The sequence below is a fragment of the Paraburkholderia guartelaensis genome (assembly GCF_004353905.1).
Classification (GTDB): domain Bacteria; phylum Pseudomonadota; class Gammaproteobacteria; order Burkholderiales; family Burkholderiaceae; genus Paraburkholderia; species Paraburkholderia guartelaensis.
Window position 1 is genome coordinate 1 of record NZ_SMOD01000003.1, and the last position, 402,773, is coordinate 402,773.

Annotated in this window: 362 protein-coding genes, 2 tRNA genes, 7 pseudogenes and 1 riboswitch; of the genes and pseudogenes, 198 read left to right on the plus strand and 173 right to left on the minus strand. The window is 63.5% G+C overall.

Annotated elements, in window-relative coordinates; translation table 11 throughout:
• The 6 genes and pseudogenes from E1N52_RS04440 to E1N52_RS44760 all read left to right on the plus strand — a co-directional run.
• A pseudogene (locus tag E1N52_RS04440) lies at window positions 1-174 on the plus strand (IS5/IS1182 family transposase); the annotation flags it as partial.
• Window positions 175-694: 520 nt separating this feature from the next.
• Window positions 695-970 carry a hypothetical protein gene (locus E1N52_RS04445; RefSeq protein WP_133180578.1) on the plus strand — a complete coding sequence of 92 codons (276 nt, stop codon included), beginning with the start codon at window positions 695-697 and terminating at the stop codon, window positions 968-970.
• A 408-nt stretch (window positions 971-1,378) separates the two neighbouring features.
• Window positions 1,379-2,446, plus strand: a complete 1,068-nt coding sequence (locus E1N52_RS04450) for a surface-adhesin E family protein (RefSeq protein WP_133180580.1) — start codon at window positions 1,379-1,381, stop codon at window positions 2,444-2,446.
• 183 nt (window positions 2,447-2,629) lie between these two features.
• Window positions 2,630-2,905: a hypothetical protein gene (locus E1N52_RS04455; RefSeq protein WP_133180582.1), complete on the plus strand. Its 276-nt coding sequence runs from the start codon at window positions 2,630-2,632 to the stop codon at window positions 2,903-2,905.
• A 1,034-nt stretch (window positions 2,906-3,939) separates the two neighbouring features.
• A complete protein-coding gene (locus tag E1N52_RS04460) occupies window positions 3,940-5,985 on the plus strand; it encodes an FUSC family protein (RefSeq protein WP_133181178.1) in 2,046 nt (681 codons plus the stop codon).
• Between the two features lie 263 nt (window positions 5,986-6,248).
• A pseudogene (locus E1N52_RS44760) lies at window positions 6,249-6,437 on the plus strand (hypothetical protein); the annotation flags it as partial.
• A gap of 22 nt (window positions 6,438-6,459) precedes the next feature.
• Here the strand turns inward: E1N52_RS44760 and E1N52_RS04470 are convergent.
• The 4 genes and pseudogenes from E1N52_RS04470 to E1N52_RS04485 all read right to left on the minus strand — a co-directional run bounded on the left by E1N52_RS04470 (window position 6,460) and on the right by E1N52_RS04485 (window position 9,406).
• Window positions 6,460-7,719 (minus strand): GNAT family N-acetyltransferase, encoded by a 1,260-nt coding sequence (locus tag E1N52_RS04470; RefSeq protein ID WP_133180584.1) that lies wholly within the window; start codon window positions 7,717-7,719, stop codon window positions 6,460-6,462.
• Between the two features lie 256 nt (window positions 7,720-7,975).
• A pseudogene (locus E1N52_RS44765) lies at window positions 7,976-8,158 on the minus strand (Na+/H+ antiporter); the annotation flags it as partial.
• Window positions 8,155-8,622 (minus strand): potassium channel family protein, encoded by a 468-nt coding sequence (locus E1N52_RS04480; protein WP_133180586.1) that lies wholly within the window; start codon window positions 8,620-8,622, stop codon window positions 8,155-8,157. The gene E1N52_RS04480 and the pseudogene E1N52_RS44765, both read right to left, overlap by 4 nt.
• Window positions 8,623-8,725: 103 nt before the next feature.
• Entirely contained in the window at window positions 8,726-9,406 is a 681-nt protein-coding gene (locus E1N52_RS04485) for a VIT1/CCC1 transporter family protein (protein ID WP_133180588.1), read from the minus strand.
• Window positions 9,407-9,745: 339 nt separating this feature from the next.
• Between E1N52_RS04485 and E1N52_RS04490 the strand changes: the two genes are divergently transcribed.
• Window positions 9,746-10,183 carry a potassium channel family protein gene (locus E1N52_RS04490; protein ID WP_133180590.1) on the plus strand — a complete coding sequence of 146 codons (438 nt, stop codon included), beginning with the start codon at window positions 9,746-9,748 and terminating at the stop codon, window positions 10,181-10,183.
• Here E1N52_RS04490 and E1N52_RS45515 read toward each other — a convergent pair.
• The gene (locus E1N52_RS45515) at window positions 10,152-10,373 is read right to left on the minus strand and encodes a diguanylate cyclase domain-containing protein (RefSeq protein ID WP_133180592.1); all 222 of its coding nucleotides are present in this window, start codon (window positions 10,371-10,373) and stop codon (window positions 10,152-10,154) included. The genes E1N52_RS04490 and E1N52_RS45515 overlap by 32 nt on opposite strands.
• A gap of 872 nt (window positions 10,374-11,245) precedes the next feature.
• Here E1N52_RS45515 and E1N52_RS04500 point away from each other — a divergent pair.
• The gene (locus E1N52_RS04500; protein ID WP_133180594.1) at window positions 11,246-11,833 is read left to right on the plus strand and encodes a BPSL1445 family SYLF domain-containing lipoprotein; all 588 of its coding nucleotides are present in this window, start codon (window positions 11,246-11,248) and stop codon (window positions 11,831-11,833) included.
• A 243-nt stretch (window positions 11,834-12,076) separates the two neighbouring features.
• Here the strand turns inward: E1N52_RS04500 and E1N52_RS45755 are convergent, their stop codons facing one another.
• The 8 genes from E1N52_RS45755 to E1N52_RS04545 all read right to left on the minus strand — a co-directional run bounded on the left by E1N52_RS45755 (window position 12,077) and on the right by E1N52_RS04545 (window position 19,539).
• The gene (locus tag E1N52_RS45755; RefSeq protein ID WP_133180596.1) at window positions 12,077-12,400 is read right to left on the minus strand and encodes a four-helix bundle copper-binding protein; all 324 of its coding nucleotides are present in this window, start codon (window positions 12,398-12,400) and stop codon (window positions 12,077-12,079) included.
• Between the two features lie 581 nt (window positions 12,401-12,981).
• Window positions 12,982-14,229, minus strand: coding sequence for an MFS transporter (locus tag E1N52_RS04515; protein WP_133180598.1), 1,248 nt, complete (start codon window positions 14,227-14,229; stop codon window positions 12,982-12,984).
• 17 nt (window positions 14,230-14,246) lie between these two features.
• Window positions 14,247-14,996, minus strand: a complete 750-nt coding sequence (locus E1N52_RS04520) for an SDR family NAD(P)-dependent oxidoreductase (protein WP_133180600.1) — start codon at window positions 14,994-14,996, stop codon at window positions 14,247-14,249.
• 52 nt (window positions 14,997-15,048) lie between these two features.
• Window positions 15,049-15,894: an alpha/beta fold hydrolase gene (locus tag E1N52_RS04525; protein WP_133180601.1), complete on the minus strand. Its 846-nt coding sequence runs from the start codon at window positions 15,892-15,894 to the stop codon at window positions 15,049-15,051.
• Window positions 15,895-16,266: 372 nt separating this feature from the next.
• On the minus strand, window positions 16,267-17,013 hold the full coding sequence (locus tag E1N52_RS04530; protein WP_133180603.1) for an SDR family NAD(P)-dependent oxidoreductase: 747 nt from the start codon (window positions 17,011-17,013) through the stop codon (window positions 16,267-16,269).
• Between the two features lie 42 nt (window positions 17,014-17,055).
• Window positions 17,056-17,466, minus strand: coding sequence for a DUF427 domain-containing protein (locus tag E1N52_RS04535; RefSeq protein ID WP_133180604.1), 411 nt, complete (start codon window positions 17,464-17,466; stop codon window positions 17,056-17,058).
• Between the two features lie 58 nt (window positions 17,467-17,524).
• The gene (locus E1N52_RS04540) at window positions 17,525-18,730 is read right to left on the minus strand and encodes an MFS transporter (RefSeq protein ID WP_133180606.1); all 1,206 of its coding nucleotides are present in this window, start codon (window positions 18,728-18,730) and stop codon (window positions 17,525-17,527) included.
• A gap of 62 nt (window positions 18,731-18,792) precedes the next feature.
• Window positions 18,793-19,539 (minus strand): SDR family NAD(P)-dependent oxidoreductase, encoded by a 747-nt coding sequence (locus E1N52_RS04545; protein WP_133180608.1) that lies wholly within the window; start codon window positions 19,537-19,539, stop codon window positions 18,793-18,795.
• A 155-nt stretch (window positions 19,540-19,694) separates the two neighbouring features.
• Between E1N52_RS04545 and E1N52_RS04550 the strand changes: the two genes are divergently transcribed.
• The 3 genes from E1N52_RS04550 (at window position 19,695) to E1N52_RS04570 (ending at window position 23,465) form a co-directional block, all read left to right on the plus strand.
• The gene (locus E1N52_RS04550) at window positions 19,695-20,576 is read left to right on the plus strand and encodes a LysR family transcriptional regulator (RefSeq protein WP_133180609.1); all 882 of its coding nucleotides are present in this window, start codon (window positions 19,695-19,697) and stop codon (window positions 20,574-20,576) included.
• Window positions 20,577-21,247: 671 nt separating this feature from the next.
• The gene (phbB, locus tag E1N52_RS04555) at window positions 21,248-21,991 is read left to right on the plus strand and encodes an acetoacetyl-CoA reductase (RefSeq protein WP_133180611.1); all 744 of its coding nucleotides are present in this window, start codon (window positions 21,248-21,250) and stop codon (window positions 21,989-21,991) included.
• Window positions 21,992-23,036: 1,045 nt separating this feature from the next.
• Window positions 23,037-23,465, plus strand: coding sequence for a VOC family protein (locus E1N52_RS04570; protein WP_133180617.1), 429 nt, complete (start codon window positions 23,037-23,039; stop codon window positions 23,463-23,465).
• Between the two features lie 900 nt (window positions 23,466-24,365).
• Here the strand turns inward: E1N52_RS04570 and E1N52_RS04580 are convergent.
• Together E1N52_RS04580 and E1N52_RS04585 are read right to left on the minus strand one after the other, a co-directional pair.
• Window positions 24,366-24,626: a hypothetical protein gene (locus E1N52_RS04580; RefSeq protein ID WP_133180619.1), complete on the minus strand. Its 261-nt coding sequence runs from the start codon at window positions 24,624-24,626 to the stop codon at window positions 24,366-24,368.
• On the minus strand, window positions 24,626-25,870 hold the full coding sequence (locus tag E1N52_RS04585; protein WP_133180621.1) for an MFS transporter: 1,245 nt from the start codon (window positions 25,868-25,870) through the stop codon (window positions 24,626-24,628). The genes E1N52_RS04580 and E1N52_RS04585 overlap by 1 nt, the downstream gene beginning before the upstream one ends.
• 93 nt (window positions 25,871-25,963) lie before the next feature.
• Between E1N52_RS04585 and E1N52_RS04590 the strand changes: the two genes are divergently transcribed.
• Complete coding sequence (locus E1N52_RS04590) at window positions 25,964-26,743, plus strand: AraC family transcriptional regulator (protein WP_133180623.1); 780 nt, start codon at window positions 25,964-25,966, stop codon at window positions 26,741-26,743.
• A 166-nt stretch (window positions 26,744-26,909) separates the two neighbouring features.
• Here the strand turns inward: E1N52_RS04590 and E1N52_RS04595 are convergent, their stop codons facing one another.
• Together E1N52_RS04595 and E1N52_RS04600 are read right to left on the minus strand one after the other, a co-directional pair.
• Window positions 26,910-28,376, minus strand: coding sequence for an MmgE/PrpD family protein (locus E1N52_RS04595; RefSeq protein WP_133180625.1), 1,467 nt, complete (start codon window positions 28,374-28,376; stop codon window positions 26,910-26,912).
• A gap of 131 nt (window positions 28,377-28,507) precedes the next feature.
• Window positions 28,508-29,617, minus strand: coding sequence for a transporter substrate-binding domain-containing protein (locus tag E1N52_RS04600; protein ID WP_133180627.1), 1,110 nt, complete (start codon window positions 29,615-29,617; stop codon window positions 28,508-28,510).
• 288 nt (window positions 29,618-29,905) lie between these two features.
• Between E1N52_RS04600 and E1N52_RS04605 the strand changes: the two genes are divergently transcribed.
• Window positions 29,906-30,418 carry a hypothetical protein gene (locus tag E1N52_RS04605; RefSeq protein ID WP_133180629.1) on the plus strand — a complete coding sequence of 171 codons (513 nt, stop codon included), beginning with the start codon at window positions 29,906-29,908 and terminating at the stop codon, window positions 30,416-30,418.
• Window positions 30,419-30,457: 39 nt separating this feature from the next.
• Here the strand turns inward: E1N52_RS04605 and E1N52_RS04610 are convergent, their stop codons facing one another.
• Window positions 30,458-31,870, minus strand: a complete 1,413-nt coding sequence (locus tag E1N52_RS04610; protein ID WP_133180630.1) for a DUF2252 domain-containing protein — start codon at window positions 31,868-31,870, stop codon at window positions 30,458-30,460.
• Between the two features lie 538 nt (window positions 31,871-32,408).
• Between E1N52_RS04610 and E1N52_RS04620 the strand changes: the two genes are divergently transcribed.
• The 4 genes from E1N52_RS04620 to E1N52_RS04635 all read left to right on the plus strand — a co-directional run bounded on the left by E1N52_RS04620 (window position 32,409) and on the right by E1N52_RS04635 (window position 37,308).
• Window positions 32,409-33,176 carry a bestrophin-like domain gene (locus E1N52_RS04620; RefSeq protein ID WP_133180634.1) on the plus strand — a complete coding sequence of 256 codons (768 nt, stop codon included), beginning with the start codon at window positions 32,409-32,411 and terminating at the stop codon, window positions 33,174-33,176.
• Between the two features lie 311 nt (window positions 33,177-33,487).
• On the plus strand, window positions 33,488-36,013 hold the full coding sequence (locus E1N52_RS04625; protein WP_246088957.1) for an arylsulfatase: 2,526 nt from the start codon (window positions 33,488-33,490) through the stop codon (window positions 36,011-36,013).
• An 80-nt stretch (window positions 36,014-36,093) separates the two neighbouring features.
• Window positions 36,094-37,077, plus strand: coding sequence for a formylglycine-generating enzyme family protein (locus E1N52_RS04630; protein WP_133180636.1), 984 nt, complete (start codon window positions 36,094-36,096; stop codon window positions 37,075-37,077).
• Window positions 37,078-37,089: 12 nt separating this feature from the next.
• Window positions 37,090-37,308, plus strand: coding sequence for a hypothetical protein (locus E1N52_RS04635; protein WP_133180638.1), 219 nt, complete (start codon window positions 37,090-37,092; stop codon window positions 37,306-37,308).
• Here the strand turns inward: E1N52_RS04635 and E1N52_RS04640 are convergent.
• The 6 genes from E1N52_RS04640 to E1N52_RS04665 all read right to left on the minus strand — a co-directional run bounded on the left by E1N52_RS04640 (window position 37,279) and on the right by E1N52_RS04665 (window position 42,806).
• Window positions 37,279-38,085: a tetratricopeptide repeat protein gene (locus E1N52_RS04640; protein WP_205965570.1), complete on the minus strand. Its 807-nt coding sequence runs from the start codon at window positions 38,083-38,085 to the stop codon at window positions 37,279-37,281. The genes E1N52_RS04635 and E1N52_RS04640 overlap by 30 nt on opposite strands.
• A 29-nt stretch (window positions 38,086-38,114) precedes the next feature.
• On the minus strand, window positions 38,115-39,041 hold the full coding sequence (gene ku, locus E1N52_RS04645) for a non-homologous end joining protein Ku (RefSeq protein ID WP_133180642.1): 927 nt from the start codon (window positions 39,039-39,041) through the stop codon (window positions 38,115-38,117).
• Between the two features lie 76 nt (window positions 39,042-39,117).
• Window positions 39,118-41,634: a DNA ligase D gene (gene ligD / locus E1N52_RS04650; protein ID WP_133180643.1), complete on the minus strand. Its 2,517-nt coding sequence runs from the start codon at window positions 41,632-41,634 to the stop codon at window positions 39,118-39,120.
• 184 nt (window positions 41,635-41,818) lie between these two features.
• Window positions 41,819-42,148 carry a hypothetical protein gene (locus E1N52_RS04655; RefSeq protein ID WP_133180645.1) on the minus strand — a complete coding sequence of 110 codons (330 nt, stop codon included), beginning with the start codon at window positions 42,146-42,148 and terminating at the stop codon, window positions 41,819-41,821.
• Window positions 42,145-42,519 carry a phage holin family protein gene (locus E1N52_RS04660; RefSeq protein ID WP_133180647.1) on the minus strand — a complete coding sequence of 125 codons (375 nt, stop codon included), beginning with the start codon at window positions 42,517-42,519 and terminating at the stop codon, window positions 42,145-42,147. Before E1N52_RS04660 ends, E1N52_RS04655 begins: the two co-directional genes overlap by 4 nt.
• Before the next feature lie 29 nt (window positions 42,520-42,548).
• Complete coding sequence (locus tag E1N52_RS04665; RefSeq protein WP_133180648.1) at window positions 42,549-42,806, minus strand: CsbD family protein; 258 nt, start codon at window positions 42,804-42,806, stop codon at window positions 42,549-42,551.
• A gap of 307 nt (window positions 42,807-43,113) precedes the next feature.
• Between E1N52_RS04665 and E1N52_RS04670 the strand changes: the two genes are divergently transcribed.
• The 4 genes from E1N52_RS04670 (at window position 43,114) to E1N52_RS04690 (ending at window position 46,983) form a co-directional block, all read left to right on the plus strand.
• Entirely contained in the window at window positions 43,114-44,070 is a 957-nt protein-coding gene (locus E1N52_RS04670) for a hypothetical protein (protein WP_205965571.1), read from the plus strand.
• A 621-nt stretch (window positions 44,071-44,691) separates the two neighbouring features.
• Window positions 44,692-44,883, plus strand: coding sequence for a hypothetical protein (locus E1N52_RS04680; protein WP_133180650.1), 192 nt, complete (start codon window positions 44,692-44,694; stop codon window positions 44,881-44,883).
• Between the two features lie 153 nt (window positions 44,884-45,036).
• A complete protein-coding gene (locus tag E1N52_RS04685; protein ID WP_133180652.1) occupies window positions 45,037-45,612 on the plus strand; it encodes a pyridoxamine 5'-phosphate oxidase family protein in 576 nt (191 codons plus the stop codon).
• A 75-nt stretch (window positions 45,613-45,687) separates the two neighbouring features.
• Window positions 45,688-46,983, plus strand: coding sequence for an Nramp family divalent metal transporter (locus E1N52_RS04690; protein ID WP_133180654.1), 1,296 nt, complete (start codon window positions 45,688-45,690; stop codon window positions 46,981-46,983).
• Window positions 46,984-47,015: 32 nt separating this feature from the next.
• On the opposite strand, the gene E1N52_RS04695 is transcribed toward E1N52_RS04690, so the two are convergent.
• From E1N52_RS04695 to E1N52_RS04770, 15 genes are all read right to left on the minus strand, one after another.
• A complete protein-coding gene (locus tag E1N52_RS04695) occupies window positions 47,016-47,420 on the minus strand; it encodes a hypothetical protein (protein WP_133180656.1) in 405 nt (134 codons plus the stop codon).
• Between the two features lie 42 nt (window positions 47,421-47,462).
• Entirely contained in the window at window positions 47,463-49,274 is a 1,812-nt protein-coding gene (atzF, locus tag E1N52_RS04700) for an allophanate hydrolase (protein WP_133180657.1), read from the minus strand.
• 18 nt (window positions 49,275-49,292) lie between these two features.
• The gene (gene uca, locus E1N52_RS04705) at window positions 49,293-52,892 is read right to left on the minus strand and encodes an urea carboxylase (RefSeq protein ID WP_133180659.1); all 3,600 of its coding nucleotides are present in this window, start codon (window positions 52,890-52,892) and stop codon (window positions 49,293-49,295) included.
• A gap of 172 nt (window positions 52,893-53,064) precedes the next feature.
• The gene (locus E1N52_RS04710) at window positions 53,065-53,706 is read right to left on the minus strand and encodes an urea amidolyase associated protein UAAP2 (protein WP_069262091.1); all 642 of its coding nucleotides are present in this window, start codon (window positions 53,704-53,706) and stop codon (window positions 53,065-53,067) included.
• Window positions 53,707-53,720: 14 nt separating this feature from the next.
• Window positions 53,721-54,425 carry an urea amidolyase associated protein UAAP1 gene (locus E1N52_RS04715; protein WP_133180661.1) on the minus strand — a complete coding sequence of 235 codons (705 nt, stop codon included), beginning with the start codon at window positions 54,423-54,425 and terminating at the stop codon, window positions 53,721-53,723.
• A gap of 13 nt (window positions 54,426-54,438) precedes the next feature.
• Complete coding sequence (locus tag E1N52_RS04720; protein ID WP_133180663.1) at window positions 54,439-55,227, minus strand: ABC transporter ATP-binding protein; 789 nt, start codon at window positions 55,225-55,227, stop codon at window positions 54,439-54,441.
• Window positions 55,224-56,039, minus strand: a complete 816-nt coding sequence (locus tag E1N52_RS04725; protein WP_133180665.1) for an ABC transporter permease — start codon at window positions 56,037-56,039, stop codon at window positions 55,224-55,226. Before E1N52_RS04725 ends, E1N52_RS04720 begins: the two co-directional genes overlap by 4 nt.
• A 33-nt stretch (window positions 56,040-56,072) precedes the next feature.
• A complete protein-coding gene (locus tag E1N52_RS04730; protein WP_133180667.1) occupies window positions 56,073-57,143 on the minus strand; it encodes a putative urea ABC transporter substrate-binding protein in 1,071 nt (356 codons plus the stop codon).
• Between the two features lie 58 nt (window positions 57,144-57,201).
• Window positions 57,202-57,301: riboswitch (guanidine-I (ykkC/yxkD leader) on the minus strand.
• A 322-nt stretch (window positions 57,302-57,623) separates the two neighbouring features.
• Window positions 57,624-58,073 (minus strand): SDR family NAD(P)-dependent oxidoreductase, encoded by a 450-nt coding sequence (locus tag E1N52_RS45250; RefSeq protein ID WP_281282603.1) that lies wholly within the window; start codon window positions 58,071-58,073, stop codon window positions 57,624-57,626.
• 300 nt (window positions 58,074-58,373) lie between these two features.
• Window positions 58,374-59,888, minus strand: coding sequence for an MltF family protein (locus E1N52_RS04745; RefSeq protein ID WP_133181190.1), 1,515 nt, complete (start codon window positions 59,886-59,888; stop codon window positions 58,374-58,376).
• Window positions 59,889-60,200: 312 nt separating this feature from the next.
• Entirely contained in the window at window positions 60,201-60,509 is a 309-nt protein-coding gene (locus tag E1N52_RS04750; RefSeq protein WP_133180669.1) for a DUF4148 domain-containing protein, read from the minus strand.
• 293 nt (window positions 60,510-60,802) lie between these two features.
• Window positions 60,803-61,495 carry a CBS domain-containing protein gene (locus tag E1N52_RS04755; protein ID WP_133180671.1) on the minus strand — a complete coding sequence of 231 codons (693 nt, stop codon included), beginning with the start codon at window positions 61,493-61,495 and terminating at the stop codon, window positions 60,803-60,805.
• Window positions 61,496-61,686: 191 nt separating this feature from the next.
• A complete protein-coding gene (locus E1N52_RS04760) occupies window positions 61,687-62,352 on the minus strand; it encodes a response regulator (RefSeq protein ID WP_133180673.1) in 666 nt (221 codons plus the stop codon).
• The gene (locus E1N52_RS04765) at window positions 62,342-64,003 is read right to left on the minus strand and encodes an MASE1 domain-containing protein (RefSeq protein ID WP_133180674.1); all 1,662 of its coding nucleotides are present in this window, start codon (window positions 64,001-64,003) and stop codon (window positions 62,342-62,344) included. Before E1N52_RS04765 ends, E1N52_RS04760 begins: the two co-directional genes overlap by 11 nt.
• A gap of 524 nt (window positions 64,004-64,527) precedes the next feature.
• Window positions 64,528-65,544: a 1-aminocyclopropane-1-carboxylate deaminase gene (locus E1N52_RS04770; protein ID WP_133180676.1), complete on the minus strand. Its 1,017-nt coding sequence runs from the start codon at window positions 65,542-65,544 to the stop codon at window positions 64,528-64,530.
• 195 nt (window positions 65,545-65,739) lie between these two features.
• Here E1N52_RS04770 and E1N52_RS04775 point away from each other — a divergent pair, with 195 nt between their 5' ends.
• Complete coding sequence (locus tag E1N52_RS04775) at window positions 65,740-66,240, plus strand: Lrp/AsnC family transcriptional regulator (RefSeq protein ID WP_133180678.1); 501 nt, start codon at window positions 65,740-65,742, stop codon at window positions 66,238-66,240.
• 112 nt (window positions 66,241-66,352) lie between these two features.
• Here the strand turns inward: E1N52_RS04775 and E1N52_RS04780 are convergent.
• The 3 genes from E1N52_RS04780 to E1N52_RS04790 all read right to left on the minus strand — a co-directional run bounded on the left by E1N52_RS04780 (window position 66,353) and on the right by E1N52_RS04790 (window position 69,111).
• A tRNA-Ala gene (locus E1N52_RS04780) sits at window positions 66,353-66,428 on the minus strand.
• Window positions 66,429-66,707: 279 nt separating this feature from the next.
• Window positions 66,708-66,792: transfer RNA gene (locus tag E1N52_RS04785), tRNA-Leu, on the minus strand.
• 135 nt (window positions 66,793-66,927) lie between these two features.
• The gene (locus E1N52_RS04790; protein ID WP_133180680.1) at window positions 66,928-69,111 is read right to left on the minus strand and encodes a TonB-dependent siderophore receptor; all 2,184 of its coding nucleotides are present in this window, start codon (window positions 69,109-69,111) and stop codon (window positions 66,928-66,930) included.
• Window positions 69,112-69,400: 289 nt separating this feature from the next.
• On the opposite strand from E1N52_RS04790, the gene E1N52_RS04795 reads away from it, so the two are divergent.
• Window positions 69,401-70,342 (plus strand): LysR family transcriptional regulator, encoded by a 942-nt coding sequence (locus E1N52_RS04795; protein ID WP_133180682.1) that lies wholly within the window; start codon window positions 69,401-69,403, stop codon window positions 70,340-70,342.
• Here the strand turns inward: E1N52_RS04795 and E1N52_RS04800 are convergent.
• On the minus strand, window positions 70,296-71,048 hold the full coding sequence (locus E1N52_RS04800) for an SDR family oxidoreductase (RefSeq protein WP_133180684.1): 753 nt from the start codon (window positions 71,046-71,048) through the stop codon (window positions 70,296-70,298). The genes E1N52_RS04795 and E1N52_RS04800 overlap by 47 nt on opposite strands.
• A gap of 108 nt (window positions 71,049-71,156) precedes the next feature.
• On the minus strand, window positions 71,157-72,110 hold the full coding sequence (locus tag E1N52_RS04805) for a LysR family transcriptional regulator (protein WP_133180685.1): 954 nt from the start codon (window positions 72,108-72,110) through the stop codon (window positions 71,157-71,159).
• A gap of 101 nt (window positions 72,111-72,211) precedes the next feature.
• On the opposite strand from E1N52_RS04805, the gene E1N52_RS04810 reads away from it, so the two are divergent.
• Window positions 72,212-73,633 carry an aldehyde dehydrogenase family protein gene (locus E1N52_RS04810; RefSeq protein WP_133180687.1) on the plus strand — a complete coding sequence of 474 codons (1,422 nt, stop codon included), beginning with the start codon at window positions 72,212-72,214 and terminating at the stop codon, window positions 73,631-73,633.
• A gap of 84 nt (window positions 73,634-73,717) precedes the next feature.
• Here the strand turns inward: E1N52_RS04810 and E1N52_RS04815 are convergent, their stop codons facing one another.
• Together E1N52_RS04815 and bla are read right to left on the minus strand one after the other, a co-directional pair.
• Window positions 73,718-75,451 carry a methyl-accepting chemotaxis protein gene (locus tag E1N52_RS04815; RefSeq protein ID WP_133180689.1) on the minus strand — a complete coding sequence of 578 codons (1,734 nt, stop codon included), beginning with the start codon at window positions 75,449-75,451 and terminating at the stop codon, window positions 73,718-73,720.
• A gap of 151 nt (window positions 75,452-75,602) precedes the next feature.
• Complete coding sequence (gene bla / locus E1N52_RS04820; protein WP_425468005.1) at window positions 75,603-76,493, minus strand: class A beta-lactamase; 891 nt, start codon at window positions 76,491-76,493, stop codon at window positions 75,603-75,605.
• 121 nt (window positions 76,494-76,614) lie between these two features.
• Here bla and E1N52_RS04825 point away from each other — a divergent pair, with 121 nt between their 5' ends.
• Window positions 76,615-77,493 (plus strand): LysR family transcriptional regulator, encoded by an 879-nt coding sequence (locus E1N52_RS04825; protein ID WP_133180693.1) that lies wholly within the window; start codon window positions 76,615-76,617, stop codon window positions 77,491-77,493.
• 15 nt (window positions 77,494-77,508) lie between these two features.
• Here E1N52_RS04825 and E1N52_RS04830 read toward each other — a convergent pair whose 3' ends face one another.
• From E1N52_RS04830 to E1N52_RS04845, 4 genes are read right to left on the minus strand one after another with little or no spacing between them, the layout of a single operon-like run.
• Entirely contained in the window at window positions 77,509-78,006 is a 498-nt protein-coding gene (locus tag E1N52_RS04830; protein ID WP_133180695.1) for a 2-thiouracil desulfurase family protein, read from the minus strand.
• Window positions 78,007-78,042: 36 nt separating this feature from the next.
• Window positions 78,043-79,071 carry a Zn-dependent oxidoreductase gene (locus E1N52_RS04835; protein WP_133181192.1) on the minus strand — a complete coding sequence of 343 codons (1,029 nt, stop codon included), beginning with the start codon at window positions 79,069-79,071 and terminating at the stop codon, window positions 78,043-78,045.
• A gap of 35 nt (window positions 79,072-79,106) precedes the next feature.
• Window positions 79,107-80,315 (minus strand): D-mannonate dehydratase ManD, encoded by a 1,209-nt coding sequence (gene manD / locus E1N52_RS04840; RefSeq protein ID WP_133180697.1) that lies wholly within the window; start codon window positions 80,313-80,315, stop codon window positions 79,107-79,109.
• 19 nt (window positions 80,316-80,334) lie between these two features.
• The gene (locus E1N52_RS04845; RefSeq protein ID WP_133180699.1) at window positions 80,335-81,066 is read right to left on the minus strand and encodes a GntR family transcriptional regulator; all 732 of its coding nucleotides are present in this window, start codon (window positions 81,064-81,066) and stop codon (window positions 80,335-80,337) included.
• A 121-nt stretch (window positions 81,067-81,187) separates the two neighbouring features.
• Here E1N52_RS04845 and E1N52_RS04850 point away from each other — a divergent pair, with 121 nt between their 5' ends.
• Both E1N52_RS04850 and E1N52_RS04855 read left to right on the plus strand, forming a co-directional pair.
• Window positions 81,188-82,675, plus strand: coding sequence for a mannitol dehydrogenase family protein (locus E1N52_RS04850; RefSeq protein WP_425468001.1), 1,488 nt, complete (start codon window positions 81,188-81,190; stop codon window positions 82,673-82,675).
• 42 nt (window positions 82,676-82,717) lie between these two features.
• Window positions 82,718-84,019 (plus strand): MFS transporter, encoded by a 1,302-nt coding sequence (locus E1N52_RS04855; protein WP_133180703.1) that lies wholly within the window; start codon window positions 82,718-82,720, stop codon window positions 84,017-84,019.
• Window positions 84,020-84,055: 36 nt separating this feature from the next.
• Here the strand turns inward: E1N52_RS04855 and E1N52_RS04860 are convergent, their stop codons facing one another.
• Window positions 84,056-86,077, minus strand: coding sequence for an oxidoreductase (locus E1N52_RS04860; RefSeq protein ID WP_133180705.1), 2,022 nt, complete (start codon window positions 86,075-86,077; stop codon window positions 84,056-84,058).
• A 199-nt stretch (window positions 86,078-86,276) separates the two neighbouring features.
• Here E1N52_RS04860 and E1N52_RS04865 point away from each other — a divergent pair, with 199 nt between their 5' ends.
• A complete protein-coding gene (locus tag E1N52_RS04865) occupies window positions 86,277-86,771 on the plus strand; it encodes a MarR family winged helix-turn-helix transcriptional regulator (protein WP_133180707.1) in 495 nt (164 codons plus the stop codon).
• A gap of 238 nt (window positions 86,772-87,009) precedes the next feature.
• Window positions 87,010-87,237: a hypothetical protein gene (locus tag E1N52_RS04870; protein ID WP_133180708.1), complete on the plus strand. Its 228-nt coding sequence runs from the start codon at window positions 87,010-87,012 to the stop codon at window positions 87,235-87,237.
• A gap of 69 nt (window positions 87,238-87,306) precedes the next feature.
• On the opposite strand, the gene E1N52_RS04875 is transcribed toward E1N52_RS04870, so the two are convergent.
• Window positions 87,307-88,437, minus strand: coding sequence for an MBL fold metallo-hydrolase (locus tag E1N52_RS04875; protein ID WP_133180710.1), 1,131 nt, complete (start codon window positions 88,435-88,437; stop codon window positions 87,307-87,309).
• Window positions 88,438-88,820: 383 nt separating this feature from the next.
• Here E1N52_RS04875 and E1N52_RS04880 point away from each other — a divergent pair, with 383 nt between their 5' ends.
• The gene (locus E1N52_RS04880; RefSeq protein WP_133180712.1) at window positions 88,821-89,369 is read left to right on the plus strand and encodes a cysteine hydrolase family protein; all 549 of its coding nucleotides are present in this window, start codon (window positions 88,821-88,823) and stop codon (window positions 89,367-89,369) included.
• A gap of 12 nt (window positions 89,370-89,381) precedes the next feature.
• Here E1N52_RS04880 and E1N52_RS04885 read toward each other — a convergent pair whose 3' ends face one another.
• From E1N52_RS04885 to E1N52_RS04895, 3 genes are all read right to left on the minus strand, one after another.
• On the minus strand, window positions 89,382-90,395 hold the full coding sequence (locus tag E1N52_RS04885; RefSeq protein WP_133180714.1) for a zinc-binding alcohol dehydrogenase family protein: 1,014 nt from the start codon (window positions 90,393-90,395) through the stop codon (window positions 89,382-89,384).
• Between the two features lie 19 nt (window positions 90,396-90,414).
• Complete coding sequence (locus tag E1N52_RS04890) at window positions 90,415-90,726, minus strand: antibiotic biosynthesis monooxygenase family protein (RefSeq protein ID WP_133180716.1); 312 nt, start codon at window positions 90,724-90,726, stop codon at window positions 90,415-90,417.
• Window positions 90,727-90,926: 200 nt separating this feature from the next.
• Window positions 90,927-91,826: a LysR family transcriptional regulator gene (locus tag E1N52_RS04895; protein WP_133180718.1), complete on the minus strand. Its 900-nt coding sequence runs from the start codon at window positions 91,824-91,826 to the stop codon at window positions 90,927-90,929.
• A gap of 270 nt (window positions 91,827-92,096) precedes the next feature.
• Between E1N52_RS04895 and E1N52_RS04900 the strand changes: the two genes are divergently transcribed.
• Complete coding sequence (locus E1N52_RS04900; RefSeq protein ID WP_133180720.1) at window positions 92,097-92,951, plus strand: urea carboxylase-associated family protein; 855 nt, start codon at window positions 92,097-92,099, stop codon at window positions 92,949-92,951.
• Between the two features lie 17 nt (window positions 92,952-92,968).
• On the opposite strand, the gene E1N52_RS04905 is transcribed toward E1N52_RS04900, so the two are convergent.
• Window positions 92,969-93,406 (minus strand): PRC-barrel domain-containing protein, encoded by a 438-nt coding sequence (locus E1N52_RS04905; protein ID WP_133180722.1) that lies wholly within the window; start codon window positions 93,404-93,406, stop codon window positions 92,969-92,971.
• Window positions 93,407-93,720: 314 nt separating this feature from the next.
• Window positions 93,721-94,626, minus strand: a complete 906-nt coding sequence (locus tag E1N52_RS04910; protein WP_133180724.1) for a LysR family transcriptional regulator — start codon at window positions 94,624-94,626, stop codon at window positions 93,721-93,723.
• Window positions 94,627-94,727: 101 nt separating this feature from the next.
• On the opposite strand from E1N52_RS04910, the gene E1N52_RS04915 reads away from it, so the two are divergent.
• Window positions 94,728-95,717: a zinc-dependent alcohol dehydrogenase family protein gene (locus E1N52_RS04915; RefSeq protein WP_133180725.1), complete on the plus strand. Its 990-nt coding sequence runs from the start codon at window positions 94,728-94,730 to the stop codon at window positions 95,715-95,717.
• A gap of 24 nt (window positions 95,718-95,741) precedes the next feature.
• On the opposite strand, the gene E1N52_RS04920 is transcribed toward E1N52_RS04915, so the two are convergent.
• Window positions 95,742-96,167, minus strand: coding sequence for a Fur family transcriptional regulator (locus tag E1N52_RS04920; RefSeq protein ID WP_133180727.1), 426 nt, complete (start codon window positions 96,165-96,167; stop codon window positions 95,742-95,744).
• Window positions 96,168-96,349: 182 nt separating this feature from the next.
• On the opposite strand from E1N52_RS04920, the gene E1N52_RS04925 reads away from it, so the two are divergent.
• Window positions 96,350-97,558, plus strand: coding sequence for a polysaccharide pyruvyl transferase family protein (locus E1N52_RS04925; RefSeq protein WP_133180729.1), 1,209 nt, complete (start codon window positions 96,350-96,352; stop codon window positions 97,556-97,558).
• 228 nt (window positions 97,559-97,786) lie between these two features.
• Here E1N52_RS04925 and E1N52_RS04930 read toward each other — a convergent pair whose 3' ends face one another.
• Window positions 97,787-98,638, minus strand: coding sequence for an intradiol ring-cleavage dioxygenase (locus tag E1N52_RS04930; protein ID WP_133180731.1), 852 nt, complete (start codon window positions 98,636-98,638; stop codon window positions 97,787-97,789).
• Window positions 98,639-98,780: 142 nt separating this feature from the next.
• Here E1N52_RS04930 and E1N52_RS43995 point away from each other — a divergent pair, with 142 nt between their 5' ends.
• Together E1N52_RS43995 and E1N52_RS04935 are read left to right on the plus strand one after the other, a co-directional pair.
• Window positions 98,781-98,939: a hypothetical protein gene (locus E1N52_RS43995; protein ID WP_165979338.1), complete on the plus strand. Its 159-nt coding sequence runs from the start codon at window positions 98,781-98,783 to the stop codon at window positions 98,937-98,939.
• 92 nt (window positions 98,940-99,031) lie between these two features.
• Entirely contained in the window at window positions 99,032-100,180 is a 1,149-nt protein-coding gene (locus E1N52_RS04935) for a branched-chain amino acid ABC transporter substrate-binding protein (RefSeq protein ID WP_133181194.1), read from the plus strand.
• 80 nt (window positions 100,181-100,260) lie between these two features.
• Here E1N52_RS04935 and E1N52_RS04940 read toward each other — a convergent pair whose 3' ends face one another.
• From E1N52_RS04940 to mdlC, 5 genes are all read right to left on the minus strand, one after another.
• Window positions 100,261-101,397: a porin gene (locus E1N52_RS04940; protein ID WP_133180733.1), complete on the minus strand. Its 1,137-nt coding sequence runs from the start codon at window positions 101,395-101,397 to the stop codon at window positions 100,261-100,263.
• Between the two features lie 197 nt (window positions 101,398-101,594).
• Window positions 101,595-102,992, minus strand: coding sequence for an MFS transporter (locus E1N52_RS04945; RefSeq protein WP_133180735.1), 1,398 nt, complete (start codon window positions 102,990-102,992; stop codon window positions 101,595-101,597).
• Window positions 102,993-103,066: 74 nt separating this feature from the next.
• The gene (locus E1N52_RS04950) at window positions 103,067-103,990 is read right to left on the minus strand and encodes a ketopantoate reductase family protein (RefSeq protein ID WP_133180737.1); all 924 of its coding nucleotides are present in this window, start codon (window positions 103,988-103,990) and stop codon (window positions 103,067-103,069) included.
• 9 nt (window positions 103,991-103,999) lie between these two features.
• Complete coding sequence (locus tag E1N52_RS04955; RefSeq protein ID WP_133180739.1) at window positions 104,000-105,451, minus strand: aldehyde dehydrogenase; 1,452 nt, start codon at window positions 105,449-105,451, stop codon at window positions 104,000-104,002.
• 48 nt (window positions 105,452-105,499) lie between these two features.
• Window positions 105,500-107,161: a benzoylformate decarboxylase gene (gene mdlC / locus E1N52_RS04960; protein WP_133180741.1), complete on the minus strand. Its 1,662-nt coding sequence runs from the start codon at window positions 107,159-107,161 to the stop codon at window positions 105,500-105,502.
• A 107-nt stretch (window positions 107,162-107,268) separates the two neighbouring features.
• On the opposite strand from mdlC, the gene E1N52_RS04965 reads away from it, so the two are divergent.
• Window positions 107,269-108,177, plus strand: a complete 909-nt coding sequence (locus E1N52_RS04965) for a LysR family transcriptional regulator (protein ID WP_133180742.1) — start codon at window positions 107,269-107,271, stop codon at window positions 108,175-108,177.
• 9 nt (window positions 108,178-108,186) lie between these two features.
• Here E1N52_RS04965 and E1N52_RS04970 read toward each other — a convergent pair whose 3' ends face one another.
• Genes E1N52_RS04970 through E1N52_RS04985 form a run of 4 tightly spaced genes read right to left on the minus strand, consistent with a single transcriptional unit; the run spans window position 108,187 to window position 114,175 of the window.
• Window positions 108,187-110,154: a heavy metal translocating P-type ATPase gene (locus tag E1N52_RS04970; RefSeq protein WP_133180744.1), complete on the minus strand. Its 1,968-nt coding sequence runs from the start codon at window positions 110,152-110,154 to the stop codon at window positions 108,187-108,189.
• On the minus strand, window positions 110,151-111,179 hold the full coding sequence (gene hflK, locus E1N52_RS04975; RefSeq protein ID WP_133180746.1) for a protease modulator HflK: 1,029 nt from the start codon (window positions 111,177-111,179) through the stop codon (window positions 110,151-110,153). The genes E1N52_RS04970 and hflK overlap by 4 nt, the downstream gene beginning before the upstream one ends.
• Entirely contained in the window at window positions 111,176-112,252 is a 1,077-nt protein-coding gene (hflC, locus tag E1N52_RS04980; RefSeq protein ID WP_133180748.1) for a protease modulator HflC, read from the minus strand. The genes hflK and hflC overlap by 4 nt, the downstream gene beginning before the upstream one ends.
• Before the next feature lie 36 nt (window positions 112,253-112,288).
• Window positions 112,289-114,175 (minus strand): SPFH domain-containing protein, encoded by a 1,887-nt coding sequence (locus E1N52_RS04985; RefSeq protein ID WP_246088959.1) that lies wholly within the window; start codon window positions 114,173-114,175, stop codon window positions 112,289-112,291.
• Window positions 114,176-114,442: 267 nt separating this feature from the next.
• Between E1N52_RS04985 and E1N52_RS04990 the strand changes: the two genes are divergently transcribed.
• Both E1N52_RS04990 and E1N52_RS04995 read left to right on the plus strand, forming a co-directional pair.
• Window positions 114,443-115,840 carry a diguanylate cyclase domain-containing protein gene (locus E1N52_RS04990; protein ID WP_133180749.1) on the plus strand — a complete coding sequence of 466 codons (1,398 nt, stop codon included), beginning with the start codon at window positions 114,443-114,445 and terminating at the stop codon, window positions 115,838-115,840.
• A gap of 291 nt (window positions 115,841-116,131) precedes the next feature.
• Window positions 116,132-117,457: an MFS transporter gene (locus E1N52_RS04995; RefSeq protein ID WP_205965579.1), complete on the plus strand. Its 1,326-nt coding sequence runs from the start codon at window positions 116,132-116,134 to the stop codon at window positions 117,455-117,457.
• A 12-nt stretch (window positions 117,458-117,469) separates the two neighbouring features.
• On the opposite strand, the gene E1N52_RS05000 is transcribed toward E1N52_RS04995, so the two are convergent.
• The 6 genes from E1N52_RS05000 to E1N52_RS05025 form a co-directional block, all read right to left on the minus strand.
• Window positions 117,470-118,267: a sulfite exporter TauE/SafE family protein gene (locus E1N52_RS05000; RefSeq protein ID WP_133180753.1), complete on the minus strand. Its 798-nt coding sequence runs from the start codon at window positions 118,265-118,267 to the stop codon at window positions 117,470-117,472.
• A 132-nt stretch (window positions 118,268-118,399) separates the two neighbouring features.
• Window positions 118,400-118,912, minus strand: coding sequence for an H-NS histone family protein (locus E1N52_RS05005; protein ID WP_133180755.1), 513 nt, complete (start codon window positions 118,910-118,912; stop codon window positions 118,400-118,402).
• A 232-nt stretch (window positions 118,913-119,144) separates the two neighbouring features.
• The gene (locus E1N52_RS05010; RefSeq protein WP_133180756.1) at window positions 119,145-122,615 is read right to left on the minus strand and encodes an ATP-binding protein; all 3,471 of its coding nucleotides are present in this window, start codon (window positions 122,613-122,615) and stop codon (window positions 119,145-119,147) included.
• Between the two features lie 3 nt (window positions 122,616-122,618).
• Window positions 122,619-123,869 carry a metallophosphoesterase family protein gene (locus E1N52_RS05015; protein ID WP_133180758.1) on the minus strand — a complete coding sequence of 417 codons (1,251 nt, stop codon included), beginning with the start codon at window positions 123,867-123,869 and terminating at the stop codon, window positions 122,619-122,621.
• A gap of 2,932 nt (window positions 123,870-126,801) precedes the next feature.
• Window positions 126,802-127,803, minus strand: coding sequence for a ParB/RepB/Spo0J family partition protein (locus tag E1N52_RS05020; RefSeq protein ID WP_246088960.1), 1,002 nt, complete (start codon window positions 127,801-127,803; stop codon window positions 126,802-126,804).
• A complete protein-coding gene (locus tag E1N52_RS05025) occupies window positions 127,800-129,008 on the minus strand; it encodes an AAA family ATPase (protein ID WP_028208684.1) in 1,209 nt (402 codons plus the stop codon). Before E1N52_RS05025 ends, E1N52_RS05020 begins: the two co-directional genes overlap by 4 nt.
• Window positions 129,009-130,361: 1,353 nt before the next feature.
• Here E1N52_RS05025 and E1N52_RS05030 point away from each other — a divergent pair.
• Window positions 130,362-131,744: a replication initiation protein gene (locus E1N52_RS05030; RefSeq protein ID WP_246088961.1), complete on the plus strand. Its 1,383-nt coding sequence runs from the start codon at window positions 130,362-130,364 to the stop codon at window positions 131,742-131,744.
• A 254-nt stretch (window positions 131,745-131,998) separates the two neighbouring features.
• Here the strand turns inward: E1N52_RS05030 and argG are convergent, their stop codons facing one another.
• On the minus strand, window positions 131,999-133,333 hold the full coding sequence (argG, locus tag E1N52_RS05035) for an argininosuccinate synthase (RefSeq protein ID WP_110383903.1): 1,335 nt from the start codon (window positions 133,331-133,333) through the stop codon (window positions 131,999-132,001).
• Between the two features lie 161 nt (window positions 133,334-133,494).
• Window positions 133,495-134,178, minus strand: a complete 684-nt coding sequence (locus E1N52_RS05040) for a GntR family transcriptional regulator (RefSeq protein ID WP_133180764.1) — start codon at window positions 134,176-134,178, stop codon at window positions 133,495-133,497.
• Window positions 134,179-134,391: 213 nt separating this feature from the next.
• Here E1N52_RS05040 and E1N52_RS05045 point away from each other — a divergent pair, with 213 nt between their 5' ends.
• The 4 genes from E1N52_RS05045 (at window position 134,392) to E1N52_RS05060 (ending at window position 139,366) form a co-directional block, all read left to right on the plus strand.
• Window positions 134,392-135,804: an MFS transporter gene (locus tag E1N52_RS05045; protein ID WP_133180765.1), complete on the plus strand. Its 1,413-nt coding sequence runs from the start codon at window positions 134,392-134,394 to the stop codon at window positions 135,802-135,804.
• The gene (locus E1N52_RS05050; protein ID WP_133180767.1) at window positions 135,801-137,159 is read left to right on the plus strand and encodes an MmgE/PrpD family protein; all 1,359 of its coding nucleotides are present in this window, start codon (window positions 135,801-135,803) and stop codon (window positions 137,157-137,159) included. Before E1N52_RS05045 ends, E1N52_RS05050 begins: the two co-directional genes overlap by 4 nt.
• On the plus strand, window positions 137,152-137,835 hold the full coding sequence (locus tag E1N52_RS05055) for an MmgE/PrpD family protein (protein ID WP_133180768.1): 684 nt from the start codon (window positions 137,152-137,154) through the stop codon (window positions 137,833-137,835). The genes E1N52_RS05050 and E1N52_RS05055 overlap by 8 nt, the downstream gene beginning before the upstream one ends.
• A 106-nt stretch (window positions 137,836-137,941) precedes the next feature.
• Window positions 137,942-139,366, plus strand: coding sequence for an MmgE/PrpD family protein (locus E1N52_RS05060; protein ID WP_205965572.1), 1,425 nt, complete (start codon window positions 137,942-137,944; stop codon window positions 139,364-139,366).
• Between the two features lie 8 nt (window positions 139,367-139,374).
• On the opposite strand, the gene E1N52_RS05065 is transcribed toward E1N52_RS05060, so the two are convergent.
• Window positions 139,375-140,385 (minus strand): glycosyltransferase family 2 protein, encoded by a 1,011-nt coding sequence (locus tag E1N52_RS05065; protein WP_133180772.1) that lies wholly within the window; start codon window positions 140,383-140,385, stop codon window positions 139,375-139,377.
• Window positions 140,386-140,709: 324 nt separating this feature from the next.
• On the opposite strand from E1N52_RS05065, the gene E1N52_RS05070 reads away from it, so the two are divergent.
• From E1N52_RS05070 to E1N52_RS05115, 10 genes and pseudogenes are all read left to right on the plus strand, one after another.
• Window positions 140,710-141,795 (plus strand): aromatic acid exporter family protein, encoded by a 1,086-nt coding sequence (locus E1N52_RS05070; protein ID WP_133180774.1) that lies wholly within the window; start codon window positions 140,710-140,712, stop codon window positions 141,793-141,795.
• Window positions 141,796-142,193: 398 nt separating this feature from the next.
• Entirely contained in the window at window positions 142,194-143,477 is a 1,284-nt protein-coding gene (locus E1N52_RS05075; protein WP_133180775.1) for an MFS transporter, read from the plus strand.
• Window positions 143,478-143,594: 117 nt separating this feature from the next.
• Entirely contained in the window at window positions 143,595-144,524 is a 930-nt protein-coding gene (locus E1N52_RS05080; RefSeq protein ID WP_133180777.1) for a LysR family transcriptional regulator, read from the plus strand.
• 130 nt (window positions 144,525-144,654) lie between these two features.
• Window positions 144,655-145,147, plus strand: a pseudogene (locus E1N52_RS05085) (cupin domain-containing protein).
• Window positions 145,148-145,188: 41 nt separating this feature from the next.
• Entirely contained in the window at window positions 145,189-146,208 is a 1,020-nt protein-coding gene (locus E1N52_RS05090) for a hydroxyquinol 1,2-dioxygenase (protein WP_133180778.1), read from the plus strand.
• Window positions 146,209-146,260: 52 nt separating this feature from the next.
• Window positions 146,261-147,727, plus strand: coding sequence for an aldehyde dehydrogenase family protein (locus E1N52_RS05095; protein WP_133180780.1), 1,467 nt, complete (start codon window positions 146,261-146,263; stop codon window positions 147,725-147,727).
• A 7-nt stretch (window positions 147,728-147,734) separates the two neighbouring features.
• A complete protein-coding gene (locus E1N52_RS05100; protein ID WP_133180782.1) occupies window positions 147,735-148,802 on the plus strand; it encodes a maleylacetate reductase in 1,068 nt (355 codons plus the stop codon).
• 55 nt (window positions 148,803-148,857) lie between these two features.
• On the plus strand, window positions 148,858-149,730 hold the full coding sequence (locus E1N52_RS05105) for an intradiol ring-cleavage dioxygenase (protein ID WP_133180783.1): 873 nt from the start codon (window positions 148,858-148,860) through the stop codon (window positions 149,728-149,730).
• Window positions 149,727-150,047 carry a YciI family protein gene (locus E1N52_RS05110; protein WP_133180785.1) on the plus strand — a complete coding sequence of 107 codons (321 nt, stop codon included), beginning with the start codon at window positions 149,727-149,729 and terminating at the stop codon, window positions 150,045-150,047. Before E1N52_RS05105 ends, E1N52_RS05110 begins: the two co-directional genes overlap by 4 nt.
• Before the next feature lie 3 nt (window positions 150,048-150,050).
• Window positions 150,051-150,392, plus strand: a complete 342-nt coding sequence (locus E1N52_RS05115; protein WP_133180787.1) for a Rieske (2Fe-2S) protein — start codon at window positions 150,051-150,053, stop codon at window positions 150,390-150,392.
• A gap of 192 nt (window positions 150,393-150,584) precedes the next feature.
• On the opposite strand, the gene E1N52_RS05120 is transcribed toward E1N52_RS05115, so the two are convergent.
• Window positions 150,585-151,034, minus strand: coding sequence for an ester cyclase (locus tag E1N52_RS05120; RefSeq protein ID WP_133180789.1), 450 nt, complete (start codon window positions 151,032-151,034; stop codon window positions 150,585-150,587).
• A 243-nt stretch (window positions 151,035-151,277) separates the two neighbouring features.
• Here E1N52_RS05120 and E1N52_RS05125 point away from each other — a divergent pair, with 243 nt between their 5' ends.
• The 15 genes from E1N52_RS05125 (at window position 151,278) to E1N52_RS05195 (ending at window position 164,954) form a co-directional block, all read left to right on the plus strand.
• Window positions 151,278-152,003: a 2OG-Fe(II) oxygenase gene (locus E1N52_RS05125; RefSeq protein WP_165979339.1), complete on the plus strand. Its 726-nt coding sequence runs from the start codon at window positions 151,278-151,280 to the stop codon at window positions 152,001-152,003.
• A 27-nt stretch (window positions 152,004-152,030) separates the two neighbouring features.
• Window positions 152,031-152,582, plus strand: coding sequence for a methylated-DNA--[protein]-cysteine S-methyltransferase (locus tag E1N52_RS05130; protein ID WP_133180791.1), 552 nt, complete (start codon window positions 152,031-152,033; stop codon window positions 152,580-152,582).
• 19 nt (window positions 152,583-152,601) lie between these two features.
• Complete coding sequence (locus tag E1N52_RS05135; RefSeq protein WP_133180792.1) at window positions 152,602-153,348, plus strand: 2OG-Fe(II) oxygenase; 747 nt, start codon at window positions 152,602-152,604, stop codon at window positions 153,346-153,348.
• Window positions 153,349-153,641: 293 nt separating this feature from the next.
• A complete protein-coding gene (locus E1N52_RS05140) occupies window positions 153,642-154,352 on the plus strand; it encodes a DUF969 domain-containing protein (RefSeq protein WP_133180794.1) in 711 nt (236 codons plus the stop codon).
• Window positions 154,349-155,299, plus strand: coding sequence for a DUF979 domain-containing protein (locus tag E1N52_RS05145; RefSeq protein WP_133180796.1), 951 nt, complete (start codon window positions 154,349-154,351; stop codon window positions 155,297-155,299). The genes E1N52_RS05140 and E1N52_RS05145 overlap by 4 nt, the downstream gene beginning before the upstream one ends.
• A 10-nt stretch (window positions 155,300-155,309) precedes the next feature.
• Window positions 155,310-156,332, plus strand: a complete 1,023-nt coding sequence (locus tag E1N52_RS05150) for a DUF2891 domain-containing protein (RefSeq protein WP_133180797.1) — start codon at window positions 155,310-155,312, stop codon at window positions 156,330-156,332.
• 171 nt (window positions 156,333-156,503) lie between these two features.
• Window positions 156,504-156,944, plus strand: a complete 441-nt coding sequence (locus E1N52_RS05155; RefSeq protein ID WP_133180799.1) for a CBS domain-containing protein — start codon at window positions 156,504-156,506, stop codon at window positions 156,942-156,944.
• Window positions 156,945-157,183: 239 nt separating this feature from the next.
• Window positions 157,184-158,749 carry a methyl-accepting chemotaxis protein gene (locus E1N52_RS05160; protein WP_133180801.1) on the plus strand — a complete coding sequence of 522 codons (1,566 nt, stop codon included), beginning with the start codon at window positions 157,184-157,186 and terminating at the stop codon, window positions 158,747-158,749.
• 67 nt (window positions 158,750-158,816) lie between these two features.
• Window positions 158,817-159,215, plus strand: a complete 399-nt coding sequence (locus tag E1N52_RS05165) for a VOC family protein (RefSeq protein WP_133180803.1) — start codon at window positions 158,817-158,819, stop codon at window positions 159,213-159,215.
• A 35-nt stretch (window positions 159,216-159,250) separates the two neighbouring features.
• Window positions 159,251-159,505 carry a hypothetical protein gene (locus E1N52_RS05170; protein ID WP_133180805.1) on the plus strand — a complete coding sequence of 85 codons (255 nt, stop codon included), beginning with the start codon at window positions 159,251-159,253 and terminating at the stop codon, window positions 159,503-159,505.
• Between the two features lie 56 nt (window positions 159,506-159,561).
• Entirely contained in the window at window positions 159,562-160,008 is a 447-nt protein-coding gene (locus E1N52_RS05175; protein WP_133180807.1) for a lipocalin-like domain-containing protein, read from the plus strand.
• 244 nt (window positions 160,009-160,252) lie between these two features.
• Window positions 160,253-161,518, plus strand: coding sequence for an ABC transporter substrate-binding protein (locus E1N52_RS05180; protein WP_133181200.1), 1,266 nt, complete (start codon window positions 160,253-160,255; stop codon window positions 161,516-161,518).
• 93 nt (window positions 161,519-161,611) lie between these two features.
• Window positions 161,612-162,487: a branched-chain amino acid ABC transporter permease gene (locus E1N52_RS05185; protein WP_133180809.1), complete on the plus strand. Its 876-nt coding sequence runs from the start codon at window positions 161,612-161,614 to the stop codon at window positions 162,485-162,487.
• Between the two features lie 23 nt (window positions 162,488-162,510).
• A complete protein-coding gene (locus tag E1N52_RS05190) occupies window positions 162,511-163,437 on the plus strand; it encodes a branched-chain amino acid ABC transporter permease (protein ID WP_133180811.1) in 927 nt (308 codons plus the stop codon).
• Window positions 163,434-164,954, plus strand: a complete 1,521-nt coding sequence (locus tag E1N52_RS05195) for an ATP-binding cassette domain-containing protein (protein ID WP_133180813.1) — start codon at window positions 163,434-163,436, stop codon at window positions 164,952-164,954. Before E1N52_RS05190 ends, E1N52_RS05195 begins: the two co-directional genes overlap by 4 nt.
• Before the next feature lie 31 nt (window positions 164,955-164,985).
• Here E1N52_RS05195 and E1N52_RS05200 read toward each other — a convergent pair whose 3' ends face one another.
• A complete protein-coding gene (locus E1N52_RS05200) occupies window positions 164,986-166,728 on the minus strand; it encodes a Na/Pi cotransporter family protein (protein ID WP_133180815.1) in 1,743 nt (580 codons plus the stop codon).
• Between the two features lie 39 nt (window positions 166,729-166,767).
• On the minus strand, window positions 166,768-169,542 hold the full coding sequence (locus E1N52_RS05205; RefSeq protein ID WP_133180817.1) for an HAD-IC family P-type ATPase: 2,775 nt from the start codon (window positions 169,540-169,542) through the stop codon (window positions 166,768-166,770).
• A gap of 153 nt (window positions 169,543-169,695) precedes the next feature.
• On the opposite strand from E1N52_RS05205, the gene E1N52_RS05210 reads away from it, so the two are divergent.
• The 3 genes from E1N52_RS05210 to E1N52_RS05220 all read left to right on the plus strand — a co-directional run bounded on the left by E1N52_RS05210 (window position 169,696) and on the right by E1N52_RS05220 (window position 173,342).
• Window positions 169,696-170,604: a LysR substrate-binding domain-containing protein gene (locus tag E1N52_RS05210; protein WP_133180819.1), complete on the plus strand. Its 909-nt coding sequence runs from the start codon at window positions 169,696-169,698 to the stop codon at window positions 170,602-170,604.
• Window positions 170,605-170,771: 167 nt separating this feature from the next.
• Window positions 170,772-172,079: an MFS transporter gene (locus tag E1N52_RS05215; protein ID WP_133180821.1), complete on the plus strand. Its 1,308-nt coding sequence runs from the start codon at window positions 170,772-170,774 to the stop codon at window positions 172,077-172,079.
• A gap of 24 nt (window positions 172,080-172,103) precedes the next feature.
• A complete protein-coding gene (locus tag E1N52_RS05220) occupies window positions 172,104-173,342 on the plus strand; it encodes a metal-dependent hydrolase family protein (RefSeq protein ID WP_133180823.1) in 1,239 nt (412 codons plus the stop codon).
• 15 nt (window positions 173,343-173,357) lie between these two features.
• Here E1N52_RS05220 and E1N52_RS05225 read toward each other — a convergent pair whose 3' ends face one another.
• The 3 genes from E1N52_RS05225 to E1N52_RS05235 form a co-directional block, all read right to left on the minus strand.
• A complete protein-coding gene (locus E1N52_RS05225) occupies window positions 173,358-174,023 on the minus strand; it encodes an O-methyltransferase (protein ID WP_133180825.1) in 666 nt (221 codons plus the stop codon).
• A 95-nt stretch (window positions 174,024-174,118) separates the two neighbouring features.
• Complete coding sequence (locus tag E1N52_RS05230) at window positions 174,119-174,526, minus strand: VOC family protein (protein WP_205965573.1); 408 nt, start codon at window positions 174,524-174,526, stop codon at window positions 174,119-174,121.
• 181 nt (window positions 174,527-174,707) lie between these two features.
• Window positions 174,708-175,274 carry a helix-turn-helix domain-containing protein gene (locus E1N52_RS05235; RefSeq protein WP_133180827.1) on the minus strand — a complete coding sequence of 189 codons (567 nt, stop codon included), beginning with the start codon at window positions 175,272-175,274 and terminating at the stop codon, window positions 174,708-174,710.
• Between the two features lie 252 nt (window positions 175,275-175,526).
• Between E1N52_RS05235 and E1N52_RS05240 the strand changes: the two genes are divergently transcribed.
• The 8 genes from E1N52_RS05240 to E1N52_RS05275 all read left to right on the plus strand — a co-directional run bounded on the left by E1N52_RS05240 (window position 175,527) and on the right by E1N52_RS05275 (window position 184,550).
• Window positions 175,527-175,958, plus strand: coding sequence for an Lrp/AsnC family transcriptional regulator (locus E1N52_RS05240; protein ID WP_133180829.1), 432 nt, complete (start codon window positions 175,527-175,529; stop codon window positions 175,956-175,958).
• A gap of 181 nt (window positions 175,959-176,139) precedes the next feature.
• The gene (locus E1N52_RS05245; RefSeq protein WP_133180830.1) at window positions 176,140-177,210 is read left to right on the plus strand and encodes an ornithine cyclodeaminase; all 1,071 of its coding nucleotides are present in this window, start codon (window positions 176,140-176,142) and stop codon (window positions 177,208-177,210) included.
• A gap of 47 nt (window positions 177,211-177,257) precedes the next feature.
• Window positions 177,258-178,199, plus strand: a complete 942-nt coding sequence (gene ctlX, locus E1N52_RS05250) for a citrulline utilization hydrolase CtlX (protein WP_133180832.1) — start codon at window positions 177,258-177,260, stop codon at window positions 178,197-178,199.
• Between the two features lie 127 nt (window positions 178,200-178,326).
• Window positions 178,327-179,775 (plus strand): amino acid permease, encoded by a 1,449-nt coding sequence (locus E1N52_RS05255; protein WP_133180834.1) that lies wholly within the window; start codon window positions 178,327-178,329, stop codon window positions 179,773-179,775.
• A 310-nt stretch (window positions 179,776-180,085) separates the two neighbouring features.
• Window positions 180,086-181,252: a porin gene (locus E1N52_RS05260; protein WP_133180836.1), complete on the plus strand. Its 1,167-nt coding sequence runs from the start codon at window positions 180,086-180,088 to the stop codon at window positions 181,250-181,252.
• Window positions 181,253-181,985: 733 nt separating this feature from the next.
• A complete protein-coding gene (locus E1N52_RS05265; RefSeq protein ID WP_133180838.1) occupies window positions 181,986-183,419 on the plus strand; it encodes a hypothetical protein in 1,434 nt (477 codons plus the stop codon).
• A 113-nt stretch (window positions 183,420-183,532) separates the two neighbouring features.
• The gene (locus E1N52_RS05270; protein ID WP_133180840.1) at window positions 183,533-184,048 is read left to right on the plus strand and encodes a DUF2867 domain-containing protein; all 516 of its coding nucleotides are present in this window, start codon (window positions 183,533-183,535) and stop codon (window positions 184,046-184,048) included.
• Window positions 184,049-184,166: 118 nt separating this feature from the next.
• Window positions 184,167-184,550 (plus strand): ATP-dependent protease, encoded by a 384-nt coding sequence (locus E1N52_RS05275; protein ID WP_133180841.1) that lies wholly within the window; start codon window positions 184,167-184,169, stop codon window positions 184,548-184,550.
• 381 nt (window positions 184,551-184,931) lie between these two features.
• Here E1N52_RS05275 and E1N52_RS05280 read toward each other — a convergent pair whose 3' ends face one another.
• The 3 genes from E1N52_RS05280 to E1N52_RS05290 all read right to left on the minus strand — a co-directional run bounded on the left by E1N52_RS05280 (window position 184,932) and on the right by E1N52_RS05290 (window position 187,217).
• A complete protein-coding gene (locus E1N52_RS05280) occupies window positions 184,932-185,222 on the minus strand; it encodes a hypothetical protein (RefSeq protein WP_133180843.1) in 291 nt (96 codons plus the stop codon).
• A 187-nt stretch (window positions 185,223-185,409) separates the two neighbouring features.
• Window positions 185,410-186,297 carry a DMT family transporter gene (locus E1N52_RS05285; RefSeq protein ID WP_281282607.1) on the minus strand — a complete coding sequence of 296 codons (888 nt, stop codon included), beginning with the start codon at window positions 186,295-186,297 and terminating at the stop codon, window positions 185,410-185,412.
• Entirely contained in the window at window positions 186,294-187,217 is a 924-nt protein-coding gene (locus E1N52_RS05290; protein WP_133180846.1) for a bifunctional helix-turn-helix transcriptional regulator/GNAT family N-acetyltransferase, read from the minus strand. Before E1N52_RS05290 ends, E1N52_RS05285 begins: the two co-directional genes overlap by 4 nt.
• A gap of 397 nt (window positions 187,218-187,614) precedes the next feature.
• On the opposite strand from E1N52_RS05290, the gene E1N52_RS05295 reads away from it, so the two are divergent.
• From E1N52_RS05295 to E1N52_RS05305, 3 genes are all read left to right on the plus strand, one after another.
• On the plus strand, window positions 187,615-189,681 hold the full coding sequence (locus E1N52_RS05295) for a PAS domain-containing hybrid sensor histidine kinase/response regulator (RefSeq protein ID WP_133180848.1): 2,067 nt from the start codon (window positions 187,615-187,617) through the stop codon (window positions 189,679-189,681).
• A gap of 149 nt (window positions 189,682-189,830) precedes the next feature.
• A complete protein-coding gene (locus E1N52_RS05300) occupies window positions 189,831-190,448 on the plus strand; it encodes a LysE family translocator (RefSeq protein WP_133181204.1) in 618 nt (205 codons plus the stop codon).
• Window positions 190,449-190,795: 347 nt separating this feature from the next.
• A complete protein-coding gene (locus tag E1N52_RS05305) occupies window positions 190,796-191,329 on the plus strand; it encodes an EF-hand domain-containing protein (protein WP_133180850.1) in 534 nt (177 codons plus the stop codon).
• Window positions 191,330-191,413: 84 nt separating this feature from the next.
• On the opposite strand, the gene E1N52_RS05310 is transcribed toward E1N52_RS05305, so the two are convergent.
• Complete coding sequence (locus E1N52_RS05310) at window positions 191,414-191,836, minus strand: Rrf2 family transcriptional regulator (RefSeq protein WP_133180852.1); 423 nt, start codon at window positions 191,834-191,836, stop codon at window positions 191,414-191,416.
• A 76-nt stretch (window positions 191,837-191,912) separates the two neighbouring features.
• Here E1N52_RS05310 and E1N52_RS05315 point away from each other — a divergent pair, with 76 nt between their 5' ends.
• Together E1N52_RS05315 and E1N52_RS05320 are read left to right on the plus strand one after the other, a co-directional pair.
• Complete coding sequence (locus tag E1N52_RS05315; RefSeq protein ID WP_133180854.1) at window positions 191,913-192,887, plus strand: alpha/beta fold hydrolase; 975 nt, start codon at window positions 191,913-191,915, stop codon at window positions 192,885-192,887.
• Between the two features lie 244 nt (window positions 192,888-193,131).
• The gene (locus E1N52_RS05320) at window positions 193,132-193,989 is read left to right on the plus strand and encodes an MBL fold metallo-hydrolase (protein WP_133180856.1); all 858 of its coding nucleotides are present in this window, start codon (window positions 193,132-193,134) and stop codon (window positions 193,987-193,989) included.
• Between the two features lie 277 nt (window positions 193,990-194,266).
• Here the strand turns inward: E1N52_RS05320 and E1N52_RS05325 are convergent, their stop codons facing one another.
• Window positions 194,267-195,013, minus strand: coding sequence for an SDR family NAD(P)-dependent oxidoreductase (locus E1N52_RS05325; RefSeq protein ID WP_133180858.1), 747 nt, complete (start codon window positions 195,011-195,013; stop codon window positions 194,267-194,269).
• A gap of 146 nt (window positions 195,014-195,159) precedes the next feature.
• Between E1N52_RS05325 and E1N52_RS05330 the strand changes: the two genes are divergently transcribed.
• The 3 genes from E1N52_RS05330 (at window position 195,160) to E1N52_RS05340 (ending at window position 197,652) form a co-directional block, all read left to right on the plus strand.
• Window positions 195,160-196,068 carry a LysR substrate-binding domain-containing protein gene (locus tag E1N52_RS05330; protein WP_133180860.1) on the plus strand — a complete coding sequence of 303 codons (909 nt, stop codon included), beginning with the start codon at window positions 195,160-195,162 and terminating at the stop codon, window positions 196,066-196,068.
• Between the two features lie 97 nt (window positions 196,069-196,165).
• Window positions 196,166-196,918, plus strand: a complete 753-nt coding sequence (locus E1N52_RS05335; RefSeq protein ID WP_246088962.1) for a Type 1 glutamine amidotransferase-like domain-containing protein — start codon at window positions 196,166-196,168, stop codon at window positions 196,916-196,918.
• A gap of 305 nt (window positions 196,919-197,223) precedes the next feature.
• Window positions 197,224-197,652, plus strand: a complete 429-nt coding sequence (locus E1N52_RS05340; RefSeq protein ID WP_133180862.1) for a VOC family protein — start codon at window positions 197,224-197,226, stop codon at window positions 197,650-197,652.
• A gap of 222 nt (window positions 197,653-197,874) precedes the next feature.
• Here the strand turns inward: E1N52_RS05340 and E1N52_RS05345 are convergent, their stop codons facing one another.
• A complete protein-coding gene (locus tag E1N52_RS05345) occupies window positions 197,875-198,357 on the minus strand; it encodes a cache domain-containing protein (RefSeq protein WP_133180864.1) in 483 nt (160 codons plus the stop codon).
• Window positions 198,358-198,596: 239 nt separating this feature from the next.
• On the opposite strand from E1N52_RS05345, the gene E1N52_RS05350 reads away from it, so the two are divergent.
• The 5 genes from E1N52_RS05350 to E1N52_RS05375 all read left to right on the plus strand — a co-directional run bounded on the left by E1N52_RS05350 (window position 198,597) and on the right by E1N52_RS05375 (window position 204,088).
• Window positions 198,597-199,589, plus strand: coding sequence for an NAD(P)H-dependent flavin oxidoreductase (locus E1N52_RS05350; RefSeq protein ID WP_133180866.1), 993 nt, complete (start codon window positions 198,597-198,599; stop codon window positions 199,587-199,589).
• A gap of 548 nt (window positions 199,590-200,137) precedes the next feature.
• The gene (locus E1N52_RS05355; protein WP_133180868.1) at window positions 200,138-201,322 is read left to right on the plus strand and encodes an endo-1,4-beta-xylanase; all 1,185 of its coding nucleotides are present in this window, start codon (window positions 200,138-200,140) and stop codon (window positions 201,320-201,322) included.
• Between the two features lie 769 nt (window positions 201,323-202,091).
• Window positions 202,092-202,532, plus strand: a complete 441-nt coding sequence (locus tag E1N52_RS05365) for a nuclear transport factor 2 family protein (RefSeq protein WP_425468003.1) — start codon at window positions 202,092-202,094, stop codon at window positions 202,530-202,532.
• 234 nt (window positions 202,533-202,766) lie between these two features.
• Window positions 202,767-203,138 (plus strand): translation initiation factor Sui1, encoded by a 372-nt coding sequence (locus E1N52_RS05370; RefSeq protein ID WP_133180870.1) that lies wholly within the window; start codon window positions 202,767-202,769, stop codon window positions 203,136-203,138.
• A gap of 305 nt (window positions 203,139-203,443) precedes the next feature.
• Window positions 203,444-204,088 (plus strand): hypothetical protein, encoded by a 645-nt coding sequence (locus tag E1N52_RS05375; RefSeq protein ID WP_133180871.1) that lies wholly within the window; start codon window positions 203,444-203,446, stop codon window positions 204,086-204,088.
• A gap of 129 nt (window positions 204,089-204,217) precedes the next feature.
• Here the strand turns inward: E1N52_RS05375 and E1N52_RS05380 are convergent, their stop codons facing one another.
• Window positions 204,218-204,532, minus strand: a complete 315-nt coding sequence (locus E1N52_RS05380) for a helicase (protein WP_133180873.1) — start codon at window positions 204,530-204,532, stop codon at window positions 204,218-204,220.
• A gap of 458 nt (window positions 204,533-204,990) precedes the next feature.
• Between E1N52_RS05380 and E1N52_RS05385 the strand changes: the two genes are divergently transcribed.
• From E1N52_RS05385 to E1N52_RS45760, 5 genes and pseudogenes are all read left to right on the plus strand, one after another.
• Entirely contained in the window at window positions 204,991-206,655 is a 1,665-nt protein-coding gene (locus E1N52_RS05385) for an ABC-F family ATP-binding cassette domain-containing protein (RefSeq protein ID WP_133180875.1), read from the plus strand.
• Window positions 206,656-206,865: 210 nt separating this feature from the next.
• Complete coding sequence (cheY, locus tag E1N52_RS05390; protein ID WP_133180877.1) at window positions 206,866-207,261, plus strand: chemotaxis response regulator CheY; 396 nt, start codon at window positions 206,866-206,868, stop codon at window positions 207,259-207,261.
• 295 nt (window positions 207,262-207,556) lie between these two features.
• Window positions 207,557-207,736: pseudogene (locus E1N52_RS44790) on the plus strand (DnaJ domain-containing protein); the annotation flags it as partial.
• 624 nt (window positions 207,737-208,360) lie between these two features.
• Window positions 208,361-208,612, plus strand: coding sequence for a hypothetical protein (locus tag E1N52_RS44555; RefSeq protein WP_205965583.1), 252 nt, complete (start codon window positions 208,361-208,363; stop codon window positions 208,610-208,612).
• Between the two features lie 201 nt (window positions 208,613-208,813).
• Window positions 208,814-208,951, plus strand: coding sequence for a glycine zipper domain-containing protein (locus E1N52_RS45760; RefSeq protein WP_484217450.1), 138 nt, complete (start codon window positions 208,814-208,816; stop codon window positions 208,949-208,951).
• Window positions 208,952-209,090: 139 nt separating this feature from the next.
• On the opposite strand, the gene E1N52_RS05400 is transcribed toward E1N52_RS45760, so the two are convergent.
• Together E1N52_RS05400 and E1N52_RS05405 are read right to left on the minus strand one after the other, a co-directional pair.
• A complete protein-coding gene (locus E1N52_RS05400) occupies window positions 209,091-209,732 on the minus strand; it encodes a cysteine hydrolase family protein (RefSeq protein ID WP_133181209.1) in 642 nt (213 codons plus the stop codon).
• Window positions 209,733-209,934: 202 nt separating this feature from the next.
• Window positions 209,935-211,185 carry an MFS transporter gene (locus tag E1N52_RS05405; RefSeq protein ID WP_133180880.1) on the minus strand — a complete coding sequence of 417 codons (1,251 nt, stop codon included), beginning with the start codon at window positions 211,183-211,185 and terminating at the stop codon, window positions 209,935-209,937.
• A gap of 115 nt (window positions 211,186-211,300) precedes the next feature.
• Between E1N52_RS05405 and E1N52_RS05410 the strand changes: the two genes are divergently transcribed.
• Window positions 211,301-212,269, plus strand: coding sequence for a LysR family transcriptional regulator (locus E1N52_RS05410; RefSeq protein WP_133180882.1), 969 nt, complete (start codon window positions 211,301-211,303; stop codon window positions 212,267-212,269).
• Here E1N52_RS05410 and fdxA read toward each other — a convergent pair.
• Both fdxA and E1N52_RS05420 read right to left on the minus strand, forming a co-directional pair.
• A complete protein-coding gene (gene fdxA / locus E1N52_RS05415) occupies window positions 212,262-212,600 on the minus strand; it encodes a ferredoxin FdxA (protein ID WP_133180884.1) in 339 nt (112 codons plus the stop codon). The two genes, E1N52_RS05410 and fdxA, sit on opposite strands and share 8 nt — an antisense overlap.
• 68 nt (window positions 212,601-212,668) lie before the next feature.
• Window positions 212,669-214,078 carry a KamA family radical SAM protein gene (locus E1N52_RS05420; RefSeq protein ID WP_133181211.1) on the minus strand — a complete coding sequence of 470 codons (1,410 nt, stop codon included), beginning with the start codon at window positions 214,076-214,078 and terminating at the stop codon, window positions 212,669-212,671.
• A gap of 286 nt (window positions 214,079-214,364) precedes the next feature.
• Here E1N52_RS05420 and E1N52_RS05425 point away from each other — a divergent pair, with 286 nt between their 5' ends.
• Window positions 214,365-215,270 (plus strand): LysR family transcriptional regulator, encoded by a 906-nt coding sequence (locus E1N52_RS05425; RefSeq protein WP_133180885.1) that lies wholly within the window; start codon window positions 214,365-214,367, stop codon window positions 215,268-215,270.
• Window positions 215,271-215,332: 62 nt separating this feature from the next.
• Here E1N52_RS05425 and E1N52_RS05430 read toward each other — a convergent pair whose 3' ends face one another.
• From E1N52_RS05430 to E1N52_RS05440, 3 genes are all read right to left on the minus strand, one after another.
• Entirely contained in the window at window positions 215,333-215,725 is a 393-nt protein-coding gene (locus tag E1N52_RS05430) for a tautomerase family protein (RefSeq protein WP_133180887.1), read from the minus strand.
• Window positions 215,726-215,812: 87 nt separating this feature from the next.
• On the minus strand, window positions 215,813-215,974 hold the full coding sequence (locus E1N52_RS05435) for a hexameric tyrosine-coordinated heme protein (RefSeq protein WP_133180889.1): 162 nt from the start codon (window positions 215,972-215,974) through the stop codon (window positions 215,813-215,815).
• Entirely contained in the window at window positions 215,962-216,558 is a 597-nt protein-coding gene (locus tag E1N52_RS05440; RefSeq protein WP_205965574.1) for a catalase family protein, read from the minus strand. The genes E1N52_RS05435 and E1N52_RS05440 overlap by 13 nt, the downstream gene beginning before the upstream one ends.
• Before the next feature lie 155 nt (window positions 216,559-216,713).
• Here E1N52_RS05440 and E1N52_RS05445 point away from each other — a divergent pair, with 155 nt between their 5' ends.
• The 12 genes and pseudogenes from E1N52_RS05445 (at window position 216,714) to E1N52_RS05505 (ending at window position 231,352) form a co-directional block, all read left to right on the plus strand.
• Complete coding sequence (locus E1N52_RS05445; RefSeq protein WP_133180893.1) at window positions 216,714-218,087, plus strand: LLM class flavin-dependent oxidoreductase; 1,374 nt, start codon at window positions 216,714-216,716, stop codon at window positions 218,085-218,087.
• Between the two features lie 64 nt (window positions 218,088-218,151).
• On the plus strand, window positions 218,152-218,658 hold the full coding sequence (locus tag E1N52_RS05450) for a flavin reductase (RefSeq protein ID WP_133180895.1): 507 nt from the start codon (window positions 218,152-218,154) through the stop codon (window positions 218,656-218,658).
• 2 nt (window positions 218,659-218,660) lie between these two features.
• Window positions 218,661-219,941 carry an MFS transporter gene (locus E1N52_RS05455; RefSeq protein ID WP_246088963.1) on the plus strand — a complete coding sequence of 427 codons (1,281 nt, stop codon included), beginning with the start codon at window positions 218,661-218,663 and terminating at the stop codon, window positions 219,939-219,941.
• 175 nt (window positions 219,942-220,116) lie between these two features.
• Window positions 220,117-221,284, plus strand: a pseudogene (locus tag E1N52_RS44800) (GNAT family N-acetyltransferase).
• A 201-nt stretch (window positions 221,285-221,485) separates the two neighbouring features.
• Window positions 221,486-222,499, plus strand: coding sequence for a deoxyribose-phosphate aldolase (gene deoC, locus E1N52_RS05470; protein WP_133180901.1), 1,014 nt, complete (start codon window positions 221,486-221,488; stop codon window positions 222,497-222,499).
• A gap of 13 nt (window positions 222,500-222,512) precedes the next feature.
• A complete protein-coding gene (locus E1N52_RS05475; RefSeq protein WP_133180903.1) occupies window positions 222,513-224,894 on the plus strand; it encodes an aldehyde dehydrogenase family protein in 2,382 nt (793 codons plus the stop codon).
• A 189-nt stretch (window positions 224,895-225,083) separates the two neighbouring features.
• Complete coding sequence (locus tag E1N52_RS05480) at window positions 225,084-225,563, plus strand: RbsD/FucU family protein (RefSeq protein WP_133180905.1); 480 nt, start codon at window positions 225,084-225,086, stop codon at window positions 225,561-225,563.
• Window positions 225,560-226,501, plus strand: coding sequence for a ribokinase (gene rbsK, locus E1N52_RS05485; protein ID WP_133180907.1), 942 nt, complete (start codon window positions 225,560-225,562; stop codon window positions 226,499-226,501). Before E1N52_RS05480 ends, rbsK begins: the two co-directional genes overlap by 4 nt.
• Before the next feature lie 39 nt (window positions 226,502-226,540).
• On the plus strand, window positions 226,541-227,578 hold the full coding sequence (locus tag E1N52_RS05490) for an ABC transporter permease (RefSeq protein WP_133180909.1): 1,038 nt from the start codon (window positions 226,541-226,543) through the stop codon (window positions 227,576-227,578).
• Between the two features lie 102 nt (window positions 227,579-227,680).
• Window positions 227,681-228,685 (plus strand): autoinducer 2 ABC transporter substrate-binding protein, encoded by a 1,005-nt coding sequence (locus E1N52_RS05495; RefSeq protein ID WP_133180911.1) that lies wholly within the window; start codon window positions 227,681-227,683, stop codon window positions 228,683-228,685.
• Between the two features lie 73 nt (window positions 228,686-228,758).
• Window positions 228,759-230,279, plus strand: a complete 1,521-nt coding sequence (locus tag E1N52_RS05500; RefSeq protein ID WP_133180913.1) for a sugar ABC transporter ATP-binding protein — start codon at window positions 228,759-228,761, stop codon at window positions 230,277-230,279.
• Between the two features lie 35 nt (window positions 230,280-230,314).
• Window positions 230,315-231,352, plus strand: coding sequence for an ABC transporter permease (locus tag E1N52_RS05505; protein WP_406951161.1), 1,038 nt, complete (start codon window positions 230,315-230,317; stop codon window positions 231,350-231,352).
• A gap of 48 nt (window positions 231,353-231,400) precedes the next feature.
• On the opposite strand, the gene E1N52_RS05510 is transcribed toward E1N52_RS05505, so the two are convergent.
• Window positions 231,401-232,129 carry a DeoR/GlpR family DNA-binding transcription regulator gene (locus E1N52_RS05510; RefSeq protein WP_133180916.1) on the minus strand — a complete coding sequence of 243 codons (729 nt, stop codon included), beginning with the start codon at window positions 232,127-232,129 and terminating at the stop codon, window positions 231,401-231,403.
• A 251-nt stretch (window positions 232,130-232,380) separates the two neighbouring features.
• Here E1N52_RS05510 and aldA point away from each other — a divergent pair, with 251 nt between their 5' ends.
• From aldA to E1N52_RS05530, 4 genes are all read left to right on the plus strand, one after another.
• The gene (gene aldA / locus E1N52_RS05515; RefSeq protein WP_133180918.1) at window positions 232,381-233,802 is read left to right on the plus strand and encodes an aldehyde dehydrogenase; all 1,422 of its coding nucleotides are present in this window, start codon (window positions 232,381-232,383) and stop codon (window positions 233,800-233,802) included.
• A gap of 248 nt (window positions 233,803-234,050) precedes the next feature.
• Window positions 234,051-235,340, plus strand: a complete 1,290-nt coding sequence (locus tag E1N52_RS05520; RefSeq protein WP_133181215.1) for an MFS transporter — start codon at window positions 234,051-234,053, stop codon at window positions 235,338-235,340.
• 13 nt (window positions 235,341-235,353) lie between these two features.
• Window positions 235,354-236,571, plus strand: a complete 1,218-nt coding sequence (locus E1N52_RS05525; RefSeq protein WP_133180920.1) for a mandelate racemase/muconate lactonizing enzyme family protein — start codon at window positions 235,354-235,356, stop codon at window positions 236,569-236,571.
• A 17-nt stretch (window positions 236,572-236,588) separates the two neighbouring features.
• Entirely contained in the window at window positions 236,589-238,265 is a 1,677-nt protein-coding gene (locus E1N52_RS05530; protein ID WP_133180922.1) for a GMC family oxidoreductase, read from the plus strand.
• On the opposite strand, the gene E1N52_RS05535 is transcribed toward E1N52_RS05530, so the two are convergent.
• The 5 genes from E1N52_RS05535 to E1N52_RS05555 all read right to left on the minus strand — a co-directional run bounded on the left by E1N52_RS05535 (window position 238,238) and on the right by E1N52_RS05555 (window position 243,365).
• The gene (locus E1N52_RS05535) at window positions 238,238-239,116 is read right to left on the minus strand and encodes a LysR substrate-binding domain-containing protein (RefSeq protein WP_205965581.1); all 879 of its coding nucleotides are present in this window, start codon (window positions 239,114-239,116) and stop codon (window positions 238,238-238,240) included. The genes E1N52_RS05530 and E1N52_RS05535 overlap by 28 nt on opposite strands.
• Window positions 239,117-239,206: 90 nt before the next feature.
• Window positions 239,207-240,379 (minus strand): MFS transporter, encoded by a 1,173-nt coding sequence (locus tag E1N52_RS05540; protein WP_133180926.1) that lies wholly within the window; start codon window positions 240,377-240,379, stop codon window positions 239,207-239,209.
• Between the two features lie 10 nt (window positions 240,380-240,389).
• A complete protein-coding gene (locus E1N52_RS05545) occupies window positions 240,390-241,214 on the minus strand; it encodes a quaternary amine ABC transporter ATP-binding protein (protein ID WP_051481489.1) in 825 nt (274 codons plus the stop codon).
• A gap of 87 nt (window positions 241,215-241,301) precedes the next feature.
• Window positions 241,302-242,267, minus strand: coding sequence for an ABC transporter permease (locus E1N52_RS05550; RefSeq protein ID WP_133180928.1), 966 nt, complete (start codon window positions 242,265-242,267; stop codon window positions 241,302-241,304).
• A gap of 60 nt (window positions 242,268-242,327) precedes the next feature.
• Complete coding sequence (locus E1N52_RS05555) at window positions 242,328-243,365, minus strand: ABC transporter substrate-binding protein (RefSeq protein WP_133180930.1); 1,038 nt, start codon at window positions 243,363-243,365, stop codon at window positions 242,328-242,330.
• Between the two features lie 284 nt (window positions 243,366-243,649).
• On the opposite strand from E1N52_RS05555, the gene fae reads away from it, so the two are divergent.
• From fae to E1N52_RS05570, 3 genes are read left to right on the plus strand one after another with little or no spacing between them, the layout of a single operon-like run.
• Entirely contained in the window at window positions 243,650-244,171 is a 522-nt protein-coding gene (fae, locus tag E1N52_RS05560; protein WP_133180932.1) for a formaldehyde-activating enzyme, read from the plus strand.
• Between the two features lie 28 nt (window positions 244,172-244,199).
• Window positions 244,200-245,219, plus strand: coding sequence for an aldo/keto reductase (locus tag E1N52_RS05565; RefSeq protein WP_133180934.1), 1,020 nt, complete (start codon window positions 244,200-244,202; stop codon window positions 245,217-245,219).
• Window positions 245,216-246,682, plus strand: a complete 1,467-nt coding sequence (locus E1N52_RS05570; protein ID WP_133180936.1) for an NAD-dependent succinate-semialdehyde dehydrogenase — start codon at window positions 245,216-245,218, stop codon at window positions 246,680-246,682. Before E1N52_RS05565 ends, E1N52_RS05570 begins: the two co-directional genes overlap by 4 nt.
• Before the next feature lie 107 nt (window positions 246,683-246,789).
• On the opposite strand, the gene E1N52_RS05575 is transcribed toward E1N52_RS05570, so the two are convergent.
• The 3 genes from E1N52_RS05575 to E1N52_RS05585 all read right to left on the minus strand — a co-directional run bounded on the left by E1N52_RS05575 (window position 246,790) and on the right by E1N52_RS05585 (window position 249,093).
• On the minus strand, window positions 246,790-247,215 hold the full coding sequence (locus tag E1N52_RS05575) for a GFA family protein (protein ID WP_133180938.1): 426 nt from the start codon (window positions 247,213-247,215) through the stop codon (window positions 246,790-246,792).
• 50 nt (window positions 247,216-247,265) lie between these two features.
• Window positions 247,266-248,159, minus strand: coding sequence for an alpha/beta fold hydrolase (locus E1N52_RS05580; RefSeq protein ID WP_133180939.1), 894 nt, complete (start codon window positions 248,157-248,159; stop codon window positions 247,266-247,268).
• 91 nt (window positions 248,160-248,250) lie between these two features.
• Window positions 248,251-249,093 carry a DMT family transporter gene (locus E1N52_RS05585; RefSeq protein WP_133180941.1) on the minus strand — a complete coding sequence of 281 codons (843 nt, stop codon included), beginning with the start codon at window positions 249,091-249,093 and terminating at the stop codon, window positions 248,251-248,253.
• 108 nt (window positions 249,094-249,201) lie between these two features.
• On the opposite strand from E1N52_RS05585, the gene gcvA reads away from it, so the two are divergent.
• From gcvA to E1N52_RS05620, 7 genes are all read left to right on the plus strand, one after another.
• Entirely contained in the window at window positions 249,202-250,092 is an 891-nt protein-coding gene (gene gcvA / locus E1N52_RS05590; protein ID WP_133180943.1) for a transcriptional regulator GcvA, read from the plus strand.
• Between the two features lie 422 nt (window positions 250,093-250,514).
• On the plus strand, window positions 250,515-250,889 hold the full coding sequence (locus E1N52_RS05595; RefSeq protein ID WP_133180945.1) for a BON domain-containing protein: 375 nt from the start codon (window positions 250,515-250,517) through the stop codon (window positions 250,887-250,889).
• Between the two features lie 309 nt (window positions 250,890-251,198).
• Window positions 251,199-252,464, plus strand: coding sequence for an MFS transporter (locus E1N52_RS05600; RefSeq protein ID WP_133180947.1), 1,266 nt, complete (start codon window positions 251,199-251,201; stop codon window positions 252,462-252,464).
• 465 nt (window positions 252,465-252,929) lie between these two features.
• Window positions 252,930-253,217: a hypothetical protein gene (locus tag E1N52_RS05605; RefSeq protein ID WP_133180949.1), complete on the plus strand. Its 288-nt coding sequence runs from the start codon at window positions 252,930-252,932 to the stop codon at window positions 253,215-253,217.
• 167 nt (window positions 253,218-253,384) lie between these two features.
• Window positions 253,385-254,494, plus strand: coding sequence for a GGDEF domain-containing protein (locus E1N52_RS05610; RefSeq protein WP_133180951.1), 1,110 nt, complete (start codon window positions 253,385-253,387; stop codon window positions 254,492-254,494).
• Between the two features lie 158 nt (window positions 254,495-254,652).
• Window positions 254,653-256,485, plus strand: coding sequence for an SLC13 family permease (locus E1N52_RS05615; RefSeq protein WP_133180953.1), 1,833 nt, complete (start codon window positions 254,653-254,655; stop codon window positions 256,483-256,485).
• Window positions 256,486-256,541: 56 nt separating this feature from the next.
• Window positions 256,542-258,002 carry an alpha/beta hydrolase gene (locus E1N52_RS05620; RefSeq protein WP_246088964.1) on the plus strand — a complete coding sequence of 487 codons (1,461 nt, stop codon included), beginning with the start codon at window positions 256,542-256,544 and terminating at the stop codon, window positions 258,000-258,002.
• A 41-nt stretch (window positions 258,003-258,043) separates the two neighbouring features.
• Here the strand turns inward: E1N52_RS05620 and E1N52_RS05625 are convergent, their stop codons facing one another.
• Window positions 258,044-259,129, minus strand: a complete 1,086-nt coding sequence (locus tag E1N52_RS05625; protein WP_133180957.1) for a S1C family serine protease — start codon at window positions 259,127-259,129, stop codon at window positions 258,044-258,046.
• Window positions 259,130-259,493: 364 nt separating this feature from the next.
• On the opposite strand from E1N52_RS05625, the gene E1N52_RS05630 reads away from it, so the two are divergent.
• The 3 genes from E1N52_RS05630 (at window position 259,494) to E1N52_RS05640 (ending at window position 263,761) form a co-directional block, all read left to right on the plus strand.
• Complete coding sequence (locus E1N52_RS05630; RefSeq protein ID WP_133180959.1) at window positions 259,494-260,543, plus strand: AI-2E family transporter; 1,050 nt, start codon at window positions 259,494-259,496, stop codon at window positions 260,541-260,543.
• Between the two features lie 28 nt (window positions 260,544-260,571).
• Complete coding sequence (locus tag E1N52_RS05635; RefSeq protein ID WP_246088965.1) at window positions 260,572-262,041, plus strand: metal-dependent hydrolase family protein; 1,470 nt, start codon at window positions 260,572-260,574, stop codon at window positions 262,039-262,041.
• Window positions 262,042-262,606: 565 nt separating this feature from the next.
• Window positions 262,607-263,761, plus strand: coding sequence for a hypothetical protein (locus E1N52_RS05640; protein ID WP_133180960.1), 1,155 nt, complete (start codon window positions 262,607-262,609; stop codon window positions 263,759-263,761).
• 50 nt (window positions 263,762-263,811) lie between these two features.
• Here the strand turns inward: E1N52_RS05640 and E1N52_RS05645 are convergent, their stop codons facing one another.
• The 4 genes from E1N52_RS05645 to E1N52_RS05660 all read right to left on the minus strand — a co-directional run bounded on the left by E1N52_RS05645 (window position 263,812) and on the right by E1N52_RS05660 (window position 268,287).
• Window positions 263,812-264,732, minus strand: coding sequence for a LysR substrate-binding domain-containing protein (locus E1N52_RS05645; protein WP_133180962.1), 921 nt, complete (start codon window positions 264,730-264,732; stop codon window positions 263,812-263,814).
• Window positions 264,733-264,813: 81 nt separating this feature from the next.
• Window positions 264,814-265,950 carry a porin gene (locus tag E1N52_RS05650; protein WP_133180964.1) on the minus strand — a complete coding sequence of 379 codons (1,137 nt, stop codon included), beginning with the start codon at window positions 265,948-265,950 and terminating at the stop codon, window positions 264,814-264,816.
• Between the two features lie 82 nt (window positions 265,951-266,032).
• Window positions 266,033-267,073 carry an ABC transporter substrate-binding protein gene (locus tag E1N52_RS05655; protein WP_133180966.1) on the minus strand — a complete coding sequence of 347 codons (1,041 nt, stop codon included), beginning with the start codon at window positions 267,071-267,073 and terminating at the stop codon, window positions 266,033-266,035.
• 83 nt (window positions 267,074-267,156) lie between these two features.
• Window positions 267,157-268,287 carry a mandelate racemase/muconate lactonizing enzyme family protein gene (locus tag E1N52_RS05660; RefSeq protein WP_246088966.1) on the minus strand — a complete coding sequence of 377 codons (1,131 nt, stop codon included), beginning with the start codon at window positions 268,285-268,287 and terminating at the stop codon, window positions 267,157-267,159.
• Window positions 268,288-268,538: 251 nt separating this feature from the next.
• Here E1N52_RS05660 and ehuR point away from each other — a divergent pair, with 251 nt between their 5' ends.
• Window positions 268,539-269,993 (plus strand): MocR-like ectoine utilization transcription factor EhuR, encoded by a 1,455-nt coding sequence (gene ehuR, locus E1N52_RS05665; RefSeq protein ID WP_133180969.1) that lies wholly within the window; start codon window positions 268,539-268,541, stop codon window positions 269,991-269,993.
• Window positions 269,994-270,019: 26 nt separating this feature from the next.
• Here the strand turns inward: ehuR and E1N52_RS05670 are convergent, their stop codons facing one another.
• Window positions 270,020-270,946, minus strand: a complete 927-nt coding sequence (locus tag E1N52_RS05670; RefSeq protein ID WP_133180971.1) for a carbon-nitrogen hydrolase family protein — start codon at window positions 270,944-270,946, stop codon at window positions 270,020-270,022.
• Between the two features lie 78 nt (window positions 270,947-271,024).
• Here E1N52_RS05670 and E1N52_RS05675 point away from each other — a divergent pair, with 78 nt between their 5' ends.
• A complete protein-coding gene (locus tag E1N52_RS05675) occupies window positions 271,025-271,936 on the plus strand; it encodes a LysR family transcriptional regulator (protein WP_133180973.1) in 912 nt (303 codons plus the stop codon).
• 126 nt (window positions 271,937-272,062) lie between these two features.
• Entirely contained in the window at window positions 272,063-273,172 is a 1,110-nt protein-coding gene (locus E1N52_RS05680) for an aromatic ring-hydroxylating oxygenase subunit alpha (RefSeq protein WP_133180975.1), read from the plus strand.
• A 23-nt stretch (window positions 273,173-273,195) separates the two neighbouring features.
• Here the strand turns inward: E1N52_RS05680 and E1N52_RS05685 are convergent, their stop codons facing one another.
• The 8 genes from E1N52_RS05685 to E1N52_RS05720 form a co-directional block, all read right to left on the minus strand.
• A complete protein-coding gene (locus E1N52_RS05685; protein WP_133180977.1) occupies window positions 273,196-273,603 on the minus strand; it encodes a DUF1801 domain-containing protein in 408 nt (135 codons plus the stop codon).
• A gap of 65 nt (window positions 273,604-273,668) precedes the next feature.
• Complete coding sequence (locus E1N52_RS05690) at window positions 273,669-274,409, minus strand: LrgB family protein (RefSeq protein ID WP_133180979.1); 741 nt, start codon at window positions 274,407-274,409, stop codon at window positions 273,669-273,671.
• 64 nt (window positions 274,410-274,473) lie between these two features.
• Window positions 274,474-274,908 carry a CidA/LrgA family protein gene (locus E1N52_RS05695; protein WP_133180980.1) on the minus strand — a complete coding sequence of 145 codons (435 nt, stop codon included), beginning with the start codon at window positions 274,906-274,908 and terminating at the stop codon, window positions 274,474-274,476.
• Between the two features lie 95 nt (window positions 274,909-275,003).
• Entirely contained in the window at window positions 275,004-276,467 is a 1,464-nt protein-coding gene (locus E1N52_RS05700) for a CHASE2 domain-containing protein (RefSeq protein ID WP_133180982.1), read from the minus strand.
• A gap of 42 nt (window positions 276,468-276,509) precedes the next feature.
• On the minus strand, window positions 276,510-277,124 hold the full coding sequence (locus E1N52_RS05705) for an OmpA family protein (RefSeq protein ID WP_246088967.1): 615 nt from the start codon (window positions 277,122-277,124) through the stop codon (window positions 276,510-276,512).
• Window positions 277,121-277,588, minus strand: a complete 468-nt coding sequence (locus tag E1N52_RS05710) for a FecR family protein (RefSeq protein WP_133180984.1) — start codon at window positions 277,586-277,588, stop codon at window positions 277,121-277,123. The genes E1N52_RS05705 and E1N52_RS05710 overlap by 4 nt, the downstream gene beginning before the upstream one ends.
• 368 nt (window positions 277,589-277,956) lie before the next feature.
• Window positions 277,957-279,225, minus strand: coding sequence for an MFS transporter (locus E1N52_RS05715; RefSeq protein WP_425468006.1), 1,269 nt, complete (start codon window positions 279,223-279,225; stop codon window positions 277,957-277,959).
• A 130-nt stretch (window positions 279,226-279,355) separates the two neighbouring features.
• On the minus strand, window positions 279,356-280,438 hold the full coding sequence (locus tag E1N52_RS05720; RefSeq protein ID WP_133180988.1) for a tartrate dehydrogenase: 1,083 nt from the start codon (window positions 280,436-280,438) through the stop codon (window positions 279,356-279,358).
• 110 nt (window positions 280,439-280,548) lie between these two features.
• On the opposite strand from E1N52_RS05720, the gene E1N52_RS05725 reads away from it, so the two are divergent.
• Window positions 280,549-281,487 (plus strand): LysR family transcriptional regulator, encoded by a 939-nt coding sequence (locus E1N52_RS05725; protein ID WP_133180990.1) that lies wholly within the window; start codon window positions 280,549-280,551, stop codon window positions 281,485-281,487.
• A 7-nt stretch (window positions 281,488-281,494) separates the two neighbouring features.
• Here E1N52_RS05725 and pdxR read toward each other — a convergent pair whose 3' ends face one another.
• Window positions 281,495-282,982 (minus strand): MocR-like pyridoxine biosynthesis transcription factor PdxR, encoded by a 1,488-nt coding sequence (gene pdxR / locus E1N52_RS05730; protein ID WP_133180992.1) that lies wholly within the window; start codon window positions 282,980-282,982, stop codon window positions 281,495-281,497.
• A gap of 122 nt (window positions 282,983-283,104) precedes the next feature.
• Between pdxR and E1N52_RS05735 the strand changes: the two genes are divergently transcribed.
• The 6 genes from E1N52_RS05735 (at window position 283,105) to E1N52_RS05760 (ending at window position 289,264) form a co-directional block, all read left to right on the plus strand.
• Window positions 283,105-283,743 (plus strand): FMN-binding negative transcriptional regulator, encoded by a 639-nt coding sequence (locus E1N52_RS05735; protein WP_133180994.1) that lies wholly within the window; start codon window positions 283,105-283,107, stop codon window positions 283,741-283,743.
• A 30-nt stretch (window positions 283,744-283,773) separates the two neighbouring features.
• On the plus strand, window positions 283,774-284,127 hold the full coding sequence (locus E1N52_RS05740; RefSeq protein ID WP_133180996.1) for a cupin domain-containing protein: 354 nt from the start codon (window positions 283,774-283,776) through the stop codon (window positions 284,125-284,127).
• 163 nt (window positions 284,128-284,290) lie between these two features.
• Window positions 284,291-285,211 carry an SMP-30/gluconolactonase/LRE family protein gene (locus tag E1N52_RS05745; protein ID WP_133180998.1) on the plus strand — a complete coding sequence of 307 codons (921 nt, stop codon included), beginning with the start codon at window positions 284,291-284,293 and terminating at the stop codon, window positions 285,209-285,211.
• Window positions 285,208-286,755 (plus strand): UxaA family hydrolase, encoded by a 1,548-nt coding sequence (locus tag E1N52_RS05750; RefSeq protein WP_133181000.1) that lies wholly within the window; start codon window positions 285,208-285,210, stop codon window positions 286,753-286,755. Before E1N52_RS05745 ends, E1N52_RS05750 begins: the two co-directional genes overlap by 4 nt.
• Window positions 286,756-286,826: 71 nt before the next feature.
• Window positions 286,827-288,101 carry an MFS transporter gene (locus E1N52_RS05755; RefSeq protein ID WP_133181002.1) on the plus strand — a complete coding sequence of 425 codons (1,275 nt, stop codon included), beginning with the start codon at window positions 286,827-286,829 and terminating at the stop codon, window positions 288,099-288,101.
• A gap of 44 nt (window positions 288,102-288,145) precedes the next feature.
• Window positions 288,146-289,264, plus strand: a complete 1,119-nt coding sequence (locus E1N52_RS05760) for a malate/lactate/ureidoglycolate dehydrogenase (RefSeq protein ID WP_133181003.1) — start codon at window positions 288,146-288,148, stop codon at window positions 289,262-289,264.
• 11 nt (window positions 289,265-289,275) lie between these two features.
• Here E1N52_RS05760 and E1N52_RS05765 read toward each other — a convergent pair whose 3' ends face one another.
• The 4 genes from E1N52_RS05765 to E1N52_RS05780 form a co-directional block, all read right to left on the minus strand.
• Window positions 289,276-289,689, minus strand: coding sequence for a hypothetical protein (locus E1N52_RS05765; protein WP_133181005.1), 414 nt, complete (start codon window positions 289,687-289,689; stop codon window positions 289,276-289,278).
• 120 nt (window positions 289,690-289,809) lie between these two features.
• Window positions 289,810-290,034, minus strand: coding sequence for a hypothetical protein (locus tag E1N52_RS05770; protein WP_133181007.1), 225 nt, complete (start codon window positions 290,032-290,034; stop codon window positions 289,810-289,812).
• A 449-nt stretch (window positions 290,035-290,483) separates the two neighbouring features.
• Window positions 290,484-290,951 (minus strand): CBS domain-containing protein, encoded by a 468-nt coding sequence (locus E1N52_RS05775; protein ID WP_133181009.1) that lies wholly within the window; start codon window positions 290,949-290,951, stop codon window positions 290,484-290,486.
• Window positions 290,952-291,144: 193 nt separating this feature from the next.
• Window positions 291,145-292,041 (minus strand): LysR family transcriptional regulator, encoded by an 897-nt coding sequence (locus E1N52_RS05780; RefSeq protein ID WP_133181011.1) that lies wholly within the window; start codon window positions 292,039-292,041, stop codon window positions 291,145-291,147.
• Between the two features lie 101 nt (window positions 292,042-292,142).
• On the opposite strand from E1N52_RS05780, the gene E1N52_RS05785 reads away from it, so the two are divergent.
• A complete protein-coding gene (locus E1N52_RS05785) occupies window positions 292,143-293,744 on the plus strand; it encodes an MFS transporter (protein WP_133181012.1) in 1,602 nt (533 codons plus the stop codon).
• A gap of 4 nt (window positions 293,745-293,748) precedes the next feature.
• On the opposite strand, the gene E1N52_RS05790 is transcribed toward E1N52_RS05785, so the two are convergent.
• Both E1N52_RS05790 and E1N52_RS05795 read right to left on the minus strand, forming a co-directional pair.
• Entirely contained in the window at window positions 293,749-294,153 is a 405-nt protein-coding gene (locus tag E1N52_RS05790) for a DUF934 domain-containing protein (RefSeq protein ID WP_133181014.1), read from the minus strand.
• Window positions 294,150-295,940: a nitrite/sulfite reductase gene (locus E1N52_RS05795; protein WP_133181016.1), complete on the minus strand. Its 1,791-nt coding sequence runs from the start codon at window positions 295,938-295,940 to the stop codon at window positions 294,150-294,152. Before E1N52_RS05795 ends, E1N52_RS05790 begins: the two co-directional genes overlap by 4 nt.
• A gap of 195 nt (window positions 295,941-296,135) precedes the next feature.
• Between E1N52_RS05795 and E1N52_RS05800 the strand changes: the two genes are divergently transcribed.
• The 4 genes from E1N52_RS05800 to E1N52_RS05815 all read left to right on the plus strand — a co-directional run bounded on the left by E1N52_RS05800 (window position 296,136) and on the right by E1N52_RS05815 (window position 300,829).
• Window positions 296,136-297,062, plus strand: coding sequence for a LysR family transcriptional regulator (locus E1N52_RS05800; protein WP_133181018.1), 927 nt, complete (start codon window positions 296,136-296,138; stop codon window positions 297,060-297,062).
• Between the two features lie 151 nt (window positions 297,063-297,213).
• The gene (locus tag E1N52_RS05805) at window positions 297,214-298,422 is read left to right on the plus strand and encodes a YbfB/YjiJ family MFS transporter (RefSeq protein WP_133181020.1); all 1,209 of its coding nucleotides are present in this window, start codon (window positions 297,214-297,216) and stop codon (window positions 298,420-298,422) included.
• Window positions 298,419-299,699, plus strand: a complete 1,281-nt coding sequence (locus E1N52_RS05810) for an MFS transporter (RefSeq protein WP_205965575.1) — start codon at window positions 298,419-298,421, stop codon at window positions 299,697-299,699. The genes E1N52_RS05805 and E1N52_RS05810 overlap by 4 nt, the downstream gene beginning before the upstream one ends.
• A gap of 29 nt (window positions 299,700-299,728) precedes the next feature.
• Window positions 299,729-300,829 (plus strand): NAD(P)H-dependent flavin oxidoreductase, encoded by a 1,101-nt coding sequence (locus E1N52_RS05815; protein ID WP_133181021.1) that lies wholly within the window; start codon window positions 299,729-299,731, stop codon window positions 300,827-300,829.
• Window positions 300,830-300,916: 87 nt separating this feature from the next.
• Here E1N52_RS05815 and E1N52_RS05820 read toward each other — a convergent pair whose 3' ends face one another.
• Window positions 300,917-301,381 carry a RidA family protein gene (locus E1N52_RS05820; RefSeq protein ID WP_133181023.1) on the minus strand — a complete coding sequence of 155 codons (465 nt, stop codon included), beginning with the start codon at window positions 301,379-301,381 and terminating at the stop codon, window positions 300,917-300,919.
• Window positions 301,382-301,482: 101 nt separating this feature from the next.
• Between E1N52_RS05820 and E1N52_RS05825 the strand changes: the two genes are divergently transcribed.
• From E1N52_RS05825 to E1N52_RS05850, 6 genes are all read left to right on the plus strand, one after another.
• Window positions 301,483-302,439 carry a LysR family transcriptional regulator gene (locus tag E1N52_RS05825; protein WP_133181025.1) on the plus strand — a complete coding sequence of 319 codons (957 nt, stop codon included), beginning with the start codon at window positions 301,483-301,485 and terminating at the stop codon, window positions 302,437-302,439.
• A gap of 132 nt (window positions 302,440-302,571) precedes the next feature.
• Complete coding sequence (locus tag E1N52_RS05830; protein WP_246088968.1) at window positions 302,572-303,711, plus strand: NHL repeat-containing protein; 1,140 nt, start codon at window positions 302,572-302,574, stop codon at window positions 303,709-303,711.
• Between the two features lie 230 nt (window positions 303,712-303,941).
• On the plus strand, window positions 303,942-305,012 hold the full coding sequence (locus E1N52_RS05835) for an MBL fold metallo-hydrolase (protein ID WP_133181027.1): 1,071 nt from the start codon (window positions 303,942-303,944) through the stop codon (window positions 305,010-305,012).
• A gap of 22 nt (window positions 305,013-305,034) precedes the next feature.
• Window positions 305,035-305,298 (plus strand): hypothetical protein, encoded by a 264-nt coding sequence (locus tag E1N52_RS05840; RefSeq protein WP_133181029.1) that lies wholly within the window; start codon window positions 305,035-305,037, stop codon window positions 305,296-305,298.
• A gap of 120 nt (window positions 305,299-305,418) precedes the next feature.
• Window positions 305,419-306,285, plus strand: a complete 867-nt coding sequence (locus E1N52_RS05845) for an AraC family transcriptional regulator (RefSeq protein WP_133181031.1) — start codon at window positions 305,419-305,421, stop codon at window positions 306,283-306,285.
• 39 nt (window positions 306,286-306,324) lie between these two features.
• Window positions 306,325-306,939, plus strand: a complete 615-nt coding sequence (locus E1N52_RS05850; protein ID WP_133181033.1) for a hypothetical protein — start codon at window positions 306,325-306,327, stop codon at window positions 306,937-306,939.
• A 24-nt stretch (window positions 306,940-306,963) separates the two neighbouring features.
• Here E1N52_RS05850 and E1N52_RS05855 read toward each other — a convergent pair whose 3' ends face one another.
• The 5 genes from E1N52_RS05855 to E1N52_RS05875 form a co-directional block, all read right to left on the minus strand.
• Complete coding sequence (locus tag E1N52_RS05855) at window positions 306,964-307,143, minus strand: hypothetical protein (RefSeq protein ID WP_133181035.1); 180 nt, start codon at window positions 307,141-307,143, stop codon at window positions 306,964-306,966.
• A gap of 26 nt (window positions 307,144-307,169) precedes the next feature.
• The gene (locus E1N52_RS05860; RefSeq protein WP_133181037.1) at window positions 307,170-307,922 is read right to left on the minus strand and encodes a hypothetical protein; all 753 of its coding nucleotides are present in this window, start codon (window positions 307,920-307,922) and stop codon (window positions 307,170-307,172) included.
• A 76-nt stretch (window positions 307,923-307,998) separates the two neighbouring features.
• Entirely contained in the window at window positions 307,999-308,583 is a 585-nt protein-coding gene (locus tag E1N52_RS05865; protein WP_165979340.1) for an ankyrin repeat domain-containing protein, read from the minus strand.
• A gap of 220 nt (window positions 308,584-308,803) precedes the next feature.
• Window positions 308,804-309,940 carry a hypothetical protein gene (locus E1N52_RS05870; RefSeq protein WP_133181040.1) on the minus strand — a complete coding sequence of 379 codons (1,137 nt, stop codon included), beginning with the start codon at window positions 309,938-309,940 and terminating at the stop codon, window positions 308,804-308,806.
• Window positions 309,941-309,989: 49 nt separating this feature from the next.
• Window positions 309,990-310,328 (minus strand): metal-sulfur cluster assembly factor, encoded by a 339-nt coding sequence (locus tag E1N52_RS05875; protein WP_133181042.1) that lies wholly within the window; start codon window positions 310,326-310,328, stop codon window positions 309,990-309,992.
• Window positions 310,329-310,710: 382 nt separating this feature from the next.
• On the opposite strand from E1N52_RS05875, the gene E1N52_RS05880 reads away from it, so the two are divergent.
• The 6 genes from E1N52_RS05880 to E1N52_RS05900 all read left to right on the plus strand — a co-directional run bounded on the left by E1N52_RS05880 (window position 310,711) and on the right by E1N52_RS05900 (window position 317,463).
• Entirely contained in the window at window positions 310,711-312,294 is a 1,584-nt protein-coding gene (locus E1N52_RS05880) for a methyl-accepting chemotaxis protein (protein ID WP_133181043.1), read from the plus strand.
• 181 nt (window positions 312,295-312,475) lie between these two features.
• Complete coding sequence (locus E1N52_RS45255) at window positions 312,476-312,610, plus strand: hypothetical protein (RefSeq protein WP_281282610.1); 135 nt, start codon at window positions 312,476-312,478, stop codon at window positions 312,608-312,610.
• A 374-nt stretch (window positions 312,611-312,984) separates the two neighbouring features.
• On the plus strand, window positions 312,985-314,004 hold the full coding sequence (locus E1N52_RS05885) for an ABC transporter substrate-binding protein (protein ID WP_133181045.1): 1,020 nt from the start codon (window positions 312,985-312,987) through the stop codon (window positions 314,002-314,004).
• Window positions 314,005-314,068: 64 nt separating this feature from the next.
• The gene (locus E1N52_RS05890) at window positions 314,069-315,445 is read left to right on the plus strand and encodes a sensor histidine kinase (protein ID WP_133181047.1); all 1,377 of its coding nucleotides are present in this window, start codon (window positions 314,069-314,071) and stop codon (window positions 315,443-315,445) included.
• 14 nt (window positions 315,446-315,459) lie between these two features.
• Window positions 315,460-316,140 (plus strand): response regulator, encoded by a 681-nt coding sequence (locus E1N52_RS05895; RefSeq protein WP_133181048.1) that lies wholly within the window; start codon window positions 315,460-315,462, stop codon window positions 316,138-316,140.
• A 174-nt stretch (window positions 316,141-316,314) separates the two neighbouring features.
• On the plus strand, window positions 316,315-317,463 hold the full coding sequence (locus tag E1N52_RS05900; RefSeq protein WP_425468007.1) for a porin: 1,149 nt from the start codon (window positions 316,315-316,317) through the stop codon (window positions 317,461-317,463).
• A 79-nt stretch (window positions 317,464-317,542) separates the two neighbouring features.
• Here E1N52_RS05900 and E1N52_RS05905 read toward each other — a convergent pair whose 3' ends face one another.
• Window positions 317,543-317,842, minus strand: coding sequence for a hypothetical protein (locus E1N52_RS05905; protein WP_133181052.1), 300 nt, complete (start codon window positions 317,840-317,842; stop codon window positions 317,543-317,545).
• Window positions 317,843-318,201: 359 nt separating this feature from the next.
• On the opposite strand from E1N52_RS05905, the gene E1N52_RS05910 reads away from it, so the two are divergent.
• From E1N52_RS05910 to E1N52_RS05920, 3 genes are all read left to right on the plus strand, one after another.
• On the plus strand, window positions 318,202-319,590 hold the full coding sequence (locus tag E1N52_RS05910) for a 2-hydroxycarboxylate transporter family protein (protein ID WP_246088969.1): 1,389 nt from the start codon (window positions 318,202-318,204) through the stop codon (window positions 319,588-319,590).
• Window positions 319,591-319,697: 107 nt separating this feature from the next.
• Window positions 319,698-321,563: a sensor histidine kinase gene (locus E1N52_RS05915; RefSeq protein ID WP_133181225.1), complete on the plus strand. Its 1,866-nt coding sequence runs from the start codon at window positions 319,698-319,700 to the stop codon at window positions 321,561-321,563.
• Complete coding sequence (locus E1N52_RS05920) at window positions 321,553-322,923, plus strand: sigma-54-dependent transcriptional regulator (RefSeq protein WP_133181054.1); 1,371 nt, start codon at window positions 321,553-321,555, stop codon at window positions 322,921-322,923. Before E1N52_RS05915 ends, E1N52_RS05920 begins: the two co-directional genes overlap by 11 nt.
• A 5-nt stretch (window positions 322,924-322,928) precedes the next feature.
• On the opposite strand, the gene E1N52_RS05925 is transcribed toward E1N52_RS05920, so the two are convergent.
• The 3 genes from E1N52_RS05925 to E1N52_RS05935 all read right to left on the minus strand — a co-directional run bounded on the left by E1N52_RS05925 (window position 322,929) and on the right by E1N52_RS05935 (window position 326,312).
• Window positions 322,929-323,366, minus strand: coding sequence for a hypothetical protein (locus E1N52_RS05925; RefSeq protein WP_133181056.1), 438 nt, complete (start codon window positions 323,364-323,366; stop codon window positions 322,929-322,931).
• Window positions 323,367-323,503: 137 nt separating this feature from the next.
• Window positions 323,504-324,232 (minus strand): P-loop NTPase family protein, encoded by a 729-nt coding sequence (locus E1N52_RS05930; RefSeq protein ID WP_246088970.1) that lies wholly within the window; start codon window positions 324,230-324,232, stop codon window positions 323,504-323,506.
• Between the two features lie 157 nt (window positions 324,233-324,389).
• Window positions 324,390-326,312: a hypothetical protein gene (locus E1N52_RS05935; protein ID WP_133181058.1), complete on the minus strand. Its 1,923-nt coding sequence runs from the start codon at window positions 326,310-326,312 to the stop codon at window positions 324,390-324,392.
• A gap of 643 nt (window positions 326,313-326,955) precedes the next feature.
• On the opposite strand from E1N52_RS05935, the gene E1N52_RS05940 reads away from it, so the two are divergent.
• From E1N52_RS05940 to E1N52_RS05960, 5 genes are all read left to right on the plus strand, one after another.
• Window positions 326,956-327,849: a LysR family transcriptional regulator gene (locus tag E1N52_RS05940; protein ID WP_133181060.1), complete on the plus strand. Its 894-nt coding sequence runs from the start codon at window positions 326,956-326,958 to the stop codon at window positions 327,847-327,849.
• A 94-nt stretch (window positions 327,850-327,943) separates the two neighbouring features.
• Window positions 327,944-329,902, plus strand: coding sequence for an aconitase family protein (locus tag E1N52_RS05945; RefSeq protein WP_133181062.1), 1,959 nt, complete (start codon window positions 327,944-327,946; stop codon window positions 329,900-329,902).
• 48 nt (window positions 329,903-329,950) lie between these two features.
• Window positions 329,951-331,405, plus strand: coding sequence for an MFS transporter (locus E1N52_RS05950; protein ID WP_133181064.1), 1,455 nt, complete (start codon window positions 329,951-329,953; stop codon window positions 331,403-331,405).
• Between the two features lie 222 nt (window positions 331,406-331,627).
• A complete protein-coding gene (locus E1N52_RS05955) occupies window positions 331,628-332,161 on the plus strand; it encodes a lytic transglycosylase domain-containing protein (protein WP_165979341.1) in 534 nt (177 codons plus the stop codon).
• Window positions 332,162-332,189: 28 nt separating this feature from the next.
• Window positions 332,190-332,456 (plus strand): hypothetical protein, encoded by a 267-nt coding sequence (locus tag E1N52_RS05960; RefSeq protein WP_133181068.1) that lies wholly within the window; start codon window positions 332,190-332,192, stop codon window positions 332,454-332,456.
• Window positions 332,457-332,556: 100 nt separating this feature from the next.
• Here the strand turns inward: E1N52_RS05960 and E1N52_RS05965 are convergent, their stop codons facing one another.
• Together E1N52_RS05965 and E1N52_RS05970 are read right to left on the minus strand one after the other, a co-directional pair.
• Window positions 332,557-332,928: a hypothetical protein gene (locus tag E1N52_RS05965; RefSeq protein ID WP_133181070.1), complete on the minus strand. Its 372-nt coding sequence runs from the start codon at window positions 332,926-332,928 to the stop codon at window positions 332,557-332,559.
• A 455-nt stretch (window positions 332,929-333,383) separates the two neighbouring features.
• Window positions 333,384-333,995 carry a GNAT family N-acetyltransferase gene (locus E1N52_RS05970; protein ID WP_133181072.1) on the minus strand — a complete coding sequence of 204 codons (612 nt, stop codon included), beginning with the start codon at window positions 333,993-333,995 and terminating at the stop codon, window positions 333,384-333,386.
• Between the two features lie 401 nt (window positions 333,996-334,396).
• Between E1N52_RS05970 and kdpF the strand changes: the two genes are divergently transcribed.
• The 5 genes and pseudogenes from kdpF (at window position 334,397) to E1N52_RS45530 (ending at window position 339,581) form a co-directional block, all read left to right on the plus strand.
• Complete coding sequence (gene kdpF, locus E1N52_RS45520; RefSeq protein ID WP_133181229.1) at window positions 334,397-334,477, plus strand: K(+)-transporting ATPase subunit F; 81 nt, start codon at window positions 334,397-334,399, stop codon at window positions 334,475-334,477.
• 46 nt (window positions 334,478-334,523) lie between these two features.
• Window positions 334,524-336,326 carry a potassium-transporting ATPase subunit KdpA gene (kdpA, locus tag E1N52_RS05980; RefSeq protein WP_133181074.1) on the plus strand — a complete coding sequence of 601 codons (1,803 nt, stop codon included), beginning with the start codon at window positions 334,524-334,526 and terminating at the stop codon, window positions 336,324-336,326.
• Between the two features lie 84 nt (window positions 336,327-336,410).
• Window positions 336,411-338,540, plus strand: coding sequence for a potassium-transporting ATPase subunit KdpB (gene kdpB / locus E1N52_RS05985; protein WP_246088976.1), 2,130 nt, complete (start codon window positions 336,411-336,413; stop codon window positions 338,538-338,540).
• Window positions 338,541-338,564: 24 nt separating this feature from the next.
• Window positions 338,565-338,867 (plus strand): annotated as a pseudogene (locus E1N52_RS45525) (potassium-transporting ATPase subunit C); the annotation flags it as partial.
• 414 nt (window positions 338,868-339,281) lie between these two features.
• A complete protein-coding gene (locus E1N52_RS45530) occupies window positions 339,282-339,581 on the plus strand; it encodes a potassium-transporting ATPase subunit C (RefSeq protein ID WP_425468008.1) in 300 nt (99 codons plus the stop codon).
• Between the two features lie 100 nt (window positions 339,582-339,681).
• On the opposite strand, the gene E1N52_RS05995 is transcribed toward E1N52_RS45530, so the two are convergent.
• Window positions 339,682-341,094 carry a cytochrome P450 gene (locus tag E1N52_RS05995; protein ID WP_133181080.1) on the minus strand — a complete coding sequence of 471 codons (1,413 nt, stop codon included), beginning with the start codon at window positions 341,092-341,094 and terminating at the stop codon, window positions 339,682-339,684.
• A gap of 87 nt (window positions 341,095-341,181) precedes the next feature.
• Between E1N52_RS05995 and E1N52_RS06000 the strand changes: the two genes are divergently transcribed.
• Window positions 341,182-342,120, plus strand: a complete 939-nt coding sequence (locus E1N52_RS06000; protein ID WP_133181082.1) for a helix-turn-helix domain-containing protein — start codon at window positions 341,182-341,184, stop codon at window positions 342,118-342,120.
• A gap of 19 nt (window positions 342,121-342,139) precedes the next feature.
• Here E1N52_RS06000 and E1N52_RS06005 read toward each other — a convergent pair whose 3' ends face one another.
• Window positions 342,140-343,123, minus strand: coding sequence for an aldo/keto reductase (locus E1N52_RS06005; RefSeq protein ID WP_133181083.1), 984 nt, complete (start codon window positions 343,121-343,123; stop codon window positions 342,140-342,142).
• A gap of 142 nt (window positions 343,124-343,265) precedes the next feature.
• Here E1N52_RS06005 and E1N52_RS06010 point away from each other — a divergent pair, with 142 nt between their 5' ends.
• The gene (locus E1N52_RS06010; protein ID WP_133181085.1) at window positions 343,266-344,204 is read left to right on the plus strand and encodes a LysR family transcriptional regulator; all 939 of its coding nucleotides are present in this window, start codon (window positions 343,266-343,268) and stop codon (window positions 344,202-344,204) included.
• Between the two features lie 168 nt (window positions 344,205-344,372).
• Window positions 344,373-345,689, plus strand: a complete 1,317-nt coding sequence (locus E1N52_RS06015) for an ATP-binding protein (protein WP_133181231.1) — start codon at window positions 344,373-344,375, stop codon at window positions 345,687-345,689.
• A gap of 46 nt (window positions 345,690-345,735) precedes the next feature.
• Here E1N52_RS06015 and E1N52_RS06020 read toward each other — a convergent pair whose 3' ends face one another.
• Window positions 345,736-346,101 carry a cupin domain-containing protein gene (locus tag E1N52_RS06020; protein WP_133181087.1) on the minus strand — a complete coding sequence of 122 codons (366 nt, stop codon included), beginning with the start codon at window positions 346,099-346,101 and terminating at the stop codon, window positions 345,736-345,738.
• A gap of 233 nt (window positions 346,102-346,334) precedes the next feature.
• Between E1N52_RS06020 and E1N52_RS06025 the strand changes: the two genes are divergently transcribed.
• Genes E1N52_RS06025 through E1N52_RS06030 form a run of 3 tightly spaced genes read left to right on the plus strand, consistent with a single transcriptional unit; the run spans window position 346,335 to window position 347,585 of the window.
• A complete protein-coding gene (locus E1N52_RS06025; protein WP_133181089.1) occupies window positions 346,335-346,718 on the plus strand; it encodes a GFA family protein in 384 nt (127 codons plus the stop codon).
• Window positions 346,715-346,879, plus strand: coding sequence for a hypothetical protein (locus E1N52_RS44000; RefSeq protein ID WP_165979342.1), 165 nt, complete (start codon window positions 346,715-346,717; stop codon window positions 346,877-346,879). The genes E1N52_RS06025 and E1N52_RS44000 overlap by 4 nt, the downstream gene beginning before the upstream one ends.
• Entirely contained in the window at window positions 346,842-347,585 is a 744-nt protein-coding gene (locus E1N52_RS06030) for a response regulator (protein ID WP_042264062.1), read from the plus strand. The genes E1N52_RS44000 and E1N52_RS06030 overlap by 38 nt, the downstream gene beginning before the upstream one ends.
• A 12-nt stretch (window positions 347,586-347,597) precedes the next feature.
• Here E1N52_RS06030 and E1N52_RS06035 read toward each other — a convergent pair whose 3' ends face one another.
• From E1N52_RS06035 to E1N52_RS45260, 6 genes are all read right to left on the minus strand, one after another.
• Entirely contained in the window at window positions 347,598-348,518 is a 921-nt protein-coding gene (locus E1N52_RS06035) for an alpha/beta fold hydrolase (RefSeq protein ID WP_133181091.1), read from the minus strand.
• A gap of 76 nt (window positions 348,519-348,594) precedes the next feature.
• Window positions 348,595-349,152 (minus strand): TetR/AcrR family transcriptional regulator, encoded by a 558-nt coding sequence (locus tag E1N52_RS06040; protein ID WP_133181093.1) that lies wholly within the window; start codon window positions 349,150-349,152, stop codon window positions 348,595-348,597.
• Window positions 349,153-349,271: 119 nt separating this feature from the next.
• On the minus strand, window positions 349,272-351,326 hold the full coding sequence (fusA, locus tag E1N52_RS06045; RefSeq protein WP_069266940.1) for an elongation factor G: 2,055 nt from the start codon (window positions 351,324-351,326) through the stop codon (window positions 349,272-349,274).
• A 183-nt stretch (window positions 351,327-351,509) separates the two neighbouring features.
• Window positions 351,510-352,271 carry a slipin family protein gene (locus E1N52_RS06050; protein ID WP_069262378.1) on the minus strand — a complete coding sequence of 254 codons (762 nt, stop codon included), beginning with the start codon at window positions 352,269-352,271 and terminating at the stop codon, window positions 351,510-351,512.
• Window positions 352,268-353,806 (minus strand): NfeD family protein, encoded by a 1,539-nt coding sequence (locus E1N52_RS06055; RefSeq protein ID WP_133181095.1) that lies wholly within the window; start codon window positions 353,804-353,806, stop codon window positions 352,268-352,270. The genes E1N52_RS06050 and E1N52_RS06055 overlap by 4 nt, the downstream gene beginning before the upstream one ends.
• 674 nt (window positions 353,807-354,480) lie before the next feature.
• Entirely contained in the window at window positions 354,481-354,606 is a 126-nt protein-coding gene (locus E1N52_RS45260; RefSeq protein WP_256094506.1) for a hypothetical protein, read from the minus strand.
• Window positions 354,607-354,928: 322 nt separating this feature from the next.
• On the opposite strand from E1N52_RS45260, the gene E1N52_RS06065 reads away from it, so the two are divergent.
• Together E1N52_RS06065 and E1N52_RS06070 are read left to right on the plus strand one after the other, a co-directional pair.
• Entirely contained in the window at window positions 354,929-355,291 is a 363-nt protein-coding gene (locus tag E1N52_RS06065; RefSeq protein WP_133181097.1) for a DUF4148 domain-containing protein, read from the plus strand.
• 226 nt (window positions 355,292-355,517) lie between these two features.
• Window positions 355,518-356,552: a 2-hydroxyacid dehydrogenase gene (locus E1N52_RS06070; RefSeq protein WP_133181233.1), complete on the plus strand. Its 1,035-nt coding sequence runs from the start codon at window positions 355,518-355,520 to the stop codon at window positions 356,550-356,552.
• A gap of 94 nt (window positions 356,553-356,646) precedes the next feature.
• Here E1N52_RS06070 and E1N52_RS06075 read toward each other — a convergent pair whose 3' ends face one another.
• Both E1N52_RS06075 and E1N52_RS06080 read right to left on the minus strand, forming a co-directional pair.
• A complete protein-coding gene (locus E1N52_RS06075) occupies window positions 356,647-357,069 on the minus strand; it encodes an organic hydroperoxide resistance protein (protein ID WP_133181099.1) in 423 nt (140 codons plus the stop codon).
• A gap of 40 nt (window positions 357,070-357,109) precedes the next feature.
• Window positions 357,110-357,358 carry a DUF4148 domain-containing protein gene (locus tag E1N52_RS06080; protein WP_133181101.1) on the minus strand — a complete coding sequence of 83 codons (249 nt, stop codon included), beginning with the start codon at window positions 357,356-357,358 and terminating at the stop codon, window positions 357,110-357,112.
• A gap of 411 nt (window positions 357,359-357,769) precedes the next feature.
• Here E1N52_RS06080 and E1N52_RS06085 point away from each other — a divergent pair, with 411 nt between their 5' ends.
• The 3 genes from E1N52_RS06085 (at window position 357,770) to E1N52_RS06095 (ending at window position 359,835) form a co-directional block, all read left to right on the plus strand.
• Window positions 357,770-358,813, plus strand: coding sequence for an alpha/beta fold hydrolase (locus E1N52_RS06085; protein ID WP_133181103.1), 1,044 nt, complete (start codon window positions 357,770-357,772; stop codon window positions 358,811-358,813).
• Window positions 358,814-358,824: 11 nt separating this feature from the next.
• Complete coding sequence (locus tag E1N52_RS06090) at window positions 358,825-359,352, plus strand: cytochrome P460 family protein (protein WP_133181105.1); 528 nt, start codon at window positions 358,825-358,827, stop codon at window positions 359,350-359,352.
• Window positions 359,353-359,427: 75 nt separating this feature from the next.
• On the plus strand, window positions 359,428-359,835 hold the full coding sequence (locus E1N52_RS06095; RefSeq protein WP_133181106.1) for a GFA family protein: 408 nt from the start codon (window positions 359,428-359,430) through the stop codon (window positions 359,833-359,835).
• Window positions 359,836-359,840: 5 nt separating this feature from the next.
• On the opposite strand, the gene E1N52_RS06100 is transcribed toward E1N52_RS06095, so the two are convergent.
• Window positions 359,841-360,251 carry a GFA family protein gene (locus E1N52_RS06100; RefSeq protein ID WP_133181108.1) on the minus strand — a complete coding sequence of 137 codons (411 nt, stop codon included), beginning with the start codon at window positions 360,249-360,251 and terminating at the stop codon, window positions 359,841-359,843.
• Between the two features lie 99 nt (window positions 360,252-360,350).
• Here E1N52_RS06100 and E1N52_RS06105 point away from each other — a divergent pair, with 99 nt between their 5' ends.
• A complete protein-coding gene (locus tag E1N52_RS06105; protein ID WP_133181110.1) occupies window positions 360,351-361,091 on the plus strand; it encodes a class I SAM-dependent methyltransferase in 741 nt (246 codons plus the stop codon).
• Between the two features lie 50 nt (window positions 361,092-361,141).
• On the opposite strand, the gene E1N52_RS06110 is transcribed toward E1N52_RS06105, so the two are convergent.
• Window positions 361,142-361,705, minus strand: a complete 564-nt coding sequence (locus E1N52_RS06110; RefSeq protein ID WP_133181112.1) for a thioredoxin family protein — start codon at window positions 361,703-361,705, stop codon at window positions 361,142-361,144.
• Window positions 361,706-362,031: 326 nt separating this feature from the next.
• Between E1N52_RS06110 and E1N52_RS06115 the strand changes: the two genes are divergently transcribed.
• The 5 genes from E1N52_RS06115 to E1N52_RS06135 all read left to right on the plus strand — a co-directional run bounded on the left by E1N52_RS06115 (window position 362,032) and on the right by E1N52_RS06135 (window position 368,125).
• Window positions 362,032-363,864: a cytochrome c biogenesis protein DipZ gene (locus E1N52_RS06115; RefSeq protein WP_133181114.1), complete on the plus strand. Its 1,833-nt coding sequence runs from the start codon at window positions 362,032-362,034 to the stop codon at window positions 363,862-363,864.
• Between the two features lie 273 nt (window positions 363,865-364,137).
• The gene (locus E1N52_RS06120; protein ID WP_133181116.1) at window positions 364,138-364,503 is read left to right on the plus strand and encodes a DUF4148 domain-containing protein; all 366 of its coding nucleotides are present in this window, start codon (window positions 364,138-364,140) and stop codon (window positions 364,501-364,503) included.
• A 51-nt stretch (window positions 364,504-364,554) separates the two neighbouring features.
• Window positions 364,555-365,340 carry an alpha/beta fold hydrolase gene (locus E1N52_RS06125; RefSeq protein ID WP_133181118.1) on the plus strand — a complete coding sequence of 262 codons (786 nt, stop codon included), beginning with the start codon at window positions 364,555-364,557 and terminating at the stop codon, window positions 365,338-365,340.
• 149 nt (window positions 365,341-365,489) lie between these two features.
• Window positions 365,490-366,680 carry an MFS transporter gene (locus E1N52_RS06130; protein WP_133181120.1) on the plus strand — a complete coding sequence of 397 codons (1,191 nt, stop codon included), beginning with the start codon at window positions 365,490-365,492 and terminating at the stop codon, window positions 366,678-366,680.
• 44 nt (window positions 366,681-366,724) lie between these two features.
• Window positions 366,725-368,125 (plus strand): amidase family protein, encoded by a 1,401-nt coding sequence (locus E1N52_RS06135; protein WP_133181122.1) that lies wholly within the window; start codon window positions 366,725-366,727, stop codon window positions 368,123-368,125.
• A gap of 12 nt (window positions 368,126-368,137) precedes the next feature.
• Here the strand turns inward: E1N52_RS06135 and E1N52_RS06140 are convergent, their stop codons facing one another.
• Window positions 368,138-368,584, minus strand: coding sequence for a winged helix-turn-helix transcriptional regulator (locus E1N52_RS06140; RefSeq protein WP_133181235.1), 447 nt, complete (start codon window positions 368,582-368,584; stop codon window positions 368,138-368,140).
• A gap of 118 nt (window positions 368,585-368,702) precedes the next feature.
• Between E1N52_RS06140 and E1N52_RS06145 the strand changes: the two genes are divergently transcribed.
• The gene (locus E1N52_RS06145) at window positions 368,703-369,962 is read left to right on the plus strand and encodes an MFS transporter (protein WP_133181124.1); all 1,260 of its coding nucleotides are present in this window, start codon (window positions 368,703-368,705) and stop codon (window positions 369,960-369,962) included.
• 33 nt (window positions 369,963-369,995) lie between these two features.
• Window positions 369,996-371,351 carry a pyridoxal phosphate-dependent decarboxylase family protein gene (locus E1N52_RS06150; RefSeq protein ID WP_133181126.1) on the plus strand — a complete coding sequence of 452 codons (1,356 nt, stop codon included), beginning with the start codon at window positions 369,996-369,998 and terminating at the stop codon, window positions 371,349-371,351.
• A gap of 69 nt (window positions 371,352-371,420) precedes the next feature.
• On the opposite strand, the gene E1N52_RS06155 is transcribed toward E1N52_RS06150, so the two are convergent.
• From E1N52_RS06155 to E1N52_RS06170, 4 genes are all read right to left on the minus strand, one after another.
• On the minus strand, window positions 371,421-371,807 hold the full coding sequence (locus E1N52_RS06155) for an MAPEG family protein (RefSeq protein WP_133181128.1): 387 nt from the start codon (window positions 371,805-371,807) through the stop codon (window positions 371,421-371,423).
• Between the two features lie 46 nt (window positions 371,808-371,853).
• Window positions 371,854-373,137: a sensor domain-containing diguanylate cyclase gene (locus tag E1N52_RS06160; RefSeq protein ID WP_133181130.1), complete on the minus strand. Its 1,284-nt coding sequence runs from the start codon at window positions 373,135-373,137 to the stop codon at window positions 371,854-371,856.
• Between the two features lie 155 nt (window positions 373,138-373,292).
• Entirely contained in the window at window positions 373,293-373,679 is a 387-nt protein-coding gene (locus E1N52_RS06165; RefSeq protein WP_246088971.1) for a hypothetical protein, read from the minus strand.
• A gap of 20 nt (window positions 373,680-373,699) precedes the next feature.
• Window positions 373,700-374,092: a universal stress protein gene (locus E1N52_RS06170; RefSeq protein WP_133181131.1), complete on the minus strand. Its 393-nt coding sequence runs from the start codon at window positions 374,090-374,092 to the stop codon at window positions 373,700-373,702.
• A 240-nt stretch (window positions 374,093-374,332) separates the two neighbouring features.
• On the opposite strand from E1N52_RS06170, the gene E1N52_RS06175 reads away from it, so the two are divergent.
• The 4 genes from E1N52_RS06175 (at window position 374,333) to E1N52_RS06190 (ending at window position 376,502) form a co-directional block, all read left to right on the plus strand.
• Window positions 374,333-374,653, plus strand: a complete 321-nt coding sequence (locus E1N52_RS06175) for a hypothetical protein (protein WP_246088972.1) — start codon at window positions 374,333-374,335, stop codon at window positions 374,651-374,653.
• A 204-nt stretch (window positions 374,654-374,857) separates the two neighbouring features.
• Window positions 374,858-375,085 (plus strand): hypothetical protein, encoded by a 228-nt coding sequence (locus tag E1N52_RS06180; RefSeq protein ID WP_246088973.1) that lies wholly within the window; start codon window positions 374,858-374,860, stop codon window positions 375,083-375,085.
• 1 nt (window position 375,086) lies between these two features.
• The gene (locus tag E1N52_RS06185) at window positions 375,087-375,965 is read left to right on the plus strand and encodes a 4-hydroxy-tetrahydrodipicolinate synthase family protein (protein ID WP_133181135.1); all 879 of its coding nucleotides are present in this window, start codon (window positions 375,087-375,089) and stop codon (window positions 375,963-375,965) included.
• Window positions 375,966-376,067: 102 nt separating this feature from the next.
• A complete protein-coding gene (locus tag E1N52_RS06190; RefSeq protein WP_069262357.1) occupies window positions 376,068-376,502 on the plus strand; it encodes a phosphate-starvation-inducible protein PsiE in 435 nt (144 codons plus the stop codon).
• Between the two features lie 38 nt (window positions 376,503-376,540).
• Here E1N52_RS06190 and E1N52_RS06195 read toward each other — a convergent pair whose 3' ends face one another.
• From E1N52_RS06195 to E1N52_RS06220, 6 genes are all read right to left on the minus strand, one after another.
• Window positions 376,541-377,356: an IclR family transcriptional regulator gene (locus E1N52_RS06195; RefSeq protein ID WP_133181137.1), complete on the minus strand. Its 816-nt coding sequence runs from the start codon at window positions 377,354-377,356 to the stop codon at window positions 376,541-376,543.
• Between the two features lie 54 nt (window positions 377,357-377,410).
• Entirely contained in the window at window positions 377,411-378,139 is a 729-nt protein-coding gene (locus tag E1N52_RS06200; protein ID WP_133181139.1) for an SDR family NAD(P)-dependent oxidoreductase, read from the minus strand.
• Between the two features lie 27 nt (window positions 378,140-378,166).
• A complete protein-coding gene (locus E1N52_RS06205; RefSeq protein WP_133181141.1) occupies window positions 378,167-379,468 on the minus strand; it encodes an MFS transporter in 1,302 nt (433 codons plus the stop codon).
• Window positions 379,469-379,521: 53 nt separating this feature from the next.
• Entirely contained in the window at window positions 379,522-380,259 is a 738-nt protein-coding gene (locus tag E1N52_RS06210; RefSeq protein WP_133181143.1) for an SDR family NAD(P)-dependent oxidoreductase, read from the minus strand.
• Window positions 380,256-380,777 carry a 2,4'-dihydroxyacetophenone dioxygenase family protein gene (locus tag E1N52_RS06215; protein ID WP_133181145.1) on the minus strand — a complete coding sequence of 174 codons (522 nt, stop codon included), beginning with the start codon at window positions 380,775-380,777 and terminating at the stop codon, window positions 380,256-380,258. Before E1N52_RS06215 ends, E1N52_RS06210 begins: the two co-directional genes overlap by 4 nt.
• Window positions 380,778-380,893: 116 nt before the next feature.
• Window positions 380,894-381,829: a LysR family transcriptional regulator gene (locus E1N52_RS06220; RefSeq protein WP_133181147.1), complete on the minus strand. Its 936-nt coding sequence runs from the start codon at window positions 381,827-381,829 to the stop codon at window positions 380,894-380,896.
• Window positions 381,830-382,003: 174 nt separating this feature from the next.
• Between E1N52_RS06220 and E1N52_RS06225 the strand changes: the two genes are divergently transcribed.
• The gene (locus E1N52_RS06225) at window positions 382,004-383,143 is read left to right on the plus strand and encodes an iron-containing alcohol dehydrogenase (RefSeq protein WP_133181148.1); all 1,140 of its coding nucleotides are present in this window, start codon (window positions 382,004-382,006) and stop codon (window positions 383,141-383,143) included.
• 16 nt (window positions 383,144-383,159) lie between these two features.
• Here the strand turns inward: E1N52_RS06225 and E1N52_RS06230 are convergent, their stop codons facing one another.
• The 3 genes from E1N52_RS06230 to E1N52_RS06240 are packed head-to-tail and all read right to left on the minus strand — an operon-like array spanning window position 383,160 to window position 385,727.
• A complete protein-coding gene (locus E1N52_RS06230) occupies window positions 383,160-383,588 on the minus strand; it encodes an SRPBCC family protein (RefSeq protein ID WP_133181149.1) in 429 nt (142 codons plus the stop codon).
• Window positions 383,589-383,638: 50 nt separating this feature from the next.
• On the minus strand, window positions 383,639-384,445 hold the full coding sequence (gene dkgB / locus E1N52_RS06235; RefSeq protein ID WP_133181150.1) for a 2,5-didehydrogluconate reductase DkgB: 807 nt from the start codon (window positions 384,443-384,445) through the stop codon (window positions 383,639-383,641).
• A gap of 49 nt (window positions 384,446-384,494) precedes the next feature.
• The gene (locus E1N52_RS06240; protein WP_133181151.1) at window positions 384,495-385,727 is read right to left on the minus strand and encodes an MFS transporter; all 1,233 of its coding nucleotides are present in this window, start codon (window positions 385,725-385,727) and stop codon (window positions 384,495-384,497) included.
• Between the two features lie 110 nt (window positions 385,728-385,837).
• On the opposite strand from E1N52_RS06240, the gene E1N52_RS06245 reads away from it, so the two are divergent.
• Entirely contained in the window at window positions 385,838-386,761 is a 924-nt protein-coding gene (locus E1N52_RS06245) for a LysR family transcriptional regulator (RefSeq protein ID WP_133181153.1), read from the plus strand.
• Window positions 386,762-386,774: 13 nt separating this feature from the next.
• Here the strand turns inward: E1N52_RS06245 and E1N52_RS06250 are convergent, their stop codons facing one another.
• Window positions 386,775-387,689: a LysR family transcriptional regulator gene (locus E1N52_RS06250; RefSeq protein WP_133181155.1), complete on the minus strand. Its 915-nt coding sequence runs from the start codon at window positions 387,687-387,689 to the stop codon at window positions 386,775-386,777.
• Window positions 387,690-387,806: 117 nt separating this feature from the next.
• On the opposite strand from E1N52_RS06250, the gene E1N52_RS06255 reads away from it, so the two are divergent.
• Together E1N52_RS06255 and E1N52_RS06260 are read left to right on the plus strand one after the other, a co-directional pair.
• Window positions 387,807-388,559 carry an SDR family oxidoreductase gene (locus tag E1N52_RS06255; RefSeq protein ID WP_133181157.1) on the plus strand — a complete coding sequence of 251 codons (753 nt, stop codon included), beginning with the start codon at window positions 387,807-387,809 and terminating at the stop codon, window positions 388,557-388,559.
• Window positions 388,560-388,599: 40 nt separating this feature from the next.
• On the plus strand, window positions 388,600-389,505 hold the full coding sequence (locus E1N52_RS06260; RefSeq protein WP_133181159.1) for an SDR family NAD(P)-dependent oxidoreductase: 906 nt from the start codon (window positions 388,600-388,602) through the stop codon (window positions 389,503-389,505).
• Between the two features lie 22 nt (window positions 389,506-389,527).
• Here the strand turns inward: E1N52_RS06260 and E1N52_RS06265 are convergent, their stop codons facing one another.
• From E1N52_RS06265 to E1N52_RS06275, 3 genes are all read right to left on the minus strand, one after another.
• On the minus strand, window positions 389,528-392,275 hold the full coding sequence (locus E1N52_RS06265) for a bifunctional diguanylate cyclase/phosphodiesterase (RefSeq protein ID WP_133181161.1): 2,748 nt from the start codon (window positions 392,273-392,275) through the stop codon (window positions 389,528-389,530).
• 8 nt (window positions 392,276-392,283) lie between these two features.
• Window positions 392,284-393,066 (minus strand): substrate-binding periplasmic protein, encoded by a 783-nt coding sequence (locus tag E1N52_RS06270; RefSeq protein ID WP_133181162.1) that lies wholly within the window; start codon window positions 393,064-393,066, stop codon window positions 392,284-392,286.
• A gap of 306 nt (window positions 393,067-393,372) precedes the next feature.
• Window positions 393,373-394,725: an MFS transporter gene (locus tag E1N52_RS06275; protein ID WP_133181164.1), complete on the minus strand. Its 1,353-nt coding sequence runs from the start codon at window positions 394,723-394,725 to the stop codon at window positions 393,373-393,375.
• A gap of 324 nt (window positions 394,726-395,049) precedes the next feature.
• Here E1N52_RS06275 and E1N52_RS06280 point away from each other — a divergent pair, with 324 nt between their 5' ends.
• Genes E1N52_RS06280 through E1N52_RS06290 form a run of 3 tightly spaced genes read left to right on the plus strand, consistent with a single transcriptional unit; the run spans window position 395,050 to window position 399,500 of the window.
• Complete coding sequence (locus E1N52_RS06280) at window positions 395,050-396,834, plus strand: IlvD/Edd family dehydratase (RefSeq protein ID WP_133181166.1); 1,785 nt, start codon at window positions 395,050-395,052, stop codon at window positions 396,832-396,834.
• A 21-nt stretch (window positions 396,835-396,855) separates the two neighbouring features.
• The gene (locus tag E1N52_RS06285; protein ID WP_133181168.1) at window positions 396,856-398,034 is read left to right on the plus strand and encodes a fumarylacetoacetate hydrolase family protein; all 1,179 of its coding nucleotides are present in this window, start codon (window positions 396,856-396,858) and stop codon (window positions 398,032-398,034) included.
• A gap of 23 nt (window positions 398,035-398,057) precedes the next feature.
• Entirely contained in the window at window positions 398,058-399,500 is a 1,443-nt protein-coding gene (locus tag E1N52_RS06290) for an aldehyde dehydrogenase family protein (RefSeq protein WP_133181170.1), read from the plus strand.
• A 43-nt stretch (window positions 399,501-399,543) separates the two neighbouring features.
• On the opposite strand, the gene E1N52_RS06295 is transcribed toward E1N52_RS06290, so the two are convergent.
• The 3 genes from E1N52_RS06295 to E1N52_RS06305 all read right to left on the minus strand — a co-directional run bounded on the left by E1N52_RS06295 (window position 399,544) and on the right by E1N52_RS06305 (window position 402,578).
• Window positions 399,544-400,239 (minus strand): phosphatase PAP2 family protein, encoded by a 696-nt coding sequence (locus E1N52_RS06295; protein WP_133181172.1) that lies wholly within the window; start codon window positions 400,237-400,239, stop codon window positions 399,544-399,546.
• Window positions 400,240-400,588: 349 nt separating this feature from the next.
• Window positions 400,589-401,704 (minus strand): succinylglutamate desuccinylase/aspartoacylase family protein, encoded by a 1,116-nt coding sequence (locus tag E1N52_RS06300; RefSeq protein ID WP_133181174.1) that lies wholly within the window; start codon window positions 401,702-401,704, stop codon window positions 400,589-400,591.
• A 97-nt stretch (window positions 401,705-401,801) separates the two neighbouring features.
• Entirely contained in the window at window positions 401,802-402,578 is a 777-nt protein-coding gene (locus E1N52_RS06305; RefSeq protein WP_133181176.1) for an ABC transporter substrate-binding protein, read from the minus strand.
• Window positions 402,579-402,773 lie beyond the last annotated feature (195 nt).

The window sequence follows — 402,773 nt, forward strand, 5'->3', positions numbered from 1 at the left end:
CACGTGTTCGGTACGCTCAAGCACTGGATGGGGTCGACGCACTTCCTGATGCGAAGACTTGGTCACGTCGCCACCGAAATGAACTTGCATGTACTGGCGTACAACCTCAAGCGCGTCATCGGGATACTGGGATTCGCGAAAGCAATGCGGGCCATGAAGCTGGCCGGCGCGTGATCTCACGCATCGACGCTTCGAATGGCTCGGTGCAATCAGCCCCGTCGTTCGATCTCAGCGCTGGGTGAACGCGTTCGCTCCGATGCTCGCGGCTCGAACCGGCGTTTTTACACAGCCTCGGCCATGACTGGACACTCGGCCGATGTGGCTAAACCGTTGACAATGCGGTTGGCGCCCACGTTCGCCGTCACCTTGCCGCTACCCAGATGCAGCAACGCACGGGTATCGCAACCTTCGGCCGAATTGGATTTTTACATTCCCCCTTCAAAATCATCAGGGAGATCACTTAACTCTCGATATAAGGCAATAGAACACAGCACGACGCAAAACAGAAAAATTGGTACAAGCATCCCGAATGCTTCCTCCCCCCTTCCATTTATTTCCCAAAGTATTGAAAATGCAAAATAGAAAATAGAAAATAGACAAAGTAAATATTGCCAAATAAAAGCGCGAGAATAATTGCTTTCTGCTTAGTCTTGCCTTCCCATTTAGCGTTCGGCGCGCCTTGATCACCTGATAGATGAAAAATACGGCGCAAAACAAAAATACAGGAATCAACCTCCCGAACGCCGCACCAAAGGCTAGACCTCTCGCAATCGAGACAACGATTGAAAATACCACCAACGATGTTATGAGGGGTGTTTTTTCGCGTATTCTCGCGAATGCTATTTTGCTTGCTTCCAGCATGACTGCCTCTGTGTCTTTGAATTACAGCTTGAATAGCTGCGCCCGTGGATCAATGTTTCAGCCAGAATACGATCGCTCCAATCGGAACGGCAATGTTGTGAATGATTGACTCACACGATCCGGCGCGGAATGCACGCATTACAGTTAACGGCTACTTTGCGGAAAACCGAAGGACCCCTTGCGGGTCGGTTATGCCGGTTGCATGAGACGTGGGCCCGGGCGAGCGGCGTGCCCGGTCGTGGGACGCAGTGCGGCCATGACCGGTCATCCAGCGTCGTCGGCTAAATTCCGAACAATTTCCGCAATCATGGGGCGTGTGTGGACCTCAATCGGATCAATTTACGCTCGACCATGCTTCTGAACATCACTGCTTGATCGTCGAGTTCGTGTTGTGACTTCGATCTCATTCGGTTCAAGAACTCAGAAACTTTGCCGTTAATTGCAGAGATAGGGCCGAAACGGAAGGTATGATTCGACCAATCACAATTCATAATTCTTGCCGACACCAACATCGATCATGAAGGCGACAATGCAGCTGCAATTTTTCCGCATCACGTTCTCTATCGCCTTCCTATGTCTCAGTGGCATTAGTCAAGCAGCACAGTCCGCTGATCCGCTATCGACACTCCCTGCCGATCCTCAACAAACCACGCAACCGCAGTGGGTCAAAGCGGTACCACCATACCCCTTAACACTGTTTTCCAAAGCTGAAGTGGATTTGAACTCCGTTAAGCAAGGTGACAACGGTCAAATAACTGCTTGGGAAAGAGACACCTACGAGGAACTGCAGCAGCCTTCAACTGACTATGCGTTCCAGATTGGTGAAGCTCATTATTTAATCGATTGCAATGATGGAAAATACACGTCTCTAGCAGTTAATACAAGAAGAGCGAATGGAGACCTAGTTAGGTCCGTCCCAATGCCCGAGTCCGTACAAAAATACATGGCCGACGTCCCGCCTGATTCATTGATTAGTGCCGAAGTGACTCTCGCCTGTGCGCAGGCAAAGAAGAATTGGTCTATTGATCAACTCTATGATTTGCACATTAAGCCAAAATACGTCGCCACGATCACACCTCTTACATCACAAGAAAAAGAGAAAATAGGTCAAGCGATAGCCCAACGGAAGGAAACCGACAAACGTAATGCCCCCGTCGCTGAACCACTACTGACCGCACAAAATGGAAAAAACGTATGCCACACGATGAACGGAGTTGATGGAAACCCGTCTTCCTATGAATTGTGTGATGCACAGGGCATGTTCTCGCATGACGTCTATAGCGTTCGGATCGGAGGAATTATTTTTCTTCGAGGAATCGATGACGATGCGACCAAAGGCATTGACGGTGTGTTCTATGGTAGTCCACTTCGACTCCAATGCGAGCCGGTCAATCAGTTGGCAGATGGTGTAACGAATAAAACTATAGAAGGTGCCATTCAGGCCGATAGGATGTCGTCGAAAAAAATCTCGTTCGATGATGAAGTGAGGTTCGCGATACTGACCAATGTAGTCGAGATCGGGAGGCATTGCACACTGAGCAATACGGACGGCGTCATGGCAAAGCTTGACGTTGTTTCTCCGTAGCGAAGCAAGTTGTGGCAACAGGCGTCTTGCGCGGATGTCCGTAGTTGAGAAAACTGGATGTCTCTTGTGGGTCGATCACGGCCGACGGCGTCGGGCGGTAGTCGGCCGTGAACAGTCGGTCGACGAAGCAACATAGATCGTCGACAATGTACCGCGATTCAGCGCCCAAGCCTCCAGACGCCCATGATCCACGACTATGATCTTTCGGTTATCTTGCCTCGTCTCAGCGGCCCTCTTCGCGAGCTACTCGACGCCGAGCTTTCTATTGGTAACACCATGGTCGAGATCAGCAGTGGTTGGCCAATGCCAAACGTGAATGTCTGGCTAAAGAACCCCCTGAGTCGAAAATATTTGGCCAATTACCCAGACCTCGAATACGCCTATCTCGGCGACCCGAGAAACTGGCTGGAGCATTACATTGACACCCAGATCGGAGCGATGGTTGCAGCCGAGTGCTAGCGCCTGATCCGTCAGGCTCTTGCGCCGGTGGCGTAGAGATGATCGACGCAGTATGCACTTCCATTCAACTGATTCTTCTTACAGCCGCTCCACATGCATTTCGCCGCTGTATTCTCTCCACGCGACTGAGCAAGATACTCCTTACGTAGGGCCTCGTCTGAGGCACTCCAGCCTTCCGCATCTGCGACCTTCACCGCAAACTGAATCTGATACTTTTCCCATTCATCAACAGCCCATAGTTGCCCACACGTCGGACATCGCAAGAGCGCCCGCCAGTGCGCAGCATCCACGTTTCGGAAGCCGGGGAAACAGTGCCGGCAAAGTTCCGTCAATCCTTCGTATTGCCGGATGGTCGCAGCAATCACATTTCATGTGCTTACTTTCGCCGCTCATCGCTGCAAGACCGTAACGGCTATAGCACGGATCAACTCATCAACACTTGCCCGTTCCGCTTCGGAAATCTCCGTTCGACAGTCGGTTCGCAGTGCGCGTAGCGCTTCGTGGAGCTCACCCCAATCATCCGTCAGGCCATTTGTTAGCGGCCAGGCGTGCAACAAGTGGCGCAAGGGACGTGCTGCGCGCCGTTCGCACCAAACGTCGAACAGTTCGGAGCATCCAGCGTTGATGTCGTCAGGAAACATTGATCGGTGTTCATCAGGTAACGTTGAGGAGGCTATGAATGATGCATCATTTCGAATGACCGCTCACTCATTAGCAGGCGCCTCATGAAAGGAAGGGTCGGCCAGTTCCCGTCATTCGCCGACCGCGGCGGGCGACCACTCGAGTGTCGCCTTCCCACTCATTAGCAGGCGCCTCATGAAAGGAAGGGTGTAGCACCCAGTTCCGCCTCGATACAGAGAAGCGTACTGTGAGCGGCCCAGCAGAGTGTTCGCAGCCTTACGGCCTCGGCGTGCACGCACTCATGTATGATCGACCAGGCAGATTTCGGTGAAGCACAGCACACTGTTGGCCGTATCACTGCGAGCCCGGCAGGTCTACCAGGCGAGAGACTGTTCTCACACGCGATTCCCCAGATGAATTTCCCTTCGCTGCGCGACTGGATTTTTTCTCTAAAGACCTTCTTCGCGGGGATGCTCGCGCTCTACATCGCGTTTTACTTCGACCTTCCGAGACCTTACTGGGCGTTGGCGTCGGTCTATATCGTATCGAACCCGTTTGTCGGTGCAACACGGTCAAAGGCGCTTTATCGCACGCTCGGCACTGTGCTTGGCGCGGTCGCCGCCGTTGCACTCGTGCCGCCTTTCGCGGAGACGCCTTATCTATTGAGTGCGTTGATCGCGATATGGACCGGTGTGTTCGTGTACATTTCGATCTCGACGCGAGCCGCACGCAATTACGTTTTTCTGCTCGCCAGCTATTCGCTGTCCGTCATTGCGCTACCGGCATTGTCGAATCCGTTGAGCATCTTCGATGTGGCCGTGGCGCGGACCGAAGAAATCACGCTCGGCATCGTCTGTGCGAGCATCGTCGGCAGCGTCTTTTTCCCGAACCGGCTCGCGCCAACGCTGATCGAGCGAACCAACTCGTGGTTCCGCGAGGCTGCTCTCTACGGGAAAGAGTCGATGGCGGGGCGGGTTGCGGGAGCGCTTGTTACAGGAAGCCGCCAGAAGATGGCGTTGAGTGTGCGCGGCTTCGAATTCCTGTTGAGCCAGTTGGCCTACGATCATGTCAGCCCGGCGATTCTCGTTCGCAGCGAGCAACTGCATGGCCGAATGCAGCTGATACTGCCCATTACCGCGGCACTTGCGGACATCCTCGCGACCGCGCAGAAGTCAGAGCGCGTCAGTCCGCCGGGATTCGCCGAACTGCTGCGCGATCTTGAGCGCTGGATCGACGCGCCACTCAGCGAGGATCCCGAGCGCGAGGCGCCGCTATTCCGCAAGCGCATTACGCAACTGGATCCGGCCTGCAACGAACTGACGACATGGCAGGCGGCACTATTATCCAGCGCACTCTCGCGCTTGCGGCAACTGGTCGATCTGTGGGTCGATTGCCGGACTTTGCGCCGGATCGTTGTTCACGATAGCGGGCACTGGAGGCCGCGATATCGGCATTGGCGGATCGGCACGCGGCACGCGTTTCTCGACCAGGGACTTGCCGTGTTCTCCGCTACCTCGGCGGCGCTGGTCATCTTCGTTTCGTCGTGCCTATGGATTGCTTCGGGTTGGCAGGACGGTGCGGCGGCGGTGTCGTTAGGCGCCATCGGCGTCTGCTTCTTCGCCGCGCTCGACGAGCCTGTGCCGATGATGATCACTTTCCTGAAGTGCGCGACGCTCGGCGTGGTCATTTCAGCGCTCTATCTGTTTGTCGTGTTGCCGAGCGGCCAGGAGTTCCCTCTGCTCGTCATTCTCTTCTCGTTCCTGTTCGTTCCGCTCGGACTGTTGATGTCACGTCCAAAATGGGCTTTGATATCGACGCTCGTGGCGTTGACGACCGCAACCTTTCTCGGCATCGACAGCGTCTATGATGCCAACATTCTGAGCTTCCTGAACGGCAATCTTGCGGGTCTGGCCGGCGTGATGTTCGCTTCGGTGATGACAGGGGTCATCCGTCCGTTCGGAATGGATGCGGCGACTGCGCGACTGATCAGGTCCAGCTGGAGGGATGTCGTTTTAAGCGGGTCCGCATTATCGCTCGATCAGCAGCGCGATCTGAACGCGCGCATGCTCGACCGACTCATGCAGCTTATTCCGCGCGTGGCGGCCAGCGACGACTACAAACACCCGTCTACCGAGAGCCTGCGCGACATGCGTGTTGCGCTCAATACACTCGACCTGCGCCGATTCTCGGGCAAAATATCTGGAGAGTTGCCAGTCGTGTTGAACCGCGTGCTCGACGACGTGCGGTCGCACTATGAACGATGCCTCGAATCTGGCGAGCGGCAACCCGTACCGCCCATGCTTGCAGTCGACGTCGATGCCGCCGTCACGCGGATCATGGCCGGCTTCGCGGCCGCCCCCGATGAGCCTGGCTACAAGCTGCGCAAAGGCGTGCTGCATGCGCTCATCGGACTCCGGCTGTCGCTGTTACCAGGTGCGACACCCGTTGACGCTCCCTGAGCGGGAACGGTCATCATCCTGCACCTCACTCTTCGCGGGTGCACAAACGTCAGTGCGCTCGCTCAATCCGTAGTCGACGCTTGCGTCAGCCCAGTGGAGGTGGCTCGCCGTTAAGCCGGTCAGGGGCATATACGAGCAGCCGACGCACGCCGAAAACGCACTGAGATGACAGCATGGGTGACCGCTATTCCGCCAGAAGCGCCCTCCTGCCTCGCGGAAGCTGATGACTGGAGAGGGTCGATATGACCCATTCGCTCTCACCCGAGCCACCTACCGGTCGACCGATGACACTGCGCAATGCACTGGCCTTCTCACGCAATCGCGTGACTGCCCAGCTCATGCAGCGGGAGGGCCCGGGAAAGGTCGCGGCGCTCCCACGTCTGCTGGGCGTGCGCGAGAGCCCCCTTGATGTCGTGCCATCGCTCGCCCTTGGCACGAGCCCGGTGCGAATTGGATTTGTGCGACCGCCGCTCCCTACCGCGTGCGCCCCACGGCACTGCTGCTCGCCTCGCCCTTCGCTGTGCCGCCTGGCGGCTGCAGCATGGCGCCGAGGACGGGCAGCCGGTCGCTGGCGAACGTGCGAACTTTGCGAAGGACGCGTCGGATCTGCGCCGCTACAATCGGCAATTCGGCGAGCCGTCCGCGCAATGTGAGCATGACGAAATGCGACTCGTGTCGGCTTCTGCGGTTTGACCAGCGTTCCTTGTAGACGGAAAAGAATGGCCGGAAGTCGAAATCGCGACCGTTAGCGTACGCCCATCGCACGATGCAATCGACGAGCAGATTGCCAACTGAGCACGTGGCATACGCTTCGTCATAGGTCGTGATGAAATACTCGATAGTGCGCGGACCGACCAGATTAACCGATGCTGCAACCGGTACGCCGTCGACCTTCACGAATGTGACGAGTGGTGTCGCCACGAGATCAATTCGTCCCGCGAGGTCGATGAAGAAGTCGCGAACCTGATCGTCCATCAGAAATGGCGTATCTAGGCCCCGGGCAAGTGCCCAGCAGCGCTTGTTCGCAAAGAGCCAGGTAAGCACCTCGCGGGCGTCAGTTGCGCTTTGGCACCAGCCGTACTGGACAGCGCCGCGGTCGGCAAGGCGCCTTGCGTGACGGCGGAGGTGACCACGCAGCGACTCGGGCCGCGTTGCGAGAAAGGCATCATAGGTGGCGAACCCTGAAAGCGCAATCGAGTAGCTGTCCACGCCGCGCCAGCGCGCGGGTATCGCCCCCATCACCCACGATTGGGGCACGCAGGACAGCGCCGACGTCACCAGGTCGTCGAGCCCGACCAGCCATATCTCCAGCAAGTCGGCGTCAACATGGCGCACCGCGTCGAGCGCTGCGGCATAGAAGCGTACATCGGTGGGATCGACGACGAGCGGCCCACCGTACTCCTGGTCGTTTCCGCAGCCGAGCATAGATGCAACCCGGCATGCACCCCGTCGTGCGATCATCACCGGCCAAAGGGCGACGAGTTCGGCGCCTTCATACACCAGCGCTACGCTGACGGTCGCGCCGCGTGCGAATGCGTGGACCGCTGCCACTTCGCAGTACGTAAAATTAAGACCCGGCGGCCAGTGGATGACGAGTGCGTCCCAAGCCGGCCGCAGGCGTATGAAGTCCGCTGATGAGCGGCACACGTGGATCTCGTGGTGAATCCTGTTCGCGCCCGGACGGGCGGAAACGTCAGGGCGGGAAGCGACGAATTCGATCGGCGCGTTTCGCATGGCGTGTCTCCGAAGTTAGATGTGGCGGAGCATCAAACTGACGATTACATTGCCTTTTCAAGCTCTCCCGGTTTGTGCTTCTTAAAAGTCCTTGTCGGAAAATATGCCCGACTGATACATATAGTTCTCCAAAATAACGCGTAAAAGACCCGTGAGCCGGCGTATTGCTTCATTTTGGCGGGAAGCGCCTGGACGCGACCCAAACGTCTGTTGATCTTACGATAGCGGCGATTCCGTGGACTTAACACCGAAGAGCCGCGAAGAGTAACGTGTGGATGAAGAGCACCAGAAACAGTTGGGGGTCGAAGGTGACGTACAACCCGAACTTTGGCCAGGCAAGCAATGCACCGATTGCGATCTGGACGAACGGCAATGTCAACTAGCCGCGCAGAGGCCGCACGACGACGCCCAATATAGCGACCGCGAGCAGCAGGATCAAAACGGCGAAGACGATTTCCGTCGGGGCCGTCGACAGTGAGAATTCGAGCCTGGTCTAACTATTAGCTCACCGGGACAACAGACCTGGCGCCGTTTGCCACCGTTTTGTACCGCCTCATTGACACCGCGAACCGCCGCGGCAGCGACCGTACACGCAATCAGAATGCCCAGCACGCCGAGCGACGTCGAGGCGATGCGGCCAATGGTTGTGGTTGGCACGATATTGCGGTAGCCAAACGTGATCGCCCTCATCGCGCAGAAGTAGAAGGTTTCCCAAAACGAGGAAGGACTTCCGCTTCCAGAGTCGATCGGACCACCGAAGTAATACATTGCGAAGGAAAGCAGGAGGTAAAGCACAAGCAGATATGAGAACAAGACACGCAAGTCCCGGAGTGCCATGGAGAATTCCGTCACGACGTGGCGAGTTGTCAGCGGAGCGTGAGCGGAATTGCTGGCGTTCTTCATGACGCTAACCTCTCACAGTATCGCGCGTCGCGCTGCAAATGTGCGGAGTCTCTACCCGCACATGGAAAACGGACCGGGACGTTCTGGAACGGCACGGAGGCGGCTAGCCACCTAACTTAATGATTGCCATCGTAAGCAGAATGCCAAGCGCGATCATTGCGACACCGGCTTTCATCGCTCCTGCGCCGGTGTAGCGCCCCAGCGCAAAGCCGGCGATGAAAAGCATGGCGAGTGTGAGCACGCGCGAGGCGATGAGCGCCGTTGTGACATCCCTGATGATGAGAAACGGCACCGCGACCGGAAACGTTCCCAGGACAACAAGCAGAAAGATGCCAAGTGCGCCGATAAAGTCACCACTGACAAAATTCGCCCGAGGTGGAAGTGTCGATGCGGCTGCGAGGCGCGAGCGGATCCGCTCGAGGTCGGCATCGTCAACGAGCGACTCCAACTTCTCAGGCAATGCGTCGCGCAACACGCGCACCGCGACCGCCTGGTTTTGCTCGCGCTTCACGGCCTGCGCGAGTTTCAGGCGCTGCCCCCGATCGACGAGCGTGCGTACGAGATACATCACGGCGTCGGCGAGGCCCCATGCGAGATTGCATCCGAGCGCGGCGAAGAACATCTTGTAGCCTTCATCTTCGCCCGCGTTGACTGCCTTGACGGCGCCGACAAACGTCAGGGCCATGAACAAGCCAAAACATATTTCGCAGACGCGATCAACGGTATTGAGTATCGGTTCACGCCGTTTGGGTTCGGCGTGTCCGGCCGGCGTGATAGTGCTCATATGTGGCCTCGACCCAAGGTATACAACGAGACGTTGAGCTAGCTGCCAACGTGGACCGCTGGTACGAGCAGTATATGAAAGAGCCGACAGTTTGATACCCTTATTTTGCCGAACCAGGAACGGCGGGCGCCGCAGTCGAGGCCCGAGGCCGGCCTGATTCGGCTGGCCGTTCATTGCACACTGAAGTGAATGTTCGCAAGCAAGCCACGCGCGAATTGTCTGCCGCGTATAGGTGGCGCGTGCAGCGGGTCGTGCGACGCGCCCTCTCCGGTCCTGCATTAAGCAAATGGAGAGGAAGCCATTTCTGGCGATGCGTGCCTTCTGAAGACGGAGTCAATCATGCTGCACAACGTACTGGCCGCCGCTCCTGTCATGGTCCTGTGCCTGCTGCTGCAAGGCGTGGTCGTAGCCATCTGCCTGCGCCGCTACGCGCGGTTCAGGAGTGGCGTTCAGGGCCAGGATGTGCTGTGGGTCGATGTTGTGCTATTGGTAACCGTGATGCTGCTGACCTTGCTCTGTAATTTCGCCCAGATGGCAATCTGGGCTGCGCTATTCATGTTATTGGGCGAGTTCTCCGATTTCGGCACAGCTCTCTATCACTCGGCGGTCAACTTCATCACGCTGGGCTACGGCGATATTGTCATGTCCAAGCAGTGGCGGATGCTTGGCCCAATCGAAGCGGCCAATGGCATCCTTATGTTCGGAGTCTCGACCTCCGTGATGACGGCTGCGGTCATGGATGTGATTAAGTACCATTCCCGCGTGCAGCAGCAGTAGCTGCGAGAGCATGTACATGCAAGTTGCCGGGACGTCCGACTGTGTGCCCCCAGACATCATTGACCCTCTTGAAGTGGTCAATATCGATCATGAGAAGCGAGATGCATCGCTCGGCGTGTCGCCCCCGTACGAGCACATTGAATTCCTCGTCCAGACGCCGACGATTCGCAAGACGAGTCAGCGGGTCCATCCGCGACAATGCCCTCAACTGATCGCTGAGTGCGATTTGTCGGGCAAGAAGTTGGTCGACAACGAGAAGCGTGGCCCAGAGAAGAAACCCCGCAACAACCAGATTCCGGCAAATACCGCGCTGGTCAGTCGGACTGCCGAGAGGAAGACTACATCCGCGGGGACGTAATCGATCAGAACCAGGTCCGCGCTCGGCAGTTCCTCGACGGGGCTTCTTCCAATACGCCGTCAGTTCCAACCGGGGACAAGGTGAGGAGGTCGTCGACTCTCACTTGATCCCCGTTCCGCAAGGCGAACATCCGTGAACCCGTAATGTTCGAACTACGGCGTCTGATGAACATTGGCCTATAGTCCTGGACCGGAGCTGCGGGCACGGCGCGCGGCGCGCGGCCGCCAATCGTTGCTCAAGCCATCAGGTTGGAACAATGCGGTTGCGCACCGCCTCCCCAGGACTTTGCTCCCCATTGGGCCTCCGCATCGATCCCGCCAAGTGCGAATTCGGGCCGCCCGAGCTTTTTCGCCGCAGTCGCAGCCTGTCGGCTGGATCGCCACATTGGACTTAAGTCCTATTGCGCAACGCCCGACTCTGCCAAATATTGTTGGCGTGGCGACATGCCGCTAGCTCAGTCGAGCCACAACCTCGCGTTACAGTCCGATCGCTCACGTCGAGGCGATCGAACCACCTGCAATAGCCGGCCCATGACCGGCTCGATCCGTCCGCTTCACGTTACCTGGCTTTCCGACGATATTAACGACCAGAATCCGCCTCGTGCCCACAACATACCCAATGCATCGATTACAGGAATCAAAGGTACCACGCCGGCTAGTCACCAGAAGTAGCGAATCCGAACTTAACCCTTGATGGAGGCGAACATGCACAGAAGATCTTTTCTGAGCACAGGTGCGGCAACGTTAGCGATCGTGGGAGCAGCGCTGATCAAAGCCCCGACGATGATGACTGAAGCCGTTGCCGCAGAGTCCGATGCAGCGAAACGTCACGAAATCGACACTCAGGTCAACGAGACACTGTCGCGGCTGTTCGAGACCGTCAAAGGCTCGAAAGAGCTTGTCTCCAAGGCGAACGGCGTACTCGTATTTCCGTCGGTGATCAAGGCCGGGTTCATCGCCGGCGGCGAATACGGCAAAGGCGCTTTGCGGGTAGCCGGGAAAACGGTCGGCTACTACAGCACGGCTGCGGGTTCATTCGGCCTGCAGGCAGGCGCTCAATCGAAGGCCGTCATTTTCCTGTTCATGACGCATGAAGCGCTTAACAGCTTCCGCAACTCGAAAGGCTGGTCAGTCGGCGGTGAAGGCTCGGTTGCACTGCTGAAGGTCGGCGCAAATGGCGAGATCGATACCACAACGGCCACTGCACCTGTCGAAGCCATAGTGCTCACAAATGCAGGTCTGATGGGAGACGTGTCGCTGGCTGGCACCAAGATTTCTCGACTGAAAATTTGAAGTCGTTCGCGTTAGCGTAGTTGGCGCGTCCCTTGCGGTCACACCGGCGAAAGACCGCTGCCCCCGGCAACAGGTCCAGAGGCACCAACGAGACTTTCCGTGGGTGCCTCGATGAACCGCATCTTGATGCCGGTGCAGGCCGTCTTCTCCGCCTTTGCATTCGGAGGGTGTGCGGGAACGCCACCAACCGCTGACGCGTCGAGATATTGGAACCGCGCCGTGACACGTACGGACGCGGGGGCATCAGATTTCCCGGCAGGCTTCGGCGCATACGCGGCAAGCATCGCTGCATGTGCCAAAGTGCTCAGGCGCGTGACGGCCGCATTCCTCTGCACACTCATGGCAGATCCGCGCGCACAGTGCACAAAGTTCGGGGGCGAGATGGCTCTGCCGGGATAGCGCGGCCGACGTGAAGCGGCACATGGACGCGCAATCGGCATTGAGTCGAATGCACTTGGTCATCGCTGCGACGCCCGGGTCTTCGAGGCACGCCGATGCGCAGCGGTCGCAAGCGGCGGCGCATGCATCGCATGCGTCGATGCATGACTGGTAGGCTTCAGTGTTCATGGTGCGTCTCCAGTTTCCGGCGAGGTCACGCGTCTCCTACGCTCCTCGTCAGGCTGACGGTCTGGTCCAGGATCCGAGCGGCGGATTACTCTGAGGAATGGGAAGCAAGACTGCTTACCCCATTTCGTTAAGAGACAACTATCGGGAAGACTTTCTCCCGATATGGACCTGACCAGACCTTGCGGATAATGACCTCGCAGTTAAGCACATGCAGGACCAAATCTCTGCCCTGCCGATACAGGGTTCCCTCTTCCAACCGGTGCATGGGCTCGAATGGCTTGCCGCTGCCCATGGTCGTTTCGAGGAACAGGGGCCATTCGTCCAGGCCTAGGCCAAGATCCTTGGCAGTAGTCGAATACTCTACCTCGGCATCGAAGTGGACGACGCCCTTGAGATGGCGGAGCAAACCGAAGTATGAAGGAGCACCGGCCGGCGAGCGATCGCTTGTCGGCCAAATGGCGACATTCGCCGTGCTTTGTTTGTAGCACTATGAACGGCTCCGGTTCACCTGCGAAGAGCCATACAGGTTGGCAAGAGCCCCGACCCGCCAGACAGCGGTGCACGGCCAGAAGGATAGACAGTCAGCCCGAGGCCGTGCCACGCAGGCCTAGCGCGAGTCCGATCGTGGCGACGCTCAAGGCAGCGATGACGGCTGCGCCCAGATATACAGCAAAGCCAAGGCCGTTGACCGTTGCGACGCGTCCCAGAATCGGTGCGAGTATGCCAACGGCCAGATAACCGAGGAGATACAGAGCCGACAGGGTCCCACCTCGTCGTTCGACGGGGGTTGCGCGGTTGATGACTTCGAGGGCGCTCAGGAACAGCAGGCTGTAGCCGGCACCCGTCATGGCGGTCGCAGACAGGAAAAGTGACATGCCGTGAAGGGCGGTTGCGATAGCAAGCAACCCCATGCCTGCACCGGACGCCGCAGCCCCCACAATCATTGCTACCCGGGTCGACAGTGATTTGCCCAGCAGACTAACGACGCCGGACGTGATGGCGAAGACCGCGAGGATCGAGCCGTTGATGAGCGTGTTCGGGGACTGGACCAGGTCGTGCGCGATCTGTCCGCCGAGCGACAGGATCATGACGCCGTGGGTATAGGCCGTGATCATGGCAAACGCAGCGACCATGAAGGCCTTTCGGGCGCGCTGAGGCACCGACGGCAAACTGGGCGTCCAGCCGCCTGCGGCGTCGCGCTCTACCTGCTGGGGCAGGAACCACGTGACAATGAACAACGCTGCGATCAGGAGGGCCAGCAGCCAGAAAACCAGATGCAAGGGCCACGGCGCGTATTGAGTGAGTGTGCCTCCGAGGATGAGCGCGGCTGCAAAGCCCGCGGCCTGGGCGGCAGTGGCAACCACGGAGGCTCGCCGGGGCGCACCGCCTTCGTTGAATTCGACCATCGCGGCAGTTGCCGGGCCGGCCGTCAGGCCAACGCCAACGCCCATGAATGCCCGTGCCACGAAGAGCCATGAAACATCGTTCGCGAGCGCAAGAATCAGTGCACCGAGGAAGGAAGCGCCCAGACCGAGCAGCATCGTCGCCCTTCGGCCGATCTGGTCGGAAAGGCCGCCGAAAAGGATAAGCACGCTGACAACCACGATCGGGTAGATCGCGAAGATTTCGGCCGTAGTTGTCGAGGTGAGATGCCATTCCCGTGCGTAGAGCCGATACGTCATGGCGGGCGCCGCGCTGGTCCAGAGGGTGTGCGCGACCACGCCGGCCGAGACCCAGAAGCTGGCCCGGCTGTCGAGCGTGACAAGCGTGTACCGACGGGTGGCGCTCCCTCGATTCGCGGGAACGGTGGAGCATGGTACCTCGATCATGACCGCCTCCCGGGGTGTCAGAGCTTCGACCCGCCATCGACACGCAGCGTGTCACCCGTCATCCAGCGCGCCGCGTCGGATGCGAGGAACAGGGCTGCGCCTGCGATGTCGTCGGGCTGCGCCACGCGCTTGAGGGCCTGCATGCCAAGCGTGTAGTCTCGCCCCGCGTCGGTTTTGGCGAAGTTCGACATGTCGGTTTCAACGACGCCCGGCGCGACGGCGTTCACGCGAATGCCACGTTCGCCAAGCGCTGCGGCGAAATGCTTGACCAGTGTGTCGATTGCGCCCTTGCTCGCGGCGTAGGCCGACAGGTTGCCAACCGCAGCGCGGGCAGCAAGAGAGGACAGCAGGATTACGCTGCTGCCCTCGCCCAGCACAGGCAGCAGTTGCTGGACGAGGAAGTAGGGGGCGCGCACATTGACGGCGAACAGCCGGTCGAAATCCTCTACCGTCGTCTCCGCGATGGATGAGGCCTTCGAGATGCCGGCATTCGCAACGAGAATGTCGAGGCGCTCGCCAATCAGCTCGCGTACCCGACGGGCCAGTTCATGAGGGCCGTTCGCTGCGCTCAGGTCTGCCGCAACCTTTTCGGCAGAACCGCCCGACGCGCGGATCGACTCGACGACGGAATTCGCGGCCTTTTCGTCGCTGCCGAAGTGCACGAGCACGCGTACGCCTGCTGCTGCCAGAGCCAGCGCGGTTGCGCGGCCGATGCCACGTGAAGCGCCGGTGACGAGCGCGGTCTTGCCATAAAGATTAGTAGTCACAATTAACTCCTGTTGAACTCGAGGTCGAAATGTCGAAGGTTCGACTTGCGGCTTAGGAAAGGAACCTGGAAACGTCTTCCACGAAACGCTCGGGATACTGATAGAGCGAGCCGTGATTGGCGTCTGGATAGATGGTCAGTTGGGCATTCGGGATGTGCTGACGCAGGATCAACGAATTGACCGTGTAGATGATCACGTCGTTGTCGCCATTCACAACAAGGGTTGGCTGACCGAGTGCCGACAGGTACGCGTACGGCTTGTCTTGCGGCTTGCCCCATTTGGCGAGAGCGGCAAGCTGGGCCGGCGCCACGGCATCGTTGGCCGCCGGATCACGGTTCTCCGTGCGACGGCGGAAGCGTTCGAGGAACGCGCGCCCGGCCGCCTGGCTGGGCTCGGTCGGCGAGAAATGCACGCGCAGCCAGAGGTGATCGGGTTCGGCATAGGTTGCACCGAAGATTTCCTGGGCTTCTGGCGTCAGCGAGGCCATAGCTTCTCCGCTGCGCGGGCCGGTTCCAACGAGGATCAGGCGGCGGACCAGCGTGGGCTCCGCTATGGCAAGTGTCTGGGCAATCAGGCCGCCCATCGAGAAACCCAGTACATCGACCTGCTCGAGGCCGAGTGCGCGAACGAAAGCGGCAGCATTGGCGGCCATTTCCTCAATCGACTCCGGAACGCTGCCCGAGCTGCTCGAAATGCCGGCGTTGTTGAACAGGATGACCTCACGTCCGGCGGCGAGGCCGTCGGTCACGGCGGGATCCCAGTGATCCATGGTGCCGGTGAAGTGGATGTTCATCACAAGCGGCACGCCGATGGGATTCCCAAAACGACGGTAGGCGAACCGGATGCCGTTTGCTTCGACGTACTGCGTCGGTGCGGTCTGGTGCGTATGGCGGGTCATGATTGCGATCCTTTCAGGTGTAAGTTCAGCAGTTGTTTTTCCGGTATGTCTGAGATGCATGGGGTGCCGCGTTTGCAATCCAGTCACCCGCCAGGAAATCCCGTAGGGCGGTGCCTGTTGATGGGTAATGTATGCGCGGGCCGGCAAGAGGAAAAAGCCTTTGTAGGCAAGCGGTCATGCCACACGGGCATGGGTACGTATGCCGGCGCTCGCCTGCGCGGATCAGGACGGAAAACGTTCGCCGAACATGGGCAAGCCGCTGAGGGACTGCGCCACACTGGCCTCGTCCTGGAGCACGCCCCAGTGTTCGGCCAGCCGGCCATTCTCGAAACGCACGATATCGGCGGCAATCCACGCGGTTAGCCTGTGGGTTCAGGCGGTCCTGCAGCCGTTGACTCGCAGGATTTCGCCGGTCATGTAGCTGGCCTTACCCGATCCGACGAAAACGATAGCCTCGGCGATTTCCTCCGGCGTTCCGGCTCGTTTGAGCGGAACGCCCGACAACATCGCGGCCTTGCGCTCGCTCGAGCCGGTCAGCCGGGTGAGCATCTCCGTATCGATGGGACCCGGCGCAACGGCATTCACGCGCACGCCGGAGGCGGCCGCTTCCAATGCAGCGGACTTCGTGAGGCCTTCGACGGCATGCTTGCTGGCCGTGTAGATAGACATGCCAGCAGCGCCGCGCAGCCCCATCGTCGAAGACACGTTGACGATGCTGCCGCGCTGCTGGGCCATCATCACGCGCAGCTCGTGCTTCATCGCGAGCAAGGTGCCAAGCACGTTGGCGTCGAAGACGGCTGCGTAGCGCTCGGGCGTCTGCTCCGTAACCGGGCCCGACTCCCCTTCGACGCCGGCCGCGTTGACGGCGATGTCGAGTTGACCAAAGCGTGCGACGGTGCCCTTGACTAGCGCTTCGACCTGCTCTTCATGGCGAACGTCCGCCTGGATGAATTCGGCTTCGATGCCGGTTGAGCGCAGTTCTTGCGCAAGCTTTTCGCCGACTTCAGCCCTGCGGCCGGCAAGCACGACGCGAGCTTTGTCGCGTGCGAAGGCGAAGGCCGTGGCGCGGCCAATACCGGACAGTGCGCCGGTGATCAATACGACAGGTGCGTCACTCATGTTGCCTCTCCTGTTGCATAGAGTTCTGTGCGGGGAACGGAATTAGCCGGAAATCGCGTCGGCGGGCAGAGCCTCGATCGCGTCGATACGGTCGGGGTAGAACGCCAGATGCTCGCGGATCGGTGCAACGGCTGCGTGAGGCTGCTCATAGGTCCAGACAGCATTGATGCCTCTTTCGCCGGCGGACGGGATCGAGAAGTAGGCGCAATCGCCCTTGTACGGGCACCAGGTGGCGTGGTCGGTGCGATCGAGCATTGTCATGTCGACGTCCTTGCGCGGGACGTAGATGACCGCCGGGTAGCGTGCCTCGCGCAGCGTCAGCGCCTCACGGGTGTCGACGATCACCTTGCCGCCGGCCTTGACGACGATCCTCGACGGATGGCGTTCAATGGTGATCGGATGGTCGGGGCCCGGAATCTTGACGGGTTTGTCGTGCGGATGCGTGGTGGACATGATCAACTCCTGGTGGAATAGCGGAGGGCTGCGGGCCGCGCGGCGGCAGCCCGCTGGATTACGCTTGACTGGTCGCGGGCTCGTCGATCCTGCGAAGATGGCCGCCGGTCAGCGCGAGCGTCAGTATCGAGACTACGGCGAGTCCCAGGCCGAAGTACATTGCATTGAAGAGACCGAACCCGTCGAGGATCCGGCCGCCGACGAACGAACCCAGTGCAATCGAGATCTGGAAGTTGGCGACGAACAGTGCCATGCCACCTTCGCGGACTTCGCGGGTTGCCTGCGCCATCCACATCTGCAGTGCGACGGGCAGCGCGCCATACGCGATTCCCCACGCGGCCAGCGCGACCAGCACCCACGGCCGGCTGGTGCCGAGTACGGGTAGCATGGCGAGAGGCAATGCGATAAACAGGATGCTCGCAATCAACGTCATCCTGACGTTACGTTGCCCGGATGAACCACCGATGAAATTACCGAGCAGACCGATGAACGTATAACCAAGCAGCAGCAATGAAATGACCTTGCCGCCAAAGCCCGACACGGTCGCCAGGAACGGGGTGATATAAGTGTAGGTCGCGAAGTGCCCGCACAGGGCGAGCGTCATCGTGATCAGCCCGATGCGGGCCGCTCGGGTACCGAAGATACCGAGCAGATCGCGCGTACTCACCCGATGCTCTACGTGCAGCGACGGCAACGAAACCCACTGTGCCAGCAGCGCCGCAATAGACAGCGCGAGCGCTGCGCCGAACGCGGTGCGCCAGCCAGCCAGGTCGGCGATCAGTGCCCCGGCCGGGCCGCCGATCAGCATGCCGAGCGAGACGCCCGCGAAGATCATCGATGTGGCCCGGCCGACATGCTCCTCCGGCACGAGTCGGTTGCCGAGCCCTACGCTGATCGCCCAGAATCCGCCGATTCCGAATCCGAACATCGCGCGGGCCACGACGAGAACCGCGAAGTTCGGCGCCAGCATGGCCGTCAGATTCGAGATCACAAGTAGCAGGCCCAGGCCCAGCAGCACGCGCCGACGGTCGAAACGTCCGACGGCTACCGTAAGAAACGGCGCGGCGATGGCGGCCAGCAGCCCGGGCGCCGTGACCATGATGCCGGCGGTTCCTTCGGTGACGCTTAGTCCCTGGCTGATATAGCGCAGCAGCCCGACGGGCAGAAATTCAGTTGTACAGAACACGGTCGCGCTGAGTGCGACGGAAAGAATCGCGAGCCAGTTTCGCGTGCGCAGAGGCTGGATTGAGGTGGTTTGCGTCATGATGTATTCCGGTGCGTGATTCGTATCGGGTTGCCAGAATGGCGGCGTCGCGGTTGACGCGCCTAGAGCTTCGAGCCGCCGTCCACATGGAGCGTCGCGCCAGTTGTCCACCTGGCCTGGTCAGAGGCGAGAAAGGTGATCGCAGTGGCGATGTCTTCAGGTTCCGCGAGCCGTTTGATGGCTTGCAGGCCAAGTGTCATGCCGCGGCCTTCGTCGGTGCGGGTGAAGCTCGACATATCGGTTTGCACCACACCGGGCGCGACCGCGTTCACGCGGATGCCGCGCGGTCCGAGGTCAATCGCGAAGTGCCGAACGAGCGTATCGACGGCGCCCTTCGTGGCGGAGTAGGCCGACAGTTCACCCACGGCTGTACGGACCGCGAGCGACGAAAGCAGCGTGATGTTGCTGCCCTTGCACATGATCGGCAGAAGCTGTTGAACGAGAAAATACGGAGCACGGACGTTGACGGCGAACAGTTCGTCGAAAGCTTCGACACCGGTTTCCTCGAGCGCGGCGGCCTTCGCGATGGCTGCGTTGGCAACGAGAATATCGAGGCGTTCGCCGACGATGGTCCGGACCTGGCGCGCGAGCCTGTGCGGTCCGTCGGGTTCGGCCAGATCGGCCTGAATGGCATGCGCACGGCTGCCCGCCGCAGCGATTTCGGCAACGACAGTCGTGGCTTCACGTGCGCTGTGACCATAGTGAACGAGGATCTGGGCACCGGCCTGCGCGAGCGCAAGCGCCGTGGCGCGTCCGATGCCACGCGAAGCGCCCGTAACGAGCGCGGTCTTTCCCGCGAGGGTCTTCATGATCGTGTCCTTCCGGCAGCTAACTAACGTTGAGGCGAGAGACGGTTCGTCCTCTGCTGGAATCGAACGATAGATGGCACTTGCATGGGCGAAAAAGACTTTGTAAGCTGGCCGCCATACCTGGCAGGCATGACTTCCCGGAAAGGACTTCGCGCATGGAACTGCGACATCTGCGCTATTTCGTTGCTGTGGCAGAAGAAGGCAGCCTGACCGTTGCCGCGGAGCGGCGTCTTTTTACGTCCCAGCCATCCCTCAGCCGCCAGATCCGGGACCTCGAGTACGAGGTCGGTGCGCAGCTGTTTGTGCGCAGCGCGCGTGGCATCGAGCTGACCGATGCCGGCAAGGCATTTCTGGATCATGCGCGCCTGGCCCTGGCGCAGGTCGACGCGGCGTGCGAGGCCGCGCGGCGAGCGGCGCGGCCGGCCAAGCTGACGTTTGCGGTCGGTTTTCTGAGCGGCCAGGAAGTGACGTGGCTCGGCGAAGCGACGCGTGTTCTCGCGGCCGACCTGCAGACCCTCGAGATGACGGTATCGAGCGAACACTCCCCGGATCTGGCGGAAGGACTGTCAACGGGCCGGCTGGACATCGCATTCATGCGCGCCGAATCCAACCGGCCCGACCTCGAGTACGTGACCGTCGCGCGCGAACCTTTCGTCGTGCTGATGCCTAGCGATCATCATCTGGCGGACCGCGAGGAAATCGACGTGCATGAACTGGCAGGGGAGCCGTTCATCAGCGGCTCGGACGTGGCCGGTCCGATGCGCCGCGCAATCGAGAACTATCTGGCGGCGAACGATCTCGCCATCGAGCCAGCACATCGTGTCCACAACCTCACGATGGCGATGTCGCTGATCGCTTCGACGAGAGGGGTTGCGCTGCTGCCGGCCTATGCCGAAAACCTGCTGCCCTGGTCGGTGACAAGCCGGCCGCTCAAGGGCGAACCGCCGACGATTGAACTGGTGGTCGGCTATAACCGGAACAACCGCTCGCCGATCCTGTCGACCTTTCTGTCGCGCATCGATCAGATCAGGCGATAGGTGCACGACGCGGCGACAGAGACGGTCGCGCGATGCTATCGGAAGCATTCACCCACGCTCGCACCCGCCGCCCGGTTCTTCAGCCGGCCGAGTGACCGTTGGTTAGTCGCGAACAACCACAACGGTCCAATGACCCGACCGAAGTAAATGGGTCGCGAAGCGCCTCTCGTGCGGCGGTCATATTACGCCCCGTCGCGTCGCGGCGGCCTACACCCGGCTATGTACGGAACATGTATGGAAACTACATTTTATTCATTGATTGTATGTAGTTTATCTACTACCATCCGGTCATCGGTCGTGTGTGCCTCCGCCCGAGAAAAATGATCGGCCGTACGCACACCTGAGCTCGAAATGGCTAACACGCGGGTGCTAGATCCCATGGGTGTCTCGCGTCTGAAGTTGTTACCGGTAACGTTAGTTAAACGCTCGTTCATATGCCTCACGGGGCGTTGGTGAAAATGATTCGGTATCAGTGGGATTTCAACGCGAGCATATTAGTTAGTCATACGAATCAATATTTGGGATGCAAGCGGGTTCGAGACAGATCTAGCGCTGCAGGGACGAAGATTGTTCTCTGCAAGGAGGTATGCCCACGAAGTGGCTGGTTTTTGCGAGACGGCCATCTGATGCTTCACGTTTCTCGCAAATATGACAAAGCACGAAGGGTAGAAATGACGAAGCGAATTGCGGTTGTAACTGGCGGTATGGGCGGTCTAGGCGAAGCGATCAGTACGAAGCTGCACGATGCCGGCTACCTGGTTGTAGTCACACACTCGCCGAGCAACGTCGGCGCAGCTGAATGGCTCGCGAACATGCAATCTCAGGGCCGGACTTTTCTCTCGTATCCGGTTGATGTGGCTAATTACGATTCATGCCAGCACTTTGCTGCCCGAATCCGGTTTGATGTCGGTCCGGTTGAAATTCTGGTGAACAACGCCGGGATCACCGAGGACATGACGCTCCGAAAGATGGATAAGGAAAACTGGGACGCGGTCATCCGCACGAACCTGGACTCGGTATTTAACATGACGAAGCCGCTCTGCGAAGAAATGAGCGCTCGTGGCTGGGGACGTATCGTCAACATTTCGTCCGTCAACGGCTCGAAAGGCTCGATCGGCCAGACAAACTATGCCGCGGCCAAGGCCGGCATGCACGGATTCACGAAATCACTCGCACTGGAAGTCGCACGAAAAGGGGTGACCGTCAACACGGTATCTCCGGGCTACCTGGCTACGAAAATGGTCACGGCGATTCCCCAGGCAATCCTCGAGACGAAGATCTTGCCTCATATCCCTATGGGCCGTCTCGGCAAGCCAGAGGAAGTTGCAGCGCTCGTGCTTTATCTCTGCTCAGACGATGCCGGTTTCGTGACCGGCGCCAATCTCGCGATCAACGGCGGTCAGCACATGCAGTAACAACAGCCCCAACCACGTTGCGGCCTGTTCACGAGGGGTCCGAACCGGCCGCCCACAACTGTATTCAACGTAGAAAGGACCGTCTCATGAGCGCGACCTGGATCGGCCTGGTGATCGGATGCCCCGCGCTTGGCATCGCAACGCTCGTGGTCGTGGCTCACTATCGCCGCGAGTGGAAACGTGCACGAACCCTGCGGGGTCTGTGCTTCCACAAGAGCGGGGTGACCGCGTGTGAACGCGACGCTGTCCAGTACGTCTACATACGCCGCTCCGGTCGGCGAACTGAGATGGCTGATAAGCGGCGAAGCTCGCGAAACATTGTTCAGGTCGGATGTGCGCGTGCACGCGCCGAGAGCATCGTGTCGACTAAAGCGCTCCCCTCCTCTCATGACTCACCTGGCTTCGACTCGCGGCCGGACACCAAATGCAGAACACATCTCGACTGACTGCATGGGGAGCGGAACGGACTCTGCCGGTCCCGCATCTGTAGACATCGATGAAATCACGAAAGATAAAACAGGCCGCAGGGTACAGAGAGAGCCCTTATACACCCCACACTGCCGAAGCGGCGATCGCTCACCTCGAGCGGGTCCTGTCAGCGGCTGGCGCAGATTCATTGTTCAGCCAGGCCTACTGGCGTGCTCGAATCGAGCAGGTGAGCGCAACAAAAGGACTCACCCCGCTTCAGCGCGCAAGGCTCGTGAGACTGCTCACGTCTCTGTCTTTCCAGGTGCGGGGCAACGACCCTCCGTAGGCTCGTAAAGCGACCCTGCCGACGATCCAGGCCAACGCGACCAGTCATCCTCACCGTTAGCAGCCCATTCGAGCTGCCAGTTATCACCGCCTATACTGAGCGCTAGATGGGTCTGCGTGGGATCGTCCATTTCCGCGTATTTTTACGTTTCCTGTTAAATCGGTCGACCACTCGAAAATATGCGGCTTGTCGGCAGATCACTGTCCGTGCATGACGGCTCAGCGCAGTAAATCGCGAGCAAGCCGCCCTGGTAAGTTTGCCGTTCCCTTCACCAGTGACACAGGAGTTTCAATGGAAATCAAATGCATTGCTGGGTTCGCCACAATTACAAAGCAGCCAGACGCAAGTGCTTCCCTGTATCTGGAGAAACTTGGCTTGCCGCTAGAGAGGTATGGCGAACATCCCGACTATCTTTTCATGGACAAGTTTGCCGGAGCCAATCACTTTGGTGTGTGGCCTCTGAATATGGCAGCTCAGTCATGCTTCGGGCAAGATGATTGGCCACCTTCCATTCCCGAGCCGACCGCAAACATTGACTTCGAACTGGCGGATGCGAAGGCAGTAGAGTCGGCAGTTCAAGAAATGAAAGTGAAGGGTCAAGTCTTTATTCATGAGGCAAGGACAGAACCTTGGGGGCAAACCATAGCGAGATTCATCAGCCCCGAAGGAGTGCTGGTCGGTTTGAGCTATGCGCCCTGGTTGCATGAGCAAGAGGCTTGACGATTCATACGGACTCGCCAATTGCGATGACGTGGGTGAGAAGCCTGCTGCCGCAGCAGTGACCTGCTTCGGCAGAGCTTGGGCGTTGAGTCCCTAGAAGGGCCAGCGGCCAAATTCCCCTGCGACGTGGAGCGATACCGATCGCGGCAAAGGTGCCTATGCGCGCGCGTCATAAGTATTGTTCTTGCGAGTGCGTTTATCTTAACCACCTACCTACATAGACTGGCTTCACCGATTGCGAACAACACTTCGCAGCAAATCACAGTCATGGAGGTTAATCATGAGGGCAATTATTCAGGCTGTTGCCATCGTCGCGGCGCTTGCCGCGCCCACCGTCACGTTCGCGCAATCGAGTGGCCCCTTGGCGCGCGCCCAGGTTCGAAGCGGTGGTGTATCCGATGGCTCGTCTGCGTCCAGCCAAAAAGCCATACCAGGACTCGCGCCGTCGAGGGGCACCGATGCGCCGGGCAACAACGCGCTACCGGCCTCTACCACGGTGTCGGCGGCCGCCAACGCAACGAGCGGCTATGGCACGCCTGGTGCAACCTCATCGGACAGCGGTATGGGCGCCGGGTCGTCCAGGTCAGTCCCGCCGAAGAGCGTGAACAGTAGCTCAACGTCGCCCACCGTCGCTTTCGGAGTCAACAACACGCTGGCGACCCCGAGCACCGTGTCGCCTGCCGTCCACCGTAACTAAGGACGACAAGCGATTTAAAAATAGGCCGACTACGGTCGACCGGGGCGGGCTGTAGTCGGCCAGGAGCAGTCCGTCGTTGCGCCAATGCGAGAGGCGGCTTAGCGGCGGAAACCGGTCGCTTGCCCGCGCCGAATGAGTTGGATACGTATTGCGAAACTGCGAGAAAAAAGGGCCGCACTGTTGCCGGCAACGGTGAACGCAGGCTATTGGATGAAAGAGAACAGGCCATCCAAGGCATAAAGCAATACCGCCAACAGGCTTGCAGTCGGCAATACCCTCTTCTTTTGCGCTTCCCAAATGAGTAGCCGGGCAGACGCTTCACGTCGTGTCACGCCCCTCAGCGCAAATGGCTCGCTTTCTATCGCTTCCTTCATTTTCCTGATGTGCATGCAATAACCGACATGGGAGACCAGCGCATATGTGCCAGCGACGCCGATGATGCAAACCAGATCCACGATCTTCATCAGCGGTCTCGCGTGGAATCGACAGCGGTCGCCGGTCTGGGCAGGAACACGGCAACAATGCCGAGCAAGGGAAGCCAGGCACAAAGTCGATAAACGGCCGCGATGCCGAAGTGGTCCGCCATCCAGCCCAACGTAGCCGCGCCGATTCCACCCAGGCCAAACGCGAAGCCGAAAAACAAACCGGACACCATGCCGACTCGGCCCGGCATCAGTTCCTGTGCATAGACGAGAATGGCCGAGAACGCCGACGATACGATCAGGCCGATCAGCACGATCAGCACCGTCGTCACGGTGAGATTTGCATCAGGCAGGATCATCGTAAAAGGCGCGGCCCCCAGGATCGAAAACCAGATCACCGCCTTTCTGCCGATACGGTCGCCCAACGGACCACCAAACAGGGTGCCTAACGCCACCGCACCGAGAAACATGAACAGGTGCAATTGCGCCGCGCGCATACTGATTCCAAACTTCTCGATCAAATAGAAGATCAGGTAGTTAGTTATACTTACCGTGTAGAAGTATTTGGAAAACATCAGCACCATGAGGATGCCGATAACCGGTGCGACCACACGCATGTTGAGCGGAGACGCGTGAGTGGCTCCTCTGCTGCGTTTTCTCCGTGCAATCTGGTCTTCGTACCACCAGCTCACGTGCCACAGCAAAATCATGGCCAACAGCGCCGCGATTGTGAACCATACAATGCTACCTTGCCCATTGGGCACGACGATCAACGCCGCAAGCAGCGGTCCGATCGCACTGCCGGCGTTACCGCCGACCTGAAAAATGGACTGCGCGAGCCCGTGACGGCCACCTGACGCAAGCCGCGCCACACGCGACGTTTCCGGATGAAACACGGATGAGCCGACGCCCACCAGCATTGCCGCGCCGATCAATGCCAGGAACCCGTGGGCTCGCGAGAGTGCGAACAGGCCACAGAAGCTGAACAGCATTGCGAGCGGCAATGAATACGGCTGCGGCCTGCGATCCGTATAGCGCCCGATGAGCGGTTGCAAAAGACTGGCTGTGACCTGGTAAGCCAAAGTGACAAAGCCGATCTGCCAATACGAAAGATGCAACCCAACCTTGAAGATCGGATATACGGCGATCATCAACGATTGAATCATGTCGTTGAGCAGATGCGACGCACTCGTGACGCCGAGTATTCCGAAGGCCGTGCGGTACGGAGTCTGGCTTGCGGGTGTCGATGCTTCTGAACTGCTGACGGGAGCATGCGCGATTTTCATGGCGTGAGAGCGATTGATGTAGTCGAGCCCAGTCTAGGGGTAGACTGATGGCCTGTCTCACGCGAAATTTCGTCACATCGTCGCAAAATGGACATGCCACGCCACGCTTCCACTCAACGCGATCATCACCGCTGCACGGTTCCGGTGAGCAGCAGGGCCGTCGATTTTCCGGCTGGCCATATACGCCCGTTGCACCACCATTCGGCAGCGCAACTGATCTACGCGGTCGATGGCGTCATGGTTATCAGCAGCGAAGCGGGCCAATGGATCGTGCCACCGACGCAGGCGATCTGGATGCCGGCGTATATGGCACATACCGTCCGAATGGTGAACGCGGTGACCATGCGTACGCTTTACATCCAGCCGGATGCCGCGAGCGGATTGCCGGACCGCTGCCATACCGTTGCGATTTCCGATCTTCTCCGGCAGCTCATTTTGAGCGCCATGAACATAACCGGCGAATACACAGCCGACTCTCGCGACGGACGGCTTATGGGATTGCTTCTGGATGAGCTCAACTTCTTGCCGGTGCTCCCGCTACATCTCCCGCTTCCCACTCATCCGTATCTGGCTGAAATATGCAAACAGATACGCGATGCGCCTGACGATAAGCGAACGCTGCGCGAATGGGCGCAGGTCGTAGGCGTCGATCCTAAAACGGTGCAGCGCACTTTTGCTCAGCAAGTTGGCATGACCTTCGGCCAATGGCGCCAGCAGGCTCGCCTGCTGATGGCACTGGAGCGTCTTGCGACCGGTCAGAGTGTCCTGGATGTTGCACTGAGCATGGGCTACGACAGCCCTAGCGCATTCACAGCGATGTTCAAAAAGCAGCTTGGGGTGGTTCCAAGCGAGTATTTCCGGCTCAGCGAGTAGCCCTGTCGCCCGTCTCGACGCGTACAGCACAGGATGCGCAAACAGGATTGCTCCGAGCTTCGCAAGTCAATCGAAGCCAGGAGAACTTGCCAATGAGCCGGTCGCGACCAGGCACCCTTCCTCGGGTAGATACCGGACTCTACCGGCCATCGGTGGTCATCTCGGGTTAGGCTTTCTGAAGAAGTGGACGCAACTCTCGCAGATCGTTGAGTTTTTCAAGCCCCATCAGCTTTTCGATCAAGCCAGCGCAATTTGCTTTGCCCAGAACGGGTTCAATGAGGTCGATCGCCTTGCGCACCACCTCGCCGCGATCCATGGGGTTCTCTGCCGTTCCGCGAACATGTGCGACATGGTCCGTTAGCGCCGTTCCGTCGTCCAGGGTAATTTCGACGATCGCGTGCCTGGCCGGTTCCAGAGCCTCCAACTCATCGCTGGGAACAAGCTGGACCTTCGCGCGGATCCGCAAGACGTCAGGATTGCTCATGCGGGCCCTATCGTGCGCGGCCTGGAACGAGATGGTCCTATCGAGCAGCATGACCGCTACCATGTGCTGCAAGCAGATATCAGGCATTTCGCGGTTGTCTACGATCCGGGCCTCCGTGTGCGCAAGGCGCACCACGATAGATCGGACCTTCTCCGGATCAACCTGATGCTTCTCGAAGATATTTTCCATCGCGTCCAGTGGCGCCTGGATGGGCGAGCCGACGGACCACTTCTTGATGTTGGTTCGAACTATTTCATAGCGATTGCCAAGGTCTTTAGTCAGTTCGTCCTGATTGGCCTTGGGAGCATACGCGAGGAAGTAGTTGTCGGAGCCCGAGAAGATGTCGTCGATTCCAGTAAATCCGGAATGGACCAGAAGCGCCGACATCACGCCGTTCTTCGCCGGCATTCCGGCGAAGACAAACGCTTTTTCCATATGTTGGGTGTCACGCGTCCACGCTCCGATGCCGGCGGATTGCTGAGCCGTGTAATCGAGCAGCCATCGCATCTGCTGCGCTCCGAGTCCGGCAACGCAGCCCGAGGCGGCCGCCGCGCCGAAAAGCTCGGCAATAGCATGTGTGCTCTTGTGGCTATTGTTGCGGAAGTCGAGCGCTCCAAAACTGATCGTCACGCGCGGACCGATGTCGTAGCCCAGCGTGACGGCTCGCAGGAGGCGGTTGCCATCGACGCCGAACGTCTCGGCCATAGCATATGCCGCCGGCACGATAGCGCAACCCGGATGGGATTGCGAGAATTCATTGGAATCATCGGTCTCATCCGACTGGGCGAGCATGGCGTTCACGAATGCCGCTTCAACTGCACTGGCGGTAAGTGTCGACGCAACGACGGTCGCCTCCCCCGCTCCTCCGACCGAGCGCGCGTATTGCAGCGCGGCGCGTCCCGGAGGCAGAAGCGAACCGGAAACCATCGCCGCGAAAGTGTCGAGAATATGTTGCTTGGCTTTTTCGACCACTTCGTCGGGGAGAGCTCGATTCGCCGCGTCAGCCAGATAAGTGCTAAGTTGGAGCATAACGGCGGAAGGCGCATTGGCTGCTCGGGCAGCCTTCGGGATGGCGGCAGCAGCTAGCGCGATAGGCGCTTGCGCCAAAAGCATCCGTCTCCCCATCGAGAAATTGCCATGCGCCGCCATTTGGGCACTCCACAATGATTGTGACGGCAGCAACGGCGCCCACCGTGGCGCTCTTCTCGTTGTATGCGTCCCGTCCACCAGCAACAGGTTAGTGTATTGGTGCTCGAGTAGCGAGAGCAGCATGCCGACACTCACTTTCCCTGCGAAAACCACTTCCCGTAGATTCGCTCATAGGTACCATCCTCGTACATGGCGAGCAGTGTCTCGTTGATCTGCTTGCGCAAGGGACTGCCATCGGCAACAGCTATGCCATATTTTTCCGGCCTGAAGATTGGACCGACGACCGCAAGTTCACCGGTGCCAAGCCTCGTGGCCCAGTATTGGAGCGTCGGTGCGTCATATACGATCGCATCCACGGTGCCTTGGGTAATCATACGAAAGCCGTCTGCCGCATTGTTCACATTTACGTATGGCAAACCACGTTCGGTAAGGTAGTCCGCCGCAACAGTTCCAGGCACGGTGGCGATCTTCTTTCCCGGCAGGTCTTCCGGGCCACGAATGCTCGATTGCAGGCGTGCCACCGTCTGCGACGACGTGACGGTTGCGGTCAGTTGAGCGATCAGCACGACGCCGATAAGCCACATCGCAGGTACGAGGATGCGCTTCCACATACCGGCCGTCTCGCGCTCCCCGTGCTCTCCGGTTGCGATGATCAGCATCGTTACCCATAAGCCCTCACCAATCGCACGCAGCCAGGGCTTCTGGAAATCCCTGTTGTGCTTTCGTTCCAGCAGCCACACGAGATTAGCGAGCGCAAAAACAATGATGGCCGCCACAACCAGAAGTTGGCCGATGGCCAGCCACGGCACAGCCACGAAAAAGCCGCTTTCGCTGTGCGAGCGCACCATGATCTGCAAGCCCGCATCGAAATACGGAAGGGAAAAATCGACCTGCTTCTCTCGTTGCGGCGTCATGGTGATGGCGGCGATCGCGACGTCCGCGTCGCCTCGTTGCACGGCGGGGAGCAGATCGGCCTGAGTCGCAACACGCCGCCACGCAAATTCAACATGCATGCGGCGTGCTATCTCATCCCATACGTCGATGCTGAAACCTTCCGGCGTCATTGTCTGAGGCAGCACGAAAGGCGCGACTGAGGCAATGGCAACCTGCAAGGTTGCGTCTGGTCCGTTACCGGTCGGACTCGATGCAGGAAACACGTCCGCCGCTGCCGCTTGCGCCATCATCGTCGCGGCCAGCGAGATGAGACATAGCATCGGCAGCAGTCGCGCAAATTTCGACATGGTGCTTTCCTCGTACCCAGTCGATGATCAACGTTTTGAATTGTTTGTTTATTAATATTTGTATCCAGCACTTCATCCTGTACTTCAAACAGGATCTCATAATTCACTAACCTCTATACTCGAAACGTCCAATGACCATCTTTTTGGCCCCATTGAACGCTTTTTTGTTAATGGCGATATCTATTCTTTCGACAAGTGCATTTCCGGTTTGAAAATATGCAAGGCGCAATCGACTGATCTCATCGAATGACCACGAATGAAGTCGAACTCGCCTCGGAGACTCGCGCAATGACTACGCTCACGGACAAGCTCAAGCATGAATTCATGAAGGTGCTGCCGCCCACGATCTTCTTTTTCATCATTCTGCATATCGTGGTCATTGTTCGTTCGCTGATGATCAGGGGAACCGGCGTTTCGATACCCACTTCGGCGTCCGTGCTGGTCGCCTCGCTTATCCTGGGCAAGGCGGTGCTGCTCGCGGACATGTTGCCGTTCATCAACCGGTTTCCGGACAAGCCGTTAATCTGGAACGTGGCGTGGAAGACGCTGATGTACGCCGTGGTCGCAACAGTCATCCACTATCTGGAGCGGCTGTTCGAGGCCTGGAGGGACACGCACAGCATCCTCCAGGCTAACGTGCACCTGCTGGCCGAGATGAACTGGCCGCGCTTCTGGGGTGTGCAGATCATGCTCGTGACACTGATTTTCAACTACTGTGTCATTGCCGAACTCTCACGGGTTATCGGACGCGGGAAACTCTCGTCAATCTTCTTCGGCCCAATCCCCCAGCGCGCCGAATAGCGCGCGCCGAAAAGAAAAAAGTGCACACAACCGCGATCGTTAGACACGGAAATCCGCAGCCATGTCTTCGTCGCTTCGTGCTTCGAGTCTTCCTGAGCGGCATGCACCCATAAACGCCTTGTAGTCGGCTTCGTTCTGTGCGGCGCAGGCGATTGCGTATTCGGTCAGCGCTTCGGCCATACGCTCGCCGCTTCCAAGATATGCGGCGATTTCAATCGCCTTGCCGCTCGCCTTGGCATGAGCACGCGCAAGCGCCCATCCGCAAATGCGGGCATAGCCCTGCATGACGGTCGTACTCATGCGCTCCACTTCGGCAGATACCTTCATGTCGCGCAATTGCCGGAAATAGAAGTTCCGGCCAGCGGGCCCCGAGGTCCAGCCGAGGAATGAGTCGCTCGCCGCCTGCAGCAGGCGTTGCCCGACCACGACGCGCTGTCCCTGGTGATCGTAACCCTTGGCCTCAAAATATCGGGCGATCACCGAAGGTCGCGCCTCCTTGACCTGCAGGAACAGCGGTGTGCCGTGGCTGTCGACGAACAGCATCACCAGGCAGAAGGTGCCGACACTCCCCACGCCCACGACCTTGAACGCGATATCGTGAAGTTCGTACTGGTTTATCAGAAGGCGCCGGTCGGCTGGGAGCGTGTCCAGGTACGCGTCGAACGCTTTGGCGAGTTTGCCTTGCCAGGCTTCGGTGTCGGTCCAGTTGCTCTCATTGCCAAGCAGTGAATTGGGTCCAGTGGGATGAAACAGTGCGGGCGGTGCGTCCTGAATCGTCCACTTTCCGTTAACCTGTGTCGCCATCTTGGCCAGCACGCTCTCGTGTGTGCGCGTCGCCGCCTTTTTGGATGTTTTGGCGAGGAGACTGCGGCCCTCGTCGGTTTTCGCCGTCTCCATCATGCGCTCGAAGCTGATGATCTCGTGCCACAGATCCAGAGAGCTGTATTCCGAGTATTCGCGCATGCGCTCGGTGTACTCGTGAACAGCGCTCCAGACAAGCTCGCCGATCGGGCCTCGTCCCAATCCCATGTGCTCGCCGGCAACCGCAAAGCTCCCCACGAGCCGCTTCAGATCCCATTCCCACGGTCCCGGCGCGACCTCGTCGAAGTCATTCAGATCGAACACCAGTTGCCGCTCGGGCGTCGCGAAGCCACCGAAGTTCATGAGATGTGCGTCGCCGCAAATCGGAAATGCGATACCCGAATTGACCGTGCTGGCAAGGTCGTGGGCCTGGATTATTGCGGTGCCACGAAAGAACGTGAACGGTGAGAGCGACATCCGGCCGTAGCGTAATGGTACGAGTGCTTCGACGCGGCCCGCACTACTGGCTTCGAGAAGCTCTATCGGGTCGCGTTTTGTATTACCGATGTCTGCGTGCTGGGACCGCTTCGCGCGTTCGCGAGCCTGGCGACCCATCGCCTGTCTGTCTGCAAGAAGCTGCGTGGCCGTCATTCGCACACCTCACCCGGGTTACGTTGCCAACACGAGACGGACGAGACGCGATTGCCTCGTTCGCATGCCTGCTTCCAGAGACCGGTCCGACGATGCGATCCAGTCTAGCATCGAGTCGTTCGTTGTACTTCCGTATTTGACACGAAGGTCCACCGTCGAAACCAGCAGCCGCATCGTCCGGTATCACCTTGTCCAACCGCGCATCAGGAAATGCACACGCCCAAATGAAGAGAGCGCTATTTCTGGTAGCTTGCGCAATTGTTGCGTGCGCATTCAGGACGTATGCAATCTTTCATGGATTCGCAAAGTCGCCTGGCCAGGAATACGAGTCGAACTGGCTGCCAGCGCCGGCCGGCCCCTTCTCCTTGTACATCCGCGCCTACTGGGGAAAACAGCCGATTCTCGACGCGTCGTGGAAACCGCCACAAATCCGCAAACATGCCTGACGCCGGAATGAGATAACTGACTGGCCGCACATGCTGTTCGACCCGCGCCGGGTTGAACAGCAGGAAAGAACCAACACTCCAAAGGAATCGAGATGACCCAGCTCGTACATCATCCCGCATACCTCTTCATTACGCTGATTGTGCTGCTGTCCGTGGCGGCCGCTCTCGGGGCAATCGGTTTGCAACGCGCCATTCCACTTTCGGACGAGGCACGCGATAACTACAACGTTGTACAGGGAGCTACGCTCACGCTGCTTGCACTTCTGATTGGGTTCACGCTCTCAATGGCAGTGAGCCGCTACGATCAGCGAAAAAATTACGAGGAAGAGGAAGCGAACGCCATCGGCACCCAGTACCTTCGGGTGGAACTGCTCGGCGAACCACGAGCTGCGAAGGTCAAGGCGCTGCTGCGTGACTACGTGCTGCTGCGCATTGATTACTACAAGACGCGCGACGCACGCGAACTGGAGATCATCAACGGGAAGACCGCAGACCTTCAGGGCCAGTTATGGGCGAATGTGCGAGACGCCGCCATTGCACAACCGACCCCGATCGCAGCGCTCGTTGTAGGCGGCATGAATGACGTCATCAACACCCAAGGCTACACGCAGGCGGCATGGCTCAACCGCATTCCTGTTTCCGCGTGGACACTCATGATCGCCATCGCGTTCTTCAGTAACCTGATGCAGGGGTATGGCGTGCGAGGCGAGTCCGGGCGGCGCGTATTGTTGTTCGTGCTACCTATTACGGTCTCACTCTCTCTTTCGCTTATCGCCGACATTGATAGTCCTCGCGGCGGGCTCATACGCGTGGTTCCGCAGAACCTCATCAGCTTGCAGCAGTCATTTCCGACGAACTGACTTCAACGCCGAGGCGCGCTATTCCAGGACGCGCGCCCACTGCGTCAAACAAAGCTTTTGGCACTCAATAGTGCGTTCACCACGAACAGGAAAGGTTACCAATCAATCTCTCATGGATCGCTCGATTCCAAACGTACGTATCTGCTTCTGGCTGAATCTGGCTGCCCGTCCAGTACCGCGCGTGTGATAACCGATGATGTCCCTGGGCAAGTCGGAAGCCTTTGTTAGCACAACGTCTATATTGCTCCATAGTATTTGTACCCGGTTCCCGTAGTGCAACGTCTCAGCCAGACGGCACATCTGAGGAGAACATGATGGGCAAGAAGAAATCAAACGAACAGTCGGGCCGGCAGTTGTCACCAGACGGGATGAATCGACGCCGGCTGCTCGAATCTGCCTCGCTCATCGCTGCGTCAGCGGCACTCCCGCGATCCGTTGAAGCTGCATCCACCGGCACCGTGACTTCATCCGCCGCCGCGACGCCCAACGACGGGTCAGTCTTGCCGAGGCCCGAGCCAGCGTTTCACGGCAAGATCGAACGTCTCGCCAAGAATTCGACACCCGATTTTCCCAAGGAATACGCAGCGCCCGCTGGTTCACCGAACGTGCTCTTGATCCTGACTGATGACGTCGGGTTTGGCGCAAGCAGCACGTTCGGCGGACCGATCCAGACACCGAATTTTCAACGCCTTGCGGACAGCGGCATTCGCTACAACATGTTTCACACAACGGCGCTTTGCTCACCCACGCGCGCGGCGCTGATCACCGGTCGCAATCACCATTCGGTCGCCAGCGGCGTCATTACCGAATTCGCGACCGGCTATCCGGGCTACAACTCTCTTGTTCCAAAGGGCGCTGGCTCCATTGGCGAAGTGCTGAAGGAGAACGGGTACAGCACCTCATGGTTCGGCAAGATGCACAACGTGCCGGATTGGATGTCGAGCCGGGTCGGTCCATTCGATCTTTGGCCGAACGGCTTGGGCTTCGAGTACTTTTATGGATTTATCGGTGGCGACAGCGACCAATGGCATCCAGCGCTATTCGAGAACACCACGCCGATTGAGCCCTATCTCGGCAACCCAACCTACATCCTCGATGTTGATCTTGCCGACAAGGCAATCGCATGGATGCGGATGCAACACGCACTCGCGCCAACGAAGCCATGGCTGCTTTACTACGCGACCGGCACCGCGCACGCCCCGCACCACGCGCCCAAAGACTGGATCGCGAAATACAAGGGCCAGTTCGATCAGGGCTGGGACAAGGTGCGCGAGGAGACGCTCGCCCGCCAGATCAAGCTTGGCGTGGTCCCGCCCGATACGCAGTTGACCACGCGGCCGGAGCAGATCCCCGCCTGGGATACCCTGTCGGATGATCAAAAGCGTCTCTATGCACGGATGATGGAAGTCTATGCCGGTGCGCTGTCACACGCCGACTACAACATTGGCCGTGTGCTCGATGCCCTTGAGGAATCCGGTCAGAAAGACAACACGCTCGTCATTTTCATCATGGGCGACAACGGCGCGAGTGCCGAGGGTACGCTGCAAGGTACGACCAATGAAGTTGGCACTGCAGCAAATAGTGTCCCGGAAAGCATCCCGTTTCTGCTTTCGATGATCGATGAGCTCGGCGGGCCCAATACCTATAACCACTACCCGGTCGGTTGGGCGCACGGCATGGATGCGCCCATGCAATGGACCAAGCAGGTCGCGTCCCACTTCGGCGGCACCCGCAACGGCATGGTGATTTCATGGCCGGCCGGCATCAAGGACAAGGGAGGGCTGCGGTCTCAGTTCTGCCATGTGATCGACATTGCGCCGACGATCTACGAGGCGGCCAAAATCAAGCCGCCGGTCATGCTCGACGGCGTGAAGCAGAAGCCGATCGAAGGCGTGAGTCTTGTGTACACGTTCGACGCCGCCACTGCGCCTACCCGGCATCCGGTCCAGTATTTCGAGCTGGTCGGCAACCGTGCGATCTACAAGGATGGCTGGATGGCCAGCACGACGCCGCTGCGCCTGCCCTGGGTGACGATAGGCGCCGAACCCAGCCCCGACGATTACAAGTGGGAGCTCTACAATATCCACGAGGATTTCAGCCAGGCGAATAATCTGGTCAGCAAATATCCCGAGAAGTTGAAGGAGCTTCAGGACGCCTTTGATGTGGAAGCCAAAAAGTACAATGTCTATCCGCTTGATTCCAGTTTCGCGTCGCGCGCAGATCCCGCGATTCGCCCAAGCCTGACCCGGGGCCGCAGCGAGTTCATCTATTTTCCCGGCATGATTCGCATTCCCGAAGGATCGGCGCCGGACTTCAAGAATAAATCCTGGACGGCGGCTGCCGAAGTGGTCATTCCAGACGGCGGCGCCAACGGAGTGCTGGGAACAATTGGCGGGAGATACGGCGGCTGGGCGTTACTCATGCAGGACGGCAAGCCTCAATTCGCCTACGCGTTCTCGAACCAGCCGGATCATAAGTTCGTGGTGACGTCCGATCAAAAGCTCGCGGCGGGCAATCACATCATCCGGGTCAAATTCGACTACGATGGCGGCGGCATTGGAAAGGGAGCAACGGCGGCGTTGCTGGTGGACGAAAAGCAGGTTGGACAGGTCAAGATTTCAAGGACGGTTGGAGTGCGCTTTTCTCTCGACGAGACCTTCGACGTCGGGCAGGACACGGGAACCCCGGTTCTCGAAACCTATGCGGACAAGATGCCGTTCAAGTTCACCGGCGAGCTCAAGCGATTCGTCGTGGTCCTGCAACCTCAGAAGCTAAGCGAAGAGGAACAACAGCACCTGCGCGACAGTCTGGCGAAGGCGATGATGTCGGTCCAGTAGCGAACGTATCGGGGCGGCCCCGGTCAGCCGCCTTTCTCCGTTCGCTGGCTGGCTTGAACGGAAAAAAATTGCGGGGTGTCATGAGTTCACAGAACCAGGTTTCCAGGCAAGTCCAGGGGTTACATGCGGAACCGCACGCCAATATGGTCTTTGTTCCCTGCGGCGAATTCCGCATGGGCTCGGACCAGCACTACCTGGAGGAGGCGCCCGCCCACCGGGTCAGAGTCGACGGGTTCTGGATCGACCGTACGCCGGTGACGAACCGCCAGTTTGGCAAGTTCGTCGAAGCCACGAACTACGTGACCTTCGCCGAGATCGCGCCCAGGGCAGAGGACTATCCGGGCGCGCTCCCACACATGCTGCAGGCAGGGTCCCTCGTCTTCTCGCCGCCGGCGGCGCCCGTCAACCTTCAGGATTGGACGCAATGGTGGCAGTTCAAATTCGGTGCTAATTGGAGAAGGCCCTACGGCCCGCGCAGTTCGATAAGCGGAATGGACGACCATCCCGTGGTGCATATCGCCTGGTGCGATGCCGAGGCTTATGCGAGGTGGGCGGGCAAGGAAATGCCGACCGAGGCGGAGTGGGAATTCGCGGCGCGTGGCGGCCTCGATGGCGCGGAATACGCATGGGGCGACGAGTTCACGCCCGCAGGTAAGCCGATGGCCAACACCTGGCAGGGTACCTTTCCACACCAGAACCTGAAGCGGGACGGCTTCGAGCGCACTTCGCCGGTAAAGGCCTTTCCGCCGAACGGTTATGGTATCTACGACATGATCGGCAATGTGTGGGAATGGACCGCGGACTTCTGGACGACGCGCCACACTGCCGACGCGCAAAAGGCGTGCTGCGTTCCTCATAACCCACGCGGCGGCGCTGAAGCGCAGAGCTACGACCCCTGTCAGCCCGAGATTCGCATTCCCCGCCGGGTACTAAAAGGCGGTTCGCACCTTTGTGCACCGAACTATTGCCGCCGCTACCGTCCAGCGGCACGCCATGCCGAATCCATCGACACTTCGACGAGCCATATCGGTTTTCGCTGCATTGTGCGCCTTGACATGGGTTGAGTGCTCGGTGTCGTGCTCACCGGTTCGCACAAGCGCGTCGACCGGATCGCGATACTGACCGGTGCGTTTGAACTCGTTGTCCTCGTGGTGGCCTGGCACGCTCACCCCAATGCAAACATGCTCGTGCGACAAGTGCGCGATCTGCCGTTCTCGCATCCGCAGTTTTCAAGGCTTGCCGTCGCGCTGATCGGCGCAACGAGTTTAGGTAGTCAGCCGACGATACGCGCTTAAATGGCGGACGAGGCCCTGCGGATCGCCACGTCTTTCGAGCAGCATTGCCAGATTGTGGTGAGCGTCTGCGTACGACGGGTCGAGTTCGAGGCAGCGTGTATAGCTTCGTTCAGCGTCTTCGAAGCGGCCCAGCTCCTCGAGCGCAATCGCACGATTGAAGTGCAACACGGCATCGTCGGGGAAGTGTGATAACGCTTCGTCCGACAGTTGCAGCGCATCATCGCAACGTGCTTCGAGTTCACACAACAGCGCGCCCAGGTCAACGTAGGCAGCATAAAAAGGTTGTGGCGACAGCGCTATGGCCTTCCTGTACGCCCGTTCAGCACCATTCACATCCGATGCTCTCAACTGCTCGCCGAGGTCGTACCATTCCTGCGCCTGATGCGCGAGATTCTTCTGCGCAGGCGCCGAGTCGAGAAACACGACATCGCCTTTAATTTCCGCAACCTCGAAATCCAGCAGGAACTGGCCGGTGGCGGCATCCCATTGCGAAGGGCCGGTTCGCACGGCCACGTCGTTACCGACTGCCGATACACGAATCCCCGTAAGCGGCAACTCATCGGGCAACTCGTCTCTAAGCCGCGTGAGAGCCATGATGATCTTGCGCGGCGGAATGCGCGCATCGCGCAACTGCAACGCCGTACGCAGCAGCACGACGTCCTGAAACGTGAAGCGGTACGTGTTTCTGGGTCCCCGTGACGGCTTCACGAATCCTGCGGCAATGAGCCCTGAGACCACCCTCCGGGAAACGCCCAGCATGGCCTCCAATTCGCGCATCGAAATCTCGCGCGCGGCGACTTGTGACGTCACTTGCGTGCCCGGACCTTTGCAGGCGCTTCAGCGGGTACCTTGGCGGCACGCGCCGGCGGCTTGCGCGTTTTGGGCGCGACAGGCAGCTCGGTGACGGGCTCCGCGGTCTTGCTACGCTTCGGCGCTGGAGCGGCTTTCGCTTTCGCGCCACCCTTCAAACTCGCGCGCAAGGCATCCATCAGGTCGATCACCTGTCCACCGCCAGCCAGCTCTTCGTCGGCCTCGTGAACGACGACCTGCTTGCCTGCAATCTTTTCGTCGATGGCCGCGAGGATGCGCTTCTTCTCTTCGTCTTCATACGCAGTCGGGTCGTAATTGTCTTCAGCACCCTGCTCGATAATCTGCAGCGCGAGTTTCATCTCGGTATCGGATACGTCGACACGTTCGACATGCAGGTCAGCCAGCGAGCGAACCTCATCGGCGTAAAGCAGTTGCTGAAAGACGAGCCCATCTTCTTCGGGGCGCACCTGCACGATCCGCGTCCGTCCTTTTGACGCCCATTTCGCCAACGCGCAGCGGCCGCTCTGCACGAGCGCCTGCTGCAACAGGCTGTACGGCTTGCCGCCTCGCTTGTCGGGCGCAATGTAGTAGGCCTTGTCGTAGAAGACCGGGTTGATCGCCTCTTCCGGGATGAAGGCCATGATTTCGACGACATGGCTCGCAGCGTCTTCCAGCGCTTTCAGCTCCTCGCTCGTGAAGACAACGAACCGATCCTTTTCGAATTCGTAGCCCTTGTTCATGCTCGAGCGCTCGACAACATCGCCCGTCTTCTCGGAGACGTATTGCTGCTTCACGCGCGAGCCGTCGGGCGCCAGCATGTGAAACCGGACGTCGGACGAACTCTCGGTGGCGGTATAGAGCTTCACCGGAATCGAAACGAGCCCGAAGGACAGCGTCAGGGAAGCAATTGAGCGGGCGGGCATGGACTTCTCCTCGCGGATGTGCACGTTCGGCACGTCGCTTACGCAAAGCACGTGCCGCCGCCGACCAGCGGTCGTTTCATTTTAGGAGCTTTATCGCCGATGCCAACGATTGCGTCCCCGACCAGTAATCTGCCCACGGGTCCTGCTGCTGGAAGCTGAGGTACTCGCGGGCCGTTTGGACCGTCCACTGCGCCCCGCCCTTGAGGTCATTCAACTGATCCCAGGAGACCGGCATCGAGACTCCCATCCCGGGTCGCGCCCGCGCGGAAAATGCCGCTGCAGTAGTCTGCGCCTTGCCGTTGCGCAGGTAGTCGACGTAGACCTTTCCGACCCGGTTAGAAGCCCCGGCAGTTGCCGAAAAGCGCTCGGGAATCGTCTTCGCCAGATGCCGCACGAATGCCTGGGAGAACGACTTGACCGCATCGTAATCCAGCCGCGGGGCGAGCGGCACGACGACATGCAAGCCCTTTCCGCCGCTCGTCTTCAGCCAGGCTTGCAGACCCAGTTCCGACAACAACGTTTGAACCAGCAGCGCCGCTTCCTGAACGCGCCCCCATTTCACACCCCCGCCTGGATCCAGGTCGAAGATGACCCTGTCGGGCTTGTCGAGCCGTCGAACGGTCGAATTCCAGGTGTGAAACTCTACGGCGTTCATCTGTGCCGCCGACAGCAGCGCGTCGACCGAGTCGACGGTCAACAGGGGCGGATGATTCGGCCAGAGGCTGCGGTCGTGAGCCGTCAATCCGGGCATGCCAGTTCTCTCGGCATGCTTCTGAAAGAACAGTTCTTCGGCGATGCCTGCAGGCGCGCGGACCAGCGTAATGGGCCGGGCCTTCAGGTGAGGCAGCATCCGCTCCGCGATACTCGCGTAGTAGCGGACCAGGTCCGCCTTCGTGATACCAGTCGATGGGTCGACGACGCGTTCCGGATGCGTGATTTTCAGCTTCAGCTGCGGTTCCGGCGCCTGCGTCTTCCCACCCTCCCGGACGACGCCGCCTGGCGGCTTGTCGATGCGCAGGCCTCTGAACGAGGCCTGCCGGATGACGCCATCGGCGGTCCAGTCCGCGAATTCGACCTCTGCGACGAGTTCAGGGCGAACCCACCGCTCATTGCCGGCAGAGCGCCGGGCCCACCGGCGCGGCCTCGCGACGTCGACTTCAAATGGTGCCGCATCGACTTCGAGCGGCGTCAGCCGCGCCCACAGGTCCCGCGCGGTCCTGGCGTCCCAGCCGGTGCCGACGCTTCCGGCGTCGCGAAGTTTGCCGTCTGCGTAGTAGCCAAGCAGCAGGCTGCCGACCTCACCGTCTTTGCCGCCTCGGGCCGTGAAGCCGCAGATGACCAGTTCCTGCCGGAGACGGGACTTCGCCTTGAGCCACGTCTGGGTCCGCCCCGATTCATAGGGCGCGTCGCGACGCTTGAGCATGAGGCCTTCCAGGCCCAGGCCCGAGGCGGCCTCGAACAGTTGAGCAGGGGGCGCCTCAAAGTCCTGGCTGAACCGGATGTGCTCGCCGGCATCTTGAAGAAGCTGCGCTAGCAGCATGCGCCTCGACCATAGCGGCACCTTCCTGAGGTCTTTCCCGTCGAGATACACCAGGTCGAACAGGAAGTAGACGATGTCCTGATTCGCGTTGCCGTCGATCGCATCTTGCAGCGCAGCGAAACTGGGAAGGCCGTTTTTTAGGACGGTGATTTCGCCATCCAGCCACGCACTGTTGAGCGCAAGCGCTTCGACCTCTGCTGCAAGCGCGGGAAACCTCGCTGTCCAGTCATGACCGCCTCGTGTGATGAGTCGCACATGGCCTTTGGCGACGCGGGACAGCATGCGATAGCCGTCGAGCTTGGCTTCCGTTACCCAATCACCGCTTGTGGGAAGCGATGGCGCCAGGGTCGCGAGTTGGGGCTCGAGTCTGGCAGGCAACGGAGCAGACACCGCCGCGGAAAGGTCTATCTCCGACGACCCGCTGCGCGCAGGCCTCGCCACCCTCGGAGCACGTTCCTCGATGAGCCCGAGCGGCTTCGCCGTGACGCTATCGGGAAGCGCCTTGATGACATCGTATTCAGCAAGCGGCTGCGCCCATGCATCGCGCTTCTTGAACAGCATCCACTGGTCTTGCCTGTCGCCGGGCTTCGATATGCGAACCAGTTCCCAGAGTCCGGCAAGCTTTTCACCATGGAGACGGAAGACGAGCTTGCCGGCCTGCATTCCCTCCTGGGGCTTGCCAACGGGCTCCCATGTTCCGCGGTCCCAGACAATCACATCACCGGCGCCGTATTGCTTGCGCGGTATCGCGCCCTCGAAGCTGGAATACTCGACTGGATGGTCCTCCACATGAATGGCCATCCGCTTTTCCTTCGGGTCGTAGCACGGGCCCTTGGGTACGGCCCACGACAACATCACCCCGTCGAGTTCAAGCCGAAAATCGTAGTGCAGTCGGCTTGCCCAGTGCTTCTGAACAACAAAGCTCAGATGTGAAACGTCAGCGGACTGACTGGCCGCCGAGGGCACCGGTTCAGGCGTGACACGGAAATCCCGCTTTTTGCGATAGCGGGAAAGAGGCTGCGGTGGCAGATCGCGGTCGCGGGTTGGGCACATGACGGTAGTCTAGGAAGAACTATCGCCTGGTGCGTCGGAGACGAACCTTTCGGGGTGAACCGTACAGGTCGCAAACGAGGCCGTAGTCGGCCACGCTGAAGGCGGAATCGAGAAGATTGGACGACGGGTCGTACGCATTCACCCTCGCGCATCGCGCGTATCGGAAAACGCCTCCTGGTCGCGGTTAGTTCCGACCCACGAGCGCACGGACATTGCGCGAGACCCAGCTCGTCAGGCCTGTGCGCACGACCAAGGGCACGACCCGCTTCGGGCCGAGCATCAATGAGGCCAACACAATCGAGCCCAGCAACGTCACGCGCGGAGCGTCGTACAGCGCGTGCGCGACGTTCGTCACGGTCAGCGCCCGAGGGTTTCGGGCATCCCGCGTGGCAGGTCGACGGATGCTACCCGCGCGCAACGCCCTGTCTGCTGCGCACAACTGTTCCCGAGTCACTTGCATGCGCACCAGCACAGCAGTTTCGCGCGCGCGGCGAAGATCGAGCCCATGTTTCATTTGAGGACCTCGCGCAACGACTGGAGATCGGCTCGCACCTCATCTCTCAGGATATCGAATGATTGTGTGGGGCGAGGCGCGCGAAAAGCCAGAAGCGCGATCAGCGAAAGCGTCAGCCAGGCGATCGCGATGCCCCAGACGACCAGGAGGAAATATGGCGTGTTCAATGCCGAGACGATCAGGGCAATGCAGAAGAAGGACAGCGTAAACGAGGCGCAGACCGTCAACGCTACCAGTGCAATGAACTCGCGCAAAAGCCGCGCGCGGGTTTCCGCAATTTCGATCGACAGCAGTTCCACATAGTCAGCCAGCCGCCGTACAGCGAAACTTCCGACGTTGTGCCAGCGATCGAGCTTCGTACGAAGTGACATGATGTTCCCCGGCTTGGTCCCGCGAGCGCTCAGTCGCGGCTCCGGCGCCACAACAACCCGAGCGCGAAGCCGATCGCAGCGGTGATGCCCAGCACACGCAAAGGGCTTTCTGCGATCGCTTCTCGCGCTACCACGGCGGCGTCGGCTACGAGCTGTCGAGACTCGCCACATAGCACCTTCGCCGTGCCGGCGAGTTCCATGGCCGGATCGCCAAGCGCCGCACCGACCTTCTCCTGGGCTTCGCCAGCGATCTCCTTGGCAATGCCTTCCACTTTTTCTGAAGTCATGATTGCGCTCCTTTGCTCGCCTGTACGGGCGCCCCCGGGCATGAATTGCTGCCATGTTCGGCGCAGCGCTTGCCTTCGGGTATCGCCACGCCGAAACAGCAATCGCCATGCCGCAGAACGAACGCTGCGCGCTTTCATCCCCGGGCACACGCGGTGCGCTAACAAGGAGCCGCGGCCCGGGTCGCAAATGCTGTTGCACGAGGTACTTCGGAAGTTACATGTCGGGCGCCACGCTCGCCGTAACGGACGGTACGCCGCTCATCTGAACACTTGTTGTTGAACACAGCCCACGACAGGGAGGAGCGTCATGGAAGAGATCGACCGACTGGGAACCGACTTCGCTGCGGCCCGCGCCGTTGGGCAGCCCCATGGACGCGCACGCGCCGCCGTTTCCTGGAGCGCGATCGTGGCGGGCGCTGTGGGCATGGCCGCCTTCTCCCTCATTCTGCTCACGCTCGGTACGGGGCTCGGGCTTTCGTCCCTGTCGCCGTGGCCCGGAAGTGGTGCGCATGCGAAGGCGTTTGGTGTGGCGGCCGTCATCTGGATCTGCGTGACGCAGGTGATGTCCGCCGGTCTCGGTGGATACCTCGCGGGGCGACTCCGCCACCACTGGCCAGAAACCGGAACCGACGAAACGCACTTTCGCGACACGGCTCACGGTTTTCTCGCCTGGGCGCTCGCCACCCTCCTCTCTGCCGCGCTTCTCACGTCGACCGTTTCCGGACTAGTGCGTGAAGGCGCGAGCGTCGGCGCTCAAAACGCCGGGCGCCTGAGCATGACGGGCGGCATCGGCACGCCAAACCGCGGCAATGCCCTCGCCGCCTATGGCACCTGGCCGATGGGTTATCTGATCGACGGCATGTTGCGTCCGGTCCCGGGCGCCACCGCACCAGACACGACGACGGCTGCGCCGGATGCCGACCGCGTCTTCGCGAAAGCGGCACAGAAGCAGGAGATCACGCGCATCTTCCTGAACAGTCTTCCTGCCGTTGGCCCCCTTGCGCCGGAGGACAGTGATTACCTCGCGCGTATCGTGGCCCAGCAAACCGGGCTCGCGCCGACGGATGCCCGCGCTCGCGTCACGACCACCTGGTCGCGGCTGCAGGAAAAGGCGAACGCCGAGGACCGCGCGGCGCGCGCCGCCGCCGAAACGGCCCGTAGGGCGACCGTTCACGTGACGCTGTGGCTCTTTATTTCCCTGCTGATGGGCGCATTCGCCGCTAGCCTCATGGCGACGATAGGCGGCCGCATGCGCGAATTTTGACCGCGCCAAGCATCACGTGTTGCTATTACGTTGAATTTTCCGAATTGCGAGGAGGCAGACATGCGCTCGATTCTTCTGTATCTGCTCGGTGTCCCGATCCCGATCATCATTCTCATCGCTCTGTTCTGGCATTGAGACGGGCCGGGGCAAACCACGCGAGCACAGCTGGGGGCCCCGCAGCCCTGCGCCAGGCATATCTAAAGAAGCTGAAGTACGACATGCCCGGTCAGGGCTGCGCAGGTAGCGATGGTCGCAAGCCAGCACAAGGCGCGCGTGAACCAGTGTGCTTTCATCTCGCCCATCACGCACACGGGTTCGCCCCGAAGCGCGGGATCGCGCGCCGCTGTCAGCGCTGCCCGCAGACATGGTGCGAGCAGGGATTCTTCATCATGTGCGGGTATCACGATGCCAATCATGGGGATCCTCTAGCCGTTTTCGGTTGCCCATCGCTTGCGCCCGAAATCCGCAAGCACGGGCTCGGCCCGCGAAGAGCCGACTGCGAGCACAAGCGCAACTCCGGTACCCGTCACCACGCGCCGCGGGCACGCGTCATGCGCTCCGGCCTGGACCATCTATCGCGCAGCACACCACGACAACGTACCTGTGCAGAGGATCCGAGACATGAACGCCCCCGTTTCCCACCATGCGCGCTGCACGATACAGGGAGCACCCGCGATTCTGACGTTCTACCCCGACAGCCGGATCGTGCGCATTAGCACTGATGGCGGCCAACGCTTCGAGCAAATACGCTGGCTGTTTGGCTGGCAAGCGCTGCTCGCCATAGTGGGCAACGTAGAAGAACTCGGCCGTTGATCCATCGACATACGTCGCAGTGCGAACCATAGTTTTCGTCATGATCGAATCGTGTGGCACGCTGTTCGATGGCACTATCGCCTTGCGCCGGACCACACGCCCAGATGGTTGCGGCGCATGCGCTCGCGGGCGAACGCTGAAGGTGCCGCGTCGATGAACCTCGAACAGATCTACAACCGCATCTGGGATTGCCTCGCTGCCGCTGTACGTGAAGACAAACATCCCTTCAAGGTCATGCAGGCGGCAACGATAAGCCTTGATGGTGCACCGAACGTGCGCACCGTGCTGCTTCGGAGTGCCATTGAACCGCGGAACGTGCTTACATTTCATACCGACCTGCGCTCGCCGAAGATTGCCGAACTCAGACGGGAGCCGCGAATCGCGCTCGTCGGCGTCGACCCCGTTCACAACCTGCAGGTCCGCGTGTCTGGCGAAACCCGAATCCTTTGCGACGGGCAGGCCCGGCTCGATGCGTGGAGGTCCAGTCCCGACCATGACCTGGTCGCCTACCGGACGCGTCTGCCGCCCGGTACCCCCATGAGCCACGCTGACGATGCACTCGATGAGGCGCACGTTCCTGGACCGGGCGAAGGTCTGCGGCATTTCGGCGTCGTTGAGGTGCGCCCCACACGCCTGGACTGGCTGGACCTCTCGGCAGCAGACTGTCACCGACGCGCGCTGTATGCCCGTCGGGGCGATACCTGGGTCGATTGCTGGGTCGCGCCCTGAACGCGCCATACCGGGCGGCACGGGAATTGCGGATCCGTCGCGACATCGCATCCCGAGCGCTGCAGGAAGACCGCCGTGGCCGACGACGAAAAACTGGAACCCGAGATCGCCGTAACCGATCGGACGGAACGTTCATGGTTATCGCGGCTTGGCCCCGGACTCATAACGGGCGGTGCCGACGACGATCCGAGCGGTATCGGCACCTACTCCCAGGCCGGCGCGAAATTCGGCTTTGCGTTGCTGTGGACGCTTCTGTTGACCTATCCGCTGATGGTCGCCATCCAGATGATCAGCGCGCGAATCGGACGGGTGACGGGCAAAGGGCTTGCCTCCAACATGCGGGCTTTTGGCCCCCGCTGGATCGTGATCGTTCTGGTGCTCCTTCTCGCGCTCGCAAACACCATCAATATCGCTGCGGACCTGGCGGCCATGGGCGCGGCCATCGGTTTGCTGTTGCGCGGCCCCGAACAACTGTACGTGGTCGCGCTGGGCGCGTTTTCCGCAATCCTCCAGATCTGCCTTCCCTATGAAAGCTATGCCCGCTTTCTGAAGTGGCTGACCATCGTACTCTTCGCGTACGTTGCGGTGGCATTCGTTGTGCCAATCGACTGGGCGCAGGTCGGTGTTTCGGTGGTCCGCCCACGTGTACAGCTGTCTGCGGACTATCTCACTACTGTCGTCGCCGTCCTTGGTACAACGATCAGCCCTTACCTGTTCTTCTGGCAGGCTTCGCAGGAAGTCGAGGAACTTCGATCGAAGCCGGGCGAACATCCGTTGCGCTGGGTCTCGTCATTCCGCGCATACCGCCAGCTCGACAGGATCACCGCCGATACCTGGATCGGTATGGGTGTCTCGAATGGCGTGGGATTCTTCATCATGTTGACCGCAGCTGCAACGCTGCATGCTCACAACATCAGCATCCAGACGTCCGCCGATGCGGCGAAGGCGCTCGCGCCTATTGCCGGTCGTTTCGCTGCGTTGGTGTTCGCAGCGGGCATCGTGGGAACCGGGTTACTCGCGCTGCCCGTGCTTGCCGGCTCGGCAGCCTACGGCGCAGCGGGCGCGTTCCGCTGGCGCAATAGCCTGTCTCTGCATCTCACTCTCGCGCGTGAGTTCTATTCCGTCATCGTCGCGGCCATCCTCGGCGGCGTCGTGATAACGTTCTGCCACCTCGACCCGGTGAAAGCGCTTTACTGGAGCGCTGTCGTCAATGGCCTTGCCGCCGTACCCGTCATGATCGTCGTCATGCTGATGGGAACCAGTCATCGTGTGATGGGCAAATTCACAATATCAGGAATCCTGAAATTTGGGGGTTGGACGGCGACTGCGTTGATGGCTGTGGCGGCCGTCGGAATGTTCATTCCTGGGTAGATGCCGCTTTGACCGACTCATCATCTGGTGTCCTACATCAGCGCCGCCCCTTCCCCTCCGCTCCGGAGTCGCTCAATCAAGTCGTTGGTGACCTTGCGAGACGTCGACAAATCGCGTCGCAGCCGTTCGAAGGCAACCATAGCCCATGGAACGGCAATGACGATTACAACGCACGCCAAGCCGGTGAGCATGGCTGCGATCGTCCGGTTTACGAGCGTATCGGTATGGGGCAACCCCTGGCGCAGCCACACAAATGCCGGTTCAATCCCAACGTCGAAAGACATGGCCAAAAGCAGGATCAAAGCGACGTGCAATGCCAGCTTCATTTCCAGAAAGATCGTCGCGTCGTCATTGCCTGCGTGGATGAGCGCTATCATCCGGACAGCGATCGCAAGTGTAGCCAACGTTAAAGCGCAAAAACAGCTCAATTCGAACATGGTGATTTTGTCGTCCCAGGTATTGCGTTCCGTCTCGCAGGGTCAGTCGGGCCGGCGCTCGCTGTCGAGCCACGCCCGCCATCCGCCAAATTCGGAGATATCGGTTCCCGACAGCACGCCATAGGGCTCGCACAAGAAACCTGTCACCCACGAGCCGTCCGACAATTCGACCTTCCCAAGCACCAGCGGAGACGGCACGGTTGCCATGAACGAGCCCAACTCGACGCTCGGCATTTCCCAGACTTCGACCGCAATCCCGGAGCCGTTCCCGGCAACTCGCCACAATCCGGGGCGTCGTGTGCCATCCGCAGAAGCCGGCAGCGCGGCCAGCCGATAGTGGGCTGCCGTATGCGTTACCTGCATGCGTTGCGCACCTCGCGAAACCAGGTCCTTGTTCAGCGGCAAACCTTGCATGTGAGCACCGCACACCGCAACACGAATCCGGTCGTTGGCTGCTACTCGCCGCGCGGAAGGCTCCAACCGGTTTCCGCCAACGCATTCGATGCCGCTTGCCGTCTGCAACACATCGGCAACACCCAGCAGATATTGGTCGGTGAACGCGCGGCCAAAGACCGTCACGCCCCACGGGAGTCCGTTCTTCATGAACGCTGTTGGCGTAGCGACAGCCGCGTAATCCAGCAGATTCATGAAGTTCGTGTAGTAGCCGAGCAATGAGTTCGGCCCAATCGGATCCGCTTGCAGTTCAGCGAGCGTCACAGGGCGCGGATACGTCGGCGTCAGCACGAAGTCCAATGAATCGATCACCGCATCGCAGGTTGCCTTCAACGCCTGCAGGCGATACTGCGCGCGAAACAGATCGACCGCCGTCGCACCCGGCGCCTTGGCCAGCACGTCCCGAATGACGGGAAGCACGGCGTCTGGCGTCGCTGACATCAACTCGCCGGCCACGCTGTAGCGTTCCGCAACCCACGGGCCCTGATAAAGGAGATTTGCGGCCTCGACAAAGGGCTCGAAATCGATCTCCACCGCCTCGCCGCCTGCTGCTTCCAGGCGAGCACGCGCCCTTGCGAACAGTTCCGGACTCTCATCGCATCCCGCGAATTCAAGGCGCGCCGGAACCCCGAACCGGAACGACGTGGGCTTGCCGAACGCGCTTGCCGAATTCCACTGCGGATTTTTGCGACTGTAAGCATCGCGAGCGTCGGTTTGCGCGGTCAATGAGAGAAGCTCGCTGGCCTCGCCAGCCGTGACCGTAAAGTACGTCACGCAATCGAGCGTGCGGCAGGCCGGGACGACACCCGCCGTCGACAGGATGCCCCTCGTCGGCTTCAGTCCGATGAGATTGTTCAGGCCGGCAGGCACACGGCCAGATCCCGCCGTGTCCGTACCGAGCGCGAAACTCGCCACGCCCAATGCAACGGCAAGCGATGAACCCGCACTGGAACCACCCGACGGGTAGTCAGGATGCACACTGTTGCGGCATTTGCCGTATGGCGAACGCGTGCCGTTCAAACCCGTAGCAAACTGGTCGAGATTGGTCTTCCCGATCGGAATTGCGCCAAGCGAAATCAGTCGGCTGACGAGCGTCGCGGACTCCTCCGGCATGTACGCAAAGTCGGGGCACGCCGCAGTCGTTTGAATTCCTGCAAGGTCGATGTTGTCCTTGATTGCGAAGGGCACGCCGTACAACGGCAGACGCTCGAAGTCCTGCTTCTCGAGCCAGTCGAGGTATGGCGCGACTTCGCTCTCGGTCAGAATATGAATGAAGAGATTGAACTCCGGGTTCAGCGCGTTCGCTCTTCCGAGCAGTTCAGTCACGAGCTTGCGCGGCGTGAGGCGCCCGTCACGATACGCGCTACGGAGCGTGGAAAGCCGCAGATCGAATGTCGGCATGGTTCTGTATCCTTGTATTCAGTGACGTTCAATGACTGCGACGCGTTGCCCTGCGCGCACGGGCGAGCCAGGAGCCACGTAAATTTCGCCGACTGTCCCCGCGCACGAGGCAAACACCGAGATCTCCATCTTCATCGACTCGACAATGAGCAGTACGTCGCCGGCGGCAACCACGTCTCCAGTGTTCACCTTCACCTGCCAGAGGCTGCCGGCGATTTCACAGTCCACGGCGACCTGGCCGTCCTTCAGGGGAGCCAGTTGGGCATCTTCCGCATCCGGTGCCTCAATTGCCTCTTCAGTGGTGCCCGCTTCGCGCCAACGCTCGCGCTCGGCCTGGAATGCAGCCTGCTGTCGCGAACGGAACTTGCCGATGCTGTCGGCTTCGCTCTCGAGAAACGCTTGATAATCCGGCAGTGAGAGTTCCGACTCTTCAATCCGCAACGGATAACGCCCAAGCGGAAAATCGGCGCGGATGCGAAGCAGCTCATCGGCCGACACTTCGTAGAAGCGGATCTGGTCGAAGAAGCGCAGCAAATAGTGCTGACCGGCAAAATCCGCGACCTTGCGATAGCGATTCCACATCTGCAGCGTGCGCCCGACGAATTGATAGCCGCCCGGCCCTTCCATGCCGTACACGCACAGATACGCGCCGCCGATGCCGACCGAGTTCTCCGCGGTCCACGTACGGGCCGGGTTGTATTTGGTCGTCACGAGGCGATGACGCGGATCGAGCGGTGTCGCGACGGGCGCACCCAGGTAGACGTCACCGAGGCCCATCACGAGATAGCTCGCGTCGAACACGATCTCTTTGACGGCATCGATGGACTCGAGGTCGTTGATCCGGCGAATGAACTCCAGGTTGCTCGGGCACCACGGTGCATCTTTTCGCACCGTGGTCATGTATTTATCAATCGCGAGTTGGCACGCCGGGTCATCCCAGGACAGCGGAATGTGCACGACTCGCGACGGCACACGCAGATCCTTTTTCAGCAGGACCTGCTCCCACGCCTCGCGTACGACATCCAGCAGTGGCGCGAGCGCCAGTTGCTCCGGTCGATAATGAATCTGGAGAGAGCGGATACCCGGCGTCAGATCGATCACGCCCGGAAGCGCCATGGCCTCGAGAGACTGCATGAGCGCATGCCCACGAAAGCGCGAGACGAGGTCCAGTTCAGCGGGCCCAATTTCGAGCAGCAGATGCGTGTCGCCGGACACGCGCGCAACGAGCCGCTCGCCGTCCGAACCCATGTCGAGCACGATGGGTGAGGTCAGTGACGACCGCCTGCGAGTCGGCGCGTTCGACTCCACCTCGAGGCTTTCCAGTTCGCGGGCGCGTTGACGTGCGGCCCCACGCGCTTCGTCCACTTCCACCGGAACAAAGCGGATTTTGTCGCCGGCCTTGAGTTGCCCGATGTGCCAGAGGTCGGCCTCGATGATGGTCACCGGACAGACGAAGCCGCCGAGACTCGGTCCATCGGGTCCGAGAATCACCGGCATGTCGCCGGTGAAATCGACGGCGCCGACCGCATAAGGATTGTCGTGAACGTTCGATGGGTGCAATCCCGCCTCGCCGCCGTCTTCGCGCGCCCACTCCGGCTTCGGCCCGATCAGGCGCACACCGGTACGGCTCGAATTGAAGTGAACCTCCCAATCGGTGTCGAGGAAGCGTTCGATGTAGCGGGAGCTGAAGTACTCGGGCGCACCATGCGGACCATAGATCACGCGGATGCTCCGCACGTCTTCGAGCTTCGGCACGTCATTCAGCGTCTTGCCAGCCTGCGAATTTTCGAGCGCAAAGAGGTGAAGCACGTCACCCGCGCGTATTGCGCGGCCGCCATGTCCGCCGAACTGACCGAGCGTGAAGGTGCTACGGCTGCCGAGATACAGGCCGACGTCCAGACCTCCGCGTACGCACAGATAAGCGCGTGCGCCGGCGCCACGAATGGTGCCGAGCGACAACGTCGAGCCTGCCGGGACAATGAGGCTCGTATTCAACGGCTGCTCGACATCGTCGAGCAGCACGGGAATTTCCGCCCCCGTGATGGCGATGACCGCGTCCGTATTGAAACGCAGCGTCGGGCCGCTCATCGTGATTTCAAGCGCGGCGGCATCGGTGGCGTTGCCAAGCAGGCGGTTGCCCAGCCGCATGGCTCGGTCATCCATCGGCCCCGAAGGCGGAATGCCGACCGCCCAGTATCCGAGACGGCCGGGGAAATCCTGGACCGTCGTCTGCGTACCGCCGCTGACGACTTCGACCGTACAGGCCTCGTACTTGAGTCCCTCGAGGCACCGGGTCCATGGTTCGCCCGATGCAAACGGCTTGTCGTCCAGGATCTGACGCAGATAGTCGCGGTTCGTCTCCACGCCGTAAATGCGCGTGTTCTGGAGCGCGTCCTTGAGTGCGTTGCGCGCCTCGTCGCGAGTCGGGGACCAGGTGATCACCTTGGCGAGCATGGGGTCGAAGTACGGCGGCACTTCGCAGCCGGCTTCAATCCACGTGTCGATGCGTAGCGCGCAACCGTCGGCTTGCGGGAACGCAACGTCAGTCAGCAGGCCGGGGCTCGGCTTGAAGTCCCGGCCGGGATCTTCAGCATAGAGCCGCGCCTGAATCGCATGGCCGCGCGGCGTCAGGTTCGCTACGAGTTCCTGCAACGGCTCGAGCGTGCCCGCTGCCAGCTCGATCATCCAGCGCACGAGGTCGACACCCCACACCTGTTCGGTTACACCGTGTTCCACCTGCAATCGCGTGTTGACTTCGAGGAAGTAGAACTGCTCGGCAGCGCTGTCGTACACGAACTCGACGGTGCCGGCCGAGCGATAGTCCACTGCCTTCGCAAGCTTTACGGCAGCCGCACAGAGTGCCTCGGCAATCCCATCCGGCAAGCACGGCGCGGGCGTTTCCTCGAGCACCTTCTGATTGCGCCGCTGCACAGAGCAGTCGCGCACGCCGAGTGCGATGGCATCGCCCTTGCCATCTCCGAAGACCTGCACTTCAAGGTGTCGCGCCCGCTCGATGTACTTTTCGAGGAAAACGCCGGAGTCGCTGAAATTGTTTTCACCGAGTCGCTTCACGGCATCGAAATGCGCACTGAGTTCGGCTGCATTCCAGCACACACGCATGCCGATACCGCCGCCGCCGGCCGTGCTCTTCAACATCACCGGATAGCCGATCACTTCTGCCGCTTCCAGCCCCGCCATCAGGTCACCGAGCAAGCCGGTGCCCCTGAGCATAGGCACGCCTTCCCGCTCCGCGATTTCGCGCGCCGTGTGCTTCAGACCAAAGGCACGCAGCTGCGCGGGCGTGGGTCCGATGAACGCAATCCCTGCCGCTTCGCAAGCCTCGCCGAAGGCTGCGTTCTCGGAGAGGAATCCGTACCCGGGATGAATGGCCTGCGCGCCCTCGCGGCGAGCGACCGCGAGGATTTGTTCCGTGTCGAGATAGGTCATTGCCGCGGGCCCGTCGCCCAGGCAGTGCGCGATGGGCGCCTCGCTCACATGACGGCTCGCTCTATCCGCCTCCGCAAAAACGGAGACTCCGGTGACATCGAGTTCGCGCAGCGTTCTGAGAATCCGGCACGCGATAGCGCCACGATTGGCGATAAGAATCTTCTCGAACATGGAAGGAAACTTGATTCAGAGGCGGGCCGTCCCGCCGTGGGAGATGCGAGCCGCGGTCGTCCACGGCCGTATTCGCGTCAGCGACCTGCCTGAGTCAGCACTTCGCTGGTGAGCGTGAAATGACGTCCCGCACGCACGAGCATGACGAACGAGATCCAGCTGCGGAGATGCTTCAGTCCCATATCAGCAGCTCCGCTGGCGTCGGGTTGTAGGCGTTGCACGGATTGTTCAGCTGGGGGCAGTTGGAAATCAGCACGATGACGTCCATCTCGGCCCGCAGTTCGACGTACTTCCCCGGTGCGGAAATGCCGTCTTCGAAGGTGAGCCCCCCTTCCGCCGTGACGGGCACATTCATGAAGAAGTTGACGTTCGCGCCAATGTCCTGCTTCGAGAGGCGGCCGTCATGCGCGCAAGCGCGCAGGAAGTTGTCTCGGCAGCTGTGCATATAGCGCTTTCCCAGCGCATAGCGCACGGTATTGCTCTCCTGTGCGCAGGCGCCGCCGAGCGTATCGTGGCGTCCACAGGTATCGGCAACGACGGTCAGCATCGGATTGCCGAGATTCGAGTACAACACCGAGCCGGCTGTCAGGTAGAGCCTCTTCTGCCGACGCAGCGTGCGCTGTGGGTCAAAGCGCTCGCGCGGATCGGCGAGGCTGTAGAAGAGCGTATCGACCGCCTGGTTGCCTTCCAGATCGACGATGCGCAGTGTCTGGCCCGCCTTCACTTCGTGAAGCCAGGGCTCACCCGCGGCCACTGTCTCGCGGTAGACCGCGCTCTCGGGCTGTTTGTCGCTGACGACAAGCGTGCTCATCATGAAGTGGCCTCCGCTCAAAGAAAGAATCGCTCTGTGTTGATAAAGCCGCGCACGTTTTCCTCGCATGCGGTACGGCACACTTCGGCCACGCCGGGCTGCGCCTCGCTCAATTCGAGCTTCACCGCTTTGGGCGCATATTCAGGGTTCGGGTCGAGCGGGTGCTGAATCGCGGTGAGCACGACAAGCGTGTTCATCGGCGCATACAGTTCGACGTAGTCGCCGGCCTTCGAGTTTTTGCTCACGAAATTCAGCTCTCCACCGCTGGTGACATCAACGCGGCTGAAAAGATTGAGCGTCATCAGCAGGTCTGAGATCTCGAGGCCCCACTTGCCCATCTCGACGAGCAAGTTGTCGGTGCCATTCCGGTAGAACGCGTTGCGCAGTTCCTGATAGCGGCCAGCGCCATACCGCGCCGTGACCTCGTCGGCGTTCGAGACGCCACCGATGCTGTCGTGCCACCCGCACGTGTCGTCGACGATGGCAGCGAGAACACGCCCCATATCGGAGTACAGGCAGTGACCCGTCGTGAGCTTCGCGGTGTGCTGGCACTTCAGCGAATCCGGGAGGTTCAGGCGCTCGCTCTTCTCCGTTGCATTGACCATCATGACGCTGACATTGGCGCCGCCGTGCAGGTCAGTCACGCGCAGCGATTGCCCGCGCTTCACGATGAGCGAGGTATGGCCGCCGCCCGGTACGGTTTCTTCAAGCAATAACTTCATGTTCGAGTTCCCTTCATGAGACCACTTCCATGCTGGACGCGCCTTGCACCGCCGCGCGTGCCAGATGCACCGCGGACACCGATTCGCGGCTGCGGTCGAGTGGAATGTTGTAGGTGATACGGGCTCCGTAGGCGCCCGGTGCCTGAGGGTCCACGCGTACCTTGTCGAAAACCAGTACACGGCTTCCCAACGTGAAGCCCTCTTTGAGGTCATGCGTAACCATGAAAATGGTGAGCTTCGCTTCGCGCCACAGGTCGGAGAGCAGCGCGTGCATGTCCTTGCGGATCCCGGGGTCGAGTGCGCCAAACGGCTCGTCGAGCAGCAGGACGCGCGGCTTCATCATCAAGGCCTGCGCAATGGCGAGGCGTTGTTGCATACCACCGGAGAGTTGCTGCGGATACTTGTTCAAGGCCGCACCGAGTCCCACCCGCTCGAGCATGGCCGCTGCTTCGTCTCGCGCGGCGCGCCGTTGCGCTCCGAAGAGTCTGCCCGTGAGCTTCGCTTCCGGAAGCTCCAGTCCCAGCATTACGTTGCGCAATACGCTGAGGTGCTCGAACACCGAGTAGCGCTGAAACACCACGCCACGATGGGCGTCCGGTTCACCGGGCAGCGGTTGACCGTCAAGCAGGATCTCGCCGCGCGTCACTTGCTCCTGCCCCAGCAGCAGTCGCAGAAACGTCGACTTTCCGCAGCCGGAAGCGCCGACCATCGAACAGAACTCGCCTTCCTGGATCGTCAGATTCAAACGCTCCAGGACCACCTGGCTGCCGTACTCTTTCCATACATTGCGGACTTCGATCATCGCCCACCTCCGCCGTACCAGGGGAAGGACCACTGCGTGATGCGGCGAAGCAGCTCATCGGTGAGCCACGCGAGCAGCGTGATCCAGGCGACGTACGGCAAAATCAGATCCATGGAGAGGTAGCGGCGCACGAGGAAGATGCGGTAGCCCAGGCCGTCCGTCGATGCGATCGCTTCGGCGGCGATGAGAAAGAGCCATGCAGCGCCGAGTGAGAGACGCATCGCCACCAGCAGGCGCGGCAGGAGTTGCGGCAAAACCAGACGCAGAATCACCGTCCAGCTCGTGGCCCCCAACGTCTGTGCCTTGACCCACAACTCGGCGGGAATATCGCGGGCGCGAGCATGCAGGTCCCGAATGATCATGGGTGTGATGCCGAAAACAATGAGCACGACTTTGGATAGCTCATCGAGCCCGAAGACGATGAAAAGGATCGGCAGCACCGCCAGCGGAGGCACCATCGAGACAACGGTGATGAATGGCGAGAGCGTTGCGCTGACGAGCGGAAACGAGCCGGTCGCGATAGCGGCCACCAGTGCAATCACCGCGCTCACCACGAGACCGATACCCAGTCGTCGCAAGCTCGACAGGGTGTCGTCCCACAACAGATATTCACCCGTGCGCTTGTCTTCGGTGAATGCGACCGTCTTCACGGCATCGCTCATTTGCGCCGCGCTCGGAAGCAGCTTGTCATCGGGATTGAGCTTGAGCCGCTGCGCAGATCCAGTGAAATACACGGCAAAGAGCACGACGAACGGCAGCAGGAGCAGCATCATGCTGCCGATCCGGCTCGGATGTCGATTGATGAGTCGCATGGTGACCGCCTGGTTGTTGCTTCGAAATCAGTCTCAGAGCTTGCCCGCGGCCGCCATCTCGACGTAGCTCGGGTCGAAGCGCAGCTTGACGTTGTTCTTGTCGCCGACGATCACGTTCTTGTCGAACGCCATGCCCACGGAATCCGCACTCTTTGCATCCTGGCCGAGCAGACCGTGGTCAAAGGAGAACTTCGCGACGCGCGTCATGATCTTCGGCATGTCCGGGCTCGTGACGAATGCAACTGCCGCCTGAGGTGTGTAGAAGAGCGCAGTGGTCGACAGCTGCCCCTTGAAGTTCGCAAGGTCGGTACCGGAGGCCTTCGCCATCGACGTCAGCGCGCTGGTGCTCGCCGCCGAATTGCTGTGCATCAGCGCAACCATCTCGAACCATGCGCCCGTCAGTGCCTTGCCGAGTGCCGGGTTCTCTTGCAGCGTCTTCGTGTTGACGACCATCATGTCCATGATTTCGCCGGGAATCTTGCTCGAATCGAAGACTTCGGTGACGTTCGGCTGCGCTTTCAGATCAGCGAGCATCGGATTCCATGTCACCGCGTTGTGAACAGTCGGGGTTGCGAATGCGCCTGAGATATCGGCGTCGGATGTGTTCACAACCTTGAGATCGCGCTCGCTCATATGGGCGCTTTCCAAAGCGCGTGCGAGCAGGTAGTGGGAGACCGAGAACTGCACGAGGTTGACCTGCTGACCCTTCAGGTCGGCGATCTGCTTGCCCTTGCCCTTCATGAGCACGCCGTCGTTGCCGTTCGAGTAGTCGCTCACGATCAGGGCCGTCGAATCGACGCCGCCCGAGGCCGGGATGGTGAGCGCATCCATGTTGGTCATCGCGCAGCCGTCGAACTTGCCAGCTGTGTACTGATTGATGGATTCAACGTAGTCGTTCAACTGGACGACATCGATCTTGATGCCGTACTTTGTGGCCCACTTCGAGATGATGCCCTGAGTTTTTGCCTGCCCCCACGGCATCCAGCCGGCGTAGATGGTCCAGCAAACCTTGAAGTCGCTGCGGCCCGCGGCGAACGCGGCGGTTGAAGCGAAGGTGGCGAGGGAGACGGCGGCGATGCCAAGACAGCGAACGAGCTTGCGCATGAAGTTGACCTCGAAGGGGACGGTTAGCAACGGCAGGGAGCAGCGCAAACATCGCGTTCTCTCCCGGGCTTTTATCCCGCCGTGTAACCTCGCCTGAGGTCGCCAGCTCTCGGACCAGCACCTGCGAGAAGCAGGCCGGAACCCTAGCTGTCCATTTCCAGATTGTCTGAACCGGATACTGCGCCGGCTCCTTGCCCACTCGTTAAAGCGAGAAGCGTGCCAATGAAAAATGCAGGCATTTGGGGCGTGCGATGCATTTACCCTGCCCTGCGCCGGTACCAACGTGCACCGGCATGCATCATGGCGCACCCGTTTCGGGCGCTGCGACGGTCGGATGCAAATGCGACGAGTCGACATAGCTCCGCACAATCTCTAGCAGCGCTGCCTTCCTGCTGTGTCTCCGCCACGCCGCGGCCCTAACGTGCTTCGACGAGGGAACTGATCAGCGTGCCAGGTTTCTCGCGTGCCGCCTCGGGCACATCAACCTCCGCGATACATGGGATCGATGCTGTCGCCCGGGGCGCGCTTGCCGGACTGCGACCTCGCCGATGCGCTGCCGCTGACGCCGCGATGGTTTTTGTGAACCACGCTGCTGTACGGCGACGGCGTCGTTTGACCGCTTTGCGTTGATGGCGCTCCGCTGTCGGAGCGAGAGTCCGATGCAGGTAAGTAGACGCCTGCGAAAGCAGGTGCAGCCAGCGATGCTGAGCATGCGACCAAAAGGGCGACGAAAGTTTTCGCGTTCACGGGAACTCCAATGATTGAGTTGCGGACGTCGCGCGAGCAAGCCCCACCGGAAATGGCAGTCGTGCCCCTGATGTAGGTGATCGCCACGCTGACGCCGTTGGCGGCCAGGCGCCTGGCGATGGCCGCGCCAATGCCGCGCGAACCGCCGGTGACGAGGGCGGTCTTGTTGGTCAGATTTGCCATGGGACATTCCCCTAAAGAATATGGCCGCCGTGGCTCTATGCACGTGTGCGTCCATGCCCTGAGACCTCGTATATAGCGGGCCTCTAACGGAGAACAGTCGGATTGGACGATCTATTCCGGATTGGCCGCGATCAGGACGATGGTTACTCTCCCTGTCTTTCTGGCACCGTATTGTGTTGAAGATAGTCGCGTCTTTTTCGGGAATTCCATAAATGCTTCAGCGTCTCACGCTACGATCCGTAAAAAATGGATGGATCATTTGGATTCCTGATTGGAGGTTTCATCTCGAAGCCGCATCTCTCAACTCTTTGGCTGTGTCGTTTCCAACGCCTTCTTGCGCGCCGCCTGGGCCTCGACGATCAACTTGTACGCAGCGTAATACTTGTAGATGTTGCGCACATAGGTCGTTGTTTCGGCGCCGATCTTCTCCGCTACGACGACTTCTACGTTGTTGAACCATTTGTCCGGATTCAGCCCACGCGAGGCCGCCTCCTTTCGCATCTTCGCAATGTTTTCCGGACCTGCGTTATAGCTCGCGAACGCGAAGAGTGAACGGTCGGTCGCTTCGAAATGCGCATCGGAGAAGTATTTGCTGATTAGCTGGTCCATGTATTTCGCACCCGCGTGGATGTTCGATTCCGCAGTGGAAATATTGCCCACGTCCATCTCCTTGCCGGTCGCGGGCAGGAGCTGCATGATGCCGATCGCACCAGTGTGACTGCGTGCGTTCTGGTTGAGCTGTGACTCCTGGAAGCCTTGCGCCACAAGCATCAGCGGATCGAAGCCATACTGACTGCCGAATTTCTGAAACAGCGCAAGCGTCTGCTCGAAACGCTTGCGTTCCATGCTGCCGGAGTTGTTGGCGATCTGCTTGATTTGCTTCATGTACTGCGCCAGCCGGTAGTCAGCCACACCTTGGCGCTTCACGAAGTCGACGTAGAATTCGTTGAGCACGGCTTGAAGCTCCGGGCTGTTCTTCCGGATCGCCCAGCCGATGTAGCCACCGCTGTTGATCGCCAGGTTATCGTGGACCTGGATTCGCGGCAGCACCTGTGCCCAAAGATGGGCCATCCAGTCGTCGACGATCACGACGCCGATCAATCCGGCGTTGACCATCTCCATCTTGTCTTCATCCTCGAGAGCATCCGGCAGGAGCCTGATGCGAATGGGCGGCTTACCCGCCTTGACGAATCGCGCGTTCAACGCCTGGAGGCTTTCGTAGTAACTCGTCGACGCACGCGTATAGACCTCCTTGCCCGCAAGGTCGTCGATCGTTGCCAGAGGTGGCGCACTGGGCCCTGTCACGACCAGTTCGCGCACCGGCTTTCTGTCGCGCGGCGCAATGAAATCGACGATCTTCAGCCGCTCGTCGGTTGCGGTGATGTTTCCGGCAGAGATATCGCCCAGACCGGCGAGCAGGTTCGGGAGCAGCTTGTCACGCGTGGTGGGGATTAGCGCGATCGTCAGCGGCCGGTTACCTAGCTGGCTCGCGTACTTCGCGTTGATGTAACGCTCGAAGTCGCGCGCCAGCTCCGCCGACAACCCGCGCTCCTGGCCGTTGTCGACGAAGTAAAGCGTGCGGCTGTACGGGACCAGAAAACGGATGATGCGCCGGTCGAGCATCGCGTTGAAGTCGCCCGTCCACGGCCTGACCTTGAGACTCAGTTGCGCCTGCGACTGTGCAGCCGGCGATCCGGGCAAATTCTGCGAGACGGGCGGCGCTGTTGCGGCAGGAGAGGCGGCTTGCAGGGCGGCAATGCTACCGGCCAAACACCCAGCCAGAAGACAGCGAATCAAATGGCGACAGATAGCCATAGCAATGGCCTCCTCTGCGACGCACAACCATGCGCCCGCCGTCTAAGGCGAGAACGCTTGTTGTTTATGCCAAGGATAGTTTATGAGCAAGCTCTGAGGTGCCGGTAAATCCTCGCCCTGGCGCCCCTCGATTGCACGACGATCGAAAAGTGAATTAGCCGAGCTCTTCCTGACCACCCTCAGCCAATCCCGAACCTCCCCAAAACAATCAAAAAGCCCCTCTCCATTCCGGAGAGGGGCTTTCAAGTAGCGTGTGATGCGTTAGTGCGACGTGCTTCGAGACCACACAAGCCAGTCCGTCAACGCGATGTCTTACTGACCGAAGTAAACCGGCTTCAAACCGGGAGTAGTAGCCATGGGCGCGCCGGACGCTGACGACCCGCTGACCATCCCGCCATAACCACTCCCGCCATTCTGCGCTGCCACGCGCGCTTCCGCAGCCTGAATATCGGCTGGATAGTTTGCATTGTCGCCGTCACCGACGTGATAGCCGGCCTGTTCGAGCTGAATGAGCTCGGCGCGAACTTGCTCAGTCGTCACGGGACCGTTCGATTGTGCGAACGAGAGAACCGGAGCAGCCGTGACAGTAAGGACAACGACAGTTTGAACAAGGTATTTCATGATGAGCTACCTCCAACGATTGCCACGTTTGGTGCGACAAGTCTTCTTGTATGCAACCGGCGTCAACGCCCCAGTGATGCGGTGAAGCGGGTGTTCAAGCGAGCTAGTCGCACATCCGACTGACCTCGGCGGTAGGGGAACCGCTCAGTAACGCGAGCGCGAGCGGTGCCAAAACAAGCCGTTTCACTTCGCTGATTTCCTCCTGTAACGAACGGGTCACTACTCAATGCAAACATCTCTGCCTTGAGCAAGACTGGGTTGAACATATGCAAACGATCCGCGATTGAGGGCGGCTACAGCGTTGGGATCACACCTTGAGACAGCAAGTGGCTCTCTACGCGCTTGACGCCCGGCACACCCTCGGCCGCGACGCGGATCGCGCGCTTTTCCTCGTCGGACTCGATCACACCCCACAGATGCGCGACGCCGTCCTTGACGAGCACGCTATGTTTTGGCAACCCCCAGCGCTGCCCGTGCATTTCGCGAACTATCGCGTCGCGCAGGCTCGCATCGTCATGTGCTCGCCCGTCCACGATCGGTTCGACGCTCGCGAGCGCGCGAATCAGATTTCCCCGGCACACGATTCCGATGAGCTTGCCGTCCTTCAGCACCGGCACCCGTTTGAGGTGCCGACGCTCCATGAGATCTGCGATCTGCTGGAGGGGCATATCTTCGGAGATCGAAATCACCTGGTCGCACATGACGTCGCCCACGAGACGACCGTGCTCCTTTACATACCGCGCCGCCTGGTCGCGCGGGGACGACGCAAGAATTTCGAGCCACCACGGGCGCTTGCTGCGCCCTGTGCCGTTTTCTACCCGATGCAGGAGGTCGCGATGACTGACGATGCCCACCACCTCTCCGTTCGCATCGACAACCGGCATGCCGCCGATATGGTTGTCGACGAACAGTCTTGCAGCGTCGTGGATCGTCATGTCCGGTCGGGCGGTGACGACTGACGTAGTCATGACGTCGAATGCGCGCATGATCGCTCCTTCGGTGTGCCGCGTGTGATTCCCATCTGCCGGACCCGTCGCACGGTTTCCGCAGACTCACCGGAGGTAGATCGTTCGGTGTCGGGCAGTTACGACTGTATGCGCCGACCCCAAGTGCATGAATCAGGCACTCGTCCTAAAAGTGGCTAGGGGATTGCCTTATTCAGTGGGCGGGCTGAGCCCTATTGGCTCTCGATCCACTGAATTGCGAAGCGCGTTAACTCCTTGCCATTACGGATGTCCAGCTTTTCTTTGATATTGGCCTGGTGCGCTTCGATGGTCTTCACGCTCCGGTTCAGCTTCGCCGCGATATCGCGGGTGCTGAAGCCGAGTCCGATCAGATGCAGAACTTCGAATTCCCGTTCCGAAAGGTTTGCAATCGGGCCTTCGGGCTTTTTGTGTGGGACGGCAAGCGCCCGCGCGAGCTTCTCATGCATGGCGGCGCTCATGTAGATGTTGCCCGCCAGCACTTCGCGGATGGCGCTCACGACATGCTCCGTGGCCTCGAGCTTCATCAGATAACCGTTCGCCCCGGACCGCAGTGCGCGTTCGGCAAACAAGCTTTCGTCATGCATGCTGAGGACAAGGATTGCCAGATCTGGATAGCGGTGCCGGAGTGTCTTGACTAGCTCGAGTCCCGAATCCGTCTGCAAACTAATGTCCACGATGGCCATATCGGGCTGGCAGTCCATCGCCGCCAGCGCTTCTTCGGCGCTGCCCGCTGCGCAGCAGACGTGCAGGTCCTCTTGCAGATTGAGCAAGAGCGTCATCCCGTCCCGGATGATGGGGTGGTCATCCACGATCAGGATTTGAGTCGCACAGCCTGAGCTAGCGCATTTACTGTGCATGACCAGAACCCTCCGGTAGCGGATAGCTAATGGCGACGGTAGTGCCCCCCAAACCGTTGCGGGTCACGGAGCAGGAGCCGCCCAGCAGGCTTGCCCGGTGACGCAGGTTGTGCAGCCCAAGACCCGCGGCACGTTCCATTTCTTCCGGCCCGATGCCTACCCCGTCGTCACTGATCGAAAGCGTTTGCAGACCGCCCGCCCGTTCGAGATCAATCCAGATGCGGTGGCCGTGACAATATTTCAGCGCGTTGTTGACCGCTTCCTGTGCTGCCCGGTACAGGTTGATCTGCAGCAGCGGGTCCAGCAAGTCCACATCTGGCGCGATGCGCAGTTTGCAATCTACGCCGTTGAGCGCGCGTGCCGTCTCCGCCAGCGCTTGCAGCGCGGCCGCAAGTCCGCCGTATTCCATCGCGACCGGATCCAGGCCATGGGCAATCCTGCGGGTCATCAACGACGCCTGTTTCACCAATCCGACTACCATGGCGGCGTCGGCGGCGGCTGGGTGGCCTTGCGTCTGCAGTTTCTGATTCAAGACGGCGCAATACAGGCCCAAGCTGGTCAGGTGTTGCCCAAGCCCGTCGTGCAGTTCCTGGCCGATGAGTTTCTGTTGCTGATCGGCGATCTGGATCAGCTCCCCTTCCAGCAGACGGCGACGCACCATCTCCTCCTTGAGTTCGTTGTTCGCCTTCTCAAGGTCTTCGGTTCGCTCCTCGACGCGTCGCTCCAGTTCGATGTGGGCTGCCTGCAGCAGGTCATGGGCGCCCCGTTCCTGAGCGCGCGCCGCCGCCAGCAGCAGTCCCGTTGCCGCCACGACGTTCGCGAAGGTGCACCACCTCACGAGGCTGTCCACAGGCGATTCGGCAGCGAAGGGCCCCGTGCCGTGCGTGGTGCCCCAAATGGCCACGGCCGAGATCATCAGGGTCACGATGCTCGCGCCCAGGCGATCGAAGCGCAGCGCCGCCCAGATTACGAATGGAAAGATCGCGAGGGCTGCAGGATAGTAGCCATGCCCGGCAAGTTCAGGGGCACCGAAGATGAGGTAGCTCACCCAGAAGGTCGCAGCAACGAGTGCGCACGCTTCCATGACCCGCTCCGCGGATCGGACAGGGTTCGAGTATGTGAGGAAGCTGAACAGGGCCGGCGCCACGACAAGGACGCCCATCATGTCGCCGAGCCACCATTTCAGAAAGCCTGCGCCGTACTCGTCGGCCGTCACCAGGCCCCCTCCCAGCATGGCGGTCGTGCCAACCAGCGCACTGATTGCCGTACTCGTCATCGCAGCGAGGGCGATGAAGGCCAGCACGTCGTTGATGCGATCGAGGGTGATCTGGAAACGGGTCGCGCGGTTCAGCAATATGGCTGCCGTCAACGGCCCAAGCATGGACCCGATGCCTATCACCACGGCCACGGCCGCAGGCACGCCCACCGACACGTTAGCCAGAAAGGAGCCAATCGCAATGCCCGGGGCAACTGCGATGCCCATCGCGAGCAGCGCAACGAGAGCGATGCCGCTGGAAGGCCATACAAGAGAGATTGCGCCACCCACTACCGCAAAGGAAAGGCCTAGCTTTGCACCAGCGAAATACGCCAATGCAACAATTCCGGTGTGCAGGAAGAGTCTGAATCTGGAATCGTCCCGAATGGTAGCCATTTTCGCTTCCAATCCAGAAGCCGGGTGCGAATGCGCTACATGCTCCCTGTGGGTGAACGTGGAGGGAGTCGCGCGTCAGTCAGTGAGTCACTCGGTTTTTTTCCGACCTGATTTCATGATTGTGGTGGCCCCCATCGCGTTAATCAAACACTACACAGCGCTGCATGTGCGTGACGTTTGTGCGTGAAGTACTCCACTTTATGTAGAACCCGACGGCGGTCGCGAACGCCGCAACCGTCGAGTCGCCAGGGTCGCCTTTCAACAACGTCAGGTTCTGCGCTCGCCGTCTGCATGAATCGTGCTATGAGCGTCCCTCGCCATTGACCCGGGAATTCAGATCGATTTGGATTCCAAAAAAAACGCCGGGCTGAAAAGCCCGGCGCGGAGTTCGCAGGAGAGGCAACAGGGCCCGGCACTCCCACGACGTGTAGGGCGTCATTGTCGATGTGATTCGCCCTGCGCGCCGTGACCAAAGTCAAAGACCGGGGCGTACGCCTCGCGCTCCAGCGAACCCTCGTTTCAACTCAGCCGTCGCGGAAGATAAAGCTGTACGCGCTCAAAGCCGGCACGCCGCCCAGATGCGCGTACAGCACCTTCGACCCCGGCTCGAATTCGCCTCGGCGCACTTTGTCGATCATGCCGTGCATCGACTTGCCCTCGTACACGGGATCGGTCAGCACGCCCTCGAACCGCGCGCACAAGCGAATCGCCTCCAGCGTGCCTTCGTTCGGCAGCCCGTACTCCGGGCCGCCATAACGCGTGTCGAGAATCACGTCCTTTTCGCTGATATCGCGGTTGAGATCGACCAGCCCGGCGGTATGACGCGCAATGCGCGTGATTTGCGCGTGGGTCTTCTCCGGCGTCGCCGAAGCGTCGATGCCGATCACGCGGTCCGCACGGCCATCCGCCGCAAAGCCGACGACCATGCCCGCCTGCGTGCTGCCCGTCACCGAGCACACGACGATGTAGTCGAACTTGAAGCCCAATTGCGCCTCTTGTGCCCGCACTTCCTCGGCAAAGCCCACGAAACCGAGGCCGCCGAGCGGATGCTCCGAGCAGCCCGCCGGTATCGCATACGGTTTGCCGCCAGCCGCGCGCACGCTCTCGAGCGCCTCCTCCCAACTCGGCCGAATGCCGATGTCGAAGCCGTCCGGTACGAGCCGAACGTCCGCGCCCATCATGCGCGACATCTGAATGTTGCCGACCCGGTCGTACACGGCATCCGAATAGTTGACCCAGTTCTCCTGGACCAGCACGCACTTCATGCCGAGATGCGCAGCGACGGCCGCAACCTGACGCGTCTGGTTCGACTGGATGCCGCCAATCGAGACTAGCGTGTCGCAACCTTGCGCGAGCGCGTCGGGAATCAGGTATTCGAGCTTGCGCGTCTTGTTGCCGCCGAACGCGAGTCCGCTGTTGCAGTCCTCGCGCTTCGCGTACAGCTCGACCTTGCCGCCGAGATGCTCGCTCAGGCGCTTGAGCGGCTGGATGGGCGTGGGTCCGAACGTGAGTGGATAACGGGGGAAACGCTGGAGGTTCATCGAATATCTCCGGGAGGTCGGCTCATGCGGGGCGTGGTCAACGGTCGGTACGCGCCTGGAACGCGCAATCCGATGGAGAAATGTTAGGCGCGTTGCCGCGAAATGAGCTTGCTAAAAAAATATCGACGACCTACGTTTAGAGCAGTCGCTTTGACTTCGGCACACTTTTAATTTGCGAAACGATTGGATGACGCAATGAAATTAACCAGGCATTCGCCCGCTACATCGAATGGACCGCCCGCATTGGATCGCATCGATCGCGCAATCCTCAGGCATTTGCAGCAGGACGCGTCGATTTCAAACGTCAGCCTCGCGGCCAAGGTGAAGCTCAGTGCGCCCGCATGCCTGCGGCGTGTGGAACGACTCAAGGAGTTGGGGCTGATACGCGGAATCGTCGCGTTGCTCGATCCGAAGGCGCTCGGCGCAGGCATGCTGGTCGTGATCGGCTTCGTGCTCGACCGCTCGACGCCCGAAGCATTCGCCGCATTCGAGAAAGCGGCCCAGAAGGTTTCAGGCTGTGTGGAATGCCACGTCGTGACCGGCGAATTCGACTACTTCATGCTGGTGCGCACGCGCGACAACGAAAGCTTCAATCAACTGCATGCGGAGCAGTTGTTGTACTTGCCGGGCGTGCGGCAGGTCCGCAGCTTCATGGTGCTGAAAGAGATTCTGTCGACGCACGCGTTGCCGCTGTGACGGTGCGCGTGCGAATGCGATTCCTCGAAAAGGATGCAGGAATATCGATGCAGCACGGGGAAGTGAATCAGGAGGATGAAGAAGCAACGTGCCCGAGGGCCACGCGTTCTGTTGGTGGAGGTAAGCGGGATCGAACCGCTGACCTCTTGCATGCCATGCAAGCGCTCTCCCAGCTGAGCTATACCCCCATTCAGAACGGCTTCTGCGCCAGTGGGATGACGCAGAATCGAGCAATGTCAGCTAACGGACCTGCTCGAAGAGCGGCGATTATATACGCGGCGCACGTAACCTCGCAAGCACTCGCGCGCGCTCGCCGGGAACTATACCGGAGTCCTTACGATTACTCCATAAAAGCAAAAAGCCAGCTGATAAGCTGGCTTTCTCGCCCTACTCGCAGCAGAAGCTTGCGAATGCAATCTTTTCCAATATCACCGCGTAGTTCCACAGCAAGATACTGGATTCAATTTTGGTGCCGACGGCGAGACTCGAACTCGCACAGCTTTCGCCACTACCCCCTCAAGATAGCGTGTCTACCAATTTCACCACGTCGGCATTCCAATACAACCCGGGACTCGTTTTGATCCCGTCCACTCTCGCCTCGTGGGCTCGAAGGGTCGCCATTGTATCGACTCGTCGCGCATTTTTGAAGGCCCTGCGCGAAGATTTTTTAAAGCCCCGGGCCGACGCTTAAAACTCCAGCGTTGAAGTCAATTCAAGCGTGCGTCCAAGTCCCACGCCCAGCTGATTCGACCCCGCCGCACTCCAGTAGCGCCGATTGGCTGCATTCTCCAGATTCGCCTGCACGGAAACGCGTTTGCCGTACACGCGCGTTGCGTAACGCACGCCTGCGGTCAACAGCGTATAGCCGCCAATCTGCGCCTGGTTCGCGTTGTTCACCTGGCGCGGCCCCACGTAATAGATGCCGCCATTCACCGAAAGACCCGCAAGCACCGGCACGCGATATTCGGCAAAGAGGCTCGCCGTGACGTGGGGCGTATTCTCCGGCGTCTTGCCGACGAGCGTCGGGTCGGAAGAATCGATCTGCTTCGCGTCGAGATAAACGGCCGATGCAGTGACTGAAACGTCCTTCGTCACATCGCCTTGCACCGAAAACTCCACGCCGCGATAACGCGCGTTGCCATCCATCACATAGACGTTGTCGGCATTCGTTTCGGCGCTGGCCTGTTTGAGGTTGAAAAGCGCAAGCGATACGAGCGTATTGCCGGCGAGGCGCGTGCGCACGCCCACTTCCTGCTGCCGGCTCACCGCCGCGGGCAGGATCTGGTTCGCGTTGACAGCCGTAGCCGGCGCGCTGCCCGCCGATTCGAGCGCTTCGACGTAGCTCGCATAGACGCTCGTCTGCGGTGTGACGCGGTAGGTGATGCTGCCCGATGGCGACGTGTGGTTGATATCGGAGCTTGGCGTACCGGCCTGCGAGGTCATGTATTCCGAGCGGCGCACGCCAGCCACGACCTGCAAGCGCGGCGTGATGTCGATCTGGTCGAACAAGTAAACGCCGCTGTTGCGCACGTGCTGTGCATAGAACTGCCGCGCGCTGCCGCTTTGCTTGAGCGTCGTGATGTCGATGGGATCGTAGAGGTTTTGCGCCGCCGTATACGTGTACGTCGTGAAGTCCGGCTGAAACAGCCAGTTCTGCACGACACCCGTGGTGACCGTATGCGTAAACGGTCCGGTCTTGAAGTCGCCGTTCACTTCGAGACGCACGTTCTTGTTCTCGTACATCTGCCCATATTGCTGGCTGCCCTGTAGCGTGCCCGCACCGGTCGTGACGTTGTACTTCTGGAACACCCAGGCCCAACGGTCGCGCCGCGTGATCGACTGGCCGAGCGAAAGCATCGCGCTCCAGTGGTCGTTGAACGCATAGTCGGCGCGCACGAGCTGCGACGTGGCGCTCGCCGTGGTCGGCCTGTTGTTCGGCACGAGCAGCTTCGAGGGGTCGGGCATGGCGGGCAGCGTGATTTTGCCGTTCACTGCGGTGAGCGGCGCGATGCCGGCCTGCTCGACAATGCGCGTTTCGATGTGCTCGATATCGTATTGCAGCTTGAGCTTGTCGTTCACGCGCCAGTCGAGCGCGGCGCTCACGAACTTGCGGTAGCCGCGATTGCCTTCGATGGGCGTTTCGACGTGCTCGTCCATCGCGTTCACACGAATGCCGAACTGGTCACTCGGGCCGAAGCGGCGCGCGATGTCGGCGGCGGCGCCGATCGATCCATTCGAGTCGCCGAGCACCGAAATGCTCGTGACCGGCTCGCTGCCCGCGCGCTTCAGCACCATGTTAACGATACCCGCCGGCGCGCCGAAGCCGTAGTACAGCGCGGACGCCCCCTTCAGCACTTCCACGCGCTCCTTGTTCTCCATCGGCATCCAGATGTTGTTGTCGATGGGAAGCAGGCCGTCGAGATAAAAGCTCGAGCGATTGTCGAGCGCGATGCCGCGCACCGAGAGGTTGTCGTATGCGAGTCCATTGAGCTGCTGGCGCGTCACGCCCGCGACGTTGCGCAGCGCGTCGTATAGGCCCGTGTCGCCCTGGGCGTCCATGACGGAGCGCGTGACGACGTTCACCGTGGCCGGCACGTCGAGCGCATCCATGCCGCGGTATTGACCCGTCTCGACGGTTTGCGGCGCGTAGCCCTGGGTCTTGCTGCTCGTGATCTTGACGGGCGCGAGCTGGGTGGTTTCGTCGGCCGACGCGGTTGGGTTGGCGGTTGCGCTCGCCGCGTCGGCGTCGGCTGCGCTCGCCGCATGTGTAATGCCCGCCATGCCCGCTGCCAGCGTGGAGTTGATGATCGCGTGTGCGCAGATCCTGCGCCATTGTTGCGTGCGCATTTGCGACGTGCGCGTGTGCGACATGCGCGTCTGCGACGCGCGCTTCCCCGAAGCCATGCTTTCCCTTCTTCTTTGCGTTCAACCAGCACTGTCCGGGCCGAGCTGCCATCCGGCCCCGATCAGCGAAAGACCGAGATGATAATGCGAATTATTCTTATTTCAAAAGATAAGCTCACGTTTTGTCGGGGAAATGCAACAACGATGTATGGCTGACGTAAGCGCTTCATCGCTTGGGGCTCAGCCTGGATCGCGGCGTGCTTCGAGGCGTAAGATGCACCTCTTGTCGCACTGGGCCAGCCCTCAAGAGCAGACCATGGAACTCCGCCATCTCAAGACCTTCCTCGCCGTGGCGCGGACCTTGAACTTCACGCGGGCCGCCGAGCAGGTTCACCTCGCGCAATCGAGCGTCACCGAGCAGATTCAGGCGCTCGAGACGGACCTTGGCGTGGCGTTGTTCGACCGCTCGCGGCGCAAGCTCTCGTTGACCGAAGCGGGCAAGCGCCTGCACGACTACGCGGGCGATCTGCTCAGTCTCGCCGAGGAGGCGCGCGCCTCGGTTACGGAAGCGGCCGGTGTGACGGCAGGCACGTTGAGCGTTGGCGCGCTTGAAACGCTCGGCGTTTCGCGCTTGCCGCCCTTGCTCGCGGCCTTCCGGCAAGCGCATCCGGCGACGGAACTCCAGTTGAAGGTGGCGGGCAGCGAAGCGCTGCGTAGCGGCGTGAAGAGCGGCACGCTCGACGTCTGCTTCGCGTTCGGCGAGCCGGTGCCCGTGCCTGGCGTGGAATACGAAGTGATCGGGCGCGAGCCGCTCGTCGTCATTGCGCCGCCCCGGCATCGGCTCGCGGGGCGTGCGGCCGTCACGCCCGGCGATCTCGCGGACGAAGCGTTCCTCGTGACGGAACCAGGCTGCGTCTATCGCCAGATGTTCGATGCCGCGTTTCCCGGTCGCCCGGAAGGCGCGCCGCACCGGCCACGTCTCGCCGGCGAGTTCGGCAGCATCGCGGCCATCGTGCGCCTCGTGGAAAGCGGGCTGGGCTGCGCGATCGTGCCCGCGCTCGTTGCCGCGGACGCACGCGAGCCGCTCACGGTGCTCGCGTGGGCTGGCGAGGCGGCGAGCGTGCCTGTCGTCATGAGCTGGCGCGCACGGCGTACCCAGCCCGCGGTGCTGCGCGAGTTTCTCGCAGCCTCGCGTGCATCCCCCGGCATCGTCACGACAGCCGGTGACCGCCTTCGACATGCAGCACTGTCCCCGTAACGAAGCCGTTCTCCATGAGAAAGCGGATGGCGTGAGCGATATCCTCGGGCTGCCCCACGCGGCCAACGGGCAAGCGCGCGGCCATGGCGTCGAGGGTGTCCTGCTTCGCGTCGCCGGCGACGAACGTCCAGATCGGCGTATCCACCCAGCCCGGCGAGACCACGTTCACGCGCTTCGGCCCCAGCTCGACGGCCAGCGCACTGGCGAGCGAGGCGAGCGCGCCGTTGATGGCCGCGACGACCGAGCCGCGCGGCGCGGGCCGATAGGCGGCGATACCCGACGTGAACGTGATCGAGCCGGTGGGCGCGAGCACGGGCGCGCCGTGCTTCGCGAGCAGCAACGGGCCGATGAACTTCGAGTCGATCACGCGGCGCGCGGCTTCGAGTTCGAGCGATGGCAATAGCTGATACGCGCCTTCGATATCGGCGGCGGTCGTCACGATGTGATCGAGCGGCCCAGTAAACGCGAACAGCTCGGTCACCTGCTCTTCCCTTGCGATATCGACGGCGAACGTGCGCACGTTGTCCGGGTGAGGCAGGCGTTGCTTCGCCTCGGCGAGCTTTGCGTGCGATCGACCGGCAATGATGACTTGCGCGCCGTCTTCCAGCAGGCTTTTCGCGAGCGCGAAGCCCATGCCGGAGCTGCCGCCGACGATCAGAACGCGCTCGTTCGTGCGCGCGGTGCGATTCGTGATATCCGTTTCCATGCGTCTCTCCATTGTGGAGAGGTCAGTATTGCGTTCGCACCGCCCGCAACGGAAACGGGAATCCACGATAGTCGCAATCGGAACCGGCGATGATCGCGTGCGGCAGGATCAGCCCTTGGTGGCAGCCCCGCGCCGGCTCTTTTTCGCGGGCGCGGCAGCACGCTCGCGCATGGCGTCGGCGTGTTCGCGAATCGTCTCGATCAGCGCGCGCAATCCCGCCGGCGCGTGGCGCCGCCCGGGGTAATAGAGGCAGAGTCCGTCGAGCGGCGGCGTCCAGTCCTCCAGCACGCGCACGAGCGTGCCCGCCTCCAGGTCCGCGTTCACGTTCCATTCGGTCAAATACGCGAGGCCGAGTCCGTCGCGCGCGGCCGCGAGCATGAGGCCGGGCTCGTCGAGCGTCAACGCGCCCGCCACGTCCACGCGCACGGCCTGCCCGCGCCGCTCGAACTCCCACTGGTAGATTTGCCCGCTCGGCATGCGGCTGCGTATGCAGCGGTGCGACTTGAGGTCGGCTGGCGTGCGCGGCGGCTTGTGCTTCGAAAAGTATTCCGGACTGCCAACTACAGCGAAACGCTGACGATCGCCGAAAGGCACGGCGATCATGTCCTGCGGCACCGTTTCGGCGAGGCGAATGCCCGCGTCGTAGCCTTCGACGACGATGTCGATGAGCCGGCCTTCCGTGACGAGATCGAGCTTCATCTCGGGATAGCGCTGCAGATAAGCGATGAAAACGGGCATGACCTGTTTCGCCGCCCCCACCGAAGCATTGATGCGCAACGTGCCGGAGGGCGTATCGCGAAAGCTCCCCGCCTGGTCGAGCGCCTCGCGGATCGTGGACAACGCGGGCGCGACGCTGCCCACGAACTGCGCGCCCGCTTCCGTCAACGCCACGCTGCGCGTCGTGCGGTTGAAGAGCCGCACGCCGATGCGCGCTTCGAGCGCCGCCACCGCGTGGCTGAGCGCCGAGGTCGATACGCTCAGCTCATCCGCCGCCGCGCGGAAGCTGCGATGGCGCGCCACGGCCAGCACAGCTTCGAGTTCCACCAGGCCCGATGTTTTCATTATCCCAGATCGCTCAACATGTCATGCGCCATTGTACGGCTAGTCAACGCAATGCCAGGCGTCTATCTTGCCTTCATCGACTCACATTTTCCGGAGCAGCCATGCAAATCATCGACAAGATCTATATCGACGGCGCGTTCGTCACGCCGCACGGCGAGGAGTACTTCGACCTCTTCAACCCCGCGACCGAGGCCGTAATCGGCCGCGTGCGCCTCGCCGACGCGGCGGACGCGGACGCGGCCATCGCCGCCGCGAAGCGCGCGTTCCCGGCGCTTTCTCGCACCTCGAAAGCGCAGCGCATCGAGATGCTGATGGCGCTGCACGAGGCCGTCGTCGCGCGCGAGGACGCACTCTTCGAAGCGATCGTGCAAGAGTACGGCGCGCCGGTCTCGCGCGGCCGCTGGATGGCGCAGCACGCCTCCAACGTGCTGGGCGACGCAGCGAAGGCGCTCGAAGGCTACACGTTCATACGGCGCGCAGGCACGGCTGAGGTGACCATGCAGCCGCTTGGCGTGGCGGGGCTGATTACGCCATGGAACAGCGACGCGGGCTTCATCTGCGGCAAACTCGCAGCCGCGCTCGCGGCGGGTTGCACGGCCGTCATCAAGCCGAGCGAGATGAGCGCGATCCAGACGCGCATCGTGACCGAGGCGCTGCATTCGGCGGGCCTGCCTGCGGGCCTCTTCAACATCGTCACGGGCCGCGGCGACACCGTGGGCGCGCGCATCACCGGGCATCCCGACGTCGCCAAGATCTCGTTCACGGGCTCGACCGCAGTGGGCAAGTCGATCCTGCGCACGGCGGCGGAGACGCTCAAGCGCGTGACGCTCGAACTGGGCGGCAAGTCGCCGGTCATCGTGCTCGACGACGCGAATTTCGACGAAGCCGTGCCGCTCGCGCTGCAGGCTGGCTTTATGAACAGCGGGCAGGCGTGCATTGCGGGTACACGCATTCTGGTGCCGCAGTCGCGGCTCGGCGAATTCGAAGCGCGTGCCGTGGAAGCCGTGGCGCAGATTCAGGCGGGCGATCCGCGCGACACGCGCACGAGCGTCGGCCCGATGGTGAGCCAGAAGCAATGGGAACGCGTGCAGCGCTATATCCGCATCGGCATCGACGAAGGCGCACGTCTGATTGCGGGCGGCGAGGGGCGGCCCGAGGGTATCGAGTCGGGCTGGTTCGTCCGTCCCACTGTGTTCAGCGACGTAACGAACGACATGGCAATCGCGCGCGAAGAGATTTTTGGGCCGGTGCTTTCGATCATCGCGTATCGCGACACGGAGCATGCCATCGAGATCGCCAACGATACGCCCTATGGCCTGCAAGCCTACGTGCTTTCGCCCGATATGGCGCGCGCGCGAGGCGTGGCCGCGCAGATCGAAGCAGGCCGCGTGCTCGTCAACACGCTCGCCCATGAGCCGGCCGCGCCGTTCGGCGGCTTCAAGCAATCGGGGATCGGGCGCGAGTATGGTGCGTTCGGGATCGAAGCGTTTCTGGAACCGAAGTCCACGCTTGGCGTGCTTTGATGCGCCGTTAGCCGCGTCAAAAATGCAAACGCCCCGGTTGTACCGCTAACCGGGGCGTTCGAACTGTGCTTTGAGCGAGTTACATCAGAAGGTCTGCCAGTCGTCATCGGACGCGGTCGTCGCCGGTTCGCGGCGATCCGCCTTCGGAGCGGGCGCAGCGGGGGCACGCACGGGCGCTGGCCTCGAAGCTGCGGGACGCTTGACCGTTGCGCTTGCAACGGCCTTTGCCGCCGGCGCGATGCTCGTCGTTGCCGCACGGCCCGCCGAACCGATGTTGAACACCGACACCAGCTCGCGCAACGCGGCTGCCTGCGAGGACATCGACTGCGCCGCCGCCGACGCTTCCTCGACGAGCGCCGCGTTCTGCTGCGTGACCTCGTCCATCTGCGTGACGGCCTGGTTGACCTGCTCGATGCCGGTGCGCTGCTCGCCCGAGGCCGCCGAAATCTCGTTCATCAGGTCGGCAACGCGCCTGACTGATTGCACGATCTCACCCATCGTGCGGCCCGCGTCGTCCACAAGCGCCGTGCCGTTATTCACGCGCTCGACCGATACGCTGATCAGTTCCTTGATTTCGCGCGCCGCCGTCGCGCTGCGCTGCGCGAGCGTGCGTACTTCGCCGGCCACCACCGCGAAGCCGCGGCCCTGTTCGCCCGCACGCGCCGCTTCCACGGCCGCGTTGAGCGCCAGGATGTTGGTCTGGAATGCAATGCCCTCGATCACCGAGATGATCTGCGCGACCTGCTCGGAGCTGTTTGCGATATCGCGCATCGTATCGACCACGCGGCCCACCACTTCGCCGCCGCGCGTGGCCGTTTGCGAAGCCTGGCCCGCCAGCGTGTTGCCCTGGGTCGCGTTGTCGGCGTTCTGCTTGACGGTCGCCGTCAGCTCTTCCATGCTCGCCGCCGTCTCTTCGAGCGAAGCGGCCTGCTCTTCGGTGCGCTGGCTCAGGTCGGTGTTGCCGGCCGCGATCTGCGCGGAAGCCGTCGCAATGCCTTCGCTGCCCGTGCGCACGCGGCCCACGAGGTCGACGAGCCGCTCGTTCATGTGACGCAGCGCGCCGAGCAACTGTGCCGCCTCGTCGGTGCCCTCGACGTCGATGCGTGCGGTCAGATCGCCGCGCGCCACCGTTTCGGCCACGTCCACGGCCCGAGCGATCGGCCGCGTGATCGAACGCGTGATGAAGAGCGCAATCGTGGCACCAAAGCCAATGGCGATCACGATCAGCGCGATGGTCCAGGCGAAGGCGCTGTGGTACGCCGCCTTCGCCGTGGCGACTTCTGCGGTCGAGCCGTTGTGATTGAGGGTCACGTCCTGGTTGATGAGATCCATGACGGCCGTGAACGACTTCGCCGATGCGGACGAAACCGCAGCGCGGGCATCGGGCGATCCGCCATCGGCGGACATGACGAGAGCCTCGATCTTCTTGTCGTCGTCCAGATATTGCGACCATGCCGTGCCGATCGAATCGAACAGGCGGCGCTCTTCGGCCGACGACACCAGCTTCGAATAGCTGTCGAACAACGTGCCGAACTGGCCGATCATCTGGGCGTGCTGGTCGTGCAGCGTGGCCTTCTCGCTGGCGTCGCTGGTGATCAGCATGCGCAGCGACGTGCGACGCACGTCCTGCGCCTGATTGCGCATATTGCCTAGCGTCTCGACGCTAGGCAGCCAGTTCGTGCCGATTTCCTCCGTACCGTCGAATATGCGCGACGCCTGAAGGAGACCGATCCCGCCCACTGCGCCAAGCAGGAGCAACACAATGGCAAAGCCCGCGCCGAGACGCGGACCGATCTTGATTCTGGTAAGGAATGACATGGGGGACGCCGTAGTGAGAGGTCATCCCTATTGACGACATCGACGCCAGAAAATTAAGTCAATGTTGCAAATATAACAGCGCGTAAGGAAAGAGAACGGCAAGCGAACGATCGGTCTCTTCTCATACGATTAGGATGCCGTATCAATTTCGTCAGAGACTCGCCATCCATACTCCGACCCGCGCGATCGCCGCATCGCGCTGAGCCGAACTCGCGTGCATTGCGCCTGTGAGATACGTCGTGACGAGAATGGGGGCGCGTCCCGTGGGCCAGACAATTGCCACATCGTTTGCCGTGCCATGGTCGCCGGTGCCGGTCTTGTCGCCCACGCGCCAGTCCTTCGGCAAGCCTGCGCGCAAACGCGCGTCGCCAGTCTTGTTGGCGACGAGCCATGCAATAAGCTGCTCGCGCGATGCCGCGGAAAGACGCTCGCCCAGCAGCAATTCGCGCAGGTTCGCGACCATCGCGGCGGGCATGGTCGTATCGCGCGGGTCGCCTGGGATCGCTTCGTTGAGCGTGGTCTCGTTGCGGTCGAGGCGCGTGACCGGATCGCCAATGCTGCGTGCGAAGGCCGTAATCGCGGGCGGCCCGCCAATGCTCTCCAGCAGCAGGTTGGCCGCCGTGTTGTCGCTCCGCGTAAGCGCGGCTTCGCACAGCTCGGCGACCGTCATGCCCGCATTGTCCCCACTGCCCGCGCGCGGTCCGCTCACGGGCGAATACGACACGACTTGCGCAGTCGAATACACGATCTTGCGCGCGAGGTCTTCCTTACCGTGATCCTTGCGCGTCAACACGGCCGATGCGAGCAAGACCTTGAACGTGCTGCACATCGGAAAGCGCTCGTGCATGCGCCATCCGCGCACGTGCCCGTTCGCCGTGTCGAGCATCGCCACACCGAGCCGTCCGCCTGCCTGCGCCTCGATGGCGGCGAGCTGCTTTTCCACTGCGTCAACGGGCGCCGCGCCCGCTTCCGGCGCCTGTCCCGCCGTCGCACCGAATGCCTGAGATGCAACGCCAGCTATCGCACTGCCCAACACCGTCATCGTGAATCTACGTCGCGTGATCATGGCCTCTCCTTGAAGTGCCGCCACTATCGCGTGTTCTCCACGAGGTGACAAACGATGATAAATTGCGCGGTGCCCCAGAAAAACTTATGGATCGATCATGCGAACGTATCTGCCCCTCAATGCCTTGCGCGCCTTCGAAACGTCGGCGCGGCACCTGAGCTTCACACGCGCGGCGAGCGAGCTGAACGTCACTCAGGCGGCCGTGAGCCAGCAAGTCCGCACGCTCGAGGAGCGGCTTGGTGCGACCCTCTTCAAACGTCTGCCGCGCGGCCTTGCAATCACCGACGAAGGTCTCGCGCTGCGCCCCGTGCTTACGGATGCGTTCGACCGTATCGAAGCCGTGTTGCGGCAATTCGAGGGCGGCCACTTTCACGAGGTGCTGACGGTGGGCGCCGTGGGCACCTTCGCGGTGGGATGGTTGATGCCGCGCCTGAAGTCGTTTCACGACGCGCATCCGTTCGTCGAGCTGCGCATCATGACGAACAACAATCTCGTCGATCTCGCGGGCGAAGGTCTCGACTTCGCCATTCGCTTCGGCGACGGCACCTGGCCCGGTTCGCGCGCTGCGAAGCTGTTCGACGCGCCGCTCGCCGCGCTCTGCACGCCCGATATCGCGCAGCGTCTGCAGAGCCCTGCCGATCTCGCCAACGAAAAACTGCTGCGCTCGTATCGAGCCGACGACTGGACGCTCTGGTTCGAAGCCGCCGGGCTCGCACCGCGCCCCGTGCGCGGGCCTGTATTCGATTCGTCGCGGCTCATGGTGGAAGCGGCGATGCAGGGCGCGGGCATCGCGCTCGCCCCGGTTTCGATGTTCGAGCGCGATCTCGCGGCGGGCAGGCTCGTGCGGCCCTTCGATATCGAGGTGCAGGCGGGCAGCTATTGGCTCACGTCGCAAAAGGGGAAAACGGCGACGCCCGCCATGCGCGCGTTCAAACAATGGATCGTGAAGGAAGCCGGCAGCGGCGAGGAAGCGTGACGCGCGGTCGTCGTTTTACGCGCCGACTTGAGTGAGTCGCGCGTGAAGCGCTTCGATTTCCGATTCCGCGAAGACCTCGATGCCGTGCTGGCGCAGCAACGCAGTCGTCACCCCTGCGCCCGCATGTTTGCGGCCCCCGAAGCTGCCGTCGTAAATGGCACGGCTACCGCACGAAGGGCTGCCATCGGCCAGCAACGCATAGCGGCAGTCGTGGGCTAACGCCAGTTCGAGCGCAACGCGTGCGCCTTCGACGAAGTGCGTGGAGACGTCCTCGCCGCGCGCATCGATCACGTGTGCGATCCCCGCCAGCACCGCGGCGCCCGAAGCGGCGTTTGCGATCTCCGCCGGTGGCCGCGGCACGCCGAACCCGCCTGAGACTTCAGGGCATACGGGCACGAGCCGCCCCTCGCGCTGCCACTGCTCGATCAGTGCATGCGCAACGGTTTTCGCCGAGCCGTCGTATCGAACCGGACGGCCAAGCAGGCAAGCGCTAACGAGTATTCGAGGAAGCATGCGCGGTGAGATTCCATTGCACGAATGCCCCGCATTTTACGCGCCGAAGTCGAGCAACACCTTGCAAGCTTCGCGCGGATTGTGCTCCGCCAGCTCGAACGCGCTGCTCACCTCGCGAAAATCCACCTTGTGCGTGATGATCGATTCCGGCGTGACGAGCCCGCGCTCCAGCCAATCGATCACGGTCGGGAACATCGCGCAGTTCAGGCGCGAAGCACACAACGTGAGTTCCTTTTTCGTCAGCTCCTGCTGCGCGATGGCCGAAGGCGTCGACGAAAAGCCGAGCAGCCCGATACGTCCCGCAGGCGCTGCTAGCCGCACCGCTTCTTCGAGAATGGACGGATGGCCCACCGCGTCGAAAATCAGCGTTGGGCCGTCTTCCACTCCACGCGCGCGCAGCGCGTCGGCAAGCGGCTCGTTGCGCGTGTTGATGGTCTCGTCGGCTTGCGCCCCGCAGCAGCGCGCGAGTTCGAGCCGCTCGTCGAGCTGATCCGTAATGAAGGCACGCACGCCGTACACGCGCTTGAGCACCTGGAGGATCGTTAGCCCCACGGTGCCCGCGCCGTATATCAACGCAACGTCGCTTTCCAGCACGCCGGTACGCGCCGTGACGTTCGCTGCCACGGCAAACGGCTCGACAATAGCCGCGCACGATTGCGCAATACGCTCGGGAATGCGGTACGCGTTGCGCGCGGGCGCACACACATACTCGCTGAAACCGCCGTCGCGATGCACGCCCAGCACGACGAGATTACGGCACACGTTCTGCCGCCCGATCTGGCACGCGTGGCAACGCCCGCAGCTAATGACGGGATCGACGGCCACGAGTTCGCCCACGCGCGCGGCATCGACACCCTCGCCCACGGACTCGATGCGGCCCACGAACTCGTGGCCGATGATGCGCGGATACGACACGAACGGATTGTGCCCGCGATAGATGTGCAGGTCCGAGCCGCAAATGCCCGCATAACGCACCCGCACGCGCACTTCTCCCGCTGCGGGCGTGGGCTTCGGCATCTCGCGCACGGCGAGGCTGTTCGGTCGATCGACCACGACGCTCAACATAGCAGACGCTTCCATGTCTATTTGATCAGATATGCTTACCAGTTCCACATCGACCCGTCGCGCAGACGGGCGACCGGCAGATAGGCACGTTCATAGGGATACTTCGCGGCCAGCGTCTCGTCGATGTCCACGCCGAGCCCCGGCGCGTCGTCCATCACGAGGAAGCCGTTCTCGAAGCGGTACTGATGCGGGAACACCGCATTCGTGAGCGCGTTGTGCGGCATCAGTTCCTGAATGCCGAAGTTCGGCGCCCACAGGCCGAAGTTCACGGCGGCGGCCATGCAGACCGGCGAAAGGTCGGTTGCGCCATGAAAGCCCGTGCGCACCTGGTACATGGCCGCGTAATCAGCGATGCGGCGCATATGCGTTATGCCGCCCGCGTGCACGATGGTCGCGCGGATATAGTCGATGAGCTGTTCGCGTATCAGGTCCTTGCAGTCCCAGATCGAGTTGAACACCTCGCCCACGGCGAGCGGCGTGCTCGTATGGCTGCGGATCAGGCGGAAACTCTCCTGGTTCTCGGCCGGTGTCGCGTCCTCCAGCCAGAAGAGGCGATACGGCTCCAGGTCGCGGCCCAGGCGCGCGGCCTCGATCGGCGTGAGGCGGTGGTGCGCGTCGTGCAGCAGATGCGGGCCGAAGCCCACGGCCTCGCGCACCTTGCGAAAGAGTTCAGGCGTATGGCGCAGATAGAGCGCCGTGTCCCACGGTTCCTCGGGCGGCAGCCCCTTCTGGGCGGGCTCGTACTCACCCTTGACCTTGCCCACGCCATACACCTTGTCGAGACCGGGCACGCCCGACTGCACCCGGATTGCCTGGTAGCCCTCCTCCACGTGCTGGCGCACCGCGTCGATAGCTTCTTCGTGGTCGCGCCCGTTTGCGTGACCGTAGACCATCAGCCCTTCGCGGCTCTTGCCGCCCAGCAGCTGATACACGGGCATGTTCGCCAGCTTGCCCTTGATATCCCAGAGCGCCATGTCGATCGCGGCGATCGCCGTCATCGTGACCGGGCCGCGACGCCAGTACGCACCGCGATAGAGGTATTGCCAGATGTCCTCGATATTGCGCGGATCGCGGCCCACGAGGCACGGAAACACGTGATCTTCGAGGTACGCGCGCACGGCCAGTTCGCGGCCGTTGAGCGTCGCGTCGCCGAGACCGTACACGCCTTCGTCGGTCACGATCTTCACTGTCACGAAATTGCGGCCGGGGCAGGTGACGATCGTCTGCAACCGTTCAATCTTCAATTGCTGTCTCCACTCTCTTTCATTCGACGAAATAGTCGGGCACGCGCGCCTGCACTTCCGGCAGATGCGAGCCCACGCGGTCGATATGGCTCGCCACCGTCGCGCCCAGTTGCGCGAAGTTGCGCGAGGCGATATGCGCGAGGATCAACTCGTGTTCGCGCAGCGCGCGCTGCGCATGGTCCGCCACGCGGTCGAGCAGCAGCCAGCGCACGCGGTCGAACTGGCGCTTCATCGGCTGCAGCATTTCCCACACATGCGAGCGGCCCGCGAATTCGAAGAGGCGCCGGTGCATCAGCTCGTCGAGATCGAAAAAGCGATCGACGTCGCCGCGCTCGACGGCATCGCGCTGGTCATCGACGATCCGGCCGAACTCCGAGAGCTGGTCGGGCGTGATGGTCTGGGCCAGCTGCACGTGGTTCGCGCATTCGAGCGTGCTGCGCGCGAAGCGTCCCTCTTCGAGCTGCGACACGGAGATCGGCGCGACGATCGTGCCGACCTTGCGGTAGATGTTCACGAGATGTTCGTCGGCGAGCTGCGCAAGCGCTTCGCGCACCGGCGTGCGGCTCACCTGCAGCGCTTCGGCAATCGCGGCTTCGGAAAGGCTTGCGCGCGGCGGCAGCGTGCCGCGCACGATGGCGTCGCGCAGGAAGGCATGCACCTGTGGGCGATAAGAAGCGTCGGGATTGGCGACGAATCCGCTCAGTGCGGCGAGGATGGTGTCCTCTTGCGGTTCGATGACGGTCTGGCTCATGTCGGTAACGGTGACTGTTTGTACCATGGTAGCAAATACGCTTTGCGGCCACTGCGTAGCGTTAACCCCGATAAAACGAGATAACGCATCGGACTAAGCTTCAGTCATTCGCATTCGTACCATGGTACAAGCAATGACAGCACCCCTTCTGTGTGAGCGCTCACTAACTAACGCCGCGACGACTGTGCGCCAACCGGGGTACGACCGCCAGCGCGTGCGCCCCGGCATCGTCCATCTCGGGCTGGGTGCGTTTCATCGCGCGCACCAGGCGCTCTATACGGAAACGCTGCTCGAGCGCGGCGACATACGCTGTGGCATCGTCGGCGTGAGCCTGCGCGAGCGGCGCGTGCCGCAGGCGCTGGCCGCCCAGGACTACCTCTATTCGGTGACAGAGCGCAACGGCGAGACGGCGGCGAGCCGCGTGGTCGGCGCGCTGCGCGGCGCGCTTTACGCGCCTGAGGCGATGGACCGGGTGCTCGGCGCGATTGCGGACCCCGGTGTCGCCATCGTGAGCCTGACCGTGACCGAGAAGGGATACAGCATCGCGCCCGCCAGCGCCGAGCTGGACGCCGCCGACCCAGGCATCCGCCACGACCTCATGACACCCGATGCGCCGCGCACCACGCTTGGCGTGCTCGCCGCGGGCATTCGCAGCCGCCCGGCCAGCGCGCCGCTCACCGTGGTCTGCTGCGACAACATGCAGGCCAACGGCGACACGCTGCGCAAGCTGCTGATCCAGTATGCGGAGCAGTTCGACCCGGCGCTCGCGCGCCGCATCGGCGAGACGATCGCGTTTCCCAACACGATGGTCGATCGCATCGTGCCGGCCGCCACGCGCGCGTCGCTCGATGCAGCCGCCGCGCAACTCGGCCTGCGCGACGAAGCCGCGATCGTATGCGAGCCGTTCACGCAATGGGTCATCGAAGACCGCTTCAGCGGCCCGCGCCCCGCGTGGGAAGACGCGGGCGCGCTGCTCACGCGCGATGTGCACCCGTATGAGGCCATGAAACTGCGCCTCCTGAACGGCTCGCATTCGGCGATTGCATACGTGGGCCAGTTGCGCGGGCGCGAAACCGTTTCCGATGCGATGGGCGATCCCTCGATGGCCGCCTTCGTGCGCGCGCTGATGATCGAGGACCTGCTCGCCACCGTGACGGTCCCGCCCGGCTTCGGCGTTGATTCGTACTGCCAGGATCTGCTGGCGCGCTTTGCCAACCCGACGCTTGCGCACCGTACCAGCCAGATCGCGACGGACGGCACGCAGAAAGTGCCGGTGCGCTGGCTACCCGCGTTGCGCGAGAGCCTCGCGCGCGGTATCGAGCGTCCCCATCTCGAACGCGCGCTCGCCGCCTGGCTGCACTACCTCGCGACCGAACGCAGCGACGCGGGCGCGTCGCTGGTCGTGAGCGACCCGGGCGCCCCCGCGCTCGCCGCGAAGCTGCGCGGCGCGAGCACGGCGCTCGACACCGTGCAAGCTGCGCTCTCACACACGAGCGTATTTGGCGCAACGCCCTGGCCGCAGGCGTTCGCCGAGCGCCTTGCCGGGCATCTGCAAGCGCTGCGCCGGCATGGCACGAACGCGCTGCTGGCCTGCCCCGCGCCGGCCTGAAGCCGCACGCATGCTCATATCTATAAAGACTGGAGACAGAACATGAAGCAACGCACGATGGGATGGATAACCGTATTCCTGTTATTCCTCGTCTACGGCATCAACTACCTCGACCGGGTGGCGCTCTCTATCACGGCACCGCTCGTGCAAAAGGACCTCGGCATCGATGCGGCGCAAATGGGCATCGTGTTCAGCAGCTTCTTCGTCGGCTATGCGCTGTTCAATTTCGTGGGCGGCATCGCGAGCGACCGGCTCGGGCCGAAGATCGTGTATGTCCTCGCGGTCGGGCTGTGGTCGATCTTCTGCGGGCTGACGGCCGTGGCCGTGGGCTTCGCGAGCCTGCTCGTGCTGCGCGTGCTGTTCGGCATGGCCGAAGGGCCGCTCTGCGCAGGCGCGAACAAGATGGTCAACAACTGGATGCCGCACGACATCGCCGCGACTTCCATGGGATTCCTGAGCGCCGGCTCGCCGCTCGGCGGCGCGATTGCCGGCCCGGTCATCGGGCTGCTCGCGGTCAGCTTCGGTTGGCGCCCTGCGTTCTGGATCATCTGCGCGATTGGCCTCGTATGGTGCGTCGCGTGGATGCTGCTCACCGCCGACCGTCCTTCGGAAAGCCGCTTTGTCAGCACGCTCGACGAAGCCGAACCCGCGCGGCGGGGACCGAGCATTGCCCACACGGCCCACACGGTGCCCGACAGCGCCGCCTCTTTGCCGCTCTCGGCATTGCTGCGCCAGCCGCTCGTGATCGCGACGGCCGTGGCGTTCTTTGCTTATAACTACGTGCTGTTCTTCTTTCTGAGCTGGTTCCCGAGCTACCTCGTGCAGGCGCATCACCTCAACATTCGCGAGATGAGTCTCGCCACCGTCGTGCCGTGGCTCGTGGGCACCGTTGGCCTCGCGGCGGGCGGCGCGATCTCCGATGCGATCTTCCGCTGGACCGGCAAGCTCATGCTCTCACGCAAGATTGTCCTTTCCACCTGCCTCGCGGCGACGGGCGTGTGCGTGGGCGTTGCCGGCCTAGTGCATACGGCTGTCGCGGCCATCGCGCTGATGTCCATTGCGCTCTGCTTGCTCTATGTGACGGGTGCGCTGTACTGGGCGATCGTGCAGGACGTCGTGCATTCCGCCAGGGTGGGCAGCGTGAGCGGCTGCATGCACTGCGTGGGTAGCCTTTCGGGCGTGATCGGGCCGGCAGTGACGGGCTTTCTGGTGGAGCGCAGCGGCTCGTTCGCCACGGCGTTCGTGCTGGCCGGTGTGGTTGCGCTCACGGGCGCGGCGCTCTCGGCAATTTTCATTCGTGACGCGCGCAAGAGCGCGCCGCTCACGGACAGGGCGTATTCGTAACCAGCGCGTGCGCCAGGGTGTGTGTCAGCGGCGACGTCACATCGTCATCGCGAGCCGCGTGGCCTGATCGATGGCACGCAACGCATCGAGTTCGGCGGCGACGTCGGCGCCGCCAATCACCTTAGGTTTCGCTGCTCGCGCAACGAGTTCATCGTAAAGCGTACGGTTCGAATTCTGCCCTGCGCACAGCACGACATGGTCGACGGCGAGCACATGCGGCTTGCCATCGACTCGATAATGCAAGCCTTCATCGTCGATTGCGTCATAGGTCACGCCTGAAGTCATCATCACGCGCGCCTTGCGCAACCGGGCCTTCAAGATCCATCCCGTCGATTTGCCGAGACCCCTGCCGAGCGGTTCCTCCTTACGCTGAAACATGTGAACGCTACGGCGTGGGCCGCCATGAGCGTCGCTACGCAGTAACCCGCCCGCATCCGCATTCGCGGGATCGACGCCCCACGCGCGGAAAAACACGCCACGGTCCAGCGATTCCTGCGCGTCGCCCAGCAGATACTCGGCCACGTCGAAACCGATACCGCCCGCGCCGATGATCGCCACGCGCGCGCCCACTTCGACCTTGCCCGCGAGCACATCGATGTACGACACCGCCTTCGGATGATCGACGCCCACGATATCGGGCACGCGCGGCGTGACGCCTGTGGCGATGACGATCTCGTCGAACGCCTCGCTGGCGAGTTCATCGGCCGTTGCAGCTTGCCCAAGCCGCAACGTCACGCCAAGCCGCTTGAGCCGCACCTCGAAATAGCGCAGCATCTCGTGAAACTCGGCTTTGCCGGGCACGACCTTCGCAAGATTCAGTTGGCCGCCCAGCCGCGCATGCGCTTCGAACAGCGTGAGCGTATGGCCACGTTCGGCGGCGTTGATCGCGAACGCCATGCCGGCCGGCCCGCCGCCCACGACCGCGATGCGTTTGGGCTGCAAAGCCTTGCCCGCAGCGAATTCGATCTCGCGCCCGGCGCGCGGATTGACGAGGCAAGTGGCCGTGCGTTCCGTGAAGATGCGGTCGAGGCAGGCCTGATTGCAGCCGATGCACGTGTTGATTTCGTCGGCCACGCCAAGCCGCGCCTTCTTCGCGAAGTCCGGATCGGCAAGCAGCGGGCGCGCCATCGAAACGAGGTCGGCCACACCCGAGGCGATCAGTTCCTCCGCGACTTCAGGCGTGTTGATGCGGTTCGACGCCACCACCGGAATCGACACCGCCTCTTTGACGTTGCGAATCGCGTCGCGCCAGGCCGCGCGCGGCACGCACGCCGCGATGGTCGGGACCGCCGATTCGTGCCAGCCCACGCCCGTGTTGATGAGGTCCGCGCCGGCCGCTTCGATCTCCTTCGCGAACGCCGCGATCTCGGCGCCGTTCATGCCGCCTTCCACGAGATCGATCGACGAGATGCGGTAGATCAGCATCGGCTCGCGGCCCATTTCCGCACGCACGGCGCGCACGATATCGAGCGCAAAGCGGATGCGGCCTGCGAAGCTGCCGCCGTATTCGTCGTCGCGCGCGTTGGTGACGGCGGCCGTGAACTCGTTGATGAGATAGCCTTCCGAGCCCATGATCTCCACGCCGTCGTAGCCGGCCTGAACCGCCAGCGCCGCCGTGCGGGCGAAATCGTCGATGGTGGCGCGCACTTCCTGAGTGCTGAGCGCCCGTGGCGCGAACGCGTTGATTCTCGCCTTGGCGGCCGTGGGCCCCACGCACTCCGGCACCTTCGCATAGCGGCCCGCGTGCAAGACCTGCAGCACGATCTTTCCGCCCGCCTCGTGAACCGCGCGCGTCACCGCGCGATGCTCGTCGATCTGCTCCGCGCGATTGAAGAGCGGACCTCCCGGCTCCATCACGCCTTCGGCGTTCGGCGAGAACCCGCCGCTCAGAATCAGCCCGATCTCGCCGGCCGCGCGCGCCGCATAGAACGCGGCAAGGCGCTCGTGCGGACGGTCGAGCGTTTCGAGCCGCGTATGCATCGCGCCCATCACCATCCGGTTGGGCAGCAGCGTCGCGCCAACGCGAAGCGGGGTCAAAATCCGGTCGTAGGTCGCCATGGGGATGTCTCTGGATATTCTCGTGCGTCGTTTCCACACTCTAGGCGAGGCCCCTAATTACGTCAACATCATGATATATATTGAGGGCACGAGGAGGGGTATTGCCCAGATGGACGGCGCGCCCACTTCCCTTCACTATTTTCGTATCAGGTATTTGTCTCATTGCCAGCCGCACTCGCGCGGCGGCCGAAAGGCGCCCATGACCCAGAACGACCCTTCGTACGATCAATCCGTCTCGTCGATTCACAACCGCTTGTTCTTCCGCCTGTTCCAGGCCGGCAACACGCTCGACCGGCAGACGACCAAGGCGCTCGGCATCACGACCGTCCAGTGGTCGGTGCTCGGCGCGCTATCACGACCGCAGGTTGCGGAGGGCATGTCGTTTTCCGAACTGGCCGACTATCTCGTGGTGAGCCGCCAGAGTCTCGACGGCGTGCTCAAGCGCCTGGAGCGCGACGAGCACGTGCTGCGCGTGGCCGATACCGTAGACCGGCGTGCGAAAAAGGTCGTGCTCACGGACCAGGGCAAGGTGTTCTGGGAGAGCCTGCAGCCGAAGATCTACGAGTTCTATCGCCAGGCGCTCGCGAGCTTTCGCTTCGACGACAAGGTTTCGCTCGTGCACTTCCTGAATCAGCTGAACAAGGGCATGGACGAGATCGATCTCGGCGAACCGGCGCAGCGCGACGAGGAGTGAATGCACGCTCGCGCTTTCATATCGTGCAATGCGCGCCCGGTGTGTGCAAATTTCGCATGTTCGAATGCGGGCCCGCAATTGCACATGGAAGGACACCTTCTCTTATCGTGAAAGACATCACGTAAGCCATTGAACAACAAGGAAATTGCAGCGCCGCAAAGCTGCAGGGAAGTCGTCTTTCACTGCGATAGACTGAATCCAATGACGCTTCTTATCGCTTGTTAATCAATGGAGACTGATGATGGACGTGTATATCGAACCGTTACCGAGAGGCCAATGGGGGCCAATCGATGGCTACGCCCTGGAGTTCGCGGACGGCAGCAAATTCGCCGAGAACGTCTTTCGCTCCGAGCTTCTCGCGATCAGCGAGATCGTTCTGAGAGGCTATAAGCCGCTGCTGGCCAAGGTCCGCATCACGGACAAGCACGCCAACGCGCATTGGAAGCGCCCCGAAACTGCGCGCTGACACGCTCGAGCTCGACGGCGTGGTGTGCCGTCGAGCAGCCTACCCGCCCTGGCGCTTCCTCATCGCTTATCAAGTGCCGAAGGTAAAGCGTGTGCCGGTAGATGACCACAGCACCTTTCCCGGCATGGCCTGAGTCACCATCGCGTAGAACACTTCACCGGAACAATGCATCGGAACGATGTAGTCCGGGTCGATTTCCTTGAGCGCGTTCACAGTGGCCTGCTGATACTCCGGCGGCTGCGGCGCTAGATGAAAGCCGCCGAGGATCGCGTGCACGTGGTCGACGCCCGACACTTTCATCGCCGTCTTGACGGTATTGAGCACGCCCCGGTGCGCGCATGAAGTCAACACCACGAGACCCCTGTCCTTCACCACATAGGCAGTGCCGTGCTCATGCTGGAAGTCGTCGGGAATCGTCGTCGCGTTTTGCTTGGCCGCCGGTAGTTTGTCCGCGGCACAGCCCACGCCATTGTGGATGCCTACGGTCATATTGCTCGGATTGAGCGGCTTTTCGAATGTGGTCTGGGGAATCCAGCCCGTGGTGAACGCGTGACCCGCCACGACGGCCGGATGCTCGGCGAAGACGATGTTCAGATTGGCGTCGCGCATGGCTTGCCGGTCGAGCGAACCGAACTGACGCACACCGATTTCGCGTGTGCAGAAACATTCCTCGCCTCCCAGGTAAATGGGCAGCTTCGCTTTCAGCTTGCCCTGGTTTGCCTGGAGAAAGCCGACCATGCCGCCAAAGTGGTCGTAGTGGCCGTGTGTCAGCAACAACGCATCGAGTTGCGCCGGGTCGATCTTCAAGAGTGCTACGTTATTGTTCAACGTCTCGGACGTGTAGCCGAAGTCGATCAGGATTTGCCTGATCTGGTCCGCCCGCGCGGACTCGACATGCAGCGAGAGCCCCCACTCGTTCTCGATCGCAAGGCGAGGCGGGTGATCCTCTCCGAGCGCAAGGCCAAAGCGCTGCACGTCGACATTGCCGATGCGGCGGCTGCTCTCCAGCGCGGAATACGACGAGTCGGTGACGACGCGAACCGATACCCGATCGACAACGGGCACCGGTCCGCTCAGCGGCTCGGCAAACGACACCCGCGATTCGCCGAACATTGCCCCCGCAAGCACGCCTAGCGCGCTGAATCCTCCGGCACGCAGTATTCTGCGGCGCGACCAGCTATTCAGATATCGGTCGTCCATTGCCTGACCTCCATCGCTCGCGACTCACCGCATGGTAGGCGAGACCATCTTACGCCCGACGCACAGGATCGACGTGTATGTGCGCTACCGCACATACACGCGGCGCATTTACCGGATCGAAAGGCCTTTGTCATTCGGATTGCACAGACCCGTAAGTGTGCAGACAACGAACACAACACAGTTGACGCCCTAAACCGCCTCCTGCATGATCGCCTTTATGACCGCGCACATGCTCACCACGACGACTACCACGACCGCTCCCGGCGGGTCGTGAGTTCGGTGCGCGCACGTTAGATTTCGTATCGATCACAAGGCCCCGCCAGCAATGGACGGGGCCTTGTCGTTTCTCCGTGCGTTGCGGGCGCAACTACCGGAGAACCATCATGCCAAGCCTCGCTCGCGCCCTTCTCATCATCGATATGCAGGAAGGCTTGTTCAACGGCCCCAATACGCCGTTCGAGGGCGAGCGCGTGCTCGCCAATATCCGGCAGCTGATCGCCGAGGCACGCAAGGCTCGCACGCCGGTCTTCGCCGCGCGTCACGTCGGGCCGCCGGGATCGCCCATCGAGCCGGGCAGTCCGCTCACGCAATTGCTGCCGGCGCTCGCTATCGACGCGGAGATCGACGGTGTGTTCGAGAAGAGCCGGCCCAGTTGCTTTATCGGCACCGATCTCGCACACCGGCTCGCGCAGGCCAACGTGGGCGAACTCGTCATCGCGGGCATGCAGACGGAGTACTGCGTGGACTCCACCTGCCGCGCCGCGGGCGACCTGGGCTTTCAGGCGCTGCTCGTCGCCGACGCTCACACGACCATGGATACGCCCGTGCTGAGCGCCGAGTCGATTATCGAGCACCATAACCGCACCCTGAGCGGCCCCTTCGTGAAGCTCGTGAGCACGGCCGATTGCGTGTTCGACCGCGCGACTGGATAACGAACGTCGCTCTTAAAACCCTTCGAGCACGAGCTTGCCGCGCGAGCGGTTGGTTTCCACGAGCTCGTGCGCCCGGCGCAGGTTCGCCGCATTGATGGTCCCGAAGCTCTCGTTGAGGGTCGTGCGCAGCACGCCCTCGTCGATGAGCGAGGCCATGCGGTCGAGCAGCTCATGCTGGCGAATCTGATCTTTCGTCCCGAACATCGAGCGCGTGAACATGAACTCCCAATGCAGGGCCACGCTCTTCCTCTTGAGCTTGCGGAAGTCGAACAGCTCCGGATCGTCGATCAGCGCGAGATGTCCCTGCGGATTGATCGAGGCGACGATCTCGTCGAAGTGACGGTCGGTCTGGTTCAGGCTCGCGATATAGTCCACGCCTTCCATGCCGATACGCTTGAGTTCCTGCGAGAGCGGCTTCGTATGATCGATGACGTGATGCGCGCCCAGTTCGCTCACCCACTTCGACGTTTCGGGCCGCGACGCCGTGCCGATCACCGTGAGGCCCGTGAGCTTGCGTGCCAACTGCACGAGAATCGAGCCCACGCCGCCTGCCGCGCCGATCACGAGCAGCGAGTCGCCGGACGACGCCGTGCCCTCGGGCACCTTGAGGCGGTCGAACAGCAACTCCCACGCCGTGATGGAGGTGAGCGGCAACGCGGCGGCCTCGGCGAAGTTCAGGCTTTGCGGCATGTGGCCCACGATGCGCTCGTCCACCACGTGCAACTCGCTGTTGGTACCCGCGCGCAACAGCGAGCCCGCATACCACACGCGGTCGCCCGGCTTGAAGAGCGTCACGTCCCGGCCCACGGCGCGCACGACGCCGCTCGCGTCCCAGCCGATTACTTTCGGCTCGCCGCTTTCGGGCGCCATGTTCGCGCGCACCTTCACGTCGACCGGGTTGACCGACACCGCGTGCACTTCAACGAGCAGATCGCGCGGGCCCGGTTGCGGGTCGGGGAGTTCGAGGTCGATCAGCGATTCGGGGTCGCTGATGGGGAGATTGCGGTAATAACCAATCGCTTTCATCGTGAATACCTCCTGATAGTCAAATTGCGGAAAACCGGCTTTCTTGAACGTGCGGCTCGAAGTGATAGAGGTCGGGGTCCGCAGAGAAATACGGCCACAGCGCGTGCAGGAAGGTCTGGAAATCGCCGTGCATCATGAACGCGCTTTGCGCGTCGAGGCAGTCCCATTCCACTTCCAGCACGTAGCAGCCCTCGTCTTCGCACTGCGGACCGAGGCGGTGCCCGCGATAGCCCGGCTTGTTCGTGAGCAGCGGGCATACGCGCAGCCAGGCCGCCTCGAAATGCGAAATCTTGTCGGCTCGCAGGTAAAAGCGGCCTATCGCGACGATCATCCGAGCCTCCGTGCCGTTCGTGTTCGTACGAATAATCGGCCAGCGCGCCCGGCGCGCATAGCGGCAAACGGCGAATTCAGCTTCAAAGCTGTTTTGAAGATCAAGTGCGCGATCGAGCGGCGGAGGCGGCGGGAAAGACGAATGCAGGCCGGCCCCGATGGCGGTCGGGCCGGGCGGCGGACCTACTGCGCAATCACGCGTCAGGCAAGAAACGCGGCGATGCGATCGCGCAGCCAATCGCGCAGTGCGTTGACGGTCGGCGAGAGCATCGTGCGGTGCGCACACACGAGATGCAGCGGGGCGCCTTCGCCCTGAAACGCATCGAGCGCGGTTTCGAGGCGGCCCGCCTTGATATCGGCGAGCACGTCCAGACGCGACTTGTAGGCCAGGCCATGCCCCGCCACGGCCCAGCGGCGCACGAGTTCGCCGTCGTCGCTGCTGCGGTTGCCGTGCACGTTCACGACGCTCGCTTCGTCGCCGCGGTGGAAGGTCCAGCGATCGTGCAACGTGTCGCTCAGGGCGAAACGCAGGCAGTTGTGGCGCGAGAGATCGGCGGGCGTCGCGGGTTTACCGTGACGCGCGAAATAGCCGGGCGCGGCGCACAGCACACGCCGGTTGTCGGGCGCGAGCGGCAGCGCCACGAGCGAGGAGTCTTCGGGCACGCCGTAGCGCACCGCCACGGCAACCGGCGACCGGAACATATCGGTCACGTGGTCGCCGATGTGAACCTGGAACGACACGTCAGGATGCTGCGCCTGAAAGTCGTCGAGCCACGGCGCGAGCACGTTGCGCCCCAGGTCGGAGGGAATCGACAGCGACACCGTGCCGCCGATCATCTTGCGCCCATGCGCCACGGCGTTCTGGCCCGCCTCCACCTGCTCCATGACGCCGCGCGCGTATTCGAGGTAGCGCTCGCCGTCCGGCGTGAGGCGCAGGCTGCGCGTGGAGCGTGCGAGCAGGCGCGTGCCGAGTTCGGTTTCGAGGCGCTTGAGGCCCGCGCTCGTCACCGCGGGCGTGAGATCGAGTTGGCGTGCGGCGGCCGAGAGGCTCCCGTTGTCCGCCGCACTGATAAAGATGACGAGGTCTTCCAGTCTGATCATGTACCGTCGCGTCTCGTTGGGCTGCTGGCGCTGGACAGTCGGGCGCCGCGGTCATGGAGTAAGCGAACTGTACACGAAGGCGTCGTGCACGCGGGGAGGCCCGAACACACAAAAAGGACCACGAATCCCCAACCTTCCGATCGTTGAACAGCCTTTGGCTTACCGTTGCACGATTCCTATACTCCCCTGCAGACATCCCGCGAAAGCTTCGCCTTACACCATCGGCATCGCAAACGCGGGCGCAGGTCGTTCATACAGGAGTACGAGGCAATGCTGAACTATCCCGCCGCCTACCAGTCGACCAAGGGCTCCGCGCTCGACGTGAACAAGCCCTTTTACCGCCGCATCGCCGAAGAGAAGGATCAGCGCGAGCTAATCGAATCGATCGTCGTGCCGATACGCTCGGGGCAAGCCTGGAGCGTACCCGCGGGACACGTGTTCCGCATCGTGACGATCGAAGGCCCGCAGGTGGCCGACCTCAATCTATGGAACCGGCACGATCCGCGCGAACGCATGTGGGCTTCGCGCACACGCCAGCTCCAGCAGGCGCACGTGAGTACCTTCGACCGCCTGTGGTCCACGCTGCCCTTCCTGCGCCCGCTCGTCACCATCACGGACGACAGCCTCGCCGATTACGGAGTGGACGAACATGGCGGGCGCGTTCACGACCTGCTCGGCACGCGGTGCGACCCCTACGTGAACCGCATGCTGACCGGCGAGGACTTTCATTTCCACTGCCACTCGAACCTCACGCGCGCCATCGCGCCCTACGGCCTCACCGAATACGACGTGCACGACGTGCTCAACGTGTTCCAGTGCACCGGACTGAATCTCGAGGACAAGTACTTCATGAAGGCCTGCCCGGCGAAGAAAGGCGACTACCTCGAGTTTTTCGCCGAGATCGACCTGTTGTGCGCGCTTTCGACCTGCCCCGGCGGCGACCTTTCGCTGCCGATGTGGGGACCCGATGCACGTGACCCGCTGGAAGTCTGCCGGCCGCTCGGCATTGAGATCTACCGGCTGGCGCCCGCGTTGCTGGAGGGCTGGTCTTCGCCGCCTGTCGCCGAATATCGTGGCCTGCACGGCATGGCGTTGCAGCAGCCGGACTGGAAGTGCGGCTGCTGAAACGCGATGACTGAGGCTTACTGCTGCTTGTCGACCTTCTTCGGCTTCGGCGGCGATTCGACCTTCGCGTACTGGAACGCGGGCGTGGCCTTCAGCGCTTCCTTGGTTGCGCCGGGCAGATAGAGATTGCCCTGGCGCACGTCGAGCGAAGCGATGGGCACGGCCACGTCATGCGAGCCGACGCCGAGGAAACCGCCCGCCGAAACGATGGCCGCGGAAACCGAACCGTCCGGCGCCACGATCAGGTCGCGCACGGTGCCGATCTTCACGTTGTCGTCGTTATAAACGGGCTTGCCGAGTACGCTCTTCTTCACGCTCCAGCCTTCGAGCAGCGCCTGCGACTGCTCGACCGACACGCTCAAGGGCTGCGCGCCCGCGATCTGGGCGTTCGCGCTGGCACTGGCCAGCACGGCGCTGAATGCCGCTACGGCCAACATCGTCTTGCGGAAATGCATTTTGTTTCGCTCCTGTATTCCGGTTAGTTCGCCGCGCAGGTCGTTGCGAGTCAGCGCGAGACTGCAGGCGGAGTGTCATGTTAGCCGGTATGGCGCGGCGCTGCGCTCAAGCTGCTTGCGCGAGGAATCACGAAGCAGATAAGCGCAAAGGCGCTGCCGAGCCTTCAGGAGGCCGGCCTCGGCGAACGACTGCTCGATAAAATCGGGCAATGTACGCATCCTCGAATAGTAAGGAAGACGGATGAAGTTCGACGTCGGCATCGCGCAAGCGACGATCGCGCTCGCGGATAAAAACTAGAGCGACTCGCGCCTCATCACTCCATCATCTCCGGCAACGCCTGCGCCAGTTCCTCCACGGCCAGCCGCACGCGCATCGGCACGTGCGGCGTGCGCAGCCATATCGCGTAGGCGTCGTAGAGAAAACCCCGTTGCGCAGGCAACAACTCCTCCAGTGCGCCTTCGCGAACCCGCTCGCGCACGAGCCAGAACGGCAGCCATCCGAGCCCCTCTCCCGCCGCGACGGCGTCGGCGATCGCGGCGAGATCGTCGAGACGAAAGCGGTTGGGCGGTGTGATCTCGACGGGCGGCCCGCCCTCGGCTTCAGCAGTAAAGCGCCACGGCGGCACACGGCCCGAGCGGCGATACATGATCGCTTCATGCTGGGCGAGATCGTCGAGCGTGTCGGGCCTCCCATGCGCCGCAAGCCATTTCGGCGACGCGCACACCGTCATGCGCTGCCGCGCCACGCGGCGCGCGACGAGGTCGGCGCTGTCCTCCAGCGCTCCGGTGCGGATCGCGAGGTCGTAACCATCGTCGGCCAGATCGACGAAGCGATCGTTCATCGAAAGATCGAGTTCGATACCCGGATAGCGGCGCGCGAAACGCATGAGCACGGGCATCGCGCAATGCCGCCCGAAATGCACCGGCATGGTGATGCGCAAGCGCCCGCGCGGCTCGCCTAGCTGGTCGGCAGCGAGCGCGTCGGCGGCATCGGCTTCCGCGAGGATCAGCTTGCAGCGCTCGTAGTAGGCGCGGCCGAACTCGGTCACGCTCTGGCGTCGCGTGGTCCGGTTGATGAGCCGCACGCCAAGACGCGCTTCGAGCCATTGCACATGTTTGCCAACCATCGGCGCGGAAAGGTCCAGCGCCTCGGCAGCCGCCGCAAACGACCCCAGATCCACGGCTTTCACGAACACCTGCATGCTGGTCAAGCGGTCCATATTCGAAACGATCCGTTACGAGTGTCGATGCGAATCCGCAATTTATCGCCGATTTTCGTGTAGATACAGTGGATTCGTTCCAATCATTCAGGAGTGGCCATATGACACGCGTCGTTCGCTTTCATCGGCATGGCGGCCCGGAGGTACTGCGCATCGAGGAGGTCGAGCTTGCGCCGCCCGGCCCCGGCGAGGTCGCGATACGGGTCAAGGCGCTCGGAATGAATCGGGCGGAAGCACTCATGCGCGCGGGCATGTATATCGAAACGCCCGCGTTGCCGTCGGGGATCGGACTGGAGGCGGCTGGCGTCGTAGAGGCCGTTGGCGAAGGCGTAACGTCGCTCGCACCGGGCGACGCGGTAAGCGTCATTCCGCCGATCTCGATGGCGCGTTGGCCCGTTCATGGCGAGCGCGTGAATTTCCCCGCGCAATTCGTGGTGCGCCATCCGCCTTCATTGGGCTGGGAACAGGCTGCGGCGCTCTGGATGGCGTATCTCACTGCTTATGGCGCGCTCGTGGAAATCGCCGGGCTTCAACGCGGCGAATTCGTGGCGATCACGGCAGCATCGAGCAGCGTTGGACTGGCGGCGATCCAGATCGCGAACCACATCGGCGCGACGCCGGTCGCCATCACGCGGACCTCTGCCAAGCGGCGCGCCTTGCTCGACGCCGGCGCCGCTCACGTGATCGCCACCCGCGAAGAAGACGTGGCCGCCCGGATCGCTGACATCACGGGAAACGAGGGGGCGCGCGTCGTGCTCGACGCAATTGGCGGTTCATTGTTCGAGCCGCTCACGGCGTCGATGTCGCGCGGCGGCATATTGGTCGAGTACGGCGGCCTGAGCGGAGAGTCCACGCCCTTCCCCTTGCCAGCGGTGTTGAGCAAAACGCTGACGCTGCGTGGCTACCTCGTTCATGAGGTAATTTGCAATCCTGACTGGTTGGGGCGCGCCAAAGCCTTCATTCTGGACGGCCTGGCAGCGGGCGCACTACGGCCCGTCATAGCCAGGACGTTCCCTTTTGAAGAGATCGTCGAGGCACACCGCTATCTGGAGTCGAACGAGCAGTTCGGGAAGGTCGTCGTTACGCTCTGAACCTTGCGCCGGTCATGCGCCCATTCACGATGACGCCGCGGCGCACTGAGCGCAAAGCCCGAAAACGACGAGACTCGAATGCGTATAGCGAAAGCGCTTCGCCGCCGCGATGGCGGCGTGCTGTTCCTGCAGCGCGGGCTCGTCGATATCCACTACGGTCTTGCAGCTCTCGCACACGAGGTGTGCGTGCGGCTGGCCACGCCCAAGCTCGTACACCACGCGTGTTTCGCCAACCCACGTGCTATCGAGCAGGGACGATTCCATCAGTTGTGCAAGCGCGCGATAGACGCTCGCCAGGCTGCATTGCTCCACATCTTTCGCAATGCGGCGAAAGACCTGGTCGGCGGTCAGATGCTCGTGCGGCGCATCATGAAAGACCTTCAGCACGGCCACGCGGCTGGACGTCGGGCGCAGGCGCGCGCTCTTCAGTTCGGAGTAGACCGTTCTCATACACAGGGAAAACACGTCGGCAAGGCCGACAGTTTCACCGAGAATGCTTAAGGTTTCCTTATGTCAGTATGGCGAGTGACATGTTGCGACCCGACTTGCGGCCCCTTTATGCTGCGGCGCCGTATCGATCGAAAAAGCATGGGATTGGCGGATATTGAACAGCAGCACGACCTGAGGCACGCATGGCTTCCACGCCCACGGTGATCTTCGGCGCGTTCGACCGGCACAACTTCGGCGACCTGCTAATCGCGCAGCTGGCGGCGCGCATGCTGCCATGCCGCGAACTGCTGTTCGCCGGGCTCGCCGCGCGCGATCCGCATGGCGATGGCGGGCCAGGCACCGTCGCGCTTGCGCGTATCGCCGCATTCGCGCGCGACCGGCCCGTGAACGTGATTCACGCAGGCGGCGAGTTGCTGACCTGCAATGCGTGGGAGGCCGCCGTAATGCTTGCACCGCCGCAGCACGTGCCGGCGCTCATTGCCACTGAGGGTGATTGGCTGCGCGACGGGCGCGCGTGGGCGCAAAAGCAGGTTGGCGTGGCTTCACTCGCGCCGTATGTGCTGTCAAAGTCCGCGTTGCCGGGCGTGCGCGTGAAGCATCTCTCGTTCAACGCGGTAGGGGGTGTCGATCTGGATGCGCGCAACGCACAATTGGGCGACGACGTGCTCGCGGCACTGCAATCCGCGGATGCGGTGAGCGTGCGTGACAGACGAACCCAGGCGCTGCTCGCGCAACGGGGCATCGAAGCCCGTCTGATACCGGACCCCGCCACGATGACGGCAGCGCTGTTCGGCACGGCAATACGCCGGCACGCCACCAATGGCGCGCTGCGCGACGTGCGTCACGCGTTCCAGCATGGTTATGCGGCCGTGCAATTCAGCGCTGACTTCGGCGACGATGCGACGCTCGATACGCTAGCCACCCAACTCGAACTCGCGGCGAAGGCGCACGGCCTGGGTATTGTGCTGTTTCGCGCGGGCGCCGCTCCCTGGCATGATGACCTGGCGGTGTACGAGCGGCTCGCGGCTCGATTACGCGCGACTCACGTTCGCGTGTTTGCTTCGCTGAACATCTGGGACATCTGCGCGCTGATCGCTGGAAGCCGCATTTATTGCGGCAGCAGCCTGCACGGTCGCATCGTTGCGATGGCGTACGCGCTCCCTCGCATCAATATCAGTCATCCTGATCATTCTTTCGAGGCAAGCAAGCATGCGGCCTATGTGCGGACATGGGAAGCAGCAGGTCTCGCCGGCGCTGTGAATCCGGGCAATCTCGCCGATGCGATTGCCAACGCACTGGTGACCGACTACGACTCCCTGCGCGAGACCGCGTCCGCGCTTGCACGGCGGTATCGGATGGAATTCGAAACTATGTTTGATCAGATGCGTTGACGTGCCTCGCGATCTCCGCATGGCATCGCTTTCTCGACAACGTTCACGCCCCCTGCGAACCTGGCTCGCTCCAGGCATCCAGGAGCCGCTTTCCCACCGAAGCGAATGTATCGATTGCCGCGTGGGTGAACGTCCGCACGTACGCGAAGCGTTGTTGGCGGAAGGTCGACTGAGGGACTGACAGCAAGAGATCTCGCCGCGGCCAACACCGCTTTCGTGTGGCCGGAATCAACGCGCGGGAGGCCCCGGAAGCGGTTCGACCGGTTGCGGTTGCGCATCGGGATCGACCACCGCGTTCACACGTGCACGCAACCCGGTTACGCGGCCATCAAGCGTGGATGGGCTCGCGCTCGCGATCATCGTCGCGCCTGACTGATTGACGAATACCGGGTCTTCGCTCTGCGTGGTGCGCTCGATCGCGTGGCTGCGGTACGGATCGAGTTGCATCAACGTCACCATCAACGATTCCGGAAAGAAGACCTGGCCGACATGTGAAACATGCGAAGCCTGCGCGCGCTGCGTATGCGACGCGCCTGCCGTGCGGACCTTGAAATGAATGTGGTTGGTACGCCCGGGATAGTTGCCCGGCACGATGGTCTCGAACGTGACGATGCCCGCGCGATCGGTGTGCTGAATACCGCGAAGGAAGGTCTGGTGGTCGGTGGGACGCGGCGTGGGCGGCGTCATGGGCGGCGGCCCCGGCGGCCGACCCGCGGGCGGGCGGCCAGGCGCCTTCGGATCGAAATCGGGCGGTGGCGGGAGTTCCATCTTCGTGTAGCCCGAATAGACGCCCATCGCATCGCATTGCCATATGTCGACTGCGGCGCCTACGAGCGGCGCGCACGTTCTCGCGTCGGTGAGCACGATGTTGAGCGTCAAGGGCACACCCGGCCTGCCCTCCCGGACGTCGCTGCGCACGAGATCGCCGTCGATCCAGTAAGGGCCGACTTCCTGCTCGGGCGTGAGCCGGCAGGGCGCGGCGCTCGCGAAGGCGGCAGGGCTCGTTTCGATGGTCGCAACGGTTGTGCCGACCGCGATCGTCAGTTTGATGAATTCTCGTCGTGACAGGCGTGATGTCATTGTTGTGCTGCATTGCGCGTGATGGCGGGACTTTACCGGAGCCGGCGCGCATTACGATTACATTTCTATTACGCCTTATTTCGCGGCGGCGGGGCGTATTTGTCCTGATTGCCCCGATTTGGTCGGCTATGCAGAAATGCGCATGGAAACCGTCGCGAATGGTCAAGACGAAGCGATATTGGCTTTCTATAGTCGCTTTCAGCGTTTCGCCCCGGCGTTTTTCCTGCGGGGCGGTTCGATCGATACCACGCCTATTCTGGAGGAGCCCGACACGCAGTCGACGCGAACAAGAGAGTCGTGAGCCGGCCGCCGCCCCGATCGCACGGAGCGGACAACGGGGGCCGGTATGCACGCCACAGCAGTGAACCCATGCTTGCCGACAAAGGAATCAACATGCGTTTTGCGAAGACTCTTACCCCTATCGCAGTTGCCGTTGGAGCACTTCTCGCTGTTGCACCGCTCGCCTCGCGCGCGGATACCGTCGTTAAAATCGGTTTTGCCGCGCCGCTCACCGGACCGAACGCCAGTTACGGCAAGGACCTGGAAAACGGCGTGAGGATGGCCCTCGACGACGCCAAGGCGCAAGGCGTCAAAATCAACGGTCAGCCTGTCTCGTTCGAACTCGTCGCCGAAGACGACCAGGCCGATCCACGCGTGGGCGTGCAGGTCGCGCAAAAACTCGTGGACGACGGCGTTTCGGTCGTCGTCGGCCACTTCAACTCGGGCACGACCATTCCCGCTTCCGAGCTGTACGAAAAGGCAGGCCTGCCCGACATCGATCCGGCCGCCACGAACCCGGTCATCAGCGGCCGCGGCTACAAGAACATCTTCATGGTGATCTCGAGCGACGCGCAGAACGCGGGCACCGCCGGCGCCTACGCGGTCACGACGACGAAGGCCAAGCGCATCGCCGTCATCGACGATCGCACGGCGTTTGGCCAGGGCGAAGCCGACGAATTCGTGAAGGCCGTCAAGGCGCACGGCGGCGATATCGTCGACCGCGAGTACACGACGAACCAGGCGACGGACTTCAAGACGCAGCTCACGAACATCAAGAGCAAGAACCCCGATCTGATTTTCGTGGGCGCCCTCAATCCGCAGGCGGCCGGCATCATGAAGCAGATGGCCCAGCTCGGCATCAAGGCGCAGTACGTGGGCGGCGGCGGCGTGAAGGACGTGGACTTCGTCAAGCTCGCAGGCGACGTGTCCGAAGGCGCCATGGCGTGGGAGTACGGCCGGCCGCTTGACAGCACGCCGGTCGGCGCGAAGTTCGCCGAGCGCTTCAAGCAGAAATACGGCGCCGACGTGCTCTCGTACGCGCCGTTCGGCTACGACGCGGCTTGGGCCGCCATCAAGGCGATGCAGGCCGCCAATTCGACGAAGCCCGACGACTATCGCGCGAAGATGCAAACCATCAGCTTCGACGGCATTACCGGCCATATCGAGTACAACCCGAATGGCTCGCTGAAGAACGGTTCGTCCACGGTCTATCAGGTGAAGAACGGCCAGTGGGTGACGGTCAAGACGGTAAGCGGTCTCTGATCGCCCACGCGGACCTCGCCTCTTTCAGGCGAGGTCCGCGTGTGAAGCGAGGGGTTGCGCTGCCGCTTGCAGCCGCATCCTTAGAAGCTATGCCGAATGCCCGCCATGATCCCCAGTTGCCCCGCCCCCGGTGCGGGCGTCGTTCCGCCACCACCCTGGCTCACCGTGTAAGCCGCCTTCGTGCTGTTCCACAAATACGCGCCCTGCAGATAAACGGCTGATCGCTTGGACAGCTGATACGTGGTGCGCAGCGCCGCAATCGTGCCGCGCGTGTCGTGGTCGCTATTGACGATGCGGTACACGCCGCCATCGACGATGAAGGCCGCCGTCACCGGATATTGCGCCGTGAGATAGAACTGGTCCGAATGCACGTTGGGCGTTTCAGCCGAAACCGTATCGACGCGCCTGCCCAGCCAGCCGCCGCCAATGCGCAGCGCGCCGATATGGCCGTAGCCGTTGAGCTGGATGCGCACGTCGGTGTCGCCCGGGTTCGTCAGCGCGAAGGTCGGCGTGCCGTCGTAAAGGTTCGCCGCCGCGCCTGGGCCGCCGCGTTGTTCGTCATAGGCAGCGGCGGCGCCGTAGCCATTGCGGTCGTAGCGCAGCATCGCCGACCATTCGCGGCAAGACTGCGAACTGCCCGGCACAGGCCCCGCGCAGGTGCCCTGGCCCGGCGAATTGCCGGTGCCGGCAGAATCGCGCCCGAATGACCACGTCGCGCCAAGCGTGAAGCCGCCGTAGCTGCCCTTGTAGACGACCGTGTTGTCGCTGCGCGAGCTAGGGAGGTACTGGTCGAACGAGGCCGTGCCGCCGTAAATGTCCGGTCCGAGCAAATCGGCGTCGGCGATCGCCCAGAACGTCATGGTGTACTGACGCCCGAACGTCAGGTTGCCATAGGGGCTGCTCATGCCCACCCAAGCCTGGCGCCCGAACAGCCGGCCGCCCTGGTTCAAGGTGCCGCCGCGCATGTTGAAGCCGCTCTCCAGCGCGAAAATCGTGGACCAGCCTCCGCCCAGCCCCTCGCTCCCGCGCACGCCCCAGCGCGAGGGCATTTCGCCGGTAATGCCGGGCATACGCACCACGCTGTCGCCCGCCGCGTTCGCGTGCGAAACATATTCGATGCCGGTATCGACGATGCCGTAAAGCGTGACGCTGCTCTGCGCGAACGCCGACGCGCTGAGGCCCGCGCAGACCAGCCCTGCTGCGATCCGAAGTTTCATGATCTCCGTGTTCTCCTGGTGTTCCGGTCTCGCGGACTCGCCGCCAGCCGGACGTTGTTTTCGATTGCACGCGTAAAAAGGCGACACGCAGCCACGCCGCCTTGTTGTGCGTCGTTTTTTAGTACTCTTGATTGAATGAACTGGCCGACCGGATGTGATGGCGCGGGCCCGCGCCATCGTCCAGTCTCAGGAATGGGTCAAACCCGCTGCTGTCCCGCGCGCTTCGGGATATGACGGCCCACCACGGCCAGCGCGATCAGCACCAGCGCCATGGCTGCGCCGAGCATCGTCAGATAGCCTGCCGCGCCGCCTGCGGTAATCACCACCGCGCCGGCAAACGCGCTCAGGATCGCACCCACGCGGCCGAACGCCAGCGCCGAGGCCGTGCCCGTCGCACGTACGCCCGTTGGGTAGACGTAGGCACACAACGCATACATGGTCGATTGCACCGCGTTGACGAAGAGGCCGTGCAGGCCGAGACCCGCAATGAGCAAGCCCGTGTGCTGGGTCGCGCCCACGCCGAGCATCACCCAGGCACTCGCCGCGCCGCCTGCGCAGCACAGCAGGAGCGGCCCGCGCGAGCCAAAGCGCGTAATGGCGAGCGCGCAAAGCAACGCGCCGATCACACCGCCCAGGTTATACGCGCTCAGCCCGTAACCGGCGAGCGATACGCTCAGACCTTCGCTCGTCAGCATGGCGGGCAGCCAGCTGAATGCGCTGTACACGGCGAGCAGGCACATGAAGAACGCCCACCAGATCGCCACGGTGTCGCGTGCACGGCCGTCGCGGAAAAGCGCCGTGAAGCCCACGTGCTTTTCGGCGCTTTGCTCGCGCACGTCGGTGAACGCCGCGTCCGGCGCAACCTCGCGCGCCATGCGGCCCAGCAGGCGCACGAGTTCGGGCCAGCGCTTCGGCCGGCGTGCGAGAAAGCGTGGCGACTCGGGCAACGCCACGAGCAGCACGAGCGCGAGCACGAGGGGCAGCACGCCGCCTGCGAAAAAGAGCCCGCGCCAGCCGTACACCGGCAGCACTTGCGCCGCGAAAATGCCCGCCAGCATGCCGCCGAGCGGCACGCACACGATGGTTGCCGTCACCGCGAACGTGCGAAAGCGCGCGGGCGTGAACTCGGCCGTCATCGTCGTCGAACTCGGCAGCGCGCCGCCAATGCCAAAGCCGGCAATGAAGCGCAGCGCGGCGATGGCCGCCACGTTCGGCGCGAGGCCGATCGCGCAGGTCGCAGTGCCGAACACGAGCACGCTGCCCACCACGGCCCAGCGGCGCCCGAAGCGATCCGCGAACAGGCCGGCGAATGCGCTGCCGAAGCCCATGCCGATCAGCCCCGCCGCCACGACGGGCGCGAACGCATTGCGCGTGATGCCCCACTCCTTGATCAGCACCGGAATCGCGAAGCCGATCAATTGGCTGTCGAAGCCATCGACGACGATCGACAAGGCCGCGAGCACCACGGCGAACTTCTGCAGCGTGGAATACGCGCCTTCGTCGAGCGTGCGGCCGATATCGACCGTGCCGCCGGCGATGGCGTCGCTCTCGCGCGGCGTCGCTCCCGAAGCGGGGGCGGGCGTGGCATAAGTCATGAATTGTCTCCTTTGCTGCGCTGTGAGCGCGCAGTCATTCGTTTGTCATGGTGGTGCGACGTTGACCGCCTATTTCATACGGATTCCTTTGCATCGACGAGACGAACGAGATGCAGCAGCGCTGCCGTATTCGGCACGGCGATCGCACGCATTCGCGCGGCCTCGACGACCGCGCCGTTGATGGCCTCGATCTCGGTCTTGCGTCCCGCGAGCACGTCCTGAAGCATCGAAGGCCGATGCGCGCGGTGATGCGCGAGCGCGTGCCGCACGTTGTCGGCCACATGCGCCTCGTTCACGGCCACGCCATGCGCCTGCGCGACCGCCGCGACTTCCGCGACGATCTCGAGCGCGAGCGCTTCGCCGTCCGGCACGTTCGTGAGTTCGCCGACGGTGCAGCCCGTCACCGCACACAGGCTGTTGAGCGCCGCATTGAACGCGACCTTCTCCCAGATCGCGGCCCAGACATCGGCGTCCGCGCTGCAAGCGAGGCCGGCGTCGTTGAGCGCTTCGACCGTGCGGGAAAGCATCGGCGAATCCGCGCCGTCCGCACTCATCAGGCGGATCACGCCCGCGCCGTGCGAACTCACGCGGCCAGGGCCGTTCTTGTCGGCCGGCCAGGTCGTCACGCCTATCATCACGCGTGCCGGGTCCGCGAACTGCGCGAGACGCTCGGCGTTGCCGAGGCCGTTCTGCAGCGAGAGCAACGCGGTTTGCGGCCCGAGCACGGCGTGCGCCGCGCCGAGCGCCGCCTGCGTGTGCAGCGTCTTGGTGAACACGATCAGCAGATCGGCCGGCGTGGTCGCCGCCTCCGGCCGCAACGCTTCGAGATTCGTGACGACGCGCTCGCCCGCATCGGTCGTGAGCCGCAGACCGGCTTCGTTGATCGCGTTCAAGTGAGCGTCATCGACGTCGAGCAGCGTGACGCGATGGCCCGCAACGGCGAGCAGGCCGCCGAACAGCGAGCCCATCGCGCCCGCGCCGAGGATGGCGATATGCATGGCGCGCCCTTAGAACGGATAGTGGCGCGGCGCGGTCTGCATCGTGATCCAGCGCAGTTCGGTGAATTCGGCAATCCCTGCCTTGCCGCCGAAGCGCCCGAAGCCGCTCTCCTTCACGCCGCCGAACGGCATCTGCGCTTCGTCGTGCACGGTCGGCCCGTTGATGTGGCAGATGCCCGACTCGATGCGCTGCGCGACGCCCCACGCGCGCGCCGTATCGCGGCTGAACACCGCCGACGAAAGCCCGTACGCGTTGTCGTTCGCGCAGGCAATCGCGGCGTCCTCGCCACGCACGCGCACGATGCCCTTCACGGGGCCGAACGATTCGTCGTGATAGATGCGCATCTCGGGTGTGACGTGGTCGAGCAGCGTGGCGGGCATGAGCGTGGTTTCGGCTTTGCCGCCGCATACGAGCGTCGCGCCTTTGGCGAGCGCGTCGTCGATCAGCGCGTTGCAGCGCTCCACGGTGCTCATGTCCACCACCGAGCCGAGCACGACCGGGCCCTTGCGCGGATCGCCGAGCGGCAGCGCGCGGGCGCGCTCGCCCAGCCGCGCGACGAAGGCGTCGCCAATGCTTTCATCGACGATGATGCGCTCCGTCGACATGCAGATCTGCCCGGAATTGGCGAACGCGCCGAACGCGGCCGCGTGCGCCGCCGCTTCGATATCGGCATCGTCGAGCACGACGAGCGGCGCCTTGCCGCCCAGTTCGAGCACGGAAGGCTTCAGATAGCGCGCACAGGTTTCGGCGATGATGCGGCCCACGCGCGTGGAGCCCGTGAAGTTCACGCGGCGCACCTTCGGGTGCGCGATCATGGCTTCGACTACGCGCGCCGCGTCCGCGGGCGCGTTCGTCACGAAGTTGACGGTGCCGCGCGGCAGGCCCGCTTCCTGCATCGCCGCGATGATGAGACCGTGCGTGGCCGGACAGATCTCCGAGCCCTTGAGCACGACGGTATTGCCGCACGCGAGCGGCAACGCGATGGCGCGCACCGCGAGGATCACGGGTGCATTCCAGGGCGCGAGCCCGAGCACGACGCCCGCCGGCTGGCGCACGCCCATGGCGAGGCTGCCGGGCACGTCGGAGGGAATCAGCTCGCCGCCGATCTGCGTGGTGAGCGCGGCGGCCTCGATCAGCCCCGCCGCCGCGAGATGCACGTTGAAGCCGGCCCAGATGCCCGACGCGCCGGTTTCCGCGGCCATCGCGGCGGCGAACGCTTCGACTTTGGCTTCGAGCGCGTGCGCGGCCTTCGTGAGCAGCGCGCGGCGTTCGCTCGGGCCCATGGCCGACCATACCGGGAAGGCGGCCGCCGCCGCATCGACCGCCGCGACTGCGTCTTCCACCGTGGCCGCGGGCGCGCGGCTCGCAACCGTGCCGTCAAGCGGATTGCGGCGCTCGAACGTTGCCCCGTTGCGTGCCTGCACCGCTTCTCCGTCGATCAGCATCGTTACGGTTTGCATGTCCTTTTCCTCGCTTTACTTGAATTCGATAGGTTGCGCACGCACCGTTCAGGCGACGAGCATCTCGACCAGCATCGGGCCCTGCCCGGCCAGCGCAGCAACAAGCGTATCGCGCAACGGCCCCGCCTCGCTCACACGCACGCCGGGGCAGCCCATGCCCGCGGCCAGCGTGACGAAATCGAGCCCAGGCAGATCGGTGCCCTGCACGGGGTCGGTCGGCGCGAAGCCGAACACCGGTGCGAAGTCCTGCAGCGCGGCGTAGCGCGTGTTGTTCAGGATGACGAAGGTAATCGGGAGCTCAAGCTGCACCGCGCTCCAGATCGCCTGGATCGAGTACATGCTGGAGCCGTCGCCGATCAGCGCGATCACGCGCTCGCCAGGCTTTGCCAGCGCCACGCCCACGGCGGCGGGCATGCCGTAGCCCAGGCCGCCGCTGTCCATCGTGAGGAAAGTGCCGGGGCGCTCGTAGGGCAGATACGTCTGCATCACGGGGCGCGAGCTGGGCGCTTCCTCGACGACGGTCGTGCCCGCGTCGCGCACTTCGGCGAGCGTTTGCAGCGCATAGGCGACCGACATGCGCTCGCCCGCCTCAGTCGGCGGCATGGCGCGCGGCGGCACGGCGCGCGGCGCGGGCATCGCGCGCTCTACCGTCGGCGCGGGCCGTTCCAGCAGATCCAGCACGCCCAGCCTCACATTGCCGACTGCGGCCATGCCTTCGGGCGTCCACGCGGCGGTGTTCGGATCGTCGATCAACTGGTATAGCGCAGCGCCCGGCGGCACATGCGGCCCGTGGCCCTCCACGTGATACGTGAACGCCGGCGCGCCGATCGCGAACACGAGGTCATGCCCGCCGAGCAACTCGACGATGCGCTCGCGCATGGCGGGAAGAAAGCCCGCGAACAGCGGATGCTTTTCCGGAAAGCTGCAACGGCCCGTCATGGGGGCGACGAACACGCGCGCACGATGGCGCTCCGCGAGCCGCACCACTTCGTCGGCCGCGCCTGCGCGATCCACCGCGCCGCCCACCACGAAAACGGGACGCGCGCACGCGTCGAGCGCGGCGCCGATGCTCGCCAGCATCGCGGGCTCGGGGCGCGTGGTGTGCGCGAGCGCGCGCTCGGGCACGCGTTCAGCCGGCTGGTCCCAGTCGTCCACGGGAATCGACACGAACACCGGGCCGCGCGGCTCCTGCATGGCGATCGCATAAGCGCGCGCAATGGCGAGCGGCACGTCCTGCGCGCGCGCCGGCTCGATGCTCCACTTCACATAGGGCTTGGGCAGCTCGGTGGCCTGGGTGGCCGCGAGAAACGGGTCGAACGGCAGGATCGAACGCGCCTGCTGGCCCGCCGTGACGACGAGCGGCGTGCGGTTGCGAAACGCCGTGAAGATGTTGCCCATGGCGTTGCCCACGCCCGCCGCCGAGTGCAGGTTCACGAGGGCCGCATTGCCGGTGGCCTGCGCGTAGCCGTCGGCCATGCCGACCACGACAGCTTCCTGGAGGCCGAGCACGTAGCGGAAGTCGGCGGGAAAGTCGCGGAACATGGGCAGTTCGGTCGAGCCGGGGTTCGCGAAGACCGAGGTCATGCCCACGCGGCGCGCGAAGTCGATGACCGCGTCGCGTACGGTGAAGGCACCGCGGGGCGCCGTGGTGTCCCGCTTCTGCTGGTTCTGCTGGTTCTGCTGGTTCTGCTGAGGCGCGCTGCCAGTCATCCAAGGCCTCCTGTCGAAAAAAGCGCGTCGTTCAATGGAGGATCATTATCGCGACGCTACGGGTAACCGAAAATTGCGGATTTCGCCAAAAGGCATTACCTTTGGGCATGACTTACAACCTCCAGCAACTCCACGCGTTCGCGACCATCGTGTCCGCGGGCAGTCTCGGGCGCGCGGCGGAAACGCTGCACGTGACCCAGCCGGCGCTCTCGCGCGCAATCCGCCGCCTCGAAGAGCAAGTGGGCGCGCCGCTGTTCGAGCGCCATTCGCGCGGCATGCACCTCACCGCCGTGGGCGAGGCGCTCCTGCCGCACGCCATCCTGCTGCAGCGCGAAGCCGAACAGGCGCGCGAGGAAATCGACGCCATGCGCGGCCTCGCGCGGGGCACGATCCGCGTGGGGGCGGTGGGCAGCATCGCGAGCCTCGTGCTGCCGCTCGCCGTGAGCGGCGTGCTGCGGCGCTGGCCGGGGCTGCGCGTCGAGATTCTCGAAGGCGTGTGGGACCGGCTCGCCGATGCGCTCGTCAAACGCGAGATCGACCTCGCGCTCAGCATGGCCGTGCCCGATACCGACGAAATCGCAGCGATCAGCGATTGCCGCTGGGAGGATTCCAGCTACGTGGTGGCGGCGCACGATCATCCGTTGCGTGCGAAACCCGACCTCACGCTCGCGGACACCTTGGACGAGCAATGGGCGATTCCGCCGCGCGGCACAGCGCCGTTCGAGCACATGGAGCAGGTCTTCGCGGCGCAAGGCCTGGGCCTGCCGAACGTGGTGGTGCAAACGCGCTCGATCACGGCGCTCAAGAGCCTCGTGGCGCGCTCCGGGTTCCTGAGCTGGATGGCATCGACGATGTACCTCACGGAAAGCAAGGCGGGTGTGTTCGATACGCTGGACATGCCCGGCGTAGAAGGCCGGCGCATGCTCACCGCGTTTCGCCGGCGGCACGGCATTCTGCCGAGCCCGGCGGTGAAGCTGCTGGAGCAGTTGCGCACGCTGACGGCGGTGCCGCACTAGCGGCGTTCGTCATTCGTCGCGCAGGAGGCGCCCCGCGTTCGCGATTACCACGAACGTGCCCACGTTGTGCAGCACTGCGCTCGCCACGGCGCTCAACACGCCTAGCGCCGCCAGCGTGATGACGGCCACCGTCCACGCGAGCCCGATCGCCGCATTCGCCGTCGCGATGCGCCGGCAGCGCCGCCCGAGGCGCACGCTGTCCGGCACGCGGCGCAGGTCGTCGGCGAGCAGCACGATATCGGCGGCGGCCACGGCGATATCGATGCCGCGCTCGCCCATCGCGACGCTGGTCGCGCCGGCCTTGATCGCGAGCACGTCGTTCAGACCGTCGCCGACCACCATCGGGCGACGCCCCGCGCCGATCTCGCCCAGCACATAGTCGAGCTTGTCGTGCGGCAGCGCATGCGCCACCACGGTATCGATACCCACTTCGGCGGCCACGCGGTGCGCCACGCGCTCGCGGTCGCCCGTGAGCAGCGTCGCACGCTCGATGCCGAGCGCACGCAGCCCGTCCAACGCTTCGCGGGCTTCCGGGCGCACCGTGTCGGCAAAACCGAACCATGCGAGCAGGCGGCCATTCAGCGCGATGCCTGCGCACGGGCCGTCCAGCTGCGCGGGCGCGGGCGGCAGCTCGCTCACGTATTGTTCGAGCAGGTCATGGCGGCCTAGCACGGCCTCGCCTTCCGGCATCGTCGCGAGTACGCCGAGTCCGCGCATCTCGCGCGCGTGCGGGGGTGGCTCGGTTGGCGGCGCGCCGTAACGCAGCAGCGCGCGACATACCGGATGCGCGCTGACCTGGGCGAGCTGCATGGCCAGCGCCAGTGTGGTGGCTTCGTCCGCGCCCGGCTGCAGCATCACCGTCGTCACGCGCAATTCGCCGTGCGTGAGCGTGCCCGTCTTGTCGATGACGAGCGTATCGATTTCGGCCAGCGCGTCGATAAAGGCAGCATTCCTGAACAAGATCCCACGCCGCGCACCCGCCGCAATCCCGGCGATCGCTGTGGACGGCGCCGCAAGCACGAGCGCGCATGGGCACGCGGCGACGATCACCGCCAGCATGGCCGAAGCGTTCGCGCTCACGAACCACACGATCGCCGCGATCAGCAGCACGAGCGCGAGGTAGGCATCCATATAGCGTTCGAGCGCCTGCGTGATGGGCGGCTTCGCGGCTTCGGCGCGCTGCATCAGTTCGACGACCTTGCCCAGCGTCGAGGCCTTGCCGACGTGCGTGATCTCCACGCGCAACGGGCCGTCCAGATTCATCGCGCCGCCGAATACGCGCGCGCCCTCGCCCGCATCCTGCGGCAACGATTCGCCCGTGATCGGCCCGTTGTCGATGGCCGAGCGGCCGTGCCGCACGATACCGTCCGCGGGCACGCGCGAGCCGGGCAGCACATCGACGATGTCACCGGGGCGCAGCGCGTCATAAGGCACAGTCTCGATCGCGCCCGCGGCGCTCACGCGCCGGACGTCGCCGGCAGTGAGTCGGCCCAGCGCGCGGATCGCTTCCTGAGAGCCGAGCACGCTGCGCTCTTCGAGCGCGTGGCCGAAGGTCATCACGATGGGCAGGAGCGCGGCCGTCGTCATGTCGCCCACGGCCCACGCGCCGAGCATGGCGAGCGCGATGAGGCGGTCGGTCACGCCATGCAGACTCGGCGTCTTGAGGCTGCGCCACGCGCCCGCGAACACGGGCGGCGCGACCACGAGCGAGGCCACCGCAGCCAGCACCTGCGCGAGCGTGGCGTTGCCGGGCGCCAGATGCGGCCAGGCGAGCGAGAGCAGCAGCAGCGCGCCCGCGAACAGCGCGAGCAACGTGTGGCGCGTGATGGCGCGGCGCTCGGCGTCCGACATGACGAGCGTGGCGACGGATGGCCCTGCGTGACCTTCGCGCGCGTGGCCGTGTGCGTGCGCGGATCTGGCTTCCTGCGCGGCGCCGGGTGCGCGCTGACTTGCCGGGGTTTCGTATGGCGTGGTCATGGCGCGCGCCCCGGCAGCACGAGGCTCGATGCGTCGTTGGGGTCGAGCGTCGTCACGCGCGCGGCGTGCGCGAGCACCGTCTGCACACGGTCGCGATACGCGCGCGCAAGCAGCCCCGGATCGTGGTTCGCGCCGAGCGCCGCTTCGAGCTGCGCGATCGTCGAGGTTTCCGACTGCGCCGTCGCCACGCGCTCCGCGGCGCTCGCTTGCGCATCCTGCACGATGCGGTCGGCGCTTTGCTGCGCATGCTGCCGCGTTTTTTCCGCGAGCGTGCGCGCCTGCGCGACATCGCGTTCTGCGTTCTGCAGCGAAGTCAGCACCGCGTTGAACGCATCGACAGCCGAGGCAGGAAACGACGCTTGCAGATCCATACGCGAGACCTCGATGCCGAGCCCCGCATGCGCGGCAGTCAGCGCGTCGAGCTGGCGCTGGACCGCGCGCGCGAGATCGCCGCGCAATTGCTCGCGGCGCGCGGCCATCTGCTGATCGGCGGCCACCATCTCCGGGCGCGCGACGAGGATCGAATCGAGGTCGCGTTGCGCGGCGGTTTGAGCGACCGCGGCCGAGACGATGCGCTCGAGCGCGGCGTCGAGATGCTCGAGCTGCAACGCATACGCGTAAGGGTCGCTCACGCGGTAGAACAGCGTCGCGCTCACCTGCACGACGCCGTTATCGCCCGTGAGCACATACCCGGAACCCGCTAGCGCGTCGCTTGCATCGCTCAGTTGCACGGGTGCGCCCGGATCGCGCGTGAGCGAGACGATGCGCCGCTCGAGCACACGCTCGCTGCCCGGCACGAGCAGCACGGTTTCGAACGGCCGCGGCAACGCGACGAGCAGCCCCGCACCCTGGCTGCGCACGTAGGCGCCAAAGCGCATCACGACAGCGCTGCTGTCGGCGGGAATGCGGCGCACGTTCGACGTGGCCCACGCGAGCGCGGCCAGCACGGCCAGCGCCGCCACGAACCAGAACGACAGACGCACCGCCTGTGCGCCGGGCCCGAGCGCCGGGAAGTTCGTGCTCATGGCGTGTGCCCGCGTGCGTGCGCGGTGGTTGCGGGCGCAACGAGCGCGCCCGACGGCGCCGCAGCCGCACCGAGCCCCGGCGGCCCCTGCACGAGCGCGCGGAACGGCGCGGCGTCGGTGCGCAGGATCAGGTTCGTGTTGCTGTTGACGACCGTGCCGAGCGTGTCGAGCGAGCGCAGCATCGTATAGAGCTGCGGATCGGCGGCGTAACTCTTGCCGTAGATCGCCGCTGCATCTTTGCGCGATTGCGCTTCGATATCGGCGGCTTTCACATTGGCGTCGGCGATCAGCACGCGCGCGTCGCGATCGGCGTCGGAGCGGATCTGCGCCGCTTCGCGCAAGCCTTCGGCCGTACGCTGCGCGGCCACGGTTTCGCGCTCGGCGCGCATGCGGTCGACCGTCGCGGCCAGCGTCACGGCGGGCAGCGTGAGACGCTCGAGACCCACCTGCACGACGTGCACGCCATAGGCCGCGTACACCTGCGCGTCGACCTGGCGGCGCAGCGCCTCTTCGAATGCAGCGATGCGGACCTGCGACGGATCGGTATTCACGAGCGACGCCAGATCGAAGCCGGCCGACGTGGTCTGCAAGGCCGAGCCGACCAGCGAGCGAATCTGGCGCGCCGCTTCGTCGGGTTCGTTGCGCACCGCGCGCACGAAGCGGCCAATGTCGTTCGCATTGGCGGGCACGCGCCAGGCCACATAGGCCTGCACGATGATGCGCAAGCCATCGCGCGTGCCGACGTCCTGCAAGCCGCTCGAGGTCGTGTGCAGCCGCAGGTCCACCGGCACCGCGGCCTCGATGGGCGCGGGCAGGCGCCACGCGAGACCGGGCCGCAGCAGCACGCGCACGGGGTCGCCAAAGCGCGTGACCACGGTGGCCTCGCCCTCGCGCACCTGCACGACGCTCGCCACGATGAGCGCGACGATCACGCAGAACAGCGCGAACGCCACGCGCAGCGCAAAACGCCGGGGATTCACGGGCGCGAGGCCACCTGCGGCACCCGAGCTGCCTGCGCCGTGATCATGATGATGATGAGAATGCGCATCGCCGTGCGTATGCAAAAAGCTCACTGTCGAATCACCTTGCTCTATAGATGGGGTATCGGGTTACCACGCCTTTTTCACGCCTGCCGCCGCGGCCGGGCCGAACGTGCGCAGGTCGATCGTCGCGCGGCTGCCGCTCGCGAGCCGGTCGTCGATCACGGTCACGCTCGCGTTTTTCAGCCCTTTTTGCAGGCTGTGCAGGTAATACTCGAAGCCGAATGCCGGGCCGCCGAGCTGCTGCGCGATCACATCGGCGTCGAAGCCGATCTGCTGCGCACGCGCGGCGGCAAGGGTGTCCGCCGCGTTCGCGCTGCCCAGCGCGACGGTCGCGATCGCCTGCTGCTGCGCTTGCCCGAGCGCCGCGGCCGCAAAGCCGTGCGCCTGCACCACACTGGCTTGCGCGCGAATCTGCGCGGCCTGCACGCCGTGATACGCGGCGGCAGCGCCCGCGGGCGGATGCACGCTCTCGATCACCACGGCCACGACCTCGATGCCGCTCGCAAGCCGGTCCAGCTCGTGCTGCACGGCGCCGCGCAACGCGCCGGCCATGGCCGTTTGCGGCGTGTCGAGCAGCGACGGCAGCGTGCGCGACGCGAGGTAACGCACGACCTCGCGGTTCGCGATCGAGCGCACCGTGGCGTCCATATCGACAGCGCGATAGAGCGAGGCGCGCGCCGCCGCATCCGTAAGGCCGACGCGATAGTCGAGCCGCACGTCCGCGCTCACGATCTGGAACGCCTGCTGGGCGCCGCTCGTGCCTGCTATCACCTGAGTCGTCTCCCAGGGATGCGTCACATCCCACAGGCGATTCAATTGCGCGGGTGTGTCGCCATCGGCGGAAACAGGGGGCGCGGCGCGGCTGCTGTCGTTCGCGCTGCCCGAGACGATCAGTTGATGGACCGCGCCGTTGTCGAGCACGCGCGCGCGGCCGAAGGGCCATGGCAGCCCCACATGCAGGCCCGGCTGCCACACGGCAACAGGCGCGCCAAAGCGCTCGTACACGGCGCGCTGATCGGGGCCGAGGATCGTCACGCCGCCAAGCAACCAGCCCGCCACCACCATGGCCACCAGTGCGCCTGGCAGGAGGCGGACGAAGCTTTGGAGCGCCCAGTTCTGCCGCAGATCGATGCCATAGCGCATACGCAATTGGGCATTGAATGCGGCGACCGGACGTGCCTGCACGCTCAGCACACCCGCGACAGTGCTATGCAGGAAGCGGCCCTCGTCAGGCTTCGCCAACGCCGCGAGCAACGCACGCAAACCGAGTTCGACGGCAATCACGCCGGAAAGCAGGGCAATGACTCGCACGAGCCACGTAAGCGGCTCGCCCGCATAAGCCAGCGCCGCGACCGATGCCGCCATACTCAACGCAGCAACGAGCACCACGCGCAGTAGCCCCGCAAGCGCGGCGGATTCGCGCGACTGCGCGCCGCGCTGCGCATGAAAGCGCTCGGCCACGAGCGCAGCAAAAGCGATGACGAGCGCAACGGCTCCCGCTACGAGAAAAGGTGCGGATTCACGTTGCGTAGCCGATGGCGCAAACGCGGGAGACGTCCACGCAGAGATGGCGAACGCTAGCGAAACGAGTGCGCCGAGAGGCGCGATCCACCCTTGCCACGGCAGCGATTGCAGCAGGCCGCGCATGTCGGCGGCTTCCGAATTGCGCTGGAATGCGAGGCGCAAGAGGCGAAATGCAGTCTTCGAGACCGGTTCGCCGGCCGGCGCGCGCGCCGCCAACAGCCGCGTGCCGAAGACGACGATGAAGAGGTTGAGGCATGCGCTCGACATCACGGCGCACATGCGCGCATCGAACGGCACAGCGGAAACGAATGCCAGTGCGCCGAACACGCAAGCCAACACCAGCGCGGACCAGCCAAGCCTCGTCTGGCCCGCACGACCGCCGAGCCAGCCATAGCCTTCGCGGTGGTCGCGCGATACGCGATGCATCATCAGCAATCCTTACATGCAAATTACATGAAACAGGCCCGCGCGTGACGACCACCGATCGCGCGATGCTGAAATTCGCGCGCCCAATGTAGCGCGCTCATAACCGAAACTCAATATAACTGGGCTCACGCATCCGTGCCCCACTATTTAGCCGATTCGGAGCACAATACCTTCAGTCAAATTAGTCTGCTTTCCGGAAGCGAGCGGCCCCTCACGCTGTCACGCCACGATCACAATTCCCGAGCTGCGCATCAACCCAAAAGTCATCATATGGACGGCTTGCTGATCGGACCGGCAACACGCAGGCAGGCGCTCTTCGCCAGCGTATGCGCATTTGCGATCCTCCTCACGCTCGCGCTCGCGGCGCCACGTGCGCGCGACGCTTTGCCCGGCATTGCCCCGTTCATGCCGATGTGCGCGCTCACCGTATTCACCACGTCGAGCATCGCGGCGTTCCTGCTGGGCGCGCGATTCGCGGCTACGCGCGTGGCCATGCTCGCAGCGCTGGGCGGCGCCTACGCGTTCACAGCCATTACCGTTGCGCTGCAACTGTTGATGTTTCCTGGCGTGTTCGCGCGCACGGGGCTGCTCGGCGCGCTCCCGAATAGCGCCGCATGGATGTGGGTGTTCTGGCACGCAGGCTTTCCCGCGCTCGTCATCGTCGCCGAACTGGTGAGAAAGCGCCTGCCCGCTCCGCCGTTCGCCCGCGAACGTCTCGACGCGCGCGGCTGGCTGCTGATCGCGGGCCCGGCGGCGGTCGCCGCCCTGCTGGGTGTGCTCGTCACGCACGTCGATCTCGCATCGCCGTTTCGCGACGTTGCGGACGCTGCGCCAGCGCCGGCGTCGGCCATCGCGAACAATCTCGCAGGCCTCGTGATTTGCGCGCTCAACCTGATCGCCATCGCGCTCGTGCTGCTCAAGGGACGGCTGCGCCTCGTGCTCGATCTGTGGATCGTGGTGGCGCTGCTCGCCTCGTTCGTCGACGCTGCGCTCAATACGCTCAGCATCGAGCGCTTCACGGTGGGCTGGTATGTCGCGCGCGTGTTCAGCATGTTCGCGCCGGGCGTACTCGTGTGCGTGCTGGTGTGGGAAGTGACGGCGCTCTATCGCCAGCTCGCCGAAGAACACGCCACGCTGATCCGCGCCTCCGCACGCGATGCGCTCACGCGCGTCTACAACCGCAGCTATTTCGACGAGCAGTTCCGCGAGGCCTTCGAGCGCGCCGCGCGCACCGGCCAGCCGCTCTCGCTCGTGATGCTCGACGTCGATCACTTCAAGCACTACAACGACGCCTTCGGCCATCTGCACGGCGACGCTTGCCTCGGCGCCGTAGCGGGTGCGCTCGCGGCCACGCTTGCGAGCACGCTGCACACGCCTGGCGGTTTCGTCGCGCGCTATGGCGGCGAAGAATTCGCGCTCGTCCTGCCCGATACCGGCGCGGATGAAGCCGCGGCGGTCGCCGAACGCGCACGCGCCGCCGTCGAGCAGCTCGGCATCCCCTCTCCCGCCGCAGGCGGCCTGGTCACGGTGAGCGCGGGCTGCGCCACGCGCGACGCGATCGTTGCGTCGTCCCCCAATGCGCTGATCGAAGCCGCCGACGCCGCGCTGTATGCGGCCAAACACGCCGGCCGCAACCGCGTGAGCCACGCAGGCGCGAGCATCGCGTAACGCGCGGCCGCCTCATTGCCTCCTTCGTTGGCATAAGCGGCATTGTCATAAGCGCAACGCATTTGGGTTTCAACCAGGTGCTTCCACGTCGCGGCACCAATAAAGTGCGTGCTATGGCCTGTTTCAGCATTTGCATACGTCGCGCGCAACCCATGCAAAGACATCGATGCAGGCACATTTTGTTCCCCACACGCTTTCAAAATGTAATGAGGAATCGGGATGTCCATTGAAAAATCGGCGGAAATTGCCGCCCGCTTCGACCGGCTGCCGCCGTCGCGCACAGTCTGGTCGATGGTGATTCTGCTGTCGCTCGGCGGCGTATTCGAGTTTTACGACCTCTTCTTCACCGGCTATGTCGCGCCCGGCATGGTGCATTCGGGTCTTTTCACACCGGAATCGCTCGGCTTCTTTTCCGCACTCGGGCCGCTCAAGGTGGCCGGCTTCGGCACCTTCGTGTTCTCGACCTTCGCCGGCCTGTGGGTCGGCGCACTCGCGTTCGGCCAGGTCGCCGACCGGTTCGGACGGCGCATGATCTTCACGTGGTCGCTGATCTGGTACATCGTCTGCACGGCGATCATGGCGTTTCAGACGAGCGGCCAGGCGCTCAATATCTGGCGCTTCATTGCCGGCATCGGCATTGGCATCGAACTCGTGACCATCGACACGTACATCTCGGAGCTGATCCCGAGCGGCGAGCGCGGCCGCGCCTATGCGGTCAACCAGTTCATCACGTTCAGCGTGGTGCCCGTGGTCGCGTTTCTCGCCTATATCCTCAAGGACACGCATCCGATTGGCCTCGACTACTGGCGCGTGGTGATCCTGATCGGTTCGGTGGGCGCGGTGGTGGTGTGGTTCCTGCGCCGGAGTATTCCCGAAAGTCCGCGCTGGCTCGCGCGCAATGACCGTGAGGACGAAGCGGAACGCATCGTTGCCGACATCGAGCGGCGCGTCAGCGCCGAAACGGGCACGGCTTTGCCGCCGCTTGGGGCGATCTCGCTCGAAAAGGCCGGGCGCGGCTCGCTTGGCGAAGTGCTGCGTGCGCCGTATTTGCGGCGCACGGTGATTCTGTCGATTTTCAATATGGCGCAGGTGATCGGCTTTTACGGCTTCGCCGCGTGGGTGCCGACACTGCTGATCGCCCGTGGCGTCCACATTACGCAAAGTCTTGCGTATGCCTTTGTGATTGCCATCGCCAATCCGTTCGGACCGCTGATTGGCGTGTGGTTCGCCGACAAGCTGGAGCGCAAGACACAAATCGTCGGCGGCCTCCTGATTATGGCGGTGGTGATTACGTTATTCGCGCAAGCCACGCAGCCGTGGGTCCTGATCGTGCTGGGTGTGCTCTTCACGCTCGCTTCAAACGTGATGTCCTACGCCTACCACGGCTATCAGGCCGAGCTTTACCCAACGCGCATCCGCGCTCGCGCCGTCGGCTTCGTGTACTCGTGGAGCCGCATCGCCGCCGCGTTCGCGGGCCTCGCCATCGGCATCCTGCTTCATCATTACGGTGTGCCTGGCGTCGCGGTGTTCATTGGCGCTTCGATGCTTGTGGGCATCGTGATGATTCTGCTTGGGCCGGTGACGCGCGGGCTCTCGCTCGAAGCGATCAGCCATTGAGTCGGGCGATCGTCAAAACAGGATGTGCGATTTGACGATCATTTGTATCGCTGCGGCCAGCACGCACACGAGCACGACCACGCGAAACGCGAGCGGATGCAAGTTATCGCGCAACGGTCGAATGAGCAGCATGCCCGCGATGGCGGGCACGCTGGCCGCCGCGGAAATCGCGAGATCGACGAGATTGGCGTGCGCGCCGTGGCTGAAAGCCGTGATGAGCGTGATGACCGACACGACGAGAATGATCGCAATCTGTTTCGTGAAGGCGCGGCCCGTAGCACCAGACGCGATCAGATACATGGCGAGCAACGGCCCCGGCACGGCGGCAATGCTCTCCATGAGCGCCGCCCCGAAGCCGAGCGCGAAACCCACGGGCCTCGCGAGCGCAGGCGCGAGCTTGAAACGCGGCGAGACGAGCAACAGCACCGCCGCCACGATCAACGCCACGCCCGAGGCCGCTTGCGCGTGATGCGGTTCCAGCGCGATCAGCACAGAAACCCCAATCACATTGCCAATCACGGTGCCAATTAATGGCGCCGCGATATTGCGCAAGGTGGACAGCATTTCGCCGCCCTCCAGCGCCTGCGGAATATTGCCGAGAATGATCGGCATGGACAGCAGCAGCACCGCTTCCTTGACCGGCAAAAAGTGCGTGATGATGGGCATGGCCACGAGCGGCACGCCAATGCCAGTCACGCCCTTCACCATGCCGCCCAGCACGAGCGCAACCGCAATGCCGAGCAATTGAAGTACGTCGAGCGACTGCAGATGGGGCGCGAGAAGGCCCGAGGAAAAAGAAAGGCCGGACATCGGTGACAAAAAGGGCAATTGGCGCGCTTCGCTTCGCGCCGCTCATGTGAACGTGGCCGCGGGCGTCGAAACGCCGGCGCGGCCACCGGTTCGCAAGCGAATATCGCTTATGCGCTTTTCTGAGCGACTTTATTAAGCAGCCGCTGCGGCTTGTGCCGGCCTTGCGGCGGCTCTGCGCCCTGCCGTTTTACGCGCCGCCCGTTTTGCGGGTGCGGCTTTCTTCGAGGGCGCGGCCTTGGCGCGCTTCGCCGCGGTCTTTTTCACCGCTGCCGCATTGGCGCGCGGTTTGCGTGCGGCCTTGGTAGCAGGCTTCGCCGCGCTGCCGTCGATCAGGAATTTCGAACGGTCTTTCACGTCGCGAATCCATGCCGGCGCACGGCCGCGGCCGGTCCACGTTGCACCCGTTTTCGGATCGGCGTATTTGGCCGCAACGGTGCGCTTCGGACCTGCGGCTTTGGCGCCTTTGCCAGGCTTGCGGCCACGCTTCTTGCCGATGAAGCGGTCGATGTCAGCCACGCTCAGGCCATGTTTAGCCATCAGATCGCGAATTTTCGTGAGACCGGCCGACGTTTGTTTTTCCACGAGCGATTCGGCCTGCTTTTGCAGCTTTGCGATCTTCGATTGAATTGCATCCAGGGTGACCATTCACGCCTCCTTATTCACGGTTTTTACGGACACCCTTCAAACATCACTGGCCGATCGAATTGCGATCTTGTCGGCCGGGGCGTCGCGAAAGACAAGGTGATTATGAAGTCAAATCATGCGTGCTGGCAAATTTAAACAATGTTCTGTAGTGGAAAACATGTTTCCTGATCAGACTATTCACCGTTTCGCGAACAAAGTCACCATGAATTTTCATTGAGAGACATTCGCACCGCTATGCCACGACAGGCGTGCGCTGCAATTCGACAACATTGACCTGCGCGCCAAATGTCTCGCGAATCATCGGCAAAAGGTGATCGTGGTGCGTGAGAAACAACACCTGGGTTTTCGCGGAGAGATTTCGTAAAGCCGCGAAACCGGCCTTCGCGCGCTCGTCGTCGAAATTGATGAAAAGATCGTCGGCAACGAAGGGCAGTGCCGCCTTGCTCGCCAACTGCAATTCGAGGGCCGCGATGCGCAGCGCGAGAAAAAGCTGGTCGCGCGTGCCTTCACTCATTCCACTCACTTCCACGGTTTTGCCGTTGTTGCGCCGCGCATGCAATGCGGGCGGATTGCGTTCGTTATCCACCACGAGCCTCGCGAATTCACCGAGCGTGAGCCCACTGAATATTTCACCCGCGCGACGCAGCATCGGCCCCTGCTTCTGGTCGCGATAACGATCCGTTGCCCATTTGAGCAGGCGGCTCGCAGTCGCGGCTTCGAGATATTGCTCCGCAGCTTCGCCCATGGCGCTCAGGGCTTCCTGGCGCTTCGCTTCGGCGAGCGCGGCATTGGCCTGGCCGTTGATCGCGTCGAACGCTTGCTTCGCGCTCACCTGTTGCTGCAGGCACTCGCTCAGCGCGCGGTCGCCCGCTTCGCGTTGCTGGTTTACGGTTGCGAGCAGCGCGGGCACCTCGGTGATCGGCTGCTCCGCGATCTCCGCTGCGATGGCCTCCTGCGCAAGTCCGTCGCCTCCCTGCACGAGCGCGTCGCGCGCCGCCGAGATCGCTTTCGACAACGCGCGACGCGCGTCGGAACGCTCGGCGAGCGGCAATGCCGCGTCGATTTCGCTCACGCCCGCGAGCTTCAGGATGGGCTCGATGCGCGCCTGTGCGCCCGCGACCGCCGCTGCGGCATCGGCCACGCGCGTGCGGGCAATCTGCACGTCGGCATCGGCTTGGGCGAGGGATTTCGCCGTTTCGCGCGCGGTTGCGAGTCGCGCCGCGAGTTGACGCGCCACATCGATTCCATCGCTCGATGCGGACCATTCGGGTGCGAGCGCCTCGGCAAGGCGTCGCGCGTCGGTTTCCAGCATCGCTAATTGCGTACGGATCGCGCGGATGCGGTTGCGCGGTACTTCGGCATCCGAAAAAGCCGCCGCAATGGCATTGGCCAGTTCGACGGCGCCTTCCGCCGCCGCGAGCGTCGCCGCGCGCGCGCCGAGATTCGCTTGCGCGAGCGCCTCGCGCCATTGCATCTGCCACTTTGCGTAGGCGTCCTGCTCAATCGTCAAGCGGGATTGCGCGGTTTCGCTCGCGCGCTCTGCGTCGCGAATCTGTGCTTCCAGGCCCTCTCGCTGTACGGCGCTCTTTTGAGCCGACTGCTCGACTGTTTCCGCCACGCCGATCAACGTCGTCAGCGCATCGTCTTCGTGCGTCTGCGCAACCGGGCGCAACGTTTCGAGCAGGGCCGCATGCGCGGCGATGCGCGCCGCTCGACGCGCTTCAAGCTCGCTCGCGCGGCGATCGCTTTCGCTCTGTGCATTGAGCGCCGCTTCGCGATTCGCGAGCCACGCGCCCATATCGGCAAGCGGCATGCCGGCCAGCTGCGCGTCAATGGCAATTTGCGTCCAGGTATTGCGAAAGGCTTCGAGTTCGCGCTCGCGTTCGCTTAGCGCCGCAAGCTTGCGCTGCGCATTCGCGCGCGCCGTTTCGACTTGCTGACGCAAGTTCTGCAATGTGGCCGCCGCCTGCGAAGTGCCGAGTTGCGCGTCGACGAGTTCGTCGGCGAGACGTATTGCGTCGTCGACGACGGGGGCGCCATCCGGGAGACTGACGCGCGCCTCCTTGATTTCGTCCCACGCGCTATCGCGGCGCGTGCGCGCCGCCTGCACTTCCGCAGTCGTGACAACCTTGTTGCCCTGCGTGAAATGCTTCTCCTGCAATTCGAAACGCTCGATATCCTCTTGCGCGGCTGCGGCTGCTTCTCGCGCTGCGGCCAACGCGCTCGTGCGCTCGCTTTCTTCCTTTTGCAGCGCGGCCAGGCGCGTGGCCGATGGCACGTCGAGCGCGCGCAGCGCTTGCATCGGCTTGATCCATTGGCCGAGCAGTTGGCGCTTTTCGTCGACCGTGCGCTGTGCATCCGCCAGTTCGCGCTCGAGCGCGCTTTCCTTCGTCGCACTGTTGCGGAATTCTCGCGCGTCGTCGAGCGCGGCGTGCAACGCATGCGGCACGTCGATGCCGGGCAGGCGCACAAGCTGCTCCCGCAATTGTGCGATCTTGCGCGTCTGTTCGTCATGTGCCTCACGCGCCGTCGCGAGCGCCTGCTCGCGAAGAGCGTGATCGCGCAGCAGGTTCGTCACCGTCTTCAGCGCGAGCGCGCCGGGCAACGCCGCACGCAATGTGGCTTCGTCGCTCGGCCAGCCAAGCTGGGCGGCGGCGGCGAATGCGGCGTCGAGATGGTTGCGGATCTCGGTTTCACGCACCAGCAATTCCCGCGGATGATTGACGCATTCGCCTCGCAGCGCGTCGAGCGCGTCGATTTCGGCGGCGAGTGCCAGGGCTGCGCGATCGGGTTCGATCGCGTCACGCGACGCTTCTTTGCCGGCGAGATCGGCCTGGCGCGCTTCCTGCACTCTGCGCTCGGCGGCGATGTCGGCTTGCGCCTTCAACAGATCGGCATAGGCGGTGGGCGGCAAATCGACGACCTCGCCCAATTCGGCCAACGCGTTCTGCTTGAGCGAAAGCTCCTCTATATAGGGAGCGAGGCGACGTACACGTTCGAGCTTCGAGCGCTGCGACTCGAGACTGCGCTGTTCGGCGCGCAAACGCTCGATAGCCTGCTCGACCGCTTCGAGCGCGTCCTTCTTCTCGACCCAATCGCGTGTGCGCACCTGCGCGGCTTTCAGTTCGCTCGTTGCCTCGGCGAACGATGACTCCGCCTGTGCGTATGCACTGCCACTGCGTCGCGGAGCCCAAAGTTCGGCCGCGCGATTTTCCAGTTCTTCACGCACGGGCCCGAGGCTCCCCACGCCCGCAGCAGATTCGAACAACACCTGGCCGAGTTTGTCCGACGCGTCGAGAATGCTGCGGCCGCCTTCAACGAGCCGCAGATGATCGAGGCCGAACATCTGCTCGAAGAACTCCTTGCTTGCGCCGTCGAGAAATGCGGCAAGAAAGTCATCGGGCAGTTTGTCATCCTGCGGGGTGCGCACCGAGTTGCGGCCGCGCGCGCGATGAAATCTCTGCTCGGCCCCGCCGTTTTCCAGCACACCGCCAATCCGCAATTCCGGCGTGCCATGGAGAAAATCGAGCGGCGTTTGCAGGCGCATGCCGAACAACAACTCCGACACCGCGGTCCGCACCGTGGACTTGCCCGCTTCGTTCGGGCCCACGATGACGTGAAAATCGTGCGCGGCGTGGGGAAACGGCAAGGTCGTATCGGTGAACTTGCCGTATTTGATCAAATCGAGTTGCTTGAGACGCACTGGTCATTCTCCCGTGGAAAGGCGCGCAAGCAGCGCCGGGCCGACCTGCTCCACCAGCGCCGCGAGATTGCCGTCGCGGGCGAGTTCGAGCAGTGGCGCGTCTTCTTTCACTTCGCTGCGCACTTTACCGACGAAGGCACGCAAATCGCGTTCGAGCAGCGCGAGAAATTCGGGGTCTTGCGTGGCGGTATCGAGAAGCTGTTTGAGATCGGCGAGCGCTTCGATCTGCTCGTGCTGTGCAGCAGCCATATCGGCCGCGCTCGTTTCGAGCTTGACCTTTTCCAGCCACAGCTTGTCATTGCCGATAATGCCGATCTGATTGAGCACTTCGGCGCGCAATTGCGTGGCGCGTCCGAAAAAGAGTCCATGCGCCGGCGACTTGCCCGTCACCGTCACGCGCACCGCGCGCGGCACATGCGCATCAACGGACAGCAGCGCTTCGAGCGCAGCGCCAATCTTGCGCGACAGATCCGCGACGCTTTCGCAGTCGCTCGCGTCGACGCGTACCGACTCCCAGCGCAGCACGTCGAGGTAGAGACGCTCGACCTCCGTGCGACCGCCCTCGACGCTGACGAGCACGGCGCCCCGGCGCCCCGTTTCGCGGATGTGCCGGCCCTGCAGATTGCCCGGAAATACGATGGTCGACTCTTCCGCCCACTGCTGAAATTCGTGGACGTGGCCGAGCGCCCAGTAGTCGTAGCCCTTCGCGTGCAGTTCGGAACGCGTGCATGGCGCGTAGGTCGCATGCGCGGCATAGCCTTCTAGCGCAGTGTGGAGCACGCCGATGTTGTAGTACCCGGAAACCGGCGACGGGTAGCTCACGGCGAGATTTTCGACCACGGCCTTATCCTTGAAGCTCTGCCCGTGCAACGCGACCTTGATGTCGTGGAGCGCGTGGGTTTCAGGCTTGCGATGACTGAACACCACCACGTTGTCCGGCAATGTGAGCTTCCTGGTCATTTCGCTTTCCGCGTCGTGGTTCCCCCACAGCGCGAAGACGCGAATGCCGGCCTTGCGCAGACGTCCCATCTGCTGGCCGAAGAAGATGCCGGTGTTGTGGTCCTTCCAGTCGCCGTCGTAAAGATCGCCTGCAATGACGACGAACGCGACCTCTTCTTCGATGGCCCGATCGACAAGTAGACGCAACGCCTCGCGCGTGGCATTGCGCAACTGGGCGGCCGGCGCATCGGGATAGGCACTCAGGCCATGTAGCGGGCTATCGAGGTGTAGGTCTGCCGCGTGGATAAACTTCACGACGTGTCCTCTATGGTGTTTGCGGGCGCTGAATGGAGATAGGGCGACTGCTGCTTTGTTACGCGAGCGGCGCTTCGTGCGCGCTGGCGATCTGAGCATGACTATGAGCCCGGATTGAAGCCGCGGAATGTGGTCCGGCAATGGGGCCCAATTTTAATCGACGCGGATGGGGCTGCTTCGGCTAAGGTGGTGCAGGCTGCCGTTTGTATGGTTGCTTTTGGCCGATGCTGGGCGCCTCACTGAAAACTACAAAATACGTATTGAAATACACGATTGACGCCAACGAGGTAGGTTCTAGCTTATTGGCGGCCATTCTGACTGTGTTTCGGGGTCGGAGAGCCGTTATACCCGTGAAACAAGTACTAGAATCTGGATTGTTTCCGGCCTGAAGCGCCCGTAGTGCAAGGGTTTCACCGATTTCTCGGATTGGAGAGGAATGTTTCACGCGCGATTGGAGGCTTTCTGAGGCAGGATCGGCGGGAAGGCAGTTTAACTTTCTGCGATGCGGCTGTTGCTTTCCTCGTGGAGGGCGATTTGCGTGTGGCTCGCTTGTCTGAGTTGCTCCGCTGGTCTGATGTACCTCCTTGATGTTGGTGCGCTGATCGCTACGCTGGTTTCCCGTTTGGGTTGACCTGAGTGCCGGGGGCGCGCGTGTCCTGGGATTGCCGACGTCGTTGTCCGTGGTGTTGATCGGAGTTGTCAGTTAGTTGCATTTGTGGTGTATTACTTTGATGAAGTGAAGGCGGGTTGTTTAGTGGAGAGAAGTAATACTCCACAGGCGCCTGCCGGATGGACAACTAGCAACTGAACATCCTCAGACGGAGGAACGCGGAGACCAAGGGCCGCGTCACGCTATCGTGACGAGCGGCGCTGCCCTGCCCTCACACTGCACGCAGCAGGCCGTTCTCTGGCATACAGGCTATCCATTCTTTTGCTCGGTTACCTGCCAGTCTCCCCCAAGGCAAACGTCAAGCGAAGATTGCCGTCTGCCGTCATCTCGACAATGCCGGAGGCACCCGGGTTGGGATCTCAGCGCAAGGCGTAAGCGGCGGACGCGGATACATGGTGCAGGACTGTCACAGCCAAGACGTCGGCTAAACGAGTGTGCCGCGCTCGCACAGAGGTTGGTTAAGCCCGCTGGCGTGAACGCAAGGGGGGAAGTTCGGCGCGGCGCGTGGTCGTTGTCGCTCGTCGCCGAGAAGTCGACCAAGGCAAATCAACGTCGGCGATGTTGGGAATCCATGCATCCAAGCCACATGACCGACTTGTCGTGGGGCCGGTTCGAAGACCAAACCACGAGTTGTCGGCAACGAGGCAGTCTGTGCATACGGCACCCAGCAACCACAAATAATAGGCGAGGCCGACGCTGCGTGCGAACCTCGATCACACAGTGAAATCGCCCCCGCCAGTAGGCGGCGGCACGTGGTCTTTGGGAAGACATGCCGAAGTTGGCACGCCTACTCTTCTTCCATGTGGCCTGCTTTCGCGCACAGTTGCTGATGCGTCCTCGTTGCGCACCGGCGACCGGGTACTGCTTAACTGAAGCGACGGAGAATTGGGATACGGCGCCGATGTGTCGAGTCGACACACCGGCACGCACCATACGACGCACACGCTAGCTGCGCCGATTTCAGCCGTTGTGGCCAGCGCCAAGGACATCTGCGCGGGGGTCGCCTTTTCACACGCGAGGCAGCGCCAAGCGCTTTGGACCTATTCGCTTCCTTACGAACCGCGTGCGCGACCGATGTAGCATGTCCCAGATCACATTCGCCCGAGTCAACCACTGCGAGGAGGCAACGACTGTGTGTCGACTCGACACACCGCCCCGGCCCACAAATCAGCCCCGCAGGCGATGCACCATGCTCCCGCGCACCGCTCGATGTGTGCGCGCGAGGAGACAACCTCATGCCTTGTCTCGTCCAACCACCGATGGGGCGTGTGTTAAATCCCAATCCCCTGAGGCGACGATGATGAAGAAGCAGCGACAGTGTGTCGACTCGACACACTGCTCCGGGCGGCAAGTCAGCATGCGAATCGAACAAGCGATGGATCGTCCTCGCGTACGTATACAGCAGGAAGAAAGCGCAGGGAGATGACCGCTCATGCTCGTTGTCGTGTGTCCGTCCCGTGGTCCTTATGGTTTGCCGCCGCAGCCCGCGTGTGTCGACTCGACACAGCGCCCAGCCCAAGCAAATGCATTCGAGGGCCGCAGCTCTCGGTTTTTGAGCACATCTCACGTCGACGGCAACCGGCGTGCCTCGCCGACGGCGTAGTCGAGGCGGCTATATGCGTCGTCTTTAGGCAAGCATGATCGGTCGTGTGTCAACTCGACACACGACCGATCGGCGGGCGCAGCCGGAGTCATTCTCGACATCAACGCGCAGCACGACGCAAACCAAGCACCCTCTCCACGCTATGTGTCGACTCGACACACGAAGCGGGCCGCCCGTCCCACCGCCTGAATACACTGGTTCTCACAGCCAGCCTCTGCGCATTGACTGCAACTGGAGCCCACGCGCCGCGCAAAGTCCGCCACATGTCTCCGCCTTCGCTCCGCGAATCACCTTACCCGTGTGTCGACTCGACACACGCTCGTGCCCCGCACACTGCTCTCGTCTATCGAGCAACTGTGTGTCGACTTGACACACGAATCGGGTCGACGGTCCCAGCGCTTGGATACGCTCGTCCTCACACCCAGCCGTCAACGCATTCACTGCAATCGGAGCCCACGCGCCGCGCACAGCATAGTCACATGCCTCCGCCTTACCCCCGCGACTCACCTTACCCGTGTGTCGACTCGACACACGCTAGCCCCCCCGCACACCGCTCTCGCCTATCGAGCAACTGTGTGTCAACTCGACACACAGCCTAAGCTGCAAAAAAAAGCCCGCCGAAGCGGGCTTCCATCCACACAAACAACCTCAAGGCACAATCAGCCGGGTTTCACATTGAACAGCTGACTGATCAGCTCCCGAATTTGCGTCTCCTGGGCATCGGACAACACGCCCGTCTTAAGCTTCACCGTAAAGCTGTTGGTGTCTTTCGTAATGCTGCCGGCGTGGCTCTTACCGGAAAAGATCTTCTCGATGCTGCGCTCGGATACGCTTTCCGTCGATTCACCCCGCCCGGCTTGCGCTCCGATCGCCGCGGCCAGTTTACCTTGATCGAGCGTCCGACCGACCACGGCCGGCCACAACTCGCGCGCGGCCGAAAGACCAGCCGAGCCGTACTTCTTGATTGCCGAAACTACTTCGTCTGCAGCCGACCCGCCAAGCAGCCGCGGATTCAAATCGAGATCGCTCCGTATGAAATCGGGGAGATTTTCGAAGGCCAAGAAGCGGTACAGGCCTTTGCGCGACATACCCAACGCCTCGGCCATGCGCTTGCGAGTCGGAAATTCCCGTTCGGCGCGGCGTAGCGATTGCCCAATTTCATAGTCAGTCAGGTCTTCGCGGCCGACGTTTTCCACCAGCGCGAGCACTGCCATATCCTGATCGGAGCACTCGATCACGGACGCACGAATGTCCTGCGCCTGGATCAGGGCGTGCGCGCGAAGACGTCGCTCGCCGGCGATCAACTGGTAGCCGTTCTCCGCACGACGAACGACGATCGGCTCGACAAGCCCGACTTCGCGGATCGACTCAGCCAACGAGGCCAGGCCTTCGTCGCTGAAAATCTTGCGCGGCTGCCATGGGTTCGGCTGAATCGCATTCACCGGAAGCATGAGCTTGTCGCTCGTGTTCTCCAGTTCCTGAATGCGTTGTTGCGCCACCGCCAACGCGCCGAGCATCCCAGGCCCGGTCTTGAACGCACTGCTACGGCGCGGCGGCTCGGCGGCCGGAGCAACGGCTGCCGGCCGTTCGGTGGCTGGCCGCTCCGAGGACGAGCCAAGCTCACGGGTCTTCGCCGCCATCTTGTCGCGGAATGAACTCACTTGCCGGCCCTCCATTGTTCTACGTAAAGATCGTCGATCCACTGTACGTAATCAGTCAGCGGCTGACGCACACGCGCCACCGTCTTGTCAGCGAGGTCTCCCTTGCTGATGTCGAACACAGTAGCCATGGCGAGTGCGCCGTTACTCATCGCGGAACTGGCCGGCACCTCGAGCGCGTTCACCCAGTCCTTGTAAGTTCGCTGCACCCATGAGCGCACGACCGGTGCCGATGACGTCTTGCCGTAATCGACCTTCGAAAGCAGGACGGAAACGAAGTCGTACGTCTTCTCGTCGCCGCGCTCCATGATCGTGTGCGCGAGGTCCGAAAAGAGGCTCCAGAACGACACCGAGCTGATGAAATCCAGGCTTTCGGGCACGAGCGGCATGACCATCGCATCCGCGGCCATGAGCGCATTGATCGTGAGATAGGACAGCGACGGAGCCGTATCCAGAATGATGTAGTCGTATTGCTTGCGCAGCACCTCCACGCCCTGGCGCAGCAGGTCCCAAAACTTGAACCCCGGGTTCTTGATCACGGTGCCCGGAATATGGAACTCCGCAGAAAAGAGCGTGGGGTGTGCGGGAATGACGTCCAGCCCGTCCCAATAGGTTTCCTGCACGAAATTCAGCAGGCCGCCTTCCATATGCGGGTCGTAGATGAACGGCAGGACCGTGCTATCCTCGGTCACTTCCTTTTCGGCATACAGACCGCAGAGTTCCGTCAGCGACGCTTGCGGATCCAGGTCGATCAAAAGCACCTTGCGGCCACGCAGGGTCAGGCCTTGGGCGAGACACATGGTCGTGGTCGTTTTCGTCGAGCCGCCCTTGAAGTTGGCAACGAGAATCACCTTGCCGTCGGCATCGCGCACGCCGGTATGGAGCGGTGTCTGATAAATATCGGAAACCTGCTGGACCCAGGTTCTCGCTTCGGGCAGGGTGAAGACCCGGCTTCGACCGGACCCTTGCGCCACGCCTTGCGGAAGACCCTCGCGGGTGGCGAGGAGGTTGTTCAGTTTGATGCGATCAATGCCGCACATTTCTGCGACCTGAGCGGACGTAAACGTGGGCGCCATCTTTCGCGGCCGCGGCGCCAGCATCATCTCCCGAAGCTCTTCAGATAGACGGCCGGCCTCTTCGGCAAATTCAGTGATCGCGGAAAGATCCACACGTCGATCGATCGACGGCAATTCGATAGTTTTCGCCATTAATACGCTTTTTATCAGAATTTGGATAAAGCGTAGAATACAGCAAAAGCGTATGAAAACACACTAATTGAGGGCGATATGAAAAAAAATGACCCTCCAAAACGACCTATATCGCCCTCGCGGGACATTCTTAAGGGCAAAGTACCTGCGAAACCGGCAACGCCACCAAGGCCTCTCTAGGCCCTTTGTCTCCGATCTGCCTATTTTTTGTGCAAATCGCAGGGGCCAGAGCACTTCACAGCGACTGCGCCGGTCGAGGTTTTTGTGCAAATCCAGTTGCGGAACTATCCGAGTGGGCGGCATTGCTCGCATGCGCCGCGTGCAGTCACGGTTTTTGTGCAGTTCCAGCGCCGCACCTGCCGGCACCCTCCAATTTCGCGGCCGGGTAACGATTTTTGTGCTTCCAGATTTCTACTAGCTAGCTTAGCCTGCCAAGGTTGCACAAAAACCGTTACCGTCCACGCAGAGAAAGCCTTACTCCGCGCGCCCTGTGGCCGCATTGCACAAAAACCGTTACCTATTTCCTTCTCTGCGCCCGGTGCAGGCGCCATTTCACTCTCTGCAGGCAGTCCAATTCCACCCGGACGCACTCCCACGACAGAGCTGCACAAATTCCGTTACCTGATATAGGCGGCGAAAGACCGAACCCTCACCCCGTGACCGCACAATAACCGTTACCGCCTGCCCCACCTTCCAGGATGTGCACAAAAAGCGTTGCTATCACGGAGCATCTCACTCCTGCACAAAATCCGTTTCCTTCTGTTCCCAACCGAAAAGTCACCCCTCAGTAGCGCACCACTGGCTACCGCCGCCCAATCAACTCTCTCCCGGCGCGTCTACGGGCGTTCTGCACATAAACCACTTCCATAGCCCCCTCGAGCTGCACAGAAATCGTTACCCCTCCACCGGTTTCAGCGGCCGAAAAGTAGATCGAGTTCAGATGCCTCAGCGCTGAAAGCCCTTAAGTACGGGCCTTTGAAGCAAATTCACTTCGAATTCCCTGACCGCATCACGAGACACCACACGTCAAAATCAGCGTTGAGCATCTTTTTTGGCGAGCGGTTTGTTTGTTTACTTAAAGAGAAAAACCCACCAACCAACTAACGTACGCCCTCGTTTTCTTTTATTTCAAACACTTGCTCTTCAAAAGCACCGTTCTATGTGCTCACTGCACCGTTTTATGTGCGACGAGGTTCCGTTTTATGTGCTGTCGTTGTAGAGATATTTGTGCGATCAGGTACGTTTTTTGTGCGAGAGCCGAATCGGGTGGCTGTTTGAGGTAACGGTTATTGTGTTGACATGTGTTTGCGTAGTGATACAGTGCCCGCCAATGTCGACGGGGAGAGCATGCGTATGTCGGAGGAGAGCGGGCGAAGGACAACAACACTGCAGATGTCGCTGGGTCTCTTTGAGGAGATGTCCGGCCAGCCGATCAATGAGAGCACGCGCGAGATCGGCTTTCAGCGCAACAACGTGTTTGTCGCCATCAATGGGCTTGGACTGTCTTCGCGCCGTTTCATCGACGCCGCCTATTTCATTGCCGCCCAGGAACCCGCACCGCGCGATACCTACGATGTCGACCTGAACTACTTCAAGTGGCTCATGCGCTATGAGAGCCGCAACGTGCGCCATTTGCAGAGCGTCATCAAGGAAGCGCAGCGCGTGCTGATCGAAGTCACCGACACGCCGCCCGACCGCGCCCCCAACGAAGACGACCAGTGGATTTCCGAGCAGCTGATGGGCAGCGTCAAGATCGGCAAGGGGCGCATCCAGTTCCGCATTCCGCCGCTCATGCTGCGCCACATCACCGGGCCCGACAAGCATCACTGGCTGAACCTGTGCATCACGGCGTCGTTCTCGCAGACCTATGCGCGCGCGATCTACGACTACGTGTTGCCCTACGTGGCGGCCGGGCTGACCGACTGGATCGAGCTCGATGTCATGCGGCGCTGGCCCGGCAAACTCGGTACGAGCGCGTCGGAGTTCAAGCATTTCCGGCCCAAGTACCTCGATCCGGCGGTGCGCCAGATCAACGAGCTATCCGACATCGACCTCAGCTACGAAACCCGAGCCGATTCGGAAACCTCGCGCAAAATCAACAAGATCCGCTTCCGGATGAAGCGCAAGGACACGGTCGCCGCGCTTCTCTCACGGCAGCCCGACGCGCACGACCTGCTGCTCACGCTCAAGGAGGAGTTTGGCCTCTCCAACAAGCAGTTCGACGTGATCGCGGAGCATCGCATGAGCTGGACCGACGAGCGCATCCAGCAGGCCATCGAATACACGCGTTTCCGGCTTAATCAGGGCAAGGTGACCAAGAGCCCTGCGGGCTATCTGATGAAGGCGCTGAGCCACAACTGGCAGGTCTCAGAGGCCGAGCGGAAGATGGTGGCGATCCAGGGCGAGCTGGCCGTGGCTGCGACGGCTCAGGAGACCGCCAGGACGGTCGCGACGACGGCGGTGAAGCAGAGCATCGCGGCGCGCGACGAAGAGGCGCGCTCGCAGCGCAATGAGGAAGTCAAGCAAGGCCGCGAGCACTTCGAATCGGCCGACGAGAAGACCCGCAAGGAGCTGGTGCGGCTCTACATCGCCTCGCAGGCCGGCAAGCTCATGCTGCGCCGACTGAAGCTCGAGGCGGGGGCGCTCTCCGACGTGAATATCCTCAACCACTCCGATCTGTCGTGGTACTTCGGGCAATTCGTCTACGGGAAGATGAAGCAGCTTGCCGTGCAGTGAGTGTCTTCAATACGCTTGACGGCTGATATGCCGGTTGGCGTCTTGAGGCCTGGCCCCTCAGCCCGTCACTGCCTCTCGCGCTCACGCAGCGGAAAACATCCAGTCGATCAACGAGTTAGGACACTCGTCCCAGGCGTTCTCCACAAGCTTGCCAACAAAATCTGTGGGTAACTCGAACGCCAGATTCAAACCCACGCAGACATAAAAAAAGGGAAGGCCCAGTGCCTTCCCTTTCTTCACAAAGCGACGACGCCTTACTTCTTCTCGTCGTTCAGTTGCGGCAGCGTATAAGCCGCGCCCGGTGCGAGCAGACCGACCTTCGAGTACACACGCAGCTTCTCGCGCGTGTCGGTGATGTCGAGGTTGCGCATCGTCAGCTGGCCGATACGGTCGCGCGGCGAGAACGTCGAGGCGACCTTCTCCATCGACAAACGCTCCGGCTGATACGTGAGGTTGTCCGACTTCGTGCTGAGGATCGAGTAGTCGTTACCGCGACGCAGTTCGATCTTCACTTCGCCGGTGATGGCGCGCGCCACCCAGTGCTGGGCCGTTTCACGCAGCATGATGGCTTGCGGGTCGAACCAGCGGCCCTGGTACAGCAGGCGGCCCAGACGGCGGCCGTTCTCGCGGTACTGCTCGATGGTGTCTTCGTTGTGGATGCCCGTCACGAGGCGCTCATAGGCGATGTAGAGCAGCGCCAGACCCGGGGCTTCGTAGATGCCGCGGCTCTTCGCCTCGATGATGCGGTTTTCGATCTGGTCGCTCATGCCCAGACCGTGACGGCCGCCAATGCGGTTCGCTTCGAGCAGCAGTTCCACGGCGTTCGGGAAGGTCTGGCCGTTCAGCGCGACCGGCTGGCCTTCCTCGAAGCGGATCGTCACTTCTTCGCGGTCGATCTTGACGTCGTCGCGCCAGAAGGCCACGCCCATGATCGGGTTCACGATCTTGATGCCGCTTTCCAGGCTTTCGAGGTCCTTCGCTTCGTGCGTTGCGCCGAGCAGATTCGAGTCCGTCGAATAGGCCTTCTCGGCCGACATCTTGTATTCGAAGCCCGACTGGCGCATGAACTCCGACATTTCCGAGCGGCCGCCCAGTTCGTCGATGAACTGCTGATCGAGCCACGGCTTGTAGATCTTCAGGTCCGGATTGACGAGCAGGCCGTAGCGGTAGAAGCGCTCGATGTCGTTGCCCTTGTAAGTCGAACCGTCACCCCAGATGTTGACGCCGTCTTCCTTCATCGCCGCCACGAGCATCGTGCCCGTCACAGCGCGGCCGATCGGGGTCGTATTGAAGTACGTGACGCCGGCCGTCGAGATGTGGAACGCGCCGCATTGCAGGGCCGCGATGCCTTCCGCCACGAGCTGCGCGCGGCAGTCGATCAAGCGTGCACCGGCGGCGCCGTATTCGGTCGCGCGGCGCGGGATCGAATCGTAGTCGTCTTCGTCGGGCTGGCCCAGGTTCGCCGTATAGGCGTAAGGCACGGCGCCCTTGAGCTTCATCCAGTGCAGCGCGGCGCTGGTGTCGAGGCCGCCGGAGAAGGCGATACCGACCTTTTGGCCGGTCGGAAGGCTTTCAAGAATTGTGCTCATGATGAGAAAGAACCCGGTAGAACGAGAATGCGGAAGGAATTCGGTCGAATCGTCAAGTATGTTGTATCCCCGGCCTTTCGGCAAGCCTGGCGGGGAGGGCCACAGGCCCCGTTCGACGCGGCCTCCGCGTTAATAAAAAGGGGCGCAGCGAGGGCGCTTGCTCAGCGCAGGCTGTCCCAGGCGGCTTCGATGGCATGCAGTGCACCCATCACGATCGAACGGTTCAGCGCCGCGGCCAGCACGCCGTCGCGCTCGGCATACGCCTCGCACAGCCGCTGGTGGTCGGTGCAGGAACGCTGCAGGCGGCCCGGCAGCGACGTGCTCAGGTGTCGCAGGCGGTTCGTGCGCATGCGCATGGAGTCCAGCACCTCCTTGAAGATGCCGTTGCGGCTCACACGCAGTTCCTCGTCGCGAAACGCGACGTTGGCCCAGAAATAGCCGTCCACGTCACCCCTGGCCGCGACTTCGGCGAGCTTGCCGTGCGCGCGCCACAGCGCGGCGATGTCCTCGTCCGTGGCGTGCTCGACGATCGCGAGCGACACCTGGCCGTACAGCAGGGCGCGCAGCGCGTAGATCTCGCGCACTTCCTTCAGTTGCATGGCGGCCACGCGCGGGCGGCGGCGCGGCGACCAGTCGACGAGCCCTTCGCGCGTGAGCGCGAATAGCGCCTCGCGCACGGGCGTGCGGCTCACGCCGAAGCGTTTGGCGAGATCGACCGAATTCAGATCGTCGCCGGGACGCAGCCGGCCTTCGATGATGCCGCGCGCCACCCAGTCGACGATCTCGGCCACGCTCGACTGCTCGCCCGTTTCCGGGGCGACCATTACGCCGACATCTTCATCCATGCGCTTTCCCCCGAGGCGCCGCGACCGGGCGCAGCGCTGCCGATTGTAACAAACCCAGTGCCCGCTTCGCCTTCGAAGTCACAGGTCGGTTCCCTAAGTGTATACACTGTGGCGAGAAAGTCTCTGTGAATAGCGGAAACTCGCCATATACTGAATATAACTGTCGACACTAAAACGCAATCCAATCGACTACCCGTCAGGCAAGGAGACGCCATGTACATGGGAACTGAGATTGCCGGCTCAACGCACGTCGAGGCGAGTGTCTCGGCGCGGCTCGACCGGCTGCCGCCCACGCGGTACTTTCGCGGGCTCGTCGCCCGCATCGCGGTGGGCGGATGGTTCGAGTTCTACGAAATGTTCATGGCGGCCTATATCTCACTGGGCCTCATCCACAGCGGGCTGTACCGCGCCACCACCGCCGGGCTCTTCGATGTGAACGGCTTCGCGAGCTTTCTCGGCTCGTTCTTCGCGGGCATGTTCGTCGGCACGGTGGCGCTGAGCGGCATCACCGACCGCTTCGGGCGGCGCATCGTGTTCACGTTCGCCATGCTGACGTACTCCGTGGCGAGCTTCGTCGCCGCCTTCCAGCATTCGCCGCTGGGCATGGACGCCTGGCGCTTCGTGGCCGGCGTGGGCATCGGCATGCAGCTCATCACTGTCGACACTTATATCTCCGAGCTCACGCCGCGCGATGCGCGCGGGCGCTACACGGCGTTCAGCATCCTCGTCATTCTCACCTCGGTGCCCGTGGTCGCGGTCATCTCCTACGCGCTCGTGCCGCGCACGTTCTTCGGCATGGAAGGCTGGCGCTGGGTGATGATCATCGGCGCGGCCGGCGCAGTCTTTATCTGGTTCATTCGTCACGGCTTGCCGGAATCGCCGCGCTGGCTAGAGAGCAAGGGGCGCGTGAACGAGGCGCGCCAGATCGTAGACGAGATCGAACGCAGGGTGGTCGCCGAAACCGGCAAGCCGCTCGCCGAGCCGCCCGAAGGCCCGAATGCGAGCCAGCTGGAGGCGCGCGGCGCGTGGATCGAGATGTGGCAGGGCCGCTACTTCAAGCGCACGGTGATGCTGTCGCTCTTCAACTTCTGCCAGACCTTCGGCGTGTATGGCTTTGGCGCGTGGGTGCCGGTGCTGCTGTATTCGAAGGGCATCACGATCACGCATTCGCTGCTCTACACCATGGTGATCGCCATCACGACCCCGCTCGGCGCAATCGGCGCCATGGCCTGCGCGGAGCGCTACCAGCGCAAGTGGCAACTGGTGGGCTGCGCCATCGTCGTGGCCGTGGCGGGCGTGATGTTCGGCCAGGTGCGCGACCCCGTGCCGATCCTGCTGTTCGGCAGCGCGGTGACGATCGCGAACAACTGGCTCATCGGCATCTTCCACACCTATCAGGCAGAACTGTATCCAACGCGTATTCGCGCGCGCGCCGTCGGGTTCGTCTTCAGCTGGAGCCGTGTCAGTTCGATCTTCGTCGGCTTCTGGGTGGCGGCGCTGCTCAAGCAGTACGGCGTGCCGGCCGTGTTCCTGCTGATTTCGTCGGCCATGCTCGTGATCGTCGTGGCGGTCGGCGCGTGGGGTCCGAAAACCAACGGTGTGCGTCTAGAGGAGTTGTCGCAATGAGTGGTTCCATCGCCGATGCATTCGCGCAGGGCCTGTTTGCACTGGCACAGCGTCCCTTGCCCGCTGATGTCCAGAAGGAAGCGAAGCGCTCGTTCATCAACGTTGCGGGCACAACGATAGGCGCCTGCATGCATCCAGGCGTCGAAGCGATACTCGCGACTGCGCGCGATCTTGGCGCCGCACACGAGGCGGGCGTGCTGGGGCGTACGGAGCGCATCGACCTGCACTTCGCCGCGCTGGCGAACGGCTTCGCCGGTCATCTGGACGATTTCGACGACACGCATCTCGTCACAGTGATCCATCCTGCAGCGGCCACGCTCGCGGTGCTCACCGCGCTCGCGCCGCAAACGCGGCCCACGGGCGCACAGGCGCTCACGGCGTTCGCGCTCGGCTGCGAGGCGCAATTGCGCGTGGGCGTGGCGATCTCGCCTGAGCACTACGACCGGGGCTGGCACATCACCGGCACGTGCGGCGTGATTGGTTGTGCGGTCACGGCGGCGCTGTTGCTCGGCCTCGACGAAGCTAAACTTAAGGAGGCCGTATCGATTGCCGCCTCGATGTTCGTCGGGCAGCGCGAGGCCTTCGGCACCATGACCAAGCCCTTTCATCCCGGCAAAGCGGCGGCCAATGGCATCGACGCTGCGCGGCTCGCCCAGCACGGGCAGCGCGCCGCAGACGACATCTTCGAAGCGCCGGGCGGCTATGCGAGGTCGCTTTCGACGAAGGTCGACTTCGAGCGCATGAACGGCGATTTCGGCGAGCGCTGGGAGTTGTCGTTCAACACCTACAAGCCGTATCCGTGCGGGATCGTTGCGCATCCGGCCATCGATGCCGGCCTCGCGATTGCGGAGCGCATCGCGGATGCCGGGGCCATCGACGCGATCGTGCTGCGCTGTCATCCGCTCGTGCCGGAACTGATGGGCAACCCGCAGCCTCGTGACGGCCTGCAGGCGCGTTTCAGCGCGATCCACGGTGTGGCCGCCGCGCTGTGCGACGGCCAGGTGGGCCTCGCGCAATACGACGACAGCCGCGTGACGCGCGACGACGTGAAGGCGCTGCGCGCGAAGACGACGCTCGCGCCCGACCCCGCATTGAACCGCGACGAGGTGTACATCGAGGCGCGGCTTCACGACGGCAGCGTGGTCGCGCATCACGTCGAACATGCGCGCGGCAGTCTCGCGCGGCCCCTGACTGACGACGAACTGCTCGACAAGGTGCGTCTGCTGATCGACCCGCGGCTTGGCGCGGGCGCGGCGGATCGCATTGCCGCCGCAGTCGCGAACGTCGAGAGCGCGGCGAGTCTCGACACGTTCTTCGCCCTTTGCACGCCGAACAAGGATCTGGCTCATGCATAACCCCGCCGCTCATTCCGCCGTTGCCGATGCGTTCGTGGCGCTTGCCGCAGCGAAGCCTGGCGAGCGCGAACTCGAAGCCGCGCGCAGCGCCGTGGCGAACGCGCGCCGCTGCGCCGCGCAGTCCCGCGCCGCCAGTCCGCTGATCGCAATGCTTGCGCAGGCCACCGATGCGCGCTCGCGCGCATGGCAGCTCGGCGCCGCGCTCGCCACGCTGGATGCAGGTTCTACCGCCACACCCGCCGTGGCGGCAGCGCTTGCGCTCGGCGAATCTCTCGAGGCTGCCGAAGATGACATCGCCGCCGCTGTCGCGGTCGGCACGCGCGCGTCGGCGCGGCTGGGCGCCGCCGTGGACGACGAAGCGTTTCGTGCGCGCTGGAACGTGGCCGCGTCTCTCGGGATCGTGGGGGCGACGCTCGCGGCTGCGCGCCTCCTCGCGCTCGATGCGCCGCACACGCGCCACGCGCTTGGCATCGCCGCCACGCAGGCCGCAGGGCTCGCGCGCAATGTGGGCGAAGCCATGGGCGCGCTGGAAACCGGCAAGGCGGCCGCCGACGCCATCGAAGCGGCCTTGCTCGCGAAACATGGCTTTACGAGCGCGGTGGCGTCGATCGACGGACGGCGCGGGCTGGCCGCGCTGATGGCCTACCGTTTCGACGCCGGCGCGATTACCGCATGAGACGAGCCGGGCAGGGCGATTTAATACGGATGCCGAACTGATAACGATGCCAATAACGTCTTTGCTTTCGCGTCGCCGCATGCTTCAGTGCGTCGCGGCGTGCAGCATGCTGCCCGTCGTCGGCGCAAAGCATGCGTTCGCCGCCGACGCGTCACCCTCGTCATCACCATCGCCGGACGACACCGACATCACCGCGCAGCTTGCGCGCTACATCGTCGCTGCACGCGACAAGCCGTTGCCCGACGCCGTGCTGGTGGAATGCAAGAACCACATTCTCGATACGTTTGGCGCGATGGTGTCGGGCTCGCGCATGCGCCCCGGGATGCTGGCGACGCAATACGCGCGCTCGCTCGGCGGTGCGCCGCAAGCCTCGGTCGTCGGCTCGGACCTGCGCACGAGCACGGTGAACGCCGCGCTCGCCAACGCCATGTGCGCGCACTCCGACGAGACCGACGACTTCGAGCCTGTCACGAAGGCGCATCCCGGCTGCTCCACGGTGCCTGCCGCGTTCGCGCTAGGCGAAGCGCAGGGCGCATCCGGCGCGGCGCTCGTGCGTGCCGTCGCGCTCGGTTATGACACGGCGTGCCGGCTCCTCATGGCGCTCGGCCCGGATCTCGTGCGCGCATCGCATCGCAGCGCGGAAGGCACGGCCTCGACGTTCGGCGCGCTCGGCGCGGCCGCTGCGCTCACGAGGCTCGACGAGCGCCAGACGCGTTATGCGATCTCCTACGCGGCGCAACAGGTGTCGGGACTATGGAGCTGGGTGAAGGATCGCGACCATATCGAAAAGGCGTTCGATTTCGCGGGCATGGGCGCGCGCAACGGCGTAATGGCGGCGACGATGGTGCAATCGGGCATGACCGGCGTGGCCGACGTGCTCGACGGTACGCACAATCTCTTCATCGCGCTTTCGACGAAGCCGCAGCCGCAAGCGATGATCGACCAGTTCGGCAGCCGCTTCTTCGTGACGGAAACGGCGATCAAGACGTATTCGGTGGGTTATCCGATTCAATCGCCGCTCGATGCCTTGCTCACGCTGCGGCGGCAATATCAGCTCACACCGGACAAGGTGCGCACAGTGGTGGTGAAGGTGCCGCCTGACGCCATCGGTATTGTCGGCGACAGCGCGATGCCCGACGTCAACTGCGCCCACATGGTGGCGCTGGCGCTCGTGAAGGGCGCGGTGTCGTTCGCGGACAGCCACGACGTCTCACTCATGCGCGATCCGCAGATCGAGGCGCAGCGCGCGAAAGTAACGGTCGTTGCCGACCCGAAGTTGCGCGACCCGGCCGCGCCGCGTGGCGGCATCGTCGAAGTGACGTTGACGGACGGTCGCACCGTGAGCCACTACACGCGCTTTCCGCCTGGCACGAAGGAGAACCCGCTGAGCGTCGCGCAGGTGAACGACAAGGCGCGCGATCTCATGGAGCCGGTGCTCGGCCAGCAAAAGACCGCGCAACTGATCGGGCGGATCAACGTGCTGGAGCACGTCGCGAACGTCGCGGACCTGAGGCCGCTGTTCACGGCGTGAAGTGGTCGTTACGGCATGCGCGTCCGCGAAGCATCCACGCCTTGCTCATCCTTCATGCCCAACAGGGCGACGGACTCCGTGCGGCCGCGCCGCGTGGCTTTCCAGATCATCAGCAGGTGGTAGTAAAGTCGCGGGCTGAAGCCGAACCGGTACGCGTAGAGATTGCCGAGCGCGAGCTGCAGCCCAGCGCGCGCCTCGCGATTGCGTGCGAGCAGCGAGACCACGATCGGCACGAGACGGCGCATGGCGAGCTTGCGCGCCGGTTCGAGTTCGGGCGGCAACGTGAGGCTGTTGAGAAAACGCCACGCCGAGATCGACGACGCATTGATGCTCGTGCGCGTCGCCTGGGATACCGAAACGTCCGTGATGCGATAGCACGAGACGTATTCGTTCACGTAGCACACACGTTTTGCCGCGAGGCACAGGCGCGTGCCGAACACGTAATCGCAGCAGGTGCCGTAGTGGTCGTCGTAGCCGATGCGCTTGACGAGCGCCGCGTTGGCAAGCCAGCCGTTGTTGGGGAACATCTGCACGATACCCACGCGGCCCGGTGGGTGTTGCAGTCCTGCTGCGCTGGCCGTGCGGTGATACGCGATATTCATGCGTTCGCTAGCCGCGTGCATGATGCGCCCGTCGTGATCGGTTTCGTATTGATCGCCGAACGCGACTTCCAGATCCGGATAACGCTCCCACTGCGCAAGCAGTTTCTCGATGCAGTGCACGAGCAGATAGTCGTCGTCGTGGATCAGCAGGATCTTGTCTCCGCTCGCGCGCTCGAAGAGGCTCGCCACGTTGGGCGCCTGGCCGAGCGCGGGCACGTGGCGCCGATAGGCGATGCGCGGGTCGTTGCCGTAACGCGAGGCGACCAGCTGCTGCGTGCGATCGTCGCTCGAGTCGTCGCCGATCACGATCTCGATGTTCGCATGCGTTTGCATGAGGCACGATTCGATGCAGCGAACGAGCAGTTCAGGCCGGTTGTACGTCGGCAGGCAAATGGAGACCTTCGTTGTTGTCGTCATGGGCAGACCCCAGTGCTTGAGGGATGCGGAGACGTTCGCAAAGACGGGTTCGTAATGCGAACTTCATCCGGTGGACATGACGGTAAAGGAACAAAACGCGAAAGAAATTGAAAATAAATCGCAAGGCATGCGCCTTGCGCAGCGCGGCCCGCAAAGCCAGCACCGGTGGGCATCCGCATAAAGTGCCGAGCTTTGATATTACAAATCGGAAAGAAAATCCGGGCGGCAAAATATTCGGGAATCGTCGGGGATCGACTGAGTGCCGGAACAGTCACGTCAATCGCGTTAACATTGGCGCTCCGCCTGAAAAGACCGACGGCATCCATGGCCTCCATCTCGTACGCCCACAAACCGCTCACGCCGTTCCGCCGTGCGCTCGCACGCTTTTCCCTCTCCGAACTCGCGAAGTACACGAAACTCACGCTCGGCATGTGGATCGGCTTCGGCATTCCATACGCATGCGGATATCCAGAAGCGGCGGTCGCGCTCTCCGGCTCGGCGATGCTCACGCTCGCGCTCGGCAGTTCCATCTCGGCGGCGCGCGGATACTTCCACAAGCGCGTGATGTCGAATCTCGTCGCGATGCCGATCGGCACGCTGCTGATCTGGCTGACCGCGCCGCATTTGTGGCTTGGCGTGATCCTGCTGCCGCTCGTGATCTTCACGATCGTGCGCATCCGGCCTTCGGTGTTCCAGATGACGAGCATCACCGTGCCGATGACGCTCGTGCTCTTCACGGGCGTGCGCATACCATTGCTCGAGCAACGGCTGATCGGCGTGGTGCTTGGCATGCTGCTCGGTTTCATCATCCAGCAGGTCGCATTTCCGCCCGATCATGGTTTTTGGGCGAATACGCTCGTGAACGACGGCAACGCGCAGGCCGAAGCCTTGCTCACCCAGGTCGCAACGAAAACGCTGGACCGCACGAAACTGAAATCGGCGACGGCCGCGCTGCGGGTGTCGAGCAGCAATCTGAAGCAGGCACACGATCTCCTCAAGTCGGACCTGGAGCAGTCGTGGGTGTCGGCGCATCTGAAGCGCAATCGCGATCGCTTGCCGCTGTTCTCGTGCTACCACGAGCTATTCGATTCGATCGTCGGCTTCCTCGAAACGCTCGATACGTTCAACGCGCAATACGAGGCGCTCGATACGCAATGGAAAGAGGCATACCGGCACGGCCTCGCGCGCCTCGTGGACGTGCACCGGCAAATCGCTTTACAGGCCGACCTTCGGGTGGAGCGCCCGGGTCTACTCGTGGAGCCGTTGACTCGCGAGGAACTGCACGCGCTCGTCGAAGCGCTGCCCGCAACGGGCGTGTTCACGAGCGTCTATCTCGGGCATTTGACTGGCTACGGCATCCTGCTGAGCCGTTTGAGCGACATGCATACCGAGCACTTGCGCAAAGCGTGAGCGTCGCGCTCATTCCTCGCGTATTTTCCCGGCGATCCGCGCGGCGGCGGCCTGCGGGCCGCTCGGGCTCGTGCAACTCATGCGTTGAGTGCCTACCGCCCGGCACGCATGCGAGCGTCTACCCGTAATTGTCCTGGGGTGGGCGCGCCGCGGCGCAATGCGCGGTGCGCACCGCTCGAAGCGTCCCGGCTGCCGTGCCCGCCGGCCTTACGCGCCCGATTGTTCGCGATCCGCGAATGACGTATTCGGGCGTTATCCGGTACTGATTACGCTGCGCTTGCGACTATCTTTGCGTCGTCGATGTCGACGGCGTCCAGCGCAGTGGCGCACGTCGCGTCGCACACCGTTTTCGACTATGAGCGTGTGGCGCGGCATCCGGCCGGCCCAAGGAGACAGAGATGAAACCGAACACATGGGACACGGCCTACGAATGGAAAGCCGTGACGCTGCTGGCGCTGGGCTTCGGCCTCGTGGGCCTCGACCGCTGGCTGATCGCGCCGCTGTTCCCGTCCATCATGAAAGACCTCAACCTCAATGCGCAGGATGTCGGCAATTGCATCGGTATCCTCGGCCTTTCGTGGGGCGTGTTCGCGGCGGTCATGGGCGGCATGTCCGACAAGGTGGGGCGGCGCAAGGTGCTGATTCCGGCGATCATCGCGTTCTCGCTGCTCTCGGGCTTCTCAGGCCTCGCAGGCGGCTTTGCGAGCCTGCTGGCCGTGCGTGCGCTAATGGGCGTGGCGGAAGGCTCGTTCTGCCCGACCAGCTTCGCCGCCACGGCCGATGCCTCGCACCCGAAGCGCCGCGGTTTCAATCTCGGGCTTCAGCAAAGCGGCTTCGCGTTGTTTGGGCTCGCGCTTTCGCCGATCATCGCCACGCAGTTGCTGGGCGTGATGAGCTGGCGCTGGGTGTTCGCACTCGTGTCGGTGCCGGGCCTCATTCTCGGCTTGCTGATGTACCGCGTGATCCGGGAGCCGCAAGACGCGCTTGCGCGTAACGCGGGTGCGTCTGCCGCGAAGGCCGAACGCGGCCACTGGCGTGACGTGATCCGCAGCCGCAACATTCCCGTGGCGATGGTCGCGCTGTTCTGCGCCATGACGGGCGTGTTCGTGCTCGGCGCCATGCTGCCGCTCTACCTCACGCAGTACCTTTCGCTCGATACGCAGCGCATGGGCGTGGTGGCCTCGGCAATTGGCTTTGGCGGTTTCGTCGGACAGTTCGGCTTGCCGGGGCTTTCGGATCTGCTGGGCCGGCGCCTCGCGAGCGTCATCGGCTTCGTGGGCACGGCTGTCATGCTGATCGTGTTTCGCGGTCTCGGCGCGCAGCCGTTCGCGCTCTTCGCGGTGCTGTTCGCGGCGTCGTTCTTCACGCTCGGCCTCGTTTCGCTGCTCTCGGGACCGGTTGCCACTGAGGCCGCGCCGGCCGGCATGGTCTCGACTTCGATCGGGCTCGTGGTGGGCGCGGGCGAAATCTTTGGCGGCGGTGTGGCGCCCGCGCTCGCCGGATTCGTTGCAGCGCACTTCGGTATCCAGAACATCTTGTGGCTGCCTATCGGCGCCGTCTTTCTCGGCGTGCTGGTGAGCCTTTTCCTCAAGGAAACCGCGCCCGCGAAGCTGCGCCGCAGCGAGGCTGCCGCGTCCGCCGCCCCCGCCGCGCCCTTGCCTGCAACGGGGCAGGCTGAGTAATGTGCACGCGCCGTCCGTGTCGTTCTCTGCTGCCGCGCCGCCCGTGCAGGAGCGGCGCGAGCGAATGGGGGCGGGCCCTATACTTGGATGGCCCGAACCCATGAAAAAGAGAGGAGCATGGACCGATTCCTGAGCATCGAAGCTTTTGTGCGCGTGGCGGAAACGAGCAGTTTCGTGGAAGCGGCCCGGCAACTCGGCGTGACCAGTTCGGTCGTGACGAACCGTATCCAGCAACTGGAGAAGTTCGTCAACGCACCGCTCTTTCATCGCAGCACGCGGCACGTGCGCCTCTCCGAAGTCGGAGAGGCGTTTTATCGTGAATGCGCGGAGGTCGTGGGGCGCGTGAACGAGCTGACCGACCAGATGCGCGAACTGCGCGCCACGCCCACGGGCAGGCTGCGCATCCAGATCTTGCCGGGCTTCGCGCTGGGCCATTTCGGCGCGCCGCTCGCCGAGTTCAATCGCCGCTATCCCGGCATCCAGCTCGATGTGATCGTCAACGACCGCGTGGTCGATCCGATCGAAGAAGGCTTCGACGTCGCGTTCCAGATCTTCCCGCCGATTTCCGATTCGCTGATCGAGCGACGGCTCTTTTCGGTGCGGCGGCTCTTTTGCGCGACACCCGCTTATGTGGAAGAGCATGGCGCGCCGCAGCATCCCCGCGAATTGCTGCAGCACACCACGGCGCTCTATTCGGGCTATCCGTCGCGTAACCGCTGGACGATGACTCGCGGCGACGAAGTCGTGGAGATGGAGTTGCCCGGCATGATCCGCTCGAACTCGGTGCATTTGCTGCGCGATTACGCGCTCACGGGCGGCGGCGTGGTGTGCCTGCCCACCCTTGTGGCGAGCGAAGCGCTCCTCAACGGCTCGCTCGTGCCGATCCTCACCGACTACCACCTCTCGGCATTGAGCTTTGCCGCCGTGTATCCCTCCACGCAGCGCCAGGCCCTGAAAGTGAAGGCGCTGGTGGAATTTCTGGCCGAGTATCTGGGCCCCGAGCCCGCGTGGGACGTGCCGCTGATCGAGCGCGGCTGGGTGCGCTAGCGCTTGCGGCGATTGACTGCCGCGATTATTTGCGAAACGCGAATGCCGTAGTCGCAAGGCCGCCGGTTGTTACCGCCGCGCAGCGCTCCTAAAGTTGAATCCAACGAACCTTCCAAAACAGGAGACAGCCATGACCGATTCGTCATTCCACACCGCCTTCGGCTCGCTCGAGCAGTACCGCAAGGGCGAGATCGAAATCACGAGCGGCGACGCCCGCCACTATGTTTTCTCCAACGTATTCGAAGTCGCTGCAAGCTCGGCGCCCTACGAGAAGGTCGTGGTCGGCAAGAACCTCGAATACGTGATCGAGGTGATGCGCACGGAAGGGCAGTCGCGCTGGTTCGCCTGCGCACACGATGAGTTCGTCATCCTGATGGATGGCGAAGTGCGCATCGACTTCATCAAGCTCGATACGCCGCTCAAGGGCAGTACGGGCACGGTCGACGCGGGCGAGCAGCCTGCGGGCCGCAAGATGGGCCACGTGGTGCTGCGCCGCGGGCATCAAGCGCTGGCCTGCTGGCTGCGCGTATCGCTTCAGCGCGCAGAAGCCTGGCGTGGCGCTCGTGCAGACCATGGCCGGTGAACTGTCCGTGCAGAAGTGGGCAGATATCTGCCTGCACTGACAACACGCGCAAACCGAACACTCGACTACTGGAGACACGACATGGCCACCCTCGATACCCTCGACCATTCCGCAGGCTTTGCCGCCGACACCGTGCGCGCGAGCGAGCCCGACGCCGTGACCGGCTATCGCCGCTACACGCTCGGCGCCTTCGAATTCACGCGCGACGAATACTTCGTGAAAGTGCTGTGGCCCGCGAAGGGGCAGACGCGCACGCACGCCATCCCCGCTGACGCCTTCCTGCGCGCCATGATGCGCGACGTGGCCTGGGGCTTCTTCTACGGCTGGGTGAACTTCGACCACGTGTTCGGCACGCGCAATCACTACGGCAAGGTGGACGTGTATGCGGGCTCGTTCAACGGCATCATGAAGGACGCCGGCGTGGACTATATCGAGACCTTCGAAACGCCCACCATCATGGCGACCTTCAAGGCGATCCTGCACGACTGGACCAACGAAGGCTTCGACCCGTTCGCCGCGCCCGAGGAAACCGGTACCGCATTCGGCCGCAAGCATGGCGAGAACGATGCCGCGATCGAGCGCACGCGCATCGCCACGCGCCGCATGCCGGGCCTCGAAGGCGACTCGCCGCTGCGCGACGACCTCCCGGTGAACCGCGCCTTCGCCGACGTGGCTCAGGACAACCCCGAAGTGCACGCCGAGCCCGGTTTTGAAGGCGAACTGCACGCGTTCAACCTCTTCAAGTACCTCTCGCGCTCGGACGTGACGTGGAACCCCTCGGTCACTTCGGTGTGCGGCCAGAGCCTGTTCTGCCCGACCACGGAGGAGTACATCCTGCCGGTCTTCCACGGCAACGACCGCGTGGAGTGGTTCCTGCAGCTTTCCGACGAGATCGTCTGGGACATCGGCGACAAGAACACCGGCGCCCCGCGCGCACGCATCACCATGCGCGCGGGCGACATTTGCGCCATGCCTGCCGATATCCGCCATCAGGGCTATTCCACCAAGCGCTCGATGCTGCTCGTGTGGGAGAACGCGACCGCTGGTTTGCCCAAGCGCTACGAGAGCGGCGAACTCAAGCCGTATCCGGTCGAGTTTTGAACGCGCTTCGCAGCTACACAGCAAGCCTTAAGCATCAACCGAGGATTTACTCATGCAAACGCAATTGTTCATCGACGGCCGTTTCGTTGACGCCGTCGAGGGCGGCACCATCGACGTGCTCAATCCGCACGACGGCTCGCTGATCACGAAGATCGCCGCCGCCACCGCCGCCGACATCGATCTGGCCGTGGCCGCCGCCACGCGTGCCTTCCCGCAGTGGTCGGCGATGCCGGCCGCCGAACGTGGCCGCTTGCTGCTGCGTCTGGCCGACGCCATCGAAGCGAACGGCGAAGAACTCGCGCAACTGGAATCGCTCGACACGGGGCACCCGATTCGCGATTCGCGCGCGCTGGACGTGCCGCGCACGGCGGCGTGCTTCCGCTACTTCGGCGGCATGGCCGACAAGCTGCAAGGCTCGGTCATTCCGGTCGAAACGGGCTTTCTCAACTACGTGCAGCGCGCGCCCATCGGCGTGGTGGGCCAGATCGTGCCGTGGAATTTCCCGCTCATGTTCACGAGCTGGAAGATGGGCCCGGCGCTCGCGGCCGGCAACACGGTCGTGCTGAAGCCCTCGGAAATCACGCCGCTTTCCACGCTGCGCATCGTCGAGCTGATGGCGGAAGTGGGCTTTCCCGCGGGTGTCGTCAACATCGTGCCGGGCTATGGTCATACGGCCGGGCAGCGGCTTGCGGAACACGAGGGCGTGGGCAAGATCGCCTTCACCGGGTCGACGGCGACGGGGCGGCGCATCGTGGAGGCCTCGAAGGGCAACCTGAAGCGCGTGCAGCTCGAACTGGGCGGCAAGGGTGCCAATATCGTGTTCGACGACGCCAATCTCGACGCCGCCATCAACGGCGCGGCCTGGGCGATCTTCCACAACCAGGGGCAGGCGTGCATTGCGGGTTCGCGTCTGGTGCTGCACGAGCGCATCGCCGACGAATTTCTCGAACGCTTCGTGGCACTCGCCGCTTCGATTCGTGTCGGCAATCCTTTGGACCCCGAAACAGAAATGGGGCCGCTCACTTCGCTGCAGCATCTGGAGCGTGTGAAGGCCTTTGTGGACGTGGCGCGCGAGCAGGGCGGGCGCGTCCTCACGGGTGGCATCGCGCCGCAAGACCCCGCGCTCGCCAACGGCTACTACGTGCGCCCCACGGTGATCGAGGCGAAGACGTCGGACGATCGTATCGCGCAGGAAGAAGTGTTCGGCCCGTTCGTGACCGTGCTGCGCTTCAAGTCCGACGAAGAAGCGCTCGCCATTGCCAACGGTACCGACTACGGTCTCGGCAGCGGCCTGTGGACGCGCGACCTCTCGCGCGCGCACAGCATCGCGGGCAAGATTCACGCGGGCATGTGCTGGGTGAATTGCTACAAGCGCGTGAATCCGGGCAGCCCGTTCGGCGGCGTCGGTCAATCGGGCTACGGTCGCGAAATGGGCTTCGAGGCGATGCACGACTACACGGAGGCCCGCTCCGTCTGGGTCAACGTGGACGCCCAGGTGCCGCCCCACTTCAAGCGTTGAGGCACGTATGGATCGCTTCGTTTACCAGGGCTTGCCGTCGCGCGTGGTGTTCGGCTGGGGCGACCTCGCGCGGTTGCCCGAAGAAGTGGACCGGCTGGGCGCACGCCGCGCGTTGATCCTCTCGACGCCCGAGCAGCGGCCGCTCGCTGAAGAAGTCGCGCGCCTGCTCGGCGCGCGCGCCGCGGGCATCCATGCCGAAGCGGTGATGCACGTGCCCGTGGAGGTCGCGCGAGCCGCACGCGAAAAGGCGGCGGCACTGGGTGCGCAGTGCTGCGTGGCCGTGGGCGGCGGCTCGACCATCGGCCTTGGCAAGGCCATCGCGCTCGAATCGGCGCTGCCGATCGTCGCCGTGCCCACGACTTATGCGGGCTCGGAGATGACGCCCATCTACGGTCTCACCGAAGGGCGCCTGAAAAAGACCGGGCGCGACCTGCGCGTGCTGCCGCGGACTGTGATCTACGATCCGTCGCTCACTGTCTCGCTGCCAGCCGGCACTTCGGCGGCTTCGGGCGTGAACGCCATCGCGCACGCGGTGGAGGCGCTCTACGCAGAGGACGCGAACCCGGTGATCAGCCTGATGGCCGAAGAATCGATTCGCGCGTTGGGCGAAGCGCTGCCCGGTGTCGTGCGTCGCCCGGACGACGTGGCGATGCGCAGTCGCGCGCTCTATGGCGCGTGGCTCGCGGGCACTTCCCTGGGCGCGGTGAGCATGGCGCTGCATCACAAGCTCTGCCACACGCTCGGCGGCACCTTCAACCTGCCGCACGCGCAAACGCATGCGGTCATGCTGCCGCATACGGCGCACTACAACCACGCTGCGGCGCCACAGGCGCTCGAACGCGTGGCGCGTGCGCTCGGCGGCGCGCAGGCGGACGAAGCCGGGCCGCGGCTCTATGCGTTGAACGAGTCGCTTGGCATTCCAATGTCGCTCAAGGAAATCGGTATGCCCGAAACGGGCCTCGACGAAGCCGCCGATCTCGCGTGCACAAATGCCTACCCTAATCCGCGACCGTTGGAGCGCGCGGCGATCCGCGCACTGCTGCAACGGGCATGGGAAGGCGCGGCGCCGCGCTAGTTGGGCCGCGCCACGCCGCGTGCGTGGCGTAAAGAACGAAGGAAAGGAGACAACCATGTCGATGCATGGCACCGAGGCCGAACGCGCCTTGACGGAACAGGTCGTGGGCCGGTTCGCGAACACACCCGACGCGCGCCTGCGCACACTGATGCAAAGCCTCGTGCGGCATCTGCACGCCTACGTGCGCGAAGTCGAGCCGACAGAGGCGGAATGGTTCGCCGCCATCCGCTTCCTGACCGAGACGGGCCAGATGTGCGACGACGTCGTGCGCCAGGAGTTCATCCTGCTTTCCGACACGCTGGGTGTGTCGATGCTCGTCGATGCGATCAATCACCGCTACGCGACAGGCGCGACCGATACGACCGTGTTCGGCCCGTTCTATATCGAAGGCATGCCGGAGCGCGCCCATGGCGAGAACATGGCGTTCACGCCGGGTACGCCGGCGCTCGTGCATGGCCGCGTGCTGACGACCGACGGCAAGCCCGTGGCGAACGCGCTGCTCGACGTGTGGCAGACGGCGGACAACGGCATGTACTCGGGGCAGGACACCGCACAGCCGCACGGCAACCTGCGCGGCCGCTATCGTACCGACGCCGAAGGCCATTACGCGATCCGCACCATCGTGCCCGTGTGCTATCCCATTCCGACCGACGGCCCGGTGGGACGCATGCTCAACGCCACAGGGCGCCATCCGTGGCGGCCCGCCCATCTGCACTTCATGATTACGGCGCCGGGCCACAGCACGCTCGTCACGCACCTGTTCAACCAGAACGACCCGTATCTGGATTCGGATGCGGTGTTCGGCGTGAAGCCCTCGCTGCTCGTCGACTATCGCGAGCACGCGGCGGGCGAGGCGGCTGCGCAGCAGTTCGGCTTCGAGGGCGGCTTTCGCGAGGCGCGCTACGACTTCGTGCTGGAGCGCGCATGAGACCGCACACGCGCTACTACGCCGTATTCGCCACCGACAAGCCCGGCATGCGCGACGTCCGCGAGCGCGTGCGTGCGGTGCATCGCACCTATCTGCGCTCGGCCGCGCAGCGCGGCGTGTTCGTGCGGCTGGGCGGCTCGACGCTCGCGCCGCATTGCGACGCGCTCAACGGCACGCTCCTCGTGATCGAGGCGGAAGGATACGACGACGTGATGCGCTTCGTACGCGACGATCCCTATACGCTGGCGGGGTTGTTCGAACACGTCGAGGTCCGTCCGTGGGACTGGAATCTTGGCAATCCTGAGCAAAGAGTGTGAACCATGGAGACCGTATGCCTGTGTTGCCTTGACGATGTGCCCGACGGCGGCGCGCGCGTGATTGACGCCGCGCTCGCGGGGCGGCCGGTCGTCGTCGTGCGGCGTGCCGGCGAAGTATGGGCATACGCGAACCGCTGCCCACACTTCTCGGTGCCGCTCGACTACGAGCCCGGCCATGTGCCAACGTATCGCGCACAGGTGATCATGTGCGCGCATCACAGCGCGTTGTTTCGCTTCGAAGACGGGCAATGCATCGAAGGCCCGTGTGCCGGCGCGAAACTCGACGCCATTCCCGTCTGGCTCGACGCGCAGTCCAACGTCGTGGCGCATTGCGGCGGCGCCTGATTGTCTACCACGCTCGGGGCATCGATGCTCGCGCTGAGTCCGGCATCCGAATGCGCATGGCGCAGGAACAGTGCGAGCAGTTCAGGCCGCAGCCCGTCGCCGCGTTGAGCGGCGAGCGCGTGAAGGGCGAGGAGCGGAGCAAGCTGTGACATGATTCGACTCCCTATGTGAGACCTTCCATTCGCCGCGCAATCAGACTCGCTTGATGAGCCCGAGTTGCGTGAGCGCCGTTACGCCGTCGTCGAGCCCGATCTCTTCGACGATCTTTCCGTCCTTCAGGCGCAGCACCGTCGTGCCGGTGAAATGCATCTTGCGGCCGCTCGCCGCCGGCAACGATCCCGCGAGAAAGTCCCCGAACGCCGGGCCCGAATGCGTGCCGCCGCCTTCCCACTGGCCCACCACGTACTCGCCTTCGGCAATCAAGTCGGCCGCGCCCCAGAAGTTCAGATTAGGGAACGCCGCACGAAAGCCGGTCATGAACGCCTTGATGTCTTCGCGGCCGCGGCGCGGCTCGTGCAGCGAATACTTGAGCAGCATGTCCGGCGCGGCCAGCTCGTCGACGACGCTGAGGTCGCAGGTTTCGCCCCAGAAACGCGTGAACCAGCGGCCAACGATCGCCTTGTTGTCCTCTTCCATCGACATGTTCGACTCCTTGCTGATCTCGATTCATGGCGAAGCAGGATTGCTGCGCCTGAAATGAACGATATCGACAGGCAAGCCTCGTCAATACCCGTTTCTTGCCGTGACATTCGCGTGGCATTCACGCCGTGGCGCGCGCTGAATTAGAGCGCAACATTCGGATCGGAACGCGCGGGGCGTTGGCGTATCGTTGGTCTGTATGGGAGATCGGCGAAAATGCCGGTTGCGAGAGGAGGGATACACGCGATGAAAACCGGGGCCATGCGAGCAGAGAAGCCGGAATCCGGAACGTACGACTGGGTCGAGATCGAGCGATCGCTCGACGCGCGCGGCTATGCCGTCCTGCCCCGCGTGCTGAGGCCCGAACAATGCGCGCAGCTCGCCGCCCTCTACGCGAGGGACGAGGGCTTTCGCTCGCGCATCGTCATGGCGCGCCACAATTTCGGGCGCGGGGAATACAAGTACTTCGCGTATCCGCTTCCGTCGCTGCTTCAGCGGTTGCGGCATGCGCTCTATCCGTACCTCGCGCCTATCGCGAACCGCTGGAACGAGCAACTGGGAATCGACATGCAGTACCCGTCGGATCTCGACGCTTTTCTCGATCAATGTCACCGCGCGGGGCAAACGCGCCCGACGCCGCTCATCCTCGAATACGGCCCGGGCGACTATAACTGCCTGCATCAGGACCTCTACGGCGAGCATGTGTTTCCGCTGCAGGTGGCGATGCTGCTCTCACGGCCCGGCGTCGATTTCGAGGGCGGCGAGTTCGTGATGACGCAGAGTGCATCGAACGGTCAATGCGCCGAAGTGATTCCGCTGGAGCAGGGCGACGCAGTGCTGTTTACCGTCAACCAGCGGCCGGCTGCGAACCGGCGCGGCGGCACGCGCAGGGTCGCGATGCGGCACGGCGTGAGCGTCTTGCGCAGCGGCAAGCGTCATACCGTCGGGCTGATTTTTCACGATTCACGTTAGCGCGCGCACGACGCGAAGGAACGCATCATGCAACTGTTTCTCAGCCATATCGAGTCGCCGCCTGGCGATCTCATGCTGGTGAGCGACGCGCAGCATCGACTGTACGCGCTCGAATTCTCCGATCACCGCTCGCGTCTGCATCGCGGTCTGCGCGATCGTCACGGCAGTGCCGAATTGATCGACGCCGCTGCGCCGGCTTCGATCGCCGACGCCATGACGCGCTACTTCTCGGGCGAATTGAACGCGCTCGATGCTCTCCCGGTCGTCATGACCGGCTCGGACCTGGAAGAAAAAGTCTGGGCCGCGTTGCGCCGCATTCCGGCCGGCACCACCACCAGCTACGGCAAGCTCGCGAAAGCGCTGGGATTCGAAGACCCGCGCGCGGCGATCGACATCGGCGCGGCGAACGGCGCGAATCCCATCGCTATCGTCGTGCCGTGCCATCGCGTGATTGCCAGCAACGGCGAGTTGAAGGGCTACGCCTGGGGCTTGCAACGCAAGCGCTGGCTGCTCGAACACGAGAAGGCGATACCCGCCACGCGCGAGGTTCCGCAGACGGCAACGCTCCCGGGCTTTTGAAATGAATATGTCCTTGTCTATGACTTCATCTGCCGACACATTCGATAAGCTCGATTGGAGCGTGATCGCCGCGCAACTGGACAGCGAGGGCTATGCGGTACTGCCTCGGCTAGCTGGCGCGAACGAAATCCGCATGCTTGCGCGCGAAGCGGGCACTTCGAACGCATTGCGCCGCGTTTCTTTGGACTCGCTCGATCTCGGCCGTGGCGATCTGCTGTATTTCGGCACGGCTCTCCCGCAGCCGTGGGCGCAATGGCGTGTGGATCTCTATCGTCAGTTGGCGCCCATCGCCAATCGATGGAATGAGATGCTTGGCATGCCTTATCGATTTCCGACGGAGCTGGATGAATATCTGGAGCGCAACCGGCGGGCGGGGCAAACGCGGGCGCAGTCGCATTTGAACCAGCTAGGCGCCGACGACTATCTGGCTCTGCATCAACGCAGCGACGGGGAGCATGTGTTTCCGCTGCAAGTGGTCGCCTTGCTCACGGAACCGGGGAAAGATTTCACGGGCGGCGAACTGGTGCTGACGGAGCAGCGTCCGCGCATGCAGTCGCGCCCGACGGTCGTTCCGCTCGGGCTGGGCGACGCTGCGATCATCGCCACGGCCCAGCGGCCATTCAAAGGCAGCAGCGGTTACTACCGCGTGAACCTCCGGCATGCCATCAGCCGCGTGCGCAGCGGCGAGCGCATTGGCGTCGAGTTGTCGTTCCACGACGCGCCGCAGGTGGCAAACGGTCAACACGCATTCGATCTCGACATCTGATTCCTGCCGCGCCGCCGCGCTTGTGGCGCGCGCAGGCATTCCAATCCGCATCAACAGATGCAACTAACTGCCAAGCCCGCCGACCCTAGCCCAACGCCGCGCTGCGGCGCGGCGACATCGATTCGCCTTCATGCAATGCGCATCGCCCAGGGACTTCCCTTATAAAGACTTTATCGACTATTTATCGATAAATTGTCGTGATAGATTTCCGGGCTGAATTGGGCGCAACGGGGAAGCGCGCGCCCGCGCGGCCGCGTCCACGAGACCGGCGGAAAGACTAAGGCGGAGGAGAGATGCTGGTTTTGATAGGGGTGCCGATCGTGGTGATCGGCTTCGCATTGCGCCTGAACGCGCTGCTCGTCGTGACCGCGGCGGGCATTGCAACGGGGCTTGCGGGCGGGCTGCACACGGTCGAGATCGTCAGCGCTTTCGGCAAAGCGTTCGCCGACAACCGTTACATGGGCCTCATCTGGCTCACGCTGCCCGTGATCGCGCTGCTCGAGCGCAACGGCCTGCGCGAGCAGGCAAAGCACCTCATTTCGCGCGTGCACGCCGCCACCACCGGCCGCGTGCTGATGCTCTACTTCGTGATCCGCCAGATCACGGCCGCGCTCGGCCTCACGTCGCTGGGTGGCCACGCGCAGATGGTCCGTCCGCTGATCGCGCCCATGGCCGAAGCTGCCGCCACGAAGCGCTTCGGCGAGGTGCCCGACGCCGTGCGCCAGCAGATCCGCGCCAACGCCTCGGCCGTGGACAACATCGCCGTGTTCTTCGGCGAAGACATCTTCATCGCGATCCAGTCGATCCTGCTCATCAAGGGCTTCCTCGAGCAGAACGGCATCATCGTTCAGCCGCTCCAGGTCTCGGTCTGGGCGATTCCTACCGCGGTCGCGGCGCTCCTCATCCACTGCGTGCGCCTGAAGCTGCTCGATCACGATCTTTCGCGCCGCGTGGGCGCGGCCAACGCACAGCGCGTCGCAAGCCGCCAGGGGGCCGCATCGTGATCAAGCTCGAATCGCTCTATGTTGTCGCGGGCCTGATGTTCGCGTCGTTCGCCCTCTTCAACCTGCTCGACCGCGCGAACCCGCGCCGCGTCGTCAACTTCGTGTTCTGGGGCGTCTACGCCGTGACGTTCCTGTTCGGCGGCGTGCTGCCGCATTTCGTGATGGGGTGCCTCGCCATCGCGCTCGCCTTGATCGCGGGCTCGGGCAAGCTGGGCCGCAGTCCCGCGGCCAACGACAACGCCAAAGCCGAGGTGCGCCGCGAGCAAGGGGCGCGGCGCTTCGGCAGCCGGCTCTTCATTCCGGCGCTGCTGATCCCTGTCGTGACGCTCGTCGGGACGCTCACGCTCAAGTACGCGCCCTTCGTCGAAGCGAAGAACGTCACGCTCATCTCGCTCGTGATCGCCACGCTCGTTGCGTTCGGCGCGGCGCTCGTCATGTTGCGCGATTCGCCCGTGCAAGCGCTCAAGGGCGCACGGCACACCATGGACGCCGTGGGCTGGGCCGCCATCCTGCCGCAGATGCTCGCGGCGCTCGGCGCGCTGTTCGCGGCGGCGGGCGTAGGCCACGTGGTGTCCGAACTCGTCACGAACTGGATTCCCCAGAATTCGGCGTTCGCAGTCGTGGCCGCCTACACTTTCGGCATGGCCCTCTTCACGATGATCATGGGCAACGCGTTCGCCGCCTTTCCGGTGATGACCGCCGGCATCGGCCTGCCGTTGATCGTGCATCAGTTCCACGGCAACCCGGCTATTCTTGGCGCGATCGGCATGCTGTCGGGCTTCTGCGGCACGCTCATGACGCCCATGGCCGCGAACTTCAACATCGTCCCGGCGGCACTGCTCGAATTGAGCGACAAGAACGGCGTGATCAAGGCGCAATGGCCGACCGCCGTGCTGCTGCTCGTCGTCAACACGCTGCTGATGTACGCCTTCGTTTTCCGGTTCTGATGAGATCACGATGACCACACACCTCACCGCCGCCCATGCCTCGAAGTTCGCCTCGCTCGCGCTTGCCCACCTCACGCGCGAGTATCCGAACAAGCTGACCCATTCGCTCGAAGGCCCGCAGGACGTGCAGGGCCCGCGCGCGCTGCACCCGGTCTTTTACGGCAGCTACGACTGGCATTCGTGCGTGCACGGCTACTGGCTCGTGCTGCATCTGCTGGAACGCTTTCCCGACCTGCCCGAGGGGCCGCAGATCGTCGCCGTGGTCGACGAGCACTTCACGCCGGAAAAGATGGCCGGTGAGATGGCCTACCTCACGCTCGCGCACAACCGCGGTTTCGAGCGCCCTTATGGCTGGGCGTGGCTGCTCGCGCTCGCGGCACAGGTCGACGCGCTGGCTGAGTCGATGAAGCTGCCGCAGGCCGCGCGCTGGCAGGCGGCGCTGGCGCCGCTCACCGACTGGTTCGTCGAGCGCTTCGAGGAATTCCTGCCGAAGGCGACCTATCCGTTGCGAGTGGGCACTCACTTCAATACGGCGTTCGCGCTCACGCTCGCGCACGACTTCGCAAAAGCCACGTCGCGTCCGGTGCTGGCGACGCTGATCGAAGACACCGCCACGCGCTGGCACGCGAACGACGCGGGCTGCCAGGCGTGGGAGCCGGGCGGCGACGAATTCCTTTCGCCCGCGCTGAGCGTAGCCTTGCTGATGAGCCGCGTACTGCGCGCGCAGGATTTCGAGCCGTGGTTCACGCGCTTTTTGCCCAACCTCGCGGCACAAGAGCCGGTCACGCTCTTCACGCCGGCTACCGTGACCGACCGCAGCGACGGCAAGATCGCCCACCTCGACGGGCTGAACCTGAGCCGCGCGTGGTGTCAGCGCTCACTTGCACGCGCGCTGCCCGCGGGCGACGCACGTGTGGCCGTCCTCAACGATGCCGCGCAATTGCATCTGGCCAGCGCGCTCGACCACGTGGCCGGGGACTACATGGGCGAGCACTGGCTCGCCACCTTCGCGACGCTCGCGCTCGAAGCATGACAAAAGCATGAACCATATGGGGCGCGCCGTTCGCGCGTGCCCCGCGCCGCTTTCCAGACTGAAGATTTACGTGCCTGCGGTCGATATAACGGGCTGAAGCCCCGAGCTGCAGCCGGAATCTGCCGCGCATCGTCCGGCTCGGGACGTCGAACCCATTCAGGTCTGGAAGGTATGCAAGTAGAGAAATTCATGACGAGCCGTGTCGTCACCATTGGTTTCGACGACACGCTCGCGACCGTGCGCGAGATTTTCGCCGAAGCGAGCTTTCACCACCTGCTCGTGGTCGAAGACGGCAAGCTGCAAGGCGTCGTCTCCGATCGCGACCTGCTGCGCGCGATCAGCCCGTTCATCGACAGCGTGGTCGAATCCGCGCGCGACCTCGGCACGCTCAACAAGCGCGTGCACCAGATCATGAGCCGCAAGCCGCTCACGCTGCGTCCCGAGTCGAGCCTCTCCGACGCTGTCGCCCTATTTCTGTCCAACAAGATTTCGTGCATCCCCATCGTGGACGCAGAGTTTCGCCCCGTCGGCATCGTGAGCTGGCGCGACGTGCTGCGCTATCTCGTGCCGATGGACGAGGGCGGGGCAGACGCGGAGGACGCCGGCGCATGATGCGGATTGGATTGCGCGCATCCCACATATTGGTCTGTATTACGAAGTGTTGCTAACGGTCGTTCTTCTTTGCTGGAAACCATAAAGTTCGCAAGCTCTCCTGCCGTTGTTATGTACTGGGCGCTTAATCAGCCTGAAGGCATGGGCTGCACTGGGTAGGCGCACCGGAACATTCGATGAAAAACGACTGGGACACGCGCGGCCTCCAGAGCCGCGCGCCCCACGGAGAGAGACCAGGAATGCTTCACAAGCTGTCGATACGCGCGAGCCTGACCCTGATGATTGCCTTCTTCGGCATCGTCCTGATCGTCGGCGCCGCCACAGGACTCCTGTCGATGCGAGCAGGCAACGAGTCGCTGCGCACCATGTACACCGTCGATACACCGGCTGTGGCCGACCTCGAAGGCAGCGCCGGCCAGTTGCTGCGTCTGCGCCTTGCGCTCGCCACCAACGCATCGCTTTCCGAGCTCGGCGATCACGATGCCGCGGACGCGGTGCTCAAGCGCTTCGATCAGTACCTGAAGAACTCGAACGAGCGTCTGGACCACTATCTGTCGATTGCGAGCGGAGAAGGCGAGGCGCAGGATCTCATCGCCGACATGCAGGCCAAGCGCAACAGCTTCCTGCACGACGGCGTCGAGCCGGCACTGGCGGCGCTCAAGGCCGGCGACAAGACCGCGTTCCAGGAACTGCAGGGCCACAAGCTGCCGTCGCTCTACGGCAACTACGAAAAGGCGATGCTCGTGCTCGAGAAGCGCCAGATCGACCTCGGCGCGCAGCGCTACCAGGAAGCGCAGGACCGCTTCAATGCGGTGAGCGTCGCGGTGGGTGTGGGCATGGTGCTCTCGCTGCTGCTCGCGTGGATTGGCCGCGCGGCGCTCATGCGCGCGATCGTGCATCCTGTGGACGCGGCCATCGCGCAATTCCAGCGCATCGCTGCCGGCGACCTGAGCGGCACGGTGCAGACGACGAGCAACAACGAAATGGGCCGCCTGCAGGCCGCGCTGCGGCAAATGCAGGATGCGCTCATCAAGACGGTCAGCAGCGTGCGTGAAGGCGCGCTGTCGATCGACAAGGGCGTGAGCGAGATTGCCGCGGGCAATACGGATCTTTCGCAGCGCACCGAGGAACAAGCCGCCTCGCTCGAGGAAACGGCGGCGAGCATCGAAGAGCTGACCTCCACCGTCAAGCAGACCGCAGAAAACGCACGCCAGGCCAGCACGCTCGCAGAGGGTGCTTCCGGTCTTGCCGCGCAGGGCGGCGCGCTCTCGCGCGAAGTGGTCGGCACGATGCAGGACATCGTGGGCGACTCGCGGCGCGTGGGTGAGATCGTCGGCGTGATCGAGGCCATTGCGTTCCAGACCAACATTCTCGCGCTCAACGCGGCTGTGGAAGCGGCGCGTGCGGGCGAGGAAGGGCGCGGCTTCGCGGTGGTGGCGAGCGAAGTGCGCTCGCTTGCGCAGCGTAGCGCCGCGGCGGCCAAGGAGATCAAGGAACTGATCGAGTCGTCGACCTCGCGCGTGGAGACGGGCGCGGGCCTCGTCGAGCGCTCGGGCTCGACGATGAGCGAAATCGTCGAAGCGATCGCGCGCGTGAGTGCAATCATGAACGAGATTGCATCGGCGGCGGCAGAGCAGAGCACGGGCATCGATCAGGTCAACGTCGCCGTTGGACAGATGGACCTCGTGACGCAGCAGAACGCGGCACTCGTTGAGCAGGCAACGGCTGCTGCGTCGTCGCTCGAAAACGAAGCGCACCGGCTGAACGCCGCGGTTTCGGTTTTCCGCGTCGGCCGCGCGGGGTAACGCAAACGCTGCATGGTGTGATTCGCCGGTTATAGTCGTGCATTCACGACTGCGGAATTCCAGCACCATGCAGCTTCTCGATCACGTTTCGATCGGCGTTCCCGATCTCGACGCAGCGCGCCCCTTCTACGACGCGATCATGAATACGCTGGGCGCGCTCAAGGTCTACGACCGCCCCAACGCGCTCGGCTACGGCGAGCGTTGCGACGCAGCCGAAACGCAGTCGTCGTATCTTTCCATCTATCTGGATGCCAGCGCCATCGAGCCGAACAAGCGGCACTGGTGCTTCAAGGCCGCTTCGCGCTCGCAGGTCGATGCGTTCCATGCAGCCGGTCTCGCGGCGGGCGGCCGCTCGGATGGCGATCCAGGCTTGTGGCCGCATTATCACGCCGACTATTACGCCGCTTTTCTCATCGACCCTGCTGGAAACCGGGTCGAGGCCGTGTGCCATACTGCATCGGCCTGAAGTTGCGCCTCACGTCAGGCGCGGGAGATGGGGAAATGCCGGGCACTGGCAAATACTGGTTTCGAGCCAAACGCTATGGCTGGGGCTGGGGACTTCCGCTCACCTGGCAGGGGTGGGTGGTGCTCGTGGCGTATGTCTTGTCGATTGCCTTGAGCGCGGTATTTTTTGAACCGCATGGGCACCCGTTCGCGTTTGCGGTGCTCGTGATACTCGCCACGCTCGCGCTTTCGGCGGTGTGCTGGCTCAAGGGCGAGCCCCCGCGCTGGCGCTGGGGCAAGGACCACGAGTAAGCGTCTCGTCTCCTGAGGCGTAGCGTGCTGCTTAAGTTGTCCTGAAGGGGAACACCATGGCGCGAGCAAAGCAAACCGGCAGCGCCGCGCTGCTTGGCACATGGAAGCTGCAATCGTTCACGACCGAAGACCTGGTCACCGGAGAGAAGACCGATTTGTTCGGCGCTCATCCTTGTGGCTATCTCAACTACGGCGCCGACAAGCGGATGTACGCGATTCTTCTCGAGGAGAACCGCACCGCGCCAGCCGATCTCGTGCCAACCGATGCGGAGCGCATCGCGCTTTTCAATGGCTCGTGCGCCTATGCGGGAACGTGGAGCATCGAGGGCGACCTGGTGAGCCACCACGTCGACGCATCGTGGAACGAATCATGGACGGGGACGATTCAGTTGCGCCGTTTCAGAATCGACGGCAAATACCTGCACATCACGACGCTGCCCGCCCGCAACCCGGTGACGGGTAAAGAATGCATTTCCGAACTGGTGTGGGTGAAGGTCGAATAGACGACACCGTTCAGCGAGCGCGAACGTGCGCGAGGTGCTGCGCGTAGCGTTCGCAGCCGCGCGGGCAAGCGCGTTTTCTTGCCGCTTTGCACCATGAAATCAGCACGTTATCCGTATGTTACCTGTCATCGTTTGTACCGATTGAGCGCGTAAAGGCTGGTGATACTGTTGGGGGCACATTCTTCAAAGCAGCTTTGAAGCGGGCAGATGTTCCTCAACGATCCTGGCGAATCGGAGATGCATGATGTCCTGTAACGGCGTGTGGCGAAACCTTCATCGCGTAGCGGCAACGGGTATGGTGGCGGCAGGGCTGGGCCTCGCGGCCGGCGCGCATGCCGCGGGGGAGCCGATCAAGATCGGCGTGATCAGCGAGGAGTCCGCAGTGGCGGGCGCTTCGATCAGCAAGGCGGCACAGCTCGCCGCGGACGAGATCAACGCGAGCGGCGGCGTGGATGGCCGGCCAATCCAGATCATCGCGTACGACGACCACTCGTCGGCCTCGGACGGCGTGCGCGCGTTCCAGCGCGCCGCGACCCAGGACAAGGTGGTCGCTGTGATCGGCAGCTATATCAGCGAAGTGGCGCTCGCCATGGAGCCCTGGTCGGCACGGCTGAAAATGCCGTTTATTACGCCGGGCGCCGCGAGCAACGATATTTCGAAGCACGTTCACGACGACTACGACCACTACAAATACACGTTCCACGGCTGGATGACGTCGGCATTCATCGCGCAGTCGATCTGCGATTTTTCGCACGATATTCTCGTCGACCAGTTCAAGATGAAGTCGACGGTCGTGATGAGCGAGGACGCGGCATGGACCAAGCCGCTCGACGAGCGCTTCATGGAATGCCTGCCCAAGGCCGGCCTCCAGGTGCTCGACCACATCCGCTTCAATCCCGATACTTCGGACTTCACACCAATTTTCAACCAGATCGAGGCTAAACACCCCGATACGATCACCACGGGCATCAGCCACGTGGGCGTGCAGCCGACGGTGCAATGGCACGATCAGCAGGTGCCGATCCCGATGTCGGGCCAAAGCTCGCAGGCCACGACCACGAGCTTCTGGAAGGACACGAACGGCGCGACGGAGGGCGTGATCACGGCTTCCGCCGCGGCGCCGGGCGTGGCGATCACACCGAAGACGGTGCCCTTCGCGGATGCGTATCAGAAGAAGTTCGGCGTATCGCCCGCGTATTGCGGCTTCTCGACCTATGACCTCGTGTACATCCTCGCGGATGCGATCAAGCGCAACAAGGGTTCGACCGATCCGGACCAGATGGTCGCCGCGCTCGAGAAGACGGATTACGTAGGCACGATCGGGCGCTGGCAGTTCTACGGCAAGAACGACCAGTTCACGCACGCGCTCAAGTACGGCCCGGGCTACATCACCGGCATCAACCTGCAGTGGCAGGACGGCAAGCAGATCGCGATCTGGCCCAAGTCCGTTGCGAACGGCAAGGTCAAGTTCCCGACCTTCATCAAGCTCCAGCAGGCTAGCGCAAACTAGCTTCGCGTAGTGCGTCGCGCCGTGCGGCCCTTCGTCTGACGATGGGCCGCACGGCGCATGTTGCGACACGCCAATCCACCTGAAAGGCCGGGCATGCTGCTCTTGCAGATCCTCATCGACGGCTTTGCCATCAGCTCGCTCTATGCACTGGGCGCCATCGGCTTCACGCTGATTTTCGGCGTCTCCGGCATATTGAATCTCGCGCACGGCGGCGTGATGCTCGTCGCGGCGCTGATGGGCTGGATGCTCGCGGGCGAAGCGGGTCTCGGCACCTATCTCGGCACGCTGCTTGGCGTGGTCGCCGGTCTCATCGCGGCCTACGTCACCTACCTGATGGTGGTGCGGCCTATCCAGCGTTCCGCCGCGATTCCGGCCGAAGAGAAGGAAATCTTCGTGCTCACCGGCACCTTGCTGTGGGGCATCATGATCCAGCAGGGCATGGCCTGGCTCTTCACCGACAACCCGGTGACGATGCGCCCGCTCATCAGCGGCGTGGCGATGATCGGCAGCGTGCGTGTGCCCTTCAACGAGATCATGATCGCCGTGGTCTGCTGGGCCGTGATCGGTCTCCTGTGGCTCTTCGTGAATCGCACGCGCGCGGGCAAGGCGCTGCTCGCCGCCTCGATGAATCCGCGCGGCCTCACGCTGCTCGGCTTCGAACTCTCGCGCATCTATCTGCTTGCGTGGACCATCTATGGCGTGCTGGCGGGCATTGCTGGCGTGCTGCTGGCGTCGTTCCTCGGCGTGAGTACGAACAATGCCGGGCAGCTCACGGCGAGCGCGTTCTCCATCGTTGTGCTGGGCGGACTTGGCAGCGTTTCCGGGTCGTTGATGGCCGCGTATGTGGTCGGCTATCTGGAGACCGTCACCGCGTATCTCGTTGCGCCGACGCTGCGGCCGCTGCCCGCGCTGTTGCTGCTGGTGCTCGTCGTGTATGTGCGGCCCCAGGGCTTCCTGGGCCGTCGCTAACCGAGCGAAGGGAGCACATCGACATGTCCGGTCTTCTTCGTTCGCGTGGGGTATGGGTGGCGGTGTTGCTCGCCGTCGCGGCGGCCACGCTGCCCTGGTGGATGTCGGGCTATATCCTCGGCGTGCTCACGGTCGCGTATTACTTCGGCGTATTCGCGATGTCGTGGGATCTGCTGTTCGGCTTTGCCGGCGAGGTGAATTTCGGCCCGACGTTCCTGATCGGCCTCGGCGCGTATTCAGCGGCGATCATCGACGCCCATTGGGGGCTGCCGATTCCCGTTTGCGTGATCGCGGGCGGCCTCGTCGCGCTGGTGGGCGGCCTGCTGCTAGCGGTGCCCGCGTTGCGGCTGCGCGGCCCGTACTTCGGCCTCGTCACGCTCGTGGCCGTACTGCTGCTGCAGAACGCCATTGTGATCTTCGCGGGCGTGACGGGCGGCGAGATCGGCATGATGGTGCCCGACGTGATGTCCGTCGACGCCAACCACAACTACTGGATCGCGCTGGCGTTTCTGGTGATTTGCGCGATCCTGCTGTTCGGCCTCTCGCGCTCGGCAATCGGCCTCATCTTGCAGGCGAGCGGCCAGGACGCCACCGGCGCGCAGGCGCTGGGCTTCAACGTCACGCGGCACAAGCTCGTGGCCTTTTGCATCAGCGCTGTGTTTTCGGGCGTGGCGGGCGCGATGCTCGTGTTCTATCAAGGCACGGCTTCGGTGAGCACGGTGGTGGACTTGAGCGTAGGGGTGCAGATCATCATCGCGGCTGTGCTCGGCGGGCGCCGCACGATACTCGGCGCCGTGCTCGGGTCGATCTTCCTGATCGTGGCCGGCGAGTTTCTGCGTCCGCTCGGCCAGCTCAACACGTTCGTCGTCGCGGCCGTCGCGCTCGCGGCGCTGCTGTTCTTTCCGGACGGCCTGCTGGGCAATTTGCTGCGTGCGAGGGAACGCCAATGAACGACACGCCGCTGCTCTCAGTACGCGGGCTGACCAAGCGCTTTGGCGGTCTCGTCGCGGTGAAGGACATCGGCTTCGACATCCGGCCCGGCGAGATTCTGGGCCTGATCGGACCCAACGGGTCCGGCAAGTCGACCGTGATGAAGCTCATTATGGGCATCGAGCGGCCCAACGCGGGCTCGGTCAAGGTCGACGGCGTGGAGATGGCCGGCTGGGCGCCGCACCGCATTGCGCGCGCCGGTGTGGGCATCGTGTTCCAGCATTCGCGCCCGCTGCATCGGCAAACGGTGCTGGAGCACATCAAGCTTGCGCTGCTGCCGGACTCGCTCGTCAAGCTTGCGGCAGAGCCGCATGTGCATCAGCGCGCGCAGGAGATTGCCGCGCGCGTGGGTCTGGCCGCCGTCATGCACCGGCACCCTGCCACGCTGCCGTTCGCCGACCTGCGCCGCATGGAGATGGCGAAGGCGATTGCACGCGACCCGCAGGTCGTGCTCGTCGACGAGCCCTTCGCAGGACTCACGGTTGCGGAATCGGAGGCATTCTCCGAGCTGATTCGCGGTTTTCGCGCGGAGGGCCGCGCGGTGCTGCTGGTCGATCACAACGTCAAGAGTCTTTCAGCGCTTGCCGACCGCGTGCTCGCCATGTACCTTGGCGAGCACGTTGCCGAAGGCACGGCGGAAGAGGTGATGCAAAACGAAACCGTGCGCCGCGTGTATCTGGGCAGCAAGCTGGAGTTGCGTCAGCGCTCGAGTGTCGCGGGCGAGGCGAAGCGCGCCATCCTCGAGGTATCGGACTTGCGCGTGCTGTACGGCAAGGCATGCGCGCTCGACGGCGTGAGCCTCAACGTGCGCGAGGGCGAGTTCGTATCGGTGGTTGGCCTCAACGGCGCGGGCAAGACCACGCTCTTCAACGCGCTCTCGGGCCTGCTGCCGTACAAGGGGACGATCCGCTTCGACGGGCGCGATCTGAAGGGCATGAGCGGGGCGGCCGTCTCGCGCGCGGGCCTCGTGCAATGCCCGGAAACGCGCGAGCTGTTCGGCGACATGACGGTGCGCGAGAATCTCGAACTAGGCGGCTATCATCTATCGGACGAGGTGCGCAAAAAGCAGCTCACGTGGCTCTTCGACCTCTTTCCGATCCTCAAGTCGCGCCAAGGCCAAACCGCGCGCACGCTATCGGGCGGCGAGCAGCAAATGCTGGCCATTGGGCGTGCGCTCATGCCCCAGCCCAAGCTGCTGATACTCGACGAACCGACGCTCGGGCTCGCGCCCGTGATTCTCGAGCAACTGTCGAAGGCGCTCGATGCGCTGCAGCAGTCGACGCCCATTACGGTGCTGCTGGGCGAGCAGAACGTTCGCTTCGCCCTGCCACACGCGGACCGCGTTTATGTGCTGGAGCATGCGCGCATCGTCTGGGAAGGGAGCGCTTCGCGCTTCGAGACGGAGATGGGGCGCGGCTTTCTCGAAGCGGTGCCCACGACCGTTCCTCATGCACTGACCTCGGGTGTAACGCGTTGACGGCCACGCGCAGCACGCGCGTGCCGTGTCTTCATGCCTGAGCTTCTGCCTCGGTCTCGGCCACGTCCTCTGTGCTCTCAGGTTCCAGCACTTTCACGTCGTGAAGCCACCGTGTGGCCTTGGCGATGGCGCGGGAAAGCCGCGCGACCTCGTTCAACTGCTCGATCACGTCGTTGGCGAAGCGGAAAAGGAACGCCGCGCCCTCGTTGCGCAACTGCAGCGCGGACATGATCTGCTGGCGCGCCGAGTCGGACTGCGCTTCGATTTCCGGCTTGGCGTTGACGATGCGAGTCACCACGTCGGCCTCGGGGTGCGCGATCATCTGCACGGCAAGCGTGAAATACTCGATGACGGACCTGGCAAATTGCACCAGCTCGGGGTTGCTCGCCAACAGGGTCACGTCCGCGCTTTGCGCGGCCCGCCTCTGGCTTAGCGCGAGCATGCTCGTGGTGGCCACTTCGCGGATGGCGTCGAGGCAGGTCGCAATCCGCGCGAGATCCACCACTTGCCGGCCTTCGTCGTCGCTTTGCACGGCGTCGGAGAGCTTGCCGATGTAGGTGAGAATGGCTGTGCTGAGCGAGTCCGCCGACTTGTCCTCGTTGGTCACCGTGGAAAGCGCCTGCGTTGAGCTTTCGACGAGGAGCATGGCGCTTTGCTCGACGACTGTCTGCACGAGCTTGCCGAGCGAAGCCAGTTCGAGTTGCACGCGGGCAATGGCGAGCGCCGGCATTTCGACCAGCGTTTCATCGAGGTAGCGCGGCACGCCTGGGTCCTGCCACCCTTCGCGGCGGGCCGGGGCCAGGCGTTCGGCGAGTTTCGCAATGGGCCCGGTGAACCATATCAGCACGAGGGTACTGAACACGCTGAACACCGTGTGTGCATTGGCCGCCTGGCGCGGCGTTTCCGCCGCGAGGCGCGCAGCGCCAGTCAGCTCGGGCGAGGAAGGCGAGATCATGCGCACGAAATCGGCGAACTGCGGAATCACAAAGGCGAAGAACAGCACACCGAGCACGTTGAAGATCAGGTGGACGATACCGACTTGCGCCGCCTCCGCCGATTTGCCGATTGAAGCGAGCAGCGCCGTGCCACAGGTGCCCACATTGGCGCCGAGTATCAGCGCAATGCCCGATTCGAGCGGAATCAGCCCCTGGCTGCCTAGCGCAATCACGATGGCGAGCGTGGCCGCCGAGCTTTGCACGACGGCCGTGAACACCGCGCCGATCACGATGCCGATGAGCGGATTGCGCATGTTCTGCATCGCGTCGATGAACGGCTGGTAATCGCGCAGGGGCCGGGTCGCGTTGCCCATCATCTCGATGCCGAGAAACAGCAGGCCGAGCCCGAGCAGTGCGCCGCCCAACTCGCGCAGCGTTTCGCGCTTCGCAAAGCCATAAAGCAGGAAGCCGCCGCCGAGCATGAACGGCGTGAGCGCGGAGATATTGAACGCGATGATCTGCGCGGTGAGCGTCGAGCCGATATTGGCGCCCATGATCATCGGGATGGACTGCATCAGCGTCATGAGCCGCGCGGAAACGAAGCCCACCAGCAGCACCGTGGTGATGGTCGATGAATTCAGGAGCGCCGTGATGCCCGCGCCCGCAAGCACGCCGCGAAACCGGTTGGCGGTGAGGGAGCCCAGCAGCGATTGCAGGCGCGCACCGGCAATCGTTTTGAGTGCCCCCGTCATGAGATCCAGCCCGAACAGGAACAGGGCGAGCCCGCCCACCAGCAATCCGGTCACCTCGACCAGGTTCAGGTTCGCACCAGGCAACATGGCATTGGGCCCTCGCTCTCGAGTCGGGACGAAACGATTCTACGCGTCATGGTACTGCCTTGTGGCCGCGCCGCGCGGTTGCGGGCTCACGGATTTTTTCAGCGCGGGTATCGAGCGAATGACGAGCTTCTCTATCTCCACCACGAGGAAGAACAGGATCGCACCCGCCACGAGCCAGAGCCAGGTCGAGAGCGGCAGGGACTCGGTATCGAACACCGCGTGAAAGGGCAGCGTATAGGTGAAAAGAATCTGCAGCACGACGACAGCACCGATGCCGTACCAGAGATACGGGTTGCCCATGTGCGCCCGCACCGATAGCGCGGAATTGAGCAGCGAGCGGCTGTTGAGCAGATAGAAGACTTGTCCCAGCGTAATGGCGTTGACGGCGGCCGTGCGCGCCATCGAATCCGGCACGCCCTGCGACTTCATCCAGAAGAAGGCCGCGAGCGTATAGAGCACGAGCGTGGCGCCGACAAAGAGAATGCGCCACACGCCGAATGGTGTGACGATAGGACGGTCGATCGATCGCGGCGGGCGCTGCATCACATCGTTCTCGTGAGGCTCGAAGGAAATGACGAGGCCGAGCGCGACGGACGTGACCATGTTCACCCACAGCACCTGCGGTGCGGTGATCGGCAGCACGAAGCCGAACAGGATCGCGATGGCAATCACGGCGCCCTGGGCGACATTCGTGGGCAGCATGAAGAGCATGGCCTTTTCGATGTTGTTGTAGACCGTACGCCCTTCCTTCACCGCCGCCGAGATCGAGGCGAAATTGTCGTCGGCGAGGATCATGCCCGCGGCTTCCTTCGTGACTTCCGTGCCCTTGATGCCCATCGCCACGCCGATGTCGGCCTTCTTGAGCGCGGGGGCATCGTTCACGCCGTCGCCCGTCATGGCAACCACCTGGCGGTTGGCCTGGATCGCCTTCACGAGCCGCAGCTTGTGCTCGGGGCTCGCGCGCGCGAACACATCCACGTCGCGCACGCATTCCTGCAGCGCGGCGTCGTTCATCGCCTCGATCTCGGTGCCGGCCACGGCCGTCTTGCCGTCTCCGATGCCGAGCATGCCCGCAATCGCGGCGGCCGTGACCTTGTGGTCGCCCGTGATCATCGTCACGCGGATACCGCCGCCGTGGCATTCGCGCACCGCATCGATCGCCTCCTTGCGCGGTGGGTCCATGAGGCCCACGAGACCGAGCAGCACGAGCGTCTTCGGCAGGTCCCCGGGGCCCAGGTTGCCCACTTCGAGGCCGGGCTCGGGCAGCCAGGCGAGCGCCAGCACGCGTTCGCCCTGCGAGGCGAGCCGCTCGCCTTCGCGCGCAAAGCGCTCGCGGTCGAGCGGCGCGGGGCCGCTTGCCGTTTGCTGGCGGTCGCAATTTTCGATGATCACTTCCGGCGCGCCCTTCACAAGCAGCATCTCGCCTTGCGCCGAGCGGTTCAGCGTAGCCATGAACTTGTGCTCGGACTCGAAGGGAATGCCGTCGATGCGGGGCGCGGCGGCGGCCTCCGCAGCGCGGTCCATGCCGAGCTTGCCGGCGAACGGGTAGAGCGCGCCCTCGGTCGGGTCGCCTTCCACTTTCCATTTGCCATCTTCTTCGAAGAGGCCGGCGTCATTGCACAGGATGGATACGCGGCCCATCAGCGTGAGGACTTCCGGCGCGGCGGCGCCGAGCGCCTTGCCGCCCGCGCGGACGTCGCCTTCGGGGGCGTAGCCGTCGCCGGTCACTTCATAGGGCGCGTCCGCCGTCACGACGGACGTCACCATCATCTCCATGAGGGTGAGCGTGCCGGTCTTGTCCGAGCAGATGCGCGAGACGGAACCCAGTGTTTCGACTGCGGGCAGGCGGCGGATGATGGCGTTGCGCTTCGCCATGCGCTGCACGCCAATGGCGAGCGTGATGGTAATGAGCGCCGGCAGGCCTTCCGGGATCACCGAGACCGCGATGCCCACCACGGCCTGGAACAACTGGATGAAGGTCATGTGGCCGAGCCAGTGGCCCCATGCGAAGAGCAGCACGCTGATGATGCCGATGGCGATCGTGATGACGTATCCAAACTTCTTGATCTGGCGTAGCAGCGGCGTTTCCAGCGCGCTGACTTCGGCCAGCATCTGGTTGATGCGGCCAAGCTCCGTCTGGCTGCCCGTCGCCACGACGATGCCGGTTGCGCGGCCCGAGAGGACCATCGTGCCGGAGAAGGCCATATTCTCGCGGTCGCCCACGGTGGCTTGCGCCGGCACCGCGCCGGTGTTCTTCTCCGCAGGCACGGATTCGCCCGTGAGCGCCGCCTCTTCCGTGCGCAGGTTCCGCGCCTCGACGAGGCGGACGTCGGCGGGGATCTTGTCGCCCGATTCCAGCAGCACGATGTCGCCGGGCACGACCTCGTCGGCGGGGACGAGGCGCACCTCGCCGGCGCGCAGCACGCGCGCTTCCGCGGAGAGCATGTTGCGAATCGAGTCGAGCGCTTTCTCGGCACGCCCTTCCTGCAGGAAGCCGAGCAGTGAATTGAGGATGACCACCGCGAAGATGATGGACGCGTCGAGCCACAGACTCAGCATCAGCTTGATGAAGCCCGCCGCGAGCAGCACGTAGATGAGCACGTTGTTGAACTGGGCAAGGAACCGCACGAACGGGCCGCTTTTCTTGCCCTGGGGCAGGACGTTGCGCCCATAGGTGCCGAGGCGCTGCGCGGCCTCGGCCACATCGAGCCCTTGCGACGGGTTCACGTTGAGCTGGCGCTCGATCTCGTCAGCGGGCATGGCGTGCCACTGCACCGCGCCCGCACCTGTTGCCGCATTCTCGGCAGAACTCATCTTCGCCCCCTTGGTTGCGCAGAGATTCAACGCAATAGTAAGTTTTTTTCGCAACAGGCACGCGCAACCTGGTGCGCGTGCAGTTTTTGTTTGGAGCCGCCGCGGCGGGATGTATGGCAACATCTTTCTGCCACGACCCGCCCGAGTCATTCCATGCGCATCACGCCTCTGCCTCCGCTGCCCTGCCTCGTCGCGTTCGAAGCCGCCGTGCGTCACGCCAGCTTCACGCGCGCGGCCGCCGAACTGCACCTCACGCAAAGCGCGATCAGCCGCCAGATCCTGCAACTCGAAACGTTTCTCGGCCGCTCGCTGTTCGTGCGCGAGCACCGCTCGCTGCGCCTCACGATAGCGGGCGAACAGTATGCGGCGCAGGTGCAACGGCTTCTCACGCAATGTGCCGAAGCCACCTTCGACGTGATGAAGCACTACGGCGACCTCGAACTGACCATTGCGTGCTCGTCGGGCGTGGCGGTGCTCTGGCTCACGCCGCGTCTGCCTGCATTCCGCGAGGCGCATCCCAACGTCAAACTGCGCCTGATCGTGCGTGACGGGCTCGCTACGATGTCGCCCGCGGAATTCGACGTTGGCGTCTATTACGTGCGCCAGCAGGCGCCCGCGCAATTCACCGCGCGCCGCCTCTTCAACGAAGAGGTGTTTCCCGTCTGCTCGCCCGGCTATCTCGCGGGACGCGCGCTCGCGCCTGCCGATCTGGCGGCCGAAACGCTGCTGCTCCTCGAAGACGGCCAGCGTCAGTGGATGTCGTGGCCCGAATGGTTCGACCTGAACGGCGTGACGATGCCGAAGACCCCGCAGGGCATCACGATCAACCACTATCCGCAGCTCGTGCAGCTCGCCATACTCGGCCAGGGCGTAGCGCTCGGCTGGCGTTACATGATCGACGCGTGCATTGAAGACGGTTTGCTCGTGCGTGTGGGCGAAAGCTCGGCGAGCCATGGCGGCGGCTACTACGTGATCTCGCCCAACGACCGCGCGCAGAACCAGGCAGCGCGTCTATTTACGCGCTGGCTGTTCGAGCAGGCGGAGATACAGACGGCGGCGTGACGGACTAAGCGGCGTCCAGGCGCGTGGCATGCGCTCAGCGCATGCATGCATGCGAATCTTTCGTTTCAGAAAATATTCGGGCTGTCATTAGCATGAGGAGCATGTTGGGGGCTCCGGGCGCGTAGCTGTTGGCGCGCGGCTACGATTAATCTGACAAGGAAGAGACCATGCAAGGAACGCTTTCACCTCGCGTAGCGCATGAAGCCGTCGCGACAACCGCGCAGCAGCGCCGCCGCGCGATCATCGCGACGGTATTGGGCAACGGCCTCGAATGGTTCGACTTCACGGTGTACAGCTTTTTTGCTGTGATCATCGCGAAGCTGTTCTTTCCGACCGGCAACGAACTGACCTCTGTGCTGCTCACGGTGGCGACCTTCGGTGTGGGCTTTTTCATGCGGCCCGTGGGCGGCATCGTGCTCGGTATTTATGCCGACAAGGTAGGCCGCAAAGCAGCGCTCTCGCTCACTATCCTGCTGATGGCCTTCGGCACCGCGCTCATTGGCCTTGCGCCCACCTACGAGCAAGCGGGCATTGCCGCGCCGTTGCTGATCGTGCTCGCGCGCCTGCTGCAGGGTTTCTCGGCGGGCGGCGAGATGGGCGGCGCGACCGCGTTCCTGACCGAGTACGCGCCGCCCGGCAAGCGCGCCTACTATTCGAGCTGGATCCAGTCGAGCATCGGCTTCGCGGTGCTGCTGGGCGCTGCCACGGGCACGTTCGTCACGGCGTCGCTCGATGCGCAATCGCTGCATAGCTGGGGCTGGCGGCTGCCGTTTCTGATTGGCATTCTCGTGGGCCCGGTGGGCTACTACATCCGCAGCCATATCGACGAAACGCCTGCGTTCAGCGCCGTGGAAGCACAGGCGAAAGACAATTCGCCCCTCAAGGAAGTGTTCGAGCGCTACCCGCGCGAGACCTTCGCGAGCTTCTCCATGGTCATTCTCTGGACGGTCTGTACCTATGTGCTGCTGTTCTACATGCCGACCTATTCAGTGCGCACGCTGCATCTGCCGCAATCGATGGGCTTTTCCGCGGGCATGGTGGGCGGCCTGATGATCATGTGCGGCTCGCCGATCGTGGGCAAGCTGGCGGACGCGTGGGGCCGGCGCGTGTTCCTGAGCGGCGCCGCGTTCCTGATTCTCGTGCTGGCCTGGCCCATGTTCGCGTGGATCAACCGCGCGCCCGGCTTCGCATCGCTCATCGTGTTTCAGGCCGTGTTCGGCGTGCTGATCGCCGCCTACACGGGACCGATTCTCGCTGCCTTCTCCGAGCTGTTCCCGACCAAGGTGCTCTCGACCGGCCTTTCGGTTGCCTACAACTTCGCGGTCACGATCTTCGGCGGGTTCGCGCCGTTCCTGATCACGTGGCTCATTGCGCGGACGGGCAGCAACATGGCGCCCGCGCTCTATGTGATCGTCGCGGCTGCAATCAGCCTGGCGGGCACCTTCTTCGTGACGGACATGCGGCGCGCCAACTGAACGACTCTATAAGGAATCCGTAAAATGACCATCACTGTTCTCAAAGGCGGCAACGTACTCGACCTCGAGCGCGGCGTGCTGCTCGAACATCACCACGTCGTGATTGAAGACGAGCGCATCGTGGAGGTGACCGATCGCCCCGTCGACCTGCCGAACGCGAACGTGGTCAACGTGCGCGGCAAGACGGTCATGCCGGGCTTTATCGACTGCCACGTGCACGTGCTCGCCTCCAATGCGAATCTCGGCGCGAACGCAACGCAGCCCAATATCCTCGCGGCCATCCGCTCGCTGCCGATTCTCGACGCCATGCTCTCGCGCGGCTTTACGAGCGTGCGCGACGCGGGCGGCGCCGACTGGAGCCTGATGCAGGCCGTGGAAACGGGCCTCGTGCGCGGCCCGCGCATTTTCCCCTCGGGCAAGGCGCTCTCGCAAACCGGCGGTCATGGCGATTTTCGTCCGCGCGGCGATTTGCTCGAACCGTGCTCGTGCTGCTTCCGCACGGGCGCGATCGCGCGCGTGGTGGACGGCGTGGATGCGGTGCGCCTTGCCGTGCGAGAGGAGATCCAGAAGGGCGCCACGCAGATCAAGATCATGGCGTCGGGCGGTGTGGCTTCGCCGACGGACCCCATCAACAATACGCAGTACTCGGAAGATGAAATCCGCGCCGTCGTGGCGGAGGCCGAAGCGGCGAACACCTATGTGATGGCGCACGCCTATACGGGCCGCGCGATCGCGCGCGCGGTGCGCTGTGGCGTGCGCACGATCGAGCACGGCAATCTGGTGGACGAAGCGGCGGCTCAGTTGATGCATGAGTTCGGCGCTTTCGTCGTGCCGACGCTCGTGACCTACGATGCGTTGGCCACGCACGGCGCGCAGTTCGGGCTGCCGCCGGATTCGGTGGCGAAGGTGGCTTCCGTGCAGCAGAAGGGGCGCGAATCGCTGGAGATCTATGCGAAGGCCGGGGTGCAGATGGGATTCGGCTCCGACTTGCTCGGCGAAATGCACGCGTTCCAGACCGGCGAGTTCCGCATTCGTGCGGAAGTGCTCGGCAATCTGGAGGCGCTGCGCTCCGCAACGAGCGTCGCTGCGGATATCGTGAACATGAAGGGCGAGTTGGGCGTGATCGCAGCGGGTGCGATTGCCGACGTGGTCGTGCTGGATGGCAATCCACTCGCCGACATTGGCGTCGTGGCCGGTGAGGGCGAGCGGATCGAATATGTGCTGCAGCGAGGGAAGATCGTGAAGGCGCGGTTGGAGGGCTGATCGCCGCCAACGTTATCACTCGACCCGCATCGACACCTCCACATCCCCGCCGAACGGAATCGAGAGATAGCCATTCCCGGGCGCACGCACGCGCGCGAGATAGTCGGGGCTGTACTCGGCATTGTCCGCGACGATGAAAGCGCCTCGCGCGAGGCGCGACTCGACGCGACTCAAAATGTCGCTGTAGAGCGCCTTCGCGCCATCAAGCAGCAGGAGGTCGATCGAATCGGGCAGGTCTACGCTCAGCGTCTGCAGGGCATCGCCTTCACGGATTTCCACGAGATCGGCGAGCCCGCCACTCATGAGGTTTTGGCGTGCTCGCGCGACCTTGGACGGCTCGAATTCAGAAGTGATCAGGCGGCCGCCGCCATTGTCCCGAAGCGCCGCTGCGAGGTGCAGCGTGGAAATGCCAAACGACGTGCCAAATTCGACGATCGTACGCGCGTTCCCTCCGCGCGCCAGCATATACAGCAGCAAGCCCGTTTCCCGCGAAACGGGAAGCGCAACGTCCTTGAGGCGCCCGTAAAAGTCGAGATAGTCCGTCTTGCTGTGCATCAGCCGTGTGCGCTCCTCGGGTGAGAGCGCGGCCACCGCGGAAATGGAGGCTGGGGAAACGGCATCGGCTTCTTCGAACAGACGGTTCAGCAACGGCGCGAGTTGGGGCGAGGTCAATGTGTTCATGCGAAACTCCTTGAGTTGAAACCGGAACGTGTCGTCATCGCATAGCATGACTAATCATTAGAATGTGGACCGTTCCAGCTTCGCGATCATGCTGGTCAGTTGTCGAACGTGCCGCGATATTCAGGAGCGGCGTCCACGCGAGTATTCATTTCGAACATCACGCCACCCGGCGCGCGGCAGAAAAAGCGCGACCCGCGGCCGTTGTTGAAAATGCCGGTTTCCATTTGTACGCCGTCTGCCGTGAAGCGTTCGAACAAGTCCCGCACGGCGTCGAGGCTCGGCAGTTCGAAGCCCACGTGGAAGTTCCTGGGCCATGCCGGTGCGTCGCCGCTTGCATGGTCGATCACCACGTCGTAGCCGGGACGCTTCAGGATATACGACTGGTCCCACGTTCCCGCTATGGTGAATCCCAGGTGGCGTTCGAAGAAGGCCGCTGTCGCGGCGGTATCGGAAGAGGGGAAGCTCAGGTGATTGAGCTTCATGCCTTGAATCACGTCATGCATCGTCAGTCTCTCATCGTGTGGCGGCGGCCCTATGCCGTTACCGCCTGAGGACTTCAGAATATAAGCAAATGCTCACATTCGGCTACTCGCATTGAGCGTGCCCGCGCCGTGCGCGAAAAACGCCTATGCCATAGCCGATTCGACGATGAAGGAGCGTAGCCGCTGTGGCGCGTGCTCGCATTCAGCGGCGCACGAGCGCCACGACGTACACGCACGGCTCCTTGCCCGGATTGAAGAACGCGCAGTCGGCGGGCGGCCCAAGCTGCAGGCAGTCGCCCGCTTCGAGCGTGTGAACCTGCTCGCCTTCCTCGAATACCAGTGTGCCGCTGCGCACCCAGATCTGCTGATGCTGGAACGTGAACGCCGACGCCGGATACGCAACACGCACCCCGCCCGGCAACTCGATCTCCACCAGCTCGAGCATGCCGCCGTTGCGCGGCGAGACGGCCCGGCGCGTATAGCCGGTTTCGGGGTCCTGCCAGATCTGCTGATCGGCGGCGCGGCTCAAACGCTCGCCGGTTTGCTCGGCAAGCGCGAGCAGCATGGAGAGCTGCAAGCCAAACGCGCCCGAAAGCCGGCCGAGCAAAGTAGCGGTGGGGCTCGCTTCGCCGCGTTCGATCTTGCTGATCATCGCCTTGGAAACGCCCGAGCGCTCGGCCATGTCCGCGAGCGACCAGCCGCGCGATTCGCGCTCGATGCGCACGCGTGTGGAAATGGCGGAGGTGGGGTCGGTGAGCGGTCGGTTCATACCTGGAAGATTGGCGGTCTGGGCAGGGGTAAGTCGATTATACGGGGGCCGCTGGCGGTGTATCGCTTTGGCCGGTTTGACGGCGCCAATGCGCTGCACGTCACGTTTCCAGCTATGTGGCAAACCCGGCAAAATCGGAGATAATCCTGGCAAATTGCCACGCGGAGCCAGCGTTCTGATCAGTTCCCGTGGCGCAGATGCTGGCCCCACGGCATAGTCGCGGCTCCCAGGTTTTAGCCAGGAAAAATGGAAATGATCAGCCTCGACGACGTCGACCGACAGCTCATCGCGCTCCTGCGCGACAACGCCCGCACATCGGTCGTAACACTGGCCAGGCAATTGCGGGTGGCGCGGGCGACTGTCCAGAACCGCATTGCGCGGCTCGAGGAAAACGGCGTGATCGTTGGCTACACGGTGCGCCTGAAGCCCTCCGTGGAGAAGCACCGCATTCGCGCGCTCATGTCGATCGCAGTCGAGGGCAACCGCGCGGCGGATGTCGTGAAGGCACTGCGCGGCTATCCCAACGTGGCGGCCATCCATAGCACCAACGGGCGTTGGGATCTGGTCGCGGAATTGCAGGCCGACACGCTGGAGAGTTTCGACCGGGTATTGGCCTCGATCCGCCTGCTCGACGGCATTGCCAATACCGAAACCAGTATCCTGCTTTCAACACACAAGGCCTGAAGGCCTGAACAGCCCCCCGCCATCAATGCGCAAGATGGCAGCGCGGGTTGGCAAAGTGGCCAGTTTCCTGCGCGTTTTGCCATCTTTGCCATCTTTCTGTTGGCGCGCTTCATCGAAATAATCTCCTCATTGCCTGGCGCACTCGCGCTGCACGCATTCCGGCAAACACAGGAGACATTTCATGACCCGCTTTCTCGACGTTCCTGCCACCAGCAAACTGATCGCGCAAATAGGTGTACCGCGCTGCCTGAGTGAACTCGTCGACGCGCTCGAAAACGACTATCGTCGTTGGGCCGATTTCGACAAATCGCCGCGCATCGCCTGCCATTCCCGCGATGGCGTGATCGAATTGATGCCCGTAGCCGATTCGAAGCTGTTCGCGTTCAAATACGTGAACGGTCATCCCGTGAATGCGCAGCGCGGCTTGCATACCGTGATGGCGTTTGGCGCGCTTGGCGACGTCGATACCGGCTATCCCGTGCTGCTTGCCGAACTGACGCTGACTACGGCGCTGCGCACAGCGGCGACTTCGGTCATGGCGGCGAAGCAACTGGCGCGTCGGGACGCGCGCACGATGGCGCTGATCGGCAACGGCGCGCAAAGCGAATTTCAGGCGATCGGCTTTCATACGCTGCTGGGCATCGAGGAGATTCGCGTGTTCGATATCGACCCGCAGGCGACCGACAAGCTCGTGCGCAATCTCGCGGCGTTTCCACGTTTAAAGCTCGTGCGTGCGCGCTCGACCGCCGAGGCCGTGCGAGGCGCCGACATCGTGACGACGGTTACGGCCGACAAGGCTTATGCCACGATCATCACGCCGGAGATGATCGAGCCGGGCATGCATCTGAACGCGGTGGGCGGCGACTGCCCTGGCAAGACCGAGTTGCACGAGAACGTGGTGCGCATGGGGCGCGTGATCGTCGAATACGAACCGCAAAGCCGTATCGAAGGGGAGATCCAGCAATTGCCGGCCGATTTCCCGGTGGTCGAGTTCTGGCGCGTGCTGCAGGGAGAAGCGCCGGGCCGCGAGAGTGCAGCGCAGGTCACCATTTTCGATTCCGTGGGCTTCGCGCTCGAAGATTATTCGGCGCTGCGCTACCTGTATGCGGGTGCGATGCGATACGGCGTGGGCGACGATATCTCGTTGATTCCGCCCGCGGCCGACCCGAAGAACCTGTTTGCGTTGATTGCCGAACACGTGCCTTCGTCGCCCACGACAAGCGTGGCTGAAACGACTGCGCTGGCGGATTGACCGCACCCCATTACCTGGTTCTCGTTGCCCGAATATCGCTACGCCCTATGAGCCTTCTTTCGATTCAGGCGCCGTCCGCTGTCGTCATGATCCGGCCGCACCGCTTTCACCCCAACCCCGAAACCGCGGCCGACAACGCGTTCCAGTGCGCGGCGCCCGCGAACGGCGCGCTGGCCGCAGACGCCATTGCCGAAGCGGCGCGCGACGAAGTGACCGAAGCGGCCCAACGACTGCGTGATGCAGGCGTGCAGGTGCACATCTTCGACGACTTCGGCGAGCGCAGCACGCCGGATTCGGTGTTCCCGAACAACTGGTTCTCCACCCATCCCGGTGGCCATGTCGCGCTCTATCCGATGTATAGCGGCAATCGCCGGCGCGAACGGCGCACGGACGTGATCGACATGCTCAAGTCCGAGTATCGCGTGCAGGACGTGATCGACTTTTCCGGTCTCGAATACGACGATCTCTTTCTCGAAGGCACTGGGGCGATGGTGCTCGACCATGTCGCGCGGGTGGCTTACACGGCGCGCTCGCGCCGCGCCGATCCGGTTGCGCTCGAACGCTTCTGCACGCACTTCAATTTCGAGCCGATGTGCTTCGACACGGCTGGAAGCAACGGACAGCCGATCTATCACACGAACGTGATGATGAGCGTCGCGACCGACTTTGCGCTGATCGGCCTCGATGTGATCAGCGAAGCTGCGCGTCGCGAGGAGATACAGCGGCGTCTCGCGCAAACCGGGCGCACGGTCATTGGCCTCGACAACACGCAGATCGACAACTTCGCGGGCAACGCCATCGAACTGTCGGGGCGAGAGGGCCGCGTGCTCGCGCTGTCGCGACGTGCTTTCGAATGTCTTTCGGTGCGCCAGCGCCGGCTGATCGAGCGTTCGGCGCAACTCTTGCCGCTCGATGTGCCGACCATTGAACTGGCAGGCGGATCGGTGCGCTGCATGCTTGCCGGCATTCATCTCGCCAAGCGTCATTGAGGGTGCTGTGGTGCGGCGCGAGGGCACAGTGCTGCATCGCGGTTTATCAGTATGACGAACTAAAACACATATCGAGGCTTGCGCGTGCAAAACACAAGCGGCGTGCAAAGCCATGGAAGGAGACACCATGCCAGATCGGCAGCCTGCGCTTCACCGCGGACTCGAAGAACGTCACATCAACCTGATGGCACTGGGCGCGGCCGTCGGGGTCGGGCTATTTCTCGGCTCAGCCAGCGCGATCAGAATGGCCGGTCCGGCCATTCTGGTGAGCTATATGCTCGCAGGCGTGGCCATCTTCGTCATCATGCGCGCGCTTGGCGAAATGGCGGTGGCCAATCCCGTGGCCGGGTCGTTCAGCCGCTACGCGCAAGACTACGTCGGGCCACTCGCCGGCTATCTCACGGGCTGGACCTACTGGCTCACTGCACTGGTGGGCAGCATGTGCGAGATCACGGCAGCGGGAATCTACATGAATATCTGGTTCCCTCACGTGCCCACATGGATATGGACGTTTGCCGCGCTTGGCGCTGTCGGGGCGATCAATTTCGCTGCTGTGAAAGCGTATGGCGAATTCGAGTTCTGGTTCGCGCTGATCAAGGTCGTGACGATTGTGCTGATGATCGTGGCGGGCGCGGGCATGATCGTATTCGGCCTGGGCAATGGCGGCGTGGCGAAAGGCATCAGCAATCTGTGGGCGCACGGCGGCTTCATGCCCAACGGCTGGACCGGCGTATTGAAAGCATTGCCGATGGTCATGTTCGCCTATCAGGGTATCGAGTTGCTCGGCGTGACCGCGGGCGAGGCGCGCAATCCGGAGAAAACGCTGGCGCGCGCTGTCAATTCGGTCTTCTGGCGCGTACTGATTTTTTACGTGGGTGCGCTGTTCGTGATCATGTCGATTTATCCGTGGGATCAGATCGGCACGCATGGCAGTCCGTTCGTACTCACGTTCGACAGGCTCGGCATTCACTACGCTGCGGGCATCATCAATTTCGTCGTGTTGACTGCCGCGCTTTCGTCGTGCAACAGCAATATTTACGGCACGTCGCGGCTGCTCCATAACCTCGCGGAGCAACGGCAGGCGCCCGCCATGTTCGCGCGCATTTCGCCGAATGGCATTCCGGTCGTCGCACTGCTATTTTCGTGTGGCTGCTCGCTCGTGGGCGTCTACCTCAACTACGCGAGTCCGAATCACGTGTTCGTCTGGCTCACGGCGATCTCCACGTTTGGCGCGCTCTGGACGTGGGCGATCATCCTCTTCTCACACTACCGCTTTCGCCGGATGCCTCCTGCCGCTCGTGGCGCGTCGCGCGCGTGCCGCGTGCCGTTGTTTCCGTATGCAAGCTTGCTTGCGGGTGCCTTCCTCGTTGTCGTACTCGGGTTGATGGCACGTTTCGAGGACACTCGCGTGGCCGTGGTCGTCGGGCCCGTCTGGATCGTCTTTGTGGCAACCGTTTATTTTGGGACGGCGCGGCGACGTGCGGGCGTGCAGCGTAAGCAAGACAACGGTACTGACGAAAGTCGCTTCATGGCCAAGAGCGCCATTTCAAGGAAGGCGCCGGAAAACTGCCGGTGAAATCTTCAACGGCGGCTTTTTGGGCGGTGACTGGGGATGAGTACGGTCGGCCGCGGAGCGTCGGTCACAGAATGGCTCGGCCGGGCGTCCAAACGTCAGCGGCAGCCGGAAAGCGTCGTCGATCCGCCGTTGCCGACCTGGCACGGAATAGTCCATCGATCGCCCGCCGCTCAAGACATTGCGCGGTTTGTTACGTTTTCGCGACAGTCTTTTTTTTTTCGTTTCTTGAGTTTGCAGGGGGTGCCGTATCCTCCGGCGCGCAGTAAGGAATAAACCAATCCAAAAGATACTCAGGGACACTGAATTACAGATGAAGAACAGCACCATCAAGGCAACGGTTATCGCTGTTGCCGCTTTCGCCGCATCCTCGGCAGCTATGGCACAGTCGTCGGTCACCCTGTACGGCATGCTGGACGCAGGTATCAGCTACACCTCGAACGTTAATGGCCACTCGGAAGTCGCCCTCGTTGGCGGCGCCTCGGGTTCGAACAAGTGGGGCCTCCAGGGTCAGGAAGACCTCGGCGGCGGCCTCAAGGCGGTCTTCAAGCTCGAGAATGGTTTTAACATTGCCAGCGGCGGCATCGGCGGCCAGGGCCCCATCGGCTCCTCGCGTTCGCTGTTCAACCGCCAGGCCTACGTAGGCCTCACGTCGGAACAGTACGGTACCCTGCGTATGGGTCGCCAGATCGACGCCGTGACGGAAATGGTTCAAGGCCTGACGGGCGACGCCGTTTCGGCTTCGACGTTCTCGACCCCGGGCGACGTTGACAACAACGACAACACGACGAACCAGAACAACGCCGTCAAGTACATTTCGCCGGTATTCCACGGCTTCCAGGCTGAAGGCGCGTACTCGTTCGGCGGCGTTGCCGGTGCGATGGGTTCGGGTCAATCGTGGTCGGTGGCTGCGGACTACGCTCAAGGCGGTCTGACGGTCGCTGGCGGCTACTTCCACGCTGCAAACCAGGGTGAGAACGGCTGGCAGAACGCAACGGCGCAACCGTCGTTCGGTGGTGCCCTGGGCTACCCGAGTTCGGGTTACTACGGTGGCAACGCGTTCAAGAGCGCGGGCATCGCTCAAATCGCTGGCCAATACCAGTTTGGTCCGTACACGGCTGGCCTGCGCTACTCGAACGCGCAATATGAAGGCAACGACGGCCAGGAATCGATCCACTTCAACGTAGTGGGCGCCCTTCTGCAGTACCAGGCAACCCCGGCGCTGTCGCTGGCTGCTGGATACACGTACGTCTACGGTTCGGCAGCTACGCCTTCGCAAGCCGCTGAGGGCCGCACGATGGCGTCGATCAACCAGGCGTCGCTGGGTGCTACGTACGCGCTGTCGAAGCTGACCTCGGTGTACGTGATGGGTGCCTACGTTCACGCTCAAGGCGCGCAGGCTTCGGCTGCCGACTTCGGCAACACGGCATCGGGCGGCAACCAGGTTCAAGCCAACATCGGCATGTACCATCGGTTCTAATCGCAGGATCGCAAGCCTGGGGTAGTGGAAGCACTACCCCAGACAAAGAAAAGCCCGGTAGTGAATTGCACCCCAAAAGTTGGACCTTGGTCCAATCTTTGGGGTGTTTTTCATGGCCAACGAGCGCTCTCGCGAGATGACGCTTCAATCCCCTCTGCGTTTCCGTAAGACCCGCTTCAGGTCGGTTTATGCCGTTTGCATAAGCCATGCGACTCAGGTGCGCGTATTAGTACGCAACCCGTTGCCAGACCACTCAAAGCTCCCATCGAAAACACCATCGCCGCTCCGGGGCGTGTGCTTTGGTCGGCGCGATCGCGGTACAGCGCTCCGCAAACCTCACCTATGCGTTGCCGCAGATGACATCGTTTGCGGTATTCGAATCGCTCGTGCGTTGCCCTTCCGCTGACAAGGGGGAGTGGCCATTGTCCCCTTAGAAAGAAATCAATCCAGGTAGGCGCTGAACGCTGTGAGACCCTGGCGCTAGAGCAATCATTCCGTTGGCGTCGGCTATGAAACGGCGCGAGAATGGGACCCATCGACGTGCGGACGGAGGGCGACCACGTAATCCTCGCGCATCGGCACCAGACAGACGGCGAATGCTCGGAAGAGCGAAGAAAGCACGGTCGGGCTGGACTGGAAGCCATAACGTACGGTGGGTGGCGTGCGTGGTTCGTTCTGCTGTGTGTTTCCATCACCGGGCATACGCGGCCCGACTTTCGAGCGATTGCAAACCATGCACCAGGACCTGATCAACGCCTTGACCATCATTGGCGCCATTTCCCCCGTCGGTCGCCTGAAAATCGAATCTAAATTGCGCGATCTGTCGCAGCAGGATCAGTTGCAGATCGTCGCCTTCATCAAAAGTGCCGACAACCTCGCGTATTTCTGGCAGGGCAGTTGGGTGCAGGTGGCGCGCGCGTGGCTGCTGGTGCGTGTGGTCGAGTGGATCTCGCTGGGTTCGTTCTTGCCGCCCAATGACCAGACGCAGATGACTGGGTGGGTCGGGCAGCTGCGCACTATGGCAGAAACGGTGTTGCGCCAGCAATTGCTCGAGCTGGTCAGCGGCCGCGCCACGCTGGATGCACTGGCGCTGGCGCAATGCAACGTCGATCGACAGTCATGGCAGCCGAAGCCGGCCTTTACTGATCCGCTGGAGCACAACGACAAGAAGTTCTGCTATCTCGTCCATGCCATGCGCCCGAGCACGGGGTTGGTCGCGCCAACCAAAGACACGCTCAAAATGCATGAGTACACGGTGAAAAAGCTGGGGAGTTTCATCGAGAAGGGCAGCAACGGCTCGCTAACGCTGAAATCGGCGGAGCTTTACCTGACCACCCCCAGTACGATCGAAGCTGAGATGCTCAGTTGCTCGCTGATCTGCGAAAACCGCAAAAAGCTATATGGCAACTTCAGCTTCGGTTTCATCCTTCAGGCACCGAGCACCAATATCTGCATCGCGAGCCAGCGTGATCTGGCGATTTCCAACTCTCAGGCGCGTGCCGCGGTGCTTGCCATGCAGCCCACGCCTTTGCACCGGCTGGTGCAGGTAGACGCGTTCCTGGAGTCGCTGCTTGGGCTGTACCAGCAGCCGCTGAAGTCGCCGGCGCAAATCCTGGCGCTCAGTTCGCCCACCGGGCATAACGAAGTCGTGGTACTAGGCTTTGCCGGCAAGGAACGGGTGAAGATTGCCGGCATCTTCGTCAAGGTCACTAGCAAGAACATGCTATGGCAGTCTTTCGTGAATGACGATGCAGCACACTGCCTGCGCGGCATGATTCTGAAGTGTGCCGGTATGTGTCATGTGCCCATCGTGCCGATTCAGGACGATAACGACGAGTGTCCCGGTTCGGAGATCGGCTTCCACGAATGGTTGGAAGGAAAGAAGACCTCACCCAAGCCCGAAAGCAGTCCATCGATCAAGGTGACGCCTTCGGTGTCGACCGCCGGTTCCTCGTCGCTGGTGATTGGTGACACGGTCTCGGTCTACCGCGATCAGAACCTTACCCGCGAATATGACATGATCGCCATTCGTCAGGACGCCCGGATGTATTTGCAGCAAGGCATGTCTCCGGAGCAGGTGCATCGTCAGTTGCACGATCAAGGTGGGTTGCCGCATCAGGTGGTGGAGCGTGTGCTGGAGTCGCTGGGGCATCGCAATTACTTTTGAGCGGTGTGGCGCGCCGGTGTCTTTGCTGGCAGTTGTGCAGGTATGAAACGGTCCGCATTTCGCCCGCAACAATTGCGGTCCCTATTACACTGGAAATATCATTTGGGGTACTCATGACAGACAAAGTCTTGCTGATTCCCACACCAGCGGCAGCAATTCGTGCGTCGGGATTGACGCACATTGATTTCGCCGATGGCTATTCCGTTCAGGCAGATCGAACCTACGTCGATGCCGAACAAGCAGCGCGCGCCGTGTTCGCCGATCCGCCGCACATGGTCCGATGTTTGATGGCCTTGCGAAACGGAATCGTGGCGCCGTTCGGACTAAAGGCAGGTATTGACTTTAGCGATCGCGGGCTGGGCAAGATTGACGTGTTTCCGATTATTTCCAGTACGGGCAGTGAAGTCGTCGTCGGTGGTAACGACAAGCATCTGGATTTTCGGATCTGGATAAGTGTTCAGCCGAATCTGAAGGGATCGGAAGTAACGATTTCAACGTTGGTCAAAATCAACAATCTCCTTGGAAGGGGCTATTTGTTCGTCATCATGCCGTTTCATAAGCTCCTGTCTCGCTCGCTGCTGCAACGGGCGGTTGGTCGGCGCGACGAGGTGTTTCCGGGGGCTATGTAGGTCAAACGCTTTCAGCGCGACAAAATGAGTGTCATGTCGCTCTGTGGGGCCCCGATGAGTGGCGCATTCGAACGAGTGGACTGTGCGATGATGTGCCACGGCCAACATGAGATATGGAATGACAGCTACATTCGACGAGGCAACAACGGCGGCGATCGCCGCGTTCGCCCAACTGGATTTATACACGGCAGTACAGGCGATGCGCGCCGAGGCCGACTACGACCGCGAACGGGACCAATGGATCTCGCGCTACATCGACGAGCACGGCGGCGGCGCGGACGATGCGGCTTACGATGCCTTGCACGCGCAGGCCCAGGCAACCCCGGAATACGCGCAGTTCGTCGCTGCCGTTCGCAGGGAAATCCAGGAATACTTCGGTGTGGCCGACAGTCAACTGGACTGGGTGGTCCTGCTGCGCAATGACGACAGCGATGAGCTTTGGGCAGAGGTCAACCGGCGGCGGAGCGCGCTGGGAACCGGTGAAGTGCGCGGAGATCTCTGACCGTCGTTTGCCATCGAGTTCTCAAGTCGTGCCGGGTGCGAGGCTGGAGTCGGGCCAGCCACGTGATGCGCCTGGTGCTTCGGTGGATGAAGGAAAGGAACACTGGGCGACGGCAACCGCAAGGGACTTGCACAGCCAAATCCCAACGCAGATTGTGGGATTTGACAGTGCAGATATCTTGTCGCGCGTGAGTCGAGGGACGATCGTAACTGCCCGCAGACAGCCAGAATCCGACCTTCGATTTCACCGCCTGAATCGTCGACAACCGTCGTCGCCCCGAATCGCGAAATGCGATGCGGTCACGTGCTCAAAAGCGGGCCTTTCGTCCTGGGCCCACTCTTTCTTTCAATTACAGAACCGCACGCGCGCAACGATGCATGGTCAGGTAAACGCAACCTCTGCCAGGAACGTCGCAAAGTAGTCGTCGTCCAGCCATCCGGAGACATGCTTCGACGCCTCAATGCGCTGGATTTCTCTGTGTCCTTTGTCAGTCAGGACAGCAATCTGGAGTGTTGGAAGGTATTTCGTGCTGGGGGGAGGTTTCTGGTCAATGGTCTGGATCAGACCCTGCGAGCGGAGCGACGTGAAAATTGCCGGCCGTTTGTGCCACGGTATTTGTCGATGCAAAGCAAGTCGAAGAGCTTCAAGTACAGCGCCATTGTTGAATTCCATGAGCATCCTTCTGGTGTTCGACTGAAACGTCCTGCTGGCCCTGGGTACCCACGGTATCACATAATACGGTTCTGCATAATGACACACAGGAAACTCTTCGTGTCCGGCGATGTTGACAATTGACGGTCTGTAGCCGCCGCTCGTCACCCCATACCACATACTGGGGGAGTGCGAAGAAAGTGCCAGGCTAATCTTCCCTGCGTCGCTTTGGTTTGCGCCGTTGGCTGACAAAAAGCCCACTGACTACGAGAGCGACCGCAACGACGAGCGTTGAGCTTGGCCACTGACGTGTCACGACGACTTGAATAACAGCCGCTGTGACAGGGCCAAGAGCCTGAAAACCGACGACGCGGCTCGCATCGAGCCTGCTCAATGCCCACAGCCAGCAGAAGTACCCGACACCGCTCGACAGTCCTATAAAACCGACATTCCCCCATTGCGTCATGGACAGGGTGGGCACCAACGGTTGGGCCGTAATCCAGCATAGGCCGACAAGAAACACCACCGCTGCGCTCATTGCTAGCGCGCTCGTCGGCAATGCTGGGTAGCGCTTCAGAAGCGGCCGATATAGAAGGCTGCACACGGCACCAATCAACGTGGCACTGAGCAGCGCGCTTAACGCACCGGTGTCCCGTGATCCAGGGTGGGCAGACGGTACGCCTAGCAAGATCGCAACGCCTGCGAGAGCGATCAGGAAACCAAACAATTTGTGCAAGCTGAATGCTTCGCTACGACTCGCTACAGCTAACGTCATTGTGAAAAGCGGCATTGTCGAAAAGACGAGCGCGCACGTTGCAGCAGGAAGGATAGCCAACGCATGGTTAAGCAGCACAATAAGCACTGCAAACTGGAATATCCCTAACAGGCTGATAGCAAACGCATCTCGCCGTGCGAAGCGAGGACGCGTTCCGAGCCAAACGGGCGCTGCGAGCACGCCCATGCCAATGAAATAGCGCAGAAACGCTAGCGTGGCCGGCGAAGCCTCGGGGGACACTGCCCGAGTGGATACCATTGCCGCGCCAACCAGGATGCCGGTGGTCGCTGCGGCAAGGGTGGCCGCTGCCCTGGCGCTCACAGATCACGGGCCCAGATCTGACCAGTCAAGTCCTTGCCGAAGCTGTGATGCGACTCCTCTTCCACAAGTTGAAAGCCTGCCTTCTCATAGATTCGCCGTGCGTCCGTCAAGACGCTGTTGGTCCACAGGATCATCCGCTTGTAACCGGCGGACCGCGCGAATCGGAGACATTCGTCAACGAGCCGATGGCCGATTCCCATCCCGCGGGCGCTGGCGTCGACATACAGCAGCCGGAGCTTCGCGGTTTGCGCGTCATGACGTACCACGAAGACTGAGCCCACGGGCGTGCCGTCCCGCTCGGCAATCCAGCATCGCTCCGAGGTGGCATCGTAATCACGGATGTATTTGGCAACGATTTCCGCAACCAGTGCTTCGTACTCTGCGTTCCAGCCGTACTCCTGCGCGTAGAGCACGGCCTGCTTATGGACGATCCATCCCATATCGCCCGGCCCTGGATCTCTCAAAACATAACTTGCGCTCGATTCCCCCAATAAGCCGTTCACCTGCGCCATAGCATCGACGAGTTGCTGTTGTTCGGCATCGGTCAGGCGGTCAAGCATCTCCATGACCTCGTTCCGGGACGCGACGTTTAGCGGTTCAAACGTGTCGCGGCCAAGCGCGGTGAGAGCCAGTTCGCTAACCCGCGCATCCGTCTCCGATCGCTGCTTGACGACCAGCCCCTTTTTTTCAAAGCCGGCGATAACTCGGCTCATGTACCCGGCGTTCAGCCCAAGTTCCCGGCAGAGGTCTGAGGTCGTGAGCCCGTCCCTATGGGCGAGTTCATACAGAATGCGGACTTCGGTCAGGGAAAACTCGCTTTCTAGCAGGTGCTCGTGAAGCACCCCGATCTGGCGAGTGTAGAAGCGATTGAATCGTCGTACGAACTCGGCGCGGGCGATAAGCTGCTCTTGACTGGACATACGTCACCTCTTAGTTGCCTGAGGCAAATTATTGATTGCCTCAGGCAACTATGCAAGCGCCAGTGTTTAATGCGGGTCGCATGGCACCGGGGAAGCGGACAGCCGATGTTCCCGTGCAGATTGACTGACGCTAGCCATTGCACCGTACGTCCACGCCTCAATGCTGTAAAAAGACCGTATTGGCCAAGACCGCAGTGTCGCGGTCGCGTGGCTGTAACGGCGCGACCGCAAAGGCAAAAGTGCCCATTTAAACGGACGGCACATGGCTTGCTCGATCTGAACATTCCAGCTGCTGCAGCAGGCTTTTTTAATCCGCCTTGTCAAAACAAGGTGTCTCAATTGCAGTCCGACAGGGACCGTCCCTAATTAAAGGATTGTCCCCTGATGTCTTTACGTCATGGACACTCCCAATGCGGTGTCGGACGAGGACCTCCAGCTCCTCTTCGAATCAACGCCCACGCCCTTGCTGGTTTTGCGGCCTGATGACGCTTTCACGATCGCAGGCGTCAATGACGCGTATCTCAAGGAAACGCTCACCGTGCGGGACGAAATCGTCGGGAAGCGGCTTTTCGACGTGTTTCCGGACAACCCGGCCGTACCCGAGGCGGACGCAACAATGAACCTGGGCGCGTCGCTCAAGTACGTGGTGGCGACGAAAAAGACGCACACCATGGCGATTCAGCGCTACGACGTCCCGGATAAAGAGCGAGGCGGTTTCGCGTTCCGCTACTGGAGCCCGGTGAACGCCCCGGTTGTCGCGCCTGACGGCCGGCTGCTCTATATCCTCCACCGCGTGGAAAACGTGACCGATTTCGTGCGGAGCCAGCAGGCCAATGAGACTCTTAGAGAGCAGTCGCGGACGCTCGCCGTGGAACTCGGCCGAAGCGAGGCAGAGGCTTCCAGGCGCAACGCGGCCCTCAATGTAACGACGAGTGCGCTTCAGCGCATGACAGCCGATGCCGAAGCGTGGCGCCTCGGGGAAGAGAAATTCAAACTGGTCACGGACGCGCTGCCTCAGATGGTCTGGACTGCATTGCCGGATGGGTACATCGACTACCATAACCAGCACTTTTACGACTTTACTGGCGCGACGCGGGAATCGACGGATCGCGGCGAATGGAAGATGTTTGTCCACTCTGATGACTGGGCGAACGTCGAAGAGACCTGGGGCCGAAGTCTGGCGACCGGACAGCCCTATGAAATGATGTTTCGCGTGCGCGAGCATACCGGTGAATATCGATGGACGCTGGCTCGCGCAATTGCCGTGAAAGGCGACAGTGGTGCGATTTTAAAGTGGGTCGGTTCGAACACCGATATTCACGAGAGGGTTCTTGCGGCGCAGGAACTGCGGGAGACCAATCGACGCAAGGATGAATTTCTCGCGATGCTCGCGCACGAACTGCGCAATCCGCTTGCGCCCATTCGCGCCGGGGCCGAGTTGCTTCCCGAGGTAAGCGGCGACGAGGCTCAGGTCAATCGAGTCGGCAGTATGATTCGCCGGCAAATCACTCACGTAATGAGTCTCATCGATGACCTTCTGGAGGTCTCTCGCGTCACGCAAGGCCTCGTTTCTCTCGAGAAGGTCAATCTGGACTTCCGGCAAGTCGTTGAAGAGTCCATTGAGCAAGTTCGTCCTCTCATTGAAGCGCACAGACATCGTTTGACCGTCGAGTTGCCGGACGAGGCTGTCTGCGTCTTCGGTGATCAAAAGCGGCTCGTGCAGGTTCTAAGCAACCTCTTGAACAACGCCGCGAATTACACCCCGGACGGCGGGCGCATCTCGTTGACCGTGGAATGTTCGCCGAGTGAAGTCGTAACAACCGTCAGGGACAACGGCATCGGCATGACGTGCGAGTTGTTGCAGACAGCGTTCGACCTTTTTCAGCAAGGAGAACGAACGAGCGAACGTAAGGAAGGCGGTTTGGGGCTGGGGCTTGCGCTCGTCAAAAGCATGGTCGAGCAGCACGACGGGAAAGTTGTTGCGAGAAGTCCGGGACGTGGAAGGGGCAGTACGCTTGAGGTCAGGCTTCCCCTTGCGCCAGGCGAGCCTGAGACAGTGACGGTGAACCATGTTATCGAGCAGGCGCCGGTCGAATATAAGCGGCGGCGCGTATTGCTCGTGGACGACAACGTCGAAGTGGCCGACGCCCTCGGGATGGTGCTCGACATCATGGGCAACGAGGTGGCAATCGAGCACGACGCACAAGGCGCGCTCGCGCGGGCCGCGAAAGAGGCGTTCGACTTCTGCATCCTCGACATCGGCCTTCCAGGAATGGACGGATACGAGCTGGCACACCACCTGCGAGCGTTGCCGGGCTGCGGGAGGGCAGTCTTTGTGGCCCACACGGGATATGGTCAGGAAGAGGACAGGAAAAAATCTGAGGCGGCCGGCTTTGCCCATCATCTCGTCAAGCCAGTAGGTATCCAGGACCTCCAGAATGTTCTCAACCACAGCGGCCACTAGCTCCTGGGGGCGCGATGCCTCGACCACGCCCACGTGCAGGTTGCCACGGGATCCAGGTGGCCAACAGCGGTCAGTCGTGAATTGCTTCAGAATACCGGCTGATGACGCAACTCCACGTTTTGTACAACCGCAATTCACTGAGGCTACATATGGTTAATTCGTCTGCTATTGCGACAGTCTTTTCTGTCTATGCGGCGGCTGTCGTCATACCTGGGCCGAACTTCGTCGCAATCACCCAGAAGGCGGTAGGCGGCAGACGCGCCGATGCGCTTGCGCTTGTCGCCGGGATCGTCGCGGTGAATCTGTTCTGGGCGACTTGCGCCATCCTTGGCATCGGAATGGTGTTCGCTATTTTCCCGTGGCTCGCTGTCGGTATCAGGCTTGTTGGCGCGGCCTATCTGATCTGGTTCGGGCTGCGGCTCATTGTGTCGGCACGGGCAACTCCCTCAGGAGCACGTCACCCAACGAAGGCGCCTCTGTTTCGTGCCGCGTTCCTGCAAGGTATCGCGACAAATATCGCGAACCCGAAGTCCATCGCCTTTTATGCGGCGGTGTTTTCCTCAGTGGTGCCCACGCACGTTTCCATGCCGACGTTCTTCGCGATGCTTGCTACTGTCGGTGCAATAGCGACGTGCTGGTACGGAGCCGTCGCGCTCGTTCTATCGCACGCGGCGATTGCGACGGCTTATCGTCGCGCGAAGGCATGGATCGACCTCACATGTGGAGGGCTCATGATTGTGCTGGGAATCCGGCAGGCATTTCGCTAACAAAGCGCACGGCGGAGCCTATGTGAATGGCCGCTTTGGTGGGCGACCGTCACTTGCGGGCCGTACTCTGCCGATCGCCGCACGAAGACGGGCCTCCGGACTCGCGCGGAACGCATGAGTCAGCAGTCGGCAATAGATGGTCCTTTCCTCGCATGGGCGATCCGTCTGTGAGGCGGCCGTTTGGCATCTAAACAGAATCGGCTTCATGCGTCGATCGCGTCTGCCTTTTGTAGAGATTTGTACAACGCCTAAAGTCAGATGAAATGCAACCGTAATCCTGAGTGAATGTCTGCACGGTCGTACGGCATTTGCGGCCCACCAAACACAATTCATCAAAGGATTCTGTAATGTCCATGTCTTCAGTGAACGGTTCGACCTCTGCTTACGAGGCATATTTCAGCTTCGCGCAAAAGCAGTCGGCTTCGTCGGACTCGCCCGATCGCGCCACGCTCAACAGCTTTTCAACCCAAAAAACGGTAACGGCCATCAATACGAGTACTGGCGCGGCCGAAACGCAGACACTGCGCGCGACGCCGCTCGCGGTTGCATGGGCGCCCCAGATGTTCGTGCAGGGCGACAAGAACAACGACGATTCCCTGTCGCTCGACGAGTTCCAGGCTCAACTCTCGCGCGCCGGCGTAGGAGCCGACGACGCCAAGCAGCTTTTCAGCAGCTTCGACACGTCCGACGACGGTCAGGTATCGCTTACCGAGTTCGTGACGGGCGTTAGCAAGAGCATTTCGAGTGGAAGCCAGGTGTTCAACGATCTTCTGGATTCCTATACACGAGACGCAGACGGCAATCTGGATCAAGCCAAAACCGATAACTTCCTGAGCACCGGCCTGAGCCTGGCCGAAACGTTCTGGAAAAATCTCGGCTAGCTGGGCCACTGCCCCTGGCGGCCAGAAACGGTCGTACGCGGCCTACAGACAGACGACTGCCACCGCGCCAAAAGTGGACACCCCTTAGGGCTTCGGCACCTTCACGTACCGCGCTATGACGGAAAGACGCATTTGCGCGAAACGTCGGAGCAATTCGTCCTCTGCCGAACTCAGTGCATCGTCGAGGAACCGGTTGACGGCTGACTCCACCGGGCAGGCCGGATTGTCATCCGCCGTACCGATCGCGAATGCGCTCTTGGATGCGATTGCAGCATATATGTCACGCACGGTGAGATCGCCGAGTTCACGACGGAGAGCCCAGCCTCCCCCCGGTCCAACGATCGACTCTACATAACCGGCCGCACGCAGCGCAGCCATAGTGCGTCGAACCAGCGACGGCTGAGTGTGCAGCATTTGCGCGATCGTCTCGGAGGTGGTTGTGCCGCCCCGCAGGTCCATGTGTATGAGGACGTGAAGAAGCCGGGCCAGCCGTGTATCTCGTTGCATGTTTCTTGAAGCAAGTTATTCGTGACATTTGATGTTACGATTTCGCGTGACTTAACGCAACCATCGGAGCGCGATCGTGTACGCATTTACTCAGTCCTTCATCGAAACCAATGGCGTCCGCCTGAGCGTCGCCACCCAGGGAGCGGGGCCGCTAGTCCTGCTTCTTCATGGGTTTCCTGAGACGTCGTACGCGTGGCGACACCAATTGATGGGCTTATCGAATGCGGGCTTTCGCGCAGTCGCACCGGATCTGCGGGGCTTCGGACTCAGCGATTGTCCGATTGAACCAGGGCGGTATACGACGCTCGACATCATCGGTGACCTGGTGGGCATCATGGACGCGCTCGGAGAGAAAAATGCTGTCGTGGTGGGAAATGACTGGGGCGCAACCATTGCGTGGCAGGCCGCGCTGTTGCGCCCCGACCGCTTTCGCGCTGTCGTGGCGCTCGGGGTTCCCATGATGGGCCGAGCCCCGATCTCGCCGAGCCGGATATTTCCGCAAACTGAACAAGCGTGGTTTTACACGCATTACTTCTCTCAACCCGGGCAAGCCGAGAGCGAACTCGAGCTCGACGTTGCCGCTACACTGCGTAAGCTTTATTTCTGGGCATCAGGGGACGCCGGCCCGCGCGACCAGAAAACACCCAATCCTTTTGGACTCGTTGCGAGGCAGGCGGGACTCCTCGGCGCTCTGCCCGAACCTGCGTCGCCACCCACATGGCTCGATAAGGCCGACTTCGACGCTTTTGTGCGGGCATACAAGGCGTCGGGGTTTCGCGGCGGGCTGAACTATTACCGCAATCTCGACCGTAACTGGGAATTGCAGGCCGCCTTCAACGGCCTCCCGGTCCAAACTCCCGCCCTTTACCTGGTCGGGGAATACGACACCGGGCTGGCGATTCCGGGCATGCGCGAAATCATCGGCGACATGCGCAAGCTCGTGCCCAACCTGCGAGATTCTCAAATCATTAAGCGAGCGGGTCACTGGCTGCAACAAGAGGCCCCGGACCTCGTCAACACCGCCGTAATCGAGTTTCTGCGCAACCTTTAGGAGCCGTTGACCGCATGCAGATCTGTATCGGCCGTTCGCTCAAGGGTGAGCATTGGCCGTCCCGGGTCGATCTGGCGCCTTCGCCGGCGGCCCAAATAACGTGCAATAACGGTTGGTCAAGAGGTGAAGTGCTACAAAGCTCACGGCTCCGACTTCCTCCCGTTGCTCCGGTCGTGTCTTAGTGGTTGAAAGGTCTATGATGGAACTGTGAGGTTGCCATGCGTTGTCAGGACCCGAGCATCGAATGAAGCCACCACGCAATACCGACTCCGCGCCTGGAGAGTGGTATATCGACACAGCATGCATCAATTGCGGTGCATCGCGTCATGTCGCGCCTGGGCTGATCGTCGAGCGAAACGACAAAAGTGTCTTCGTTCGCCAGCCCGGCACGCCGGAAGAACAGCTTGCTGCCTGGCGGGCGGTGTTCGTATGCCCGACAGCATCGGTACGCAGCGAAACGAAGCAGCTTCGTCCGAACGCGGCGATCTTTCCACAGCAGATCACACCAGGCGTGTGGCGCTGCGGATTCAACTCACGCTCATCGTTTGGCGCACATTCTTATTTTGCCTCTCGCGCGGACGGCAATCTGCTGATCGACTCACCGCGCTATGCGGCGGAGCTCGTTAAATGGTTCGACGACGCCGGTGGCATCGCACACATTCTTTTGTCGCATCGTGACGACGTCGCAGACGCGGACAAATACGCGCGTCGATTCGGCGCGCGCGTCTGGATTCACCGCGAGGACAGCTCGGCTGCCCCCTATGCAACGGATCTACTCGACGACGTGTCGGCGCCGACCATTGCGGCCGGCGTACAGGCAGTCCCCGTTCCCGGTCACACTCGGGGTAGCGTCGTGTATCTCCTCGACGATCGCATTCTCTTCTCGGGTGATTCGCTTGCCTGGAGCCCACGCGAGCAGGACCTCGTCGCATTCAGGGACGCGTGCTGGTACTCATGGACCGAGCTCACCGAATCGCTCGGCAAGCTGGCCGTGTATCGTTTCGAATGGCTGCTTCCTGGTCACGGCTGGCTCGCACACTTGCCGGCCAAGGAAATGAGTGCTCGCTTGGTCGCATTAGTTGCACGCATGCGAAATAGTTGAAGTCGCTGGAATAGCTCGTTCCAGCATGAGGCGCTTCGAATCCTCGCTGATTCCGGCCCCGCAATGAGGTGGCAAGAGTCGGCCATAAACGGACGGCTGACGTAGATGCTTGAATTGCCGACAATCTACACTTCCGGCATCGCATAGTTCTGCTACATATCGGCCGAGCGCGACAACAACCGCCGGCAGTCGGCGAGGTGAAGGAGCGGCATCGTCGGTCGGGAGGCGGCCAGGAAGCGACTATCGCCACCGTTCATCGAGCAAAGTTGCCCGGGGTTCACAGCGTTTGACCATTTTCCACTTTTATAACCTGTCCTGTCATTGATTCTGCTTTAAGCAGCATCAAGGCTGTTTCGGCAATGTCCTCAGGTGTGGAGACGCGTTGTAACGCTAGACTTCCCGCGAGCATTCGCATTTTTTCCTCATTTCCTGCCCACCATCTTGTTGCGACTGCCCCTGGCGCCACGCAATTGACCCGAATCGCTGGAGCCAGTGCACGAGCGAGTGCTTTTGTGAGTCCGTGAACTGCTGACTTGGATACTGCATACGGAAGTGAAGACCCGTATCCGGTTTCGCCAGCGATACTGCCGATGTTCACGATGGCACTGCCAGGCCTCTTTCTGAGGTAAGGTGCCGCTGAACGGCAGCAATGAAACGTGCCCTTTACATTGACGGCGACGAGCGAATCCCAAATGTCGTCAGATATCGCATCGAGGTCATCAAAGCGAAGCTGTCGCGTAATCCCAGCGTTATTTATCAAGTAGTCAATCCCATCAAAAGCGTCAGCTACAGCGCGTGTCATCACTTGCACCGCAGAGTCGTCTGCGACATCCGCTTTCAGCGCAATGGCCCGGCCACCGCTTCCGGTAATCGACTCCCTGGTCTCCAGCGCCTCCTGTTCGCTTTGTGAATAGATCACCGCCACGGCAGCCCCTCTCTTTGCCAGCGCCACGCTGATTGCCCTTCCAATACCTGTGCCGCCCCCCGTCACAATCGCTGTTTTGCCGCGGAATTCATCTGACATCTTCGATCCTTACGTTTTGATTGATAGATCACGCGAGTTCGCTTCGATCTTCGCCATCGATTTGACGACGTCATTGTTTCGCAGCATCATCGTCCCGAATATCAAAATTTTTCTGATAATCGTTCGAAAAAAAAGGATCATTCGAAGTGTCCCGGACCAATTTCGACATTGCAGCACTACGCACCTTTGTCACCGGCGTGGAACTTGGAAGCTTTGCAAAGGCGGCGAATCGGGTTGCGCTTTCAACGTCGGCGGTAAGCGCACAGATCAAGAAGCTCGAGGCGCAGGCCGGAACCGCTCTCTTCAGGAAATCAGGGCGAAACCTGGCGTTGACCGAAGAAGGCGAAGCGATGTTCAGCTTCGCGCGCCGGTTAATTGACCTCAACGACGAGGCCGGTATGGCAATCCGTAGTGCCTGCCTGGACGGCTCGGTGCGACTGGGACTTCAGGAGGAGTTCGGCGAGACGATACTTCCGGACGTGCTCGGCCGGTTCGCGCGCCAGCATCCCAAAGTTCGGATTAGCGCACGGGTAGCGGGCAACGCCGAGCTTCTTCAGCGCGTTGACTCAAACGAGCTTGACCTGGCGCTGCTCTGGGGAAGCGCGGGCTCGCTCGAAGCTGCTCGACGTGCGAAGACGCACGTCGAGCAGATCGTGGAACCGCCTATGTGCTGGATCGGTTCGAAGGCATTCCCGTGGCACGCAGACAGCAATGATCCAGTACCGCTGGTGGCATTCGATCGTCCATGCCGGTTCTTCAGTGAGGCAATCGCGGCGCTCGACGCCCGGAACATTCGGTGGCGCGTGACATTCACGAGCCAGAGCCTGGCGGGGCTGTCTGCGGCAGTAGCTGCCGGTCTCGGTCTGACTGTCCGCACGCGATACGGTTTCGGTGCTAATGTGCGCGTACTCGACGCATCTTCTCTTGGGCTTCCGCCACTGCCATCCCTGCCGCTAGTTCTCGTGCGCAACACAGCAATTCAAACGGCTCCAACAGAACGGCTTGCTGCCATCATGGTGGAATCGTTGCGCAACTTCCTCGTCGACGAGGCCTGAAAGCGTCCTCTAAAGGCCGAACAGCGGACATTCTGGCCACCAGTCGGCATGACTGCAACGGGTCGAGCTATGCCTCTCGCATCAAGGACGATGCGAGTTGACCGTCGCGCTTGATCGTGGGACACAGTCGGCCAGCAAGCGACATCCGACGAGGTATTCCAATTCGTGGGCAATCCAAAAACAATTTGAATCCGCTGGAGACTTCGCTGTGCGCATGTATCTTTCATCCTTCGATGTGGGCGCCAAACCAGAACAACTCGTCGGCTTGGTCGGCGGTCAATTGCGAGCAGCAATCGTCGTCAACGCACTTGATCATCGCGAAGCAGCGCGCGCGCAATGGCTGGAGAGTCAGGCAACAAAACTTCGAGCACTAGGGTTCACGGTGCAAGAACTCGATCTTCGGCAGTTCTTCGGAACAACTAGCCGCATAGGCGAGACACTCGAGCAGTTCGACGCGGTATGGGTCAACGGTGGGAACGCATTCATACTTCGCAGGGCGATGAAGCAGAGCGGATTCGACGTCGCGATAGCGGATTTGCTGGCACGTGACAGGATCGTCTACTCGGGTTTCAGTGCAGCAGTAGTGATCGCGTCGAGCACGCTGCGCGCACTCGATCACGTCAGCGACCCCATCGAAGTTCCTCCGGGATACGATCCGGCCGTGGTCTGGGACGGGCTCGGAATCTTGCCGTTTTCCCTCGTCGTGCACTTTCAATCCGATCATCCCGAGTCGGAAGCGGTCGGTGAGGAGGTCGCATTCTATGAGCGCCACCAAATGCCATATAAAACCTTGAAAGACGGCGAGGTTTTTGTAATGGACAGCACGCGGAGCGAGATCGTTGGCCCGTGACGTGCCGTTGCGCATGACCGGTTGAATCCGCCGCCATCTACGGCCGCTCGACCAAAGTCGGAAAGGGACAATCGAGCGTCAGCAGTACGCTTTGACGTGACACACACAGTCGATGTCGCGAGCGCTGCCGAACCAACCCGATCGCCGTTCGCTGCCGCGTGGGGATGCGTGTCGGCAACTCGAAACTAGCCTACACTCATCCATGCTCCGCGCTACCTGAATGCCGGCCGCCACATCAGTTCGACGGGCGCGGGGGAACATATTCGTTTCTCATGGCGCCGCTCATTCGCGGCAAAGGAGAAACCATGGAAAAGATCCCAAAAGCCAAGGCCTTGTTCGTCGCAGGCTTCGGCCCGATCGTCATTGAGGCCCAGGCAAGCCGCGAACTCTACAGTCGGGCCTTCGGTATTCCCTTCAAGGAAGAGAACGGCGGCTACCTCCATACGGAGAGTCTGCAAGGCGCAAACACTTTCGCCTTGTGGCCGCTCTCCCAGGCCGCTCAGTCGTGCTTCGGCACGGATTCGTGGCCTCGTGACGTACCGATCCCGCAAGCCTGGATTGAGTTTGATGTCGACAACGTCGAAGCGGCTACGGCAGAACTTGAATCGCGAGGGTATCGGATGCTGGTCAGCAACCGGAATGAGCCGTGGGGCCAGACCGTCAGTCGCTTCATCGGGCCAGAAGGATTGCTGGTAGGAATCACCTTTACGCCATCAATGCGGCAAGAGAAATGATGGCGCTCGCTGTGGCAGTCCCGCGTGCGACTGATTTGGCCGCCGAGCAGCACTCGCTTCCCCGGTGAGTGGCTGATGAAGTGCTGAGAACAGGCCTCGCCGTCCTTGCGGACCTGGTGGCTGCAACGGGTCGAACTCTGCCGACTGCGTCCTGGTTCGGCCATGCCGGACCAATGGTCCCCTTACTCGTGCCCGCGTTGGGTCGTGTTGAACCCAAAGGGGCTACCAGGGATAGAATCCCGAACCCACCAGACCAGGAACTCCATCGATCGTCACGGCCTTCACGTAGGTCCATTTCTGCGATGGCTGGGTCTGTCCAGGTTTCGGGGACATGTAGTCGACCCATCCCGATCCACTGGTCTTGGCCGTCTGAATCATGGCGTCGTGAAACAACTTGCCATTGACATCTTTCTGACCGCTGACCTTCGTCCCCTCGCGCGCTGGGATGCCCGTATTCAACAAGACATTCGACTCAAGGTCGTATACGAACACATATGTGTCACCGTGCAACCACTCCGAGTCCTTTACTCTGAACTCGGGAAAAGCTGCCTTGCCTTTACTGTCGATCAACGCGGCGGCTTTGTTGACTAGCGCTTCGACTTGTCTCGCCTGCTCGGATGGGGGAGGAGACGACTGAGCAAATGATGCGGTGCCGGGCAAGCCCGAAAAAAGCAAGAGACCGAGCAAGAACGCTTTCATTTTCATGACATCACCTCCAGCGGTGGACAGTGTGCCCGTGTGCGCGACTGACGCCGGGAATTTCTGGCTAGCCTGATTGATAGCCAGGAAAGCCGCAATACCATGAAAGTGCGCGCCGCCCGGCATACGGGCTACCTAATCGAGCGGTACTAAAACAAATCATTTCCGGTGCGGCCCATCATGCTCCAGTATTGGTGCAAAGGCTGGGGCACGGGATCAAAGGGTCATCACTGCGGGAGACGGCGATGTTCGAGCGATACGAGCGGCTGGCGAAGCAACTCGGTGTGGACCATCCGGTGCTGCTCGCACCGATGGATCTGGTGGCAGACGGCAAGCTCGCTGCGGCCGTGACGAAGGCGGGCGGATTCGGCCTCATCGGCGGAGGCTACGGCGACGAGGCGTGGTTGCGCAAGCAGTTCGCCGCCGCTTGCGGCGCGCAGGTCGGCGTAGGTTTCATCACATGGAGCCTGTCGCGGCAGCCGCACCTGCTCGACGTCGCCATCGAGCATGCACCGGCCGCGATCATGTTTTCGTTCGGCGACGCGAGCGCGCACATCGAGACAACGAAGCTTGCCGGCATTCTCGCCATCTGCCAGGTTCAAACGGCGGCGATGGCCCGCGAGGCTGTCGATTGCGGCGCCGATATCGTCGTCGCGCAAGGCGCCGAAGGCGGCGGTCATGGTATCGCTTGCAGCACGATCTCACTCGTTCCCGCAGTCGTCGACGCCGTCGGCGATCGCGTGCCCGTGGTGGCGGCCGGCGGAATCGCGGATGGCCGCGGTTTCGCAGCGGCCATCGCGCTTGGCGTGTCCGGCATCCTGATGGGCACGCGCTTCTACGCGAGCGAAGAAGCGAGCGGTGACGACGAAGCGAAGCGGCGCATCGTCGAATGCAGGGGCGGCGAGGAAACCGTGCGCGGCATCCTGTTCGACATGGCGCGCAACAACGTCTGGCCGGCACCGTACACGGGGCGCGTGTTGCGCAACGCGTTTTCGGAGAAGTGGGCCGGACGCGAGCGCGAGCTGTTGCAGCAGTTGCACGTCGAGCATCCGCGCTATATGGAAGCGCGCGCCACAAGGCAGTACGACCTGGCGGCCGTGATCGCCGGCGAGTCGGCGGCGTTGATCCGCGAGGTACTGCCGGCCGGGACGATCGTCGCAAATGTCGTCAGGGAAATGGATGCGATTCTCGGGTATTCGTCGTACAAAGCGCGGCGAGCATCAACTGCCTCAAATTAATTGCTGCCGATGTGTCGCCCTCGGCCATCAACGGCAGCTGGTGACTTGCGTCTTAATGACTCGACTGCGACCGTAAACGGCCACCGGGGTGCTTGTCCGCGAGCTTTCTGCCTTCATGCTGGATCATGGAAGACCGCAGGCCGCCCCGGTTCGCTCGACGCAAAACGCTTCGTATGAGGCCAGCCCGGTGTAGCCTCCCGCAATGAGCACCATGCCGTTTAGTAACAGCGTGGCAGTCTGGTAATAGCGCCCCGTGTAGACAGCTGGCTCGCCCGTGGACGTTGAGATCAATTGCAACGGTCAGAAAAATAAACCATTGTTTCGCCTCTCACAGCCGGGATGGGATGACTCTTTGGTCTCTCAGCCCGGCCTCTCCCCGCCTCCTCATACGTTCTCGTTAAAGCCCGTCGCTGTACCTCGCGTGCGTCAGGTAAACCCCGCATGGCAACCTTGAAGTCCGGTGTTTAACATCCCACGACGTTACCGGTAACGTTGCATGGTACGCAAACATGCTTTCTGGCCAGGCACACCACTATAAGGAGACGGGAATGCGTCCATCGGGGATCGCCGTGCGTGCACTGTACGCAGGCATCACATTGCTCACGATCGCGTCGATCGCAGGTTGCGCGCACAACCAAACGGCTGCCACCCGCGATGGATTGCCGCTCGCAGCCGCTCCCACGCAGGCAGTGCCGCAACTGAAAAGCGTGATGGCCGCGCATTTCAAGGTAGGCGCGGCAATTGAACCCGATTCCATCGACAGTCCCGCCGACGCCGCGCTGCTGGCCGTCCAGTTCTCGAGCCTAACCGCCGAGAACAAAATGAAACCGGGCACGATAGGCGTGGCCGCAGGTGAGTACAACTTCGCGCCGGCCGACCAGATCGTGGCGTTCGCGCAGGCGCATGGCCTGGCCGTGCGTGGGCACACGCTGGTGTGGCATTACAGGAGCGGCGAATGGACCGAGGCGCCGGACTGGTTCTTTGCAGGCGACGCCAAAGATCCGCATTACCACGATATCGTCGCGGCACGGCTCCAACGCTATGTGACCGATGTCGTCACGCATTTTCGCGGTAAGGTCTATGCATGGGACGTCGTGAACGAAGTCATCAGCGACGACCCGCATCAGGTCTATCGCGAAGACAGCCCGTGGTATCGCGCGCTCGGCAAGGACTACATTGCCATTGCGTTCCGCGCCGCGCGTGCGGCTGACCCTGACGTCAAGCTCTATATCAACGAGTACAGCACGGACGATGCGGCCAAGCGCGCGAAGCTGCTCTCCGTGATACGCGATTTGCGTGCTCAGGGCGTGCCGATCGATGGCGTCGGGCATCAAATGCATATCAGCATCAACTGGCCGCCGCTGCAAAATATGAAGCAGGCTTTCGACGACGTCGCCGCCCTCGGACTCGAAAACCAGGTGACGGAACTCGATGTCAGTCTCTACAGCGACCCGGGCGCATGCTGGAGCCATCCGCCTGCGTGTTTGCCCGATCTCGGCCAGCCGGTGCCGAACGACGTGATGCGTGCGCAGGCGCAGCGGTATCGCGCGGTGTTCGATCTGTTCGAGCACGAGCCAAGCATCAAGGCCGTCACCTTCTGGGGCTATTCGGACAAGCACACGTGGCTGACCTCGATACCGGTGCCGCGTACCAATCTGCCGCTGCTATTCGACGCGAACCTGAAACCGAAAGCCGCGTTCTGGGCAATAGCCGATTCGTCGTGGCAGCCGTAAGGCTGTTCGCCACGCCTCGACGCGATCCGCTTGAGCCAGCCGCCGCGCCCGAAGTCGGTCTGCTGGAGAAACACGGCGCCCCATATCCATCGTTGAGTCCGCTGTGGCGGTTTCTTGCATCCCGATCATCCGATGAACGTTGGCTCTCCAATTTCCTCATAGTAAGGATGGCGAAATTGATAGACCACGATCTTTCCGCCGGTGTCCAGGCATCCGTCATATTGCGGCGAGAGAGCTTCGAACAGAACGCGGTCGTCAGTGAGGAAAAATGGGAAATCGAGCCAGCTATGGGAGCTTCAGGCTTTATTTTCATCCGACCTTGTTTCTTCTGCGAAGTGCCACAGGACGCCAGAGGGATCGAAGACGTAGGCTACGGTTAGCCCCCACGGCTCGACTCGTGGCTCTCTCGGCGGAGGAACACCGAACTTGTCCGCCAATGCGATCGAATCGATGTGTTGCCACCATCTACCAACGTCAGCGCCCATCATGGCGCGAGCTGGCTGTCTGCGCTGATACCCGTACCGTAAGCGCCAATTCGTCAGCAGGGCGGGCGCGACCGTCCGTGAGCGCCATGAGCATAGCTGCTCGTGTCGGATCCGCAATCAGGTGGGCGGTAGATGCCGTATTCGGCTGAATATCCATGTGTCGATCTCCAGGCTCGGCATCACGATAGCATCGGAACGGTCGGCATGTTTCGACACGGATCGAAGCATCAGGCGTCGATCCAGCCGTAGACTGCGACCATTGATCCATAGTCGAGGGAATGATCATGTGCGGAAATACCGATGCCGAAATTCGACACATCTACGAACAGTGGCACGCTTGCGTCTTGCAGCGAGATCTCGATGGCGTGATGGCGCTCTACGACGATGACGCTATTCTTGAAACTCCGCTTATTCTTGCCGTCCTCAAGGATCACGATCGTGGTGTCCTTAAGGGAAAAACCGCCATCGGCTCATTCTTTGCTGCCGGCCTTCGGGATGCAGGCAACGGACTCGGCCGTTGGTACCGTACGGGCACGTTCTTTTCCAATGGCCGGCAATTGACGTGGGAGTATCCGCGTGAAACGCCAGATGGCGATCAGGTCGACCTCGTCGAGGTGATGGATATCGAGCGTGGTCTCATCCGCCATCACCGTGTGTATTGGGGATGGGTTGGATTCTTGACACTGGCTCCAGCCTTGAATTCCCGGGCGAACAAGGCACGGTGATAAACGTCAGTGTCGCAGCGTCGGCGAGGTTGAACATCAGCGATGCAGACTGACTGACCGCCTGTTTGCCGCGACCGATGTCTCTTGTGGGTCGATAAGCAGCCATCGGAGTCGCGCCAGTTTAAAGGACCGCATCGGGTCGAACCCAGACATTAAAAAAGATATAGAACGCAGTCAGGAGCAGCAAACGCAACCTGCTAAACTCGCAGATTGCTGGTCTTTGTGTCTTTGTGTATGCCTATCGTCAAGAGCAGTTCGCAGGGTGGCCTCGTTTACTCCACAGACGGCGGGCGGATGTGTCCCGAATGCCGGCGCACGGTCGCAGAATGTATATGCAAGACGATTGCCAGGACACAACCAGCAGGGGACAGCGTCGCTCGAGTAGTTCGCGAGACCAAAGGTCGGGGCGGGAAGAGCGTGACGGTCGTGAGAGGATTGGCGCTCGACCCCGTTGCCCTGGCCTCGCTGGGCAAACAATTGCGCGCCGCCTGCGGCTCGGGTGGAACGGTCAAGGATGGCATGATTGAAGTGCAAGGCGACCATTGTGACCGTATTATCGAAGAGCTCAAAAAATCCGGTCATCGGGTGAAGCGCGCCGGGGGCTAATTCCTTCGGTTGGCGCAGGCAAAAAGCGCAATCGACCACGCTCGGGCGGTAACACGCCAATATCGTCTATCGGGAACGTCATCTCGCAAACGAGCGCTGCCCGTCACTGTCATCCAATCCACCATGGATTGATCCCACCACTCTTTGGGCGTACGGATGACGACACAAGCCGCGCGCTACGCTCCGGCCTCGCTGCGAACTAGCGGATAGCGCCAGACAGGATCACCCGCCCGTTCAAACACGTGTGACTTCGGCTGTCGGGGTCAGGATATTCGCGAGACATCAATCATGCTGAAGAGGGGCAAATGAAGAAGGGAAAGACGAAACTCACGCGTCTTGATGCTGAACGACTCTTCGAGGGGCTTCCCGCCTCGAACGCAACCGTGTCGAGTCGGCCCGAGAACCCATTCGACGCAGGGACGTTCACCGAGACCAGGCGCATCGACGACGAAGCCAAACTCTGGAAAGACAACCTCATTACGCTCCCGCTAGCGATCGCATTGCCTGCTGGATACGCGTCGATATCCGCCTTGCGCGAGGCGATGGTGCGCGCATGGCGCGTGAGGTGGGTACGGGAGGAGGGAAGCAAGGTTGTCGCCGAATTTCCTGAGGGATGGACTGCCGTTCGTCCGCAAACTGGCCCCATAGAGTTGCGCGATTCCACTGGCGTGGTCCGCGCCCTTTTTGGCTGGGCCGAGGACGCTGAACTCCGGATTCTTCCCAGGTATCTGGTTGAGTCGCAGGCGAACAGTTCAAGCGGGTTGGGCAGCCTGGTTGTCCGTGATCGAGGAAACGGCCAGATTCTTGAGAGATCGTCAATCTGGTCAGCGAAAACGGGTGCCCATCATCCGGATTGGGGCCGGCTGTCACTGTGGCTCAGTTCACGTTACCCACAACACGGCGATCCGCTGCGCTACTGGAAGGATTGCGAGGAAAATATCAAAAATTAGGCGAGTTCTGCGAGCCCCGTTGCTCGTGCACAAACTACCGTATTCGAAGTTCAGGGCGCGCCGGCAGAGATCGGCGCTTCATTGAGCTTCCGCGTTCGGCACCAGGGCCAGATTCGCTCGTCGCGTTCTCTATGCGCCTTTCAGCCAGGGCATTTCCACAGGTGACACCACCAATTGTCGGGACTCACGCTCCAGTTCGAAGATGAACCCGACGAGGATCATGGAGTCGGCATAGGGAATCGGGAATACGTGAGGATTTTCTGCAGCACGTAGCGGGCGGGTGGGCGTGTCCGCCGTCGTTGCGGCGTTTTCGCGGACGCTTTCCAGTTCGTCAGCCATTGCCTGCCCACTGACTTTCATGACGCGGCTACGCAGGTCGCTGTAGGGTTCAATGCGCGCCCCGTCTTCATTGTATTCGGGCACCTCATAGATAAACCAGGACATTTGTCTCTCCCAGAAAAAGGCCGCTATTCTAACAGCGGGGGTAAGCGGCTACCCTGAGCAACCTGGCGCCGCTGCTTCGATCGTTCATCGTCAAGAGATGACAATGCAACGGGTTACACTGTGATGCAGATGTGGTGCTAGAGATCTCGGCTTGGATTGCTAATCAATTCTGGCATCACCGGTTCGGATGATGGTCGAGCAAAATTTGCGTACAGCCGGTAACGGTGTCGCGAGACAGTCCCTGCGTAACATAGGCGTTCGCAGTAGCGCGGACGGACCATCTGCAATGAGTCGGGTTGTGCCCCGGGCATGAGGGTCGCGCTCCAGACGAATATCGCGCCGGGTCGTAGGGTGCTGTCCTGCCAGTTGCGGACGTTCAAAGCGCACGTGGCTCAGAAATGAGACAGATCTGCACGTCCGGTCGGCTATCATGCCTGTCCACTCCGAAGTAGCTTCTTATGATCTCTGTCCGTAATCTCACGCTGCGCCGCGGCGTTAATGTCGTGCTCGATCGCGCATCCGTCACCTTCACCCCCGGCGAAAAGATTGGTCTTGTCGGCCGCAATGGCGCCGGCAAGTCGTCCTTCTTCGGCCTGCTCAATGGCACGCTGCACGAAGACAGCGGCGAGTTCTCGATTCCAGCTGCATGGAGGATGGGCCAGGTCGCGCAGGAGATGCCGGAGACCGAGCAGGGCGCGACTGACTTCGTCGTCGAGGGTGACACCGTGCTGTTGGCCGCGCAGGCCGAAGTCGCCGCCGCCGAGGCCAGCGACGACGGCATGCGCATGGCGCACGCCTACATGGCGCTGCACGACGCCGGCGCACACGACGCCCCCGCACGTGCCCAGGCGCTGATCCTGGGCCTTGGCTTCACTGCTGCGCAGCTCGACCAGCCGGTCAACAGTTTCTCCGGCGGCTGGCGCATGCGGCTGCAACTGGCGCGCGCGCTGATGTGCCCGTCCGACCTGTTGCTGCTCGACGAGCCAACCAATCACCTTGACCTCGACGCGCTGGTCTGGCTGGAAGCCTGGCTCAAGCGCTATCAAGGCACCCTTGTCGTGATCAGCCATGACCGCGAATTCCTCGACGCGGTGACGCAGGTGACGGTGCACGTCGACAACGCCAAGCTGGTGCGCTATGGCGGCAACTACAGCAAGTTCGAAGACATGCGCGCCGAGCAGCTCGAGTTGCAGCAGGCCGCAATGGCGAGGCAGGCGGACAAGATCGCCCACCTGCAGAAGTTCATCGACCGTTTCAAGGCCAAGGCCTCGAAGGCAAAGCAGGCGCAGAGTCGCGTCAAGGCGCTCGAACGGATGGAGAAGATCGCACCGGTGCTTGCCGATGCGGAGTTCAACTTCGAGTTCAAGGAGCCCCTCAACGTCCCGAACCCACTGTTGTCGATGCTGGACGCGAGCTTCGGCTACCCCGCGCCTGCCGGCGCACTGCCGGGCACGCCGCCCACGATCATCGTGCGGGGCATCAGCCGTTCCGTGCTGGCCGGGCAGCGCATCGGCATTCTCGGTGCCAACGGCCAGGGCAAGTCGACGCTGGTGAAGACGGTGGCGCACGCGCTGGCGCCGATTTCCGGTGAAATCAGCGAAGGCAAAGGCCTGAATATCGGCTACTTCGCCCAGCAGGAACTCGACGTGCTGCGCCCGCTCGACACGCCGATGGAACACATGATCCGCCTTGCCAGGGACACGCCGGCGCACATGCGCGCCCCCGGCCAGAGTGGCACCGAACAATCGCTTCGCACCTTCCTCGGTACGTTCAACTTCAGTGGCGACACGGTCCATCAGGCGGTTAGCACAATGAGCGGCGGCGAAAAGGCGCGGCTCGTGTTGTGCATGATCGTGTGGCAGCGCCCCAACCTGCTGCTGCTCGACGAGCCTACCAACCACCTCGACCTGGCCACACGCGAAGCGCTAGCCATGGCACTCAACGAATTCGAAGGCACGGTGATGCTGGTCAGCCACGACCGGGCCCTGCTTCGCGCCGTATGTGATGAGTTCTGGCTGGTCACCAAGGGGGGCGTCGAGCCCTTCGACGGCGATCTGGACGATTATCAGGCGTTCCTGCGCGACGAAGCCCGTCGCACGCGCGAGCAGGCTGCCGCAGAGTAGAAGAGCGCCTGAGATACCCCCAGGCGGGCGGCGGGCGTTGCATGGGAGGGGCAGCGCGGGCGTTCGCCAGGGAGTTCAGCAATCGTGCGGACAAGCGCGCTCCAATGACGATGACGTCCCGGAAGCGGGCGTCCACTCGGACCCTAAAGTTTCGAGCCAGACTGCCGTAACGCTGGGTTGGTTTCCCGGTGCTGAAACATGCGGAGCGGCATGAACAAGAATATGAAAATTATGGTGGTGGATGACTTTCCGACGATGCGCCGGATTGTCCGCACCATGTTGAGGGATCTGGGTTATACGAACGTCCACGAGGCGGAGGACGGCTTGATGGGGCTTGCGCATCTGCGTGCGAGCCCCTTCGATTTTGTCATTACCGACTGGAACATGCCGAATCTCAATGGGCTCGAGATGCTGAAGGAGATTCGCGCCGATGCAAGGCTCGCGCACCTTCCGGTGCTGATGGTTACCGCCGAGTCGAAGAAGGAAAACATCATCGCGGCGGCTCAGGCCGGTGCGAACGGCTACGTGGTCAAGCCGTTCCCCGCGTCGCTCCTCGAGGAGAAGCTGAGCCGAATTGTCGAGAAAATGGGCAAGACTGCAAAGTGAAATGAACGAAGCCGGTATTGGCCGAACGCGTCGTAACATCGTCTAGACCGTACCGCACGAAGCAGATCTTGCCCAACGTCATCAGTAGGCAGGGAGAGGTACGGAATTCACCCGCCCAGGACGGCAGTTGTGATCGATGACGCGCATGGCCGCTTCACTACAAGAAGAGACAAAGCGGCGACCTGTCGTCGAACGGCAGAGATGGGTCGGTCAGCGACCGCCGGCAGACGCGCACACTGGATCTCCCTTCCCTGTGAAGGAGATCATCATGGAAACGCAGAAAGGCTCGTAACCGATGTGGACGCACTACGATAATCTGAAGGTCGCGCGTAACGCACCGCCTGCCGTCATCAAGGCCGCATACCGCGCGCTAAGTCAGCAATACCACCCGGACAGAAATCCTGCTCCGGATGCGGAGCGCATCATACGCCTCATTAATAAAGCCTACGACGTGCTCGGCGACCCCACGCGCCGTGCTGAATATGACCGCGAGCTTGAGGCGCAGGAAAAGGAGGAAAGACTCGCGGCGCAACGAAGGGCCGCCGCTGCTCGCAAGGACGACGACTCCGCTGCAACCCACGCACCGCCAAGACCATCGCCAACCACCACCTCGCAGCCGCGCCCTGCACCACCGCCGCCGCCAACCCGGTCCGCCGCCTCGCGGTCCGCCTTGCCGCCCGTGTGGGTGAGACTCCTCCTGTGTGCTGTCCTGTTCGCAATCGGCGTATGGTTTTCATGGCGAGAAGAGTTGAACACGACTACATCGCACGACGCTCCCGAGGTCGCCAACATTAATTCACCATGGGCGACACCATCGCAGGACCCGTCCCCCGGGGTCGCCGCACCAGTATCGAGCACGTCAGCCCCCGCGTCCGCGACCATACAGCCTGCCGTTGTACCTGCGACCGTACCGCTTTCCGTCAGTCCTGCGCCCGTCCCGACTGCTGCGAATCCCACGCCTACTCCGCTTGCCGAAAATCCCGCGCCGGCGCAACCTCCGGTACGACCGTCCGTACATCCCTCGCCGATACGACCTGCACCGCCCGCACCAACGCCGACAGACCCGGACGCTGAATTCACGGCGATAGTAAGAAAGCAGGTGCCGGACCTGGACCGGATAATTCGCGATCCCGATTGGAAGACCTACATGCAATGGCATGAGGGAACGACAACAATTGGCCAGATCGCGAAAGGCGCCGTCGCTCACCGCGACCTTAAAATTCTGTTGAAAATTTTCGATACATTCAGGCTCGCGAAGAAAACGGCGATTTCTCGCGGAATGTCGTTTTCTCAACTAATGGAATACGAGGAGCGGCTAATCAAAACACTCCCCGCACACAACGCCCAATAGAGATTCCACATCTCTGCGCGTTCGTCCAGCACTGGACCGACCAGTGCGCGGGATGTTCAACGAATGTAGTGGCTCTTCCGGGCGCAGAATCGGCCAGTTTGCGCCGTTCGTGCTTGATGTCTAAATTGCTAACAATGCCTCTGGGCGCGGCGAACTCGTGTTAATGTGGCTAGCACTATAACCGCGCAAAATAGGCTGAGAATGGGAAGGTGGCTCGCAATCGGTTTAGCTATCGGCGCTGCAGTTGGTGCGGCAAGAGAGAGTATGGGTCTCTGGTTAAGTTTGGGGGCGGCAGTAGGAGGTGCAATTGGAGCGGGCTCTAAAATGCCGCGTCGATAGTCACGCGCCAATGATGCAACAGTTCAATGTCCGCTGTCAGGAGAGTTGAAGGTCCTCTCAGGGGCGGCAACGGCCTACCGCATCGGGCCGCACGCGGCCAGGACCGGTACAGATATGCCCAACAGCAGACGTCGAACGTCTAGGCAAGCAGCATCAAGGCGTCCGCGAGGGAGAGTACCGCGGTGCGCGACTCGAATGCGGTGGAGAACAGATGCTCATGTACCACCGGATCTGGGTCATAGCAGCAATCCTTGACCGTGTAGAGGCGGAAGTCCGCGTCGCTCGCATACGCGACCGATGACAGCACAACGCCGGTCGATGCAATGCCGACCATAATCAGCGTGTCGATACCTTGTGCGAGAAGTCGTGCCTGCAAATCGGTACCGAAAAACACACTGGCCCGGTGTGCAACGACGACCGGTTCGTCTGCACGCCGGCCCAACTCCGGCGAGGTCTGGTCGTCGATAAAGAGACCGAGTTGCTTGATTCCCTGCCCATTCTTGTTCAGTGCGCTGACTTCCGGATAGCCTGGACTGAAGCGGAGGTTCGCGAAATAAACGCTGACGCCTTTGGTCCGCGCCGCGTCGCAGAGCTTGCGCGTATTGGCAAGCAAGGCCTGCGCGACTGATGGAAAGAGCCCGAGAATGTCGGTCTGATAGTGCATGACGAGAAGCGCGGTTTGCGCCGGCGCGATTGCCGGAAGCTGCGAACCCTCATGCCGCGTGGACGCACCGCAATTCTCGCCGTCCCCGCTACCACTGGGACTCGAGCTGGATGCCATCGCGCCATCTAATGCGTTTTCCTGATTCACGGCTGCCCCCACTCAATATCCGCTGGCGATACGATCGCCCCCGTTCACAATTCTCCTGTCTTTCGACACGCGGGACGCATTCACAATCGGAGAACGTCGAACGCGGAGAATCATCCCTTGTCAAAACGACGCTTCGCTGCCGTGGAAATAATACTTGATGGGGGCGGCTACGTTAAAAGGTGACCTCCGCGCGAGCTGCCGGGCGTTTCCGGCCATAGGCAAGCATCATCAAAAAGCTAAGTAGAAAGCTGAACCCACCGACGAGGAGAAGCGCTGTCTCTCCGAATACGGGTAAGAGGTTAGTCAGGAAGCCGGTAACGACCCAGGCGACTGCCATGACAGACCCCGCGACACCGAGAGCCCAACCCTGGCGGTCATCCTTGACCGCGTCCGAGAACGCCGTATACATGGTTGTGTAAGCGACCATGTCGAAACAGCCAACCAGCGTCGCGAGGCACCAGAGCACCACCTCATGCGGAAACAGTGCCGAGAGGATCTGGGATACACCGGCAATCAGCAGTCCTGTCTTCGCAATGTCGACCACGCCCCAGACGCGCAGCATCAGACGAACGATGAACAGCAACCCGAGCACGAAGGACACGCCGATCAAACCGCTGAACAGACCGAGTTGTGAGCTGGTGTAGTGGAATTGTGTCTGCAATAGCAGCATGATCGTCTGGAGGTACAGACCGTAACCCACCTGCATCAGAAAGAATACGACCGAAAGAAACGCTACGTTTCTGTGCAAGGCCGCCTGGTAGATGATGCGCACGGGAAGCAACAGATCGATGTGAGCCTTGCCGCAGGCCGGCACGGTATTCCTGTACGACGCCGCCGTCCAGGCAGCACAAATCACGGAAAGTGTGCCGACCAGAATGAACGGCGTTCCGTAGTTGAAGAACGGCGCGATTGTTCGGTCGGACATCACTCCGCCCAGCACGGGGCCAACGATAACGCCAGCACTGAAGGCGAGCGACATGATGCTCATGTTGTAAGCCTTGTTCTGCGGCGTGCTCATGTCGGTGATAGCCGCTTGCGCGATTCCCTGGCACCCCGCCATCAGCCCGCTCAACCCTCGGCCGATCAACAGGATCCACACGCTCGGCCAAAGCGCGCCCGTTGCCATGAGGAAGTAGCTGACGGCCAGGCCTGAGATACATAGATGAAGGATCTTTCGACGGCCGTAGCCGTCAGAAAGCGCACCCATCAATGACGAACCAAAGAACATGAAGAATGGATAAATGCCGTATCCCAGGCCGAGATAGAAGTTGCGCAATTGCGGGCTGGTGTCGGTTGCGAGGATGCCAGTCTGTGGATCGCTGAAAATGGCCGACATCATGGGATAGACCAGGCCGAAACCCATCGCGTCGATTGCGATTGCGAGGAGGCACGGTCCTAACAGCTTCAGGTTGAGTTTCGACATTTGCGCTTTTCGTAGGCGAGTGGAGGTTGATCGCTACATTAGCGTTGGCCCACGTGACCCCGGTAGCCACTCGCGGTCGATAACACTTATCGGAGAAACTGATAGGATTTGCGCCATGGATATCTTGGCGGCGATGCGGGTATTTGTTCGGGTGGTGGAACGCGGCAACATGTCGAGGGCCGCGCGCGACCTGGGAATCGGGCAACCCGCCGTAAGCGATCGCATCGATCGACTGGAGGAGCATCTCGGCGTGAAGCTGCTTCGTCGAAGCACGCGTGCGGTTTCGTGCACCGACGAGGGGAACCTCTTCTATGAACGAAGCAAGCACGTCATCGAGGCGGCGGAGGAAGCGTGTGCGGCTGCATCGGATCGCGATCGGTCGCTTCGTGGAGTATTGCGAATTGCCGCGCCGCAGGGACTGGGTGAAGTCGTGATGCCACGCATCTTGATGGCAATACGCGACGCGCACCCGAAGCTGAATATCGACCTGATTCTTAACGACCAGGTTGTCGACCCTGTCACCGAAGGCGTTGACATCTCGCTGCGACTTGGAGAACTCGGCCAAGGCAGTTACATCGCCCGGCAAGTGGGTCACGTACGGCGCGTTCTCGTCGCCGCACCAGGCTATCTGGCAAAGACATCAATGCCGGAAGCTCCCGATGACCTCATCGATCACCCGTTCATCCGCGTCATGGGTGTATTTGGTGACGGCGTCCTTCGCCTGATCGATGCTTCTGATTGCATTGTTACCGCCCAGATCAGGGTGGTAGTCAACATAAGTCACTGGCGCCCAGTCTACGAGTCGTTGTTGGCAGGCGCTGGCATAGGGGTGCTTCAGGAACCGGTTTGTGCGCAAGCGATCTCGAGCGGTCGGCTGATCCGGTTGCTTCCCCAGTACACCGTACCGGGATTTGATCTCCACGCGCTGTTCACACGGCCCATCTCGTCAAAGAACCGGACCATCATGACCGTGCTCGAAAAGGAACTGCCCGCCGCCCTGGAGTGCATGGACCCTGATCGAGAAAAGATTGGGGCAATACATGCTCGCGGGGCCGCCTGGCAAGACGAGACGGGCGCTAGCTGACGACAGCTTCTCTCTCGAGATATTGAAGTTTGGCGCTGACCGCTTTCCAGTCCTCCGCATCGGGATGCGGTGCCTGCTTGAGGGTTATCGTGGGCCATTGCTTTGCAAGAGTGGCATTGAGCTCGATGAATGAGCGCTGGCTTTCTTCGATCTCCTCGGCCGGCACGATGGCGTCGACAGGGCATTCCGGTGCACAAACGCCGCAATCGATGCACTCATCGGGATCGATGACGAGAAAGTTCGGGCCTTGACGAAAGCAGTCGGTCGGGCAGACCTCGACGCAATCGGTATAGGTACAGCGGATGCAAGCTTCGGTGACGACGTAGGCCATCGAGCCTCCTGGGTGCGAATGGGGGAGTGACGGCCCGCGCGTCGCGCAGGCCGATCACATGGGCAGATTTATGCCTCGGCAGCAACGGCGCGAGACGGCTCCTCCGACGATCCCGGAACGTAGCGTCCCGTTTGACGCGCGACCAGTTGCAGTGTCTTGCGCGGCGCGTCGTGGTGGTCTGCCTCGAAGAAGAACTTCTTTTCGCCGAAAGCCGGCACGAGATCGTGAAGCCATGTCGCGCCGGGATCGAATTTGGCGTAGAAGGGACGACGCACCCAGTCTGGATTGCGCGCCTGCAAGAGCTGCAGGGCGAATACCTTTTCGCCGGCGATGGTGACAATGCCATCCACGACGACCTTGCCAGGGAAGGCGCTCATCGACGGACCGCGGACCGTGCGCGCGAGACCGGACACGGACTGGTAGGCTGCCTGGAAAATCTCGTACGCGCGGGCGAGCGGCAACTGAAAGTAGTGGCTCGGCCCGGTGTCGCGTTCGACGAACATGTAGTAGGGGATGGCGCCCAGGCGAACGCCCGTCGTCCAAAGCTCCGCCCAACCCTTGGGATCTTCGTTGATGTGGCGGATGAGAGGTGCCTGCATGCGCAGCGTCGCGCCCGACGACACGATGCGCTTCACCGCGCGCTGTGCGATCGGGGTTCGCAACTCGGCCGGGTGATTGTAGTGGCCCATGATCGCGAGATTCTTGCCCGCCGCCACGACCTTCTCGAACAGGCGCAGCAGGTCGTCAGAGTCCTTGTCCGTCACGAAACGCTGCGGCCAGTAGGCGACCGACTTGGTGCCGATACGGATGTTCTGGATATGCGAGAGTTCGGGCACGAGCAGCGGCTCGATATAGCCGGCGAGCGAACGCGTGTTCATGATGAGTGGATCGCCGCCGGTGATCAGCACGTCGGTGACCTCGGGGTGCAGCTTGAGATACGCGACGAGTTCGTTGGACTCCCTCGCGTCGAACTTGAGGTCGTCCATCCCGACGAACTGTGGCCAGCGAAAACAAAAAGTGCAGTACGCGTGGCACGTTTGTCCTGCGCTCGGAAAGAAGAGCACCGTTTCCTTGTATTTGTGCTGCAGGCCCCGCACCGGCTGACCGTCCATGAAGGGCACGTTATGCGTCAGCTGACCCGCGGGATGCGGGTTCATCGACAGCCGGATATGACGGACCGCTTCTTCGATGGCGGCCTCGTCCTTCTTTACCAATACCAGTTCTTTCAGGTTCGTATAGTCCGACGCTGACAGCATGTCCTGATGTGGGAAGGTCAAGCGATAAATCGGATCGTCCGGAACGTTGGTCCAGTCAATCAGTTCGTCCATCACATACTGGTTCGTGCGGAATGGCATGACGCGCGATACGACCTGCACGGCTTCCCTGAGTTCTTCTGGAAGAAGCGCCCATTGAGGCGACTGGCTGATCGTCTGCCGGGTGTAGGGTTTGAACTTTGCAGGAATGGAATCGGAGGTCATTAATCGTTCCTTCAGTGGTAGGATGGCGCGTGCCGGTGAGCGCCCGATTTTCAATCTGGATAACTAATTGTTTGATCGTGTGACGAATACCGAATACGATTGCTTTTCGTGGCCGCAACCCTCCGGGCATAAGCGCGAGCGCTTCCACTTCGAGGCGAGCGGCCACGATTCCCGGGGAGACCGGAGATACCAAAGGCAACTGGGGGACACAGGGGTCATTGTTGCGACATGATCCCTGGTCGGCAAACGATATAAACTCGCAACGTTGTGCGTTTGAGGAAGGAACGTGAGACGAAAGATCCCGAGTATCGAAGCGTTGATCGCCTTTGAAGCGGCGGCGCGGCATCTGAGCTTTACCCGCAGCGCGGACGAACTGGCGCTGACCCAAAGCGCGGTGGGACGGCAGGTGGCGACGCTCGAGGAGTATCTCGGCGTACCGCTCTTCAATCGCGTCAAGAAGCGGCTCAGCCTGACCGAGATCGGCGAGATCTACGCGCGGCAGGTCCGCGAGAACCTTGCAAGGATGGAGCGCGACACGCTGGCTGCCATGGCGCACCGCGACGCCGGCGGCATCCTCGAACTCGCGGTCATCCCGACGTTCGCCACACGCTGGCTGATTCCACGCCTTCCTCTCTTCTATGCGCAGCACGAGCACGTGACGGTCAATCTGGCAACGCGGGCGGAGCCGTTCCTGTTCACCGACACGCCGTTCGACGCAGCGATTCACTTTGGCGATCCTGTCTGGCCTGGATCGATTGCGAAATATCTCTTCGGGGAGGAGATGACGCCCGTATGCAGTCCACAGCTGCTAGGGGGAAGGACGGTGCTCGAGCCTCGTGAGGTATCGGAATTCACGTTGCTGCATCAATCGGCGCGGCCGGACGCCTGGCGGCACTGGTTCTCGCAGGCCGGCATTCACGACGCCGATTGCATGCAAGGGCAGCGTTACGAGCTGTTTTCGATGCTGGTGGAAGCGGCGCGTGCCGGATTGGGAATTGCGCTCGTGCCGCGATTCTTCGTGTCGCATGAGCTGGCCATCGGCGAACTCATCCTGCCGTGCAATCTTTCCTTGCGCAGCGAAAAAGGGTATTACCTGGTATATCCCGAGCACAAACAGAATTCGCCCCAACTGCAAGGGTTCGAGGCGTGGTTGCTCGCTGAGGCGAGCCGATACGTCCAGCTCGGCATGTAGTCGCAACTGGCAGGCAGGCGCGGGCGGCGTGGGGCAAGCCGCGGCGCGCCTGCCCCACGACACTACGTCAGTTCCCGGGTAATGAACTGTGCGCGCCCGCGGCCAAAGGACCAGTCCGCATCGTCGTTCTCGACGATCGACACGATGACGTCGTCCGGCGAGATGCCGCATTGGCTTTGCAGCTTTTCGACGAGCAGGCGATAAAACTCGATCTTTTGCGGCTCGGTGCGTTTGCGGCTTACCGCCGTCAACAAAATGACGTCCCTGGATCGCGTGTACCCGAGTCCGGTGTCGTCCACCACCAGTTCACCAGGGCGATGCTGCGTGACACTCTGGTAGCGATCGGTAACGGGTACGTCGAAGGCCTGCACCATTGCCTCATGAGCGGCGTCGAGAAGCGAGCGCACCTGTTCGTCGGTACGGCCCTCGATGATGTCGAATTTGAGCATTGGCATGTGTACTTCTCCTTGAGTAGGACAGCGTGAGGGCGACGCTCCGGAAGCCGGTCAAACCCGGAGCGCCGGGATTCGAGTTGAAGCAGGTTATTCGCGCCAATAGTGATTGGCTGCGGCAATCGTGGCGAACTCAGTCGCCACGATGTGCCCGACCTGAAGCAGCATGCTCGCGTCGTTCGCGTACACGTCACGCAGCTTTTCGCGGACAGCCTCATCCGGCTGAGTCGTCTTGATGACTAAGCGCGCCATCTTGATGGCGAGTTGGCGTTGGGAAGGAACAGCAGACGACGTTGGGCCGCCTCATTGTCCGCCACCGCTTTCGTGATCGCGATCGTGCCCAGTTCCACGGTGCGAAGTGCGCTCGACAACGCTACAGACGGATCGTCGAGCTTGTCGCCGGGTTGAGCGATCTGCAGAACGAGACGGAAGCGCACGGGAGTATGCGATACGCGCTGGCGGATTTCCGACTGCAGGTAGTCCGGCGACTTCTTTGCTGCGTCGGCGTCGGCAAAGTAGTGTTCGCCGCCTACCGGCAGGATCTGATAGCGCGCGTACGTCACGTCGCCCCTGGAATCAATGAAACTGAACGTGTCGACCCCGAAGTAGGGCAGCGACGCATCGCTGCGCGGGAATGGCTTGTGGGCGGTGAGGAAAGCCTTTGCCAGCGGATGGCTGCCCAGATAGGTTTCCGCGAAGGCCGGCTCATCTGCCAATATCGCATTGCCAAAAAATAATGGGACCACGCTGCCGGCGCCGCGCTGATCGGAGCCCGGCACGCGCCAACTGCCGCGCTTCGTCCCGCCAAACATACGCGAACCGGTCGCCCGGGACAAATGACGATCCGTGATGGGTGGCATCACATTCAGTGAAGCCGCCAGGCGAAGTTCACCCGAATATTTTGCGCCAACACCGGATCAATCCCAGGTTTCACTAGTATCCGTTCGTCTACTATAGTAGATGGCATCGAGCGCGCCGAAAAGGAGCCGACATGCCACGTGAAATCCGTCTGAACGCTTTCGACATGAACTGCGTAGGCCACATTCAGCAAGGCTTGTGGACACATCCGCGCGACCAGTCGAGCCGCTATACGGAACTCCAGTACTGGACCGACTACGCGAAGAAGCTCGAACGGGGCCTCTTCGACGGCATTTTTTTCGCGGATGTCGTCGGCGTGTACGACGTCTATGGCGGCAATGCCGACGCCGCGCTGCGCGGCGCGGTGCAGGTGCCCGTGAACGACCCAACGCTCGTCATTCCCGCCATGGCCGCGGTGACGCAGCATCTGGGCTTTGGCGTGACGGCCAACCTCACGTACGAACAGCCGTTTCTGTTCGCGCGGCGCATGTCCACGCTGGACCATCTCACGGGCGGGCGCATCGGCTGGAACATCGTGACTGGCTATCTCGACAGCGCGGCCCGCGCGATCGGCATGGACGGCCAGAACGCTCACGACGACCGCTACGATCTGGCCGACGAATATATGGCGCTCGTGTACAAGCTCTGGGAAGGGAGCTGGGACGACGACGCGGTTATCAATGACCGGGCCGGCGGCATCTACGCCGACCCCGCGCGCGTGCGCATGATTCATCATCGCGGGCCGCAATACAAGGTGGATGCGATGCATCTGTGCGCGCCGTCGCCGCAGCGCACGCCGGTGCTGTACCAGGCGGGGTCGTCCACGCGCGGCAGGCGTTTCGCCGCGACGCACGCCGAGTGCGTGTTCATCAATGGTCAGAAGATGGAAGGCGTGAAGGAGATCGTCGGGGACATCCGGGGCCAGGCGGTGCAGCTCGGGCGCGCGGCCGACGACGTGAAGGTCTTTCTTGGCGCGACGCTGATCGTCGGACGCACAGATAGTGAAGCGCGCGAGAAGCTCGATGAGTACCGGCGCTACGTGAGCTCGGAAGCGGCGCTCGCGCACGCGGCGGCTTCGCTTGGCATCGACTTCGCGCGCTACGATCTCGACGAGCCCATCGAGACGGGCAAGAGCCAGGCGATCGTGTCCAACGTCGAAGCCATGACGCGCAGCGCCGGGCCGCAATGGACACGCCGCAAGCTGCTCGAGCAGATGGTGCTCGGCAGCCGCCAGGCGCCGTGGGTGGGATCGGCGGAGCGTATCGCGCAAACGTTGATCGAGTGGAGCGAAACGGCTGGCGTGGATGGCTTCAATCTCTCGCGCACCGTGGTGCCGGAATGCTTCGACGACGTGGTCGAACTGCTGGTGCCCGAACTGCAAACTCGCGGCGCGTATAAAAGCGCGTATCGTGAGGGCACCCTGCGCGAGAAGCTCTCTGGCAGCGCGCGCCTGCCGGCGTCGCACGCGGCAGCGCAGTATCGCGGCGCGCGTACGAACGACGCATGAGCGACGCATGAAAATCGGGCACTGAATTCCCGCTACGAGGAGACCGCGGCAAGCGGGCAAGAATATGGTAGACAAATCCCTCTTTCGCGACGCCATGGCCGGTCTTGGGGCCGCTGTGAACATCGTCACAACCGACGGCGACGCCGGGCGTGCCGGCTGCACGGCGTCCGCCGTGTGCGGCGTGACGGACGAGCCGCCCACGCTGCTCGTCTGCATCAATCGCACGAGCCGCAACAACGCGATCCTGCGGGCGAACGGGCGGCTCTGCGTGAACGTGCTGGCGGCCGACCAGCGCGAGGTGGCCACCCGCTTCGCCACGAAAGACATCGACATGGACGAACGGTTCGCGCTCGCCGAATGGTATCGGCTCGAAACGGGCGCGCCCGCGCTGCGCGGCGCGGTGAGTTCGTTCGATTGCCACATCGCGCGCACGACCGAAGTCGGCACGCACACGGTGTTCTTCTGTGAGATCAAGGCGGCGCGCATGGTGGGCGGGCGCGACGGGCTGATCTGGTTCGGCCGCGCGTTTCATCGCGTGCTCGCGCAGGCGCACGCGGCAGCGGCTGCCTGAGCGTGGCGCACACGCCTTCTCGAGGCGCTGGCGGTTCCCGTTCATCGGACGAAACGGGGCCGCCGGGTCTTGGCACGGCGCGACGCGGCAAGGCCGCCTCGCTCGCGTTGCTGCTCCTCGCGCAGGTGGCGGCGATGGGCGTCTGGTTTTCGTCGAGCACCGTGGTGGTCCTCATCAAGCAGGCGCACGCCATTGCCGCCTTCGACGAAGCCTTGCTCACGAGCGCCGTGCAGTGCGGCTTCGTGGCCGGCACCATCACGTCCGCGTTGCTTTCGCTGCCCGACCGCTACGATTTGCGCCGGCTGCTCGCGGGTTCCGCGCTCGTGGCGGCCGTGGCCACGGCCTCGCTCGCGTTCCTGCCGCCGGTTGGCGGCGCGGTCGTCGCGCTGCGGTTCATCACCGGCATGTGCATGGCGGGCGTGTATCCCGTCGGCATGCGGCTCGCGGCCACCTGGGCGCAAGGCGATCTCGGTCTGCTCGTCGGCCTGCTCGTGGGCGCGCTCACGCTCGGCTCGGCAAGCCCGCATCTGCTGGCGGCCACGGGCGGGCTCGGCTGGCGCACGATCTATGGCGTCGCCGCGGCTTGCGCAGCGTGCGCCGCGGTGCTGATCGGCTTTGCGGGCATCGGGCCGAATATCCGGCGCGCGACGCGTATCGACGTTGCGAAGGTCGCGCAGGCGTGGCGGCGGCCCGCCTTGCGGCTCGCCAATCTCGGCTACCTCGGCCACATGTGGGAGCTTTACGCGATGTGGGCGTGGCTCGCGCTCTTCCTGCAGCAAACCTTCGTCGCGCGCGGCATGGCCAACGCCCGCACGCGCGCGGAATGGATGACGTTCAGCGTGATCGCGATCGGTGCGGCGGGCGCGTGGCTCGGCGGCGTGCTGGCGGACCGCGTGGGGCGCACGGCCGTCACGGTCGGCGCGATGGCAACGAGCGCAACGTGCGCCGCGCTGATGGGCTGGCTGGCTCACGCGCCGCTCATCGTGATGGGTGCGGTTGCGCTCGTGTGGGGCGTCTCGGTGATCGCCGATTCCGCGCAGTTTTCGGCGAGCGTGGCCGAACTGGCCGATCCGGACTCGGTCGGCACGCTGCTGACCGCGCAGACTTGCGCGGGTTTTCTGCTCACGCTCGTGAGCATTCATCTCGTGCCGTACGTGGTGGCGTGGCTGGGATGGCGGGGCGGCTTCGGCATGCTGGCCGTGGGCCCGGCGCTCGGTTGTGTCGCGATGCTGCGGTTGCGGCGGCATCCCGATGCGGTGAGGCTCGCGGGCGGGCGTCGGTGATCCACAATGGCGCACGCGGGTGCAAAAGAGAAAAGAAGAGGAAAGCTGAACAATCGAAGTGCGGGCAGCGTGGTTCCACATACACCGCCGTTCGTGGACCTTTCCACAGAACCACGACATGCGGTAACTTAACGCGGATATTGGTTACGTCCCGCGCAAGAGGAGCTTGTCACGCATGTCAGCAAGACTGAACGAATTCCAGCAGCCCATTGGCGACCCTGTCACCGGCTGGCAGCCGCGCGAACGGCCTGCGCGCGTGACGATCGAGGGCCAGTTCTGCCGCATCGAGCCGATCGACCTCGACCGCCACGCCGCCGATCTCTTCGAAGCCTACGGTACGGCGGCCGACGGCCGTGACTGGACCTACCTGTTCTCCGAGCCCTTCACCGACTTCGCCGCGTTTCGCGAGTACCTCGCGAAAGCGGCTGCCTCGAGCGACCCGTTCCATTACGCCGTGATCGACCGCGCGAGCGGGAAAGCCGTGGGCACGTTCGCGCTCATGCGCATCGAGCCGGTGCATGGCGTGATCGAAGTAGGCAGCGTGACGTTTTCGCCGCGCCTGAAGCAAACGCCGCTTTCCACCGAGGCGCAGTACCTACTGATGCGCTACGTGTTCGACAATCTCGGCTACCGGCGCTACGAATGGAAATGCGACAGCCTCAACGCGCCTTCGCGCAAGACGGCGCTGCGTCTGGGCTTCCAGTTCGAGGGCATTTTCCGCCAGGCGATCGTGTACAAGGGCCGCAACCGCGACACCGCGTGGTTCGCGATCATCGACCAGGATTGGCCGCTCGCGAAAGCCTCATTCGAGAAGTGGCTCTCGAAAGAAAACTTCGACGCGCAAGGCCAGCAGCGCGCGTCGCTTGCCAGCCTGAGAGAAGCGGCGGCGTCCTGAATGTCCGGGGCGATCCTCATTCGCGACGTCGCGGCCACCGACCGCGACGCGTGGTTCGACCTTTTGGTCGGGCTACAACGCGTTCTACGAGACGAGCGTCGCGCCGCACATCAGCGAGCGCACCTGGCAGCGCATGCTCGATGCGAACGCGCCGGTGTTCGCGCGCGTCGCCGAAGTCGAGGGGCGGCTGGCGGGATTCAGCCTTAGCGTGCTGCATGAAGGCACGTGGGTCGATGCGCCCATTTGTTACCTCGAAGACCTGTTCGTCGATCCCGGTTGCCGCGGCCAGGGCATAGGCAGGCGACTTATCGACGACCTCATCGCACTGGCGCGTTCGCGCGCATGGTCGCGTCTTTACTGGCATACGCGCGAGGACAACCCCGCGCGCAAGCTCTACGACGAATTCGCGCAAGCCGACGATTTCGTACGGTATCGGTTGCAGTTCTAAACCACTCTCAGGATGAGGCGCGCGCGTACGCGTAAACGCAGGCCCCGGGCGAAAGCCGAACGTGCGGGCCGGCGTTCCCACGTCCCGAGCCCGATAGATAGGATTGTAACGAGTATTGTCACGATCGTTTCATCGGTATAGGATGGGTGCGAATAAACCACCACGGTTTGATGTGCATTGCACAAATTCGCCTCCCAGCCTATGTCAGAAGCCTCAACGAACTCGCTCGTCGTGCTGCGCGGCGCGCCCGCCCAGCATGCTGCGCATGTCGCGCGCAACGCCGGCGTGGCGTTCGACGCGGCGTGGCTCGACGCCTTGCGCGTCAACCAGTCCGCCGTCGAGCGGCGCACGGCCACGCTCGGCACGCGCCGCGCGGTCAAGAAGGACGCGCAGGCCGCGTGGCTCCTCAAGGCCATCACCTGCATCGATCTCACCACGCTCAACGGCGACGACACCGAAGGCCGCGTGCGGCGCCTGTGCACGAAGGCGCGCCACCCCGTGCGCGCCGACCTGCTCGCGGCGCTCGGCTTCGCGCCCGATGCCATCACGACAGGCGCGGTGTGCGTGTACCACCGCTTCGTCGCGGCAGCCGTCGACGCGCTGGCGGGCAGCGGCATTCCCGTCGCGGCCGTCTCGACCGGCTTTCCGGCGGGCTTGAATCCGCACGCGCTCAAGCTCAAGGAAATCGAGGCCTCCGTTAAGGATGGCGCCGAGGAAATCGACATCGTCGTCACGCGCGAGCATGTGCTGACCGGCAACTGGCGCGCGCTCTACGACGAAGTGCGCGAGTTTCGCGCGGCCTGCGGCGAGGCGCATCTGAAGGCGATCCTTGCCACGGGCGACATTCGCGTGCTGTCGAACATCGCCCGCGCGTCGATGGTCTGCATGATGGCGGGCGCGGACTTCATCAAGACGTCCACGGGCAAGGAGGGGGTCAACGCCACGCTCGACGTTTCGCTCGTGATGGTGCGCATGATCCGCGAGTACCGCGAGCGCACTGGCGCGCTGGTGGGCTTCAAGCCTGCGGGCGGCGTATCGAACGCCAAAACCGCGCTCGCGTACCAGATCCTCATGAAGGAAGAGCTGGGGCGGCCCTGGCTCGAGCCCGAGCTGTTCCGCTTCGGCGCGTCGAGCCTGCTCGCCGACATCGAGCGCCAACTCGAACACCACGTGAGCGGCCGCTATTCCGCCTTCCACCGCCACCCCGTAGCCTGAGCAGACCATACCGATGAGCGTAGCCGAGTATTTCCGAACGATGGATTACGGTCCCGCCCCCGAGGACGATCAGCCCGTGCGCGCGTGGCTCGCGCAGCACGAGGCCGCGTTTGGGCATTTCATTGACGGCGCATGGCGCGAAAGCGCCGATGGTGCGCGCTTCGAAGTGCGTGCGCCCGCCACGGGCGAGGCGCTTGCCGCCGTGGCGCAGGGCGGTGCGGCCGATGTGGCGGCGGCGGTCGCGGCGGCGCGCGCGGCGCAGCCCGAGTGGTACGCCATGGGCGGCGCGGCACGCGCGCGGCATCTCTACGCGCTCTCGCGTATGGTGCAGCGCCACAGCCGCCTCTTTGCCGTGCTGGAAGCGCTCGACAACGGCAAGCCGATTCGCGAGGCGCGCGACATCGACGTGCCGCTCGTGGCGCGCCATTTCCTCCATCACGCGGGCTGGGCGCAGCTTCAGGAGAGCGAGCTGGCCGGCTGGTCGCCGCTTGGCGTGATCGGCCAGATCGTGCCGTGGAATTTCCCGCTGCTGATGCTCGCCTGGAAAGTGGCGCCCGCCATCGCGCTCGGCAACTGCGTGGTGCTCAAGCCCGCCGAATACACGCCGCTCACCGCGCTCCTGTTCGCCGAACTGGCGCATCGCGCCGGCCTGCCCAAGGGCGTGCTCAACGTGGTGACGGGCGACGGCAGCACGGGCGCGGCGCTCGTCGAGCATCCCGGCGTCGACAAGATCGCCTTCACCGGCTCGACCGAAGTGGGACGTCTCATCCGCACCGCCACGGCCGGCACGGGCAAGTCGCTCACGCTCGAACTGGGCGGCAAGTCACCGTTCATTGTGTTCGACGACGCCGATCTCGACGGCGCCGTGGAAGGCGTGGTTGACGCCATCTGGTTCAACCAGGGCCAGGTATGCTGCGCGGGTTCCCGGCTGCTGGTGCAGGAGGGCGTCGAGGCGCGCTTTATCGAGAAGCTCAAGCGCCGCATGGCGACGCTGCGCGTCGGGCCTTCGCTCGACAAGGGCATCGACATTGGCGCGATCGTCGATCCGGTGCAGCTCGAGCGCATCGAGTCGCTCGTGGAAGCCGGGCGGCGCGAAGGCTGCGACGTGTGGCAGCCGCGCGAAGTCGAGCTGCCGTCGGGTGGCTGCTTCTATCCGCCGACGCTCGTGACGGGTATCGGGCCTGCTTCGACGCTCGCTCAGGAAGAAATCTTCGGGCCGGTGCTCGCGGCCATGAGCTTTCGCACGCCGGAAGAGGCCGTGGCGCTCGCGAACAATTCGCGCTATGGCCTCGCTGCTAGCGTGTGGAGCGAGACAATCGGGCGCGCGCTCGACATCGCCCCGCGCCTGCAATGCGGCGTGGTGTGGATCAACGCGACGAACCTCTTCGACGCGAGCGTGGGCTTTGGCGGCTACCGCGAGTCGGGCTTCGGGCGCGAGGGCGGCCGCGAAGGCGTGTTCGAATATCTGAAGCCGGCTGCCTGGAGCAAGCTGCCGATGCGCGCGCAACGCGCGGCGCGCCCGCCGGTACAAGATTTTGCGCACGCGGGCACCGGTCTCGATCGCACTGCGAAGCTTTTTATCGGTGGCAAACAGGTGCGGCCCGACAGCGGCTATTCGCACGCCATCCACGCGCCGAACGGTGAATGGGTGGGCGAAGTCGGCGCGGGCAGCCGCAAGGACGTGCGCGATGCCGTGGCGGCCGCGCGCGGCGCGGGCAAGTGGACGCAGATGAGCACGCACGCTCGCGCCCAGGTGCTGTACTACCTCGCGGAAAACTTGAGCGCGCGCGCCGAAGAATTCGCACGGCAACTCACGCGTCGCGCCGGGCACGACGCGCGCGCGGCCGAGCGTGAAGTGGAGATGGCCATCGACCGGCTGTTCAGCTATGCGGCGTGGGCCGACAAGTTCGATGGCGCGGTGCATACCCCGCCATTGCGCGGTGTCGCGCTCGCCATGCACGAGGCGCTGGGCGTCGTCGGCATTGCTTGCCCCGACGAAGCGCCGCTGCTCGGCTTCGTTTCGCTGATCGCACCGGCGCTCGCGATGGGCAATCGCGTCGTGGCGCTGCCGAGCGAGGCGTGCCCGTTGACGGCAACGGACTTCTATCAGGTCGTGGAAACCTCGGATGTGCCTGCGGGCGCGCTCAACATCCTGACCGGCGAGCGCGCCGCGCTGCTGCCGGCCCTCGCGAAGCACGACGACGTGGACGCGCTCTGGTGCTTCGGCACGGCGGCCGATTCGTCCCTCGTGGAGCGCGAGTCGGTTGGCAATCTGAAGCGGACCTTCGTCGATCATGGCCGCGAAGTTGACTGGTTCGACCGGACGAGCGCAGGATTGCCGTTCCTGCGCCATGCCGTGCAGGTGAAGAACATCTGGATACCGTACGGCGACTGAGCGCTTCGAAAGAGAGAGACGCCAGCACCGGAGCTTTGCATGGGACCAGAGTAAGTGCTTTGCATGGGACCGGAGTAAGGGCTAAAGCCCGAACTCTGGTCGACAGCTAAAGCGCTAACTCTGATCGACAGCTTTGCATGGGGCCGCACTAAGCGCTAAAGCGCCAAGTGCGGCCGACAGGAGACAATAATGCTGAAGAATCTTGACCCGCTTCTGAATGCCGATGTCCTGCAAGCGCTGCGCGCGATGGGTCACGGCGATGAACTCGTCGTTTGCGACGCCAACTTTCCCGCCGACTCCGTTGCGCGCGCCACGGTGCTCGGCAAGCTCCTGCGCATCGACGGCGCCGATGCGCCCCGCGCCGTGCGCGCGATCCTCTCCGTGCTGCCGCTCGACACCTTCGTCGAAGCCCCGGCCATGCGCATGGAAGTGGTCGGCGAACCCAACACGATTCCCACCGTGCAGCACGAAGCGCAGGCCGAGGTCGACGCCGCGGAAGGCCGCGCCGTGCCGTTCGCGCCCATCGAGCGTCATGCGTTCTATGCGCGCGCCCGCAAGGCCTACTGCGTGATCGCCACGGGCGAGACGCGCGGCTACGGCTGCTTCGTGTTCACCAAAGGCGTGCTGCTCGCTCCCGACGCACCGCGTGCGAAGGAGCCGGGCCAATGAGCGGACGCGTCGTCATCCTCGGCATCTATGTGACCGATCTCGCGTTCCGCGCGAGCCGCATGCCGATGATCGGCGAGACGCTCGCCGGATCGGCATTCGCGATGGGGCCGGGCGGCAAGGGCTCGAATCAGGCCGTGGCCGCCGCGCGCGCGGGCGCGCAAGTGGTGTTCTGCACGCGCGTGGGCAACGACGCGTTCGGCGACATCGCGCGCGCGACGTGGGCCGCCGAAGGCATCACGGCGCGCACTCAGGCGGTGGACGGGCTGGCCACGGGCGCGGCGCACATCTTCGTGGACGACACGACCGGCATGAACGCGATCATCGTCGCGGCGGGCGCAGCGGGCACGATGGAGCCCGGCGACGCCGAAGCGATCGAAGCCGATATTGCGGCCTCCCAGGTATTCGTCACGCAGCTCGAACAGCCGCTCGCGGCAGCGCGGCGCGGCCTCGAACTCGCGCGCCGGCATGGCGTGAAGACGGTGTTCAATCCGGCGCCCGCCATGGCGCTGCCCGACGACATCTTCCCGCTGTGCGACTACATCACGCCGAATGAGACCGAGGCGCAGGCGCTCACGGGCATCGAGATCCGCAACGCCGACGACGCGCGCCGCGCCGCCGACGTGCTGCTCGCCAAGGGCGCGGGCGCGGTCATCGTGACGCTGGGCGAAGCCGGCGCGCTGCTCCACACGCGCGACGCATCAGTGCTGCTACCTGCCTTCAACTGCGGCCCGGTCGTGGAAACGGCGGGCGCGGGCGACGGCTTCACGGGCGGCTTCGCGGCGGCGCTCGCGCGCGGCGACGACGCGCTTACGGCCACGCGCTTCGGCTGCGCGCTGGCGGGCATTTCCGTTACGCGCCCCGGCACCGCGCCCTCCATGCCGCGCAAGGAAGAAGTCGACGCCATGCTCGAACGCACGGCGAATGCCGGTGCACATTGAGCATTGCCAGGTGAAAACACACCGCAAAGGATGAGGTCCATGAAGTCTGCACTCTTTGCCAAATGGTTCGGCGACCGTCAGTTGAACTTCCTGCTGGCCGTGAACCTGCTGGTCGTGCTGGTCGCGGTCTGGGTGTCGCGCGGGCAGTTCGTCGGTATCGACAACCTGCAGTCGATGGGCGCGCAACTGCCCGAAGTCGCGCTGCTCGCGCTCGGCATCATGCTCTCCATGCTGTCGGGCAACGGCGGCATCGATCTTTCCGGCGTGGGGCTCGCGAATCTCTCGGGCATGATCGCCGCGCTGATCGTGCCGCGCCTCGTGAGCGGCGACGACTCGCCCGCGCTGTATACGGCGCTCTTCATCGTGATCGTGCTTGGGATGGGGCTCATCGGAGGCCTGCTGAACGGCGTGGTGATTGCGCGCCTCGGGCTCACGCCCATTCTCTGCACGCTCGGCACGCAACTGCTTTTCACGGGCTTCGCTGTAGCGCTGAGCAACGGCGCCTCCGTGCACGTGGATTACGTCGAACCGCTCGCCGATATCAGCAACGGCACGTTCTTCCAGATACCGATTTCGTTCCTGCTATTTGTGGCCGTGGTCGTGCTGCTGGGCTGGCTGCTCAGGCGCACGCCGTTCGGGCTGCGCCTCTATCTGATGGGCACGAACCAGCGCGCCGCGTTCTATGCCGGCATTCCGCGCGCGCGCATGCTGATCATGACCTACGCGATGTGCGGCGTACTCGCCTCGCTCGCCGGGCTCGTGAGCGTTTCGCACACGCTCAGCGCGAAATGGGACTACGGCAATTCCTATCTGCTGATCGCCATTCTGATTGCGGTGATGGGCGGCGTGAATCCGGCGGGCGGCTATGGACGCATCATCTGCGTGTTCTTCGCCGCCACGGTGCTGCAATTCCTTTCGAGCCTCTTCAATCTGATGGGCGTTTCGCAGTTCTTCGGCGACTGCGCCTGGGGTTTCCTGCTGTTGCTCTCGCTCGCGTTCGCGGGCGGCGAGCGGGTACGCGCGATTTTCGGTTTCGGCGGCTCCCCGTCTGCTGGCAAAGGGCGGACTTCGGGCTGACCGGCCGAACTGTGTAGCAGGCGGGCCTCGAGCCTCGGAGGTCCGCCGCCATCTCTTTCGGGGCGACGGTTAATCGGCGAATAAAAAACGGAGACATCGAACATGAAGATCAGGCGACTCAGTGTGGCAATCACGGCGTGTGCACTTGCCGCTGGCATGGCGGCCGTGGCGTATGCGGCGGAAAACCCGACCATCGTTACGGTGGTGAAGGTGACCGGTATTAGCTGGTTCAATCGCATGGATGACGGCGTCAAGGAATTCGGCAAGGACAACCCGAACGTTTCGGTCTACCAGACGGGGCCGGGCCGCGCGGACGCCGCGCAGCAACTGAAGATCATCGACGACCTGATCGCAAAGAAAGTGAGCGCGATCGCGGTCGTGCCGTATGACCCGCCCACGCTCGAACCGGCGCTCAAGAAGGCGATGGACCGCGGCATCAAGGTCGTCACGCACGAAGCCGACAACGAAAAGAACACGATGGTCGACGTCGAGGCGTTCGACAACTCCGCCTACGGCGCCGCGCTCAACGACCGCCTCGCCTCGTGCATGCACAACGAAGGCAAGTGGGCGACGATGGTCGGCTCGCTCGGCAGCCGCTCGCAGGTGCAGTGGGCCGACGGCGGCATCGACAACGCGAAGAAGAAGTTCCCGAAGATGCAGCTCGTCGAGACGAACCTCGAAACCAACAACGACGGCGAGCACGCATATGAAGTGGCCAAGGAAGTGCTGCGCAAGCATCCGGACATCAAGGGCTTCCAGGGCTCGTCGTCGCTCGACGTGATCGGCATTGGCCGCGCGGTCGAGGAAGCGGGCCTGCAGGGCAAGATCTGCGTGTACGGCACCGGCCTGCCGACCGAGGCCGGCAAGTACCTCGAAAGCGGTGCGATCAACGGTATTGCGTTCTGGGATCCGAAGCTGGCGGGCATCGCCATGAACAAGATCGCGATGATGCTGATCGACGGCAAGACGGTGGAGAACGGCGCGAACCTCGGCCTGCCGGGCTACGAGAAGGTCACGGTGTCGAAGGGTCCGGGCAAGGGCATCATCGTGCGCGGCCAGGGTTGGGTGAGCGTCGACAAGTCGAACTACAAGCAATACAACTTCTGATCGGGAGAAGGTGGCGCGCGCAGCGGGCTTGCAGCCCGGCGCGCGCTTCGTCGCAACGTCACGAAGAGACGACATGGCTTCAGAACCGTTATTGCAGGTGCTCGGCGTTCACAAGCGCTTCACGGGCGTGCACGCCTTGCGCGGCGTGACGCTCGCGTTCGAGCGCGGGCAGATCTATCACCTGCTCGGCGAGAACGGGTGCGGCAAGAGCACGCTCATCAAGATCATCTCCGGCGCGCAGCCGCCCGACGAAGGCGAACTGGTGATCGACGGCGCGCGCCACGCGCGGCTCACGCCGCTCGAATCGCTCGCGGCGGGCATCGAGACCGTGTATCAGGATCTTTCGCTGCTGCCCAACATGAGCGTGGCCGAAAACATCGGACTCACGACCGAGCTCGCGGAGCATGCGGGGCGTCTCGCGCGCACGTTCGACCGCCGCGAACTGGCCCGCACGGCCGAGCGCGCCTTGAAGGCCGTGGGCCTGCCGGGCGACGCCGAGTTTCAGGCGACGCTCATCGAACAACTGCCGCTCGCTACACGTCAGCTCGTGGCGATCGCGCGCGCCATTGCGAGCGAAGCGAAGTTCGTCATCATGGACGAGCCCACGACCTCGCTCACGCAAAAGGAAGTGACGAACCTCATCGCCGTGCTCGGCCAGTTGCGCGCGCAGGGCGTGACCGTGCTGTTCGTAAGCCACAAGCTCGACGAGTGCTATGCGATCGGCGGCGAAGTGATCGTGCTGCGCGATGGCCAGAAAGTGACGCAAGGTCCGATCACGAATTACACCAAGGCGCAGTTGAGCGAACTGATGACGGGCCGCGAGCTTTCCACCGAACGCTACCGCAGCGTCGCCGCCGAAGCCGAGGTGCTGCTCGACGTTCGCGGTCTGGGTCGAACGGGCCTGTTCAGCGACGTGTCGTTCACGCTGCACCGCGGCGAGATTCTCGGCGTGACGGGCCTGCTCGATTCGGGCCGCAACGAACTCGCGCGTGCACTTGCGGGCGTCGCCCCCGCCGATGCGGGCGAGATCGTGCTCGAAGGCCGCGCGATCAAGCTTTCGACGCCCGGCGACGCGAGGCGCGCGCGCATTGGCTACGTGCCGGAAGACCGCCTGAACGAAGGCCTTTTCCTCGACAAGCCGATTCGCGACAACGTGATCACGGCGATGATCGCGAGCCTGCGCGACCGCTTTGGCCAGATCGACCGCGTGCGCGCACGTGCATTGGCGGAAAACACCGTGAAGGAGCTGCAGATCGCCACGCCCGATGTGGATAAGGCCGTGCAGTCGCTCTCGGGCGGCAACCAGCAGCGCGTGTTGATTGGCCGCTGGCTCGCCATCGATCCGCACGTGCTGATTCTGCACGGGCCGACCGTGGGCGTGGACGTCGGTTCGAAGGACATCATCTATCGCATCATGCAGCGGCTTTCGCAGCGCGGCATCGGCATTCTGCTGGTCAGCGACGACCTGCCCGAGCTGCTACAGAACTGCGACCGCGTGCTGATGATGCGTAAGGGCCGCCTCGCTGAAGAGCATCACGCCGATGGCCTGACCGAGGCCGAGCTGTACCGTGCGCTGCTTGCAGAGGCAGCCTGAATTCCGCGTAACGTTTTGCCGGACACCGCATGAGCATGAATCAGACAATGAGCACGTCGTCCAACACCGTCGAAGTCGCACGCCAGAGCGTACCGCTCAACTGGCGCGCGAAGCTCGCCCGCAACCCCGAATGGTTCACGGCCACGCTGATCGTTATCACGTGCGTGATCGTCGCCTCCATCAACCCGCGCTTTTTCCAGTGGGCCACGCTGTTCGACCTGCTGCACTCGGCCACGATCACGTCGCTGTTCGCGCTCGGCACGCTCGTCGTGCTGGCGTCGGGCGGCATCGACGTCTCTTTCACGGCGATCGGCGCGCTCACGATGTACTCGATCACGAAAGCCGTGTTCGCGTGGTGGCCCGATGCGCCGTTCGCGCTCATTTTGCTGACGGGCGCCGTGGGCGGCATCGTGCTCGGCGTCATCAACGGGATGCTCGTGCACCGGCTGCAGGCGCCTTCGCTGATCGTGACGATCGGCACGCAATACCTCTATCGCGGGCTGCTGCTCACCTTCGTGGGCACGACGTTCTTCATGAACATCCCGCACAGCATGGACCACTTCGGCCGCATTCCGCTCATTGCCTACAAGACCGCCGACGGGCTCAACGCGGTGCTGCCCGTTTCGGCGATCGCGCTCGTAGCGGGCGCGATTCTCACGTGGTGGCTGCTCAACCGTACGATGATGGGGCGCGGCGTCTACGCCATGGGCGGCAGCACGGCGATTGCGGAGCGGCTGGGCTTCAACCTGCGCGCGATCCGGCTGTTCGTGTTCGGCTATACGGGGTTTCTCGCCGGCGTGGCAGGCATTTTGCACGTCGCGAACAACCGGCTTGCCAATCCGTTCGACCTGGTGGGCTCGGAACTCGACGTGATCGCGGCCGTGATTCTGGGCGGCGCGCGCATTACGGGCGGCAGCGGCACGGTCGTGGGCACGCTGCTCGGCGTGGCGCTCGTCACGCTCATCAACAACGTGCTCATTCTTGTGGGCGTGCCGAGCACGTGGCAGAAGGTGATTGTCGGCGCGTTCATTCTGGTGGCCGGTACGCTGTTCGCGCTGCGCCGGCGCGGCTGAGTCGCCTGACTATTGGCGCGAGACCGGCGCTGCACGGCCGGTCGCCGCTTACGCGCTGTGCGCGCGCAGCGTCTGGCCTTTCTCGGTGATGACGGAGTTGAAGTCGTCCATCTGCGAAAAGCGCCATGCTTTCACGATGCCGTACTTGCTGGCATCCACAACGAGATGGCTTTCCACGGCGCTGGCCATGGCTGCCTGCTTGAGCGCCACTTCGTGAAAGTTCCAGCACGTCACGCCGCGCGCGGCGTCCACGCCGCCCGCTGAAATAAACGCCTTGTTGATGCCCATGCGGCGCAGCGTTTCGAGGCTCTCCTCGCCGGAAAACGAGTCCGACGACGGCACATACACGCCCCCCAGCAAGATCATGCGCACGTTGGGCATGCGCCGCAGAATCTCGGCCACGTTGAGCGAATAGCACACCGCCGTGATCTGCAACTGCGAAGGGATGAGGCGCGCGAGGGCGGCGAGCGTCGTGCCGCAGTCGATGAACACGGTGTCGTTCTGCGCGATGAGTCGCGCCGCGTGCGCGGACGCTTGCGCCTTGGCCTGCGCGAAGTGGTCTTTTTCGTGTTCGAGCGAGTAGCCGGCGGTATTGGGCACGTCTTGCGCGCTCACGATATAGCCGCCCAGATACGTGAAACGCTCGGGATTCGCGGCGATGTCGCGCCGCACGGTCATTTCGGAGACACCAAGCACGCTGGCTGCATCGCGCAGATGCATGACGTTGTGTTTTGCGAGCGCGTCGGCGAGGGCGCGCAGCCGGTCGGTTTTGGCCATGGAGTGGGTGCTGCGCCGGAGTGTGTTGCGTTCCGGCGAACGTTAGATTTGTTTCGTCCGCGTGAGCGAATTATAACAAGCAAGGCGTGCGATGGCCACGTGCTTTGGCTCCTGCCGCCCCGGCGCCCGCTTCGGCGAGCATGCGTTTTTCGCATGCTCCGCTCGACAATTAATCGTTTGTGGCGTCCCGATGCCGCACGGATACTGCCCTTTCTCATGAAGCGGCGGCAACGCCAAACCGGCAGCAATCCATGCGATCAGACCTCAATTTCATCAATGGGCAGTTCGTCGGCGCCGAAGGGCCGCAGATCGCTGTCCACAACCCCGCAACCGGCGACGCGATCGGCCACGTGAGCGCCGCGAGCGCCGCCGACGCGGTTCGCGCGGTCGTGGCCGCCAAGGCCGCGCAGCGCGCCTGGCGCAAGTTGCCCGCCGCCGAACGCGGCGCGATCCTGAACCGATTCGCGGACGCGATCGTGGCGCGCGCGCCGAAGATCGGCGCGGCGCTTGCCGCCGAGTCGGGCAAGAGCGTCGCGGACGCAACCGCTGAAGCGCAATACGCCGCCGAAATCCTGCGCTATCACGCGCAGTGGGCGCGTCGCATCGAAGGCGAGGTGATTCCGAGCGACAGCGCGAACGAAAACCTCATCCTCATGCGCGAGCCGATCGGCGTGGCCGCGTGCCTGATTCCGTTCAACTTCCCCGTGTACACGCTGCTGCGCAAGGTCGCGCCGGCGCTCATCACGGGTAATGCGGTGGTCGTGCGCCCGAGCAACAACACACCGTGCTCGGCGTTCGAAGTGGCGCGCGCGGCGCAGGAAGCCGAACTGCCGGCGGGCATTTTCAATGTGCTCGCCATGGACCACGACACGGCCGCCGTGCTCTGCACGCACACGGATGTCGGCATGATCACGCTCACGGGCAGCGTAAGCGCGGGCCGCAAGGTGCTCGATTACTGCAAGGAAAATATCGCCAAGCCGTCGCTGGAGCTGGGCGGCAAAACGCCCGCGATCATCGAAGACGACGCCGATCTCGAAGCGGCCGCAACGGCTATCGTGCGCTCGAAGACCACGCATTGCGGCCAGCTTTGCACGGCGATCGAACGCGTGTACGTGCACGCTTCGGTGCATGACCGCTTCGTCGCGCTGCTGCGCGAAAAGATGAGTGCCGTGCGCTTCGGCGACCGCGCCGAAGACGCAACCCGCATGGGTCCGCTCGTGAGCGCAAGCGCACGCGCCGCGATCCACGAGATGGTCGAGCGCGCGGTGGCCGAGGGCGCGAAGCTCGAAACGGGCGGCTACGTGCCCGAAGGCAAGGGCCATTTCTATCCGCCCACGTTGCTCACGCATTGCCGCCAGGACATGGAGATCGTGCAGGAGGAGATCTTCGGCCCGGTGCTGCCGGTGCTTTCGTACGAGACGCTCGACGACGCACTGCGCATGGCCAACGATCACCAGTTCGGCCTTTCGTCGGTGCTCTTTACGGAGCGCTACCGCTCGACCCTGCGCGTCGCGAACGAGATCGAAGCCGGCGAACTGTACGTGAACCGCACGCCTGCGGACCCGTATCAGGGCTATCACGCTGGCTGGAAGCGCTCGGGCCTCGGCGGCGACGACGGCAAGCACGGCATGCTCGAATTCACGCAGACACGCCTTGTCGTGATGCCGTTCTGATCGTTCGACATCCCGATTAATCGTTGAAAGGCAGCCCCTCGAAAGGGGCGCCGCAGATAAAGAAAGAACGCCTCGCGCGGGCACCCGCCCGCGTGCCGGTGTCAGCCTTGCATGGGACCAGAGTAAGTGCTTTGCATGGGACCGGAGTAAGGGCTAAAGCCCGAACTCCGGTCGACAGCTAAAGCGCTAACTCTCGTCGACAGGAGACAATTTTGCAGAAGTCCATCGGAAAGCCCAATGCGCCGGCAATGCCGCGCGCCGAAACCCCATCGCTCACGCCCGCCGCATCGGGCTCCATGCAGCGCTACGTGCAGTTGCTGCTGCTCGTGCTCGCCGCGGGCGGTATCTATCCGCTGCTGTATCTGCGTCAGGTCTACCAGACCACGATGCTCGATGTCCTGCACATCGACAACGCTCAGCTCGGCTATCTCTACTCGGTGCTCGGCATCGTGTTCTTCGTTTCCTATCTGCCGAGCGGCTGGCTCGCCGACCGCGTCGCACCGCGCCTGTTGATCTGCTTTTCGCTCATCGGCACCGGGGCGCTGGGCCTCTGGTACTCCACCGCACCCTCGTTCCATGCGCTGCTCGTGATCTTCTGCCTCTGGGGCGTCACGACCGGCCTCACGTTCTGGGCCTCGGTGCTCAAACGCGTGCGCATGATCGCTGGGGCGAACGAACAAGGCCGGTTTTTCGGGCTGCTCGACGGCGGACGCGGGCTCGTCGAAGCGCTGCTCGCCACTGCCGCCCTCGCGCTCTTCGCCGCCGCGACCGGCTCGGGACGCGGTGAAGCGGTGGGCCTGCGTCACGTGATCTATATGTATTCCTTCACGTGTATCGCACTCGGCGCGTTGATGAGCTTCTTCAAGGATCCCGCGCCCGCGCAGGCAGAAAGCAAGCCGGTCGAGGCGAATGCAAACGGTTCGCTGTGGCGCGATCTCGCGACGCTCGCCGCGATTCCGCAGCTCTGGCTCATGGCCGCTGTGGTGTTCTGCGGTTATCAGATCTTCTGGGCGACGTACAGCTTCTCCGCGTATCTCCAACAGGGCGAGATGCATATGACCGTCGTGGCGGCCGGCATGGTCACCACCGCGAAGCTCTGGATGCGCCCCATCGGCGGCATTGGCGGCGGTTTTCTCGGCGACCGCCTGTCGAACCTGCGCGTGCTGATCTGGGCGCTGTTCCTGGCCGTCGCGGGCCTGATCGGTCTGATCCTGCTGCCCGCGCTGCGCAACATGGCGCTGCTCGGCGCGGTGGTGCTGTTCATCGGCCTCATGACGTACGCGATTCGCGGCCTCTACTGGACGCTGCTCGACTACTGCGCGATCCCCATGCGCATCACGGGCCTCGCCATCGGTCTCGTTTCGCTGGTCGGCTATTCGTCGGACATCTTCCTGCCGCTCGTGAACGGCTATATCACCGAGCACTACGCGGGCATGCTCGGCTATCAGATCTATTTCGCCTATGTCGCCGCCATTGGCACGCTCGGCGGTATCGCCGCGCTCGTGCTCAAGCGCATGACCCACTCCAAACCTGCCTGAAACAGCCTGAACCATGAAAGTCGTTGCAATTGAAACGAACGTCGTTGCGGTGCCTCCTCCGCACCTCGGCGGCATGTACTGGATCTTCGTTACGCTGAAAACCGATTGCGGCATCGAAGGCGTGGGCGAAATCTACGCCGCTACGTTCCATCCCGACGTGATGGTGCCCGCGATCGAAGACGTCTTCACGCGCTATCTGCTGGACCACGATCCGCACCGCGTCGAGCGCCTGTTCCGCGAAGCCTATTCGAGCGGCTTCACGCAGCGCCCGGACCTCACGATGATGGGCATCGTGAGCGGCCTCGAAATGGCATGCTGGGACATCATCGGCAAGGCGGCGGACAAGCCCGTGTACGAATTGCTGGGCGGCATGGTGAACGAACGGCTGCGTTCGTACACCTATCTGTACCCGAAGAACGCGAAGGGCGAATACGATTACGACGACCCGGATCTCGCCGCCGAATGCGCGGCGGAGAACGTGAAGCGGGGTTTCACCGCGGTCAAATTCGACCCGGCCGGTCCGTACACGGCTTATTCGGGGCATCAGCTTTCGCTCGAAGTGCTCGACCGTTGCGAAACGTTCTGCCGCAAGGTGCGTGAAGCGGTGGGCAGCAAGGCCGATCTGCTGTTCGGCACGCATGGCCAGATGGTGCCTTCTTCGGCCATCCGGCTTGCGAAGCGGCTCGAACAATACGACCCGCTGTGGTTCGAGGAGCCGGTGCCGCCGGGCCAGGAAGAGGCCATCGCCAATGTCGCGAAGCACACCTCGATTCCCATCGCCACGGGCGAACGTCTCACCACCAAATATGAATTCCACAAGCTGTTGCAGGCGGGCGGTGCGTCGATCCTGCAACTGAACGTGGCACGCGTGGGCGGCCTGCTCGAAGCGAAGAAGATCGCGACGCTCGCCGAGGTGCACTACGCGCAGATCGCACCGCATCTCTACAACGGGCCCATTGGCGCGGCGGCGAGCATTCAGCTCGCGGCCTGTACGCCGAACTTTCTGATTCAGGAAAGCATCGGCACGTGGGATGGTTTCCACGCGCAAGTGCTCAAGCAGCCAATTCAGTGGGAAGACGGTTACATCATTCCCTCGAAGGCGCCGGGCCTTGGCGTTGAACTCGACATGGATGTCGTGCGCGCGCACTCGCCATATACGGGCAAGCGTCTGCATTTGCAGATGGCGAGCCAGCCTGCCGACGTGCGCGATACCTCGCCCGCACGCGGCTGATCTGCCGGAGCACTCAGATGAACTACGACTACATCATCGCCGGCGCCGGTTCGGCAGGCTGCATTCTCGCGGAACGGCTCTCCGCGTCCGGGCGTCATTCGGTGCTGCTGCTCGAAGCGGGCGGACCCGACGATTCATTCTGGTTCAAGATCCCGATCGGGTTCGCCAAGCTGTACTACAACAAGCAGTACAACTGGATGTATTACAGCGAACCGGAGCCGGAGCTTGCCGGCCGCCAGATCTACGCGCCGCGCGGCAAGGTGCAGGGCGGCTCGGGCGCGATCAACGCGATGATCTACGTGCGCGGCGCCGCGCGCGACTACGACGACTGGGCCGCGGCAGGCAACGAGGGCTGGTCGTACCAGGAAGTGCTGCCGTACTTCCGCAAGCTCGAATCGCATCCGCTGGGCGACACGCCCTGGCACGGCGCGAATGGCCCGGTGCGCATCACGCCGATGAAGGAGGGCGCGCATCCGGTTTGCCGCACCTTTGTCGAAGGGTGCACGCAGCTCGGCTACGAGCGCAACGACGACTTCAACGGCGCGCGGCTCGAAGGCGTGGGCATCTACGATGTGAATACGCGCGACGGCAAGCGCGATTCGAGCAGCGTGGCCTACCTGCATCGCGCGGGGCAGCGCTCGAACCTGAAGATCGAGCATCATGCGCGCGCCACGCGTGTGCTGTTCGACGAGGCGCAAAAACGCGCCATCGGCGTGGAGATCGTGCAGCAGGGCGTGAAGCGCACGTTTCAGGCGAATCGCGAGGTCATCGTCGCGGCCGGTGCGGTCGATTCACCCAAGCTGTTGCAGCTTTCGGGTGTGGGCCCGCGCGAGCTGCTCGCGAAGCACGGCATCTACATGGTGCACGAGCTGCCCGCGGTAGGGCAGAACCTGCAGGACCATCTGTGCGTGAGCTTCTACTATCGCTCGCGCGTGAAGACGCTCAACGATTCATTCGGCAGCTGGATGGGCAAGCTGAAGTTCGGGCTGCAATACGTGTTTCAGCGCAAGGGTCCGTTCTCGATGAGCGTGAACCAGTCGGGCGGCTTCTTCCGCACGAGCCAGGACGAGGCGCACCCGAACATGCAGGTGTACTTCAATCCGCTTTCGTACCGGATTCCCAAATCGAATCGCGCGCAACTCACGCCGGAGCCGTACTCGGGCTTTCTCGTCTGCTTCAATCCTTGCCGGCCCACGAGCCGTGGCTCGGTGGAGATCGCTTCGGCGAACGTGGAAGACGCGCCGAAAATTCGCGGTAACTACCTCTCGACGCAGAAGGACCGCGACGAAGCGATTGCGGGCAGCCGCCTCGTGCGCAAGCTGATGACGGCGCGCGCGTTGCAGGGCATCACCGAAGCCGAGGTGACGCCCGCCGGCGAAGTGACCGACGACGCGAGCATGCTCAAGTTCTTCCGCGAGCAAAGCGGTTCGATCTATCACCTGTGCGGTAGTTGCGCGATGGGGCCGGACCCGCGCACGTCAGTGGTGGACGCGCGCCTGCGCGTGCATGGCATCGACGGCTTGCGCGTGGTGGATGCGTCGATCTTCCCGAACATCACATCGGGCAACACCAATGCGCCGACGATGATGGTCGCGGAAAAGGGCGCAGACCTGATTCTGGAAGACGCCGATCACGCCATCGCTGCAAAGGCCATCGAGCAGGGCCGTCAGCGCATGGCCGCCACTTCGTCCTGAAGCCACTGCCGGAAAAGCTGGAGCGGCTTCGAAGCCTTCTGCTCGGGCCGCACCACGAACCAGTATGACTGGCGGCCGTCCACGTGGATGTCACGCACGGGCGCGAGCAGGCCCTGGGCCAGTTCGTCTTCGATCATGTGGCGGTCGGCCATCGTCACGCCGAGCCCTTCGATGGCCGCGCGGATCGCATGATCGAGCAGGTCGAATTCGTAGCCGCCCGACGTGTCCACGTCCTCGATGCGCGCCGCGTCGAGCCAGTGCCGCCAGGTGAGGTAGCGCTGGTTGTCGCCCGCGAGCACGTGCAGCAAGGTCTGCTGCGTGAGGTCGATGGGCCCTTGCGCGAGCAGCGCGGGCGCGCACACTGCGATGTGCGATTCGTGCATCAGCAGCGAGCTGTCGAGGCCTTCCCATTCCCCATCGCCAAAGCGGATCGCGCAGTCCAGCGCCGTCGAATCGGCGAGACTGTCTTGCAAATGCGTGGTGAGGCTCAGTTCGAGTTCGGGATGGCGCGCCTGCAGGTGCGTGAGGCGCGGCACGAGCCAGCGGCTCGCGAAGGTGGGCGGCGCGTTCACGCGCAGGCGGTTGAGGTCGCTCTTCTGCTGGATCGTGCGCACCGTCACTTCGATGCGGTCGAACGACTGCTGGAGCGTGCGCAGCAGCGCGCGCCCGGCGTCGGTCAGTTCGAGCCGGTGGTGATGGCGCTCGAGCAGCGCCTCGCCGAGCTGTTCTTCGAGCTGGCGCACCTGGCGGCTCACTGCGCTCTGCGTCACGTTCAGCTGCTCGGCGGCGCGGGTGAAGCTGCCGCTCGTGCCTGCCGCTTCGAACGCCTTCAGGGCGTTCAGCGCCGGCATCTTTCGCTTCAAGGTCGTCTCCTCGCTCCGGGCGCCATGTCGAAACGACGCCTCCTGCAAACGACGCAGTATACCGGCCCGCACCGCCAATCAGACACCCCGTGCGCGTGAGAGCGCAGCGAGCGCGAGTGTGACGACGAGCGCGAACACGTAGAGCCCGCCTGCCCCCAGAAGACGCATGAACAGCGAAGCGACGGTGGGGCCGGCCGCGCCGCCGAGCGAGAAGACCAGCAGCAGCGTCGCGCTCGTCTGCACGCGCCGCGCCTGATCGACGCGGTCGTTCACGTCGGAGACGATCACGCCGTAGAGCGTGAACGTGAGCGCGACGTACAGAAACAGGATCGTATCGACGAGAACCGGTGCGCGCAGGATCGCGAGCGCCGCCGCCGCGCACGCGGAGACGAGCGAGATCAGGCCGAGCGTAGTGCGCCGCCCGAGGCGGTCGGATAGCCGCCCCACGGGCCATTGCGAAAGCAGTGCGCCGATCAGCACGACGCCCATGGCGCGCGAAATACCGCTCGCCGGATAGCCGATGCGCGCGAGATACACCGGCGTGAGCGCATAGAACGCGCTGGAAAGCAGCCCCGCGCCGATGCAAGCCGGCACGCTGCGCGGCGCGACGCGGTGCAGTTCGCGCAGGCCGTCGAGCAGCAGCGTGGGGCGCTTCGGCGTGGCGAGCGCGGAGGCCGGCGCCGTGGCTGCAGGCGCGGGCGGCCCGGCTCCGGCCGATTGCCACTCGCCGATCAACGCTACCGGTATGAGCGCGGTCACGAACAAGCCGTTTACGAGCGCATGCTCGAAGATGCCGCCGGGCGCGCCCACACCCAGCAGAAATTGCCCGGCGCTCACGCCGAGATACGTGAGCACGAGATAAAACGCGAACGCGCGCCCGCGCCGTTCGTTCGGCACGGCCCCGTTCACGCCGCTTTCGATCGACGTGAACACGCCGACCATGCTGAAGCCGGTGATGAGCCGCAGCACGGCCCAAATGTCAGGGGAATCGAAGGAGAGATAGCCGAGCGCCGCGAGTGCGGCGAGTGCGCCAAAGCCGATGAAGGCGCGCTGCGGCCCGATGCGCCCGACAATTGGGCCGAGCCCCAGCGCGCCCACGATGAAGCCGACGTAATAGCACGATTGCACGAGGCCGACGTCGAGCGCGGTGCGCTCGCCGTGCAGCATGCGCAGCGAGATCAGCGTCGTGAGGAGGCTGTTCCCGCAAACGAGGATCGTATAGCCGCCCAGCAGGCCGATGAGCGCCCGCATCTACGGCGGCTTAGTGCGTCGTTCCGGCGCGGCGCTCGACGAAGCGCCGCACGTAGTCGTCGGCGGGGCGATGCAGGATGTCGTCGGGCGTGCCGCACTGGATGAGGCGGCCGTCGCGCAGAATCGCGATCTGGTTGCCGATGCGCAGCGCCTCGTCGAGGTCGTGCGTGATGAACACGATGGTCTTCTTGAGCGTGGCCTGGAGTTCGAGCAGCTGGTCCTGCATTTCGGTGCGGATGAGCGGATCGAGCGCGGAGAAGGCTTCGTCCATCAGCAGCACGTCGGTGTTCGCGGCGAGCGCGCGGGCGAGGCCCACGCGCTGGCGCATGCCGCCCGAAAGCTCGTCGGGATAGTGGTCCGCATAACCTGCGAGGCCCACCTTGCCGAGCCATTCGCGCGCGCTTGCATGCGCCGCCGCTTTCTTTTCGCCGCGCGTGGCGAGGGCATAGGCGGCATTGTTGAGCACCGTCTGGTGAGGCAGCAGCCCGAAGCTCTGGAACACCATGCTTACGCCGTAGCGGCGCAGATCGCGCAGGCCGTTGTCGGAGAGTTTGAGCACGTCCTTGCCGTCGATGAGGATCTCGCCCACGGTCGGCTCGATGAGCCGGTTGAAGTGGCGCACCAGCGTCGACTTGCCCGAGCCCGACAGGCCCATGATCACGAAGATCTGGCCCGAGCCGATCGACAGGCTCACGTCGTTCAGGCCTACGTTGCAGCGCGTCTTCTCGAGGACCTCGGCCTTGCCCGCGCCGCCGCGCAGCAGTTCGAGCGCGCGCTGGCTGCTTTCGCGCGTGCCGAAGATCTTGTAGACGTTCTTGACTTCGATGCCGCTCATGATCGTTACCTCATTCCATGCTCATTGCGTATGCTGGATGCGCCGGCCGGTCTTCATATTGTGCCGGCGCTTTTGCCTTCGCGTTCGTTACTTGGCCGGCTGGCTCGTCAGATCGCTGCCGCTGGCCGCGTCGGCGCTTGTGCTTTCCTGTTCGCGAACACGGCGAAACGGAATGCGCGAGGGCTGCTTCGATTTGCGCGCGAGGCCGCGTGTGCGCCGGCCCTGGCCGTAGCCCTGGCTGATGCGGTCGATCACGATCGCGAGAATCACGATGGCGACGCCCGCTTGCGTGCCCTTGCCCACGTCGAGCGTCTGGATACCCGCGAGCACGTCTTCGCCAAGACCACGCGAGCCGATCATCGAGGCGATCACGACCATGGAAAGCGCCATCATCGTGGTCTGGTTGATACCGGCCATGATGCTTGGCCGTGCGAGTGGCAACTGCACGCCAAAGAGCAATTGCATGCGCGTGGTGCCGAACGCGCGCGCGGCTTCGACGATTTCCGCATCCACGTGGCGGATGCCGAGATCGGTCAGGCGAATGAGCGGCGGCAGCGCATAGACGACCGTGGCGAGAATGGCGGGCACCTTGCCGAGGCCGAACAGCATGAGCACCGGAATCAGGTACACGAAGCTCGGCAGCGTCTGCATGATGTCGAGCACCGGCAGCAGCACGCGGCGCAGCCCGCTGCTCGACGCGGCGAGAATGCCGAGCGGCACGCCGAGCACGACCGAGATCAGCGTGGCGACGACCATCAGCGCGAAGGTCTGCATGAGCTTGTCCCACAGCCCGAAGCAGCCGATCAGCCAGAGCAGCACGACGAACAGCAGCGCCACGCCGATGCGCCGAGAGGCATGCCAGCCGAGCAGGCCCACGGCGGCGAGCACGACGATGGGCGGCGTGGCGCGTAGCAGGCTTTCGAGCGGCACGAGCACGTCGCGCAGCATGAGCACGCTGAAGTTGTGGAATGCGTCGCCGTAGCGCTGCACGAACGCGGTGACCTGATCGTTGACCCAATCGGCGATCGAGAGGTGAAGAAAGGGAGATCCCATGGTGAGCCTCATTCTGCGTGTGTCATGTGATGCGTACCGTCGTGCGGCCAGTGTCGTTGCTTACGTGCTCAGGCCGGCCTGCACGCGCGCCGCGACTTCCGGCGTGACCCATTGCTTCCAGATTTCCGGATGCTGCTCGAAGAACGTGCGCGCGACCGTGGAGGCGTCGAGCTTCTTGTCGTGCATCTGCTGGACCAGTTGTTCGTCGAGCGCGAGCGGCAGGCTCACCTTGCCGAAGAACGCGACGGCGTCGGGCTCGGCGTCGTAGAACGGCGTGGAGACCGCGACCTTCAGATGCGAGACCTTGAATGCGGAGGCGCAGGGCGCGCCCTTCGGATCGGCGATGGTGTCCCAGCAGGCGTCGGAATACGGCGCGCCCTCGAGTTGCACGAAGTGGTACTTCGCCATCAGGCCGGCGGGCTGCCAGTAGTAGAAGAGAATGGGCTTGCCGCGCTCGTAGGCCGAGGCGATCGCCGCGTCGAGCGCGCCGCCGGTGCCGGGGCGGAAGTTCGTGTAGTCGTCGCCGAGCTTGTAGGCGGTGAGCAGGCGGTTGTTGAAGCGCTCGCAATCCCAGCCTGCGGGGCAGTTGTAGAAGCGGCCCTTACCGGGTTCTTCGTCGTCCGTGAAGAGGGATTTGTACTGCGGCAGTTGCGCAACGGAGCGCAGTTGCGGCGCCATGGGCTTGATGCCGCGCTTGGCGTCGCCGTTGATCACATAGTCGGGGACGTACCAGCCTTCCTTGTCGCCGCCGGGAATCAGCTCGCCCACGAGCTTCACGCTGCCGTCTTTCAAGCCGCGTGCGACGATGGGGCTGCGGCCCGTCCAGTGCTCGGCCCAGATCTGCAGGTCGTTTTTCGTGAGCGCCGTTTCGGTGGCGGCCGTGGCGCCGGGCACGACTTCGGTCTTGCAGCCGTATCCCTTCTCCAGCACCGTGCGCACCATTTCGGTCATCAGCGCGCCGCTTTCCCAGGTGATTTGCGCGAGCTTCACGGTTTTGCCCGCCTGGCACCAGCCGGGGGCTGCAAAGCTGCTCGTGGCCGCGCAGGTCAGCGCGAGGGCGGCGGCAATACGCACGCCTGCCAGCGTGATACGTCTCATGTCGTCTCCAGTGATTGGAATTGTATGCGCGGGCCAGCGTGGGCCGCCGCTTTTCGAATCAGTCCGACCAGAGTCTAGCCGTGGCATTTCGGGTTGCGAAGCAACGAATAGTCATCGATGCATTACCTGATCTCATGCCACTTTCATCACGCGAATGACCCATGCGAGAGCGATGACTGCGCGTCATGCCCCCATGAGATTTCATAGCTTTTGGGCGCTTGCGGCGTGTGCTGGAATGCGTCTGGCCAAATTCGAACTCATGTACACAGGAGACGGAGTCAAACATGAAAGACCTGCAAGTCTATATCGGCGAAGGTTTCGCTGGACCAGGCGTAAACGCTGCCCACATCAACATCATGATCGGCCCGCGTAATGGCCCCGTGGGGCAGGCGTTCACGAACAGCCTGTCGTCGCCTTCGCAAGGGCACGTGCCGTTCATGGTGGTGGCGCAGCCCAACGTGCCGGTCAAGCCCGCCACGCTCTATGTGAACAAGGCCGACATTCGCGGCGACCTGCACGGCAACGCCACGTGGGGCGCCTCGCAGGCGGCCATCGCGAAAGCGGTGACGGAAGCGATGCTCGACGGCACGCTGCCGCCGCAAGCGGAGAACGAATGGTGCATCGTCACGGCGAACTGGGTGAACTGGTCGTGCGACGACCTCGACGCCGTGTACGAGAACAACTATGTGGCCTGCAAGACGGCCATTCGCGCCGCGATGAACGGCCTGCCCCTGCTCGACGACATTGCGAAGATCAAGGATCAGATCAGCAATCCGTTCTACACGCCGAAGGCCAAGGCGGCCTGAGCCGCACCAATCGTTACAGGTGACTACGATGCAATACGTGCAACTTGGCCGCTCCGGCCTGAAGGTGTCGCGCCTGTGCCTCGGCACGATGAACATGGGCACGCCCGAATGGAAGCCCTGGATCTACAACGAAGAGCAGAGCGAGCCCATCGTGCGCCGCGCGCTCGAAGCGGGCGTGAACTTCATCGACCTCGCGGACTTCTACTCGACCGGCGTGGGCGAGGAAGTGGTGGGGCGCATCGTGCGGCGGCTTGCGAAGCGCGACGAACTCGTGCTCACGACCAAGGTCGGTTATCCGATCGGCAATGGTGCGAATAACCAGGGCCACTCGCGCAAGCACATCATGGAAGGCATCGACGGCTCGCTGCGCCGGCTGCAAACCGATTACGTCGATGTCTACATGCTGCACTACTTCGACGTGAACACGCCGGTCGAAGAAACGATGGACGCGCTCAACGACATCGTGCGCGCTGGCAAGGCGCGCTATATCGGCGTGTCGACGATGTTCACGTGGCAGTTCGCGAAGATTCTGCAGGCCTGCGAGCGCTATAACTTCGCACGACCCATCAATATGCAGCTGCAGCTGAACTGCGCGTATCGCGAGGAAGAGCGCGAGATGATTCCGTTCTGCCAGGATCAGGGCGTGGGCGTGTCGGTGTTCAGTCCGCTCGCACGCGGCCTGCTTTCCGGTGACGCGAAGTCGGTGCGCAACCAGACCGACTTCTTCACCGTGCAGATGTACGACGATGAAGCCTCGCGCGATATCGCGCGTTCGGTGGCCGAAGTCGCTGCGGCGCGCGGCGTGTCGTGCGCGCAGATCGCGCAGGCCTGGGTGCTGGGGCGCGCGGGCATCTCGTCGATGCTCGTGGGCGCCGACACCGTCGCACAGTTCGAAAGCGCGCTCGCCGCGCTCGACACCCAACTCACCGCCGACGAGCTGTACGAACTCGATCGCAACTACACGCCGTGCGACGTGATCAACGACTACGTGAGCGCGCGCATTCCGCGTGTGCCGCGCGCGGCGCGGCGCCTGGAGATCGCAGCATGACGGGCTCGACGATTGACGGACTGAAAGAAGCGCGCCTGTGGCGCACATCGAGCTTCATCGACGGCGAATGGGTGGCGAGCGAAGCGACCTACCCGATCATCGACCCGGCCACCGGCACGCCGCTCGCGCAAGTGGCCCGCGCCGGTGCGCGCGAAGCAATGCAGGCCGTGGCGGCGGCCTCACACGCGTTCCCCGCATGGCGCGATGCCACGGCGGCGGAGCGCAGCGCGAAGGTACGCCGCTGGGGCGAGCTGATGCACGCGCATCGCGAAGACCTCGCGCGCATCATGACGGCCGAGCAGGGCAAGCCGTACGCGGAATCGCTAGGTGAAGTGGCGTACGCGGCGAGCTTTCTCACGTGGTTCGCGGAGGAAGCGCGACGCGCCTATGGCGACGTGATTCCCGCGCCGAAGAAGGGCGCGCGCATTGTCGTGACGAAGGAGCCCGTGGGCGTGGTCGGTGCGATCACGCCGTGGAATTTCCCGCTCGCCATGGTGACGCGCAAGGCCGGCCCGGCGCTCGCGGCAGGTTGCACGATGGTGCTCAAGCCTTCGGAAGAGACGCCGCTTTCTGCGCTCGCGCTCGCCGAGCTGGCGGTCGAGGCGGGGATTCCGCGCGGCGTGTTCAACGTCGTTTCGGGCGACGCCCCGGCGATCGGCGACACGCTGATGGCCTCAAAGGCCGTGCGCAAGATCTCGTTCACGGGTTCGACGCGGGTGGGCAAGCTGCTCATGCGCGCTGCCGCCGATACGGTGAAGAAGGTGTCGCTCGAACTGGGCGGCAACGCGCCCTTCATCGTGTTCGACGACGCCGATCTCGATGCCGCCGTGGAAGGCGCGATAGCCTCGAAATTCCGCAACACGGGGCAGACCTGCGTGTGCGTGAACCGCTTCTACGTGCAGGCCGGCGTGCACGACGCGTTTGTCGAGAAACTCGTGAAGGCGGTGAGCGCGTTGCGCGTGTCGGGCGGCATGGAGCCGGGCGCCACGCAAGGGCCGCTCATCAACGGCGCGGCGTTGCGCAAGGTCGAAGCGCATGTGAGCGATGCGCTCGAGAAGGGCGGCGTCGTTGTGTGCGGCGGCCACCCGCATGCGCTCGGCGGCACGTTCTACGAGCCCACGGTCATCACGGGCGCGCACGGCGGCATGATGCTCGCGCACGAGGAGACCTTCGGCCCCGTGGCCGCGGTGTTCCGCTTCGAGACCGAGGAAGAAGCCATCCAGGCGGCGAACGATACCGACTTCGGCCTTTCCGCCTACTTCTACGCACGCGACATTGGCCGCGTGTGGCGCGTGGCGGGCGCGCTGGAAAGCGGCATGGTCGGCATCAACGAGGGCATTATCTCGACGGAAGTCGCGCCGTTTGGCGGCGTGAAGGAGTCGGGGCTCGGACGCGAAGGCTCGAAGTACGGGCTCGACGAGTACCTCGAAACGAAGTACCTGATGATGGGCGGCCTCGGCTGATTTTCCGCGCGGTTACCACGCTTGCCAGCTTTTGGCGAAGACCGCCGCGCGAGAGTGCGGCGGTTTTTTTTGAGCCTTCACCTGAACGAACGAATGGGTTTGATGCCTCAGTCAGACGCGATGAAGCGCAGCGTACCTGCCAGGCGCGCCGGGCCGCCGGTGTCGTTCGGATGATTGACGCCGTCCATGACAGGGACCTCCGCGAAATCGAATGGGCTCACGCCGTCGAGGCAAGCCACGTTCACGCCATACAGGTTCGGGTTGGAGCGCCGTTGAAGATGCGTGGCGATTCCGCAGCGAGAACAAAAGAAGTGCTGCGCCGCTCCGGTGTTGAAGCGATAGCTCGTTAGCACATCCTCGCCCTGCAGAAATTCGATCCCACCCATTTCCGCCGCGACGATGACCGCGCCTCGCATACGGCAGTAAGAGCAGTTGCAGCGGCGGATCGAGTTGAGGCCGTCGCTGAGCGTCGCCTCGAAACGCACCGCGCCGCAGTGGCACTGGCCTGCCCATTTGTTCGTATCGCCAACCATGTCGTTTGTTTCTCCTCTGCGGAAAAAGTGTCTTATGCAAGGATGCGACGTCAACCGGCCCACGCGTTGACGTCGAGAACCGCTTTCGCGAATGTTTCCGGCGCCTCCTGCGGAAGGTTGTGGCCTGCATTCGGCACGATGCGGTTCTCATGGCGCCCGCTGAAGCGCCGCGCGCTGGTCTCTCTTGCCCCGGGCGGCTGAACGCCGTCGGCGTCTCCGTCGAGCGTGACCGTGGGCACGGTGATCGGCGGCGTGGCGGCGAGGCGTCGCTCCATGTCGTCGAAGCGGGGATCGCCTTCGACCAGTCCGAAACGGTGGCGGTAAGAGTGGACCACCACATCGACGAAATCGGGATTGTCGAACGACGCTGCCGAGCGCGCGTAGACGTCGTCGTCGAAGCGCCAGGTCGGCGACCATAGCGACCACAGGAGACGGCAAAACGCGCGCCGTTTTTCAGTCAACCCGGCCCGGCCGCGTTCGCCGTGCAGGTAGTACTGGTACCACATGCGATGTTCCTTTTCGGGGTCGGCTGGCTGTGCGGCAGCGGCGATACTCTGGATGTTGTAGCCGTTGACCGAAACCAGACCCCTGGCTCTCGACGGGTAGAGCGCCGCGACGATGCATGCCGCCCGGCCGCCCCAGTCGTATCCGCCGAGGACGGCGCGGTCGATCCGAAGGGCGTCGAGCAGCGCGAGCAAGTCCGCGCCAAGCGCCGCCTGCTGGCCCGAGCGGAGCGTCGAGGGCGAAAGGAAGCGCGTTGGGCCGTATCCCCGCAGGTAGGGGACGATGACGCGGGCGCCTTGGGATATGAGGCGTGGCGTCACCGCGTCGTATGCGTGGATGTCGTAGGGAAAGCCGTGCAGCAGCACTACCGGCCATCCACTCGCGTCGCCCTGTTCGTCATAGGCGATGTCGAGCAGTTCGGTTTCGATATGGTTAAGCATGGGGGCGCTCCTTCGCGTTCAGTGGCGTGCGCAGTGGTGTGCTCGGTTGCGTGATGCTGCACGGGTAGCAAACGGCGTGCGTGAAATCATCTCAGAGCCCGAGACAAACCGCACCGGCCGCGACGACCACGCAGGCGAGCCAGCGCGTTCCACTCACCGCTTCCCGCAAAAACATCCGCCCGATCAGCACCGCGAACACCACGCTGGTCTCGCGCAACGCCGATACTGCGCCCATCGCGCCCGACTGCAGTGCCCAGATCACGATGCCATACGCGCCGATCGACACGAGGCCGCCGGCCACTGACGAGGCGATCGACAGCGGCTCGGCGCGCACCGGCGTCCATAGCGCTGCCGACCCGCGCCGCGCGACGAACAGCACCGGCATCGCCCAATAGGACAGGAACATCCACGCGGTGTAGCTGAGCGACTGGCCGTCGGACAGGCGCACGCCGATGCCGTCGATCACGGTATAGAGCGCGATCGTCGCACCGGTCGTCAGCGCGGCGAGCGCACCTGCGCGCGACACGTGACGCCCCTGCAGCGCGATCGCGATGATGCCGCCCGAGATCATCACGATCCCGAGACCGTGCAAGGGGCCGATCGCTTCATGCGCGAACAGTGCCGCGCCGAGCGTGACGAGCAGCGGCGACGAGCCTCGCGCGATCGGGTACGCCAGCGCGAGGTCGTTGCGGCGATACGACCGCACGAGACTCACGTTGTAGAAGACATGCACGAGCCCCGACGCGGCGATGTAGGGCCACGAAGCGCGGGCCGGCGAGGGCATGGACAGGACGACGAACGTGGCGACCACGCCGATGGCGATGCTCATCCACGTCATGGAGAAAAACCGGTCGCGGTTGCCATGGAGCATCGCGTTCCAGCTCGCGTGGAGCAGCGCGGCGAACAGCACGATACCGCCGGTATAACTGAGCATGTGGGTGAGGGCAGGTTTGCATTGATGGTCTGACGAGAAGGATATCTATCTTGTGACCCGTGAACAAACCAGATAAATTGGGGGCTCGCGTGAGATAAACTATTTCGAATGAAACCGGTATTGCCTCCACTCAATGCCCTGCGTGCCTTCGAGGCTGCGGGGCGGCTCGCGAGCTTCAAGGAAGCCGCCGCGGAGCTGCACGTGACGCCCGGTGCTGTGAGCCAGCACGTGCGCTTGCTGGAGGAGTGGCTTGGCGCGCCACTCTTTGAACGGCACAACCGGCGCGTCGAGCTGACGCCGGCGGCGAAAGCTTATCTGGCGGAAATCGGCCCGTTGTTCGAACAGCTCGCCCTGGCAACCGCGCGATATGGCGTGCCCCAAACGGTCTCCCGAACCCTGTCCGTGAACGCGCTCGCGACATTCACGCTGCGCTGGCTGGTGCCGAGGCTGGCGAAATTCCGCGCGGAGCATCCCGACGTGGACGTGAAGGTGGAGACGTCGAGCGAGCCGCTGGAGAGTCTGAAGGACGACTATGACCTCGTCATCCGGGGCGGCCCGGACACCTTCTACGGCTATTCGATGCGGCCGTTCTTGTCCGAGGAGCGCCTTCCGGTCTGTAGTCCTACGCTTTTGCAGCGCGTGCCGCTTCGTTCGCCAGCCGACTTGAGAGAACACACGTTGCTGCACACCTCGAGTCTTCCGCGGATTTGGCCCGACTGGCTCGCGAGCGTGCAGATTCCTGACCTGAGGCCGGCTGCCGCGTTGACCTTCGACCACTTCTATCTGACCTTGCAGGCTGCCATCGACGGAATCGGCATTGCAATGGGGCCCACTGCGCTGGTCGCCGACGATCTCGCCGCCGGCCGGCTCGTCGCGCCCTTCGCGGGTCCACGTCTGCCGTCGCGCAGCTATTGCACTTACGTCGCGCACGAGAAGGCTGCCGATGAACGGGTCGTGTTGTTCCGTTCATGGCTCGAGCGCGAGGGAATGGGTTCGTGAATGCCGAGGCATCGGCGTCGCAATAATGCGACGCCTCGCAGATTTTTTCCGCGCAAGAGCGACTGATTACGCGCTCCTTTTCTCTCCCAACCGCGAAAACGCGCGTCGAAGCCGTTCGATCGTTGACGGAGGCAAGTGGGGGAGCGGGCAATGTGACCACAAGGCCGTGGTCACGAAGGGTACGCCTACTCCATGACGGGACCGATATCAAGCTAATGATTCGGCCGCATTTTCTCCGACCTGTGCCGAACCTTGCATTCTTATAATCTGCCGCGCGCTCGCGCGAATAGGTGCGATGTCGCAAAAAAATGCGGCATTGCGTCGAGCGCTGTTTTTGGCGCGCGAATGCTTAGTCGTGAATGGTGGAGTGCACCGGCCCTTTCGTGGGACCACAACAAGACTGTGACAACAGGAGAAACTGCATGAAGGCTATTCAAGTATTCAAGCTGGCCGCAGCGACGGCTCTCGTGGCGGCGTCCTTGCACGCCTATGCGCAGGGCGACGCGGCTAGCGGTGCGACTGCCGCAGCCGAGCAACAGGCAGCCCCGTCGAAGGCGCAATCGAAGCAGGCCAAGGCCGCTAACCGCGCGCTCAGTCGTAAGGTCCGCACCGCTCTCGCCAAGGACAAGAAGATCGATGTTTCCAAGATCACCGTGCGCGCGCGTGACGGCGCCATCGTCCTGCAGGGCTCGGTGCCGGAGCAGTCGCAGATCGAACACGCCAACGAAGTCGCCACGGGCGTGCAAGGCGTAACGTCGGTCAAGAACGCGCTGACGATCCGTCCGAACGAGTCCTGATCATCCTCTCACTATGGCCTTGCGCCCGGCCGGGCGCATGCGCCAACGCCCGGAGACAGGTCTCCGGGATCCTCCTGAAGGCCGCGCCTGCCGTTGCCTTCATTTCGCGAAGCGACAGCTGAACAGCCTGCTTGCGCGCGCATGGTCGAAATGTAAAAGGATGGGCGCAGATCGCTCGCAGGACCTAAGCAGGTTCGGCAGCCTCGGCAGGCCCGCGGATTGCTGGCGGTCCGCTCGCGGGCTCCCCTGAAATCTGGCGTCGAATCGTCCGGCGAACACCGGAGATAGCCGACGCAACGCCATCCAGCCATGCAATCTCTCCTCGCGCTCGAAGCACTGAGCTTCTTCATGGCTGACGTCCAGGCGGGCATCGGACCGTTTATCGGCGTGTTCCTGCTTGGCCGGGGCTGGCGCACCGATGAGATCGGCTCGGTCATGACGCTGGCCGGGCTCGCCGCGATGGTCGCCACGCCGCTGGCCGGCGCGTTCGTCGATTCGACGCGATCCAAGCGCGCATTGATCGTCGCGGCAACGGTTGCCACGGCGCTGGCATCGCTGGCGCTTTTGTACACGCGCAGCTACGCGGCCGTGGCGGCCTCGCAGATCGCGGCCGCCGTGGGCGGGTCGGTCCTGTTGCCGGCGCTTGCGGGCGTCACGCTCGGCATCGTGCGCGCGGGCGGTTTCGACCGGCAGTTCGGGCGCAACCAGGTGGCGAATCACGCAGGCAACGTCGTCGGCGCGGCGCTCGCCGGGTGGTTTGGCTGGCGGTATGGATTTGCTGCGGTCTTCGCGCTGACCGCGCTCTTCGCCGCGCTTGCGGTCATCTGCGTGCTGCTGATACCGGCGCACGCAATCGACTACGCCAGCGCGCGCGGGCTCGATAGCGAAGAGGATGGCCGTCGGGGAAGCGAGCCACGCACAAGCCCGGCAATCGGCGGCAGGCGGGACGGACCGGCGCCGCCGGAACCGGGCCGGCTGCGCTCGCTGTTCGCCAACCGGCCGCTCGCGCTCCTCGGGGCTTCGCTCGCGCTCTTTCACCTCGGCAATGCGGCGATGCTGCCGCTCTATGGCATGGGCGTAGTGGCCGCACATCGCGGCAACCCGAGCGCCTTTACCGCGCAGACCATCGTTATCGCGCAATGCGTCATGATCGGCGCAGCGTGGCGCGCGCCGCGGCTCATCGGCAAGTACGGCTACTGGTGGGTGTTGCTGGCCTCGTGGTGCGCGCTGCCGGTGCGCGGCGTACTGGCGGCGATGGTCATGAACGGCGCGGGCGTCTGGCCCGTCCAGATTCTCGACGGCATCGGCGCCGGGCTGCAGAGCGTCGCCGTGCCGGCGCTCGTCGTACGCCTCATGGAAGGCACGGGCCGCGTCAATGTTTCGCAAGGCGCGGTCGCAACTGCGCAGGGCGTGGGCGCCGCGCTAAGTCCCTTGCTGGGAGGCACGCTCGCGCAGCAATTCGGTTATCCCGGCGCGTTTCTCGCGCTCGGCGCCGTCTCGGTGGGCGCTCTCGCGCTTTGGTTTTGTTTTGCCGGCACATTACGGGCCGCATGCCAACACAGAGATGAACGATGACCTCGATGCGCATGCAACGAGAATATCGCATGGCGATTATGTGTGCCGCAATGAAGCCGATGGATTTTCCGAACCAGGGATGCGAAACGTAGTCTCGCAAAATGCCGTGTAAATCGTTGAGCTGGATTTCAATCGGAGCGCCAAAAAGAGGCTTTTCGCAGATGCCGGATCAAACAGCCGAACCGCATATCGAACCGCGCAGCGCCCGGATTCGAGGCCGATAAATCCATTACGCCATTACGGGTAATTGCCAAAAAGCGAAATAAATCGTTGCGCACAATGCGCTTAATTATCCGCGATTGCTTTCCTAAACTTGATATCAACTGGCAGTGGTTTGCTTTACGTACACCTCTGCGAACAGTTACGCGATTTTATCGTCGTGAGCCGCATATAACGACCGCCCAATGAGAAATAGGGCGAGTCGTTTGTGCCGGAATTCCAGTCCAATCTAAGGAGGAGCGAGTCATGAGCAAGACAACCAGCACATTCATCGCGGCCGTCGCCGCACTGATGCTGTCCGGCGGTGCGTATGCACAGGCCAACAATACGCTGGCAACCCCAAGCGTTTCGTCGCCCGCGGCTGCCAATAACAATGCAACGAGCGGCTACGGCACGCCAGGCGCCACCGGTACGGACAGCGGTATGAGCGCCACGTCGCCGAACTCGAGCACGAACAGCGCAACGTCGGCCACGCCCGCGTATGGCAGCAACAACACGCTGGCGACCCCGAGTACCGCGTCTCCGGCCAAATAACGGCAGCCTGTTATCGTAAGCAAGACCGCTGTCCTCACGGACAGCGGTCTTTTCTTTTGCCCTGACCCCGCCGGAAAGGGCCAGCGGCATGCGGATGTCGCCTTTCGACGCTCAAGTCTGTCCCCAAGCTGCCGTAATAGCAGGCTTCGGAATATTCTCGATGCATCGTGACACATCCCGGGACTCAGCCTTCACTGGATCTTGCTGCGCTAATCGAAACCGTCCAGCGGAACGAGCGCGCATCGAAGTCGTTCCAGGACGTGGAACTGCGCCTGATCGGCGCGCACGACTGGTGCGCCTTTCTCGAAGGGATATTCGTCTATCTGCCCGAGGTGTTCCGGCTGGCTTCAGCCGGCCTCTGGCTCGACGTCCGGACGCCGCTGTTGCGCGACCTGCTCGACTCTGACTGCGGGCGCGCCGACCTCGAAGCGAACCTGCGCTCCGGGCTCCAGGGCGGCCTCGCGCTGGCGCGCCTGTGCGCAGGGAACCAGCCGTGGCTTGGCCGCGTGAGCGAACTGAGCGATCTCGAGCCCGCGGTGAGCGAGACCTTCTTCGACGCGCGGACCGCGATCGGCAGCGCGATCGTGTTGCCGCTTCTGAACCGCACCCAGCTGCTCGGCTATCTGTGCCTCGCGAGCGATGACCCCGCGCGCTTCGACGCCAGCATGGGCACCGATCTGCTCGCGCGCTTCAGCCGCGTTGCTGCGGCGAGTCTCGACAACGTCTCCCACCGCGAGCATCTGCGCAAGACCGGCGTGACCGATCCGCTCACGGGCCTCTCGAACCGCCGCTATTTCGACGAGCGCCTGCATCACGAGATTCGACGCGCGAATTCGCACGCGGCGCCCATGTCGTGCCTCTTCATCGACATCGATCATTTCAAGCAGATCAACGACACGCATGGCCACGCGACTGGTGACCTCGCGCTGGGCGCCATCGGCACCTGCCTGAAGCAGCAGGTGCGCGTGGGAGACACGGTGTCGCGCTACGGCGGCGAAGAGTTCGTCGCGCTCTTGATGTGCGAGTTGCCCGACGCGCTGGCCGTTGCGGAGCGCATCCGGCAAGCGGTCGAGACGCTCGAAGTGCTCGACGACGAGGGCGAGCGCATTGCGCTCAGCGTGTCGATCGGCGTGGCGGCGTATCGGCTGAACAGCGAGGCGACCACCGGCGCCGCGAGTCCCGAAGCGCTGGCGCGCTCGCTGCTCGACCAGGCCGATCAGGCCATGTACCGGGCCAAGCACCAGGGGCGCAACCGCGTTTCGCTGCTCGAGGCGTGAAGGTACAGACGTTCACAAACATGACATCAAAAGAGCGGCGTCGCTGGCACGACTCGTGAACGTGAGCCAAGGCCGCGCTGAAACGTAAGTTTTCAAAATCCGGCACTATTTGCGGTAGCAGTGGTTTCCCAGGCCCGTTGAGCAGGCAAAGCGAAATCATGTCTACCGACCTTTTGATGACCGTTGCCTGCCTGGCCTGCGCGATCGCGATGTTCCTGATCGGGCGGCCGCGCTCGGACGCGGTGGCGCTCATCATGATCGTCGCGCTGTCGCTCTCGGGCATCGTGACCGTCAACGAGGCGCTGGCCGGTTTCTCCGACCCGAACATCGTTCTCATCGCGGCCCTCTTCGTGCTCGGCGACGCGCTCGCGCGCACGGGCGTCGCCCAGCGCGTGGGCGACTACCTCATCGAGCGCGGCGGGTCCAACGAGCGCCGCCTCGTCGTGCTGATCATGATCATCGTCGGCATCATGGGCTCGGTCATGAGTTCGACGGCCGTCGTCGCGATCTTCATTCCCATCGTCATTCGCATCGCACGCCAGTCGGGCGTGTCGCGGGCGCGCATGCTCATGCCGGTCAGCATGGCCGCGCTCACGAGCGGCATGCTCACGCTCGTCGCCACGACGCCGAATCTCGTCATCAACAGCGCGCTCGTCTATCGCGGCTACCGGCCCTTCAGTTTCTTCGCCATCACGCCGCTGGGCGCGCCGATTCTCGCCGCGAGCATCGGCTGGATGCTGTTCGCAAGGCGTTTTCTGAACGGTACAGGTGGCGCGGAGGCGACTACGCGTCCGTCGCTGAACGACTGGGTTGCCCGCTATTCGCTCGAAGGGCGCGCCTTTCGCCTGGAGGTCGGCGCGGATTCGCCGCTCGTGGGGCAGACGCTCGGGCACACCGGGCTCGACGACGACCCCGTGGCGCACGTCGTCGCGATCGAGCGGCGCGCGCGCATGGGCGCGACGGTGCTGCCTGCGACCGCGGACAGCAGCATCGCACCCGGCGACGTGCTGCTGCTCGACGTGGAGTCCGCAAGTTTCGACGTGCAGGCGTTTTGCGCGCGCTATGCGCTCGCGATGCGCCGCATGTCGGGCGCATACTTCACCGACCAGTCGCACGACGTGGGCATGGCCGAAGTCATCGTGCCGCCGGACTCATCGCTCGTGGGCAACGTCGCGCGCAGTTCCTCGGCGCTGCGCCGGCACGGCGTGACGGTCGTCGGCCTGCGCCGCGCCGACGCCGCGCTCGAGCAGGACCTGCAGGCCACGCAGCTCAAGGTGGGCGACACGCTGCTGGTGGTGGGGCCTTGGATCGACATCTTCTCGATGCAGTCGGTGGAGCGCGATATCGTGTGTCTCGCCATGCCGGTCGAAAGCGACGCCTACGTGCCGGTGCCGCACAAGGCGCTGCACGCGCTCGCCATCATGGCGCTCGTCATCGCGATGATGCTCACGCCGCGCGTGCCGAACGTGCTCGCCGGCCTGATCGGCTGTCTGCTCATGGGCGCGTCCGGTTGCGTGAGCCTCGACAGCGCGTATCGCGCGATCCACTGGCGCAGCCTCGTGCTGATCGTGGGCATGCTGCCGTTTTCCATCGCGCTGCAGCGCACGGGCGGCATCGACATTGCCGCCGACGCCGTGCTGCACGTGGCCGGCAACTGGGGTGCGCACGGCCTGTTGGGCGCCGTTTTCCTGCTGACGCTCGTGATCGGCACCGTGATTTCCGGCACGGCGACGGCGGTGCTGATGGCGCCCGTGGTGCTCGCGATGGCGGCGCACCTGCATGCGTCGCCGTATCCGTTTGCGATGACGACGGCGGTTGCCGCGTCGGCGGCCTATATGTCGCCGATCTCGACGCCTGTGAATGCGCTCGTCAGCACGGCTGGCGGCTACCGGTTTCGGGAATTTTTCACGGTGGGCTCGCCGGCCGCCCTCGGGGCGCTCGTGATCACCGTATTGCTGGTACCGCTCATTTGGCCGGTTTTCCCGCGCTAGCGCGAGGAGAGGCCGGCCACCCGTTCGCGAGGCATTGACCGGAGATGGCGAATTTCTTGACGAAAGCGTGGGTCCTTCGCTGGATCAAGCGGTTTTTCGTTTTCCTGCTGATTGCATTCGTGTGCATTGCCGGCGTGCGTTTCTTCGACGCGCAGCGCAAGGCGCCGTTGAGCCTGTGGCACACGTACGTGCCGGAAGACATGCACGCGCACGAAATCGATCATGCGACGTGGGAGGAATACATCGCCAACGAGAACCGCCTGTTCGACGCAGTGAAGAAGAACGTGACCGACAAGCTGCCGGCGGACGAACGCATTCCCGCCAATCGCTATTTTTCGGGCAGCCCGATTTATCCTGGGCACTTTCGCACCGACTGGAACCGCTCGTACACACTCATGCCAGAGGGCGCGCCGCGCGGCGTGGCCGTGATGCTGCATGGGCTGACCGATTCTCCCTATAGCCTGCGGCACATCTCGCAGCGCTATCAGCAGGATGGCTTCGCCGTGGTGGCGGTGCGTTTGCCGGGACACGGCACCGTGCCCTCGGGGCTGACCGAAGTGACGGCGGAAGACTGGGAGGCGGCCGCGCGCCTTGCCGTGCGCGAAGCGCGGCACCTCGTGCCGGCGCCTGCGCCGCTGCATATCGTGGGTTTTTCGAACGGCGGCGCGCTCGCACTGCAATACTCGCTCGAGGCGCTGGACGACCCGAGCCTGCCGAAAGCGGACCGCCTGATCCTGCTCTCGCCGATGATCGGCATCACGCGCTTCGCGCGCTTTGCGGGGCTCGCGGCATTGCCTGCGATCTTGCCCGCGTTTGCGAAAGCCGCGTGGCTCGACATCGTGCCGGAATTCAATCCGTTCAAGTACAACTCGTTTCCGGTGAACGGCGCACGGCAGTCGTGGCGGGTCACGCGCAAGATCCAGCAGGAAGTGGCGGACGCGGCGCGCAACGGCAAGCTGGCGGCGCTGCCGCCCACGCTCACCTTCCAGTCCGTGCTCGACTTCACGGTGAGCACGAGTGCAATCGTCAGTTCGCTGTATGCGCAACTGCCTGCCAACGGCAGCGAGCTCGTGCTGTTCGACATTAACCGCACGGCGCAATGGAGCCCGCTGTTGCGCGCTTCGATGCGTGACGCGTTGCGCCGAATCGCGCCCGTGCCGCCGCTGCGTTACCGCCTGACCGTGCTCACCAACGCCTCCGCCACCTCGCCGCATGTGGTCGAAGAGAGCACGGCGCCGAACGAGACAACGGCGAAAGTCGAACCCACGGGGCTCGACTATCCGCTCGATGTCTACTCGCTTTCACACGTGGCCTTGCCGTTTCCGGTGACCGATTCGCTGTACGGCCGCAACCCCGATCCCAACGACGACCTGGGCATCCATCTGGGCGCCCAGTCCGTACGCGGCGAAACCGGGGCGCTGATCGTGGGGGCGGGGCTCCTCACGCGGCTCTCGTGGAACCCCTTCTACGATTACATCGTCGAGCGTATCGACTACCTGGCGAGCCACGGGCCGTGAGCGCGCGTCTGGCGCGCGTCAGGCCCGGACCCGGCCAGGGTTTATGCGCGCGGCGCGAGCTCGACCTGCGCGGTCATTTGCTGGCCGTCGCGGGCCACGACGACCGACACGTTGCTGCGTGCCCGCGCGATCATGCTTTGCAGCTGCTCGACGTTGTCCACCTCGATGCCGTTGACCGCGATGATTACGTCGCCCGCGCTGATGCCAGCCGCCTTTGCCGGACCACCCGCTTTCACGACGAGCACGCCGCCGTCCACGCCGACTTGCTGCGCTTCGTCGCTGCTGAGCGCACGCACGGCCACGCCGAGACGCGGGTGCGCATTGCGGGCCAGCGTGGTGCCATTGCCGTTGCCGCCGCCCTGCACGATCTGATCCTTCATGTGCATGGCTTCGTCGATCGGAATCGCGAACGAGAGGCCCTGGAAGCCGCCCGTGCGCGAATAGATCATCGAATTGATGCCGATGACTTCGCCGTTCAGGTTGAAGAGCGGGCCGCCCGAATTGCCCGGGTTGACGGGCACGTCGGTCTGGATAAGGTGCGTCGGGCTATCTTCCGAAAGCTGGCGCGACTTCGCGCTGATGATGCCCGAGGTCACGGTGTTGTCGAGACCATAGGGCGAGCCGATCGCAACGACCCAGTCGCCCACCTTGCTGTTCGCCGGATTGCCGATCTTCACCGTGGGGAAACCCGTGCCGGCGATTTTCAGCACGGCGACGTCGCCGGCCTTGTCGGTGCCGATCACGCGCGCGGAGAACTTGCGGCCGTCAGTGAGCTTGACCGTCACGTCGTCAGCGCCTTCGACGACGTGATTGTTCGTCAGGATGTAGCCATCCTGGCTCACGATGAAGCCCGATCCCAGGGCGCCCGAATGGCCGTCTTCGGAGTCCGGGTTTTCCTTAACGACCTCGACATGGACCACAGCCGGGCCGTACTGCGCGACGATCGCCGAGAAGTTGGGCGCCGTGCCCTTGACGTCGTCTGCCTTCGGCACGGGTGCCGACAACGTCGTTTTCGTGATGCGGCTTTCGTCCGCGCTGGCGTGCTCGTGGCTCACGACCCAGGCGCCGGCAAGCGCCACCGCTACACCGGCGATCAGGCCCCGGCGCCGATATTTGATGGTACTCATTGCTATGGTCTTCGAAGAGATGGTGAAGGTGCGCGTAAGGTACTTTTTGCTGCTTAAACGTGACTTAAATGCACGAGAGATCTTTTGACCGCGCGAAGAGTCGATGTGCGCGCAACGAAAATCCGGGTGGGGTTGTTCGGATTCCCCGCCAGCTAGCGCGCACGTCTTTTTCAAAGCGGCTAGTCTTGCGAAGTGGCGGCCGATCGCGCCCCGAAGACGCTTTATTGAGGGCCGGATAAGCGAGGCGAGACGTTGATGGCTTGCAAACGTCTCGTGCCTGATCACCGGTTCGCCGCGCGACGCGCTGTACGCAACCGCTGTCTACAACATCAACGCAACGTGGTTCGTCATCCAAAGCATCTACATGAAACAGGATCTCGTCACGTTCACCTGCGTGGTCGTCATCGCCGTCATCACGGGGTGGGTGCTGTATATCGGGCGCCCGGTGCTGGTGCCGATCGCATTCGCGATCATCACGTCGTATGTGATCTACGGGCTCGCTGAAATCCTGCGGCGCGTGCCTCACGTGGGCACGCGCATTCGCGCAGGCGCGCGCTACTGGAGCGCGGCCGCGCTCATACTCGTGGCTGCGTGGCTCGCGACCGAACTGCTGCTGTCCGACACTGACCGCATGCTCGCCGTGGCGCCGAAGTACGAAGCCACGCTGCTCGCGTTGCTCGCCAAAATCACCGCACTGTTTCATCTGGAAACCGAGGCTTCGTGGACAGCCTTCCGCCGCGAGCTGCTCGCGACGGTCAACGTCCAGTCGCTGCTCACCTCGCTGCTCGGCTCGCTCTCTTCGCTCATGGCGACGACGCTCGTCGTTCTGCTGTACACAGCGTTCTTCATGGTCGAAATGGGGCGGTTTCGCCGCAAGCTCTCTGCGGTCATGCGCGGCAAGGCCGACATGGAGCCCGTGATCGACGCCATCAACTCGAAGATCGGCACGTATCTGGCGTTGAAAGCGCTGCTCGGCGTGGTGCTCGGCATTCTCAGCTGGATCTGCATGCATCTGGTCGGGCTGGAGTTCGCGCCGCTGCTCGCCGTGCTCATCGTGCTGCTCAACTTCGTGCCGTATGCGGGGTCGCTCATTTCCGTTGCGCTTCCGGCCTTGCTCGCCGCGCTTCAATTCGGCCAGTGGAACGAGTCGATCACGTTGCTCATTGCGCTTTCGGCGATCAACTTCGTGATGGGCAACGTGCTCGATCCGTGGTTGATGGCGGGGTCGCTGAATCTGAGTCCTGCGGTGATCCTCATGAGCCTCGCCGCATGGACGGCGCTCTGGGGCATTCCCGGCGCCTTTCTCGCCGTGCCGGGAACCGTGGCGCTCACGATCATCTTCTCCGCGTTCAGCTCCACACGGCCGCTGGCGCTGCTGTTGACGAAGGACGATGTAGTTAGGCATGCGGAATAAGTGCGTGGCTTACTTTCACAGGTGAACTATGGCTTCCAGAATCAACCGCCGCGGCAACGCAATCCGCCCAGTCTCCGCCTGCGTGGGCGACAAGGCGCTCGCGGAGTTCGCCAGTCGCCGCATCAGCGCCGATCTTGCGCGGCGCGGCTTCCTGATCGGCATGGGCGCATCCCTGTTGAGCGCGGTGATACCCGAGTTCAGCAGCGCGCAGCAGCCCGGCGGCGCGGCTCCCGCCCAGCCCACGACCTTCACGAACTTTCGCCTGTTCGACGGCAAGTCCGCGGCGCTGCAGGACGGCATGTCCCTCGTCGTCGATGGCAACCGCATTTCGCAGCTGCGTCGGGGCGCACCTGACGCGCAGAACGCGTCGGGCGGCCGCGTGATCGACTGCGGCGGCAAGGTGATGATGCCGGGCCTCATCGACATGCACTGGCATTCGCTTCTCGCTGCGGTCCCGATCGCGACCATCCTCCAGTCCGACTTGAGCTTCGTGTACCTGGCCGCGGGCGCGGAGGCACAGCGCACGCTCTTGCGCGGATTCACGACCATTCGCGACGTGGGCGGCCCCGCGTTCGCCCTGAAGCAGGCCATTGATGCCGGCATGCTGAGCGGCCCGCGCATTTACCCCTGCGGCGCGATGATCACCACGACGGGCGGCCACGGAGACTTTCGTTTGCTGACCGACGTGCCGCGCACGAGCGGCCAGATCAGCGAGATCGAACGCACCGGCGCTGCCGCCATCGCCGACTCGGCCGACGAAGTGCGCCTGCGTGTGCGCGAGCAGTTCATGATGGGCGCCACGCAGATCAAGCTCGTGGGCTGCGGCGGCGTCTCGACGCCGCGCAGTCCGCTCGACATGCTCACGTTCACCGAGCAGCAACTGAAAGCCGCAGTAGAAACGGCGTCCGACTGGGGCACTTACGTGCTCGTGCATGCGTACACGCCGGAATCGGTGAAGCGCTCGGTGGCTGCCGGCGCGCAATGCGTCGAGCACGGACACCTCATCGACGACCGGACTGCCGAAGTCCTTGCGAAGAACGGCACATGGTTGAGTACGCAACCGTTTACCAGTGAAGAGGATGTTGCGCCGTTGGCGCCGTCGAGCCGCGAGAAGTTTCTCGAGGTGACAGCCGGCACCGACAACATGTACAAGCTCGCGCGCAAGCATGGGCTCAAGGTGGCCTTCGGCACGGACCTGATCTTTTCGCAGGCGCTGGCCACGCGGCAAGGCACGATGCTCGGGCACATGACGCGCTGGTATTCGAATGCCGAGTCGTTGCGTATGGCGACTGCCACGAACGGGCAGTTGCTCGCGATGGCGGGCGAGCGCAATCCGTATCCGCACAAGCTCGGCGTGCTCGAGGAGGGCGCGTACGCGGATCTGCTGATCGTGGCGGGTGACCCGCTCCAGGACATGACGCTGCTGGCCAACCCCGATCAGAACCTGAGCCTGATCATGAAGGATGGCCGCGTCTACAAGGACACATTGAAGGCGTGACGCTGCGGGGCGCGGGCTCGCGGCGTCACCAAGGCACTTAAAAAAACAAAGGCGTCGCGGTCGCGATTTGGCACGTAAATCGAGGGCCAAATAGCCCGCGCAGGCATTCCGAACGCTGCGCGCATGGCGTATCAGCCACAGTCAGCCACACGATTTCTGTATCAAGATGTCACGGCGTGGGGACGCATCAACCGGGCCCATTTGCCTGCGCAGCGCGGCCATCATGGCACGCCCCGAGAACCCCCAGCGGGGGTCGAAATCCCGCCTGTCCAAATCCGCCATCTGGCCGATTCTGCCGGTTGAACTTCGCCTCGAAGTAGCTCATATTCAAATCGACTATTTGTTACAACCGTCCAACGATCTGCGCAATAGAGTAGGGACTACAGCGAATACTTCGAATCCGGGCCGCCTGGTTGCCTCCACTGCGACGCGCACCAGCCGCCGGTAGCAAACCCGAAACCATCCTGTCAAAGCTTCCATGCCTGCAATGTTCAACGAACCTGGCCGATCCAAGTCTGGTCCGTGGGGATGTCCATACTGCGGGACCGGTTTTAATGCGCCACTGATGATCTGTCCTCAGTGCGGCGCGAAGCAGCTTTCCTCTGGCCCGCGCATGTCGCCGGCCAGCGAATCCACCGCGCCCGAATGGCACGATGGTTTCGCGCGCCATGCGCGCACTGAGTGGAACCCGTCTGCGTTCAGTTTCAGTGGTGGCGCGCCGCGCGACAGCGATTACGAGCTGCGCGATGAAGCGCCTCGGGCGCCACGTTCGTGGTTGCCTTTCTATGCGATTGGCAGCGTGGTGTCGATCGCGTTTCTGCTGACCGCGTACATGATTTCACACCGGACCGAGCGCGAGCCGACCTTGGGCGCCCAGATCGTGGAGGGTGCGATCCTCGGACCCAAGGCCACACCGGCCGCGCACGACACGAAGCCGCATACGGTGCGCAGCGCGCCGCCCGTAGCGGTCGCGCAGTTGCCGCCTCCGGCTGCCAGTGTGCCGCCGCCTCCGGTCGCGAGCGTCAAGCCGCCTCCAGTCAATACAGCGCCGCCCCCCGTCGTGGCCCATGTCGCGCCGCCGGCGCCGGCACCCGCTCAAGCGCAGCCGCCGCGTACGGCGACTGCTCGAGCGGAGACCGCACCACCGCCGCCGAGCGCTGCCGAAGAGCGCGCGCTCGCTGCAGCGAAGGCCAAGGCAGACAAGGCCAACGCGGAGAAGGTCGCCGCCGCGAAGGCCAAGGCAGACAAGGTCAACGCGGAGAAGGTCGCGGCAGCGAAGGCCAACGCAGAGAAGGTCGCCGCAGCGAAGGCCGCCGCCGATTCGCGGGCCGACATCTCGAGAAGTCTGGCGATCGCGCGCGCGAGCCTCGACAAGAACAGCCTCGGGCCCGCGCGCAGCGCGATCAATTCCGCGCTCGCGGCACAACCGGGCAACGGCTCCGCGCTGCAAATGCAGGCCGAATTGACGTCGCGCGAAGATCAGCGCGATTCGTTGCTTGGCTACGCGCGGCTTTGCGCGCGCGATGGGCGGTGGGTGTGCGCCTGGCATAACGCGGGGCACGCATTGACCGTCGATTCGTCGAGTGGCGAAGCGCGCGAGATCCTCTCGCGATCGATCGCGGCTCAGGGCGCGGGCAACATGGCGCAGGGCGCAGGTCCCCAGCCCGCGATCAGGCAGGTCGATTCGGGTCCGCCGGGCCCGCCGATCGATCCCAACTGACGACATCCATAGCTTGGGCGCGGGTGCGTGACGCCAGTCATGCACCCGCACTAGCGTTGCTGGCTGTCGCGTTCGCAGTGGTGCTCGACCAGCCAGTTGCTGAAGTTGCGCACGCGTAACGTGTCCTGCACTTCAGGCCGCACGTCGAGCCAGTATCCCGAAGGTCCCACCACTTCCACTTCGCTCAGTTGCACGAGCGTGCCGTTCTCCAGTTCGGGCGCGATCATGTGCCGATCGGCAACGGCGATGCCCAGACCCGCCACCGCCGCATGGATCACCTGATCGAGCGTGCTGAACTCCAGTTCTCCGCGCGGCGCCATCTGCACGTCGAGCGCCGCGGCTTCGAGCCACGCTTCCCAGACCAGCAGGCGCCGGTCGATATCGAGGATATAGAGCCACGGATGCTGCGCGAGGATCTCGCGCAGCGCGTCCTGATCGGCGGCGGGCTGGCTGAACTCGCGCACCGAGCCGACCAGCACGTGGCGCTCGCGCATGAGCAGCGTGCTCTGGCCGCCCGGCAGTGGTTCCATGCCGAAGCGGATCTGGCAATCTTCGTTGCGCTCGGTGCCGTGTAGCGGCCCGTATTCGTTGGTGATGGAGATGCGCAAGTCGGGGTGGCGCACCTGGAAATCGCGCAGGCGCGGCGTGAGCCAGCGCGTGGCGAGCGTGGGCGCGGCGTTCAGACTGAGCAGGCTGTTCGACGGATCGGCGCGGATCGTGTCGAGCGTATGGGCGATGCTGTCGAACGCGGCCTGCAGCGTAGGCAGCAGACGCTTGCCCGCGGCCGTGATTTCGAGCCGGTGATGATGCCGCATGAAGAGCGGCGTGCCGAGATAGTCTTCGAGCAGGCGAATCTGACGGCTGATCGCCCCCTGGGTCACGTGCAGGTTTTGCGCTGCCCTGGTGAAGCTGAGCGTGCGGCTCGCCTCCTCGAATGAACGCAGTGCCGATAAAGAGGGTAGGCGGCGCATGCAAGCCTCGCGATGCAGAAGCGCCGGCGCATTGTCATTCGCGCCGGCGCATTTTCAGTGATAAGGACAGCGTGGAAAACGTTAGAACGCGTGCGTGATACCCACGCGGGCGACGGCCTGGTTGTCGGTGCCCGAGGGGTTGAAGCCCGTGATCTGCGCGTTGTCCGCCGAGCCCGCCGCGTGCTGGTACACGCCCATCGCATAGAGCGACGTGCGCTTGGACAGCGCGTACTGGCCGATCAGGTTGACCTGGTGATACTTCGGCGATTTGTCGGTGGCGTGGTCCTGGCCCACCGTGTAGGTGTAGCCCGCGCCCACGACGAACGCGGGCGTTACGGCATACGTACCCGCCACTTCGAAGTTCTGGAAGTGCAGGTCGCCGCTGCCGGTGGCCGAGGCGAAGTCTACGTTCGAGTAGTTCGTCATCAGCTTGAGGCTGCCGATCACATACGACGCGCCGGCCGAAAGGATGCCCTGGTAGCGTGCGTTGGCGAGCGCGTCGCCGAAGATCGAGTTCACGAAGCTGCCGCCGCTGCCATAACCGGCCACTGCCGTGATCGGATCGTTCACGCGCAGGTAGCCCACGCCCGCGCTGAATGAGCCGAGCGTGTAGGCCGCCGCCGCGCTATACGAGGCGTTGTTCGAGAACTGGCCCGCCTGGCCGCCAAACGAATAGTGGCCTTCGAACTGGAAGCCGGCGAGCACGGGGCTCACGTACTTCACGGCGTTGTTGACAGGGAACCCGTTGTCGAGGTTGTCCATGTCGTTCGGGTGTGCGAAATACCAGCCGCCGTAGTTGCCGTTGAGCGAATACGGCTCGATCAGATCGACGGTGGCGTCCCATTGCTTGCCGAAGGTGATCTGGCCATATTGATCCGACTTGAAGCCGACATACGCGTTACGCGAAAACGCGAGACCGCCGCCCAGACCGCCCGTCGCCGCGTTGAAGCCGCTTTCGAGCCGGAAGATCGCGGCATAGCCGCCGCCCAGGTCTTCGGTGCCGCGCAGACCCCAGCGGCTGCCGGCGGGCACGCCGCTTTGCATCTGCACGAGCTTGCTACCGGTGCCCGGCACGAGCTGGCCGTTCGCTCCGTTCGCCACGTTGCTGGCGTAGTCAACACCGAGGTCGATGAGGCCGTACAGCGTCACGCTGCTTTGGGCGTGCGCGCCCGCTGCGGCCAGCGCCAGCGGCAGCGCCGCGAGAATCTTCTTCTTCATTTAAGTCTCCTTATCATGGGGCCGCATTGCGCGGCCCGGCTTTTCTCGTTGGAATCGTTTTATCTCGCGCAGCGCATCGCGCTTACGCGCCAAGCGACTTCTGCACCTTCTGCGCGACATCGGCGGGCACCCAGGTCTTCCACATCTCGGGGTGCTGCTTGAGGAACTTGAGCGCTTCGTCCTGGGCATCGACCTTATGCTCGGTCATGTCGAGAATCGTCGTGTTCAGGAAATCGATGGGGAAGTTCACTTTCGAGAAGAAGGCCATCACGTCGGGCTCGGCCTGATAGAACGGTGTCGAAACGCCGATCTTCAGCTGCGAGACCAGATACGACGAGGCGCAGGGCTGTGCGCTGTTGGCGTCGCGCAGCGTCTTCCAGCATGCTTCGTTGAATGGCGGCATCTTGAGTTGAACGAACTTGTACTTCGCCATCAGCGCGGCCGGCTCCCAGTAGTAGGTGAGAATCGGCTTGCCGCGCGCGTAGGCCGAGGAGATGGCCGCGTCGAGCGCCGCGCCCGTGCCGGGGCGGAAGTTCGTGTAGGTGTCGTCGAGCTTGAGCAGCTTGAGCAAGCGCGTATTCACGCGTTCGCAGTCCCAGCCCGAGGGGCAGTTGAGGAAGCGGCCGCGATCCGGTTCCTCGTCATCCACGAAAAGGCCCTTGTATTTAGGCAGATCGCTCACGGACTGAAGGTCGGGCGCGCTCGCCTTGATGCCGCGCTTCGCGTCGCCGTGCACCACGTAGTCGGGCACGTACCAGCCTTCCTTCGTGCCGCCCGGCAGCGTGTCGCCCACGAGCTTGACCGAACCCGCCTTGACAGCGCCTGCGATGATCTCCGAGCGGCCCGTCCACTGCTCGGACCAGACCTGCAGGTCGTTGCGCGAGAGCGCCGTTTCGGTGGCCGCCGTGCTGCCGGGCACCGTGTCCGTCTGGCAGCTATACCCGTTCTTGAGGATGTAGCGCAGCACTTCGCTCGTGAAGTTGCCGCTTTCCCATGTGACGCCCGCGAAGCGCACGGGCTTGCCTGCGCTGCACCAGGTGCCTGCGGCGTGCGCCGGCAACGCGGCGAGGGCGAGCGGGGCTGCAAGGCAGGCTGCGCGCAAGAGGGTGGTCAGGCTTTTCATTACGTGTCTCCGTTTTATTGAAATGATTCGGAATGCTTCAGATGGGGCTGGCATCTCGTTCGTTGCTGCGGCCCAATGAGTCTTTAGTCGTAACGGCTGTCGTGTGCGCGTGTGGCGGCGAGCATGGCTTCGTCGAGTTCGATGCCAAGGCCGGGCGCATCGCCTAGCTCGATCCAGCCATTCGCGTCGATGTCGATCACGTGCTTGATCGGGAAGTCGCGCCGCGCCGGCGTCCATTCGGGCGGGTCGTACGGAAACTCGACGAACGGCGCTTGCGCAGCGCCTGCCACGACATGCAGGTTTGCCGCGAGGCCAATGCCGTTGCCCCACGTATGCGGCGTGAACACCTTGCCGTGCGCCTCGATTTGCGCCGCGAGCCGCCGCGCGCCCTCCATGCCGAGCGTGCAGACGACATCGGGTTGATAAACGTCGAGGCAGTCGTGCGCGAGGAGCGCCGCGAATTCGTGTGCGTCACGCGTCATCTCGCCGCCCGCGATCCGCACTTCCGTTTGCTGGCGCAATTGCGCGTGGCCCGCGTAGTCGCCGCGATGCAGCGGTTCCTCGACCCAGTACACGCGATGCTTTTCGATCTGGCGAATCACGGCGAGCGCTTCGTCGGCGCGCCACGGCGCCTGGGTGTCCCACGGCATGCGCCAGCCCTGGTTGCAATCCACCATCAGCTCGATGTTCTCGCCCGCGGCTTCGCGCACGGCGGCGAGCGCGGCGAGGTCGTCGGCGAGGGTCGGGCGGCCGAAGCGCACCTTGAGCGCCGGGAAGCCGCGCGCGACGGCATGCTCGGCCCACTGCGCCATGCCTTCGAGCGTGCGATGCACGCCAGAGGACGCATAGGCCCGCACCCGTTTCGAACGGCCTCCGGCCATTTGCCAGCACGGCTCGCCGCGAATTTTCCCGGCGAGGTCCCAGAGCGCGACGTCGAGCGGCCAGAGGCGTCCCGCGTGGAAGCTGAGGTTCTCGAGCACCGCCGAATGCCGCGCCAGATCGAGCGGGTCGGCGCCGATGAAGAGGTCGCGGTAGTCGTCGAAGCCGTACATCGCGTCGCCGGAGCCGATGCCCACGCGGCCTTCGTTGTCTTCCACGCGCACGATCGTCGCCGGGAAGGCGCGCCGCGGGCGGCTGTCCCACGAGGCGGGGAACGGCGGGTCGAGCGGCAGCCGGTGCTGGCTCACGGTGATGCGTGCGATGCGGTTCGTCATGGCGCGTGGGGCGCCGCCTGGGGGCATGCAGCATGGCGTGGCTTACGTCTGAAGATACGCATGCGGCGCGCCGTGGGGCGGGCGATTGTCTCCTTGGCCTTGTCAGGCGTTACGGCATCCTAGAGGGTCAATTTCGTGCACTCAATGAAGTCAATTGAAGTAAATGACAGCCTTCATTTCCGAGGATTGGGCGCGATAATGACGCAGCCGTCGCGCCGTGCCGCGGCGTGCACTTCTCCTTCGGGAAAACCATGAATGGCTGGATGCCCACGCTCTCGCGCAGCAGCGAACCCAAGTACCGGGCGATCGCCCAGGCCTATTCACAGGCCATTCACGGCGGCCAGATGCTGCCCGGAGAAAAGCTGCCCGCGCACAGGCTGCTCGCGAAGAAGCTCAGCGTCACGACGGGCACGGTAAGCCGTGCTTATGCGGAGCTGGAGCGCGGCGGTCTCGTGGTGGCGCGCGTGGGCGACGGCACCTATGTGGCAGAGCCCGATGCTGACGGCGCGCGCATCCAGGACCGCACGCGCACCGCGCCCGAGTCCAGCGAGCGGGCCGCCGCCGCGCAGGTCACGCCGGGTGCGCCGGGCGTCCATGCTCCGGGACGCCTGATCGATCTCGGCCAGAACGTACCGATGCCGACCGACGAAGCCTTCCTGCTGACCCAGACCTTGCGCGAACTGGCCGCCGACGAGCGGCTCGCGGGCGAACTGCTGCTTTATCAGCCCGAAGGCGGGCGCCGCTCGCACCGCGAGGCGGGTGCGCGCTGGCTCGCGCGCATGGGCTGCACGGTGGCCGCCGAGCGTGTGCTGGTGACGCAGGGCGCGCAGCATGGTCTTGCGTGTGTGTTGCGCGCGGTACTGCGGCCAGGCGACACGATTTTCGCCGAGGCGTTGAGTTATCCCGGCATCGTCGCGCTCGCGCGGCAGTTGCGCTTGAATCTCGTCGGCATCGAAATCGACGAGGAAGGCATCGTGCCCGCCGCGCTCGAACGCGCGTGCGGACTGCTCGCCCCGCGCGCGCTCTTTTGTGTGCCGACGCTGCACAACCCGACCACGGCGACACTCTCCGAAGCGCGCCGCGCGCAGATCGCCGAGATTGCCGTGCGCCATCACCTCGTCGTGATCGAGGACCTCGTGCCCGCCGCGTTGCTCGATGCGCCGCCCACGCCGCTCGCCGCGCGGCTGCCCGAGCATGGCATCGTCATCAGCAGTCTTTCGAAGGCGGTTGCGCCGGGCCTGCGCGTGGGCTATGTGCAGGCGCCGCAGGACTGGGTCGGCAAGATCCTCGCGGTGATACGCAGCGACTGCTGGATGACGTCGCCGCTCGCGGCGGAGATCGCGGCGCGCTGGATCGTGGATGGCGAGGTCGATCGGCTCGTCGCGCAGCAGCGTGCGCAAGTGGACGCGCGCCATGCGATCGCCGCCGAGGTGCTGGCGGACTGGACGTATCGCACCGATCCGGCGAGCCCGCATCTCTGGCTGCCGCTCGCCGAGCCCTGGCGCGCCGCCGAATTTTCCGCAGCGCTGCGTCAGGCCGGCGTGCTCGCGAAAACGGCGGACAGCTTCGTGATCGGCCGCGGGTCGGCGCCGCACGCGGTGCGCTTGAGCCTCGGCGGCGCGCGCAGCCATGAGGCGCTGCGAGAAGGGCTCGAGTTGCTCGCGCGCACGCTGCGTAACGGGCCGGAAGGCCTTTATTCCGCGTGACGGCCGCCCTTTAGCTTCGCGCGGCGTTACTCCGCGATGAACGAGACCGTGCGCTTGCGCCGCTCATCGACCGAAAGCGCGAACACATCGGGCCGCGCGTAGTGGCCCACCACATCGAAATCGTAGCGGGCGCGCGTGAGTTCGTCGGTATCGATCTCGGCGACGACTAGTCCGGTTTCACCGCGCAGCGGGCCGGCCAGCACATCGCCTAGCGGCCCGACGATCAGGCTGCCGCCATTGATGAGCGGCCGATTCTCGTCCCAGCCCGGCACCTCGACGCCGAGCGCCGCGGGCGAAGGCTGCACCTGGCACGCGCTGATCACGAAGCACCGTCCTTCGTGCGCGATATGGCGCATGGAGCACTGCCAGATGTCGCGTTCGTCGACGGTGGGCGCGCACCAGATCTGCACGCCCTTCGCGTACATCGCCGTGCGCAACAGCGGCATGTGGTTTTCCCAGCAGATGGCCGCGCCCGCGACGCCGGATTCCGTGCGAACGGTGGGCAGCGTCGAGCCGTCGCCCTGGCCCCAGATGAGCCGTTCCGTGCCCGTCGGCATGAGCTTGCGATGCTTCGCCACGAGCCCTTCGCCCGGATTGAAGAACAGCGCCGTGCAAAAGAGCGTGCTACCGTCGCGCTCGATCACGCCGATCACGAGCGACGCGCCGCAACGCGTCGAAAGCTCCGCGAGCGCTTCGGTTTCCGCGCCGGGCACGTCGACCGCATTCTCGTAGTAGCGCGCGAATGCCTCGCGGCCTTCGGGCAAGCGGTAGCCGAGGCGCGTGCCGAATATTTCTCCCTTCGGGTAGCCGCCGAGCAACGCCTCGGGCATGACGACGAGCTTCGCGCCCGAGGCGCGGATCTGCGCTTCGAAAGAGAGAATCTGTTCCAGCGTTTGCGCTTTGCCGGCGGCGGACGATCCGATCTGCAGCGCGGCGACTTTCGACTTGGCCATGATGGCTCCCAGGGGTTGGACTGCCCACATCTTTCCACGGCGATAAAATCGCGAGAACGTATATCGATACTATGTGATATGAACCAGTTTGATATCGCCGGCGTGGACCTGAATCTGCTGAAAATATTCGAGGCGCTGTTCGAAGAGGGCGGCGCGAGCCGCGCCGCGATTCGCCTCGATATGACGCAGTCGGCCGTGAGCGCGGCGCTCAGGCGGCTGCGCGCGCTCTATGCGGACACGCTGTTCGTGCGCACCGGCCGCGGGCTCGCGCCGACCTCGCGTGCGCAGGAACTCAAGCCCGTGATCAGCGAAGCGCTCGACCGTTGCCGCCATAGCCTCGCGATCGCCTCGCCCGATGCCACCACGTTTCACGGTCGCGCGGTTTCCATCGGGCTTTCGGACGACTTCGAAGTGGCTTTCGGCCGGCGCATCATCGAAACGCTGGAAACCAGCGCGCCGGGTCTGCGCATCATCTTTCGCCAGACGCACAGCCAGATCGTCGCCGATGCGCTTGCCAATCAGGACATGGATCTCGCCGTCGCGGCGGGCGGCTTCGCTTCGCGCGGGCTGAGTCACCGCGTGCTTGGCGAAGGCAGCTACGCGTGCCTCGTCGACGACGCACCGCGCACGCCGCGGCGTTTGACGCTCAGCGATTACGTGTCGAGAGGGCATATCCTGGTGTCGTCGGGCGGCGTGGTCGGGATCGTCGACGAAGGGCTCGCCGCGCGGGGCCTGAAGCGTAATGTCGTGGCCTCGACGACGCATTTCGCCGCGTTGCCCTTTCTGCTCAAGGGCACGCGCAGCGTCGCCACGATTCCGCGCCACGCGGCCGAGGCGATCGCGCGCGTGGCGGGCCTGAAGCTGCTCGCGTGTCCGGTCGATCTGCCGCGCTATCCCGTGGAGCTCGGGTGGCGCAACAGTTCGCTGCGCGACGCCGCCATCGTCAAGGTCCAGGCCGCCATCATCGCGTGCTTTCCGGCTAAACACTGATCGACACGCACGCGCCATTCGCGTTGAATGATCGGGCACGAGATTTGCGTCGAAGTATCGATTTCCCAGAACGACGATAACGACGATAACGACGATATCGACGGACTCGACAAGGAGTTTCTCCGCATGCGCGCAATGCCTTTCCCCGACGGCTATACGATCGAGTCACATTTGCAAGAACCGCGCGACCTGCGGCGAGTGCCCATTCATCCCGACCACTGGTATCCGCTTGCCTGGTCGCGCGAAGTGAAGCCTGGCAAGACGCTGGGCACGCATTTCGCCGGCGAGCCCATCGTGCTCTTTCGCACCGCATCCGGCGCGGTGCACGCGCTCGAAGACCGCTGCGCGCATCGCCAGGTGCCGCTGCATGCGGGCGTGGTGGAGGGCGAGTCGCTGCGCTGCGGCTACCACGGCTGGACCTACGACTGCTCTGGCCAATGCGTGGACGTGCCTTACCTCGGCAGGGAGCGCCTGCCCAACGGCGTGCGCGCCTATCCGTGCCGCGAGGCGCACGGCATGATCTTCGTCTTTCCCGGCAACGCCACGCTCGCCGAAGCAACTCCGCTGCCCGTGCTGGATTCGGTCACGGACAAGGCATACAAGACGCGCCGCTTCGGGCGCGAGGTGAAGTGCCACTACTCGTTCATGCACGAGAACCTGATGGACATGAATCACCAGTTTCTGCACCGCCGACAGATGGGGCAGATGCGGGCGCGCTCGCTTGGCCGGCGGCGCGGCGAGAGTTCCATCGAAGTGGACTACACGTTCGCGCGCATGGCGGGCAAGCAGCCCGCCGGTGAGGCGCTCGTGTTTGGCGCGAGCAAGAACCGCGCGAACCCGAGCGACCAGAGCGTGATGACGATCCGCACGGAATATCCGTATCAAACGCTGAAAATACGCTCGGGCGACGACTCGCTCCTCATGGACCTGTGGATCGTTTATGTGCCGCTCGACGCGCGCCAGCGCACGAACCGGACTTTTGGACTCCTTTCGGTCCGCAGGCCCTCTATTCCGTTCCTGCTCGACGCGGCGTGGCCGCTGCTGGTCTGGTTCACGGAGCGCATTTTCAAGGAAGACCGCACCATCGTCGAACTCGAACAGGCCGCGCACGACAACCAGGGAGCGGACTGGAATCACGAGGTGTTTCCCGTCATCAACGAATTGCGCGACCTGCTGCGCGATTGCGGCGAGCGCACCGTGATTCCCATTCGCGAGATTAGCGAAGCCGATGCCTGAGGCGAAGGCGCCTTGCGCTCGCGTCAGGCCGTTTTTCTGGCGCGCGGCTTTGCAGGCGCTTTTTTCTTCGCGTTGCCCTGATTGAATTCGATCGCCGCGCGAATGAGCGCTGTGAGCGCGCGTTTGTCGACCTTGTCACCTTCGAGATAGTCGATAGCGCGTCGCGCGTTGCCGTCGAGCCCCGCGTTGAACAGCTTCTTCGGGTCGGGCAGGCTCGCGCCGTACAGGAACGTGAGCTTCACCTTCCCCTTGTGCGCATTGCCCACGGCGATCATGCCGTCCCGATACCACACAGGGCTGCCCATGTATTTCCATTCCTCGACGATCGCCGGGTCGGCAGCGAGAATGGCCTCGCGCATCGCGACGAAGGTTTCGCGGCGCCAGTCGGTGAGTTCCGCGATTAGCTGGTCAATCCGTTCCGATGGGGTCATTCGTTCTCCGTGCCTTGGATAACTTCCTGTTGTCGGGCAATCAGGATCGTAATGTAGCACTGAGGTCACCCGCTGACGTGGGCAATGACCATCGGAAGCACGAAGGGCAGGACGAGCGCGGAGATCGTGCCGTTCATCGCCATACCGAGCCCGGCGAACGCACCCGCCTCCTCGCTGATCTGGAAAGCCCGGGCCGTGCCGATGCCATGCGAGGCCACGCCGATGGCGAAGCCGCGCGCGTCGTCGCGCTGTATGCCGAGCACGCCCAGGATGAACGTCCCCATGACCGCGCCCGTAATGCCGGTGGCGATCACGATGGCGGCGGTCAATGCGGGCATGCCGCCCACCTTTGCGGAGATCAGCATGCCGATGGCCGCCGTGACCGACTTCGGCGCGAGCGAGGCGACCGTTGCGGGCTGGCAGCCGAACATCACGGCGATCGCCACGGCCGAAACGACGGCCACGCAGCTGCCGGCGAGCAGGCCGAACACGAGCGGAACGAAAGCGTTGCGCAGTTTGTGCAGTTGACGATGGAGCGGCACGGCGAGCGCCACGATCGCCGGCCCGAGCAGAAAATGAATGAAACGCGCGTGCTCGAAATAGGCCTGGTAAGGAATGCCAGCTAACTTCAGCAGACCCGTGAGCAGCAGGACGGCGATCGCGACAGGGTTTGCCAACGGGTTGCGGCCGCAGCGCTGGTGTATCCAGCAGGCGAGCAGATAGACGCCGATAGTCGCGGCGATGGCGGGTACATCCGAACTCGTGAGCCACGCGCCGATGAAGGCAGGCACCGCATGGTCAGGCATGGTGGGTCTCCTCGCGCATAACGGCACGTAGCGGAACATACCGGCGCGAATGCGCCGCAGCCGCTCAGGGTTCGATCTTTGCGGACGGCATCGATGGTTTTGACTTTCTTTCGAGCAACGCGCAAGTCACGAGTCCGCCGGCGGCGATCGAAAGCGCCGTGCTCACCAGGATGGCGACAGCGATCGCGAATAGTTGACCCTTCAACACGCTGGCGAGCGCAAACACGCCTGCGCCAGCCGGGATGAACAAGAGCGAAAGATGATTCAGCAACCCGAGCGCCGGACCTTCCACGTCGCGCTCGATTCGAGGCGCCGCTGAAAGCAGACAGAGCAGCAGCACGAGGCCGATGACCGGTCCGGGAATGGGCACGCGCGCGATCCACGCGATGAACTCTCCAACACCTTGTAGCGCGACGAGCAGCGCGAACGTGCGCACGAACGCCAGATCCGCCTTGACGGGCACCGGGGCATGCGTTGGGGAAGCGGCGGGGTGGCGCATCGGCAAGCTCCAAAGGAACGTAACGAACGCAACGACACGCCGGCAGTATCCGCCCGACTCGTGAACGAAAACATGGACGGCAACTGAAGAAATCGTTAAGTGTTGATCGTCGCGCCCGAACCGGCCGTCTTGGCGGAGCTGGATGCGTTTTGCGCTTCCGGCTCCATGAGGGAGATGGTGAAGAAGCTGCCCATAACCGCGGAAAGAATGATGAAGATCGATGCGGCATCGACAAGGAAGCCGAAATAACGGAATACGAGGAAGCAAATCGAAAGCGTCAACAAGTTAAGCGTAAGCCCGATGATGGCGGAGGCCTTCGGCACGGTGCGCATGAAGACGGCAAGCCGCGAATCGTTGCGCGGCACATACCAGATGAAGAACAGGCCGAGCGCGAGGATGAAAGCCGTTTCACACCAGATCAGCCAGTCCGGGCGCTGCAGAAATCGGCCCTCGAAAATCGTTTCGATCACCTGCGCCTGAATCTCGATGCCAGGCACCAGTTCGCCTAACGCCGTCGTGCGCATGTCGGTCAGCCCCGTGCCGGTGAGGCCCACGAGAATCAGCTTGTTGCGGATGCGGCTCGCATCGACCTTGCCTTGCAAAACGTCGCGCGCGGAAACATAGCGCTGCTGTGTGCGCGCAATCGAGGCGAAGTGCAGCCAGATATCGCCGTCGGGTTGCGTGGGCACCCGCACGTCCGCCACGCCGACGGCCCGCACGCCGGATGGGCCCGCGTACACCTCGATGGCCGGCGAGCCGGTGGCCACGCGCAGCATTTCGATGGGCAGGCTTGGCACGAGTTTGTCGCCAAGACCCAGCACGAGCGGAATGCGCCGCACCGTACCCTGTTCCTGTGCGACGTTGAGCATGGCCTGGCCGTGGGCCGCGCCCTGCAACTCGGGGAGGCTCGCGAGCACGTACGTGAAGCGGTGAACGTTCGCGAGGGCGTCCGGGCCGTGCACGAGCACGGGGGCGCTCAGGATGTCGGTGCGCGTCGTGGAGGTCGCGTAATCGAAGGCCGCTGCGCCGAGAATCGAAGGCGATGCGCGCAACGCGGTCGCGAGAATGCGCTCATGGCTGGGCAGCGCGCGCAGTTGCGTGGCGAGCGCGGCCTCAGAGGCGGGCAGGTTGTCAGCCACGATGCCAGGCGACGTCTGGTCGGGCTCGGGCATGTAGATGTCGAGGCCGATTGCCAGCGGTCTGTTCGCCTCGATCGCATCGACGAGCCCGGCGAGGCGGTTGCGCGGCCAGGGCCATTGGCCGAAGGATTCGAGCGTCTTGTCGTCGATCTCGACGATGGTCACCGGCTGCGTGGTCGGCACACGCGGAAAGCGGCGCTGGTAGTGGTCGAAAAGAAGCTGGCGTGCCGAGCCGAAGGTGTCGGGCAACACGGTGTCGAGCGTGTCGAGCAAGGCCGGACGCGCAATATCGCCGGGCCATTCGCTGCACAGGTTGATGAACAGAAGCGTCAAGAGCACCGCGAGCGCCCAGGGGCGCCCTTTGCGCGCCCGCATCATGCGCCTGAGGAAGGCGATGCATGAGTTGCGGTAGCGTTTCATGGTGGCATGGGATCGATGGAGAGCATCGCGGATCGATACGGATTACTGAACGGTAATGACCGCGCGACGGTTTGCCTGGTTGGGCACGCCGTCCGCGGTATGGACGAGCGGCTCGCGCTTGCCTCTGCCTGCGACTTCGATCTGCTGCGCGGGTATGCCTGACTTGACCAGAAACGACGCCACGCTTTGCGCCCGACGCATGGAAAGCCGGTCGTTGAACTCCTGGGAGCCCGCCATATCGGTGTGGCCGACCACCGTGAGGTGAGGCGCGGGCCAGCCCGCCAATACCTTTTTCAACTCGGCGACGGTGGCCGCGGACTCGGGCGCAAGCTGCGTGGCGGAGTCGAAGACGAAGTTGATCGTGAACGTTCGGGGCCTGGGCGGCTCAGCGGCCAGCAGGTCGCCGTACTGGGCCTCCACCGCGACCTTGTTGCCGGCGGTTTGCTCGATTGCGCCACCTTTCGAAACATCGGCGCGCGCGTAGGCCTTGTCGATGACTTGCGTCTTGCCGCCGTTATGCACGATCACGTTGCCGACGCTGCCGTCCGGATTGGGCAGCAGCGTGATCTTGTCGGGCGTGCTGCACGCGCAGAGGCACACGCACAGCGTGAGCGCCATGGATCGCGGCAGGCAGTGTGCGCCGTTCGTCGTCTTCAATGATCGGTCTCCGCGCTTCCTCCCACCTCGATGATGAACTCCGTGCCGCGCACGCCGAGCGTGGTGGTGGGCGTGCTGTAGCGCACGGCTTCCGGATTGGCCTTCGCGAGCTTGCCGTCGACCACGGCGAGCGAGCCGCGCTTGATGCTCACGTCGAGCGCGCCGTCGTAGGTGGTGGTGTTGAATGCGAACTTGTTGAGATCGAGAACGGAGTTGGCGCCCTCGGTCAGCAGCGTGTTGTCGCGCAAGGTGATGCCGACGGAAGACGCGGGGCCGGTCAGGACGCGATCACTCGCGAACACCTCACTGCCGACAGCGACGCCGACCGGCTGACTCGCACGCTCGATATGCACCGAGCCTTTGATCGTCTTGACTATGCCAATTGCATCGGCTGCGTGCGCGTCGAAGACTGGCGGGCACCCGCAGGCGAGAAGCAAGGCATATTGGATGGCTTGGCTACGCACTGGCGACACCGTTTGGCGAAACGAACGTGAGGGCTCGCGCCGGGTCTCTCGGGCACCCGGCGAGGATAGTGACTCCGCGCGGCCTGCTCCGTGCGCTAGCGCACATAGTGCAAGCGCACGCAACGTGCGCCAGAATCGCCAAAACACGCAGGGTTCGCATCTGGAGTGTGGCGTGCCCGAGCCTGCCCGGGTTCGCCGACACATTTCATGTTCATGCCGACATCGACCAACGCGAGACCGCAAGGAACACACGCCACAGCGCGGATATGGGCGCTGGCGGCGGCGCAACTCGTTTCGTGGGGGACGCGTTCTCGCTCTTCGTCGTGGCCTGACGCACTCGGCCGATGCCCGCACAAGGGCCTGCGCCTTCAGTGGTCGTGCCTCACCTGCGCCATCACCGGCTGGCTCGCCTTGCGGCTCAGCATCAACGTCACGACCGCGGAAAGCGCGAGCGTCGCGCCAACGACATACAAGCCCGCGGCATAGCTCCCGGTCTGGGTCTTCAGCCACCCGATCACGGCGGGCCCGACGAACCCGCCGAGATTGCCGATCGAATTGATCATGGCGATGCCCGCTGCTGCTCCCGCGCCGGAGAGAAACATGCTGGGCATGGCCCAGAGCGGCGCCTTGGCTGCGCTGATGCCGACATTGACCACCACGAGCGCCAGCACGATCATCAGCGCGGTGCTGGCCTGGCCCGCGAAGATGAAGCCCACGCATGCGAGCACGCAGGGAATCACGACGTGCCAGGTACGCTCTGCCGTGCGGTCGGAGTGGCGCGCCCAGAGAATCATGGCGACGACCGCCACGATGCTCGGAATCGCGTTTAGCAGCCCGGTTTCGAGCGAGCTGAAGCCATATTGCCGGATGATGAGCGGCGCCCACAGGCCCAGCGTGTAAAGGCCGGCCGAGGTGCCGAAGTAGATCAGCGCGAGCGCCAGCACGCGCGGGTCGCGCAGGGCGCTCAGCGCGCCTGCTGTATGGCCCGCGTGCCCTTCGCGCGCCCTCGCTTCGTCGGCGAGCTTTGCCATGAGCCAGTCGCGCTCTTGCGGCTTGAGCCAGCCTGCCTTCGAAGGCGTATCGGTGAGAGCCTTCAGGACCACGAAACCTAGCAGCACGGCAGGAATCGCTTCGATCACGTAAAGCAGCTGCCAGTTGGCGAGCCCGAACAGGGGAGGCAATTGCATGAGCGCGCCTGAAATCGGCGAGCCGAGCGCCGTCGAAATCGGCGCGGCGGCCATGAACCATGCCGCCGCTGCCGCGCGTTGCTTCGTCGGGAACCAGAGGCTCAGGTAGAGGATGATGCCGGGGAAAAAGCCCGCCTCCGCCACGCCGAGCAAAAAGCGCAATACATAGAAACTCGTGGGGCCGGTCACAAAAGCGGACGCCGCCGAGACGATGCCCCACGTGACCATGACGCGCGCAATCCAGATACGCGCGCCCACGCGGTGCAAGATGAGGTTCGAAGGTACTTCGAACAGAAAGTAGCCGATGAAGAAAAGGCCGCCGCCCAGGCCGAACGCCGTGGGTGAAAGGCCAATCGCCTTGTTCATCGTCATTGCCGCGAAGCCCACGTTGACCCGGTCGAGAAAGCTCACGAAATAGAGCAGCATGACGAACGGGATGATGCGCCACATGAGCTTGCGCGTGACAATTGCTTCGGTATCCGAATTCACGTGTCTCCTCCTTGGAGGGTTTGGCGGGGGCGCGCGGGTATTTTTTGTGTCACGCCCCCGTGTCTGCTTTTTTTCTACGGCGCGGTGGCGCTCAGGCAGCGACGGCCGCCTTTTCGACGAGTTCGCACACCGCGGCCGTGACCTGCGCGGTGGTCGCGTTGCCGCCCAGGTCGCCGGTGTGCAAAGCCGGGTTGGCGGTCACGGTCTCGATGGCCTGCATCACATGAGCGGCGGCATCGGTCTCCCCGAGGTGCTCGAGCAGCATCACGACCGACCAGAACGTGCCGATCGGATTGGCGAGCCCCTTGCCCATGATGTCGAAGGCCGAACCGTGGATCGGCTCGAACATCGACGGATAACGCCGCTCGGGGTCGATGTTGCCGGTCGGCGCAATGCCCAGACTGCCCGCAAGCGCGGCGGCGAGGTCGCTGAGAATATCCGCGTGCAGGTTGGTCGCGACGATCGTATCGAGCGAAGCAGGGCGGTTGACCATGCGCGCCGTGGCGGCGTCCACCAGTTCCTTGTCCCACTTCACGTCCGGGAACTCCTTCGAGATCTGCTGCGCGATCTCGTCCCACATCACCATGGCATGCCGTTGCGCATTGCTTTTGGTGATGACCGTGAGCAGCTTGCGGGGGCGCGACTGCGCGAGGCGGAACGCAAAGCGCAGGATGCGCTCGACACCGGCGCGCGTGAGGATCGAGACATCGGTTGCGGCTTCGAGCGGATGACCCTGGTGCACGCGGCCGCCCACACCCGAATACTCGCCTTCGGAGTTCTCGCGCACGATCACCCAGTTGAGGTCTTCGGGCTTGCAGCGCTTCAGAGGCGCATCGATGCCGGGCAGGATGCGCGTCGGGCGCACGTTCGCGTACTGATCGAGGCCCTGGCAGATCTTCAGGCGCAGGCCCCAGAGCGTGATGTGGTCGGGCACGTCGGGGTCGCCTGCTGAGCCGAACAGAATCGCGTCCTTGTTGCGGATGGCGTCGAGCCCGTCGGCCGGCATCATCACGCCATGCTGGCGGTAGTAGTCGGCGCCCCAGTCGAAGTTCTCGAATTCGAACGCGAAGCGCTGCGTGGTTTTCGCAAGCGCTTCCAGCACCTCCTTGCCCGCGGGCACGACTTCTTTGCCGATGCCGTCGCCGGGAATGGTTGCGATGCGATAGGTCTTCATGTCTCGATCCTTTGGAGTGTGGCCAGTGTGGGTTCACTTTACCCAACTCCCGGTTCAAAAACCGGTGCTAGACTCAAAGCATCCTTAACTTTAATTCACAAGTGGCGACCGTGACCGACACCGTTCAACCCGCCGATCTGGGCTTTTTCTCGACGCTCGCCTCCTCGGGTAGCCTGAGCGCAGCCGCGCGTGAGCTGGGCCTTACGCCCGCTGCCGTGAGCAAGCGGCTCGCGCAAATGGAGGAGTGCGCCGGCGTGCCGCTCGTGAACCGCACGACCCGCCGCATGATGCTGACGCCCGAAGGCGAGGTGTACCTGGAGCACGCGCGCCGCATTCTCGACGAGATCGACGAGCTGGGCGAGCTGCTGGGCGGCTCGAAGAAGCACCCCAAGGGGTTGCTGCGCGTGAACGCGACGCTCGGCTTTGGGCGCAGCCACATCGGGCCGGCGCTGTCGCGTTTCGTCGCGCAGTATCCGCAGGTTTCCGTGCAGCTTCAGCTTTCCGTCATGCCGCCGCCGCTCACGGAAGATTCATACGATGTCTGCATCCGCTTTGGCGAGCCGCCCGATACGCGCGTGATCGCACGGCGTCTCGCGGCGAACCGGCGTTTGCTTTGCGCTTCGCCCGCCTATCTCGCGAGCCGGGGCACGCCCGCCACGCCGCACGACCTCGCGAAGCACAACTGCATCAGCATTCGCCAGGGCGACGAAGCGTATGGCGTGTGGCGGCTTTCGCACGAGCGCGGCAGTGCGCGAAAATTGGAAGCCGTCCGGATCAATGGCAACCTCACGACCAACGACGGCGAGATTGCCGTGAAGTGGGCGCTGGACGGGCACGGCATCTTGATGCGCGCGGAATGGGACATCAACGAGTATCTGGCTGACGGGCGGCTCGTGGTCGTGCTGCCCGAGTATGAAACGCCCGGTGCGGACATCTACGCCGTGTATGCGCAGCGGCACCAGCTTTCCACGCGCATTCGGGCGTTCGTCGACTTTCTCGCTGTCGAATTGAGCAAGTCGCAACGATATCCAGTAGCCCGAATCGTTTAGCCTCGCTTCATTTCGCCGCCGCGGCAATCACAGCAGCGAGGCGACGCGCGGCCTCTTTCATTTGCGCGCTGCTAAAGCCGCCAAAGCCGAGGATGAGCCCTGGGCGCGCGGTACCCGCGGCGAACATGGGCGACGCTGCGCGCACCGCGATCCCTTCGTCCGCTGCGAGCTGCACGATCTGGCGATCGTCCAGCCTGGCGGCGAGCCAGAGCACGAGATGCATGCCCTGATCGCCGGGCTCGATCCACGCCAACTCACGGGGTAAAAGCGCTTCGAGCGTTTCGATCAGGCCGAGCCGCTGCTCTGCGTAGACGTTGCGCACCTTGCGGACGTGTCGCTCCAGGTGCCCCTCGGTCATGAAGGCGGCGAGCACGTGTTGATCGGCCGTCGGCGGATGACGGTCCATGAGCACGCGCGCGCCGCAGAACGCATCCACGAGATTGGGCGGCACGACGACATAGCCCAGCCGCAGCGAGGGAAACAGGATCTTGCTGAAGGTGCCGAGATACACCACGCGATCCGGCGCGAGGCCCTGCAGCGCCGGAAACGGATAGCCCTCGTAGCGCAGTTCGCTGTCGTAGTCGTCTTCGACAACCCAGGCATGCGCCGAGCGCGCCCACGCGAGCAACGCCGCGCGCCGCGCCATGCTAAGCGGCATGCCGAGCGGGTACTGATGCGAAGGCGTGACGAACGCCGCGCGCGCCTTCGGCGCCAGGCGAATGCCGGCCTCGACGTCGAGACCTTCGGCGTCCACGGGCACGCGCACCATGGCGTCGCGGTGGGGCAGGCTTTCGAGGATGGCGGTGACGCCGCGGTAAGCCGGGTTCTCGACCCATGCCTGGTCGCGCGGCCCCAGCAGCACCTCGCTTGCGAGAAAGAGCCCCTGCTGGGTGCCGCTCGTCACGATGACCTGATCCGCTTCGCAGCGCACCGAGCGGGACTTGCGCACATAATCGGCAATCGCTTCGCGCAGCGCCAGGGCGCCCTGCGGGTCGGCGTAGCCGGTCGGCGAGGCGGGGCCCCGCGCGCGCAGACGGTTGCCGAGCCGGCGCCAGATGTCGTCGGGGGCGGTCATACCCGTTGGCACCGAAATGGCAAACGGCACCGGAGGAAGTGGCTTGAACTCGCGTCCGATTCTTGCGAATGCCTCGGCGCGTTCCGGCAGTCCGGCTTGCGCTGCCTGCGATGAAGTCACGCGGGGTTCGCGCGCGGGCGGCGGCTCCGCCAGTGCGAGCGCCACGCGGGTACCAGCCCCGGCTTTCGATTCAAGAAAGCCTTCGGCTATCAGCTGTTCGTAGGCCTCGACCACCGTACCGCGCGCCACCTGGAGCGAAGCGGCGAGCGCACGCGTGGAAGGCAGCGCATCGGCGGGCCGCAGATCGCCTTTGCGCACCGCTTCGCGCAGCGCCTCGGCCACCTGGCGGCTGAGATTGCCGGCCTCCCGGTCCAGCGTGCCGAACGATGGCATCTCGGCGGCCTGCGCGGTTCTTGGCATGATTCTGGTTCACTGGGATATGAATAAACTGGATCTATAGAATAAACCACTTTTGCGGCAGACTCGGGTTTGTGGCGGCTTCTGCCGCGCTCACCCATCACCTTACGAGCAGGGACAAACGCATGTACGTACCAGCCCATTTCGCCGAAAACCGCAAAGACGTCCTGCACGACTGCATCGCCCAACATCCGTTCGGCACGTTGGTCACGCAGGGAAAAAGCGGGCTCGACGCCAATCACATTCCCTTTGAACTCGCGGCGGCCGAAGGCGAATTGGGCGTTTTGCGCGCGCACGTCGCGCGGGCCAACCCGGTTTGGCAGGACGTGGCGAACGGCGACGAAGTGCTCGTGATCTTCCGCGCGGGCGACGCGTATATTTCGCCGAACTGGTATCCGAGCAAGCACGAGGCGCACAAGCAGGTGCCGACCTGGAACTACGTCGTGGTCCATGCTCACGGGCGCATCAAGATTCTCGACGACGAGCGCTACGTACGCGGCGTGGTTGGCCGCCTGACGCGCACGCACGAAGCCACGCAGCCCAAGCCCTGGAAGATGGCCGACGCGCCGAAGGACTACACGGATACGCTCGTCAAGGCGATAGTCGGCCTGGAGATCGAGATCACGCGTCTGGTCGGCAAGAGCAAGCTCAGCCAGAACAAGGAAGAGCGCGATATTCGCGGCGCGGGCGAAGCGCTCAAATCGAGCGGCGAGTCTCGCATTGCCGATGCCATGCTTGCCGCTGCCGACGAGAAGGCGCAATAGCGCGCACCCGCGCACGCAAGGGGCACCGTCATGGCAAACGACCCGCCGCTCGCGCCCGGCTTTTCATGCATCGATTCAGCGAGCATGCCATGGGTGCCCTCCCGCTTCGCGCACGGCGTTGAGGTCAAGAACTTCGGCAAGGCGAACGGCCGCGCGATGCAACTGGTCCGTTTTGCTGCAGGCGCAACGTTTCCGGCCCACCGCCATACCGGCCCTGAGTTCATCTATGTGCTCGAAGGCGAGGCCGTGCAAAACGGCCGGCGGCTCACCGCGGGATACGCGGGCGTTGCCGAACAGGGCACGGTCGAAGCAGGATTTCATAGCGACACGGGCTGCCTGTTCCTGCTCGTCTACGAACTGGACCAGGTGTTCGACAAAACCTGATTGCCACGCAAGCTCGCGGGTAAACACGGGTAAACCACATTCCAGGCGTTTGAAGAAAATCTTCACAGGCCTATTCAACTAGTATTTAATAAACCGGCGCGGCAGTGAGCGATCGGTCACGCGCGTCGCCGTGACCTGACCCTGACGGTACGAGGCCGGAACGATGAATCCCCACGAATACGAAATCCACGATGCGCGCTTTCGCATGCTGCTGCAGCCCAACGCGCAGTTCGAGAAGCTCGCGGGCGGCTGCATGTGGGCGGAAGGACCGGTGTGGTTTCCCGCCGGAGACTTTCTTGTCTGGAGCGACATTCCCAACAACCGGATGATGCGCTGGGTGCCCGGCATCGGCACGGGCGTGTTTCGCGCGAACTCGAATTTCAGCAACGGCAACACGCTTGACCGCGAATGCCGGCTCGTGACCTGCGAGCACGGCACGCGCCGCGTCACGCGCACGGAGCACGACGGGCGCATCACCGTCGTTGCCGACCGCTACGAAGGGCATCGGCTGAATTCGCCCAACGACGTGATCGTGCATTCGGACGGCTCGATCTGGTTCACCGACCCCGACTACGGCATTCTCGGCGACTACGAGGGCTATCGCGCGCCGAGCGAGATCGGCGCATGCCATGTGTATCGCGTGGCGCCCGATACGGGCGTGGTGCAGCGCGTGGCCGACGACTTCATGAAGCCCAACGGGCTCGCCTTCTCGCCGGATGAACTGCGGCTCTATGTGGCCGACTCGGGCGCGTCGCATATCGAGAACGGCCCGCATCACATCCGCGTATTCGACGTGGACGCGCAAGGCGGATTGCACAACAGCCGGTTATTTGCGGACGTTTCGCCGGGCGTACCCGACGGCATGCGCGTGGACGAGCACGGCAACGTCTGGACGAGTGCGGGCGACGGTATCCACTGCTATGGGCCCGATGGCACGCTGCTCGGCAAGATTCTCGTGCCGGAGACGGTCGCGAATCTCGTGTTCGGCGGCCCGAATCGCAATCGCCTTTTCATTGCAGCCAGCACGTCGCTCTACTCGCTTTATGTTGGCGTGCGTGGCGCTGCCCACGGAGACCGGCTATGACACTTCTCGACCCCGCCTCGCTTTCGTCCGCGCTCATTCTCCTCGACCGGCGCGATGACGTTGCCATCGCGCGCGGGCAGTTGATGCCTGGCTCGGCACTCTATGGCGACCAAACGGTCGCGGGCATGATTCCGCCTGGCCACAAGGTCGCGTTGCGCGATATCGAGCCGGGCGAACCGGTGCGCCGTTACGGGCAGATCATCGGCTTTGCGAGCCGGCCCATCCGTTGCGGCGAACACGTGCATACGCAGAATCTCTCGATGGGCGATTTCGAGCGCGACTACGCATTCGGCGTGGACGCGCACGACACGCCCGCCGCCGCGCAACCGGCCACGTTTCTCGGCATTCGGCGCGCGGATGGCCGCGTCGCGACGCGCAACTACATAGGCATCCTGACGTCTGTGAACTGCTCGGCCACGGTCGCACGCGCGATTGCCGATCACTTTCGCCGCGACATCCACCCCGAAGCGCTGGAAGCGTTCCCCAACGTGGATGGCGTCGTGGCGCTCACGCACGGCGAAGGCTGCGCGCTCGCGGCCGAGGGCGAGCCGATCACGGTGTTGCGCCGCACGCTCGCGGGTTATGCGCGGCACGCCAACTTCTATGCCGTGCTGATCGTCGGACTCGGCTGCGAGACGAATCAGATCGACGGTCTCGTGGAAGCCGAACAGCTCGAGCGCGGCACGCGCCTCTCGACCATGACGATCCAGCAGACGGGCGGCACCGCGCGCACGGTGGCAGCGGGCATCGAACAGGTGCGTGCGCTTCTGGCCGATGCGAACCGCGTGACGCGCGAGCCTGTCGATGCGCGTCATCTCATGGTGGGCTTGCAGTGCGGCGGCTCGGACGGCTACTCCGGCATTTCCGCGAACCCGGCGCTAGGCGCAGCCGTGGACAGGCTCGTCACGCACGGCGGCACGGCGATCCTCTCCGAAACGCCCGAAATCTACGGCGCCGAGCATCTGCTCACCCGGCGCGCGGTGTCGCGCGAAGTGGGCGAGAAGCTGGTGGCGCGCATCCGCTGGTGGGAAGCATATTGCGCGCGTATGGAAGCCAACATGAACAACAACCCGTCTGCCGGCAACAAGGCAGGCGGGCTCACGACCATTCTCGAAAAATCGCTCGGCGCGGTGGCGAAAGGCGGCACGACGCGGCTCGTCGAAACCTACGAGTATGCGCAGCCCGTGCGCGCGCAGGGGCTCGTGTTCATGGATACGCCCGGCTACGACCCGGTGTCCGCTACTGGACAGGTGGCAGGCGGGGCCAACCTGATCTGCTTCACGACGGGCCGCGGCTCGGCCTATGGCTGCGCGCCTTCGCCGTCGCTCAAGCTCGGCACGAACAGCGCGCTGTGGCGACGCCAGGAAGAAGACATCGACCTGAACTGCGGCCGTATTCTGGACGGCGAGCAAAGCGTGGACGAGGCCGGTGCCGCGATCTTCGAGCTGATGCTCGCGACGGCCTCCGGGCAGCGCACGAAGAGCGAGCTGCACGGTTATGGCCAGAACGAATTCGTACCCTGGCATTTGGGGGCGGTCATGTAGAGCAGGAGCGACTCGGACAGGCGCCGCAACTCGAGGAGGAGACGACGCCACATTCAGAAGGAGTGCTTTCCATGAAGGAAAAATCGCGCTGGCTGGTCATTTTCTTCTGTTTTCTGGCGATTGCGGTCAATTACATCGATCGCGCCAATCTCGCGGTTGCGGCGCCGCACATCATGAAGGACCTCGGCATTGGTCCTGCCGCCATGGGGCTGCTGCTCAGCGGCTTCTTCTGGACTTACGCCGTGATGCAACTGCCGTTTGGCTGGTTCGTCGACCGGGCCGGCGCGCGCATCGCGTTGCCGTTCGCCGTGGGCTGGTGGTCGGTATTCACCGCGGCCACCGCGGTAGCGGGCGGCTTCGCGGCGATGTTCGGTTGCCGGCTCATGCTCGGCGTGGGCGAGGCAGGGGCGTATCCGTCGTGCGCGAAGCTCGTGAGCCAGTGGTTCTCGCGCGATGAACGCGCGCTCGCCACGAGCATCTTCGACAGCGGCTCGCGCGTGGGTTCCGCACTCTCGCTGCCGCTCGTGGCCGCCATCATGGCCGCGTGGGGCTGGAAGGCGTCGTTTGTGATTACCGGTGCGCTCGGGCTCGTGTGGATCCTGGGCTGGATCGTGATGTACCGGGAACCCGAGGCGCGGGCGGCACTCGATCAGCCGCGCGCCCCCGCACCGGCCGCCGCCTCGATACGCTGGAGCGGGTTGTTCCGCTACCGCACCGTGTGGGGCATGATGCTCGGCTTCTTCTGCCTGAACTTCGTCATCTACTTCTTCATTACGTGGTTCCCGAGCTATCTCGTGGAGGCGCGCGGTTTCTCGCTCAAGTCGCTCGGCACGCTCGGCACCTTGCCCGCCATTGCGTCGATACCCGGCGGCTGGCTGGGCGGCTGGCTTTCCGATGCGCTCGTGAAGCGCGGCTGGAGCCTGACTGCTGCACGCAAGACCTGCATTGTCGGCGGCATGCTGCTTTCGTCTGTGATCACGCTGACCGGCGTTGTTCAGGATGTCTATGTAATGCTCGCGCTCTTTGCGGTTGCTTATGGGAGCCTCGCGGCTGCGGCGGCCAGCATCTGGTCGCTGCCCGCCGATGTCGCGCCCACGCCGAGGCACGTCGCTTCGCTGGCGGGCATTCAGAACTTCGCGTCGAATCTCGCAGGCATCGCGCTGACGACGTTTACCGGCGTGATGCTGCAGCTCACGCGCGGCTCGTTCACGATTCCGCTCGTGGTCGCCGGCGGGTTTTGCGTGCTCGGCGCCGTGAGCTATCTTTTGATTGTCGGACGCGTCGAGCCGCTTGAGGCGCCCGAGGCCAGCGGCGTCGACGAACCGGCTTACGCGCCGCGCACGTAAGCGTCGCCGCCTATTACTACGCTGCCACACACAGGGTCACGTACATGTCGAATGCCACTGCTGGGAAAGGTTCAGAAGTCGTTATCGAGGCTCGCGCGCTGCACGCCTTCGTCGTCGCCATCTGGCGCGCGGCCGGCAGCGAGGCGCGCGAGGCGACGCTGGTTGCCGATCACCTCGTCGAAGCGAATCTCGCCGGGCACGACTCGCACGGCGTGGGAATGATTCCGCGCTATATGCTGTCGTGCCGCGAAGGCGAGCTCAAACTGAACACGCACGCGCAGGTCGCGCGCGACGCGGGTGCGGTACTCACGATCGAAGCCGGGCGCGGCTTCGGGCAAGTCACGGCGTTCGAGGCGATGGAGCACGGCATCGAGCGCGCGAAGTCGCTCGGCGTGTGTGCGCTCGGCCTGCGCAATGCCCATCACATTGGACGTATCGGGCACTGGGCGGAGCAATGCGCGCGGCAGGGGCTCGTGTCGTTCCATTTCGTCAACGTCGCGGGCGATCCGCTCGTCGCGCCGTTCGGCGGCATCGACAGGCGCTTCGGCACCAATCCGTTTTGCGCCGCGTTTCCGCTCGAGGGGCGCTCGCCGCTGGTGCTCGACTTCGCCACGAGCGCGATCGCCGCGGGCAAAGTGCGCGTGGCCTACAACAAAGGCGTGGATGTGCCTGCCGATGCGCTGATCGACAGTGACGGTCGCCCCACGCGCGATCCGGGCGCGCTGTTCAGCGACACGCAGCACGGCGCGCTGCGCGCATTCGGCGGCGCGGTGGCGGGCCACAAGGGTTCGGGGCTCGCCGCGATGTGCGAGATTCTGGCGGGCGCGCTCTCGGGCGGCTTCACGACGCGCGAGGAAACCATCGTTTCCACGCACGCGATCGTCAATTGCATGACCTCGGTGATCGTCGATCCGGCGGCGTTCGACGCGCCCTCGCGCGAGCACGAAGCGCTCGCTTTCGTCGAATGGCTGAAGGCCACGCGGCGCGCGGCGGGTGTCGACGAGATTCTGCTGCCCGGCGAGCGCGAGGACGCGACGCGGCGTGCGCGCGAGGCGCAGGGCATTCCCGTGGATGCGACGAGCTGGTCGCAGATCGTCGATGCCGCGCGCATGGCGGGCGTGACTGAGGCGGAAATCCAGGCGTGCGAGCGCAGCTCACGTTAGCCACGTGCCACTCAGTTGTCGCACTTCACCTCGTTCTTGGGCGCGACGATGATCACCGGGTAGGTGCCGCGATCGAGTTCGACGCGCACGACGATAGCGGTGGTGGCAGGGTCGCTATCGTCGTACACGCTGACCTTTTCGTTCTTCAATAGCGTGACGCCGGTGCAGCCGGAGGCGTGGCTGTCGTCGTCGGCGATCTTGCATTGAATGTCGTTGTCCTTGAGGTAGCGGATGCGGTCTCGGTCCGGCGTGGCCAGATAGTCGCGCACGCTTTGCGCCGAGCCTGCAACGCCCGTGACATAACCGATCGCGCAGTCGCGCTTCGAATTCGAATCGCCCGACGACGTCTGGGCAAGGGCGGGAGCGGCGGCCAGCGCGATGGCAACGAAGCCAGCGAGGACCGGCGCGAGGGTGAGGCACTTCATGAGTAATCTTTTGCCGCAAAAGTGGAAGCGGCGATTTTAACGCTTTCGCGTAGCCCGCGTTTTCTCCCTTTCGCGTGAGTTGCCCGGACGCTCGACCCATCTTCCAGGGCTACGGAAGGCTCAGACGCTGAATCCCGCAACTCGCATCATCTGGCGCGACACTGCGCCGCCTGAGCCTTCCGCCTCGAATTGCGCGCGAAGGCTCGCGTCTGCCCTGCGGGTTACGCCACGGTGCATGGCCACAATCAAAGCGAAAAGGGCGACGAGAAACATCGGTGTGGCAAACATCGTATTGCTCCTGGCTTTTGAAACCGGATAACCGGATAGGTGTTCGGCGATGATCATGTGCGATCGCGTCGCACTGTCGTCAGAGATCGCGGTCCCATCCCCTCACGTGACCCGCCAAGGCCTTCACGATGCCCGGATTGCGCCGGTCGGATAGGTGCTGTTCCCTCAGGGGTATGCGCCGCCGCCCACGCGAATCGTGTCTGTATTCTGCGTAGACTGTCATCCACCGGAGTTCCGGTCACCGGAAGGCTCCCATAAATAATATATCACAGCATGATATAAGCAAGTGTGCGCGGCTCACTGGCTGGAAACCGTCACAAATGTGGGTTGATGGGATGGATCAGTCCCCGTTGCTGGCCGTCGCCGCTGCGGTTCAGGCGCACGGCATCGCGCCCCGGAATGACTTTGCCGCGCTCGCGGAAAGGATGCCCTGCAATGGAGCCGTCGCGCCTGTTTTCGTGCTCTCAGCTAGACCTCGCGTGACCTGGGTGCGAGTGCTGGAGTGCCTAATAGGCGCCGCCCGTATCGATCGTCAGATAGAGCATGTCATGCTCGAGGAGCGTGATGAAATGCTCGTCCTCCTGAAAAAGTTCTTCCAGGAGGTCGCTGCTGGAAAGCACGCCGATGACGCGCCCGGACTCGATGACCGGCAGGTGCCGGATCCGCCTGGTATGCATCGACGCGAGGCACTGATCGCAAGTGTGCTCGGGTGTCACGTAAAACACCTCGGTGGTCATGATCTCGCCAACCCTCGTGCTGGCGGCGTCGCGGCCGAGCACTTCGACCTTGCGTGCGTAGTCGCGCTGGGACAGGATGCCGGCAAGCGTGCTGCCTTGCAGCACCAGTACGGTCGTCACATCCTTTTCCGCCATTAAATGCAGCGCCGCAAGCACCGTGTCATCGGGGCTGACCGAAACAACCTCGCGGGAGATCACGGACAGAATCTGCCGTGCGGTCTTCCTCTCCTTTTTCATGGCCACCTCCAGGCAGAACGGACAGCACGCACGGACTCCGCATGATCAAGGCAAACGGCACAAGATCAGTCCGCAACGCCTGGCCGATCTATTCGGTTGTGCTGAATTGCAGTGTAGGTCGTTTGCCTTACAAGGCCAGGTCGTTGGCAGTTGCACCCGCGTTATTCCCCGCGTTGCAGAGCGGGCTCGACGGTCATTGACCGATCTCTGTGCGCGCGGCTTCAGTGCGTGCGTATTGCAGGAATGCGCGCACTGCACGGGAGCGCTCGTGCCGGCGGTAAAGCAGGGCGATTTCCGAAGGAATGGGCTTGCCGTCCAGTGGCCGGTAGACGACGCCCGGCAGCGTGACGCACGTGCATAGCGAGCCGGGAACGATTGCCACCGTATGACCGAGCGATACGCTCGCGACGACTGCGACCAGCGGGCCCGGCCGCAACTCGATCTGAGGCGAAAAGCGTCCGCGCCGAGCGACTTCAAGCGTGCCGAATTCCTGCTCGGGCACCGCGAACCGTGCGTTGCGCAACTGCTGCGGCGCAATGGTTTTCTGTGCAGCCAGCGGGGAGTCTTCCGGCAGTGCGACGACGAATTCGTCCTGATACACGCGGCTGGCTTGCAACTCTTCGGGCCAGGGCATCGGGGGTCTGACGTAGGCAACATCGAGTTGCCGGCCGACGAGTCGCGCCGGGATATCGTCCATTGGAATTTCCGAAAGCTCCACGTCGATCCGGGGACGCAGGTCGCGAAACTGCGTCAAGGTCCGGCGCATGATGCCTGCAAATACCGCCGAGGCGACGTAGCCGATCTGGATGCGCCCCAGCTGTCCGCGCTCGGCCAGCAGCCCGTGCTCGTGCGCCTCGTCGAGCTGGGCAAGCGCGGCGGTGGCACGCGGAATATAAGCCTCCCCTGCCGTGGTCAGCGACACGGAACGGCGGGTGCGGTGGAACAACCGGAACTGAAGCAGGCGCTCGGCGTCCTGAATCTGTTTGGTGAGCGAAGGCGGCGCAATTCCCAACTCTTCGGCCGCGCGTGCGAAATGCAGATGCCGGGCGACCGCGAGAATGCAGCGCAAGTGACGGAGTTCCAGTGTCATAGTATTCATCCACGAATGAATAAATGTGATTTTATCTGCTATCGATTGACAACACAGCGCGCGCTAGCATCACGCCTGCAATATTCGCTTGAGGAGCGCGCATGGGAAACGAACGGAGTATCGAAGCGGTTGGGGAAGCGGTTGTCGAAGTTCCGGGACTCGGTATCGAGCCGCGCTCTGCGGGCTTCCTGCTTGCCACGGCGTCTGCGACCTGCGCGCTGATCTCGCTGGACACGAACATCGTCGCGGTCTCGCTGCCGTCGATCGCGCGTTCGTTCCACGCGGGATTCGCCGACGTCGAATGGGTCGTGAGCGCGTACATGGTGACGTTCGCATCGTGTCTGCTGCCAATGGGCGGACTCGCGGACCGCTACGGGCGCAAGAAGATGCTGGTGCTCGGCTTGCTGGTCTTCGCGCTTGCATCGCTTGGCTGTGGGCTGGCGCCGAGCGTGACGTCGTTGAATATCTTCCGCGCGGTGAAGGGCGTGGGCGCTGCGATGCTGTTGACGGCGGCGCTCGCAGTGATCGCCAACGCGTTCCCCGGCCCGCGCGAGCGCGCCCGGGCATGGGCGATCTGGGGCATGACGATGGGCATCTCGACCACCGTGGCACCGCTCGTCGGCGGCGTGATCACGCAATGGGTCGGCTGGCGGTGGATTTTCCTGCTCAATCTGCCCGTGTGCGCGGTCCTGGTCTTCTGCGCGCAGCGTGCGGTAACGGAGTCCCGCAATCCGCACGCACAACGCGTCGATTTTGCGGGAAGCCTGCTGTTCGGCATTGGGCTCGCGAGTGGAATCTGGGCCTTGATCGGCGCGCAGGACAACGGCTGGTACAGCGTCGCCACCGGCTCGCGCTTTGCCGCATGCGTGCTGTTGATCGGGTGCTTCATCGCGGTCGAAAAGCGGCTCGCGCATGCGGTCATCGATTTGTCGCTGTTCTCGCAGGCTCGGTTTGTCGCCGCGGTGCTTGGCATGTTTGGCTACGCCGCCTGTGCGCAGGTGATGATGACGTTTCTGCCGCTCTATCTGCAAAACGCGTTCGAATGGTCGCCTGTACGCGCTGGCGTCGGGATGCTCCCCTTCGCGCTCTCGATGATCGTTGGTCCGTATCTGGGCGCACGCATCGGGCGGCGCCTCGACGGCGCCACGTCGACGCTCTCCGTTGGACTCTGTCTCGTCGGCGCCGGCAATCTGCTGACCGCCGCTCTCGCGCCTTCAGGCGAGTACGGCTGGGTCGCGCTCGGCATGATCGTGACGGGCCTCGGGGCGGGCGTGCTGAACGGCGACACGCAGAAAGCCATCATGGCGTGCGTGCCCTCGCATCGCACCGGCATGGCGTCGGGCATCAGCACGACCACGCGCTTCACGGCAATCGTCACGTCGGTCGGCGTGCTGGGCGCTGTGCTCGCCACGCGCACGCGCGCCGCGATCGATGCTGCCATTGCATGTCACGGGTCGGCTGGCGCATGTGTCGACCCGCAGTTCATGTCGAATCTGCTCGCGGGCGATCTCGGCCACGCGCTTGCGCGTGTCGCCCCCGATATCCGTCTGGAGATGGCATCGATTGCGCCGGCCGGCTTCGCTACAGGGTTCGCCGCGGCGCTTGGCGTCGCCGGTTGCCTCGCGCTGGCGGTCGCCGCGCTGATCTGGCTGCTCGCGGGACGCAACAGGGCGTCCGCGCGCTCGAACGCCGTACGACCTTAGGCGGTCAGTCCAACGCGTTCCCGCGCCACGGCGCCTCGCGCAGGGCATCACCCTGATAAAACGCGGGGAAGCGTTCGAGCTGGCGAAGCGCGTCCGTCATGGAGATGTCAGCGCCTAACACGGCGCTCGAAAATCCCATGCGCTCCATCTGGAGCAACTGATCGACGAGCACCTCGCCCGTCGCGCGCAGGTCGCCTGCGAAGCCGAGCCGTCGCCTGATCAGGTAGGCCTGGCTATAGGCGCGCCCATCGGTGAACGACGGGAATTGAAGTTCCACGCGCGACGCAGCCGCAATTTCGATGGCGTAGGCAAGCGGATCGGCATCGTTCGGGAGGATCAAGGCGGACGCCGAAACATCGCCGGCATGATCCTGAGCGTCCAGAAGACGTATGCGTGAGGCGGTTTTCATGCCATGCCCTCCGTCGTGGCTCGAACCATATCGGCGGCGGCCTTGAACGGTTCGAGCCCGACGCGGCGCACCGTTTCGATGAACGTCTCGTTGCATGCGCCGCGCGGTTCGCGCAGCGCGACGTAAGCACCGATCAAGGCGTCGATGACCTCGGGCACTTCCTGTGCCGAGAAAGACGGACCGATCACCTTGCCGGGTCGCGCATCGCCGCTACGCACCGACCCGTCCGAGCCGCCGAGCGTGACCTGGTACCACTCCGCGCCGTCCTTGTCGACACCGAGTATGCCGATATGCCCGCTATGGTGGTGGCCGCACGAGTTGATGCAGCCGCTGATATGCAGGTCGATCTCGCCGATATCGTTCAGTTCGTCGAGGTCCTGGTAGCGCTCCATGATGCTTTGCGCGACCGGCAGCGACCGCGCGTTGGCGAGTGCGCAAAAATCGCCTCCGGGGCAGGCGATCATGTCGGTGAGCAGGTGCACGTTCGCGCTTGCGAGGCCAGTCGCGGATGCTGCCTGCCACAGGGCGAGCAGATCGTCGGCGTGAACCCACGGCAACACGATGTTCTGCGTGTGCGTGACACGCGCCTCGCCCGCGGAGAAGCGATCGACGAGATCCGCCACGCGTTCGAGCTGATCGGCGGAGGCATCGCCGGGTGCCTGCAGCACGCGCTTGAACGAGAGCGTGACGATGCGCAGAGACGGGTCCCTGTGCGCGGCGACGTTGCGTTCGAGCCAGCGCCGGAGTGGCGGCGTGCTCGCGGCCGCGGCCTCGAGCATGGCGCCGGCATGCGTATCGGCGGTGCGTGCCGTGTCGAGCTTCGGTGGTTCGATAAAGCAACGGCTTACCCGCTCGAACTCGGCCTGCTCTATTGTGTGCGGGCCGCCGTCGATGTCGACGATCTGCCGGAACTCTTCCTCGACTTCGTCGACGAAGCGCTGGCCCTCGGCCTTCACGAGGATCTTGATGCGCGCCTTGTACTTGTTGTCGCGGCGGCCGTACTGGTTGTACACACGCACAACGGCCTCGATGTAGTTCATGATGTGCCGCCACGGCAGGAACTCTCGCATCAGCGTGCCGATCATCGGCGTCCGACCCATGCCGCCGCCCACGGTCACGCGAAACCCCAGCTCACCCTGTTCGTCGCGCACGAGGCGCAGGCCGACGTCATGCCAGTCCGTCGCCGCACGGTCTTCGGTCGCGCCGGTGATCGCAATCTTGAACTTGCGCGGCAGGAAGGCGAACTCCGGGTGCAGCGTGGTCCACTGGCGCATGATTTCGGCGAACGGGCGCGGGTCTGCGATCTCGTCGGGCGCGACGCCCGCGCGCTCGTCGCAAGAGATATTGCGGATGCAGTTGCCGCTCGTCTGGATGCCGTGCATGTCGACCGTCGCAAGCAGGTCCATCACGTCCGCCGCCTTCGAAAGCGGTATCCAGTTGAACTGAACGTTGGTGCGTGTCGTGAAGTGGGCGTGGTGCGTGGGCAGGCGCCTCGTGCCGAGCTTGCGCTGCGCGTCGAGCGCGCGGCGGTAGACCTCGGCTTCGGGCTCGTCGTACTCGCGGGCCACGCGAGCGAGCACGCGAAGCTGTTCGCTCGACAGTTCGCCGTATGGGACAGCCACGCGCAGCATGGGCGCGTGCCGCTGCACATACCAGCCGTTTTGCAGACGCAGGGGGCGAAACGCGTCCTCGCTCAGTGTGCCTTGCTGCCAGCGCTCGATCTGATCGCGGAACTGCGCCGCGCGGCTCGCCACGAAGGCCTTGTCGAATTCGTTGTAGCGATACATGGTGACTGCGGAAATGCCGTGCAACGGCGGACAGGGAAGCGCCGACCTTATCGCGTCCGCATCGGTGTCTCAAGAAGCAGATGCCGCAGAAATGAGCGCAGCAGTAGCGTGCGGGTTCATGATACAAAGTCTGGCAGACGCGAAAGAACGACGCGCAATTCACAAAGCGAAGCGACCACCAGCCAAGAACGCGCAATGGACCGAATCGACGCCATGAAGGTTTTCGTCGCCACGCTCGACGAGGGAAGTCTCGCGGGCGCGGGCCGCCGGCTCGGCCGCTCGCCCGCGGCAGTCAGCCGGGCCATTGCGTTTCTCGAGGAGCACACCGGCACGGCGCTCCTGTACCGCACCACGCGCACGATCCGTCTGAGCGAGGCGGGCGAGCGCTATGCGCTGGCGTGCCGGCGCATTCTTGCCGATCTCGAAGAAGCCGACCTGCTCGCCGCCGACGAGCGCTCCGCGCCGCGCGGGCTGCTGGGTGTAACGGCAGCGGTGGCCGTGGGCGAGGAGGTGCTGCGCCCGATGATCGAGGAATTCATCGACCGCAACCCCGAGGTGTCGATCCGTCTGCACCTGCTCGACCGGCCCGCGAGCCTCATCGACGAGGGCATCGACGTGGCGTTGCGCATCGCGCATCTACAGGATTCGACGCTCGTCGCCATTCCAGTGGGCGAGGTGCGGCGTGTGGTGGTTGCCTCGCCCGACTATCTCGCCACGCATCCGGCCATCGAGACGCCCGCGGATCTCGCGAGCCACCCGATCATTTCGATGACGCATTTCGGGCTCGACTCGTGGAGCTTCCCGGCGGCGCGTCAGACCGCGCTGCCCCAGGTCGTGCAGTTCTCGCCGCGCTTCATCGTGAATACGATACGCGCGGCGCGGGCTTCGGCCGTGGCGGGGCATGGCGTCACGCGGCTCTTTTCGTATCACGTGGCCGAAGAGGTCGAGGCGGGCCGGCTCAGGATCGTGCTGCGCGACAGCGAGCATGGGCCGCTGCCCGCGAATCTCGTCACGCCGCACGGGCGCCTTTCGGTGCCCAAGGTGCGCAGTTTCGTCGATTTCGCCGCGCCCCGGCTGCGCGAGTACTTCGAGCAGGCCCGCCGCATTGCCGATGCCGATTGAGCGACATTCGCCTGAGCGAATATCGACCCCATTCGTTCGTGACGCGGAAGAATGACTTACGTGTCGCGGCGATTCTCTCGCCGCGCGAACTAACCTAGACTGGCTCCCATGTTCAGCGGGTGCTTCATTGCAGCCGCTCCCGGGAGTCTTAATGCATCAAGCCGTCTCGAATCCGTCCGCGCCTGCGGCCTACAACGTCTGGCGGGGCACGCTCGCCGGGGCCAGCGCAAGCCTCATCGGCATTGGCCTCGCGCGTTTCGCCTACACACCGTTGTTGCCCGCGATCATCGGCGCACACTGGTTCCCCGCCTCGACTGCCGCTTACCTCGGCGCCGCGAACCTGGGCGGCTATCTGGCCGGTGCGCTGCTCGCAGGCGCGATGGTCCGCGCCGCCAAACCCGCCACCGTCCTGCGCGCGATGATGCTGCTCGCGACCATCGCGTTCGTCGCCTGCGCGGTGCCCGTTTCGTTCCTCTGGTTCTTCGTCTGGCGCTTTGCCTCGGGCCTGTCGGGCGGCGCGCTGATGGTGCTCGCCGCACCCACGATCCTCGCGCACGTGCCGGCGGCGCGCCGCGGCTTCGCGAGCGGCGGCATCTTCACGGGCATCGGGCTCGGCATTGCCGCCTCGGGCACGATCGTGCCGATTCTGCTGCGCCAGGGCCTGACGGCCACGTGGCTCGGGCTCGCGGTCGTCTCGCTGCTGCTCACGGCCGTGGCGTGGAACGGCTGGCCCGAGCACGGCACGCCGGCGCATGCTCACGCGCCTTCACGCTTCGAACACGCCAAGGCTTACCCCCGCACGCAGCTGCGCGCGCTCTATGCCGAATACGGGCTCAACGCCGTGGGGCTCGTGCCGCACATGATCTTCCTCGTCGATTACGTGGCGCGCGGGCTGGGCCGCGGCGTGGATGCCGGTGCCGAGTTCTGGGTGCTGTATGGCATCGGCGCGATCGTCGGCCCGCTCGCAGCGGGGCACCTTGCGGACCGCTCGGGCTTCGGTCCGGCGTTGCGCGTCGCGTATCTGGTGCAGGCCGTGGCGGTTGCGATTCCGGCGCTGGGCTTCTTCGGCCCGGTGGGGCTGATGGTCTCCGCCGTGCTGGTGGGCGCCTTCACGCCCGGCATCGTGCCGCTCGTGCTCGGCCGCGTGAACGAGCTGCTCGCGCATCATCCGTCTGCCGTGAAGGCCGCGTGGAGCCGCGCCACGACGAGCTTCGCCGTGATGCAGGCGGTTGCCGCGTACGGGCTGTCGTTCGTGTTCTCGTCGAGCGGCGGCAACTACCTCGTGCTGTTCGCGATCGGCGCCGCGGCGCTCGTGCTCGCGCTCTTCGTCGATCTCTTCTCCGCGTTGGGGGCCAAGTGAATACCACCATCTCTTCTCCCGCGGCTGCGCTGCGGCAGACAAAGCCGCAGCCGCGCGGCTACTCGGAGCGCAACGCGCAGTACTGGCGGCGCAATCTCGTCGTGTGCGTGATCGGCTCGTTCACGACGCTCGTGAGCCTCAGCATGCTGCTGCCGTTCCTGCCGCTCTACGTGCGGCAGCTCGGCGTGACCTCGCAGTCCGCCGTGATCCAGTGGTCGGGCGTGGCGTTCGGCGCGACCTTCCTCGGCACGGCGCTCACCGCGCCGATCTGGGGCCGCCTTGCCGACCGCTATGGCCGCAAGCCGATGCTCGTGCGCGCGGCCATCGGCATGGCCGTGGTGATGTCGTTGATCGGTGTGGCGCACAATGTGTACGAGCTCGTCGCGCTGCGTCTGATCGCCGGCCTCGTGGGTGGCTACGCGTCGGCTTCCACGGTGATGGTCGGCACCCAGGCGCCGCGCGAGCGGGCGGGCTGGGCGCTCGGCATTCTTTCCACGGGCGCGCTCGCGGGCAATCTCGTCGGGCCGCTGGTGGGCGGCGTGCTGCCCGGCTGGATCGGCATTCGCGGCACCTTTTTCGCCGGGGGCGCGATGATCGCCGTGGCGGCGCTCCTGACCATCTTCGTCGTGAAGGAAGAGTTTCATCCAGAAAGCGACGCGAAACCGCACGCAAGCAACGCGGCGGCCGGTTCGGGCAGTGGCGTGCGGCGCCCCGACTATGCGGTGGTGGCCGCGCTGCTCGTGACCGCGATGATGGTGCTGCTCGCCAACATGTCGATCGAGCCCGTCATCACGGTGTATATCGGCAGTCTGGGCGTGGGCGCGGCGCATCTCGCGCGCGTGGCGGGCGTGGTCATGGCATGCTCGGCGCTTGGCAGCATGCTCACGGCGGCGCGCCTCGGCGCGCTGGCCGACCGCTTCGGGAGCTGGCGCGTGATCGTCGTCTGCCTCGTGCTCACGGGGCTCGCGATGGTGCCGCAGGCGTTCGTCACACACTGGTGGCAGCTCGCGGGACTGCGCGTGGTGATGGGCATGACGCTCGCGGGCCTCTTGCCTTCCATCGGCAAGCTCGCGCGGCAGTCGGTGGACGAAAGCAAAACGGGCCGCATGCTCGGCTATTTGCAGTCGGCGCAATTCAGCGGCCAGGTGGTGGGCCCGGTGATCGGCGGCGTGATCGGCGTTCACTTCGGTCTGCACGCGGTTTTCTTCGCGACCGGCGCGCTGCTGGTCGCATGCGGCGGACTCGCGCACTGGGCGCAGCGCCGCGCTCACGCTTGAAACTGGAACGCATCCGGAGGGAACGCAACATGAGCACTCAAGTGGACGAACGGGCGTTGCTGCGCTCGCTCGGCATTCAGAAGCCGATCATCCAGGCGCCGATGGCGGGCACCACCACGCCGGCGCTGGCCGCCGCCGTGTCGAATGCGGGCGCGCTCGGCTCGCTCGGCGTGGCCGCGATGAACGCGGAGAACGCGCGCCGCGCGATCCACCAGACGCGCGAGCTGACGGCCAAGCCGTTCAACATCAACGTGTTCTGCCATCGCCCGGCCACGGCCGACGCGGCTGTGGAGCGCGCGTGGCTCGACTGGCTCGCGCCGGTGTTCGAGCAATACGGCGCGAAGCCGCCTGCGTCGCTCTCGGAGATCTACACGAGCTTTGTCGTGGACAAGGCCATGCAGACCATGCTGCTGGAAGAGAAGCCGGCCGTGGTGAGCTTCCATTTCGGCCTGCCGCCCGATGCGGTGATCGCCGAGCTCAAGCACGCGGGCGTCCGTTTGTTTGCGAGCGCAACGAATCTCGACGAAGCGGCCGCAGCGGTGGAAGCGGGCGTGGATGCGATCGTCGCGCAGGGTGTGGAGGCGGGCGGCCATCGCGGCGTGTTCGATCAGAATGCACGCGACGACGGCCTCGGCACGTTTGCGCTCACGCGCCTGCTGGTGAGCGAATTCGACGTGCCCGTGATCGCGGCGGGCGGCATCATGGACGGCGCGGGCATTGCGGCCGCGCTTGCGCTGGGCGCGCAGGCGGCGCAACTGGGCACGGCGTTCGTGGCGTGCCCGGAGAGCGCGGCCGACGAAGGCTATCGCGCTGCCTTACTCGGCGACGCGGCGCGCCACACGACGTTCACGTCGGCGATCTCGGGGCGGCTTGCGCGCAGCATCGTCAACCGCTTCACCGCGCTAGGCGAGGACCCGAAGGCGCCGCGCGTTCCGTCGTATCCGATCACGTACGACGCCGGTAAGTCGCTGATCGCGGCTGCGAAGGCCAAGGGCGAGTTCGGCTACGGCGCGCAGTGGGCGGGCCAGGCCGCGCCGCTCGCGCGCGCGTTGCCGGCGGCGGAACTGGTGGCGCAACTGGAGCGTGAGACGCGCGAGAGCATCGCACGGTTGCAGTCGGTGTGGGCTTGAGCGGTATTTGATCGACGCAAACGGGAAGATCGGCACGCGCGATGGATGCGCGTGCCGATGTTCCTTTAGATGGCGGCAAAGACGGCTTCAGGCGGGCAGAATCTGCGCGATCACCACGAGTTCGACGGGCAAATCGAGGGGCAGTCGCGCATGCGAGAACGCGGAGCGCGCGTGCCCGGCCTTCTCGCCGAGCGCCGCGGCGAAGAGATCCGACGCGGCGTCGAGCACGACGGGCTGCTCGAGAAAGCCTTCGGCGCTGCTCACGTGGCCTTCCATGCGCACGATGTGATGCAGGCGCTCGAAGCTGCCCAGGTGCCGCTTGATCTGCGCGAGCACGTTCAAGGCGGTGAGTTGCGCGGCCTCGCGGCCTTGTTCGAGCGTCAGTTCCGCACCCACGCGTCCGCTCCAGCGCAGCTTGCCGTCGAGGAGCGGCCCCTGGCCGGAGATGAAGAGCAGATTGCCCGCCTCGGAAGCTGCTCTGTAGTTGCCCAGCGGTTGCGGCGCGGTGGGCAGGGCGAGACCGAGATCGGCAAGTTTTTGTTCGACGGACACAGTGTTCTCCTCGAGTGGTGGTGAGCATTCGCCTCATGTCGGACGCATCAGAATAGAACTAAAGCATCTGGCGCGAGCAGGAGCAATCAGGAGAAAAGGGCATGCAACGCAAATTCGACGATCTGCTGCTGGGCAGCATTGAACTGTTCTGCCAGGCGGCGGAGCTGGGCAGCTTCACGCTGGCAGCCAATGCGGCGAGCGTCACGCCCGCCGCGGTGAGCCGATCCGTGGCGCGGCTCGAAGAGCGGCTCGGCGTGCGTCTGTTCGTGCGCACGACGCGCCAGATCCGCCTGACCGATGCGGGGCGGCGCTACTTCGAGCAGTGCCGCCAGGCGCTCTCGCAACTCGTGGACGCCGAGCGTGAAGTCACGGGCGAGCAGACCACGCCGGCCGGCGTGCTGCGCATCAGCATGCCCACGCCCTACGGGCACTATCGCGTGCTGCCGCTCCTGCCCGCGTTTCGCGAGCGCTATCCGGAGGTGCGCGTCGACACGCATCTGAGCAACCGCAACATCGACTTCGCCGACGAAGGGTTCGACCTGGCGATTCGCGGGCGCGCGCCGGCCGATTCGAACCTGGTGGCGCGCAAGCTCGAAGACGCGGAGATGGTGGTGGTGGCAACGCCCGCTTACCTTAAGCGCGCGGGCGTACCCAAGACGGTGGCCGATCTGCAGTCGCACGAATGCATACAGTTCGAACTGCCAAGTAGTGGACGTCATCTCGCGTGGACGTTCGACGGCAATGTCAATGAAGATGGCGATGTGATCACGAGCGGAAGTTACGGAACGTCGGGCGACGCGCTTGCCGGCGTGACGCTCGCGCGCGCGGGGGCGGGGCTGTTCCAGACGTATCGCTTCGTCGTGGCGGACGACTTGCGCGAAGGCCGGCTCGTGGAAGTGCTGCGCGAGGAGGGTGGGCGTACCCGGCCGTTCATCCTGCTGTATCCGCATGCACGTTATTTGACGTCGCGGGTGCGGGCGTTCGTGGATTTTCTGGTGGAGCAGCTGGCGGCGCCCGCGGTTGTGCCGAAAGCGAAAATCGGGATGGCAAAGCGTTGAAGCGCGACTAGCGGAATAGCCTCGCCGCTGGATCGTTTACGCAAAACGCGGGGCGCGCGAAGCACGGTGCGTTCACTGGCCGCGCGAGTCGTCCTGGCGTTCCGGACCGTCCCCGCGAGAAGGAGGTGTCAGATGAAAGCTTCTCGCTCGTTGTCTGCATGTCGTTCTTACTTCGGCCGGAATCGGGCGGCGCTCGTACCGCGACTGCGTGACCTGGCGTTGGGCGCCGGGCTCTTCGCGCTTTCGCTGGGAACGGTCCGCGCCGACGACCTGCAGGCGATCCTGCCGCCGCCGTTCGCGACTTCGTCGACCGTTCCGACCAACGGCGACGTCAATCCCTACGGCATTGCATTCGTACCGGTCGGCGTGCCCTCATGGAGCACGCTCAAACCCGGCGACGTGGTGGTGTCCAACTTCAATGCGAAATCGAATCTGCAAGGCACCGGCACGACGATCGTGAAGCTCGTTCCGAATAGCCCGCCAGTGACGTTCTTCCAGGGCGCCAACCTTGGTCTCACGACGGCGCTCGCCGTGCTGAGAAGCGGCTTCGTGCTGGTGGGCAACGTGCCGACCACGAACGGCAAGGACGTCATCGCGCCGGGCTCGCTTCTCGTCCTCAATCCGCAGGGCCGGCTCGTCAAGGAACTGAAAGATGTGCGGCTGCTCGACGGCCCCTGGGACCTCGCCGTGATCGACGGCGGGCAAGTCGTGAAGGTCTTCGTCTCGGACGTGCTCAACGGCACCGTCGCGCGGATCGACCTCGCGATCGGCGAGAACGGCGTGACGGAGATGCCGTCCTCGACGATCGTCGCTTCGGGCTACATGCATCGCACCGATCCGAATGCACTGGTCGTCGGCCCGACGGGGCTCGCCTATGACGGCCAGCACGACGTGCTCTACGTCGCCTCGACGGGCGACAACGCCGTGTTCGCCATCTACGGCGCGGCGGGTGCGAGTCATAGCGGCGGCGTGGGGAGGCTGATCTATCAGGACAACACGCACCTGCACGGACCGCTTGCCCTTGCGCTCGCCCCCAACGGGCATCTCGTCACGGCCAACGGCGATGCCGTGAATGCCGACCCGCAACAGCCCAGCGAGATCGTCGAATTCACCGTGGACGGCCAGTTCGTCGCGCAGATGTCGGTCGATCCCACGTCGGGTTCTGCGTTCGGGCTCGCATTTGGCATGGACAGCCAGCACCACTCGCAGTTTGCCGCCGTAGACGACACCACCAATGCGGCAACAGTCTGGACGCTGCGTACGGGTAATTGACCGACAACTGATCGACAACAACGCGACGTCACGACTTACGGCTCGCTTCGAGGCGCGCGGGCGGGCCGGGCAATGGCAAGCGGTTAGCCGCATCGCGGCGAGCGACCTTGCGGCCCTTTGGTTCGCTGCCGAACAAACGCGGGTAGATCTCGCACGTCGAGCCGCCGGGCCGAAACCGGATGCGGCATACTGGAAAGCGAACCACACGTTTGCTTCCACAGAGAGCCGCGATGATCTTTCGCCAGCTTTTCGACCCCGTATCGTCCACCTATACCTACCTGCTCGGCGACCCCGAAAGCGGCGAGGCGCTGCTGATCGACCCTGTCTACGAGCAGGTGCCGCGCGACCTCGCGCTGCTGCAGGAACTGGGCCTGCGCCTGCAGGCGACGCTCGACACCCATGTGCACGCCGATCATGTCACGGGCGCGTGGCGCTTGCGCGAGCGCAGCGGCAGCCAAATCGCGCTCGCCGAAGTGGTGGGCGCCGAGGGCGTGAACCGTCCACTGCGGCACGGCGATCGCATCGCCTTCGGCAAACGGTATCTGGAAGTGCGCGCCACGCCCGGTCACACCAGCGGCTGCCTGACCTACGTGCTCGACGACGCAAGCATGGCCTTCACCGGCGACAGCCTGTTGATACGCGGCTGCGGCCGCACCGATTTTCAGGGCGGGAGCGCGGAACAGCTGTTCACCTCCGTGCGCGAGCAGATCCTCACGCTGCCCGACGACTGCCTGCTCTACCCGGCGCACGACTATCGCGGCATCACGGTCACGAGCGTGGCGGAGGAGCGGCGCTTCAACCCGCGCCTGGGCGGAGACGTCGATCTCGGCGATTTCGCGGGCTACATGCACAACCTGAATTTGCCGCACCCCAAGCAGATGGCCGTTGCGGTGCCCGCCAACCTGCGCTGCGGCAAGCCCGAAGGCGACGCGCCGATCCAGGAAACGCCCGACTGGGCGCCGCTCACGCTGCGCTTTAGCGGCGTGTGGGAAATCGAGCCCATGGCGTTGCTGGAGCATGCGGCGGCGCTGCAGATCGTCGACGTGCGCGAGGCGCCCGAGTTCATCGACCATCTCGGCCATCTGCCCGATGCGAAGCTCGTGCCGCTCTCGCAACTGATGGCGCGCATCGACGAGCTCGATCGCGACCGGCCGGTCGTGGCGGTGTGCCGCTCCGGCGTGCGCTCCGCGCAGGCAAGCGTATTGCTGACCAAGGCGGGCTTCGGCAAGGTGGCCAATCTCGCTGGCGGCATGTTGCGCTGGAAGGCCGAGGGATTGCCCGTTGCGCCGTGCAGCCCGTGATGACGCCCTGGAGGAGACGAACATGACAGCCCACGACTTCGCCGAGTTTTCCTGGGACGAACAGGAAGACGTCAAGGCTGTGCTCGCGAGCCGGGGGCTCGACCTGGGCGAGTTCCGGATCTCGGACAACGAGAAAACGGCCGACGGCGGCGAGCGCGCGGCGATCCGCCAGGTATCCGTCACACGGATCGCCAACGGCAAGACGGCCACCTACGACACCGACCACTTCGCCCCGTGGATCACCGATTTCGACGAAGCGCTGCAGGCCGGCGAGTTCGACGACTGAACCCGATGGTGGAGAGCCGGCGCCGATAACGCCGACGAGGCCACGTTCGGTCCTCCGCGCATGGCTGGCGTACACTCGTGCCCTTGGGAAAGGATTCGGGAACGAGGAGCCAGGCTTGCCATGACGAACGCCACGGTGCTTGAGGGCCGGAACGATCACTGGCTCGTCGCGCGGCGCGATGCGCAAACGGGCATCGAAAGTTTGCGCGCGCATTTCAGCGGCCACGCCTATGACCCCCACGATCACGACGACATGCTGATCGGCTATACGGAGCAGGGCGTGCAGCGCTTTCAGTGTCATCGGTCGCTGCATACGAGCGTGCCGGGCCGGGCGATCCTGATCGAGCCGGGCGCGCTGCACGATGGCCACGCGCCCGAGCCGGGCGGCTTCACCTACGCGATGCTTTACCTGCCGCAGCCGTGGGTCGAGCGTGCGGCGCGCAGGCTGAACATTGCGGGCCTGGGCGGCGTGGCGGCGGCTTTCGGCCAGACGCTCGTGGACGACCCGCGCCTGACCGATGCGATCCGCCGTGCATTTCTCGCGCTATACGGCGAGGAGGGGCGGCTCGCGCGCGACGAGGCGCTCGACCGGATGCTGGAGCACCTGGGCGGGCATCTGCTCGATACGGCCGGGGCGGCGACCTCCGCGCCGCCCTCGCTGGCCCGTGTGCGCGACCTCCTGCACGAACACATGAGCGCGAACATCGGGCTCGATGAACTCGTCGATAGCTCGGGCATCGACCGGTTTCGTCTGACGCGCCTGTTCCAGCGCGAGTTCGGCACGTCGCCCCATGCGTACCTCGTGCGCCTGCGCCTGCGCGCCGCGCGCAGGCTGCTGGCGGCGGGCCATACGCCGGCCCAGGTTGCCGCGGAAGTGGGCTTTGCCGACCAGAGCCATCTCGGCCGCTGGTTTCGCCGCGCGTACCGCATGACACCGGCCACCTACCGGCGCATGTGCACGCGCATGGATACGGACACGCCGGCTTAGACGCATCCCGCAAGCAATCTCATATCGATTTCAGGCTCGATGACTGGCGCACACCATGACAGCGCGGCGCTCTTTGGCGCGGCGGGCACGGCCATCTCGCTCTTCGCGGCCGTTCCGTACGGACTCGCGATTTACCGGCGCACCATCCGTCCGCATCTCTTTACGTGGCTCGTCTGGTCGGTCGTCACGGCCATTGCGGCCGCCGCGCAATTCGTGGCCGGCGCCGGGCCTTCGGCGTGGTGCACGGCGGCCATCGCCTTCACGTGTTTCCTTACGTTCGTGGCGAGCATCTTTCGCGGCGATAAAAACTGGACGAAAACCGACTGGCTTTTTCTTGGCGCCGCGTTTTCGGCAATTCCCGTCTGGTTGCTCACGGCCGACCCCACGCTCTCGGTCGTCATCGTGACGTTGATCGAACTCGCGGGTCTCGGTCCGACCATGCGCAAGACGCTCCGTGATCCATGGAGCGAAAGCCTGCTCTACTTCGCGCTGTGCGTTCTCAAATATCTGCTGGCGGTGCTGGCGCTGGAGAAGTGGACGGTGGCCGTCGCGTTCTATCCGGCCGTCAACCTCGCTGCGTCGATCTGGATTTGCACGCTGATGGCCGTGCGGCGGCGCGCGTTGGCGCATACGGGCATGCGTTCGCGCATGTGATTGCGCGGCGCACCGGCGCTCGTGTTACGGCCGGTATAACCAGTTCGCCAGTTGGGTGCCGACGAATGCGCAAGCGCCGCCCGCAAACGCCACGATGCCCAGCGATGGGTGGCGGGCCGTGAACGGGTGCACGCAGAACAGCGCGACACCACTGAAGAGCCCGGTGAACATGCCGCGTTTGAACTTGACGGTGGTTTCTCGCACGGCGGCTCCTCGGGGGAAGGTCTGCGCTATCGGCTCAACGCGGCCTGAGCCCGTTGCAGCCACTCGCTATTATGCTCGCGGGCGTGACGCGGCCAGTGCTTCGCGTCGTGCACGATATCGGCGTAAAGCTCGCGTGCGCGCTGGCGGTCGGCGTCGCCGGGCTGCTTTGCCAGCCAGTCGGCGAAGAGACAACGCGGGGCGGCGTCGCTCGCGCACGAGAGCGCGGCTTCGAACGCGGCGCGCGTGCCCGCTGCGCCATTCGCGGCGAGCGCCCGTGCATACAGCAAGGTGGGATCCGGCTGCTGGCGGGCGACAGGCTGGACGGCGAACAGCTTTTCGAGCGTCTCCTGCGTGGCCACGGCATTACCGTTGGCAAACTGCGCACGCGCGAGGCCCTCGAGCAAGGCGGGATCGGATGCGAACGGTCCGGTCGCTGCCGCCTGGTAATGCTCGAGCGCTTCGACGGCGTTGCCCGCGTCGAGCAGCGCAGCGCCCAGGCGCATACGGTGCGCGACAGTCGGCGCGCGGTCGAAATCCATGCGTGCTTCGCGCACCGCGCGGTTGGGATCGACCAGTTGCGAGATGGCCCGGCCTGTTGCCCTCGCCCCGCGCGACTGGCGCAGGCTCGGCAGATAAATGACGAAGAAGTAGACGAGGCTGCCGAGGCCGGGGAAAAGAAACAGGATCAGCAGCCAGTACATGTTCTGCTGGTTGCGGATGGCATGCACTGCAAAGAGCAGGGCAATGATGACGTAAAGGCTGATTCCGAAAATGCGCATTGACGAGAGGGCCCAGTGTGGTGCGTGATTGGGTGTGACGTGTCGCAAGCGGTCGAATTGATCCGAAGCTGGCGGATCAATGGCGACGCCCGTGCAGTTTGCGCTGCAGCGACTCCAGCTTTTCAATGATACCCGCCGGCAGCTTGCGTTCGCGCGCAATCGCCATGCTATCGCGGCCTTGCGGATCGGCAATGGACGGATCGGCTCCCGCTTCGATCAGCAGCGCGAGGGTAGCGAGCCGTTTGAGCCGCGCGGCATAGAAAAGCGGCGTTTCTCCGTGCGCCTTGAGGTTCAGTTGAGGCCGCGCTTTCAGCAGCGCGCGGCAGACCCGTTCGTCATCGCGCCATACCGCTGCCCAAAGCGAATAACTGGCGTTGGCGCCTTGTTCGAGAAGGAACTCGACGAGCGGGAAATTTTCTCCACGCGCCACGGCGTACCAGAGCGGCGTGGCGCGGAAGTCGCCCTCGTCTTCGTCCATTGGCACGACCTGTTCGAGAGCCGCGCCGCGTTCGAGCAGAACCTTCACAGTGGCGATGCCGTTCGATTCATGTAGCGTGGCGCTGCTGCCAGGCTTGACTGCGCACGCCCGGTGCAACGCGGTATGGCCTTGCGGATCGCTCGCCTCGATGAGTTCGGGTGCCGCTGCACATAGTGCAGCCACGGTCTTCCAGTCCCATAGGCGGGCTGCGGAAAAAAGAGCTGTCCTCGATGGTTTCGTCATGGTCCCGCCGCATTGGAGCAACTGCCGGAATGTCGTGAATTCTATCCGTATCGTCCAATGAGCGTTCTTTTGTTGATTCTCGTCCGCAGCAAAAAAAGGCGAAGAATGTTAGGAGACCGATACGCACTGCGTTCCCATCGAAACGCGTTAGTGCGGTGGATTACGACGAATGCGTCGGGTTCGAAACGCGTCTGCCGCCGTGACGCCGGGTACGGTCCCTGCGCGCTGCGAGCACGGCCGTTATCAGCGTCAGCGCGAAGAGCGCCAGTGCTGCCGCGCCTGCAATGCCGCCTGCCTTGCGCAGCCAGAACAGTTCGGCGAGACCGCCTGTCACGCGCATGGCAAGGCCCGCATGGAGCACGGCGAGCGGCGCGTAGAACAACGGATGGTATTTCACGGGCAGCCGCGTGAGCGCGGGCACGATGACCGGCGCGTGGCCAAACACCATGGAAAACACGAAGCCGAGCGTGAGCGCGTGGAGGGCGGCGTCATGCCATGGATGGCCCGGCATCAGCGCACCGGCGAGGCCGAGCACGCCGCTGAGCGCGAGCCAGCCATAGCCACCAAGCAGACACACCGCGATAAAGCGTGTGAGCGCGCGCTGGTGCACCGTCCTGCGCGCAATGTCATAGTTGGCCAGCCACAAGGCGAGCAGGACGATTCCTGCCGCGAACAGGCGCGTTCCGTATTCGGGCTTCCATAGCGCCCAGGGCAGGCTCGCGATCATCGTGGCGACTGGCACAAAAAACGCATATTTGGCGGCGCGCGGCAGTCGCAGCATGCGGGTGAGTTCGAGCCGCTCGGCGGCGATCGTCAAAACCAGAAACGAGAGCCAGCACAGCACGGAAGACGAAACATCGTTCGTCATCGCCCAGACCAGATTGCCGAACCACCAGCCAAGCACCGCGAGCGCGAGCACGCCAAGATGGAGGGCCGGTTGCTTGCGCAACACCTGCAGGCTCGCGACGAGAGAAACGCTCGCCGCCGCGATGAGCAGCCATTGCGCGGCCGCGGGCGCAGCGCCTGCGATCAGCACGATGCCCGCAGCGATCGCGCAGGCGGGCGCCAGCAGATAAACCGATCGCTGCAGCGCGACCGCGCGTTCGAGGCTGACGAGCGCGCCGAAAAAGACCGGCAGCATCAGCACGCCGTGCCACGCGACACTCGTCATCGCGTGATCGGGTACGTGAACGCCGAGCCGCGCAAGTCCCGCCATCACCGCGCAAACGAGTACGAGGACGATCGTCAGCGCGGCGACGAGCTTTCCGAAGTGGCGCAGTGATGGGACGATGTTCATGATGTGTGCTTGCGCGCCGCGAGTTTGACTCCGGCGCTTGCGCGGTCGGTCAGTCGGGCTCCCAGCCCAGAACGGCGCGCGCTGCCTCGCTCATCATGGCGGGCTCCCACGCGGGCTCCCACACAAGCGCGACTTCGATGGGCACGCCCTCGGGCACGGACTCCTCGGCCACGGCCTGCACCTCGTCCATGATGAGTTGCCCCATCGGGCACGCGGGCGAGGTCATGGTGATTTCGATCTTCAGACCTTCGTCGCCGAGTTCCACGCCATAAACGAGTCCCAGGTCGACGATGTTCACGCCCACTTCGGGGTCGATCACGCAGCGCAGCGCGTCGCGGACCTCGCGTCCTTCGTCCGTGTCGTCGAGTTTGAGGGAGGTCGTGTTCATGGGGGACTCGTGATAAACGATAGGACACCAAACCATATGAGGATGATATAAAACATTCACGTTTGATGAATGTTTTGATCATCATAACGCTCTAGCGCATTCCGGCCCTGTGCTAATTGGCCGCAGAACATGCCAAAAAAATAAACAGGGACTGAAAGTAGGCGGAAATAAACCGCACGTTCGCATCATTTCGGCGACTACAGCGCAATGAACCGCACACGTTGCGCATGCATCGATTTTCGCAAGAGCTTGTTGCGTCATCTGCCTCTAATGCGTACGCAGCCGGCGCCGTATACGCAGTAACTCTCGCAGTGCGTGCCCGCGAAGGCGGGGTGCCGCTTGCTCAGGCACGCTCCTCAAATTATTAGAAAACGACAGACTGATGAAGCTTTCATTTGTGCAAAGGCTTTGGTTGCCGCTGATTTTGAGCCTCGTGTGTCTCGCAGGCGTATCGATTTATGACGCGTGGCAGATGCGGGCAACGCGCCTCGAGGAGCGCAAGGCGGATTTGAAGCACGCCTCGGAAATCGCGCTCGCCGTGGTGAAGTCATACGGCGAACGCGCCAATGCCGGTACGTTGTCGCAAGAAGACGCCCAGAAGCGCGCGATGGAAGCCGTCAAGAACATGAAGTATGGCGAGGGCGGCTACTTCGGCATTATGAATTCGCAGTACGTGCTGCTGATGAATGCCGCGAGCCCGCACCTCGTCGGCAAGAACGTCGGTGACTTTCAGGATTCGAACGGCGTTTATCTGTTCAAGGAAATCGTTTCCGTCATCAAGCAGGAAGGTCAGGGCTTCGTGTCCTATTCGTTCAAGCGCGTCGGCTCGGACGAGGTCGCGCCGAAGATCTCCTATAGCGTGAGCTACCAGCCGTGGGACTGGATTCTCACGACGGGTCTTTATGTCGACGATATCGACGCGGCGTTCCGCGTAACGCTCTATTGGAGCCTCGGCATTCTGGCGGTGATCGCGCTGGCGCTCTCGGCGGTCGTGGCGGTGGTGAACCGGGGCATCCTGCGCTCGCTGGGGGGTGAGCCCGCCTACGCGGCGCAAATCGCCAACCGCATCGCCAACAACGACTTGACCGCCGTAGTGGAGATTGCAGCGGACGACCGTTCGAGCCTGCTGTTTTCGATGAAGCGCATGCAGGCGCAGCTTACGCAGACCATCGACACGATCAAGCATTCGGCTGACTCCATCGCCACCGCGACCAACGAGATTGCCGCCGGCAATCAGGATCTCTCGCAGCGCACGGAAGAGCAGGCCGCATCGCTCGCGCAAACGGCGGCGAGCATGGAGCAGCTCACGTCCACAGTTTCGCAGAATGCCGACAGCGCCCGCGAGGCGAACCAGCTCGCCGCGCAAGCCGCCGAGGCTGCTGAGCAAGGCGGCGCTGTAGTCTCGCGTGTGGTGCAGACCATGGAGGACATCAACGCCAGTTCGGATCGCATAGCGAGCATCGTCGGCATTATCGAAAGCATCGCGTTCCAGACCAATATTCTCGCGCTCAATGCGGCTGTCGAAGCGGCGCGTGCCGGCGAGCAGGGGCGTGGTTTTGCCGTGGTGGCTTCGGAGGTGCGTTCGCTCGCGCAGCGTTCGTCGGCGGCGTCGAAGGAAATCAAGGAGCTGATTCACGAATCGGTCGAACGCTCGCATGCTGGCGCGTCTCACGTGCACGAGGCCGGCGAAAAGATGCGCGTCATCACGCAGGAAATCCGGCGCGTGACTGACGTCATCAGCGAGATCACGGCCGCTTCGGAGGAGCAGAGCAAGGGCATCGGCCAGGTCGGCCAGGCCGTCACGCAGATGGACGAGGTTACGCAGCAGAACGCGGCGCTCGTGGAGCAGGCCGCGGCGGCGGCAAGTGCGCTCGCCGCTCAGGCGAACGACCTCAAGGGCTCCGTTTCGATGTTCCGGCTGACCGGCTCGCACGATATGCCGGATCGGCATGCCTTACACGTGTAAGGAGTCCCGCGCGGGCGGCGCAAAGCCCCCGCGCGCAACCGCCGTCGCCGCCGATTTGCATGTGCGGACCGAGCACAGGCAGAATACGCAATTCCGGCCGGCTAAAATGGGGCTGGAGTCCGCGGGCAAGAGGCGATGAGCAGCCGCCCGCGCAGCAATCAAAAATCGAGCTTAGGGGAAGATGAACATGATCGGACGGATTCTGGTGGTGGTATCGATGATCGGCGCACTGGCCGCTTTGGCGGGCTGCAACACTGTCGCCGGTTTCGGGCAGGACATCACAGGCTCCGCCCGGGCCGTCCAGCGCGTTCTGTAACGACTCGCCGGTCGGCAAGCCAGGCATCGAGCCAAACGATGCTATGCGCGTCATGAAAGGCTTATTTCAGCGCTAAAGCAACGCGAGCCCCGTTGCAATTTCCTTTGGCAGAGACCCTTGAACCGGGTCTCGCTGCTTTGTACGAAAGCGATCAGGAATCCTGCCTAAATCGATTGCATCACGGTCGTCATTCTGAATAAAAGCCATTTTCATTCAGAATTATTAAAAGCATAAGTAGTGCCTCCGCTCATGGAAATCCCGTATAAATCGGCGTGACCCGCGAAAGCTTCGGGAAGGGTTTGAATCACTAGAATCCCCGAAACGACCGAGGCGGCGAGTATCGCGCCGCCGGCCCATCCTGACGGAGACAATCAATGCAATTGAGTTTTGGCGCGCTGCGTCGAGTCGCACTCGCCGGTGGCCTGCTGTTTGCCGTGGCGGTTCAAGGCGCGTATGCCGCCGACGAAGCCGGCGACAAGATCACCATCATGGTCGGCGGTATTACGAAGCTCATTTACCTGCCCGCGCGCCTCACCGAACAACTGGGCTATTTCCGTGACGAAGGGCTGAATGTCGAGTTGCTCTCGCAGCCGGCAGGCGTGGATGCGGAGAACGAACTGCTCGCAGGCGCCGTGCAGGCCGTGGTCGGCTTCTACGATCACACCATCGACCTGCAGACCAAGGGTAAGGACGTCAGGGCGATCGTCGTGTTCGGTCAGGTGCCGGGCGAAGTGGAAATGGTGTCGTCGAAGGCGGCTGGCACGATCAAGTCGATGGCCGATGTCAAAGGCAAGACGCTCGGCGTGACGGGCCTTGGGTCTTCGACCAGTTTTCTTACGCAGTATCTCGCGAGCCAGCATGGCATCGCCTCCAGCGCATACACCATGTTGCCGGTGGGCGCGGACGCGAGCTTTATCGCGGCCATCAAGCAGGGGCGCATCGACGCGGGCATGACGACCGAGCCGACCGTCTCGGCGCTGCAGAAAGCCGGCGATGCGAAGGTGCTCGTCGATATGCGCACGGTGGAAGGCACGCGCGCCGCGCTCGGCGGCACCTATCCCGCCGCAAGCCTTTACGTGCAGGACGCATGGGCCCAGTCGCACAAAGCTCAGGCGGTGAAGCTCGCGCACGCGTTCGTGCGCACCATGCAGTTCATTCACACGCACAGCGCCGAGGAAATCGCCGCGCAAATGCCCGCCGACTATCAAAAGGACAAGGCGCTTTATGTGAGCGCACTCAAGGCCTCGCTGCCGATGTACACCGCAGACGGCAAGATGCCCGCCGATGGCCCGGCGACCGTACTGAAGGTGCTTTCCAGTTTCAATCCCTCGGTCAAGGGCAAGCACGTGGATCTGTCGGGCACGTACACGAACGAATACGTCAGCGCGAAATGAAGCGCGAGCAGAGCTGCTGTCCTGCGCGCGCCGCCTGGCGGTTCGGTTTCTGAGAGAGCGCGACATGGTGCATAGCCTGCGTGGGCGATTAGTGCTGTGGCTGCTGGTGCCGCTCGCCGCGTTTGTCGTTGTGACGAGTTGCGAGTCGTACGATGCCGCGCGGCAGACTGCGGATCTCGTGCAGGACCACTCACTGCTGGATTCGGCGCGTACGATCATCGAAGACGTCGACTGGGACAACGGCTCCCTCAGCGCGACGATCCCGCCGGCGGCATTGGAACTGTTCGAATCGCCGTGGCAGGACCACGTCTTCTACAAGGTGCTCGCCGGCAATGGCCGCTTGCTGGGCGGCGCGCCGGACTTGCCATTGCCGCGCGCGAACACCGCCGAGGTGCCGGTGTTCTACGACACCACGTACGCGGGTTTGCCGATTCGCGCCGTGGCCTACGAGCGCATGCTCTACGACTCGGGCCGCGCCGAACGCGTCATGGTGATCGTCGGCAAGACGATCGCGTCGCGCGAGGCGATGATCAACGCGTTGTGGAGGCCGCAGCTCGCACGCCAGTGGTTCATGCTGGCGCTCGTCGCGCTGCTCGTGCCGCTCGGGCTCACGCTCGAACTGCGCCCGCTCATGAAGCTCAAGGACGATGTTGCGGACCGCGAGCCCGTGCAGCTGGAGCCGATCCGCCCGGATCATCTGCCAACGGAGCTGAGGCCGATCGTCGAGGCGATCAACCAGTGCATTGCGCGGCTCAAGGTGCATGCCGCCATGCAGCGCCAGTTCATCGCCGACGCGGCGCACCAGCTGCGTACGCCGCTCACGCTGCTCACCACGCAAACGCAATTCGCGAGTCAATGCGACGCGAACGATCCCGCGCTTTTCGACGCACTCAAAGGCGTGCGCCGCACCAGCCAGAAAATGGCGGAATTGACGAATCAACTGCTCGTGCTCGCACAGGCGGAATCGATGACGCAGTCGTCGCCCAGCCAGACGCGCGTCGATCTCACCGAGGTCGTGTCTTCCGTGCTCGAAGAGATGGTCCAGGCGGCGGAGCGGCGCGGCATCGATCTCGGCGCGGAACTCGACGACAGCGTGCACGTGGCAGGCAACACGGGCTTGCTCGCCTCACTCGTGTCCAACCTCATCGACAACGCCATCCGCTATACGCACAAGGGCGGCCGCGTGACGGCCGTGTGCCGTAGCGAAGGGGAGCAGGTCATGCTGCAGGTGGTGGACAACGGCCCCGGCATTCCAGCCGAGGCCCGTGCGCACGTGTTCGAGCGCTTCTATCGCGTCGCGGCGGATACCGAGGGCACGGGGCTCGGTCTTGCCATCGTGCATCAGGTCGCGCGCTCGCACGGCGGCTCGGTGAGTGTTGCCGCGGGGGCCGAGCGGGTGGGTCTGGTCGCGACCGTGCGTTTACCGGTCTGGTCTGGATGAGGTGAGGAGGGACCATGAAGCTGCTGCTCGTAGAAGACAATGCCGAACTCTCGCACTGGATCGTCAACCTGTTGCGCGCCGAGAATTTCACGGTGGACTGCGTGGCCGATGGCGAAGCCGCAGACTCCGTGCTGCTCACGCAGAGCTACGATCTCGTGCTTCTCGACATGCGCCTGCCGCGCCTGAGCGGCAAGGACGTGCTCAACCGTTTGCGGCGCCGGCGCAATAACGTGCCCGTGCTCATGCTGACCGCGCACGGCTCGATAGACGACAAGGTGGCGTGTTTCGGCGCAGGCGCCGACGACTACGTGGTCAAGCCGTTCGACAGCCGCGAACTGGTTGCGCGCATCAAGGCGCTGATCCGGCGGCAGACGGGCGAGAAGTCGGGTTGGCTGACCTGCGGCGACCTGCAGTACGTTTGCGACACGCGCGAGTTCCGCCACAAGGATGCGCCGCTCACCCTGCGCCGGCGCGAGCATTCCATCCTCGAAGCACTCATGCTGCGTCAGGGCAAGGCTGTGCCGAAGCAGGCGCTGCTGGATCGCATCTGCAGCCTGAGCGACGAACCGAGCGTGGATGCGATCGATATCTACATCCACCGCCTGCGCAAACATCTGGCGGAATCGAGCGTGCAGATCACCACGCTGCGCGGCCTCGGCTACATCCTTCGCGTGAAAGAGGCAGTGGCTGCCTGAGCAGGCCGGCTTTTTTACCGCTACTAGTGGATGTACTTAGGAATACGCATCGTTCGTGAAAGAATCGCGAAGGATTCACCTCTCTACTATTCGTCTCACCCGCTGATTCACACGGCTCGCCGCAACCGGTGAGTGATGGCAGCGGGTCCATGAAAACTTCTAACGAAGCAACCCCTGGAGACGATTTTGAAGAGAAAACAACTTGCTGTCGCTGCAGTCGGCGCGACCTTCGGTGCATTGGCGGCGAGCGGCGCACACGCGCAATCGAGCGTCCAGCTCTATGGCCTTATCGACCTGAGCGTCCCCACGTATCAATCGCACGCGGACGCCAACGGCAATCACGTGATCGGCATGGGCATTGCCGGCGAACCGTGGTTCAGCGGCAGCCGCTGGGGCTTGAAGGGTGCTGAAGACATCGGTGGCGGCACGAAGGTGATCTTCCGGCTCGAAAGCGAATACCGCGTGAGCGACGGCCAGATGGAAGACCCGGGCCAGATCTTCGACCGGGACGCGTGGGTCGGCGTGGAAGACGACCGCTTCGGCAAGCTCACGGCGGGCTTCCAGAACACCATCGCGCGTGACGCAGCCGCCATTTACGGCGACCCGTACGGCAACGCGAAGCTCACGACCGAAGAAGGCGGCTGGACCAACGCCAACAACTTCAAGCAGATGATTTTCTACGCGGCGAGCGCAACGGGCACGCGTTACGACAACGGCGTCGCGTGGAAGAAGGTGTTCGACAACGGCATCTTCGCCGCGGCGGGCTACGCGTTCGGCAATTCGACGAGCTTCGGCAACAATGCGAACTATCAGTTCGCACTCGGCTACAACGCCCCGACGTGGACGGCCTCGACCTTCTATAACCACGTGAACCGCGACGGCAACACGAACCAGGCGTTCTCGGTTGGCGGCAACTACACGATCGGCATCGTGCGCGCCAATGCGGGCTATTTCCGCTACTGGGGCAATCAGGGGGCGCTCGGCCAGCGTCAGGACAATGCGTGGACGGTGTCGTTCAAGCTCGCGCCGAAGGGTGCGCTCGACTACGAACTCGGCTATCAGCAAATGCGCACGCACAACGCCGCGTATAACGTCGATGGCGATATTCCGAACGCCAACATCGGCGCATTCGATCCCACGAGCGGGCTGCACAACGGCTTCAAGGAAACGCTCTACGGCTCGATCTTCTATCACCTGTCCAAGCGCACCGAAGTGTATCTGGCAGGCGACTACATGAAGCTGCACGGCGGCTACACGGTCGGCACGACCTTCGGTGCGACCAACCAGGTCGAAGTGACGACGGGCGTGCGCACGCGCTTCTGATCGTTCTTCTCACCCTTCCTCAAAGCAAGCGGGGCTCGATTCGTCAGGCGAATCGAGCCCCGTCGTTCTTTCTGCGGCATCAACCCGCATCCACACAGGCAACGGTCGGCGCCGTATAGGCAGAGGGGTAAGGCGATTCCGGTCCGCTCACGAGCCTCAAGCGCTGCGTGGCGAGGACATCGGCTTCCACCTGCTCGCGACGCGTGAGCGCGGCCGCTTCGCCGGCAGGCTGCGATTCGTTCACGCTGCAAAGCAGATTCCTTCCGCTCGATAACTGCACGGGCGTCTGGTAGGCCGAACCCGGCGGCGCGGCCAGCGCGCCAGCACTCCACAGCGCCGCGGCGCAAACGACGGCGCATCCTGGCAAGACGATCTTCATGGCTCGCTCCTCACATTGCGGGAATCCATCTTCTGCCAACGGCCGGCGTCGTTCCAGAGCGAATTCTGAAAATCACTCTTGCCATGCACTCAACGGTCGGGCCGAGGCAGGCCGAGATTTCAGCCTGCGGCTCGAGCCGATTCTGAAATCTCGGATCGGTGGTGGCCTCGCATTCAGTGGCGTTCCAGAAAATATCAAACAAATCAGAGTGTTGCGGATTGTTTGGGACGCCGGCGCGCGCTGGCACGGCTACTGCTTTATAGAGCCCCGGCGGCCTATACCTCGATAGCCCGCAGCCCTTATTAAACAAGCACCGGAGACGCGACGCAGTCCGGTCGCGAAAACGAAGGAGACATCCCGTGCAGAACAGCGCATCCGTATCCGTATCCGTATCCGCCGCCTCGCAGGTCAACCAGGCGGTCCCCGAGCCAACCCCGACGACCCAAACCCGCTTCTGGCCAGAAGGCTGGTGGAAGCTGATGGAAATCCGCATCGGCATCATTCCGCTGCCGATCTACGTGATCCTGTTTGCGCTGATCGCGGGCTTCGCGGTCACCGGCAAGGTGCCCGGCGAGATCTCGATGGCCATCGCCGTGCTCGCCTTTTGCGGCTTCACGTGTGCCGAACTCGGCAAGCGCTTGCCGCTCCTGCGCAATATCGGCGCAGCGGCGATTCTCGCGACCTTCGTGCCCTCGGCGCTCGTGTACTACCACGTGCTGCCCAAGCCCGTGCAGCACCTCACGGTCGAGTTCACGAAGCAGACCAACTTCCTCTATCTCTTCATCGCCTCGATCATCGTCGGCAGTATTCTCAGCATGGACCGGCGTGTGCTGATTCAAGGCTTTCTGAAGATCTTCATTCCGCTTGCGGCCGGCACGGTTGCGGCCACTATCGTGGGCACGGCGGTTGGCGCGGCGCTCGGACTCGGCGTCAAGCACACGCTGCTCTATATCGTCGTGCCGATCATGGCGGGCGGTGTCGGCGAGGGCGCGATTCCGCTCTCCGTGGGCTACTCGGAGATCATGCACGTCGCGCAAGGCGACCTGTTTGCGCAGGTGTTGCCGCCCGTGATGCTCGGCAGCCTCATCGCCATCATCCTCTCGGGCATGCTCGACATGCTGGGCAAGCGCATGCCGCATCTCACCGGCAATGGCCGTCTGCAAGTCGGCGCGACCGATGAACTCGCGTCGTCGAACGACGAAGCTCGCGGGCACGTGGACGTGAGCCACATCGCGGCTGCCGGCATCACCGCGATCACGCTGTACCTCATCGGCCTGATGGCGAACAAGCTGTTCGGCCTGCCCGCGCCGGTGGCCATGCTGTTCCTCGCCGTGCTCGTGAAGCTCGCGCGCGCGGTTTCGCCGCCGCTGCAGGAAGGCGCGTTCGTGGTCTACAAGTTCTTCTCGACCGCGGTCACGTACCCGCTGCTGTTCGCGATCGGCGTGGCGATGACGCCGTGGGACAAGCTCATGGCCGCGTTCACGCTCGTCAATGTCGTGACGATCGCCGCGACCGTCGTGACGCTCATGGGCACGGGCTTCGTGGTGGGCCGCCTGATGAAGATGTACCCTATCGACACCGCAATCGTGAACGCGTGCCACAGCGGCCAGGGCGGCACCGGCGACGTGGCGATCCTCACCGCCGCGAACCGCATGCAGCTCATGCCGTTCGCGCAGATCGCCACGCGTATCGGCGGCGCTATCGTCGTGACTGTGACGCTCATTCTGCTCGCGCATTTCGGCGCATGACGCGCCGTTGCGCGCGCCTTCGCGATAGTGGCGCCGGTGCATCCGGCGCGCGGTATCCGCTGAACCCGCCGTCTGGCGGCAGCCATTCGACGAGGGTGAACGTGCAGATGCGTTACAAGGGCATTCCATGGTGGGGATGGGCGGCGGCGGCCGTGCTGTATATCGGTGCGGCCGTCGCCGCAGTGGAGTTCGCATGGAACCGTGCGATCGACGCGCTGGCCGACGTCGGCGAGCACCGGCTCGATCTCTACGCGGCGAGCCTGCAAAGCGAGCTGGGACGCTTCGAGATGGTCCCCGCGCTCGTGGCGCGGCAGGACAGCGTGCGCGCGTTGCTCAAGGCGCCGCCCGCTGAAGCGCACGGCATGTTGCCCGCGGTCGATGCCTATCTCGAAGCGGTCAACAACGATGTCGGCAGCGGTGCGGTAGACGTGATCGACGCGCACGGCACGGTGATCGCCGCGAGCAACTGGAACCAGCCGGTCAGCTTCGTGGACACCAACGTGTCGTATCGGCCGTACTTCAAGGACGCGCTCGCGCAGGGCCGCGGCCGCTTCTTCGGCATCGGCACGAACACCGGCATTCCGGGGCTGTACTTCGCGAGTGCGATTCACGATGGCGACACGGCAATCGGCGCGGCAGCGGTGAAGGTCAGCGTCGACGCGCTCGAATCCGCTTGGCGCACGCCTGGCGAGGCGGCGATCGTCGTCGACAGCAACGGCGTGATCGTGATCTCGACCCAGCCCGAATGGAAATTCACCGCGATGCGCGCGATGACCGAGCCGCAGCAGCGCGATATCCAGGCGTCGCGCCAATACGCGGGGCGCATCGTCGAGGCGCTGCAATACCGGCGCGTGGGCGACTGGAATGACAACGCGTGGATCGGCATTTTCCCCGACCTGCGCCGCGCGGGCCGCACGGCCCGCTTTCTCGTGATGTCGCGTCCGGCGCCGCAAGGGCAGGACACGATCATGGTGCTGCTCGACACGGCGGGCGCGCGGCGGCAGCAACGGCTCGCGTTCGCGTTCGTGACGGGCGTGTTTCTGATCGCCGCGCTCTACGCGCTGTATGCGGTGCAGCGCCGCCGCGTGATCGTGGAGAAGCTCAAGGCGCAAGAAGCGTTGCGGCGCGCGAACGACCAGCTGGAAACGACCGTGGCGCAGCGGACTGCCGCGCTCACGCAAGCGAACGCGCAGATGCAGCGCGAGATCGCCGAGCGCGAACGCACCGAGCAGCGCCTGCGCGCCACGCAGCAGGAGGTCGTGCATGCCGGCAAGCTGGCGGTGATCGGCCAGATGGCGGCGGGGCTCACGCACGAGCTGAACCAGCCGCTCGTCGCGATCCGCACGCTCTGCGACAATGCGCGTACCTTCTTCGAGCGCAATCAGGGCGCACAAGCGAATGCGAATCTCGAGCGCGTCGGGCGTCTCGTGGACAGCATGGCGGTGCTGACGAGCGAACTGAAGGCATTCGCGCGCAAGCCGGAAGTGGAGCGCGTGGCGGTGTCGCTGGGCGAAGCCGTCGCGCATGCGCGGCTCATCTACGAGTCGCGCATCCGCGACGAAGCGGTGCGGCTCGACGTGCGGATCGCGCCGGGCACGACGGTGTATGCGGAGTCGAGTCAACTGCAGCAGGTGATCGTCAATCTGCTGGGCAATGCGCTCGACGCCGTGCGCGACGCGAGCACGCGCGTGATTGCGATGGAGGCAGGTGAGCCTGACGCGCAAGGCCGCGTGCGCTTCACGGTCGAGGATAGCGGCCCCGGCATCGCGCCGGATGTGCTGGCGCACCTGTTCGAGCCGTTCGTGACGACCAAGCCGCGCGGGCAAGGCCTCGGGCTCGGGCTCGCGATCACGTCGCGCATCGTCGAAGGCTTTGGCGCGAAAATCACCGCAACGAATCGCGACGAAGGCGGAGCCCGCTTCACGATCGAATTCGCGGCAGCCGAGCCGCAAAGGACAGAACATGGCAGATGAGATTCGCGTGCTGGTCGTCGAGGATGACGAGAACGTCCGCATCGGCGTCGAGCAGGCGGTGGCGCTGGCGGGCTTTCCGGTGAACGCCTATGCGTCTGCCGCCGATGCGTATGCCGACATCGCGCCGGGCGCGCCGATCGTGATCGTCTCGGACGTGCGCATGCCGGGCATCGACGGACTGCAACTGCTCGATCACGTGATGACGATCGACCCGCAAATTCCCGTGCTGCTGATCAGCGGGCATGCGGACATCTCGACGGCGGTCAGCGCGATGCGCGTGGGCGCCTACGACTTCATCGAAAAGCCGTTCTCCTCCGATGTGATCGCGGGCCGCGTGGCGCGCGCGGTCGAGAAGCGGCGGCTCACGCTCGAAGTCGAGGGCCTGCGCGCTTCGCTGCGCAACTGGCAGGGAATCGAGGCGCTCGTGCTCGGCAAGTCGCCGGCCATGGCGGAAGTCCGCAAGAAAATTCTGCGTCTCGCGGATACCTCCGTGTCGGTGCTGATCACCGGCGAAACGGGCACCGGCAAGGAACTGATCGCACGCAGCCTGCACGACTTCAGCGCGCGACGCGACGCGCATTTCGTGGCGCTGAACTGCGGCGGTTTGCCCGAGCAGGTGTTCGAGAGCGAACTGTTCGGACACGAGGCGGGCGCGTTCACGGGCGCGATCAAGAAGCGCGTTGGCAAGATCGAATGGGCGAATGGCGGCACGCTCTTTCTCGACGAGATCGAAACGATGTCGATGCCGCTGCAGATCAAGATGCTGCGCGTGCTGCAGGAGCGCGTGGTCGAGCGCCTCGGTGCAAACGAGCTGATTCCGGTGGATTGCCGCATCGTCGCCGCTTCGAAGGCCGACCTCGCCGAAGTGTCTGCCGAAGGGGGCTTTCGCGCCGACCTGCTGTACCGGCTGAACGTCGCGCAGATCGAATTGCCGCCGCTGCGCGAGCGGCGCGAGGACGTACCGCTGCTGTTCGAGCATTTCGTGCTTGCGGCCGCGCGGCGCTTCGGCACGCCGGCGCCGGTCGTGACCGCTGCACAGGTGTCCGAGCTCATGACGTACGCGTGGCCCGGCAACGTGCGCGAGCTGCAGAATGTCGCCGACCGCTTCGTGCTCGGGTTGACTGGCGACAGCCTGCTCTCAGCGGGCGCGGCTACGGTGAAAGGGGAGACGCTGGCGGATCAGCTAGCGTATTTCGAGCGGATGCTGATCGAGAATACGCTGCGCCGCCATCACGGCAACGTCGCCCAGGCGAGCGAGGAGCTTGGGATGCCGAAGAAAACGCTTTATCACAAGCTGCGTCAGTTGAAGATCGCGGACCGCGATTCGCAAGGCGACGAGAAGGACGAGAAAGACGTCTGACCGGACTAGTTGGTGCGGTACGTGGTCGTCGACGATTGCAGCTTGGTGAGCGCGCCGTTCTTGAGCCGGAACCAGCCCTCCGAGCCTTGCATCACGACTTCGTCGGGTTGCCAGAACACGCGCTTGATCGTCATGCGTGTGGTCACGCGCTGCACGAGCGGCGGATTGTGGCGAAAGTCGTACAGCACCGGGCCGTTTGCGGTTTGCATGAGCATGCGCGTAATCGTGCTGTTGTCGTGGCCCACTTCGTCGAAGTGCGCGAGCGTCTTCGCGTCGAAGCGGTCGAAGACATCCTTGCCGAGGACCGCCACGAAGTCCCGGTCGTCGCGCACGAATTGCACCGTGCCTGCGGGGGTGGCGAACGCGCCGGTCGCGTCGCTTTGCGCATGAGCGCAGGTCACGATCGAGGCGGCGGTGAGTGCGGCGAGTAGCAGTCGTTTCATCTTGCTTTCCAGTGGGTTCGCAGCATTTTCGTTCATTTCTGTCGCGGCGTCGAAAAATTTGCGGGTTCGAGAGTGCCGCAAGCAGGCGTCGCGATCGTGTACGCCGTACAGAGCGCAGCTACGAAGCGCAGACGTCTTCAGCCTGATTGCGGCAGGCGCAACGCGCGCAGGATTTGCCCCTCGTAAGCGGGCCAGTTTCTTTCTGAGTTTTCGATTGCGAGCTTCGCCAGGGGCAGCCGCTCGAACAGTGCATTGGTGAGGCGGCGGTAGTCTCGATAGAGCGCTATCAGCCCCTCAAGTCCCTTGTAACCTCTGCGCTCGCACCAGGGCGCCGCGAGCTTCCAGTTCACCTGATAGTCGATCCACTCGGGACCGCGCTCCGCACACACGGCTCGCACGGCTGCGTCGACATCGTTCTGCCAGAGGTAAATGACCAGCGGATCGAGCGGGGTGATGACGGCGGCCAACGCGTCTACGTAGTCGAACATGAGCGCGGATGGCGCTTCCATCAGCAGCAGGTGGGTCAGGTCGCCGTGAAAGAGCTGGCCGTCCATGACGGGGATGGCGTCGCCGCGCTGTGCGGCCTCGACGAAGTCAGCCCACCTGGACAGTGCGCGCTTCGCGAGATGTTGTGGCGTCGCATCCTGCCAGGGTTCGAACCAGTGTTCGAGTTCGTCTGTCGCGCGAACCGGGTGAGGCGTCGTTCTTTCGTGGATTGGCAGCGCCTCTTGTCCCGCTTCTTGCAGACGTTTGGCGATGAATCGCATCGTCGTGGACTTGCCCGAGCCCATGATGCCCTCGACGATCACTAACCGATGCGGCTGTGAAGGACCCGTGCAGCCGGACGTCGACGGCGAATTCTCCATGTGCTGGCTCGCGGATGGACAGAGCGCAAGTCTACCGCGACAAGCGTGCGCCGCGGACGGTAAACGGAAGAGGCGCCCGGCCCGCGGAACAATGTCCGCGGGCCGGGCGCCTCAGGGTACAGCTATTTTCGCGCGACCAGGTGGCCGCTCGGTTCGCTCAGTTCGGCACGTAGCCCGTGGGCAGCGTCGCATTGGCGCTCGCCACCGACGCGTTCTGCGAAATCACGTACACCGGCGATTCGGTCAGGCTCAGCGCGACCTTGCCGTTGGTGTAGCTCTTCGTCGTCGGGTTGCCCATTTCGTCGAGCACGGTAACCGTGCCGCTCGTGCCGGGCGCATCCACTGCAAGGCTGTAGCCCACGCTATACGTCGAGCTGTAGCCGGCGCTCGCGCTCCACACGCTGTTGTTGTGCGTCCACAGGGCCGTGATGACCGCGCCGTTGTTGAGCTGCTGGAACGCGTAAGCGTAGACACCCGAGGGAGTCTTCTTCACCGGGCCGAGCGTGTTGGTGCCGTCGAGAATACGCGTCATCGCCGCGACGGACATGGCCGCGGGTTTCGGGCTGATGTCCTGCGCGCCATACTGACCCTGTGCGTCGGCGAGATCGAAGAACGTGCCGTAGCCCACGAGGCCCGGGAAGTCCGCACCGTAGAAGATCCAGGTTTGATCGGCGCCTTCGCCCAGAATGATCAGGTGGCTGCGTGCCACCACTGCGCCTTGTGCGTACAGGATATTGCCGGTCGGATAGTTGGGACCGTACGACGAACCGTTGTCGTAGCTGATGCCAAGCTCCGTGCTGAACAGCTTCATGCCCGGCTTGTAGTCAGCCGCCATTTCGCTGCGCAGCGCGCGCATTTGTCCCATCAGCGAGCCGGACGCGTTGGCCGGATCGGTTTCGAGGCGTTCGGGCGGGAACGACGGCGAGCTGCCGTTGATGTCGTAGTAGCTGTGCGTCGTCACGCCGTCGATGTCCTGCGCGTAGCCGAGCGGCGCGAGGGCTTTGAGCTGGTCGGCGGTGCCGGACGGTGCCGTATCGGTCGGCCCCATCACGACTGCGTGCGGGTCCGTCGAGTGAATACCTTGATAGACGGTCTGATAGAGCTGCACGAATTGCGTGTTATTGCCTTGCCATTGGGCGTCCGGTTCCCAGGTGAGCTGGTAGTAGTTCGACGCCTGCTTCGGAAAGTAAGTCGTCCGAATGATGTTCGATTCCGTACCGATCCGGCTCATGTAGTCCTGATAGTACGAGAGGTTGGTCGGCGGCAGGGATTCGTCCTCGAACGCGCCGGTCGGGCTCGCCCAGGCGGGAATGCCGTCCAGACGCACGAGGCGCATCACGTTGCCCGTCGTGTAGAACGGGTCGAGATTGTTGGCGTTCGGGTTGAAGGTGTTGGGGCCGTTCGGCTCCATGTTGTACAGCTCGCGGTGGTCGTACGTCCACGAGATGCCGAGCGAGGAGAGTACGGACGTGTTGTCGTCTTCGCCTTGCATGCCGAAGCGGTGCAAGTCTTGATGCGGATACGTCACCGTCGGCACGATGCCGGCCAGATTGGGCAGCACGCCGAAGGTCGCGGTACCCGCGGGGCGGGTGCCCAGTTCGGGGAGCTGACCGCCGGCGGTGGCGAGCTTGGCGCTCACGGCGAAGTAGCCCGCGAGCGTGGACGTGCAGCTCAGCGTGGTCGTCACCGGGCCTGCCGTCACGCGCAGGCTGCCGCTCGTGACCACCTTGCCGAGATGGTCGCTGATCGACCAGTTCACGGTGTCGGCTGCGGGCGCGTTGGTGGTGAACGCGAGGGGAAACGCCGTGCCCGAGGAGAAGATACGGCCGCTCTGCGTGGTCGGCGTATCGACGCTCACCAGATCGCTGCTGGAACTCGCGCTCGATTTCACAGCGGTGCCGCAGTGCAGCGTGCCGCGCGTGCTGGTGGCCGCATTCGCGATGGCGTCCGCAGCAGTCGCGTCACTCGCGCTTTGTGCCGCGGCCGAGGCATTGGTCGCATCCGTACCGGAGCTTCCGGAACCACCGCCGCACGCCGCGAGGAAGAGCGACGACGACAGCAAGAGATAGAAGAGTTTCATCGATTGAAGAAAAAAGACAAAACGACGCCCAGCCGGCGACGGCGCGCGATGCGCGCTCAGGTGCTGGCTAAGGTCTGAAGAATGAGTTTTGGCGAACGCTGCACAACGGCTCGATGAGCCCAGCGCCCACTACGTGCGCCACGCGGCTCGCGCTATTGCGCGAACGTGCGTATCTGTCCTTTTGCTTTCGCGCGGGTAAATATTGCACCCTCGCTACGGCTGCCCCGTCGGGAATTTCGGCCCTGCGCTGGATCCCTGGAGGAGGGGAGACGTGCGCAATTTTTTCGGACGAAGATTACGAAGTCACTGCTTGAAGTCAGACGCGCGGCGGATATTACCGATAATTCCCCCTGGCATGTGAAAATCAGACGTAACAAAATGTCACACGAATTGTCTCTAGTTTCAATTACTGAAACTTAGTCAATTTCCGCCAATAGCAAGGTATTAATTACATCAAATCAACGAGGTAATGCTTGCTGCATAGATTGCGTGTTTCGCCTGCTATTGCCCGCTATATCGGCAGTTCTGGGACGGCCTGAAGTGCACAGATGTAATTTATTCTTTGATCTATATTTCCCTTTTAAATCCCTTTCTGATTTATTCGGGTCGGACGTTAATTGCCTCTGCTGATATTATTGCGGGCATGCGAATCGATCCCTATAGCCTCGAGCTGTTCATTTCGGTCGTGGAGGAAGGCTCCATTGCCCGCGCGGCCAGCCGCAATCACATCGCGCCTTCGGCACTAAGCCGCCGCATGGCGGATCTGGAAGCGGCGATGGGGCTGCCTTTGCTCGTTCGCTCGTCGTCGGGCGTCGAGTTGACCGAGGCAGGCCGGCACGCGTTTTCACGCGCGGTGGCGGTACATGACCAGCTGCAGTCGCTGGCGCGCGAAGTTCAGTCGCTCAGCGGCGAGGTCGCGGGTGTCGTGCGCCTGTTCGCCAACGCTTCCGCGATCGTTGGTTTTCTGCCGGAGCGGCTCAAGGTCTTTCAGGCGCGCTATCCCCTCGTGCAGATCGCCCTCACCGAACAGATCAGCGACGAGGTCGTGCGGGCCTGTATGGAAGATCGCGCGGACGTGGGGATATCCGCGAGCGGCAGGATCCCTGGCGGCCTGGATTCGTGGCACTTCGCCAACGACCCGCTCATGGTCGTGCTTCCGCCCGAGCACGAACTGGCCGCCATGTCAGCACTCACGTTCAACGACGTGCTGCGTTTTCCGCTCGTGGCGCTGCAGGCGGGCGGCTCGCTCGACCAGATCCTCAAGGAGCGCGCCGCCGCTGCGCGCGTGCCGCTCAAGATTCCGGTGACGGTCAACAGCTTCGACGCCCAATGCCGCATGGTCGAGGCGCGGCTCGGCATCGGCATCGTGCCGACCAGTGCGGCGTCGGCCTTCGCGGGCTCGCAGGGGTTCGTGCGCCGGCCGCTCGACGAGCCCTGGGCGACGAGCCGCAGTCTGCAATTGCACGCGTTGCGCAAGTCGCCGCGCCTGAGGGCCGTGCAAGCCCTGATCGATACGCTCGTCCAGCGCGAGGGTTAACGAGGACATCGCGAACGGCGATGCCCCCGTTGCCAATCGAGCACTTCATCGCGCCGCCCGCCGCCGTCTAGATTTCCCCTCAAGGAGAAATTGGATGGCAACACTGGAATTGACTGGCCGCGTACTGTTTCTTTGCAATGACCCGGAACAGGTCGAGCGGCAATTGAACGGCGCCGATCTGCAAGGCGTCACGCCGGACGCATTGAGAGACGATGTGTCGACCGACGAGATCACGCCGATGAGCGTGCTCACGCGCTTCGACGATCGCCTCGGCCGAGTGCCCTACCTTGGATTTCAGGCCGGCGGGCGCAATCCAGTTGGTATGGATTCCGTACGAAATGGCGAATTCAGCGTGACCGTGGCCGGCAATCGCTACGGTAAGGGATCGTCGCGCGAGCACAGCCCGCTGGCCGAATTCCGTGCGGGGATCCGGCTCGTCGTCGCCCGCAGTTTCGAGCGCATCTATCGGCAGAACGCCGACAACATCGGCCTGTTCACGTCGACGGACTTCGGGCTGATCGAGCGCATCCGGCGCGGCGAACCGATCGACATCGAAGAGCTGGTTGCCTCCCGCGATAGCCTTGCAGCTTCGATTCTGCGCAGCGGCGGGTTGTTGAAATACGGCGCGCAATACATGCGGCAGATTGCGCAAGCCACGCATCGTGCGCAGAACGCACCGCGTACGTTCGCCCAGAAAATCCTCGAGCGCCATATATTGCGCACGGAGCACACGGGCGAATCGATCACGCCGGGCGCGGGCGCTTTCGTACGCGCGGACTGGCGTTTCATCCACGAGTACTACACGGGCATGGCAACGCACATGCTGCATGCGACGTTCGGCAAGCCGCTTTCCCTTCACGATCCCGAGACGATACTCACGTTCGAAGACCATCTTTCGTATGCGCAGAAGAGCGCGCTGCATGTGCGCAATGGGCTGTTGCCCGATGTGCGCGAACTCTCGGCTGCGCACCGGCAATTCGCTCACGACTATGGCTTGCGCAATCACGGCTATTTGAGCGAGCTTGACGGCGGCATTCGTGAAGGCTCCGAAGGCATTTCGCACGCGATGATGGCCGAGCGCTATGCCCTGCCGGGGCAGGTCGTCGTCGGTACCGATTCGCATACGCCGCATAGCGGGGCGCTCGGGTGCCTCGCGTTCGGCGTGGGGACGACCGATATGGCGAATGCATTCGTGACGGGCGCGGTGCGCATGACGGTGCCGCAGTCGCTGCGCGTGAATTTGCACGGTCCCGTTCCCACAGGCGTGACGGCGAAAGACCTCGTGCTGCACCTGCTCGCGCAGCCCGGCATTCGCGCCGGCGCGGGCGTTGGAAAAGTGTTCGAGTTCGCCGGCTCCGCGATTGCCCAATTGAGCACCGACGAGCGTACGACGCTCACGAACATGACGGCGGAACTGGGTGGCTTCACGGGCATCGTCGCGCCCGATGAAGAAACCGTGCGCTTTTTGCGGGAGCGGCGCGGCATCGAATTCGCACTCGAACCGTGGATGCGCAGCGACCCGGGCGCTGCCTATGCCGAAGTCATCGACATCGACTGCGCGCGCCTCTCGCCCATGCTCGCCGCGCCTGGCGACCCCGGCAACGGCGTCGCACTGCATGACCTCGAAGCGCGGCCGCGCATCGACATCGCCTATGGCGGTTCGTGCACGGCGGGCAAGCGCGAAGACTTCGACCACTACCACGAAGTGCTGGCGTGGGCGGCGGCGCGCGGCATGCGCGTGCCCGCTGACGTGAAGCTCTACCTGCAATTCGGCACGTCCGACGTGCACGACTATTGTGTGCAGCGCGGTTATATCGAGGCCTTCGAGCAGGTGGGCGCCATTCTCCTGCAGCCCTCGTGCGGTGCATGCGCCAATTGCGGGCCGGGGGCCTCCGTCGACGCGGAGCAGGTCACGATCAGCGCGATCAACCGCAATTTTCCGGGGCGCTCGGGACCTGGCCGCGTTTGGCTCGCGAGCCCGCCGACGGTCGTGGCGAGCGCGCTCGCGGGGGAGATCGCTTCGTTTGACGAATTGAAAGCGCGATATCCGTGAGCCACGCGCCGCGAATCACTGATGCCAACTACTACATTGGAGACAAACATGGCCATTCTGGAGGGCGCGGCGAATCTGCGCGCCGCTGACCATGGAACACCCGCTGAAGCAAGCGCGCTTGCCGACGGCAGCGCGCAGTATGGCGCGATATCGGCCCGTCTCGACAGGCTTCCGGCGACGCGCGCGGTATGGAAGCTCATCTTGCTGCTCAGCCTCGGATTCTTCTTCGAACTGTACGATTTGCTCTTCACCGGTTATGTCGCACCGGGTCTCGTCAAAGGCGGCATTCTCACTTCGACCACGCCAGGCCTCTTCGGCACTTCGGGCGTGGCGAGCTTCATCGCCGCGCTGTTTTGCGGCCTCTTTATCGGCACGGCCGCATGCGGCTTCCTCGCAGACCGCTTCGGGCGGCGAGCCATCTTCACGTGGTCGCTGCTGTGGTACGTCGCGGCGAACACGGTCATGGCCTTCCAGGATACGGCGAGCGGCCTGAACCTTTGGCGTTTCATCTCGGGTGTGGGCATAGGCGTCGAATTGGTGACCATCGGCACGTACCTCTCCGAGCTTGCGCCCAAACACCTGCGCGGCAGAGCGTTCGCCGTGTGCCAGGCGATCGGCTTTTCGGCCGTGCCCGTCGTCGCGTTTCTTTCGTGGCTTCTCGTGCCGCGTGCGCTGCTTGGCCTCGATGGCTGGCGCTGGGTCGTGCTGCTGGGCGGCGTTAGCGCGCTCTTTGTCTGGTACTTCCGGCGCAATCTGCCCGAGAGTCCGCGTTGGCTCGCGGGTAAAGGCCGCACTGAAGAAGCCGCAGCGGTGCTGGCGGACCTCGAAGAAACGGTGGCGCGGCAATATGGAGCGCCACTGCCCGCGGTAGGCCCTGCCGACCCGGTGCCGCGAAAAGCTGGATTCGCGGACATGTGGAAGCCGCCATACGGCAAACGCACCGTCATGCTCATCGTCTTCCATATCTTCCAGACGGTGGGCTTCTACGGTTTCGCGAACTGGGTGCCCACACTGCTCGTTAAGCAGGGCATTACGGTCACGTCGAGCCTCATGTACACCACGGTGATCGGTCTCGCTGCGCCGCTTGGGCCGCTGCTCGGCTACTGGATTGCCGACCGCTTCGAGCGCAAGCATGTGATCGTCGGCATGGCGGCGATCAATATCGTGAGCGGATTGTTGTTCAGCCAGGCGTCGGCGGCGGTGGCGATCGTGACGCTCGGCGTGCTGCTGACGCTCGCCGGCAATATCATTTCGTTCACCTATCACACGTATCAACAGGAGCTGTATCCCACGGCCATCCGCGCGCGTGCCGTGGGCTTCGTCTATTCGTGGAGCCGGCTCTCGGCGGTGTTCAGTTCCTTCGTCATCGCCTTTACGCTCAAGGCGTTCGGCGTGACAGGCGTGTTCGTCTTCATCGCGGGGGCGATGGCACTCGTGATGGTGTCCATCGGCTTGATGGGGCCCCGCACGCTCGGCAAGTCGCTGGAGAGCATTTCCCATTGAGCGGGCCTCGCGCTCCACTCAGGCATGTTTACGCAATTTTTTCGTAAGAGCGCCACCTTTTTCTGAAATTGTTCGTTCGACCGGCGTAGCCTTTCAAAAAGTTTGATAAGTAAAGCGCTAACGCATATGAACAACAATCTCGGTGAGCGGCGAGGCGCTCGTTCGCATGGTCTCCGCGCTCTTGCTCTGGCGGCGATTCTGGCGGGTGGCTCGTTCCATGGAATGAGCTATGGCGCCGACGCATCGGTCGTTGTGCCGACCGAGCCCGCCTACGACGCTGTCCCGCAGGGCATACCGACAGCCGAAGACATCGCGACCATGTTGAACGTGCGGTTTCATATCGGCTTGCACGACGCACTGAAGATCGGCGAAGCGGTGCTGCAAGCCGCACAACGAGACGCGATCTCGCCGATTCTGCTGCTCGCAGTCATCGCCGTCGAGTCGAACTTCAACCGCTTCGCCGTGAGCGTCGCCGGCGCCAGGGGGCTCATGCAGATCCTGCCGTCGCAGCACAGGGACATCGTTCTTCATGCTTCCGATCTGACCGACGCGGGCACCAATGTCCGCATCGGGTCGTCGATCCTGCACGACTACCTCGAAGCATCCGACGGGGACGTTCATGACGCGCTTCTGCGCTATAGTGGGGGTGCTAAAGACTACCCGCGGCGCGTGGCCGACCGCGTAAGTGTGATCAAGACGGCATTCCCCATTCAGCCGCGTATTCCAGCATCCGAAACGGCGGCGCAATTCCAGTAACGCCGCCTGCGTGGGAGGTACAACAATCATGAGTCAGCCAACTGCTCACCTCACTGAACCCATCCTGTCCGCGGACTCGTCCGTATGGTTTTCGGCTTACCGGTTTGGTTGGGGATATTGCGCCTATTCACTCCCTTGCGAAGTGGTTTGCGAAAAGCTGGGCGCGACGGACGAGTCCCCGAAACAACTCATGCTGGCGTTTGCGCTCAATAAATCCAGGCTTGCTCGGGTAATCGAGCATCGATATCCGTTGCTGGTCAACGAGCGGATCACGCTTGCAGCCACCGATCTCTGAGTGCGTTCTGGCTGGCTCGCAAATATGAACCCGACTGATCAGCACGAGTCCCCCGAGACCCTACGTCAACGGGGGCTTTGCTTTTTCCAGGTGCTTTGCTTTAACGGCGTTGCATCTTGATGACACGTGAAACCTGCGCGGACGTCAATCCACAGTTTTGCACAAACGGTGCGCAGGAAAGCGGGGTGACGAAGGACTCGCCCGGAGCAAACAGGCCCGCAAACCGGTAGGAATCGGTCTCCGTCTTGATGAATACCGGGATGGCATCGCGTTGTCCCGACAGCGTTCGCCCCGCCGCATTCGCAGAAGCACTGCTGTTGCAGATGATGACTTCCGGCGCTTGCGGATTGAGGTCCGTCCGCAAACAGGCGGCGACGACCTTCCCGTTCTTCATGGGAAGAAATGCCTGCTTGTTACCACCACAGACCTGGTGGATGAATTCGCGCGTGTAGTTCTTGTTAATCTCAAACATGGTAATGCTCCTGAATCGACTGCTGTTGATATCCACTCGGCGAATGGCCGAGCAGAAATAGGGCGCTTGCGTATTGCAGTCCAAATCGGCCGGCGACGAGCGACGACAATCAGGAATGCAAATAGCGAATCACGGGCGCGCGAACACGCCGATCGGGTGCAGGCCGACGGCCGAGCAACCGCAATCGCGGTGTTCAGATGACAATGAGGGTCACGCGGAAATGCTGCCGGGACGCGCACCGTTCGCCTGCTGGCAAGACGGTGGCTCGAGGAGAAAGCTCAGACGTCTTGTCTGTCAGGTAAGGAACGACTAGGGGGACGAGGACATCGGATGTTCATGGAACATCTCCGTATTGGATTACCGGAATATTCTAATGCGCTATCTTTTTGCGGCAAGTAAAAAGAGCGTAAAGCCATCCACAGGATAGCGAATTCAGTGCCGCTCTATATCCGTTATCAGTCGCGCTGCAAGCGCCGGCTAGCGTGCGACGTAGGTGCATACCGCCAGCCGCTTAAGGTAGGACGACTGAGCACGGCGCTGTCATCGGCACAACCGGGGAAGTGGACCGTATCGACAAGCCTGAACCCTAACGTATGGTAGAAGTCGAGAAGGCTACCCGCGGCAACCGGCGTATCGAGAGCCAGTTGTGCATAGCCCAGGTCCGCTGCCCAACGATTGGCAAACGATAGGAGTGCCCGGCCAATGCCCAGATGTTGCCAACGCGGATCGACGCCGTACCGGTGAATCGTTGCAACGTCCTGGCGCCGGTAGTGACGGCACGGTGAGGAGAGGTTCGTCCCCTCGATGGTCAGCGTTCCCACAAGCTGACCCTTGCACGCGGCGATAAAGCACGCCTCTGCTTTTGCGCTTCGCCGCCGGCCGGATTCGCGACTGACGTAGTAACTGCTAATGGCTTCTTTTCGGTCGAGACTGGAGGCCGCGCTGCGAAGCAGCTTCGCGATCAATTCCGATGAATCGAGATGGATGTCAAACCGCCGGATCTGGAGCCGTACCATTTCAGACGGATCCAGGGTGAGCCATTCGTCGTGTTCTTCTGTTGCGATCATGGATGACCTGGCTTCCTTGATGAGCGTGGAGTAAGAGAACCGGCGCCTCAATGCAGCAGCGTAGAACGAAGCCCGTAAACATGGTGCAAAAATATGATGCTTCGTGACGTTGCCGCGTCACGCTCAGCATCGCCGTATATCCCGCCTATGCACGAAACCCCACCGGATTTACGCAATTTTTATCTGCCGGGTTCTATACCTTAAGCACCCTGCTGGCAGGGTGTATTCGCTGAACTGCGCTGCTAAGCGCAGGGGGCGCGCCTTGCCGCAAGTTTCATCGACGGGGAGTCACATCATGAACCTGGTCGTCTGGTTGCCGGTGCTCTTTGCGCTCGGGCTCGGCAGTCTCGTGCTGTGCGTGCTGTTCATCGACGCCTGCGAGCGCATTTGAGGAGGCCGCCATGGCTTGGCTTGCCGCCGCGATATCGGCCGCGACGTTCGTGTACCTGTTCGTCGCGCTGATACGCCCCGAGTGGTTCTAGCATTCAACTTGAATCTCACGCCCTTGCGGCATGAAGAGGGGGGACCATGTGGACCCTGCCGGTACTGATACTCGTCCTCGCGATCGCGATATCCATTCCGCTCAGCCGTTACATGGCATGGGTGATGGAAGGGCATTTTCCCGCGCCGCGCTGGCTGCGCTGGTTCGAGTCGCGTCTCGACAGCGGCGCGCAGGACTGGAAGCAATACACGCTCGCGCTGCTCGTCTTCAATGTGGCGCTGTTCGTGTTCGGCTTTGTCGTGCTTTCGCTGCAGCCGCTCATGCCGCTCAACCCGCTCGGGCGGGGCATGCTCGCGCCTTCGACGATCTTCAATACGGTCATTTCGTTCATGACCAACACGAACCTGCAGCACTACTCGGGTGATCAGCATCTGTCGAACTTCAGCCAGATCTTCTTCATCCTGCCGAACATGTTTCTTTCGGCGGCGGTGGGGCTCTGCGCGCTCACGGCTATCATCCGCGCGCTGCGCGGCGAGCATCGGCTCGGCAACTTTTTCGTCGACATGTGGCGTGTGGTCGTCTACATGTTCGTGCCGGTCGCGCTCGTAGTAGGCGTGATCTTCATTCATGAAGGCATGCCGATGACCTACGCGAGCGATGTGCAGGTCTCGACGCTGGAGCCCGCCGCGATGGGCACGGACGATCACGGCCAGGCGAAGCAGCAAACGTTGATAGTCGGCCCCGTTGCCGCGGTCATTCCGATCAAGATGCTCGGCACCAACGGCGGCGGCTTCTACGGCATGAACAGCGCGCAGCCGTATGAAAACCCCTCGGCGCTCTCGAACATCGTGACCACCCTTGCGATGATGATCTTCCCGTTCTCGCTGGTGCTCATGTATGGGCGCATGCTCGGACGCTTGCGTCACGCGGTCGTGATTTACAGCGTGATGCTGACGATGATGATCGGCCTGATAGGCTGGGCCGTGTACTGGGACGCCATGCAGCCCAATCCCGCGTTCACGGCGCACCCGGTGGCGCGCACCTATGCGCTGGCCGGCACACGGCATAGCGTGACGATTCCGCCCGTGGCCGGGTTGCCTGTCGATCAGCATCTCGGCAATCTGGAGGGCAAGGAGTTGCGTTTCGGCACGTCGGCGGGCGCGACATTCGCTGCGATCACCACGGATGTCACGTGCGGCGCAGTCAACGCCGAGCACGACAGCCTGAACCCGATCGCCGGCCTCTCGCCGCTCATCGGCATGTGGCTGAACTGCGTGTTCGGCGGCAAAGGCGTGGGCATGATCAACCTGCTGCTGTTCCTCGTGGTGGGCGTATTCCTCGCCGGACAGATGGTGGGACGCACGCCGGAGTACCTGGGCCGCAAGGTGGGGGCGCGTGAAATGAAGCTCGCGATGATCGCGCTGCTCGTGCACCCGATTCTGATTCTCGGGCCGACGGGGCTTTTCTCCGCCACCGACTGGGGCACGAAGGCCGAGGCGAATCCAGGGGCGCACGGTTTCAGTGAAATCGTCTACCAGTTCTCCTCGTCATCCGCGAACAACGGATCTGCCATGGACGGCCTCGCGACCACCTACGGCCTGAACGCGAACCCGAACCCCGCGCCCACCGCAGTGCAATGGGACACGGCAACCGGCCTCGTCATGCTGTTCTCTCGCTATTTGCCGATCGTGGCGCCGATCGCCATGGCCGCATTCCTTGGCCGCAAGAAGACGGCGCCCGCGACGCTTGGCACGATGCGCGACAACACCGCGACGTTCGGCTTCCTGCTGCTCGGAACGATCCTGATCGTCGGCGCGCTGCTGTTCCTGCCGGTCGCGGCGCTTGGCCCGCTCGCGAACCACCTCGGGCCAATTCCATTCGGCGGATGATGCAGTGGTGACGTTGCCGGAGTGCCTCTACCGAATTATCGAGGACTGCAAATCATGAACTCGACCCCTGCCGTACCCAAAACGATGCAGCCGGTCTCGCGCGGCCCGCAGCCGCCGCACAGGCGGCGCGACCAGCTGTTCGACCGCGAACTGGTGCGCTTAGCGCTCAAGCAGTCGATCATCGCGCTGCGGCCGGACATCCAGTGGAAGAATCCGGTGATGTTCGTCGTCGAGATCGGTGCGGTGCTGACCTTTGTCTTCATACTGGAAATTGCGTTCGGCATTGCCCATAGCGCGGCGCCGCTCACGTATTTCATCGCGCTCGATGTCTGGCTGTTCCTCACGGTGGTGTTCGCCAACTTCGCGACCGCCATCGCGGAAGAACGCGGCAAGGCCCAGGCCGACACCTTGCGGCGCGCGCGGCGCGACACGTCCGCGATGCGGCTGCGTGCAGACGGCGGCATCGAAACCGTTGCCTCCATGCAGCTGCGGCGCGGCGACGTGGTGATGGTGCGCGCGGGCGACGTGATTCCGGGCGATGGCGAAGTGATCGAAGGCGCCGCGTCCGTGGACGAATCGGCGATCACGGGCGAGTCCGCGCCTGTGATCCGCGACGCGGGCGGAGACCGCTCGGGCGTTACCGGCGGCACCACGGTGCTTTCCGACGAGATCACGGTGCGCATCTCGGCCAACCCCGGCGAGACATTTCTCGACCGCATGATCGGGCTCGTGGAAGGCGCGGTGCGCCAGCGCACGCCGAACGAAATCGCGCTCACGCTCGTGCTTTCCGCGTTCACGCTGATCTTTCTGATCGTGGTCGTGCCGCTGTGGCCGATGGCGTACAACGCCGAGCAGTACATGACGAGCTACCTCGGCTTGAGCGAGCCGCTGCACAGCCTGGGCACCGACGTGCCGACGCTCGTGGCGCTGCTCGTCTGCCTCATTCCGACCACCATCGGCGCGCTTCTTGCGGCCATCGGCATAGCGGGCATGGACCGGGCGCTGCGCGCGAACATCATCGCGAAGAGCGGCAAGGCCGTGGAAGTGGCGGGCGATATCGACACCGTGGTGCTCGACAAGACCGGCACGATCACCATCGGCAATCGCCGGGCGACGGCGTTCATGCCGATTGGCACTGCGGATGAAAGCGAACTCAAGCGGCTTGCCGCGCTCGCGTCGTTCGGCGACCTCACGCCGGAAGGCAAGAGCATCGCAGCCGTGGGCGGCTCGCCGCTTGCGCCCTATGCAGGTCACAGCGCGACCTCGGAAAACACGCGCGTGATTCCGTTCTCGGCGCAAACGCGGATGAGCGGCGTCGATCTCGCGGACGGCCGCGCGATCCGCAAAGGCGCGCCCGATGCCGTGATCGCATGGGTGCGCGAGCACGGCGGCGAAGTGCCGTACGGACTCGACGCGATCCTCAAGCAAGCCGGTGCCCAGGGCGCGACGCCCATTGCGGTGGCCAACGGCAACGAGATCGCGGGCGTCGTGCTGCTCGAGGACATCCTGAAGCCCGGCATCCGCGAGCGTATTCAGCGCCTGCGCGCAATGGGCCTCTACACGGTGATGGTCACCGGCGACAACGCGCTGACCGCGGCGACGATCGCGCGTCTCGCGGGCGTCGATCACTTCATCGCGCAGGCCACGCCGGAGGCGAAGCTCACCTACCTGCGCACCGAGCAGGCCGAGGGCAAGCTGGTCGCGATGATGGGCGACGGCACCAACGACGCGCCCGCGCTCGCCCAGGCCGACGTGGGCCTTGCGATGAACTCCGGCACGCAGGCCGCAAAAGAGGCCGGCAACATGGTCGACCTCGACAGCGACCCGACCAAGCTCATCGAGGTCGTGGAGATCGGCAAGCAGTTGCTCATGACGCGCGGTGCGTTGACCACGTTCTCGATCGCGAACGATGTGGCCAAGTATTTCGCCATCGTGCCTGCGCTGTTCGCCGGCACGCTGCCCTGGCTCGGCGCGATGGACGTGATGCATCTGCATTCGCCCACATCAGCGATCCTTTCGGCGGTGATCTTCAACGCGCTGATCATTCCGCTGCTGATTCCGGTGGCGTTGCGCGGCGTGCGCTATCGGGCGCTGGGCGCGGACGCGCTGCTGCGCCGCAATTTGCTGATCTGGGGTCTGGGCGGGGTGATCGTGCCGTTCGCGGGGATCAAGCTGATCGACGTCGTGATGACCGTGCTGGGTCTGGTGTCCTGACGGGTACGGGAAAAGGGGAAAGTCATGCTGCGCCACATTTCGAAGAGCCTCTGGCTGCTGGGCTTTGCCGTCGTGCTCGTATGCGGCATCTATCCGGGCGTGCTGTGGGTCATCGGGCAGACCGCGTTTCCGTTCCAGGCCAACGGCAGCGTGGTCAAGGGGCCGGACGGCAAGGCGGTGGGTTCGTTGCTCATCGCTCAGCCGTTCACGAAGGACGAGTACTTCCAGCCGCGGCCATCGGCGGTTTCGTATGACGCTTCTTCGTCCGGATCGTCGGGGCTCGGCGCCGCGAACTACGCGCTGCGTGACCGCGTTGCGCGCGTCATCGGGCCGATCGCGACGTATGCGGCGGGGCCGAAGGCGGGCCAGCTCGTCGCGCCCGATGTGGAGGCGTGGTTCCAGGCGGATCGCTTCGGCGGCCAGCCGCATATCGTCGCGCAATGGGCCAACGCGCATAACAGCCTCGCGCAGGCGTGGGTCAATGCTGATCCCACGCACGGCGCTTATGTGGATGCCTGGGCGAAGCAGCATCCCGCCGACGTGAAGCAATGGATAGCCGCAAACCCCGGCACGCCGCAGCCGAAGGCCGCTGATCTCGCGGTGCTGTTCTTCACGGCGTTTTCGGCGGCGAATCCGGGCAAGTTCCCGTCCGCCGTCACGCACAAGGACGCCAACGGGAAGGACGTGAGTGCGATCGAGCCCGTGAACGCGGGGAGCGATGTTCAGTCGATCTTCTTCGACATGTGGCGGCAGGACCATCCGGACGTCGCGCTGCAGAACGTGCCGGGCGACCTCGTGACCGCATCCGCTTCGGGTCTCGACCCGGACATCACGCTCGCGAACGCGATGTTCCAGCTCGACCGCGTGGCGGCGGCATGGGCGAAGGATACGAAGCGCGATCCGGCAATGGTGCGCGCCGAGATCGCCGCGATGCTGCACGACACGTCGCATGCTCCGCTCGCCGGCCTCGTGGGTGAGCCGATGGTGAACGTGTTGCAGATGAATCTGCATCTGCGCCGGCGTTATGGCGCGCCCGCTTGAGCGCGCTGGATGATCGGGCCAATGTACGCGCGTGCGCCGTACTGCGTGCCCGTCGCGGGGGCGCTGGCCGCGGCACAGTGATCCCCGCGAACCGCCCAGGCTAAGCCGGCGCGAGCGCCAGATGCAGCGGCGTATGCGGCCTTAGCGTCACGTTGAGCACGGGACGCGGGGCCGCCATGCCGTCCGGTATCGAGAGCATGTAGCGCTGCAACACCATCGCCGCGATCACCGTCATCTCAGTCATGGCCAGATGCTGGGCGAGGCAGACGCGCGGACCCATGCCGAACGGCGACCACGCTCCGCGTTGGGCGGGTGCGGCTTCGCGGGCGAAGCGCTCGGGCTTGAACGCGGCGGGGTCCGCGAACCAGCGCGCGTCATGTTGCATCAATTGCACGGGCAGCATAAAGAGCGTGCGCGCCGGGAAGCGCCACGGACCGAGGTCCACCGCGCGCAGCGAGCGGCGGCTAATCAGAACCGGCGCGGCGGGGTAGAGGCGCAGCGTTTCCTCGAGGGTCTGCGTGAGCCACGGCAGCGCGGTGCGGACATCGGCGCCCGGCGCGCGGCCTTGCAGCGCCTCGCTCACCTCTTCACGCGCGGCGGCCTGCGCCGACGGGTTCGAGGCCATGCACCATGCCCACCACGTAAGCGTGGCCGCAGTCGTTTCGTGGCCCGCGAGGAAAGTCGTCATGCATTCGTCGCGCACCGCCTGGAGCGGCCATGTGCGCGGGTCTTCGCGATGCAGATGCAAGAGACGCGAGAGCAGGTCGTCGGGCCACGCACTTTCGGACAGCGCAAGGCGCGCTTGCAGATGCTGCTCGATGAGATCCTTCAATGCGCGGATGGCCTGCCGCTTGGCGCGCTTCCAGGGCATCCAGTCGGGCGCGCTGGCGGGCCAATAGAATTCGGCGTTGGCCGCTTCGCTCGCCACGCGGACGGCGTCTTCGGCCTCGCGTGCGTGCGCGCCGATGTGCGCCGAGAACATCATCCGCAAGATCACATCCATGGTGAGCGAGGTCAGCGCGTTTTCCACGGGCCAGTGCGCGTCATGCGAGGGCCACTGCGCGAGCGCGGCAGCCGTCGCTGCCGCTACGCCCGGCACGAAGGCCTGCACGGTCTTCGGCGTGAAGCCGGGCTGCATCGCCTGACGTTTTACGCGCCACGCATCGCCTTCGGAAGTCAGCACGCTGTGGCCGTGCAACTGCGCGAAGATGCTCGTGCCGCGCTCCCAGCGGATCAGCGCGTCGTGATGCGTCACGAGGAGTTCGCGCGCGAGCTGCGGGTCAGTCACCATGATCGCGTGCTCGGGGAAGGTGCGCACGTGCACGACGTCGCCGTAGGTGCGCTGCCATTCGGCGAGCGTGCCGAGCAGGTCGCGGGACATGCGGCGCAACAGGTGCCAGCCGGTCAGACCGGCCGGCGGGCCGGGCGGCCATGTGCCGGCGGGCGGAAGCGAAGGCGGCTCTTCGTCGCGCTTCGCATGAAAGGGACATTGAGTGGTCGATGGCGTATTCATGACCCGCATTGCACACCTTCGGCGGGTGCGCGTCTTGAACGCAAACGACATCGACGCGCTTACCGCGCTCGCCTATACTGCGCGGTCATGTCCACCGCAACGCCTCCCAGCTCGATTGCCTGCCCCGACCGATGGGCGCGCGCGCCGCGTGCATTTTGCGGCGCCGAGCGTCCTCATGCGCGGCTCTATCCGCCTCCTGCGGCGTTGGCGGAAGCCATCGTGGCCGTGGCCTGCCGCGATACGCGCGGCTTCGACCTGAACGACGCGCAGCGCCTCTCGCATTTCCCGGCCTCGCCGCTCGTGTGTCTCTCGTGGTACCGCGAACTGGATGCCGGGCTCGTGGAATCGACCGCGAACGGGCCGTTGTGGCGGCCCTTCGGCACGGCGTTCACGCTTTCAGGCAGCCAGTCGCAGCCCACCACGAGCTGGGCGCCGACCACGGGCTTTGGCGGCATGGTGTGCTTCAACGCCGATGCAGCAAAGGCGCTGTTCGATCTCGATCTGGCCGTAGTCCACGACCGTTTTCTGTGTGCGCACGAGACGCTGGGCCGCGAGTGGCTGCCGCTCCTCGACGCCTTGCTTTGCACTGCCGACGATGCCCAGACGCTCGCGGTGCTCGAACACCATCTCGCGCCTCGCTGGAATGCCGTTCGCGGCTACCGGTCCTCTGTTGCCACGCTACGCGAGGCGGGCCGCTGGTGGGTGGGGCGTCTTGCGTGGCAGGCGCGCGAATGGGGCCACACGCATAGCGCGCGGCAGGTGGAGCGGCGCATCAAGGCATATAGCGGGCGCTCGCTTCGCGAGTGGCACTCGCTCGTCAAGGCCGAAGGCGCGTATTTCGCGGCAACGGAGCGCCTTGCCAACGGTCAGTCCTTCGACTGGGCGGCGTTCGCCCAGGACGAAGGCTTCGCAGATCAAGCGCACCTGAGCCGCACGACCCGCCGCATGACCGGCTTCTCGCCCACCGACTTTGCGCAGCGCTATGTCGAGGACGAGTCGTTCTGGATGTACCGGCTGTGGGTGTGAGCGGGTCGCGCGCACAAGCTTAGCGGTCCACGCGCTGTTGCCATTGCGCCGGGTAGCGGTCGCCCACGACCTGGATCTCTTTGAGCGCCGCTTCGATGGCGGCGAGATCGCTAGCGCTCAACTCGACACTGGCCGCACCCACATTCTCGTCGAGCCGCGAAAGCTTCGTGGTGCCAGGAATCGGCACGATCCACGGCTTTTGCGCGAGCAGCCAGGCCAGTGCGATCTGCGCGCGCGTCGCGCCTTTGCCGTCGGCCAGGCGGCCGAGCACGTCGACCAGTCCCGCGTTGGCCTTGCGGTTTTCCTCGGTAAAGCGCGGCACCATGGCGCGGAAGTCGCTCTGGTCGAACGACGTGCGCTCATCGATCGCGCCGGTCAGAAAACCCTTGCCGAGCGGGCTGAACGGCACGAAGCCAATGCCCAGTTCCTCCAGAACCGGCATCACCTTGTGCTCCGGCTCGCGCCACCAGAGCGAATATTCGCTCTGCAGCGCCGCCACGGGCTGCACGGCATGGGCGCGGCGAATGGACTGCTCGCCCGCTTCGGAAAGGCCGAAGTGCTTGACCTTGCCCTCGCGGATCAGGTCCTTGACCGTGCCCGCCACGTCTTCCATGGGCACGTTCGGATCGACGCGGTGCTGATAGAACAGGTCGATGCGGTCGGTCTTCAGGCGCTTGAGCGACGCCTCGGCCACCGCGCGGATACGCTCGGGGCGGCTGTCCATGGGCTTCTTCGAGTCGCCGTCCTGAAAGCCGAACTTCGTGGCGATCACCACCTGGTCGCGAATCGGCGCGAGCGCCTCTCCAACCAGTTCTTCGTTGACGAAGGGCCCGTAGACTTCGGCCGTGTCGAAGAACGTGACGCCGCGCTCGAACGCCGTGCGGATCAGGCGGATCGCGTCGTTCTTTTCGGTGGCGGGGCCGTAGCCGAAGCTTAAGCCCATGCAGCCGAGACCCAACGCGGAAACTTCGAGGCCGTTCTTGCCGAGTGTGCGCTTTTGCATGTCTTGCTCCTTATAGCGTGAACTGAAATGACCGGCGCTCCTGTTCGCGCGGGAGCCGCCATCTACCCGAATGAGTGTAGGTTGCTGCAGACGGCTCAACAATCCCGCTAAACTTGCATGGGGTATTGAAGGAAATTCACAAATGGTGCGCACCGGCTTATCCGAACTGACGGCCTTCGTGACGATCGCCGAGCAGCGCAGCTTCAGCGGCGCAGCGCGCGTACTGGGCGTTTCGCCTTCCGCGCTCAGCCACACCGTGCGCAACCTGGAGGCGAAGCTCGGCGTGCGCCTCCTGAACCGCACCACGCGCTCCGTGGCGCTGACCGAGGCGGGCGAGCAGCTACTCAGCCGCGTGCGGCCCGCCATGGCCGATCTCGAAGATGCCGTGAACGACGTCGCGACCGCGAGCAACCGGCCTTCGGGATCGATCCGCATCAGCGCCTCGGAATCGGGCGCGCGCCCGCTCATTCGTCATGTGCTGCCGGGGTTCCTCGCGCGCTATCCGGACATCCACGTGGAATTCGTGGCGGACTCGCGGCTCGTGGACATCGTGGCCGGCGGGTTCGACGCCGGCGTGCGCGTGCTCGAAGACGTGCCGCGCGACATGATCGCCGTACGTTTCACGCAGGACATGCGCTTTGGCGCCGTGGCCTCGCCCGCGTATCTGGCGCAGCATGCGCCGCCGCGCGCGCCGCACGACCTCGAGCAGCACCGCTGTATCCGCTTTCGCTTCGAGAGCGGCGCGCTGTTTCGCTGGGATTTCGCGCACCGCGGCAAGAGCGCCAGCATCGACGTGGACGGCCCGCTCACGCTCGGCAATCTCAACCTGATGGTCGAGGCGGCGCTCGCCGGCGTGGGCGTGGCCTGGGTGCCGGAAACGCTCGTGGCCGAACATGTGGCCGCCGGGCGGCTCGTCCATCTGCTGCCCGAGTGGGGCCCGGTGTTTTCGGGGCTGTGCCTTTACTATCCGGCCAATCGCCATCCGCCCGCGGCGCTGCGCCTGTTCGCGCAGGCCGTGCGCGAATGGGCCGATTCCGCACCGCAGCGCAAGCCGCAAACGCGCAAGGACGCGACGAAATGAGCCTGCCTGCAATGTATTGTGTCCCGCGCCCGCGCGGATACAGTGAGATACAAAGCCTCTCGCGGCATGCGGTATAAATCCATCATTCCCTGCACACGGAGTCCGAACATGCACGCCGATGGACTTGCGGCCCGCCGCACACCGCTGATTTTAGCGGGCGGCGCGGCAATGAGCGCGCTGCACTGGCCGCGCACGCTGTTCGCGCGCCTCGCCCTGATCCTTTGCATCGGCCTCGCGCTCGCGCAGGGGCTGTCGTTCAAGCTCACGATGACCGAGCGCAACGACGCCACCGCGAACATGATGACCAATTACATCTCGCGCGAAGTCGCCATCTCCGTGGCGCTGCTCGACCATCTGCCCGCGGCCGAACGCGCCGCGTGGCTGCCGCAGCTCGCGCGGCGCACCTATAGCTTCATCCTTGGTCCCGGCACGCCGGGCGAGCCGCCCGAAGCGAGCCGCTCGAAGGACGTGGCCTCGGCCATCGCGGCGGGCCTAGGGGACAAGTACGCGCTCACGACCAATTCGGTGCCCGGCAAGCACGAACGCCTGCAGATCCACCTGCGGCTGTCGGACGGCTCGCCGCTCACGATCGATTACCGCCCGGGGCCCGCGCTGCCGCTGTCGGGCTGGCTGCCGGCCGTGCTCATCGCCCAGCTCGTCGTGCTGGCGGCGTGCTGCTGGTTCGCGGTGCGCACTGCCACGCGGCCGCTGCACGAACTGGCCCGCGTGGCCGATGCGCTCGGTCCGGACCTGAAGGCGGAGCGCCTCGAGGAAGAAGGGCCCTCCGAAGTGGCGCGCGCAGCGCGCGCGTTCAACGCGATGCAGGAGCGCATCTCGGCGCACGTGGCCGAGCGTATGCAGATTCTGGCGGCCATCTCCCACGATCTGCAGACGCCGATCACGCGTATGCGGCTGCGCGTGGACCAGATGGACGACGAAGCGCAAGCGGGCAAGCTCGCGCAGGACCTGCACGAGATGGAGCAACTGGTGAAGGAAGGCGTGGCCTACGCGCGCACGCTGCACGGCACCGGCGAAGCGCCCGCCCGCGTCGACCTCGATGCGCTGCTCGACAGCCTGGTCTGCGATTACGTGGATGCGGGCTCGCCCGTCACCTTCGAGCGCCGCCTGGACGTGGCGATCGTTACGCGCGTGCAGGCGCTGCGCCGCATCGTCGGCAATCTCGTGGATAACGCGCTGAAGTATGGGAACACGGCGGCCATCGAGGTGAGCGCGTCGCCGCAGGACAAGACCGTCACGATCTCGGTGCTCGACAGCGGCCCCGGCATTCCGGAAGAAGCACTCGAAAAGGTGTTCGAGCCGTTCTACCGGCTCGAAACCTCGCGCAACCGGGGCACGGGCGGCACGGGCCTCGGCCTCGCGATTTCGCGCCAGCTCGCCGTGGCGATGGGCGCACAGCTCACGCTGCGCAACCGGCCCGAAGGCGGGCTGGAAGGGCGGCTCGTGCTTGGCGGCGCGCAGGCGTGAAAAGCGGCGCGCCGTGAGCGCCTGATCGTGTGAGTCAGGCGGTCACTCAAGCGAGCGGAATGAACACGTTGAACTGGCCTTCCTCGGGGTGGCGCGAGCGATGGCCCTTGCCAATGGTGTCTTCGCACAGCACGACCGTGCCCGGCTCGCAGTGGCGCGTGTCGCCGTCGCTCGTTTCGAACTCGACCCAGCCGGTCATCCAGATCACGAACTGACGAACCGGCGTGGTGTGCCAGTCCGCCTCCTTGAGGCCCGCCGGCACCCAGCCAAAGCGCACCGCCTTCGCCGGCTCCCATGTCGAGAGGTAAATGGGCGGGATGTTGGGAAAGAGCTCGAGCGGCGTGAGCGGGATATCGATGTCCTCGAAATGGGACTCACCCTGGGCGTCGGCGTAGATGCGCAGACATTTCATGAGGACCTCCTGTAGCCGTTCTTTGCGTTTCGCTCGCTTTCAGCTTGCGAGCATAAACAATGCCGGTTTGTGGCTGGCCCGGCTGTGGTCATCGCCGGCCATTTCAGGTCGATATGCGGCGCGCCGAATGGGCGCTAGCGGACATTGTCGTCCCGAATCGGGCGGGGCGGTTCCAGGTTGTACGCGGCGGGTGGCGCGCTATCCATCACCCATCGAAATCAATGGAGAGCAAGATGAGCACGTCGACGAGCACGACCCGCTGGAAGGGTTCCTGTCATTGCGGTGCGGTAAAGTTCGAAGTCCACACGCCGATCGAACCCGCCGGGCGTTGCAACTGCAGCCTGTGCCGCCGCAAGGGCGCGCTGATGAGCCCGTTGTTCGAGGCACGCGAACTGACGATCCTCGCGGGCGAAGACGCGCTCACGCTGTACCAGTTCAACACGCGCGTGGCGAAGCATTATTTCTGCAAGCACTGCGGCATTTATCCGTTTCACCAGACGCGCAGGGACCCGGCGCGCTGGCGCGTCAATCTCGGCTGCCTGGAGGGCGTGGATGTCTACGCGCTCGAAGCGTCGGTTGCCGACGGTGCTAGTCTTTCCCTGGTGGATGACGCATGAAACGCCTGCTCGCCATCCTGTTCTTCGCGGCGAGCGGCCTGGCTGCGGAGATTGCGCATCCGGTGTACTGTTCGTGCATTGCCGAAACCCGTTCACGCCTCGCGCGCAAGGAGAAAAATACCAATGACGGAAAAGATGGATCACGTTCTGATCGTCGATGACGATCGCGGCATACGTGAACTGGTCGGAGCCTACCTCGAGAAGAACGGCATGCGCGTGTCGCTGGCCGCGAACGGGCGCGAAATGCGTTCGGTGCTGGAGGGCGGCGCGCCCGACCTGATCGTGCTCGACCTCATGATGCCCGGCGACGACGGGCTCGTGCTGTGCCGCGAGCTGCGCGCGGGCAAGTTCCGCGCCGTGCCCGTGGTGATGCTCACCGCGCGCAATGAAGAGACGGATCGCATCGTGGGCCTCGAAATGGGCGCCGACGACTACCTGCCCAAGCCCTTCGCCGTGCGCGAACTGTTCGCGCGCATCCGCTCGGTGCTGCGCCGCACACGCATGCTGCCGCCGGGCATGGAAGTGAGCGAATCGGCGCAACTGCTCGCGTTCGGCGACTGGCGGCTCGACACCACGGCGCGGCATCTGCTGGACGCCGAGGGCACGATCGTCGCGCTGAGCGGCGCGGAATACCGGCTGTTGCGCGTGTTTCTCGACCATCCGCAGCGCGTACTCACGCGCGACCAACTGCTGAGCCTCACGCAAGGCCGCCAGGCCGACGCGTTCGACCGCTCGATCGACCTGCTTGTGAGCCGGCTGCGCCAGCGTCTGCGCGATGAGGCGCGCGAGCCGCGTTACATCAAGACGCTGCGCAGCGAGGGGTATGTGTTTTCCTCCGCGGTGACCACGGTCGAAGCACCGGAGTAAGTCCGGCCCGAGTCAGGTCTGGCCGAAGAAACGCAGCAGTGCTTCGGCCACTGCTGCGGGCTGCTCCTCCGGCAGGAAATGGCCGCAGTGGGCAAGCGTCGCGCCTTGCACCTCATCGGCGTAAGCGCGCAGTGGACCGGCCATATCGGCAATCGAGCCCTGATCGGCGCTTAGCGCGAGAACGGGCATCCGCAATTTGCCGCGCGTGCTCAACTCGCGATTCTGGCGCGCCGAAACGTCGGCGGCGCGATAGTAGGCCAGCCCCGCGCGCAATCCGCCTTCCTTCGTCAACACGCGCAGATACTCGTCGATATCGGCATCCGTGAAGGTTTGCGGATTCGCCGTTTTGCGGCGCAGAAACCAATCCAGATACGCGCGCTCCTTGCCCGCTATCAGCAACTCCGGCAGATCGGGAATCGCATGGAAGGCGAAGTGCCAGGTGCGCCACGCGCGCTCGGGCGCTACGGGCAAAGCTTCCGGCAGCGTGATGCCGGGAATGCCGGCGTCGAGCAACGCAAGACTCGACACTTCATCGCCGAATAGCGCCGCATAAGGGTAAGCGACCCATGCGCCGACGTCGTGGGCGGCGAGGTGGTAGCGGCGTGCATCCAGCTTGCCGAGCAACGCGTGCAGGGCGGTTGCGAGCGATTGTGTGTCGTAGCCACCCTGTGGGCGGTCGGAGTCGCCCTGGCCGGGCAAGTCAGGGACGATCACGCGATATCGCCCGGCGAGGAGCGGCATGACCTTGCGCCACGCGAACCAGCTTTCCGGATAGCCGGCCAGCAGCACGACGGTTTCCCCTTCCTCCTTTCCGCCGATGACGTAGTGGAGCCGCGTGCCTTCGATCGTTTCGAAGCGATGCGCGAAGCCGGGCAGGACGGGGTCGGGCAACGAGGCCGGACCGTGGTCGATGATGCGTGAGGGCGTACTCATGACGTGACACTCCTGTGGGTTCAAGAAACGCAGGCATAGATTGGAAATATTCATTTCCAAATTAGCCAAAAAAATTTCAACGCAGCAAACGCATGGCTTCGTCGGCAGCGGCTAGCATGTCGCGCTGCGTGCGACCGGATTTGCCGATCAAACGAAAGCCGTGGAGCAGGGCGAGCAAGGTGCGCGCCATGGCCGGAACATGGATTTCCGCTGTAACCGAACCGTCTTTCTGGCCTTGCTGGAGGAGTTCGCGCAGCATCTCTTCGGTGCGCCGCATGGCGGCTTCGATGCGTGTGGCGACTTCGTCGTCGAAAGTGGCGAGCGCCGTGGCGCTGGAAACCACGAGGCATCCGCGCCGGCCCTCACTGCCGTGTGACGATTCAGCGTAGAAAACGAGGATGACGCGAATCTTCTCGCTTGCTTTGGACTGCTTGTCGAGGCGATGACGCAATTCGGCGTTGCGCGTCGTGACGTAATGGTCGAACGCCGCGAGGAACACGCCGCGCTTGTCGCCAAATGCCTTGTAGAGGCTCCCTGCTGTCAGGCCCGTTGCTTCGCTGAGGTCGCCTACGGAAGTGGCGTGGTAGCCGCGCTCGCGGAAAACGCGCACGGCGCCGTCCACGACGGTTGCCATGTCGAACTCGCGTGGGCGGCCGGGGCTGCGGGCCAGGGGTTGGGATGGATGCTCGGATGCCATGGGGGAGATTATAGGAAATGTTCATTTCCTAATCAATAGCCCCATTTCAAACACGCTCACTCCACACTCTCCCCCCGCCCCTTATGCTGCGCCGCGAGCCTTTCCTGATGCGTCGGCGGCACCGGATCGTAGTGGCTCAGCTGAATGCTGTAATTGCCATGCCCGCCCGCGAGTGAATTCAGCCGCGACTGATAATCGTTGAGCTCGGCAAGCGGCACCTTCCCCGCAATGACCATGGCCTGGCCGCCCATCGTGCGCGTGCCATGCACCTGCCCGCGTCGAGCGGAAAGATCGCCGATGATGTCGCCCATCGCGGCCTCGGGCGTCATTACTTCGATGTCGACAATCGGTTCGAGCACGATAGGCTGTGCTTTCAGCACCGCATCGATAAACGCCTTGCGCCCCGCGGTAACGAACGCCACTTCCTTCGAATCCACCGGATGGTGCTTACCGTCGTACACGATCACGCGCACGTCCTGCATGGGAAAGCCCGCGAGCGGACCGCTGTCGATCACCTGCAAGATGCCTTTCTCCACGGCAGGCATGAACTGCGAAGGAATCGCGCCGCCTTTCACGGCATCCACGAACTCGAAGCCCGCACCGCGCGGCAACGGCTCGACGCGCAACATGACTTCGCCGAACTGGCCCGCGCCGCCGGTCTGCTTTTTGTGGCGGCAATGGCCTTCGGCTTTGCCGCCTATCGTCTCGCGCCACGCGATCGTCGGCGGACGCGTCACGACATCGAGCTTGTACTGATCGGTGAGCCGCTCCAGCATGTAGCGCAAGTGCAGTTCGCCGAGCCCACGCACCACGGTTTCATTGGTCCCTTCGGGGTGATCGATCTGCAGGCAAGGATCTTCCGCCGCGAGCTTTTGCAACACTTCCCACACGCGTTGCTCGTTGCCGGGCCGCGCCGGCTCGATTGCGAGACCGTAAATCGGATTGGGGAACGCTGGCGGCGTAAGGTGGATGTTGCCGTCCTCGGGCGCGTCGTGCAGCACGGCGTCGAAGCCGATGTCGTCGGCCTTCGCCACCGCGCAGATATTGCCGGGCCCTGCGCGCTGCACCTCCGTATGCTCCTTGCCCTGCAGCATCAGCAGATGCGCCACCTTGAACGGCTGCCGCGCGTTGCCGATATAAAGCTGGCTGTCACGCGTCACCGTGCCCTGATGAATGCGAAACACGGCGACCTTGCCGATATACGGGTCCATCACGATCTTGAACACATGCGCGAGCACGTGCTTGTCGGCATCCGGCTCGGCGCGCACGGGCTCCTTGCCTTCCTTGCCCTCCACCTCGCGATAGAACAGCGGCGGATTGCCTTCGGTGACATTGGGCAGGAGACGCACGAACACGTCGAGCAGTTGCGCGATGCCCGCACCTGTGGCCGTAGAGGTGAAGCACACCGGCACGAGATGGCCTTCGCGCAATGCGCGTTCGAACGGCTCGTGCAGTTGCTCGGGGCTGATGGCTTCGCCTTGTTCGAGGTACAACTCCATCAACTCGGGATCGAGTTCGATCACCTGGTCGACGAGCGCATTGTGCGCTGCCTCCACCGAATAGAAATCGGCCTCGCCCGCCGGGTTGAAAAAGCAGTCCACTACTTCGCGGCCGCCTTGCGCAGGCAGATTGATCGGCAGGCAGGTCTTGCCGAAGGTCTCCTGGATCTGTTCGAGCAGGCCCGGCAAATCGACCTTTTCCGCGTCGATGCCGTTCACGATGATCATCCGGCACAGCTTGCGCTGCTGCGCGTACGCCATCATGCGGGTCGTCGTCATTTCGATGCCGGTGCGCGCATTGATGACGATGGCCGCCGTTTCCACCGCGGGCAGCGCGCTCATCGACATGCCGGCGAAGTCGGGATAGCCGGGTGTGTCGAGCAGGTAGATGCGCGTGTCCTGGTGGTCTAAGTGGGCGATGGCGGAGTTGAGGGAGTGGTGGTACTTGCGTTCGAGGGGATCGAAATCGCAGAGGGCGGTGCCGCGATTCACGCTGCCTGGCGCGTGCAGCGCGCCGCCCTGGTGCAGGAGCGCTTCGGCAAGCGAGGTCTTGCCGCAGCCGGCATGGCCGACCAGAGCGATCGTGCGGATGGCTTCGGGACTGTAATCCATGGCCGCCGTCGTCCGTTAGTGGATGTTCGGCAATTATTGGCGATATTTCCGTGCTCTGCCAATCCCAAGCTCAAAAGAAGCGCGTACGAGCGCGCGCCGTGCACTGGCCCGCTGATTTCGCTGCGCTGCAATATTCAGTTGAACTGCCGAAGGCGCAAGCGGCTTAAAAACTGAGGGGACGGATCACTTGCCCAAGCGCTCGATCAGCGCGTTGAGCAGTTCGATCGGCAGCGGGAAGACGATGGTGGAATTCTTGTCGGCGGCGATGGTGGTGAGCGTCTGCAGATAGCGCAGTTGCATCGCCTGCGGCTGCTTCGCGAGGCATTGCGCGGCTTGCAGCAATTTTTCGGACGCCTGCAGTTCACCTTCCGCGTGAATCACCTTCGCGCGGCGCTCGCGTTCGGCTTCGGCCTGGCGGGCGATCGCGCGGATCATCGTTTCGTTGAGATCCACGTGCTTGATCTCGACGTTCGACACCTTGATGCCCCACGCGTCTGTTTGCGCATCCAGCACTTTCTGGATGTCGGCGTTCAGTTGCTCGCGCTCGGCGAGCAGAGCGTCGAGTTCGTGTTTGCCGAGCACGGCGCGTAGCGTGGTCTGCGCGAGCTGGCTCGTCGCGTCGATGTAGCGCGCCACCTGAATCACGGCCTTTTCCGGGTCCACCACGCGAAAATAGACCACGGCGTTGACCTTCACCGAAACGTTGTCGCGCGTGATGACGTCCTGCGAAGGCACGTCGAACACGACCGTGCGAAGGTCGATGCGCACCGCCACCTGCACCACGGGAATGATGAGCACGAGGCCCGGCCCCTTGACCTTCCAGAAGCGCCCGAGCATGAACACGACGCCGCGTTCGTACTCCTTGAAGATGCGGATGGACGATAACGCGATCAGCACCAGCAGCGCGATCAGAAGACCTGTGAAGCCGAACGTGAAGCCGATCATGAATGTTCTCCCTTGTCGTTTGCCTTCTCGTGTACCGCGCCGTGCAGCGGGGTGACGGTGAGCATGAGACCGCTGCGCGAACTCACGCGCACGCGGCTGCCGGCGGCGAGCGGCGTGGCGCACGCCACGCGCCAGCGCTCGCCGTGCACGCGCGCCCAGCCCGTGGCTAAGGCTGCGTGGCCAGGCCGCGGGTCGGGGTGCAGGCCCTCGTCGATCACTTCGCCCGTGGCGCCTACCATTGCCTCCGCGCCGGTCACCACGGGCCGCCGCCGCGCGCGCAGCGCCACGCTGGAGACGGTGGCGACGAACGCCGCGCCGCCTAGCGCCAGGCCCGCTATGAGCGTTATGGGGATGCCGTAGCCGGGTGCGCTGGTGTCCATCAGCATGAGCGCGCCAATGGCGAACGCCACAATGCCGCCGAAGCCCAGCACGCCAAACGTGGGCAGGAATGCCTCCGCGATGAGGCACGCGAGCCCGAGCAGCACAAGCCCGAGGCCCGCGTAGTTCACGGGCAGCAGCTGCATGGCGAAGAGGCCCACCAGCAGGCAGGTCGCGCCCGCCACGCCGGGCAGCACGAAGCCTGGGTTGGCGAACTCGAAGAAGAGTCCGTAAATGCCGATGGTCAGCAGGATCAGCGCGACGTTCGGGTCGGCGACGATCGAGAGGAAGCGGTTGCGCCAGTCGGGCGCAACGACTTCGAGCGGCGCGTGCGCACTGGCCACGCGCAGCGTGCCCGCCGTGGTCGTGACGGTGCGGCCGTCGAGCTGACGCGCGAGATCGGCGGGGTCCAGCGCGATCAGGTCGATCACGTGCTGGTCGCGCGCTTCTTCGTCCGAGAGGCTCACGGCCTCGCGCACGGCACGCTCGCCCCACGCCGCGTTGCGCCCGCGCAGTTGCGCGAGGCCGCGAATGTAGGCGGCGGAATCGTGCATGACCTTGCGGGCTTCCGTCGATTCGTTGTCGTCGGCGTGCGGGGCCGAGGCGCCGGAGGCGGCCTCGGGGGCGCCTGGCGGGCCACCCGGAAGGCCACCGCCACCGCCGCCGCCCACGCCGAGCTGCACCGGCGATGCCGCGCCGAGGTTAGTCCCCGGCGCCATGGCCGCGAAGTGGCTCGCGTAGACGATATAGGTGCCCGCGCTCGCTGCGCGCGCGCCGCCGGGAGCGACGAACGTCGCGACTGGCACCGGCGAGGCGAGAATCGCCTTGATGATTTGGCGCATCGACGTGTCGAGGCCGCCTGGCGTATCCAGTTCGAGGATCGCAAGCGGCGCTCGCTCGCGCGCGGCACGCTCCAGCGAGCGGACGATGAAATCGGCGCTGGCGGGCCCGATCGCGCCGTTCACCGTCATGACGACGACGGGCGGGCTCGGCGCCGCGAACGCGCCCGGTACGGCTAACGCGGCCGCCAGGGCGGCCCACGCGATCAGCAAGGCGACGAACACAACGGCGCGAGCAAGCCGCGCGGTGAGCGGATGGTGCGGGTGAGCGTGCGGCGCGTCGTGCACCGCGGCATGCGAGGGGCGATGATCGCGCATCGGAAGTCCGGAATGTGGCGCACGTTCCGGCTCACAGATGGGGCAAGAGCCGATACCTCAAGATTAGGCGCTTTCCGCGCAAAGCGCGAACCGGCCCGAATGGCGGGAATCCGCGCCGAACGTTGCGCCGCGCACTGATTGCGCGGCTCCAAAAGCAATGGGGGAATCGAGATTTGGCGCGCCGGGCTTCGCGGATGACATCCGGTGGCCAGCGAGTTGTTGCTATCGCAACTAAATGACAGGAGGGCTGCAGACGCACGCACGGACCGATTCGGCGACGAGGCCTATGGCCGCGCTTCGCTGCATCGCCGCGGCGAGCTTCGAGGACGGACAGGATGTGGCCGCGTACCGCTCGAACGCGGTCGCGCATTTCATGCTCACGCGCTACCGGGGTTCGGTGCGGTGGCCATGGCAGGAGCTACGTACGCGCTCACCCGGCGGGGTCTGGACGACCGGCCGGTCACGCGGGAACTGCGTGGCTTTGCGTAGACGCTATACCGGCGCCGCGCACTTTTGGCTGCGCCGGGATGACGGCCCGATGCGGCGCGCACGGATGCCCCGAAAGTCGAGGTCTGGCCAGGCGCCGCATAAAACCCGACCGCTCGATGCGGCCGCGTGTTACTTCTCGTCCCTCGTTTGTACGGGCAGGGACGCTTGCTGCAGTCAGGCGCGGATTAGTACCAGCGGCGCTGAGCTTCTGCGAGCAGTTCGCAGTATTCGAGGTGACGGTTCAGCGCTTCGGCGCCAAGACGACGCAGTGCAGCCAGAACTTGAGTCAGTTTTTCGACGATTGCACCCATGATTTCCTCTTTGCTAGGGTTAGTTCCTAAGGGATAACCCTTATTATAGAGATTTCAGGGCGGAATGCAAGGCGCGCGGAGGCTAAGTGTGCGGTGCAGCAACACTTTTGATTCGCCCCTTATTGTCGTGTTAGCCGGCCCCGCCCACGCGACAACGCGCCTTCTTGTATCGCACTGTGTCTGGCCGCGCGTCCGACAAGCGCGCTTGCAAAAGCGGGCGCGCGCGCAAACAAGCCAGATACATCGCGGCGTTCAAATGTCTCCTACGCAAGGTTGATACACAACAGTGCGCAACCACTCACCCAACGTCAGGAGAAACACCATGAAGCTCGCACACTCGCTCGCCGCCGCCGCTCTTGCTGCCCTCGTTGCCGTTCCTGCGCTCTCGTTCGCCCAGTCGAGCCAACCGGTGACCCGCGCCGAAGTGAAGGCTGAACTCGTGCAACTCCAGAAGGCCGGCTACAACCCGGCCAGCGACAACACGCAATACCCCGCGAACCTGCAAGCCGCGCTCTCGCGCGTGAGCGCCGAAAGCGGTGCAGCCGCGTCGTCGTTCGGTGGCGTGGCCGGGGGTGCGTCCGCAGCAGGCAGCCGCACGCACGTCCATGCTGTATCGAATGCCGCCGGTGCGAATGAGGCCGGCCAGGATGTCGTTGGCCTCGGCCCGATCTACGCTCACTCGTAATGCGCGCGGCACGACGCCGCGAAGTTTGCCGCGCACCGGCAGGCTTCGCGGCGTTGCCGCGTCCAGGCCCAGCCCACTCATCCCCGATCCCCCGCCGACCTGCTGTTACCATGTGCTTGCGTGGCCACGCGGCTCACGCGAACGCTTTCACGTTCGAGTTCAAGGCGCATCCATGCGCATCAAGGCGCACTTCGCGCCCACACCCCGAAGCTCGCACGAGGTCAACATGCCGGGAACCCAGATCCCCACTTCCGCTCGCCCACGCATGATCCTGTTCAGCGCGCGCCAGTACGACGTCGATACGTTCACCGAGGCGAACAGCGCATTCCAATATGAATTGCACTACCAGGAATCGCATCTCGATGCCGATACCGCCGTGATCGCCGATGGCTACGAGGTGGTGTGCCCGTTCGTGAACGATACGGTCGACGCCGCCACGCTCGAGCGCCTCCACAAGGGCGGCACGCGACTCGTGGCGCTGCGCTCGGCGGGCTTCAATCACGTGGATCTTGCGGCGGCGCAGCGTCTTGGCATCACCGTCGCGAGAGTGCCTGCGTATTCGCCGCATGCGGTGGCCGAACATGCCGTCGGGCTGATCCTCGCGCTGAACCGCAAGCTGCCGCGCGCCGTGTCGCGCACGCGCGAAGGCGACTTCTCGCTTGCCGGTCTGCTCGGTTTCGACCTGCATGGGAAGACGGCCGGCGTGATCGGCACGGGCATTATCGGACGGTGCTTTGCGCGCATCATGGCGGGCTTCGGCATGCAGGTTCTCGCCCACGACCCGGGTCCACCGGCCGCCGACTTGCTGGCGCTCGGCGCGCGCTACGTGCCGCTCGACACGCTGCTTGCGCAGTCCGACGTGGTGAGCCTGCATTGCCCGCTCGTGCCCGCAACGCGTCATTTGATCGACCGCCAAGCGCTCGCGAAGATGAAGCGCGGCGCCATGCTCATCAATACCGGGCGCGGCGGCCTCGTGGAAAGCACTGCGCTCGTCGATGCGCTCAAGAGCGGCCAGTTGGGCCATCTCGGACTCGACGTGTACGAGGAAGAGGGCGGCCTGTTCTTCGAGGACCACTCGGATGCGCCGCTGCAAGACGACGTGCTCGCGCGCCTCCTGATGTTTCCGAACGTGATCGTCACGTCGCACCAGGCGTTCTTCACGCGCGAGGCGATGAGCGAGATTGCGCAAACGACGCTGCGCAACGTGGAGGCCTGGCGTAGCGGCTCGCCGGTCAATCTCGTGGACGCGCCGCACGGCTAGAGCGCAACGCACACGGCAACACACAAAAGCGAAGCGGGGCGCGCGCAAGCCGCCCCGCTTCTTTGCTTTCTACTGCTACGCGATCACGCCTCGATCACGCCTCGACCACGCTGAGCGTGACGTCGATGTTGCCGCGCGTGGCCTTCGAGTACGGGCAGATCTGGTGTGCCGTTTCGACGATGCGCTGCGCCGTCTCGCGATCGACGCCCGGCAGGGTCACGTTCAGACGGCCGCGCAGCTTGAACGCGTCGTCGGCGTTGATGAGGTCGATCTCGGCGTCGACCGCCACGTCGCGCGGCAGCGTCGTGCCGAGCTTCGTGGCCGCGCGGCCCATCGCGCCGATGAAGCACGCCGACCAGCCTGCCGCGAACATCTGCTCCGGGTTCGTGCCCGGTGCGCTCGAGCCGGGGGGCGAGAGCTTCACGTCCAGTCGACCGTCTTCGCTGCGGGCCGCGCCGTCACGGCCGCCGGTGGTGTGGGTCTTGCCGGTGTACAGCACTTTTTCTGCCTGAGTCATGGTGTTTATCTCCTGGGGTTAGCGTCGTTGGGACAATGAATTAGCTGCCGCGGTACAGCTGCTGGATCGCTGCGAGCTGGCCGTCGTGCTGCGCCTGAACCAGTTCCTGGCGAACCTGTGCACGCGTGATCTTTGCGTTCGCCGCATTGCTGGCGGGCATCCATGCCTGGCTTTGTTGAACCGTCGGTTGTGCAGCGCTCGACTGAGCGGGCATGGCAGCGAAGACCGGAGCGGCGGTGAGGACTGCGGCGCTGGCGGCAAAGGCGAGGGCGAGCTTCGAGACGTTCATGACTTTCTCCTGGGAAGGGTTTGGAAATCCGTCCGGTCATCAGCAAGTTCCGGCGTTGATGCATTAAAACCACCGGACGTATCTGCTGTGTTTCATGAACGCCGCGTTTTGCAAGGGTATGTGTCTGTGGCCGGCGCTTATACATTGCGATACAAACGCGCCGCTCGTGCAATCCCGCTCGCGCCGAATCGATCCTGCCACGCCGCTATTTTTTTGATTCGTTTTGTGTACGCGCTCGCAGCAGACACATTGGGATACATGGCGCTTTTCCTGCCCGGTTATAAATTCACCGGGGCGTTTGCCTGCCGCCGCGAGCGCGATCGACCGATTCGAGCGATCTGCTGCCGCCGGCTCATCAACGAGGCCAAGCCGTTCGGGCGCGGCCTGCATGCACAACAAGGAGAAGTGGTCATGTCAGATCCCGTCAATGTCCGGCGCCGTCGCCTTCTCGGCACGTCGCTTGCCGGCCTCACGCTCGCGGACTTCGCATTCGGCGGCCTCGCGCACGCACAGTCGGCGGGCGGCACGGAAGGCAACACGCGCACGGGCAACGGCGTATCGTTCGGCCCGATCAAGCAGGTCAACGCGGGCCTGCTCAATGTGGGCTACGCCGAAGCGGGTCCGAAAAACGGCCCGGTGGTGATCCTGCTGCATGGCTGGCCCTACGACATCAATAGCTATGTCGAGGTAGCGCCGATGCTGGCCGCGTCGGGCTATCGTGTGCTCGTGCCGTATCTGCGCGGCTACGGCAGCACGCGCATTGTCTCGGACGACACGCCGCGCAACGGCCAGCAGGCCGTCACCGCCGTCGATCTCATCGCGTTCATGGACGCCCTGAAGATCGATCAGGCCGTTCTGGGCGGCTACGACTGGGGCGCGCGCACGGCGAACATCGTCGCGGCGCTGTGGCCCGAGCGCGTGAAGGGGATGGTCTCGGTGAGCGGCTATCTGATCGGCAGCCAGGAGGCGAACCGCAAGCCGCTGCCACCGCAAGCCGAGCTGCAATGGTGGTACCAGTTCTACTTCTCGACCGAGCGTGGCGCGCAAGGCTATGCCGCAAATCGCGACGCGTTCAACAAGCTGATCTGGCAACTCGCCTCGCCGAAGTGGAATTTCGACGACGCGACCTACGAGCGCAGCGCCGCGTCCTTCCAGAATCCGGACCACGTGGCCATCGTGATCTCCAATTACCGCTGGCGCCTCGGGCTCGTACAGGGCGAAGCGAAGTACGACAGCCTCGAGCAGCGTCTCGCTGCCGCGCCGCCCATCACCGTGCCGACCATCACGCTCGAAGGCGACGCCAACGGCGCGCCGCATCCCGCGCCGGCCGCATACGCGAAGAAGTTCACGGGCAAGTATCTGCATCGCAATCTCGACGGCGGCATCGGCCACAATCTTCCGCAGGAAGCGCCCAAGGAGTTCGCGCAGGCCATCCTGCAAGTCACGCATCTGTGACGGGGGCCGCGATGCAAGCAAGTTTTCTCAAGCATCGCGCGCCCGTCGCGCTCGCACTGCTCGCGGGTCTCGCACAGGGTCCCGCTGCGTGGGCCCAGCAAGGTACGCAAGCGCCGGGGCAAGCCGCATCGCCGATCTACGGCGTGACGATTCCGCCCGGCTACCGCAAGTGGGAAATGATCGCGCCGGCCGAGGAGGCCGCGCCGCTCGACGAACTACGCGTGGTGCTCGGCAATCCGGTTGCGATCAAGGCGATCGAGAACGCGACGCTGCCGTATCCTGACGGCACGATCCTCGTGAAGCTTGCGTACAAGCGTAAGCAGTCCGATGATTTCGGGCCGGCCACGGTGCCGGGCCAGCCCACGACGGTGCAGGTCATGGTGAAGGACTCGCGCCGCTATGCATCGACGGGCGGTTGGGGGTATGGGCGCTTCATCAATGGCGTGCCGGCCAACGAGGCGCAGCATCAAACGTGTTTTGCGTGCCACGCTTCGAAGGTGAAGGATCGCGACTACGTGTTTACGCGGTTCGCGCCTTGACAGGGTGCAGGGGCTCCTGATTCAGGATTGGTGACATAATCCCGCAGTCGTCGTCAAACTGATCGGGAGAGCCCCATGCAGCGGACGTACCGTGGAAGTTGCCATTGCCAGTCGGTGAAGTTCGAAGCCCTAATCGATTTCAGCAAGGGCACGGGAAAATGCAACTGCAGTTTCTGCGGAAGACTCCGGCTCTGGCTCGTCCAGGTTCACCCGGAAGCCTTCGTTCTACTCTCGGGCGAAAACGATCTCACGCATTACGAAGGGAAGAACCCGGTTGCTCATCATCCGTTCTGCAAACACTGCGGCGTGCATGTATTCGACCGCGTCGATATGCCGAACGGAACGGGCTACCCCTATATCAACGTGAATATCATGTGCATCGACGACTTCGACCTGAACGAAGCCCTCGACGCACCGATCTACTATGCCAACGGTCTCGCGAATGACTGGGGCAATCCACCTCGGGAAACGCGGCACCTTTGAGTGTCTCAGGGCGCTCGTCCCGCATATTGAGCAACGCTGGGCCCGCGGGCGTCCAGTTGATGCCGTTCACACGTGAACTGTACGAATTCGGCATGGAATCGTGAGGGTTCATCGAGCGTGCCGGCGTAGATCGTCACGATATCCGGCGCATGCTGCGGTGTGCCAAAGAGCAGGCTGCCGCAATGGGCACAAAAATTTCGCGTGGTTGGCATGCCGCTGCCGCCGGTCATCGTGTAAGACCGGATTTCGCCTTCGAACGAGAATTCAGCCGCGCTCACGACGACCACCGGCAACCCGGCCGATCCTGAAGCGCGCTGGCAATCGCGGCAGTGACAAACGAGCTGCGCGAGCGATGCGCCGCGAGCGTTGTATTGCACCGCGCCACACAGGCAGCGGCCTTTCCAGGCCTTCGACATCGGTCTTCTCCCTCTTTCGGGTTCGCACGGAATATCGCATGGTACGCGCGTCGGAACGCGTATAGTCGGTCTCTTCGCTCGCGATTTCGAAGGGACAACATGGCGCAGAACATCTACGACGACCCGGAATTCCTCGCAGGCTACAGCCGGCTCCCGCGCCAGGTGCTGGGGCTGGAAGGCGCGCCCGAATGGCCGGCAATTCGCGCGCTGCTGCCGGATCTGCGCGGCAAACGCGTGGTCGATCTGGGTTGCGGCTTCGGCTGGGCTTCACGCTGGATGCGCGAGCAGGGCGCGGCCTCAGTGCTCGGCATCGACATTTCGCAGCGCATGATCGCGCGCTCGAGGGTGGATACGACGGACCCCGCCGTTGAATACCGTATCGGCGATCTCGACACGCTGAGTCTGCCGTGCGAGGCGTTCGACCTCGTGTACAGCGCGCTGGCCTTTCACTACGTGGCCGATTTCGCCCGCCTCGCGCACACCCTGCGCGGCGCGCTCGCAAGCACGGGCCAACTCGTCTTCACGATCGAGCATCCGGTTTACATGGCGGCGGCGAACCCGCACTGGATCAGCGGCGCAGCGAGCGACCAGCGGGGCCGCAAGACCTGGCCCGTCAATGGCTACGCCATGGAAGGCGAGCGTCGCACCGACTGGTTCGTCAAGGGCGTGCTGAAATACCATCGAACGCTGGGCACCACGCTGAACACGCTGATCGACGCCGGGTTCCACATTCAGCGCGTGAATGAATTTGCGCCGACGCCCGGGCAGATTCAGCAAACGCCTGCATTGGCGGAGGAACTCGAACGTCCGATGCTGCTGATGGTATCGGCGAATACGTAGCGCCTCGTGATCGCCGCCACCCCGCAAGCCGGAGCGGCGGCGCCAGTCGATCAACCCTGCTTGCTCTGAATGCCCAGCAGATCGCGAACTTTCTGCTCGGTCTGCGCGTAATCGCCCTCGCCGAAGTGGGTATAAACGAGCTTGCCGTTCTGGTCGATGAGGTAGACCGCCGGCCAGTACTGATTGCCGTAGGCGTTCCACGTCGCGTAACCGTTGTCCTGCGCGACAGGGTACGTGATGCCGTACTGCTTGATCGCCTTCTGCAGGTTGCCGGTGTCGCGCTCGAACGAATATTCGGGCGTATGCACGCCGACCACCACGAGACCCTTGTCGCGATAGCGCGCGTCCAGCTCCTTGATGTGCGGGATCGTGTGCACGCAGTTGATGCAGTCGAAGGTCCAGAAGTCGACGAGCACGACCTTGCCGTGCAACTGCTTGAGGTCGAGCGGCGGGCTGTTGAGCCAGTTGTTGATGCCGGTGAAGTTGGGCGCCTGCGCGCCGGTTTGCAGCGCTGCCGATCCGCCCGACGGCGATTCGCCCGAGGCGTACGCGGCGAGCCCGGCGGTGGCGGCGAGGCCGATGGCAACAGCGGCTATCTTGAGACGAGAGATCATGACGGTTCTCCTTGTTTGGACGACGAGCGTATTGGAACGCTCCCACGTATCTGGCTCGTGTCCCGCTGGCGGCACTGTTGAAACGTAGTGTGTCGCCGCCGGGGCGCGATACGTAGCGATACAAATCGTCCACTGCGCGTCCACTGCGCGTCCGCCTCGCGCGCGCCGTTGCTCGCGTTGCGCGTGTTTGTATCCGCATGTATCCAACCGCTCTCGCGATACACGCGGATGCACGACGCACGCCTTCCAGACATTCCCCGGATACATGCCCGCGCTGAAATACGCCACATGGCAAGTCCGCCGACATTCGTCTGGAGACCGAACTCATGTTACTCATCGTCATCGCATTCGTGGGCGGTGCGTTCACCGTCCTGAGCCCCTGCATCCTGCCGGTCGTGCCGTTCGTGTTCGCGCGTTCCGAAGAACCCTTTCTGACTGGCCGGCTGCCCATGCTGCTCGGCCTCGCGCTCACGTTCGCGCTGCTGACGGGGCTCGGCGCCGCCGGCCTGAACGGCGCGGCGCAACTGAGCGAGTACGGCCGCTGGATCGCGCTCGGGCTCTTTGCGCTGTTCGGCGCGGCGCTGCTCTTTCCCGCGCTCGCCACGCGCCTCTCCGGCCCGCTCACGGCGCTCGCCGACCGCTTCATGGCGCGTTCGCAGGACGATGGCGCGTCGCGCCGCATCGGCTCCGCCGTGCTGCTCGGCGCCGCCACGGGCCTGCTGTGGGCGCCGTGCGCCGGGCCGATCCTCGGTCTCATCATCACCGGCGCGGCCCGCCACGGCGTGACCTGGCAGACGTGGGCCGCGCTCGCGGCCTATGCCGTGGGCGCAGCCAGTTCGCTCGCGGTGGTGGCGGGGCTCGGCCATCGCGCCATGGCCGCGCTCAAGCGCTCGCTCGGCGTGGGCGAGCATGTGCGGCGCGCGATGGGTGCGCTCGTGCTCCTCACGGTCGGCGCGATCGCGCTGGGCGTGGATACGCGCCTGCTTGCGCTGGTGCCGGGCGCGCCGACCAATGGCGTGGAAGCGCGCCTCGTCGATCTGCTTGCGAGCCCCGCTACGGCACGGCAAGCGCCGCGCGCAGAGCCGACGCGTCAGGAGGAGCGGCAAGCCCAGGCGCGTCCAGCGGTGCAGGACGAATCAGCGGCTCACATCGTGCGCGTGTCGATGCCGGCCCCGGCGCCCGCCGTCGATCTTCCCGTGGAAGGCCGCCTGCCCGCGCTCGACGGCGCGAACGCGTGGCTCAATTCCGCGCCCCTCACGCCCGAAGCGCTGCGCGGCAAGGTCGTGCTGGTCAACTTCTGGACCTATTCGTGCATCAACTGCCTGCGGACCCTGCCGTATCTGAAGACGTGGGCCGACCGTTACCGCAACGACGGCCTTGTCGTGATCGGTGTGCACACGCCGGAATTCGGCTTCGAGCATGACACGGGCAACGTCAAGCGGGCATTGGCCAACCTGGACATCCGCTATCCCGTTGCCGTGGACAGCGACTACCGCATCTGGAACGCCTTCGGCAACCAGTACTGGCCGGCGTTCTATCTCGTTGATGCACAGGGGCGCGTGCGCTATCACCACTTCGGCGAAGGCGACTACGCGCAGGCCGAGCAGGCGATCCAGCAACTGCTGGCCGACAACGGCCACGCCGCGCCCGCCGCCACGCCGACAGCACCGCAGTCGAGCGGCGCGTTGGCTCCCGCGGATCAACGCGACATCGGCTCGGGCGAGACGTACGTGGGGTATCGCGAGGCGCAGGGCAATGCGAACACGGAGCGCGTGCAGGCCGACACGGTCGCCGCGTACACCTTGCCGGGGCAGCTCGGCTTGAACCAGTGGGCGTTCGGCGGGCAGTGGAACGTGGGCGCCGAGTCCGCCGTGGCGGGTGCGCCGCAGGCGAGCATTGCCTATCGCTTCCATGCGCGCGACCTGCATCTGGTGCTCGCGCCGACCGCCGACGGCAAGCCCGTGCGCTTTCGCATCAGCATCGACGGCGCGCCGCCAGGAGCCGCGCACGGCGCAGATGTCGCAGCGGACGGCACCGGCGTCGCCACGAGCGCCCGCCTGTACCAGCTCGTGCGGCAGTCCGGCCGCATTGGGGATCACACCTTCGAGATCCGCTTTCTCGATCCGGGCGCGCACGTCTACAGCTTCACGTTCGGCTGATACGCGCAATGCCACGCCGCGCCGCCGTGCCCTCGCGGGCCGGCGGCGTTTGCGTTACGGCCCGCGCCGCGCATCGCGGGGGGGCTTTTTGTAGCGCAATGTATCTGCGCGCAATTCGGACACGTTCATATGCAAACCGCGCCCCAAATGGAAACACGGCAGATACATCCGGACGTTCAAATACACCTACGCCAGCTCGATACACCACTCGCGCTGAACTGAACCCGGTTTGAACCCGATCGCTGTCTACCTCATTCCTCTTTGGAGAACGTCATGAAAGCCCTCAAGCTCCTCGCCCTTGCTGCTCTTGCCGCCGCCCCGGTTCTGTCGTTCGCTCAGTCGAACGAGCCCGTCACCCGTGCGCAGGTGCGCGCCGAACTCGTGCGGCTGCAGAAAGCCGGCTACAACCCGGCCGCCGACGAAACCCAATACCCGCGCAACATCCAGGCCGCGCTGGCGCGCGTGGAAGCCACGCAGGTCGCGCAGCAAGCCGCTTCGTCGTCGTATGGCGGTGTGGCGGACGGTTCGTCCGATGCGTCCGCTCCGCGCAAGCCGCATCACGCCATGAACGGCACGAACGCCGCACGCGCCGCGCAGGACGATATCCCCGGCCTCGGCCCGATCTACGCGCATTCGTAATCCGCCTTTCCCGACCCACCGAACGACCCGATAAGAGAAGAGAGAAAAACGATGGCTTCGATCAAGCAGATTTTCACGTCCGTGGCGCTCCTCGGCGGCCTCTTCGCGCTGCAAGCGGCGCATGCCGCGCCGCCGCAGGACCTGAAAGGCACCAACGTCGTGCTGGTGCACGGCGCGTTCGCCGACGGCTCCAGCTGGAACCGCGTGATTCCGCTACTCGAAGCGCGCGGCCTGCACGTCGTAGCCGTGCAGAACCCGCTCAGCTCGCTCGCCGACGACACGGCCGCGACGAAGCGTGTGATCGAGCAGCAGAAGGGCCCGGTGGTGCTGGTCGGCCACTCGTGGGCGGGCGTCGTGATCAGCGAAGCGGGCAACGACGAGAAGGTGAAGTCGCTCGTATACGTGGCGGCCTTCGCGCCCGACAACGGCCAGTCGATCGCCGATATCACGCAGGGCCAGCCGGACGCGCCCTGGGCGAGCGAACTGCGCAAGGACTCGGCCGGCTACCTGACGCTCTCCGACAAGGCGATTCGCCAGGACTTCGCACCTGACTTGCCGCCCGCGCAGCAACGCATCGTGGCGGCCACCCAGGGCCCGTGGTTCAGCGGCGCGCTCTCGCAGAAGGTCACGCAGGCCGCGTGGCACGACAAGCCTTCGTATTTCGTCGTGACGGCGCGCGACCGCATGATCGACCCCGCGCTGCAGGAATCGATGGCGAAGCATATCGGCGCCAAGGTGACGCGCGTGAACGGCAGCCACGTCTCGATGCTGAGCCAGCCGAAGGCCGTGGCCGACGCGATCATCGACGCGGCGGAACACGCGCAGGACGCCAGGTAACCGGCCCGCAACGGCCGCGCGGTGGAAGCGCTTCCACCTGCGCGGCCGCTCGCCTGCCGCCGACATCGCACCCGAGGAGCACCTGAATGCAACGCTGGGTACAGGGACTGATAATCTGCACACTTCCGTCATCGTCCGGAAGGCCCGCCGTGCGCCCATTCAGTGCCCTCATCATGCTCGTCGGCGTCCTGCTCGCATCGGCAGGCTATGGCGCGACGTTCCTGTTCTCCATGCACGTGCACGCCATCGGCGGGAACGACATCAACACGGGCGTGGCGCTCGCGGGCGCGGCGCTCGGCACCTTCGTGGGCGTCTCGCTCACGGGCTGGGTCGCCCAGCATGTGGGAGCGGCGCGCATGGCCGCGCTCGCGGCGCTCTGCGTGGGCGCAGGCGTGGTGAGCTTCGCGCTCGTCGAGCACGTGAGCAGCTTCGACGTCGTGCCCGGCTTCCTCGTCGGCTTCGGCTGGGGCGCGTTCTGCCTCGCCGCGCCCATGGCGCTTGCCGAGCGCACGAACGACGCCGAGCGCGGCCTGTGGTTCCTGCGCTTCGCCACCATGCAGATGACGGGCATCGGCGGCAGTCCGGCGCTGGCGGGCTTTGCGATCCGCTTCTGGCGCATGCCGCTTGGCGGCGTGCTCTACACGATCGGCGGCCTTTGCGTGCTGGCGGCCGTCCTGCTCGAACTGTTCGGCCGGATCGCGCCGCATGTGCGCTCCAGCACCGCGACGCAAGAACCGGCCTCGCCGGACCCGTGGCTCCTGAAGATGGGCGTCATCGCCCGCACGCGCGCGGTGTATCCCATCGTCATCATCGCGTTGGGCGGCTGCGTGTTCTCGGGCCTCATGACGTTCCAGATGTCGCTCGTGCAAGGCACCGAGGCGAAAGCGACGACCTTCTTCAGCGTCTACACGGTGACGGTCATCGCCACGCGCTGGCTGCTCTCGCGCGTGGTCATCAAGATGCGCTCCGAAACCGCGACGAAAGTGCTGCTCACCATGATGGTGATGGGTAGCGCGGCGATGTTCGTCGTGCCGTTTCACGTGCTGTTTCAATCGGCGGCCGCGGTGCTGCTGGGCACAGGATACGGGCTCGCTTACCCGATCGTCCAGCTCCAGGCCGTTAACGACTCCGTTGCCGCGCACCGCCGCGCCGCGCTCACGTGGTTCGTCGCGGCGTACTTCGTCGGCGCGTTCGGGTTTCCGACCGTCGGCGGCTGGGTGCTGGTGCACGGCGGCCGGGCGGCGCTGCTCGCGCTCATCGCGGCGTGCGGACTCGCGGCGCTCGCGCTGGCCGTTGTGCGCGACCGGCGGCGTGTCGAGACCTTATCGGCCAGCGCCTGAACAGGCCCTGGCCATTCCCATTTTGCTAACGAACCGGAGGGATCGTGACTGAACTATGGCGTTTATCCGCAACTGAACTCGCAAAGCGGGTTCGCGCGCGCGAGGTGTCTGCACGCGAGGCCGCGAAGGCCGCGCTCGATCGTCTCGAAGCCGTCAATCCGCTCATCAACGCGGTGATCGACTACCGGCCCGAATGGGTCTTCGCGCAGGCCGACAAGATCGACGCGGCGATTGCGCGCGGCGAAGACCCGGGGCCGCTCGCGGGCGTGCCCGTCACAACGAAGATCAACATCGACCAGGCGGGCTTCGCCACGACCAACGGCACGCGTTTGCAGAAGGATCTGATCGCGCAGGTGAACAGCCCGGCCGTCGAAAACCTCGTGCGTGCGGGTGCCGTGCTGCTCGGCCGTACCAATTCGCCGACCTTCGCGCTGCGCTGGTTCACGAGCAACCAGGTTCACGGGCATACGAAAAACCCGCGCAACGCGTCGCTCACGCCGGGCGGCTCGAGCGGCGGCGCGGCGGCGGCGGTCACGGCCGGCATCGGGCATATCGCGCTCGGCACCGACATTGGCGGCTCGGTGCGCTACCCGGCCTATGCGTGCGGCGTGCATGGCCTGCGGCCCAGCATCGGGCGGGTGCCGGCGTTCAACGCGTCGTCGCCCGAGCGGCCGATCGGCGCGCAGATGATGTCGGGCGCAGGCCCGATGGCGCGCACGGTCGAGGACCTGCGCGTGGCGCTCGCGGCGCTTGCCGCGCCCGACCTGCGCGACCCCTGGTGGGCGCCGGCGCCGCTCATCGGGCCCGACGTGCCGCGGCGTGCGGCGCTCTGCCTGCGTCCGGGCGGCATGAGCATCACGAAGGAGGTGGAGGACGCTTTGCTCGACGCCGGCCGCCGGCTCGCCGACGCGGGCTGGACGGTCGAGCAGATCGACGACGTGCCGCTCCTGCGTGACGCCGGCGAAGTGCAGGAACGCCTGTGGCTCGGCGACGGGTTCCCGGCGCTCGCCGACGCCGTGGCCCGTGACGGCGACCCGGGCGCACAGGCGGTGGTGGACGGCGTGCGGGCCAAGGTCGAGGCGATGCCCGAGAACGTGGTGGTCCCGTCGCTGGTGCGCCGCACGACGCTCACGCGCGCATGGCGATTGTTCCTTTCGGACTATCCCGTGCTGCTGCTGCCGGTTTCGGGCGAACTGCCGTTCCCCGATAACCTCGACATGCAGGGCGCGGCGGGTTTCCAGCGTGTGTGGGACGCCCAGCTGACCATGCGCGCATTACCCGCGATGGGCTTGCCGGGTCTTGTTGTGTCCACGGGCATGGTGAAGGACGTGCCGGTTGGCGTGCAGATCGTCGCCGGACATTTCCGCGAAGACCTGTGTCTGCTGGCTGGTAAGGCTATCGAGGAACGCGGCGCACCGCCTTCGCCCATCGACCCGGCCAAGTAAACCGGGCGGGCGTTATGCGGGCTTCTTGACCACGGTGTCGTGAGGGGTGAGAGCGTGCCCCTCACGGGTCTGCGGAAACATCGAAAGCAACGGCTTGCCCGTTGCTTTGTCGATCAGCCACGAATGCCGTTCGCCGCGCTCGAACATATGACGCTCGCCCCATTGCTGAAGGGCGACGATAACGGGGAAGAGGCTTTCCCCTTTCTTCGTTAGCACGTACTCCTGATAGGTCGTGCCGTCGGAGGCAGGCCGTGTTTCGAGAATGCCGGCCTCGACGAGATGGCTCAAACGGCCGGATAGAATATTGCGCGCGACACCCAGATTGCGCTGAATGTCACCGAAGCGGTGAATGCCGTCGAAGACATCGCGCAGGATCATCAGCGACCATCGGTCGCCGATCACGTCGACCGAGCGCGCGACGGGGCAGGTCTCTGTCTTCATGGATTTGCGGCTTGCCATGGCGATTCTCTCTCTTGCTAGAACGTATTGACGCGATGCGTGCGCCTCACGTAGTTGCATTTTAAAACCACTCGACATACCATTCAATCAGTTTTGTTTTGAAACTGGATTGAAGATCATGGACGCGGATCCCGTTGCGCTTGCACCGCCGGCCCGCGGCGCTCCCGTGCGGCCACGCGCGCCGATGCCGCGCGGCCTCGTACTGCTGTTCGCCGTGGCCAGCGGCCTGAGCGTCGCCAATGTCTACTATGCGCAGCCCTTGCTGGACGCATTGGCGCGCGATTTCGGCATTACCCGCGCCGCCGTTGGCGGCGTGGTCACGGCGACGCAGGCCGGTTGCGCGCTGGCGTTGCTGCTGCTCGTGCCGTTGGGCGACAGGGTGGAGCGCCGCCGCCTGATGATCGCGCAATTGCTGGCGCTGGCGGGCGTGCTGGGCGTGGTGAGTCTCGCGCGATCCGTAGCGGTGCTGCTGGCCGGCATGCTGGGTGTGGGCATGCTGGGTACGGCCATGACACAGGGGTTGATCGCCTATGCGGCCTCCGCCGCCGCGCCCGACGAGCGCGGGCGCGTGGTGGGCGCAGCGGGCAGCGGAGTGTTCATTGGCCTGCTGCTGGCTCGCGTGTTTTCCGGCGGCGTGAGCGATCTTGCCGGTTGGCGCGGCGTGTACGGCTGTTCCGCCGCCGTCATGCTCGCCCTGGCCGTGCCGCTGTGGCGCCGGCTTCCGAAACTGGCACGCAGCGAGCCAGGTGCAATGAGCTATGGACAACTGATCATCTCGATGTTCGCGTTGCTGCGCTCGGATCGCGTGCTGCAAACGCGCGGCCTGCTAGCTCTGCTGATGTTCGCGACCCTCAATATTTTCTGGAGCGCGCTGGTGCTGCCGTTGAGTGCGCCGCCCTACAATTATTCTCATACGGCGATCGGGGCCTTCGGCATAGCCGGGGCGGCGGGCGCGCTGGCTGCCGCGCGCGCCGGCCAATGGGCCGACCGGGGTTGGGGCCAACGCACCAGTGCCGCCGCGCTGGCGCTCCTGTTGCTGGCGTGGTGGCCGCTCTCGATGCTGGGACACTCGCTATGGATGCTGCTGGTTGGCATCGTGCTGCTCGATCTCGGCGGCCAGGCGCTGCACGTGACCAATCAAAGCCTGATTTTTCGCAGCAACGCGCAACTGCATAGCCGGCTCGTGAGTCTTTACATGCTGTTCTATGCAGTGGGCAGCGGGCTTGGCGCAATCGGCACGACGGCGACGTATGCCGCGGCGGGTTGGCATGGTGTGTCTACGCTGGGCGCGGCCGTGAGTTTGCTGGCGCTCGTGTTCTGGGGCGTCACGGTGCGCAGCATGCGGCGCGCGGCCCCGTGCGCCTGCACATCGAATTGAAGCCTGAATGGAAACTCGGACCGGGAGACATGTATGGATGAACTGAAACTGCTGGCGGATGCCGACGCACGCGGCCTGCGCTACCTCGAAGGAAACGCCACGCGGCGAGTTTTCCCTTCGAACGAAGCTATTGCTGCGCTCAGTGCGTTTGACGAGCCGCTGCCCGCAAGCGGAATACCCGCTGAAGACACGCTGTCTTTGCTCGACCGTATCGGCTCGCCGGCGACGACGGCTTCGAACGGCCCGCGCTATTTCGGCTTCGTGATCGGCGCGGCGCTGCCCGCAGCGGCCGCGGCAGAGCGGCTCATGATGGCGTGGGATCAGTGTGCCTCGACGTTCGATAACTCGCCGGTCGCGGCCACGGTGGAACGCATCGCGGGCCGCTGGGTGCTCGAAGCGCTCGACCTGCCGCGCGAAAGCGCCGTGGGCTTCGGCACCAGCGCGACAGCGTGCACGCTCGGCGCGCTCGCTACCGCTCGCCGCGCGCTGCTTGCACGGCAAGGCTGGGACTTCGACCGCCAGGGGCTGATGGGTGCGCCCGAGATCAAGGTCGTGGTCTCGGAACTCGCTCACATCACGGTGAAGAAGGCGCTGCGCATCCTCGGCTTCGGGCTGGATCGCATCGTCTACGCAGCCGTCGACGCTCATGGCGGCGTGGATGTGGCGAAACTCCCGCCGCTCGACGACCGCACGATCCTGTGCCTGCAGGCCGGCGAGGTGAATACCGGCGAATTCGACCCCTTTGCGCCGATCATCGCGCGTGCGAGGGAGGCCGGCGCTTGGGTGCATGTCGATGGCGCATTCGGCCTGTGGGCGCGCACGTCGTCGTTGGCTGCGCTGACCGAGGGCATCGAAGGGGCCGATAGCTGGACGACGGATGCGCACAAGTGGCTGAACACGCCGTACGACTGCGCCATGGTTATTTGCCGCGATGCAAAGGCGCTGGCCGAGGCGATGAACAGCGACGCGGCCTACTTGTCCGCGAGCGCCGACGCGCAAAAGAACCTCACGCTGGAATTCTCGCGCCGCGCGCGCGGTATTCCCGTGTGGGCGGCGCTACGCACGCTGGGCCGCGGCGGTGTCGCGGCCATGGTCGAGCGCCATCACGCGCAGGCGCAGCGCATCGGCGCGGAACTCGAGCGCCTGGGCTACGAGGTGCTCAACCGGGTCGTGCTGAATCAGGTGCTGTTCCGCTGCGAAACGGATGCGCAGACGCAGGCGCTGCGCAGTGCCGTGCAGGCCTCCGGCGAAACGTGGTTCGGCGGCACGATCTGGCAAGGGCGGCCCGCGTTGCGGATCAGCGTGTCGTCGTGGCGCACGCGGGATGAAGACATCGAAGCGCTCGTGCAACTGCTGGCATCGCTGCGCGCCAGTTTGCGTGCGCCTTAAGCGCCGGCGGTTACGTTGCGCGCGCAGCGAAGAAGGCAGCAAGGCCGCGGACGGCCCAAGTCCGCGGCTTCAGCGCAGCAGCGCGAAACTCAACGCGATACCGGCCGCGTAAGTGCCGAGCGCGCCGAGAAATCGGGCGGGATTGGGTTTCGCCATCGAGGGAAACGCGATCAGCCCGACGACGAGAAGACACCGGCAGACGGTCGCAGTCACGATCAGCGCAAGCGTTGCAGGCGAGGGCGAGCGTGCGCCCAGATAGAGAAAAAGCACGGCCAGGAAGGGCACATATTCGGCAGTGTTCGCATGCGCGCGCACGAACTTGTGCAGCAGGCTAGCCGGGTCCGGCGCGCAACCCGAGAGCGTGCCTTCGCGAAAGCGAAGCATCGAAATGGACACGCCCAGGCCAAACAGCAAAAGACCCAGCACGGCCACGCAGGCCAGCGCAATTCTGTCCATTTGAGGCTCCTTGGCGAAAGAAGGCGATGCGATTATTTGCGGCGCGTTAGCCGACTTCCACGCGGTTGCGTCCGCTTTCCTTGGCCCGATACAGCGCCACGTCCGCGCGTTTGACGATCGCGGCGACATCATGCTCGCCCGGCAGGCGCTCGGTTACGCCAATGCTCACCGTAAACGGCACCGGTTTGCCCAGTCGCCACTTATGCTCGAAATCCTGCTGCTCGATGGTTTCGCGCAACTCTTCGGCCACCGCCGTTGCCTGTTCGATATCGAACTCAGGCAGTGCGGCGATGAATTCTTCGCCGCCCCAGCGAGCGAACACGCCTATGCGCCGGTCGGCGTTCATTACGACCTTGGCCAGCACGCGCAGCACTTCGTCGCCGATGTCGTGCCCGTAGGTGTCGTTGATCTTCTTGAAGTAATCGATATCGAGAATGAAGACGGAAAGCGCTTTGTCCGCTTCCAGAATCGTTTCGACGGTGTCGGCGAATTCACGGCGGTTCGGCAGGCCGGTCAGCTCGTCGGTCACGGCCTGTTTCTGGAGCAGGTCCATCAATTGAACGCGGTCGGCAATATCGCGAATCACGGCAGTGAATTCGATCAGCCCGCCCACAATGATTTTCGAAATGGCGATTTCAACGGGCAATAGCGACCCATCCCGATGCAGCCCATACACGCGGTTCCGCTCGTCCATCTGCCGGGAGCGCACGGGCGAGCGCGCGAACTGGTGCACGTATTGCGAATGATTGCCGCGGTAGCGCTCGGGCAGAAGATCCGTAATGGGTTGGCCGAGCATTTCCTCGGCGGAGTATCCGAACAGGTTTTCGGCGGCGCGGTTGAATAGCGTGATGCAATGCTGCTGGTCGATCGTGATGATGGCGTCGTAGGCTGCATCGACGACTGAACGAAAGCGCGACGTGCTGACTTCCAGTTCGTGCGTCAGCAACATCTTCGTGGTGATCTCGAGGCCCGTCACCATGATTTCGAGCACGGAGACACCGCTTTCGGCGTGGCGTATCGGCTTCAATGACAGGCGCCACCAGTGTGTTCCGTCCCTCAGGTCGTACGCTTGCTCGAGTTCGCGGGCAACGCCGGATTCAAAGCACTGGGTCAGTTTCTGGCGGAATTCGGTTCGTGCGTAGTTGGGAATGAGCGAATCGAATGGTGCCGGGAATGTCTTGATCGCACTGCGCCTGCCGCCCGTCATGCGCATGAAATGATCGTTGCAGGCCGAAACCATGAATTGGCCCCGCTCGTCGCGCCCGATCATGGCTACGCTCGCAGCAATTTCGTCGACGAAATCGCGAATCATGTCCGACCAGTCAGCCATCGAGCCTCCGTTGCCAGCTTGCTCAATACACTGACGATATAGTAGCCCGCATTGCGCGGCGCGGCGGCGCAATGTGTCCCACGGACGTTTTCGAACGTGCCGGTTCGCGCGCGTTCGCGCAGGCCCAATCTGGCGCCACTTACACGTGTGCAACCCTACCGCGCCGCGACGATCCCTCCGTGCAGTTCCACATGCAGCACGACGAGCCACCGCGAAGGGCAGGTGCTCGATACGCGCACTGCGCGGCCAGGGCGTATCGCGGCCGGGTGCACGAAGCCCGACTCACTCGCGCGCGACCACGCATGCCTTGCGTCGGATCGTATCCAGACGGCGAGCAGCGTGCAGCACATGAAGCAGAAGAACGCCGTGAGTCCCAGCGCGAAATCGGGGTGATTCGAAAACGCGAAAAATGCGAACGCCGAAGTCAGAATGGGACAGATCAGCAGAATCAACGCGCACACGCGCAGCAGCGCGCGCTTTTGCGGACTAATGGCGTGTGCGGCATTCAATGTGCGCCGAGGCGGCGAAGAGAGGTTGCGCATGCGATGGGACCGATGCGCTGTTAATGCAACAAGGTCACGGGCACGCTGCACAGCCGCCTGAGCCTTGCGAGCATCATCCATTTGCGCAGAAAGCCGAGATGGCTTGCGTCCACGAGAACGATATCCGCGCCGCCACATTCCACGCATGCTGCGATGCTGCGCTCCGCGGGGCCTGGCGCATGCCGCAGCCGGTACGGTACGCCTGCGTCCTTGAGAATCGCGCAAGTGGCGTCGAGCATGTCGCGGCCGTGCCGTTGCCAGCGCTTGCGGGCGCCGTTGCTCGCCGCGGTGCGCTGTATCGTCTCCACGACCTCGACTTCCACCATGCCGCGTTCGGCGAAAAGGAACGCGCTGTGGCGTGCGGCTTCGGCTGCGCCGTGCCGGTCAATGACGGGAATGAGGAGTTTCAACACAGAATGACCTGAGAGATTGCGGATCAGCACGATCGTAGCGAACGGCGCGTAAATAAGCCGTAAAAGATTGGCTGCGGACGCGTAAAAGCGGCGTGTGTTTACGGCATTTTTGCTTGTGCGGGAAAGAACACCCCGCCTACACTGGCGCGTCGAATCCGCCCGGGTCATTGCCATGTTTTGGCACCCGCCGTTCAATCCTACGTTTCTCCGTTGATCATGCCGATGCGCTTTCGAGGCTGGTTGAAGCTCGCGCTTCTCACGTTTTCCGTGGACCAGATACTGACCGCCGTGTTCGGCTACGTTACCCAACAAATCGATCCTGGCATTTCGGACGTCGAGACGGTGATCTTCAGTTGCATTACGTGCCTGCTCGTCAGCAACTGGCTCGTGACCGATGCGCGCGCCGCGTGGGCCGCGGCCAAGAAGCAGGGATTTATCGGACCGGCGCGAAGCGGTGGAAGTGCGCAAGAAGCGCCACTCGAAATTGCCAACGCGTGCCCGCGACGCTGGCTCGTCGTGCTGCATCTCGAGTTGAATCCGCAGCTCGCACAAAGCATGTGAAATTTAGACACAACGCACCGCTATTTTTAACACCGGTTTTACGCGTTCGGGAATACGCTGAAGTTGTGTTCACAACCTGCGAATAGCAATTCAAATCTCATGGCTTGCGCAAATCCTATCCCCCGGTACGAGATCGTGGCGCCGGCTCCGCGCCCGCGTGCAAAGGTCGTTCCGTTGCGGGCCCCGCGTGCCTGGCTCGAAGTCATGCTGAACGCGAATACTGAAGAAGCCGCGCGGGCGCATCTCGCGGCGCTGTTGCATTCCCCGCTCGGCGTCTACGTCGCGCAAACTGCCTTCGTGCGCGGCGCCATGCGCGTGCTGCTCGATATCGCGCCCGAAGACATCGACTTCACGATGCATACGCTCATAGGCAGCGTGCCGGAAGCCACGATCGGCGCGTTGCGCCCGCGCACCGGCAACAAGGGGGCCTGATATGTTCGAGGGAATCTGGTTGCCCATCGTGACGCCGTTGCGCGATGGCGAAGTGGATGTCGAGGCGTTGGAACTCCTGACCGACAAATACGCGAGTGACGGCATTGCCGGCATTGTCGCGCTCAGCACGACCGGCGAGGCGGCGCTCCTGAACGACGTGGAGCGCGTGACCGTGCTGCAGGCCATCACGCAGGTCGCGGCGGGGCGCGTGCCCGTGATCGCGGGCCTGGGCGGCAGCGATACGCGTGCGTTCGTGCAGGATCTGCGCACGCTGGAAAGATGGGACGTGGCGGGCTTTCTCGTTCCCGCGCCCTCGTATGTCTGCCCGGACCAGGCGGGGCTCGCATGGCACTTTGGGCAGATCGCGCGTGCCACGTCGAAGCCGTTGGTGCTTTACGACGTGCCGCATCGCACGGGCGTGCCGATCGAAGTCGAAACGGTGCGCGAACTGGCGGAATTCGACAATATCGTGGCCATCAAGGCTTGTGCGAGCGAGCGCTTCAAGGCGCTGGGGGAACTGCCCATCTCGCTGCTTTGCGGCACGGACGAAGCGTTTCTGGAGTGTCTCGAAGCAGGTGGCGCGGGCGGCATACTCGCAAGCGCACACATTTGCCCGGACTTGCTGCGCGATGTGCACGCGCTCGTGAAGGCGGGCTACGGCGAGGCGGCGGCCCGGCTTTTCGCGCGCTTCAAGGGCGTGCTGCGCCTGTTGTTCGCGGCGCCGAACCCAAGCGCGATCAAGGCCATGCTGGCGCTCGACGGCATGCTGTCGCCCGAAACGCGTATGCCGATCCGGCCGGCTTCGCCCGCGCTCGTCACGCAACTCGAATTCGCCCGCGCCGTGCTCGACGAGCTGCGCGCCGTCGCGCCTTCGCCCTGATTTCGTTTCGCGCCCGCGCCCGCGCGGATTTTTTTCCGCGTTTTCGAACTTTCATCTTGTCGCGCTACTATCCCCCTACCGTGTCATGGGGAAACCGCGAAGATGAAGTACGAGAACGCCTTGCAGCGAGCGATCAAGGAGCGCCTCGAGCGCGCCATGGAGCTGGCCGAACTATTCGGTCTGTTGATCATCGGCATTGGCACCGTGGCCGCCATGGGCGCGCTGATATGGCACATGGTGCATTCGGACGGCGTGACGCTGACCGACCTGCTGCTGATGTTTCTCTACCTCGAGATCTTCGCCATGGTCGGGCAGTATCTCAAGGCTGGACAGCTGCCCGTTCGCTTCCCGCTCTATATCGCCATGGTGTCGATCGCGCGGGACCTGATCCTGCGCGCGGGCGCGAACACGGAGCTGCATTTGCTGGCGTCTGCGGGCGCGATCGTGCTGATCGCGCTAGGCGTGCTGATCATCCGCTTCGGGCAGGCTAAATATCCCAGCAACACCGATGAGCGGCGCGTGGAAGAGGCGAAGTAGGCCGGTCGTGCCGCTGTGGCGCGGCTACCGCTGCTGCATTAGCGCGCGCAAACCGGCCCGAGCCGTGCCGCAATGGTGCGGCACGCGGCGAGCAGGGGTTCGATGTAGCTGCGCTGCGCGTCCGCCTGGCGCCGAAACATCGGCATGCTGACGCTCACGCAGCCCACGGCGCGGCCATCGGCGCCGAGAATCGCCGCGCCGTAACACCAGATCGATTGCTCGTTTTCTTCGCGGTCTTCCGCGTAACCGCGTTGCGCCGTGAGTTCGATCTCGTCGCGGATCGCGCCGAGATCGGTCATCGTGTGCTCCGTGAAGCGCACGCGCGGGGCCTGCGCGAGCATTGGCTCGCGCTCGGCCGGCGTCAGCGTGGCGAGCCAGGCCTTGCCGACCGAACTCGACGTGAGCGCCACGCGCGTGCCGATACGCGAAGCCATGCGCACGGCGTGCGGACTCTCGAGCTTTTCGATGTACACCATCGCGCCGTCGCTGGGCACGGCGAGGTGCACCGTTTCCGAGGTGGTGTTGCGTAGTTCCATGAGCGCGTCGACGGCGGCGATGCGCAGGTCGGAACGCTCCCAGCTGCGGCTCGCGAGATTCACGAGACGCGGCCCGAGCGCGAACGTATTGCCGCCGCCCACCGCCGCGACGAGCCCTTCGGCCTGCAGCGCGGCGACGATGCGATGCACGGTCGGGCGCGGATAGCCGCTCGCGGCCACGAGCTTTGCGATGTTCGGCGGTGTGCTGGCGTCGGCAATGAGCTGAAGCACGGCGATGAACTTCGAAAAGGCGGCCGTACCGGCAACGCCCTTGGCGTCGCCGGATTGGGAGGAGGCGGGGGAATCAGTGGTCGACATCGGAAAGCTTGCGGGCACCATGTGTGGCGCCATTATGCCCGCAATTCCAGGGGATCAGGCGCACAGATAGCCGCCGTCCACGGGCACGATCGCGCCCGTCATGAACGAAGCGGCGGGCGAGCAGAGAAACGCGGCCACGTTCGCGACTTCTTCGGGCTGACCCCAGCGCTTCATCGGCGTGCGCTCGAGTATGCCCTGCGAGCGGCCGCCGTCGTCCTGCAGCGCCTGCGTGAGGGGCGTCGCGATCCAGCCGGGCGCAAGCGCATTCACGCGGATATTGTCGGGCGCATAGGCAATGGCGAGCGAGCGCGTGAGCTGCGCCACGCCGCCCTTGCTGGCGCTGTAGGCAGGCACGAGGCCGCCGCCGAAAAAGCTCAGCATCGAAGCCGTGTTCACGATGCAGCCCGAAGACGCCTTGAGCAGCTCGCGCGCGCTCGAACACACGCGCATGGTCCCGTTGAGATTGATGTCGAGCACGCGCTCGAACGCTTCGATCTGGTGCTCGTCGCCACGGCTGATCACGCCCGCGCAGTTCACGACGATATCGAGCCGCTCGAAGCCACTAACCAGTCGCGTCACGTCTTCGCTCGAACGCACGTCGAGCGAGGCGCGCTGCACGCCGCTAACGAGTGCGTCCGGCGTGCCGGCGGGAGGCGGCAGGCCGGCAGCCGTGGTGCGCGCGCCGAGTTGCGCGAGCCGGTTGGCGATGGCCGCGCCGATGCCCGAGTGGCCGCCCGTCACGAGCGCGACCTTGCCCGCGAGAAAATTGTCCTTGAATGTCATGATGCGTAGTGCGAATGAATGGATAAATCAAGTGGGTTGAGTCGCTGCCGCCCGGCGCTCGCTTTCAGGCACGACTTCCCTGACGACGAAGAGATAGACGAACGCGGCGGCGAAGGCCACCGCTGCGCTGATGAGCAGGGCGTTCACGAACGAATGCGTCTGGTCGACCACGATGCCGGTGATGACCGGCGCAAACGAGCCGCCGAAATAGCCGCCGAAGTTCTGCATGCTGCCAAGCGACGCCACGAGATGGCGGGGGGCCGCCACGCTCACGAGCGCCCAGGCCGCGCCGCTCGACATGTTGACGAAGAACATCGCAACCGAAACATAGGTAATGGCGAGCGCCGTGCTCGGCGTGTAGGCAGCGGGCACGGTAAAGGCCGCCGCGCCGATCAGCCCGACGCACAGCGGCCACTTGCGGCTGCGGATGGGCGCCATGCCGCGCTTGAGCAGGTAATCGGAAATAAAGCCGCTGCTGGCCATGCCGATCGTGCCGAACACATAGGGAATGGCGACGAGCCAGCCCGTATGCGCGATGGAGATATGGCGCTCCTTCTCCAGATAGCCGGGCAGCCAGGTGAGATAGAGCCAGACCATGTAGATCACGCCCATGAAGCCGAAGATCATGCCCCACGTGTTGCGCTGCTTGAGCAGCATGCCCCACTCTGCGAAGCTCAGCGCGCTCTTTTTCGGTGCTTCGGTCGCGCCGTCTTCGAGCCATGCCGTTTCTTCAGTCGTCAACGTGACCTGATCGCGGTTGCGATAGACCACATACCAGCCGACCGAGACGAGCACACCCAACACGCCCATGATGATGAACATCGGACGCCAGCCGAATGAGAGCATCAGCACGGTGAGCAGCGGCGGCGCGATCATCGGCGCAATGGTCGAGGAGGAGACGAACGTGCCGGTTGGCGCGCCGCGTTCGCGCACGGCGAACCACTCATGAATCACCTTGGCGCCCGCCGGAAAGAGCGGCGCTTCGGCGATGCCCAGCACCACGCGCGCCGCCAGAAAATGATTGAGTGTCTGAATGAATCCGCCCGTGACCTGCGCAAGCGACCACACCAGCATGCCGAGCCCGAGCATCACGCGCGAGCCGAAGCGGTCGAGCATCGCGCCCACCGGCAATTGCGCAAACGCATAGGCGAGCGAGAACGCCGAAAGCAGCAAGCCCATTTGCGAGGCGTTCAGATGCAGTTCCTCCGCCACCGAATGATTGGCGATGGAAAGCGTGCTGCGGTCCAGATAGTTCACGATGCCCGCTATCGTCAGAAAGGCGATGGCTATCGTCTGTGTGCGTTTGAGCCGTTGCGATTTTTTGATCATGGGTCGTCTCCTTTTGGCTGTTATCGTGTGGGTGTCTTTGGGCGCGTCGTGTATCAGTACGTGGCGCGGCCGCCGGAAAGATCGAATATTGCGCCGGTGCTGAACGTACAGGAATCCGAACAAAGCCATAGCGCAAGGTCGGCCACTTCGTCCACGGTGCCGAGCCGCCCGAGCGGGCTCTTGTCGATCATCGTCTGAACGTGGGCGGGTGACATCTGCGCGAGCAGCGGCGTTTCTACGGCAGCGGGCGCAATGCTGTTGACGAGAATGCCCGTTTGCGCGAGTTCCTTGCCAAGCGATTTGGTGAGTGCGATCACACCCGCTTTCGCCGCGCTGTAGGCGGACGCGTTTGGCGTGCCCTCCTTGCCCGCGAGCGAGGCCACGTTGACGATGCGCCCCGACCCCGCGCGGCGCATGGCGGGCACCACGAAGCGGCAAACGTGATAGGTACCCACCAGATTGACGTCGACGATGCGTTGCCATTCGGCGGGATCGTACGCGTCGAGCGGCACGGTCGAACCGGCGAAACCCGCGTTGTTCACGAGGTAGTCGATGCGCCCGAATTCGGCGAGCGTCGCTGCCAGCGCCGCTTCGATCGTCTCCGGCCGCGTGACGTCGGCTTCGAAGTGACGAGGCGCGTCTTGCGTATCCAGCGGGCCGGGCACGCGGTCCCAGTTGACCGTGCGTGCCCCGCCACGCGCGAACGCATTGCAGATCGCGCGGCCGATGCCACCTGCTGCGCCGGTCACGACGGCCACACGCCCCGCGAAATCGTACTGGGCGCGGGTCATCGGATGAACTGGTCCACGTAATCCTCGCCAAGACCCACCGCCGCGTAATGCTTGCGGCACATGTCGATCTTCGTGAACACGTCCTCATAGCCCGTGTAGTTGCCCCACGGATCGCAGTAGAACATCACGCCGTTGACCTGGAAGTAGGTGATCATTTCTTCGACGTCTTCCGGTACGTAAAGCGTGTGCGTCTCGCCGGGCGGCTCGAACACGTAGCTGCCTTCGGTCGCTTCCCAGTCGTGCTCCAGATAGCGCCAGCGGCCCTTGAGCACCATGCCGTGAACGGCCTGCGGGTGCCGGTGCCTGCTCAGGACACCTGATTTACGCACGCGCAGCAAATTCATCCAGTAGCCCTGCGCCGTGTTCAGGCACAGCGGGCGGAACCACACGTTCTCGGCCTGAGGCACCCACACGCGCTCGTCGGTGGGAATGGCGTGGGGAATGACGATTTCCTGCTGCGCTTCCTTGGGGAACGGAAGCTGATACGGCGTCATGGGGGAATAGGTCTTGTCCGTCATCAGTTGCTCTCAATATGTCCATAATATGGACGTTAAGTCCACGATATGGTTCATTGTGCGGGAGGGATTTGATTTCGGTCAATTCCAGGGTTTCCCCGGGTTCGGGTGCGAGTCCCTCAGACTTCAATGCCCTGCTTGTCGCACAGCGCTTCGATGAGCAGCCGCGCCGCGGGCGAGAGCGGCGCACCCTGGCGCGTGACCAGCTCATAAGGCTCACTGCGGGAAGCGAGGCGCAGCGGCAGGATGCAGGCCATCTCCTGGCTGGCGAAGAACTGCGCAACGTCGATGGACACCAGCGCGACGAACGACGGATTGCCTTGCAGCAGCGCGAGCGTAGCGAACGCGGAGGTCGTTTCGAGCAGATGCATCGGAAAGCGCAGTTCGGCCTCGCGAAACTCGCGTTCGAGCAACAGCCGCATCGGCATGTTCGCCCGGTAGACCACCCAGCGATACTTCTCCATGTCCTTGAGCGTGAGCTTCTTCGCGCGGTGCAGCGGATGCCGCACGTTGGCGATCACGGCGAGCGTTTCGTCCTGAAGCTTGACGCTCTCATAGTGCTGAGGCGTCTGGCTGACCGTGGTGCGGCAGATGGCGAGATCGAGCCTGCCCGCATCGATCTGGCTCAGGAGCGCTGCGCTCGTGTCTTCGACGATCTCGACCGACATTTCCGGATGCGCTGCGATCAGCGTGGAAATCGCATCGGTCAGCAGCGGCACCGCGCCCATGATGACCCCAACCGCGACGCGTCCGCCGCGCCCGCGCGAGAGTCCGACCAGTTCCTCGCGCAAATGCGTGAGATCGGTGTGGATCAGGCGCGCGTAGCGGATCGCGCAGTGTCCGGCCTCGGTGGCTTCCAGACCTCGATTGGTGCGATTGAAGAGCGGGGTGCCAAACGTCGTTTCGATCTCCTGCAATGCCTTGCTGGCGCCGGGCTGCGTGAGTGCGACCTGTTGTGCGGCCTTCAGCAGCGAGCCGTGATCGCCCAGGGCGATCAAGAGCCGGAGCTGCTTCACATGGAGGCGGGAGATGATCGAATTGAGCGACGGGGTCATGGGGTTGAGGAAAAGTTATAGCTGTATCAAATCTTCTCAATTACCGCGTAGTGGGCGTCTCCCTATACTGGCCCAAAACAATAGCACTCTGCGGCTGAAATGTGGTAATCGAATTGCAGCTGCCAGCGATTGCAGCCACAACGGCCGAATTCACTATAACTGAAGCTCAATCCTATGGCCCTCATCAACTACGTCACGCAGATTCAGTTCGACTTTGGCGCCATTCGTCTGCTCAAGAACGAATGCGAACGCGTGGGCATCAGCCGGCCGTTGATCGTCACGGACAAGGGCGTACGCGCGGCTGGGATCATCGATAGCGTGCTTGGCGCGCTGGAAGGCGTTGCGCCTGCAACGATCTACGACGGCACCCCGCCCAATCCGAACGAAGCGGCGGTGCGCGAGGCCGTGGCGGCCTACCGTGCCGGCGAATGCGACGGCATCGTTGCCGTTGGCGGCGGTTCGGCAATCGATCTCGCCAAAGGCGTCGCCGTTTGCGCTACGCATGAAGGACCGCTGCAACGCTTCGCCGTGATCGAAGGCGGCGCGGCCAACATCACGGCAAAGACGGCCCCGGTGATCGCCGTGCCGACGACTGCGGGCACCGGCAGCGAAGTGGGGCGCGGCGCGATTCTGATTCTCGACGATGGCCGCAAGGTCGGCGTGATCTCGCCTTACGTCGTGCCGCGTGTGGCGATTTGCGACCCCGAACTCACGCTGGGCTTGCCGCCCGTTTTGACGGCGGCGACGGGCATGGATGCCATCGCACATTGCATGGAGACCTTCCTCGCGCCCGCCTTCAATCCTCCCGCGGACGGCATTGCGCTGGATGGATTGTGGCGCGCGTGGCGCCACATCGAGCGCGCGACGCGCGATGGCGGCGACCGCGTGGCGCGGCTGAACATGATGAGCGCGTCGATGCAGGGCGCGCTTGCGTTCCAGAAGGGTTTGGGTTGCGTGCACAGCCTGAGCCATTCGCTCGGCGGCATCAACCCGCGTTTGCATCATGGGACGCTGAACGCGATCTTTCTGCCGGCTGTCCTGCGGTTCAACGAAGAAGCGCCTTCGGTGCGCGAGGAAGGCAAGCTCAACCGTCTGGCGACGGCGATGGGGCTAGGCAGCGGCGCCGAAGTGGCGCCCGCCGTGCGCACGATGACCGAGCGCCTCGGCTTGCCGACGGGCCTCGCGCAGCTTGGCGTGAACGCTGAGATGTTCCCCGAGATCATCAAGGGTGCGCTCAAGGATCACAGCCACAAGACCAATCCGCGCGAGGCCTCCGAAGACGATTACCGCGCCATGCTCGCATCGTCGATGTAACACGGCGCGGCTACGGTCAAGCGCAAGCGCGCGCTTCGGTGAGCGTCTTGAGGCGATCGAGTCCCGCGCGATACAGCACCTCGTAATGCCCGGCAAGCGAAGCGGCCTGATGGGCATCGCGCGGCTCGAATTGGCTCGCCCATGTGACGGCCGTTCTGCCCGCATCGATTTGCCGGGCGGAAAGCGTCGCCACGTAGTTCGATACGGGATCGGGACCTTCGACGATCGCGTAGCGATAGAACGTTTGCGACGCACTGTGTTCGAGCAGTTCCTCGACGATGATCGCGCCGCCCATGGCTTCGAGGTGACGAATGCGGCCGCCGTCCGAAAGCCGCGACGAGCGCACGAATTCGAGCCACGCGGGCAGGCCGTTGAAATCGCCGAGCATCGCCCAGACCGACTCGAGGGGCGCTGCGATTTCGATGGATACACTAACGTTAGCCATAATTTCTTCCTTCGAATTTAGGAAATTGCCGCCGACGCTTCAAGCCCGCCTTAGTCCCACTGCGGGGCGAGGCCGGCGGGGCTCACTTCACGGCCGTTGCGTTCGAGCGCGGCGATCTGCGCCATGTCGTCGTCCGTCAGTTCCAGGGTCTGCGCGAGCAGGTTGCTGGCCAGGTTCTCGCGCTTCGTCGAAGAGGGAATCACGGAGTAGTTCAGGCGCAGCGCCCAGGCGAGTGCGACTTGAGCGGGCGTGGCATGGCGGCGTTCGGCAATCGCACGGATGACCGGATCGCCGAGCACCTTGCCATAGGCGAGCGTCATGTACGACGTCACGTGAATGCCTTCCTGCTTCAGGAAGTCAACGAGCTTGTGGCTCTGCAAATACGGGCTCAATTCGATCTGGTTGGTGGCGATGTTGCCTTTGCCGACCACCGCGATGGCCTGCTTCGTCAGTTCGATATTGAAATTGGAAATACCGATCTGTCTCGTGAGCCCTTGTGATTTCGCTTCGGCCAGTGCGCTCATGAATTCTTCGAGCGGCACGCCGTTGCTGGGCGCGGGCCAGTGAATCAGCGTGAGATCGACTTCGTCGGTGCGCAGCTTCTGCAGGCTTTCCTTCAAGCTCGGCACGAGCTTTTCTCGCGAGTAGTTATCGACCCAGATCTTGGTCGTGAGAAAGAGATCGTCGCGCGCAATGCCGGAAGCAGCGATCGCTTCGCCAACTTCGGCTTCGTTGCCGTAGATCTGCGCGGTGTCGATGGCGCGGTAGCCGACTTCGAGGCCGTTACGCACGGAATCGATGACAACCTGGCCTTGCAGGCGGAATGTACCGAGGCCGAATGCGGGAATCTTGCTCATGTTGCTCTCCACAGAAAAATGATTGGGTTACCTAATCGAAAATGATGATTTAACGCGAGCGCCGATTGATGACGATCTGGACGACGACGAGCGCAACGCCGCCAAGCGCGATGAGCGCCCCGACGATCGGCACCGCGCCGTAGCCGAGGCCGGCCGAGAGTGCCGCGCTGCCCGCGGCGGCGCCCAGCGCGTTGCCGAGATTGAACGCGCCGACATTGACGGACGAGGCGAGCCCCGGCGCTTCGTGAGCGGCGCGCATCACGCGCATTTGCAGCGGGGGGACCACCGCAAAGGTCGCGATGCCCCACACGAGCAGGGCAGCCGCCGCACCCACATGCGTCGCGGCCAGCGCCGGGAACGCGAGCATCACGACGATCAGCAGCGCGAGGAAACCCAGCAGCGTGCCGTCGAGCGAGCGGTCGGCGAGACGCCCGCCCAGCGCGTTGCCGATGGAAAAGCCCACACCGATCAGCACGAGCATGGCGGTCACGAAGCCAGGCGTCGCGCCCGTGAGATGCGTGAGCGTGGGCGTGACATAGGTGTAGAGCGTGAACATTGCGCCCGCGCCGAGCACCGTGGTCGCGAGCGCGCCCAGCACCACCGGGCGCGTGAGCACGCCGAGTTCGGCGCGCAGGTTGGGCATTTCGCCCGCCTCGCCTTTCGGCAGCGCGGCCCACAAGCCGGCGATGGCGAGCGCGCCGAGCCCGGCGGTCGCGGCGAACGACATGCGCCAGCCGATCGTCTCGCCGAGCCACGTGGCCGCGGGCACGCCGCCGATGTTCGCGATGGTGAGCCCCATGAACATCGTCGCGACGGCGCTCGCCTGGCGCTCGCGCGGCACGAAGCTCGCGGCGACCACCGAGCCGATGCCGAAGAACGCGCCGTGATTCAGGCTCGTGACGAGCCGCGCGAGCAGCAGCGTGGTGTAGTCGGGGGCGATGGCGGAAAGCAGGTTGCCGAGCGTGAAGATGCCCATCAGCGCCATGAGCGCGGTGCGCCGCGGCCAGCGGGCGAGGGCGAGCGTCATGAGCGGCGCGCCCAGCATCACGCCGATTGCGTAGGCACTGATCAGCATGCCGGCGCTGGGGATCGACACGTGCACGCCCTCGGCGATCACGGGCAGAAGGCCCATCGGCGAGAATTCGGTCGTGCCGATACCGAATGCGCCAACGGCGAGCGCAAGGAGCGGCAAGGCGGCGCCGCGCTTCGCCGGCGGGTTGGCGGGTTGCTGCTGGCGGGCCGGGCGGCCCGCGGCGGGTAGACTGAGGTCGCGTTCGAGCATGGCTTCGTGCCTGGTTGGGCATCGGTGAGTTGGGACCGCTGCATTGTGCGGGTTTTACTTTTGACTAAAAACTGGGCTATAAACCATAGTGTTTTGAATTCAAATCAAGAATGAAGATCACTCTGGACGAACTTCAGGCGTTTGCCACGGTGGTGGACAGCGGCTCCATCACGGCGGCGGCGCAACAGCTGGATCTCACGGTGTCCGCCACGAGCAGGACGCTCGCGCGGCTCGAAGAGAAGCTCAAAACCACGCTGTTGCGCAGAACCACGCGGCGGCTGGAGCTTACGGAGGAGGGCAAGGCCTTCCTGCACAACGCGCGGGCCATCATCGAGTCGGTGGAGGGCGCCGAGGAGCAGATGCTCGCGCGGCGCGAGATGCCGGCGGGGCGTTTGCGCGTGGATGCGGCGTCGCCCTTCATGCTCCACGTGGTCGTGCCGCTCGTGCAGGGCTATCGCGAGCGCTATCCGCAGGTGGAACTGGAACTGAACAGCAATGAGGGCATTATCGACTTGCTGGAGCGGCGCACCGATGTGGCGATCCGTATCGGCCGGCTGAAGGACTCCACGCTGCATAGCCGGTTGATCGGCAATAGCCGCATCCGCGTGCTCGCGAGCCCGCAGTATCTGGCGGCGCACGGCCGGCCTGCGCGCGTGGAGGATCTAGGCAAGCATGCGCTGCTCGGCTTCACTCAGCCCGAAGCGCTCAACGTTTGGCCGCTCACCGGCGGCGATGGCGAGCCTCTGCGCATCGAGCCCGATGTGTGGTCGTCGAGCGGCGAGACTTTGCGGCAACTCGCGCTTGCGGGCGTGGGCATCGTCTGTCTTTCGGATTTCATGACGGCGCAGGACCGCGCGAACGGCAGCCTCGTGCAGGTGCTGCCGCGTCAGACGCAGGATGTCCGGCAGCCCATTCACGCCGTGTACTACCGCAACACGGCGATTTCGGCGCGCATCGTGTCGTTCGTCGATTATCTGGTCGAGGCCGTGCGCGCCACAGAGTTTGGCGGCCCGGCGCCGCGCCGGGGCGCGTGAGTGGCGCCAGGCGTTATCGCGGCTTCAAAACCGTCGTCATATATTCCGTCGCGAATTCGATAAAGGCCTGCACGCGCAGCGGCAGCCGCCTTTGCACGGGAAAGACGATTTGCGCGGCGAGCGGTTTCGCGTGCCATTTCGGCAAGACGCGCACGAGGCGGCCCGAGATCAGATCCTCTTCGATCAGCCATTCCGGCAACACGGCCAGGCCCAGCCCCATGCGCGCGGCCTCGCGCATGCTCGTCACCCCTTCCGAAATCATCACGGGCTCGATCTGCAACGTATGCGTTGCCGCCCCCGAATACAGCGTGACATCTCTCGAACCGCCGAATTGCCGGCTTGAAAGTGCGATCCACGGTAAGGCCTGGAGACTTTCCGGCTTGCTGGCGAGCTTGTGATCCTTGAGGAAGGCAGGCGAGGCGACCGGATAGCGCCGGATCTCGCCCAGCGAGCGCGCAACGACACGATCGTCAGTGAGCGCGCCAGCGACGATACCCGCGTCGCAGCCTTCTTCGATCATGTGCAGCGGGCGGTTCGAATACGCCAGTTCCATTCTCACTGCCGGGTTCACCTGAATAAAGCTGCTGATCATCCGGCTCACCACGGACTGGCCAAAGTCGATCGTGGAGAACACGCGGATATTGCCGCTCAGCGCGCTCTGATCGCGCCGCATGCGCTGCCCGGCCTCCTCGGCGAGCGCGAGCAGCGCCTGTGCGTCGGCAAGGAACTGGTGGCCGACTTCCGTGAGGCTCATGCGGTGTGTGTCGCGCCGCAGCAGCGCCGCGCCGCATTGATCTTCGAGTGAGCGCAACTGGCGGCTCAGCGTGGGCTGGCTCAGATTCAGCTTGCGCGCCGCCGCGGAGATGCTGCCGCTCTCCACGATGGCAACGAAGGCCTGCAGCAGGCTCAGGTCGTTGAAGATGGTCATACGCGGGGAGCATAACCGATATTCTGGCTATGCGGCTACCGTCGAACGTTGCCTGGCGGGAAGATGCACCCATCGCATCACGTTGCATCAGCCACCCAACCGAAACGGAGAGTCACCATGAGCACGCAAGCCAACGCCAGCAAAGTCGCGATCGTTACCGGCGCTTCCCGCGGTATCGGCGCATCGATCGCCAGACGCCTCGCCGGCGAAGGCGTCGCAGTCATCGTCAACTACGCCGGCCGCGCGGCGGACGCGAATGCGGTCGTGGAGGAAATCAAGGCTGCAGGCGGTCGCGCCGCGGCGATTCAGGCAGACGTGGCCGTGCCCGCCCAGGTGGCCGCGATGTTCGACCAGGCCATTACGCTCTTTGGCGGCGTGGATATCGTGGTGAACAACGCGGGCATCATGCAGCCGGGCCTCGTCAATCTGGCCGATACCGACGACGCGCTGTTCGACCGGCTCGTCGCGATCAACCTCAAGGGCACCTTCAATACGCTGCGCATTGCCGCGAAGAAGCTGCGCGAGGGCGGCCGCATCGTCAACTTTTCGAGCAGCATCCAGGCGCTCGCGCTGCCGGGCTACTCGGTGTACGCCGCCACCAAGGCCGGCGTGGAAGCGATGACCAACATCTTCGCCAAGGAACTGCGCGGCCGCAATATCACCGTGAATGCGGTTGCCCCCGGACCTACCGCAACCGAACTGTTTCTCAAGGACAAGACGCCCGAGCAGATCGAGCGCCTCGCGAAGATGCCGCCGCTCGAGCGGCTTGGTCAGGCGGACGACATCGCCGAGGTGGTCTCGTTCCTCGTCGGCAGCGGCGCAGGCTGGATCGACGGTCAAACCATCCGCGTAAACGGCGGCATCGTTTGATGTCCTGATCACGCGTTCCACTACGAACAAGGAGCCCGTCATGAAGAAGATCATTGTCGTTACCGGCGCATCCAGCGGTTTTGGCCGCCTCGCCGCCGCAGCACTCGCCAACGCCGGCCATACCGTCTACGCGTCGATGCGCGCGACCGCCGGGCGCAACGCTCCGGTCGTCGCACAGATGGCCGAATTCTCACAGCACAACGGCGTGGCTCTGCGCACCGTCGAACTCGACGTGCAGTCGCAGGCGTCCGTGGATGCGGGCATCGCCCGCGTAATCGCCGAAAGCGGGCGTATCGATGTGATCGTCCACAACGCGGGCCACATGGCCTTCGGGCCGGCCGAAGCGTTCAGCCCGGAACAGTATGCGCACCTGTACGACATCAACGTGCTGGGCACGCAGCGGGTGAACCGCGCGGTGCTGCCGCACATGCGCGAGCGGCGGGAGGGTCTGGTGGTGTGGGTGTCGAGCAGCAGTTCCGCAGGCGGCACGCCGCCTTACCTCGCGCCGTATTTCGCGGCGAAGGCCGCCATGGACGCGATTGCCGTTCAGTACGCGCGCGAGCTTTCGCGCTGGGGCATCGAAACGTCGATCATCGTGCCGGGCGCGTTTACCTCGGGCACGAATCACTTTGCGCATGCGGGCAGCCCGGAAGACAAGGGCGTGGTCGCGGCTTATGAAGCCGGCCCCTATGCCGGGTTCGGCGAGCAGATCCAGAAGGCGTTCGCCGCCATCGTGCCGCCAGAAGCCGACGTGGGCCTCGTGGCCGAGGCCATCGTCGATGTGGTCGATGCTCCCTTCGGGAAGCGGCCGTTCCGGGTGCACATAGACCCGACCCAGGACGGTGCGGACGTCGGCTTTGCCGTACTGGACCGCGTGAGGGCGGAGATGCTGCATCGCGTGGGCATGTCCGACCTGCTCGCGCCGCGCCCGCATGGCGACGCGTGATGCGAGAAGCGGCGAGGCGCGCTTACTCGGCGATGCACTCCGGCGCCTCGAGTCCGCGCAATGCCGCTTCGAACTCCTCGACGGGAATCGGGCGGCAGAAGAGATAGCCCTGATACGCGTAACATCCGGCCGAGGCGAGGAAGGCACGCTGCTCCTCGGTCTCGACCCCTTCGGCGATCACGCCGAGACCCAGACTGTGCGCAAGCGCCACGATGGTGCGGGCGATCACGGCGTCGTTCGGGTCGACGAGAACATCGCGCACGAATGAGCGGTCGATCTTCAGTTGAGCGAGCGGCAGGCGCTTCAGATACGAAAGCGACGAATAGCCGATGCCGAAGTCGTCGAGCGCGAAGACGATGCCGTTCGCCTTCAGCGCCTCCATTTTCTCGATGATCTCTTGCACGTTGTTGACCAGCACGCTTTCCGTCAACTCGAGCTTCAGCCGGTCCGCTCTCGCGCCAGTCTGTTCGAGCGTGGCCAGCACGCTTTGCACGAAGTCCGGCTGGTGCAGCTGCTGCACGCTGACGTTGACCGCAATGGTCAGATGCTCGGTGTAGGGCTGCGTGGCCCAGCGCGCCAGCTGGGTGCAGGCCGCGCGCAGCACCCAGCTGCCCAGTTCGGCGATGAGCCCGGTTTCTTCGGCCATGGGAATGAAGTCGGCCGGATACACGAGCCCGCGCAGGGGATGACGCCAGCGCACCAGCGCCTCGACGCCGGTGACGCGGTCGCGGTCGATCTGCATCTGGTAGTGAAGCACGAATTCGTCGTTTTCGATGGCATCGCGCAGCGCCGCTTCGAGCGCGGCACGCTCCACCACGACCGTCTGCATGTCGGGGTCGAAGAGGCGCACTGCGTTGCGTCCGCGCTCCTTCGACTTGTACATGGCGAGGTCGGCCTGCTTCATGAGGTCGTCCGTCGATGCCTGGAAGCCCTTGAATACGGTTGCGCCAATACTCGCCGTGCTGCGGTAGTCGATGTCGTCGAGTCGATAAGGATTGCCGAGCACGGCGAGAATCCGCTCGCCCAGCGCCTCGGCCTGGCGGGCCGCTTCACAGGGAGTGGGGTTCAGATTCCCCACTACGACGACGAACTCGTCGCCGCCCACGCGCGCCACGGTGTCGCCCGCGGGTATGCTCGCCGCCAGGCGTTTCGCCACTTCCTGCAGCAGCAGGTCGCCCTTGTCGTGACCCAGCGTGTCGTTCAGTGTCTTGAAGTGATCGAGATCGATAAACAGCAGGGCGCCGCTCGTGCCGTTCCTCGCGCTGTCGGTCAGGGCGTCCTTCAGGTTGTCGAGCAGCAGCGTGCGATTGGGCAAGCCTGTGAGCGCGTCGTAGAAGGCCAGTTCCTTGATGCGCTGGTCGGCGATCTTGCGCTCGGTGATGTCGCGCCCGCTCGTACGGAAACCGATGAATTCGCCCCTGGAGTCGGTAATCGGCACCCACGATGCGGAGAGCCACATGAGCGAGCCATCCTTGCGCACGCAGCGAAACTCCAGGTTGTCGCCGCGTGAGCCCAGTTGCGCGCCGCGGAACTCGGGCGCGACGTAGGAGGCGTCGTCCGGATAGATCACGGTGCAGGCGAAATCGCTCATGGCCATGCACTCGTCGACGGTGTAGCCGATGTACTGCTCCACCGCCGAGTTGATCCAGCGCGGCTTGCCTTCCGGCGACCACCAGATTTCCCAGTTGACGGTGCAGTCTGCAATCGCGCGGAATTTTTCCTCGTTTTCGCGCAGTTCCTTCGTCATCGACGAGGCAAGCCGTATCGCGCGGCTGCGGCCCGTCATCATGAGGCGCGTGAGCAGCGCGAGCAACAGGCTCAGGCCCGTGCCGGTGATCGCGATGAGGGTTGCCGCGTCGCGGCCGAAACGGGCTTTGAAGCCGTCACGCGCCATCAGCTTGAGCATCCAGTCGTGTCCGCAGACGACGAGATATTCGGTCGCCGAAAGATCGCTGGGCAGGTGATGGGCGGGGGCGCCCGACGTTCTGTAGAGCAACGCCTCCGGCGACGATTCCACGCCGTCATAGATGGAGACCGAGAGGCCGGGCGGTTCCTCGCCGTAAAGGCTCGCAATGACGTCGTGCATGCGAAAGGACGCATAGACCCAGCCGACGAGCTGCGCCTGGCGTTCAGTGGCGTTTTCCGGCGCCTGGCCGCGTGCGTAGACCGGCATGTACATCACGAAGCCGGGATCGGCGCCGGGATCGGTGTCCACCGAGAGGCGCACCTTGCCGGAAATGGTCGCCATGCCGGTGTCGCGCGCCTGCTCCATGGCGCGTCGGCGCACCGGATCGATCCAGGCGTCGAAGCCGGGCGCGGCGCGATTGGCGCCGATATACGGCTCGCGCTGAATGATGGGGGCGTAATTCGCGCGCGGACCGGCGGGCTCGATCGCGTAGCCTGGCAAGCCGCGCTGCTGCATGGCCGTGATGTGCGCGGCCTTTTGCGTTTGCGGCACCCAGGCGATGATGCCGATGGCCTGGATGCCGGAAAAGTTGGCGTCGAGATTGAGTGAATTGACGTAAGCGCGGAACGCGTCGCGATCGACTTCTCCGCTGGCGGCAAACAGGCTCTGCACGCCGCGCAGCAACAGCTCGTATGTGCCCATGCGCTGCTCGATGCGGCTCACGACGTCGCCGAGCGAGAAGTCGAACTGCGTGAGCAATTCGTGGCGGGCCGCTTCCCGCTCGTGGTTCCAGAGCGCCCATGTCACGCTGAGCGCGGCGGCGAGAACCAGTAGCGGGAGCAGAACGAGGCGCGTCCGGGTCATGGCGGCGTCTAGAAGGGGACCATCGAGTCGGCGAGGTCAGGCTTGAAATACTTCGTGAATATGCGCCGCACCGTGCCGTCGGCGATCATTTCGTTGACGAGGGCGCGCCACTTGTCCCGCTCCTCGGCCGAAAGCGCCTTCTTCGACATGATGAGCCCATGCGGAATGGGGGGATCGTCGAACTCCACGATATTGGTCACGCTCCGAATCTTCGCTTCATCGATGGCCGGATAATCGAATGGCTCGATGATCATTCCCTGAATGCGGCCAAGGATCAGCGCCTGGTAAAGCGGCTCGAGGCCCCCGGCCTGACTCACGCGGTTTTCGGCCGAGAGCGAATCGACCAGCCGGTTGGCGGACTCGCTATAGCGGAAGCTACGGATCACGCCGAGCTGAAACTTGTCGTTGTGCTCGAAATCGGCCAGTTGATGAATGCCCGAATCCTTGCGAACCAGCAGATAGTACTTGTTGCTGAAGTACCAGGCAAAATCCGCGTATTGATTGCGTTCTTCGTTGGCAATGCCCGAAAGACTGAAATCGAGCGCGCCGGATTCGATCAGTTTCCAGATGCGCGCGCGCGACATCAGGCTCACGCGGATCTGGCAGCCGCTGCGCCGCGCCAGGGCATCGGCGAAGTCCTTGTCGATGCCTGTGTCCGTGTCGACGGAGTAGAGCAGCCCGTGATCGTGTAAGGCGAGCGTAAATGATCGCGAGCAGTCGGGTCCCGCGGCAACCGCGGTGCCAACGCAACCGAGCGCGAGCAGCAAGCCTCCAAGGCAGTTTCGAATCACAGCGTCTCCGTTGCTTGTCAATGGCCCGATGGCCGTGAATCGGGCGGAAAACAGTCTTCACGTCTTATCGGCAGCGTGCTGCAATTCTTGAGACAATTCCAATTGTTTTTTTTGCACGCTTTTTGTGCGGGCGCCAAGGTGTTGATGCAGAACGACTGCCCGTGCCCGCCAGACCGCAGAGGCAAAAAAAAGCGCCGGCGCAAGGCCGACGCAATTGTCAAAAATGGGATCGTGTAAGGAAGGCTCAGCCGGAAGGTGGCAGAAGGTGGCCTTCGAAACGGACGATTTAGCCGATTCGCATAACGCTCAGTTCTCTTCCACCGGGTCGCGGCTCAGCATGCTTTTCGGAATCGACAGAATGAGAACGCAGCTCACGAGCAGACACGCGCCCAGCGCATAGGTGCCGTTGTTGATGTCGCCGGTCAGGTCCTTCGCCACGCTGGTGATCATGGAACCCGTGAAGCCGGACAGATTGCCGACCGAGTTGATGAGCGCAATACCCGCTGCGGCTGCCGTGCCGGAGAGAATCTGCCCCGGGAACGTCCAGTAAATCGGCATGAGCCCGAGGATCGCACAGGTGGCGATAGTCAGGAATACGATTGAAACCGGCACGTTGTGCGCGAAGAGTGCGCTCAGAATCAGGCCGACGCCGCCAATACAGGCCGGAATGGCCGCATGCAGCCGGCGCTCGCCCGTCTTGCGCGAGTGCGACGCATTCCAGATCATGGCGACTACGGCGCTGAGATAGGGAATGGCGGTCAGCAAGCCGATATTGAACGTGCTTTTCACGCCGGAAGCCTTGATGATGGAAGGCAGCCAGAACGCCAGGCCATAGAAGCCGGTATTGAAGGTCAGCAGAATGAACGTCAACAGCCAGACGCGCGGGCTTTTCAGCGCCGCCACGGCGCTATGCGTTTTCTTCGCGCTTTCCTGTTCGAGATTCTTTTGCAGCACGGCTTTTTCGGCGGCGCTCAGCCATTTCGCCGACTGAATGCCGTCGCCCATGCGCAGCAGCACCACGAAGGCGACGAGAATCGACGGAATGCCTTCGAGCAACAGCATCCACTGCCAGCCGCCCAGGCCGAACAGTCCATGCGTGTTTTCCATGAGCCACCCCGAGATAATCCCGCCGAGCGTGAGGCTCACCGGAATGGCGATCAGGAACCCCGACATCGCGACGCTCTGGCGACGCGCCGGAAACCAGTAGTTCAGGTAAAGAATGATGCCGGGGAAAAAGCCCGCTTCGCAGACGCCGAGCAGAAACCGGAGGATGTAGAACATCGTCGAGGTTTGCACGTGGAAGAAGCTCGCGAGCGGTGCGATAAAGGCGAGCGACGAAGACACGATGCCCCACGTCACCATGATGCGCGCGATCCAGAAGCGCGCGCCATAGCGGTGAAGGAGCAGGTTGCTCGGCATCTCGAAGAGGAAGTATCCCCAGAAGAAGATGCTTGCGCCTATGGCATAGATGCTGTCGCTCAGGCCGAGCGAATCGAGCATCTGCAACTTGGCAAAGCCGACGTTCACGCGGTCGAGGTAGGCGACGACATAGCACAGAAGCAGAAGCGGCAAGATGCGCTTCAGTACCTTGCGGTACAGCAGTTCTTCGGCTTCGTTGACGGCGGCCGGCGAGTCCGCAATCTGGGTCAGGGTGGGCATGCGATGTGTCTCCTTTCACATATGCCTTTTAACGGTCCCACTGAAGGGGAGGCGATTCCACGAACTGCGTGGTGTGCTTGCTGGATCTCTGCGCTGGCTGTGAACAGCGCACTGTTTTGTTATCGGTAACACAGCGGGCGCTAAATTAGCATGAGACGAGGCGCCACGGCAAGTCGGACGCCGGTGCCGAGGTCGGGAAAACGCGTGGTCTCACCTGGTGCACAGGGAGAGCGCAAAGTGCTAATATCCAGAAATGTTACCGATAACAAATGGCGTGAACCTGCGCGCCGCATCGTCGAGACAAGGAATAACGGAGTGAGTGATATGACCCAGCCCAACGTACGGCGCCTGCGCAGCCAGGAATGGTTCGACGACCCGGCCCATGCGGACATGACCGCGCTTTATGTCGAGCGCTTCATGAACTACGGTCTGACCCGGGAAGAGCTGCAATCGGGCCGCCCCATCATCGGCATTGCACAAACGGGGAGCGATCTCGCCCCCTGCAATCGTCACCATATCGAGCTTGCGGCTCGCACGAAGGCGGGCATTCGGGACGCGGGCGGCATCCCGATGGAATTCCCGGTCCATCCGCTTGCCGAGCAGAGCCGCCGGCCCACGGCGGCGCTCGACCGCAACCTGGCCTATCTGGGTCTGGTCGAAATTCTTCACGGTTTCCCGCTCGATGGCGTCGTGCTGACCACGGGCTGCGACAAGACCACGCCTGCTTGCCTGATGGCCGCAGCAACGGTCGATATGCCCGCCATCGTGCTGTCGGGCGGCCCGATGCTCGACGGCTGGCATAACGGCCAGCGTGTCGGGTCGGGCACGGTCATCTGGCATGCGCGCAATCTGCTGGCGGCAGGCGAGATCGACTACGAGGGTTTCATGGAGCTCACCACGGCTTCGTCGCCCTCCATCGGCCACTGCAACACGATGGGCACGGCGCTGTCGATGAACAGCCTCGCCGAAGCGCTGGGCATGTCGCTGCCCGGCTGCGCCAGCATTCCGGCGGCTTACCGCGAGCGCGGCCAGATGGCGTACGCAACGGGCAAGCGCATCGTCGACCTCGTGCGCTATGACATGCGTCCTTCGCGCATCATGACGAAAGAGGCGTTCGAGAATGCCATCGTCGTGGCCTCCGCGCTGGGTGCGTCCACCAATTGTCCGCCGCACCTCATTGCGATCGCGCGGCACATGGGCATCGAGCTGAGCCTCGAAGACTGGCAACGCGTGGGCGAACAGGTGCCGCTCATCGTGAACTGCATGCCGGCTGGCGAATATCTGGGCGAGAGCTTCCACCGCGCGGGCGGCGTTCCGGGCGTGCTGCGCGAACTCGATCGCGCGGGGCTCGTGCACCGCGAATGCCTCACGGTATCGGGCCGCACCATTGGCGCCATTGCCGACGGCGCGCCCGAGCCCGATCGCGAAGTAATCAGGACAACCGATGACCCGCTGAAGCATGGCGCAGGCTTCATGGTGCTTTCGGGCAACTTCTTCGACAGGGCGATCATGAAGATGTCGGTGGTCGGCGACGCCTTCCGGCAAACCTATTTGAGCGAGCCGGGCGCGGAAAATACCTTCGAAGCGCGCGCGATCGTGTTCGACGGTCCCGAGGACTACCACGCGCGCATCAACGATCCGTCGCTCGAAATCGACCAGCACTGCATTCTCGTGATTCGCGGCACCGGCACGGTGGGCTATCCGGGCAGCGCCGAAGTGGTGAACATGGCGCCGCCTGCGGAACTGGTGCGTCAGGGCATCACGTCGCTGCCCACGCTGGGCGATGGCCGCCAGAGCGGTACGTCGGCGAGCCCGTCGATCCTGAACATGTCGCCCGAGGCGGCGGTGGGCGGCGGCCTCGCGCTGCTGCAAACGGGCGACCGCATTCGCGTGGACCTGAATGCGCGCAGCGTGAACGTGCTGGTCGACGAAGCCGAGCTGGCGCGCCGCCGCGAAACGGCGCACTTCGAAGTGCCGCCTGCACAGACGCCGTGGCAGGAGCTTTACCGCAAGACGGTGGGGCAACTATCCACGGGCGGGTGCCTCGAACCGGCCACGCTCTATCTGAAAGTCATCGCCGAGCGCGGCAACCCGCGCCATTCGCACTAACCACGGACCATTGGACGCACCATGACCTCGAACACCCCCTCAAACTGGCTTCCCGGCGATGTCGGGCAGGCGCTGCTCGTCGGCCGCGTGTGGCGCAAGGCAGGCGAGCATGAAGGCCCCTCCGTCGTGCTCGTGCGCAACGGGGAAGTCATCGATATCACGGCCAGCGCGCCGACTACCGCGGATCTGTTCGACCGCGAGGACCTCGCGCATTTTGCACGCACGGTGAGCGGCGAATCGCTCGGCCCGGTGGAAAAACTGATCGAAGCGAATCTGCCCGGCAGCGTGGAGCCCGCGCTGCGTCTGCTCGCGCCCAATGACGTGCAAGCCATCAAGGCCTGCGGCGTGACGTTCGCGGTGAGCCTGATCGAGCGCGTGATCGAAGAGCAGGCGGGCGGCGATCCTGCGAAAGCGCAGGAAGTGCGCGAAACCATCGCGGCCACGATCGGCACCGATCTCTCGAAGATCAAGCCGGGCTCGGAAGAAGCGATGAAGCTCAAGGCGGAACTCGAGCGGCGCGGCGCGTGGTCCCAGTACATGGAAGTGGGTATCGGGCCCGACGCGGAAGTGTTTTCGAAGTCGCAGCCCATGTCGGCGGTGGGCTTTGGCGCGGATGTCGGCCTGCTGGCCGCTTCGGTCTGGAACAACCCCGAGCCGGAAATCGTGCTGGCCGTGAACAGCCGCGGCGAGATCGTCGGCGCGACGCTCGGCAACGACGTCAATCTGCGTGACATCGAAGGCCGTTCGGCGCTGCTGCTCGGCAAGTGCAAGGACAACAACGCCTCGTGCGCGATCGGCCCGTTCGTGCGTCTGTTCGACGCGTCGTTCAGCCTCGACACGGTGCGCAAGACGAGCGTCGCGCTGCGCGTGGAGGGCACGGACGATGACTTTGTCCTGGAAGGCGTCAGCCATATGAGCGAAATCAGCCGCGACCCGGCTGACCTCGTGGCGCAGACGTGGGGCCCGCATCACCAGTATCCCGATGGCTTCATGCTCTTTCTCGGCACCATGTTCTCGCCGATCAAGGACCGCGACACACAAGGCGGCGGCTTTACGCACCACCTCGGCGACAAGGTCACCATCTCCGCGCCGGAACTCGGCGCGCTGATCAACACCGTGCAATTGAGCACGGCACTCGCGCCGTGGACCTTCGGCGTGCGCGCGCTCTATCGCAATCTGGCTTCGCGCGGATTGCTGTGAGCCACTGAATCAGGAAACGCGACATGAACCAGTTCGACAATTACATCGGCGGCCAGTGGGTGCGCGGCGCCACGGCATCCACCAACGTCAACCCCTCCAATCTCGACGACGCGATCGGCGAGTTCGCGCAGGCGGACGACGCGCAGACGCGCGACGCCATCGCCGCCGCGCGCAAGGCCTTTGCGCAGTGGTCGCTCTCCACGCCGCAGCAACGCTTCGATTTGCTCGACCAGGTGGGCAGCGTCATTCTCGCGCGCAAGGCCGAGCTGGGCCGCCTGCTCGCCCGCGAAGAGGGCAAGACGCTGCCCGAGGCCATCGGCGAGGTGGGCCGCGCCGCGCAGATCTTCAAGTTTTTCGCAGGTGAGGCGCTGCGCCTTGGCGGCGAAATCGTGCCTTCGGTGCGACCGGGCATGACCGTCGAGGTGACGCGCGAGCCGATCGGCGTGATCGGCCTCATTACGCCCTGGAATTTTCCGATCGCCATTCCCGCCTGGAAGATCGCGCCCGCGCTGGCCTATGGCAATACGGTCGTCATCAAGCCCGCCGACCTCGTGCCGGGCAGCACGTGGGAACTCGTGAAGATCATTGCGGAAGCGGGCGCGCCGGCCGGCGTCATCAATCTCGTGATGGGGCGCGGTTCGGTGGTGGGCGACGCGATCGTCAGCTCGCCCGATGTCGATGCCGTGAGTTTCACGGGCTCGGTGCCGACGGGCCGCGCGATTGGCGCGAAGTGCTTCGCAACGGGCAAGAAGTTCCAGCTGGAAATGGGCGGCAAGAATCCCATGGTCGTGCTCGACGACGCCAATCTCGACGTCGCCGTGGAAGCCTGTATCAACGGCGCATTCTTCTCGACGGGGCAGCGTTGCACGGCGTCGAGCCGCCTCATCGTGACCGAAGGCATTCACGACCGCTTTATCGAAGCGATGAAGACCCGCATGAAAACGCTGAAGACGGGCGACGCGCTCGCGGACGGCACGCATATCGGGCCCGTGGTGGACGACAAGCAGCTTCAGCAGGACGAACGCTACATTGCGATCGCGCGTGAAGAGGGCGGCGAGGTGTACGGCGGCGAGCGCGTGGAAGGCGCCACGCGCGGCTATTTCCTTGCCCCCGCGCTGATCACCGGCACGACTGCGCAAATGCGCATCAACCGCGAAGAAGTGTTCGGCCCCGTCGCCTCGGTGATCAAGGTGAAGGACTATCACGAGGCGCTAGCCGTGGCGAACGACACGGAGTTCGGTTTGTCGGCTGGCATCTGCACGACCTCGCTCAGCTATGCCAACCATTTCCGCCGCCATGTGCAGGCCGGCATGGTGATGGTGAACACCGCAACGGCGGGCGTGGACTATCACGTACCGTTCGGCGGACGCAAGGGGTCGAGCTACGGCCCGCGCGAGCAAGGCAGCTACGCTCGCGAGTTCTACACCACGGTCAAGACGGCGTACGTCAATCCGGGCGCAGTGTGAAGCCGCGCGGGCGGCGAACTGAAGACGCCGCCCGCGCCGGTTTTCAGATCATGCCGTGCACCACGGAGTGGGCGAGCCGCAACAGGTCGTCGAACTGCGTGACCAGTTCGAAACACACGAGAAATGTGAATGCGGCGGCCGCCCCGGGAAAGCGCACCATCAGGCGCAGAGCGGGTTCGGCGGTCCGCTTCCTGACGGCATCGCGCGTCATCAGCCAGGTAATCACCACGCCGATTATGGCGCCCGCGATCAAGTCCGTGGGGTAGTGGTAGCCCAGATACGCACGCGGCAAGCAGATGATTAGTACCACATATAACATCACCAGCGCGCCGACCACACGCCATACCAGGAAGATCCCCATCGCAATCGACACCCACAGCATGGCGTGATCGCTCGGAAACGAACTGAAGTCGGTCAGCCCGGCCGCCCGCAGCGACGACGAGGCGAAATGCAGATGCAGATCGGGATTGAAGAGCGGCCGCTGCCGGAACGGCAGGAAGCGCGCGAGGAGGCGTCCCGCTGCGAGCGCGATCAGGCCGCTGGCCACCGTGGCGATCATCATCTCGCGCCGCCACTCGCGCCGTTCGTTCGGCTGGAACCAGATCCACCAGATGAGCGGGATGAGGAAATAGCCCTTGAATGTATAAAGTCCCACCATCACCCGGATCGCATGATTGAGCAGTGGCGGCAGATCGACTTGTGTGAGGGCTCCCAGAATGACGGTATCGAAGCTGTTCATTTATTGTGGGCCATTCCGCTGACTTTATTTACGAATGAGCAAGGCGACCGGAAACGGAGGTCTCCGGCCGCCTTGGGGCCCGATGTTCCAGGCGCTTGCAATCGTAAGTTTCAACTCAGCGCGCATAGGTAAAGAATCGAAAGCAAGTGTAAATCGCACTTGCTCCCGCCCTCACTGCGCTGCAGCGGCAGGCATCGTCCCTTGCGGTGCGCATGCTCGTCTGCTGTTACGCCCCGTCACACATCGTTTCGTTTCCAAACGAACTGAGTGCACGAAGGTGCCCGTTTTCGGGCATGACCCCACATCATTTCGGGCGATTTGCCCGGTTCTATCGCTACAGTTTCATCGCCTAGTCGGGCAGCAGGGAGCCGCTGCGCAGCGGCGTGGCGCCTGCCACCCACGCCACCTCCATTCCCGCCGTGGCGAAGCGCGTGCGTTGCCGCGCGTACAGCATGCCGGTCACGGAGCTCGTGATCGTGACGACGCGATCGGTCAGCGGATCGACCACATCGGCAATCGGCTGACCAGGTTCCACTCTCACGCCAACCGGCGTGCGGAACACGAGCACGCCGGAAGCCGGCGCGATGAGCGCTTCGGCGCCCGCGAACGGCGTGGCGGCGTATTCGAGAGGAGGCAGCGGAGCGGGCGTGCCTTCGATTACGCCGCGATGCGTGAGGTAGTCGATGATGGCGTTCGCGTCGCGTTCGGCAAACTCGTAGCTCACATCTGCCTGGCCGCGCAACTCGATCGTCACGGAAACCGCGCCGTTGGGAATCGGAAAGCGCTCGCCGTAGCGCTCGCGCAGCGCGGACCAGCAAAAGCTGTGAATCTCGTCGAAGGGATTGCCGTCCGAATTGAGCGCGAAGAGCGACGCTTTCGCTTCGAGATAGCGTGCGAGCGGCTCGACATCGGCCCACAGGTCGGGGTTCGTGTAGAGGTGCAGCGCGCCTTCGAAGTCGCAATGCAGGTCGAGCACGACATCGGCGTCGTACGACAGGCGCTGAAGGGCAAGACGCTGCGAGCCGAGTTCGGTGGTGGGCGTCTGTTCGTCGAGCGCCTCTCGCATCGCCGCGCGCACAACGGCCACGTTCTGCTGGGCGTCGCCGCTCAGTCGAGCGCCGACACGCGGGAGCACGAGTTCGGCGAGATCGTGGAAGTGGCGGTTGAAGTTGGCCGCGGTGCCGCTTTCGAAACGGCCGAGCAACTGACCGAGCAGGCGCTGATTGAGGCCGATGGGATTGGGCACGGGCACGACGACGACCTCGCCGCGCAGCTTGCCTGCGGCCTCGAGCGCGGCAAGGCGTTGGCGCAGCGCCCAGGCGACCAGCATGCCCGGCAGTTCGTCGGCATGCAGCGACGACTGGATGTAGATCTTCTGCGCGCCGGTGGGGCCGTAGTGGAAGCTCGTGAGGTGCCGCGCGGTGCCGAGCGCCGGCGAAATGAGCGGATGGGTTTGAATTTGCATGATGGCGTGAGGACGGGGAGAGTTTCGGGCAGCGGAAAGGGCAAAAGGCGCGGGAGTGTCCCGCGCCTTCGTCGCTAATAGTGTGCTCCGGTCAGGTTCAGGAGCCGTACACGTCGAATGCGAAGTAGCGCGATTCGATCTTCTTGTACGTGCCGTCCTTGAGCATGTCCGCGAGTGCCTTGTCGATCTTCACCTTCAGGTCGGTGTCGTCCTTGCGCAAGCCGATGGCGGCGCCGTTGCCGAGGATGCCGCTGGGATCGCTCAGTTCGCCGTTCGTGAACGCGAAGCCTGCGCCACGCGGGGTCTTCAGGAAGCTCAGGTCGGCCTGCACGGCGTCTTGCAGCGCGGCGTCGAGACGGCCCGAAAGCAGGTCCGCATAGACCTGGTCCTGATCCTGGTAAGGCACGATCTTCACACCGTTCGGCGCCCAATTGGCCTTTGCGTAGGCTTCCTGGGTCGTTCCCTGCTCGACGCCGACCGTCTTGCCCTTCAACGAATCTGCCGTGGGCTGGAGGCTCGAACCCTTCTTCGCGACGAGACGGCTAGGCGTGTGGAAGACCTTTGACGAGAATGCGATTTGCGCTTCGCGCTGCGGCGTCATCGACATCGAGGAGAGCACGGCGTCGAACTTCTTCGCCTTGAGCGCCGGAATCATGCCGTCGAATTCGCTTTCCACCCAAACGCACTTCGCGTTGATGCGCTTGCAGATTTCGTTGCCGACGTCGATGTCGAAGCCGACCAGCTTGCCGTCCGTGCTCTTCGATTCGAACGGGGGATAACTTGCGTCCACGCCAAAACGGACCGTGGTCCAATCCTTCGCGCAGACCGAGGTGGCGACGGCGAGCATCGCAATGCACAGGGCAAACTTCTTCATTGACGTGGAGTCTCCAGTATGTCTTTCGACGCCGCCGTGACGGATGGCGGCATGGTCAACAGCGGGCTGTCACGTCAGCCGTGTTGTATAGACAAAATAACGGCTCTCACATACTGAGACAACTAGGGTTTTTGCTGGCGGAAGGTGTAAACGCGCTGTCACGTGCGCGTTGCACGCGCGAAGGAAGGGCGGGAG

What these genes read in the sequence shown, in the direction of transcription:
- E1N52_RS04445 (WP_133180578.1), top strand. Translation starts at nt 695, where the DNA reads ATGAAAAATACGGCGCAAAACAAAAATACAGGAATCAACCTCCCGAAC.
- E1N52_RS04450 (WP_133180580.1), top strand. Translation starts at nt 1,379, where the DNA reads ATGAAGGCGACAATGCAGCTGCAATTTTTCCGCATCACGTTCTCTATC.
- E1N52_RS04455 (WP_133180582.1), top strand. Translation starts at nt 2,630, where the DNA reads ATGATCCACGACTATGATCTTTCGGTTATCTTGCCTCGTCTCAGCGGC.
- E1N52_RS04460 (WP_133181178.1), top strand. Translation starts at nt 3,940, where the DNA reads ATGAATTTCCCTTCGCTGCGCGACTGGATTTTTTCTCTAAAGACCTTC.
- E1N52_RS04470 (WP_133180584.1), bottom strand. Translation starts at nt 7,719, where the DNA reads ATGCGAAACGCGCCGATCGAATTCGTCGCTTCCCGCCCTGACGTTTCC.
- E1N52_RS04480 (WP_133180586.1), bottom strand. Translation starts at nt 8,622, where the DNA reads ATGAAGAACGCCAGCAATTCCGCTCACGCTCCGCTGACAACTCGCCAC.
- E1N52_RS04485 (WP_133180588.1), bottom strand. Translation starts at nt 9,406, where the DNA reads ATGAGCACTATCACGCCGGCCGGACACGCCGAACCCAAACGGCGTGAA.
- E1N52_RS04490 (WP_133180590.1), top strand. Translation starts at nt 9,746, where the DNA reads ATGCTGCACAACGTACTGGCCGCCGCTCCTGTCATGGTCCTGTGCCTG.
- E1N52_RS45515 (WP_133180592.1), bottom strand. Translation starts at nt 10,373, where the DNA reads ATGGACCCGCTGACTCGTCTTGCGAATCGTCGGCGTCTGGACGAGGAA.
- E1N52_RS04500 (WP_133180594.1), top strand. Translation starts at nt 11,246, where the DNA reads ATGCACAGAAGATCTTTTCTGAGCACAGGTGCGGCAACGTTAGCGATC.
- E1N52_RS45755 (WP_133180596.1), bottom strand. Translation starts at nt 12,400, where the DNA reads ATGAACACTGAAGCCTACCAGTCATGCATCGACGCATGCGATGCATGC.
- E1N52_RS04515 (WP_133180598.1), bottom strand. Translation starts at nt 14,229, where the DNA reads ATGATCGAGGTACCATGCTCCACCGTTCCCGCGAATCGAGGGAGCGCC.
- E1N52_RS04525 (WP_133180601.1), bottom strand. Translation starts at nt 15,894, where the DNA reads ATGACCCGCCATACGCACCAGACCGCACCGACGCAGTACGTCGAAGCA.
- E1N52_RS04530 (WP_133180603.1), bottom strand. Translation starts at nt 17,013, where the DNA reads ATGAGTGACGCACCTGTCGTATTGATCACCGGCGCACTGTCCGGTATT.
- E1N52_RS04535 (WP_133180604.1), bottom strand. Translation starts at nt 17,466, where the DNA reads ATGTCCACCACGCATCCGCACGACAAACCCGTCAAGATTCCGGGCCCC.
- E1N52_RS04540 (WP_133180606.1), bottom strand. Translation starts at nt 18,730, where the DNA reads ATGACGCAAACCACCTCAATCCAGCCTCTGCGCACGCGAAACTGGCTC.
- E1N52_RS04545 (WP_133180608.1), bottom strand. Translation starts at nt 19,539, where the DNA reads ATGAAGACCCTCGCGGGAAAGACCGCGCTCGTTACGGGCGCTTCGCGT.
- E1N52_RS04550 (WP_133180609.1), top strand. Translation starts at nt 19,695, where the DNA reads ATGGAACTGCGACATCTGCGCTATTTCGTTGCTGTGGCAGAAGAAGGC.
- phbB (WP_133180611.1), top strand. Translation starts at nt 21,248, where the DNA reads ATGACGAAGCGAATTGCGGTTGTAACTGGCGGTATGGGCGGTCTAGGC.
- E1N52_RS04570 (WP_133180617.1), top strand. Translation starts at nt 23,037, where the DNA reads ATGGAAATCAAATGCATTGCTGGGTTCGCCACAATTACAAAGCAGCCA.
- E1N52_RS04580 (WP_133180619.1), bottom strand. Translation starts at nt 24,626, where the DNA reads ATGAAGATCGTGGATCTGGTTTGCATCATCGGCGTCGCTGGCACATAT.
- E1N52_RS04585 (WP_133180621.1), bottom strand. Translation starts at nt 25,870, where the DNA reads ATGAAAATCGCGCATGCTCCCGTCAGCAGTTCAGAAGCATCGACACCC.
- E1N52_RS04590 (WP_133180623.1), top strand. Translation starts at nt 25,964, where the DNA reads ATGCCACGCCACGCTTCCACTCAACGCGATCATCACCGCTGCACGGTT.
- E1N52_RS04595 (WP_133180625.1), bottom strand. Translation starts at nt 28,376, where the DNA reads ATGGCGGCGCATGGCAATTTCTCGATGGGGAGACGGATGCTTTTGGCG.
- E1N52_RS04600 (WP_133180627.1), bottom strand. Translation starts at nt 29,617, where the DNA reads ATGTCGAAATTTGCGCGACTGCTGCCGATGCTATGTCTCATCTCGCTG.
- E1N52_RS04605 (WP_133180629.1), top strand. Translation starts at nt 29,906, where the DNA reads ATGACTACGCTCACGGACAAGCTCAAGCATGAATTCATGAAGGTGCTG.
- E1N52_RS04610 (WP_133180630.1), bottom strand. Translation starts at nt 31,870, where the DNA reads ATGACGGCCACGCAGCTTCTTGCAGACAGACAGGCGATGGGTCGCCAG.
- E1N52_RS04620 (WP_133180634.1), top strand. Translation starts at nt 32,409, where the DNA reads ATGACCCAGCTCGTACATCATCCCGCATACCTCTTCATTACGCTGATT.
- E1N52_RS04625 (WP_246088957.1), top strand. Translation starts at nt 33,488, where the DNA reads ATGATGGGCAAGAAGAAATCAAACGAACAGTCGGGCCGGCAGTTGTCA.
- E1N52_RS04630 (WP_133180636.1), top strand. Translation starts at nt 36,094, where the DNA reads ATGAGTTCACAGAACCAGGTTTCCAGGCAAGTCCAGGGGTTACATGCG.
- E1N52_RS04640 (WP_205965570.1), bottom strand. Translation starts at nt 38,085, where the DNA reads ATGCGCGAATTGGAGGCCATGCTGGGCGTTTCCCGGAGGGTGGTCTCA.
- ku (WP_133180642.1), bottom strand. Translation starts at nt 39,041, where the DNA reads ATGCCCGCCCGCTCAATTGCTTCCCTGACGCTGTCCTTCGGGCTCGTT.
- ligD (WP_133180643.1), bottom strand. Translation starts at nt 41,634, where the DNA reads ATGTGCCCAACCCGCGACCGCGATCTGCCACCGCAGCCTCTTTCCCGC.
- E1N52_RS04655 (WP_133180645.1), bottom strand. Translation starts at nt 42,148, where the DNA reads ATGAAACATGGGCTCGATCTTCGCCGCGCGCGCGAAACTGCTGTGCTG.
- E1N52_RS04660 (WP_133180647.1), bottom strand. Translation starts at nt 42,519, where the DNA reads ATGTCACTTCGTACGAAGCTCGATCGCTGGCACAACGTCGGAAGTTTC.
- E1N52_RS04665 (WP_133180648.1), bottom strand. Translation starts at nt 42,806, where the DNA reads ATGACTTCAGAAAAAGTGGAAGGCATTGCCAAGGAGATCGCTGGCGAA.
- E1N52_RS04670 (WP_205965571.1), top strand. Translation starts at nt 43,114, where the DNA reads ATGGAAGAGATCGACCGACTGGGAACCGACTTCGCTGCGGCCCGCGCC.
- E1N52_RS04680 (WP_133180650.1), top strand. Translation starts at nt 44,692, where the DNA reads ATGAACGCCCCCGTTTCCCACCATGCGCGCTGCACGATACAGGGAGCA.
- E1N52_RS04685 (WP_133180652.1), top strand. Translation starts at nt 45,037, where the DNA reads ATGAACCTCGAACAGATCTACAACCGCATCTGGGATTGCCTCGCTGCC.
- E1N52_RS04695 (WP_133180656.1), bottom strand. Translation starts at nt 47,420, where the DNA reads ATGTTCGAATTGAGCTGTTTTTGCGCTTTAACGTTGGCTACACTTGCG.
- atzF (WP_133180657.1), bottom strand. Translation starts at nt 49,274, where the DNA reads ATGCCGACATTCGATCTGCGGCTTTCCACGCTCCGTAGCGCGTATCGT.
- uca (WP_133180659.1), bottom strand. Translation starts at nt 52,892, where the DNA reads ATGTTCGAGAAGATTCTTATCGCCAATCGTGGCGCTATCGCGTGCCGG.
- E1N52_RS04710 (WP_069262091.1), bottom strand. Translation starts at nt 53,706, where the DNA reads ATGATGAGCACGCTTGTCGTCAGCGACAAACAGCCCGAGAGCGCGGTC.
- E1N52_RS04715 (WP_133180661.1), bottom strand. Translation starts at nt 54,425, where the DNA reads ATGAAGTTATTGCTTGAAGAAACCGTACCGGGCGGCGGCCATACCTCG.
- E1N52_RS04720 (WP_133180663.1), bottom strand. Translation starts at nt 55,227, where the DNA reads ATGATCGAAGTCCGCAATGTATGGAAAGAGTACGGCAGCCAGGTGGTC.
- E1N52_RS04725 (WP_133180665.1), bottom strand. Translation starts at nt 56,039, where the DNA reads ATGCGACTCATCAATCGACATCCGAGCCGGATCGGCAGCATGATGCTG.
- E1N52_RS04730 (WP_133180667.1), bottom strand. Translation starts at nt 57,143, where the DNA reads ATGCGCAAGCTCGTTCGCTGTCTTGGCATCGCCGCCGTCTCCCTCGCC.
- E1N52_RS45250 (WP_281282603.1), bottom strand. Translation starts at nt 58,073, where the DNA reads ATGGCAAATCTGACCAACAAGACCGCCCTCGTCACCGGCGGTTCGCGC.
- E1N52_RS04745 (WP_133181190.1), bottom strand. Translation starts at nt 59,888, where the DNA reads ATGGCTATCTGTCGCCATTTGATTCGCTGTCTTCTGGCTGGGTGTTTG.
- E1N52_RS04750 (WP_133180669.1), bottom strand. Translation starts at nt 60,509, where the DNA reads ATGAAATACCTTGTTCAAACTGTCGTTGTCCTTACTGTCACGGCTGCT.
- E1N52_RS04755 (WP_133180671.1), bottom strand. Translation starts at nt 61,495, where the DNA reads ATGCGCGCATTCGACGTCATGACTACGTCAGTCGTCACCGCCCGACCG.
- E1N52_RS04760 (WP_133180673.1), bottom strand. Translation starts at nt 62,352, where the DNA reads ATGCACAGTAAATGCGCTAGCTCAGGCTGTGCGACTCAAATCCTGATC.
- E1N52_RS04765 (WP_133180674.1), bottom strand. Translation starts at nt 64,003, where the DNA reads ATGGCTACCATTCGGGACGATTCCAGATTCAGACTCTTCCTGCACACC.
- E1N52_RS04770 (WP_133180676.1), bottom strand. Translation starts at nt 65,544, where the DNA reads ATGAACCTCCAGCGTTTCCCCCGTTATCCACTCACGTTCGGACCCACG.
- E1N52_RS04775 (WP_133180678.1), top strand. Translation starts at nt 65,740, where the DNA reads ATGAAATTAACCAGGCATTCGCCCGCTACATCGAATGGACCGCCCGCA.
- E1N52_RS04790 (WP_133180680.1), bottom strand. Translation starts at nt 69,111, where the DNA reads ATGTCGCACACGCGCACGTCGCAAATGCGCACGCAACAATGGCGCAGG.
- E1N52_RS04795 (WP_133180682.1), top strand. Translation starts at nt 69,401, where the DNA reads ATGGAACTCCGCCATCTCAAGACCTTCCTCGCCGTGGCGCGGACCTTG.
- E1N52_RS04800 (WP_133180684.1), bottom strand. Translation starts at nt 71,048, where the DNA reads ATGGAAACGGATATCACGAATCGCACCGCGCGCACGAACGAGCGCGTT.
- E1N52_RS04805 (WP_133180685.1), bottom strand. Translation starts at nt 72,110, where the DNA reads ATGAAAACATCGGGCCTGGTGGAACTCGAAGCTGTGCTGGCCGTGGCG.
- E1N52_RS04810 (WP_133180687.1), top strand. Translation starts at nt 72,212, where the DNA reads ATGCAAATCATCGACAAGATCTATATCGACGGCGCGTTCGTCACGCCG.
- E1N52_RS04815 (WP_133180689.1), bottom strand. Translation starts at nt 75,451, where the DNA reads ATGTCATTCCTTACCAGAATCAAGATCGGTCCGCGTCTCGGCGCGGGC.
- bla (WP_425468005.1), bottom strand. Translation starts at nt 76,493, where the DNA reads ATGACGGTGTTGGGCAGTGCGATAGCTGGCGTTGCATCTCAGGCATTC.
- E1N52_RS04825 (WP_133180693.1), top strand. Translation starts at nt 76,615, where the DNA reads ATGCGAACGTATCTGCCCCTCAATGCCTTGCGCGCCTTCGAAACGTCG.
- E1N52_RS04830 (WP_133180695.1), bottom strand. Translation starts at nt 78,006, where the DNA reads ATGCTTCCTCGAATACTCGTTAGCGCTTGCCTGCTTGGCCGTCCGGTT.
- E1N52_RS04835 (WP_133181192.1), bottom strand. Translation starts at nt 79,071, where the DNA reads ATGTTGAGCGTCGTGGTCGATCGACCGAACAGCCTCGCCGTGCGCGAG.
- E1N52_RS04845 (WP_133180699.1), bottom strand. Translation starts at nt 81,066, where the DNA reads ATGAGCCAGACCGTCATCGAACCGCAAGAGGACACCATCCTCGCCGCA.
- E1N52_RS04850 (WP_425468001.1), top strand. Translation starts at nt 81,188, where the DNA reads ATGGTACAAGCAATGACAGCACCCCTTCTGTGTGAGCGCTCACTAACT.
- E1N52_RS04855 (WP_133180703.1), top strand. Translation starts at nt 82,718, where the DNA reads ATGAAGCAACGCACGATGGGATGGATAACCGTATTCCTGTTATTCCTC.
- E1N52_RS04860 (WP_133180705.1), bottom strand. Translation starts at nt 86,077, where the DNA reads ATGGCGACCTACGACCGGATTTTGACCCCGCTTCGCGTTGGCGCGACG.
- E1N52_RS04865 (WP_133180707.1), top strand. Translation starts at nt 86,277, where the DNA reads ATGACCCAGAACGACCCTTCGTACGATCAATCCGTCTCGTCGATTCAC.
- E1N52_RS04870 (WP_133180708.1), top strand. Translation starts at nt 87,010, where the DNA reads ATGATGGACGTGTATATCGAACCGTTACCGAGAGGCCAATGGGGGCCA.
- E1N52_RS04875 (WP_133180710.1), bottom strand. Translation starts at nt 88,437, where the DNA reads ATGGACGACCGATATCTGAATAGCTGGTCGCGCCGCAGAATACTGCGT.
- E1N52_RS04880 (WP_133180712.1), top strand. Translation starts at nt 88,821, where the DNA reads ATGCCAAGCCTCGCTCGCGCCCTTCTCATCATCGATATGCAGGAAGGC.
- E1N52_RS04885 (WP_133180714.1), bottom strand. Translation starts at nt 90,395, where the DNA reads ATGAAAGCGATTGGTTATTACCGCAATCTCCCCATCAGCGACCCCGAA.
- E1N52_RS04890 (WP_133180716.1), bottom strand. Translation starts at nt 90,726, where the DNA reads ATGATCGTCGCGATAGGCCGCTTTTACCTGCGAGCCGACAAGATTTCG.
- E1N52_RS04895 (WP_133180718.1), bottom strand. Translation starts at nt 91,826, where the DNA reads ATGATCAGACTGGAAGACCTCGTCATCTTTATCAGTGCGGCGGACAAC.
- E1N52_RS04900 (WP_133180720.1), top strand. Translation starts at nt 92,097, where the DNA reads ATGCTGAACTATCCCGCCGCCTACCAGTCGACCAAGGGCTCCGCGCTC.
- E1N52_RS04905 (WP_133180722.1), bottom strand. Translation starts at nt 93,406, where the DNA reads ATGCATTTCCGCAAGACGATGTTGGCCGTAGCGGCATTCAGCGCCGTG.
- E1N52_RS04910 (WP_133180724.1), bottom strand. Translation starts at nt 94,626, where the DNA reads ATGGACCGCTTGACCAGCATGCAGGTGTTCGTGAAAGCCGTGGATCTG.
- E1N52_RS04915 (WP_133180725.1), top strand. Translation starts at nt 94,728, where the DNA reads ATGACACGCGTCGTTCGCTTTCATCGGCATGGCGGCCCGGAGGTACTG.
- E1N52_RS04920 (WP_133180727.1), bottom strand. Translation starts at nt 96,167, where the DNA reads ATGAGAACGGTCTACTCCGAACTGAAGAGCGCGCGCCTGCGCCCGACG.
- E1N52_RS04925 (WP_133180729.1), top strand. Translation starts at nt 96,350, where the DNA reads ATGGCTTCCACGCCCACGGTGATCTTCGGCGCGTTCGACCGGCACAAC.
- E1N52_RS04930 (WP_133180731.1), bottom strand. Translation starts at nt 98,638, where the DNA reads ATGACATCACGCCTGTCACGACGAGAATTCATCAAACTGACGATCGCG.
- E1N52_RS43995 (WP_165979338.1), top strand. Translation starts at nt 98,781, where the DNA reads ATGGAAACCGTCGCGAATGGTCAAGACGAAGCGATATTGGCTTTCTAT.
- E1N52_RS04935 (WP_133181194.1), top strand. Translation starts at nt 99,032, where the DNA reads ATGCGTTTTGCGAAGACTCTTACCCCTATCGCAGTTGCCGTTGGAGCA.
- E1N52_RS04940 (WP_133180733.1), bottom strand. Translation starts at nt 101,397, where the DNA reads ATGAAACTTCGGATCGCAGCAGGGCTGGTCTGCGCGGGCCTCAGCGCG.
- E1N52_RS04945 (WP_133180735.1), bottom strand. Translation starts at nt 102,992, where the DNA reads ATGACTTATGCCACGCCCGCCCCCGCTTCGGGAGCGACGCCGCGCGAG.
- E1N52_RS04950 (WP_133180737.1), bottom strand. Translation starts at nt 103,990, where the DNA reads ATGCATATCGCCATCCTCGGCGCGGGCGCGATGGGCTCGCTGTTCGGC.
- E1N52_RS04955 (WP_133180739.1), bottom strand. Translation starts at nt 105,451, where the DNA reads ATGCAAACCGTAACGATGCTGATCGACGGAGAAGCGGTGCAGGCACGC.
- mdlC (WP_133180741.1), bottom strand. Translation starts at nt 107,161, where the DNA reads ATGACTGGCAGCGCGCCTCAGCAGAACCAGCAGAACCAGCAGAACCAG.
- E1N52_RS04965 (WP_133180742.1), top strand. Translation starts at nt 107,269, where the DNA reads ATGACTTACAACCTCCAGCAACTCCACGCGTTCGCGACCATCGTGTCC.
- E1N52_RS04970 (WP_133180744.1), bottom strand. Translation starts at nt 110,154, where the DNA reads ATGACCACGCCATACGAAACCCCGGCAAGTCAGCGCGCACCCGGCGCC.
- hflK (WP_133180746.1), bottom strand. Translation starts at nt 111,179, where the DNA reads ATGAGCACGAACTTCCCGGCGCTCGGGCCCGGCGCACAGGCGGTGCGT.
- E1N52_RS04985 (WP_246088959.1), bottom strand. Translation starts at nt 114,175, where the DNA reads ATGATGCATCGCGTATCGCGCGACCACCGCGAAGGCTATGGCTGGCTC.
- E1N52_RS04990 (WP_133180749.1), top strand. Translation starts at nt 114,443, where the DNA reads ATGGACGGCTTGCTGATCGGACCGGCAACACGCAGGCAGGCGCTCTTC.
- E1N52_RS04995 (WP_205965579.1), top strand. Translation starts at nt 116,132, where the DNA reads ATGGTGATTCTGCTGTCGCTCGGCGGCGTATTCGAGTTTTACGACCTC.
- E1N52_RS05000 (WP_133180753.1), bottom strand. Translation starts at nt 118,267, where the DNA reads ATGTCCGGCCTTTCTTTTTCCTCGGGCCTTCTCGCGCCCCATCTGCAG.
- E1N52_RS05005 (WP_133180755.1), bottom strand. Translation starts at nt 118,912, where the DNA reads ATGGTCACCCTGGATGCAATTCAATCGAAGATCGCAAAGCTGCAAAAG.
- E1N52_RS05025 (WP_028208684.1), bottom strand. Translation starts at nt 129,008, where the DNA reads ATGGCGAAAACTATCGAATTGCCGTCGATCGATCGACGTGTGGATCTT.
- E1N52_RS05030 (WP_246088961.1), top strand. Translation starts at nt 130,362, where the DNA reads ATGTCGGAGGAGAGCGGGCGAAGGACAACAACACTGCAGATGTCGCTG.
- argG (WP_110383903.1), bottom strand. Translation starts at nt 133,333, where the DNA reads ATGAGCACAATTCTTGAAAGCCTTCCGACCGGCCAAAAGGTCGGTATC.
- E1N52_RS05040 (WP_133180764.1), bottom strand. Translation starts at nt 134,178, where the DNA reads ATGGATGAAGATGTCGGCGTAATGGTCGCCCCGGAAACGGGCGAGCAG.
- E1N52_RS05045 (WP_133180765.1), top strand. Translation starts at nt 134,392, where the DNA reads ATGTACATGGGAACTGAGATTGCCGGCTCAACGCACGTCGAGGCGAGT.
- E1N52_RS05050 (WP_133180767.1), top strand. Translation starts at nt 135,801, where the DNA reads ATGAGTGGTTCCATCGCCGATGCATTCGCGCAGGGCCTGTTTGCACTG.
- E1N52_RS05055 (WP_133180768.1), top strand. Translation starts at nt 137,152, where the DNA reads ATGCATAACCCCGCCGCTCATTCCGCCGTTGCCGATGCGTTCGTGGCG.
- E1N52_RS05060 (WP_205965572.1), top strand. Translation starts at nt 137,942, where the DNA reads ATGCTGCCCGTCGTCGGCGCAAAGCATGCGTTCGCCGCCGACGCGTCA.
- E1N52_RS05065 (WP_133180772.1), bottom strand. Translation starts at nt 140,385, where the DNA reads ATGACGACAACAACGAAGGTCTCCATTTGCCTGCCGACGTACAACCGG.
- E1N52_RS05070 (WP_133180774.1), top strand. Translation starts at nt 140,710, where the DNA reads ATGGCCTCCATCTCGTACGCCCACAAACCGCTCACGCCGTTCCGCCGT.
- E1N52_RS05075 (WP_133180775.1), top strand. Translation starts at nt 142,194, where the DNA reads ATGAAACCGAACACATGGGACACGGCCTACGAATGGAAAGCCGTGACG.
- E1N52_RS05080 (WP_133180777.1), top strand. Translation starts at nt 143,595, where the DNA reads ATGGACCGATTCCTGAGCATCGAAGCTTTTGTGCGCGTGGCGGAAACG.
- E1N52_RS05090 (WP_133180778.1), top strand. Translation starts at nt 145,189, where the DNA reads ATGGCCACCCTCGATACCCTCGACCATTCCGCAGGCTTTGCCGCCGAC.
- E1N52_RS05095 (WP_133180780.1), top strand. Translation starts at nt 146,261, where the DNA reads ATGCAAACGCAATTGTTCATCGACGGCCGTTTCGTTGACGCCGTCGAG.
- E1N52_RS05100 (WP_133180782.1), top strand. Translation starts at nt 147,735, where the DNA reads ATGGATCGCTTCGTTTACCAGGGCTTGCCGTCGCGCGTGGTGTTCGGC.
- E1N52_RS05105 (WP_133180783.1), top strand. Translation starts at nt 148,858, where the DNA reads ATGTCGATGCATGGCACCGAGGCCGAACGCGCCTTGACGGAACAGGTC.
- E1N52_RS05110 (WP_133180785.1), top strand. Translation starts at nt 149,727, where the DNA reads ATGAGACCGCACACGCGCTACTACGCCGTATTCGCCACCGACAAGCCC.
- E1N52_RS05115 (WP_133180787.1), top strand. Translation starts at nt 150,051, where the DNA reads ATGGAGACCGTATGCCTGTGTTGCCTTGACGATGTGCCCGACGGCGGC.
- E1N52_RS05120 (WP_133180789.1), bottom strand. Translation starts at nt 151,034, where the DNA reads ATGTCGATGGAAGAGGACAACAAGGCGATCGTTGGCCGCTGGTTCACG.
- E1N52_RS05125 (WP_165979339.1), top strand. Translation starts at nt 151,278, where the DNA reads ATGAAAACCGGGGCCATGCGAGCAGAGAAGCCGGAATCCGGAACGTAC.
- E1N52_RS05130 (WP_133180791.1), top strand. Translation starts at nt 152,031, where the DNA reads ATGCAACTGTTTCTCAGCCATATCGAGTCGCCGCCTGGCGATCTCATG.
- E1N52_RS05135 (WP_133180792.1), top strand. Translation starts at nt 152,602, where the DNA reads ATGACTTCATCTGCCGACACATTCGATAAGCTCGATTGGAGCGTGATC.
- E1N52_RS05140 (WP_133180794.1), top strand. Translation starts at nt 153,642, where the DNA reads ATGCTGGTTTTGATAGGGGTGCCGATCGTGGTGATCGGCTTCGCATTG.
- E1N52_RS05150 (WP_133180797.1), top strand. Translation starts at nt 155,310, where the DNA reads ATGACCACACACCTCACCGCCGCCCATGCCTCGAAGTTCGCCTCGCTC.
- E1N52_RS05155 (WP_133180799.1), top strand. Translation starts at nt 156,504, where the DNA reads ATGCAAGTAGAGAAATTCATGACGAGCCGTGTCGTCACCATTGGTTTC.
- E1N52_RS05160 (WP_133180801.1), top strand. Translation starts at nt 157,184, where the DNA reads ATGCTTCACAAGCTGTCGATACGCGCGAGCCTGACCCTGATGATTGCC.
- E1N52_RS05165 (WP_133180803.1), top strand. Translation starts at nt 158,817, where the DNA reads ATGCAGCTTCTCGATCACGTTTCGATCGGCGTTCCCGATCTCGACGCA.
- E1N52_RS05170 (WP_133180805.1), top strand. Translation starts at nt 159,251, where the DNA reads ATGCCGGGCACTGGCAAATACTGGTTTCGAGCCAAACGCTATGGCTGG.
- E1N52_RS05175 (WP_133180807.1), top strand. Translation starts at nt 159,562, where the DNA reads ATGGCGCGAGCAAAGCAAACCGGCAGCGCCGCGCTGCTTGGCACATGG.
- E1N52_RS05180 (WP_133181200.1), top strand. Translation starts at nt 160,253, where the DNA reads ATGTCCTGTAACGGCGTGTGGCGAAACCTTCATCGCGTAGCGGCAACG.
- E1N52_RS05185 (WP_133180809.1), top strand. Translation starts at nt 161,612, where the DNA reads ATGCTGCTCTTGCAGATCCTCATCGACGGCTTTGCCATCAGCTCGCTC.
- E1N52_RS05190 (WP_133180811.1), top strand. Translation starts at nt 162,511, where the DNA reads ATGTCCGGTCTTCTTCGTTCGCGTGGGGTATGGGTGGCGGTGTTGCTC.
- E1N52_RS05195 (WP_133180813.1), top strand. Translation starts at nt 163,434, where the DNA reads ATGAACGACACGCCGCTGCTCTCAGTACGCGGGCTGACCAAGCGCTTT.
- E1N52_RS05200 (WP_133180815.1), bottom strand. Translation starts at nt 166,728, where the DNA reads ATGTTGCCTGGTGCGAACCTGAACCTGGTCGAGGTGACCGGATTGCTG.
- E1N52_RS05205 (WP_133180817.1), bottom strand. Translation starts at nt 169,542, where the DNA reads ATGAGTTCTGCCGAGAATGCGGCAACAGGTGCGGGCGCGGTGCAGTGG.
- E1N52_RS05210 (WP_133180819.1), top strand. Translation starts at nt 169,696, where the DNA reads ATGCGCATCACGCCTCTGCCTCCGCTGCCCTGCCTCGTCGCGTTCGAA.
- E1N52_RS05215 (WP_133180821.1), top strand. Translation starts at nt 170,772, where the DNA reads ATGCAAGGAACGCTTTCACCTCGCGTAGCGCATGAAGCCGTCGCGACA.
- E1N52_RS05220 (WP_133180823.1), top strand. Translation starts at nt 172,104, where the DNA reads ATGACCATCACTGTTCTCAAAGGCGGCAACGTACTCGACCTCGAGCGC.
- E1N52_RS05225 (WP_133180825.1), bottom strand. Translation starts at nt 174,023, where the DNA reads ATGAACACATTGACCTCGCCCCAACTCGCGCCGTTGCTGAACCGTCTG.
- E1N52_RS05230 (WP_205965573.1), bottom strand. Translation starts at nt 174,526, where the DNA reads ATGCATGACGTGATTCAAGGCATGAAGCTCAATCACCTGAGCTTCCCC.
- E1N52_RS05235 (WP_133180827.1), bottom strand. Translation starts at nt 175,274, where the DNA reads ATGAACCGACCGCTCACCGACCCCACCTCCGCCATTTCCACACGCGTG.
- E1N52_RS05240 (WP_133180829.1), top strand. Translation starts at nt 175,527, where the DNA reads ATGATCAGCCTCGACGACGTCGACCGACAGCTCATCGCGCTCCTGCGC.
- E1N52_RS05245 (WP_133180830.1), top strand. Translation starts at nt 176,140, where the DNA reads ATGACCCGCTTTCTCGACGTTCCTGCCACCAGCAAACTGATCGCGCAA.
- ctlX (WP_133180832.1), top strand. Translation starts at nt 177,258, where the DNA reads ATGAGCCTTCTTTCGATTCAGGCGCCGTCCGCTGTCGTCATGATCCGG.
- E1N52_RS05255 (WP_133180834.1), top strand. Translation starts at nt 178,327, where the DNA reads ATGCCAGATCGGCAGCCTGCGCTTCACCGCGGACTCGAAGAACGTCAC.
- E1N52_RS05260 (WP_133180836.1), top strand. Translation starts at nt 180,086, where the DNA reads ATGAAGAACAGCACCATCAAGGCAACGGTTATCGCTGTTGCCGCTTTC.
- E1N52_RS05265 (WP_133180838.1), top strand. Translation starts at nt 181,986, where the DNA reads ATGCACCAGGACCTGATCAACGCCTTGACCATCATTGGCGCCATTTCC.
- E1N52_RS05270 (WP_133180840.1), top strand. Translation starts at nt 183,533, where the DNA reads ATGACAGACAAAGTCTTGCTGATTCCCACACCAGCGGCAGCAATTCGT.
- E1N52_RS05275 (WP_133180841.1), top strand. Translation starts at nt 184,167, where the DNA reads ATGACAGCTACATTCGACGAGGCAACAACGGCGGCGATCGCCGCGTTC.
- E1N52_RS05280 (WP_133180843.1), bottom strand. Translation starts at nt 185,222, where the DNA reads ATGGAATTCAACAATGGCGCTGTACTTGAAGCTCTTCGACTTGCTTTG.
- E1N52_RS05290 (WP_133180846.1), bottom strand. Translation starts at nt 187,217, where the DNA reads ATGTCCAGTCAAGAGCAGCTTATCGCCCGCGCCGAGTTCGTACGACGA.
- E1N52_RS05295 (WP_133180848.1), top strand. Translation starts at nt 187,615, where the DNA reads ATGGACACTCCCAATGCGGTGTCGGACGAGGACCTCCAGCTCCTCTTC.
- E1N52_RS05300 (WP_133181204.1), top strand. Translation starts at nt 189,831, where the DNA reads ATGGTTAATTCGTCTGCTATTGCGACAGTCTTTTCTGTCTATGCGGCG.
- E1N52_RS05305 (WP_133180850.1), top strand. Translation starts at nt 190,796, where the DNA reads ATGTCCATGTCTTCAGTGAACGGTTCGACCTCTGCTTACGAGGCATAT.
- E1N52_RS05310 (WP_133180852.1), bottom strand. Translation starts at nt 191,836, where the DNA reads ATGCAACGAGATACACGGCTGGCCCGGCTTCTTCACGTCCTCATACAC.
- E1N52_RS05320 (WP_133180856.1), top strand. Translation starts at nt 193,132, where the DNA reads ATGAAGCCACCACGCAATACCGACTCCGCGCCTGGAGAGTGGTATATC.
- E1N52_RS05325 (WP_133180858.1), bottom strand. Translation starts at nt 195,013, where the DNA reads ATGTCAGATGAATTCCGCGGCAAAACAGCGATTGTGACGGGGGGCGGC.
- E1N52_RS05340 (WP_133180862.1), top strand. Translation starts at nt 197,224, where the DNA reads ATGGAAAAGATCCCAAAAGCCAAGGCCTTGTTCGTCGCAGGCTTCGGC.
- E1N52_RS05345 (WP_133180864.1), bottom strand. Translation starts at nt 198,357, where the DNA reads ATGAAAATGAAAGCGTTCTTGCTCGGTCTCTTGCTTTTTTCGGGCTTG.
- E1N52_RS05350 (WP_133180866.1), top strand. Translation starts at nt 198,597, where the DNA reads ATGTTCGAGCGATACGAGCGGCTGGCGAAGCAACTCGGTGTGGACCAT.
- E1N52_RS05355 (WP_133180868.1), top strand. Translation starts at nt 200,138, where the DNA reads ATGCGTCCATCGGGGATCGCCGTGCGTGCACTGTACGCAGGCATCACA.
- E1N52_RS05365 (WP_425468003.1), top strand. Translation starts at nt 202,092, where the DNA reads ATGTGCGGAAATACCGATGCCGAAATTCGACACATCTACGAACAGTGG.
- E1N52_RS05370 (WP_133180870.1), top strand. Translation starts at nt 202,767, where the DNA reads ATGCCTATCGTCAAGAGCAGTTCGCAGGGTGGCCTCGTTTACTCCACA.
- E1N52_RS05375 (WP_133180871.1), top strand. Translation starts at nt 203,444, where the DNA reads ATGAAGAAGGGAAAGACGAAACTCACGCGTCTTGATGCTGAACGACTC.
- E1N52_RS05380 (WP_133180873.1), bottom strand. Translation starts at nt 204,532, where the DNA reads ATGTCCTGGTTTATCTATGAGGTGCCCGAATACAATGAAGACGGGGCG.
- E1N52_RS05385 (WP_133180875.1), top strand. Translation starts at nt 204,991, where the DNA reads ATGATCTCTGTCCGTAATCTCACGCTGCGCCGCGGCGTTAATGTCGTG.
- cheY (WP_133180877.1), top strand. Translation starts at nt 206,866, where the DNA reads ATGAACAAGAATATGAAAATTATGGTGGTGGATGACTTTCCGACGATG.
- E1N52_RS45760 (WP_484217450.1), top strand. Translation starts at nt 208,814, where the DNA reads ATGGGAAGGTGGCTCGCAATCGGTTTAGCTATCGGCGCTGCAGTTGGT.
- E1N52_RS05400 (WP_133181209.1), bottom strand. Translation starts at nt 209,732, where the DNA reads ATGGCATCCAGCTCGAGTCCCAGTGGTAGCGGGGACGGCGAGAATTGC.
- E1N52_RS05405 (WP_133180880.1), bottom strand. Translation starts at nt 211,185, where the DNA reads ATGTCGAAACTCAACCTGAAGCTGTTAGGACCGTGCCTCCTCGCAATC.
- E1N52_RS05410 (WP_133180882.1), top strand. Translation starts at nt 211,301, where the DNA reads ATGGATATCTTGGCGGCGATGCGGGTATTTGTTCGGGTGGTGGAACGC.
- fdxA (WP_133180884.1), bottom strand. Translation starts at nt 212,600, where the DNA reads ATGGCCTACGTCGTCACCGAAGCTTGCATCCGCTGTACCTATACCGAT.
- E1N52_RS05420 (WP_133181211.1), bottom strand. Translation starts at nt 214,078, where the DNA reads ATGACCTCCGATTCCATTCCTGCAAAGTTCAAACCCTACACCCGGCAG.
- E1N52_RS05430 (WP_133180887.1), bottom strand. Translation starts at nt 215,725, where the DNA reads ATGCCAATGCTCAAATTCGACATCATCGAGGGCCGTACCGACGAACAG.
- E1N52_RS05435 (WP_133180889.1), bottom strand. Translation starts at nt 215,974, where the DNA reads ATGGCGCGCTTAGTCATCAAGACGACTCAGCCGGATGAGGCTGTCCGC.
- E1N52_RS05445 (WP_133180893.1), top strand. Translation starts at nt 216,714, where the DNA reads ATGCCACGTGAAATCCGTCTGAACGCTTTCGACATGAACTGCGTAGGC.
- E1N52_RS05450 (WP_133180895.1), top strand. Translation starts at nt 218,152, where the DNA reads ATGGTAGACAAATCCCTCTTTCGCGACGCCATGGCCGGTCTTGGGGCC.
- deoC (WP_133180901.1), top strand. Translation starts at nt 221,486, where the DNA reads ATGTCAGAAGCCTCAACGAACTCGCTCGTCGTGCTGCGCGGCGCGCCC.
- E1N52_RS05475 (WP_133180903.1), top strand. Translation starts at nt 222,513, where the DNA reads ATGAGCGTAGCCGAGTATTTCCGAACGATGGATTACGGTCCCGCCCCC.
- E1N52_RS05480 (WP_133180905.1), top strand. Translation starts at nt 225,084, where the DNA reads ATGCTGAAGAATCTTGACCCGCTTCTGAATGCCGATGTCCTGCAAGCG.
- rbsK (WP_133180907.1), top strand. Translation starts at nt 225,560, where the DNA reads ATGAGCGGACGCGTCGTCATCCTCGGCATCTATGTGACCGATCTCGCG.
- E1N52_RS05490 (WP_133180909.1), top strand. Translation starts at nt 226,541, where the DNA reads ATGAAGTCTGCACTCTTTGCCAAATGGTTCGGCGACCGTCAGTTGAAC.
- E1N52_RS05495 (WP_133180911.1), top strand. Translation starts at nt 227,681, where the DNA reads ATGAAGATCAGGCGACTCAGTGTGGCAATCACGGCGTGTGCACTTGCC.
- E1N52_RS05500 (WP_133180913.1), top strand. Translation starts at nt 228,759, where the DNA reads ATGGCTTCAGAACCGTTATTGCAGGTGCTCGGCGTTCACAAGCGCTTC.
- E1N52_RS05505 (WP_406951161.1), top strand. Translation starts at nt 230,315, where the DNA reads ATGAATCAGACAATGAGCACGTCGTCCAACACCGTCGAAGTCGCACGC.
- E1N52_RS05510 (WP_133180916.1), bottom strand. Translation starts at nt 232,129, where the DNA reads ATGGCCAAAACCGACCGGCTGCGCGCCCTCGCCGACGCGCTCGCAAAA.
- aldA (WP_133180918.1), top strand. Translation starts at nt 232,381, where the DNA reads ATGCGATCAGACCTCAATTTCATCAATGGGCAGTTCGTCGGCGCCGAA.
- E1N52_RS05520 (WP_133181215.1), top strand. Translation starts at nt 234,051, where the DNA reads ATGCCGCGCGCCGAAACCCCATCGCTCACGCCCGCCGCATCGGGCTCC.
- E1N52_RS05525 (WP_133180920.1), top strand. Translation starts at nt 235,354, where the DNA reads ATGAAAGTCGTTGCAATTGAAACGAACGTCGTTGCGGTGCCTCCTCCG.
- E1N52_RS05530 (WP_133180922.1), top strand. Translation starts at nt 236,589, where the DNA reads ATGAACTACGACTACATCATCGCCGGCGCCGGTTCGGCAGGCTGCATT.
- E1N52_RS05535 (WP_205965581.1), bottom strand. Translation starts at nt 239,116, where the DNA reads ATGCCGGCGCTGAACGCCCTGAAGGCGTTCGAAGCGGCAGGCACGAGC.
- E1N52_RS05540 (WP_133180926.1), bottom strand. Translation starts at nt 240,379, where the DNA reads ATGCGGGCGCTCATCGGCCTGCTGGGCGGCTATACGATCCTCGTTTGC.
- E1N52_RS05545 (WP_051481489.1), bottom strand. Translation starts at nt 241,214, where the DNA reads ATGAGCGGCATCGAAGTCAAGAACGTCTACAAGATCTTCGGCACGCGC.
- E1N52_RS05550 (WP_133180928.1), bottom strand. Translation starts at nt 242,267, where the DNA reads ATGGGATCTCCCTTTCTTCACCTCTCGATCGCCGATTGGGTCAACGAT.
- E1N52_RS05555 (WP_133180930.1), bottom strand. Translation starts at nt 243,365, where the DNA reads ATGAGACGTATCACGCTGGCAGGCGTGCGTATTGCCGCCGCCCTCGCG.
- fae (WP_133180932.1), top strand. Translation starts at nt 243,650, where the DNA reads ATGAAAGACCTGCAAGTCTATATCGGCGAAGGTTTCGCTGGACCAGGC.
- E1N52_RS05565 (WP_133180934.1), top strand. Translation starts at nt 244,200, where the DNA reads ATGCAATACGTGCAACTTGGCCGCTCCGGCCTGAAGGTGTCGCGCCTG.
- E1N52_RS05570 (WP_133180936.1), top strand. Translation starts at nt 245,216, where the DNA reads ATGACGGGCTCGACGATTGACGGACTGAAAGAAGCGCGCCTGTGGCGC.
- E1N52_RS05575 (WP_133180938.1), bottom strand. Translation starts at nt 247,215, where the DNA reads ATGGTTGGCGATACGAACAAATGGGCAGGCCAGTGCCACTGCGGCGCG.
- E1N52_RS05580 (WP_133180939.1), bottom strand. Translation starts at nt 248,159, where the DNA reads ATGCTTAACCATATCGAAACCGAACTGCTCGACATCGCCTATGACGAA.
- E1N52_RS05585 (WP_133180941.1), bottom strand. Translation starts at nt 249,093, where the DNA reads ATGCTCAGTTATACCGGCGGTATCGTGCTGTTCGCCGCGCTGCTCCAC.
- gcvA (WP_133180943.1), top strand. Translation starts at nt 249,202, where the DNA reads ATGAAACCGGTATTGCCTCCACTCAATGCCCTGCGTGCCTTCGAGGCT.
- E1N52_RS05595 (WP_133180945.1), top strand. Translation starts at nt 250,515, where the DNA reads ATGAAGGCTATTCAAGTATTCAAGCTGGCCGCAGCGACGGCTCTCGTG.
- E1N52_RS05600 (WP_133180947.1), top strand. Translation starts at nt 251,199, where the DNA reads ATGCAATCTCTCCTCGCGCTCGAAGCACTGAGCTTCTTCATGGCTGAC.
- E1N52_RS05605 (WP_133180949.1), top strand. Translation starts at nt 252,930, where the DNA reads ATGAGCAAGACAACCAGCACATTCATCGCGGCCGTCGCCGCACTGATG.
- E1N52_RS05615 (WP_133180953.1), top strand. Translation starts at nt 254,653, where the DNA reads ATGTCTACCGACCTTTTGATGACCGTTGCCTGCCTGGCCTGCGCGATC.
- E1N52_RS05625 (WP_133180957.1), bottom strand. Translation starts at nt 259,129, where the DNA reads ATGAGTACCATCAAATATCGGCGCCGGGGCCTGATCGCCGGTGTAGCG.
- E1N52_RS05630 (WP_133180959.1), top strand. Translation starts at nt 259,494, where the DNA reads ATGAAACAGGATCTCGTCACGTTCACCTGCGTGGTCGTCATCGCCGTC.
- E1N52_RS05635 (WP_246088965.1), top strand. Translation starts at nt 260,572, where the DNA reads ATGGCTTCCAGAATCAACCGCCGCGGCAACGCAATCCGCCCAGTCTCC.
- E1N52_RS05640 (WP_133180960.1), top strand. Translation starts at nt 262,607, where the DNA reads ATGATCTGTCCTCAGTGCGGCGCGAAGCAGCTTTCCTCTGGCCCGCGC.
- E1N52_RS05645 (WP_133180962.1), bottom strand. Translation starts at nt 264,732, where the DNA reads ATGCGCCGCCTACCCTCTTTATCGGCACTGCGTTCATTCGAGGAGGCG.
- E1N52_RS05650 (WP_133180964.1), bottom strand. Translation starts at nt 265,950, where the DNA reads ATGAAGAAGAAGATTCTCGCGGCGCTGCCGCTGGCGCTGGCCGCAGCG.
- E1N52_RS05655 (WP_133180966.1), bottom strand. Translation starts at nt 267,073, where the DNA reads ATGAAAAGCCTGACCACCCTCTTGCGCGCAGCCTGCCTTGCAGCCCCG.
- E1N52_RS05660 (WP_246088966.1), bottom strand. Translation starts at nt 268,287, where the DNA reads ATGACGAACCGCATCGCACGCATCACCGTGAGCCAGCACCGGCTGCCG.
- ehuR (WP_133180969.1), top strand. Translation starts at nt 268,539, where the DNA reads ATGAATGGCTGGATGCCCACGCTCTCGCGCAGCAGCGAACCCAAGTAC.
- E1N52_RS05670 (WP_133180971.1), bottom strand. Translation starts at nt 270,946, where the DNA reads ATGGCCAAGTCGAAAGTCGCCGCGCTGCAGATCGGATCGTCCGCCGCC.
- E1N52_RS05675 (WP_133180973.1), top strand. Translation starts at nt 271,025, where the DNA reads ATGAACCAGTTTGATATCGCCGGCGTGGACCTGAATCTGCTGAAAATA.
- E1N52_RS05680 (WP_133180975.1), top strand. Translation starts at nt 272,063, where the DNA reads ATGCGCGCAATGCCTTTCCCCGACGGCTATACGATCGAGTCACATTTG.
- E1N52_RS05685 (WP_133180977.1), bottom strand. Translation starts at nt 273,603, where the DNA reads ATGACCCCATCGGAACGGATTGACCAGCTAATCGCGGAACTCACCGAC.
- E1N52_RS05690 (WP_133180979.1), bottom strand. Translation starts at nt 274,409, where the DNA reads ATGCCTGACCATGCGGTGCCTGCCTTCATCGGCGCGTGGCTCACGAGT.
- E1N52_RS05695 (WP_133180980.1), bottom strand. Translation starts at nt 274,908, where the DNA reads ATGCGCCACCCCGCCGCTTCCCCAACGCATGCCCCGGTGCCCGTCAAG.
- E1N52_RS05700 (WP_133180982.1), bottom strand. Translation starts at nt 276,467, where the DNA reads ATGAAACGCTACCGCAACTCATGCATCGCCTTCCTCAGGCGCATGATG.
- E1N52_RS05715 (WP_425468006.1), bottom strand. Translation starts at nt 279,225, where the DNA reads ATGTGGCGCATCATCCCGTTCGTCATGCTGCTCTATTTCGTGAGCTTT.
- E1N52_RS05720 (WP_133180988.1), bottom strand. Translation starts at nt 280,438, where the DNA reads ATGAAGACCTATCGCATCGCAACCATTCCCGGCGACGGCATCGGCAAA.
- pdxR (WP_133180992.1), bottom strand. Translation starts at nt 282,982, where the DNA reads ATGCCAAGAACCGCGCAGGCCGCCGAGATGCCATCGTTCGGCACGCTG.
- E1N52_RS05735 (WP_133180994.1), top strand. Translation starts at nt 283,105, where the DNA reads ATGTACGTACCAGCCCATTTCGCCGAAAACCGCAAAGACGTCCTGCAC.
- E1N52_RS05740 (WP_133180996.1), top strand. Translation starts at nt 283,774, where the DNA reads ATGGCAAACGACCCGCCGCTCGCGCCCGGCTTTTCATGCATCGATTCA.
- E1N52_RS05745 (WP_133180998.1), top strand. Translation starts at nt 284,291, where the DNA reads ATGAATCCCCACGAATACGAAATCCACGATGCGCGCTTTCGCATGCTG.
- E1N52_RS05750 (WP_133181000.1), top strand. Translation starts at nt 285,208, where the DNA reads ATGACACTTCTCGACCCCGCCTCGCTTTCGTCCGCGCTCATTCTCCTC.
- E1N52_RS05755 (WP_133181002.1), top strand. Translation starts at nt 286,827, where the DNA reads ATGAAGGAAAAATCGCGCTGGCTGGTCATTTTCTTCTGTTTTCTGGCG.
- E1N52_RS05760 (WP_133181003.1), top strand. Translation starts at nt 288,146, where the DNA reads ATGTCGAATGCCACTGCTGGGAAAGGTTCAGAAGTCGTTATCGAGGCT.
- E1N52_RS05765 (WP_133181005.1), bottom strand. Translation starts at nt 289,689, where the DNA reads ATGAAGTGCCTCACCCTCGCGCCGGTCCTCGCTGGCTTCGTTGCCATC.
- E1N52_RS05770 (WP_133181007.1), bottom strand. Translation starts at nt 290,034, where the DNA reads ATGATCATCGCCGAACACCTATCCGGTTATCCGGTTTCAAAAGCCAGG.
- E1N52_RS05775 (WP_133181009.1), bottom strand. Translation starts at nt 290,951, where the DNA reads ATGAAAAAGGAGAGGAAGACCGCACGGCAGATTCTGTCCGTGATCTCC.
- E1N52_RS05780 (WP_133181011.1), bottom strand. Translation starts at nt 292,041, where the DNA reads ATGACACTGGAACTCCGTCACTTGCGCTGCATTCTCGCGGTCGCCCGG.
- E1N52_RS05785 (WP_133181012.1), top strand. Translation starts at nt 292,143, where the DNA reads ATGGGAAACGAACGGAGTATCGAAGCGGTTGGGGAAGCGGTTGTCGAA.
- E1N52_RS05790 (WP_133181014.1), bottom strand. Translation starts at nt 294,153, where the DNA reads ATGAAAACCGCCTCACGCATACGTCTTCTGGACGCTCAGGATCATGCC.
- E1N52_RS05795 (WP_133181016.1), bottom strand. Translation starts at nt 295,940, where the DNA reads ATGTATCGCTACAACGAATTCGACAAGGCCTTCGTGGCGAGCCGCGCG.
- E1N52_RS05800 (WP_133181018.1), top strand. Translation starts at nt 296,136, where the DNA reads ATGGACCGAATCGACGCCATGAAGGTTTTCGTCGCCACGCTCGACGAG.
- E1N52_RS05805 (WP_133181020.1), top strand. Translation starts at nt 297,214, where the DNA reads ATGCATCAAGCCGTCTCGAATCCGTCCGCGCCTGCGGCCTACAACGTC.
- E1N52_RS05815 (WP_133181021.1), top strand. Translation starts at nt 299,729, where the DNA reads ATGAGCACTCAAGTGGACGAACGGGCGTTGCTGCGCTCGCTCGGCATT.
- E1N52_RS05825 (WP_133181025.1), top strand. Translation starts at nt 301,483, where the DNA reads ATGCAACGCAAATTCGACGATCTGCTGCTGGGCAGCATTGAACTGTTC.
- E1N52_RS05830 (WP_246088968.1), top strand. Translation starts at nt 302,572, where the DNA reads ATGAAAGCTTCTCGCTCGTTGTCTGCATGTCGTTCTTACTTCGGCCGG.
- E1N52_RS05835 (WP_133181027.1), top strand. Translation starts at nt 303,942, where the DNA reads ATGATCTTTCGCCAGCTTTTCGACCCCGTATCGTCCACCTATACCTAC.
- E1N52_RS05840 (WP_133181029.1), top strand. Translation starts at nt 305,035, where the DNA reads ATGACAGCCCACGACTTCGCCGAGTTTTCCTGGGACGAACAGGAAGAC.
- E1N52_RS05845 (WP_133181031.1), top strand. Translation starts at nt 305,419, where the DNA reads ATGACGAACGCCACGGTGCTTGAGGGCCGGAACGATCACTGGCTCGTC.
- E1N52_RS05850 (WP_133181033.1), top strand. Translation starts at nt 306,325, where the DNA reads ATGACTGGCGCACACCATGACAGCGCGGCGCTCTTTGGCGCGGCGGGC.
- E1N52_RS05860 (WP_133181037.1), bottom strand. Translation starts at nt 307,922, where the DNA reads ATGCGCATTTTCGGAATCAGCCTTTACGTCATCATTGCCCTGCTCTTT.
- E1N52_RS05870 (WP_133181040.1), bottom strand. Translation starts at nt 309,940, where the DNA reads ATGAACATCGTCCCATCACTGCGCCACTTCGGAAAGCTCGTCGCCGCG.
- E1N52_RS05875 (WP_133181042.1), bottom strand. Translation starts at nt 310,328, where the DNA reads ATGAACACGACCTCCCTCAAACTCGACGACACGGACGAAGGACGCGAG.
- E1N52_RS05880 (WP_133181043.1), top strand. Translation starts at nt 310,711, where the DNA reads ATGAAGCTTTCATTTGTGCAAAGGCTTTGGTTGCCGCTGATTTTGAGC.
- E1N52_RS45255 (WP_281282610.1), top strand. Translation starts at nt 312,476, where the DNA reads ATGAACATGATCGGACGGATTCTGGTGGTGGTATCGATGATCGGCGCA.
- E1N52_RS05885 (WP_133181045.1), top strand. Translation starts at nt 312,985, where the DNA reads ATGCAATTGAGTTTTGGCGCGCTGCGTCGAGTCGCACTCGCCGGTGGC.
- E1N52_RS05890 (WP_133181047.1), top strand. Translation starts at nt 314,069, where the DNA reads ATGGTGCATAGCCTGCGTGGGCGATTAGTGCTGTGGCTGCTGGTGCCG.
- E1N52_RS05895 (WP_133181048.1), top strand. Translation starts at nt 315,460, where the DNA reads ATGAAGCTGCTGCTCGTAGAAGACAATGCCGAACTCTCGCACTGGATC.
- E1N52_RS05905 (WP_133181052.1), bottom strand. Translation starts at nt 317,842, where the DNA reads ATGAAGATCGTCTTGCCAGGATGCGCCGTCGTTTGCGCCGCGGCGCTG.
- E1N52_RS05915 (WP_133181225.1), top strand. Translation starts at nt 319,698, where the DNA reads ATGCGTTACAAGGGCATTCCATGGTGGGGATGGGCGGCGGCGGCCGTG.
- E1N52_RS05920 (WP_133181054.1), top strand. Translation starts at nt 321,553, where the DNA reads ATGGCAGATGAGATTCGCGTGCTGGTCGTCGAGGATGACGAGAACGTC.
- E1N52_RS05925 (WP_133181056.1), bottom strand. Translation starts at nt 323,366, where the DNA reads ATGAAACGACTGCTACTCGCCGCACTCACCGCCGCCTCGATCGTGACC.
- E1N52_RS05930 (WP_246088970.1), bottom strand. Translation starts at nt 324,232, where the DNA reads ATGGAGAATTCGCCGTCGACGTCCGGCTGCACGGGTCCTTCACAGCCG.
- E1N52_RS05935 (WP_133181058.1), bottom strand. Translation starts at nt 326,312, where the DNA reads ATGAAACTCTTCTATCTCTTGCTGTCGTCGTCGCTCTTCCTCGCGGCG.
- E1N52_RS05940 (WP_133181060.1), top strand. Translation starts at nt 326,956, where the DNA reads ATGCGAATCGATCCCTATAGCCTCGAGCTGTTCATTTCGGTCGTGGAG.
- E1N52_RS05945 (WP_133181062.1), top strand. Translation starts at nt 327,944, where the DNA reads ATGGCAACACTGGAATTGACTGGCCGCGTACTGTTTCTTTGCAATGAC.
- E1N52_RS05950 (WP_133181064.1), top strand. Translation starts at nt 329,951, where the DNA reads ATGGCCATTCTGGAGGGCGCGGCGAATCTGCGCGCCGCTGACCATGGA.
- E1N52_RS05955 (WP_165979341.1), top strand. Translation starts at nt 331,628, where the DNA reads ATGAGCTATGGCGCCGACGCATCGGTCGTTGTGCCGACCGAGCCCGCC.
- E1N52_RS05960 (WP_133181068.1), top strand. Translation starts at nt 332,190, where the DNA reads ATGAGTCAGCCAACTGCTCACCTCACTGAACCCATCCTGTCCGCGGAC.
- E1N52_RS05965 (WP_133181070.1), bottom strand. Translation starts at nt 332,928, where the DNA reads ATGTTTGAGATTAACAAGAACTACACGCGCGAATTCATCCACCAGGTC.
- E1N52_RS05970 (WP_133181072.1), bottom strand. Translation starts at nt 333,995, where the DNA reads ATGATCGCAACAGAAGAACACGACGAATGGCTCACCCTGGATCCGTCT.
- kdpF (WP_133181229.1), top strand. Translation starts at nt 334,397, where the DNA reads ATGGCTTGGCTTGCCGCCGCGATATCGGCCGCGACGTTCGTGTACCTG.
- kdpA (WP_133181074.1), top strand. Translation starts at nt 334,524, where the DNA reads ATGTGGACCCTGCCGGTACTGATACTCGTCCTCGCGATCGCGATATCC.
- kdpB (WP_246088976.1), top strand. Translation starts at nt 336,411, where the DNA reads ATGCAGCCGGTCTCGCGCGGCCCGCAGCCGCCGCACAGGCGGCGCGAC.
- E1N52_RS45530 (WP_425468008.1), top strand. Translation starts at nt 339,282, where the DNA reads ATGTGGCGGCAGGACCATCCGGACGTCGCGCTGCAGAACGTGCCGGGC.
- E1N52_RS05995 (WP_133181080.1), bottom strand. Translation starts at nt 341,094, where the DNA reads ATGAATACGCCATCGACCACTCAATGTCCCTTTCATGCGAAGCGCGAC.
- E1N52_RS06000 (WP_133181082.1), top strand. Translation starts at nt 341,182, where the DNA reads ATGTCCACCGCAACGCCTCCCAGCTCGATTGCCTGCCCCGACCGATGG.
- E1N52_RS06005 (WP_133181083.1), bottom strand. Translation starts at nt 343,123, where the DNA reads ATGCAAAAGCGCACACTCGGCAAGAACGGCCTCGAAGTTTCCGCGTTG.
- E1N52_RS06010 (WP_133181085.1), top strand. Translation starts at nt 343,266, where the DNA reads ATGGTGCGCACCGGCTTATCCGAACTGACGGCCTTCGTGACGATCGCC.
- E1N52_RS06015 (WP_133181231.1), top strand. Translation starts at nt 344,373, where the DNA reads ATGAGCGCGCTGCACTGGCCGCGCACGCTGTTCGCGCGCCTCGCCCTG.
- E1N52_RS06020 (WP_133181087.1), bottom strand. Translation starts at nt 346,101, where the DNA reads ATGAAATGTCTGCGCATCTACGCCGACGCCCAGGGTGAGTCCCATTTC.
- E1N52_RS06025 (WP_133181089.1), top strand. Translation starts at nt 346,335, where the DNA reads ATGAGCACGTCGACGAGCACGACCCGCTGGAAGGGTTCCTGTCATTGC.
- E1N52_RS44000 (WP_165979342.1), top strand. Translation starts at nt 346,715, where the DNA reads ATGAAACGCCTGCTCGCCATCCTGTTCTTCGCGGCGAGCGGCCTGGCT.
- E1N52_RS06030 (WP_042264062.1), top strand. Translation starts at nt 346,842, where the DNA reads ATGACGGAAAAGATGGATCACGTTCTGATCGTCGATGACGATCGCGGC.
- E1N52_RS06035 (WP_133181091.1), bottom strand. Translation starts at nt 348,518, where the DNA reads ATGAGTACGCCCTCACGCATCATCGACCACGGTCCGGCCTCGTTGCCC.
- E1N52_RS06040 (WP_133181093.1), bottom strand. Translation starts at nt 349,152, where the DNA reads ATGGCAACCGTCGTGGACGGCGCCGTGCGCGTTTTCCGCGAGCGCGGC.
- fusA (WP_069266940.1), bottom strand. Translation starts at nt 351,326, where the DNA reads ATGGATTACAGTCCCGAAGCCATCCGCACGATCGCTCTGGTCGGCCAT.
- E1N52_RS06050 (WP_069262378.1), bottom strand. Translation starts at nt 352,271, where the DNA reads ATGATCGGCTTCACGTTCGGCTTCACAGGTCTTCTGATCGCGCTGCTG.
- E1N52_RS06055 (WP_133181095.1), bottom strand. Translation starts at nt 353,806, where the DNA reads ATGCGCGATCATCGCCCCTCGCATGCCGCGGTGCACGACGCGCCGCAC.
- E1N52_RS45260 (WP_256094506.1), bottom strand. Translation starts at nt 354,606, where the DNA reads ATGGGTGCAATCGTCGAAAAACTGACTCAAGTTCTGGCTGCACTGCGT.
- E1N52_RS06065 (WP_133181097.1), top strand. Translation starts at nt 354,929, where the DNA reads ATGAAGCTCGCACACTCGCTCGCCGCCGCCGCTCTTGCTGCCCTCGTT.
- E1N52_RS06070 (WP_133181233.1), top strand. Translation starts at nt 355,518, where the DNA reads ATGCCGGGAACCCAGATCCCCACTTCCGCTCGCCCACGCATGATCCTG.
- E1N52_RS06075 (WP_133181099.1), bottom strand. Translation starts at nt 357,069, where the DNA reads ATGACTCAGGCAGAAAAAGTGCTGTACACCGGCAAGACCCACACCACC.
- E1N52_RS06080 (WP_133181101.1), bottom strand. Translation starts at nt 357,358, where the DNA reads ATGAACGTCTCGAAGCTCGCCCTCGCCTTTGCCGCCAGCGCCGCAGTC.
- E1N52_RS06085 (WP_133181103.1), top strand. Translation starts at nt 357,770, where the DNA reads ATGTCAGATCCCGTCAATGTCCGGCGCCGTCGCCTTCTCGGCACGTCG.
- E1N52_RS06090 (WP_133181105.1), top strand. Translation starts at nt 358,825, where the DNA reads ATGCAAGCAAGTTTTCTCAAGCATCGCGCGCCCGTCGCGCTCGCACTG.
- E1N52_RS06095 (WP_133181106.1), top strand. Translation starts at nt 359,428, where the DNA reads ATGCAGCGGACGTACCGTGGAAGTTGCCATTGCCAGTCGGTGAAGTTC.
- E1N52_RS06100 (WP_133181108.1), bottom strand. Translation starts at nt 360,251, where the DNA reads ATGTCGAAGGCCTGGAAAGGCCGCTGCCTGTGTGGCGCGGTGCAATAC.
- E1N52_RS06105 (WP_133181110.1), top strand. Translation starts at nt 360,351, where the DNA reads ATGGCGCAGAACATCTACGACGACCCGGAATTCCTCGCAGGCTACAGC.
- E1N52_RS06110 (WP_133181112.1), bottom strand. Translation starts at nt 361,705, where the DNA reads ATGATCTCTCGTCTCAAGATAGCCGCTGTTGCCATCGGCCTCGCCGCC.
- E1N52_RS06115 (WP_133181114.1), top strand. Translation starts at nt 362,032, where the DNA reads ATGTTACTCATCGTCATCGCATTCGTGGGCGGTGCGTTCACCGTCCTG.
- E1N52_RS06120 (WP_133181116.1), top strand. Translation starts at nt 364,138, where the DNA reads ATGAAAGCCCTCAAGCTCCTCGCCCTTGCTGCTCTTGCCGCCGCCCCG.
- E1N52_RS06125 (WP_133181118.1), top strand. Translation starts at nt 364,555, where the DNA reads ATGGCTTCGATCAAGCAGATTTTCACGTCCGTGGCGCTCCTCGGCGGC.
- E1N52_RS06140 (WP_133181235.1), bottom strand. Translation starts at nt 368,584, where the DNA reads ATGGCAAGCCGCAAATCCATGAAGACAGAGACCTGCCCCGTCGCGCGC.
- E1N52_RS06145 (WP_133181124.1), top strand. Translation starts at nt 368,703, where the DNA reads ATGGACGCGGATCCCGTTGCGCTTGCACCGCCGGCCCGCGGCGCTCCC.
- E1N52_RS06150 (WP_133181126.1), top strand. Translation starts at nt 369,996, where the DNA reads ATGGATGAACTGAAACTGCTGGCGGATGCCGACGCACGCGGCCTGCGC.
- E1N52_RS06155 (WP_133181128.1), bottom strand. Translation starts at nt 371,807, where the DNA reads ATGGACAGAATTGCGCTGGCCTGCGTGGCCGTGCTGGGTCTTTTGCTG.
- E1N52_RS06160 (WP_133181130.1), bottom strand. Translation starts at nt 373,137, where the DNA reads ATGGCTGACTGGTCGGACATGATTCGCGATTTCGTCGACGAAATTGCT.
- E1N52_RS06165 (WP_246088971.1), bottom strand. Translation starts at nt 373,679, where the DNA reads ATGCGCAACCTCTCTTCGCCGCCTCGGCGCACATTGAATGCCGCACAC.
- E1N52_RS06180 (WP_246088973.1), top strand. Translation starts at nt 374,858, where the DNA reads ATGCTGAACGCGAATACTGAAGAAGCCGCGCGGGCGCATCTCGCGGCG.
- E1N52_RS06185 (WP_133181135.1), top strand. Translation starts at nt 375,087, where the DNA reads ATGTTCGAGGGAATCTGGTTGCCCATCGTGACGCCGTTGCGCGATGGC.
- E1N52_RS06190 (WP_069262357.1), top strand. Translation starts at nt 376,068, where the DNA reads ATGAAGTACGAGAACGCCTTGCAGCGAGCGATCAAGGAGCGCCTCGAG.
- E1N52_RS06195 (WP_133181137.1), bottom strand. Translation starts at nt 377,356, where the DNA reads ATGTCGACCACTGATTCCCCCGCCTCCTCCCAATCCGGCGACGCCAAG.
- E1N52_RS06200 (WP_133181139.1), bottom strand. Translation starts at nt 378,139, where the DNA reads ATGACATTCAAGGACAATTTTCTCGCGGGCAAGGTCGCGCTCGTGACG.
- E1N52_RS06205 (WP_133181141.1), bottom strand. Translation starts at nt 379,468, where the DNA reads ATGATCAAAAAATCGCAACGGCTCAAACGCACACAGACGATAGCCATC.
- E1N52_RS06210 (WP_133181143.1), bottom strand. Translation starts at nt 380,259, where the DNA reads ATGACCCGCGCCCAGTACGATTTCGCGGGGCGTGTGGCCGTCGTGACC.
- E1N52_RS06215 (WP_133181145.1), bottom strand. Translation starts at nt 380,777, where the DNA reads ATGACGGACAAGACCTATTCCCCCATGACGCCGTATCAGCTTCCGTTC.
- E1N52_RS06220 (WP_133181147.1), bottom strand. Translation starts at nt 381,829, where the DNA reads ATGACCCCGTCGCTCAATTCGATCATCTCCCGCCTCCATGTGAAGCAG.
- E1N52_RS06225 (WP_133181148.1), top strand. Translation starts at nt 382,004, where the DNA reads ATGGCCCTCATCAACTACGTCACGCAGATTCAGTTCGACTTTGGCGCC.
- E1N52_RS06230 (WP_133181149.1), bottom strand. Translation starts at nt 383,588, where the DNA reads ATGGCTAACGTTAGTGTATCCATCGAAATCGCAGCGCCCCTCGAGTCG.
- dkgB (WP_133181150.1), bottom strand. Translation starts at nt 384,445, where the DNA reads ATGAGCAAGATTCCCGCATTCGGCCTCGGTACATTCCGCCTGCAAGGC.
- E1N52_RS06240 (WP_133181151.1), bottom strand. Translation starts at nt 385,727, where the DNA reads ATGCTCGAACGCGACCTCAGTCTACCCGCCGCGGGCCGCCCGGCCCGC.
- E1N52_RS06245 (WP_133181153.1), top strand. Translation starts at nt 385,838, where the DNA reads ATGAAGATCACTCTGGACGAACTTCAGGCGTTTGCCACGGTGGTGGAC.
- E1N52_RS06250 (WP_133181155.1), bottom strand. Translation starts at nt 387,689, where the DNA reads ATGACCATCTTCAACGACCTGAGCCTGCTGCAGGCCTTCGTTGCCATC.
- E1N52_RS06255 (WP_133181157.1), top strand. Translation starts at nt 387,807, where the DNA reads ATGAGCACGCAAGCCAACGCCAGCAAAGTCGCGATCGTTACCGGCGCT.
- E1N52_RS06260 (WP_133181159.1), top strand. Translation starts at nt 388,600, where the DNA reads ATGAAGAAGATCATTGTCGTTACCGGCGCATCCAGCGGTTTTGGCCGC.
- E1N52_RS06265 (WP_133181161.1), bottom strand. Translation starts at nt 392,275, where the DNA reads ATGACCCGGACGCGCCTCGTTCTGCTCCCGCTACTGGTTCTCGCCGCC.
- E1N52_RS06275 (WP_133181164.1), bottom strand. Translation starts at nt 394,725, where the DNA reads ATGCCCACCCTGACCCAGATTGCGGACTCGCCGGCCGCCGTCAACGAA.
- E1N52_RS06280 (WP_133181166.1), top strand. Translation starts at nt 395,050, where the DNA reads ATGACCCAGCCCAACGTACGGCGCCTGCGCAGCCAGGAATGGTTCGAC.
- E1N52_RS06285 (WP_133181168.1), top strand. Translation starts at nt 396,856, where the DNA reads ATGACCTCGAACACCCCCTCAAACTGGCTTCCCGGCGATGTCGGGCAG.
- E1N52_RS06290 (WP_133181170.1), top strand. Translation starts at nt 398,058, where the DNA reads ATGAACCAGTTCGACAATTACATCGGCGGCCAGTGGGTGCGCGGCGCC.
- E1N52_RS06295 (WP_133181172.1), bottom strand. Translation starts at nt 400,239, where the DNA reads ATGAACAGCTTCGATACCGTCATTCTGGGAGCCCTCACACAAGTCGAT.
- E1N52_RS06300 (WP_133181174.1), bottom strand. Translation starts at nt 401,704, where the DNA reads ATGCAAATTCAAACCCATCCGCTCATTTCGCCGGCGCTCGGCACCGCG.
- E1N52_RS06305 (WP_133181176.1), bottom strand. Translation starts at nt 402,578, where the DNA reads ATGAAGAAGTTTGCCCTGTGCATTGCGATGCTCGCCGTCGCCACCTCG.